This window comes from Dietzia sp. JS16-p6b, from assembly GCF_003052165.1.
Classification (GTDB): Bacteria; Actinomycetota; Actinomycetes; order Mycobacteriales; family Mycobacteriaceae; genus Dietzia.
This window is the reverse complement of the sequence record NZ_CP024869.1, coordinates 2,335,062-2,794,751: the sequence shown is the minus strand read 5'-3', so window position 1 is coordinate 2,794,751 and position 459,690 is coordinate 2,335,062. Positions and strand designations below refer to the sequence as shown.

At 70.3% G+C, this 459,690-nt stretch carries 428 protein-coding genes, 7 tRNA genes and 8 pseudogenes (2 of these 443 running past the window's edge); 302 read left to right on the top strand and 141 right to left on the bottom strand.

From position 1 onward, the window contains the following. The 3 genes from allB to CT688_RS12815 all read left to right on the top strand — a co-directional run. Positions 1–241 carry the 3' portion of an allantoinase AllB gene (gene allB, locus CT688_RS12825; RefSeq protein WP_107757205.1) on the top strand. The gene continues 1,166 nt to the left of window position 1, outside the view, so the window shows 241 of its 1,407 coding nt (coding positions 1,167–1,407); its start codon lies beyond the left edge, outside the window; its stop codon occupies positions 239–241. A gap of 8 nt (positions 242–249) precedes the next feature. Further along, a complete protein-coding gene (alc, locus tag CT688_RS12820) occupies positions 250–1,296 on the top strand; it encodes an allantoicase (protein WP_107757204.1) in 1,047 nt (348 codons plus the stop codon). Between the two features lie 198 nt (positions 1,297–1,494). Continuing rightward, entirely contained in the window at positions 1,495–3,063 is a 1,569-nt protein-coding gene (locus CT688_RS12815) for an NAD(P)-binding domain-containing protein (protein WP_107757203.1), read from the top strand. Between the two features lie 23 nt (positions 3,064–3,086). Here the strand turns inward: CT688_RS12815 and CT688_RS12810 are convergent, their stop codons facing one another. Beyond that, entirely contained in the window at positions 3,087–4,715 is a 1,629-nt protein-coding gene (locus tag CT688_RS12810; RefSeq protein WP_231750332.1) for an HNH endonuclease signature motif containing protein, read from the bottom strand. A gap of 124 nt (positions 4,716–4,839) precedes the next feature. Next, positions 4,840–5,529, bottom strand: coding sequence for a helix-turn-helix domain-containing protein (locus CT688_RS17365; RefSeq protein WP_197431420.1), 690 nt, complete (start codon positions 5,527–5,529; stop codon positions 4,840–4,842). A 193-nt stretch (positions 5,530–5,722) separates the two neighbouring features. Between CT688_RS17365 and CT688_RS12790 the strand changes: the two genes are divergently transcribed. From CT688_RS12790 to CT688_RS12735, 12 genes and pseudogenes are all read left to right on the top strand, one after another. Then, a complete protein-coding gene (locus CT688_RS12790) occupies positions 5,723–7,096 on the top strand; it encodes a cytosine deaminase (RefSeq protein WP_107757201.1) in 1,374 nt (457 codons plus the stop codon). Then, the gene (locus CT688_RS12785) at positions 7,093–7,857 is read left to right on the top strand and encodes an ABC transporter ATP-binding protein (RefSeq protein WP_107757200.1); all 765 of its coding nucleotides are present in this window, start codon (positions 7,093–7,095) and stop codon (positions 7,855–7,857) included. Before CT688_RS12790 ends, CT688_RS12785 begins: the two co-directional genes overlap by 4 nt. Further along, positions 7,857–8,837: an ABC transporter permease gene (locus CT688_RS12780; RefSeq protein WP_231750331.1), complete on the top strand. Its 981-nt coding sequence runs from the start codon at positions 7,857–7,859 to the stop codon at positions 8,835–8,837. The genes CT688_RS12785 and CT688_RS12780 overlap by 1 nt, the downstream gene beginning before the upstream one ends. Positions 8,838–8,998: 161 nt before the next feature. Then, positions 8,999–10,177, top strand: a complete 1,179-nt coding sequence (locus tag CT688_RS12775; protein WP_107757199.1) for a nitrate ABC transporter substrate-binding protein — start codon at positions 8,999–9,001, stop codon at positions 10,175–10,177. Between the two features lie 40 nt (positions 10,178–10,217). Beyond that, positions 10,218–11,545: pseudogene (locus tag CT688_RS12770) on the top strand (FAD-binding oxidoreductase). Then, positions 11,533–12,357: a creatininase family protein gene (locus CT688_RS12765; protein WP_107757198.1), complete on the top strand. Its 825-nt coding sequence runs from the start codon at positions 11,533–11,535 to the stop codon at positions 12,355–12,357. Before CT688_RS12770 ends, CT688_RS12765 begins: the two are co-directional and overlap by 13 nt. Further along, on the top strand, positions 12,354–12,971 hold the full coding sequence (locus CT688_RS12760) for a pyridoxamine 5'-phosphate oxidase family protein (RefSeq protein WP_107757197.1): 618 nt from the start codon (positions 12,354–12,356) through the stop codon (positions 12,969–12,971). Before CT688_RS12765 ends, CT688_RS12760 begins: the two co-directional genes overlap by 4 nt. Before the next feature lie 51 nt (positions 12,972–13,022). Then, positions 13,023–14,423: an amidohydrolase family protein gene (locus tag CT688_RS12755; RefSeq protein ID WP_107757196.1), complete on the top strand. Its 1,401-nt coding sequence runs from the start codon at positions 13,023–13,025 to the stop codon at positions 14,421–14,423. Further along, entirely contained in the window at positions 14,420–15,799 is a 1,380-nt protein-coding gene (locus CT688_RS12750) for an 8-oxoguanine deaminase (protein WP_107757195.1), read from the top strand. The genes CT688_RS12755 and CT688_RS12750 overlap by 4 nt, the downstream gene beginning before the upstream one ends. A gap of 6 nt (positions 15,800–15,805) precedes the next feature. Next, entirely contained in the window at positions 15,806–16,690 is an 885-nt protein-coding gene (locus tag CT688_RS12745) for an FAD binding domain-containing protein (protein WP_107757194.1), read from the top strand. Between the two features lie 2 nt (positions 16,691–16,692). Beyond that, a pseudogene (locus CT688_RS12740) lies at positions 16,693–19,316 on the top strand (molybdopterin-dependent oxidoreductase). Further along, complete coding sequence (locus tag CT688_RS12735) at positions 19,313–20,659, top strand: amidohydrolase family protein (protein WP_231750330.1); 1,347 nt, start codon at positions 19,313–19,315, stop codon at positions 20,657–20,659. The pseudogene CT688_RS12740 and the gene CT688_RS12735 overlap by 4 nt, the downstream one beginning before the upstream one ends. 64 nt (positions 20,660–20,723) lie before the next feature. On the opposite strand, the gene uraH is transcribed toward CT688_RS12735, so the two are convergent. Next, positions 20,724–21,047 (bottom strand): hydroxyisourate hydrolase, encoded by a 324-nt coding sequence (gene uraH / locus CT688_RS12730; protein WP_107757192.1) that lies wholly within the window; start codon positions 21,045–21,047, stop codon positions 20,724–20,726. Positions 21,048–21,057: 10 nt separating this feature from the next. Further along, positions 21,058–21,606 (bottom strand): 2-oxo-4-hydroxy-4-carboxy-5-ureidoimidazoline decarboxylase, encoded by a 549-nt coding sequence (locus tag CT688_RS12725; RefSeq protein ID WP_107757191.1) that lies wholly within the window; start codon positions 21,604–21,606, stop codon positions 21,058–21,060. Between the two features lie 330 nt (positions 21,607–21,936). On the opposite strand from CT688_RS12725, the gene CT688_RS12720 reads away from it, so the two are divergent. The 11 genes from CT688_RS12720 (at position 21,937) to urtE (ending at position 32,781) form a co-directional block, all read left to right on the top strand. Beyond that, on the top strand, positions 21,937–22,257 hold the full coding sequence (locus CT688_RS12720) for an urease subunit gamma (protein WP_107757190.1): 321 nt from the start codon (positions 21,937–21,939) through the stop codon (positions 22,255–22,257). After that, the gene (locus tag CT688_RS12715; protein ID WP_107757189.1) at positions 22,254–23,111 is read left to right on the top strand and encodes a sirohydrochlorin chelatase; all 858 of its coding nucleotides are present in this window, start codon (positions 22,254–22,256) and stop codon (positions 23,109–23,111) included. The genes CT688_RS12720 and CT688_RS12715 overlap by 4 nt, the downstream gene beginning before the upstream one ends. 39 nt (positions 23,112–23,150) lie before the next feature. Next, positions 23,151–25,337 (top strand): urease subunit alpha, encoded by a 2,187-nt coding sequence (gene ureC / locus CT688_RS12710; protein WP_107757188.1) that lies wholly within the window; start codon positions 23,151–23,153, stop codon positions 25,335–25,337. Next, positions 25,334–26,050, top strand: a complete 717-nt coding sequence (locus tag CT688_RS12705; RefSeq protein WP_107757187.1) for an urease accessory protein UreF — start codon at positions 25,334–25,336, stop codon at positions 26,048–26,050. The genes ureC and CT688_RS12705 overlap by 4 nt, the downstream gene beginning before the upstream one ends. A gap of 24 nt (positions 26,051–26,074) precedes the next feature. Next, positions 26,075–26,710, top strand: coding sequence for an urease accessory protein UreG (gene ureG, locus CT688_RS12700; protein ID WP_017837970.1), 636 nt, complete (start codon positions 26,075–26,077; stop codon positions 26,708–26,710). Next, on the top strand, positions 26,707–27,684 hold the full coding sequence (locus CT688_RS12695) for an urease accessory protein UreD (protein ID WP_107757186.1): 978 nt from the start codon (positions 26,707–26,709) through the stop codon (positions 27,682–27,684). Before ureG ends, CT688_RS12695 begins: the two co-directional genes overlap by 4 nt. Before the next feature lie 157 nt (positions 27,685–27,841). Next, a complete protein-coding gene (gene urtA, locus CT688_RS12690; RefSeq protein WP_107757185.1) occupies positions 27,842–29,095 on the top strand; it encodes an urea ABC transporter substrate-binding protein in 1,254 nt (417 codons plus the stop codon). Positions 29,096–29,178: 83 nt separating this feature from the next. Continuing rightward, a complete protein-coding gene (urtB, locus tag CT688_RS12685) occupies positions 29,179–30,063 on the top strand; it encodes an urea ABC transporter permease subunit UrtB (RefSeq protein WP_107757184.1) in 885 nt (294 codons plus the stop codon). Between the two features lie 74 nt (positions 30,064–30,137). Beyond that, complete coding sequence (urtC, locus tag CT688_RS12680) at positions 30,138–31,265, top strand: urea ABC transporter permease subunit UrtC (RefSeq protein ID WP_370446361.1); 1,128 nt, start codon at positions 30,138–30,140, stop codon at positions 31,263–31,265. Beyond that, positions 31,262–32,083, top strand: a complete 822-nt coding sequence (gene urtD, locus CT688_RS12675; RefSeq protein WP_107757183.1) for an urea ABC transporter ATP-binding protein UrtD — start codon at positions 31,262–31,264, stop codon at positions 32,081–32,083. The genes urtC and urtD overlap by 4 nt, the downstream gene beginning before the upstream one ends. Further along, entirely contained in the window at positions 32,080–32,781 is a 702-nt protein-coding gene (gene urtE, locus CT688_RS12670) for an urea ABC transporter ATP-binding subunit UrtE (protein WP_107757182.1), read from the top strand. Before urtD ends, urtE begins: the two co-directional genes overlap by 4 nt. Before the next feature lie 16 nt (positions 32,782–32,797). Here urtE and CT688_RS12665 read toward each other — a convergent pair whose 3' ends face one another. Continuing rightward, a complete protein-coding gene (locus tag CT688_RS12665) occupies positions 32,798–33,451 on the bottom strand; it encodes a TetR/AcrR family transcriptional regulator (RefSeq protein WP_107757181.1) in 654 nt (217 codons plus the stop codon). Positions 33,452–33,508: 57 nt separating this feature from the next. Between CT688_RS12665 and CT688_RS12660 the strand changes: the two genes are divergently transcribed. Further along, complete coding sequence (locus CT688_RS12660) at positions 33,509–34,795, top strand: cytochrome P450 (protein ID WP_197431419.1); 1,287 nt, start codon at positions 33,509–33,511, stop codon at positions 34,793–34,795. Positions 34,796–34,997: 202 nt separating this feature from the next. Continuing rightward, positions 34,998–36,575, top strand: coding sequence for a DUF4389 domain-containing protein (locus CT688_RS12655; protein ID WP_231750328.1), 1,578 nt, complete (start codon positions 34,998–35,000; stop codon positions 36,573–36,575). Between the two features lie 36 nt (positions 36,576–36,611). Here the strand turns inward: CT688_RS12655 and CT688_RS12650 are convergent, their stop codons facing one another. Beyond that, a complete protein-coding gene (locus CT688_RS12650; protein ID WP_107757179.1) occupies positions 36,612–37,271 on the bottom strand; it encodes a TetR/AcrR family transcriptional regulator in 660 nt (219 codons plus the stop codon). Positions 37,272–37,349: 78 nt separating this feature from the next. On the opposite strand from CT688_RS12650, the gene CT688_RS12645 reads away from it, so the two are divergent. The 3 genes from CT688_RS12645 (at position 37,350) to CT688_RS12635 (ending at position 39,651) form a co-directional block, all read left to right on the top strand. After that, positions 37,350–37,844 (top strand): nuclear transport factor 2 family protein, encoded by a 495-nt coding sequence (locus CT688_RS12645; protein WP_107757178.1) that lies wholly within the window; start codon positions 37,350–37,352, stop codon positions 37,842–37,844. A gap of 65 nt (positions 37,845–37,909) precedes the next feature. Continuing rightward, positions 37,910–38,755 (top strand): SDR family NAD(P)-dependent oxidoreductase, encoded by an 846-nt coding sequence (locus CT688_RS12640; protein ID WP_194305667.1) that lies wholly within the window; start codon positions 37,910–37,912, stop codon positions 38,753–38,755. A gap of 179 nt (positions 38,756–38,934) precedes the next feature. Beyond that, positions 38,935–39,651 carry a TetR/AcrR family transcriptional regulator gene (locus tag CT688_RS12635; protein ID WP_107757177.1) on the top strand — a complete coding sequence of 239 codons (717 nt, stop codon included), beginning with the start codon at positions 38,935–38,937 and terminating at the stop codon, positions 39,649–39,651. A gap of 42 nt (positions 39,652–39,693) precedes the next feature. Here CT688_RS12635 and CT688_RS12630 read toward each other — a convergent pair whose 3' ends face one another. Genes CT688_RS12630 through CT688_RS17955 form a run of 3 tightly spaced genes read right to left on the bottom strand, consistent with a single transcriptional unit; the run spans position 39,694 to position 41,318 of the window. Further along, complete coding sequence (locus tag CT688_RS12630; RefSeq protein WP_107757176.1) at positions 39,694–40,887, bottom strand: FAD-dependent oxidoreductase; 1,194 nt, start codon at positions 40,885–40,887, stop codon at positions 39,694–39,696. A 3-nt stretch (positions 40,888–40,890) separates the two neighbouring features. After that, positions 40,891–41,154, bottom strand: coding sequence for a hypothetical protein (locus CT688_RS12625; protein WP_107757175.1), 264 nt, complete (start codon positions 41,152–41,154; stop codon positions 40,891–40,893). A 32-nt stretch (positions 41,155–41,186) separates the two neighbouring features. Further along, a complete protein-coding gene (locus CT688_RS17955) occupies positions 41,187–41,318 on the bottom strand; it encodes a hypothetical protein (protein ID WP_255412655.1) in 132 nt (43 codons plus the stop codon). A 103-nt stretch (positions 41,319–41,421) separates the two neighbouring features. On the opposite strand from CT688_RS17955, the gene CT688_RS12620 reads away from it, so the two are divergent. The 6 genes from CT688_RS12620 to CT688_RS12595 all read left to right on the top strand — a co-directional run bounded on the left by CT688_RS12620 (position 41,422) and on the right by CT688_RS12595 (position 46,574). After that, positions 41,422–41,898: an SRPBCC family protein gene (locus CT688_RS12620; protein WP_107757174.1), complete on the top strand. Its 477-nt coding sequence runs from the start codon at positions 41,422–41,424 to the stop codon at positions 41,896–41,898. Positions 41,899–41,985: 87 nt separating this feature from the next. Then, on the top strand, positions 41,986–43,074 hold the full coding sequence (locus CT688_RS12615; RefSeq protein WP_107757173.1) for an alpha/beta hydrolase: 1,089 nt from the start codon (positions 41,986–41,988) through the stop codon (positions 43,072–43,074). After that, positions 43,071–44,465, top strand: coding sequence for an FAD-dependent oxidoreductase (locus CT688_RS12610; protein ID WP_107757172.1), 1,395 nt, complete (start codon positions 43,071–43,073; stop codon positions 44,463–44,465). Before CT688_RS12615 ends, CT688_RS12610 begins: the two co-directional genes overlap by 4 nt. After that, entirely contained in the window at positions 44,462–44,941 is a 480-nt protein-coding gene (locus CT688_RS12605) for an SRPBCC family protein (protein WP_107757171.1), read from the top strand. The genes CT688_RS12610 and CT688_RS12605 overlap by 4 nt, the downstream gene beginning before the upstream one ends. After that, positions 44,941–45,633 carry a class II aldolase/adducin family protein gene (locus CT688_RS12600; RefSeq protein ID WP_107757170.1) on the top strand — a complete coding sequence of 231 codons (693 nt, stop codon included), beginning with the start codon at positions 44,941–44,943 and terminating at the stop codon, positions 45,631–45,633. The genes CT688_RS12605 and CT688_RS12600 overlap by 1 nt, the downstream gene beginning before the upstream one ends. Next, entirely contained in the window at positions 45,630–46,574 is a 945-nt protein-coding gene (locus CT688_RS12595) for a carbohydrate kinase family protein (RefSeq protein WP_107757169.1), read from the top strand. Before CT688_RS12600 ends, CT688_RS12595 begins: the two co-directional genes overlap by 4 nt. 133 nt (positions 46,575–46,707) lie before the next feature. Here the strand turns inward: CT688_RS12595 and CT688_RS12590 are convergent, their stop codons facing one another. Further along, a complete protein-coding gene (locus CT688_RS12590) occupies positions 46,708–46,932 on the bottom strand; it encodes a hypothetical protein (protein ID WP_107757168.1) in 225 nt (74 codons plus the stop codon). A 119-nt stretch (positions 46,933–47,051) separates the two neighbouring features. Between CT688_RS12590 and CT688_RS12585 the strand changes: the two genes are divergently transcribed. Continuing rightward, the gene (locus CT688_RS12585) at positions 47,052–47,975 is read left to right on the top strand and encodes an SDR family oxidoreductase (protein WP_107757167.1); all 924 of its coding nucleotides are present in this window, start codon (positions 47,052–47,054) and stop codon (positions 47,973–47,975) included. A gap of 308 nt (positions 47,976–48,283) precedes the next feature. On the opposite strand, the gene CT688_RS12580 is transcribed toward CT688_RS12585, so the two are convergent. The 5 genes from CT688_RS12580 to CT688_RS12560 form a co-directional block, all read right to left on the bottom strand. Beyond that, complete coding sequence (locus CT688_RS12580; protein WP_107757166.1) at positions 48,284–49,222, bottom strand: type IV toxin-antitoxin system AbiEi family antitoxin domain-containing protein; 939 nt, start codon at positions 49,220–49,222, stop codon at positions 48,284–48,286. Positions 49,223–49,427: 205 nt separating this feature from the next. After that, positions 49,428–50,540, bottom strand: coding sequence for an NDMA-dependent alcohol dehydrogenase (locus tag CT688_RS12575; RefSeq protein ID WP_107757165.1), 1,113 nt, complete (start codon positions 50,538–50,540; stop codon positions 49,428–49,430). Positions 50,541–50,629: 89 nt separating this feature from the next. Continuing rightward, complete coding sequence (locus CT688_RS12570) at positions 50,630–52,159, bottom strand: aldehyde dehydrogenase family protein (protein WP_231750327.1); 1,530 nt, start codon at positions 52,157–52,159, stop codon at positions 50,630–50,632. Between the two features lie 101 nt (positions 52,160–52,260). Further along, positions 52,261–54,030 (bottom strand): helix-turn-helix domain-containing protein, encoded by a 1,770-nt coding sequence (locus tag CT688_RS12565; protein WP_107757164.1) that lies wholly within the window; start codon positions 54,028–54,030, stop codon positions 52,261–52,263. A gap of 133 nt (positions 54,031–54,163) precedes the next feature. After that, positions 54,164–55,102: a helix-turn-helix domain-containing protein gene (locus CT688_RS12560; protein ID WP_107757163.1), complete on the bottom strand. Its 939-nt coding sequence runs from the start codon at positions 55,100–55,102 to the stop codon at positions 54,164–54,166. Positions 55,103–55,270: 168 nt separating this feature from the next. Between CT688_RS12560 and cysD the strand changes: the two genes are divergently transcribed. The 3 genes from cysD (at position 55,271) to CT688_RS12545 (ending at position 59,038) form a co-directional block, all read left to right on the top strand. Next, positions 55,271–56,188 carry a sulfate adenylyltransferase subunit CysD gene (gene cysD / locus CT688_RS12555; RefSeq protein WP_107757162.1) on the top strand — a complete coding sequence of 306 codons (918 nt, stop codon included), beginning with the start codon at positions 55,271–55,273 and terminating at the stop codon, positions 56,186–56,188. 83 nt (positions 56,189–56,271) lie between these two features. Further along, positions 56,272–58,116 (top strand): adenylyl-sulfate kinase, encoded by a 1,845-nt coding sequence (gene cysC, locus CT688_RS12550; protein WP_370446360.1) that lies wholly within the window; start codon positions 56,272–56,274, stop codon positions 58,114–58,116. A 4-nt stretch (positions 58,117–58,120) separates the two neighbouring features. Then, on the top strand, positions 58,121–59,038 hold the full coding sequence (locus tag CT688_RS12545; RefSeq protein ID WP_107757160.1) for a sulfite exporter TauE/SafE family protein: 918 nt from the start codon (positions 58,121–58,123) through the stop codon (positions 59,036–59,038). 157 nt (positions 59,039–59,195) lie between these two features. On the opposite strand, the gene CT688_RS12540 is transcribed toward CT688_RS12545, so the two are convergent. Together CT688_RS12540 and CT688_RS12535 are read right to left on the bottom strand one after the other, a co-directional pair. Further along, complete coding sequence (locus CT688_RS12540; RefSeq protein WP_107757159.1) at positions 59,196–60,086, bottom strand: sulfite exporter TauE/SafE family protein; 891 nt, start codon at positions 60,084–60,086, stop codon at positions 59,196–59,198. A 179-nt stretch (positions 60,087–60,265) separates the two neighbouring features. After that, positions 60,266–60,748: an Rrf2 family transcriptional regulator gene (locus CT688_RS12535; RefSeq protein WP_107757158.1), complete on the bottom strand. Its 483-nt coding sequence runs from the start codon at positions 60,746–60,748 to the stop codon at positions 60,266–60,268. A gap of 157 nt (positions 60,749–60,905) precedes the next feature. On the opposite strand from CT688_RS12535, the gene CT688_RS17360 reads away from it, so the two are divergent. Continuing rightward, positions 60,906–61,121: a hypothetical protein gene (locus tag CT688_RS17360; protein WP_152428035.1), complete on the top strand. Its 216-nt coding sequence runs from the start codon at positions 60,906–60,908 to the stop codon at positions 61,119–61,121. Between the two features lie 45 nt (positions 61,122–61,166). Continuing rightward, the gene (locus CT688_RS12530; RefSeq protein ID WP_107757157.1) at positions 61,167–61,979 is read left to right on the top strand and encodes a 3'(2'),5'-bisphosphate nucleotidase CysQ; all 813 of its coding nucleotides are present in this window, start codon (positions 61,167–61,169) and stop codon (positions 61,977–61,979) included. A gap of 4 nt (positions 61,980–61,983) precedes the next feature. Here the strand turns inward: CT688_RS12530 and CT688_RS12525 are convergent, their stop codons facing one another. Then, positions 61,984–62,379, bottom strand: a complete 396-nt coding sequence (locus tag CT688_RS12525; RefSeq protein ID WP_107757156.1) for a hypothetical protein — start codon at positions 62,377–62,379, stop codon at positions 61,984–61,986. Positions 62,380–62,543: 164 nt separating this feature from the next. Between CT688_RS12525 and CT688_RS12520 the strand changes: the two genes are divergently transcribed. The 6 genes from CT688_RS12520 to CT688_RS12495 all read left to right on the top strand — a co-directional run bounded on the left by CT688_RS12520 (position 62,544) and on the right by CT688_RS12495 (position 68,276). Next, a complete protein-coding gene (locus CT688_RS12520) occupies positions 62,544–63,620 on the top strand; it encodes a YihY/virulence factor BrkB family protein (RefSeq protein WP_107757155.1) in 1,077 nt (358 codons plus the stop codon). A gap of 57 nt (positions 63,621–63,677) precedes the next feature. Then, positions 63,678–64,709 carry a YihY/virulence factor BrkB family protein gene (locus CT688_RS12515; RefSeq protein ID WP_228549097.1) on the top strand — a complete coding sequence of 344 codons (1,032 nt, stop codon included), beginning with the start codon at positions 63,678–63,680 and terminating at the stop codon, positions 64,707–64,709. Between the two features lie 10 nt (positions 64,710–64,719). Beyond that, positions 64,720–65,748 carry a dTDP-glucose 4,6-dehydratase gene (gene rfbB, locus CT688_RS12510; RefSeq protein WP_107757154.1) on the top strand — a complete coding sequence of 343 codons (1,029 nt, stop codon included), beginning with the start codon at positions 64,720–64,722 and terminating at the stop codon, positions 65,746–65,748. Further along, positions 65,745–66,626: a glucose-1-phosphate thymidylyltransferase RfbA gene (gene rfbA, locus CT688_RS12505; protein WP_107757153.1), complete on the top strand. Its 882-nt coding sequence runs from the start codon at positions 65,745–65,747 to the stop codon at positions 66,624–66,626. The genes rfbB and rfbA overlap by 4 nt, the downstream gene beginning before the upstream one ends. Before the next feature lie 134 nt (positions 66,627–66,760). Next, positions 66,761–67,684 carry a dTDP-4-dehydrorhamnose reductase gene (rfbD, locus tag CT688_RS12500; RefSeq protein ID WP_370446359.1) on the top strand — a complete coding sequence of 308 codons (924 nt, stop codon included), beginning with the start codon at positions 66,761–66,763 and terminating at the stop codon, positions 67,682–67,684. Then, positions 67,674–68,276, top strand: coding sequence for a YdcF family protein (locus CT688_RS12495; RefSeq protein WP_231750326.1), 603 nt, complete (start codon positions 67,674–67,676; stop codon positions 68,274–68,276). Before rfbD ends, CT688_RS12495 begins: the two co-directional genes overlap by 11 nt. A gap of 46 nt (positions 68,277–68,322) precedes the next feature. Here the strand turns inward: CT688_RS12495 and CT688_RS12490 are convergent, their stop codons facing one another. Continuing rightward, the gene (locus CT688_RS12490; RefSeq protein ID WP_231750325.1) at positions 68,323–69,186 is read right to left on the bottom strand and encodes an oxygenase MpaB family protein; all 864 of its coding nucleotides are present in this window, start codon (positions 69,184–69,186) and stop codon (positions 68,323–68,325) included. A 194-nt stretch (positions 69,187–69,380) separates the two neighbouring features. Here CT688_RS12490 and CT688_RS12485 point away from each other — a divergent pair, with 194 nt between their 5' ends. The 6 genes from CT688_RS12485 (at position 69,381) to CT688_RS12465 (ending at position 73,228) form a co-directional block, all read left to right on the top strand. Further along, on the top strand, positions 69,381–70,187 hold the full coding sequence (locus tag CT688_RS12485; RefSeq protein WP_197431418.1) for an SDR family oxidoreductase: 807 nt from the start codon (positions 69,381–69,383) through the stop codon (positions 70,185–70,187). A gap of 1 nt (position 70,188) precedes the next feature. Continuing rightward, a complete protein-coding gene (locus CT688_RS12480; protein WP_107757150.1) occupies positions 70,189–70,740 on the top strand; it encodes an LpqN/LpqT family lipoprotein in 552 nt (183 codons plus the stop codon). A gap of 77 nt (positions 70,741–70,817) precedes the next feature. Then, entirely contained in the window at positions 70,818–71,477 is a 660-nt protein-coding gene (gene rfbC, locus CT688_RS12475) for a dTDP-4-dehydrorhamnose 3,5-epimerase (protein WP_107758190.1), read from the top strand. A gap of 63 nt (positions 71,478–71,540) precedes the next feature. Continuing rightward, a complete protein-coding gene (locus CT688_RS17950; RefSeq protein ID WP_255412654.1) occupies positions 71,541–71,675 on the top strand; it encodes a hypothetical protein in 135 nt (44 codons plus the stop codon). A 134-nt stretch (positions 71,676–71,809) separates the two neighbouring features. Next, a complete protein-coding gene (locus CT688_RS12470; RefSeq protein ID WP_107757149.1) occupies positions 71,810–72,586 on the top strand; it encodes an enoyl-CoA hydratase in 777 nt (258 codons plus the stop codon). Positions 72,587–72,700: 114 nt separating this feature from the next. Then, entirely contained in the window at positions 72,701–73,228 is a 528-nt protein-coding gene (locus tag CT688_RS12465; protein WP_107757148.1) for a protein-tyrosine-phosphatase, read from the top strand. Positions 73,229–73,235: 7 nt separating this feature from the next. Here the strand turns inward: CT688_RS12465 and CT688_RS17495 are convergent, their stop codons facing one another. Next, positions 73,236–73,397: a hypothetical protein gene (locus tag CT688_RS17495; protein ID WP_167457827.1), complete on the bottom strand. Its 162-nt coding sequence runs from the start codon at positions 73,395–73,397 to the stop codon at positions 73,236–73,238. Positions 73,398–73,436: 39 nt separating this feature from the next. On the opposite strand from CT688_RS17495, the gene CT688_RS12460 reads away from it, so the two are divergent. After that, positions 73,437–73,766: a DUF4229 domain-containing protein gene (locus CT688_RS12460; protein ID WP_107757147.1), complete on the top strand. Its 330-nt coding sequence runs from the start codon at positions 73,437–73,439 to the stop codon at positions 73,764–73,766. Between the two features lie 62 nt (positions 73,767–73,828). On the opposite strand, the gene CT688_RS12455 is transcribed toward CT688_RS12460, so the two are convergent. The 3 genes from CT688_RS12455 to CT688_RS12445 all read right to left on the bottom strand — a co-directional run bounded on the left by CT688_RS12455 (position 73,829) and on the right by CT688_RS12445 (position 78,028). After that, positions 73,829–74,644 (bottom strand): hypothetical protein, encoded by an 816-nt coding sequence (locus tag CT688_RS12455; RefSeq protein ID WP_156607231.1) that lies wholly within the window; start codon positions 74,642–74,644, stop codon positions 73,829–73,831. A gap of 67 nt (positions 74,645–74,711) precedes the next feature. Further along, complete coding sequence (locus tag CT688_RS12450) at positions 74,712–77,276, bottom strand: ABC transporter permease (RefSeq protein WP_107757145.1); 2,565 nt, start codon at positions 77,274–77,276, stop codon at positions 74,712–74,714. Continuing rightward, the gene (locus tag CT688_RS12445) at positions 77,273–78,028 is read right to left on the bottom strand and encodes an ABC transporter ATP-binding protein (RefSeq protein WP_107757144.1); all 756 of its coding nucleotides are present in this window, start codon (positions 78,026–78,028) and stop codon (positions 77,273–77,275) included. Before CT688_RS12445 ends, CT688_RS12450 begins: the two co-directional genes overlap by 4 nt. Positions 78,029–78,242: 214 nt before the next feature. Between CT688_RS12445 and CT688_RS12440 the strand changes: the two genes are divergently transcribed. The 4 genes from CT688_RS12440 to CT688_RS17490 all read left to right on the top strand — a co-directional run bounded on the left by CT688_RS12440 (position 78,243) and on the right by CT688_RS17490 (position 82,545). Continuing rightward, positions 78,243–79,340: a hypothetical protein gene (locus CT688_RS12440; RefSeq protein WP_107757143.1), complete on the top strand. Its 1,098-nt coding sequence runs from the start codon at positions 78,243–78,245 to the stop codon at positions 79,338–79,340. A gap of 145 nt (positions 79,341–79,485) precedes the next feature. Continuing rightward, the gene (locus tag CT688_RS12435) at positions 79,486–80,259 is read left to right on the top strand and encodes a hypothetical protein (protein ID WP_107757142.1); all 774 of its coding nucleotides are present in this window, start codon (positions 79,486–79,488) and stop codon (positions 80,257–80,259) included. A 318-nt stretch (positions 80,260–80,577) separates the two neighbouring features. After that, positions 80,578–81,783 (top strand): hypothetical protein, encoded by a 1,206-nt coding sequence (locus CT688_RS12430; RefSeq protein ID WP_107757141.1) that lies wholly within the window; start codon positions 80,578–80,580, stop codon positions 81,781–81,783. Positions 81,784–81,939: 156 nt separating this feature from the next. Then, positions 81,940–82,545: a hypothetical protein gene (locus CT688_RS17490; protein ID WP_197431417.1), complete on the top strand. Its 606-nt coding sequence runs from the start codon at positions 81,940–81,942 to the stop codon at positions 82,543–82,545. A 2-nt stretch (positions 82,546–82,547) separates the two neighbouring features. Here the strand turns inward: CT688_RS17490 and CT688_RS12420 are convergent, their stop codons facing one another. The 3 genes from CT688_RS12420 to CT688_RS12410 are packed head-to-tail and all read right to left on the bottom strand — an operon-like array spanning position 82,548 to position 85,719. Next, on the bottom strand, positions 82,548–83,507 hold the full coding sequence (locus CT688_RS12420) for a 1,4-dihydroxy-2-naphthoate polyprenyltransferase (RefSeq protein WP_231750324.1): 960 nt from the start codon (positions 83,505–83,507) through the stop codon (positions 82,548–82,550). Beyond that, positions 83,504–84,718 (bottom strand): o-succinylbenzoate--CoA ligase, encoded by a 1,215-nt coding sequence (gene menE, locus CT688_RS12415; RefSeq protein WP_107757140.1) that lies wholly within the window; start codon positions 84,716–84,718, stop codon positions 83,504–83,506. Before menE ends, CT688_RS12420 begins: the two co-directional genes overlap by 4 nt. Positions 84,719–84,735: 17 nt before the next feature. Next, entirely contained in the window at positions 84,736–85,719 is a 984-nt protein-coding gene (locus CT688_RS12410) for a 1,4-dihydroxy-2-naphthoyl-CoA synthase (protein WP_107757139.1), read from the bottom strand. 23 nt (positions 85,720–85,742) lie between these two features. On the opposite strand from CT688_RS12410, the gene CT688_RS12405 reads away from it, so the two are divergent. Beyond that, complete coding sequence (locus tag CT688_RS12405) at positions 85,743–86,885, top strand: o-succinylbenzoate synthase (protein WP_107757138.1); 1,143 nt, start codon at positions 85,743–85,745, stop codon at positions 86,883–86,885. A 310-nt stretch (positions 86,886–87,195) separates the two neighbouring features. Here the strand turns inward: CT688_RS12405 and CT688_RS12400 are convergent, their stop codons facing one another. Further along, a complete protein-coding gene (locus tag CT688_RS12400; protein WP_231750323.1) occupies positions 87,196–88,152 on the bottom strand; it encodes a hypothetical protein in 957 nt (318 codons plus the stop codon). A gap of 408 nt (positions 88,153–88,560) precedes the next feature. Between CT688_RS12400 and CT688_RS17355 the strand changes: the two genes are divergently transcribed. The 3 genes from CT688_RS17355 to CT688_RS12390 all read left to right on the top strand — a co-directional run bounded on the left by CT688_RS17355 (position 88,561) and on the right by CT688_RS12390 (position 92,178). Beyond that, on the top strand, positions 88,561–88,878 hold the full coding sequence (locus CT688_RS17355; RefSeq protein WP_156607229.1) for a hypothetical protein: 318 nt from the start codon (positions 88,561–88,563) through the stop codon (positions 88,876–88,878). A 141-nt stretch (positions 88,879–89,019) separates the two neighbouring features. Next, positions 89,020–90,507 (top strand): WS/DGAT domain-containing protein, encoded by a 1,488-nt coding sequence (locus CT688_RS12395; RefSeq protein WP_231750322.1) that lies wholly within the window; start codon positions 89,020–89,022, stop codon positions 90,505–90,507. 171 nt (positions 90,508–90,678) lie between these two features. Continuing rightward, positions 90,679–92,178: a WS/DGAT domain-containing protein gene (locus tag CT688_RS12390; RefSeq protein WP_107757137.1), complete on the top strand. Its 1,500-nt coding sequence runs from the start codon at positions 90,679–90,681 to the stop codon at positions 92,176–92,178. Positions 92,179–92,215: 37 nt separating this feature from the next. On the opposite strand, the gene CT688_RS12385 is transcribed toward CT688_RS12390, so the two are convergent. After that, on the bottom strand, positions 92,216–92,833 hold the full coding sequence (locus CT688_RS12385; RefSeq protein ID WP_107758186.1) for a DUF664 domain-containing protein: 618 nt from the start codon (positions 92,831–92,833) through the stop codon (positions 92,216–92,218). Positions 92,834–92,977: 144 nt separating this feature from the next. Between CT688_RS12385 and CT688_RS12380 the strand changes: the two genes are divergently transcribed. Genes CT688_RS12380 through CT688_RS12360 form a run of 5 tightly spaced genes read left to right on the top strand, consistent with a single transcriptional unit; the run spans position 92,978 to position 98,275 of the window. Continuing rightward, positions 92,978–94,000 (top strand): YafY family protein, encoded by a 1,023-nt coding sequence (locus CT688_RS12380; protein WP_107757136.1) that lies wholly within the window; start codon positions 92,978–92,980, stop codon positions 93,998–94,000. A 10-nt stretch (positions 94,001–94,010) separates the two neighbouring features. Beyond that, on the top strand, positions 94,011–95,783 hold the full coding sequence (gene menD / locus CT688_RS12375; protein WP_107757135.1) for a 2-succinyl-5-enolpyruvyl-6-hydroxy-3-cyclohexene-1-carboxylic-acid synthase: 1,773 nt from the start codon (positions 94,011–94,013) through the stop codon (positions 95,781–95,783). Next, on the top strand, positions 95,780–96,259 hold the full coding sequence (locus tag CT688_RS12370; RefSeq protein WP_107757134.1) for a DUF3592 domain-containing protein: 480 nt from the start codon (positions 95,780–95,782) through the stop codon (positions 96,257–96,259). The genes menD and CT688_RS12370 overlap by 4 nt, the downstream gene beginning before the upstream one ends. 37 nt (positions 96,260–96,296) lie before the next feature. Further along, positions 96,297–97,547: a glycosyltransferase family 1 protein gene (locus tag CT688_RS12365; protein ID WP_107758185.1), complete on the top strand. Its 1,251-nt coding sequence runs from the start codon at positions 96,297–96,299 to the stop codon at positions 97,545–97,547. Positions 97,548–97,585: 38 nt separating this feature from the next. After that, the gene (locus CT688_RS12360; RefSeq protein WP_107757133.1) at positions 97,586–98,275 is read left to right on the top strand and encodes a demethylmenaquinone methyltransferase; all 690 of its coding nucleotides are present in this window, start codon (positions 97,586–97,588) and stop codon (positions 98,273–98,275) included. Positions 98,276–98,294: 19 nt separating this feature from the next. Here the strand turns inward: CT688_RS12360 and CT688_RS12355 are convergent, their stop codons facing one another. Further along, on the bottom strand, positions 98,295–99,554 hold the full coding sequence (locus CT688_RS12355) for a geranylgeranyl reductase family protein (RefSeq protein ID WP_107757132.1): 1,260 nt from the start codon (positions 99,552–99,554) through the stop codon (positions 98,295–98,297). Between the two features lie 129 nt (positions 99,555–99,683). Between CT688_RS12355 and CT688_RS12350 the strand changes: the two genes are divergently transcribed. After that, positions 99,684–100,736: a polyprenyl synthetase family protein gene (locus CT688_RS12350; RefSeq protein ID WP_370446309.1), complete on the top strand. Its 1,053-nt coding sequence runs from the start codon at positions 99,684–99,686 to the stop codon at positions 100,734–100,736. Between the two features lie 268 nt (positions 100,737–101,004). Here CT688_RS12350 and CT688_RS12340 read toward each other — a convergent pair whose 3' ends face one another. The 4 genes from CT688_RS12340 to CT688_RS12325 all read right to left on the bottom strand — a co-directional run bounded on the left by CT688_RS12340 (position 101,005) and on the right by CT688_RS12325 (position 104,344). Continuing rightward, complete coding sequence (locus tag CT688_RS12340) at positions 101,005–102,249, bottom strand: ABC transporter ATP-binding protein (protein ID WP_107757130.1); 1,245 nt, start codon at positions 102,247–102,249, stop codon at positions 101,005–101,007. Next, positions 102,242–103,036, bottom strand: coding sequence for an ABC transporter permease (locus tag CT688_RS12335; protein WP_107757129.1), 795 nt, complete (start codon positions 103,034–103,036; stop codon positions 102,242–102,244). The genes CT688_RS12340 and CT688_RS12335 overlap by 8 nt, the downstream gene beginning before the upstream one ends. Next, a complete protein-coding gene (gene modA, locus CT688_RS12330) occupies positions 103,033–103,779 on the bottom strand; it encodes a molybdate ABC transporter substrate-binding protein (RefSeq protein WP_107758183.1) in 747 nt (248 codons plus the stop codon). Before modA ends, CT688_RS12335 begins: the two co-directional genes overlap by 4 nt. Before the next feature lie 70 nt (positions 103,780–103,849). Then, positions 103,850–104,344, bottom strand: coding sequence for a YajQ family cyclic di-GMP-binding protein (locus tag CT688_RS12325; protein ID WP_107757128.1), 495 nt, complete (start codon positions 104,342–104,344; stop codon positions 103,850–103,852). Between the two features lie 143 nt (positions 104,345–104,487). On the opposite strand from CT688_RS12325, the gene CT688_RS12320 reads away from it, so the two are divergent. From CT688_RS12320 to CT688_RS12295, 6 genes are all read left to right on the top strand, one after another. Continuing rightward, positions 104,488–104,570, top strand: a tRNA-Tyr gene (locus CT688_RS12320). Between the two features lie 176 nt (positions 104,571–104,746). Continuing rightward, the gene (locus CT688_RS17945) at positions 104,747–105,766 is read left to right on the top strand and encodes a polyprenyl synthetase family protein (protein ID WP_107757127.1); all 1,020 of its coding nucleotides are present in this window, start codon (positions 104,747–104,749) and stop codon (positions 105,764–105,766) included. Next, positions 105,763–106,644 carry a phytoene/squalene synthase family protein gene (locus CT688_RS12310; RefSeq protein ID WP_107757126.1) on the top strand — a complete coding sequence of 294 codons (882 nt, stop codon included), beginning with the start codon at positions 105,763–105,765 and terminating at the stop codon, positions 106,642–106,644. Before CT688_RS17945 ends, CT688_RS12310 begins: the two co-directional genes overlap by 4 nt. After that, positions 106,641–108,362, top strand: a complete 1,722-nt coding sequence (crtI, locus tag CT688_RS12305) for a phytoene desaturase family protein (protein WP_107757125.1) — start codon at positions 106,641–106,643, stop codon at positions 108,360–108,362. Before CT688_RS12310 ends, crtI begins: the two co-directional genes overlap by 4 nt. Then, a complete protein-coding gene (locus tag CT688_RS12300) occupies positions 108,359–108,742 on the top strand; it encodes a lycopene cyclase domain-containing protein (protein WP_107757124.1) in 384 nt (127 codons plus the stop codon). The genes crtI and CT688_RS12300 overlap by 4 nt, the downstream gene beginning before the upstream one ends. After that, positions 108,739–110,034, top strand: a complete 1,296-nt coding sequence (locus tag CT688_RS12295) for a prenyltransferase (RefSeq protein WP_107757123.1) — start codon at positions 108,739–108,741, stop codon at positions 110,032–110,034. Before CT688_RS12300 ends, CT688_RS12295 begins: the two co-directional genes overlap by 4 nt. A 69-nt stretch (positions 110,035–110,103) precedes the next feature. On the opposite strand, the gene CT688_RS12290 is transcribed toward CT688_RS12295, so the two are convergent. Further along, entirely contained in the window at positions 110,104–110,826 is a 723-nt protein-coding gene (locus tag CT688_RS12290; protein WP_107757122.1) for a glycosyltransferase family 2 protein, read from the bottom strand. 129 nt (positions 110,827–110,955) lie between these two features. Here CT688_RS12290 and CT688_RS12285 point away from each other — a divergent pair. Beyond that, positions 110,956–111,028, top strand: a tRNA-Thr gene (locus tag CT688_RS12285). 42 nt (positions 111,029–111,070) lie between these two features. Next, positions 111,071–111,144 (top strand) — tRNA-Met (locus tag CT688_RS12280). A 61-nt stretch (positions 111,145–111,205) separates the two neighbouring features. Here the strand turns inward: CT688_RS12280 and CT688_RS12275 are convergent. The 3 genes from CT688_RS12275 to CT688_RS12265 are packed head-to-tail and all read right to left on the bottom strand — an operon-like array spanning position 111,206 to position 114,383. Continuing rightward, the gene (locus CT688_RS12275; RefSeq protein ID WP_107757121.1) at positions 111,206–112,750 is read right to left on the bottom strand and encodes a tripartite tricarboxylate transporter permease; all 1,545 of its coding nucleotides are present in this window, start codon (positions 112,748–112,750) and stop codon (positions 111,206–111,208) included. Then, on the bottom strand, positions 112,738–113,409 hold the full coding sequence (locus CT688_RS12270; RefSeq protein ID WP_107757120.1) for a tripartite tricarboxylate transporter TctB family protein: 672 nt from the start codon (positions 113,407–113,409) through the stop codon (positions 112,738–112,740). Before CT688_RS12270 ends, CT688_RS12275 begins: the two co-directional genes overlap by 13 nt. Then, positions 113,406–114,383 carry a tripartite tricarboxylate transporter substrate binding protein gene (locus CT688_RS12265; RefSeq protein WP_107757119.1) on the bottom strand — a complete coding sequence of 326 codons (978 nt, stop codon included), beginning with the start codon at positions 114,381–114,383 and terminating at the stop codon, positions 113,406–113,408. Before CT688_RS12265 ends, CT688_RS12270 begins: the two co-directional genes overlap by 4 nt. A 105-nt stretch (positions 114,384–114,488) precedes the next feature. Between CT688_RS12265 and CT688_RS12260 the strand changes: the two genes are divergently transcribed. Together CT688_RS12260 and CT688_RS12255 are read left to right on the top strand one after the other, a co-directional pair. Further along, positions 114,489–115,763 carry an ATP-binding protein gene (locus CT688_RS12260; protein WP_107757118.1) on the top strand — a complete coding sequence of 425 codons (1,275 nt, stop codon included), beginning with the start codon at positions 114,489–114,491 and terminating at the stop codon, positions 115,761–115,763. Then, the gene (locus CT688_RS12255; RefSeq protein ID WP_107757117.1) at positions 115,760–116,533 is read left to right on the top strand and encodes a response regulator; all 774 of its coding nucleotides are present in this window, start codon (positions 115,760–115,762) and stop codon (positions 116,531–116,533) included. Before CT688_RS12260 ends, CT688_RS12255 begins: the two co-directional genes overlap by 4 nt. Positions 116,534–116,540: 7 nt before the next feature. Here CT688_RS12255 and CT688_RS12250 read toward each other — a convergent pair whose 3' ends face one another. Next, entirely contained in the window at positions 116,541–118,268 is a 1,728-nt protein-coding gene (locus tag CT688_RS12250) for an acetolactate synthase (RefSeq protein WP_231750318.1), read from the bottom strand. Between the two features lie 95 nt (positions 118,269–118,363). Between CT688_RS12250 and hadA the strand changes: the two genes are divergently transcribed. From hadA to CT688_RS12210, 8 genes are all read left to right on the top strand, one after another. Then, entirely contained in the window at positions 118,364–118,765 is a 402-nt protein-coding gene (gene hadA, locus CT688_RS12245) for a (3R)-hydroxyacyl-ACP dehydratase subunit HadA (RefSeq protein WP_107757116.1), read from the top strand. Continuing rightward, positions 118,762–119,193, top strand: coding sequence for a MaoC/PaaZ C-terminal domain-containing protein (locus tag CT688_RS12240; protein WP_107757115.1), 432 nt, complete (start codon positions 118,762–118,764; stop codon positions 119,191–119,193). The genes hadA and CT688_RS12240 overlap by 4 nt, the downstream gene beginning before the upstream one ends. 151 nt (positions 119,194–119,344) lie before the next feature. Then, a tRNA-Trp gene (locus CT688_RS12235) sits at positions 119,345–119,417 on the top strand. Between the two features lie 37 nt (positions 119,418–119,454). Next, on the top strand, positions 119,455–119,805 hold the full coding sequence (gene secE, locus CT688_RS12230) for a preprotein translocase subunit SecE (RefSeq protein WP_107757114.1): 351 nt from the start codon (positions 119,455–119,457) through the stop codon (positions 119,803–119,805). A 64-nt stretch (positions 119,806–119,869) separates the two neighbouring features. Beyond that, the gene (gene nusG, locus CT688_RS12225) at positions 119,870–120,754 is read left to right on the top strand and encodes a transcription termination/antitermination protein NusG (protein WP_107757113.1); all 885 of its coding nucleotides are present in this window, start codon (positions 119,870–119,872) and stop codon (positions 120,752–120,754) included. Positions 120,755–120,954: 200 nt separating this feature from the next. Beyond that, the gene (rplK, locus tag CT688_RS12220) at positions 120,955–121,389 is read left to right on the top strand and encodes a 50S ribosomal protein L11 (protein WP_017838122.1); all 435 of its coding nucleotides are present in this window, start codon (positions 120,955–120,957) and stop codon (positions 121,387–121,389) included. Positions 121,390–121,478: 89 nt separating this feature from the next. Next, positions 121,479–122,201, top strand: coding sequence for a 50S ribosomal protein L1 (gene rplA, locus CT688_RS12215; protein WP_107757112.1), 723 nt, complete (start codon positions 121,479–121,481; stop codon positions 122,199–122,201). Positions 122,202–122,357: 156 nt separating this feature from the next. Further along, positions 122,358–123,293: a hydroxymethylglutaryl-CoA lyase gene (locus CT688_RS12210; RefSeq protein ID WP_107757111.1), complete on the top strand. Its 936-nt coding sequence runs from the start codon at positions 122,358–122,360 to the stop codon at positions 123,291–123,293. 66 nt (positions 123,294–123,359) lie between these two features. Here CT688_RS12210 and CT688_RS12205 read toward each other — a convergent pair whose 3' ends face one another. Further along, positions 123,360–124,538 carry a CaiB/BaiF CoA-transferase family protein gene (locus CT688_RS12205; RefSeq protein WP_107758181.1) on the bottom strand — a complete coding sequence of 393 codons (1,179 nt, stop codon included), beginning with the start codon at positions 124,536–124,538 and terminating at the stop codon, positions 123,360–123,362. Positions 124,539–124,676: 138 nt separating this feature from the next. After that, positions 124,677–125,681, bottom strand: coding sequence for a diacylglycerol kinase family protein (locus CT688_RS12200; RefSeq protein ID WP_107757110.1), 1,005 nt, complete (start codon positions 125,679–125,681; stop codon positions 124,677–124,679). 336 nt (positions 125,682–126,017) lie between these two features. Between CT688_RS12200 and rplJ the strand changes: the two genes are divergently transcribed. The 24 genes from rplJ (at position 126,018) to CT688_RS12080 (ending at position 157,257) form a co-directional block, all read left to right on the top strand. Then, the gene (rplJ, locus tag CT688_RS12195) at positions 126,018–126,530 is read left to right on the top strand and encodes a 50S ribosomal protein L10 (RefSeq protein ID WP_107757109.1); all 513 of its coding nucleotides are present in this window, start codon (positions 126,018–126,020) and stop codon (positions 126,528–126,530) included. A 60-nt stretch (positions 126,531–126,590) separates the two neighbouring features. Beyond that, positions 126,591–126,977 (top strand): 50S ribosomal protein L7/L12, encoded by a 387-nt coding sequence (gene rplL, locus CT688_RS12190; RefSeq protein WP_017838129.1) that lies wholly within the window; start codon positions 126,591–126,593, stop codon positions 126,975–126,977. Positions 126,978–127,168: 191 nt separating this feature from the next. After that, entirely contained in the window at positions 127,169–128,284 is a 1,116-nt protein-coding gene (locus tag CT688_RS12185; RefSeq protein ID WP_107757108.1) for an ABC transporter ATP-binding protein, read from the top strand. Positions 128,285–128,311: 27 nt separating this feature from the next. After that, entirely contained in the window at positions 128,312–129,142 is an 831-nt protein-coding gene (locus CT688_RS12180; protein ID WP_107757107.1) for an ABC transporter permease, read from the top strand. A gap of 47 nt (positions 129,143–129,189) precedes the next feature. Then, positions 129,190–129,999 (top strand): MlaE family ABC transporter permease, encoded by an 810-nt coding sequence (locus CT688_RS12175; protein ID WP_370446358.1) that lies wholly within the window; start codon positions 129,190–129,192, stop codon positions 129,997–129,999. Further along, positions 129,996–131,432: an MCE family protein gene (locus CT688_RS12170; protein WP_107757106.1), complete on the top strand. Its 1,437-nt coding sequence runs from the start codon at positions 129,996–129,998 to the stop codon at positions 131,430–131,432. The genes CT688_RS12175 and CT688_RS12170 overlap by 4 nt, the downstream gene beginning before the upstream one ends. After that, positions 131,429–132,520: an MCE family protein gene (locus CT688_RS12165; RefSeq protein WP_107757105.1), complete on the top strand. Its 1,092-nt coding sequence runs from the start codon at positions 131,429–131,431 to the stop codon at positions 132,518–132,520. Before CT688_RS12170 ends, CT688_RS12165 begins: the two co-directional genes overlap by 4 nt. Further along, a complete protein-coding gene (locus tag CT688_RS12160; RefSeq protein WP_107757104.1) occupies positions 132,517–133,539 on the top strand; it encodes an MCE family protein in 1,023 nt (340 codons plus the stop codon). Before CT688_RS12165 ends, CT688_RS12160 begins: the two co-directional genes overlap by 4 nt. Next, entirely contained in the window at positions 133,539–134,765 is a 1,227-nt protein-coding gene (locus tag CT688_RS12155; protein ID WP_107757103.1) for an MCE family protein, read from the top strand. Before CT688_RS12160 ends, CT688_RS12155 begins: the two co-directional genes overlap by 1 nt. Further along, complete coding sequence (locus CT688_RS12150; RefSeq protein ID WP_107757102.1) at positions 134,765–136,021, top strand: MCE family protein; 1,257 nt, start codon at positions 134,765–134,767, stop codon at positions 136,019–136,021. Before CT688_RS12155 ends, CT688_RS12150 begins: the two co-directional genes overlap by 1 nt. Next, positions 136,018–137,262: an MCE family protein gene (locus CT688_RS12145; RefSeq protein WP_107757101.1), complete on the top strand. Its 1,245-nt coding sequence runs from the start codon at positions 136,018–136,020 to the stop codon at positions 137,260–137,262. The genes CT688_RS12150 and CT688_RS12145 overlap by 4 nt, the downstream gene beginning before the upstream one ends. Before the next feature lie 53 nt (positions 137,263–137,315). Then, a complete protein-coding gene (locus CT688_RS12140; protein WP_231750317.1) occupies positions 137,316–138,032 on the top strand; it encodes a hypothetical protein in 717 nt (238 codons plus the stop codon). A 19-nt stretch (positions 138,033–138,051) separates the two neighbouring features. Continuing rightward, positions 138,052–138,837 carry a hypothetical protein gene (locus tag CT688_RS17785; RefSeq protein ID WP_231750316.1) on the top strand — a complete coding sequence of 262 codons (786 nt, stop codon included), beginning with the start codon at positions 138,052–138,054 and terminating at the stop codon, positions 138,835–138,837. A 426-nt stretch (positions 138,838–139,263) separates the two neighbouring features. Beyond that, on the top strand, positions 139,264–142,773 hold the full coding sequence (locus tag CT688_RS12130) for a DNA-directed RNA polymerase subunit beta (RefSeq protein WP_107757099.1): 3,510 nt from the start codon (positions 139,264–139,266) through the stop codon (positions 142,771–142,773). Between the two features lie 121 nt (positions 142,774–142,894). After that, on the top strand, positions 142,895–146,854 hold the full coding sequence (locus CT688_RS12125) for a DNA-directed RNA polymerase subunit beta' (protein WP_107757098.1): 3,960 nt from the start codon (positions 142,895–142,897) through the stop codon (positions 146,852–146,854). A gap of 201 nt (positions 146,855–147,055) precedes the next feature. Beyond that, positions 147,056–148,429 carry a glycosyltransferase family 4 protein gene (locus tag CT688_RS12120; RefSeq protein ID WP_107757097.1) on the top strand — a complete coding sequence of 458 codons (1,374 nt, stop codon included), beginning with the start codon at positions 147,056–147,058 and terminating at the stop codon, positions 148,427–148,429. Next, on the top strand, positions 148,423–149,142 hold the full coding sequence (locus tag CT688_RS12115) for a class I SAM-dependent methyltransferase (protein ID WP_107757096.1): 720 nt from the start codon (positions 148,423–148,425) through the stop codon (positions 149,140–149,142). The genes CT688_RS12120 and CT688_RS12115 overlap by 7 nt, the downstream gene beginning before the upstream one ends. A 6-nt stretch (positions 149,143–149,148) precedes the next feature. Next, complete coding sequence (locus tag CT688_RS12110; protein WP_107757095.1) at positions 149,149–150,282, top strand: prenyltransferase; 1,134 nt, start codon at positions 149,149–149,151, stop codon at positions 150,280–150,282. 74 nt (positions 150,283–150,356) lie between these two features. Further along, a complete protein-coding gene (locus CT688_RS12105; protein WP_107757094.1) occupies positions 150,357–151,214 on the top strand; it encodes an LLM class F420-dependent oxidoreductase in 858 nt (285 codons plus the stop codon). Between the two features lie 85 nt (positions 151,215–151,299). Then, the gene (locus CT688_RS12100; protein WP_107757093.1) at positions 151,300–152,199 is read left to right on the top strand and encodes an SDR family NAD(P)-dependent oxidoreductase; all 900 of its coding nucleotides are present in this window, start codon (positions 151,300–151,302) and stop codon (positions 152,197–152,199) included. After that, the gene (locus CT688_RS12095; RefSeq protein WP_107757092.1) at positions 152,196–153,230 is read left to right on the top strand and encodes a pirin family protein; all 1,035 of its coding nucleotides are present in this window, start codon (positions 152,196–152,198) and stop codon (positions 153,228–153,230) included. Before CT688_RS12100 ends, CT688_RS12095 begins: the two co-directional genes overlap by 4 nt. 2 nt (positions 153,231–153,232) lie before the next feature. Then, on the top strand, positions 153,233–153,688 hold the full coding sequence (locus tag CT688_RS12090) for a carboxymuconolactone decarboxylase family protein (RefSeq protein ID WP_017838150.1): 456 nt from the start codon (positions 153,233–153,235) through the stop codon (positions 153,686–153,688). Positions 153,689–153,775: 87 nt separating this feature from the next. After that, on the top strand, positions 153,776–155,182 hold the full coding sequence (locus CT688_RS12085) for a sigma 54-interacting transcriptional regulator (RefSeq protein WP_197431416.1): 1,407 nt from the start codon (positions 153,776–153,778) through the stop codon (positions 155,180–155,182). A gap of 53 nt (positions 155,183–155,235) precedes the next feature. Beyond that, positions 155,236–157,257, top strand: coding sequence for a VWA domain-containing protein (locus CT688_RS12080; RefSeq protein ID WP_107757091.1), 2,022 nt, complete (start codon positions 155,236–155,238; stop codon positions 157,255–157,257). Positions 157,258–157,285: 28 nt separating this feature from the next. Here CT688_RS12080 and CT688_RS12075 read toward each other — a convergent pair whose 3' ends face one another. From CT688_RS12075 to CT688_RS12055, 5 genes are read right to left on the bottom strand one after another with little or no spacing between them, the layout of a single operon-like run. After that, the gene (locus CT688_RS12075) at positions 157,286–157,945 is read right to left on the bottom strand and encodes a class I SAM-dependent methyltransferase (protein WP_107757090.1); all 660 of its coding nucleotides are present in this window, start codon (positions 157,943–157,945) and stop codon (positions 157,286–157,288) included. Positions 157,946–158,000: 55 nt separating this feature from the next. Beyond that, entirely contained in the window at positions 158,001–158,417 is a 417-nt protein-coding gene (locus CT688_RS12070; protein ID WP_228549129.1) for a carboxymuconolactone decarboxylase family protein, read from the bottom strand. Beyond that, a complete protein-coding gene (locus tag CT688_RS12065; RefSeq protein WP_107757089.1) occupies positions 158,414–159,412 on the bottom strand; it encodes an NAD(P)-dependent oxidoreductase in 999 nt (332 codons plus the stop codon). Before CT688_RS12065 ends, CT688_RS12070 begins: the two co-directional genes overlap by 4 nt. Beyond that, complete coding sequence (locus tag CT688_RS12060) at positions 159,409–160,161, bottom strand: SDR family oxidoreductase (protein WP_107757088.1); 753 nt, start codon at positions 160,159–160,161, stop codon at positions 159,409–159,411. Before CT688_RS12060 ends, CT688_RS12065 begins: the two co-directional genes overlap by 4 nt. Positions 160,162–160,215: 54 nt before the next feature. Continuing rightward, on the bottom strand, positions 160,216–161,721 hold the full coding sequence (locus CT688_RS12055) for an aldehyde dehydrogenase (RefSeq protein ID WP_107757087.1): 1,506 nt from the start codon (positions 161,719–161,721) through the stop codon (positions 160,216–160,218). Between the two features lie 58 nt (positions 161,722–161,779). Between CT688_RS12055 and CT688_RS12050 the strand changes: the two genes are divergently transcribed. From CT688_RS12050 to CT688_RS12010, 9 genes are all read left to right on the top strand, one after another. Beyond that, the gene (locus CT688_RS12050; RefSeq protein WP_107757086.1) at positions 161,780–162,352 is read left to right on the top strand and encodes a TetR/AcrR family transcriptional regulator; all 573 of its coding nucleotides are present in this window, start codon (positions 161,780–161,782) and stop codon (positions 162,350–162,352) included. 9 nt (positions 162,353–162,361) lie between these two features. Beyond that, complete coding sequence (locus CT688_RS12045; RefSeq protein WP_107757085.1) at positions 162,362–163,576, top strand: cytochrome P450; 1,215 nt, start codon at positions 162,362–162,364, stop codon at positions 163,574–163,576. Continuing rightward, positions 163,576–164,370: an SDR family oxidoreductase gene (locus CT688_RS12040; RefSeq protein WP_107757084.1), complete on the top strand. Its 795-nt coding sequence runs from the start codon at positions 163,576–163,578 to the stop codon at positions 164,368–164,370. Before CT688_RS12045 ends, CT688_RS12040 begins: the two co-directional genes overlap by 1 nt. A 92-nt stretch (positions 164,371–164,462) precedes the next feature. Continuing rightward, entirely contained in the window at positions 164,463–165,764 is a 1,302-nt protein-coding gene (locus CT688_RS12035) for a cytochrome P450 (RefSeq protein WP_107758179.1), read from the top strand. Positions 165,765–165,778: 14 nt separating this feature from the next. After that, positions 165,779–165,997, top strand: coding sequence for a ferredoxin (locus tag CT688_RS12030; protein WP_107758178.1), 219 nt, complete (start codon positions 165,779–165,781; stop codon positions 165,995–165,997). A 1-nt stretch (position 165,998) separates the two neighbouring features. Next, positions 165,999–166,574, top strand: a complete 576-nt coding sequence (locus tag CT688_RS12025; protein WP_107757083.1) for a hypothetical protein — start codon at positions 165,999–166,001, stop codon at positions 166,572–166,574. A 5-nt stretch (positions 166,575–166,579) separates the two neighbouring features. Then, positions 166,580–167,875: a hypothetical protein gene (locus CT688_RS12020; RefSeq protein ID WP_107758177.1), complete on the top strand. Its 1,296-nt coding sequence runs from the start codon at positions 166,580–166,582 to the stop codon at positions 167,873–167,875. A gap of 60 nt (positions 167,876–167,935) precedes the next feature. Beyond that, positions 167,936–169,597, top strand: a complete 1,662-nt coding sequence (locus CT688_RS12015) for an AMP-binding protein (protein ID WP_107757082.1) — start codon at positions 167,936–167,938, stop codon at positions 169,595–169,597. Continuing rightward, positions 169,594–170,469, top strand: coding sequence for an SDR family NAD(P)-dependent oxidoreductase (locus tag CT688_RS12010; protein ID WP_107757081.1), 876 nt, complete (start codon positions 169,594–169,596; stop codon positions 170,467–170,469). The genes CT688_RS12015 and CT688_RS12010 overlap by 4 nt, the downstream gene beginning before the upstream one ends. A 257-nt stretch (positions 170,470–170,726) precedes the next feature. On the opposite strand, the gene CT688_RS12005 is transcribed toward CT688_RS12010, so the two are convergent. Then, a complete protein-coding gene (locus CT688_RS12005) occupies positions 170,727–172,448 on the bottom strand; it encodes an AMP-binding protein (protein ID WP_107757080.1) in 1,722 nt (573 codons plus the stop codon). 270 nt (positions 172,449–172,718) lie between these two features. On the opposite strand from CT688_RS12005, the gene CT688_RS12000 reads away from it, so the two are divergent. The 4 genes from CT688_RS12000 (at position 172,719) to CT688_RS11985 (ending at position 177,272) form a co-directional block, all read left to right on the top strand. Further along, positions 172,719–174,245 (top strand): CoA-acylating methylmalonate-semialdehyde dehydrogenase, encoded by a 1,527-nt coding sequence (locus tag CT688_RS12000; RefSeq protein WP_107758176.1) that lies wholly within the window; start codon positions 172,719–172,721, stop codon positions 174,243–174,245. Positions 174,246–174,307: 62 nt separating this feature from the next. Next, the gene (locus tag CT688_RS11995; RefSeq protein WP_107757079.1) at positions 174,308–175,483 is read left to right on the top strand and encodes an acyl-CoA dehydrogenase family protein; all 1,176 of its coding nucleotides are present in this window, start codon (positions 174,308–174,310) and stop codon (positions 175,481–175,483) included. A gap of 3 nt (positions 175,484–175,486) precedes the next feature. After that, positions 175,487–176,383 carry a 3-hydroxyisobutyrate dehydrogenase gene (gene mmsB / locus CT688_RS11990; protein ID WP_107757078.1) on the top strand — a complete coding sequence of 299 codons (897 nt, stop codon included), beginning with the start codon at positions 175,487–175,489 and terminating at the stop codon, positions 176,381–176,383. Positions 176,384–176,408: 25 nt separating this feature from the next. Continuing rightward, positions 176,409–177,272, top strand: a complete 864-nt coding sequence (locus CT688_RS11985; protein WP_107757077.1) for a LuxR C-terminal-related transcriptional regulator — start codon at positions 176,409–176,411, stop codon at positions 177,270–177,272. A gap of 19 nt (positions 177,273–177,291) precedes the next feature. Here CT688_RS11985 and CT688_RS11980 read toward each other — a convergent pair whose 3' ends face one another. Continuing rightward, positions 177,292–178,590 carry a cytochrome P450 gene (locus CT688_RS11980; protein ID WP_107757076.1) on the bottom strand — a complete coding sequence of 433 codons (1,299 nt, stop codon included), beginning with the start codon at positions 178,588–178,590 and terminating at the stop codon, positions 177,292–177,294. A 261-nt stretch (positions 178,591–178,851) separates the two neighbouring features. On the opposite strand from CT688_RS11980, the gene CT688_RS11975 reads away from it, so the two are divergent. Beyond that, entirely contained in the window at positions 178,852–180,330 is a 1,479-nt protein-coding gene (locus CT688_RS11975; RefSeq protein WP_107757075.1) for an MFS transporter, read from the top strand. 116 nt (positions 180,331–180,446) lie between these two features. On the opposite strand, the gene CT688_RS11970 is transcribed toward CT688_RS11975, so the two are convergent. Beyond that, the gene (locus tag CT688_RS11970) at positions 180,447–180,953 is read right to left on the bottom strand and encodes a MarR family winged helix-turn-helix transcriptional regulator (RefSeq protein ID WP_107757074.1); all 507 of its coding nucleotides are present in this window, start codon (positions 180,951–180,953) and stop codon (positions 180,447–180,449) included. Between the two features lie 220 nt (positions 180,954–181,173). On the opposite strand from CT688_RS11970, the pseudogene CT688_RS17780 reads away from it, so the two are divergent. Beyond that, positions 181,174–182,013 (top strand): annotated as a pseudogene (locus tag CT688_RS17780) (acyclic terpene utilization AtuA family protein); the annotation flags it as partial. A gap of 140 nt (positions 182,014–182,153) precedes the next feature. Then, the gene (locus CT688_RS17775; protein ID WP_234414857.1) at positions 182,154–182,582 is read left to right on the top strand and encodes a hypothetical protein; all 429 of its coding nucleotides are present in this window, start codon (positions 182,154–182,156) and stop codon (positions 182,580–182,582) included. A gap of 26 nt (positions 182,583–182,608) precedes the next feature. Here CT688_RS17775 and CT688_RS11960 read toward each other — a convergent pair whose 3' ends face one another. Continuing rightward, positions 182,609–184,204 carry a class I adenylate-forming enzyme family protein gene (locus CT688_RS11960; protein WP_231750315.1) on the bottom strand — a complete coding sequence of 532 codons (1,596 nt, stop codon included), beginning with the start codon at positions 184,202–184,204 and terminating at the stop codon, positions 182,609–182,611. Between the two features lie 159 nt (positions 184,205–184,363). Here CT688_RS11960 and CT688_RS11955 point away from each other — a divergent pair, with 159 nt between their 5' ends. The 13 genes from CT688_RS11955 (at position 184,364) to tuf (ending at position 200,489) form a co-directional block, all read left to right on the top strand. After that, positions 184,364–185,182, top strand: a complete 819-nt coding sequence (locus tag CT688_RS11955) for a TIGR03084 family metal-binding protein (RefSeq protein ID WP_107757072.1) — start codon at positions 184,364–184,366, stop codon at positions 185,180–185,182. Between the two features lie 131 nt (positions 185,183–185,313). Beyond that, positions 185,314–187,065 (top strand): acyclic terpene utilization AtuA family protein, encoded by a 1,752-nt coding sequence (locus CT688_RS11950; protein WP_107758175.1) that lies wholly within the window; start codon positions 185,314–185,316, stop codon positions 187,063–187,065. Further along, complete coding sequence (locus CT688_RS11945) at positions 187,062–188,240, top strand: acyl-CoA dehydrogenase family protein (RefSeq protein WP_107757071.1); 1,179 nt, start codon at positions 187,062–187,064, stop codon at positions 188,238–188,240. Before CT688_RS11950 ends, CT688_RS11945 begins: the two co-directional genes overlap by 4 nt. Continuing rightward, positions 188,237–189,835 (top strand): acyl-CoA carboxylase subunit beta, encoded by a 1,599-nt coding sequence (locus CT688_RS11940; protein ID WP_107757070.1) that lies wholly within the window; start codon positions 188,237–188,239, stop codon positions 189,833–189,835. The genes CT688_RS11945 and CT688_RS11940 overlap by 4 nt, the downstream gene beginning before the upstream one ends. An 11-nt stretch (positions 189,836–189,846) precedes the next feature. Next, positions 189,847–191,919: a biotin carboxylase N-terminal domain-containing protein gene (locus CT688_RS11935; RefSeq protein ID WP_107757069.1), complete on the top strand. Its 2,073-nt coding sequence runs from the start codon at positions 189,847–189,849 to the stop codon at positions 191,917–191,919. Positions 191,920–191,924: 5 nt separating this feature from the next. Further along, positions 191,925–193,106, top strand: coding sequence for an acyl-CoA dehydrogenase family protein (locus tag CT688_RS11930; protein ID WP_107757068.1), 1,182 nt, complete (start codon positions 191,925–191,927; stop codon positions 193,104–193,106). Between the two features lies 1 nt (position 193,107). After that, positions 193,108–193,905, top strand: coding sequence for an enoyl-CoA hydratase family protein (locus CT688_RS11925; RefSeq protein WP_107757067.1), 798 nt, complete (start codon positions 193,108–193,110; stop codon positions 193,903–193,905). Positions 193,906–193,971: 66 nt separating this feature from the next. After that, complete coding sequence (locus tag CT688_RS11920; RefSeq protein WP_107757066.1) at positions 193,972–195,105, top strand: NDMA-dependent alcohol dehydrogenase; 1,134 nt, start codon at positions 193,972–193,974, stop codon at positions 195,103–195,105. Positions 195,106–195,116: 11 nt separating this feature from the next. Next, complete coding sequence (locus CT688_RS11915) at positions 195,117–195,791, top strand: TetR/AcrR family transcriptional regulator (protein WP_107757065.1); 675 nt, start codon at positions 195,117–195,119, stop codon at positions 195,789–195,791. Between the two features lie 176 nt (positions 195,792–195,967). Then, on the top strand, positions 195,968–196,339 hold the full coding sequence (gene rpsL, locus CT688_RS11910; RefSeq protein ID WP_017838186.1) for a 30S ribosomal protein S12: 372 nt from the start codon (positions 195,968–195,970) through the stop codon (positions 196,337–196,339). Then, positions 196,339–196,809, top strand: coding sequence for a 30S ribosomal protein S7 (gene rpsG / locus CT688_RS11905; protein WP_017838187.1), 471 nt, complete (start codon positions 196,339–196,341; stop codon positions 196,807–196,809). Before rpsL ends, rpsG begins: the two co-directional genes overlap by 1 nt. 201 nt (positions 196,810–197,010) lie before the next feature. Beyond that, positions 197,011–199,122, top strand: a complete 2,112-nt coding sequence (fusA, locus tag CT688_RS11900) for an elongation factor G (protein ID WP_107757064.1) — start codon at positions 197,011–197,013, stop codon at positions 199,120–199,122. Between the two features lie 176 nt (positions 199,123–199,298). Next, a complete protein-coding gene (gene tuf, locus CT688_RS11895; protein WP_107757063.1) occupies positions 199,299–200,489 on the top strand; it encodes an elongation factor Tu in 1,191 nt (396 codons plus the stop codon). Between the two features lie 139 nt (positions 200,490–200,628). On the opposite strand, the gene CT688_RS11890 is transcribed toward tuf, so the two are convergent. After that, positions 200,629–200,901: a hypothetical protein gene (locus CT688_RS11890; RefSeq protein WP_107757062.1), complete on the bottom strand. Its 273-nt coding sequence runs from the start codon at positions 200,899–200,901 to the stop codon at positions 200,629–200,631. A 550-nt stretch (positions 200,902–201,451) separates the two neighbouring features. Between CT688_RS11890 and rpsJ the strand changes: the two genes are divergently transcribed. From rpsJ to rplQ, 31 genes are all read left to right on the top strand, one after another. Then, positions 201,452–201,757, top strand: a complete 306-nt coding sequence (gene rpsJ / locus CT688_RS11885) for a 30S ribosomal protein S10 (RefSeq protein ID WP_003938093.1) — start codon at positions 201,452–201,454, stop codon at positions 201,755–201,757. Positions 201,758–201,809: 52 nt separating this feature from the next. Then, positions 201,810–202,475, top strand: coding sequence for a 50S ribosomal protein L3 (rplC, locus tag CT688_RS11880; RefSeq protein WP_107757061.1), 666 nt, complete (start codon positions 201,810–201,812; stop codon positions 202,473–202,475). Then, positions 202,472–203,170: a 50S ribosomal protein L4 gene (rplD, locus tag CT688_RS11875; RefSeq protein ID WP_107757060.1), complete on the top strand. Its 699-nt coding sequence runs from the start codon at positions 202,472–202,474 to the stop codon at positions 203,168–203,170. Before rplC ends, rplD begins: the two co-directional genes overlap by 4 nt. Then, complete coding sequence (gene rplW, locus CT688_RS11870) at positions 203,167–203,469, top strand: 50S ribosomal protein L23 (protein ID WP_095717595.1); 303 nt, start codon at positions 203,167–203,169, stop codon at positions 203,467–203,469. Before rplD ends, rplW begins: the two co-directional genes overlap by 4 nt. 31 nt (positions 203,470–203,500) lie before the next feature. Beyond that, on the top strand, positions 203,501–204,337 hold the full coding sequence (gene rplB / locus CT688_RS11865; protein ID WP_107757059.1) for a 50S ribosomal protein L2: 837 nt from the start codon (positions 203,501–203,503) through the stop codon (positions 204,335–204,337). A gap of 14 nt (positions 204,338–204,351) precedes the next feature. Next, a complete protein-coding gene (gene rpsS, locus CT688_RS11860) occupies positions 204,352–204,633 on the top strand; it encodes a 30S ribosomal protein S19 (RefSeq protein ID WP_017838195.1) in 282 nt (93 codons plus the stop codon). Then, the gene (gene rplV / locus CT688_RS11855; RefSeq protein ID WP_107757058.1) at positions 204,630–205,070 is read left to right on the top strand and encodes a 50S ribosomal protein L22; all 441 of its coding nucleotides are present in this window, start codon (positions 204,630–204,632) and stop codon (positions 205,068–205,070) included. Before rpsS ends, rplV begins: the two co-directional genes overlap by 4 nt. Continuing rightward, positions 205,071–205,904 (top strand): 30S ribosomal protein S3, encoded by an 834-nt coding sequence (gene rpsC / locus CT688_RS11850; protein ID WP_017838197.1) that lies wholly within the window; start codon positions 205,071–205,073, stop codon positions 205,902–205,904. Between the two features lie 3 nt (positions 205,905–205,907). Next, complete coding sequence (gene rplP, locus CT688_RS11845; protein ID WP_017838198.1) at positions 205,908–206,324, top strand: 50S ribosomal protein L16; 417 nt, start codon at positions 205,908–205,910, stop codon at positions 206,322–206,324. Beyond that, positions 206,324–206,554 (top strand): 50S ribosomal protein L29, encoded by a 231-nt coding sequence (gene rpmC / locus CT688_RS11840; protein ID WP_017838199.1) that lies wholly within the window; start codon positions 206,324–206,326, stop codon positions 206,552–206,554. Before rplP ends, rpmC begins: the two co-directional genes overlap by 1 nt. Positions 206,555–206,571: 17 nt before the next feature. Then, positions 206,572–206,847, top strand: a complete 276-nt coding sequence (rpsQ, locus tag CT688_RS11835; RefSeq protein ID WP_095717594.1) for a 30S ribosomal protein S17 — start codon at positions 206,572–206,574, stop codon at positions 206,845–206,847. A gap of 196 nt (positions 206,848–207,043) precedes the next feature. Continuing rightward, positions 207,044–208,444 carry an alpha/beta hydrolase family protein gene (locus CT688_RS11830; RefSeq protein ID WP_107757057.1) on the top strand — a complete coding sequence of 467 codons (1,401 nt, stop codon included), beginning with the start codon at positions 207,044–207,046 and terminating at the stop codon, positions 208,442–208,444. A 146-nt stretch (positions 208,445–208,590) separates the two neighbouring features. After that, positions 208,591–208,959 (top strand): 50S ribosomal protein L14, encoded by a 369-nt coding sequence (gene rplN / locus CT688_RS11825; protein ID WP_095717592.1) that lies wholly within the window; start codon positions 208,591–208,593, stop codon positions 208,957–208,959. A gap of 1 nt (position 208,960) precedes the next feature. Further along, on the top strand, positions 208,961–209,275 hold the full coding sequence (rplX, locus tag CT688_RS11820) for a 50S ribosomal protein L24 (RefSeq protein ID WP_017838203.1): 315 nt from the start codon (positions 208,961–208,963) through the stop codon (positions 209,273–209,275). A gap of 2 nt (positions 209,276–209,277) precedes the next feature. After that, the gene (gene rplE / locus CT688_RS11815) at positions 209,278–209,850 is read left to right on the top strand and encodes a 50S ribosomal protein L5 (RefSeq protein WP_107757056.1); all 573 of its coding nucleotides are present in this window, start codon (positions 209,278–209,280) and stop codon (positions 209,848–209,850) included. A gap of 272 nt (positions 209,851–210,122) precedes the next feature. After that, positions 210,123–210,521, top strand: coding sequence for a 30S ribosomal protein S8 (gene rpsH / locus CT688_RS11810; RefSeq protein ID WP_107757055.1), 399 nt, complete (start codon positions 210,123–210,125; stop codon positions 210,519–210,521). A 10-nt stretch (positions 210,522–210,531) separates the two neighbouring features. Next, positions 210,532–211,068 carry a 50S ribosomal protein L6 gene (gene rplF / locus CT688_RS11805; protein WP_107757054.1) on the top strand — a complete coding sequence of 179 codons (537 nt, stop codon included), beginning with the start codon at positions 210,532–210,534 and terminating at the stop codon, positions 211,066–211,068. A 2-nt stretch (positions 211,069–211,070) separates the two neighbouring features. After that, the gene (gene rplR / locus CT688_RS11800) at positions 211,071–211,466 is read left to right on the top strand and encodes a 50S ribosomal protein L18 (protein ID WP_107757053.1); all 396 of its coding nucleotides are present in this window, start codon (positions 211,071–211,073) and stop codon (positions 211,464–211,466) included. A gap of 43 nt (positions 211,467–211,509) precedes the next feature. Then, a complete protein-coding gene (gene rpsE, locus CT688_RS11795; protein WP_107757052.1) occupies positions 211,510–212,175 on the top strand; it encodes a 30S ribosomal protein S5 in 666 nt (221 codons plus the stop codon). Between the two features lie 3 nt (positions 212,176–212,178). Continuing rightward, entirely contained in the window at positions 212,179–212,361 is a 183-nt protein-coding gene (gene rpmD, locus CT688_RS11790) for a 50S ribosomal protein L30 (RefSeq protein ID WP_017838209.1), read from the top strand. A 2-nt stretch (positions 212,362–212,363) separates the two neighbouring features. Beyond that, positions 212,364–212,813 (top strand): 50S ribosomal protein L15, encoded by a 450-nt coding sequence (rplO, locus tag CT688_RS11785; protein ID WP_017838210.1) that lies wholly within the window; start codon positions 212,364–212,366, stop codon positions 212,811–212,813. A gap of 205 nt (positions 212,814–213,018) precedes the next feature. Next, positions 213,019–214,341, top strand: coding sequence for a preprotein translocase subunit SecY (gene secY / locus CT688_RS11780; protein ID WP_107757051.1), 1,323 nt, complete (start codon positions 213,019–213,021; stop codon positions 214,339–214,341). Positions 214,342–214,390: 49 nt separating this feature from the next. Further along, positions 214,391–214,936: an adenylate kinase gene (locus tag CT688_RS11775; protein WP_107757050.1), complete on the top strand. Its 546-nt coding sequence runs from the start codon at positions 214,391–214,393 to the stop codon at positions 214,934–214,936. Positions 214,937–214,942: 6 nt separating this feature from the next. Continuing rightward, on the top strand, positions 214,943–215,746 hold the full coding sequence (gene map, locus CT688_RS11770; RefSeq protein WP_107757049.1) for a type I methionyl aminopeptidase: 804 nt from the start codon (positions 214,943–214,945) through the stop codon (positions 215,744–215,746). A gap of 102 nt (positions 215,747–215,848) precedes the next feature. Further along, a complete protein-coding gene (locus tag CT688_RS11765; RefSeq protein ID WP_194305419.1) occupies positions 215,849–217,126 on the top strand; it encodes a lipase family protein in 1,278 nt (425 codons plus the stop codon). Between the two features lie 113 nt (positions 217,127–217,239). Then, positions 217,240–217,461 (top strand): translation initiation factor IF-1, encoded by a 222-nt coding sequence (gene infA, locus CT688_RS11760; RefSeq protein ID WP_010541191.1) that lies wholly within the window; start codon positions 217,240–217,242, stop codon positions 217,459–217,461. 168 nt (positions 217,462–217,629) lie between these two features. After that, positions 217,630–217,998 carry a 30S ribosomal protein S13 gene (gene rpsM, locus CT688_RS11755; RefSeq protein ID WP_017838215.1) on the top strand — a complete coding sequence of 123 codons (369 nt, stop codon included), beginning with the start codon at positions 217,630–217,632 and terminating at the stop codon, positions 217,996–217,998. After that, positions 217,998–218,405, top strand: coding sequence for a 30S ribosomal protein S11 (rpsK, locus tag CT688_RS11750; protein ID WP_017838216.1), 408 nt, complete (start codon positions 217,998–218,000; stop codon positions 218,403–218,405). The genes rpsM and rpsK overlap by 1 nt, the downstream gene beginning before the upstream one ends. Before the next feature lie 22 nt (positions 218,406–218,427). After that, complete coding sequence (gene rpsD / locus CT688_RS11745) at positions 218,428–219,033, top strand: 30S ribosomal protein S4 (protein ID WP_107757048.1); 606 nt, start codon at positions 218,428–218,430, stop codon at positions 219,031–219,033. A 106-nt stretch (positions 219,034–219,139) separates the two neighbouring features. Then, positions 219,140–220,174: a DNA-directed RNA polymerase subunit alpha gene (locus CT688_RS11740; protein WP_017838218.1), complete on the top strand. Its 1,035-nt coding sequence runs from the start codon at positions 219,140–219,142 to the stop codon at positions 220,172–220,174. Positions 220,175–220,208: 34 nt separating this feature from the next. Beyond that, complete coding sequence (gene rplQ / locus CT688_RS11735) at positions 220,209–220,805, top strand: 50S ribosomal protein L17 (protein WP_107757047.1); 597 nt, start codon at positions 220,209–220,211, stop codon at positions 220,803–220,805. Positions 220,806–220,932: 127 nt separating this feature from the next. On the opposite strand, the gene CT688_RS11730 is transcribed toward rplQ, so the two are convergent. From CT688_RS11730 to CT688_RS11720, 3 genes are read right to left on the bottom strand one after another with little or no spacing between them, the layout of a single operon-like run. Beyond that, entirely contained in the window at positions 220,933–221,832 is a 900-nt protein-coding gene (locus CT688_RS11730; protein ID WP_107757046.1) for an SGNH/GDSL hydrolase family protein, read from the bottom strand. 35 nt (positions 221,833–221,867) lie between these two features. After that, on the bottom strand, positions 221,868–222,797 hold the full coding sequence (locus tag CT688_RS11725) for a hypothetical protein (RefSeq protein ID WP_107757045.1): 930 nt from the start codon (positions 222,795–222,797) through the stop codon (positions 221,868–221,870). After that, positions 222,794–223,330 carry a ClbS/DfsB family four-helix bundle protein gene (locus CT688_RS11720; protein WP_107757044.1) on the bottom strand — a complete coding sequence of 179 codons (537 nt, stop codon included), beginning with the start codon at positions 223,328–223,330 and terminating at the stop codon, positions 222,794–222,796. The genes CT688_RS11725 and CT688_RS11720 overlap by 4 nt, the downstream gene beginning before the upstream one ends. Positions 223,331–223,377: 47 nt before the next feature. Between CT688_RS11720 and truA the strand changes: the two genes are divergently transcribed. Next, a complete protein-coding gene (gene truA / locus CT688_RS11715; protein ID WP_107757043.1) occupies positions 223,378–224,304 on the top strand; it encodes a tRNA pseudouridine(38-40) synthase TruA in 927 nt (308 codons plus the stop codon). Positions 224,305–224,308: 4 nt separating this feature from the next. On the opposite strand, the gene CT688_RS11710 is transcribed toward truA, so the two are convergent. Continuing rightward, positions 224,309–225,022: a CPBP family intramembrane glutamic endopeptidase gene (locus tag CT688_RS11710; protein WP_228549257.1), complete on the bottom strand. Its 714-nt coding sequence runs from the start codon at positions 225,020–225,022 to the stop codon at positions 224,309–224,311. 67 nt (positions 225,023–225,089) lie between these two features. Next, a complete protein-coding gene (locus CT688_RS11705) occupies positions 225,090–226,178 on the bottom strand; it encodes an NAD(P)H-binding protein (RefSeq protein ID WP_107757041.1) in 1,089 nt (362 codons plus the stop codon). 177 nt (positions 226,179–226,355) lie between these two features. Here CT688_RS11705 and CT688_RS11700 point away from each other — a divergent pair, with 177 nt between their 5' ends. Next, positions 226,356–227,441 carry a DUF695 domain-containing protein gene (locus tag CT688_RS11700; protein ID WP_107757040.1) on the top strand — a complete coding sequence of 362 codons (1,086 nt, stop codon included), beginning with the start codon at positions 226,356–226,358 and terminating at the stop codon, positions 227,439–227,441. Here the strand turns inward: CT688_RS11700 and CT688_RS11695 are convergent. Beyond that, the gene (locus CT688_RS11695) at positions 227,395–229,032 is read right to left on the bottom strand and encodes a type VII secretion protein EccE (protein WP_107757039.1); all 1,638 of its coding nucleotides are present in this window, start codon (positions 229,030–229,032) and stop codon (positions 227,395–227,397) included. The two genes, CT688_RS11700 and CT688_RS11695, sit on opposite strands and share 47 nt — an antisense overlap. 133 nt (positions 229,033–229,165) lie before the next feature. On the opposite strand from CT688_RS11695, the gene eccB reads away from it, so the two are divergent. Continuing rightward, positions 229,166–230,617, top strand: a complete 1,452-nt coding sequence (gene eccB / locus CT688_RS11690; RefSeq protein ID WP_107757038.1) for a type VII secretion protein EccB — start codon at positions 229,166–229,168, stop codon at positions 230,615–230,617. 59 nt (positions 230,618–230,676) lie between these two features. On the opposite strand, the gene mycP is transcribed toward eccB, so the two are convergent. Next, entirely contained in the window at positions 230,677–232,065 is a 1,389-nt protein-coding gene (mycP, locus tag CT688_RS11685; protein ID WP_107757037.1) for a type VII secretion-associated serine protease mycosin, read from the bottom strand. After that, complete coding sequence (gene eccD / locus CT688_RS11680; RefSeq protein ID WP_107757036.1) at positions 232,062–233,600, bottom strand: type VII secretion integral membrane protein EccD; 1,539 nt, start codon at positions 233,598–233,600, stop codon at positions 232,062–232,064. Before eccD ends, mycP begins: the two co-directional genes overlap by 4 nt. Positions 233,601–233,847: 247 nt before the next feature. Here eccD and eccCa point away from each other — a divergent pair, with 247 nt between their 5' ends. From eccCa to CT688_RS11660, 4 genes are all read left to right on the top strand, one after another. Then, positions 233,848–237,867 carry a type VII secretion protein EccCa gene (gene eccCa / locus CT688_RS11675; protein ID WP_107757035.1) on the top strand — a complete coding sequence of 1,340 codons (4,020 nt, stop codon included), beginning with the start codon at positions 233,848–233,850 and terminating at the stop codon, positions 237,865–237,867. Then, positions 237,864–238,682 (top strand): hypothetical protein, encoded by an 819-nt coding sequence (locus tag CT688_RS17485; protein WP_182613015.1) that lies wholly within the window; start codon positions 237,864–237,866, stop codon positions 238,680–238,682. Before eccCa ends, CT688_RS17485 begins: the two co-directional genes overlap by 4 nt. A gap of 105 nt (positions 238,683–238,787) precedes the next feature. After that, positions 238,788–239,108 (top strand): WXG100 family type VII secretion target, encoded by a 321-nt coding sequence (locus CT688_RS11665; protein WP_107757033.1) that lies wholly within the window; start codon positions 238,788–238,790, stop codon positions 239,106–239,108. 29 nt (positions 239,109–239,137) lie between these two features. Next, entirely contained in the window at positions 239,138–239,431 is a 294-nt protein-coding gene (locus CT688_RS11660; protein WP_107757032.1) for a WXG100 family type VII secretion target, read from the top strand. 207 nt (positions 239,432–239,638) lie between these two features. On the opposite strand, the gene CT688_RS11655 is transcribed toward CT688_RS11660, so the two are convergent. Further along, positions 239,639–240,556 (bottom strand): hypothetical protein, encoded by a 918-nt coding sequence (locus CT688_RS11655; RefSeq protein WP_156607223.1) that lies wholly within the window; start codon positions 240,554–240,556, stop codon positions 239,639–239,641. Positions 240,557–240,767: 211 nt separating this feature from the next. Here CT688_RS11655 and CT688_RS11650 point away from each other — a divergent pair, with 211 nt between their 5' ends. After that, positions 240,768–242,126 (top strand): NAD-dependent succinate-semialdehyde dehydrogenase, encoded by a 1,359-nt coding sequence (locus CT688_RS11650; protein WP_107757030.1) that lies wholly within the window; start codon positions 240,768–240,770, stop codon positions 242,124–242,126. A 115-nt stretch (positions 242,127–242,241) separates the two neighbouring features. Beyond that, positions 242,242–243,129, top strand: a complete 888-nt coding sequence (locus tag CT688_RS11645) for a sulfurtransferase (protein ID WP_107757029.1) — start codon at positions 242,242–242,244, stop codon at positions 243,127–243,129. A 55-nt stretch (positions 243,130–243,184) separates the two neighbouring features. Here the strand turns inward: CT688_RS11645 and CT688_RS11640 are convergent, their stop codons facing one another. Continuing rightward, positions 243,185–244,006: a CoA ester lyase gene (locus tag CT688_RS11640; protein WP_017838239.1), complete on the bottom strand. Its 822-nt coding sequence runs from the start codon at positions 244,004–244,006 to the stop codon at positions 243,185–243,187. A gap of 352 nt (positions 244,007–244,358) precedes the next feature. On the opposite strand from CT688_RS11640, the gene CT688_RS11635 reads away from it, so the two are divergent. The 8 genes from CT688_RS11635 (at position 244,359) to CT688_RS11600 (ending at position 251,078) form a co-directional block, all read left to right on the top strand. After that, a complete protein-coding gene (locus CT688_RS11635) occupies positions 244,359–245,135 on the top strand; it encodes a siderophore-interacting protein (RefSeq protein WP_159078007.1) in 777 nt (258 codons plus the stop codon). A 1-nt stretch (position 245,136) separates the two neighbouring features. Further along, complete coding sequence (locus tag CT688_RS11630) at positions 245,137–246,210, top strand: iron ABC transporter permease (RefSeq protein WP_107757027.1); 1,074 nt, start codon at positions 245,137–245,139, stop codon at positions 246,208–246,210. Next, positions 246,207–247,277: an iron chelate uptake ABC transporter family permease subunit gene (locus CT688_RS11625; RefSeq protein ID WP_107757026.1), complete on the top strand. Its 1,071-nt coding sequence runs from the start codon at positions 246,207–246,209 to the stop codon at positions 247,275–247,277. The genes CT688_RS11630 and CT688_RS11625 overlap by 4 nt, the downstream gene beginning before the upstream one ends. After that, on the top strand, positions 247,274–248,104 hold the full coding sequence (locus CT688_RS11620) for an ABC transporter ATP-binding protein (RefSeq protein WP_107757025.1): 831 nt from the start codon (positions 247,274–247,276) through the stop codon (positions 248,102–248,104). Before CT688_RS11625 ends, CT688_RS11620 begins: the two co-directional genes overlap by 4 nt. Next, positions 248,101–248,688, top strand: a complete 588-nt coding sequence (locus CT688_RS11615; protein WP_107757024.1) for an ABC transporter substrate-binding protein — start codon at positions 248,101–248,103, stop codon at positions 248,686–248,688. Before CT688_RS11620 ends, CT688_RS11615 begins: the two co-directional genes overlap by 4 nt. Positions 248,689–248,733: 45 nt before the next feature. Then, on the top strand, positions 248,734–249,096 hold the full coding sequence (locus CT688_RS11610; protein ID WP_107757023.1) for a hypothetical protein: 363 nt from the start codon (positions 248,734–248,736) through the stop codon (positions 249,094–249,096). 102 nt (positions 249,097–249,198) lie between these two features. Further along, positions 249,199–250,215: an ATP-binding cassette domain-containing protein gene (locus tag CT688_RS11605; RefSeq protein WP_107757022.1), complete on the top strand. Its 1,017-nt coding sequence runs from the start codon at positions 249,199–249,201 to the stop codon at positions 250,213–250,215. Beyond that, positions 250,212–251,078, top strand: a complete 867-nt coding sequence (locus tag CT688_RS11600; RefSeq protein WP_107757021.1) for an ABC transporter permease — start codon at positions 250,212–250,214, stop codon at positions 251,076–251,078. Before CT688_RS11605 ends, CT688_RS11600 begins: the two co-directional genes overlap by 4 nt. 34 nt (positions 251,079–251,112) lie before the next feature. Here CT688_RS11600 and CT688_RS11595 read toward each other — a convergent pair whose 3' ends face one another. Both CT688_RS11595 and mftR read right to left on the bottom strand, forming a co-directional pair. Continuing rightward, a complete protein-coding gene (locus tag CT688_RS11595; RefSeq protein ID WP_107757020.1) occupies positions 251,113–251,619 on the bottom strand; it encodes a hotdog fold domain-containing protein in 507 nt (168 codons plus the stop codon). Positions 251,620–251,690: 71 nt separating this feature from the next. Next, positions 251,691–252,281, bottom strand: coding sequence for a mycofactocin system transcriptional regulator (gene mftR, locus CT688_RS11590; protein WP_107757019.1), 591 nt, complete (start codon positions 252,279–252,281; stop codon positions 251,691–251,693). A 170-nt stretch (positions 252,282–252,451) separates the two neighbouring features. On the opposite strand from mftR, the gene mftA reads away from it, so the two are divergent. The 14 genes from mftA to CT688_RS11520 all read left to right on the top strand — a co-directional run bounded on the left by mftA (position 252,452) and on the right by CT688_RS11520 (position 264,022). Beyond that, entirely contained in the window at positions 252,452–252,538 is an 87-nt protein-coding gene (gene mftA / locus CT688_RS17770) for a mycofactocin precursor MftA (RefSeq protein ID WP_063971908.1), read from the top strand. 1 nt (position 252,539) lies between these two features. Beyond that, positions 252,540–252,866 (top strand): mycofactocin biosynthesis chaperone MftB, encoded by a 327-nt coding sequence (gene mftB, locus CT688_RS11580; protein ID WP_107757017.1) that lies wholly within the window; start codon positions 252,540–252,542, stop codon positions 252,864–252,866. Beyond that, positions 252,863–254,113: a mycofactocin radical SAM maturase gene (gene mftC / locus CT688_RS11575; protein ID WP_107757016.1), complete on the top strand. Its 1,251-nt coding sequence runs from the start codon at positions 252,863–252,865 to the stop codon at positions 254,111–254,113. The genes mftB and mftC overlap by 4 nt, the downstream gene beginning before the upstream one ends. A gap of 51 nt (positions 254,114–254,164) precedes the next feature. Next, entirely contained in the window at positions 254,165–255,388 is a 1,224-nt protein-coding gene (gene mftD / locus CT688_RS11570) for a pre-mycofactocin synthase MftD (RefSeq protein ID WP_107757015.1), read from the top strand. A gap of 61 nt (positions 255,389–255,449) precedes the next feature. Further along, positions 255,450–256,265: a mycofactocin-coupled SDR family oxidoreductase gene (locus CT688_RS11565; RefSeq protein ID WP_107757014.1), complete on the top strand. Its 816-nt coding sequence runs from the start codon at positions 255,450–255,452 to the stop codon at positions 256,263–256,265. Beyond that, a complete protein-coding gene (mftE, locus tag CT688_RS11560) occupies positions 256,262–256,945 on the top strand; it encodes a mycofactocin biosynthesis peptidyl-dipeptidase MftE (protein ID WP_370446357.1) in 684 nt (227 codons plus the stop codon). The genes CT688_RS11565 and mftE overlap by 4 nt, the downstream gene beginning before the upstream one ends. Continuing rightward, positions 256,942–258,417: a mycofactocin biosynthesis glycosyltransferase MftF gene (mftF, locus tag CT688_RS11555; RefSeq protein WP_107757012.1), complete on the top strand. Its 1,476-nt coding sequence runs from the start codon at positions 256,942–256,944 to the stop codon at positions 258,415–258,417. The genes mftE and mftF overlap by 4 nt, the downstream gene beginning before the upstream one ends. Beyond that, complete coding sequence (mftG, locus tag CT688_RS11550) at positions 258,414–259,754, top strand: mycofactocin system GMC family oxidoreductase MftG (RefSeq protein ID WP_231750314.1); 1,341 nt, start codon at positions 258,414–258,416, stop codon at positions 259,752–259,754. Before mftF ends, mftG begins: the two co-directional genes overlap by 4 nt. A gap of 57 nt (positions 259,755–259,811) precedes the next feature. Further along, positions 259,812–260,732 carry an alpha/beta fold hydrolase gene (locus tag CT688_RS11545; protein ID WP_107757011.1) on the top strand — a complete coding sequence of 307 codons (921 nt, stop codon included), beginning with the start codon at positions 259,812–259,814 and terminating at the stop codon, positions 260,730–260,732. A gap of 156 nt (positions 260,733–260,888) precedes the next feature. Further along, positions 260,889–261,272, top strand: coding sequence for a thioredoxin (gene trxA / locus CT688_RS11540; protein WP_107757010.1), 384 nt, complete (start codon positions 260,889–260,891; stop codon positions 261,270–261,272). A gap of 134 nt (positions 261,273–261,406) precedes the next feature. Continuing rightward, positions 261,407–262,528 (top strand): NDMA-dependent alcohol dehydrogenase, encoded by a 1,122-nt coding sequence (locus CT688_RS11535; protein WP_107757009.1) that lies wholly within the window; start codon positions 261,407–261,409, stop codon positions 262,526–262,528. Between the two features lie 140 nt (positions 262,529–262,668). Next, a complete protein-coding gene (locus CT688_RS11530) occupies positions 262,669–262,935 on the top strand; it encodes a metal-sensitive transcriptional regulator (protein ID WP_017836249.1) in 267 nt (88 codons plus the stop codon). Between the two features lie 72 nt (positions 262,936–263,007). Continuing rightward, positions 263,008–263,394 (top strand): DUF302 domain-containing protein, encoded by a 387-nt coding sequence (locus CT688_RS11525; RefSeq protein WP_107757007.1) that lies wholly within the window; start codon positions 263,008–263,010, stop codon positions 263,392–263,394. Positions 263,395–263,407: 13 nt separating this feature from the next. Beyond that, positions 263,408–264,022: a DUF1707 domain-containing protein gene (locus CT688_RS11520; protein ID WP_107757006.1), complete on the top strand. Its 615-nt coding sequence runs from the start codon at positions 263,408–263,410 to the stop codon at positions 264,020–264,022. A gap of 15 nt (positions 264,023–264,037) precedes the next feature. Here CT688_RS11520 and CT688_RS11515 read toward each other — a convergent pair whose 3' ends face one another. From CT688_RS11515 to CT688_RS11505, 3 genes and pseudogenes are all read right to left on the bottom strand, one after another. Further along, a complete protein-coding gene (locus CT688_RS11515) occupies positions 264,038–264,550 on the bottom strand; it encodes a dihydrofolate reductase (protein WP_107757005.1) in 513 nt (170 codons plus the stop codon). Between the two features lie 17 nt (positions 264,551–264,567). Further along, positions 264,568–265,368, bottom strand: coding sequence for a thymidylate synthase (locus CT688_RS11510; protein ID WP_107757004.1), 801 nt, complete (start codon positions 265,366–265,368; stop codon positions 264,568–264,570). A 10-nt stretch (positions 265,369–265,378) separates the two neighbouring features. Continuing rightward, positions 265,379–266,139, bottom strand: a pseudogene (locus tag CT688_RS11505) (inositol monophosphatase family protein). 67 nt (positions 266,140–266,206) lie between these two features. Between CT688_RS11505 and CT688_RS11500 the strand changes: the two are divergent. The 4 genes from CT688_RS11500 (at position 266,207) to CT688_RS11485 (ending at position 273,692) form a co-directional block, all read left to right on the top strand. Then, complete coding sequence (locus CT688_RS11500; protein ID WP_107758172.1) at positions 266,207–270,895, top strand: ATP-dependent helicase; 4,689 nt, start codon at positions 266,207–266,209, stop codon at positions 270,893–270,895. A 184-nt stretch (positions 270,896–271,079) separates the two neighbouring features. After that, on the top strand, positions 271,080–271,976 hold the full coding sequence (locus CT688_RS11495) for a cation diffusion facilitator family transporter (RefSeq protein ID WP_107758171.1): 897 nt from the start codon (positions 271,080–271,082) through the stop codon (positions 271,974–271,976). A gap of 88 nt (positions 271,977–272,064) precedes the next feature. Beyond that, positions 272,065–272,940, top strand: coding sequence for a DNA-formamidopyrimidine glycosylase family protein (locus CT688_RS11490; RefSeq protein WP_107757003.1), 876 nt, complete (start codon positions 272,065–272,067; stop codon positions 272,938–272,940). Then, positions 272,937–273,692 (top strand): SDR family oxidoreductase, encoded by a 756-nt coding sequence (locus tag CT688_RS11485; protein ID WP_107757002.1) that lies wholly within the window; start codon positions 272,937–272,939, stop codon positions 273,690–273,692. Before CT688_RS11490 ends, CT688_RS11485 begins: the two co-directional genes overlap by 4 nt. Positions 273,693–273,696: 4 nt before the next feature. On the opposite strand, the gene CT688_RS11480 is transcribed toward CT688_RS11485, so the two are convergent. The 3 genes from CT688_RS11480 to pgi all read right to left on the bottom strand — a co-directional run bounded on the left by CT688_RS11480 (position 273,697) and on the right by pgi (position 277,810). Beyond that, entirely contained in the window at positions 273,697–275,334 is a 1,638-nt protein-coding gene (locus CT688_RS11480) for an HNH endonuclease signature motif containing protein (protein ID WP_107757001.1), read from the bottom strand. A gap of 170 nt (positions 275,335–275,504) precedes the next feature. Then, entirely contained in the window at positions 275,505–276,098 is a 594-nt protein-coding gene (locus CT688_RS11475) for a dihydrofolate reductase family protein (RefSeq protein WP_107757000.1), read from the bottom strand. A gap of 65 nt (positions 276,099–276,163) precedes the next feature. Then, entirely contained in the window at positions 276,164–277,810 is a 1,647-nt protein-coding gene (pgi, locus tag CT688_RS11470; protein WP_107756999.1) for a glucose-6-phosphate isomerase, read from the bottom strand. A 105-nt stretch (positions 277,811–277,915) separates the two neighbouring features. Here pgi and CT688_RS11465 point away from each other — a divergent pair, with 105 nt between their 5' ends. Beyond that, on the top strand, positions 277,916–278,656 hold the full coding sequence (locus CT688_RS11465) for a DUF5701 family protein (RefSeq protein ID WP_231750313.1): 741 nt from the start codon (positions 277,916–277,918) through the stop codon (positions 278,654–278,656). Here the strand turns inward: CT688_RS11465 and CT688_RS11460 are convergent. Beyond that, positions 278,565–278,843: a chorismate mutase gene (locus CT688_RS11460; RefSeq protein ID WP_107756998.1), complete on the bottom strand. Its 279-nt coding sequence runs from the start codon at positions 278,841–278,843 to the stop codon at positions 278,565–278,567. The two genes, CT688_RS11465 and CT688_RS11460, sit on opposite strands and share 92 nt — an antisense overlap. 46 nt (positions 278,844–278,889) lie before the next feature. Between CT688_RS11460 and CT688_RS11455 the strand changes: the two genes are divergently transcribed. Together CT688_RS11455 and CT688_RS11450 are read left to right on the top strand one after the other, a co-directional pair. After that, a complete protein-coding gene (locus CT688_RS11455; protein ID WP_107756997.1) occupies positions 278,890–280,326 on the top strand; it encodes a sodium:alanine symporter family protein in 1,437 nt (478 codons plus the stop codon). 40 nt (positions 280,327–280,366) lie between these two features. Further along, a complete protein-coding gene (locus CT688_RS11450; RefSeq protein ID WP_107756996.1) occupies positions 280,367–282,841 on the top strand; it encodes a UvrD-helicase domain-containing protein in 2,475 nt (824 codons plus the stop codon). Between the two features lie 48 nt (positions 282,842–282,889). Here the strand turns inward: CT688_RS11450 and CT688_RS11445 are convergent, their stop codons facing one another. Further along, positions 282,890–283,600, bottom strand: coding sequence for a M23 family metallopeptidase (locus CT688_RS11445; RefSeq protein WP_231750312.1), 711 nt, complete (start codon positions 283,598–283,600; stop codon positions 282,890–282,892). Positions 283,601–284,083: 483 nt separating this feature from the next. On the opposite strand from CT688_RS11445, the gene sucC reads away from it, so the two are divergent. From sucC to CT688_RS11415, 6 genes are all read left to right on the top strand, one after another. After that, entirely contained in the window at positions 284,084–285,250 is a 1,167-nt protein-coding gene (sucC, locus tag CT688_RS11440) for an ADP-forming succinate--CoA ligase subunit beta (RefSeq protein WP_107756994.1), read from the top strand. A 21-nt stretch (positions 285,251–285,271) separates the two neighbouring features. Next, the gene (gene sucD / locus CT688_RS11435; protein WP_107756993.1) at positions 285,272–286,174 is read left to right on the top strand and encodes a succinate--CoA ligase subunit alpha; all 903 of its coding nucleotides are present in this window, start codon (positions 285,272–285,274) and stop codon (positions 286,172–286,174) included. A gap of 124 nt (positions 286,175–286,298) precedes the next feature. Then, positions 286,299–287,882: a DUF6350 family protein gene (locus CT688_RS11430; RefSeq protein WP_231750311.1), complete on the top strand. Its 1,584-nt coding sequence runs from the start codon at positions 286,299–286,301 to the stop codon at positions 287,880–287,882. Between the two features lie 60 nt (positions 287,883–287,942). After that, a complete protein-coding gene (purN, locus tag CT688_RS11425; protein WP_107756991.1) occupies positions 287,943–288,566 on the top strand; it encodes a phosphoribosylglycinamide formyltransferase in 624 nt (207 codons plus the stop codon). Continuing rightward, complete coding sequence (purH, locus tag CT688_RS11420) at positions 288,563–290,131, top strand: bifunctional phosphoribosylaminoimidazolecarboxamide formyltransferase/IMP cyclohydrolase (protein ID WP_107756990.1); 1,569 nt, start codon at positions 288,563–288,565, stop codon at positions 290,129–290,131. Before purN ends, purH begins: the two co-directional genes overlap by 4 nt. A gap of 38 nt (positions 290,132–290,169) precedes the next feature. Continuing rightward, positions 290,170–290,763, top strand: coding sequence for a TetR/AcrR family transcriptional regulator (locus CT688_RS11415; RefSeq protein ID WP_107756989.1), 594 nt, complete (start codon positions 290,170–290,172; stop codon positions 290,761–290,763). Here the strand turns inward: CT688_RS11415 and CT688_RS11410 are convergent. Next, positions 290,729–294,355: an indolepyruvate ferredoxin oxidoreductase family protein gene (locus tag CT688_RS11410; RefSeq protein WP_107756988.1), complete on the bottom strand. Its 3,627-nt coding sequence runs from the start codon at positions 294,353–294,355 to the stop codon at positions 290,729–290,731. The two genes, CT688_RS11415 and CT688_RS11410, sit on opposite strands and share 35 nt — an antisense overlap. A 167-nt stretch (positions 294,356–294,522) precedes the next feature. Here CT688_RS11410 and CT688_RS11405 point away from each other — a divergent pair, with 167 nt between their 5' ends. Further along, positions 294,523–295,002 carry an Lrp/AsnC family transcriptional regulator gene (locus CT688_RS11405; protein ID WP_107756987.1) on the top strand — a complete coding sequence of 160 codons (480 nt, stop codon included), beginning with the start codon at positions 294,523–294,525 and terminating at the stop codon, positions 295,000–295,002. A gap of 3 nt (positions 295,003–295,005) precedes the next feature. On the opposite strand, the gene CT688_RS11400 is transcribed toward CT688_RS11405, so the two are convergent. Next, positions 295,006–296,484 (bottom strand): amidase, encoded by a 1,479-nt coding sequence (locus CT688_RS11400; RefSeq protein ID WP_107756986.1) that lies wholly within the window; start codon positions 296,482–296,484, stop codon positions 295,006–295,008. A 136-nt stretch (positions 296,485–296,620) separates the two neighbouring features. Between CT688_RS11400 and CT688_RS11395 the strand changes: the two genes are divergently transcribed. After that, positions 296,621–297,334 carry a hypothetical protein gene (locus CT688_RS11395; RefSeq protein WP_107756985.1) on the top strand — a complete coding sequence of 238 codons (714 nt, stop codon included), beginning with the start codon at positions 296,621–296,623 and terminating at the stop codon, positions 297,332–297,334. Positions 297,335–297,370: 36 nt separating this feature from the next. On the opposite strand, the gene CT688_RS11390 is transcribed toward CT688_RS11395, so the two are convergent. Further along, entirely contained in the window at positions 297,371–297,661 is a 291-nt protein-coding gene (locus CT688_RS11390; RefSeq protein ID WP_107756984.1) for a DUF1540 domain-containing protein, read from the bottom strand. Positions 297,662–297,956: 295 nt separating this feature from the next. Here CT688_RS11390 and CT688_RS11385 point away from each other — a divergent pair, with 295 nt between their 5' ends. From CT688_RS11385 to CT688_RS11345, 9 genes are all read left to right on the top strand, one after another. Next, positions 297,957–299,561, top strand: coding sequence for a carboxyl transferase domain-containing protein (locus tag CT688_RS11385; RefSeq protein ID WP_107756983.1), 1,605 nt, complete (start codon positions 297,957–297,959; stop codon positions 299,559–299,561). Positions 299,562–299,569: 8 nt separating this feature from the next. Beyond that, the gene (locus CT688_RS11380) at positions 299,570–301,672 is read left to right on the top strand and encodes an acetyl/propionyl/methylcrotonyl-CoA carboxylase subunit alpha (protein ID WP_107756982.1); all 2,103 of its coding nucleotides are present in this window, start codon (positions 299,570–299,572) and stop codon (positions 301,670–301,672) included. Continuing rightward, positions 301,665–302,810, top strand: coding sequence for an acyl-CoA dehydrogenase family protein (locus tag CT688_RS11375; protein WP_107756981.1), 1,146 nt, complete (start codon positions 301,665–301,667; stop codon positions 302,808–302,810). Before CT688_RS11380 ends, CT688_RS11375 begins: the two co-directional genes overlap by 8 nt. 3 nt (positions 302,811–302,813) lie before the next feature. Then, complete coding sequence (locus CT688_RS11370) at positions 302,814–303,323, top strand: MaoC family dehydratase (protein ID WP_107756980.1); 510 nt, start codon at positions 302,814–302,816, stop codon at positions 303,321–303,323. Continuing rightward, a complete protein-coding gene (locus tag CT688_RS11365; RefSeq protein ID WP_107756979.1) occupies positions 303,320–304,180 on the top strand; it encodes a CoA ester lyase in 861 nt (286 codons plus the stop codon). The genes CT688_RS11370 and CT688_RS11365 overlap by 4 nt, the downstream gene beginning before the upstream one ends. Before the next feature lie 36 nt (positions 304,181–304,216). After that, a complete protein-coding gene (locus tag CT688_RS11360; RefSeq protein ID WP_107756978.1) occupies positions 304,217–305,866 on the top strand; it encodes an AMP-binding protein in 1,650 nt (549 codons plus the stop codon). Positions 305,867–305,891: 25 nt separating this feature from the next. Then, positions 305,892–306,668: a CoA transferase subunit A gene (locus CT688_RS11355; RefSeq protein WP_017836284.1), complete on the top strand. Its 777-nt coding sequence runs from the start codon at positions 305,892–305,894 to the stop codon at positions 306,666–306,668. Beyond that, complete coding sequence (locus CT688_RS11350; RefSeq protein WP_107756977.1) at positions 306,668–307,339, top strand: 3-oxoacid CoA-transferase subunit B; 672 nt, start codon at positions 306,668–306,670, stop codon at positions 307,337–307,339. Before CT688_RS11355 ends, CT688_RS11350 begins: the two co-directional genes overlap by 1 nt. Positions 307,340–307,448: 109 nt before the next feature. Then, on the top strand, positions 307,449–308,090 hold the full coding sequence (locus CT688_RS11345) for a CPBP family intramembrane glutamic endopeptidase (RefSeq protein WP_231750310.1): 642 nt from the start codon (positions 307,449–307,451) through the stop codon (positions 308,088–308,090). A gap of 9 nt (positions 308,091–308,099) precedes the next feature. Here the strand turns inward: CT688_RS11345 and CT688_RS11340 are convergent, their stop codons facing one another. The 5 genes from CT688_RS11340 to rpmB form a co-directional block, all read right to left on the bottom strand. Continuing rightward, the gene (locus CT688_RS11340; RefSeq protein ID WP_107756975.1) at positions 308,100–309,041 is read right to left on the bottom strand and encodes an AEC family transporter; all 942 of its coding nucleotides are present in this window, start codon (positions 309,039–309,041) and stop codon (positions 308,100–308,102) included. 163 nt (positions 309,042–309,204) lie between these two features. After that, a complete protein-coding gene (rpsR, locus tag CT688_RS11335; RefSeq protein ID WP_017836288.1) occupies positions 309,205–309,462 on the bottom strand; it encodes a 30S ribosomal protein S18 in 258 nt (85 codons plus the stop codon). Between the two features lie 10 nt (positions 309,463–309,472). After that, a complete protein-coding gene (gene rpsN, locus CT688_RS11330; RefSeq protein WP_017836289.1) occupies positions 309,473–309,778 on the bottom strand; it encodes a 30S ribosomal protein S14 in 306 nt (101 codons plus the stop codon). A 3-nt stretch (positions 309,779–309,781) separates the two neighbouring features. Further along, positions 309,782–309,946, bottom strand: coding sequence for a 50S ribosomal protein L33 (gene rpmG / locus CT688_RS11325; RefSeq protein ID WP_017836290.1), 165 nt, complete (start codon positions 309,944–309,946; stop codon positions 309,782–309,784). Position 309,947: 1 nt separating this feature from the next. Then, complete coding sequence (gene rpmB, locus CT688_RS11320; RefSeq protein WP_007632788.1) at positions 309,948–310,184, bottom strand: 50S ribosomal protein L28; 237 nt, start codon at positions 310,182–310,184, stop codon at positions 309,948–309,950. A 358-nt stretch (positions 310,185–310,542) separates the two neighbouring features. Here rpmB and CT688_RS11315 point away from each other — a divergent pair, with 358 nt between their 5' ends. From CT688_RS11315 to CT688_RS11285, 7 genes are all read left to right on the top strand, one after another. After that, on the top strand, positions 310,543–310,803 hold the full coding sequence (locus CT688_RS11315; protein ID WP_107756974.1) for a type B 50S ribosomal protein L31: 261 nt from the start codon (positions 310,543–310,545) through the stop codon (positions 310,801–310,803). Positions 310,804–310,868: 65 nt separating this feature from the next. Next, on the top strand, positions 310,869–311,039 hold the full coding sequence (rpmF, locus tag CT688_RS11310; RefSeq protein ID WP_107756973.1) for a 50S ribosomal protein L32: 171 nt from the start codon (positions 310,869–310,871) through the stop codon (positions 311,037–311,039). Between the two features lie 177 nt (positions 311,040–311,216). Further along, complete coding sequence (locus CT688_RS11305) at positions 311,217–311,900, top strand: response regulator transcription factor (RefSeq protein ID WP_107756972.1); 684 nt, start codon at positions 311,217–311,219, stop codon at positions 311,898–311,900. Further along, the gene (locus CT688_RS11300; protein WP_107756971.1) at positions 311,900–313,291 is read left to right on the top strand and encodes a HAMP domain-containing sensor histidine kinase; all 1,392 of its coding nucleotides are present in this window, start codon (positions 311,900–311,902) and stop codon (positions 313,289–313,291) included. The genes CT688_RS11305 and CT688_RS11300 overlap by 1 nt, the downstream gene beginning before the upstream one ends. 75 nt (positions 313,292–313,366) lie before the next feature. Next, positions 313,367–314,665, top strand: coding sequence for a S1C family serine protease (locus CT688_RS11295; protein ID WP_107758170.1), 1,299 nt, complete (start codon positions 313,367–313,369; stop codon positions 314,663–314,665). Then, the gene (locus CT688_RS11290) at positions 314,662–315,237 is read left to right on the top strand and encodes a molybdenum cofactor biosynthesis protein B (RefSeq protein ID WP_107756970.1); all 576 of its coding nucleotides are present in this window, start codon (positions 314,662–314,664) and stop codon (positions 315,235–315,237) included. The genes CT688_RS11295 and CT688_RS11290 overlap by 4 nt, the downstream gene beginning before the upstream one ends. After that, the gene (locus tag CT688_RS11285) at positions 315,234–315,413 is read left to right on the top strand and encodes a hypothetical protein (RefSeq protein WP_107756969.1); all 180 of its coding nucleotides are present in this window, start codon (positions 315,234–315,236) and stop codon (positions 315,411–315,413) included. Before CT688_RS11290 ends, CT688_RS11285 begins: the two co-directional genes overlap by 4 nt. Positions 315,414–315,430: 17 nt before the next feature. Here CT688_RS11285 and mscL read toward each other — a convergent pair whose 3' ends face one another. The 4 genes from mscL to CT688_RS11265 all read right to left on the bottom strand — a co-directional run bounded on the left by mscL (position 315,431) and on the right by CT688_RS11265 (position 317,548). Then, positions 315,431–315,859 (bottom strand): large conductance mechanosensitive channel protein MscL, encoded by a 429-nt coding sequence (mscL, locus tag CT688_RS11280; RefSeq protein WP_107756968.1) that lies wholly within the window; start codon positions 315,857–315,859, stop codon positions 315,431–315,433. A gap of 100 nt (positions 315,860–315,959) precedes the next feature. Then, complete coding sequence (locus CT688_RS11275; RefSeq protein WP_107756967.1) at positions 315,960–316,397, bottom strand: hypothetical protein; 438 nt, start codon at positions 316,395–316,397, stop codon at positions 315,960–315,962. 153 nt (positions 316,398–316,550) lie between these two features. Then, positions 316,551–316,925, bottom strand: a complete 375-nt coding sequence (locus tag CT688_RS11270) for an FmdB family zinc ribbon protein (protein WP_107756966.1) — start codon at positions 316,923–316,925, stop codon at positions 316,551–316,553. Positions 316,926–316,984: 59 nt separating this feature from the next. After that, entirely contained in the window at positions 316,985–317,548 is a 564-nt protein-coding gene (locus CT688_RS11265; RefSeq protein WP_107756965.1) for a 5-formyltetrahydrofolate cyclo-ligase, read from the bottom strand. Positions 317,549–317,633: 85 nt separating this feature from the next. Between CT688_RS11265 and CT688_RS11260 the strand changes: the two genes are divergently transcribed. The 4 genes from CT688_RS11260 to glpR all read left to right on the top strand — a co-directional run bounded on the left by CT688_RS11260 (position 317,634) and on the right by glpR (position 321,874). Then, a complete protein-coding gene (locus CT688_RS11260; protein ID WP_107758169.1) occupies positions 317,634–318,533 on the top strand; it encodes a UTP--glucose-1-phosphate uridylyltransferase in 900 nt (299 codons plus the stop codon). A gap of 144 nt (positions 318,534–318,677) precedes the next feature. After that, positions 318,678–319,937: a gephyrin-like molybdotransferase Glp gene (gene glp, locus CT688_RS11255; protein WP_107756964.1), complete on the top strand. Its 1,260-nt coding sequence runs from the start codon at positions 318,678–318,680 to the stop codon at positions 319,935–319,937. Positions 319,938–319,957: 20 nt separating this feature from the next. Then, positions 319,958–320,617: a GNAT family N-acetyltransferase gene (locus tag CT688_RS11250; protein WP_107756963.1), complete on the top strand. Its 660-nt coding sequence runs from the start codon at positions 319,958–319,960 to the stop codon at positions 320,615–320,617. 120 nt (positions 320,618–320,737) lie between these two features. Beyond that, the gene (glpR, locus tag CT688_RS11245) at positions 320,738–321,874 is read left to right on the top strand and encodes a gephyrin-like molybdotransferase receptor GlpR (RefSeq protein WP_107756962.1); all 1,137 of its coding nucleotides are present in this window, start codon (positions 320,738–320,740) and stop codon (positions 321,872–321,874) included. 13 nt (positions 321,875–321,887) lie between these two features. On the opposite strand, the gene CT688_RS11240 is transcribed toward glpR, so the two are convergent. Beyond that, positions 321,888–323,585 (bottom strand): bifunctional NAD(P)/FAD-dependent oxidoreductase/class I SAM-dependent methyltransferase, encoded by a 1,698-nt coding sequence (locus tag CT688_RS11240; protein WP_107756961.1) that lies wholly within the window; start codon positions 323,583–323,585, stop codon positions 321,888–321,890. A gap of 84 nt (positions 323,586–323,669) precedes the next feature. Between CT688_RS11240 and CT688_RS11235 the strand changes: the two genes are divergently transcribed. The 8 genes from CT688_RS11235 to CT688_RS11200 all read left to right on the top strand — a co-directional run bounded on the left by CT688_RS11235 (position 323,670) and on the right by CT688_RS11200 (position 329,688). Then, a complete protein-coding gene (locus CT688_RS11235) occupies positions 323,670–324,227 on the top strand; it encodes a helix-turn-helix domain-containing protein (RefSeq protein WP_017836307.1) in 558 nt (185 codons plus the stop codon). A gap of 119 nt (positions 324,228–324,346) precedes the next feature. Next, positions 324,347–324,419: transfer RNA gene (locus CT688_RS11230), tRNA-Ala, on the top strand. 169 nt (positions 324,420–324,588) lie between these two features. Beyond that, the gene (locus CT688_RS11225) at positions 324,589–326,112 is read left to right on the top strand and encodes an MFS transporter (RefSeq protein ID WP_107756960.1); all 1,524 of its coding nucleotides are present in this window, start codon (positions 324,589–324,591) and stop codon (positions 326,110–326,112) included. A 34-nt stretch (positions 326,113–326,146) separates the two neighbouring features. Further along, positions 326,147–326,437, top strand: a complete 291-nt coding sequence (locus CT688_RS11220) for a SelT/SelW/SelH family protein (RefSeq protein ID WP_107758168.1) — start codon at positions 326,147–326,149, stop codon at positions 326,435–326,437. Between the two features lie 182 nt (positions 326,438–326,619). Beyond that, positions 326,620–326,994, top strand: coding sequence for a hypothetical protein (locus tag CT688_RS11215; protein ID WP_231750309.1), 375 nt, complete (start codon positions 326,620–326,622; stop codon positions 326,992–326,994). Between the two features lie 135 nt (positions 326,995–327,129). Continuing rightward, positions 327,130–328,341, top strand: coding sequence for an NADH:flavin oxidoreductase (locus tag CT688_RS11210; RefSeq protein WP_107756959.1), 1,212 nt, complete (start codon positions 327,130–327,132; stop codon positions 328,339–328,341). A gap of 79 nt (positions 328,342–328,420) precedes the next feature. After that, positions 328,421–329,284 carry an SDR family oxidoreductase gene (locus CT688_RS11205; RefSeq protein WP_107756958.1) on the top strand — a complete coding sequence of 288 codons (864 nt, stop codon included), beginning with the start codon at positions 328,421–328,423 and terminating at the stop codon, positions 329,282–329,284. A gap of 5 nt (positions 329,285–329,289) precedes the next feature. Further along, complete coding sequence (locus CT688_RS11200) at positions 329,290–329,688, top strand: DoxX family protein (protein WP_107756957.1); 399 nt, start codon at positions 329,290–329,292, stop codon at positions 329,686–329,688. 64 nt (positions 329,689–329,752) lie between these two features. Here CT688_RS11200 and CT688_RS11195 read toward each other — a convergent pair whose 3' ends face one another. Beyond that, positions 329,753–331,264 carry a dolichyl-phosphate-mannose--protein mannosyltransferase gene (locus tag CT688_RS11195; RefSeq protein ID WP_107756956.1) on the bottom strand — a complete coding sequence of 504 codons (1,512 nt, stop codon included), beginning with the start codon at positions 331,262–331,264 and terminating at the stop codon, positions 329,753–329,755. Between the two features lie 86 nt (positions 331,265–331,350). On the opposite strand from CT688_RS11195, the gene rsmI reads away from it, so the two are divergent. Next, positions 331,351–332,190 (top strand): 16S rRNA (cytidine(1402)-2'-O)-methyltransferase, encoded by an 840-nt coding sequence (gene rsmI, locus CT688_RS11190; protein ID WP_107756955.1) that lies wholly within the window; start codon positions 331,351–331,353, stop codon positions 332,188–332,190. Between the two features lie 31 nt (positions 332,191–332,221). Here the strand turns inward: rsmI and CT688_RS11185 are convergent, their stop codons facing one another. Continuing rightward, positions 332,222–333,403, bottom strand: a complete 1,182-nt coding sequence (locus tag CT688_RS11185) for an aminodeoxychorismate synthase component I (RefSeq protein ID WP_107756954.1) — start codon at positions 333,401–333,403, stop codon at positions 332,222–332,224. 81 nt (positions 333,404–333,484) lie between these two features. On the opposite strand from CT688_RS11185, the gene CT688_RS11180 reads away from it, so the two are divergent. The 8 genes from CT688_RS11180 to CT688_RS11145 all read left to right on the top strand — a co-directional run bounded on the left by CT688_RS11180 (position 333,485) and on the right by CT688_RS11145 (position 344,206). Beyond that, positions 333,485–335,041 carry a BCCT family transporter gene (locus CT688_RS11180; protein WP_107756953.1) on the top strand — a complete coding sequence of 519 codons (1,557 nt, stop codon included), beginning with the start codon at positions 333,485–333,487 and terminating at the stop codon, positions 335,039–335,041. A 59-nt stretch (positions 335,042–335,100) separates the two neighbouring features. Next, a complete protein-coding gene (gene metG / locus CT688_RS11175; protein WP_107756952.1) occupies positions 335,101–336,939 on the top strand; it encodes a methionine--tRNA ligase in 1,839 nt (612 codons plus the stop codon). Positions 336,940–336,948: 9 nt separating this feature from the next. Further along, complete coding sequence (locus tag CT688_RS11170; protein ID WP_107756951.1) at positions 336,949–337,815, top strand: TatD family hydrolase; 867 nt, start codon at positions 336,949–336,951, stop codon at positions 337,813–337,815. Between the two features lie 206 nt (positions 337,816–338,021). Continuing rightward, positions 338,022–339,197 (top strand): resuscitation-promoting factor, encoded by a 1,176-nt coding sequence (locus CT688_RS11165; protein WP_107756950.1) that lies wholly within the window; start codon positions 338,022–338,024, stop codon positions 339,195–339,197. Then, positions 339,194–340,114 (top strand): 16S rRNA (adenine(1518)-N(6)/adenine(1519)-N(6))-dimethyltransferase RsmA, encoded by a 921-nt coding sequence (gene rsmA / locus CT688_RS11160; RefSeq protein ID WP_107758166.1) that lies wholly within the window; start codon positions 339,194–339,196, stop codon positions 340,112–340,114. Before CT688_RS11165 ends, rsmA begins: the two co-directional genes overlap by 4 nt. 10 nt (positions 340,115–340,124) lie before the next feature. After that, positions 340,125–341,108: a 4-(cytidine 5'-diphospho)-2-C-methyl-D-erythritol kinase gene (locus tag CT688_RS11155; protein ID WP_107756949.1), complete on the top strand. Its 984-nt coding sequence runs from the start codon at positions 340,125–340,127 to the stop codon at positions 341,106–341,108. Further along, on the top strand, positions 341,108–343,024 hold the full coding sequence (locus tag CT688_RS11150) for an ABC-F family ATP-binding cassette domain-containing protein (protein WP_107756948.1): 1,917 nt from the start codon (positions 341,108–341,110) through the stop codon (positions 343,022–343,024). Before CT688_RS11155 ends, CT688_RS11150 begins: the two co-directional genes overlap by 1 nt. Before the next feature lie 252 nt (positions 343,025–343,276). Further along, positions 343,277–344,206 (top strand): endonuclease domain-containing protein, encoded by a 930-nt coding sequence (locus CT688_RS11145; RefSeq protein ID WP_156607219.1) that lies wholly within the window; start codon positions 343,277–343,279, stop codon positions 344,204–344,206. Here the strand turns inward: CT688_RS11145 and CT688_RS11140 are convergent, their stop codons facing one another. From CT688_RS11140 to CT688_RS11130, 3 genes are all read right to left on the bottom strand, one after another. Then, the gene (locus CT688_RS11140; RefSeq protein WP_231750308.1) at positions 344,207–345,079 is read right to left on the bottom strand and encodes an HAD family hydrolase; all 873 of its coding nucleotides are present in this window, start codon (positions 345,077–345,079) and stop codon (positions 344,207–344,209) included. It abuts the gene before it with no gap. Then, complete coding sequence (locus CT688_RS11135) at positions 345,076–345,627, bottom strand: TetR/AcrR family transcriptional regulator (protein ID WP_159078006.1); 552 nt, start codon at positions 345,625–345,627, stop codon at positions 345,076–345,078. The genes CT688_RS11140 and CT688_RS11135 overlap by 4 nt, the downstream gene beginning before the upstream one ends. Positions 345,628–345,746: 119 nt before the next feature. After that, positions 345,747–347,360 carry a GMC oxidoreductase gene (locus CT688_RS11130; RefSeq protein WP_107756945.1) on the bottom strand — a complete coding sequence of 538 codons (1,614 nt, stop codon included), beginning with the start codon at positions 347,358–347,360 and terminating at the stop codon, positions 345,747–345,749. A gap of 133 nt (positions 347,361–347,493) precedes the next feature. Here CT688_RS11130 and ppk2 point away from each other — a divergent pair, with 133 nt between their 5' ends. The 3 genes from ppk2 (at position 347,494) to CT688_RS11115 (ending at position 350,744) form a co-directional block, all read left to right on the top strand. Further along, the gene (gene ppk2 / locus CT688_RS11125; protein WP_228549382.1) at positions 347,494–348,393 is read left to right on the top strand and encodes a polyphosphate kinase 2; all 900 of its coding nucleotides are present in this window, start codon (positions 347,494–347,496) and stop codon (positions 348,391–348,393) included. A gap of 77 nt (positions 348,394–348,470) precedes the next feature. After that, positions 348,471–349,514, top strand: a complete 1,044-nt coding sequence (locus tag CT688_RS11120) for an enoyl-CoA hydratase/isomerase family protein (RefSeq protein ID WP_107756944.1) — start codon at positions 348,471–348,473, stop codon at positions 349,512–349,514. A 54-nt stretch (positions 349,515–349,568) separates the two neighbouring features. Then, positions 349,569–350,744: an AI-2E family transporter gene (locus CT688_RS11115; protein WP_107756943.1), complete on the top strand. Its 1,176-nt coding sequence runs from the start codon at positions 349,569–349,571 to the stop codon at positions 350,742–350,744. Here CT688_RS11115 and CT688_RS11110 read toward each other — a convergent pair. From CT688_RS11110 to CT688_RS11075, 8 genes are all read right to left on the bottom strand, one after another. Then, positions 350,692–352,338, bottom strand: coding sequence for a serine hydrolase (locus CT688_RS11110; protein WP_107756942.1), 1,647 nt, complete (start codon positions 352,336–352,338; stop codon positions 350,692–350,694). The genes CT688_RS11115 and CT688_RS11110 overlap by 53 nt on opposite strands. A 9-nt stretch (positions 352,339–352,347) precedes the next feature. Next, complete coding sequence (locus tag CT688_RS11105) at positions 352,348–353,793, bottom strand: GH1 family beta-glucosidase (protein WP_107756941.1); 1,446 nt, start codon at positions 353,791–353,793, stop codon at positions 352,348–352,350. Positions 353,794–353,816: 23 nt separating this feature from the next. Then, positions 353,817–355,037, bottom strand: coding sequence for an MFS transporter (locus tag CT688_RS11100; RefSeq protein WP_231750307.1), 1,221 nt, complete (start codon positions 355,035–355,037; stop codon positions 353,817–353,819). Continuing rightward, positions 355,034–356,659, bottom strand: a complete 1,626-nt coding sequence (locus CT688_RS11095; RefSeq protein ID WP_231750306.1) for a hypothetical protein — start codon at positions 356,657–356,659, stop codon at positions 355,034–355,036. Before CT688_RS11095 ends, CT688_RS11100 begins: the two co-directional genes overlap by 4 nt. A 161-nt stretch (positions 356,660–356,820) precedes the next feature. Then, positions 356,821–358,494: a peptide chain release factor 3 gene (locus CT688_RS11090; protein ID WP_107756939.1), complete on the bottom strand. Its 1,674-nt coding sequence runs from the start codon at positions 358,492–358,494 to the stop codon at positions 356,821–356,823. A 121-nt stretch (positions 358,495–358,615) separates the two neighbouring features. Next, a complete protein-coding gene (locus tag CT688_RS17765; protein WP_231750597.1) occupies positions 358,616–358,810 on the bottom strand; it encodes a DUF1990 family protein in 195 nt (64 codons plus the stop codon). A 171-nt stretch (positions 358,811–358,981) separates the two neighbouring features. Then, the gene (gene pth / locus CT688_RS11080) at positions 358,982–359,581 is read right to left on the bottom strand and encodes an aminoacyl-tRNA hydrolase (RefSeq protein WP_107756938.1); all 600 of its coding nucleotides are present in this window, start codon (positions 359,579–359,581) and stop codon (positions 358,982–358,984) included. An 84-nt stretch (positions 359,582–359,665) separates the two neighbouring features. Then, on the bottom strand, positions 359,666–360,562 hold the full coding sequence (locus CT688_RS11075; RefSeq protein WP_107756937.1) for a LysR family transcriptional regulator ArgP: 897 nt from the start codon (positions 360,560–360,562) through the stop codon (positions 359,666–359,668). Positions 360,563–360,629: 67 nt separating this feature from the next. Between CT688_RS11075 and CT688_RS11070 the strand changes: the two genes are divergently transcribed. Beyond that, positions 360,630–361,247, top strand: a complete 618-nt coding sequence (locus CT688_RS11070; RefSeq protein WP_107756936.1) for a LysE/ArgO family amino acid transporter — start codon at positions 360,630–360,632, stop codon at positions 361,245–361,247. Positions 361,248–361,389: 142 nt separating this feature from the next. On the opposite strand, the gene CT688_RS11065 is transcribed toward CT688_RS11070, so the two are convergent. The 5 genes from CT688_RS11065 to CT688_RS11045 form a co-directional block, all read right to left on the bottom strand. Further along, positions 361,390–362,034, bottom strand: a complete 645-nt coding sequence (locus CT688_RS11065; RefSeq protein WP_107758163.1) for a 50S ribosomal protein L25/general stress protein Ctc — start codon at positions 362,032–362,034, stop codon at positions 361,390–361,392. 219 nt (positions 362,035–362,253) lie between these two features. After that, positions 362,254–362,613 (bottom strand): arsenate reductase (glutaredoxin), encoded by a 360-nt coding sequence (gene arsC / locus CT688_RS11060; protein WP_107756935.1) that lies wholly within the window; start codon positions 362,611–362,613, stop codon positions 362,254–362,256. Position 362,614: 1 nt separating this feature from the next. Beyond that, the gene (locus CT688_RS11055) at positions 362,615–363,592 is read right to left on the bottom strand and encodes a ribose-phosphate diphosphokinase (RefSeq protein ID WP_107756934.1); all 978 of its coding nucleotides are present in this window, start codon (positions 363,590–363,592) and stop codon (positions 362,615–362,617) included. A 17-nt stretch (positions 363,593–363,609) separates the two neighbouring features. Next, positions 363,610–365,070 carry a bifunctional UDP-N-acetylglucosamine diphosphorylase/glucosamine-1-phosphate N-acetyltransferase GlmU gene (gene glmU / locus CT688_RS11050; RefSeq protein WP_107756933.1) on the bottom strand — a complete coding sequence of 487 codons (1,461 nt, stop codon included), beginning with the start codon at positions 365,068–365,070 and terminating at the stop codon, positions 363,610–363,612. Between the two features lie 124 nt (positions 365,071–365,194). Next, the gene (locus CT688_RS11045) at positions 365,195–365,806 is read right to left on the bottom strand and encodes a flavodoxin family protein (RefSeq protein WP_107756932.1); all 612 of its coding nucleotides are present in this window, start codon (positions 365,804–365,806) and stop codon (positions 365,195–365,197) included. A 110-nt stretch (positions 365,807–365,916) separates the two neighbouring features. Here CT688_RS11045 and CT688_RS11040 point away from each other — a divergent pair, with 110 nt between their 5' ends. Both CT688_RS11040 and CT688_RS17345 read left to right on the top strand, forming a co-directional pair. After that, positions 365,917–367,737 carry a thiamine pyrophosphate-requiring protein gene (locus CT688_RS11040; protein WP_107756931.1) on the top strand — a complete coding sequence of 607 codons (1,821 nt, stop codon included), beginning with the start codon at positions 365,917–365,919 and terminating at the stop codon, positions 367,735–367,737. Continuing rightward, the gene (locus CT688_RS17345) at positions 367,734–367,892 is read left to right on the top strand and encodes a hypothetical protein (protein WP_156607217.1); all 159 of its coding nucleotides are present in this window, start codon (positions 367,734–367,736) and stop codon (positions 367,890–367,892) included. Before CT688_RS11040 ends, CT688_RS17345 begins: the two co-directional genes overlap by 4 nt. On the opposite strand, the gene CT688_RS11035 is transcribed toward CT688_RS17345, so the two are convergent. Then, entirely contained in the window at positions 367,889–369,169 is a 1,281-nt protein-coding gene (locus tag CT688_RS11035; RefSeq protein ID WP_107756930.1) for an oxygenase MpaB family protein, read from the bottom strand. The genes CT688_RS17345 and CT688_RS11035 overlap by 4 nt on opposite strands. 108 nt (positions 369,170–369,277) lie before the next feature. Between CT688_RS11035 and CT688_RS11030 the strand changes: the two genes are divergently transcribed. The 4 genes from CT688_RS11030 (at position 369,278) to CT688_RS11020 (ending at position 372,397) form a co-directional block, all read left to right on the top strand. Then, positions 369,278–369,922, top strand: a complete 645-nt coding sequence (locus tag CT688_RS11030) for a TetR/AcrR family transcriptional regulator (RefSeq protein WP_107756929.1) — start codon at positions 369,278–369,280, stop codon at positions 369,920–369,922. Between the two features lie 404 nt (positions 369,923–370,326). After that, complete coding sequence (locus tag CT688_RS17340) at positions 370,327–370,746, top strand: hypothetical protein (protein WP_156607215.1); 420 nt, start codon at positions 370,327–370,329, stop codon at positions 370,744–370,746. Positions 370,747–370,894: 148 nt separating this feature from the next. Further along, positions 370,895–371,293, top strand: coding sequence for a hypothetical protein (locus tag CT688_RS11025; protein WP_156607214.1), 399 nt, complete (start codon positions 370,895–370,897; stop codon positions 371,291–371,293). A 429-nt stretch (positions 371,294–371,722) separates the two neighbouring features. After that, positions 371,723–372,397 (top strand): hypothetical protein, encoded by a 675-nt coding sequence (locus tag CT688_RS11020; protein WP_156607212.1) that lies wholly within the window; start codon positions 371,723–371,725, stop codon positions 372,395–372,397. Between the two features lie 264 nt (positions 372,398–372,661). Here CT688_RS11020 and CT688_RS11015 read toward each other — a convergent pair. Then, positions 372,662–372,733, bottom strand: a tRNA-Gln gene (locus CT688_RS11015). 203 nt (positions 372,734–372,936) lie between these two features. On the opposite strand from CT688_RS11015, the gene CT688_RS11010 reads away from it, so the two are divergent. Beyond that, complete coding sequence (locus CT688_RS11010) at positions 372,937–373,608, top strand: TetR/AcrR family transcriptional regulator (RefSeq protein WP_107756926.1); 672 nt, start codon at positions 372,937–372,939, stop codon at positions 373,606–373,608. Between the two features lie 29 nt (positions 373,609–373,637). Here CT688_RS11010 and CT688_RS11005 read toward each other — a convergent pair whose 3' ends face one another. Continuing rightward, on the bottom strand, positions 373,638–374,210 hold the full coding sequence (locus CT688_RS11005; RefSeq protein ID WP_107756925.1) for an HdeD family acid-resistance protein: 573 nt from the start codon (positions 374,208–374,210) through the stop codon (positions 373,638–373,640). Between the two features lie 115 nt (positions 374,211–374,325). Here CT688_RS11005 and CT688_RS11000 point away from each other — a divergent pair, with 115 nt between their 5' ends. Next, positions 374,326–374,979, top strand: a complete 654-nt coding sequence (locus CT688_RS11000) for a TetR/AcrR family transcriptional regulator (protein WP_107756924.1) — start codon at positions 374,326–374,328, stop codon at positions 374,977–374,979. Here CT688_RS11000 and CT688_RS10995 read toward each other — a convergent pair whose 3' ends face one another. From CT688_RS10995 to CT688_RS10955, 9 genes are read right to left on the bottom strand one after another with little or no spacing between them, the layout of a single operon-like run. Next, a complete protein-coding gene (locus CT688_RS10995) occupies positions 374,980–375,678 on the bottom strand; it encodes a vitamin K epoxide reductase family protein (protein WP_107756923.1) in 699 nt (232 codons plus the stop codon). A 23-nt stretch (positions 375,679–375,701) separates the two neighbouring features. Continuing rightward, positions 375,702–376,835, bottom strand: coding sequence for an MSMEG_0565 family glycosyltransferase (locus tag CT688_RS10990; RefSeq protein WP_107756922.1), 1,134 nt, complete (start codon positions 376,833–376,835; stop codon positions 375,702–375,704). Further along, the gene (locus tag CT688_RS10985; protein WP_107756921.1) at positions 376,826–377,707 is read right to left on the bottom strand and encodes a carbon-nitrogen hydrolase family protein; all 882 of its coding nucleotides are present in this window, start codon (positions 377,705–377,707) and stop codon (positions 376,826–376,828) included. Before CT688_RS10985 ends, CT688_RS10990 begins: the two co-directional genes overlap by 10 nt. Next, positions 377,707–379,185, bottom strand: coding sequence for an MSMEG_0567/sll0787 family protein (locus CT688_RS10980; protein WP_107756920.1), 1,479 nt, complete (start codon positions 379,183–379,185; stop codon positions 377,707–377,709). The genes CT688_RS10985 and CT688_RS10980 overlap by 1 nt, the downstream gene beginning before the upstream one ends. Before the next feature lie 4 nt (positions 379,186–379,189). Then, positions 379,190–380,284: an MSMEG_0568 family radical SAM protein gene (locus CT688_RS10975; RefSeq protein WP_107756919.1), complete on the bottom strand. Its 1,095-nt coding sequence runs from the start codon at positions 380,282–380,284 to the stop codon at positions 379,190–379,192. After that, a complete protein-coding gene (locus CT688_RS10970; protein ID WP_107756918.1) occupies positions 380,281–381,564 on the bottom strand; it encodes an MSMEG_0569 family flavin-dependent oxidoreductase in 1,284 nt (427 codons plus the stop codon). Before CT688_RS10970 ends, CT688_RS10975 begins: the two co-directional genes overlap by 4 nt. Then, positions 381,561–381,857: an MSMEG_0570 family nitrogen starvation response protein gene (locus CT688_RS10965; RefSeq protein WP_107756917.1), complete on the bottom strand. Its 297-nt coding sequence runs from the start codon at positions 381,855–381,857 to the stop codon at positions 381,561–381,563. Before CT688_RS10965 ends, CT688_RS10970 begins: the two co-directional genes overlap by 4 nt. Continuing rightward, positions 381,850–382,740 (bottom strand): carbon-nitrogen hydrolase family protein, encoded by an 891-nt coding sequence (locus CT688_RS10960; RefSeq protein WP_107756916.1) that lies wholly within the window; start codon positions 382,738–382,740, stop codon positions 381,850–381,852. Before CT688_RS10960 ends, CT688_RS10965 begins: the two co-directional genes overlap by 8 nt. 4 nt (positions 382,741–382,744) lie before the next feature. Then, a complete protein-coding gene (locus CT688_RS10955) occupies positions 382,745–383,269 on the bottom strand; it encodes an MSMEG_0572/Sll0783 family nitrogen starvation response protein (protein ID WP_107756915.1) in 525 nt (174 codons plus the stop codon). A gap of 279 nt (positions 383,270–383,548) precedes the next feature. Here CT688_RS10955 and mfd point away from each other — a divergent pair, with 279 nt between their 5' ends. Further along, positions 383,549–387,229 (top strand): transcription-repair coupling factor, encoded by a 3,681-nt coding sequence (mfd, locus tag CT688_RS10950; RefSeq protein ID WP_107756914.1) that lies wholly within the window; start codon positions 383,549–383,551, stop codon positions 387,227–387,229. A 56-nt stretch (positions 387,230–387,285) separates the two neighbouring features. Continuing rightward, positions 387,286–388,092: a MazG nucleotide pyrophosphohydrolase domain-containing protein gene (locus tag CT688_RS10945; RefSeq protein ID WP_231750305.1), complete on the top strand. Its 807-nt coding sequence runs from the start codon at positions 387,286–387,288 to the stop codon at positions 388,090–388,092. A gap of 20 nt (positions 388,093–388,112) precedes the next feature. Here the strand turns inward: CT688_RS10945 and CT688_RS10940 are convergent, their stop codons facing one another. From CT688_RS10940 to CT688_RS10920, 5 genes are all read right to left on the bottom strand, one after another. Next, positions 388,113–388,919, bottom strand: a complete 807-nt coding sequence (locus tag CT688_RS10940; RefSeq protein WP_107756913.1) for a glycosyltransferase — start codon at positions 388,917–388,919, stop codon at positions 388,113–388,115. 40 nt (positions 388,920–388,959) lie between these two features. Continuing rightward, positions 388,960–390,285, bottom strand: coding sequence for an alpha-hydroxy-acid oxidizing protein (locus CT688_RS10935; RefSeq protein ID WP_107756912.1), 1,326 nt, complete (start codon positions 390,283–390,285; stop codon positions 388,960–388,962). Between the two features lie 49 nt (positions 390,286–390,334). Further along, complete coding sequence (locus CT688_RS10930; protein ID WP_107756911.1) at positions 390,335–390,775, bottom strand: hypothetical protein; 441 nt, start codon at positions 390,773–390,775, stop codon at positions 390,335–390,337. After that, positions 390,772–391,413, bottom strand: coding sequence for a hypothetical protein (locus tag CT688_RS10925; RefSeq protein WP_231750304.1), 642 nt, complete (start codon positions 391,411–391,413; stop codon positions 390,772–390,774). The genes CT688_RS10930 and CT688_RS10925 overlap by 4 nt, the downstream gene beginning before the upstream one ends. Positions 391,414–391,512: 99 nt before the next feature. Further along, positions 391,513–392,742: an oxygenase MpaB family protein gene (locus CT688_RS10920; protein ID WP_107756909.1), complete on the bottom strand. Its 1,230-nt coding sequence runs from the start codon at positions 392,740–392,742 to the stop codon at positions 391,513–391,515. A 45-nt stretch (positions 392,743–392,787) separates the two neighbouring features. Here CT688_RS10920 and CT688_RS10915 point away from each other — a divergent pair, with 45 nt between their 5' ends. The 4 genes from CT688_RS10915 (at position 392,788) to CT688_RS10900 (ending at position 398,248) form a co-directional block, all read left to right on the top strand. Beyond that, the gene (locus CT688_RS10915; RefSeq protein WP_228549493.1) at positions 392,788–393,381 is read left to right on the top strand and encodes a TetR/AcrR family transcriptional regulator; all 594 of its coding nucleotides are present in this window, start codon (positions 392,788–392,790) and stop codon (positions 393,379–393,381) included. A 95-nt stretch (positions 393,382–393,476) separates the two neighbouring features. Then, positions 393,477–394,223, top strand: a complete 747-nt coding sequence (locus CT688_RS10910) for a lytic transglycosylase domain-containing protein (protein ID WP_107756907.1) — start codon at positions 393,477–393,479, stop codon at positions 394,221–394,223. Between the two features lie 456 nt (positions 394,224–394,679). Next, positions 394,680–396,425: an ABC transporter ATP-binding protein gene (locus tag CT688_RS10905; protein WP_231750303.1), complete on the top strand. Its 1,746-nt coding sequence runs from the start codon at positions 394,680–394,682 to the stop codon at positions 396,423–396,425. Next, positions 396,422–398,248 (top strand): ABC transporter ATP-binding protein, encoded by a 1,827-nt coding sequence (locus tag CT688_RS10900; RefSeq protein ID WP_107756906.1) that lies wholly within the window; start codon positions 396,422–396,424, stop codon positions 398,246–398,248. Before CT688_RS10905 ends, CT688_RS10900 begins: the two co-directional genes overlap by 4 nt. A 191-nt stretch (positions 398,249–398,439) precedes the next feature. Here CT688_RS10900 and CT688_RS10895 read toward each other — a convergent pair whose 3' ends face one another. The 3 genes from CT688_RS10895 to CT688_RS10885 form a co-directional block, all read right to left on the bottom strand. Then, complete coding sequence (locus tag CT688_RS10895) at positions 398,440–398,922, bottom strand: hypothetical protein (RefSeq protein ID WP_107756905.1); 483 nt, start codon at positions 398,920–398,922, stop codon at positions 398,440–398,442. 94 nt (positions 398,923–399,016) lie between these two features. Then, positions 399,017–399,538, bottom strand: a complete 522-nt coding sequence (locus CT688_RS10890; protein WP_107756904.1) for a flavodoxin domain-containing protein — start codon at positions 399,536–399,538, stop codon at positions 399,017–399,019. Between the two features lie 183 nt (positions 399,539–399,721). Continuing rightward, the gene (locus tag CT688_RS10885; protein ID WP_107756903.1) at positions 399,722–401,377 is read right to left on the bottom strand and encodes a GAF domain-containing sensor histidine kinase; all 1,656 of its coding nucleotides are present in this window, start codon (positions 401,375–401,377) and stop codon (positions 399,722–399,724) included. A 158-nt stretch (positions 401,378–401,535) separates the two neighbouring features. Between CT688_RS10885 and CT688_RS10880 the strand changes: the two genes are divergently transcribed. Both CT688_RS10880 and CT688_RS10875 read left to right on the top strand, forming a co-directional pair. Then, complete coding sequence (locus CT688_RS10880) at positions 401,536–402,183, top strand: response regulator transcription factor (protein ID WP_107756902.1); 648 nt, start codon at positions 401,536–401,538, stop codon at positions 402,181–402,183. Positions 402,184–402,244: 61 nt separating this feature from the next. Then, positions 402,245–403,330: a nitroreductase family protein gene (locus CT688_RS10875; RefSeq protein WP_107756901.1), complete on the top strand. Its 1,086-nt coding sequence runs from the start codon at positions 402,245–402,247 to the stop codon at positions 403,328–403,330. Positions 403,331–403,348: 18 nt separating this feature from the next. Here the strand turns inward: CT688_RS10875 and CT688_RS10870 are convergent, their stop codons facing one another. Next, positions 403,349–403,780, bottom strand: coding sequence for a universal stress protein (locus CT688_RS10870; RefSeq protein ID WP_107756900.1), 432 nt, complete (start codon positions 403,778–403,780; stop codon positions 403,349–403,351). Between the two features lie 243 nt (positions 403,781–404,023). On the opposite strand from CT688_RS10870, the gene CT688_RS10865 reads away from it, so the two are divergent. Together CT688_RS10865 and CT688_RS10860 are read left to right on the top strand one after the other, a co-directional pair. Further along, complete coding sequence (locus tag CT688_RS10865; RefSeq protein ID WP_107756899.1) at positions 404,024–404,458, top strand: Hsp20/alpha crystallin family protein; 435 nt, start codon at positions 404,024–404,026, stop codon at positions 404,456–404,458. A gap of 70 nt (positions 404,459–404,528) precedes the next feature. Then, positions 404,529–405,695 (top strand): alpha/beta fold hydrolase, encoded by a 1,167-nt coding sequence (locus tag CT688_RS10860; RefSeq protein ID WP_197431413.1) that lies wholly within the window; start codon positions 404,529–404,531, stop codon positions 405,693–405,695. Positions 405,696–405,783: 88 nt separating this feature from the next. Here CT688_RS10860 and CT688_RS10855 read toward each other — a convergent pair whose 3' ends face one another. Continuing rightward, positions 405,784–406,761, bottom strand: a complete 978-nt coding sequence (locus tag CT688_RS10855) for a magnesium transporter (RefSeq protein WP_107756897.1) — start codon at positions 406,759–406,761, stop codon at positions 405,784–405,786. Between the two features lie 196 nt (positions 406,762–406,957). Between CT688_RS10855 and CT688_RS10850 the strand changes: the two genes are divergently transcribed. Continuing rightward, positions 406,958–408,418, top strand: a complete 1,461-nt coding sequence (locus CT688_RS10850) for an APC family permease (RefSeq protein WP_197431412.1) — start codon at positions 406,958–406,960, stop codon at positions 408,416–408,418. A 197-nt stretch (positions 408,419–408,615) separates the two neighbouring features. Then, positions 408,616–409,107 (top strand): hypothetical protein, encoded by a 492-nt coding sequence (locus tag CT688_RS10845; RefSeq protein ID WP_107756896.1) that lies wholly within the window; start codon positions 408,616–408,618, stop codon positions 409,105–409,107. Positions 409,108–409,271: 164 nt separating this feature from the next. Here the strand turns inward: CT688_RS10845 and CT688_RS10840 are convergent, their stop codons facing one another. Next, a complete protein-coding gene (locus CT688_RS10840; protein WP_107756895.1) occupies positions 409,272–411,041 on the bottom strand; it encodes a DEAD/DEAH box helicase family protein in 1,770 nt (589 codons plus the stop codon). A 245-nt stretch (positions 411,042–411,286) separates the two neighbouring features. Further along, entirely contained in the window at positions 411,287–412,288 is a 1,002-nt protein-coding gene (locus CT688_RS10835) for a nuclease-related domain-containing protein (RefSeq protein WP_156607210.1), read from the bottom strand. Between the two features lie 238 nt (positions 412,289–412,526). Here CT688_RS10835 and eno point away from each other — a divergent pair, with 238 nt between their 5' ends. The 13 genes and pseudogenes from eno (at position 412,527) to CT688_RS10770 (ending at position 425,500) form a co-directional block, all read left to right on the top strand. Continuing rightward, positions 412,527–413,804 carry a phosphopyruvate hydratase gene (eno, locus tag CT688_RS10830; RefSeq protein WP_107756893.1) on the top strand — a complete coding sequence of 426 codons (1,278 nt, stop codon included), beginning with the start codon at positions 412,527–412,529 and terminating at the stop codon, positions 413,802–413,804. Between the two features lie 296 nt (positions 413,805–414,100). After that, positions 414,101–414,763: a septum formation initiator family protein gene (locus CT688_RS10825; RefSeq protein ID WP_231750302.1), complete on the top strand. Its 663-nt coding sequence runs from the start codon at positions 414,101–414,103 to the stop codon at positions 414,761–414,763. Then, the gene (locus CT688_RS10820; protein WP_107756891.1) at positions 414,760–415,311 is read left to right on the top strand and encodes a DUF501 domain-containing protein; all 552 of its coding nucleotides are present in this window, start codon (positions 414,760–414,762) and stop codon (positions 415,309–415,311) included. The genes CT688_RS10825 and CT688_RS10820 overlap by 4 nt, the downstream gene beginning before the upstream one ends. Beyond that, entirely contained in the window at positions 415,308–416,312 is a 1,005-nt protein-coding gene (locus CT688_RS10815; RefSeq protein WP_107756890.1) for a Ppx/GppA phosphatase family protein, read from the top strand. The genes CT688_RS10820 and CT688_RS10815 overlap by 4 nt, the downstream gene beginning before the upstream one ends. A 53-nt stretch (positions 416,313–416,365) precedes the next feature. After that, positions 416,366–416,439: transfer RNA gene (locus tag CT688_RS10810), tRNA-Leu, on the top strand. Between the two features lie 140 nt (positions 416,440–416,579). Next, positions 416,580–417,239 carry a type III restriction endonuclease subunit M gene (locus CT688_RS10805; RefSeq protein ID WP_107756889.1) on the top strand — a complete coding sequence of 220 codons (660 nt, stop codon included), beginning with the start codon at positions 416,580–416,582 and terminating at the stop codon, positions 417,237–417,239. Between the two features lie 28 nt (positions 417,240–417,267). Beyond that, the gene (locus tag CT688_RS10800; RefSeq protein ID WP_231750301.1) at positions 417,268–418,773 is read left to right on the top strand and encodes an Eco57I restriction-modification methylase domain-containing protein; all 1,506 of its coding nucleotides are present in this window, start codon (positions 417,268–417,270) and stop codon (positions 418,771–418,773) included. Next, a complete protein-coding gene (locus CT688_RS10795; RefSeq protein WP_107756887.1) occupies positions 418,766–421,258 on the top strand; it encodes a DEAD/DEAH box helicase in 2,493 nt (830 codons plus the stop codon). Before CT688_RS10800 ends, CT688_RS10795 begins: the two co-directional genes overlap by 8 nt. Positions 421,259–421,582: 324 nt before the next feature. After that, a pseudogene (locus tag CT688_RS10790) lies at positions 421,583–421,840 on the top strand (IS21 family transposase); the annotation flags it as partial. Positions 421,841–421,917: 77 nt separating this feature from the next. Next, positions 421,918–422,373: a transposase gene (locus CT688_RS10785; RefSeq protein WP_095719468.1), complete on the top strand. Its 456-nt coding sequence runs from the start codon at positions 421,918–421,920 to the stop codon at positions 422,371–422,373. Further along, positions 422,370–423,425, top strand: coding sequence for an IS3 family transposase (locus CT688_RS10780; RefSeq protein WP_083249486.1), 1,056 nt, complete (start codon positions 422,370–422,372; stop codon positions 423,423–423,425). Before CT688_RS10785 ends, CT688_RS10780 begins: the two co-directional genes overlap by 4 nt. Positions 423,426–423,440: 15 nt before the next feature. After that, positions 423,441–424,703 (top strand): annotated as a pseudogene (gene istA / locus CT688_RS10775) (IS21 family transposase); the annotation flags it as partial. 53 nt (positions 424,704–424,756) lie between these two features. Next, positions 424,757–425,500 carry an ATP-binding protein gene (locus CT688_RS10770; RefSeq protein WP_107756886.1) on the top strand — a complete coding sequence of 248 codons (744 nt, stop codon included), beginning with the start codon at positions 424,757–424,759 and terminating at the stop codon, positions 425,498–425,500. 324 nt (positions 425,501–425,824) lie between these two features. Here the strand turns inward: CT688_RS10770 and CT688_RS10765 are convergent, their stop codons facing one another. Further along, positions 425,825–427,543, bottom strand: coding sequence for an AIPR family protein (locus CT688_RS10765; protein WP_107756885.1), 1,719 nt, complete (start codon positions 427,541–427,543; stop codon positions 425,825–425,827). 290 nt (positions 427,544–427,833) lie between these two features. Continuing rightward, positions 427,834–428,832, bottom strand: a pseudogene (locus tag CT688_RS10760) (transposase). Positions 428,833–429,722: 890 nt separating this feature from the next. Between CT688_RS10760 and CT688_RS18075 the strand changes: the two are divergent. Both CT688_RS18075 and CT688_RS17755 read left to right on the top strand, forming a co-directional pair. After that, positions 429,723–430,370: pseudogene (locus CT688_RS18075) on the top strand (DUF3375 family protein); the annotation flags it as partial. A 76-nt stretch (positions 430,371–430,446) separates the two neighbouring features. Next, entirely contained in the window at positions 430,447–430,995 is a 549-nt protein-coding gene (locus tag CT688_RS17755) for a DUF3375 family protein (protein ID WP_231750300.1), read from the top strand. Here the strand turns inward: CT688_RS17755 and CT688_RS10750 are convergent. The 5 genes from CT688_RS10750 to CT688_RS10730 all read right to left on the bottom strand — a co-directional run bounded on the left by CT688_RS10750 (position 430,947) and on the right by CT688_RS10730 (position 435,621). After that, positions 430,947–431,666: a DUF1998 domain-containing protein gene (locus tag CT688_RS10750; RefSeq protein WP_107756884.1), complete on the bottom strand. Its 720-nt coding sequence runs from the start codon at positions 431,664–431,666 to the stop codon at positions 430,947–430,949. The genes CT688_RS17755 and CT688_RS10750 overlap by 49 nt on opposite strands. Before the next feature lie 230 nt (positions 431,667–431,896). Further along, positions 431,897–432,655 (bottom strand): ATP-binding protein, encoded by a 759-nt coding sequence (locus CT688_RS10745; protein WP_095719429.1) that lies wholly within the window; start codon positions 432,653–432,655, stop codon positions 431,897–431,899. Further along, positions 432,652–434,310, bottom strand: coding sequence for an IS21 family transposase (gene istA, locus CT688_RS10740; protein ID WP_231750299.1), 1,659 nt, complete (start codon positions 434,308–434,310; stop codon positions 432,652–432,654). The genes CT688_RS10745 and istA (CT688_RS10740) overlap by 4 nt, the downstream gene beginning before the upstream one ends. A gap of 88 nt (positions 434,311–434,398) precedes the next feature. Then, positions 434,399–434,893: a hypothetical protein gene (locus tag CT688_RS10735; RefSeq protein ID WP_156607208.1), complete on the bottom strand. Its 495-nt coding sequence runs from the start codon at positions 434,891–434,893 to the stop codon at positions 434,399–434,401. A 68-nt stretch (positions 434,894–434,961) separates the two neighbouring features. After that, positions 434,962–435,621, bottom strand: a complete 660-nt coding sequence (locus CT688_RS10730; RefSeq protein ID WP_197431411.1) for an IS5 family transposase — start codon at positions 435,619–435,621, stop codon at positions 434,962–434,964. 168 nt (positions 435,622–435,789) lie between these two features. On the opposite strand from CT688_RS10730, the gene istA (CT688_RS10725) reads away from it, so the two are divergent. Then, entirely contained in the window at positions 435,790–437,358 is a 1,569-nt protein-coding gene (istA, locus tag CT688_RS10725; RefSeq protein ID WP_231750298.1) for an IS21 family transposase, read from the top strand. Next, positions 437,355–438,125 (top strand): ATP-binding protein, encoded by a 771-nt coding sequence (locus tag CT688_RS10720; RefSeq protein ID WP_107755567.1) that lies wholly within the window; start codon positions 437,355–437,357, stop codon positions 438,123–438,125. The genes istA (CT688_RS10725) and CT688_RS10720 overlap by 4 nt, the downstream gene beginning before the upstream one ends. A gap of 95 nt (positions 438,126–438,220) precedes the next feature. Here the strand turns inward: CT688_RS10720 and CT688_RS10715 are convergent, their stop codons facing one another. From CT688_RS10715 to CT688_RS10695, 6 genes are all read right to left on the bottom strand, one after another. Next, positions 438,221–438,502: a transposase gene (locus CT688_RS10715; RefSeq protein ID WP_197431410.1), complete on the bottom strand. Its 282-nt coding sequence runs from the start codon at positions 438,500–438,502 to the stop codon at positions 438,221–438,223. A gap of 26 nt (positions 438,503–438,528) precedes the next feature. Beyond that, positions 438,529–442,461 (bottom strand): DEAD/DEAH box helicase, encoded by a 3,933-nt coding sequence (locus CT688_RS10710; RefSeq protein WP_107756882.1) that lies wholly within the window; start codon positions 442,459–442,461, stop codon positions 438,529–438,531. 18 nt (positions 442,462–442,479) lie between these two features. After that, on the bottom strand, positions 442,480–444,669 hold the full coding sequence (locus CT688_RS17335) for a hypothetical protein (protein ID WP_156607206.1): 2,190 nt from the start codon (positions 444,667–444,669) through the stop codon (positions 442,480–442,482). Between the two features lie 279 nt (positions 444,670–444,948). Continuing rightward, positions 444,949–446,004, bottom strand: a complete 1,056-nt coding sequence (locus tag CT688_RS10705; protein WP_083249486.1) for an IS3 family transposase — start codon at positions 446,002–446,004, stop codon at positions 444,949–444,951. Further along, on the bottom strand, positions 446,001–446,456 hold the full coding sequence (locus CT688_RS10700) for a transposase (protein WP_095719468.1): 456 nt from the start codon (positions 446,454–446,456) through the stop codon (positions 446,001–446,003). Before CT688_RS10700 ends, CT688_RS10705 begins: the two co-directional genes overlap by 4 nt. Further along, a complete protein-coding gene (locus tag CT688_RS10695) occupies positions 446,453–447,010 on the bottom strand; it encodes a hypothetical protein (protein ID WP_156607204.1) in 558 nt (185 codons plus the stop codon). Before CT688_RS10695 ends, CT688_RS10700 begins: the two co-directional genes overlap by 4 nt. A 369-nt stretch (positions 447,011–447,379) precedes the next feature. On the opposite strand from CT688_RS10695, the gene CT688_RS10690 reads away from it, so the two are divergent. Continuing rightward, positions 447,380–448,647, top strand: a protein-coding gene (locus CT688_RS10690) for an IS3 family transposase (protein ID WP_107756880.1) whose coding sequence is annotated in 2 segments (ribosomal slippage) — positions 447,380–447,692 and positions 447,692–448,647 — 1,269 coding nt in all. Because the reading frame shifts where the segments join, the coding sequence is not laid out codon by codon here. Between the two features lie 338 nt (positions 448,648–448,985). Here the strand turns inward: CT688_RS10690 and CT688_RS10685 are convergent. Both CT688_RS10685 and CT688_RS10680 read right to left on the bottom strand, forming a co-directional pair. Continuing rightward, positions 448,986–451,979, bottom strand: a complete 2,994-nt coding sequence (locus CT688_RS10685; protein WP_107756879.1) for an AMP-binding protein — start codon at positions 451,977–451,979, stop codon at positions 448,986–448,988. Positions 451,980–452,081: 102 nt separating this feature from the next. Further along, a complete protein-coding gene (locus tag CT688_RS10680) occupies positions 452,082–452,723 on the bottom strand; it encodes a TetR/AcrR family transcriptional regulator (protein ID WP_107756878.1) in 642 nt (213 codons plus the stop codon). Positions 452,724–452,813: 90 nt separating this feature from the next. Here CT688_RS10680 and CT688_RS10675 point away from each other — a divergent pair, with 90 nt between their 5' ends. The 3 genes from CT688_RS10675 to CT688_RS10665 all read left to right on the top strand — a co-directional run bounded on the left by CT688_RS10675 (position 452,814) and on the right by CT688_RS10665 (position 457,092). Next, a complete protein-coding gene (locus CT688_RS10675) occupies positions 452,814–454,115 on the top strand; it encodes a glycosyltransferase (RefSeq protein ID WP_107756877.1) in 1,302 nt (433 codons plus the stop codon). 112 nt (positions 454,116–454,227) lie between these two features. Next, positions 454,228–455,688 (top strand): FAD-binding oxidoreductase, encoded by a 1,461-nt coding sequence (locus CT688_RS10670; RefSeq protein ID WP_107756876.1) that lies wholly within the window; start codon positions 454,228–454,230, stop codon positions 455,686–455,688. Between the two features lie 174 nt (positions 455,689–455,862). Further along, complete coding sequence (locus tag CT688_RS10665; protein ID WP_231750297.1) at positions 455,863–457,092, top strand: methyltransferase; 1,230 nt, start codon at positions 455,863–455,865, stop codon at positions 457,090–457,092. Between the two features lie 22 nt (positions 457,093–457,114). On the opposite strand, the gene CT688_RS10660 is transcribed toward CT688_RS10665, so the two are convergent. Further along, a complete protein-coding gene (locus CT688_RS10660) occupies positions 457,115–457,411 on the bottom strand; it encodes a hypothetical protein (protein WP_107756874.1) in 297 nt (98 codons plus the stop codon). 156 nt (positions 457,412–457,567) lie between these two features. Here CT688_RS10660 and CT688_RS10655 point away from each other — a divergent pair, with 156 nt between their 5' ends. Beyond that, a complete protein-coding gene (locus CT688_RS10655) occupies positions 457,568–458,935 on the top strand; it encodes a cytochrome P450 (protein WP_231750296.1) in 1,368 nt (455 codons plus the stop codon). Between the two features lie 112 nt (positions 458,936–459,047). Next, a protein-coding gene (locus CT688_RS10650; RefSeq protein WP_159078005.1) for a S9 family peptidase crosses the window boundary here: on the top strand, positions 459,048–459,690 show its 5' portion. It continues 626 nt past the right edge of the window; 643 of the gene's 1,269 nt are visible here — the first part of the coding sequence; its start codon is at positions 459,048–459,050; its stop codon lies beyond the right edge, outside the window.

Here is a 459,690-nt window from a genome sequence, read left to right as displayed (position 1 = left end):
CGCCCGCGCCGACCTGGTGGTCCTGGCCCCCGACGAGGCATTCGTGGTCCTCCCCGAGCGGTTACAGCACAAGAACCCCGTCACCGCGTATGCCCAGCGGGCACTCGGCGGAGTCGTGCGCGAGGTCTACCTCGCCGGCCGCCGCGTGGACCTCGACGGCCCCGCCTCCGGTACCGCGGTCTTCCGCCCGAGACCACCCGAGCCAGCTGCGCCACCCTCACGAACGGAACTGACCGGATGACACCACCGATGCCTGAGCCCGACTACCTCGCCCTGCCCGACCTCGCCTCCCGCGAGCTGGCCGGCAGTGTCGTCCACGCCGACGATGAGTTCTTCGCCGAGAAGGAGAACCTGATCCTCGCCTCCGAGCCGGTGTTCGATCCGGCCCTGTTCGGACACAAGGGCAAGGTCTACGACGGCTGGGAGACCCGCCGGCGGCGCTCGCCCGGGCAGGACGCGGCGATAGTCCGCCTCGGGGTGCCGGGCGTGGTGCGCGGGGTCGTGGTGGACACCGCCTTCTTCTGCGGCAACTACCCCCCGCAGGTCGCCGTGGACGGCGCGTGGATCGACGGTTACCCGGGGGTCGACGACCTCGCGGGTGCCCGATGGCGGCCGCTGGTACCCGAGGCGGAAGCGGCGGGGGACACGCGCAATCACTTCGCGGTGCCCGACGCCGCGCCGGTGACCCATGTGCGGCTGCGGATGATCCCCGACGGGGGTGTCGCGAGACTGCGGGTCCACGGCGACCCCACCCCTGACCCCACGTTCCTGCGGGGAACCGTCGACCTCGCGGCCGCCGAGAACGGCGGCCGGGTGGTCGACTGCTCGGACCTGTTCTACTCGTCGCCGGCCAACATCATCGCCCCCGGGCGTTCCCGCGTCATGGGCGAGGGCTGGGAGAACTCCCGGCGACGAGGGGGAGGAAACGACCACGTGACGGTGGCGCTCGCGGGCGAGGGATCGGTCGACCACGTGGAGATCGACACCTCCTACTACATCGGTAACGCGCCGGCGTCGGCGTCGCTTCGTGGAATCGCCAGCGCAGAGGACCTGGACCACCCCGACCGGTGGGTGGACCTCGTTCCCCGTACGCCTCTGCAACCCGACTGCCGGCACCGCTTTCTGGTGGGCCGGCCGGGCCATCCGGTGGGTCCGGTGCACTTCGTCCGGCTCGACGTGTTCCCCGACGGCGGTATCGCCCGACTGCGCGTCCACGGCACGTTGAGCCCCGAGGCCCTCGACCAGCTGGCCGAGCGGGTCGCCCTGGCACGGCACACCGGGCTCACGCGCCCGTAACACACCCGAAAAACCGCGCTGCCAGACTCGGGTCCGACACCACGATGGTGCGGTCGGCCCCGCCGATCCGACCGCCGCGTCCCACGGCGCGGCGGTCGAGTCATCAGTCAGGCATCGCCGTGGTGTCCGCCCGGGCGCAGGACCCGGGTGGGCCCGCGGCATCGACCCGGGCCCGCTGAACCCAGGAGCTCCTCCGCCATGACCGCCGTGACCTCCGACGCCGCAGCATCCGATACCGTCACCGCCGGCCCGGACACCAGCCCCGACACTGTGACCGCGGCACCGGACTCCCGGCGCCTTCCCGACGCAGAGGAGCGCCTCGCGGCCCTCCGGGCCCGCGTGCACGAGGACATCGCCACCACCAGCCACTCCCGCGACTGGATCCCCCGGGATCCGGGGTCGAGCGAACTCGACGTCCTGGTGATCGGCGGGGGGCAGGCCGGACTGGGCACCGCGTTCGCGCTGCAACGCCAACGGATCGACCGCGTCCTGGTGGTGGACGACGGTCCGGAGCAGCAGGTGGGGTGCTGGGACCGCTATGCCCGTATGCACACCCTGCGCAGCCCCAAACACATGAGGGGTATCGAGTTCGACGTCCCCTCCCTGCACGTCCGGCGTTGGTTCGAGGCCGTGTACGGCGAGGCCGCGTGGGCGGCCGTCGAGCTTGTTCCCCGGCTCGACTGGAACGACTACCTGCGGTGGTACCGGGAGGTCACCGGCGTCCGGGTGCGGCACCAGACCCGCGTCACGGCGATCCACCGGCCCGCCACCCCGGACGGGTCCTTCTCCGTGGAACTGAGTGGCCCGGCGGGGAACGAGACCACGGTGACCGCCAGGCGCATCGTCTGCGCACTCGGACTCGCGGGCGGAGGCGGGCCGCGCGTGCCGGACCTCATCTCGTCCTCGCTGCCCCGCGAGCGCTGGTTCCACACGGAGGACCCGATCGACTTCGCCGCGCTGCGGGGTCAGCGGGTGGCGGTACTGGGCGGTGGCGCATCCGGGTTCGACAACGCGGCCACCGCCCTCGACCACGGCGCCGTCCGGGCGCACGTGTTCGTGCGCCGGGAGACCCTCCCGGCGTCCAACCCGCTGCGGTGGATGGAATTCCCGGGCATGCAGGAATGCTTCTACGACCTCGACGACGAGGCCAAGTGGGAGTTCGGCGTGATGTCCGGTGGCCTCCCGCAGCCGCCCACCCAGCATTCGGTGTGGCGGTGCTTCGCGCACTCCGGCTTCGCACTGCACACCGGCTGTGGGTGGAAGGCCGTGTCGATGGTCTCCACCGACGCCGGTGAGCAGGAGATCGCGATCGACACCGACAGGGGGCGGTTCCACGCCGATGTGGTGCTGGCCGCGACCGGATACACGGTGGACCTGCGGTTGCGGCCGGAGCTCGCCGAGTTCGTCGACGACATAGCGCTGTGGTCCGACCGTCACCCGCCCGCAATGGGACACCCGGCCGGATCGAGTCCCTATCTGGGTCCCGGGTTCGAGTTCACCGAGCGAGATCCGGGCACAGCTCCGTGGCTCTCCCGGCTGCACCATTTCTCGACCGGCGCCCGCGCGTCCATGGGCGTGACCGGGAACCAGCTCTCCGGCATCTACGGCGGTATCGGGCGGATCGCCTCGACGATCACCACCGCGATCACCCGGGAGAACTGGGGCAGGCTCGCCGAAGACTTCGCATCCTTCGAGCACGTCGAGGTCCGCTCCGTCGGACCCCACGACGCGTCCGACGGGTGGTATCCGACGAGCTCGCGGTTCTGACCGCGCGAGTGTCACTCCGCTCATCAGAACGGGGGCTCGTCCTCAGGCCCCGTGGTCGAGGGCTCCGAGGGGGCCACCGGACCGGACGGTGGGGCGTGTCGCCGGAGTCGCGCCTGCGCGCGGAGACCGCGTCGTTCGGCGTCACGCCGGTGCCGCACGTGTGGACGTCTCCGGGACTCCGCACATCCGCTGCCGGTCGCGCCCGCCTCGGCGGCCTCCCGCTGACGCCGGCTCGCCTCGGGTCGTCGGGGAGCGGCGTGGTCCGAGAGTGGGCCCGTGGGATACGTCGTGACACGGGTTCCGGGGTCTCGATCCGGATGGTGGGGACCGTGGATCCACACATAGGAACCGTCGGTGTCCCGGTAGTAGGCCCACACTCCGTCGGTCTTGAGCCTGTGGTGGAAACGGCAGAGGCTCCCGAGGTCGTCACAGGTCGTGTGCCCGCCGCGTTCGGGACGGTCGTGGTCGAAGGGGATGATGTGGTCGAGGTCGGACTTCTCGGCCGGTGTCTGGCAACCGGGGAACACACAGGTGCCGTCGCGTCCACGGCAGAAATGGGCCAGGGCCTCGGACGGGGCGTGGCGTCGGGCGGCGGCGGAATCGGGGTCCGCGAGTTCGGAGAGTTCGGTGACGCGGTGCCTGACGTCGCGCTGCAGTTCGTCCGCGGTGTGCCCGGTGACCGGTCCGTATCCGGCGAGGGAGATCCCGCGGTTGCCCGGGCTGCCGTCGTCGTAGGCGTGGAGGACCACCCGACGCGCCGCGGACCGGGCCTCCGGGTCGCCGGGGTGTTCCCCTCGTGGGTCGGGCAGGCAACTCCACCCACGGCTGAGCGCGAGCAGTCCGGCCGCGCGAAGTTGGCCGAGCGTTCGCGGATCGCCCGCCGGTGCGGTGCGGGCGAGCGCCTCGACACGGTCCGCGATCTCCAGTGCGTCCTCGGCGGTGAGCGTGGCCGTGATGATCGCCCGGTCGTCGCGGAGGGGCACCAGCTCCACGTCCTGACCGCGTCGTGACTGTTCGGCGCGGGCGTCAGCACCCAGCGGATCGCAGGCGGAGACTGTCCTGAGGAGCATCTTGCGCAGCGGCCCCAGCCGCGGCGGGTGTGTCCGGCGCCTGGTGGGAGCAAGCCCCTCGCTGATCCGGCGGTCAACGTCGGGCATGAGGTGATCGGCCACCAGGGCCGTCTCCTCGGCGATGGTGTGGGCGGCGAGGATCCCTATCCATCCCGTCGCCAGAAGCGCCGCGGTGCGGGGAAGCCGCTCGGTCAGCTCGACCGCGGTGGTCACCAGGCGTGATGCCCCGTGACGGGAGAGAGCCATAGAGGCGCCGATCATCGTGGCAGCCGCCTCCCACGGGTCGCGGTGTGGGTCGCCCTCGGTGGCGAAGCCGTCGGCGGCCGAACGGACACAGTCGTAGGCGTAGGCGAGGGTCCGCCCTTCGGCCGCGTAGATCGTTCGTTGGGTGAGGTAGCCACGCTGCTGGCCGGGATCCCACCGGGCGAACGCCTCGGGCACCAGGACGGGCGATGCCGGCCCTGTCGCAGTGGTGAATCCAGGAGGTGGCACCAGCGTGTCAGGAGGGTCGGCGTCGTCATGTGGCGTGGGGCGGTCACATGGCGCGGTGCCGTCGGACAGGCGAGGTGTGGGTGAGGTCATGATTCGATCGTATGTTCGAGGTACGACATGCTGTCCGGGGGCGGCGACCGGCGCGTGTGACCTGCGGTGCCCTGCAAGGCCCCTGCAGGGCACCGCAGGTCAGAAGGGTGCCGGGTCCGACACCTCAGCCTGGCCGCACCACGATCAGGCACGCCGTGCCGCCCTCGGGTACGTACCAGCGGTGGGGGAGTGTCCCGTCATACCGCGCCACGTCACCCGGCTCCAATCTGCTCAGCGACCCGCCCACCTCGAGCAGGACGGTGCCACGGGTGACGTAGATCCACTCGCGGCCGGGGTGCTCGAAGAACCGACCCGGGACGTGATTGGTCTCCACGAACTCGAGGAACTGCGTGTCGTTCGGCCCGCCCGGCAGCAGTCGGGTGTGGCCCCCTACCGTGCCCTCCGCGCGGGTGAGAATGGCGCCCTCCGACGCGCGGCGAATGTCGACCTGGGCGGCCGACGCGGCCGTCGCGCCGTCGGGACTCGTCGCGCCGTCGGGACTCGTCGCGCCGTCGGGGGTCGTCGGGGCGCCGCCGCCGGACGCTGCCCGGTCGGTCGTCGTCGGGCGGCCTGCCGCCTGGTCGCCGGAGTCGACCGCTTCCAGCAGGTGCGCCTGGGTGGTGCCCAGGGCGTGCGCGAGGCCCTCGAGGGTCGACATGCTCGGGGCGGCCTTGCCTCGCTCGATCTGGCTGAGGAAGGGTTGGGAGATGCCGGCGTGGCCCGCCACCTCCACGAGGGTCAGGCCGAGCTGCTGACGGTGATGCCGGATGCGGGAACCCAGGCGCGTCAGACCGTCTTCCCGAAGTCCCGACACCGGTGCCTCCCGTTCTCCGCGAGCGCTCTGTGAGCGGTTACAGGCCAGATCCGGCGGGGTAATCCGGTCGAAACACCCGCCCGTGACACTGATCTGTATTGACGAGGTCAATATCCCGCGTCCTGAGCGAAAGCGCAAGGACACCATACCGACCCGGTCGGGGACGGTCCGGCAGAGCAGGAGAACCCAGTCAGTGGACACACTCACACGCCAGCGTGGTGACGTAGCAGCGGGCCGCGACGCCTCCCCGGCGAGGCCGCACGACGGGAGGGCTCGCACCGCAGGCCCGAGGCGGGTTGACCGCATCACCGGGGTCGGATTGCCCGACGGCCGGGTCGTCGATCTGGACATCGAGGGTGGTGTGGTCGTCGCCGTCACGGAGGTGGACGGGGCCGACGATGACGAGGGGGCGGGCGGGGCCGGCCCCGAGGCTCACCGCCCGGCAGTGATCGACGGTCATGGTTACCTCGCCCTGACGGCGCCGGCGGAACCCCACGCGCACCTGGACAAGGCCCTGAGCTGGGGTGCGACCAGGCCGCCGGGGTGCGACCTCGGCGCGGCGATCGACGCGTGGAGGGCCTTCTCCGCCACGGTCGACGAGGACGAGATCCATGATCGGGCGCTGGAGGCGGCCCGTCGCCTGGTCGCCAGCGGCACCACGGCGGTACGCACCCACGTCGACCTCCACGACGACGGTGATCCCCTTCGCGGGATCCGGGCCCTGGTCCGGGTGCGTGACGAACTCGCGGACGAGTTGGACCTGCAGATCGTCGCGATGGCGGGCGACGACGATCCCGCCGACTGCGTCCGCGCGGCCATGGAGGCCGGGGCCGACCTCATCGGCGGCGCCCCCCACATCGCCCCGGACAGTGTCGCCGAGACGCACAGACTGATCGATCTGGCCGAGAAGCTGGGGGTCGGCGTGGACCTGCACGTCGACGAGTTCCTCGACGGCGACCACGCGATGCTCACCCCCTTCACCGACCGGGTGGCCTCGTGGGAACCGGGGCGCATCCGGACGGCCGGCCACTGCTGCCGGATCGGCGCGATGGACGCCTCCGGCCAGGCCTCGGCCGCCGCGGCGCTCCGCGGGGCGGGGGTGGGGGTGGTGACCCTGCCCATCACGAACCTCTACCTGCAGGGGCGGGCGGAGTGCACGTCCACGCCCCGCGGGCTACCTCCGGTGCGGGGGCTGCTGGACGGCGGCGTCACCGTGGGTGCGGGCGCGGACAACGTGCGCGACCCGTTCAACCCGGTCGGTCGGTCCGACGCGGTGGAGACCGCGATGCTGCTCGTCGTCGCCGCCCATCTGGACATGGACACCGCATGGCACCTGGTCACCGACGGCGCGCGCGACGTCATGGGCCTGCCGCCCGCCGGCCCCGTTCCCGGCCGTCGCGCGGACCTGCTGCTCGTGCGCGCGAGCGGGCTCGACGACGTGATCGCCGACGCCCCCGTGGACCGGATCGTGCTGCGCGCGGGCCGCGTCGTGTCCGCGAGGGCGTCCGTCGTCGTCGACCCCTTCCACCCCCCGAACCACTCTCCCGACCTCCAGGAGCTGCCATGACGACCCCAGCCCGCCCCGCCCTGCGACCGGGTGCCGAGATCCTCGGCTTCTCCGACGTCGGCGTCACCTACCCCAACGGCACGCGCGCGCTCGAGGGCGTGGATCTGCGCGTGGGGGCGGGCGAGTTCGTCAGCGTGGTGGGGCCCTCGGGCTGCGGCAAATCCACGCTCCTCGGCCTGGCCTCGGGGCTCGCGGAACACACCGACGGCTACATGCAGACCGGCACCGACCGGGTGGGGTACGTCTTCCAGGACGCCACGCTGTTGCCGTGGCGCACCGTCGCGCAGAACGTCGAGATGCTGGCCGAGCTCGACGGGATCGGCAAGACCGAGCGGCGTCGGCGGGCGCAGGAGGCGATCGACCTCGTGGGGCTGTCCGGTTTCGAGCGGTCCCTGCCGCGCGAGCTGTCCGGCGGCATGAAGATGCGGGTGTCGCTGGCGCGGTCGCTCACGCTCGAGCCGGAACTGTTCCTGTTCGACGAGCCGTTCGGCGCGCTCGACGAGATCACGCGGCAACGACTCGGCGACGAACTCCTGGGGTTGTTCGCCGCCAAGCGCTTCGCGGGCCTCTTCATCACCCACTCGGTGTCGGAGGCGGTGTACCTGTCCACCCGCGTCGTGGTGATGTCCGGCCGACCCGGTCGCATCATCCACTCCGTCGAGGTTCCCTTCGACGTCCCCCGCGACCCCGAGGTCCGCTACTCGGCTGACTACATCAACCTCGTCGGCGAGGTTTCCCAGGCACTCGAGGAGGCACACTGATGGACAACACGACCACTGCCACGCAGGCTCTCCGGGCGGGTCGCGCCACGCCCGGGTCGATCGCACCAGGCGAGGAGCCGGGTCCCCACGACGGCTCCGGGTCCGGGGGTCCGGGGTCGCAGTCGGCGACGACATCGGCGACGGCGGCGGCGACGACCACGACGACGGCGAGGCGCTCGCGCCCGCGACTGTCCGCGGACGGCCCGCTGGTGAGCATCGGCGGTCCGCTCGTCGTGCTGGCCATGGTCCTGGGGGTCTGGTACTTCATCAGCTACGTGGTGCTCGAACCCTCGCGGCGTTTCCTGATGCCCGCTCCGCACGTCGTCATCACCGAGGGGTTCATGGGCGACAACCTCCCGGCGATGCTCGACGCGCTCGAACGGACCACGGTGGTGGCGTTGACCGGCCTGGCGATCGCGTTCGTGATCGGCGTGGTGTGGGCCATCCTGATGAGCCAGGAGACGTGGGCGGAGCGCTCCCTGTTCCCCTACGCGGTGGTGCTGCAGTGCATCCCGATCCTCGCGTTGGTGCCGCTCATCGGTTTCTGGTTCGGCTTCGGCTTCACCGCGCGGGTGTTCGTCTGCGTGCTCATCGCCCTGTTCCCGATCGTCTCCAACACGTTGTTCGGACTCAAGTCCGTCGACCCGGGGCTGCGGCGCCTCTTCCGCCTCCACCACGCCGGCCGGTTGACCGTGCTGCGCAAACTCGAGGCGCCGGCCGCGCTGCCCGCCCTGTTCGAGGGACTGCGGGTGGCCGCCGGGCTCTCCGTGGTGGGCGCGATCGTCGGGGACTTCTTCTTCAAGCAGGGCGACCCCGGTATCGGCATCCTCATCGACACCTACCGGGCCCGGTTGCAGTCCCCGGAGCTGTTCGCCTCCATCCTGCTGGCGTCTCTGCTCGGTGTGGCCGTGTTCCTGGCCTTCGGGCTGCTCTCCCGCAAGGTGGTGGGCCGGTGGTACAACGCCGAGGACCAGCGGTGACGGTCGCCGTGCGTCCCCCCACGTCTGTGCATCAACCCACGTCTGCGCATTAACCCACATCTGCCCGACCGGCAACACAACCGAAACGAAGCGCCGTTTCACTATAGATATTGATCACGTCAATACGGGAGGCCGGATCCGGTCCCCGGGAGGAGACCCCCATGCGCCGCACCCACACCACCAGGACCGTGCTCTCCGTCGCCGCCGTGTGCACCCTCGGAGCCGCCACACTCACCGCCTGCGGTGGTGGCGACACCGAGACCGAGGCCGCGTCCGGCTACACCGGCGAGATCGGGGCGGTGGACCTCAGCGCGAGCTGCCCCGCCACCGTGGTGGTCCAGACGGACTGGAACCCGGAGGCCGAACACGGTCACCTCTACGAACTCCTGGGACCGGATCCCACGATCGACGCCGCGGCCAAGGCGGTCTCGGGTCCGCTGTTCGCCTCCGGGGAGTACACCGGTGTGGACGTGGAGATCCGCACCGGCGGTCCGGCGATCGGGTTCCAACAGGTGACCGCGCAGATGTACCAGGACCCCGACATCATGCTCGGGTACGTGGACTCGGACCAGGCCGTGCAGAACTCCCTCAACAACCCGACCGTCGGGGTGTTCGCCCCGCTCGACATCAACCCGCAGATGATCATGTGGGACCCGGAGACCTACCCGGACGTGGCGCGGATCGCCGACCTCAAGGACGAGGGCACCCGGGTCCTGTACTTCGAGGGCAACGCGTACATGGACTACCTCACCGGAGAGGGGATCCTGGATCCCGCGCAGGTCGACGGCAGCTACGACGGCTCGCCGTCCAACTTCGTGGCGGCGGGCGGGACGGTCGCGCAGCAGGGCTACGCCAGCGCCGAGCCGTTCATCTACGAGAACGAGGTCCCCGAGTGGGGTAAGCCCGTGGCCTACGAGCTGCTCCACGACACCGGATACCCGATCTACAAGTCCATGATGGCGGTGCGCTCGGCCGAGCTCGAGGACAACGCCGCCTGCCTGGAGATGCTGGTGCCGGTCCTGCAGCAGGCCGAGGTCGAGTACTTCGCCGACCCCAGCCGCACCAACGAGGTGATCGTCGACGCCGTCGAGCAGTTCAACACCGGGTGGGTCTACAGCGACGAACTGGCCGACTTCGCCGTCGAGGCCATGCTCGAGCGCGAGATCGTCGGCAACGGTCCCGACTCGACGATCGGCAACTTCGACGAGGACCGACTGGCCGACATCGTCGAGCTCGTCTCGGGCATCTACGAGGCCGCCGACGTCTCGATCGCCGAGGACGTCACCCCGGAGACCATCGCGACCAACCGGTTCATCGACCCGACCATCGGGATGAACTGACCCCCACCCGAGTGACCACCCGACACAGGAAGGCACCCCAGTGAGCGAGACCCAGACGGTGACGCCCCCGGTCGCCACGGCCCCGGACGTGGGCGGACTCGTGGAGGACCTGACCGCGCTGCTCGGCCCGGACCTCGTCCTCACCGACGACCGCAGCCTCGACAAGGCCTCGCAGGACGGTTCGTACCTGAGCCCCATCCTGCGTGCGCAGTGGCCCATCGGACGGCCCGAGGTGGTCGTGCGGCCCACGAGCGTCGATCAGGTCCCCGCCGTCGTCCGGGCCGCCGTCCGGCGCGGCGTCCCCATCACCTCACGTGGCAAGGGCACCGGCAACTACGGTCAGGTGGTCCCGCTGCACGGGGGCTCGTGCTGGACCTGACCGCGCTGCGGGGCATCGACCACGTGGACCCGGAGGCCGGGACGGTCACCGCGGAGGCCGGCGTGCGCATGATGAGCCTGGAGAAACGCCTCGCGCGGGACGGCTCGCAGCTGTGGATGTATCCCTCGACCGTGCAGTCCACCCTGGGGGGATTCCTCGCCGGGGGGTCCGCCGGAACCGGCACGATCGTCCACGGCCGCAACCACGAGGGGTTCGTCGAGGCGCTCGACGTGGTCTACGCCCACCCGGACGCCGAGATCGTGCACCTGGAGGGCGACGACGCCCAGCCGTTCGTGCACACCTACGGGGTCGCGGGGATCATCGTGCGCGCCACCGTGCGGATCGAACCCCTGCAGGACTGGCGGTGCGTCTACGCCAGCTTCGACGATCACCACGACGCCTTCTCCGTGGTCCCGCGGATCCACCGACTCGACCCCGCCCCACGGCTGTGCTCGGCGGACGGCGCCCACGTCGCCGGGTGTCTGCCGCCCGACGAGGCCATCCCCCCCGGCCGGGCCAGCCTGCGGGCGATCGTCGACGCCTCGGTCGTCGACCGGGTGAGCGCGCTGGTCACCGAGGCGGGGGGAGTGGTGGAGGCGGTCCGCTCAGGAGTCAACGAGAGCATCAAGGTCTCGACCCTGTCCTACAACCACCCCACCCACTGGCTGCAGAAGGCGGAGCCGGACACGTGGTTCCACATGGAATGCCAGGGCGACGCCCTGGTGGAGCGGCTGGACGAGGTCGAGGCCGTCTACCCGGGCGGGACCCTGCACCTCGAGGCCGGCCACGGCCGGATGTTCGGCATGCTCAACGGGCACTACACCGACCCGGACGCCGCCTACGCGGGCGTGCCCGTCCTGGAGGAACTGGGCGTGACGGTGCACTCCCCGCACCAGTACCGCGTGGATCACGGCACCGAACAGGTGCGGGCACTCGCGGCGCGCACGGACCCCTACGGCCTGCTCAATCCCGGGCGGTGGGGGGCGTGATCGGGCCCGCGCGGCGCTACGCGGACCTCAGCACGGTCGAGGCCGCGGACGTGGGCCGGGGCGATCCCGTGGCGGTCATCCCCGCCGGCGCGATCGAACCCCACGGCCCCCACCTCCCCCTGGCCACCGACCTCATCGTGGCCGAGGCGGTGGCCTCCCGGGCGGTGGAGGAGGCATCCGGGGTCGACGCCTGGCTCATGCCCGCGCTGGGATACACCAAGAGCGATGAGCACTCCTCGTTCCCCGGGGCGATGTGGATCACCGCCGACACCCTGTTGTCCCAGGTGCGTGAACTCGGTTCGGCGTTGGCCGCCAGCGGATTCCGCCGCGTGCTCTTCGTCAACTGCCACGGGGGCAACTCCGCGCTGCTGGAGGTGGCGCTGCGGGAACTGCGCCGGCGCAGCGGCCTCCGGACGTTCCTCTACGCCGGTAGGGCCGTGCCGGGGCCCGGTGAGCTCGGGATGGGGATCCACGCCGGGTGGGCCGAGACGTCGATGATGCTCCACCTGCGTCCGGACCTCGTCGACATGTCCGTCGCCGAGGCCCGGGTCCCGACCGCGGTGGCCGGATGCCGGCACATCGGCTTCACCGGCCCCGTGAAGTTCGGCTGGCTGGCCGACGACCTGTCCGACACCGGGGTGATCGGCGACCCCACCGACGCCGACCCCGACACCGGTGCCCGACTGGTGGCCGATCACGTGGCCACCGTCGTCGGTGCGCTCGGGGAGATCGCGGACTTCGACCCGGCGCGCGGGCTCCCGGACGCCGGGCTCCCGGACGCTGTCCCCGCCGCAGCGGGGGCCCCGCGATGACCGCCGCCGAGCTGCCCGACACCCGGGCGGGTGACGACGTGCCGGAACCGGGCGAGGACCCTCTGGCCGCGATGGTGGCCTGGCTCGCCGTCGACCCCCTCGATCCTCCCCTGGGCGTGCTGGCCACCGTCGATCCGGAGGGGACGCCGCGGTGTCGGCACCTCCTGATCTCCGGGGTGAGCCCCGACGGACCGACCTTCCACACGGACTCGCGGTCCCAGAAGGTGGAGGACCTCGCCGCCAATCCCCGCGCGACGCTCGTCGTCGTCAGCGCGGACCGGACCCGCCAGCTCACGATGACCGGCCCGGCGACGCCCACCGACCCCGACGAGCAGCTGCGCACCTATCGCGACCGGACGCCCTACCTCAAGCTCCTGGCCTGGACCAACAGCCCCGCCACGGCCGCACTGCCCCCGGCCGGGCGCCGCCGGGTGTGGGCCGAGACCGTCTCGCGGCTCGGACCCACCCCGCAGGACCCGCCCGACACCTGGACCGGGTACCGCCTGCGGCCCGACGTGGTGACCTTCTGGCGGGGCGAGGCCGACGCGCCCTCGCACCGGAGACGGTTCCACCTGCGTGACGGTGGGTGGCTGGCCGAGGACCTCCCGGGCTGAGGACGTCGCCCCGATCCCCAGCACCCCGCCGCCCCCGACGAGAGAAACCCCATGATCACCTTCACCGATGCGCTCGTCATCCCCGTGACGGCCGACGACCCCCGGTGGTTCCACGGCTGGGTCCACGTCGACGAGGGCGGGCTGATCGCCGGACTGGGCCCCGGCGACCCGCCGCCGGGCCTGCCCGGGACCGTCCACGACCTGGGCGGGTCGATCCTGGCGCCGGGGTTCGTCTCCGCGCACAGTCACCTGTTCACCGCCGGCATGCGCGGCATCGCCCCCGATGACACGCTCTACGGCTGGGTCTCGCGGATGGGCGAGATGATGGTCGGGGCGGAGTCGGAGGACCTGTACTGGTTCACCCTCGCCGGCTGTCTGGACTTCCTGCGCAACGGCGTGACCAGCGCCTACAACTTCACCCAGAGTCGGGTGGTGGCGGTGTTCGACCACGCCACCTCGACCCTGGTGGCCGAGCGGGTCCACGACGTCGACTTCCTCACGCGACAGATCGACGCGCAGGCCGACTCCGGGCTCCGGTGCGTCACCTCGACCCGGTTGGACGACGAGCAACTGCCCGAAGCGGAGTGCTTCGAGGCGTTCGCCCACGTCACCGACCACCGCCTGCGCACGGTCCCCCGGGACCTGGACCTCGGCGGCTCGGTGTTCGGGTCGGTGCAGTGGTCGTCGTCGCCGGTCACCGCCGACCGTGAGCGCGAGGCCATGGCCCGCCACGGGGTGGGCAACCAGGCCCACTTCGTGGAGACCGCCGAACACCTCGAGGTGCAGCGGGCCAAGTTCGCCTGGTACGACCGCGCCGGGGTGCTGGGACCCGATTTCGCCTTCGGACACTTCGTCCACCCCACCGAGCAGATGGTGCGCCGCGTGGCGGAGACGGACTCGGCCGTGATCTGGCAGGCCACCTCCAACGGACGGCTGGGTTCGGGCATCGCCGACGTCACGGGGTACCGGGAGGCGGGCATCCGTGTGGGGATGGGACTCGACGACCAGTCCTGCACCGATGTCTCCGATCCCTTCCAGAACATGCGCATCGGCCTGTACACGCAGCGGGCCGTGCACTCCGACGCCTCGATCCTGGCCGCCCACGAGGTGCTGCGGATGCACACCCTGGGGGGCGCCGAGGCGCTGGGCCTGTCCGGTCGGATCGGCAGCATCGAGGTGGGCAAACACGCCGACCTCCTCGTCGTGGACCCGACCTCCCCGGCCACGGGTCCGATCTGGGACCCGGTGGCGACGTACGTGTTGGCCTGCTCCCTCCGGAACCTCACGCACGTGTACGTGGGCGGGCGGCTGGTCGCCGAAGGGGCGCGGAGCCTGCACCCGCTCGCGGACGAGGCGGACGCCCAGCTCACCGACCGTATGGTCCGCTCGGCGCGGGCGCGCGGGTTCACCCCGGCGTTCACACGCCCGGCTCCTGTGGGGACGCGCCCGTGACGGCGCAGGGCGGCGGGGCCGTCCTCATCGAGAACTGCGCGATCGCGACCGTGGACGACCATGCCGCCGAGTACGCCGGCGGCCACCTTCTGCTCATCGGGGGCCGCATCACCGCGGTGGGGGCGGGGCCGTGCGATCCCGCACTGGTTCCCGACGGCGTGGACCGGATCGACGGGACCGGCTGCCTGGCCACTCCCGGGCTGGTCAACACCCATCACCACCTGTACCAGTGGCTCACCCGCGGACTCGCGGCCGACGCCACGCTCTTCGAGTGGCTCACCGCCTCCTATCCGGTGTGGGCCGGCATCGACGCCGACGACGTCCGCACCGCCGCACTCGGGGGCCTGGCGCACCTCGCGCTGGGCGGCTGCACCACCACCACCGACCACCACTACGTGGTGCCCGCCGACGCCGGCGACGTGTTCGCCGCCGAGATCTCCGCCGCCGCCACGGTGGGGCTTCGCTTCCACCCGTGCCGCGGTTCCATGGACCTGGGCCGCAGCTCCGGTGGGCTGCCGCCGGACTCGGTGGTGGAGGGCATCGACGCGATCCTGGCCGGCACGGCCGAGGTGATCGACCGGCACCACGATCCCGCACCGGACTCGATGTGCCGTATCGCCGTGGCGCCCTGCTCGCCGTTCTCGGTGACCGGCGACCTGCTGCGCGCCAGCGCGGACCTGGCCCGCGAGCGGGGCGTGCGACTGCACACCCACCTGGCCGAGACCGACGACGAGGAGGCGTTCTGCCGCGAACGGTTCGGCCGCACCCCCATGCAGTACATGGAATCCGTCGGCTGGACCGGCCCCGACGTGTGGTTCGCCCATACCGTGCACCTGGACGATCCTGCGATCGCCGCGATGGCCTCCGGCGGCATGGCGGCCGCGCACTGCCCGGTGTCCAACGGCCGGCTCGGCGCCGGCATCGCCCGCGTACCCGACATGCTCGCCGCGGGCGTGACCGTGGGGTTGGGGGTCGACGGCGCCGCGAGCAACGAGTCCGGCGTGCTGTGGGAGGAGATGCACCAGGCGCTGCTGGTGGCCCGGGCCACCCGTGGCCCCCGCGCCATGGACGTGCGCACCGCACTGCGGATGGCCACCGTGGAGGGGGCGCGGACGCTGGGCCGGCAGGACGAGATCGGCCGGCTCGCACCGGGCTACCTGGCCGACGTCGCCCTGTGGCGCCTGGACACCCCCGCCCACGCCGGCATCGACGACCCGGTGGCCGCCCTGGTCCTGGGGTCCCGGCCTCCGATGGCCGGGGTGTGGGTGCACGGCAGGCGCGTCGTGGCGGACGGCCGGGTCCTCACCGTGGACACCGGGGCCGTGGCCCGCGACGTCGTGGCCGCCCGTCGCCGACTGCTGGCCAAGGCCGGGTGAGACCCGATGGACCTGGTCACCGTCACCGCACTGCACCGGCCGCGCACCCGCGACGAGGCGCATCAGGCACTGTTGGCCGGCGCGGCGCCCCTGGCCGGAGGGACCGCGCTGCACGGCGAGGCGCATCTCCATCCCGCCGGCGCGGCGGCGCCACCGGGGGAGGACACGCCGGCGCTCATCGGGCTGGTGGACCTGCTCGACCTCGGCTGGCCCGACGTCGAGGAGCTCCCGGACGGCGGCCTGCGGGTGGCGGCGACCGCCTCGCTGCGGACCGTGCTCGACCACCCGCTCACCGCGGATCTGCGGCCCTTCCTGCACGACGCCTTCTCGTGCCTGCTCGCGTCGTGGAAGATCTGGGCCCGTGCGACCTGGGGAGGCAACCTCTGCGCCGCCCTGCCCGCCGGCGCCGGCACCGCCGCGGCCTGCACCCTCGGGGCCACCGCGGAGATCTGGACCCCCGGCGGCGGCACCCGGTCGATCCCCGCCTCGGACGTGGTGACCGGCCCGGGGCACACGTCCCTGTCCCCGGGGGAGATCCTGCGGGCCCTGCGCATCCCCGCGGGGGCGGGCCGCGCGCGATACGCCGTCCGCCGGCACTCGCTGGTACCCAGCGGTCGCTCGGGGTCACTGGTGACCGGCCGCCTGGACCCCGACGGCAGGTGCACGCTCGTCGTCACCGCCGCGGTCCCGGCCCCGCACGTCCTGGAGTGGGACACCCCGCCCCCGCCCGAGGTCGCCGCGGCCGCGGTGCGCGACCTGCCCCACTGGCACGACGACCCCCAGGGGCACCCGAGCTGGCGCCGCCACGTCGCGGGGATCGCGGCCGCCGCCGTCGTCGTCGACCTGTGCGGCGACCCCGGCACCCACCCCGGCCAGGAGGAGGAGACATGAAGATCTCGATCGACGGGAGCGACTACGCGCCCAGCCCGCGGCCCGGCCAGTGCCTGCGGACGCTGCTGCGCGAACTCGGCCAGGTCGCGGTCAAGAAGGGCTGCGACACCGGAGACTGCGGCGCCTGCACCGTGCTGGTCGACGGCGTGCCCACGCACTCCTGCGTCCTGCCCGCCCACCGGGCCGAGGGCGCCGACGTGTGCACCGCCGCCGGGGTGCCCGACGAGGTCCCGGCGGCGTTCGCCCGGGCCGCGGGGTTCCAGTGCGGGTACTGCACGGCGGGGATGGTCACCACCGTCACCGGGCTGGAGCACGCCCCGTGCGCCCGCGACGGGGGCCCGGCCGCCCGGACCGCGGCCATGAAGGGCAACCTGTGCCGCTGCACCGGCTACCGCGCGATCGAGGACGCCCTCGACGGCGCCGCGAACGCCTGCTCGGCCGGGGGGATCGGTCGACCCGTCGCGGCCCCCGCCACCGACCGCGTCGTCCGCGGGGCCGAGCCGTTCACCCTGGACACAGCGCTGACCGGCTGCGCTCACCTCGCGGTGCTGCGGTCCCCGCACGCGCACGCCCGGATCGTGGAGATCGACGCCAGCCGCGCCCTGGCCATGCCCGGTGTGGTGGCCGTCCTGACCCACCACGACGACCCCGACGTCCTGTTCTCCACCGCCCGCCACCAGCGTCGCACCGACGACCCGGACGACACCCGGGTGCTGGACCCGGTGGTGCGCTACCACGGACAGCGGGTGGCCGCGGTGGTGGCCGAGACCGCCCAACTGGCCCGCCTGGCGTGCGGGGAGATCGACGTGCGGTACGAGGTCCTGCCCTCGGTACTGGACCCCGAGGCGGCCCGGCGACCCGGGACCCCGGCGATCCACGGGGACAAGAGCTCCGGGGCCCACCGGATCGCCGACCCCGCACGCAACGTCGTGGCGAGCTGGCGTGGCGCGGTGGGGGACGTCGACGCCGGGGTCGCCCGCGCCGCGCACGTCGTCACGGGCACCTGGAGCACCTCGCGGGTGCAGCACACGCACCTGGAGACACACGCGGTGATCGTCCGCCACATCGACGGCGGACCCCGGTGCGGCGGCGCCCTCGACATCCGCTCGTCCACGCAGGTGCCGTTCCTCGTCCGGGACGAGCTGGCGTGGATCTTCGGCCTGGAACGGGACGACCTGCGCGTCCACGCCGCCCGGGTGGGCGGGGGATTCGGCGCCAAGCAGGAGATGATCGTCGAGGACCTGGCCGTGCTGGCCGCCCTGCGGACCGGCCGCGACGTGGTGTGGGAGTACACCCGCGCCGAGCAGTTCACCTCCGCCACCGTGCGACACCCCTACCGGGTGACGGCGACGGTCGCGTGCGATGCCCGTGGCCGGCTCACCGCGCTCGACCTGGACGTGCTGTCCGACGCGGGCGCGTACGGCGGGCACTCGGCGGGCGTGATGTTCCACTCGATCACCGAGTCGGTGGAGCTGTACCGCTGCCCCGCCAAACGGGTGGCGGCGGAGGCCGTCTACACGACCACCGTCCCCTCCGGCGCCTTCCGCGGGTACGGGCTGGGGGAGGTGGGGTTCGCGCTCGAGAGCGCACTCGACGAGCTCGCCGAGGTCGCCGGGATCGATCCCGTCGAACTGCGGCGGCGCAACGTGGTACGCCCGGGTGACCGGTTGGTGAGCTCGGCGGGCGACGACGACGAGCTGGCCCTGTCCTCCTACGGGCTCGACCACTGCCTGGACCTCGTCGCCGGAGCCCTGGAGTCGGGACGGGGGAGTCGGCCCCTCCCGGGTGGTCCGAGGGGAGCGGGGTCGCGGTGTGCATGATCGCCACCAACCCGCCGGGGGGCCACCACGGCTCCGCCCGCGTGGAGATCGACGCCGACGGCACCGTGCACGCCTACGTGGGCACCGCCGAGTTCGGCAACGGCACCGCCACCGTGCACACGCAGATCGTGGCCGAGGTGCTGGCGGTGCCCTCCGACTCGGTGGTGCTGCACGCCTCGGACACCGCGCAGCTCACCCACGACACCGGGGCGTTCGGGTCGGCCGGGACCGTGGTGGGCGGGCGCGCGCTGCACCGGGCCGCCACCCGGGTGGCCGACCTCCTGCGGGCCGGCGCCCACCTGCCCGTGTCCGCCGAGGGTTCCGCGGACGGGCTCGGGCGACAGGCGGCCTTCACCGTCCAGGGGGTGCGCGTGGCCGTGTGCCCCGACACGGGCACGGTCCGGGTGCTGCAGAGCGTCCACGCCGTCGACGCCGGGCGGGTCCTCAACCCGCAGCAGTTGCGGGGCCAGGTGGAGGGCGGCGTCGCCCAGGCGTTGGGGGCGGCGCTGTACGAGCAGGTGATGCTCGACGACACCGGCGCGGTGGCCAACGCGACCCTGCGTCACTACCACCCGCCGCGGATGGGGGACGTGCCCCGCACCGAGGTGTTCTTCGCCGACACCGTCGAACCCCAGGGCGTGCTGGGCGCGAAGTCCATGTCCGAGGCGCCCTACTGCCCGGTCGCGGCGGCCGTCGGTATCGCGGTCCGGCGGGCCACGGGGGTCCGACAGGACTCGATCCCACTGACGCCGGACCGGGTGTGGATGCGGTCGTTCGCGCGGACGCCGATCGGGGCCGACGCGTGAGCGCGCGGGTCCTGCGGGTCACGGGTGCCTCGGCGGTGTGGTCGCCGGGGCGCGAGTCGACCGAGCCAACGACGCTCGAGTGCGCGGACGGGCGGATCGCCGGAGGTGCTGATCCTGCCGGCGCTGATTCTGCTGGCGCTGATCCTGCCGAGATCCTCGACGCCGACGGCGGGGTGGTCACCCCGGGCCTGGTCAACGCGCACCATCATCTGCTGCAGAGCGCGTTCCGGACGCTGCCCGGTACGCGGGGGGTGGAGATGTCGGTCTGGCTCGCCCGGATGCGGCAGGCCTACGTCGACGCCCGCGTGGACCCGGACCTGGTGGGGGTCGCCGCCCGGGTGGCGCTGGCGGAGTCGCTGCTGTGCGGGGTGACGACCGTCGCCGACCACCACCTGACCTGGCCGCCCGGCGTGGACCCGGTGGAGATCGCGGGCGCCGCCTTCGACGCGGCCCGCGATGTCGGTGCTCGCCTGGCGTTCGTCCGCGGCACCGCGGGCTGCGACCCGGACGCGGCCGCGGCGTCGGTCGCGCAGATCCACGCCGCGCACCTACCCGGAGCGCGGGGCGGGGTCACCGAGGACGGCATGCGTCAGCTGTCCGTCGGCCCGTCGGGGATCCACGCCGACGGTCCCGCCACCTTCGGCGCCCTCGGCGAGGTGGCGCGGACGCTTGGCCTACGCCGTCGCACGCAGGCCAACGAGCAGGTGGACGTCGCCCGCGCCGCCGAGCTGTACGGGAGGCGCCCCCTGGACCTGTTGGACGAGTGGGGCTGGCTCGCCCCCGACGTCACCCTGGCCCACCTGTGCGACATCACCGATTCCGAGGTGGCGTCGGTCACGGCGAGCGGGGCCACCGTCACCCACGCCCCGGCCTGCGATCTGCCCATGGGGTGGGGCGTGGCCCCCGTCGCGCGGCTACTCGACGGTGGGGTGCGCGTCGGATTGGGTACCTCGGGCGGCGGGAGCAACGACGCCGGCCACCTGCTCGCCGACGCCCGGCTGGCCATGCAGGTCGCACCTCTGGCGGGGCGGCCGATGGACGCGCTCGAGGTGCTGACCATGGCCACCGCCGGCGGATCGGACGGACTGGGACGCACCGAGCTGGGCCGGCTGACCCCGGGATCGGCCGCCGACCTGGTGGTGTGGGACGTCTCGGGCGTGGCGGACGCCGGTGTGGCCGACCCGGTCCGAGGGCTGCTGTGGGCCGCGCCCGGGCGCCGGCCCCGTCACGTGGTGGTGGGTGGGGTCGTGGTGGTGCGGGACTTCCGGCCGGTCGGGTTCGACGAACGTGCCGTGGCCTCCGAGCTGCGCCGGGAGTGCGCGCGGAGGGGGATCGGGCGGTGACGTGGGGTGCCCTGCGACCCCTGTGCAGGGCGCCGCAGGTCAGAGCGTTGGCGAGGCCCGCGGCTCAGGACCCACGGTAGGTGCTGTAGCCGAAGGGCGACAGGATCAACGGCACGTGATGGTGGGCGGCCGGGTCGGTGACCTCGAAGCACACGACCGCCTCGGGGTAGAAACCCCGGACACCCTTCGAGCGCTGGTAGGCGCCTGTATCGAAGTGCAGGCGGTACACCCCGGTGCCGATCCGGACCCCACCCAGCTCGGGGGCCCGCCCGTCGCCGTCGGTGGTGCCGGCGGCCAGTTCCGCGCCGGCGGCGTCGGTGAGCAGGTACGCCAGTCCGGCCGCGGGGGTCCCGGTGGACGTGTCCAGCGCGTGGGTGCTCAGGGACATCAGGTGCTCCTCACAGTGCGCCGGTGTCGAGCAGCCGGTCCAGCCGCAGTGCGTTGATCCTCGCGAGGTGGTCGCGGGTGCACGCGAGCTCCTCAGCCGGGTCGAGCGAGATCCTCCGGTCGAGTTCATCCACGATCTCGCGCGCCGACAGTCCGGTGGCGCAGACGAGGAATGAGTGCCCGAAGTGCTCGGCATGGCGTCGCTGCCCCTCGGCCAGGCGCCGGGCCAGCTCGGCGTCAGCGGTCGCCGCGGCGCTCTGCTCGCGGGCCGAGGCGCCCCTGACCGGTTCGGTGCCCGCGCCCGCTCTCGGCCCGATCGGCGGGTGCGCATCGACCGCGGACAGCACCTCGGAGTCGCTCTGCCCGGCGAGCACCCGTCGGGCCGCGGAGTGCAGGGCCGCGCGCGAGCGGTATGGCCGACCGTCCAGTACCGCCCGTGCCCATTCGGCAGATCCCGACAGCTCCGTGAGCACGGGCAGCAGGTTGTCCGCGGGGGCGGTGTCGAAGTCACCCACGGCGGGGTCGTCGGTCGCGGTCGTCCCGGCGATGTTCTGGGGCATCGATTCATGATGGCAGTGGGCGGGACGCGGAGCGATGGCGACGCGGGAGTCGTAACGTGCCGTAACAATCGGCCGCTTAACCAGTGGTCGGGCGCGGCCGGTGCTGCCCCGGGCCGTCGCCGAATGCGGTCCGTCTGAACAGCGGTGCCCCCTGACCTGCGGTGCCCTGCTCGCCCTCCGCAGGGCACCGCAGGTCAGGGGCGTTCAGGCGCTCGGAGACAGGGGTGGGAGCGACCCTCGGCAGCGGTGTTACACGGCCGACACACGGTGGTATTAGCGTGATCGACACGCCCCGGCGCGCCGACGCTCCGAGCACGAGAGGACCCGCCGATGAAGCTCACCCCCCGCGAACTGGACAAACTCACCCTGTTCACCGCGGCGGAGGTGGCCCGCCGGAGGCTCGACCGCGGCGTGCTGCTCAATGTCCCGGAGGCCACCGCGCTCATCTCGTGGGAGATCGTCGAGCATGCCCGCGACGGTCGCACCGTCGCCGAGTGCATGGACCTGGGGCGTCGGGTCCTGGACGCCGGGCAGGTCATGGCCGGGGTGGTGGAGCGGCTGCCGATGATCCAGGTCGAGGCCACGTTCCCCGACGGGTCCAAACTGGTGACCGTGCACGATCCCGTCTGCCCGGTGGAGCAGCAGGCATGACCGCCCGCGCCACGGTGTACGACCATGGAGCTGTGCACGACCATGGACCTGTGCACGACCATGCGCACCCACACACCGACCCGGCCACCGCCCGGGTCGTCGTGGCGCGGGGTCCGGAGTCCGAGAAGATGCCCGATCTCGGGATCCCGTCCGCCGCCCCAGGGCGTGAACTGCACGACCTGGTGACGGCGGAGGTGGAGTCGGGCGCGCTCGTCGTCGTCGTCCCCATGACGTTCGGCCGCGCACCGGCGATGATCGCCGACTGCTCCCGCACCCTCCGTGACGTCCGCGGCCGCACGGGCGCCGCGCGACTCGCGCTGGCCGAGCCGCTCGGCGACGCCACCATGCTGGTCACCCGCCTGCGGGCCGCGATCCGACGCCACGATCTCAGCGACGCCGCTGCCGATTCCGTGCTGGTCGTGAGCCCGGCCATCGACCCGTTCGCCGACGCCGAGCTCTTCCGACTGGCGCGCCTCGCCCGGCAGTACGGCCGGCCCGGGCTGGTCGAGGTCGCGTTCCACGGTGGCAGCGAGCCGGACCCCGACCTGGCCGGTGGCCTCGCGCGACTCGACGCCCTCGGCGCCCGGCGTCCGGTGGTCGTGAGCGCCACGCTGGCCCCCGCGCCGGCGACCGGTCGGGAGCTCCCCGGCGAGGGCGAGCACCTTTTGGGCCCGGCGGTGTTGCGCAGCGTGATCGACACCCGCGTGCGCGAGGCGGTTCACCGCCTCGACCACGGCGTCGGCGGCCCGGACGCGGCGGATGGTATCGACGCGGCGCTCGACGCCGAGGACGGGCACGGCTACGCCCACTCCCACGTGGCGGCCGACGGCAGCGTCTACACCCACTCGCACTAGACCCACCCCACAGACCCACCCATCACCCCGAGGAGCGCGATGTCCGGATCCGGGAAGTACCAGTACGGCGACGGCGACATCACGCTGGGCGCCGGTCGCGCGACCATCGAGCTCGAGGTCGCCAACACCGGCGACCGCGCGGTCCAGGTGGGTTCGCACTACCACTTCTTCGAGGCCAACCGGGAGCTGCGGTTCGACCGCCCCGCCGCCTACGGGCGCCACCTGGCGATCGGCGCGGGGCTGGCGGTGCGGTTCGAACCCGGTCAGACCCGCACCGTGCGGCTGGTGGACTACGCCGGCGAGCGCGTCTGCCACGGCTTCTCCGGATTGGTCGACGGTCGCCTCGACGATCCGGCCGTGCGGGAGCGGGCGCTGGCGCGGATGCACGATGGCGGGTTCCTGTCTGTCAGCGCGGACGTGGCCGATGACGACGACAACGAGGCCCGGCCGACCGCGGGCGGGGTACGCGTCGCCGAGGGCCCGCCGACCGTGCTCCCTCGCGCGACCTACACCGACATCTACGGACCCACGGTCGGGGACCGGCTGACGTTGGCGGACACGGTGTTGACCGTCGAGGTCGAGAGCGATCACAACGCCGTCACCACCGACGGCTCCAGCGGCTACGGCGAGGAGGCCGTCTACGGCGGTGGCAAGGCGATCCGGGACGGGATGGCGCAGGACCCCGCGGGAACGCGGGCCTCGGGCGCCCTGGACCTGGTGATCACCGGGGCCACGATCCTCGACGCGGTGATCGGGGTGGTCAAGGGCGACATCGGGGTGCGCGACGGCCGGATCGTGGCGGTGGGCAAGGCCGGGAACCCGCACCTGCAGGACGGCGTGCACCCGGACCTGGTGATCGGACCCGGCACGGAGGTGGTGGCGGGAGAGCACAAGATCGTCACCGCCGGGGGAGTGGACACCCACATCCACTTCATCGCCCCGCAGCAGGTCGACGAGGCCTTGTCCAATGGGGTGACCACCCTGTTCGGCGGCGGGACCGGACCGTCCGAGGGCACCAAGGGGACCACCTGCACGCCGGGCGCCTGGAACATCGGCCGGATGCTGCAGGCCGCCGACGGGCTGCCGGTGAACATCGGGATCCTGGGCAAGGGCAACACCTCGCAGGCCGAGTCGGCGGTCGAGCAGATCGTCGCCGGCGCGGCGGGTCTGAAAATCCACGAGGACTGGGGCACCACGCCGGCGGCCATCCGCTGCGTGCAGGAGGTCGCGGACGCCTACGACGTCCAGGTGGCGATCCACACCGACACCCTCAACGAGTCCGGCTTCTACGAGGACACCCGCGCCGCACTCGGCGACTCGACGATCCACACGTTCCACTCCGAGGGCGCCGGTGGCGGCCACGCCCCCGACATCCTGCGGGTGTGCGGTGAGCCCAACGTGCTCCCGGCCTCCACCAACCCGACGCTGCCCTACACGGTGAACTCGGTGGACGAGCTGCTCGACATGGTGATGGTGTGCCACCACCTGTCGCACGACATCCCCGAGGACGTGAGTTTCGCCGACTCCCGGGTGCGGGCCGAGACCATCGCCGCGGAGACCGTGCTGCACGACGAGGGCATCATTTCGATCTTCTCGTCCGACTCCCAGGCCATGGGACGGATCGGCGAGTCGTGGCAGCGGGCGTTCCAGACCGCCCACCACTGCCGGGTCGAGCGCGGGCCGCTGCCCGAGGACGGTGATCGCAACGACAACGAGCGGGTCCTGCGGTACGTCGCCAAGATGACCATCAACCCCGCCATCGCCGCCGGGATCTCCGACCACCTGGGCTCGATCGAGCCCGGCAAGCTCGCGGACCTGGTGGTGTGGCCGGTCGAGTCGTTCGCCGCCAAGCCCTCGCTGGTGATCAAGGGCGGGATGATCGTGTGGGCACCGATGGGTGACCCCAACGCCTCGCTGCCCACCCCGCAGCCCGTGATCTACCGGCCCATGTTCGGCGCGTACGGCGGGGCCATGCAGTCCACCCGGGTGACGTTCCTGTCCGCGGCGGCGATCGAGGCGGGCGTGCCCGATCAGCTGGGCCTGACCTCACCGTGCCTGCCAGTGCGCCGGTGCCGGGGCATCGGGAAGAAGGACATGGTGCGCAACGACCGCTGCCCGCGGATCGAGGTGGACCCCGACACCTACGTGGTGACCGTCGACGGCGAGCCCGCCACCATCGCACCCGCGACCACCCTGCCACTGGCGCAGCTGCACTACCTCGCATGAGCGGTTCCGACCTGTCGCGGCTGCTGCTCGCGCTGCAGTTCACGGACTCGTCGTTCCCCTCGGGGATGTACACGCTGTCCCACGGGCTCGAGGGGCTGGCACAGCGAGGTCAGGTCGACGGCCGGCGCCTGCCGCAGGTGCTGCACTCGATGCTGCGCCACGCCATCGGCCCCGCGGACTCGGTCGCGCTCGCCCTGGCGTGGGCGGCGACCCGTGAGCACGGGGGCCGTGACGCGGCGGCGCTGACGGACGCGCTGAGCCGCATCGACCGCCGTCTGCACGCCACCCGGCTGACGCGGGAGCTGCGCGACGGCGCCACCCGGACGGGAAAGCAGGTCCTGGACCTGGCGGCCGAGTTGCTCGATGACCCGGTGGTCAGCGCCTGGCACGCCCACGTGCGAGCCCGCCGGTCGCCCGGCTCGCAGTCCGTGGTGATGGGCCTGGTCTACGCCCGCGGGGGGCTGGACCAGCGCGACGCGGTGGCGGCGGACCTGACCGCCGTGGTGATCAGCCTGGCCGGCGCCGCACTGCGACTGCGGCTGGCCGACCACCGCAGTGCCCAGGCGCTGGTCCGCGGGGCGGCACCCGTGATCGAGGAGGTCGCCGACGCCGCCGTCGGCACCGTGCTGGAGGATCTGGGCGGGTTCGCGCCGATACTGGACCTGGCCAGCTGTCACCACGAGAACTCCGATGCCAGGCTCTTCGCCAGCTGAGGACACGATGGAAGGGGAACGCACATGACCGAGGGACGAGGCGTGCTGCGCATCGGGATCGGCGGGCCCGTGGGCTCGGGCAAGACCGCGCTGATCGAGGCTCTGGTTCCGCTGCTCATCGAGCGCGGTCGGGCGCCCGCGGTGATCACCAACGACATCTACACCCAGGAGGACGCGGAGCACGTCCGCCGCACGTTGGCCGGCGTCCTCGACCCCGCCAAGGTCGTGGGCGTGGAGACCGGGTCGTGCCCCCACACCGCGGTCCGCGACGACCCCACCATGAATCTGGCGGTGGGCGCCGAGATGCTCGAGGAGCACCCGGACGTCGACACCCTGATCTTCGAATCCGGCGGGGACAACCTCACCCTGACGTTCTCGCCCGCGCTGGTGGACCTGTTCGTCTTCGTCCTGGACACCGCCGAGGGCGAGAAGATGCCGCGGAAGCGCGGACCCGGCATCACCGAGTGCGACCTGCTGGTGATCAACAAGATCGACATCGCCCAGTACGTGCGGTGCGACCTGGGGGTGATGAGCTCCGACGCCGACCGCGTGCGCTCCGGCAAGCCCGTCGTGCTGACCGACTGCCTCAGCGGCACCGGGGTCGACGAGGTGCTGGACTACTTCGAGTCGCGTCGCGCGGACCTGCTGCCGAGCGCGTGACCGGACCGGTGTCCCGGGCCGACCGGCTGGCGCGCGCGGCCGACCCCGGTCACGTCTGGCCGGCCGTGGCGTCCGGCCCGGCGTCCGCCGCGGGGTCGCTCCCGGTGGGATCGCCGGGAAAGGTCGGCGTCCTGGACCTGCACTTCCGGTTCGGCCCCGACGGGCGGACGGTCCTGGCCGATCGCTACCAGAAGTCTCCTCTACAAGTGATGCGTCCGCTGTACGTCGACCCGGGACTGCCGCACGTGCCGGTCACGTATCTCATGTCCACCGGCGGGGGAGTGGTCGGCGGCGACAGGCTGGACATCGACGTCGAACTGGCCGACCGGTCCCATGCGCTGATCACCACCCAGGCCGCCACAAGGATCCACCGCATGGACGCGGGGTACGCGACCCAGGACGTCACGCTGACGCTGGGCGCCGGGGCGGTGTGCGAGTGGGTTCCCGATCCCCTGATCCCGTACGGCGGGAGCAGGTTCCAGCAGACCCTGCGGGCGACGGTCCCCGAGGACGCGGTGCTGGTGGTCTCCGACGTCCTCACCGCAGGCCGGGTGGCCCGTGGCGAGCGGTGGGCGGTGGACGCGCTGGTCTCGCGGGTCGAGATCGCCCGTCCCGACGGCACCCCGGTGGTGGTGGACGCCACCCGGATGGTCGGGGGTGGCGGTGGCGGGCACCCTGAGCCCGACGTCGACCTGGTCACCGGCGGATCCGATGCCATCGGGACCCTGTTCGTCCTGGCGCCGGGGCCGGCGACGGACCTGGCGGACCCGATGCGGGCGGCTGTCGACTCCTCGGCCGCCGTGCGCCGAGGTGAGGTCCGCGGTGGTGTGAGCACCCTGCCCGAGGGGTGCGGGGCGTGGCTCCGGGCTGTCGGCGACACCCCGGAGGCGGTCGAGGACGTGATGCGCGCGGCGTGGTCCGCCGCGCGTCGGCACGTCCTGGGGGCGTCGGCGCCCGATCTACGCAAGGGTTGAGAAACGCAGGGTTCACTGAAGGTGGACTTGGGCAACACGTACGAAACACAGGGGAACCGTGCGGCTCACATGGAACTCATAACTTTGGTTTCACCGAGCGTCGATCCCCGAGAAGCGGGGGCCATCGACCGCCCGCCCACGGCAAGGAAAAACCCGCGTGAATCCCATCTCCAGACGCACCGTCGCCGCCGCCGCACTGGTGGTCCTCGGGGCCGGCGCTCTCACCGCTTGTGGTAACCGGACCTCGGACACCGCCGCAGCCTCCGCAGAATCGTGTGTGGACACCTCCGGTGACACCATCAAGATCGGGTCGCTGCACTCGCTCTCGGGCACCATGGCGATCTCCGAGAGGACGGTACGCGACTCGGTCGAGCTCGCCGTGGAGCAGATCAACGCCGACGGCGGCGTGATGGGCAAGCAGATCGAGACGGTGGTCGAGGACGGGGCATCCGACCCGGCCGTCTTCGCCGAGAAGGCGCAGAAGCTCATCACCAGCGACTGCGTGGCCGCGATCTTCGGCGGCTGGACGTCGTCCTCCCGCAAGGCCATGCTCCCGGTCGTCGAGGACGCCAACGCGCTGCTGTACTACCCCGTCCAGTACGAGGGCCTGGAGGCGTCTCCGAACATCTTCTACACCGGCGCCACGACCAACCAGCAGATCGTCCCCGGCCTCGAGTACCTCAAGGAGCAGGGCGTGGAGTCGATGTACCTGGTCGGCTCGGACTACGTGTTCCCCCAGACGGCCAACCGGGTCATCAAGGCGTGGGCGGAGGCGAACGACGTCGAGATCGTCGGCGAGGACTACACGCCGCTCGGCTCCACCGACTTCTCCACGATCGTCAACAAGGTGCGCACCGCCGATCCGGACGCGGTCTTCAACACCCTCAACGGCGACTCCAACGTCGCGTTCTTCCGCGAGTACACCAACGCTGGCCTCACCGCCGAGAACACCCCGGTGATCAGCGTGTCGATCGCGGAGGAAGAGGTACAGGGCATCGGCGCGGCCAATATCGAGGGCCAGCTCACGTCGTGGAACTACTACCAGACCATCGACAGCCCGGAGAACACCTCGTTCGTCGAGGCGTTCAAGGCCAAGTACGGCGAGGACAGGGTCACCTCCGACCCGATGGAGGCGGCGTACACCTCGCTGTTCCTGTGGAAGAACACCGTCGAGAAGGCGGGCAGCTTCGACGTCGCCGAGATCCAGGAGAACGCCGGCGGGGTGAGCTTCGACGCCCCGGAGGGCACCGTGACGATCAACGGGGACAACAACCACATCTCCAAGACGGCGCTCGTCGGGGAAATCCGCCCCGACGGCTTGATCTACGAGGTGTGGAGTTCGGGCGAGCCCATCGAACCGGACCCCTTCCTCGAGGGCTACGACTGGGCCGGAGACCTGTCCGGTAACTGACCTGGTCACTAGTCCACCACCCCCGCGGCGGCCCCGGCGACCGGGGCCGCCGCGGGGGGTGAATGCAGGAGAAAGGAGCCGGTGTGGACGTCATCATCGGTCAACTCGCGACAGGATTGAGCAGCGGTTCTATCCTTCTGCTCGCCGCGCTCGGACTGTCCCTGACCTTCGGGCAGATGGGCGTCATCAACATGGCGCACGGCGAGTTCATCATGGCCGGGTGCTACACGGCCTACGTCATCCAGCAGTTCGTCGCCGCCTCCGGGGCGGGTCTGGCGATCTCCCTGGTGGCAGGCTTCGTGGTGGGCGGGATCCTCGGGGTGATCCTCGAGGTGCTGCTCATCAGACGGTTGTACGCCCGACCGCTCGACACGCTGCTCGTGACCTTCGGCGTCGGGCTGATCCTCCAGCAGGTCGCGCGCGACATCTGGGGCGCGCCCGCCGTCAACGTCGAGGTGCCCGAGTTCCTGCGCGGAAACATGGTCCTGCTCGGGGCGTCCGTCCCGTACACCCGCGTCTTCATCTTCCTCCTGGCCGTCGCGTGTGTCGCCGCACTGATGGCCGCGATGCGGTTCACCCCGATGGGGCGTCGCATCCGGGCGGTCACACTCAACCGTGATCTCGCCGAGAGTTCCGGGATCAACTCCCGCCGCAGCGACCTGACCACGTTCTTCATCGGGTCCGGACTGGCCGGCGTGGCGGGCGTGGCGTTGACCCTGATCGGGTCGACGAGCCCCACCATCGGGCAGTCGTACCTCATCGACGCCTTCCTCGTGGTGGTCGTCGGGGGCCTCGGTCAGCTGCGGGGCGCGGTCATCGCCGCCTTCGCCCTGGGGATCCTCAACTCGTTCTTCGAATACTCCACGACCGCGTCCGTGGCGAAGGTGCTCGTCTTCGTGACGATCATCGTCTTCCTCCAGATCCGCCCGCAGGGGCTGTTCGCCGTCAAGACCAGGAGCCTGGCATGACCGACACCGCCACCATCGGCACCACCGCCGGGGACCCGGCCGATCCCGCGGCGGGTCGTCGGATCCGTCCGCGACTGCCGCTGCCCGGTGCACTGACCGCCGAGGGAGAACGTCCCCGTTGGGTGTTCTGGGTGGCGCTCGCCGTCGCCGCGGTACTCATCTTCGGCGTCGCACCCCTGCTGCTCAGCGAGTTCCGGCTCAACCTGTTGGCCAAGTTCTTCTGCTTCGGCATCGTCGCCAGCGGTATCGGGCTGGCGTGGGGGCGGGGCGGGATGCTCACCCTGGGCCAGGGCGTCTACTTCGGCGTCGGCGCGTACGCCATGGCGATGTACCTCAAGCTCGCCGACGCCCGCGATCGCGGCGGTCCCGACGCCCTGCCGGACTTCATGCAGATCGCCGGCATGCGGTCGCTCCCCGGGTACTGGGAGCCGTTCGCCTCGCCTGTGTTCACCCTCGCGGTGATCCTGCTCCTGCCGCCCCTGCTGGCCTTCGGATTCGGGTACCTGGTGTTCAACCGCAAGGTCAAGGGCGCCTACTTCGCGATCCTGTCCCAGGCCCTCGCGGCAGCCGCCGCGATCTTCCTGGTCAGCCGCCCCGAGCTGGGCGGGTCCAACGGCCTCAACCGGTTCACCGGGTTCTTCGGCTTCGCCCTGTCGGACCCGGCCAACCGTCAGATGCTGTACTTCATCACCGGTGGCGCGCTCATCGGGGTTGTCCTGCTGGTCCGCCAGTTCATGCAGTCCCGCTTCGGTGAGCTGCTCGTCGCCGTCCGTGACCAGGAGGAGCGGGTCCGCTTCCTGGGGTACGACCCCGCCCTGGTCAAGTCCCTGGCCTACGCGGTCGCCGCCTTCGCGGCCGGGATCGCCGGCGCGCTGTTCGTCCCGATCGTCGGGATCATCTCGCCCTCGGCGATCGGTATCGCCCCGTCGATCGCGTTCCTCATCGGTGTCGCGATCGGCGGCCGGGCCACCCTGCTCGGCCCGGTTCTCGGGGCGATCGGTGTGGCCTGGGCGCAGACGACCTTCTCCGAGGCCTACCCGTCGCAGTGGACCTACCTGCAGGGGGTGCTCTTCATCGTCGTCGTGGGCTTCCTGCCCGGAGGCCTGGCCAGCCTGTTCGTCATCCGCCGGCGTCGCGCGTCCACCGGGTCCGGCCCCGCGACCCCCGCCACCACCGGATCCACCACGGAGGAGACCCCATGACCCCCACCGCTGTGGCCACCGGCGCCTCGACCGGACGGACCTACCTGGAGGTCCGCGGTCTCACCGTGACGTTCGACGGCTTCCGTGCCGTCGACGGCGTGGACCTGACGCTGATCCAGGGTGATCTCAAGTTCCTCATCGGGCCCAACGGCGCGGGAAAGACCACCGTCGTCGACGCGATCACGGGACTGGTCCCCGCGACGGGGACGGTCGACAAGACCGGGCAACCGGTGCTGGGGATGAAGACGCACAGGATCGCCCGCATGGGGATCGGCCGGACCTTCCAGACGGCCAGCATCTTCGAGGACCTCACCGTGGAACAGAACCTGGACATCGCGGCCGGCTCCGGTCGGGGATGGCTGACCCTGCTCCGCCGTCGCCGGGAACGCGCGACGGTGGTCGCCGAGGCCCTGGACACCATCGGCCTCGAGCACCTGGCCGGCACCAAGGCCGGGGTGTTGGCCCACGGGCAGAAGCAGTGGCTGGAGATCGGCATGCTTCTCGTCCAGGATTCCGATGTGATGCTCCTCGACGAGCCCGTCGCAGGCATGGGGGCGGAGGAGCGCAAGGCCACCGGCGAACTGCTGAGGCGCATCGCCGCCGAACGCACGGTGGTGGTGGTGGAGCACGACATGGACTTCATGCGCGACTTCGCCACCTCGGTCACCGTCCTGGCGGCCGGGAAGGTCCTCGCCGAGGGCACGGTGGCCGAGATCCAGGCCGACCCCAATGTCCAGCAGGTGTACCTGGGCACCGCGGCCGCCACCGGCACCGAACTGGAAACCGGCACCGAACCCGAGAGGGAGTCAGACCGATGAGCGCACTACTGCAGATGTCGGGCGTCCGCGCCGGGTACGGCGGGTCCGAGGTGCTCCACGGGGTGGACCTGGAGGTCCCCGCCGGGGGCGTTGCCGCGGTGCTCGGGCACAACGGCGCGGGCAAGACGACCCTGCTGCGGGCGGCCGTCGGCCTGCTGCCGTGCAAGGCCGGTCGGATCACCTTCGACGGCCGGGACATCACCGGACTCAAGCCCCACGCCCGCGTGGCGATGGGCATCGGGTACGTACCCCAGGGCCAGCAGTCGTTCACGCAGCTCACGACCGCCGAGAACCTGAGGGTCGTGGCTGACGGCCGCAAGCGGGGCAAGGCGCTCATCGACGAGTCCCTGGACCTGTTCCCCGCGTTGAAGGACCTGCTGGACCGGAAGGCCGGGCTGCTCTCGGGCGGGCAGCGCCAGCAGTTGGCCATCGCGCGGGCGCTCATCACCGAACCGCGACTGCTGGTGCTGGACGAGCCGACCGAGGGCATCCAGCCCAATGTCGTTGCCGAGATCGAGCGGATCATCGTGGACCTGGCGTCCCGTGGTGATCTGTCGGTGCTGTTGGTCGAGCAGCACGTCGGGTTCTCGCTGCGGGCCTCGGACGTCTTCTACGTGGTGGAGTCGGGGCGGGTGACCCACTCGGGCGCCTCCGACGACACCGCCGCCCACGAGGTCACCGAGGCGCTGGCGATCTGATCCGGGCGGTCCCGTCTCACGCGGGCGCGGGCCGGGCCAGGCCCCCCGCGAGCCAGTCCACGAGGTCGGCCACGTACTCCCGGTGGGGTGGGGCGGCGTCCGGGGGATCGCAGGCCCGCACCGCGAGTTCGGCGGTGAGCATCACGATGAGCTGCCGGACCCGGTGGCCGGCGAGGTCCCGTCCGCAGCGGGCGGTGGCGGCGGACACGAGCATCTCGAGCTGGTCATGCAGTGCGGTGCCGGTGACCGGTCGGTCGGTCAGGGTGCGGTCGACCTCGGCGAGCGCCCCGACCTGGGCGATCACCCGGAGGGTGCACCGGCCCTCGTCGTCGTCCAACAGGTCCGCCAGCGGCGACACCACCGCCCGGACGATCTCCGCCAGGTCGAGGGCCGATGACGGGGCCGACGACGCCCACCTCTGCAGATCGGCCCGACGTTCGTCCTCCATACGCAGGACCCCGCGGAGCAGCACGTCCTCCAGCAGGCCCATGCGGCCCCCGAAGTGGTAGTTGATCGCCGAGTCGTTGCCCTGGCCGGCGTCGCCGACGATGTCGCGGATCCGTGCCGTCCTCCACCCGTCGGAGGCGAAGCGCCGCAGTCCGGCCTGGTACAGGGCCTCCCGGGTGGCGGACGAGCGGGGCCGGGGTGACAGGGCGGTGGAGCGGGGCACCCGCCCGAGTCTAGATCCCCTCTTCCGAGTCTTTAACAGGTCGTGTTAACTGGGGCCATGACCCGTACAGTGCAGTCCGGTCGCGACTCGGCACCGCCCGCGCCCACACCGCCCGAACCCGGCTTCGATCCGTTCGACCGCGCCCACCTGGCCGACCCCTATCCCGCCTACCGGTGGCTGCGCGAGACCGACCCGGTCCACCACCACCGCGGGGACGGCACCGCGGCGCACCCGGACTTCTGGGCGCTGTCGCGTTATGCCGACGTGGACGCCGCCGTCTGTGACCCGGCGACGTTCTCCTCGGCCAGCGGTCTGACCTTCTACCGGGACGAGATCGAGACGCTGGGGCTGGCCCCGACCATCGTCATGATGGATCCCCCCGAGCACTCCGCGAAGCGGCGACTGCTGGCCACGGCGTTCTCTCCCAGGCGCGTCGCCGAGGCCGAGCCGCTCATCCGCGACTTCGCCCGCGGGAGACTGGCGGAGATGGCCGCGAGGGACGACGGCGACGAGGTGGTCGACCTGCACCGGGACTTCAGTTCGCAGATCCCCACGCATCTGCTGGCCCACCTGTTCGACCTGCCGGAAGCGGACAAGCCGAGCTTCGGCCCGTGGGTCAGCGCGCTGACGACCCTGCAGGAGGAGGGGTTCCGCCCGGCGGGGCTGGAGGACGGGGCGGTCTCGGCGGTGGCGGAGATGTTCGGATACTTCGGTGAGCTCATCACCGACCGGCGCGCGTCCCCGGGCGGGGACCTCATCTCGGCGCTGACGCAGGCCGAGATCGACGGCGAGCGGCTGGACGACTGGGACATCCTCGGGTTCTGCTTCGTGATCGTGGCCGGCGGCAACGACACCACCGGCAACCTCATCTCGCACACCGTCTCGCTCCTGGACGCACATCCGCAGCAGAGGGACCTGGTCGTGGCGGACCCGGGACTGATCCCCGGCGCGCTGACCGAATGCTTGCGCTTCGAGTCCAGCGTGCAGGCGCTCGCGCGGACGACCACGCGCGAGGTGACCGTGGGCGGGGTGACGATCCCCGCGGGGGAGAAGGTGATGATGCTCTACGGTTCGGCCAACCGCGACGAGCGTGAGTTCGGACCCACCGCCGAGGAGCTCGACATCCGCCGTGAGACCACCGGGCACCTGGGGTTCGCCCGCGGCCCTCACTTCTGCATCGGCTCGCACTTCGCGCGGCTCCAGGCGCGGATCGCCGTCGAGGAGCTCTACGCGGCCCACCCGTCCGTCACGGTGGACCGGGGCGGGGCCGTGAGGGCGCTCTCTCCGTTCACCAGAGGGTTCCATTCGCTGCCCGCGACGGGGTTCGCCGTTGCGCCGAGCTGACCCGCTCGCCGCGATCATGTCCGCGAGCGCGTCTCGCGACGGGGTTCCGGACAGGGTGTCACGGGTGGGAGGCGGGGTGGGATCCGGGGTTGATCGGCGGTGAGAACCCGCCGCCACAGTGCTCACATAAGAGTAAGGTCACCACCTATAGGCGGATGCGCCGTCCCGGGTGGGTCCGCACACTGCTGCACGAGGACTCATCATGGGAACTTCACACGCCACCCCGTCCGGTCCCTCCTCGACCCCCGTCCACGGCCCTCCGCGGACCCGCCCCCTGAACTGGGTCCTGCTCGTCGCCGGGGTCCTGCTGGCCGTGTTCGGCCTCGGCATGACAGCGGCCGGGGCGGCGATCCTGGTAGCCGACGCCTCCCAGCGGGACGGGCAGTACGCGTTCACCGACACCGACCGCCTCCAGACCGTGGGCCACGCCATCACGACCGCGCCCCTGACGATCCATGTCGACGAGGGAGCCACCGTCGGGCCCTACGGTCTCGACGACCTGATCAGCCTCCGACTCCGCGCGACCCCGGTGGTCCCCGGCCAGGACGTGTTCCTCGGTATCGCGGACGCATCCGACGTCTCTGCCTATCTCCGCGATGTCCCCCACGCGGTGATCGGTGACCAGCCGTGGGATCCCGGATACTCCGCGGGCCCCACATATGACTGGGGATCGGGGATGTGGGGATCGGGGAACGACGCCGAGACGGCCCTCGACGAGGTGCCGGGCACCCGTGCCCCCGAACCTCCTGCCGACCAGGACTTCTGGGCCCAGTCCACGACGGGTGCAGAGCAGCAGACCCTCACCGTCGACCTGCGGTCCGGCGACTGGGTGGTCGTGGTGATGAACGCCGACGGCTCCCGCCCCGTGTGGGTCGACGTCCAGGTGGGCGCACACACCGAGGTGTTCGGACTCGCCGGGCCCGGTGTTCTCATCGCCGGACTCGTGGCGTTGGCGGTGGGGCTGCCGCTGATCCTCGTGGCGACCGCGGGGCTGGGCCGGGACATCGACCGGCACGCCGACCCCGACGCCCTTCCCGGGGCCGGTGCGGGCGCCCTTCCCGCCGGCGTGGGTCCCGATCCGCTGCGTCTGACCGGGCACCTGGACCCGCAGGTGTCCCGCGGTCTGTGGTTGATCAAGTGGCTGCTGGCGATCCCGCACTACATCGTGCTGGCCCTGCTGTGGTTCGCGCTGGTCGTCACCACGGTCGCCGCGGGACTGGTGGTGCTGTTCACCGGCCGCTACCCGCGGGCGTGGTTCGCCTACAGCGTCGGAGTGCTGCGGTGGAACTGGCGCGTCGGGTTCTACGCCTACTCCGTGCTCGGGACGGACCGGTACCCGCCCTTCTCGCTGGCGCCGACCGACTATCCGGCCGGATTGGACGTGGCCTATCCCGAGCGGCTCTCGCGCGGCCTGGTGCTGGTCAAGTGGTGGTTGCTGGTGATCCCGCACCTGTTGATCGTGGGCATCCTCACCGGCGGCGGGGCGGCCCTGACCAGAGCCTCGGAGTACGGGGGCGCCGAGTGGAACATCTCGCTGGTCGGCCTGCTCGTGCTGATCGCCGCGATCGGGTTGCTGTTCACCGGCCGCTACCTGCCCCGGCTCTTCGACCTCATCGTGGGCCTGAACCGCTGGGTGTACCGGGTCGGCTCGTACGTGTTGCTCCTACGCGACGAGTACCCGCCGTTCCGCCTGGATCAGGGGCCGGAGGAGCCGGACCGGGACCCGGGGGAGGCGACCGGTCTCGTGTCGTCGGAGGACGCGGGCGAGCCCGTCAGCTAGCGCCGGCGAGCCCGTCAGCTAGCGCCGGCGGGCCCGTCAGCTGGCGCCACCGCGGTGGCCCGTCACCATGCGGGCGAGGAGATCGGCGAGTCGGTCGTCGATCTCCTCGCGCTGGTCGGCGGGGATGTCGAGAGCGTCCAGCAGGGTGCCCCGCAACACCGGCCAGGCGTAGACGGCGGTGAAGACGAGGAGCAGTTCGACGTCCCCGGCCGGTGGGGGCGAGGTCATGCGGCGCAGCGCCGCGGCCGGGCGTTCGGCCGGGTCGATCATCGGGGGGAACGCGGCCTCGCGGTCCAGGGCCAGCCAGGCCAGGAGTCGGCTGATCTCCGGGTGAGCGGTGGCGGCGAGCAGCATCCCGCGCACGGCCTCGCCCGCGTCGTCCAGGTGCTCGAGCCGGGCGGCGCCGAGCCGTACCGCCTCCTGCATGACGGTGGTCAGCAGGGCGTCCTTCCGGCCGACGTGCCGGTGGATCAGGCCGAGGTTGACGTCCGCGGCGTCGGCGATATCGCGCAGCGGGACATGGGGCCCACGCTCGGACAGCAACCTGCGGGCCTCGCGGAGGACGGCGGAGCGGACCTCGTCACGACCGGTCGGGCGGGATCGCGGGGCGCCGTGCCCGCGGGCGGTCGCGGGGTCGGGTGGGAGCGGGCCGGGGTGGCCGTCCTCGTCGTCGTCGGACCGGTTCTCGCTTTCCATCCCCGAACTGTACACAACTGACTACAGTCGGCTTGACGGGTGTGGACTGACGCGCCCCCCTCGCGAGAAAGGCCCACGATGACCACCACCGACCGCCGCGACGACATCGACGCGATCAAGGCCCTGAAATACCGCTACCTGCGCTGTGTGGACCTGCGGCTGTGGGACGAGCTCGCGGAGACGCTCGCGCCCGAGGTCTCGGCGTCCTACGGCAGGCGCCTGTCCTACACCGGCCGCGACGAGGTGGTGGCCGGGCTGCGGGAGCAGATGACCGACGACGTGATCACCGAGCACCAGGCCCACCACCCGGAGATCGAGGTGGACGGCGACACCGCCACCGCTCGCTGGTACCTGCAGGACCGGGTGATCGTCCCCGCCTTCGACACGATGATCATCGGGGGCGCCTTCTACTCCGACACCTACGCACGCCACGACGGTCGGTGGGTCATCGCCAGCACCGGTTACTCGCGTACGTACGAGGCGATGATCGACCTCAAGGACATCCCGAGCTTCACGCTCACCGACAACCACCTCGCTCCCGCCGACGGCGGTGAGGGCGCCGGGCGAGGGTGATCTCCCTCGTTGCCGAACGCCGGCCCGACTCGCACGCACCCCCGCACCGACCCCCGGAGGACCCCATGACCGACACCACAGCGCAGCCCGACACGACAACGCAGCACGACACCACAGCGCAGCCCGCCGGGAACCCCGGCACCACACGCGAGGACCGACTTGCCGGAAAGGTCGCCATCGTCACCGGCGGCGGGCAGGGGGTCGGGGAGGGCATCGCACTCGGTCTCGCCGAATCCGGCGCCGCGCTCCTGCTGGTCGGGCGCCGGATGCGCAAGCTCGAGCGGGTCGCCGAGATCATCCGCTCGAACGGGGGCACCGCCGAGTGCCTGGCCGTCGACATCATCACCGACGGAGCCCCCGAGGCGATCATCGCGACCGCGGTGGAGAAGCTCGGCGGGGTCGACATACTGGTCAACAACGCCAACATGGCCATGCCGCTGCCGCTGTCGGACTACCCGGACGACGAGTTCCGCAAGGCCTTCGAGGGCGGGCCCCGCGTGACGTTCAGCCTGATGAAGCTGGCCCGGCCCGAGATGGCCAAGCGCGGAGGCGGCACGATCATCAACCTCGTGACCGCCGCCGCCGTCCGGTGGGACGCCGCGAACTACGGCATCTACTCCGCGGTCAAGGAGGCCATCCGCGCACTGACCCGCGCGGCCGCCTACGAGTGGGCCTCCGAGGGCACCCGCGCTCTCAACATCGCCCCGCATGCGCACAGTCCCGGGTTGGACTGGTGGATGGAGAACAACCCCGAGGAGGCCCGGGAGTTCGTCTCGAGCATCCCCGCCGGCCGCGTCGGCGATCCGCTGAGTGACATCGGTCGCCCCGTGGCCTGGCTGTGCTCGGCCGAGGCCTCGTACCTCAGTGGAGCGACCATCCCCCTGGACGGAGGGCAGTCCCGCTGGGGCTGACCTCGCACACCCACCCGGGACGAGCGATCCCCGACCGCAGTCGACATGGGGCACCATGAGCAGCGCCGGTCCCCCGAGTCCAGTGGCACCCCACTGTCGTCGGAATCCCGCCGGCCGTACCAGTCCTGACGGTGCTCAGCCCCGAGTAGCTGAGGCTGCAGGTCGGAAGTGGAGTCCCGGTGCAGCACGGATCCGATGATCGCACTGCCGAACCGAGCGCAGCCGACGCGGTGACACCCTCCGGGCGGGCCGATCGCACCGTGGAGGCCGGGAAGGCCAGGGGCGCCAAGACGGTGATGATCGAGATCGCCGAGAAGATGATCAGCGAGCGAGGCCTGGACGACGTCTCGATGCGCGACGTCGCGACGGCGGCGGGCCAACGCAACAATTCGGCGGTCCAGTATCACTTCGGTAGCCGCGACGGCTTGATCCTGCAGGTGCTGCGGCGGCGCATCGTCGCCCTCGACGCCGACCGCAGGCGGCGCCTGGCCGCGGCCGACGAACAGGGCCTGGGTGAGGACCTGCACACCCTCGTCGGGGTTCTCTTCGGCCCCATCGTCGACCTCCTGCGTTCCCACCCCGAGGCCACGCACTACGCGCGGTTCCTGCAGAGGGTCGGCCCGGTCATGGCTCCCGGTATCCCGGAGGCGGATCTGCGGACGGCGGCCGACGACGTGGTGGTGCGGCTCATCGACGTGCTGTCCCACCTGCCGCGGCGGGTGGCGTTCGAACGCATCGACCTGGCCACCCAGATGTTCACCGGCGCGTTGGCGGTCTTCGAGGACCGCCGAGATGCCCGCAACACCGTGGTCAACGACCGGTTCGAGGTGGTGGTGGCGCACCTGTACGACATGATCGAGGCCGCCCTGCGCGCCGGTGTCGGGTCGCGCGATTGAGCGGTCCGCGGACCGTCCCCGATCCGTCGTCGGACCCCGTTCTCAGACCCGTCCGCGCAGCAGCTTCCGGAAGTAGAGGACCGGCTGGAGATAGCGGTCGAACGCGTACGTCGAGCGCCTGGGGACCGTCAGGTCGATCCCGGGGATCTCGGGCGCCGGCCGTCCGTCCCGGTCGTGCTCGGCCAGCATCAGGCGGTCCCGGCCCACGGCGATGGGGATGATCGTGTAGCCGTCGTACCGCGACCCCGGGCCACCGTCCCGGGCCGCGCGGAGGTTGTCGGCGACCACCGCCACCTGGGGACGTAAGGCCCCGCCGGACGGGCGGGTGCCGGCGGCGGCGGCGTCGCCCAGGCCCCAGACCGAGTCGGCGCGGGCGTGGCTCAAGCGCTGTGGATCCACCTCGACGAGCCCGGCCTCGCCCCCGTCGGACAACCCGGCCCGGGTGATGAACTCCGGTGCCCGGCTCAGCGGCGTGACATAGGCGAGGTCGACGTGCTCGATCGTCGTGGACACGGCACCGGTCAGGGTGACGGTGCGCGCGTGGTGGTCGACGGCGGCGACGTCGGAGCGCTCGTGGACGGTGATGCCGTACTCCCGGATCAGTGGGAGCAGGTGTGAGTCGCACGGTTCGAGTCCGAGCAGACCTCCGAACGGGGTGACCAGGTGCACCTCGATCCGGTCGAGCACCTTCTCGCGTCGCCACCGGTCGCACGCGAGGAACATGGCCTTGAGCACGGTGCCCCCGCAGGAGGCGGGCTCCGGCGGTACCGAGAACACCACGGACCCCTCGCGGAGGCGGACCAGCGCCGCACACGCGCGACCGGCGTACTCGGGCACGTGGGCGGACGCCGCCCACCCGGCGACGTACGCCTTGTCCAGTCCGGGGATCGCGTCCCATCGGGGGGTCAGGCCGGGGCAGACGACCAGGTTCTCGTAGTTCACCGTGGGGCCCTGCTCGCGCGGACCGAGGGTCACGGTCCGGGCATCGATGTCCACCCGCCCGGCGGGGTGGGGCAGGAGCTGCACGCCGGAGGGGACGACGCTCGTCATCGCCCGTTCGTACCGCCTCATCTGGGCCAGGCCGGCGGCGGCGTAGTTGAGCATCGGCCTGTACCGGTGGACGGGGGCCGGGTCGACGATCGCGATGTCCTCCCGGCCGTCCCGGCGCAGTCGCGCGGCCAGGGAGATCCCGGCGTTGCCCGCTCCGATGATCACGGTGTCGAACGCGGCGGACACGGGTCAGACCGTCACTGCGTAACCCACGAGCCCGACCACCAGAAGGAGGACGATGGCGACGATGACGATGATCGGGATGTACGCCCCCTTCTTGGACGGGGACGGGGTGGGGCTCTGCTGCTCCATCGGCCCCTGCTTCTCGGTCGCGCTGTCGGACTGCATCGACGTCGAATCGGAGTCCGGGGTCTGCGGGCCGTCGGGCGAGCCGCCGCTGTCGAGATCGGGGGTCTGGCCGGGGTCGGGGTCGGAGGGCCGTGCGTGGGTCATGAGGCGCCTTTCGTAGCGGTGGGTCCACCACGCTATGGCGTCACCCGGACACCCTCCACCGGTCGGGCCGCGCCCACGCCGACGCGGGCGCCACCGGGGAGAGGGACGTGTGTCCCGAAGTAGTGCCCGGCACGGGAGACGATGCCGTGCTGGGCCGGGTTCATGGCGGGACCCGAGCGTACGGTGGTCGGCAGACGGGCCCGCCGACCCGAGTCGTGTCGTGGTCCGACTCGTCATCGACGTCTCCCCGAGAGGACCGGCCCACCCATGACCTCCATCACCACCGTCGACCGCGGCCCCCGCGTCGTCGCCCGGCGCGTCATCGTCAACGCCCCCGCCGATGAGCTGTTCGGCCTGGTCAACGATCCCGCGAAGCACGGGCTCGTCGACGGGTCTGGGACCGTCCGCGACAACGTCACGGGCCCGGCCGCCCTGTCCGAGGGCGCGACGTTCACCACGAAGATGCGGATGTACGGGGTCCCGTACCGCATCACCTCCACCGTCACCGAACACATCGACACCCCGGAGCTCAAGGTCGTCGAGTGGGCGCATCCCGCCGGACACCGCTGGAGGTGGGAGTTCACCCCGACCGCGGACGGGCGGACCGAGGTCACCGAGAGCTTCGACAACCGTCCGTCGAAGATCGGCAGGATCATGGAGCGCGTCGGGATGGCGCATAAGAACGCCGAGGGGATCACCCGGACGCTCTCGGGACTGGCGGCGAAATACGATTCGGCCGGCTGACGATCCACGGGAAGTATTGGACGTGCGTCCAAGTTGGGTTTACGCTGGTCGCACCCCACGTTCGATCCCGCAGAATCGAGTGCCTCCATGACCACTGCACACAGGCCCCTCGCGGAACGCGTTCTGCGCCGCGTCATCCGGGCCATCGGAGCGGCGCCCGCCCCGGTCCAGCGACTGATCGCCGGACCTCCCATCCGGGTCGACGGGCAGGAACTCGGGCTCGAAGCCCAGGTGGGCACGCGGCTGTTGAACCTCGGTGTGTCGGAGACGTTCGACCAGCTCCCGCTGGAACAGGGGAGGCAGCAGATCGCGGGAGAAGCCTTCGTCTTCGGTCACCAGACCCCCGTCGAGACCGTCCGTTCGCTCACTATCCCCGGTCCCCACGGCCCGATCCCCGCCCGCCTGTACCGGCCCGCGGGGATCGAGGGGCCGAGCGCCGCCCTGGTCTATCTCCACGGAGGCGGGTGGGTCCTGGGCGACCTCGACTCGGGCGACTCGGTGGCCCGATTCCTCGCCGCCCACACGCCGCTGACCGTCATCTCGATCGACTACCGGCTCGCACCCGAGCATCCGTTCCCCGGAGGCCTGGAGGACGTCCTCGCGGCGTTCGGGCACATCGTCGCTCATGCCGAGGAGTACGACCTCGACCCGCGGGCCATCGCGATCGGCGGCGAGAGCGCCGGCGGGAACCTCGCCGCGGTGGTCTCGCTGCACCGGGCTCCCGGGTGGACCCCGCCGGCGATGCAGGTGCTGTTCAACCCGGTGACGGACCTGTCCACCAAGCACCGGTCCTACGAGCTGTTCGGTCGCGGGTTCTTCCTCACCGAGGCCCAGATGGACTGGTACAAGTCGCACTACCTCACCGAGCCCGAGCAGGCCCTGGACCCCCGCGTCTCGCCCCTGCTCGCCGACGAGCTCGGCCACGCGCCGCCGGCCTATGTCGTGGTGGCCGGATTCGACGTGCTCCGCGACGAGGGCGAACGCTATGCGGCCGCCCTGTCCGAGGCGGGCGTCGACGTGACCCTCCGTCGTCACAGCGGCCACGTGCACGGCCTGATCAACGCCACGGGTGTGGGCCACGCCGCCCGGGACGCGCTGCTCGAAGCGGTGGGCGTCCTCCACACCCGACTGGTCGCGCCAGCCGCCGCCGACCGGTCCTCCGGGGGCGAGGGGTGAGCGCCGGCGTCGACGTCATCGTGGTCGGCGCGGGCCTGGCGGGGCTCACCGCCGCGCGGCGGCTCGTCGAGGCGGGACGTACGGTCCGTGTGCTCGAGGCGCGGGACCGTGTCGGCGGACGCACGCTCAACCACGTCCTCGACGACGGGCAGGTGGTCGAGGCGGGGGGTCAGTTCGTCGGGCCCACCCAGGACCATGTGCTGGGGCTCGCCGAGGAACTCGGGGTGACGACGTTTCCCGCCAACACCCTCGGCGACACGGTCTACGTCCACGGTTCGCGCAGTCGACGGTTCCGCGGCGACATCCCGCCGGACCGCCTCGCGCTTCCCGACATCGCCCTGGCGACCTCCCGACTGGGCCGCACGAGTGGCGAGATCGACGTGACCGCGCCGTGGGAGCACCCCGACGCGCACCGGCTGGACGAGCAGAGCCTGGCCACCTGGCTGCGCCGCGGCGCGATCGGTTCCGGCGGCGTCGAGCTGGTCGAGGTCCTCCTCGGGTCGGCGTTCGGGGCGGCGGCGTCCGAGACCTCCGCGCTGTCCGCCCTGGCGTACATCGCGGGTGCGGGTGACGAGATCCACCGGGGCACGCTGGACCGGATGATCAGCGTGGCCGGCGGTGCCCAGGAATCCCGGTTCGTCGGCGGATCGCAGCTGATCTCGCAGCGCATGGCCGAGGGGTTGGGCGACGACGTCACCCTCGGCGCCCCGGTCCGGCGGATCGAGCACCACGCCACCGGGGTGACCGTCACCACCGACGCCGGGGCCTTCCACGGTGACCAGGTGATCGTCTCCGTCCCGCCCCACCTCGCAGCCGAGATCGAGTGGAGCCCCACGTTGCCCGCCCACCAGGACGCGCTGTTCCGCAGGATGACGTTCGGCACGCTCATGAAATGCGAGGCCGTCTACGAGCGCCCGTTCTGGCGGGAGGACGGGCTCTCGGGGCAGGGCGTCTTCCGTGGGGACGGTCACCCGGTGTGCTCGATGTTCGACAACACCCCGCCGAGCGGATCGCCCGGGATCCTCATGGGATTCGTGGGGGGCGCGGGGTGGCGGAGGTGGGCTCCGCGGTCCGCGAGGCAGCGGGGCGGAGCGGTGCTCCAGAGTTTCGCCCGGGTGGTCGGCCCCGCCGCACTGGCGCCCGTGGGGTACTTCGAGAAGGACTGGACCGCGGAGCGCTGGACCCGGGGTGGCCCGACCGCGGTCCTGGCTCCCGGCGTCCTCACCACGCTCGGGCGCTGGCGCGACCGGCCGCTCGGCGGCCCGCACAGCCGCGTGCACTGGGCCGGCGCCGAACACTCCGACTACTGGAACGGCTACATGGACGGCGCCGTCCGTTCCGGGCAGATGGCCGCCAGCGCCGCGATCGCACACTCAGGAGGACCATCGTGACCCGTCTGACCGTCTCCGTACAGCGGCGACTGGCCGCCCCGGTCGAGGACATCTGGGCCGTCATCGACGACACCGCCCGGTACGCCGAGTGGGTCGACGGTGTCCTGGAGGTCACCGCCCACCACGGGACGGCGACCGTCGGCGAGACCTACTCCGAGCACAACCGGACGCTCGGGCCGCTCACGACGCGGTCCGTGTGGACGGTCGGAACGATCGAACCGCACTCGCTCAGGGTGGACTCCGGGACCGGTTTCGCACCGCTGCACGACATGGTCAACACCTTCCGCTTCGAACCGATCGGCACGGCGGCCACCCTGATGACCTACAGGGTCGACTGCCGGGTCGGGCTCGGCCCCCTCGGTCATCTCCTCGCCCCCGTCCTCAGGTCGTCGCTCAGCGGCCAGTTCCGCCGGTCCATGGCCAGGCTCGAGGACGTGGTGCTCGCCGAACGCGGTATCGACCAGGCCGGTGGGTGATGACGACGACGGGGTCGCCCCGAGTGGGTGAGCAGGCGTTTCGGGGTCGCGAGGACGTCGCCGCGACCGCCCGGCGGCTGGCCGCCGAGGGCGTGCTCATCGGCACCGCCGGCAACGTCTCGGCCCGGGTCGGCGACGGACTGGTCGCCGTGACGGGCACCGGGGTGGTGCTGGCCGACTGCCGCGCCGACGACGTCACCGTGGTGGACGCGACCGGGGAGCATGTCGACGGCCGACTCGCGCCGACGTCCGAGCTCGGCCTCCACCTGGGCATCTACGCCCGATCGCAGGCAGCGGCGGTCGTCCACACGCACGCCCCCTTCTCGACGGCCGTCGCCTGCGTGGCCGGGATGGACGCGCTGCCCGTGCTCCACTACCAGCAGCTGCTGCTGGGCGGGGAGATCCGGGTGGCTCCCTACGCCACGTTCGGCACCCCTGAGCTCGCCGACCTCGTCGTGGACGGCTTGCAGGACCGGCAGGCGGTCCTCATGGCCAACCACGGTTCGGTGGCGGTGGGATCCTCCCTCGACAAGGCCCTCGACAACGCGCTGCTGCTCGAGTGGCTGGCGGCCCTGCACGTGCGCGCGAGTGGGATGGGCACGCCGCGGCCCCTCACCGAGGCGCAGCAACACGACGCGGTCGTCCAGGCGATCACCCTCGAGTACGGAACCACCAAGGAGCTCCCGCAATGACCGATATCTCCTCCATGACCATCGCGACGGTCGGGGTGCACGTCCTCGACGTCCACGCGATCGGGATCGACTCCATCCCGGAGGGCTCCTCAGGCGCCCTGGTGGACACCATCGCCTTCTCCCCGGCCGGAACCGCCGGGGGCACGGCAGTGGTGCTCAGCCGCCTGGGGGCCGGGGTCCGCAGCATCGGCGCGGTCGGTGCCGACGCCATCGGACGCACCCTGACGGCCCTGCTGAGCGACGAGGGCGTGGACACCGGTGGCCTCGTGACCAAGGCGGATGCGCAGACGTCGGCGTCGGTGATCCCCGTGCGGCCCAACGGGGACCGACCCGCGTGGCACTGCATCGGTGCGAACGGCGTGTTCACCCTCGACGACATCGACGACGCCGCGATCGAGGGACTGACGCATCTACATCTGGGCGGGCCAGAGTTCCTGGGCGGCCCGGCGGCGGGCGAGCTGCTCTCCCGTGCCCGCGGGAAGGGGATCACCACGTCGGTCGACGTGCTCGCCGACGGCGACCCGGGCATGCTCGAGTGGATCGCCGACGCCCTGCCGCACGTGGACTACCTGTTGCCCAACGATGACCAGGTTCGCGGCTTCACCGGCGCCGAGTCGCTGGCGGAGGGGGCGCGCATGCTGATCGAGCGAGGGGTGGCGTGCGTGGCCCTCACGGCGGGCGCCGACGGCGCACTCGTCGTCACGCCGGACGAGACCGTCGCGGTCCCCGCCTTCCCGATCGACGTCGTCGACACCACCGGCTGCGGGGACTCGTTCTCGGCCGGCTTCCTGGTGGGCCGCCACCTGGGACGCGATCTGCGGGAATCCGCGGAGCTCGGCTGCGCGGTCGCGGCTCAGGTGGCCCAGGGCCTCGGCACCACGGCGGGCAGCTATGACCTCGCGTCCGTGGTGGAGTTCGCCCGATCGGCATCGGCGGGCTGAGCCGGTCAGGTCCGGGCGGGGCGGGGGCCGGCCGGTCGCGACGCAAACGGGCCGACCCCCCGGGTGGCGAGGTGGGGGAGTCGGCCCGTCGGGCTCGGCCGAGTGGCCGGAAGTCTTCTGCCGGTGTGGCAGATCAGGCCACGCCGGTGCCCTCGTCGGCGGCCGGCGAGGTGTTGGTGCCGCCGTCGTTGATCTCGAAGCGTGTCCACTCACCGTTCATGTCGACCTCCATGGCGTACCCGAGAGCATCGTCGGGCACCTCCACGGTCTTGAACCAGTCGTAGGCCTTGGTGTCGTCGGCGAACTCCTTCTCATCGATGACGTTCTGCTCGGGATCGATCACGCGGTAACGGGGCATGCCCACTCCTTCGGTTCGGTTGACGGCTGTCGTGCCCGCATTGTGGGGGATCCCGGGCCCGCTCGCATCCGGTCGCCGGAGGCGTACGGTCGGGAGTCCAGACGACCAGGGAGGCGTACGTGACCACCGATCCGACAGTTCAACCCTCTGACCAGTCCGGGGATCCCGTGCTCGTCGACCCGACGGCGAAGTACCAGATCGAGGTGCCCGTCCAGCAGCAGCCGGTTCCGGGGTTGGCCTCCCGGTTGGACCCGCCCGCCGACCACGGCGAGGACTCGTACGTGGGCCACGGTCGGCTCACCGGGCGGCGGGCGCTGATCACCGGCGGTGACTCCGGGATCGGCCGCGCCGTGGCCATCGCCTACGCGCGGGAGGGCGCGGACGTGGCGATCGGCTACCTGCCCGCGGAGCAGTCCGACGCCGACGAGGTGGCCGAGCTCGTGCGTGCGGCCGGCCGGACCTGCGTCCTGCTCCCCGGCGACGTCGGGGACGAGGCGGTCGCGCGCGGGATCGTCCGCGACGCCGTCACCGGACTCGGCGGGCTGGACGTCCTCGTGCTCAACGCCGCACGGCAGACCTTCGTCGAGCACCTCGAGGACCTGACCTCCGAGCAGTGGGCTGAGACGATGAACGTCAACATCTCGGCACCGTTCTGGATGATGCAGGAGGCGCTCGGGCATCTGCAGCCTGGGTCGAGCGTGATCTTCACGTCCTCGGTGCAGGCGTACACCCCGTCGCCGGGGCTCGTGGACTACGCCACCTCGCGCGCCGCCGTCAACACGATGTCCAAGTCTCTCGCGCAGCAGCTCGCGCCGCGCGGTATCCGCGTCAACGCCGTCGCGCCCGGGCCGTTCTGGACGGCGCTGCAGGTGAGCGGCGGGCAGAAGCCCGAGAAGCTGCCGACGTTCGGTCACAAGAATCCGCTGGGCCGTCCCGGGCAGCCGGTCGAGATGGCGGGCGCGTACGTCTACCTGGCCTCCGAGGAGTCCTCGTACACCACTGGGAACACGCTCTCGGTCACCGGCGGCGCCCCCACGCCATAGTGCTCACACCCCGCGCGCTCGCCCCACGCCACGCGTGAGCTCGCCCCACGCCACACGCGCGCTCGCCCCACGCCACGCGTGAGCTCGCCCGACGCCCCACGCGCGCTCGCCCCACGCCACACGCGCGCGATCACTGCAGCCACACAGGAAATTTCGTGCGCGTGTGCAGTGATAGCGCGCGTGTGTGGGCCGGGCGAGCAGGCCGCACCCGGCCGCACCCGGCCTGCGAGCAGGCCGCACCGGCAGCATCGGGCCGGGCGAGCAGGCCGCACCCGGCCGCACCGGGCCGGGCGCGTGGCCGAGGCGAGTCAGCGGACTCCGGACCGACGGAGCCCGTCGAGCAGCAGGCGTTCGAACCGGTTCGGCGCGTAGAGGTCGTCCCAGACCCAGCGGACCACTACCACCCCGAGCGCTCTGAGTCGGTCTTCCCGTTGCTTCTCCCGCCACACCACCTCGCCCGGATCCTCTCCACCGGCTGCGCAGCGTGAGTACTTGGTCCTGCCGTCGAACTCGCCCGCCAGCGCACCGTCGCCCCATGAGAAGTCAGTGCGCGCGACCGGCCTGCCCCCGCTCGAGAAGTACCGGTGTTGTAGTCGGGGTGCGGGGACGTCTCGACACCTCCGCATGACACATCGGGACAGTGACTCTCCGGGGCTTTCTGCCCGGGGGTCCGCGAAATCCACGACGTCCCGGGCGATCGCCACGCCGGTCCGGCCGCGATGGCGATCGACTTCGCTCGCGAGCCCGTCCGCGGTCACCATCCGGAGGCGCAGCGCGTGGTCCGCCGCGCATACTCCTGCGTCGAATCCCGCAGAGCGGGCGAGATCGACGACCGTTCGGGCGACGCAGGTGACGGGGATGCCGTCCACCTGGGTCGTGTCCAGGGAATCGCGCGGCGAGGAATAAACCTGGATGTGCGGGGTCCTGCGTCCGCCGGTGGGTCGGTCGACCGTGAGATGAACGCGGTCAGTCCGGGCTCTGATGAGAGGCAGGCCGTGGAGCGCTGCCGCCGTGTGGTGGCTGATCACGGCGCCGAGGGGGCCCTCGTAAAGCGCGATCCGCGACGACCGGGCGAGGGCATCCCGAGTGCTCTCGCCCGACTGCGGCGCGTGAAACCACCCGTGTCTGATCTTGATCAGTCGGCCCTGCGCGACAGCCGCGGTCAGTGCGCGATGCGACAGGCCCGCCCGGGTTGCTTCTGCTGTGGTGAACGGCCAGCCGGTAGGGAAGGGGATCACGGGAGTCATGGCGGCAACGGTGTCAGGGCCGTCGAGTGGGCGGAGAGCGTGACAGGGGCTGGCGGGGGCTTTCAGTGGAGAGAGGGACCCTGTGAAATTCGGTCACTCGCCACGATGAGTGTCCCCACGACGGACGCGCGCAACCACTGCAGACTCACACGACATTTCGTCCGCGTGTGCAGTGGTTGCGCGCGTATGCGAACCGGGGGCCGGATCAGGAGTCGTGGATGATCACGCCTCGCATGATCTTCCCGTCCTGCAGGTCCTGGTAGCCCTCGTTGACCTGGTCGAGCGAGTAGGTCGTGGTGATGAGCTCGTCCAGCTTGAGCTTGCCCTCGTCGTACAGGCGCAGCAGCTTGACGATGTCGTACTGCGGGTTGGCCGAGCCGAAGAGGGTGCCCGTGATGGTCTTTCCGAACAGGGCCATCATCGTGCCGTTGACCTGCACGGTGTTCTCCGTCATGTTGCCCAGGCCGGTGATCACCACCCTGCCCCCCTTGCCGATCACGTCGAAAGCGCTCGAGACGACCTTCTCGTCGACAGTGCCCACCAGGATGAGCGCCTGGTCCGCCATCTGGCCCCAGGTGAGCTTCTCGACCTCCGCGTGGGCCTCGGCGGCGTCGGCGAACGCATGGGTGGCGCCGAACTTCAGGGCCTCGTCGCGCTTGAACTGGACGGGGTCCACCACCACCACGTGACGGGCCCCCGAGTGGACGGCGCCCTGGACGGCGTTGATGCCGAGCCCGCCGATCCCGTAGATCACCACGGTGTCACCCTGTCGCACGTTGCCGGCGTAGGTGGCGGTGCCCCATCCGGAGGGCACACCGCAGCCCACCAGGACGGCCTTGTCGAGCGGTAGCCAGTCGTCGACCTTGACCACCGAGTGTTGTGAGATCACCGAGCGCTCGGAGAACGTCCCGAGCATGCACATGGCGCCGAACTCCTTGCCGTCCGCCCGGAACCGGAAGGTGCCGTCGGGCATGTGGCCGTCGAGGATCGTGGCGCCCATGTCGCAGAGGTTCTGGCGACCGGTCGAGCAGTATCGGCAGGTGCCGCAGTTCGGGATGAAGGAGCACACCACGTGGTCGCCGGGCTTGACCTTCGTCACCCCCACGCCCACGGCCTCGATGACGCCTGCTCCCTCGTGCCCTCCGACGATGGGGAAGCGCGGCGGGAGGGAGCCGTCGGACAGGTGGAGGTCGGAGTGACACAGGCCCGCGGCCGTGTACTTGATCAGGACCTCGCCGGGGCCGGGGTCGTCGAGGTCGAGCTCGATGATCTCGAACGGCTTGTGGACATCGAACAGTACTGCTGCCTTGGTCTTCACGGCGGTGTTCCTTTCGGGGAGCGGGGAGCGGGGAGCGGGTTCTGGGAGAGGTGACGGGGGAGGGTGTGCCGGGACGGCACGCCGGTGGGTCAGAGCTGGATGTTGACCGACCTGGTCTGCGTGTAGAGGTCGAGAGCGCCCTGGCCCAGTTCGCGGCCCCAGCCGGACTGCTTGAAGCCGCCGAACGGCATGGCGGTGTCGAAGCCGTTGTACTGGTTGACCCACACCGAGCCGGCGTGGAGGCGGCTGGCGACCTGGTGGGCCTTGGAGATGTCCTTCGTCCACACTCCGGCGGCCAGCCCGTAGATCGAGTCGTTGGCCTGGCGGACCGCGTCGTCGACGTCGGTGAACCGCAGGGCCGACACGACGGGGCCGAAGATCTCGTCCGTCACCACCCGGTGGTCGGGCTCGACGTCCACGAACACGGTGGGTTGGACGAAGTAGCCGGTGTCACCGTGTCGGCCGCCGCCGGTGAGGGCCCGCCCGCCGTCCTCGATGCCGGCGCGCAGGTAGTAGGAGACCTTGTCGAACTGGTCCTGGTCGACCAGCGGGCCGAGCTCGGTGGCGGGGTCCAGACCGTGCCCGATGGTGGCCTGGGCGGCGGCGTCGGCGACGGCCTGCGTGAACCTCTCGTAGATGGAGTCCTCGACATACAGGCGGGTGCCGGCGGTGCAGGCCTGGCCGTGGTTGAACATCCACGCGGCCACGGAGCCTGCGACGGCGGCGTCGAAGTCGCAGTCGGCGAAGACGATGTTGGCGCTCTTGCCGCCCAGTTCGAGGGAGACCTTCTTGAGGTTGCCCTTGGCGGCGTCGACGATGAGCTTGCCCACCTCGGTGGAGCCGGTGAAGGCCACCTTGTCCACGTCATCGTGGGCGGAAATCGCGGCGCCGGCGTCGCCGAAGCCGGTGACGATGTTGACCACGCCGGCGGGCACGCCGGCCTCGGCGATGACCTCGCCCAGCAGCAGCGCGGTCAGCGGAGTCTGCTCGGCCGGCTTGAGGACCAGGGTGTTGCCGGTGGCCAGGGCGGGGGCGAGCTTCCACGCCGCCATGAGCAGGGGGAAGTTCCAGGGGATGATCTGCCCGCACACGCCCACGGGCACGCGCTGGGTGTAGGCGTGGAACTGCTTGTCGCCGGCGAACGGCATCGACACGTTGACCGTGGAGCCCTCGATCTTGGTGGACCAGCCGGCGTAGTAGCGGAACACGTCGGCCGCCCAGGCCACGTCCACGGCGGTGGCGATCGCGACGGACTTGCCGTTGTCCAGGGCTTCGATCTGCCCGAACAGCTCGGCCCTGGCGTCCAGCAGGTCGCCGATGCGCCACAGGATCTGCTCGCGCTGGTTGGGCTTCATGGTCGCCCACGCGCCGTCGTCGAACGCGCGGCGAGCGGCGGCGACGGCCCGGTCGACGTCCTCGGGTCCGCCGTGCGCGACCTGGGTGATCTCGGCCCCGGTGGCGGGGTCGTAGGTGCCGAAGGTGCGGCCGTCCGCGGCGTCGACCCACTGCCCGTCGATCAGGAGCCGGTGCGGGCGGTCGAGGAAGCCGCGCGCCTCCGCACCGAGTCGCTCGTCGATCTGGGTGCTGGCGCGGTTCTCCCGGGAGAGTGTGCCGGTCATGTGTGTCCTCCAAAGATCCCGACCGGCTCGGTTGTGAGTCCGGTCACAACCCATCCTGGGGTCGTGGGCCGGGCCCGGAGTGTTCAGTTTCTGGACACCTTCTAGGACAGTCCGAACTCCCGCATGCGGGCGTAGAGGGTGGTCCGGCTGATGCCCAGGCGCTTGGCCGCGCGGGCGCGGACACCGTCGCAGTCCGCCAACGCGGCCACGATCGCGTCGTACTCGCCCCGGGCGAGTTCGCCGGCCCGCGGCGGCCGTGTGGAGCGGGCGTGGGAGGGCAGGGAGTCCACGTCGAGGGTGGTCAGCCCCCTGCTCGCGGTCCGGGTGAGGCAGTCCGCCAGAACCGATCTCAGCGACACCAGGCCGTTGGGCAGGTCCAGCGCACAGACGGCGTCCGCGAAGCGGACGGTGACGACCGGGGTCCCGAGTCCGCGTGCGGCGGCCAGGTCCGCGATCATCCGGCGGACGATCGCGCCGCCCTCCTCGCCGCGCTCGTGCAACGGCCGCAGTACCGTCCGCGCCCCGCACACGTCCACCACCTCCGTCACCGCCGGGCGGGGGTCCTGGCGGCTGGTGACGACGACGAGGGCGTCCTCCGCGGATCCCAGGCGCGCTGCCAGGCGGCGCAGATCGGCGTCCTCCAGGAGGTCGATGTCGTCCAGGACCAGTGGTCGGCCCCGGGTGCCGAGCTCGCGTAGGGCGGGGACCGCCAGCTCGCGCCACGCCGCGTCCGCGCTGTCCGCGTGGGCGAGTCGGACGTGCACGGCGTCGGGGCCGGCGATCGTCGTCGCGGTCGTCGTCCTGCCCGACCCGGACGGACCCACCACGGCGTGGGCCCGGGTCGTGGCGCCGACACCGGCGCCCGGACCGGCGCCGTCCTCGCCACCGGCGTCGTTCCCGGCGCCGACACGGGGCTCCGGCCCCGGCGGGCTCGCAGCCGCCCGGCCGGAGGTGCGGCCCCGGGTCGAGGCGACGGCCCGCGTGGAGGTGTGACCGGGCGGTGACGACGTGCCCGGGGTGGGCGTGGGGTGCTGGTCGGGGAACGTCAGGTCGAGCAGGTGGCCGCGTCGGCCGACCCGGCTGGACAGCACCCGCACCGTCCCCACTGAGAGTTCCACGGCGTCTGCTATCTCGTCCTGCTCCGCCAGCCGCCGGAGCCGGGCGAGGTCCCGGGAGTCCAGTCTCTCCAGGCTCGAGTGTGAGGCCAGCACCACCTCGTCGCCGAACGCACAGGTGGCCGTGTCGGAGGAGCGGGTGCGCTCGACGAAGCGGCGCCAGAGTTCCCGATCGTCCGCGCGGGCGGTGTCGACGTAGCGGGCCTCGATGTCCGCGACGATCTTCCGGACGAACGGGGCGAACATGCGGGAGGCGTCGGCACTCATCCCCGTCAGGTCCACCGCCCCGACCAGTCGACGGGTGAGCGGGTCGATGATCGGGTGTCCGTAGCAGGCGAAGTCCCGCAGGACCTCGGCGAAGTGCTGCTCGCCGTGGATGAACACCCCGGCCCGGGTCTCGAGCGCCGTGCCGATGCCGTTGTTGCCCACCGCGTCCTCGGTCAGGGTGGCGCCGTCGTCCACCCCTCGTTTGAGCAGCATGCGCGCGATGCGCGTGCTGTCGCGCACCGAGCGGATGACCCGACCCTCGCGGTCGGCGAGCAGCAGCATCGCCCCGGTGTCCTTGAGGACGTCGTCGAGGTCGTCCATCACCGGGCGCGCGGCCTCCGCGAGTCGGTGGGACCGCGACGCGAGCGGGTCGGGGGCGCCGGGGCGTGCGCTCTTCGGGGTCAGGCCGCACGAGGCGGAGCGCCGCCAGGACAGGTCCACAGGGTCCTCGTCGGGCGCGACGGAGGGGGAGTGGACGGTCTGGGTCACGGGGCACCTCCGGACGGACGAGGGGTGTGACCCACACCATACGCTCGCGGTGCGTGGAGCAGATCCGGGGCTCAGGGCGGATCAGCGGCGCGGGGCACTGGCGCGGGGCGGCGGCGCGGGGCGGTGGCTCGGTTCAGTGGCTCCGGGCGGCGTGAGCCGGGTGCACCAGATGAGAGGGGAGCGCGGGCGCCCGGGCGGGGCGCGGATGGGCGGCGAGGCGGGAGGAGACCTCGTCCGCGCACCGTGTCACCGCCTCGACCGCCCGCCCCACGGCCCGCCCGGTCATGCGGCGCCCGGGGGTCACCGCCACCGATCCGATCACCCGGCCGTCGGCCCGCAGCACGGGGGCGGACACCGAGGCCACGGCGAGGTCGGCGGCGGCGGAGAGCTCGGCGTCGGTCACGTCGATCTCGGACAGTTCCACGAACAGTTCGGAGACGCGGTCGCGCACGAGGGCTCCCACGCCCGAGGACTCCAGGGAGTCGGCCATCCTCAGCAGCTCGCGGCGCGCCGGCGTGAGGCGCTCGATGGACCAGCCCCGCCGGGCGATCTGAGGCATCACCACTTCCAGTCGCTCCCGGGCCGCCTCGGTGAGACCGCCGGAATCCGAGAGCCACCGCCGCTGGTCGACCACCGGTAACCGGGCGACGAGCTCACGGGCGAAGGGTGCCCGCACCGGGACGACGTGGCCCACCGCGATGTCCGGCCGGGAGGCCGTGCGCATGCCCGCCCCCACCACGTCCACGACCTCGCTCATGCCGTCGCGGGTCTCGAACACCACGGCGGCGATCCCCGTGTCGTCGACGAGGCGTTCCAGGGGCTGACGGGCGGCTCGGGCCAGGTCGACCTCGGCGGACAGGGATGCGGCGATCGTGCGCATCGTGGGCCCGGCGCGCCACCCGCCCTCCCACTTCTCGGCCCACCGTGCGTCCTGCATCTCCGCCAGCACGGCGTGGAGGGTGGAGCGGCTGGCCCCGGTGATCCGGGCGATCTCCGCGAGGGGCAGCGGCGGGCCCTCGCGTGACAGTGCCTCGATCACGGCGAGGACGCGATGCGTGGGCTCATGGCGCATAGCCGACATCGTATGTCGGCATGTCGACGATGTGCGCACTGTTTCGCTCGCCGAGATGAAAATCGCGGCCTTCGGGGCGCACGATGGACCCGGAACCAGACCGCAGACAGACCTGTCTGCGGTCTGTCGTCCGGTCGGACCGGGCCAGCCCACGACATTGGAGGTCGCATGACAGCGAGGACGGCGGTGACGCTCTCGCACCTCGACGCACTCGAGGCCGAGTCCGTCCACATCTTCCGCGAGGTAGCCGCGCAGTTCGAACGCCCGGGGATGCTGTTCTCGGGTGGCAAGGACTCCGTGGTGATGTTCCACCTCGCGCGCAAGGCCTTCTGGCCCGCGCCCATGCCGTTCCCGCTCATGCACGTCGACACCGGGCACAACTTCGACGAGGTCATCGAGTACCGCGACAGGGTGGTCGACCAGACCGGCGTCCAACTGCTCGTGTCCTACGTCCAGGACGACATCGACGCCGGCCGCGTGGTCGAGGAGACCGGCGTCGGCACCAGCCGTAACCGCCTCCAGACCGCCGCGCTGTTGCGCGGCATCCAGGAGAACCGCTTCGACGCGGTCTTCGGGGGCGCCCGTCGCGACGAGGAGAAGGCCCGGGCCAAGGAGCGCGTCTTCTCCTTCCGCGACGCGTTCGGAGCCTGGGACCCGCGCGCGCAGCGCCCCGAGCTGTGGAAGCTCTACAACGGTAATCACCGCAAGGGCGAGCACATCCGGGTGTTCCCGCTGTCCAACTGGACCGAGCTGGACATCTGGCAGTACATCGAGCGCGAGGACATCGCTCTGCCGCCCATCTATTACGCGCACCAGCGCGAGGTGATCGAGCGCGACGGCATGCTGCTGGCCAAGACCCGCTTCCTCGAGACCCTCCCGGGCGAGGAGGCGCGCACCGAGCTGGTCCGTTTCCGCACCGTCGGGGACGCCACCTGCACCGGCTGCGTGGAGTCCGACGCCGCCGACAACGCCGCCGTCGTGGCCGAGGTCGCGGGCACCCGCGTCACCGAGCGCGGCGCCACCCGTGCCGACGACCGGATCTCCGAGGCCGGCATGGAAGACCGCAAGAAGGAAGGCTACTTCTGATGAGTTCCGCCACCACCGCGTCCTCCGCCGGCGCCCCGTCCCTCAGCACCGCGTCGACCCTCACCGCGGAGCAGTTGAGCACTATGTCCGAGCACGCCCAGCTGCTGCGCATCGCCACCGCGGGGTCGGTCGACGACGGTAAGTCGACCCTCATCGGGCGCCTGCTCTTCGACTCCAAGGGCATCTTCGAGGACCAGCTGGCCTCGATCGAGGCCACCTCCGCCAAGCGCGGCGACGAGTACACCGACCTCGCGCTGCTCACCGACGGGCTGCGGTCCGAGCGCGAGCAGGGCATCACCATCGACGTGGCCTATCGCTACTTCTCGAGCCCGCGTCGCAAGTTCATCATCGCCGACACCCCGGGCCACGTGCAGTACACGCGCAACATGGTCACCGGTGCCTCGACGGCCGACGTGGCGATCATCCTCGTCGACGCCCGCAAGGGGGTGCTCGAGCAGACCCGCCGGCACGCGTTCCTGTCCGCGCTCCTGGGCATCCCGCGCCTGGTCGTGGCCGTCAACAAGATGGATCTGGTCGACTACGACGAGGCCACGTTCGAGGCCATCCGCACCGAGTTCACCGACTTCGCGGCCAAGCTCGAGGTCCACGACGTGACGTTCGTCCCGCTGTCCGCCCTCAAGGGTGACAACGTGGTCGACAGGTCCGAGGCCATGCCCTGGTACACGGGCCCGGCACTGCTCGACCACCTGGAGAACGTGCACATCGCGTCGGACCGCAACCTCACCGACGTCCGGTTCCCCGTGCAGTACGTGATCCGCCCCCAGCGCGCCGACGGACTGGACCACCGGTCCTTCGCCGGCACCGTCGCCGGGGGGATCATGAAGGTCGACGACGAGGTGGTGGTCATGCCGTCCGGTCGGCAGTCGACCATCAAGGCCATCTGGGGCCCGGGCGGAGCCGAGCTCGACGAGGCGGCGGCGCCGGCCGCGGTGACCATCGCGCTCAACGACGAGATCGACATCGTCCGCGGTGAGATGATCGCCCGGCCCGGCAACCGGCCGCACCAGGGCACCGAGCTCGAGGCGATGGTCTGCTGGTTCGCCGACGACTCGACCCTCACGCCCAACAAGCGGTACGTCGTCAAGCACACCACCCGCGACACCAAGGCGATCGTCACGGGCCTGGAGTACCGGCTCGACGTCAACACCCTGCACCGCGACCCCGACTCCACCGAGCTGGGGCTCAACGAGATCGGTCGCATAGGCCTGCGCACGCAGACGCCGTTGATGTACGACCCCTACCGCCGCAACCGGGACACCGGGGCGTTCATCCTCGTGGACGAGCTCTCCGGCAACACCGTGGGCGCGGGCATGATCATCGGGCCCGCCACCACCGGGTCCAACGTGGTCTGGCACGCCGGTGCCGTCCAGCGCGGCGACCGCGGGCAGGGCCGCACCCTGTGGCTCACCGGCCTGTCGGGTTCGGGCAAGTCCACGATCGCCTCCGAGGTGGAGCGGTTACTCATCGAGTCCGGCCACCCCGCCTACATCCTCGACGGGGACAACCTGAGGCACGGCCTCAACGCCGACCTCGGGTTCTCGGCCGAGGACCGGGCGGAGAACATCCGTCGCACCGCGGAGGTGGCGGCACTGTTCGCCGATGCCGGCGTCGTCGTCATCTGTTCCCTCATCTCCCCGATGCGCGCCGACCGCGACAAAGCGCGCGGCGTCCACTCCGCGGCCGACCTGCCCTTCACCGAGGTGTTCGTGGACACGCCGTTGGCCGAGTGCGAGGCGCGCGACCCCAAGGGGCTGTACGCCAAGGCGCGGGCCGGCGAGATCCCGGAGTTCACCGGCGTCTCCGCGCCGTACGAGCCGCCGCTGACCCCCGACCTACACATCCGTCCGGAGGACGGCACCGCGGAAGAGGTGGCGCAGCGGATCGTCAGCTCGATCCTGGGCGTCTGAGCGGGTGCCCGAGGCGCTCTGGTCCTACGACTCACTGGGGCTGCTGGTCGTCAGCGCGGTGATCGGCGTGGTCATAGGTCTGACGGGGATGGGCGGCGGGGCGTTGATGACGCCCGCGCTCATCCTCGTGGGGATCCCGCCCACCGCCGCCGTGGCCAACGATCTGGTGGTCAACGCGGTGAACAAGGTGGTCGGGGCCGGAGTGCACTGGAAGCACGGCAAACCCAACCTGAAGATCGCGTTCTGGCTGATCCTGGGCTCGGTTCCGACCGCGTACCTGGGGGCCTGGCTGGTGCACGCGGTGGGAGCCGACGACGTCCAGGGGCTGCTGAAGAAGGCCATCGGCGGGACGCTCATCGTGGCCTCCTCGGCTTACTTCCTGCGGGCGTTCTTCGAGATGGCCGGCAAGATCCGTACGGGCAGCGACCCGAACCCACCGGTCAGACCGCTCGTCACCCTGCTGGTCGGAGTGGTCGGCGGACTGATGGTGGGCATCACCTCGGTGGGCTCCGGCACGGTCATCATGATGTGCATCATGCTGCTGTACCCGACCCTGGCCGCGCTGCGGCTGGTGGGCACCGACCTCGTGCAGGCGGTCCCGCTGGTGATCGCGGCGGCCACCGGGCACGTGATGGTGACCGGCGTCGACTGGACCCTGCTGGTGCCGCTGCTGATCGGCGGGGCGATCGGGACGTTCTTCGGCTCCCGGGTCGCCGGCCGGGTGCCGCAGGGTCTGATCCGGCGGGGCATCACCATCGTGTTGGCGGTCACCGCCTCGGCGATGCTCGGGGCGTCGCCGCCACTGATCGGTGTGATCGCCCTGGTGCTGGTGACGGGCGGGCCACTCGTGTGGCGGGCGCTGGTGCGCAGATACTCGGTGCATCTCGGCGAGCGGGCGGCGCAGGACCGCGTGCGCGCCTGACCCTCGCCTGACTCACGCGCACGGCGCGCCGGGCCCACCCGCGTGCCGATCCCGTCGCATCCGCGCGTGAGTACTGCATCCGCTCACGATATTCCGCGTGCGAATGCAGTGATGGCGCGCGGATGGGGGTTGGCGCGCGGATGGGGCGGAGGGGCGGTCAGGAGGTGGTGACGAGCTCCGGATCGGGAGTCCGCTCACGGCGGACGGCACGCACCGCGTGGACCACGAGCGCGATCCACACCAGGACCAGCGTCCCGAGCACGGGCCCGATCACGATCGCCGGGGCGTCGGCAGCGCTCAGCAGGGTGAAGGTGTTGGTGATGATGATGAGACCGCCCGCGGCCGTGCCCAGGACGCGTGCGGACATGTGCCGGACCATCCAGGCCGCGAACGGAGCGGCGATCACGCCACCGACGAGCAGCGCGACGGCGAACGCCCAGTTGATGCCCGCGGCGCCGAGACCGAAGAGGAAGCCGATGGACGCGCTCACCGCCACCACGAACTCGGAGGCGCTGATCGAGCCGACCACCTTGCGCGGTTCCACCCGGCCCGAGGAGAGCAGAGTGGTGGTCCCCACCGGGCCCCACCCGCCGCCTCCGAACGCGTCGAGTGTTCCGCCGACGAAGCCCAGTGGCACCAGGAAGCGCGCCGAGATCTGGCCGGAGAACTGGGGCCGCCTGCCTCCCAGTCGCAGGAAGCGGTAGAGGACGTAGAAACCCAGCGCGAGCAGGAGCGTGGCGACGATGGGCTTGGCGGTCGCGCTGGACAACGACGCCAGGGCCGTCGCGCCGATGAAGGCGCCCACCGCGCCCGGGCCCGCGAGGATCGCGACGATGCGCCAGTCCACGTTCCCGAACTTGTGGTGGGAGACGCCGGACGCGAGGGTGGTGCCGATCTGGGCGAAGTGCACGGCTGCCGACGCGGCCGCGGGCGCGATCCCGGCGGCCACGAGGATGGTCGTCGAGGTGACGCCGTATCCCATGCCGAGCGAGCCGTCGACCAGCTGGGCGAGCAGTCCGGCGAAGCCGAGGATGATCAGGGTGGGCACGAGGGGGATCCTCCGGCGTCGGTCGAGTGGGGGGCTCTCGGAACCACGTAGCGGGCGAGGCCTCGTCCGGCCGCAGCCCACTAGGGCATTAAACAGAGTAGTTCAGTAGACTTTAGCATCAGGGCCTGGGGTTGGCCACCACGGCGGGTCGGCGGGTCAGTGGCGGCGGGGTCCGCCGCTCACCGGGGCTCCCAGGCGTCCTCGTCCAGGGTGAGGGCGTGGACGTCGCCCGGTAGCCGGCCCTCGGCGAGGTCGGACAGTGTCACTGCGTCCATGACCCGCCGCAGGGACGCCCTCGACGCGATCCACACGTGCTGGAGGACCGCGGCCCGCTCGTTGTAATCGACCGCCTCGGGCCGCACGTCATACACGCTGACGAGCGGGCCGTCGACCGCGCGGAGGACATCGGCGACAGTGACGGAGCCCGCGTCCTGAGCGAGTGTCCAGCCACCGGTCTTACCCCGTCGGCTGGCCACGATGCCGGCCCGGCGCAGGTCCGACAGGATCGACTGCAGGAAGCCGTGCGGGATGTCCTGGAGCCGGCCCAGTTCCTCGGCGCTGATCGGGTTCTCGCGGGGACCGTCGCCACTGTGGGCGCGTTGGGCGTTCGCGAGCTCGACGAGCGCACGCAGCGCGTAGTCCGACTTCGCGGTGACCCTCATGGGAACAGTCTCCCATGGGGGCGGATCTCCTGAGTGGCCGCGGACCGGGGTGGGGGAGCGGCGCCGGACAACCTGGCAGGCGTCAACATGAAAGTTTTGTGACATAATGGCCGAATTCGCGCCGGCTCGGGGTCGGCGCCCTGCTCCGAGGAGCGACATGAACGAGGCGGATGAGCGGACCTGCTACGTCCACGAGACCTCCGACGGCGCGGTCTGGGGCTGCCGTCGTTGTGGCGCGACCAGCGGCACGCTGCCCTCGCGAGGCGCGGCGCGGGTCGCCGCCGACGCCCACCGTTGCCCGGATGAGCCGGCCCGCGTGGTCCGGGAGTACGGCAGCAGTCGACGCCGCGGCCTGCGTCTGCGTCGGCGATAGCCGTCCCGCATCCGCTGCCGCATCGGGCCTTCTACTGTGGAGGTCATGACAGCACCCATGCGTTCCTCCGATCAGCAGCTCGCCGTCGACCTCGCCGCGGATGCCGGTCGCCTGTTGGTGGAGCTCCGGTCGTCGGGACCCACCAAGCGTGAACTGGGTGACCTCGGGGACCGCCGCGCCAACGCCCTGCTCCTCGAGCGTCTGGCCGCCGAACGCCCCGGAGACTCGGTGTTGTCGGAGGAGTCGAGCGACGACCTCGCCCGCGTCGACGCCGACCGTGTGTGGATCATCGATCCCGTCGACGGCACGCGCGAGTACGGGCTCGGCGACCGTCCGGACTGGGCGGTCCACGTGGCGCTGTGGGAGCGGTCCGGGGACCCCGCACGAGCGCGGCTGGCCGCCGCCGCGGTCGCGCTCCCGGCGCTCGGTGTGGTCATGGGGGTCGACGACGACGAGGTCTACGCCCCCCCTGTGGGCAACGGCGGGGTGGACGGGGGTGGCCTCCTCCCGCCACGCTCGGGCTCGCGGCCGAGAATCGTGCTCTCGGCCTCCCGTCCGCCGGCGTTCGCGGAGGCGGTCGCCGAGTCCGTGGGCGGGGATCTGGTGCCCCTCGGTTCGGCCGGCGCCAAGGCGGCGGCCGTGGTGCGCGGGGAGGCCGACGCCTACATCCACGCGGGCGGCCAGTACCAGTGGGACTCGGCCGCGCCGGCGGGCGTGGCCCTGGCCAGGGGGTTCGTCGCCGTGCGGGTGGACGGCTCCCCGCTGGAGTACAACGTCGCCGAGACCTATCTGCCGGACCTGGTGGTGTGTCGCCCGGACCTGGCCGAGGCGATCCTGGAGGCCATCGCGTCGGCGTGAGGGGTCACCTGCTGGTGATCAGGGCCCCCGCGATGGCCGCCATGAACGCGTCCTTGGCCAGGCTCATGCCCTCTTGGGACGGGCGGATGCCGTCGGACTCGGTCATCGAGGGGTTGCGGAAGTACATCGACAGCAGGCCCGCGGAGAAGGTGCCGAGCGCGGCGCCCGCGAGGCGCGGTGATACGACGGGCGTCAACAGGGCCGCGCCGATGCCGATCTCGGAGTAGGCGACGAACTTCCCGAACGTGTCCGGTTCCATCTTGGTCACCTGGGGCACGCCGGTGGCGGCGAAGCCCTGGAGGCCCTCGGCGGACTCGGTGGGCAGGTTCCGCTTGGACAGTCCCGAGTTGAGGACGAAGGCGCCGGTGACTCCGCGGAGGATGGCGTTGGACAGGCTCATGAGTGCTCCTGGAGGGTCGGGGTCGCGAGTGCTGCGACACAGGTGATGTCACGCTTTGGTGATGTGGCACCGACGAGGGTAACGCACGGGACCGGCACGTCACCCCCGCAGGAGATCGACCCCAGAGGATGCGCGTGGGGGTCGCCGGTGGAACAGTCACCTGCATGAGCGCGAACAGCACCCGAGACATCACCGACAAGCCCGACCCGGAGGCCGACCCCGACGCCGGCAAGCCCGAGTCGCCCACCTCGCTCAAGGCGGGGACCTGGAAGATCGGCCTCACGCGCGCCGCCGCGGAGTTCTCCAAGGACAAGTGCACGGACCTGGCCGCCGCGCTGACCTACTTCGCGGTGCTCTCGATCTTTCCCGCCCTGTTGGCGGTGGTGTCGCTGCTCGGGGTGTTCGGGCAGGGGCAGGAGACCGTCAACGCCGTGATGGAATTGTTCGAGGGCGCCGCGCCGGAGGAGACGCTCGCTGCGCTCCGCGGGCCGATCGAGTCCCTGGTCAACACCCCCGCCGCCGGCGTCGCCCTGGTCACCGGTCTGCTGGGTGCACTGTGGACGGCGTCCGGGTACGTGGGGGCCTTCGGGCGGGCGATGAACCGCATCTACGAGGTCGAGGAGGGGCGTCCCTTCTGGAAGCTCAAGCCCGCCATGGTGCTCCTCACCGCCGTGCTGCTCCTCCTCGTGTGCCTGGCCGGGCTCATGCTCGTCGTCAGCGGCCCCATCGCGGAATGGGTGGGTGACCTGGTGGGTCTCGGTGAGACCGCGGTGACCGTGTGGGGCATCGCCAAGTGGCCGGCGCTGGTCCTCGTCGTCGTCGTGATCCTGGCCGCGCTCTACGGGTTCTCGCCCAACGTCAAGCAGCCGAAGTTCCGATGGGTCTCCCTCGGCGCGGTCGTGGCGCTGCTGGTCTGGGCCGTCGCCACCGCGGGGTTCGTGTTCTACGTGTCCAACTTCTCCAGCTACAACGCCACCTACGGCTCGCTGGCCGGCGTCATCATCTTCCTGCTCTGGCTCTGGATCACCAACAACGCGCTGCTCTTCGGGGCCGAGGTGGACGCCGAGGTGGAGCGGGCCCGCGAGCTGCAGGCCGGACTGCACGCCGAGGAGACCATCCAACTCCCGCCGCGGGACACCACCGCCAGCGACAAGGCCGAGGAGAAGCGACAGAAGACCATCGACGACTCCGCCGACATCCGCCGCGAGGCCCAGGCGGAACAGGCGCGCGACTCCCACTGACGTCGCGCGCCGCGCGGCGGGAGGCGCGAGGCGCTGTCGAGCAGCCACAATCGGGGTATGAACTCCTCCGGCGGGACCGCGTCGACCGCCCGACGCCGACTCCGCACCGTCCGCCTGGTCCTCGAACGCTCGGTGGGTGAGTTCTTCCGCGACCGTGGGCCCGATCAGGCGGGGGCGCTCACCTTCTACGGTGTGCTCTCGCTCTTCCCCGCACTCCTCGTCGTGGTCTCACTGCTCGGGGTGCTCGGTCAGGGCGCCAGGACGGTCGATGCCCTCATGGGCATGCTGTCCGACGTCGCCCCGGAGGAGATCCTGGATCCGATCCGGGACCCGGTCGAGGCGGTCGTCACGACGCAGGCCGCCGGCACGGCGCTCGTGGTCGGTGTGGTGATCGCGCTGTGGACCGCATCCCGCTACGTGCGCGCGCTGGGCCGGGCGATGAACCTGGTGTTCGGGGTCGAGGAGGGGCGCCCGCCCTGGCGGCTGGTGCCCGTCGGTCTGCTGCTCACGGCGTTGCTCGTCGTCCTCGTGGCAGTGGGCGGACTGGCGCTGGTGTTCACCGGACCGATCGCCGAGACCGTGGGCGGGTGGATCGGTCTGGGAGAGACGGCACTGGCCGTGTGGGGCCTGGCCAAGTGGCCCGCGGCCCTCGTCTCCGCGGTTCTCGCGCTGGCGATCCTCTACCGATTCGCGCCCAACGTCGCCGGACGGAAGTTCCACTGGGTGTCGCTCGGGGCGGCCGCGGCGCTGCTCATCATGGGAGTCGCCACCGCCGGGTTCGGCTTCTTCGTCTCCCATTTCGGCAACTTCAACCGCTCCTACGGTTCGCTCGCCGGGATCATCGTGTTCCTGGTGTGGCTGTGGCTGGTCAACATGGCGGTGCTCTACGGCGCGCGTCTGGACACCGAGGTGTTGCGCATCCGCCAGCTCCGGTCCGGCATCCCGGCAGAGGAGAACGTGCAGGTTACCCCGAGGGACACCACCGCGAGCGATTTCTTCGCACGCAGGCGGGCCAGGATGCTCGAGGAGTACCGCGGGCTCCGACGCGAGCCGGAGGAGCCCACGGAGGCGGGGCGTGCACGACGGTAGGGTTGCCCGTATGCGCCTCGTCGTCACCGGGGGAGCCGGGTTCATCGGCGCCAACTTCGTCCACACGGTCATCCGCGAGCACCCGGGTGCCCACGTCACGGTGCTGGACGCGATGACCTATGCCGCCAATCGCGCGAGTCTGGCCGGACTCCCGTCGGATCGGGTCGAGCTGGTGGAGGCCGACTGCGCGGACCCCGCCGTCACCGACCGGCTCGTCGCGCAGCTCACGGGGCCTGACGACGCGGTGGTGCATTTCGCCGCCGAGAGCCACAACGACAACTCGCTCGCCACCCCGTGGCCGTTCGTGCACTCCAACATCGTGGGCACCTACGCCGTGCTCGAGGCCTGCCGCGGCCACGACGTGCGCCTGCACCACGTGTCGACCGACGAGGTCTACGGCGACCTGCAGCTGGACGATCCGGACAGGTTCACCCCGGCCACCGCCTACAACCCGTCGAGCCCGTACTCGGCCACCAAGGCCGGCGCGGACATGCTGGTCCGCGCGTGGGTCCGGAGTTTCGGTGTGCGCGCCACGATCAGCAACTGCTCCAACAACTACGGCCCGTACCAGCACGTCGAGAAGTTCATCCCGCGGCAGATCACCAACCTGCTGACCGGGCAGCGGCCCCGCCTCTACGGCAGTGGAGCCAACGTCCGGGACTGGATCCACGTGGACGACCACAACTCGGCCGTCCTGCGGATCCTGGCCGGTGGCGAGCCGGGCCGTACCTACCTCGTCGGCGCCGACGGCGAGCACTCCAACCTGCAGGTCATGCAGATGATCTGCGAGCTCATGGGTGCCGCCGGTACGGACGGCGATCCCGGTTTCGACCACGTCACCGATCGTCCCGGCCACGATCTGCGGTACGCGATCGACGCCACCGCCACCCGCGAGGAGCTCGGGTGGGAGCCGCAGCACACGAACCTGCGGGACGGGCTGGCCCACACCATCGAGTGGTACCGCGAGAACCGGGACTGGTGGGAGCCGGTCAAACAGAGCGTCGAGGCGAAGTACGCCCGGACGGAGAGGGTGCTGTGAAAGGCATCGTCCTGGCTGGCGGCAGCGGCACCCGGTTGCGCCCGCTCACGTTGGCGACGAGCAAGCAGCTCATGCCGGTCTACGACAAGCCGATGATCTACTACCCGCTGTCCACCCTCATGCTGGCGGGAATCCAGGACATCCTTCTCATCACCACGCCCGAGGACGCGCCGCAGTTCCGGCGGCTGCTGGGCGACGGCAGTCAGTTCGGCATCACCCTGAGCTACGTGGAGCAGGCCGCCCCCGAGGGGCTGGCGCAGGCGTTCGTGCTGGGAGCGGAGCACATCGGCGACGATGCGGTGGCGCTGATCCTGGGCGACAACATCTTCTACGGCCCTGGGATGGGGACGCAGCTGCGCAGGTTCGCCCACCTCGACGGCGGCGCCGTGTTCGCCTACCGCGTCTCCAACCCGGGCGACTACGGGGTGATCGACTTCGACCCGGACGGTCGCGCGATCAGCCTCGAGGAGAAGCCTCAGAACCCGTCCTCCGACTTCGCCGTACCGGGCCTCTACTTCTACAGCGCCGATGTGGTGGAGGTGGCGCGGAACCTCGAGAAGTCGCCGCGCGGGGAGTACGAGATCACGGATGTCAACCGCCACTACCTCGAGGCGGGCCGACTCCGGGTCGAGGTCCTCCCGCGCGGCACGGCGTGGTTGGACACCGGCACCCACGACTCTCTGCTCGACGCGGGCAACTACGTGCGGACCATCGAGGACCGGCAGGGCCTGAAGATCGGCTGCCCGGAGGAGGTGGCGTGGCGGATGGGGTATCTCGGCGACGACGAGCTCACCTCCCGCGCCCACGACCTCGAGAAGTCCGGGTACGGGGCCTACCTGCTCGACGTGCTCCGCCGCGAGAAGGGTCGGCACCTATGAACGGCGGCCATCCGGACGATCAGCATGCACAGCCGCTCCCCCCGATGCACGCCCGCCTGAGCAGCGGTGCACGCCGGAGTGCATCGGGAGGAGCGGATGCGGAGGGGGCGGGCGAACCCGTCCGCCCCGCCGGGCTGCCGAGAATCCTCGTCACCGGCGGTCGCGGGCAGCTCGGTCACGCGCTCTCCGGGGTGGCACACGCCCCGGGCCGTGACGAACTGGACATCACCGATCCCGCGTCGATCGCCGCGGCCCTCGATCGCCATGACCCGGAGGTCGTCGTCAACGCGGCGGCGTACACGAACGTCGACGAGGCCGAGACCGACGAGGCGGGCGCCCGGGCGATCAACACCGACGGCGCGGAGTCGCTCGCCGCGGCCTGCCGCGATCGCGGGATCCGGATGGTTCATATCAGCACCGACTACGTCTTCTCCGGTGAGATCCCCGGAGGAGGCGACCCGGCCACCGCTCCTGCGCTCGAACCCACGGACCCGACCGCCCCCTCCACCGCGTACGGTCGCACCAAGGTGGCGGGGGAGCGGGGTGTGCTGGGGGCTCATCCCGAGGCGACGATAGTCCGCACCGCGTGGCTCTACACCGGCCCGGATCGGGTGAGGGCGGGCCTGTCCGGAAGCGACTTCGTCGCCACCATGGTCCGACTGGAAGGCGAGCGAGACGAGCTCACCGTGGTCGACGACCAGTGGGGCTCGCCCACGTCCACGCAGGCGCTCGCCGGCGCTCTTCTGCAGATGCTGGCCGCCGAGAAGGCCGGCCGGGTCGACACCCGCGGGCTCACCCTGCACGCTGCCGGGGGCGGACGCGCGACGTGGTGCGAGCTCGCCCGCGCGGTGTTCAGCCGGTACGGGGCCGACCCGGACCGGATCCGCCCCTGCAGCTCCTCGGAGTTCCCCCGGCCAGCACCGAGGCCGGCCTTCTCCGTGCTGTCCGACGCCTCGTGGCGGGCGGCGGGACTATCGCCACTACCGGACTGGCGGGCCGACCTCACCGCCGCGATGGCCGAGCACGCACACCTCGCGCGCGGTGGTCGTGACCGGTGAGCCCGCCGGCGTCCCCGGCGCCGTGACCCGCCCCCGCCTCGGTCCACGACTGCGCCGCGCGGCCCTCGCGGCAGGTGCGATCGGCATCACCACCGCCCTCGTACTGACCGCCTGGGGGGTGTTCCTGCTCCAGCCGCGCGCGGACGAGCCGGTGCCCGCCGACGCGGTGGTCATGCTCGCCGGCGCTGACGACGGCCGGCACGCCCACGCCCGCGAGCTGGTGGAGGCCGGGTTCGCCGACACGCTGCTGGTGTCCAACCCGGGAGGCAATTCGGAGCGCATCGCCCGACGGCTGTGTACGGGCGCGGGCCGCCCGGCCGGTGCGGAGGTGGTCTGTGTTGCTCCCGAACCGCGGACCACGTGGGGTGAGGCGCAGGCGGTCGCCGCGATCGCCCGAGCCCGGGGGTGGGAGCGGATCCTCGTCGTCACCAATCGTCCCCACACCCTGCGGGCCGGTCAGTGGATGCGCGCGGCGACCGGGGTCGATGTGCGGATGACGCCGATCGAGCGCATCGACTGGCCGATGCTCCCGGTGCACCTGGTCTGGGAGATCGCGGGGTTCGCCAAGGGCCGGATCAACGGCCACTGGTAGCGGCCCGAGGTGACGGCCACGGGTCGTGGTCCCCGGGAGCGCCAGCTCAGGCCGGTCGCGCCCTCATGGCCGACGGCGCGGCGATGGGCGCGCGGGTGGTGAGCATCGGCGCCCCCAGGCCCTCGTGCGCCCGGGTGATGCGGCCGAAGACGGCGGCGCGGTCCATGGGGCGGTGGGGGAGGTCGAGGGCCCGACGGACGTCGGACGGCACGAGGCTCGTGGCGGCGTGGACCACCGTGACACACGACCGGTGGGCGGTCACGGACGTCCTCTCCAGGCCCCTGCACTCGCGCGCCGTCTCGCGCAGCCGTGTCGCGACGCTCCGGCCGGCGGAGGTCGCACGGGCGCGATCCCGGGAGGAACGGAGCAGCTGCTCGAGTTCGCGGACCGTGGTGGGCGAGACCCGGCAGCCGAGCAGGTGCGCGACGCCGGCCGTCTGGCAGACGTACCGGTCGGACTCGGCCGGGGTGAGCGGCCGCGCGGCGAAGCGTTGGTAGGCCGCGAGAAGGGCCCATGTGGTGGCGGCGTGCGCCCACTCCACGAGCTCGGGGTCCGAACCGTAGTAGTACTGACCGTGCTCGGTGGTCCCCGAGAACGCGCGGTCGCGGTGGGAGTTCTCGATCGTCACCATCGCGTCGTCGACCGTGCCGAACGTGGTGATCTCGATGAGGTCGTGCAGGTAGGCGTCCACGGACCAGGGGTCGTCGACCGCGTCCGCGGCGGCGAACGTGGAGGCGTAGGCCGGGTTGGCCGCCAGCATGAGCAGGCCGGTGGTCACCCCGATCGGGGTCGCCGCGTCGCCGTGGACACGCCAGATGGGATCGCCCTCGCCGAACCACCGGGGCCCCGGGATGTCCAGGATCGAGCACACAGGGGTATCCGCCGCACCGCGTGGGGCAAGTGGTGACATGGGCACGCCCTGGGGTAGTTGCGCCGTGTGTGACGGCCGGTTGAGTCCTGACGAAGACTGTAACTCCCGTCCCGCCTGTCGGCCGGTATTCCCTGGGGGCGGGCTGAGAAAATCCCGTGATCGTAGGGCGGGGACACGGCCTCTAGGCTGGCAGTGCACGCCCGAGAGCCCCGAACCGCACCAGGAGACGACACGTGAGCCCTTCCCCCCTTCCCGCCCCCCGTACCGGCCCCGTCGTGCCCGACCGCTTCGCCGGGAGGACGGCCCTCGTCACCGGCGCCAGCCGGGGGATCGGCCTGGGGATCGCGCGGCGCCTGCTGTCCGAGGGGGCGTCCGTGGTGATCACCGCCCGCGGGCAGGAGGGGCTCGACGAGGCGGTCGCCGAGTTGGGTGCCCCGGAACGGGTGCTCGCGGTCGCGGGCAAGTCCGACGACGAGGACCACCAGCGCGAGGTGGTGGCCCGGGCCGAGCAGACCTTCGGGCCCGTGGACCTGCTGGTCAACAACACCGGCATCAACCCGGTGTTCGGTCGGACAATCGACGTGGACCTGGCGGCCGCTCGCAAGATCACCGAAGTCAATGCGCTGGGCACGTTGGCGTGGACGCAGAAGGTCTATCACTCGGGGCTCGAGGAGCGGGGCGGGGCGGTGGTCAACGTGGCCTCGATCGCGGGCCTGGCGCCCTCGCCGGGGATCGGGTGGTACGGCGCCACCAAGGCGCTGGTGATGCGACTGACGCAGGAACTGGCGGTGGAGGTCGGCCCGGCGGTCCGCGTCAACGCCGTCGCGCCGGGCGTGGTCAAGACCCGCTTCGCCGAGGCGCTCTACTCCGGCCGCGAGGAGCAGATGTCCGCCGCGTTGCCCGCGGGCCGGCTGGGGGTCCCCGACGACATCGCCGGCCCCGTGTCGTTCCTGCTCTCCGACGACGCCCACTGGATCACCGGGCAGACGATCGTCGTGGACGGCGGGGCGCACATCGTCGGCGCGGGATTGCAGGGCTGACATGGCCTCGATACAGGAGTTCTGTGCCTCGACGGGCCGCTCGCTCGAGGCGAGCCCCCCGATGGCGGTCGCGGCGCAACCGTTGACCTGGGTGGACAACGCGCCGTGGCAGCGGATCGAGTCGCCGGAGCCGTCGGCCGTGATCTACGTCGATCCGGGAGCGCACCGCGACGGGTTCTCGCCCAACGCCGTGGCCACCTGTGCCCGCGTCGCGCCCGCCATGTCCACCGACGACGCGGTGACGATGATCGTGGCCACCGCGGAGGTGCTCGCCGACTGGACACTGCTGGAGGAGGTCGCGGGAGAGGGCGACGAGGACGCCGGCGCGGTGCGCAGCGTCTACCGCTTCGTCCGCGGGACCTACACCGCCGAGCCCGGCGAGATGGCCACCTCGAGCCTGATCGTGGGATGGAGCGACGACGAGGCGACCTACGTCTTCCAGTTCGTCGTGACCGGGTGGCGCGAGGACGCGGGTCTGCACGACTCGGCGATGGACTGCCTGATGATCGGCGAGTGGACGGCCGGACAGATCGTCGGCGCCATGCGGGGTTGACGGCCTCCGGCGGACGCGGCGGGCCCCGCTAGGGTGGGCAGGTCAGGAGTCGGGTGGACAGGAAGGCGGGACCGCCGGTGCAGCTTCGCGAGTTGAGCGTGACGGGGGCGTGGGAGATCACCCCCCGCCGGATCTCCGATGACCGCGGGGTCTTCCACGAGGCGTTCACCGACGCGGCCTTCCGCCGCCTGACAGGGCACCGCTTCGACCTCGCGCAGGTCAACGTGTCGGTCTCGGGCGAGGGGGTCCTGCGCGGCCTGCACTACGCCGAGGTGCCGCCCGGCCAGGCGAAGTACGTGATGTGCCCGTCCGGCACGGTGTTCGACGTGGTGGTGGACGTGCGGGTGGGTTCGCCGACCTTCGGGGAGTGGTCCGGGGTCATCCTCGACTCGGAGGACCAGCGTGCGGTGTACGTCCCCGAGGGCGTGGCGCACGGATTCCTCTCCCTCGAGCCGCAGTCCACGGTGATGTACCTGTGCTCGGAGGGCTGGCGACCGGGCGCCGAGCACGGGGTGGACGCCTTCGATCCCCACCTCGCCGTCGACTGGCCCTCCGTGGCGCTCGACGGCACCCCGATCACGCACGTGATGAGCGGAAAGGACCGAGACGCGCCGAGTCTGCTCGACGCCGCGGCCGCCGGGCGCCTGCCGCGGTGGGAGGACTGTGAGGCGCACGTGGAACGCCTGCGGGAGGCCACCGCGCGGGTGGACGAGGAGTGGCGCCCGAACGCGGATTGACATACCCTAGGGGGTATCGAACGACGCCCTGTCGGGTCGAGAATCCCCGTGAAGGAGGACGCCATGTGTTATCCGGTCACCTGTTCCATCTGCGGCAAGACCACCTGGGACGGCTGCGGTCAGCACGTCGACCAGGTCAAGGCGGCCGTGCCCGTCGAGAAGTGGTGCGACGGGGAGCACCCGGCCGCGGCCCGGTAGTCCCGGCGAGGCGGCCCAGGGGTGCCGCGGTCCCGACCTCCATCGGGGGCGTCGGTCCCCACTCCCGCGCCACGGACCCGTCCGGCGGGGTAGAACCGGGTGACACGCACTCGTCGTCCCTCCCGGAGGCCCCAGTGAGCACCCCGTACGTCCTCGTCGAGCGCAGCGGCCCGATCGCGCGCGTGACCCTCGACCGGCCCGATCGCCGCAACCCCCTGTCGTTGCGGATGATGCGCGAGGCCACTGCCGCCATCCGCGACCTCGGTGACGACCCGTCGTGCGGCGTGGTGGTGGTGACGGGGTCGGGCCCGGCGCTGTCCGCCGGGCACGAGATCGGCGAGATGATCAACCGCACCCTGGACGAGGAGCGCGAGGTCTTCGACACCTGCGTCGAGCTCATGGAGTCGATCCAGGCCATCCGCCAGCCCGTGATCGCGGAGGTGCAGGGCCACGCCATCGCCGCCGGGTGTCAGCTCGTGGCGACCTGCGACCTCGCCGTGGCCGTCGACACCGCGAGGTTCGGCACCCCGGGCGTGAGGATCGGCCTGTTCTGCTCGACCCCCATGGTGGCGGTCTCGCGGAACATCGGCCGCAAACGCGCGCTCCAGATGCTCCTGACCGGCGAGACGATCGACGCCGCCACCGCGGTCGAGTGGGGCCTGGTCAACGCCGCGGTACCCGCAGACCGGCTCCGGGCCCGTGTGGACGAGCTCGCCACCCGGATCGCCGTCGCCAGCCCGCTCACGCTGGAGATCGGGAAGCAGGCCTTCTACCGCCAGATCGATCTACCCCAGGACGAGGCGTACCGCGAGATGGCCGAGACGATGGCCACCAACGCGATGACATGCGACGCCCAGGAGGGCATGTCCGCGTTCCTGGACAAGCGCACCCCGCAGTGGCGTGGGGAGTGAGGCGGAGGGGTGAGCAGACGCCGGGCAGGCGCGTCCGGCGGCTCGCGGTCGCCGGGATCGGTGCGATGACCTCGTGGATCGTGGGTGTGACGGCGCCCTACTAGGATCTGCGGCATGGCGATCCGGGTGATGACGGTCTGTACCGGCAACATGTGTCGGTCACCGCTGGCCGAGCGCCTGCTCGCCGCGCGCGCCGCCCGAGCGGGTCTCGACGTGGTGGTGGAGTCCGCCGGGACGAGGGCGGTCAACGGCGTGGAGATCCACCCCGAGACCCGCCGGGTGCTCGAGGCGTATGGCGGGAGCGCGGAGGGTTTCGGCGCCCGGCTCCTGTCGCCACGAGTGCTCGGGGGTCACGATCTGGTCCTCACCGCCACGCGCGCCCACCGCGACGCCGTCCAGGAGATGGCGCCGCTGCTGTGGAAGAGGACCTACACGTTGCTGGAGGCGGCCCATCTGGCCGACACGGACCGGGCTCTGACGCTCCGGGGCCTGTCGCGGGCCCGCCTCGGCGTGGACACCGACGATCCGGCGTGGGACATCGAGGACCCGATCGGCCGCCAGCCGGAGGTCTTCGACCGGACGGGGACGCAGATCAGCCACGCGGTCGACTCGATCGTCGATCTCCTGGGCCGCCGGGGGTGATGCCCGGTCAGGGGTCCAGGGGTTTACGCCTGTCCAGATCCCGAAGGAAATCAGGGTCGTCGTCCGGGGCGATCACGCGGGGCGGGGCCGGCCGTGAACCGGGCCCGAAGGCCCGCCACAGCAGAATCGCCACGGTCACCACTCCGATGAGTGCGAACAGCCAGATCACTCGAACCTCCTTTCCACCACGATACGTATCCTGGGGGTCATGAGCGAGCGAGACGAGTCAGCAATCCCGGCACAGGCGCCCGCCGGAACCAGTCCCGGCGCCCGCCTGGCCCGCAACATGATGTTCTACACGGTGTTGAGGCTGCTGATGGTCGTCGCACTGACCCTGATCGTCATCGGTATCGGCCGTCTCGCGGGCGTCGACGTGCCGGTCCTCGTCGCGGCGATCATCTCGGTGGTCATCGCGCTCCCGCTGTCGATGGTCCTGTTCACGCGCCTGCGCGCGGAGATCAACTCCGACATCTCGGCTGTGGACGCCAACCGTCGCGTCAAGCGGGACGACCTGCGACGTCGGATGGACGAGGCCTGAGCCCTACCGGGCCGACCCGAGTCGATGGACCGGCAGCCGTTCAGATCCGGACCGGCAGCCGTTCAGCTGACCGGAGCGGGCAGAGAGGGGAGCCACTCCGAGCCGAATGACCCGTTCGGGTCATGTGACCCCATCCATCCGAACGGCGGCCACCCGGAAGCCTGAGGCGGCGGGGGAGCGGCCGCGTCGGTTTCGGTCTCGGTCGGCACCGCGGTCGGCGCCGGCTCGTCGGATCCGGTGGTGGGTTGGCCGACCTGGTTCGCGGCCGTCGTCTCACCGGCGCCCGGGGTCGTGGTCTCGGTTTCCCCGGGTCCGGTGGGCGGGCTGGTGGGCGGGGTGGTCGGCGGCGTCGTCCCCTCGGGCGGGGTCGTCGGCCCATCCGGTGTGGTCTCCTCGGTGGGCTCGCCCGGACCGCTCTCGGTCGGCTCGGCCGGTTCCGTGGTGGGGTCGTCGTCGTCGAACCACGGATCCTGCCCACCGGCGTCCGTCCGCGGCTGGGCGGGAGTCCACTGGGTGGCCGTGGTGCCCGTCTCGGGCTGGCGGGGCGGTGCGTGGGTGCCCGTCTCGTCGTCGGCGACGTACAGCGCCCCCGGTGCGGGTTGCACACCGATGTAGTACCGGCTCAGGCAGTGGTCGGTGACACTCTGCGTGCCGTCGGTGAACACCGTCATTCCCGGTGTGCCGCCGTCGGCCTCGGTGGCGCACCGGGCGATGAAGCGGCCGGGCGGGGTGTCACGCTCGCTCGATTCGGCCGCGGAGGTGAGGTCGGTCGCAGAGGCGGATCGCGGGGCTTCGGAGAGAACCTGCGGTTCCGGCTGTGCGCACGACGCGGCTACCAGCGCGATCGCGCCGGCGGTCAGGAGCACCCGAGTTCGCATAACGATAGTGTCTCAGTTCTGTCAAAGGATGGCTACCGGTCGGGGCTGTGCGTCACGTCATCATCGGTCAGATCTCGGCCACCTGTCTCCGTACCGCCCCGATCGAGGCCAGGCAGGCGGCGAGAACCGCGGCCGCGACCCCGCCGACCCCCACGGTGATCAGATCGCTCACCGGCGGTGCGATGTTACCGGTGTTCTCGGGTCCCACCATCGCGACCGCGCCGAGTCGGCCGAACGCCGTGCCGATGAGCACTCCGAGAGTCGAGGCGCTCGCCGCCACCAGTGCCGTCTCCAGGACGAGCATCCGCCAGACGCCGGCCCGGGTGACGCCCACGCCGCGGAGGAGGCCGACCTCGCGCGTCCGTTCCCGGATCGACAGCGTGAGCGTGTTGACCACCCCCACCAGGGCCAGCACCACCGCCACCGCGAGCAGCAGGGCACTGGACGTCAGGACGGTCCGGACGGATCCCGCGACCTGGTCCCGCGAGGCGAAGGTCTCGGTGACCGCCAGCGAGGGGCCGGCCTCCACGACCGCCGACCGCACCCGGTCGAGCGCCGTCTCGAGTCGCTCGCCTTCCAACCCGTCCTCCATCCGGAGCCACTGCTCGGTGCGGGGCACGAACTCCCGGGGTACCTCCAGGTCCTCCGGCCAGGGCGCTCCGTCCGGCGACCGCGGCAGGGGCCAGTCGGGCACACTGCCCGGGGCGGCGAGGGCCCACTGGTCGCTGGTGCGACGGACCACCAGGTCCCGCGTGTCGTCGTCGGTGAAGAACCGGAACCGGACGGTGTCCCCGTCACCTGCGCCCGCGGCCACGGGAGAGGACTCGGGCAGGACGATCTCGCCAGGGCCGGGAAGTGTGATCTCCCGGCGCATCACCTGCGCGACCCCGGCCGGGTCGGCCACGCGCAGGACCGTCCTTCTGCCCTCGTCGTCGCGGGCGTACATGTCGACGACGACGAGGGACTCCGCGACCCCGTCCATGCCCGCGAGTCGCTCGGGCAGCGCGCCGGGCAGGATCCCGTCGGGTGAGGTGACGGCGACGTCCAACGGGACGCGGTCGACCAGCCGCGACTCGATGGCGGGCCCCAGCAGGGCGATCCCGGTGACCATGGTCGAGGTGAGCGTCACCCCGACCAGTACGGCGGCCGAGGTGGCGGCCGTGCGGCGTGGGCTGCGCGCGGTGTTGCGGGCAGCGAGGAGGCCGACGGGGCCGAGGGCCGGCCCGACGACCGTGCCGACGACCCCGAGCAGGGTGGGCAGGGCCCCGGTCGTGACCGCCAGTGCCCCGAGGAACGTGAGCACGCCCCACGCCCCGGCCTCGACCACCGACCGCGAGTCCACCGCGGATCCCATCGCCGTCCAGCCCGCGGCCGCGACGGCGGACCCCGCCAGGACCATCGCGAGGCGACGCCACCACGGGTCGGGGCGGACGTCGGCCGGTCGGAGGGCCTCGAGCGGACTCCCCGCGGTGGCCCGCCACAACGCCGGCAGGGCGGCGATCAGGGTGACCCCGAGCCCGACCGCGGCGGCGAGGGCGTACGCGCCGGGCGGCACGGTGACCTCCTGGAGCGGGATCGTCACCCCGAGCCTCGGAGCCAGCCCCGTGGCCGCCGAGACCCCCGTCCGGCCCAGGGCCAGTCCGAGACCGGTGGCGAGGGCGGCCACCACCAGTGCCTCGGCAGCCCCGGACAGGCGCAGCTGCAGCCGCGAGGCGCCCAGGCAGCGCAGCAGCGCGCTCTCGCGGACGCGGGCGGCGAACACCACGGCGAAGGTCGTCGCGATCACCAGTGAGGCCACCGCCACGGCCAGGACGGTGAAGGCGAGCAGGGCCCGGGTATAGACGTCGCGGCCCCCCACGAACGACTCGGCGAGCGCCTCGGCCTCCGCGGCGCCGGTGGAGACCTCCACGGCCGAGGTCCCCGGGAGGGCGGAGAGGCGTTCGGCTATCCGTTCCGCGAGAACGGGGTCGGGCACCGAGCCGTCCCCGGCCACGCGAACGTCTCCGCCGGCGCCCCAGGCGGACCACTGCTGGATCTGTTCGTCGACGGTGTACAGCGGGAACGCGGCCTCGAGATCAGGCTGGCCCGACAGGTCGAACAGGCCCACCACCGTGACGGGGGAGGGATCGGAGCCGCCGGGCGGCCGGACCTCGAATGACGCGCCCAGGGGGATATCAGAGTCCGCGCGCACGGCCACCTCACCGGGCCCGTCGGGCAGTCTGCCGGAGGCCAGCCTCTGCCATCGCAGGTCGTCGTCGGGGGCCAGCGCCGTCGCCGTCGTCATCTGTTGGGCCCGTCCCTCCACACGGACCCGGACGTACGATCGCGTGTCGACCGTGGCCGCCCGGACCCCGGGAGTGGAGGCGATGGCCTCCAGGCCGAGCCGTTGCGCCTCCGCGGCCTCGGCGCGCCCCGCGTCGGAACCGGCGGAGGTGCGGTCGCCGAGGTTCTGCACGAGAACCGAGGTGCCCGCGTAGCGCAGGCCGAAGGTGGCGTCCGCGCTGGCCGAGATCGTGCGCAGGACACCCACCGAGGCCAGGACGAAGCCCACCGCGACGGCGATGGCCAGGACCGTGCCCAGGTAGCGGACCGCGTTCGCGCGGAGCTGGCCCAGGATCAGTCGGGGGTTCACGCGGTGGCCGCGCGCCGGCCGGCGAGCGTGCGCATGGCGGCGTCGACGGTGTCCTGGGTGGGGGAGCCGACCTCGTCGGCGATCCGCCCGTCGGCCAGGATCAACGCCGTGTCCGTGTGGGCGGCGGCGTGGGTGTCGTGGGTGACCATGACCACGGTCTGGCCGCTCTCCCGAGCGCACGCACCGAGCAGGCCGAGCACCGCCTCCCCGGATTCGGAGTCGAGGTTGCCGGTGGGTTCGTCGGCGAAGACCACGTCGGGCCGGGGGAGCAGTGCGCGGGCGATCGCCACCCGCTGCTGCTGGCCGCCCGAGAGTTCGTGCGGGCGACGACGCAGCAGGTCGCCGATACCGAGCTCGCCCGCCAGGGAGTCGAGCCGGTCGCGGTCCGGGCGGCGCAGCGTCATCCGGACGGGCAGGACGATGTTCTCGCGCACCGAGAGGGAGGGGACGAGGTTGAAGGACTGGAACACGAACCCGACCCTGGCCCGTCGCAGGCGCGTCCGACCGGCGTCGCCGAGGCGGGTGATGTCGGTCGACCCGATCGACACCGTGCCCTGATCAGGGGAGTCGAGTCCGGCCAGGCAGTGCATGAGCGTGGACTTGCCGCTGCCGGAGGGGCCCATGATCGCGGTCCACCGCCCCTTTTCCACCGTCACGTCCACGCCGTCGAGGGCCCTGACCTGCACCCGGCCGCGGGTGTAGGTCTTGCGCAGGCCGCGCGCCCGGATCGCGATCTCGGGGGGTGGGGTCACGAGGGTCCTTCCGTCGGGCACCGCGTCCGCACGTTCGGGCGTGGTGTCAGCCAGTTCGGGCGTGGCGTTCGCCGACGAGTGTATTGACCGGGCGACGCGCCGACTCGTGACACGCAACGCGGTAGGTGTGGCTCGTGTGACTAATGTGACGTATGGTGCACAGGTGACTGGGCTGTCCCGGTCGTGCCCCGCCCCCGGACGACAAGGTGAATCCATGTTCCAGCGCCGCCCCCACAGCCCCGCCCCCCGCACCCGTTCCCTCGCTCTCGGAGGCGCGCTGGCCGCGCTCGCCGTAGTCGGGGGCGGGACCGTCGTCGCCGTGTCCGCGCCGACCGATATCGCCACGGGCGACATCCTGCTGGCGCAGAACGCGGCCGGCCAGGAGGCGGGGGTCCAGGATCCCGCGACCGAGGACTCGACGGCGCAGGAGATGGAGCTGGGGGTCCCGGTCAACCTCGACCTCGAACCCGTGGTGGCCCGTGCCGCCGGGGGTGCGATCCCGGCCGGCACCTCCATCCAGGTCACCGGGTTGCCGGACGGCCTGACCCAGGACGGCTGGGTGATCTCCGGAACGCCCACCCGGGCGGGTGACTACGAGGTGCTGGTCACGGTCTCCAACGGGCCGGTGTCCGAGTCCGAGAAGCTCACGGTCACCGTGGTCGACCCGTCGACCGACCCCGTCGGTGACGGGGAGACCACGACCTCGCCCGCCACGACCTCGCCCGCCACGACCTCGCCCGCCACGACCTCGCCCGCCACGACCACCGGGCCCGCCGCGACCGGCGACTCCACACCCTCCACCGACCCCGGCGCGACCGGCGACTCCTCACCGTCCACCGACCCCGGCGCCACGACCACACCCGCACAGCCGGCCCCGACCCTCTCCGCCGTGCCCGGCGTCCCGGCGGCCGATCCCGTGGAGGCCGACGGTTCCGGACCCGACACCACCGACGACGAGACGGGCACCACGCCCGACCTGTGCGCCGCCCTCGGTGACGGGGAGGTGGACGGTGCCTCGGTGGGTGCGCTCCTGCCCGCCCTCACCGGAGGCGGGGACGCCGAGACCTCCGGGTTGCTGCTGGTCCTGGTGAACGCGGTGGTGACCATGCTCCCGTCGCTGCTCGGCCAGAGCGGTTCGACCCAGGACCTGGGATCGGCCGGGCAGATCCTGTGCACCCTCTCGCCGGGGCTGCTGGGCGGCGAGTCCTCGGGCGGGACCGACGCGGAGGCCGCCGGAGGGGCGGCTGTGGGCAGTGCCCCGGCCGCGTTGCTCGGGATGGTCACGACCGGCGCGGGGAGCCTCGGAGACTGACCGCTGACGCTTCGCCGAAGCTCTACCGGACCCCGGCCGATCGGGATACAGTCCTCCTGTCGAGAACAGGCGCCACTCACCCGTGATGGCGCGTGACCGCGTTAGTCGCATCCTGGTCCGTCTCCAGCTAAGGGGTCTCATCGCCATGTCCGCCCGCAGGGTCGTCACCGCCTCCGCCGCCGCCCTGATGGCGGTCGCACTCTCCGTCCCGATCGTCAGCGCCCAGACGGGGGGTGACGGCCCGGACGGCTCGGCGACGGGCAGCCTGGACCTCGGCAGCCTCGTCGGGGGCGGCGGTGAATCCGGAAGCCTCCCGGGCGGGAGCGGCGAGGGCTCCGGAAGCGGCGGTGTCGACGACGGCGATGCCGGCCAGGGGGGCAGCCTCGACACCGCCAGTGCGGAGGACTCCAGCGTGGGTGACCTCGCGCCGGAGTCCGAGGCGACGTGTGAGTTGCCCGATCTCGGCGGCTCGGTCGCCAAGTTCTATCCGCTGTTCGGCATCTCGGGGGTCCCGACGGCGGTCCTCGACTTCGTCACCTCCGCCCTGGGAACCTTCCCCAACCTGCTCGATGTGCTCGCCGGACCCGGTGGCGGCGCGAACCTCGTGGGACAGACCGGGTCGTTGACCGAGCCGCTGTGCACGGCCGTCTTCGGCGGCGAGATGGTTCAGCCGCCCGTGACCGTGATCGTCGACGGGGACGGCAATCCGGTCACCACGGTCACCGGGACCGTCGCGCCCGGCGGCACCGGAAGCGCTGGAGCGGGCAGCCTCGGCGGTGGGTCGGGCGCACCGACCTCGACCTCCTCCTCGAGCTCCACCCTGACCTCCGGCCCGGTCGGTCAGAGTGCGGGCGACGTCTCGGCGTCCCGGACCGGAGCGGTCGCCCTGCCGACCAGCGTCCCGACCCCCGGAGCCTGAGCGGCGACTCTCTTCCAGTGCAGAACCCCGAGCCTGCGGCCCGGTCCCCTTCAGGGGGCCGGGCCGCGGTCATGTCGTGGGCTGAGCGGGGAGTCGATGGCGGCGCGGTAGTCGGGTGTGGGCGCGGCGATAAGTGCGGACCCATATAGGTAGGCATACCCCACAGGGTGTGTGACTACTGTGACTCAAGATAATTCTGTGACTATTGAGACAGAAGTAGACAGTTGATGTGTGTGGGGTTAGAGTGACTCTTGTAATGGTCTGCGCTCCCGTATCCGGGGAGTGAGCGATCCGAACCCCTCCGGAAGGAACCAGCCGATGCGTGCTCGCCTCGCCCGCCCCCGTCGTATCGTCCGGGGTCGCCTCGTCGCCCCCGTCGCAGCCGCGGCCGCGGTCGCCCTCGTGGGCGGCGTCGTCGTCGCCACCCCCGACGCCCCGACCGTCCGCGGTGACGTCCAGACCGTGGCGGTCACCGCCCCGGCGTTCAACGCCGGCGCCTCGTACTCGTTCGATCTCCAGGGCCTCGTCGGGGCCGGGGAGTGGAGCGGCATCGTCATCACCGAGGTCAACGGTCTGCCCGAGGGGCTGACCTACGCGGATGGCGTCATCTCCGGAACCACCGCGGCCGCGGGCGTCTACACCGTGACGGTCGTCGGCACCCTCGGCGGCCAGGCCGTCACCATCCCCGTGACCCTCACCGTCAACAACCCCGACGGCACCGCCCCGGTCGGTGCCGAGGCCGGGTCCGCCGCCGCCGTCGAGGGCAGCCTCGGCGGCGAGGCCCAGGCCGGTGGGCAGATCACCACGGGTTCCGCAGGCACGGACGCCATCCTCGGCGCCGTCGTGAGCATCGTGACCTCGCTCGGTGGGGACTCGGCCGGCGAGATGGTCACCGGATCGCTCGGCACCGGCGGGGCGACCCCCGACGCTCCGGGGCAGACCCCTTCCGCGCCGCTCGGCAGCGACGCCAACGCGCAGCTCGGCCTGGGGAGCCTGGCCGGTGGCTCCCCGGGTGACGACACCACCCCCGACACCGGATCGCCGCTCGGGTCGGCGGGCAACGCGGGTGGGGAGGCCACCGGCGAGGTGACCGGCGGAATCGACACCCAGAGCCTGGGGCCGCTCGGCTCACTGCTCGACACCGGCGGCCAGACCGGGTCGACGACCGAAGGCGAGACCACCACCGGAGGCGACCTCACCGCGGGCGGCGGGTTGAACACCGTCGGGCAGGTCGAGGTGCCGGGCTCCTCCTCGCCCCTCGACACCGGATCCCTCGGGGCGCTGGCGCCCGGCCTCGCCTTCACGGGGATCGCCCTGCTGGGCCTCGCCGGACTCGGCCTGGCACTGGGCGGCGGGTCCTCGGCCCCGGGGACCTCCTCGCTGCTCCCGGCGCTTCCGGGCACGTCAACCGAGGGCTCGAACAACGGTGGCGGCTCGGCCGGATCGACCGCCCCCACCGTCGCGGCCGGTGCACCCAGCACCGTCCAGGCCCCGGGTCCGACGGTCGCGAACGGCCGCGGCTGAGACCCACGAACTCCCGGCGGCCGCGCAGGTCGCCGGTGACCACGTCCACCCCGAGTCCCTCTCACATGATGAGAAGGCCTCGGGGTGACGTGCATTCGTGGGTTACGGTGGCCTGGTTCGCACCCGGATCTCGCCGATGACCCCCGAAAGGCACGCATGCACCTCTCCCGTCCCGTCATCGCCTCCACCGCCGCCCTGGCCGCCATGGCGGCGATCGGGGTGGCGTCGGGGCAGGTGGAGTCCCCTGACGCCGCACCCCTCGTGATCGAGGCCACGGAGGTGGCGCCGGCCGCGTTGCCGTCGCTGAGCTTCCCGGTGGGCGTCTACATGGAGAACCGCGTCAGCGATCAGGTGACTCTCCCGCCCGGCGCGACACTGCAGTTCCAGGGTCTGCCGCCAGGGCTGACCTACAACCCGCGGACCACCGCCATCCAGGGCGTGCCGACCACCCCGGGTGTGTACCGGCCCGTGGCGACCGCCTACATCGGCGGCATCCCCGTGCGGACCGAGACGACCACCGTGACCATCACCGGACGTGCCGGCGGGGGAGCGCCGGCTCCGGCGCCCGCCCCCGCGGCGCCGCCCGCCCCTGCCCCGGCCCCCGCGGCACCGCCTGCGCCCGGCACCATCGCCATCGCCGATATCGACGCGCTCCCGCTGCCGATCGAGGTCAGGGACGCCCTCCGAGGAGCCGCGCTGGCGATCAACGACGGTATCCAGGCGGCCTGGGACGCCGTGCCCGAGGGGTCGCTCGGCAAGTAGTGCTATAGGGAGGCGATCAGCATCCCGGCGCTGACCAGGACGCTCCAGGCGAGCATGGCCATCCCGGCCACCGTGAGCGCGGGGATGAGCCCGGCGCCCGTGGCGCGCGCCCGGACCGGCGCGTTGGCCCTCCACGCGACCGGCATCGCCAACAGACCCAGCAGCGCCCACGGCGTCGCCGGGATCAGCGCCAGCGTGGCCAGGAGCGGCACCAGCAACTCCAGGACGGCGTGCAGGCCCCGGGTCCGTGAGTCGCCCAGCCGGACGGCCAGCGTGATCTTGCCCGCCTCGGTGTCGGACGGGATGTCCCGCAGATTGTTGGTGAGGTTGACCGCGCAGGAGAAGCTGCCCACGGCCACCGCCGCGACGAGCGCGTACCAGGTGACGGACCCGAGCTGGGTGAACTGGGTGCCGGTCACGGCCACCAGACCGAAGAACACGAACACCGCCACCTCGCCGAGGCCGCGGTACCCGTAGGGGCTCCTGCCGCCGGTGTAGAACCAGGCAGCGAGGATGCACACCAGCCCCACGGCGATCAGCCACGGCGCCGAGGTGACGCTGAGCACCACCCCGGCCAGGCCGCCCAGACCGAGGAACGCGAACGCCGCCCACTTCACCGCCTGGGGGCGGGCGAGTCCCGACCCCACGAGTCGCAGCGGGCCCACGCGGTCGTCGTCCGTTCCGCGGATGCCGTCGGAGTAGTCGTTGGCGTAGTTGACGCCCACGATGAACGACCACGCCACCACCAGTGCGAGCAGCGCCTTCCACCAGACGAAGCCACCGGCCAGCGCCGCGGCCGCCGAACCCACCAGCACCGGCGCGAACGCGTTGGGCCACGTCCGTGGTCGGGCCCCCTGGAGCCAGTCGGACAAGGAGGCGCCGGCGGGCCGGGCGGGGTGCTCGGGGTCTTCGGGGTGCTCGGGGTGCTCGGCGGCATCGGAGAAGTCGGTCTCGCGGGTCATCCTCCGATTGTCCCATCGACGAACCGTGCCGCGACGGTCCGCCGGTCGATCTTGCCGCCCGGCAACAGCGGAAGTGCGTCCACGACGGCCACCGCGGCGGGCGCCGAGTGGGCCCCGAGCATCGCGGTGACGTGGGAGCGGAGCTCGTCCGGGGTGGCCGCGGTCCGCAGGGTGACCGCCGCGACGGGCCGGGTGCCGAGGCGGGCATCCGGGATCCCGACGACGACGACGTCGACCACCGCGGCGTGCTGACGGAGCGAGTCCTCGACCGCCTGCGGCAGGAGCGTGAGCCCGCCGACGCTCAGCGCCTCGTCGAGTCTGCCCAGGATCCGGAGCCTGCCGTCCTCACCGACCCGTCCGGCGTCGTCGGTCCGGAACCATCCCGCGCGGGCGAACGCCGGGTGAGCGGGCGCGTTGCGGTACCCCAGGGCGAGCTGCGGGCCGGATAGCCAGACGCGGCCGGAGTCGTCGTCGATCTCCATCTCCACTCCGTCGAGCGGCAGACCGTCGTAGACGCACCCGCCGGCGGTCTCACTCATGCCGTAGGTACGCACCACCCTGATCCCGGCCCCGGCGGCCCGGGCGAGCAGGTCCGGGGCGGCCGATGCTCCACCCAGCAACACGGCGTCGAGTGAGGCCAGGGCGGCGACGGCCTCGGGCGGGCCGTCGTCGAGGACCTTGGCCAGCTGGCCGGGGACCAGGGAGGTGTAGGCGCGCGGGGGTGCACCGCGGCCGGGCGCCCCGGTGTTCACACCCACCCGGCAGGCGGCCACCGCGTCCGGGAGGGACGCCGGATCGAATCCCTCGGTCACGTCCACCACGACCGGCTCCATGCCTGCTCGGAGGCTGCGCAGGATCACCTGCAGGCCGGCGATGTGGTGTCCGGGAAGTGCCAGCAGCCAGCGGCCCGGCCCGCCGAGGAACGCATCCGTGGCGGACGCTGACGCGGCCAACGCCGCAGCCGAGAGCATCGCCCCCTTGGGAGTGCCCGTCGAGCCGGAGGTGCTCACCACCAGCGCCGTGCGGTCGTCGACGGGGTCACCGGGCCGCATGGCGTCCGAGAGCAGGCGCGTACGCACCGGATCGTCGGCCGGGACGGGCAGCAGGGCCGGGCCGCGGTCGTCGAGTAGCTGCTCGAACTCGGGGTACAGCTCGGCCACCGCCGTGCCGCCGGGCACGGGCAGCACGCGCAGTTCGCGGGTGGCGGGCATGGACCGGTCCGGCGTCGTCAGTAGTAGTAGGGGAAGTCGTCCCAGTCCGGGGCCCGCTTCTCCAGGAACGCGTCCCGGCCCTCCACGGCCTCGTCGGTCATGTACGCCAGTCGGGTGGCCTCGCCGGCGAACACCTGCTGGCCCATCAGTCCGTCGTCGGTGAGGTTGAACGCGAACTTGAGCATCCGCTGCGCGGTGGGCGACTTGCCGTTGATCAGCCGCGCCCACTCGATCGCGGTGCTCTCCAGCTCGGCGTGGTCCACGACCCGGTTCACGGCGCCCATCTGGAACATCTCCTCGGCCGTGTACGCCTGACCGAGGAAGAAGATCTCGCGCGCGAACTTCTGGCCCACCTGCTTGGCCAGGTAGGCGCTGCCGTATCCGGCGTCGAAGGACCCCACGTCGGCGTCGGTCTGCTTGAACCGGGCGTGCTCGCGGCTGGCCAGGGTCAGGTCGCTCACCACGTGCAGCGAGTGACCCCCGCCCGCCGCCCACCCGCTCACCAGGCAGATCACCACCTTGGGCATGGTGCGGATGAGTCGCTGCACCTCCAGGATGTGCAGACGTCCGCCCTCGGCCTTCACCCGCGCCTGGTCGACCTTGTCCGCCGTCGCGCCGGCCACGTCCGAGTCGTGCTCGGTGGAGTACTGGTACCCGGACCGCCCACGGATGCGCTGGTCCCCGCCCGAGCAGAACGCCCAGCCGCCGTCCTTGGCGCTCGGCCCGTTGCCGGTGAACAGCACGGTCCCCACGTCGGGGGAGCGGCGCGCGTGGTCGAAGACCCGGTACAGCTCGTCCACGGTGTGCGGGCGGAAGGCGTTGCGCACCTCGGGGCGGTCGAAGGCGATCCGCACGATTCCGTCGGCCCGGCTCTCGCCCACGTGACGATGGTAGGTCAGGTCCGTGAGGTCCTCGCCGCTGCGAAAGCCCTCGACCTCCCGCCACTGCGACGGATCGAACGGGTTCGCGGTCTCGCCCTGCGCTGCGCTGCTCTCGGTCATGGGGTCGACGTTAGCGTGGAGGCATGACATCCGTACCGGGCCCCGAGTCGATCGACGATCTGCTCGCCCGCGTCCACGTGGTGGCCCTGCCGATGCGGGTCCGGTTCCGTGGCGTCACCGAGCGGGAGGTGGCGCTGGTCGAGGGGCCGGCCGGGTGGGGCGAGTTCGGTCCCTTCCCGGAATACGACGACCCCGAGGCCGCCCACTGGCTGCGCTCCGCGCTCGAGATGGCGTGGCAGGGCCCGCCGACGCCGCTGCGCTCGCGGGTCGCCGTCAACGCGACGGTCCCGGCGATCTCGGCGGGCGAGGTGGCGGGCATCCTCGACCGGTTCCCCGGATGCTCCACGGTGAAGATCAAGGTGGCCGAGAGGGGGCAGCAACTCGTCGACGACGTCGCGCGGGTCGCCGCGGTCCTGCAGGCCCGCCCCGACGCCCGCGTCCGGGTGGATGCCAACGGGGCCTGGACGGTCGCCGAGGCCGCACACGCGGTCCGCGTCCTGGATCAGGCGGTCCGCGCGGTCGACTCCCGCCGGGCGCCGGGCACGGGGCCGGTCGCCCTCGACGGACGCGGCCTGGAGTACGTCGAGCAGCCGTGCGCCACCGTCGATGAGTTGGTGCAGCTGCGCGCGCGCCTGGCCGCCGACGGGGTGCATGTGGACGTGGCAGCCGACGAGTCCATCCGCCGCGCCGAGGACCCGCTTCGCGTGGTGCGGGCGGGCGGCGCGGACCGTGCGGTGGTCAAGGTCGCCCCCCTGGGCGGGCCCCGCAGACTCCTCGCCGTGGCCGCGGAACTGGGTGTGCCGGTCACCGTCTCGAGCGCCCTGGACTCGGCCGTGGGGGTCGCGGCCGGGGTCGCTGCGGCCGCGGCGCTCCCGGGCGTCCGCTCCGGGCCTGACCGGGCGGGAGGCGACGGAGCGGGAGGCGACGGAGACGTCGTCGAGGGAACCGGAGGCGACGACATCCCCGCCGCAGGACTGGGCACCGGCGGGTTCTTCGTGGAGGACGTGGTGGAACCCGGCGTGTTCTCACTGGTCGAGGGCTGTCTACCGGTGGCGGCGGTGTCCCCGGACCCGGCGAGGCTGGAGGGCCTGCGAGCGAGCGCCGACCGCCGGGACTGGTGGATGGATCGCATCCGCCGCTGCCACGAGCGGCTCCAGCCCCGGTGACGAGCCGGTACCTCTCCGCGCGTGTGCCGGCCCCCAGCCGCCCGGCGCCCGCCCTCAGCCGCCCGGCGCCCGCCCTCAGCCGCCCCCCGCGGTGGCGTCTGGCGTGCACAGATGCGCAGGCGGGACGCCCTCGCGGCGGGCGGCTGCGGTGAAGGTGGGCATGCGCGCGAGCGAGACGCCACACGCGTGCGCGAGACGCCAGGCGCAGCAGCGGCTGCTCGGACTGCCGAGGGCCGTTGCCGGGCGGATTGTCGCCGAGCGGAATGGTCACCGAGTGGAGTGGTTGACATTTCGCACACCGCAACCGCCCTCATGCCGCGCGGTGCGGCCCCCGGCCGAGTGATTCCTGAAGTCTCAGCGCCTCGCGGATGAGGGGCACGATCCGGCCACTCCGATAGTCCTCCCATTGCCATCTCCTGAAGATGTTGCCCAGCGATTCGATCTCGTTCTGGCGATTCTTCTCGTTGCGGAGCTTCCGGCGGACGCCCGCCTCGCCGTCGTCGATCCCGTACTTCCCCGAGCCGTCCGCCTCCCCGACGAGTCCCCATTCCTTCCAGTACATGTCGACGAAAGTGCGTGACCCGTCCGAGAGGATGAACTCGTGCTGGAGCTGGGGCATGGGGAGGCCGGCGCGGGTGATGGCGACCCGGCTGAGGGACTCGAGCACCGAGTGGGCACCCGGGTTCGCGAACGCCACCACTGCGCGGGCCCGCGCGATGCCGACCCGCCCGGCGGCGGCGTCGAGTTCGGTCGCCAGTTCGGCCCGGGTGCACAGAGAGCGGCGCAGGGCCTCGTCGGCAGCGCAGACGGCGCCTGCGAACGGGCTCGTCCGCGCCACGTCGACGATCGTCCGCGCCGGAGTCGTGACCGGGATGCCCTCCAGTTCCGTCACGGAGTCACCGAGGTCCAGGCTGTGGCAGATCGCGCTCTCACCCCGCCTGCTCCCGCTGCCCGGCCGATGCCTGGTCGTGGTGACCCGCCGGGTGTCCAGATCCTGAGCGGGCAGACCGTGAAGCACGAGAGCGGAAGTATGCGACATCGCCGTGCCGGGGCTGATGAACCTCGCCGAGGCCCGCGACCGCATCTCGAGCATGGCCTCGGCCTCGTCGGGACCGGTGGGCAGGTCGGCGGCGGGCACGTAGACGCCGTGACGGACACGGTAGAGCTGTCCGGTGCGCTCTGCGTGCTCCCTCGCTCGGCGGCTGTAACCCCGCGCGAGTAGTTCGGACGAGGTGATGACGGGTGGGCGAATTCTGTCGGTGCTCATGGCCACGCAGTATCGCCCCCGCCGGCCCGGTTTCTGCAGCGTCGGACTGCGTGGTCCGTTCAGGCTGTGGAGGGTGCGCGGGGTGTGGAGGGCCCGCCGTGACAGTACAGCCGGACTGCGCGACTGACCGGCTGGTCTGCGCGCTGCACGGCGGGTCAATCTGCGCGACTGACCGGCTGGTCTGCGCGCTGCACGGCGGGGCTATCGGTATGGGACCGCAGTCCGCCCCGCTCGCAGACAGTGCAGGCGCCCGCCGGAAAGGCGTCTGGCGCGCACCGAAGCGCACGCGAGACGCCATAGCGGTGGGCGGTTGCCGAGGAGTCGTACAGGCGCGCGAGCGACACGTCGGGCGCTGGAGCGCCTGCACGTTGCGGCGGACGCGGACCGGGGGACAGGGGCGGGGGCCGGGTGACGAGCCGCTACCTCCCGGGCCGTGGCAACTCCTTCGTGCCGCGGGGCCGGGCCCCGGTGGTGGCGACCCACTCGCGACGGCGGCAGGAGCGGGTCGAAGACAGGCACAGACCGTCGACGGCCAGCACGTCCTCGGAGATCGCCGCACCGATGCTCATCACGAACGCACCGATGCGCATCAAGAACGCGCCGATGCTCATCACGAACGCACTGATGCGCATCAAGAACGCGCCGGTCTCGCCGACGTTGCCGACGGTGTCCTTCCGGCCGATCGAGGTGACCGACGGGATCGCGGGTCACAGCAGTAGACGGTGAAGAACGAGCACGGAGCGAGATCCCCCGAGGAAGGGCCGTGACACGGGTCACAACTGCTCTAGCCTGGGGCGGCGGCCACATCACGTGGACGGTGGTCGGCGTCCGCATGACGTGGACGGTGGGTGAGAGGGGTCGGGCAGGATGGCGGAGACGAGGGTTCGGATCCCACTGCGGGATCAGCTGTGGCTGATGATGGACCGACCGGACAATCTCATGTACATCAACTCGATCATGTGGTTCGCCGAGGTCCCCGACTGGGAGGCGGTCACCGAGGCGATCGCCACCCGGATGGTGGAGCCCCACCCGGTGTTCCGCCGGGTCCCGGTGCGGCGGGGCCGACGCTGGTACTGGCAGGACGATCCGGACTTCGACCTCTCCCGCCACCTGGTCCGCAGTCGCCTCCCCGAACCGGGCGGACGCGCCGAGGCCGAGGCGTACGTCGCCGCGCAGATGAGCAGGCCGCTCCCCGACGACCGCCCCATCTGGCGCACCGAGTTCATCGAGGGATATCACGGCCACGGGGGAGAGCAGGAGGGGGCGCTCATCCTGTTCCGGGTCCAGCACGGGATGGTCGACGGAATCCGGTTGTCCCAGCTGGTCCTGGGATTGTGTGACCACGAGGACGACGACCCCCTGCCCCGGGTGGGACGGGAACTGACCTCGGGTGGGGGCGGGATCGTGGGGGCGGTCGGCCAGGTCGGGGCAGGACTGGCCAAGGACTCGATCGGCATCGCCCGCGGTGTCGCGGGTGCCACGATCAGGTTCCCGGTGACGCTCGCGCGACTGGCCAGGGACGTGGCGGCCCCCGGCGGGGAACTGACCCGGGTGCCCACTCGTGTCGTGGAATCCCTGGCCGACACCATCGACTCCACCAACACGACGACCAACACCTATCGCTCCATCTTCCGACTGCTGTTCGAGCCCCGGACCCCCGACCTGTCGTGGAGTGGACGGACGCACGCGGAGAAGAAGGTCTCCTGGGTCTCGGGACTGGAGCTCGCGGCCGTCAAGAGGGTGGCGTCACTGCACGACACCACCGTCACCTCGGTGATGATCGCCGCGGTGTCCAAAGCCCTCACCCGCTACCTCGACGCGCACGGTGACCGCCCGGTCGCCGACATCAACCTCATGGTGCCCATGTCGGTGACGCCGAACAGCGACGACCTCCCGGAGGAACTGGGCAACCACATCACCCTCATCCTCATGCGTCTGCCACTGGGCATCGACGACGCCGACGAGCTCATCGACGCCATCACCACGTCCATGACCCGGGTGCGCTATTCGTTCGAGCCACACATCACCTTCGCCTCGATGCTCACCGTGGCGGTCACCCCGACTGCGGTGCAGCACGCCGTGATCGACCTGTTCGCCAACAAGACCGTCGGTCAGCTCACCTCGGTGCCCGGACCCGTCTCCACGGTGAGCCTCGCCGGGACCGTGGTCGAGGGGATGCTGGGCTGGGTCCCGATGAGCGGCGACCAGGCGCTCGGGATCTGCGTCTTCAGCTACGACGGGAAGGTCTCCGTGGGGATCGCCACCGACGCCGGACTCGTGCCGGACCCGGGCCGGGTCGCCGAGCTGATCAAGGACCAGTTCGCGACGTTCGACGGCTGGGAGGCCCAGGTCTGAGGACCGTCGTCACGCCTCTCCTTCACGGTGTACTTCACCACACCGGCGCGTCGACCCCGGTAGGCGTGGGGAACAAGGAAAACACTCGTGATCTCTGTCACGCCTGTTCTAGCCTGTACTCGTGCGCATGACCCGGTGCGCGAGCGTGGCCACGGGAGAGGCGTCGGGACGATGGGGGAGACGGCGAGAGTCAGAATCCCGCTGCGGGATCAGTTGTGGTTGCACATGGACCGCGCCGACAACCTCATGTACATCACCTCGTTGGTGTGGTTCTCGGAGATCCCCGACTGGGACGCGGTCACAGAGGCAGTCGCCACACGGATGGTTGACCCCCACCCGGTGTTCCGGCGGGTCCCGGTACGCGAGGGCAGACGGTGGTACTGGGAGGATGATCCCGATTTCGACCTCTCCCACCATCTGATCCGCGGGCGGCTCCCCGCGCCGGGCGGACGGGCCGAGGCCGAGGCGTACGTCTCCGAGCAGATGAGCGTCCAGCTCCCCGACGACCGCCCCCTGTGGCGCGCCGAGTTCCTCGAGGGCTACCACGGCCACGGTCACGAGGCCGAGCGGGAGGGCGCGCTGGTGCTGTTCCGGGTCCAGCACGGGATGGTCGACGGTATGCGGTTGACCCAGTTGGTCCTCGGTCTGTGCGACAGCGATGACGACGACGCCCAGCTGCCGCGGGTGGGCCGACCCCTCTCCGCTGGTGGAGGCGGGATCCTCCGGACGGTCGGCCGCGCCGGGGTGGGGATGGCCAGGGACTCGGTCGGTATCGCCCGCGGTCTCGCCGGCGCCACGGTCACGTTCCCGTGGACTCTCACGCGGCTGGTCAGGGCAGTGGTGGCCCCGGGCCGTGGGGTCACCCGGGTGCCCACGCGCGTCGTGGAATCCCTGGCCGACAGCATCGATCTGACCAATAGGACGACCAACACCTATCGTTCGACCTTCCGGTTGCTGTTCGAACCCAGATCGCCCGAGCTGTCCTGGAGCGGTCACGCCCATGTTGAGAAAAGGGTCTCCTGGATCTCCGGGCTGGACCTCGCGGCGATCAAGAGGGTGGCGAAGGTGCACGGCACCACGGTCACCACCGTGATGCTCGCGGCGGTGTCCAGGGCGCTCACCGAGTACCTCGACGCCCACGGCGATCGTCGGGTCTCGGACATCAACCTCATGGTGCCGATGTCCATCGAGCCTGTGGCCGACGAACTGCCGGAGGAACTGGGCAACCACCTCACGATCATCCTCATGCGCCTACCGCTGGGGATCGACGACGCCGACGAGCTCATCGACGCGATCGCCACGTCCATGTCCCGGGTGCGCTACTCGTTCGAACCACACGTCAACTTCGCCACCATGCTCGGCGTAGCGATCACTCCCGGCCCGGTGGCGCACGCGGTGGTCGACCTGCTCGCCAACAAGACCGTCGGCCAGCTCACGTCGGTCCCCGGGCCGGTCTCCACGGTGCGGATCGCCGGCACCCCCGTCGAGGGGATGCTCGGCTGGGTTCCGATGAGCGGCGACCAGGCCTTCGGGATCTGCATCTTCAGCTACAACGGCACGGTCTCGGTAGGCATCGCCACGGACGCGGGACTCGTGCCCGACCCGGGCGAAGTGGCCGGGATGATCGAGGACAAGTTCGCGACGTTCGCCGGCTGGCACGAAGGCGACTGACCATCCGGCGCGCCCCTCCGCGCGGAATGAGCCCGACTCACCACGCGGGCGCCGGGACCTCCGGGTGCGCGGCGAACCAGGCACCGATGTAGGACATGTCGATGCCCTGGTCCTCGGCGATCAGGTCGTACATCGTGCGCCCGTCGAGTGCCTCACGCAGGAGGTCCGCGTGCCCGCTGTGCCGGTTGATCTCGGTGAGGACGTGATGCGCGCACCAGCGGCCGTCGAACGGCGCCAGGCCCGGCGGGAACCACGGCATCTCCGCGGGGACCGGGACCGGGGCTCCCAGATCGGCGGCGCGGAGATGGGCGAGGCCCGCGGCGCACCGGCGGTCGTACTCGGCGAGGATCTCCTCGGCGGTCGCGTCGGGGTCGACACGGTTGACCGTCTCGGCCCACTCGAAGGCCTCGGGCAGCGAGCGTCCCGTCTCGAGGGGGTCCGGCGCGGCGGCCGCCCGGCCCAGCCAGTCCTCGGCCACCTGGCCGATGTGCAGGATCAGCCAACCGAGCGTCAGCTCACTCGAGGGCACCGGACGCGCCCGTAGTTGGTCGGCGGTGAGGCCGTGGACGATCGAGCGGGCGTTGACGAGCGCGTGGTCGGTCCATTCGAGTAGGGTCTCGCGTTCGGTGGTGTGGGTGGCGGCGAACAGTGGCATGACGATCTCCTGGGTGTGTCTCGTGAACGGGATGGTGTCGGCGGACGGGCAACGGATCAGTTGCTGATCCGCACCGTGGTCCGACAACAGACTCTCAGTCGATCAGGACAGATCCGGTCCGCTGACGGTGCGACACTGGGTGACGTGACCGCCGACAGAACGCCCACGACCCAGCGCGTACTGGGTTTGCTCGACCTGCTCCAGCGGCGCGCGGTGTGGACCGGGCCGGAGCTGGCGGCCGAACTCGGTGTGACCACCAGGTCGGTGCGGCGGGACGTGGACCGGCTGCGTGACCTGGGGTATCCGGTCGAATCCGAACGCGGCGCGGGCGGCGGTTACCGGCTGGGGTCGGGCCGCCGGCTTCCGCCCCTGCTGCTGGACGACCGCGAGGCGGTCGCGGTGGCGATCGCCCTGAGGCTCGCCGCCGGCGGGGCGGTGGCCGGCGTCGGCGAGCACGCTCTGGGCGCGCTGACCAAGCTCGACCAGGTCATGCCCGGCCGGTTGCGGGAGAGGGTCGCCGACGTGAGCGAGTCGATGGTGGCCGTCCCCGGTACCGACACCCCGGTGGAGCCGGCACTGCTCATGGAGCTCGGTCACGCGGTGCGGGGCAGCGAGCAGGTGCGGTTGGACTACCGCGATCGCGCCGGCCGCGATACCGAACGCCGCGTCGAGCCCTACCGGATCGTCGTGCTGGGCCGACGCTGGTACCTGCTGTCCTACGACCTCGAGCGTGCGGACTGGCGGACCTTCCGGCTGGACCGCATCCGCGCGGTGCACCGCAGTCGCTGGCGGTTCACCCCTCGCCCGGACGTGCCGGACCCGGCCACCCACGTCCAGCACTCGGTGACGACCGCTCCGTACGAGCACCGCGCCAGTGTCGTGGTCCAGGCCACCGCCCGGGACGTGCGCGAGTGCTTCCCACCCACCTTCGGCACCGTCACGGAGCTCCGGCCCGTCGACCACCCCGACGGCCCGGCCTGTCGTCTGGAGACCGGCGCCGCCGCCCTCGACGAGTTGGCCTGGTACCTGGGTCGGCTGCCCGCGCCGTTCGTCGTGGAGTCGCCCGACGGGTTGCGCGGGCATCTCGCGGCACTCGCCGACCGGCTCGCCGCCGCGGCCGCCGGACCCCACGACGACGACCCGGCGGTCACCGGTGGTGACAACTAGGCTGGGGGGGATGAACCCCAGCCGGTCCGCCCCGAACACGCCCCGCGCGAGCAACCCGAGCACCGCCCAGGCCCGCGTCGTCGTCGACGAGTTGATCCGTCACGGGATCACCGACGCGGTGCTGTGCCCGGGTTCGCGCAGCGCACCACTGGCGCTCGCGCTCGCGGCCGCCGAGCGGACCGGCCACCTGCGGTTGCACGTGCGGATCGACGAGCGTGCGGCGGCGTTCACGGCACTGGGGTTGGCCGCGGCGGCCAGGCGCCCGGTCCCCGTCGTCGTCACCTCCGGAACCGCGGTGGCCAATCTCCATCCGGCGATGGTCGAGGCCGCGCACTCGGGCGTGCCGATCCTCGCGCTGACCGCCAACCGTCCTCCCGAACTGCGGGGGACCGGCGCCAACCAGACCATCGACCAGGTGGGGTTGTTCGGTCCGCACGCTCGCGCCGTCATCGAACTCGGCGCGGCCGGCGACCCCGACACCGAACACCGTCACTGGCGCAGCGCGATCGGCCGCGCGATCCTCACCGCGACCGCCCCGGGCCACCCCGGACCGGTTCAGGTGGACATCTCGTTTCGCGAACCGCTGGTCCCGGCCGAGGGGGACGAGGACCACGTGGTCGGGGAGGCTGCCGGGGCCGGCCGGGGCGACGACGACGGGCCGGACCAGCACTCGAGGCCGGGCGGACTCCCGGCCGGCCGGCCCGACGGCCGCCCCTGGGTCCAGCGGGCGGGCGCGGGGGTCGATTCCGCACCCGCCGACTCGGCCGTGGTCGTGGACCTGACCCGCCCCACGCTGGTGGTCGCCGGTGCCGGCGCCGGGCCGGTGGCCGGACTCGTGGGGGTGCCGACCGTGGCGGAGCCGGGCGCCCCGGTTCCGCTGCACCCGGTGCATCCCCTCGCGGTTCCCGCCGTGCGGCCCGAGCAGGTGGTGGTGACCGGGCGGCCGACCCTGCACCGTTCGGTCACCAGGTTGCTCGCCGACCCGGACGTCGACCTCGTGATCCTCGACGCGGGCCCGCACGCCCCGAACCCGACCGGCAGCGCGGCCGAGTTCGCCGATTCCGTCCTCACCGGGTGGGGCGTCGATCCCGAGTGGACCGACGTCACCGGTCGCGCCGACGCCCGCGCCCGGGCCGCCGTCGACCGGGTCCTGGACGCCCACCTCGGGAGCGCGGCTCCCACGGGGGTGCACGTGGCCCGGGCGGTGGCCCGTGGCATCCGGGGTGGCGACCATCTCGTCGTGGGTGCCTCCAATGCGATCCGCGACCTGTCCCTGGTGGGTCCGCTCGACCCGGATGTCGCCGTCTACGCCAACCGGGGTGCGTCCGGGATCGACGGCACCGTGTCCACCGCGATCGGGGTCGCGCTGGCGGCACCGGGCCGGACCATCGCCCTGCTCGGCGACCTGACCTTCCTCCACGACGTGTCGGGGCTGCTGCTGGGGCCGGCGGAGGAGCAGCCCGACGATCTGACCATCGTGGTGGCCGACGACGACGGGGGCGGGATCTTCGCCCTCCTCGAACAGGGCGACCCCCGGTTGGCGACCGACTTCGAGCGCGTGTTCGGCACCCCGCACGGGGCGGATCTCGCCGCCCTGTGCGCGGGGTTCGGCATCCCCTTCGTCGACACGGACCCGGACGGGCTCGAGCAGCTGCTCTCCGAGGCGGCCGTCGCGCACCGCGACATCGTGCCCGCCGGAACGAGGGTGGTGCGGGTGGCCACCGACCGCTCCGGGCTACGCGACCTCCACGCCGCCATGCGGTCCGAGGCGGCCGGGGGGTGAGCAGGACGCTCGAGGCGAGGCGGGCCCGCCGGGCGGTCCGGACCCGGTCAATCGTCCGGGTCACCTCGGTCGTCGTCGCCGCGTTCTCGCTCCTGACGGCCGCGCTCATCCTGGTGGCGTGCTTCGTCAACGACCAGCGCATCGACCGCGACATGGGGAGTACGACCGCCACCGTCACCGAGGTCACCGATCGTCGTGCCGCGGTGGAGTTCGACGCCGGCGGCGGCCGCCACGTCCGCCCGGTGACCGGCGTCTTCTACCCGATCGGGCTGGTCGAGGGTCAGCGGGTGCAGGTCGAGTTCCGCCGCGCCAACCCCGACCTCGTGCGCGTCTCGGGCCGGAGCTGGACGGTCGCCGTGGTCCCCGCCCTGTCCGTCCCCGCGGTGACGGTCCCGCTCGCGGCGCTCGCGTACGCCGCGGCGTCACCGGGGGTTCACAGACCGTCACCACGAGTTCCCCGCACCGTCCCGCGCTGATCACCGTCCGGTGGCCCGGGTGGGAGACAGTGACGGTGTGCGCGTAGCCATCGTCACCGAATCGTTCCTGCCCAGCGTCAACGGCGTGACCAACTCCGTCCTGAGGGTCCTCGAGTACGCACGTCGGCACGGCCACGACTGTCTGGTGGTCGCGCCGTCCGGCAACGTCGGTCTGCGACGGGGTGCCACCGATGCGGTCCGGTCCCACCCCCTGGTCAGCGCCGTGGCACCCCTGTTCGGGACCCCCGGGGCGCCCGACCCCGGACCAGAGCACCACCTGGGTTATCCGGTCCACCGGGTCACCGCCGTCCGCGTTCCGGTGGTGTCCTCTCTGCCCGTGGGCGCGCCCAGCCCGAGCGTCTACAACGCGCTGCGGCACTTCTCTCCCGACGTGGTCCATCTGGCCTCCCCCTTCGTCCTCGGCGCGGCCGGCGCCGCTGCGGCGCGCGCGCTGGACGTGCCGTCGGTGGCGATCTACCAGACGGACGTCGCGGGGTTCTCCACCTCATACGGGATCGGTGCGATGGCGGAGGCGGCCTGGGCGTGGACCCGTGCCATCCACTCGACCTGCGACCGCACCCTGGCTCCGTCCACCGCCGCGATGGAGGACCTGGCGGCGCACGGCATCCCGCGCCTGTACCGGTGGGGGCGGGGGGTCGACTCAGAGAGGTTCGCCCCGTCCCGGCGCAGCCAGGCCCTCCACGATCTGTGGTCCCCGGACGGCCGGCCCGTCGTGGGGTTCGTCGGTCGACTGGCTCCGGAGAAGCACGTCGAGCGGCTCCGGGCACTCGCCGACCGCTCGGGTCCCGACGGGGACCTGCGCCTCGTCATCGTCGGCGACGGGCCGGACCGCCCCGCCCTCCGCGCCGCCATGCCACACGCCATCTTCACCGGCGAACTCCACGGTGACCAGCTCGATCAGGCCTACGCCACCCTCGACGTGTTCTGCCACGCCGGCGAGTTCGAGACGTTCTGCCAGTCCATCCAGGAGGCCCAGTCCTCCGGGGTGCCGGTCGTGGGCCCCGACCAGGGCGGCCCCCGTGACCTGGTCCGAGCGGGCGTCAACGGCTATCTCCTCGATCCCCGCCGATACGCCGAGGAGGTCTCCCGGACGGTGGACCGGGTCCTGGCCGACCACGCCCGGCTGGCCGCGGGCGCGCGAGCGACCGTCGCCGGGCGCACCTGGGACGCCGTCTGCGGCCAGCTGTTCGACCACTACCGCGCCGCCGGCGCCCGGTCGATCCCCGGCCGGGTCGGCCCCGGACGCGCCACGCGGGCGGTGGCCTGACCCTGTCCGCCGCCGCGCCGCGGGGTAGCGTCGACAGCGTGTCCCGCGCCGATCTCGACAAACAGCCCCGCGACGTCGCGTCGATGTTCGACGGCGTGGCCAAGCGCTATGACCTGACCAACACCATCCTGTCCGGGGGAATGGACCACGTGTGGCGCCGCCGGGCACGGTCGCTGCTCGCACCCCGACCCGGGGAGCGCATCCTGGACCTGGCCGCCGGGACCGCGGTCTCCACGGTCGAATTGGCCAAGTCCGGCGCGTGGTGCGTGGCCGCCGACTTCTCGCTGGGAATGCTCCGTGCCGGCGCCGGGCGTGACGTGCCCAAGGTCGCCGGCGACGCGATGAGGCTGCCGTTCGCCGACGAGTCCTTCGATGCCGCCACCATCAGCTTCGGGCTGCGCAACGTGCAGGACACTGCAGCGGGGCTGCGCGAGATGGCGCGGGTCGTCCGGCCGGGGGGCAGACTGGCCGTGGTGGAGTTCTCCACGCCCGTCTTCCCGCCTTTCCGTGCGGTCTACATGAACTACCTCATGCGGGCGCTGCCCAGGATCGCCACCAGCGTGTCCTCGAACCCCGACGCGTACGTGTACCTGGCCGAGTCGATCCGCGACTGGCCGGACCAGAGGGCGCTGCGCGCCCTGGTGGAGTCCAGCGGGTGGGAGCGCTGCAGCGTCACCAACCTCACCGGTGGGATCGCGGCGATCCACCTGGCCCGGCGCCCGGCCTGACCCGACCCGGCGGGCCCGGTCAGTCGGCGAAGAGCGGGCGTCGGTCGAGACGGCGGGCCACCGACCCCGCGGCCCGCCACGCGCGGGCGACGAGATCGCGGTCCGACTCCGCCACCGTGTTGGACATGCACCGTACCGCCGCCGACATGAGAGTCTGCGACCGCATCCCCACCGGCCCTGCCAGCGGAAGGAACCGCGGGTAGGTGAGCAGCCTGGCGGCGTCCCGGGCGATGGCGAACGCCTCGCCGTAGTTCCGGCGCAGCACCTCCGGCCACGCCCGGGTCAGATCGCCGCCCGCGCCGCCGGCGGTGACGAGGTCCGCGAGGAGCCGCCCGCCCTCGAGCGCGTAATCGATGCCCTCGCCGTTGAGCGGGTTGACGCAGGCGGCGGCGTCGCCCACCGCCGCCCAGTTAGGGCCGGCCAGCCCCGAGACCGCCCCGCCCATCGGGAGCAGTGCCGACGTCACCGCGTGCGGGTCACCCTCCAACGCCCAGCTCCGGCGGACGCTACGGGCGTAGTGGAGCAGGAGGTCTCTGACCGCGACGTTCGCCGGCCGGGTCGCCGTGGCCAGGGCGCCCACCCCGAGGTTGACCTCCCCGTCGCCCAGCGGGAACACCCAGCCGTAGCCGGGCTGGATCGTGCCGGCCTCGTCGCGGAGTTCCAGGTCCGAACCGATCCACGGATGATCGTGCCTGGCCGACCGCACGTACGACCGTGCCGCCACCGCGTACACCGTGTCCCGGTGCCAGGTCCGACCCAGCATCCGGCCCACCGGCGAGCGCACGCCGTCCGCGAGGACGAGGGTCCGGCACGCGATGCGGTCGGCCCCGGCCCGGACAGCGACGACCTCGCCGTCGTCACCCTTCTCCACGCCGGTCACCCGAACACCGTCGAGCACCGTCGACCCGGCCTCGACGGCCACCGCACGCAGCCGGTCGTCGAACACCGTGCGACGCACCGCCGAGGCGACCCCGCCGTGATCCCCGTCCGGCCACGGCACGCGTCGCTCGTGACCGAAGCCCCGCAACTCGAGTCCCCGGATGGTGATCCGGTCACGCGCCCACCCGCCCAGTCCCAACCGGTCGACCTCGCCCATCGCCCGTGGGGTCAGGCCGTCGCCGCAGGTCTTGTCCCGGGGGAACGCCGCGGCGTCCAGCACCGTGACCTCGCGCCCGGCCCGCGCCAACCAGGTGGCGGTGGCCGAACCGGCGGGGCCGCACCCCACCACGAGGACATCGGTCGAAGCGGGAGGGCGCGGCCGTGGATCCATGCGCTCCATGGTGGCAGGTCGCCGCCGGAGCGGTCGGCGCCGACCTCGGCCGGGGTGGGGTGCCGCAGCCCACGGGCGGGGACCGTAGTCTGTCGTCAGGATCGGTCGCCGCCGGTCCACACCAGGCGACGAGGACGAATGAGGATGTCGAGCGATTCTGTGACGACCGGCACCGCTGAGACGCCGCCCGACCACATGGTGGCGGGCGTGGACGTCGGCGACGCGGATCTCGCAGCTCTGCTGAGGGCTCGGCTCGTGGAGGTCGAGCAGCTTCTCGTGAGCCGCCTCGAGTCCGGGGAGGACTTCCTCACCGAGGTCGCCCTGCACCTGGTCACCGCGGGCGGCAAGCGCTTCCGGCCCGTCGTGACCCTGCTCACCGGAGAGCTCGGCCCGGAACCGGACCGCGAGCGCCTGGTCAAAGCGGCCGTGGTGTGCGAGATGATCCACCTGGCCACGCTCTACCACGACGACGTGATGGACGAGGCCTCGGTGCGCCGCGGCGTCGAGTCCGCCAACAGTCGCTGGGACAACTCCACCGCGATCCTCGCCGGTGACTTCCTCTTCGCCCACTCCTCCATGCTCCTGGCGGACCTCGGCCCGGCCGCGGTCCAACTCATCGCCCAGACGTTCGCGGAGTTGGTCACCGGTCAGATGCGGGAGACGGTCGGGCCGGGCGGCGGTGAGACGGCGGACGCCGCCGAGCACTACCTCCGGGTGATCTGGGAGAAGACCGGATCGCTGATCGCGGCCGCCGCGCAGTTCGGCGGCGAGTACTCCGGTGCGTCCGACGAGCAGATCCAGAGCCTGCGGCGGTTGGGAGACGCGGTGGGGATCGCGTTCCAGATCGCCGACGACATCATCGACATCGCCTCGCCGTCGTCCGACTCAGGCAAGACCCCCGGCACCGATCTGCGCGAGGGCGTGCACACGCTGCCGATGATCTATGCGCTCGAGCCCGGCTCCACAGACGGTGACCGCCTGCGCGAACTGCTGGCGCAGCCCCTGACCGACGACTCGGAGGTCCACGAGGCCCTGGACCTGCTCCGGGCCTCGGAGGGGATGCGTCGCGCGCGGGCCACGCTCGAGAGGTACGTGGCCGACGCCATGTCCGAGCTGGACGCCCTGCCCGCCGGACCCGCGAACGAGGCGTTGCGGCGGCTGGTCCGGTTCACGGTCGACCGCGTGAGCTGACCTGCTCAGCTGCGGGCCTCCGCCTCCAGTCGACCTCCAGCATCCGCTCGCGCGCATGGCCTCTCGCGCGCAGGACCTCCGGCATCCGCTCGCGCGCATGACCGCTCGCATGCATGACCTCCGGCATCCGCTCGCGCGCAGGGCCGCTCGCATGCATGACCTCCGGCATCCGCTCGCGCGCGCGTCGCTCCAGCGAACTCGGTCGTGGCTGCTGCGGCGGATTGAGCGAAATGCCGCAGTGGGGACGACCAAGTCGGGGGAGGGGGCCTCAGCTGCGAGGGTAGAGAGCCACCTGCGCCGCTTTGACCACGAGCGTCACGTCCACACCCGGTGCGAGTGCGAGCTCGGCGGCCGAGCGGCTGGTCACCTCGGCGTCGACCCGCTGGCCGTCGCGCAGCTCCGCCGTCACCCGCGTGAGCGCTCCCGCCGGGGCCAGTTCGACCACGCGCGCCGGCCACGCGTTGCGGGGGCTCGACAGGCTCCGGGGGACGAATCCGTCCGCGGCGAACCCGGCGTCCGCGGAGAACCCGGCGTCCGCGGCGGATCCGGCGTCCGCGGCGCACCCGGCGGTGACGGTGGCGGTGCCCGCGGGAGAGTCCACCGCGTGGAGGGCCACGGCGCGCGGATCGATGGTCGCGATCGCGCGCACGCCCGGCGCCCACCCCGGTGCTCCGTCCGGGCGGTGGCCGGTGACGGTGTCGCCGCCCGGGGTGTGCACGCTGTCGTCGTCGACGACCGTGCCCTCCAGCAGGGACACCCCGGCCAGGCGTGCCGCGAAGTCGGACCCCGGCCGGGTCAAGACGCCCTCGACCGTTCCGGACTGGACGGCGCGGCCCTCCGAGACGACGACGACGTCGTCCGCCAGCGCCCACAGGTCCAGCGGATCGTGGGTCACCATGACGACCGTGCGTCCGGTGAGCCGGTCTGCGAGGAGCCGGCGGATCCCGGGCGCGACCTCCACGTCCAGGGCGGCGAGCGGCTCGTCCAGCAGGACCACCTCGGGATCCACGGCCAGTGCCCGGGCGAGCGCCACCCGCTGTGCCTGGCCGCCGGACAACTCGTGTGGCCTGCGGTCGGCGAGATCGGCGCAGCCCACCGACTCGAGTTCCGTGCGGGCGCGGTCGAGGGCGGGCCGCCTGCGCACGCCCCGTGACCGCGGCCCGTAGGCGACGTTGTGCAGCGCGGTGAGGTGGGGCAGGAGCGCGGGGCGCTGCTCGAGTGAGACCACCCGGCGGTGGTGGGCGGGGACGTGGAGACCCGGTGAACTGACCACCCGCCCGTGCAGATGGACCGTCCCGGCGTCGGGGCGAAGGTGCCCGGCCAGCAGATCCACCGCGGTGGTCTTGCCCGCCCCGTTGGGGCCGACGATCGCCAACCGCCGGCCGACGGACACGGCGAGCCGGAGGTCGACGTCGCGGCCGGAGACCCGGCAGTCGAGGGCGGCAGCGGCGGCGCCTGCCCGGGGCGCAGCGGCGGCGCCTGCCCGGGGCTCGGCGAGTGGTCGCTCAGCCACGGTGCACGCTCACGCGTCGCGCGACGAACGCCGAGGCGGCCATGAGCAGCGCGGCCACCACGATCAGCAGCAGGGCCAGGGCCAGCGCGGCGTCGGCGTCGGATTCGCGGCTCAGGTAGATCTCCAGCGGCAGGGTGCGCGTGGTCCCCTGCAGGGACCCGGCGAAGGTCAGGGTGGCTCCGAACTCGCCCAGTGCGCGCGCGAAGGACATCGACGCCCCGGCGAGCAGTGCGGGCAGGACCAGCGGCAGTGTCACCGTGGCGAGCACCCGGGTGGGGCCGGCTCCCAGGGAGGCCGCGGTGCGTTCGAGTCGGGCGTCCACGGATCGCAGCGCCCCCTCGAGGGAGATCACGAGGAACGGCATGGCGACGAAGGTCTGGGCGATCACCACGGCCGCGGTGGTGAAGCCGATCTCGATGCCCAGGACGGACAGGTGCCGGCCCACCACTCCGGTGCGTCCGAGGGTGGTGAGCAGGGCCAGCCCCGCGACCACCGGCGGGAGCACCATCGGAAGCGCCGTCACCGTGCGGGCCACACCGGCCAGGGGCCCGTGGCTCCGGGACAGCACGACGGCGAGGGGTGTGCCCAGCAGGACGCAGAGCAGGGTGGACACCGCGCACGTGCGCAGGCTGAGCAGCGTGGCATGGCGGGCGGCCTCGGAGGTGAGCAGCTCGGGGACCGCCGCCCACGGGATGCGCACGGCCATGCCCAGCAGCGGCACGGAGGTCAGGGCCAGCGCCGAGAGCGCGGCGACGAGCAGCCAGCGGGGGAGCGGGGGTCGGGTCACGGGAGGCCGAACCCGTGGTCGGCCAGCACGGTGCGCCCCACCGGGCCGGTGACGGCGTCGACGAACCGCCGGGCCGCATCCGCCCGGTCCGTCTCACCCCGGTGGGTCACCGCGATCTGATACCGGGTGGGTGCGGACGCCGCGGTGGGGATCGCGATCTGCTCGACCCGGTCACCGGCGGAGCGGGCGTCGGTGAGGTAGACGATCCCCGCGTCGGCCTCCCCGGAGGTCACCTTGCCCAGCACGTCCGTGACCTTGGATTCCTCGCTCACCGGTCGCAGCTGCACCCCGGCCGCCCCGGCCAGCGCTCGTGCGGCGTCGCCGCAGGGGACCCCCTCCGCGCACACGACGAGTCGGGCGTCGGCGAGTGAGCGGTCGAGTCCGGTGATGCCGGCGGGATTCCCGGGCGGGGTGACCAGCGTGAGGACGTTGATCGCGAACTCCACCGGCGCTCCCGAGATCAGCCCCTCGGCCACCGCCCGGTCCATGCTCAGAGAATCCGCCGAGGCGTACACGTCCGCGGGAGCGCCTCCGGCGATCTGGTCGACCAGCCCGGGGGACCCGTCGAACGACAGTCGGATCTCCACGCGGGGGTCGTCCCGCTCGACCTCCTCGGCGATCCGCGTGAACGCGCTGGTGAGGGAGGACGCGGCGAAGACGGTGAGCCGAGGGGAACCCTCGTCGTCTTCGCCCCCGACAGCACATCCGGCCAGCAGGGACACGCCCACGGCCGCTGCCACCACCCGCACCCCCGATCCCACGGCGGTGCGCCGCCGCCTCGGGCGTCCCCCTGGGTAGGGCACTGTCGACGGCCTACCGGTAGTTGGTGAACTGCAGCGCGACCTCGAGGTCGGCCTTCCTCAGCAACGCCATGCACTCCTGCAGGTCGTCGCGCTTCTTGGACGACACCCGGATCTCCTCGCCCTGGATCTGCGCCTTGACGCCCTTGGGCCCCTCGTCGCGCAGGAGCTTGGTGATCTTCTTGGCGTTCTCCTTGTCGATGCCCTGCTTGAGCGAACCGACCAGGCGGAATCCCTTACCGGACGGCATCGGATCGCCCACCTCGAGTGCCTTCATGCTCAGGCCCCGGCGTACCAGCTTCTCGATGAACACGTCCTTGGCGGCCAGAACCCGGTCCTCGGACGCCGCGACGATCTCCACGGCGTCGTCGCCCTTCCATTCGATCCCGGCGTCGGTCCCGCGGAAGTCGTACCGTGTCCCCAGCTCCTTCGCGGCCTGGTTCAGGGCGTTGTCCACCTCCTGGCGGTCGAACTCCGAGACGATGTCGAACGAGGACTCCGAGGCCATGGGCGCGCTCCTTCTCTCACGGTGGGGACGATCCCGGCCAGGCTACCCGGCGCGGACTCAGGCCCGGGTCATCCCGTCGGCCCCCGATTTGGCACCGGGGGTCACACGCGTTGTATCGTGTCCTAGCGCCTCAACGGGTGCACGCCAGATTGCCCGAGCGGCCAAAGGGAGCGGATTGTAAATCCGTCGGCTTATGCCTACGTTGGTTCGAATCCATCATCTGGCACTCGGAGACCCCTGCCACAAGCGGGGGTCTTCGTGCATTTCGGGGCCGCGATAGTGTGACCGTGTGACACCGTGGACTTTCGCGGCTCCGGCCGAGGGACGCCGGTGCGCCGCATCTCGTCGAGAAGATTCGGGGTGAGGGGTATCCAGGACAGGGTCGGCTCCGAACAACAGGACATGACACTGGATTCGGTATCCGCCGCCCAGCGGATGACTGCTCGTGCCCTGCCCGAGGGTCTGGGGCCTGCCGTCGACGACTGGACGGCCGACCTCGATGCCACGACCCGATCCGGCAAAGGAATGCGCTCGGCGTTGTTCGATGCCGTCTTCACGCACTCGGGCGGGCGCGACGAGGCGGTCCGCACCGCTGCCGGTCAGGCCCTGGAACTTCTTCACGAGGCCTTCCTCGTCCACGACGACGTGGCCGACGGCGACGACCACCGCCGTGGCCGGCCCAATCTGCAGGGTCTCACCACGACCCGGGGCGTCGAACAGGGTCTGCCGCGGGAGACCGCCGCCCACGTCGGCATGGTGGGGGGCCTTCTCGGCGGGGACCTCCTGTTGGTGGCCGCGATGGGTCAGTTCGCCCGGCTACCCGTGCCGGGGCCGGTGCTGCACCGCGCCATGGTGGAGGTCGAGAGCGCGGTGGTGGCCTCCGTCGCGGGAGAGTACGCCGATGTGCAGGGCGCCGCTCGTGGGGAGCCCATCACACAGGAGCACGCGCTGGCGATCGGCGCCGCCAAGACCGCCGCGTACTCCGTGACGCTGCCGATGGTCCTGGGCGTGGTCCTGGCCGGAGGGCCGGAGGAGATGATCCCCCCGCTCCGGGAGGCCGGTCGCCATCTGGGGACGGCGTACCAGGTGGTCGACGACGTGCTGGGGGTGTTCGGCGACCCGGCGGTGACGGGAAAGTCCAACGAGGGCGACCTGGTGCGCCGGGCCCCCACCGTGTTGCTCGCCCACGCCGCCACCACCGACCTGTGGCCGAGCATCGACGCCGCGCTCGGTGAGGCCGACCCCGACCCCTCCGCCGCCCGGTCCCTGCTGGCCGAGTGCGGTGCCCGCGACCACGCGCTGGGGATCGCCGAGGACCTGGTGACCGCCTCCCGTGCCGCTCTGGACTCCCCGGCCGTCCCGCACGAGCTGCGCTCCGCGCTCGACCACCACCTGGCCACCGCCCTCGAGAGGACCCGATGACCCCGCAGAGCCCGCACGCCGAGTTCACGGAGGCCGCCCGCGCGTGCAGCGACGTGATCCTGCGCCGCTACTCCACCTCGTTCGCCCTGGCCTGCCGGCTGTTGGCGCCGGCGACCCGTCCGCACGTCGCGGCGATCTACGCCTGGGCCCGCGTCGGGGACGAGGTGGTCGACGGGGCGATGGACGACCCCGTCGCGGCCCGTGACCTCATCGCCGAGACCCGCCGACGCACCCACCGCGCGGTCGAGCGGGGTCTCGATCCCGATCCGGTCACCCACGCCTTCGCGGATACCGCCCGCCGGTTCGGGATCGGTGCGAGGTTGATCGACCCGTTCTACGACTCGATGGAGGCCGATCTGGAGGTCACCGAGCACACCGAGGAGTCGCTGCGCCGGTACATCCACGGCTCCGCCGAGGTGATCGGGGAGATGTGCCTGCGGACGTTCGCCGGCGGGGGACTGGGCGACGACGACGAGCTGGCCGCCGGCGCGCGCGCCCTCGGATCGGCGTTCCAGAAGGTCAACTTCCTCCGGGACATCCGGGAGGACTCGCTCGAGCTCGGCCGCAACTATCTTCCGGGCCGTGACCCGCGCGCACTGACCGAGCGGGACGTCGCCGAGCTCGCCGACGACGTGGATGCGGATCTGCGCGTCGCCCGGGTCTCGATCGATCGGATCCCCGGGCGCGACCGGGTGGCCGTGCTGGCCGCGCACGACCTGTTCGCCGAGCTCAACGACCGCCTGCGGGTGGCCGGCGCGGCCGGGGTGAGTGCCGGTCGTGTCCGGGTCCCGGGCCCCGTCAAGCTCGCCGTGCTCGGGCGGGCCGCCTCGGGGCGGGGACGGACCACCGCCGCCCGCGGACGGGCGGGCGTGCGATGAGCGCCCGGAGCCTGCTCGGGTCAGGTGCCCGTGTCCTGACCGATCGACTGCCCGGCGCCCATGCCCGCCGACCCGCACCGGACGGCCCCGTCGTGGTGGTGGGCGGCGGGATCGCCGGCCTGGCCACCGCCGCCCTGCTGGCCCGGGAGGGTCGCGACGTCACCGTGGTCGAGGCGACGGACCAGGTGGGCGGCCGCGCGGGGAGTTGGTCCGCCGAGGGCTTCCGCTTCGACACCGGGCCGTCCTGGTACCTGATGCCCGAGGTGTTCGACCACTTCTTCCGTCTCTGCGGCTCCTCCGCCGCCGAGCAGCTCGACCTGGTCCGGCTGGACCCCGGGTACCGCGTCTACTTCGAGGGACGGGCAGAGCCGGTCGACGTCCGCTCCGACCGTCAGGCGTCACTGGAGTTGTTCGAGTCACTCGAGCCTGGTGCGGGTGCCGCCCTGGGGAGGTACCTCGATTCCGCCCGGGCGACCTATGAGCTGGCGCTGCGACGGTTCCTCTACACCAACTTCACCTCGTATCCGGCGCTGGTGCGGCCGGACGTGCTGGCCCGCGCCGGGGCGTTGGTGGCGCGGCTCGTGCAGCCGCTGCAGTCGTTCGTCTCCCGCCGCTTCACCGACCGCCGGATCCAGCAGATCCTGGGCTACCCGGCGGTCTTCCTGGGATCCTCGCCGTACCTGGCCCCGTCGATCTATCACCTGATGAGCCACCTCGACCTCACCGACGGCGTGCTGTACCCCCGCGGTGGGTTCACCGAGGTGATCGCCGCCGTCCGGCGGGTTGCCGAGGCGCAGGGGGTGCGCATCCACACCGGCACCCGGGCCGTCGAACTGACCACCTCCGTCGACGGCGGGGCTCACGGCGGCACCACCCGCGCACGGGTGACCGGTGTCCGGGTGCGCGACCGCGCCGGTGACGAGCGGACCCTGCCCGCCGGGCTCGTGGTGGGCGCCGCCGACCTGCACCACCTCGAGACACGGTGGCTCCCGGAGGAGCTTCGCACCTACCCGCAGTCCTACTGGGACTCCAAGACGCCGGGGCCCGGCGCGCTGCTCATGCTGCTGGGCGTGAAGGGTGAGCTGCCGCAGCTGTCGCACCACACCCTGCTGTTCACCGACCGCTGGGAGGAGGGCTTCGACGCGATCTTCGGCGCCTCCACCCACATCCCCGACCCGGCTTCGCTCTACGTCTGCCGCCCCAGCGCGACCGACGACCCCGACGCCGGCATCGCGCCCGCAGGGCACGAGAACCTCTTCGTCCTGGTCCCCATCCCCGCCGACCCCGGTCTCGGGCACGGGGGCGTCGACGGCGCCGGTGACGCGACCATCGAGGCGGCCGCCGACCGGGCTATCGCCCAGATCGCCGACTGGACCGGGATCCCCGACCTGGCGGAGCGCGTGGTGGTCCGTCGCACCATCGCGCCGGCCGATCTGGAACAGGATCTGGGGGCGTGGCGCGGCACCGCCCTCGGGCCCGCCCATACGCTGGCCCAGAGCGCGTTCTTCCGGACCCGCAACGTCTCCCGGCACGTCGACGGTCTCTACTACGCGGGGGCGTCCACCATTCCCGGGATCGGGTTGCCCATGTGCCTGATCAGCGCCGAGCTTGTGCTCAAACACGTCCGGGGCGACACGGGTACGGCGCCGGTGGCCGAGCCCGGCGGGGGCACGGTGTTCGACAGGGCGGTAGGAGACAGGGTGGTGTTCGACAGGTGATCGGGCTGGCCTATCTCCTGGTTCAGGTGGTCTCGTTCACCGGAATCCTGGTGATCGACCACCGCTGGAAGCTGGCGGCGTTCCGTGCGCCCGCCGCCGCGGCGCTCGCCGTCACCGCCTCCGTGGCGCTGCTGCTCACGTGGGACGTCCTCGGGGTGCGCAGCGGGGTGTTCTTCCGCGGCCAGACCGACTTCATGACCGGTCTGCTGGTGGCCCCCGAGATCCCGGTCGAGGAGGTCGTGTTCCTGGCGTTCCTGTCCCACCTCGCGTTGGTGTCCGCGACGGGGGTCTCCCGTGCCGTCGAGCACGCGGCCGCGTCCCGGGCGTCCCGGACGGCCCGGTCCTCCCAGACGGCCCGGGCGACAGGGGAACGCCCGTGACCAGCCTCTACACGACCCTCAACCTCACCATGTCCATCCCCGTGGTGGCCGTGGCCCTCCTCGCGGCCTGGCGCCTGCGTGGGCAGGCCCGACGCCGGTGGCTGATCGGGGTCGCCGGCGCGTTCGTCATTCTCATGATCCTCACCGCGGTGTTCGACAACATCATGATCTCGGCCGGGCTCGTGGCGTACGACGACGAGCTCACCAGCGGCATCCGGCTGGGCGTGGCGCCCATCGAGGACTTCGCCTACGCCGTGGCCGCGGCGGTGTTCGTGCCGTCGGTGTGGGCGCTGCTCACCGAGTCGCCGCGCGTCGGGGCCGGGGTCGGGAACCCGACGGTGTCGGGCAGGGGTGACGCGCTGCTGGCACGCGGTCCGGGGCACGACGACGACGAGGTCCGCACCCCCGAGCGGTCCCCGTCACCCGGACTGCTCTCCACGCTGTTCTGGTCGTCCCGGCCGGTGTCGTGGATCAACACCGCCGCGCCGTTCGCCCTGGCGTACTTCCTGGCCACAGGGGGGTTCGACCTCGTCGGCGTCATCGGCACGGTCTTCTTCCTGGTGCCCTACAACCTGGCGATGTACGGGATCAACGACGTGTTCGACTACGAGTCGGACCTGCGCAACCCGCGCAAGGGCGGCGTCGAGGGATCGGTGCTGGAACGCTCCCGTCACACCGCCACCCTCGTGGCCTCCGCGGTGACCACGGTGCCGTTCCTTCTCTACCTCGTGCTGGTGGGATCGCTGGAGTCGTCCCTGTGGCTCGCCGCGAGCGCCTTCGCCGTGATCGCCTACAGCGCCAGGGGACTGCGGTTCAAGGAGATCCCGTTCCTCGACTCGGTGACCTCCGCCTTCCACTTCGTCTCCCCGGCGATCGTCGGCTGGACCATCGCGGGTGCCGAGCTGACCGGGGGAGTGTGGGCCTGCCTTGTGGCCTTCATGTTGTGGGGCGCCGCCTCGCAGGCCTTCGGCGCCGTCCAGGACGTCCGCTTCGACCGCGAGGCGGACCTGAAGTCCGTCGCCACCGTGCTCGGGGCCCGTGCCGCGGTGTGGTTCGCGCTGGCCTGCTACGCCGCCGCGGTGATCGTCCTGCTGGTGGCGGCGCCGTGGCCCGCGTCCGGGGCCGCCTTCGCGATCCTGCCGTACCTGGCCACCGTCGCGGCCTATGTCGGAGTGACCGACGCCGACGCCGAGCGCACCAACGAGGGCTGGAAGCGCTTCCTGGTGCTCAACATGCTCGCGGGATTCTGCGTCACGCAGATCATCCTGTGGTCGGTGCTCGTCTGGTCCTGACGCGCCTTCCGGCCGACTCAGCGCCGCACGCGCTCCGGCCGACTCAGCGCCGCACGCGCTCCGGCCGACTCAGCGCCGCAGGCGCTCCATCCAGCGCTGAGAGGGCGGCGAGGTGCGCCAGTTGCGCGCGATCGTCCGGAACGCACGGGAGAAGCGTCGGCGCATCGCGGCCGGATCGTCGAACGGACGCGCGGAGATGCCCACGGTCAGCGACCTGTCCACCCGCAGCCGGTCGTCGGCGCCGAACTGGAACGACAGGTCGATGTCGTCGTGCAGTTCCGGGTCCGACCGGTCGACTCCCTCGCGGACGCGCTCCCAGGCCGTGCGACGCATCGCCAGATTGGACCCGAACAGCACAGGATGGGCCACCGCGGCGCCGACGGAGAAGAAGTAGGCGTCCATGTAGAGCAGCTGCGCGGCGCGGGCCCGCCACCCGCTCAGTCCGATGAACTCGCCGGGGCCCGAGAGCGCCACGAGACCCGGGTCCTCGGCGAACGCGCTCTCGATCCGCTGCATCCAGTCCGGGCCCGGGCGGGAGTCCGCGTCCAGGCGGGCGATCACGTCGCCCGAGGCCCGGTCGTAGCCGGCGGCGGCGGCCGAGGGGATGCCCCGGACCGGCTCGGTCACCACTCGCGCGCCGGCCTCGCGGGCGACGTCCGCACTCGTGTCGGAGCATCCGTTGTCCACCACGACGATCTCGTCCGGCGGCCTCGTCTGGCCGTGCAGGGCCGCGAGGCACCCGGCGAGCTCGTGGGCGTCGTCGAGGACGGGGACGACCACGGAGATGCGCATGCCCCACATCCTGCCAGCGGGGCCTCGACCCCGCTCCACCGGGCGATTTGTGCCCCGTTCGAGCCTGTGTGTAATCTGCTAGAGGCTTTCACCCCGAGCCGCGGAGCGCTTCGCGACCCAGGGTGGCCGGCCCCCTTAGCTCAGTCGGCAGAGCGTTTCCATGGTAAGGAAAAGGTCGACGGTTCGATTCCGTCAGGGGGCTCGCACTGTGCGGGGCGGCCCGATCGCCCGACTGGCAGCGCATGCCGGTGTAGCTCAGCTGGTTAGAGCGCACGACTCATAATCGTGAGGTCGGGGGATCGAGTCCCCCCACCGGTACCGATCAGGATCACGAAGGCCGCCCACGCGTCGTGGGCGGCCTTCGTCGTGTCCACGATCCCTACCGTGCGGCGGCCTCCAACTCCGCCGCGGCCTCCCGGCGGCGACGACGACGGTACCGGGTGTGCTGGATGATGCTCGCCGCCACGGCCACGGCCAGCAGGCCGTAGAGCGCGAGGGTGATGTTCGACGAGACCAGGATCGACACGTCGCCCTCGGACTGTGCCAGCGACCGACGCAGCTCGAGCTCGGCCAGCGGGCCGAGGATCGCGGCGATCAGGACCGGGGCCAGCGGGATCGAGAACCGGCGCATGACGAATCCCAGGATGCCGATCGCGATCACCATCCACAGGTCCAGTGTAGAGGAGGAGATCGCGTAGGTGCCGAGCATCGCGATCACCGTCACGCCGGCGTACAGGTAGTGGCGGGGGATCAGCAGCAGCTTCGCCCAGACGGCCGCGAACGGCAGGTTGATGACCAGCAGGATGATCAGGCCGACGAACAGGCTGGCGAGCAGCGGCCAGACCAGCGCGGCACTCGTCTCGAAGAGCATGGGGCCGGGCTGCATCCCGTACTGCTGGAACGCGGCCAGCATCATGGCGGCCGTCGCCGAGGTCGGCAGGCCCAGGACGAGCAGCGCGCCCATCGCGCTGCCGGCGGTGGCGTTGCCCGCGGCCTCGGGAGCGGCGACGCCCTGGAGCGCGCCGCGGGTGCCGAAGTCGGGGTCGTGCCGCCGCGCGGCCAGGGCCTTCTCGGTGCCGTAGGCGAGGAACGTCGGGACCTCGGACCCGCCGACCGGGATCGTGCCGAAGGGCAGGCCGAACGCGGTGCCCCGGAGGAACGCCGGCCAGATTCTGCGCATCTCCTTGCGGGTCGGGAACGGGGAGCCCTCGGTGGCCACCGGACCGCCGACGGTCGCCTCACGGCGGATCCGCGACGCCTGGTGCAGGACTTCGCCGAGGGCCAGCAGTCCCACGGTGATCACGATGATCGAGATGCCCTCGAACAGTGACGGGGTGTCCAGGGTGAAGCGCTGGGTGCCGGTCATCGAGTCGGTGCCGACCAGGGCGAGCGCGAGCCCCAGGCCGAGCGCGGCCAGTCCCCTCACGACGGACTCGGCGACGACGGCCGAGATGGCGACGAAGGCGAACACCGCGAGGGCGAAGTACTCGGGTGACGAGAACGCCCGGGCGAGGACGATCAGGTAGGGGGAGAACATCACGACGCACGCGCACGCGATCATGCCGCCGGTGAAGGCGCCGATCGCCGAGATCCCCAGGGCCTTGGCCGCCCGGCCGCTCATGGCCATCCGGTGCCCTTCGAACGTCGTGGCTATGGCCGACGAGTTGCCGGGTGTGTTGAGCAGGATCCCGGAGGTCGAGTCACCGAACAGTCCGCCGAAGTAGATGCTGGCGAACATGATGAAGGCGCCGGTCGGGTCGAGCGTGAAGGTGACCGGCAGGAGCAGGGCGACCGCCATCGCGGAGCCGAGTCCCGGAAGGACGCCGACCGCGGTGCCGAGGAGGGCACCGATCAGCAGGAGGGTGAGGTTCATCGGGGTGAGCACCCCGGCCATGCCGTCACCCAGCAGGCTCAGTTGCTCCACGGCACGACTCCTTCCAGGATTCCGGCGGGCAGCCCCAGGCCGAGCCCGGCCGAGAAGGCGATCTGGATGACGGAGGCGAAGATCACCGAGACCGCGATGTCGAAGACCGGTCGCCTGCTCCCCAGTGCGCGGCTGACGATCCAGAACAGCGCGCTGGCGGTGATCAACCAGCCGACGGGCTGGAGGAGGATCGCGAACCCGACGAGGCCGGCGATCACGATCCCGGTGGTGCGGTAGTCGACGGGCACGTAGTCCGAGCCGCCGGCAGCCGCGGGCGCGGTGGTGGTGGTGGGGGAGTCGACGGGATCGTCGATCGAGGCCAGGTCCTCGAGCATGTCGGTGGACAGCTGGCCCATGGTCGAGGTGGCCGCGGTGTGCCGGGGGGTGCGGATGACGTTGATCGCCAGCAGTCCGCCGGTCAGGATCAGGAAGCCGGCCACCAGGCCGGGGAAGAACCGCGGCCCGGGTGCTCCCACTCCCTCGGGGACGTCCATGGTGATGGTCTGCACGATCATGAACGCGGCGATCGCGAGGACGCCCGCGGCGAACCCGAGCTCGGTCCGCTGACGCCACCAGCGGCGACGGTCGGTGGGCGGGGCGGCCGGGGCCGACGGGGCCGTCGTGCCCCCCGCGCTCGCCTGGTCGGTTACGAGTGTCATTGTCCCAACTCCCTGATGATGTCTTCGGTCGTGGCGATCTCCGCGTCGAGGAACCGGGCGAACTCGTCACCTGCCATGAACTCGTCGGTCCAGTTGTTGCGCTCGAGGGTGTCGCGCCATTCCCCGGTCTCGCGCATCTCCGCGATGATCGCGATGAGCTCGTCCCTGACCTCGTCAGAGATGCCGGGTGGGGCGACCAGCCCGCGCCAGTTCGACATGGACACGTCCACGCCCTGCTCGATGAAGGTCGGGGTGGACAGCTCCGCGACCGGGGTCGCCGACGAGACCCCGAGCGCGCGGAGCTCGCCCGCCTCGATCTGGGCGTCGAAGTCGTTGGCTCCGGAGATCGCGCCGACCGCGGACCCGCTGATCATCGACCTCACGACCTCGCCGCCCCCGGAGTAGGCGATGTAGTTGATATGGGCCGGGTCGATCCCGGCGGCCTCGGCGAGCATGCCCGTGAGCAGATGGTCGATGCTCCCGAGCGATCCGCCCGCGATCGCCATCCCCGGATGCTCCCGCCACGCCGCCAGGAACTCCTCGAGCGTCTGATACGGGGAGTCCGCGGGGACCACCAGCACGTTGTAGTCGTCGGCCAGACGGGCGATCGGCGTCGTGTCCTCGAGCGTGGCGTCGGAATCCTGCAGGATCACCCCACCCACCATCACGCCGCCGGTGACCAGCAGGGAATCGGTACGCCCGGCGAGCTGGACGAACTGGGTCAGCCCGATGGTGCCGGCCGCGCCCGGGACGTTGCGGACCCGCACGGCGTTGACGATCCCGTTGGTCATGAGGGCCTGCTGGGCTTCTCTGCCGAACGTGTCCCATCCGCCGCCGGGGGCGGCCGGTGCGATGATGGCCAGTTGGGTCCGGGGGTTGTCACCGCCTCCGGAGCGGCTGGCGTCGGTCGCCGCGGCCGTGGTGAGCCCGACAGCGAGTACTGCGGTCAGGATGCGGGCAAGGGGGTGTCGCATCAACGGTCCTTCCAGATGTCCGGTGGCGTGAGTGCCACCGGGGTATGGGCTGAGCATGGATCGGCGACGTGTGATGTGGGGCACAACTAGTCTTTGTGCTCATTGATGCTCACGAACGAGGAGAGGAGCGGGGTGGCGCGGTACTCGGAGTGGCTGCTCGAGCGGCGGTTCCGCCTCGTCGTGGTGGTGATCCAGTTCGCGGTGGTGGTGACCTGCGTGGGACTGACGGCCTATGCCGCCGCCCGGGTCCAGGAGCGGCAGGTTCGCGAGGCCACGACCGAGCGGGTCCTCGCGGTCGCGCGCAGCCTCGCGGAGCTCGACCAGGTGCGGGACGCCATCGGGAGCGAGGACGCGGAGCAGGAGCTGCAACCGCTGACCGAGCTGATCCAGCAGGCGTCCGGGGTCGACTACGTGGTGATCAGCGACGCGCGAGGGATCCGGATCACCCACCCTGTGCCCGCGGAACGCGGCCGGCCGGTCTCGACCGACCCGTCGGACGTGCTGGCGGGGGCCACCTTCGTCGGCACCGAGGAGGGGACCCTCGGTCCGACACTGCGCGCCAAGGTCCCGGTGTACCGCGGCGGGCTCGTCGTGGGTGCGGCCTCGGTGGGGGTCCTGGAATCGGAGATCGCCGCCGACCTGCGGTCCAGTCTCACGGCCATGGCGCCGTGGGTGCTGCTGGCGGTGCTGGTCGGGCTGACCGGGGCCGCCGGTGTCTCCGCGGCGATCGGCGGCCGGGTCCGCAGGCTGGAGGCGGAGAACGCCGAACTGGGAGAGCAGCGACGATTGTCCAGGGCGCTCCGCGAACAGACACACGAGTTCCGGACCCGGATCCACGCGGTGTACGGGCTCGTCGAGAGCGGCGAGTCCGACGCGGCGCTCGACTATCTGGCGGAGCTCGCCCCGGTCACCGGCGCGGGTACCCGCGACGGGGGTGTCGAGGACCCGCGCCTGCGCGCGGTGTTGGGTGAGATGGCCGCGGAGTACCGGTCGCGGGGAGGTCGGCTGGAGATCGACCCCCTGACCTCGACGAGTGCGGGTGAGCTCGGGGCGGACGACGTCTCGCTGATCGCGAATCTGGTGATCAACGCAATCGAGGCCGCGGGTCCCGGGGGCCACGTCCACGTTCTGGTGCTGGCGGACGAGTTCGGCACCGAGGTCGCCGTGGGTGATGACGGGCCGGGGTTGGACCCCGAGGCGCTGCCGATGATGATGGAGCACGGGTACTCCACCAAGGCCCCGGGTGCCGGGCACGCGACCCGCGGCGTCGGCCTGGCGGTGGTCTGGCAGATCGTGCGGGATCGTGACGGGGAGATCGAAGTGGGCAGATCCCCGGCCGGCGGGGCGCTGGTCACCGCGCGGTTGCGGAGGAGACGATGACGGGCGAGGGACAGGGCGGCCGCGCCATCCGGACCCTGATCGTCGATGACGACCCCGTGGCGCGGCGCCTGCACAGTCGCCACGTGGAGGGGGTCGCGGGCTTCACCGTGGTCGCCGCGGTGGGCGACGGGCAGGCGGCGGTGGGGTGGGTGGCCGGTGGCGGGATCGACCTGGTGCTGCTCGACATCGGGTTGCCGGGGTTCAGCGGTATCGAGGTGTTGCACCGGATCAGGACGATCTCCCGCCGCCGGATCAGTGTGATCGTGGTGAGTTCTCTCCGGGACCGCGTCACCGTCCGGCAGGCGCTGTCCGGGCAGGTCGCCGGATACCTGGTCAAGCCGTTCACGAGGGCGGCGATGGTGGACCGACTGGAGCGGTTCCGCTCCGAATTCGGCGCCGGGCCACCCGCTGAGCTCGACTCGTTCGGCCAGGGGGAGATCGATGCCTTGCTTAGGAGGGGGACGGCCGGTGGGCCCACGGCGCCCCCCGGTTCGGCCACGGCGCCCGTCGGCCCGGTCCCCGCTCCGGGCAACCGTGCCCCGGAGCGGCTACCCAAGGGCCTGTCCGAGCCGACGCTGAACGCGGTCCTGGCCGCACTGGACGACGGCGCCGGGCACTCGGCCGCCGAGGTCGCGCGCGCGAGCGGCGCCTCCCGCGCGACCGTGCGCCGCTATCTCGATCACCTGCACCGCAACGGCGCCGTCGACGTCTCGCACCGGTACGGGGGCCGCGGCCGGCCGGAGCTGCTCTACCGGATCGTCGTGTCCTGACCGGCGCTCACACCCCGAACGTGGACCTGGGATACCCGGCCTCCACGTCCGTCACGACGTTGACCAGGTACGGCACCCCGCTGGCGAACGCGCGGTCCAGCGCCGGACCGATCCGGGTCGGATCGGTGACCATCTCTCCCGCACCACCGAGTGCTCTGACCACCTCGTCGTACCGGGTGCGGGGCGCGAGGTCGGCGATCACGTCGTAGCCGTACAGCATCTGCATCGGCCCCTTCTCCAGTCCCCACGCGCCGTTGTTGCCCATGACCATCACCACGGGCAGGTTGTGACGGACGAGGGTGTCCACGTCGATCAGCGAGAATCCGGCGGCACCGTCGCCGAGCAGGAGCACCACCTGGCTCGACGGCCGGGCGATCCGGGCGGCGATCGCGGCGCCCAGGCCCGCGCCGAGGCAGCCGAACGGCCCCGGGTCCAGCCAGTTCCCGGGTCGGGCGGGCTCGATGAACTTGCCGGCGAAGGAGACGAAGTCGCCGCCGTCGCCGATCACGACGGCGTCCTCGGCCAACCGCGGCAGCAGCTCTCCATAGATCCGGGCGGGGTGGACGGGATCGGCGGTCGCTCCGAACAGCTCCAGGTCGGCGGCGTGGGTGGCGTCCGCCTTCTCCCGCAGCGACCGGGTCCACGCGCTCCAGTCCGGCCTCCCCGGTCGACGGTGGACCGCCTCGGTCAGTGCGTCCATCACCAGGCCCAGGTCGCCGGCCGTGGCGACGGCGGGGTCCGCGTGTCTACTGAGCTGGCCCTGGGAATCGGCGATGTGCACGACCGTCGCGGGCTCGGCCCCGTCCTTCCCTCCGAACACGCCATAGCCCAGGCGGAAGTCCAGTGGGGTCCCCACCACCACGACGAGGTCGGCGTTCCCGAAGGCCAGTCCGCGCGCCTTGGACACCAGGAGGGGGTGCCCCGCGGGGAGGATCCCCCGGCCCATGCCGTTGGGGATCGCGGGCAGTCCGAGAGTGTCCACGCAGCGCAGCGCCGCGAGCTCGGCGCCGTCCGCCCAGACGTCGGAGCCCACCACGAGGACGGGCCGCCGCGCGCCCACCACCAGGTCGGCGATCCGGTCGACCGCGTCGGTGTCGGGGGAGCGGTCCGGGGTGGGCCCGGAACCCGGTCCCGGTCGAACGGACTCGCACTGGTCGAAGAAGTGGTCCATGTGGACGTCCAGGAACGCCGGCCCACGATGGGCGGAGCGTGCGGCCGTGAAGGCGCGGTGGGTGGCGCCCGCGATGTCGGTGGTGTCGCGGGCCGTCTCGGCGGACACCGTCACCGACCGCACCAGTGGGACGTGGTCGAACTCCTGGAGGCTGCCGGTGCCCCAGCGGCCCGCGGGGGCGCGACCGCCCAGCACGACCATCGGGGCGCCGGAGAACGACGCCTGGGAGATCGCGCTGATCCCGTTGGTCACGCCCGGGCCGGCGGTGAGCACCGCCAGGCCGGGGGAGCGTGTGAGTTTGCCGGTGGCCTCGGCGGCGAACGCGGCGGTCTGCTCGTGCCGGACGTCGAGCAGGGAGATCCCGTGGTCCTCCTTCTCCGCCGCGTCGTACATGGGGAAGACGTGCGCTCCGGAGAGGGTGAACATCGTCCGCACGCCGTGGGCGGCGGCGACGGCGGTGGCGTGGGAGCCGCCGTGGCCCGCCACCGGGGCGGACCCCTCGGGGCCGCCGCCCGCGACCCCGTGTTCGTCTCGATCGTGTGCTGCCTGGTCGTTCTGGCTCACGGGCGCTCTCCCTGGTCGACTGTCCCCACCGTAGGAGCCGTACCCCTGTCGCATCGGCGGTTTGGTGCGGACGGGCTGGGGTAGCGTCGGCCGGTGTGAGCACAGACAACGCAGACGACCACGTCCTCGTCGTCACCGGCGACCCCGTCACCGTCACCGCGGAGGTGGTGACGCGGTTCGCCGAGGCCGTCGGCGCGCCCCCCGGTCAGGCCCCTGCCACCCTGGCCGCCGCCCTCACGGCGCCGGTCCAGCGCGCGGTGATGGGACACCCGGACCTGCGGATCGACCTGTCGCGCACCCTGCACACCGCCCAGTCGTCCGTGCACCACCGGCCCATCGTGGTCGGTGACGTCCTCACCGCCACCGCGACGGTCACCGGCGTCCGGTCCGCGCGCGGCGGGCGCATGATCGGGTTCGACACGGTGCTGCGCGACCCGTCCGGCACCGCCGTCCAGACCCTGTCCAGTGCGCTGCTCACCGCGGAGGTCGAGGGATGACGACAGGCGATCCGACGACGACGAGGCGACCGGAACCGGGCGAGCCGATCGGTGCCCGCAGCCTCGAGATCTCGCGCGAGGATCTCCGCCGGTACGCGGACGCCTCGGGCGACCACAACCCCATCCACCTGGACGACGACGCCGCCCGCGAGCTCGGTCTGCCCGGCGTGATCGCGCACGGGATGCTCACCTCGGCCCTGGCGATCGGGGTCGTGGCCGACTGGGCCGGGGGTGCGGACCGGGTCGTGGGAACCTCGATCCGGTTCGCCGGACCGGTGGTGGTGCCCGCCGACGCCCCGGCCGTGCTCGAGGTGGGCGGTGCGGTGAAGAAGGTCTCCGACGACGGCTCCACGGCGGATGTCGGACTCGTCGTGACCTGCGGCGGGGCCAAGGTGTTCGGCAAGGCGATCGTCACCGTCGCGATTTAGGGCCACTGCCGGGCCTGTCGTACACTTGCCACGCCCGACCGCCCGCGGTCGCGGCCCACGCTGCCTCAGGCAGCCGCCGACACTGTAGAGTCGAGGCGTTCGTGCGGTCCGCGATTCGCGAGACGGCACGGGTGGCCGGGCGACCGGCCGAAGGGGCGTAGCTCAATTGGCAGAGCAGCGGTCTCCAAAACCGCAGGTTGCAGGTTCAAGTCCTGTCGCCCCTGCCCTTCCCGCCAGCCACAGTCGACCCGGAGGTACCGCGTGAGTCAGGATCGCGACGACGACACCAGCGGCGCGCGCGGTTCCGACGGCGCGGCCGGCCCCACCGGTGCCCCTGTCCCGACCGGCAAGGCCGGCCGGGGTGACACCACCGTCGCCAGTCGGGTCCGCACCGATGCGGACACCGCCGAGGACACGCGGAACAACCGCGCCAACCCGTTCCAGTACATCGGGCAGGTCGTCGAGGAACTGCGTAAGGTCATCTGGCCCACGCGCAACCAGATGGTCACCTACACCATCGTGGTGTTCCTGTTCCTGATCTTCATGACCGCGCTGGTCTCCGGCGTCGACTTCGGCGCGGGCAAGCTCGTCGAGCTCGTCTTCGACCGCTGACACCCGCCGCTGGAGGTCCGGGGCGAGAACCGGACCGCCGAACTTCGAGAGGACCGCATTTTCCGTGAGCGACATCGAGCAGAGCCCCGAGTCCGAGGACGTCGAGCAGAGCCCGGCCGCCGCCGAGCAGGCCGAGACCGAGGCGGACGCGGTGCTCGGCGACACGTCGGCGGACCCCTCCGACGCGGCGGTCCCGCCGACCGCGGACGCCGTCGCCGACGCCATCGACGCCGTCGCGGCCACCGACGAGACCGACGACGCCACCGAGTCCGAGGACGCCGCCGGGTCCGACGAGGCCGATGCCCCCACCGAGGCGGCGGCGCCCGCGATCGACCCCGTCATCGCCTTCAAACGTCAGCTCCGCAAGCTCCCCGGCGACTGGTTCGTCATCCACTCGTACGCGGGCTACGAGAACAAGGTCAAGGCCAACCTCGAGACGCGTGCGGTCACCCTCGGGGCCGAGGACAAGATCTACCAGGTCGAGGTCCCGATCGAGGAGTACACCGAGGTCAAGAACGGCCAGAAGAAGGTCGCCAACCGTAAGGTCCTGCCCGGGTACGTGCTGGTCCGCATGGACCTGGACGACGAGTCGTGGGGCGTCGTCCGCAACACCCCCGGGGTCACCGGATTCGTCAGTGCGACCGGGGGTGCGGCCGGAGCGCCCACCCCGCTCTCCCTGAGCGACGTGGCCAAGTTCCTGGCCCCCAAGCCGGAGAAGAAGGCCGCCGCCCCCGGCGGCGAGGCCGAGGGTGGCCTGGTCCCGCAGGCCGTCGAGGTGGAGTTCACGGTCGGCGAATCGGTCACCGTCATGGACGGCCCGTTCGCCACCCTTCCCGCCAGCATCTCGGAGGTCGATCCGACCTCGCAGAAGCTCAAGGTGCTCGTCTCCATCTTCGGTCGCGAGACCCCGGTGGAGCTGGGATTCTCCCAGGTCGAGAAGATCGACTGACGCTCCCGGTCACCCGGACGCCCCCGCCTCGTGCACACCGCGCGTGGCGGGTCGCGTCGTTACGGCCGCGATTAGGGATCAACCCGATCCCGCGCGTAGAATCGCCAAGGTTGCGCGTGCGCGCACACGACAGTCGGCCTCCCACGTGTACAGCGTGGAGCCGAGATCCAGTCGAAGAATCAGGAAGACTGAGGAAGACGATGCCTCCCAAGAAGAAGAAGGTCTCAGGGCTGATCAAGCTCCAGATCAACGCCGGCGCAGCCAACCCGGCACCGCCCGTCGGCCCCGCTCTGGGTGCCCATGGTGTGAACATCATGGAGTTCTGCAAGGCCTACAACGCCGCCACCGAGAACCAGCGCGGAAACGTCGTGCCGGTCGAGATCACGGTCTACGAAGACCGTTCGTTCGACTTCAAGCTCAAGACGCCGCCGGCCGCCAAGCTCCTGCTCAAGGCCGCGGGCCTGCAGAAGGGGTCGGGCACGCCGCACTCCGCGAAGGTCGGCAAGGTCTCCATGGACCAGATCCGCGAGATCGCCCAGACCAAGATGGAAGACCTCAACGCCAACGACGTCGACCAGGCCGCGAAGATCATCGCCGGAACCGCCCGCTCCATGGGCATCACGGTCGAGGCCTGACCTACCACCACACATCACCGTGGGAGGGCAGCTCAGGCCCGCACCACACCCGACCGTCGCGGTAACCATGCGACAGGAATGGAAATCTCATGAGCAAGAACAGCAAGGCCTACAAGGCCGCAGCTGAGAAGGTCGACCGCACCAAGCTGTACTCGCCTCTGGATGCCCTGGCCCTGGCCAAGGACACCTCCTCGACGAAGATGGACGCCACCGTCGAGGTCGCCATGCGACTTGGCGTCGACTCCCGCAAGGCGGACCAGATGGTCCGTGGCACCGTCAATCTTCCGAACGGCACCGGTAAGACCGCCCGCGTCATCGTCTTCGCCGCGGGTGAGAAGGCCACCGAGGCCGAGGCCGCCGGTGCTGACGTCGTGGGCTCCGACGACCTCATCGAGCGGATCCAGGGCGGCTGGCTGGACTTCGACGCGGCGATCGCCACCCCGGACCAGATGGCCAAGGTCGGCCGTGTGGCCCGCGTGCTGGGCCCGCGTGGCCTCATGCCCAACCCCAAGACGGGCACGGTCACCATGGACGTGACCAAGGCCGTCAGCGACATCAAGGGCGGCAAGGTCACCTTCCGCACCGACAAGGCCAACAACCTGCACTTCATCGTGGGTAAGGCATCGTTCTCCACCGAGCAGCTCACGGAGAACTACCAGGCCGCGATCGACGAGGTCCTGCGCCTCAAGCCGTCCTCGTCCAAGGGCCGCTACCTGCAGAAGATCACCGTCTCCACCACGACCGGTCCCGGTATCCCGGTCGATCCCTCGGCGATCTCCAAGCTCCTCGAGGCGGGCGCCGACTCCCAGTGAGTTGATCTCGCGCCCGCAGGGCCCCGTGACCGGATTCCGGCGCGGGGCCCGCGGCATTTCGAGGCGGCGGCCGCCGCCTCGAAATGCCGCGGGCCCCGCGCGCTCGCAGCCCCGCTCACCACCACCCATCGTGCCCGGATAGGAGAGGATGTCCTCATGGACAGCTACCCGACGAGGACGGTCGCCGTCCGCGACGTGGCCCTGCGCGACGGACTGCAGCTCACCGACGGTCGGCTGTCCACCGCGTCCAAGGTGACGCTCGTGCGGACGCTGCTCGGGCTCGGTGTGCCGGATCTCGAGGTGGGGTCCATGGCCCGGCCGGATCTCGTCCCGGCGCTCGCGGACACGCTCGACGTCGTCGCGGCCCTGGACGAGGACGAGCGGGACCGCTGCTGGGTGTGGGTGGCCACGCCGGGGCACGTCCGCCGCGCGGCAGACGCGGGTGTCCGCCGCTTCCAGTACTGCCTGTCGGTCACCGACGAGCACAACACCGCCAACATCGGTCGCGACACCGAGACGAGTGTGGCGGCGCTGCCCGATGCGGTGCAGGCCGCCGCCTCGGTCGGCGGGACGGTCCAGCTCTGCCTGGCGACCGCGTTCACCTGCCCCTTCACGGGCCCAGTCGATCCGGAGCGGGTGCTGCGGCTGGTCGCCGACCCGCGCGGGGAGGGAACGGTCGATGTCGTCCTGGCCGACACGCTCGGTCACGCCCACCCGCGTCAGGTACGGGACCTCGTCGCCGCCGTCGTCGAACCGGCGGGCGACCGGCGGATCGTCTTCCACGGTCATGACACGTGGGGGATGGGCGTGGCCAACACGCTGGCCGCGGTCGACGCGGGCGCGCGGATGGTGGACGCGGCGCTCGGCGGTCTCGGCGGCTGCCCGTTCGCCCCCGGTGCCTCTGGCAACACGGCCACCGAGGACGTCCTGTTCGCGCTCCGCCCCGACTGGCTCGACCCCGGATGCTTCCACGCGCTCGTCGGGGCGTCCGACCGGATGCTCGCCGAATTGGGGGAGGACTCGCGCTCGCGTACCGCCGCGGGAGCGCACGGCAACGGCCACCGGTTCGACTGGACCCTGCCCGTTGGCTGACCCTGCCCGCCGGCTGACCCCGTCCGCTGGCTGACCCTGCCCGCCGCGCTGGTCCGTGCGGTCGGATCAGATGACGCCGCGGTCGGCCAGATCGGCCAGGCGCGCGTCGTCCAGGCCGAGCAGGTCGCGGTAGATCGCGTCGTTGTCGAACCCCGGCTCGGGCGTCCCACCGCGCCGCACCGACCCGGGGGTGGCGTCCAGCACGGGGACGACGCCGGGGCCGAGGACCGTGTCGTCGACCCCGGGCACGGTGTGGGGAACGAGCATGTCGCGTGCGAGGAACTGCTCGTCCCGGACCACGTCCGCGACGGTGTTGACCGGCCCCACCACGACGCCGGCCGCCTCCAGGACGGTGGCGATCTCCTCGGCCGTGCGCTCCGCGGCCCAGTCGGCGATGATCTCGTCGATCTGGTCCTGGTGCACCCCGCGCGCGGAGTGGTCGACGAAGCGCGGGTCCTGCGCGAGCCCGGGTCGCCCCATCGCGTCGCACAACCGCCGAAATACGGTGTCCTGGTTGGCGGCGATGATGACCCACACCCCGTCCGCGGCGCGGTAGAGGTTCGACGGGGCGATCCCCTCCAACCGGGTGCCGGACGGGCCGCGCACCACGCCCGCCGCGTCGAAGTCGGGGATCACCGATTCCTGCACCGCTAGGCACGACTCGGTGAGCGCGACGTCCACGACCTGGCCGCGGCCGGTGGTGGCGCGTGCCAGCAGCGCGGCGAGGACGCCCTGGACGGCGAACATGCCGCCCAGGGTGTCGCCGAGGGACAGGGCCATGCGCGGCGGGGGCATGTCGGGGAAGCCGTTGAGGTGACGTAGACCCGAGACCCCCTCGGCGACGGAGGCGTACCCCGCGCGGGCGGCGTGGGGGCCGCTCTGGCCGTAACCGGAGACCCGGCCGATCACGAGTCCGGGGTTGACCTCGTGGAGCCTGTCCGGCCCCAGGCCCCATCTCTCCAGGGTGCCCGGGCGGAAGTTCTCCACCACGACGTCGGCGCGGGCGACGAGATCGAGGAAGATCGCCGCGCCGTCTCCGCAGCGCAGGTCGAGGGTGATCGACTCCTTGTTGCGTGCGTGGACGGTCCAGAAGTGGCGGCGACCGTCGCGCTCGCCCTGGCCCCACGTGCGCAGCGGGTCCGGCCGGCCCGGATCCTCGATCTTGACGACCCGCGCGCCCATGTCGCCCAGGAGGCGGCCGGCGAAGGGCCCCGCGATGAGGGTCCCCAGTTCCAGCACCAGCATCCCGGCCAGCGCGCCGACCCGGTGCCGGCCCTCCGTCGTGGACTCCAACGCTTGTCTCCCTTCCTGGTGCGCGCTCCGTCGCGCTCCGTCGCGCTCCGTCGCCTTCTCACGGCCGCCGCGGCGTGATGCCGGGGGAGTTCAGTGCGCGACCCGCACGGTCAGACCGCGACGCTTGATCCACGCCGAGAATTCGGTGACGGTTCCGCACTCCTCGCCGTCGATCTGGAACGACGCGGGCTTCTCCAGTATCCGGGCCGACACCGCCTCCCCCTGCCGGAAGTCCAGTGGCCGGGTCTCGTGGCGTTCCTTGCCCTCCCCGCGGGAGGATCCCCTCCGAAGGACGGGGGCGAGTTGATGCCGGAACGTGTGGTGGACCAGTACCGCGCCGGCCTGCGCCCATCCGAGGGCGCCCTTGGCCCGTATGGCCAACACGTCGAGCAGGCCGTCGTCGATCACGGCGTCGGGCAGCAGGATCATCCCCGCCTGGAGCATCCCGCAGTTGGCCACGAGCAGGGTCCGGGCACGGGTGTGGATCTCCGGCCCGTCGTCGAGCGAGTACTCCACCTTGATTCTGTGCCCCCGGAGCAGGGTGTTGGCGAAGGCGCCGACGTAGGCGAGCCACCCGACCCGGGCCTTGAGGCCGTCATGGGTGCCGGCGATCATGTCCGCGTCCATCCCGGCGCCGAGCATGACGAGGAAGACATCATCGTGTGCGTGCCCCTCGCCGTCGGTGTACCGGACCATGCCGAGATCGATTCCCCGGCTCCGACCGCTCATCGCCACGCGCAGTGCACGGTCCACGTCGTCCAACGGGATGTCCAGGTTCCGGGCGAGCAGGTTGCCCGTCCCGAGGGGGACCACACCCATGGGGATCCCGGTCCCGACCAGTCCCTGGGCGACCGACCGCACGGTGCCGTCCCCTCCGCAGGCGATCACCAGGCCGACCCCACCGGCACCATCCGCTCCGCCGGCGGCGGCCTCCGCGGCCTGACCGACCCCCGGATCGGCCTCGGTGGTCTCGTAGAAGACCGGGTCGGTCCACCCGTGCAGGGCCGCCCTCTCCACGGTGCGGCGACGGACCTCGTCGACCCCCGTCTTGATGGGGTTGTAGACGACGGCGACGCGGGAGGAGGCGGGAGGCACGGGACCACAGTGTCAGAAACGCGCCCGACCCGCCATTCCCCGGTCGGCCGTCGATTTGGCGGGGGCGGCCCGTCGCCTATACCCTGATGGGGAAGTTTGAACGCCTGCCGGATCCGTCCGTCGGGCACCTGATCAAGTTTCACCGAAGACCGCAGGTCACCGTCCCCGCCGGGGGCGGTCGAAGGGTCCGGGAGCGCCCGGACGGCCCGCGCAGGAGAACACCGGTCAGCGTAGGACACCGCGAGCCACCGAGCCCGCCTCCTCCACGCCCCGTGCCACCTGCGCCCGGGGCGTTCGCGCATTTCTCGGCAGTGAGAAGCAGAGAGGAGGCGAAACATGGCAAAGCCCGCAAAGGTCCAGGCCGTCGAGGAGATCAAGGAGCATTTCCAGAACTCCACCACGGCCGTGGTCACCGAGTACCGCGGACTCTCCGTTCCGCAGGTCACCGCACTGCGCAAGGCGCTGGGTGACTCCGCCACGTACACCGTGGCCAAGAACACCCTGGTCAAGCGTGCGGCGAAGGAAGCCGGTGTCGAGGGTCTCGACGACCTCCTGACCGGCCCCACCGCCATCGCGTTCGTCACCGGTGAGGTCGTGGACGCCGCCAAGGCGCTCAAGACCTTCACCAAGGACAACAAGGCGCTCATCGTCAAGGGCGGAGTGATGGACGGCGCAACGCTGTCCGCCGCCGAACTCGACAAGATCGCCGAGCTCGAGTCCCGCGAGGTCCTCCTCGCGAAGATGGCCGGTGCCCTCAAGGGCAACCAGGCCAAGGCCGCCGGCCTGTTCAACGCGCCCGCCTCGCAGCTGGCACGTCTGTTCGCGGCGCTGCAGGACGAGAAGAACTGACACACCCCACACGTTTCCGGGCCGCGTGACGGTTCCGGGACCAACAGAAAGGACGCCACCATGGCGAAGCTCAGCAACGACGAGCTGCTCGAGGCCTTCAAGGAGATGACTCTTCTCGAGCTCTCCGAGTTCGTGAAGCTGTTCGAGGACACCTTCGAGGTCACCGCGGCCGCTCCGGTCGCCGTCGCGGCCGCCGGCGCCCCGGCTGCCGGTGCCGAGGCCGCCGCCGAGCAGGACGAGTTCGACGTCGTCCTCGAGTCGGCCGGCGAGAAGAAGATCGGCGTGATCAAGGTCGTCCGCGAGATCGTCTCGGGCCTGGGCCTCAAGGAGGCCAAGGACCTCGTCGAGTCCGCCCCCAAGGCGATCATCGAGAAGGCCGACAAGGAGGCCGCCGAGGCCGCCAAGGCCAAGCTCGAGGAGGCCGGTGCCAAGGTCTCGCTCAAGTGAGCTGACGCACCACGCGCCCGTGAGGGGCGGTCCGGCGACATCGCCGGGCCGCCCCTCCGGCATTTCTGCAGGTCGGTCGGGCGAGGTTCGTTGCGATACATTACTTATCGGTATGTAACGAAGCACGCCCTCGGAGCGGTAGTTTACAGTGACCGTGGCCACAGATGATGGCTGCAGTGAGGAGTGGTGTCGTGGGTATCGAGATATCTGTCGAGGGGCTGACCAAGTCCTTCGGATCGCAGAAGATCTGGGAGGACGTCTCGTTCACCCTTCCCGAGGGGGAGGTGAGCGCGCTCCTGGGTCCGTCGGGCACCGGCAAGTCGGTGTTCCTCAAGTCGCTGATCGGTCTCCTGCGCCCCGAACGCGGCCAGATCATCATCGACGGCACCGACATCCTCCAGTGCACCGCCAAGGAGCTCTACGAGATCCGCAAGCTGTTCGGCGTCCTGTTCCAGGACGGCGCGCTCTTCGGGTCGATGGACCTCTACGACAACGTGGCGTTCCCGCTGCGGGAGCACACACGCAAGTCGGAGAGCGAGATCCGCGACGTCGTCATGGAGAAGCTCGAGCTCACCGGTCTCACCGGCGCCGAGGGCAAACTGCCCGGGGAGATCTCCGGCGGCATGCGCAAGCGCGCCGGCCTCGCCCGCGCCCTCGTGCTGGATCCCGAGATCATCCTGGTCGACGAGCCCGACTCGGGTCTGGACCCGGTCCGCACCACCTACCTCGCACAGCTGTTGATCGACATCAACGCGCAGATCGACGCCACCATCCTCATCGTGACGCACAACATCAACCTGGCCCGGACCGTCCCGGACAACCTGGGGATGCTCTACCGCAAGAAGCTCGTCATGTTCGGGCCGCGCGAGGTCCTGCTCACCAGCGAGGAACCCTCGGTCCGTCAGTTCCTCCGGGGGTCCAAGCTGGGCCCGATCGGCATGTCCGAGGAGAAGGACGACGCACAGATGCGGGAGGAGCAGGCGCACGCCGATGCCGGGCACAACGACGGCTCCCCGGGCGAGGACGAGGTGACGGGGGTCCCGCCCCAGATGCAGCCGACTCCCGGTGGCCCGGAGCGCAAGGGTGAGATCCGTCGCGAGAAGCGGGTGGCCGAGATGCTGGACACCCTCCCCCCGGGCGCGCAGGAGGCCATCCGGGCCGAGTGGGCGGCCCGCGGGCACGGCGGCAACGGCAAGCACGCCGCGACCGCGCCGGCGGGGGTCGCTACGGCGGGGGCCACCCCGGTGGGCGCCGCGGACAGCACGATCACGGGAATCGACGACCACTACGGGTCCGACGAGAACTGAGGACACCGGAGAGGTCGGGGGAAGTAGATGGCGGAGGGTGCTGGTCAGCAACCCGAGGTGAGGTCCGGTGTGTCTCCGGCGGACGTGGGAGGCGGCGTCCGGAACGCGGTCGGCGAGGCGGGAAAGGTCTTCCGTCTCTTCCTCGAGGTGATTCGTGGAATTTTCAGGAGGCCGTTCCAGTTCCGCGAGTTCATCGAGCAATCGTGGTTCATCGCGTCGGTGACGATCCTGCCGTCGGCGCTGGTCGCGATCCCGTTCGGGGCGGTCGTGGCCATGCAGACGGGATCGCTCGTCCAGCAGCTCGGGGCCGAGGCGTACACCGGCGCGACGGGCGTTCTCGCCGTGGTCCAGCAGGGGGCGCCCCTGGTGACCTCGCTGCTCATCGCGGGAGCCGCCGGCTCCGCGGTGGCCGCCGACCTGGGCGCGCGGACGATCCGTGAGGAACTCGACGCCATGCGGGTACTCGGCATCGATCCCGTCCAGCGGCTCGTCGTGCCCCGCGTCCTGGGGATGATGCTCATCGCGGTACTGCTCAACGGTCTCGTCTCCATCGTCGGCATCGCCGGCGGATACGTCTTCAACATCCTGCTGCAGGGGGGCACCCCGGGTGCGTACCTCATGTCCTTCGGCGCCCTCGCCCAGTTGCCGGACTTCATCATGTCCTCCGTCAAGGCATTGATCTTCGGGCTCATCGCCGGGGTGGTGTCCTCGTACTGCGGTATGAACCCCAAGGGTGGCCCGAAGGGCGTCGGCGACGCCGTCAACCTCGGAGTGGTCCTGACATTCCTCCTGCTGTTCTTCGCCAATCTCATCCTCACGGCGATGTACCTGCAGATCGTTCCGCCGAAGGGGTCGTGATGGCGATATTCACCGATGTCGGGCCCACCAGGGCCCGGCTCCGGGCGATGGTGCGCGGGCCGATCAGCTCGTTCGACAGCCTCGGGGACCAGCTCGCGTTCCATCTCCGGGCGATCCGCTGGATCCCGCAGACACTCGTGCACTACCGGAAAGAGGTCCTCCGCCTCATCGCCGAGGTGACCTTCGGCGTCGGCGTGCTCGCTGTCCTCGGTGGAACCATCGGCGTGATCGTCATGATGAGCGGGTTCACGGGCGTCGTCGTGGGACTGCAGGGGTACGCCGCGCTGGACCAGATCGGGAGCTCGGTGCTCACCGGCTTCCTGTCCGCCTACGTCAACACCCGCGAGGTGGCCCCGCTGGTCGCCGCGCTCGCGTTGTCGGCCACCGTCGGGTGCGGCTTCACGGCCCAACTCGGCGCGATGCGCATCTCGGAGGAGATCGACGCGCTCGAGGTCATGGCGATCCCCAGCGTGCCGTACCTCGTCACCACCCGGATCATCGCCGGATTCATCGCCGTCATCCCGTTGTACGTGGTGGGGCTGCTCTCCTCCTATATGGCCACACGCGCCGTCAACACCATGGTGCAGGGGCAGTCGACGGGCTCGTTCGACCACTACTTCCATCTCTTCCTGCCGCCGGAAGACGTGATCTACTCATTCATCAAGGTGATCATCTTCGCGTTCGTCCTGGTGATGATCCATTGCTTCTACGGCTTCACCGCGTCGGGCGGCCCCGCCGGTGTCGGCGTGGCCGTGGGCCGCGCGGTGCGGACCACGATCGTCGTGGTGGCCATCCTGAACTTCTTCGTCGGACTCGCCCTCTGGGGCACCACCACGACTGTGAGGGTGGCGGGATGAACGAATTGTCAGCCGTGTCCAAGCGACTGCTCGCGGCGCTGTTCATCGTGATCGTGCTGGTCTTCGTGGGGACCACCATCGCGATCTACAACCGAGCCTTCACCGCCTCGGACAGCGTCACCATGTACACCGACGACATGGCGTTCGCGTTGCCCAACGACGCCGACGTCAAGGCACGGGGGGTCCTGGTCGGGCGGGTGTCCGGCGTCGAGCCCGAGGGTCAGCGCGTCCGCGTGAACATGGAGTTCGACCCCGCGTTCGTCGACCAGCTCCCGGCCAACATCAGTGGTCGTCTGCTGCCCAAGACGCTCTTCGGCGAGAGGTACGTCGCCCTCGGATTCCCCGAGCAGCCCGTCGGGACGATCGAACCGGGTGCCACCATCGAGCAGGACACCCGCGGGAACGCGATCGAGCTCGGCCGCGTCCTCGACGGATTGCTTCCGGTGCTGGAGGCGGTCCCCCCGGAGAAGCTGGCCGGAACGCTCGGCGCGATCAACCAGGCGCTCGCGGGCCGTGGCGACGAGATCGGCGCCGGATTCGTGGAGATCGGGCGGGTCTTCGACGGCATCTCCGAGGAGATGCCCGCGTTGGAGTCCGGTCTCGAGGATCTCGCGACCTTCTCCCAGACCTATTCCGAGGCGCTGCCCGACCTCATCCACGCTCTCGACGCGCTGCGCACCACCGGGGACACGGTGATCCAGCGCCGCACCGACATCGCGGACGGCCTGCAGCGGATCAGTTCCTCGGCCGACGTCCTCACCGGATTCCTCGCCGACAACCGCTCCGATCTCATCGCCCTCGCGATCGACTCACGGACGTCCCTGGAGTACCTGGCCGAGTACTCACCGGCTCTGCCGTGCACCGTGGACAACTTCATGACCGCGCTCGACCGCTCCGACGCGATCCTCGGGGTGGGAACCCCGAACCCGGGTATCCGGGTGACGATCGAGGTCGTCAACCCCAAGGGACGCTACGTGCCCAATCAGGACGAACCCCGGTTCTTCGACACACGGGGCCCGAGGTGTTACGACCCGGCCGTGGAGCCGCAGATCTTCGGCGGAGCACCCGGTGGCGCCATCGCCGACGGGTCCTATCAGACGCCCACCAGGAACCCCGGGCCGGAATTCATCCCGACGCTGCCCAACCCGCTCGACCAGGACGGCCCGGTGCCCGCCCTGCGGACCCGCGGATCCGTGCCGGCGGCACCGGGACGCGCAGTCCCCGAGCAGCCCAACCTCCCGTTCCCCTCGACCGTCACCGCCGGTCGGGACCGTGACGTCATGGCGATGGCCTATGCGGGCTCCCCGCTGGAGACCGACACCGTGCGCACCGTGTACGGCGTCGCCACCGATCGCGACGCGGCGGACATCCCCGCGTGGATCGGCGGGATCGGGGCGCCGGCTCTCCGTGGGACGGAGGTGAGCTTCCGATGAACGCCAAAGTCAAAGCCCTGTTCCGCGGTGGGCTCCTCGGCTCGTTCATCAAGCTCGCGGTGTTCATCGTCGTCACCGTCATGCTCAGCACGGTGCTGGCCACGACCATCCGCGGCGGCACGCGGGAGGACGGGACCCAGTACTCGGCCGTCTTCTCCGACGTGACCATGCTGGAGAAGGGCGACGACGTCCGGATCGCCGGGGTCGTGGTGGGCCACGTGAACGACTTCGAGGTCCACGACCGCGACCAGGCCCTGGTGCACTTCACCCTGTCCGGTGACCGCACCCTCCCTGCGGACGCGCACCTCACGCTCCGCTTCCGGAACATGATCGGCCAGCGGTACATGAACATCTCCCGGGAACCCGGGCCGGCTCAGCCGGAGCTACCCGAGGGCACCGTGATCGGCATCGAGAACACCTCGCCCGCGGTCGACCTCACGGCGCTGTTCAACGGCTTCCGCCCCCTGTTCACGACCCTGCAGCCCGAGGACGTCAACGCGCTGGCGGACTCCCTGATCCGGGTCCTCCAGGGCGAAGGCGGGACGGTGACCAGTCTGGTCCGTCAGACCGGCGAACTGACCAACCACCTGGCCGATCGCGACCAGGTGATCGGGGAGGTCATCGACAACCTCACCCGGGTCCTGCAGACCATCAACGAACGCGACGTGCAGTTCCAGCAGCTCGTGGTGACCACGAGGCAACTGGTCGAGGGACTCGCGCAGGAACGCGATGCGATCGGCAGCTCACTGGACTCGATCGCCGACCTCACGTCCTCGGCCGAGAACGTGGTCACCGCGACCCGGCCGGCCGTCGACGAATCGCTCGACCACCTGAAGCTGATCAGCGACAACATCAACGCCAACCAGGGGACGCTGAGCGAGGTCCTGGAGAACCTGCCGGTCAATACCGACAACCTCATCCGGATGGGGTCGTTCGGGTCCTGGTTCCAGTTCTATCTGTGCGGACTCGACGTGGTCAGCGGACCGGGCAACAACGTGCCCAACCTGCTGCCCAGCGGCGGACCCGTCGTCAACCACACGGTGTACACGAACGTCGCGCCACGGTGCCACGAGGGGGGGATCCCATGAGCAAGCGGACGCCGGGTCAACCCCGGGTCGGGAACGCGACCATCGGAGTGATCGGGGTCGTGGTGATCCTGGTGCTCACGGCCGGGTCGTTCATGCTCGACTCCCTGCCGATCGTCGGGGCGGGACCGAAGTACGAGGCGTACTTCTCGGAGGCGGCTGGTCTCACGGACGGCAACGAGGTCCGCGTAGCCGGTGTCAAGGTGGGCGTGGTGACCGACGTCGAGCTCGACGGGGACAAGGTCGTCGTGGGATTCCGGGCCAAGGACGCCTGGCTCGGGGACGACACCCGCGCCAGCATCCAGATCAAGACGGTGCTCGGCCAGAAGTACCTGGCGCTGGTCCCCGCGGGCACCGGTGAGCTGGACCGCTCGAAGCCGATCCCCCTGGAGCGCACCACCGCCCCCTACGACGTGGTGACGGCCTTCTCCTCCGCTGCCGAGACGTTGGAGCAGATCGACGACGCCGCGCTCGCCGAGAGTCTGGATACACTCACCGACGCCATGCAGGCCTCGCCCGAGGAGTTCCGCGGCGCGGTCGACGGCGTGGCGCGACTGTCCCAGACCATCTCGACCCGCGACGCGGAGCTGCGTCAACTGCTCGAGGCCACCAGGACGAGCTCGGAGATCCTGGCCGAGCGCAACGACGACTTCCGCCGACTGATCATCGGCACCGGGCAGTTGCTGGGCGAGCTCAACGAGCGTGCCGAGACCCTCAAGCTCGTCCTCGCCTCCACCCGGGGATTGTCGGCGGAGCTCCGTCTCCTCGTCGCGGACACCGAGGCGGAGTTCGGCCCGACCCTGGACAGCCTGGATTCCGCGTTGTCGGTCCTCACCGACCACGAGGAGGACCTCAAGAAGTCCATCCACAACCTCGCGCCGTTCTATCGCCTCTACGCCAACATGCTGGGCACCGGCAGGTGGTTCGACTCGGTGGTCACCAATCTCATCCCGCCGGGCATCCCCGAGCCGCCCTTCTATCCCGGTGCCCGTGCGCCGGCCCGACAGAGTGGGATCAACTGATGCACAAGAAGCTGCCGTACTGGTTGGTCGCGCTGCTCCTCGTCGTCGTCGTGGCGATCGTCACCGTGACCTACCTGACCGTCACCCGGATGGGCCGGACCGTCATCACCGCGACGTTCCCGTCGGCGGTGGGCATCTCCCAGGGCACCGACGTCCGGATCCTCGGGGTGACGGTCGGTTCGGTCGAAGAGGTCGTCCCGATGGGTGACACGGTGGAGGTCACGCTCTACGTCCGTCGCGGAATCGACGTCCCCGTCGACGCCAAGGCGGTGCAGGTGACCCCGTCGGTCATCCCGGACCGCACCATCCAGCTCATGCCCGCCTACTCCGGTGGGCCCACGATGGAGTCCGGGGCACACATCCCGTTGGAACGGACCGCGACCCCCGTCGAGGTGGACAAGCTCTACGCCTCGGTCCAGGACCTCACGGAGGCGCTGGGGCCGGACGGCGCGAACAGGGACGGCGCCGTCGACAGATTCGTCACCCGGTCCGCCGAGACCCTCGGCGGCAACGGCGCCGCCCTGGGGCGGTCGATCGACGAGCTGTCCCGTGCGGCCACGACCCTGGCCGACTCCAGTCAGGACATCAGCGAGACCGTGGTCAACCTCCAGTCCTTCGTCACGATGCTCGCGCAGAACGACGCGCAGGTCAGGCAGTTCAACACCCAGATGGCATCGTTCAACCAGACGGTGGCGGGCCAACGGGAGGACCTCCAGGGTGCGCTGGCCGAGCTCAGCTTTGCGCTCGCCGACGTGGCGCGGCTGGTGCGGGACAACCAGGACTCCATCCGCTCCAACGCGGACCGACTGGCCACGCTGAGCCAGATCACCGCCGACCAGCGCGGCGACATCGAGGAGATCCTCAAGACGGCCCCGCTGGCCCTGGCCAACCTCATCGGTGCCTACGACTCGGAGTCGGGGACCCTCTCGATGCGGCCGAACATCCCGGAGAAGCAGAACCCGGCCGGGGTGCTGTGCCAGATCATGACGCTGGGCCGCCTCAACCCCGGGGACGAGATGCTCCGCGAACTCGACAACCTCCGCCGCGCGGACATCCAGGCCTGCGAGGCGCTGGCACCCGAGCGGAACCGCGAGCTCAGGGCCTCCAACCCCGATCTCCCCCTCGGGATCCTCGCGGGTGAGATGAAGCAGTCCATCCCGGTGCCCGGGACCGTCGAGGGCAACCGCGGATGGCCCATGACCCCCGCTTCCGAAGGAGGACGGTGATGAGTCGACACCGGTTCGGAATCGGTGGCACCGCGGTCCGTGCCGTGGGCGCGTCCGCCGTCGTGGCGGCCCTCGCGGCCGGGTGCTCGACCGACCTCCAGGACTACACGCTCCCGGGCGGCGCCGACGTCGGTGACGACCCGATGACCGTCTCCATCCAGTTCGACGACGTACTGGACCTGGTCCTGCAGTCCTCGGTCAAGGTCAACGGCCTGGACGCCGGTCGTGTCTCGGGTGTCTCGTTGGCCGAGGACGGGTGGACGGCGCAGGTGGACGTGGTCCTCCGGGACGATCTCGGACTGCCCGCCAACGTCGAGGCCTCGATCCAGCAGACCAACCTGCTGGGGGAGAAGTTCGTCCAACTCACCCCTCCCGAGGACGAGGAACCGTCCGGGCAACTGACCGACGGCGCGGTGATCCGGACCTCCGACACGCGGACCGCCACCGACATCGAGCAGGTGCTCGGCGCGCTCTCACTGTTGCTCAACGGCGGGGGAGTGGACCAGATCCAGCCCATCGTGGCCGAGCTGCGCTCACTGACCGACGGTCGCGAGGAGGGGCTCACCCAGACGCTGCGCTCCGCGGACGAGCTCATCGCCGGGCTCAACCGGCAGCGCGACAGCATCACCGCCGCACTCGAGGGCGTCAACCTCATGACGGCACGGGCGAACGACCAGCGGCAGCAGATCCAGGCGGCCCTCGACGAGCTGCCGGCCGGCGTCGCGGTGCTCGAGGAGCAGCGTCCCCAGTTCGTGGAGATGCTGCGCCGCGTCGATGCGCTGGGCGAGGTGGGATCGGACATCCTGCTGACCAGCAGGGAGGACCTCATCGCCGACCTGAGGGCGTTGAGGCCGGTACTCCAGTATCTGGGGGAGTCCACGCCCGAGCTCATCGACCTGACCGGCTTCGTCCCCACCTTCCCGTTCCCGGACGCCTCCATCACGTCGACCGTCGGCGGGTCGGCCAACGTCTTCCTCTCGGTCGACGCCACGATCTCCGAGACGTTGCGCAACCTCGGTGCCAACCAGGGCGACCCCGTTCCCGTCCGGCCCACCACGACCAGGGGGCCGTACAACGTGGACCCGGGTAACCCCTGGGTCGGCGGTAACGGTCCTGATCGCCGCACCACCATCGTCCTGCCACTGCTACCGGTCCCGCCGATCATGGACCGGGCGGTCGTGCCCAGGCCCGCACCGGGTACCTCGGAGTTCTCCGAGACGTACCTTCCAGAACCAGGGGAGCCCGGATACCAATGAGCAGAACGCTGAGAACCCAGCTCATCGTCTTCGGCCTCATCGCCGCCCTGGGCATCAGTTACGTGGGCGCCAACTATGTCCGTCTGCCCTCGCTGTTCGGCATCGGCCAGTACAAGGTGTACCTGGACCTGCCCGACACCGGCGGGGTCTTCACCAACGCCGCCGTCAACTACCGGGGTACCCCGGTCGGACGGGTCGGCGAGCTCACGCTGACGGACGACGGGGTGCGGGTCGAGCTGGACATGGACTCCAGCGCCCCCGAGGTCCCCGCGGACACCGTGGCCGTGGTGGCAAACCGTTCGGCGATCGGCGAGCAGTACGTCGACCTGCGGCCCAACACGTTCTCGGAGCCCTACCTCGAGGACGGGGACGTGATCTCCGCCGGTACCGAGGCGCTGCCGGTCCGCGTGGAGGACCTGCTGGCGTCGGTCGACGAGCTGTCACGGTCGGTCCCGCTCGACGACCTCGAGGTGACCGTCGACGAACTCGGCAGGGCGTTCCAGGGCCGGGGGCCGCAGCTGCAGCGCCTCTCGGATTCACTGATCCGCATCGCGGATTCCGGTATCCGCACGATGCCCCAGCTCCAGACCCTCATCCGGGACGGCGCCACGGTGCTCGACACGCAGGCCGACCAGTCCACGGAGATCGTCAGCTTCTCCCGCGACCTGCGGACCGTCACCGAGGCGCTGCGTGACTCCGACTCGGATCTCGAGAGGCTCATCGACACCGGGCCGGAGTTCGCGGACGAGATGCGGTTCCTCGTGGAGAACTCGGGTGAGCCGCTCACGCGGACCTTCGGCAACCTGTCGACCACCATGAAGACGGTCGACCCGCTCGCCCCGTCCTTCGTCGTGTTGCTCCAGCTGCTGCCCGCCCTGAGCGCCGGAGGCCTGTCGGTGGCCCCGGGAGACGGCACCATCCACTTCGGTCTGGTCCTGGAGATGGACAACCCCACCCCGTGCACCCAGGGTTACGAGGGCACGTGGGACATCATCAACGAGATCAAGGCGCAGGACCCGTCGTTCGACCCCCAGGAACAGAACTTCCCGCCCAACTACGAGGCGCGCTGCACCGTGCCCTTCGGCAGCCCCACCGCGGTCCGCGGTGCGGATCGCGTCGAGTACGCGAGCCCGGAGGTGCCCCAGCCCTGGGACACCAAGCCCAAGGTCGACCCCGACCGGCTCAACCTGTCCGTGGCCGCCGAGCAGCTCGCGGTGCTCCAGGGACTGATCCCCCGGTGACCGCGGGACCGGGCGGCGGCCCGGTGCCCGGGGGTTCCGGTAGCGTCACGCCCATGAGTGCGCAGAACACCGATGGTCGCGAGGACGGCCGCACCGACGGCGTCGGGGAGGTGCGGAGCGTCCCGACGTGGCTGGTGGTCGTCTCGGTGCTCGTCCTCGTCGCGGGCCTGGCGACCCTGGCCGTGTCCGGGGTCCGCTACGCCGAGGCCCGGTCCGCGCAGAACGTCGCGACCGAGCGGGACGCCGTCTCCGAGGTGGCCTCGCAGGTGATCATCAACGCGTTCAGCTTCGATCACCGGAACGTCGACGACTCGCTCCGGATGCTCGCGGAGGCCTCGACGGGGGACTTCCTCGTGGAGCAGGAGCAGTGGTCGGAGGATGTGCGTACCCGGGTGATCGAACAGAAGGCGGTCACCACGGCAACCGTCTCGCACACCGCGGTGGAGGAACTGGACCTGGACGAGGGGACCGCCGCCGTCCTGGTGGTCTTCACCGCCCATTCGGAGCGTGAGGGCCAGGAGGACATCACCGGTCGTCAGGCGATGCGGGTGGACCTGACCCGGGTCGACGACGAGTGGAAGGCCAATGCGGTCAACCAGGTGGGTGTGACGGTGCCGGTCGGGTCGTCCAGCCAGTCGGTGCAGGGACTCGAGGTGCCCGACGCCGGTGACGAGGACGCCACCGGAGACGACTCCGCCGAGGAGGACTCGGCCGACTCCGGGGCGCAGGAGGGGACGACCACCGCGCCGACCACCTCCGCCGGCCGATGAGAAAGGACGGGAACGGCTGATGCCACCCATCAAGAGGACCCCGAAGCCCGGGGGCCAACCGGCACGTCGTCGCCTGGCCGGCCACACCGGGCCGACCCGCGCCGGGGTCGGCTCCGGCGCCGAGCAGGACCACCACGGGGACGTGTCGCCCGACCAGAGGCCCGACGCGGGTGCCTCCACCGCCTCGGGGTCCGATCCCGACACCGCTACCGCCACCGGGTCCGCCACCGGCACCGACACCGCTACCGCCCCCGACACCGCCACCGACACCGACACCGCCACCGGGTCCGCCCGGCCGGCCCGCCGGGTGTTCTCGGGGAGGACCCTCGCGTACGCGGCGCTGGCGGTGGGCCTGGTGGCGGGGGCGACCGGGGCGTTCCTGGCCACGGAGCCCGGGATCGACGTGGACAACCAGGCGTTCGTCGACCCGGCCGTCACCGACGAGGTCCTCACCGCGGCGAGCACGAACGTCCAACGACTGGTCGCGATCGACCACGAGGCGCTGGACGAGTACCACGACTCACTCGGAGAGTTCCTCACCCCGGAGCTCGTGTCCGAGTTGGACCAGAACTGGCCCGCTCTGCGCGACAGCTACGAGCAGTCGGCCACCGCCGTCGAGGCACAGGTCCGTGAGGCGGGGCTGTCCTACCTCGACGGGGACAAGGCCGAGGTGCTCCTGGTGCAGGACGTCTCGATGACCCGCGACGGCATCGCGGCAGGCAGCACCAGCGGTACGTACCTGGTCGGTCTCGACCGGATCGACGGGGTGTGGAAGCTGTCACGGATCCCCGACCTCCCCTCCTGACGGGCGGTCGGGCGGGTCCGGTCGCGGGGCATCTCCGGGCCGGACCGGACGAGATCCTTGACGAACGGCCGTCGACCCGTCACCCTTTAGGGGCGTCGGGCGATCAGATCGCCCGCAGGTGCGACGTCCCGACCGGGGGCCGATGAGGCGAGAGCCACGAGGGCAACCAGCGCAGGGACGGACGGCGTACCCGCCAGCACACAGCCTCCGGGGGCACCCCCGTCGACGGCTGGACTTCCGCGCCGCCATCCGCTAGATTAGGTCGTTGCGCTGGCTGCTATTTGCACTCTCGTCCGTCCGTGACGGCTCGTCCCCGGTCCCACCGGGTGATCTTCGAGTCCTCGACCGGGTCGGATTCGGGTGGATACCCGTCGGCGGACCGCTCGCAGATACATCTGTGGTCACCGCCCGTGGTGATCACGTGAGGTGCTGGAAGGACCCATCTTGGCAGTCTCCCGCCAGACCAAGTCAGTTTCCACCGTTCCCGGTGCGCCCCGGAGGGTCTCGTTCGCGAAACTCTCCGAGCCGTTGCCGGTCCCGGGACTGCTCGACCTCCAGACGGAGTCGTTCGAGTGGTTCATCGGGTCGGAGGAGTGGCAGCAGAGGGCCGCGTCCCGCGGCGTCACGAACCTCGAGGGAGGCCTGGAGTCGATCCTCAGGGAGATCTCCCCGATCGAGGACTTCTCCGGATCCATGTCGCTCTCGTTCTCCGATTCGTACTTCGAAGAGGTCAAGGCCTCGATGGAGGACTGCCGCGAGAAGGATCGTACGTACGAGGCGCCCCTGTTCGTCACGGCCGAGTTCGAGAACACCGAGACGGGCGAGATCAAGTCGCAGACCGTCTTCATGGGTGACTTCCCGATGATGACGGACAAGGGCACGTTCATCATCAACGGCACCGAGCGCGTCGTCGTCTCGCAGCTCGTCCGCTCGCCCGGCGTCTACTTCGACCGGAGCCGCGACAAGTCGACGGAGCGGGACGTCCACTCCGTGAAGGTCATCCCGTCGCGCGGTGCGTGGCTGGAGTTCGACGTGGACAAGCGCGACACGGTCGGCGTGCGTATCGACCGCAAGCGCCGTCAGTCCGTGACCGTGCTGCTCAAGGCCCTCGGCTGGACCACCACCGAGATCAAGGAGCGCTACGGCTTCTCCGAGATCATGATGTCCACCCTCGAGAAGGACACGGTCGAGGACACGGACCAGGCCCTGCTCGAGATCTACCGCAAGCTGCGTCCGGGTGAGCCGCCGACCCGCGAGTCCGCGGAGGCGCTCCTGGAGAACCTGTTCTTCAAGGAGAAGCGCTACGACCTGGCCCGCGTCGGCCGCTACAAGGTCAACCGCAAGCTCGGTCTGCCGGATCCCGAGGGCGACGACACCACCACGCTCACGCGTGAGGACATCGCCGCCACCATCGAGTACCTCGTGCGCCTCCACGCGGGCGAGACGTCGATGCAGGTCCCGGGGGGCCGCGAGGTCCCGGTCGACGTCGACGACATCGACCACTTCGGAAACCGTCGTCTGCGCACCGTCGGCGAGCTCATCCAGAACCAGGTCCGCGTGGGCCTGTCCCGGATGGAGCGCGTGGTCCGTGAGCGGATGACCACGCAGGACTCCGAGGCGATCACCCCGCAGTCGCTGATCAACATCCGGCCCATCACCGCCGCGCTCAAGGAGTTCTTCGGAACCTCCCAGATGTCGCAGTTCATGGACCAGAACAACCCGCTGTCGGGCCTGACCCACAAGCGGCGCCTGTCCGCCCTGGGCCCCGGTGGTCTGTCGCGTGAGCGCGCCGGCCTCGAGGTGCGCGACGTGCACGCCTCGCACTACGGCCGCATGTGCCCGATCGAGACCCCCGAGGGTCCGAACATCGGTCTGATCGGGTCGCTCTCGGTCTACGCCCGGGTCAACCCGTTCGGCTTCATCGAGACCCCGTACCGCCGGGTCGTCGACGGCGCGGTCACCGACCAGGTCGACTACCTCACCGCCGACGAGGAGGACCGCCACGTCGTGGCGCAGGCCAACTCGGAGATCGACGAGAACGGCAGGTTCGTCGAGGACCGCGTCCTCGTGCGCAAGAAGCACGGTGACGTCGAGGTCGTCGCGGGCACGGATGTCGACTACATGGACGTCTCGCCGCGGCAGATGGTCTCCGTGGCCACCGCCATGATCCCGTTCCTCGAGCACGACGACGCCAACCGTGCCCTCATGGGCGCGAACATGCAGCGTCAGTCGGTCCCGCTCGTGCGGTCCGAGTCGCCGCTCGTCGGCACCGGCATGGAGCTGCGCGCGGCCGTGGACGCCGGCGACGTCGTCGTCAACACCCGTGCGGGCGTGGTGGAGGAGGTCTCGGCCGACTTCATCACCGTCATGGACGACGACGGGGGACGTCAGACCTACCGCCTGGCCAAGTTCGCGCGGTCCAACCAGGGCACGTGCTCCAACCAGAAGCCGATCGTGGACGAGGGGATGCGCGTCGAGGCCGGTCAGGTCCTCGCGGACGGACCCTGCACCGAGAACGGCGAGATGGCGCTCGGCAAGAACCTGCTCGTGGCGATCATGCCGTGGGAGGGTCACAACTACGAGGACGCGATCATCCTCTCGCAGCGACTCGTGGAGGAGGACGTGCTCACGTCCATCCACATCGAGGAGCACGAGATCGACGCCCGCGACACCAAGCTGGGCGCCGAGGAGATCACCCGCGACATCCCCAACGTCTCCGACGAGGTCCTGGCGGACCTGGACGACCGCGGCATCGTGCGCATCGGCGCCGAGGTCCGTGACGGCGACGTGCTGGTCGGCAAGGTCACGCCCAAGGGCGAGACCGAGCTCACCCCCGAGGAGCGCCTGCTGCGCGCGATCTTCGGTGAGAAGGCGCGCGAGGTGCGCGACACCTCGCTCAAGGTGCCTCACGGCGAGTCCGGGAAGGTGATCGGCGTCCGCGTGTTCTCGCGCGACGACGACGACGACCTGCCCCCCGGCGTGAACGAGTTGGTCCGGGTCTACGTGGCGCAGAAGCGCAAGATCCAGGACGGCGACAAGCTCGCCGGCCGCCACGGCAACAAGGGCGTCATCGGCAAGATCCTCCCCGCCGAGGACATGCCGTTCATGCCCGACGGCACACCCGTGGACATCATCCTCAACACGCACGGCGTCCCGCGTCGTATGAACATCGGTCAGATCATGGAGACCCACCTCGGCTGGTTGGCCAAGGCGGGCTGGGAGGTGCCCCGCGAGGCGGACGGTTCCCTCCCCGAGTGGGCGTCCAAGCTGCCGGAGGAGATCCACAGCGTCGAGGCCGGCACCAACACGGCCACGCCCGTCTTCGACGGCGCGGCGGACACGGAGATCACCGGCCTGCTCGGCTGCACCCTCCCGAACCGCGACGGGGAGCGGATGGTGGAGGCCGACGGCAAGGCGACCCTGATCGACGGTCGGTCGGGTGAGCCCTTCCCGTACCCGGTGTCCGTGGGGTACATGTACATCCTCAAGCTGCACCACCTGGTGGACGACAAGATCCACGCCCGCTCCACGGGTCCGTACTCGATGATCACCCAGCAGCCGCTCGGCGGTAAGGCCCAGTTCGGTGGCCAGCGCTTCGGTGAGATGGAGTGCTGGGCGATGCAGGCCTACGGTGCCGCGTACACCCTCCAGGAGCTGCTCACGATCAAGTCCGACGACGTCGTGGGCCGAGTGAAGGTGTACGAGGCGATCGTCAAGGGGGAGAACATCCCCGAGCCCGGGATCCCGGAGTCGTTCAAGGTCCTGCTCAAGGAGCTGCAGTCGCTGTGCCTCAACGTCGAGGTGCTCTCCAGCGACGGTCAGGCGGTCTCGTTGGGTGAGGGCGCCGAGGACGACGACCTCGACCGCACCGCCGCGAACCTGGGGATCAACCTCTCCCGGGACGAGTCCTCGGCCGCGGACGAGCTGGCGCAGTAGGCGCGTGGGGCGCGCAACCGGCGCCCCGCATCCGACAGAGTCAGTATCACCACGGCGGGCCCCGTACCGGCCCCACCCCGCGAGGGGCCCGCCACCATCCCATACGGGAAAGGACGCCTACGTGCAGGACGTCAACTACTTCGACGAGCTGGTCATCAGCCTGGCGACGGCGGAGAACATCCGCAACTGGTCCTACGGCGAGGTCAAGAAGCCGGAGACCATCAACTACCGCACCCTCAAGCCGGAGAAGGAGGGCCTGTTCTGCGAGAAGATCTTCGGCCCCACCCGGGACTGGGAGTGCTACTGCGGCAAGTACAAGCGCGTGCGCTTCAAGGGCATCATCTGTGAGCGCTGTGGCGTCGAGGTCACCCGCGCCAAGGTGCGTCGTGAGCGGATGGGCCACATCGAGCTGGCCGCGCCCGTCACCCACATCTGGTACTTCAAGGGCGTCCCGTCGCGGCTGGGCTACCTCCTGGACCTCGCGCCCAAGGACCTCGACAAGATCATCTACTTCGCGGCCTACGTCATCACCGGCGTGGACTCCGACCTGCGCCACAACGAGCTCAGCACCCTCGAGGCGCAGATCCTCGAAGAGCGCAAGATCATCGAGGACGAGCGGGACTCCGACATCGAGGCACGCGCCAAGAAGCTCGAGGCCGACCTGGCCGAACTGGAGGCCGAGGGTGCCAAGGCCGACCAGCGCCGCAAGGTCAAGGACGGCGGCGAGAAGGAGATGAAGAAGATCCGCGAGTCGGCCCAGCGTGAGCTGGACCGTCTCGAGGAGATCTGGACCACCTTCACCAAGCTGGAGGTCAACCAGATCATCGTGGACGAGAGCATCTACCGCGAGCTCGAGGACCGCTTCGGCGAGTACTTCGAGGGCGGGATGGGTGCCGAGGCTATCCAGTCGCTGCTGGAGAACTTCGACCTCGAGAGCGAGGCCGAGAGCCTGCGCGACATCATCCGCAACGGCAAGGGCCAGAAGAAGATCCGCGCCCTCAAGCGTCTCAAGGTCGTCTCCGCGTTCCTGCGCTCGGGCAACAACCCGGCCGCGATGGTGCTCGGGGCCGTCCCGGTGATCCCGCCGGAGCTGCGTCCGATGGTCCAGCTCGACGGCGGCCGGTTCGCCACCTCGGACCTCAACGACCTCTACCGCCGCGTGATCAACCGCAACAACCGTCTCAAGCGGCTGATGGATCTCGGTGCCCCCGAGATCATCGTCAACAACGAGAAGCGGATGCTGCAGGAGTCCGTGGACGCGCTGTTCGACAACGGTCGTCGTGGGCGGCCCGTCACGGGGCCGGGCAACCGACCGCTCAAGTCGCTCTCGGACCTCCTCAAGGGCAAGCAGGGCCGGTTCCGCCAGAACCTGCTCGGCAAGCGCGTCGACTACTCGGGTCGTTCCGTCATCGTCGTGGGTCCGCAGCTCCAGTTGCACCAGTGCGGTCTGCCCAAGCTCATGGCTCTCGAGCTGTTCAAGCCGTTCGTCATGAAGCGGCTGGTGGACCTCAACCACGCCCAGAACATCAAGTCCGCCAAGCGGATGGTCGAGCGTCAGCGCGACCAGGTGTGGGATGTGCTCGAAGAGGTCATCGCCGAGCACCCGGTGATGCTCAACCGCGCGCCCACGCTGCACCGCCTCGGCATCCAGGCGTTCGAGCCGCAGCTCGTCGAGGGCAAGGCCATCCAGCTCCACCCGCTCGTGTGTGAGGCGTTCAACGCCGACTTCGACGGTGACCAGATGGCCGTGCACCTGCCGCTGTCGGCGGAGGCGCAGGCCGAGGCCCGCATCCTCATGCTCGCCTCGAACAACATCCTGTCGCCGGCGTCGGGCCGACCGCTCGCCATGCCGCGTCTGGACATGGTGACGGGTCTGTACTACCTGACCCGGCTCGACGAGGGAGCCACGGGCGCCTATGTCCCGGCCACGCAGGACGCCCCGGCGACCGGCGTGTACTCGACCCCGGCGGAGGCCATCATGGCCGTCGACCTGGGGGTGCTGGACATCCACGCGCCGATCCGGGTGCGGATGACGCACCAGCGGCCCCCCGCCGAGATCGAGGCCGAGCTGTTCCCCGAGGGGTGGAGCCAGGGCCAGGAGTGGATGGCCGAGACCACGCTGGGTCGCGTGATGTTCAACGAGCTGCTCCCGGCGGACTACCCGTTCGTCAACGAGCAGATGCCGAAGAAGCGACAGGCCGTGATCATCAACGACCTCGCCGAGCGGTACCCGATGATCGTCGTCGCGCAGACGGTGGACAAGCTCAAGGACACCGGTTTCTACTGGGCCACCCGCTCGGGCGTCACCATCGCGATGTCCGACGTCCTGGTCCCGCCGGCCAAGAAGGAGATCCTCGCCTCGTACGACGCCAAGGCGGCCCGCCTCGAGTCGCAGTTCGGCCTGGGCAAGATCACCGACGAGGAGCGCAAGAGCGACCTGGTCAAGCTCTGGCAGGAGGCCACCGACGAGATCGGTCAGGCCATGGAGGCCAACTACCCGGACTCCAACCCCATCCCGACGATCGTCAAGTCGGGCGCGGCGGGCAACATGACCCAGATCCGCTCGCTCGCGGGCATGAAGGGCCTGGTGACGCGTCCGAACGGCGAGTTCATCCCGCAGCCCATCAAGTCCTCGTTCCGCGAGGGTCTGACCGTGCTCGAGTACTTCATGAACACGCACGGTGCGCGCAAGGGTCTGGCCGACACGGCGCTCCGTACGGCCGACTCGGGCTACCTCACGCGGCGTCTCGTCGATGTCTCCCAGGACGTCATCGTCCGCGAGACGGACTGTGGGACGAGCAAGGGCATCGAGACCGTCATCGCCCGACGTGAGGTGGACGCGCACGGGGTCGAGACCGGTGCTCTCTCGCGGGACGAGCACGTCGAGACCTCGACGTTCGCCCGCACCCTCGCGGAGGACGCGGTCGACGCCTCCGGGACGGTCATCGTGGCCGCCGGCACCGACCTCGGCGACCCGACCATCGAGGCGCTCATCGCCGCCGGAGTGGAGAAGGTCAAGGTCCGCTCGGTCCTCACCTGCACCACGGGTACGGGAGTCTGCGCCACCTGCTACGGCCGGTCCATGGCGACCGGTCTGCTGGTCGACATCGGCGAGGCCGTCGGCATCGTCGCCGCCCAGTCCATCGGTGAGCCGGGCACCCAGCTGACCATGCGCACGTTCCACCAGGGTGGCGTCGGTGACGACATCACCGGCGGTCTGCCGCGTGTGCAGGAGCTCTTCGAGGCCCGGGTACCCAAGGGCAAGGCCCCGATCGCCGAGGAGGCGGGCCGCATCCGCCTCGAGGAGGAGGAGCGCTTCTACACCATCACGATCGTGCCGGACAACGGCGCGGACGAGATCGTGTACGAGAAGCTGTCCAAGCGTCAGGGACTCGCGCACATCACCCTCGATGACGGGTCCTCCCGCCCGATCGTCGACGGCGACCACCTCGACCGCGGGCAGCCGCTGCTCGAGGGGCCGGCCGACCCGCACGAGGTTCTGGCCATCCTGGGCCCGAACGGTGTCCAGAAGTTCCTCGTCGACGAGGTGCAGAAGGTCTACCGCGCGCAGGGCGTGTCGATCCACGACAAGCACCTCGAGGTGATCGTCCGCCAGATGATGCGTCGCGTCGCCATCAACGAGTCCAACAGCACCGAGTTCCTGCCCGGTGCCCTGGTCGAGCGCGCCGAGCTCACCGCGGAGAACCGTCGCGTCCTCACCGAGGGCGGCTCGCCGGCCTCGGCGCGACCGGTCCTCATGGGTATCACCAAGGCCTCGCTCGCCACGGACTCGTGGTTGTCGGCGGCCTCCTTCCAGGAGACCACCCGCGTGCTCACGGACGCCGCCATCAACCGGCGTTCGGACAGGCTCGTGGGCCTCAAGGAGAACGTCATCATCGGTAAGCTCATCCCGGCGGGTACCGGCATCAACCGGTACCGGAACTCGACGGTCGAGCCCACCGAGGAGGCCCGCGCGGCGGCCTACTCCATCCCGGATTACGGGGATGGGTTCTACGGTCCCGAGGACGGATTCGGCGACGCCACCGGCGCGTCGGTCCGCCTGGACGACCTGGGGTACTGAGCCGACCCCACCGGCGGCCATTCGCCGGCACGCACCACCACCGGACCCCCGGACGCCCCGAGCGCCCGGGGGTCCGGTGCGTCGGCCCCGGCCGTGTCGTCGCTGGCCGCGAACGTGTTCTAGACTTGCTCGATGTGCCCTGAGCCGCCGCGGTCCTCGCGGCGGACCGGGGCCGGATGACCGGAAGGGGAGCGATAGACCGTGCGCATCGCACTGCTCTCGTACAGGAGCAAGCCACACGGCGGCGGGCAGGGCGTCTACGTCCGGCACCTCAGCCGCGAGTTGGCCGCATTGGGTCACACCGTCGAGGTGTTCTCCGGACAGCCGTACCCCGAGCTCGACCCGGGGCCGACGCTCACCAGGGTGCCGAGCCTGGACCTGTACAACGACGCCGATCCGTTCCGCACGCCGCACCCCCGGGAGATCCGCGACCTGATCGACCTCCTCGAGGTGGTGACGATGTGGACCGCCGGGTTCCCGGAGCCGCGCACGTTCAGTCTCCGTGCGGCCCGTGCCCTCACACCGCGGCTCGCCGACTTCGACGTGGTGCACGACAACCAGTGCCTGGGAAGTGGACTGTTGGCGCTCGAGGAGGCCGGGTTCCCGGTCGTCGCCACGGTGCACCACCCCATCACCCGGGATCGCGACCTCGCCATGAAGGAGGCTCCCTGGCGCAAGAAGATCACCACCTGGCGCTGGTTCGGCTTCCTCGGCATGCAGATCCGCGTGTCCCGGAAGCTCGAGGAGATCATCACCGTCTCCAGCAACTCCGCCGAGGACATCGCGTCCGACTTCGGTGTGGACCCCGACCGGATCGTGACCATCCCACTTGGGGTCGACACCGACCGTTTCCACGATCGACGAGACCGCGAGCCCGGCCGGCTGGTGTGCGTGGCCAGCGCCGATCAGCCGCTCAAGGGTGTGCCGATCCTGCTGCGCGCGCTCGCGAAGGTCCGGCGGGACCATCCGGGGGTGAGGCTGACACTCGTCTCCAAGCTCAAGCGCAAGGGGGAGGCCGCCAGGCTGCTGGACTCGCTGGGGCTCCGCGACGCGGTCGACCTGGTGTCGGGGGTCGACGACGACGAGCTGGCCGAGCTCGTGGGCACGGCGGAGATCTCGGTCGTTCCGAGCATGTACGAGGGCTTCTCGCTGCCCGCGGTCGAGGCCATGTCGAGCGGCTGTGCGTTGATCGCCAGCCGCGCGGGCGCTCTCCCGGAGGTCGTCGGCACCGACGACATCGCCGCCCGGCTCGTCGAGCCCGGCGACGTCGACGGGCTCGCCCGCGAGATCAGCGCGCTGTTGTCCGATCCGATCGAGCGACGACGCCTGTCGCGCGGCGGGCGGCAGCGGGTGATGGAGCGGTACAGCTGGGCCGCCGTGGCACGGCGGACCGTCGAGGTCTACGAGACGGCGATCGCCAGGGTCCGGGGCGAGACGCTCCCGGACCTCACCGCCGGACCGGTCATCGGGCCGGACCAGGCAGAGCTAGACGAGCACGTCACCGACGACGTGTCCGAGGTGCTCCCGGATCCCGGGGAGTACGACATCCGTGAGCAGGAGGACGCCGCATGTTGACCGCAGACTTCGACCGTCTGGGGGTCACCCCCGGCATGCGAGCCATCGACGTGGGGGCCGGCCTCGGACGGCACACCTTCGAGCTGTACCGCCGCGGAGCCGACGTCACGGCCTTCGACCAGAACGCCGACGAGATGCGTCAGGTGACCGAGATGCTCGCCGCGATGGAGGCCGAGGGAGAGGGGCTGCCCACCTCCAAGGGGGAGGCCGTCACCGGTGACGCGCTGGACATGCCCTACGAGGACGGCACCTTCGACCTGGTGCTCATCTCCGAGGTTCTCGAGCACGTCCCGGAGGACACCCGGGCGATCGCCGAGTTGGTGCGGATCCTCAAGCCGGGTGGGGTCGCCGCGGTGACCGTGCCGCGCGAGTGGCCGGAGAAGCTCTGCTGGAAGCTCTCGGACGCCTACCACTCGAACCCGGGCGGACACTGCCGCATCTACACCGCCGAGGAGTTGGGCTACAAGCTGCGCGCCGCGGGCCTGGAGGTCACCGGCACCGGCTTCGCGCACGCGCTGCACGCCCCCTACTGGTGGCTCAAGTGCGCGGTGGGCACGGAGAACGACGACCACCCGCTGCCCAAGGCCTACCACAAGCTCCTGGTGTGGGACCTGATGAAGGGGCCCTGGCTCACCCGGACCGCCGAGAAGGTCCTGAACCCGGTGATGGGCAAATCCATCGTGTTCTACCTCCGCAAGCCCGCGGAGGCCTGATCGTCAGTGCTCACCTCCGACACCGCAGTAGACCGGTCCCGTCCCGTCCCCAGCGTCCCGGGGGTGCTCGACGCCGACGCGGCGCGGGCCACCGGCGAGTGGATCGCCTCCGTGCAGCGTCCGAACGGGGAGATCCCGTGGTTCACCGGCGGGCACACCGACCCGTGGGACCACGTGGAGTCCGCCATGGGGCTGTCCGTGGCCGGGCAGTGGGAGGCCGCCGAGAGGGCCTACGGCTTCCTCCGGGACACCCAGCGCGGCGACGGCTCGTGGCCGGTGCGGTGGCAGGACGGGGTCGTCGTCGACGCGGACACGGACTCCAACTTCTGCGCCTACGTCGCTGTCGGTGTATGGCACCACCACCTGGTCACGGCCCGGCAGGGATTCCTGGAGTCGATGTGGCCGACGGTGCGCAGGGCGCTGGACCTGGTGCTGACCTTCCAGGGCCCGGAGGGGCAGATGTGGTGGGGCGCCGGGGACGAGGGCTTCTGCGAGGAGGCCCTCATCACGGGGTCCTCGAGTGTCCACCACGCCCTGCGGTGTGGCGTCGCGATCGCCGAGGAACTCGGTGAGACGGCCCCGGACTGGGACGCCGCCGCCGACTCCCTCGGGCACGCCCTGCGGGCGCACCCCGAACTGTTCACCCCCAAGGCCGAGTTCTCCATGGACTGGTACTACCCGGTGCTCGGCGGGGTGATGGTGGGTGAGCAGGCGCAGCAGCGGTTGGATGCCCACTGGGACCGGTTCGTCGTCGACGGGCTGGGCATCCGGTGCGTGGACCACCGTCCGTGGGTCACCGGCGCCGAGACGTGCGAACTCGTGCTCGCCCTCGAGGCGGCGGGCCGGCACGACCAGGCCCTCGAGCAGTTCACCAACATGCAGCACCTGCGGGACTCAGACGGCTCCTACTGGACCGGGCTGGTGTTCGCGGACGGCAAGCGCTGGCCCGTGGAGCTGAGCACGTGGACGGGGGCGGTGGTGCTGCTCGCGGCGGACGCGCTGTCGCGCACCACGCCGGGCAATGAGATCTTCCGCTACGTCTCCGACCACACCATGCAGCGGTTGCAGAGCGCCCCGGGCGATCCGGCCGACTGCGCCCCGGGCGAGGAGTGCCCGCCGATCCCGGCCGCGGTGCGCTAGTCTGACGGAAACCGCCGCTGGACACCTGTCTGGTCAGGTGTCGGTCGGCGATCCCGACGGCACGAGGAGCGCCCATGCAATTCGGACTCACCCTGTTCACGAGTGATCGGGGGATCCGGCCGACGGTGGCCGCGGTGGCCGCGGAGAAGGCGGGGTTCTCGGCGTTCTACGTCCCCGAGCACACCCACATCCCGATCCGGCGCGAGGCAGCGCACCCGGGAACCGGCGGGGCCGAGCTGCCCGACGAGCGCTACAGCCGCACACTGGATCCGTGGGTCACGCTCGCCGCGGTGTCCTCGGTCACCTCGACGATCCGCCTCGGCACCGCCGTCGCGATCCCGGTCGAGAGCGACCCCATCACCCTGGCCAAGACCATCGCCTCGGTCGACCACCTCTCGGGCGGGCGCACGGTGCTCGGGGTGGGGTACGGCTGGAACCTCGACGAAATGGCGGATCACAACGTCCCACCCGCGTTGCGGCGCACCATGCTGCGCGAGTACCTCGAGGCGATGCGCGAGTTGTGGACCCGGGAGGAGGCCGAGTACCACGGCCGGTTCGTGGACTTCGGCCTCAGCTGGGCCTGGCCCAAGACCGTCCAGGAGGGCGGCCCCCGGACGCTCGTCGGTGCGGCGGGAAACGAGAAGAACTTCAAGTGGATCTGCCGCAGTGCCGACGGGTGGATGACCACCCCGATCTCCCAGGACATCGCGGGGAGCGTCCGGCAGCTGCGGGAGCTGTGGGCGCAGGCCGGCCGGGACGGGGAGCCGTACATCGTGGTACTCGACGGCAAGCCGGTCCCCGAGAAGATCGAGATGTACCGCGAGTTGGGCGTGCACGAGCTCGTCTACGGGACCCCGGACAAGTCCGAGGAGGAGGTGCTGGCCTACATCGATCGTCTGGCCGGCAAACTCGGACTCGTCGTCGGCGCCTGACCGACCGGGGCCCGATTCACCGATTCACCGGGTCCCGCGCCCGGGTCCCTCACGGCGGACCCGCCGCGCCGGTACCGTCGGCGGTATGACCTCCGCCTCGGCCTCCGACACCCCCGTCGTCGTCATCACCGGAGCCGGGGGTGGTCTCGGTGCCGCCACGGCCGCGCTCTACGCCGCCCGCGGGTGGCACGTGGTCGCGGCTGATCTCACCCCGCCGGCCGGGGGCGAGGGGCTCACCCCCGTGGCGGTCGACGTCACCGATCCCGTGTCCCTGCGGGCGCTCGCGGACCGCGTCCGCGCCGACCACGGCCGGCTGGACGCGCTGATCACCTTCGCCGGGGTTCTGGGCATCGGACCGCTCGCCGAGACGGACCCCGACAGGGTGCAGCAGGTGCTCGACGTCAACGTGATGGGGACCGTCCGGACGGTGCACGCGATGTTCGACCTGCTCCGCGTCACCGGCGGCCGGGTGGTCCTCATCAGTTCGGAGACCGGGCCGCAACACGGGATGCCGATGAACGGCGCCTACGCCATGAGCAAGCACGCGATCGAGGCCTACGGGGACTCCCTCCGGCGCGAGCTCATGTTCCTCGGCCTCGACGTGGTGCTCGTGCAACCGGGCCCGTTCCGCACGGGCATGACCGCCTCCATCCGGCGCCGCTTCCAGGAGTCGACGCTCCCGGGTTCGCCCTTCGCCGCCATGGCCGCCGTGATAGGGGAGATGGCGGCCGGCGAGGACGACAAGGCCGCCGATCCCCGGCTCCTGGCGGAAGCGGTGTGGACCGCGGGCACGACCGCCCGGCCCCGCCACCGGTACGCCGTGCGATGGGATCTCGGCCGCAGGCTCCTCGACCTCCTCCCCGTCCCGGTCGTGGACAGGGCACTCAGAGCGGCGCTGAGGGGCAGGATCGACGCCGCCAGGCTCGAGATGGGGCGAGAGGCATCCGACGGCCCCAGCGTGGCCGACGCGGAGGTGCGGTCGTGAGCAACCTCGACGCCCGTCCGGAGGAGATCGACTGCGAGGCGGGGGGAGCACCCGGCGGACCCGAACCGGGCGGTGCCGCGGTGGAGATCATCACCTCCCGTGACGTGCCCCTCGGCGGACCGCGCGCGATGACGGTCAGGCGGACCCTGCCGCAACGTCAGCGCTCTCTGATCGGAGCCTGGTGCTTCGTCGACCACTACGGTCCGGACGACGTGTCGGCCACCGGCGGTATGGACGTGCCCTCCCACCCACACACCGGACTCCAGACCGTCAGCTGGCTGTTCGAGGGCAATGTGACCCACCACGACTCCGGTGACAACCACGCGGTGGTCCGGCCCGGCGAGGTCAACCTCATGACCTCCGGAGCGGGGATCTGCCACACCGAGGTCTCGACCCAGGACACGGGCGTTCTGCACGGCGTGCAGCTGTGGACGGTGCTGCCCGAGAGGGACCGCGAGACCAGCGGCCGGGCGTTCGAGCACCACGTTCCCGAAAGGGTGGAGTACGAGGGCGGATCGGCGTTGGTCTTCATCGGGTCGTTGCTGGGCTCGTCGTCGCCCGTCGCGACCTTCACCCCGCTCCTGGGCGCGGAGCTCCGACTGGACCCCGGAGCCCGGCTCACCCTCGATGTCGACCCGGAGTTCGAACACGGGCTCCTGGTGGACACCGGCGACATCACGCTCGAGGGTGTGACAGTCCACCCCGCGCAACTGGGTTACACGGGGGTCGGCGAGGCCACCCTGACGATCGACAACACCGGATCCACCCCGGCGCGCATGATCCTCATCGGTGGCACCCCGTTCGGCGAGGAGATCGTCATGTGGTGGAACTTCATCGGCCGCAGCCACGACGAGATCGTGCGCTACCGGCAGGAGTGGGAGGACGGGTCGGATCGCTTCGGGCGGGTCGACGGGTATATCGGGCGCAACCCCGACGGGCTCACCCGCCTCCCCGCGCCCACGCTGCCCGGCAGCGTGCTCGCGCCGAGGGCGAACCCGGCGGCGCGGGCACGGACCGGGAAGGACGCCTGATCATGGGTGTCCCGCAGCTGGACCGCGCCCAGCGTGAGGTCTACAAGCAGCTCGTCCGCACCGCGGTCGCCTCCCGGGAGGCGTCGACCGGGGCGGGCCTGGAGGAGGCGCTGATCGAGTTGGTCAACGTCAGGGTCTCCCAGCTCAACGGGTGCGCTGCCTGTCTGGCCACGCACGTCCCGGCCGCGCGGAAGGCGGGGGTGTCGCAGGATCGCCTCGACCTGTTGCCGGCCTGGCGGGACATCGACGATTTCGGTGCCCCCGAACGCGCCGCGCTCCGCCTGGCCGAGACCCTCACGCGGTTGGACGGGGTGACCGAGCGCGAGGAGGCCACGGCCGCCGCCGCCGAGCACTTCGACGACGACCAGCTCTCGGCGCTGGAGTGGTCGATCGTCCTGATCAACGCGTTCAACAGGGTGTCGATCGCGAGCGACCACCGGGTGCCGATCGAGGACTGAATCCCGACCTCGACACCCTGTCGCACCCCATCCCCGCCGACCCAGGCCCGGCTCGGGTCGGGGCACGGGGCCGCGAGGAGGACTACCGTGGGCCCCGTGAGCGACAAGCCGGACGTCCAGACCCTCGGCGACCTGCGCGCCGCGGGGTACACCAGCCGCAGCCTGCGCGAGGAGATGCGCGAGAACCTCCTCGCCGGACTGGCCGCGGGCCGCGATCCCTGGCCGGGGATGCACGGTTTCGACACGACGGTCATCCCGCAACTCGAGAGGGCGGTCATCGCCGGTCACGACATCGTCCTGCTGGGCGAGCGCGGGCAGGGCAAGACACGCCTGCTGCGCACCCTGGTGGGCCTGCTCGACGAGTGGTCGCCCGTCGTCGCGGGATCCGAGCTGGGGGAGGACCCACTCGCTCCGATCACCTCGGCGACGCGGGAGCGGATCGCCCGCGAGGGGGACTCACTGGCGATCGACTGGCGGCACCGGACCGAGCGCTACGTCGAGAAGCTCTCGACCCCGGACACCTCCGTGGCGGACATGATCGGCGACGTCGACCCGATGCGGGTGGCGGAGGGACGGCGCCTCGGCGACCCGGAGACGATCCACTACGGTCTGGTACCCCGCGCGAACCGCGGGATCGTGGCGCTCAACGAACTCCCCGACCTGGCCGAGCGCATCCAGGTGGCGCTGCTCAACGTCATGGAGGAGCGGGACGTCCAGATCCGCGGGTACGTCCTGCGTCTTCCCCTCGACGTCCTGGTGGTGGCCTCGGCGAACCCGGAGGACTACACCAACCGCGGACGCATCATCACCCCGCTCAAGGATCGGTTCGGCGCCGAGATCCGCACGCACTACCCGCTGGACCTGTCCGACGAGATCGAGGTCGTGCGCCAGGAGGCGGAGCTCACCGCGGAGGTTCCGGACGCCGTGATGGAACTGCTCGCCCGGTTCACGCGCGAACTGCGGACCTCGGAGTCGGTCAACCAGTCCTCCGGCGTGTCCGCGCGCTTCGCGATCGCCGGCGCCGAGACCGTCGCGGCCGCGGCCAGGCGGCGCGCCGCCGTCCGGGGGACCGACGACCCGGGCGAGGCGGTCGCGCGGCTGGTCGACGTCGACGCCGCCGTGGAGGTGCTGCGCGGGAAGATCGAGTTCGAGCCGGGTGAGGAGGGCCGCGAGACGGAGATCCTCCGCTATCTCCTGCGCAGCGCCACGGTCGACGTGGTGCGCGAGATGTTCCGCGGTCTCGACCTGGCCCCCCTCGTCGAGGCGTTCGACGGGTCGGTGACCCTGACCACCGGCGCCAGTGTCACCGCGGCGGAGTTCCTCGACGACCTGCCCGAGCTCTCCGATCCGGACCTCTACGACCGGATCGCCGAGCGCGCGGGCGCCCAGACCGTGGGGCAGAGGGCGGGGGCGATCGAGTTCGCGCTGGAGGGGCTCTACCTCTCGCGGCGCCTGTCCAAGGAGACCGGGGACGGCGCCGCCGTCTACGGTTGACCCCCCGGGGTCGACGATGGTGGCCGAGGAGCCGCCGGAGCAGGAGGGACGCGATGTCGCGAGACGAGCCCCGCGCGCGGTACGGACGATACGTCGGAGGCCCCGACCCTCTCGCGCCCCCGCTCGACCTGTCCGAGGCGCTCGAGGCGGTGTCCGAGGGGGTGATGTCCGGGTACTCGCCCGAGCAGTCGATGCGCGAGTTCCTCCGCCGGGGCGGTCGGGGCCAGGCCGGTCTCGACGACCTCGCGGGCAGGGTGCAGCGTCGGCGCCGTGAACTGCTCGAGCGCGGCCACCTGGGCGGGACCCTGGAGGAGGTGTCCGAGCTGTTGGACAAGGCGCTGTTGGCCGAACGCGGGCAGCTCGCCCGGGACACGCAGATGGACCCGATGGATCGCACCCTGCGAGAGATGACCATCGAGAACCTCCCGGATTCCCCGGCCGCGGCGGTCGGCGAGCTCGCCGAGTACGACTGGGCCTCCTCCGATGCGTGGGAGGCCTACAGGAGGATCCAGGATCTCCTCGGAGCGGAGGCGCTCGAGTCGCGCTTCGCGGGGATGAAACAGGCCCTGGAGAACGCGACCGACGCCGATCGTGCGGCGGTGTCGGAGATGCTCGCCGACCTCACCGAGTTGCTCGAGAAGCACGCTCGTGGGCAGGACACCCCCGAGGACTTCGAGCGGTTCATGGACAAGCACTCGGACTCCTTCCCGGAGCAGCCGGCCGACATCGACGAGCTCATCGACGTGCTGGCCCGGCGCGCGGCGGCCGCGCAGCGGATGATGCGGTCGATGACGCCGGAGCAGCGGGAGGAGTTGATGGCGCTCTCGCAGCAGGCGTTCGGCTCACCGGAACTCATGGAGCAGCTGGGTCGGCTCGACGGGCTACTGCAGTCGCTCAGACCCGGCGAGGACTGGGACGGCTCCGCGGACTTCGACGGCGAGGAGGGACTCGGTTTCTCCGAGGGTGCCGCGGCGATGGCGGAGCTCGGTGACCTGGACCGTCTCGCCGAGCAGCTGGCGCGGGGCAGCGAGGGTTCGCCCCTGTCCGAGCTGGACCTCGAGGCCGTGGCCCGCCACCTCGGGGGAGAGGCCGCGGTCTCCCTGCGCACGCTGGCGCGGCTCGAGCAGTCGATGCGCGACTCGGGTTACCTGAGCAGGCGCCCCGACGGCGACCTGAGGTTGTCCCCGGCCGCACTGCGCAAGCTCGGCGGTTCCCTGCTGCGTGACGCCGCCCGTCGGCTCTCGGGTCGCACCGGCGCCCGCGAGACGCGGATGTCCGGGGCGGCGGGGGACCAGACGGGAGCGAGCCGCGCCTGGCGGTTCGGTGACGTGGAGTCGTGGGACGTGCCGCGGACCGTCACCAACGCCCTGTCCCGGGTCGTGGCCGAGGGTGGGGACCCGGGACAGGGAATCCGGCTGCTGCCGGACGACATCGAGGTCAGGGAGACGGAGTCGCGGACCCAGGCCGCCGTCGCGCTGCTGGTCGACACGTCGTTCTCGATGGCCATGGAGGGCCGATGGGTCCCGATGAAGCGCACCGCGCTGGCCCTGCACCACCTCGTGAGTACGCGGTTCCGGCAGGACACGCTCCAACTCATCTCGTTCGGCCGCTTCGCCCGGACCCGGACGGTGGAGGACCTGCTCTCCCTCGACGCGGAGTACGAGATGGGCACCAACCTCCACCACGCCCTACTCCTGGCCGGCCGGTTCTTCCGGAGACACCCGTCGATGCAGCCGGTCCTGCTCATCGTCACCGACGGCGAGCCCACAGCTCATCTCCTGGGCAGCGGGGAGCCGTGGTTCGGCTACCCACCCGCACCGGAGACCATCCGCACGACCGTCGACGAGTTGGACCGCGTGGCGCGGTTCGGTGCGCAGACCACGTTCTTCCGGCTCGGCGACGACCCCGGGCTCGGTCGCTTTCTCGACGCGCTGGCCCGCCGGGTCGGCGGCACCGTGGTGGCCCCGGACGTCGACGACCTCGGGGCCGCCGTGGTCGGCAGGTTCCTCCACACACGGCGCGGCCGCCCGGGCTCGGGTGACGCCTGGAGCGCGGGCGGCCGGTGGGCGGTGTGAGCCGCCGTGCGGGCCGGTGGTGCGGGCCCTACGGCATGGGCGAGCCGACCTCGCCCGAGTCGCGCCGCAGGACGCGCAGCGAGTCCACCGCGCGGACCTCGGTGAACTGCCCGGACTCCAGGGCGCGGCAGTAGATCTCGTAGGGCGGGCGTCCGCCGTCCTCGGGGTTCGGGAAGACGTCGTGGATCAACAGGGCCCCGCCCACCGCGACCCACGGGGCCCAGCCCTCGTAGTCGGCCTGCGCGGCCTCGGAGGAGTGACCCCCGTCGATGAACACGAACGAGGCCGGCGTGCCCCAGATCCGCGCGACCTGGCGCGACGTGCCCACCGCGGCGGTCACCACATCGTCCAGTCCCGCGTCCCAGATCGTGTGCCGGAACGCCACGAGGGTCTCCAGGCGGCCGGTGTGGGGGTCGACGAGCGCGGTGTCGTGGTACTCCCACCCGGGCTGGTGTTCCTCGGACCCTCGGTGGTGGTCGACGGTGACGATGCTGCCGCCGGTCACCCGTGCGGCCGCGCCGAGGAACACGGTGGACCGGCCGCAGTAGGTGCCGATCTCGACGCCCACGCCGTCGCCCAGGTACTCGCAGGCGATCTCGTAGAGGGTGCGGCCCTCGTCCAGCGGCATGAAGCCGGGGGCGGCGAGCGCCACGTCGAGCAGCGCCTGGTCGATCTCGGGAGCGGTCATGGCACAAACCTATCGCTCATGACTCCGCCCGCGATCCCCGCCCTCGGCCGGGCGCTCAGTCGCGGCCATCGTTCCCCGCCTCGGCCCGCCGGGCGGCCTTCCGGGCGCGCGCGACGTGCGGGCCCACCACGTTGCCCAGCTTGGTGCCGTTCGGCCAGCCCGCGTAGTAGCAGAGGAACAGCACGATCTCCTCCAGTTCCTCGGGTGTCAGCTCGCCGTTGCCCAGCGCGGCGCCCACCTGGATGTCGGCGATGTCCGTGTTCCCCTGAGCGGTGAGCGCGCCCAGCAGGAGCAGGCGGCGGTCGCGGTGGCTCAGACCGGGTCGGGACCACACGCGCCCGAACAGGTGGTCCGCGGTCTCGGCGAAGTAGTCACCCGGCCCGTCGGTCATCTCGAAGCCGTAGACCTCGGTCATCATGGCCAGCCCGCGCTCGCGCTCCGGGGACATCCCGGATTCTGCCGTGTCGCTCATCGTGCTCCCTCGTCGTCGTCGGTGATACCGCCGTCATCCCCGGGCGCGCCCGCGGCGCGGCGGGCGATCTCTCCCGGCCCCACGCCGAAACCGGAGCCCAGGTCGCGCAACGCGATGGTCCCGAGCGGCAGGTCCACCTCCAGCCGCTGCCCGAGATCCAGGGCCAGTGAGAGGTCCTTCTCGCCGAGGCCCCGGACGTGGGTGAAGACACCGTGCCAGAAGTCGTCGGGGGCGATCGGCGCGGTGGTGTCCCGCAACATCACCGCGCCGGCGCCACCGGTGATGGCGTCGGTGTGCCGCACCACGCGGCCCAGCTTGGCGATGTCGAGTCCCGCGGCCTCCGCCAATCGGGAAGCCTCGGCGGCGGCGGTGAACGAGATGAAGTGCAGCAGGTTGCGGGCCAGCTTCATCCGCGTACCCGCCCCCACCTCGCCGGCGTGGACCGGCAGCGCGGCCCACAGCGCGAAGACGGGCTTGCAGGCCTCGTAGACCTCGCGCGTCCCGCCCACCATCACCGCGAGCTCCCCCTTTTCCGCGCCTGGTGCCCCGCCCGAGACCGGGGCGTCCACCAGGTGTACGCCGTGCGTTCCGCACGCCCTGGCGAGCTCTACGGCCGTGGAGTCGGAGATGGTGGAATGGACCGCCACCACCGTTCCCGGACCGGCCGTGCGCAGGATCCCGTCGGGGCCGTCGACGACGTCACGGACCTGCGCGTCGTCGAGAACCGTCACCGAGACGAGTCTGGCCGTCCGGGCCACCTCGGCCGGTGTCGCGCCGGAGGTGGCCCCCTCCGCGGTGAACGGTTCGGTCGCCTCGGGGCGGACGTCGCAGACGACCAGGCCGCCGGGCCACGACAGCAACCGACGGGCGATGGGCGCGCCCATGTTGCCCAGCCCGATGAACCCGACGGGCGCGGGGGAGTCCTCCGGGGAGCCCGGACCCACGGGTGCGGCTCCGGCGCCCTGCCCGGAGATGTCGGCCGGGTTCACGCTCACGACCTGATGACCTGTCCGCCGTCGACGTTGAAGATCTGACCGGTGATCCACGACGCCTCGTCCGAGAGCAGGAAGAGCAGCATCCCGACCAGGTCCTCCGGCTGTCCCATCCTCTTGAGCGGGAGCTTGTCCACCATGTCCTTGACGATGGACTGGGGGGTGGTCGAGCGGTTGGCCTCGGTGTCGATCGGGCCGGGCGCGATCGCGTTGATGCGGATGTTGGACCCGCCCAGTTCGGTGGCCAACTGCTGGGTGAGGCCGTTGACACCCACCTTGGCCAGGCCGTAGAAGCCCGAGTAGAGCCACGCGGCGGTGGAGGACTGGTTGACGATGGCGCCACCGCCGGCGGCCGCCATCTTCTCCCAGCAGGCGCGGACCATGATCAGCTGACCGTTCAGGTTCACCGACATGAACTTCTCGTAGTAGTCCCACGGCACGGTGATGAGGAAGTCGAGTTTCATCCCGCCGAAGATCGCGGCGTTGTTGACCAGCATGTCCAGCCGGCCGAACCTGTCCACGGCGGACTCGGCGCAGGCCCCGGCCGAGTCCGGGTCGGAGACGTCGGTGTGTTGGAAGAACGCCTCCCCACCGGCCGCGGTGATCTCCTGCGCCACGCGCTGTCCCTCGGTGTCCGAGACGTCGGCCACCACGACCTTCGCGCCCTCCGCGGCGAGGGCCTTGGCGTACTCCTCGCCGATCCCGCCGGCCGCGCCGGTCACGATCACGGACTTACCGTCAAAACGTCCCATATCTGTGGTCTCTTCCTTCTCGTCAGGGGTGGTGGTTCGGGTGGGGGTGGAATGTCAGGCCGGAGACGCCACGGACTTGGTCTCGAGGTACTCCTCGAAGCCCTGCCGGCCCATCTCGCGGCCGATGCCCGACTGCTTGTAGCCGCCGAACGGGACGTCGGCGCCGTACCAGACGCCGCCGTTCACCCCCAGGGTCCCGGTGCGGATCCCCGCGACGACCTTCTCGATCCGCCGGGGGTCGGTGCCCCACACGGCGCCGGAGAGTCCGTAGGGGGAGTCGTTGGCGATCCGGATCGCGTCCTCGTCGCCGTCGTGGGGGATGACCACGAGCACGGGTCCGAAGATCTCCTCCCGGGCCACCCGCGCGGTGTTGTCGAGTCCGGAGATCAGCGTGGGCTCCACCCAGAAGCCCCTCGACTTCTCCTCGCCGGAGGGGCGACCGCCGCCGATCTCGATGGTGCCGCCCTCCTCCACGGCCAGGGCGATGTACCCCTCGACCCGCTCGCGCTGGACCGCGGAGATCACCGGCCCGCACAGGGTGCCGGGGTCGGTGGGGTCGCCCGGCGCGAAGGCGGCCATCGCGCCCTTGGCGGCGTCGACGGCCTCGTCGTACTTCTCGCGCGGCACCAGCAGGCGCGTGGTGAGGGCGCAGCCCTGACCGGCGTGGGTGCAGGCGTTGAGGGCCGTCATGAAGCACGCGGCGTTCAGGTCCGCATCGTCCAGGACCACGGCGGCGGACTTGCCACCCAGCTCGAGGAAGACCTTCTTGAGGGTCTCCGACGCGGCCATCATGATCTTCTTGCCGGTGGCGGTGGATCCGGTGAACGAGACCAGATCGACGCGGGGGTCGGTGCTCAGCTGGGCACCCACCCCGTGGTCCGAGGACGAGACCAAGTTGAGCACGCCCGCGGGGATGTCGGTCTCCTCGGCGGCGATGCGGGCCACCGCGGCGGCGATGAGCGGGGTGTCCGGGGCGGGCTTGAGCACCACGGTGCATCCCGCGGCCAACGCGGGCCCGATCTTGGCCAGGTTGATCTGGTTGGGGAAGTTCCACGGGGTGATGGCACCGACCACGCCGATCGCCTCCCGGTGCGTCGTCCGGCGGGAACGCACCCCCATCACCTCGGACTCGCCGAGGTCCTCGACCCAGTCGTAGGCCTCGACCAGGTCGGCGAGCCAGCCCAGGTCGGCGACGGGCCCCTCCAGCTGGGGACCGGTGGTGAACATGTGCGGTGCGCCCACCTCGGCGATGGTCAGCGCGCGCAGCTCCTCGGTGTGGGCCTGCAGGGCGTCCCGAAGCTGCCGCAGGCACGAGGCGCGGAAGGCATGATCGGTGGACCACGTGGTGGTGTCGAACGCGGTGCGGGCGGCCTCGATCGCGGCGGCCATGTCCTCCGGGCCGGCGTCGGCGGCGCGGCCGATCACCTCCTCCGTGGCGGGGTTGAGGACGTCGAACGTGCCGCCCCCGGAGGCCGGGCGCAGCTCGCCGCCGATGAGGAGCGGGGCGTCGTAGGTGGTGCTCGTCGTCACGGGGGGCCTTCCGTCAGGGTTGATGGACATTCAGTGGGTAGACAACTGTCTAGACGATAGTCCGGCCAGTGGTGTACTGTCCAGACACATGTCCAGTGACGTGCGTTTCGAATCCACGCGAAGGCGTCTCAACGGCCAGCAGGCCGAGACCGTCGACCGCCTCACCAGCGCGGCCGTCGAGGTCTTGCGCGAGAAGGGGCCGGGCGGCCTCGCGGTCCGGGCGGTGGCGGCCAAGGCCGGCGTCGCCCCGGCCACCGCGTACACCTACTTCTCCTCCAAGGGCCACCTCATCGCGGAGGTGTTCTGGCGACGCCTCCGCGACCACGTCACCGAGGGCGCCTCGGCCGGCACCACGGTGGACAGGGTGGTGGCGGTCCTGCGCGATGTCGCGCTGCTGGTGGCGGACGAGCCCGAGCTCTCCTCGGCGGTCACCGCGGCCCTCCTGGGCGACGATCCGGAGGTGTCCCACCTGAGGATCCGGATCGGTGCCGACATCCGTCGGCGTCTGACGGCCGCGCTGGGTGATGAGGCCGACGACGAGGTGATCGACGCCCTGGAGATGGTCTACGCCGGCGCGCTCGTCCGCGCAGGCATGGGCTACGGCTCCTACTCCGACATGGCGGACGCCATCGAGTCCGCCGCCCGACTCATCCTGAGGTGACCCCGAGACATGACCACCGCGACACCCGCCCCGCTCGTGTTCAGCCCGTACGACTACGCGGTCCACGAGGACCCGTACCCGTTCTACGCCCGGTTGCGCGCCGAGGCCCCCGTGTACCACAACCCGGACCTCGATTTCTGGGCGCTGAGCAAGCATGCCGACGTCCGTGAGGCGTTCCGCGCACCCGACGTGTTCTCCAACTCCCTGGGGGTCTCCCTCGACCCCGCGGCGTACGGTCGGCACGCCTACAAGACCATGTCCTTCCTGGCGATGGACGACCCCAGGCACGCGCGACTGCGCAAACTCGTGAGCAAGGGCTTCACCTCCCGGAGGGTCGACGCGCTCTCGGAGGGAATCGCGCGGATCTCCCGTCGGTACTGGGACGAATGCCTGGCCAAGTCCCGCGACGGCGGCGAGTTCGACTTCGTCCAGGACTACGCGGGCAAGCTGCCGATGGACGTCATCTCGGACCTGATGGGAGTGCCCGAGTCGGACCGCGACGAGCTCCGCCGGCTCGCAGACCTGGTCATGCACCGCGAGGAGGGCGGTCAGGACGTGCCCGAGGACTCGATGGTCGCGGCCCTCGACCTCATCACCTACTACCAGGGCATGGTCGCCGAGCGGCGTGAGGAGCGGACCGAGGACCTGACCTCGGCGCTGATCGACGCCGAGATCGACGGGGAGAAGCTCGACGAGGACGAGATCCTGTCCTTCCTCTTCCTCATGGTGGTGGCGGGCAACGAGACCACCACCAAGCTGCTCGCCAACGCGATGTTCTGGGGGCACCGGAACCCGGACCAGGCGCAGCTGGTGATCGACGCCCCGGAGCGGGTGAGCGACTGGGTCGAGGAGACGCTGCGCTACGACACGTCGAGCCAGTTGGTCCTGCGCACGACGATGCAGGACGTCACGGTCCGCGGCGTCACCATCCCCGCAGACCAGAAGGTGCTCCTGCTCATCGGCGCGGCCAACCGCGACGAGGAGGTCTTCGACGACGCCGACACCTTCCGTCTCGGTCGCGACACCTCCGCCAGTCTGAGCTTCGGGCAGGGGCCACACTTCTGCCTGGGAGCGCACCTCGCGAGGCTCGAGGGGCGGATCGCGCTCGACCAGATCTCACGGTCGATCACGGGGTACGAGATCCTCCCCGGCGCCGAGCGCGTGCACTCGTCCAACGTGCGCGGCTTCGCGCACCTGCCCATGCGTGTCGAGGTCAGGCGCTGATGAGTCTGAAGTTCCCCCCGCAGCCGGACGCGTCCGAGCGCCCCGCGCTCGTCACTGGCGCCTCCTCGGGGATCGGTCGCGCCTCCGCGGAGGCGCTGGCGGCGCTCGGGCACCCCGTGGTCGTGGGGGCCCGCCGTGCCGACCGCCTCGACGACCTCGTGGGCCGGATCCGGGACGCCGGGGGACGGGCCACCGCCCGACCGGTCGACGTGACCAACGCCGACTCGGTCGCCGGGTTCGTGGCCGCCGCCGGCGAGGCGTACGGCCCACCCGAGGTCCTCGTCTCCAGTGCCGGCAGCCTGAAGATGGCCCGCGTGTGGGAGATGGACCCCGAGGACTTCGCCGCCCAGATCGACATCCACCTACTCGCCGTGCAGCGACTCCTCCACGCCGTGGTCCCCGGGATGGTCGACCGCCGTCGGGGAGACGTGGTCCTCATCGGATCCGATGTGGCCTACACCGCCCGGCCCCGCTCCGGCGCGTACGTCGCGGCCAAAGCCGGCCTGGAGACGATGGCCCACCAGGCCCGCAAGGAACTCGAGGGTACGGGGATCCGCCTCGGGGTGGTCCGCCCCGGGCCGGTGATGACCGAGATGGGCACCGAGTTCGATGCGGAGACCGCGGAGTCGGTCATCAACGACTGGGTCAAGCACGGCTTCGGTCGTCACCCGCGCATGTGCAAACCGGCCGACCTCGCCCGGGGGGTCGCCGCCATGGTGGCGATGCCCCGCGGCGCCCAGATCACCGAGCTGGAGATCCAGCCGGAGGCCCCAATCGAGGAGGATTACTCGTGACCAGTACCGACGGCTCCACCGACACGCCCACCGACACCTCCACCCTCACCGAACCGCGGCGGGTCTCCGGCGGCGGGGGCGAGCTGGGGCACATGGACGAACTCCGTACCGACCCGATCGGCCTGTTCTGGCGGGTGCGCGAGGAGTGCGGCGACCTCGGCGTGTTCAAGATCGTCGACCGCGACATCTGCCTGGCCTCCGGGGCGGCCGCCAACGAGGCCTTCTTCCGCGCCCCGGACGAGTCCCTCGACCAGGCCGCCGCCTACCCGTTCATGACGCCGGTGTTCGGGGAGGGCGTCGTGTTCGACGCCAGTCCCGAGCGTCGCTCGGAGATGCTGCACAACACGGCGCTGCGCGGCGAGCACATGCGCCAGCACGCCGTCACCATCCCCCACGAGGTGCAGCGGATGGTGGGCGAGTGGGGCGACGAGGGCGAGATCGACCTGCTCGAGTGGTTCTCCGAACTCACCATCTACACCTCCTCGGCGTGCCTGATCGGTCCGAAGTTCCGGGAGCAGCTCGACGCGCGGTTCGCGCACCTGTATCACGACCTCGAGCAGGGCACCGACCCCCACGCGTACATCGACGCCTACGCCGACATCCCCGCGTTCCGCAAGCGGGACGCGGCCCGGGCCGGACTGGTGGAGCTCGTGTCCGCGATCATGGAGGAGCGGGTCGCCAACCCTCCGGCGGACAAGGAGGACCGGGACCTGCTCGACGTCCTGGTGTCCGTCAAGAACGACGACGGCACGTACCGCTTCACCCCGGACGAGGTCACCGGCATCTTCATCTCCATGATGTTCGCCGGGCATCACACCACCTCCGGCACCAGTGCGTGGATGCTCATCGAGCTGCTCAGGCACCCGGACTACCTCGCGGAGGTGGTCGCCGAACTCGACGAGGTCTACTCGGACGGCGCCGAGTACAGCTTCGGGGCGCTACGTCAGATGCCCAAGGTCGAGAACGCCCTCAAAGAGACGCTGCGTCTTCACCCGCCCCTCATCATCCTCATGCGGGTGGCGCAGGAGGACGTCCGGATCGGCGACCACGTCGTCCGTGCCGGGCAGACCGTCGCGGCCTCCCCGGCGGTCTCCAACCGGCTCCCCGAGGATTTCCCGGACCCCGACACGTTCGACCCGGAGCGCTACTCCGAGCCGCGACAGGAGGACATCGTCAACCGGTGGACCTGGATCCCCTTCGGCGCCGGACGACACCGCTGCGTGGGGGCGGCGTTCGCCCAGCTCCAGATCAAGGCCATCTTCTCGATCCTGCTGCGGGAGTTCGAGTTCGAGCTCGCGCAACCGCCGGAGAGCTACCACAACGACCACTCCAAGATGGTCGTCCAGCTGGCCCAGCCGTGCACCGTCCGCTACCGGAGGAGGCAGCGCCGGTGACCGCACAGCAGCCGATGCGTGTGGAAGTGGACTTCGACCTGTGCCAGGGGCACGCGGAGTGCCAGGCCGAGGCCCCCGACTGGTTCACGGTGGGCAAGGGCGCGGAGGCCAAGGTGCGCGCCAAGCGGGGCGATATCCCCGACGACCAGCTGGCGGGAGTCAAGGCCGCCGTCAAGTACTGCCCGACTCAGGCACTCCGCCTCGTCGGGACCCGGACCCCCAGGAGTGAGTGACGTGACCCGATACGACCGCGCCGAGATCGCCGAGTTCGTGGAGCGATGGATCGAGGCCAACGCCGAGTGCGAGCGCAACAAGGACTGGACCCCGCTCGCCGAGTTCTACGCCGAGGACGCCACCTACGGCTGGAACTACGGCACGAAGGACGACTTCATGGCCGTCGGCCGGGACGAGATCCGTGACGTCGCGCTGGGTCAGGAGATGGCCGGGCTCGACGGCTGGGAGTACCCCTACATCCGCACCATCATCGATCCCGAGACCGGTGACGTGCTGTGCCTGTGGAAGCAGATCGCCCGCGACACCGTCGACCCCAGGACGGGCGCGCCCTACGAGGTCCACGGTCTCGGCGGGTCGTGGTTCCTCTACAACGGCGAGCAGCAGTGGAAGTGGCAGCGGGACTTCTTCGACTTCGGCAACGTGGTGGACCTGTTCATGCGGATGTACGAGGCCGACGCGCTCACCGATTCGATGAAGGCCCGGTTCGAGGCGGGCGGCGACAAGCCTGCCGGGTGGTACCGCATCGAGGACAGCCCGGCCCCGTTGTGGCCGGTGTCCACGCCGGACGAGGTCTGAGTCCGATGACCACGCGCGACCCGGTCGTCAGACGCGACCCCCTGGAATCGCTCGATCACGCGACCCTCGCACGGCTACTCCCCGATCTGCTGCTGATCGGCCAGCTCATCGACCGGGCGGGGATGCCGGCCCTCCTGGGTGAGTTCGGCGTGGACGGGATGCGGGACGTCGCGATCGAGGAGTGGCAGGCCGCGAGCCCGCACTACACCCGACGGATGAAGGAGGCGTTGTCCATCACGGGCGACGGCGTCGCGGAGATCTTCAAGGGTTTCCAGCTGGACGTGGGGGCGCCGCCGGAGTTCATGGACTTCCGCTACGGGATCACCGACCACGATCACGGGGAATTCTGGCTCGACCACTGTGGCGCACTGATGGATGTCGAACCGATGGGGGACCGGCTCGTCACCACGATGTGTCACGACATCGAGGACCCCACCTTCCCGGCCACCGCGCTCGCCACCAACCCGCGGGCCGTCGTGGAACCGGTCCACCGGCCACCACGCAGCCCGGAGGGCCGGACGCCGCACTGCCACTGGATCGTTCGGATCGACCCGGACGCGGAGCCGGCGGCGTGGCCCGAGCCGGCGGTCGAGTCCGCGAGCAGCCGGGTGGTCGACTTCTCGTTCGAGCCGCCGGCACCGGAGGACACGACCGGTCAGGGCCCCCGCGACGACTACGCCGGCCCGCTGTTGACGGATCTGAGCTTCCCCGAGTTCACCTCGGCCGCACTCGTCCGCATGACGCGCGAGGTGTACCTGCAGATGCACCTGCTGGCGGTGGGCTTTCACCAGTCGGTCCGCCGTCGGTCGGACGCCGAGACCGCGGACCGGTTGCTGGCCTATCAGGCGACCGGCATCGCGGGGGTCGCCGCGGGCCGGATCCGCGACGTGCTCGGCGGTGGTCTCGGCGCCGACGGGGACGCGCACGGGTTGGCGGCGGTGCTCGACCTCCACCCCCTGGCCGGCCCGACCGCGTACACGGGGTACTCGTCGTCGGTCTCCGGGGACGGGCGGAGTGTCACGGTCTCCTGGGACACCGCGGCGGACGCGTTCGCCGACGACACCTGGATGCCCCTGCTGGCCCGGGAGGGGCTGCGGCCCCTCGCCGCGGCGGCCCAGGCGGTCGACCCGCACTGGACGGTCGAGCGCGTGCCCTCGGACGGCTCTCGTGTCGCGGCGGTCCTCCGGTTCGGCGACGAACCCGCAACGGAGCCGGAGGAGGTCGCGGTCACGCGCATCAGTACCGGTGCCGCGTTCGACTTCGGACCCACCCGCACGCCGCTGCCCATCACCCCGGTCTGACACAGGCCACTCGCTACCCACCCACCCGACACCCGTCACCCCAGTCACGGAGGACACCACATGGCACACAACCTGGCCGACCTCTTCGAGCACGCCGTGGACGCCTATGGCGCGGACCGCCTGGCGGTGGTGGAGGACGAACGTCGGCTCACCTACGCGGACCTGGAGGCCGAGGCCAACCGGTGGGCCTCGGCACTGTCCTCCCTGGGTGTCGGTGCCGGCGACCACGTCGGTGTGCATCTGCGCAACGGGGTGGACTGCCTGGCCCTGATCATCGGGGTGCTCAAGTTGCGGGCGGTGACCATCAGCATCAACTACCGCTACTCGGGAGCGGAACTGCGCTACCTCTACGACTACTCGGACACCAGCGTGTTGGTCTTCCACCGTGAATTCGGTGGTGCGGTGACCGAGGCCGTCAGCGGTCTCGACTCCGTCCGGCACACGATCGTGGTGGAGGACGGATCGACCGTCGACACGCTCCCGGACGGCGCCCTGGACGCGCGGGAGATCCTGGACGCGGCGTCGACGGAGCGCACGCGGCTCGAGCGCAGCGGCGACGACCTCTACCTGGTGTTCACCGGCGGAACCACCGGAAAGCCCAAGGGCGTGATGTGGCGTCAGGAGGACCTCTGGCGCAGCCTCGGCGGCGGTGCGGACTACCACACGGGTGAGCCGGTGCCCGACGAGTACCACCAGTCCCGGTCCGGCCTCGGCGGCGATCCCCTGCGCTACCTGATCCTGCTCCCGCTCATCCACACCTCGGGCATCATGCCCAGCTTCACCGGACTGTTCGCCGGCGGCACCATGCACTATCTCCCGCACTTCCGGGTGGCGGACGCCCTGGAGGAGATCGAGAGCGAGAAGATCCAGGTCGCCGTGGTGGCGGGGGACGCGATGGTCCGGCCGATCGTGGACCAGATGCGTCGGACCGACCCCGACACCTCGAGCATGTTCATGGTCTCCTCGGGCGCCGCCCTGTTCTCCCCGTCGGTCAAGGCGGACCTGCTCGAGCTCCGCCCCGATCTGATGATCATGGACGCGTTCGGGTCGTCCGAAGGCGGTTTCGGCGGTCTGGGCGTGGTCACCAAGGCGAACCTCGACGACGGATCGCTGTTCGCCGATCACGGTCCGCGGATCCCCAGGGGGACCACCCTGCAGCTCGTCGACGATTTCGACGAGCCGCTCGCGGACGACTCGACGGAGATCGGCTGGATCGTCAAGAGCGGCTACCAGCCCGCCGGGTACTACAAGGACGAGGCCAAGACCGCCGAGACCTTCCGGGAGATCGCGGGCACCCGTCGGGTGTTCACCGGCGACCGCGGACGCTATGACGGCCCGGAGACGATCATCATGCTCGGTCGGGCGAGTCAGGTGATCAACTCGGGCGGCGAGAAGATCTTCGCCGAGGAGGTCGAGGCCGCGCTCAAGGCGGTGGACGGGATCGAGGACGCGGTGGCGTTCGGCATCCCGGACGAGCGGTTCGGACACCGCGTGGGCGCGGTGATCCAGTGGTCGGACACCGCTGATGCCGGAGATCTCGAGTCCGTCGGGCAGGCGCTGCGCGAGCACCTCGCCGGCTTCAAGATCCCCGCGGCGTACTGGGTGGTCGACCGCGTCGAGCGCCACCCCAGCAGCAAGACCGACTACGGATGGGCGCGGCGACTGGTGGCCGAGCGCGCCCCCGACCACGACCGGCGTACGGACGCCGTCGGCTCGGCGTGACCGGGCTGCGGCTGGACGGCCGGTCCTTCGCGGTCACCGGGTCCTCCCGCGGGATCGGTGCGGCGGTCGCGGACGACCTGGCCGGCCGCGGCGCGGACGTGGTGCTCAACGGGCGCGACGAGGCGGCGCTGCGCGATCGGGTCGCCGAACTCTCCGCGCGGTCCGACGGCCGCATCACCGGGGTCCCCGGGTCGGCGCACGAGCCCGCGGTGGCGCAGTCGCTGCTCGCCGAAGCGGCCCGCGACGGGTCGGTGGTGTCCGGTCTGATCACCTGCGCGGGCGTGGCCGAACCCGCGGGGTCCTCGATCCTCACCGTGAGTCACGCCGACTTCGAGGCACTCATGGACGCGCACCTCGGGTCTGTCTTCGCGCCGTGCCGCGTGTTCGCACCGCATTTCGTCGCCGCCGGGGCGGGCGCCATCGTCACCACGTCCTCGTTCGCCTGGAAGGGCGACTACGGGGGAACGGGCTACCCGGCGGGCAAGGGCGCGGTCACCTCGTTGACCATGGCGATCGCGGCCGAGCTCGCCGAGCACGGCGTGCGGGCGAACGTCGTGTGCCCGGGCGCCCGGACCCGGTTGTCGAGCGGGCAGGGGTACGAGAACCAGATCCGGGAGCTGGGCCGCCGGGGGATGCTCGACGAGCTCAGCGTGGCCGGTGCCCTCGATCCGGCCGGCCCTGAGTACGTGGCGCCGCTCTACACCTATCTCGTCTCCGAGTTGGCCCAGGGTGTCACCGGCGGGGTCTTCGCCGGATCGGGTGGCTTCATCGGGCGATTCCCGGCCCCGGAGGCGCAGATCCTGGCGTTCCGCGACTTCCACGACAGTCCGCCGTGGACCCCCGAGGAGATCGACGGCATCGTCAGGTCCTGATCGGGGCCGGGGCCGGGGCCGGGGCCGGGACCGGGGCCGCCCGAGACGCGCCGGGGTCGTCCCGCCGCGTCGAGTGGTCAGACCCGCTCACGTTTTCCCAGCTCAGGTCGCGGGTTTCTCCGCATTTGTGACCACTCGTCGAGGCGCCCGCACGGGCCACGGCCGGGCCCCGCCGACCCGGCCGGCACGGACCGCAGCCGCGCCGACCCGGCTGGCACGGACCGCGCCCGCGCCCCCCACAGACCGCGGGCCGGCCGTCAGCGCAGCGATTCCTCGCGGAACTCGCCGGGGAAGTCCACCGACGGACCGTTCTCGCTCTCGCCCCTGCGCAGCTCGACGCGGCGGATCTTGCCCGAGATGGTCTTGGGCAGGTCGGTGAACTGCAACCGCCGGACCCTCTTGTAGCCGGCCAGGTGGGTGCGGGAGTAGTCGAAGATCTGGCGGGCGGTGTCTTCGGTCGGCTCCCAGCCGCCGGCCAGGACGACGAACGCCTTCGGCACGCTGAGCCGAACGGGGTCGGGGGAGGGGACGACCGCGGCCTCGGCCACCGCCGGGTGTTCCAACAGGACGGACTCCAGCTCGAACGGCGAGATCCGGTAGTCGGAGGACTTGAACACGTCATCGGTCCGGCCCACGTAGGTGATGTAGCCCTCGGAGTCGCGCGACCCCACGTCGCCGGTGTGATAGAAGCCGTCCGCGTAGGCGGCATCGGTTCGTTCGGCGTCGCCGTGGTAGCCGACCATCAGGCCGAGCGGGCGGGGGTCCAGACGCAGGCAGATCTCGCCCTCGGCGCCCTCGCCGGCGACCTCCTGCCCGGTGGCCGGATCGACCAGCACCACGTCGAAGCCGGGGCAGGGCCGGCCCATGGACCCGTCCTTGATGGGTTGCCCCGGCGTGTTGGCGATCTGCACGGTGGTCTCGGTCTGGCCGAAGCCGTCGCGGATGGTCACGCCCCACGCGTCGCGGACCCGGCCGATCACCTCGGGGTTGAGCGGCTCACCGGCGCCCACGGCCAGCCGCGGTGGGACCATCAACTGGGTGAGGTCGGCCTGGATGAGCATGCGCCACACGGTGGGCGGGCAGCACAGGCTCGTCACGCCGCAGCGGTCCATCTCCCGCATCATCGCCGTGGCGTCGAAGCGGGAGTAGTTGTAGATGAACACGCATGATCCGGCGATCCACGGGGTGAAGACGTTGGACCAGGCGTGCTTGGCCCACCCGGGGGAGGACACGTTGAGGTGGACGTCGCCGGGCTGCAGGCCGATCCAGTACATGGTCGACAGGTGCCCGGCGGGGTAGGAGGCGTGCGTGTGCTCGACGAGCTTGGGCTTGCTGGTGGTCCCGGAGGTGAAGTACAGCAGCAGGGTGTCGTCGGCACGGGTGGTGTGGCTGGGCTCGAAATCGGGGGACGCGTCCATCGCGGCGGCGAGGTCGGTCCAGCCCTCGGGGGCGCCGCCCACCGAGATGCGCTGGTAGTCGCCGGCGATGGTGGTGAACCGGTCGGCGAGCTCGTCGCGGGCGATCACGTGCTTGATCCCACCGCGGGCGATGCGGTCGCGGAGGTCGGCCTCCGCCAACAGGGTGGTGGCGGGGATGACGACGGCGCCGAGTTTGATCACGGCGAGCATGACGTCCCACAGTTCCACCTGGTTGGCGAGCATGAGCAGGACCCGGTCCCCGGGCTCGACACCGCGCTCGCGCAGCCAGTTGGCGGTGCGGTCCGAGCGGACGCGCATCTCGTCGAAGGAGTACTTGGCCTCGGTGGGGGCGCCGCCGCCGTCGTGCTCCTCGACGATCCACAGTGCGGGGTCGCTGTTCCCCTCGGCCTCGACGTCGAACCAGTTCAGGGCCCAGTTCCACTCGTCGAGTTCGGGCCAGGCGAAGCCCGCCCGGGCGGCGTCGTAGTCCTCCGCGGTGGCCTGCAGGAAGTCGCGTGCGGCGCGGAAGCGGGTGGTGGCGTCGGTGTCGAGCGGGGCCATTGAGTCTCCTGACGGGCGGGCACGGGTGGGACGGCGCGGAGGGAACCGGGCACGGGCGACCGTGGGCACGGGTGAAGGCGCACACGGCACGTGAGTCAGCTCACAGTATGGGCACGCGCCAGGGTCGCGGTACACCCGAAAGGGGAGGGTCGGGGGTGGCCGGACGCCCGCCCCTGGATTACTAGGAGATGCAAGTATAGGGTGATGGCCATCACGGGAGAAGAGCCGCGCGGACACCACGGACCGCGGCCTCACGACGAAGGGATGTCCATGTCTGATCTCAGGCAGATCGACCACTACATCAACGGCGCGAGGGTCGCCGGGACGGGTGGCCGCACCCACGAGGTGCTCAACCCCAGCACGGGTATGGCGCAGGCCGTGGTGCCGTTGGCGTCGACGGCCGAGGTCGACGACGTGATCGCCAAGGCCGCCGAGGCCCAGAAGTCGTGGGCGGCGCAGAACCCCCAGAAGCGCGCCCGCGTGCTGATGCGCGTCGTCGACCTGATCAACCAGAACATGGACGAGCTCGCCGAGTTGCTGGCGATCGAGCACGGCAAGACCACCCCGGACGCGCGTGGAGACATCCAGCGTGGCCTCGAGGTGCTCGAGTTCGCGATCGGGATCCCGCACCTGCTCAAGGGTGAGTACACCGAGAACGCCGGGGGCGGCGTGGACGTCTACTCCATGCGTCAGCCGCTCGGTGTCGTGGCCGGGATCACCCCGTTCAACTTCCCCGCCATGATCCCGCTGTGGAAGGCGGGCCCGGCCATCGCGTGCGGCAACGCCTTCGTGCTCAAGCCCTCCGAGCGCGATCCCTCGGTCCCGGTGCGCCTGGCCGAGTTGTTCACCGAGGCGGGCCTGCCCGACGGCATCTTCCAGGTCGTCCACGGCGACAAGGAGGCCGTCGACGCGATCCTCAACAACGACACGATCCAGGCGGTCGGGTTCGTCGGGTCGACCCCGATCGCGCAGTACATCTACGAGAACGCGGCCCGCACCGGCAAGCGCGCGCAGTGCTTCGGTGGCGCCAAGAACCACATGATCATCATGCCCGACGCGGACCTCGAGCAGGCCGCGGACGCCCTGGTCGGGGCCGGTTTCGGCTCCGCTGGTGAGCGGTGCATGGCGATCTCCGTCGCCGTTCCCGTGGGCGAGGGCACCGCCGAGGCGCTGCTGGAGAAGCTGGTGCCCAAGGTCAAGGAGCTGAGGGTGGGCCACAGCCACGACCCGAACGCCGACTACGGCCCGCTGGTCACGCCCGAGTCCAAGGCCCGTGTGCTGGACTACATCGACCAGGGCGAGAAGGCCGGCGCGGAGATCCTCATCGACGGCCGCGGTGTGGGTGCCTACACGGACGAGTTCAACGGCGAGGACATCTCCGGGGGCTACTACGTCGGCCCCACGCTCATGGACAAGGTCACCCCCGACATGAGCGTCTACACGGACGAGATCTTCGGCCCCGTCCTCGTCGTGGTCCACGCCAAGGACTACGACGAGGCCCTTCGCCTGCCCAACGAGCACGAGTACGGCAACGGCGTGGCCATCTTCACCCGCGACGGCGACGCCGCCCGCGAGTTCGTGTCCAACGTCCAGGTGGGCATGGTCGGCGTCAACGTGCCGATCCCCGTGCCGATCGCGTACCACACCTTCGGCGGCTGGAAGAAGTCCGGATTCGGCGACCTCAACCAGCACGGCCCCGAGTCGATCAAGTTCTACTCCAAGGTCAAGACGGTCACCCAGCGCTGGCCGTCGGGCATCAAGGACGGGGCCGAGTTCGTCATCCCCACGATGGACTGACCGGTCCCGCAGCGCGATAGCCGGGCACCGCGACAACCGGGCACCGTATGAGAGGAACACCCATGTTCACCCTGGATGACGACGACAAGGTCATCGTCGACACCGCCCGCGACTTCGCGGCCAAGCGGATCGCGCCCATGGCGCAGGAGTGGGACGCGAGCCATCATTTCCCGAAAGACGTCCTCCGCGAGGCGGCCGAGATGGGGATGGGCGCCATCTACGTCTCCGAGGACGTCGGGGGCAGCGGGATGCGTCGCCTCGACGGTGTCCGGATCTTCGAGCAGCTCGCCCGGGGATGCCCGTCGGTGGCCGCGTACCTGTCCATCCACAACATGTGCGTGTGGATGGTCGACGAGTTCGGCACCGAGGAGCAGCGTCGCGAGTGGATCCCGAGGATGGCGTCGCTGGAGCTGTTCGCCAGCTACTGCCTCACCGAGCCCGGTGCCGGTTCGGACGCGGCGGCCCTGCGGACCAAGGCGGTCAAGGAGGGCGAGGGCGAGTCCGCGGAGTACGTCCTCACCGGCACCAAGCAGTTCATCTCCGGTGGGGGTCAGTCGGACGTCTACGTGGTGATGGCCCGCACCGGTGAGGCCGGCCCCAAAGGGATCTCGGCTTTTCTCGTCCCCGCGGACTCCGAGGGACTGAGCTTCGGCCCGGACGAGCAGAAGATGGGGTGGAACGCCCAGCCGACCGCGCAGGTGATCATGGAGGGTGTCCGGGTCCCGGCCGCGAACCTCATCGGTGGCGCCGAAACGGGGGGAGAGGGCCTCGGGTTCACCATCGCCATGAAGGGCCTCAACGGCGGGCGCATCAACATCGCCGCCTGCTCCCTGGGTGGGGCCCAGGACGCGTACTCGCGGGCCGTCGCCCACGTGCGGGACCGGGAGGCCTTCGGCGGTGCGCTCATCGACGAGCCGACGATCCGCTTCACCCTCGCCGAGATGGCGACGGAGTTGGAGGCCAGCCGGCTCATGCTGTGGCGGGCCGCCGCGGCCCTGGACGCCAAGGAGCCGGACCATGTCGAGAAGTGCGCGATGGCGAAGCTGTTCGTCACCGACCACTGCTTCGACATCGCGGACCGGGCACTGCAACTCTTCGGCGGGTACGGATACCTCGCCGAGTACGGAATAGAGAAGATCGTGCGAGATCTCCGGGTGCACCGCATCCTGGAGGGGACGAACGAAATCATGCGTGTCGTCGTCGGCCGGGCCGTCGCCGCGCGCGGACTGGGAGCGTAGGACATGGACAACCGATCGCAGACCGTGGCGTTTCTCGGGCTGGGCAACATGGGTGGACCCATGGCCGCCAATCTGGTGGGCGCCGGATTCGTCGTCAGGGGGTTCGACCCGGTGGAAGCGGCGCAGGAGGCGGCCCGCACCGCCGGGGTCACCGTGTGTGACTCGCCCGCCGAGGCGGTCAGGGGAGCAGGTGTGGTGATCACGATGCTGCCCAACGGTGCGCTGGTGACCTCGACCTATGACGAAGTGCTGGGCGAGGCGGGGGAGGGGACCCTGTTCATCGACTCCTCCACGATCTCGGTCGACGACGCCCGTGCGGTCCATGCCAAGGCGGTGGACGCCGGGATGCTCCAGGTCGACGCGCCCGTCTCCGGTGGCGTCAAGGGTGCGACCGCCGGCACGCTGGCGTTCATGGTCGGCGGGGAGGACGAGGCGTTCGCGGCCGCGCAGCCCGTCCTGGAGCCCATGGCGGGCAAGGTCATCCACTGCGGAGGGGCGGGGGCCGGGCAGGCCGCCAAGGTCTGCAACAACATGGTGCTGGCCGTGCACCAGATCGCGATCGCCGAGGCGTTCGTGCTCGCGGAGGGACTGGGCCTCGATCACCAGGCCCTCTTCGACGTGGTCACCGGCGCGACCGGCAACAGCTGGGCGCTGCACACCAACTGCCCCGTCCCCGGCCCCGTCCCCACCTCGCCCGCCAACAACGACTTCACGCCCGGCTTCGCCACGGCTCTCATGAACAAGGATCTCGGGCTGGCGCTCGCGGCCCTGGAGAGCACTGGTACGGTCGCTCCGCTGGGAGCAGCAGCGGCGGCCCTGTACGACGAGTTCGCGCAGGACAACGGTGGCAAGGACTTCAGCGCCATCATCACCAGCATCCGCGAGTCCTCGCGGAGCTGAACACCTCCACTCTCGGGAGAACATCATGTCCACCCTCCGCCCCAAGGATTCAGACGCTGTACTGGGGGCCCTGCGCAGGGCCCGTCGCACCACCGGTGTGCCGGTCGTCTTCGCCGGCGAGGTCACCGGTGAGACCGCCAGGCTGAACCGCTTCATCGGGGTCCGCACCGACTCCATGCAGGGGTTGGCCGTGGCCAGGGGGCGTGGCCTCGGTGGTCATGTGCTGGCCTCGGGTCGACCGGCGACGGTCCGTGACTACGAGGAGTGCTCGAGGATCACCCGGGACTACGCCGACGCGGTGGACCGCGAGGGCTTGCGGGCGATCATCTCCGTCCCCGTGATGGTCTCGGGGGTGGCGCGGACCATCCTCTACGGATCGGCCCGGGTCGCGACCCAGTTCGGCGACCAGGTCACCCGGACGTTCACCTCCGTCGCCGCGGACCTGGCCTCGGAGTTCAGGATCCACGACGAGGTCGACAGACGACTGCGTATGGCCGATCACGCCGTCGCGGAGCAGAACTTCGGACTGGAGTCCGCGGACCGGGAACGTCTGCGTGTCCTGCACGGCGAGTTGCGTGCGATCGCCGCCGAGCTGGGCGACCCCGGCCTCCGGGAGAGGCTGCTGGCCGCGGGGTCCGCCCTGGCGGGGGTCGGCAGGGCGCCCGAGGAGGGCCGGGACGTCCCCCAGGCGCCGACGGTCCTGTCCCCGCGGGAGATCGACGTCCTCGCGCAGGTGGCGCTCGGATGTTCCAATGCCGAGGTCGGCGCCCGGCTGTCCCTGTCGCCGGAGACGATCAAGGCCTACCTGCGCAACATCGGGACGAAGCTGGGCACACGGTCACGGATGGAGTCCGTGGCCCGGGCCCGGCTCCTCGGCGTCCTGCCCTGATCCGACCAGCCGCCCCTCGTCACGCGGGGGTGGGGTCCACCCCGACCCTGACCCCGGTCGCCGGCCGGGTGAGCATCGTGGTCCACGGGAACGTCAGATCGTCGGGGTCGTCGCTGATCCGCACCCCCGGCCTGCACAGCGCCGCGACGGTCGCGGACAGGGCGGTCACCGCGATCTTCTCGCCGGGACACCGGTGGCCGGTGCGCACCCCGGCGCCGCCGTGGGGGATGAACGCCTCCAGCTGCTCGGCGTCGTCGACGCCGAGGAACCGTTCCGGGTCGAAGGTCCCCGCGTCGCGCCAGTGGTTCGGATCCGTATCCGTTCCCTGGAGGTCGAGAAGGACGCGGTGACCCTTGTGTACCGGGCACCCGCGGACCTCGAAGTCCGTCGTCGCGAGCGCCGGCAGCATCGGGACGAACGGGTAGACCCGCCTCACCTCCTGGGCGAACGCGACCGCCTCGGGGACCTCGGTGAGACGGCCGGCGTCCGCCGACGCCTCGCGGATGCGGTCCCGCCACCCCGGGTTCTCGGCCAGGGCGACGGCCGCGAACGCCGCGAAGCGGGCGACCGCCACGGTGGGGCGGGTGAGGTTCTGCAGTTCCACCGCCGCGGTGCGGTCGTCGACCAACCGGCCGTCCTCGTCCCGGAGGTCGGCCATCGCCGCGACGACCGAATCGGGGTCGGGCTGTAGCGCACCCGACCGGACCTTGCGCACCAGGGACGTGGCCCAGCGGTCGAGACGGAGGCGTTCCACCTGCGCCACGGGGTTCCCCGAGACCCGACCGAAGGTGTCGAGGAGTCTGCTCATCTGCCGCGCACGCCTGTCCGACTCCTCGGGGCGCAGCGGCAGCCCGGCCCAGCGGAAGGCCGCGCGGCCGTAGGCGGTGGTGGTGTCGTGGTAGACGGTGCCCGATCCGTGGCGCGTCCACTGGCCGAGCATGTGCTCGAGTTCCTCCGCCACGAGGGAGGCGAACCGCGCCACCCGGTCGTCGTCGTAGGCCAGGTCTGCGAGCGCGTTCTTCCGGACGGTGTGGGCGTGGCCGTCCAGGCCGTGGACAGCGCCGGGTCCGAAGAGCGGGAGCCGGACGAACGCGGGCATCGCCCCCTCGCGCTTGACCTTGTCGGAGTCGTAGAAGTGGCGGACACCCTCCACTCCGCGCAGCAGCACGGCCTTGCGACCCATGAGGCGCAGTCGCACCGGCGTCTGCGAGTCGGCGGGCAGTCCCGCGCGTTGCCGCACGCGGGAGGTGAAGAGGTATCCGGAACGGAGGAAGTCGAGGGACTGTTCGCGGAGCCGTCGGTGATCGTTGGGCGACATCGGTGTCTCCAGTCAGTCGGGGGCACGGTACGCCGCACACCCTAGGGCCGACTGGAGGTCGGGGCATCCGGTCCCGCCCCCTCTCCGATCGGTCCGCACGGTCAGCGCCGGTGTGGGACGGATCACGCCCCACATACTTTCGGGTGTATCGGGTTGGTGGTCATCACATACCGTTCGCCTCAATCGACGCCAGAGCGTCGGCGATCACCCCCTCTCGCCGGAGGTCCGATACCCGGCGAGCCAGACACGACTGGAGTTGTCTTGACGCAGTCCCGAACCACCCCGCCGGGGGACGCGGCACCGCAGTCCCCCACCCTTCCGCCGGTCGAGCAGAAGACCTCGCTGAAGAAGGTCGCCGCGGCCTCCTCGATCGGTACCACCATCGAGTGGTACGACTTCTTCATCTACGGCACCGCCGCCGCGCTCGTCTTCCCGGCGCTGTTCTTCCCCGATCAGAACCCCGCGACGGCGACGCTGTCCTCGTTCGCGACGTTCGCCGTGGCGTTCTTCGCCCGGCCCGTCGGTGCGGCGATCTTCGGCCACTTCGGTGACCGGATCGGCCGCAAGAACACCCTCGTGTGGACGCTCATCATCATGGGCGTGGCGACCGTGTTCATCGGTCTGCTGCCCGGGTACAACACCGGGGCCTTCGGCGTCTTCTCGGGCGGCATCGGGATCTGGGCACCGACACTCCTCGTGGTGTGCAGGTTCTTCCAGGGCTTCGCGGTCGGCGGCGAATGGGCCGGAGCCACCCTGCTCACGGCCGAATACGCACCCGAGGGTAAGCGCGGCATGATGGCCATGTGGCCGCAGCTGGGCGTGGCCTTCGCCTTCTTCCTCTCCTCGGGCACGTTCCTCGTGTTCTCCCTCGTCGCCGGTGGCGGCGCGGACCTCGACAGCCCGTTCATGCAGTACGGCTGGCGTATCCCGTTCCTGCTCTCCGCCGTCCTGGTCCTGGTGGGCCTGTGGATCCGTCTGACCGTCGAGGAGACCCCCGTCTTCCGCCAGACCCAGGCCCGCGAGGCCAAGGAGGCCGCCGCGACCGCGGCGGCGGACCGGGCCGCGAACAGGGCCACCGCTCCCAAGACGCTGCCCTTCGCCGATGCCCTGCGCTTCCAGTGGAAGGAGATCATCATCGCGGGTGGCGCGCTCACCTCGCTGTTCTCCCTCTTCTACATGGGCACCTCGTTCCTCACCAACTACGCGACCGCCACCCTGGGGCACTCGCGGCCGTTCGTCCTGGCCATGGGCATGATCGCCGCACTGATCTTCGGCGCCGCCATCGCGTTGTCGGCGATGTACTCCGACAAGATCGGCCGGAGGAAGGTCATCGGCACCTCGGTCGGGCTCGCCATCCCGTGGACACTGGTCGTCTTCCCGATCCTCGACACCGGGTCGACCGTCGCCTTCGGTCTGGTCCTGTTCGTCACGCTGGTCATCTTCGGCATCGCCTACGGCCCGGCCGGCGCGCTGCTCCCGGAGCTGTTCCAGGCCCGCTACCGCTACACCGGTGCCGGCCTGGGCTACAACCTCGCCGGCATCCTCGGTGGCGCGTTGCCGCCGCTGGCCGCGGCCGCGATGATCGGCGCCGGCAACACCCTGGGTGTCGGCCTGATGCTCTCCGCCCTGTCGATCATGTCCATGATCTGCATCTTCCTCATGACGGAGTCGAGCAAGAACGTTATCCACGCCGACGCCGAGCCGGACGACTCGCGGCTCGTCGCCACCGAGATGCCGTGACCGAGGTCTGACGAGCTCGGTCCAGGATCCGCACGACGGATCCTCCCCGGACAGCCGCGCCCGGCCCCACCCGAGAGGGGGCCGGGCGCGGTGTTGTTACTCCGGGGCCCCGCTGGTCAGAAGTCGCCGGCGGTCCGCCGGAGCGACGAGATGGCCTCGATCAGCGCCGACTGTTCCGACCGGTCCATCCCGGGATCGGAGAAGACCCCGGCGTTGAGCGCTGCTGTGGCCTCGGAGACCACACGCCGACCCTCGGCGGTGATCTCCACCAGGGTCGTCCGTCCGTCGGTCGGATGTGGTCGGCGTTCGACCAGCCCGGCGTCCAGGAGACGCTTCATGGCGCTGGTGACGCTGGTGACGTGTACCTGCAGTCGCTCGGAGGCCTTGGTGATGGGCAGTGAGCCTGACCTCGAGAAGGCCAGCAGTCGGAGGAGTTCATAGCGGGGGAACGAGAGGTTCCACGGGCGTAGTGTCTCCTCCACCCTCGCCAGGAGGATCTGGTGCGCGCGCATGATCGACGTCACCACGGTCATCCCCTGGGCCGCGTCGGTCCATCCCTCGCGTTCCCAGTTGGCGCGGGCCTGGTCGATGCGGTCGGGGATCGGGGCGGTCCTGGGGGGCACGGCTCACTCCTGGAGGACACGGCGGGCGTCTGATCAGGCGAGTCTATCCGCCCGGTCCCCGTGCGACCGGCAGACGTGCGGGACGGGACGCCCGGCGGGCCTTCGGGACGGCGACCCCGCATATCCTCGTGGGCGCCTGTCGTTCCACGCTCGCCTCGCCGGGACCGGGGGCATGCTGGGATAGGCGTACGCCGTCCACCGACAAGGAGTCCGAGGATCGATGACGACCACCCAGAGCCCCCTCCGCATCGGAAACGTCTCGGCCTCACGTGGTGACCGCGCCACCGCGACGGCCGAGTTCCTCGACGCCGCCACGCTCGACGTCCTCGCCCTGGACATGCTCTCCGACGAAGCGGTGCTCGAGCTCGCCGGGCAACGGGTGGCGGGCGGGCCGGGTTACGAGCGGGCCGCGGTGGTCCAGATCGGCGAGTGCCTCGACCGCCTCGGCGCCGGGGGGGTCCGGATCGTCACCAACGCCGGCGCCCTCGACCCCGAGGGGCTCGCCGTCGAGCTGCGCGACCTCGCCCGCTCGCGCGGACTGGACCTCGCCGTGGCCTGGCTCGACGCCGGTGACGTGACGGGCCGGGCCACCGCACTGGGTCTCGGGGAGGTCGATGTCGCGACGGTGCGCCACGGGGCGTTCGGCATCGCGAGGGCACTGGCGGCCGGGGCCGTCGTCGTCGTCACCGGTCGCGTCAGCCGCGAGGCCCTCGTCACCGGCGCCGCCGCGGCGCACCACGGGTGGACACCGTCCGCACTCGACGCGCTGGCCGGATCGGTCGCGGTGGGGCATGTGCTCTCCGGCGGGCCCGGCGCGACGGGGGTCGTGGATTCGTCGACCGATGTCACCCGCACCACCGACCCCGTGACCGGCGGATACCCCATCGCGGAGATCGCCGACGACGGGTGCGCGGTCGTCACGCGCCATCCCTCCGCCTTCGGCTCGGTCACCGTCGGGACCGTCACCGACCAGCTCCTCGACGGCGTCGCGGGAGCCCGCTACGCCGCGCCGGACGTGGTACTGCGCCTCGATTCGCTCCGGCTGGCCCAGGAGGGCGCCGACCGGGTCCGGATCAGCGGGGCGCGTGGCGAACCGGCCCCCCCGGTCGTGGCGGTGGTGGGCATGAGCCGGGGGACGGGGAGGGTGCGCGTCCCTCCCGTGTCGCCCGTCCGGTCGCGCAGGAGGACGCCGGGCACTCGGTGGTTCTGCCCGACGGGTCGCGCGTCGCGGTCCCGGTCCCGCGGGAGACCGCGGACATCGGGCCCGGTGACCTGCCGTCCCCGTGGACCCCGGGCACGATCCCGGGCGGACGACCGGTCGCCGCCGCGCTGGGATCGGTGGCGAGCGTCCGCCGGGGAGTCGTGGGGCGCGGCGTCAACATCGCGGTGTGGACCTGGGACGACGCCGCGTTCGCGTGGCTCGCCGGCGAACTCACCGATGAGCGGTTCCGTGAACTCGTCCCGGGGCTGGAGGGCATGGACCTCCACCGCTACCTGCTGCCCAACCTCCGGGCGGTCAACGTCGTCGCGCGGCCCCCGCGGGGCGAGGTGTTGCGACCCGGCCTCGGGTCCGACCTCGCCGCCGCGAGCCTGGAGATCCCGGGTGAGCTCCTCGAGGTCGGCCCCTGACCGGGACCGCGGCTGACCGGGACCGGTCAGGTCGCCGCGCGGAGCTCGACCTTCCGGATCTTGCCGGTCGCCGTGCGCGGGATGGTGTCGACCACCACCACGTCTCGCGGCCGGTGTGAGGAGGACAGACGCTCGGCCCCGAACTCCATGACCGAGGCCTTGAGCTCGTCCCCGTCCGGCGCACCCTCGGCGGGGACCACCACGACCACCACGAGCTCGCCCCACCTGGGGTCGGGGCGGCCGACGCACGCGACCTCGGCGATGTGCGGGTGGTCCATGAGGACACGCTCGACGTGCAGTGACGAGACGTTCTCGCCGCCGGATTTGACGATGTCCTTGACGCGGTCGGCGAACCACACCACCCCCTCGGTGTCGATGCGCCCCAGGTCCCCCGAGTGCAGGCGGCCGCCCACGAACGCCTCGGAGTTGGCCTCGGGGTTGTTCCAGTAGCCCTCCATCACCGTGGGGCCGCGGTAGACGATCTCACCGTCCTCCCCGGTGGGCACGAGTGCGGAACCGCCCGGTTCACTGATCCTGTTCTCCGCGATCGGGGTGGGGTACCCCCAGGAGTCGGATTTGTCCGGGTTGAGCTCCGGCCACTGCATGACGGTGGCCGGAGTGCACTCGCTCATCCCCGAGGCCAGGACTATCCGGGCATCCGGGAGTGCGGCGTCGAGGCGCCGGCGCATCTCCTCGGACATCGGGGCCATGGCGTAGAGCAGGAACCGGAGCGAGGACAGGTCGAGGCCGCGGTCGGTCGCGTCCGCCAGGGCCTCCAGCATGAGGGGCAGGCCCACCAGGTGGGTGGCCCGGACGCGGGCGACGGTCTCGGCGTATCCGACCGGGTCGAAACCCGGCAGGAGGTGGACGGTCGCCCCCATGGTGACCGCCGACAGCAGGACCCCGTTGAGACCGGCGGTGTGGAAGAGGGGGAGCGGGCACACGGTCACCGAGGCCTCGGCGCCCCAGTTCAGGCCGAAGACGGCCCCGTTGCCCAGGGCGGCCATGGACACGGCGAGGTGCGAGGTGAGGACGCCCTTGGGGCGTGAGGTGGTGCCCGAGGAGTAGAGGCACTGCACGACCTGGCGGTCACCGATCACCGTGTCGGGGCTGGAGTCGTCGCCGGACAGCAGGTCGTCCCACCCGATCAGGTCGGGACCGTCGGCGGAGGCCGTCAGTCCGTCGGGGACGCCTCCGATGACGACGACGGTCCGGATCCCGGGCATGGCGGCGACCGCTCCCATCACCAGTTCCGCGAGTGAACCGTGAACGACGAGGATGCGGGTCCCCGAGTCGGTCAGGGCGTGCGCGATGTTGTCCAGCCCGGACAGCAGGTTGATGGGCAGCGAGACCATCCCGGCCTTGGCCGTGCCGAAGTAGGTGGCCACGAACTCGCGGCAGTTCGTCGACAGGATCGCGACCGGCTCCTCCGCCTCGATTCCGTGCGCCACCAGACCGTGGGCGAACCGGTTGGAGACGGACTCGAGTTCGAGGAAGGACCACGACCCGGCATCGTCCGTGAGGGCGGTCCGGTTCGAGAAGGTGGCCGCCGCCCGGGTGGGGATGTCGCCCACCGAGCACCGGCGGGCCAGGGCGTGGTCCACGGGGTCGATTCCGGTCATGTCCAGTCGCATGGTGCCTCCGTAAGGGGTCGGGGAGAGGGGTCGGGCGTCCCGCGTCGGGAGTGATGTGGGTCACCGTGGGCCACCCTCCCAGTCGTCGCGGAGAAAAGCAAGCAAGCATGCTTGCTTTATTTGGGCGGAGGTGGAATCGTTCCCGCCATGACCAACCCCCCGCCCTCCGAGACGGAGGACCCGCACGCCGCCCTCGCCGCCCTCAGCGCCCGGGTGGACGAGCTCGTCGAGGTCGCCGGGTCCGATCGCTGGCACACCGCCACCCCGGCCGCGGGCTGGGACGTCGCCATGCAGATCGCCCACCTGGCCTGGACCGACGAGGTCTCCGTGACCGCCATCCGCGACGCGGACGCCTTCCAGGCCGTGGTGGACACGGCGATGGCCGACCCCGCCGGTTTCGTGGACGCCGGCGCCACGGAGGTCGCGGCCGCCGGCCGCGACGAGGTCCTGGCACGATGGCGCCTCGCCCGTGGGGAACTCGCCGACGCCCTCAAGGCCGCCGACCCGGGGGAGCAGATCCCGTGGTTCGGCCCGCCGATGCGGCCCAAGTCCATGACCACCGCCCGGATCATGGAGACCTGGGCCCACGGGGTGGACGTCGCGGACGGGCTCGGCGTGGCCGTCGATGCCGACCCGGCCTTCCGCGCCGCCCTCCCGCACGTCGCCCGGCTGGGCTGGAAGACCAGAGGCTTCTCCTACCTGATGAACGGGCTCGAGGTCCCCGCCTCCGAGGTGCATCTCGCGCTCAGCCGGGCCGACGGCACCGTCCTCGAGTTCGGCCCGGACGACGCCCGGCAGCGCGTCACCGGACCGATCCTCGACTTCTGCCTGCTGGTGACGCAGCGGGTGCACCTCGACGACACGGCTCTCGAGGCCGTCGGCGAGGACGCGCGGGGCTGGCTGCGCATCGCCCAGGCGTTCGCCGGCCTCCCCGGCGGCGGCCGCGAGAAGGGAGCCCGGGCATGACCGCGAACACCGCCCCGCTCCGCGTCGGCCCTGAGTCGGCCGTGCCTCCGCTCCGCGTCGGCCCTGAGTCGACGGTGCCTCCGCTCCGCGTCGGCCCTGAGTCGACGGTGCCTCCGCTCCGCGTCGGCAACATGTCCGGGTTCTACGGCGACCGGTTCTCCGCCATGCGCGAGATGCTCGACGGCGGCGAGCTCGACGTCCTCACCGGTGACTACCTGGCCGAACTCACCATGCTCATCCTCGGCCGCGACCGGATGAAGAACGCCGAGCTGGGATACGCCAAAACGTTCCTGCGCCAACTCGAGGACTGCCTCGCACTGGCACTGGAGAAGAACGTCACCATCGTCGCCAACGCGGGCGGGGTCAATCCGGCGGGTCTCGCCGACGCCGTCCGCGAACTGGCGGGCCGCCTCGGACTGTCCCCCGAGGTCGCCCACGTCGAGGGTGACGACCTCATCGCCCGGGTCGGCGAGCTCGACATCCCCGCCGACGCAGGGTTCCCCGTCACGGCCAACGCCTACCTCGGTGCCTTCGGCATCGCCCGGTGCCTGGACGCCGGCGCCGACATCGTCGTCACCGGTCGCGTCACCGACGCGTCGGTGATCGTGGGGCCGGCCATCAGCCACTTCGGTTGGGGCCGACACGACCTCGACGCGCTCGCCGGCGCCACCGCCGCGGGTCACGTCATCGAGTGCGGGACCCAGGCCACGGGCGGCAACTACGCCTTCTTCAACCGGGGTGAGATCGCCGACCCCGTCGCCCCCGGCTTCCCGATCGCCGAGATCTCGTCCGACGGCACCTCCGTCATCACCAAGCACCCCGGAACGGGAGGTGCGGTCACCGTCGGCACCGTCACCTCGCAGTTGCTGTACGAGGTCACCGGGGCCCGGTACGGCGGCCCCGACGTCGTCACCCGACTCGACACCGCCACTCTCACGCAGGAGGGGCCCGACCGGGTGAGGATCTCCGGCGTGGTGGGAGAGGCGGCCCCGCCCACCACCAAGGTCTCCGTGACGTGCCTCGGCGGCTTCCGCAACGAGCTCACCTTCCTGCTCACCGGGCTGGACATCGAGGACAAGGCGGCGCTCGTGGAGCGCCAGTTCCTCGCCGGGCTGGCCACGCGACCCGCGGAGATCGACTTCCGTCTGCAGCGCACCGACCACCCCGACGCCGACACCCAGGCCGCCGCGACCGCGCTGCTCACCATCGTCGCGTGGGATCCGGACCCCGACGTCGTGGGCCGCGCCTTCTCGGACGCCGCCGTCGCGATGACGCTGGCCAGCTACCCGGGTGCCACCCCCAGCGCGCCGCCCGGACGCGGGGGCCCGTACGGCGTGTACGTCCCCGCCTACCTCCCGCAGGACGCGATCCCTCATGTCGCGGTGCTGCCCGACGGCACGAGGGTCGACATAGCGCCTCCGGAGGACACCCGTGAGATGGGCGACGGCCACGCGTCCGACGGACTCGACGCCGAGGGAGCTCCGCTGCCGGAGTGGTCGTCCTCGGAGTCCACCACCCGGAGGCCGCTGGGGGACGTGCTCGGCGCCCGCTCGGGCGACAAGGGCGGCACCGCCAACATCGGACTGTGGGCCGGTGATCAGAAGGCCTACCGCTGGATGCGCGACACCCTCACCGTCGAAGAGATCCGCCGACTTCTCCCCGAGACCGCCGACCTGGCGATCGAGCGGTACGAGCTGCCGCGCATCAACGCCCTGAACTTCGTCGTCGACGGCCTGCTCGGCAAGGGAGTCGCCCACGGCTACCGCTGGGATCCGCAGGCCAAGGGTCTCGCCGAGTGGCTGCGCTCCCGCGTCGTCGACGTCCCCCACGACATCACCGCCCCCGTCCTCGCCGTTCCGGCACCCGCGAAGGAGAACTCGTGACCATCCCGCCCCACGTACCGGGCGACCCCTGGTACTCCGACGAGAGTCTCGCCCTGCGCGAGACCACGACCCGCTTCGCCCAGCGCGAGATCCTGCCCCACCAGGACGAGTGGGAGGCCGCGGGCGTGCTCCCTCGTGAGCTCCACGCCAAGGCCGGTCAGCTGGGCCTGCTCGGCGTCTCGTTCCCGGAGGAGGCCGGCGGCGGGGGCGGCGGCATGCGGGACTCGCTGATCGTGTGCGAGGCCCTCCACGAGGCCGGGGTCTCCGGCGGTGTGTTCGCCTCACTGTTCACCTGCGGTATCGCCACGCCACACCTGGCCCAGTCCGGCAGGCCCGACCAGATCGAGCGCTGGGTCGCCCCCACTCTCGCCGGCGAGATGATCGGCTCCCTGGCGATCACCGAACCCGGTGGGGGCTCCGACGTCGGGCGTCTCACCACCACCGCCCGCCGGGACGGGGACCACTACGTCGTCAACGGCGCCAAGACCTACATCACCTCCGGCACCCGCGCCGACTTCGTGGTGACCGCCGTGCGCACCGGTGGCGACGAGCTCAGGGGAGCGGCAGGCGTGAGTCTGCTGGTGATCCCCACCGACACCCCCGGTTTCCACCGTTCGGCTCCGCTGGACAAGCTGGGCTGGCGCGCCTCGGACACCGCCGAGCTGACGTTCACCGACTGCCGGGTTCCCGTGGAGAACCTCGTCGGCGCCGAGAACGACGGGTTCGCCCAGATCGCGATCGGCTTCGTGGGAGAGCGCGCGGCGCTGGCCGCGCAGGGGTACTCCCACGCCCAGCGCTGCCTGGACCTGACCCTGGACTGGGTCCGCGAACGCGAGACCTTCGGCCGACCCCTGCTCTCCCGGCAGGCCGTGCAGAACACCGTCACCGAGATGGCCCGCCGCATCGACGTCGCCCGCACCTACACCCACCGCTGCGTGGACCTGGCCGAGGCGGGGCACGATGCGATCGCCGAGGTCTGCTTTGCCAAGAACACCGCTGTCGAGTGCGCGGAGTGGGTCGCGACGCAGGCACTCCAGCTCTTCGGGGGACTCGGATACATGGCCGAGTCCGAGGTGAGCCGACAGTTCCGCGATGTCCGCCTGTTGGGCATCGGCGGAGGCACCACCGAGATCCTCACCACCCTCGCCGGACGTCGTCTGGGGTACACCGCATGAGCCTCCTACGATCCACGCTCGACACCACCGGCGCGGAGTTCGGTGCCGCCAGAGCCGCGATGGAGGACAAGCTCGCCCGGCTCGCGGCCGATCTCGACCCCGCTCTCGCCGGAGGCGGCGAGCGCAAGGTCGCCCGCCACCGCGAGCGGGGCAAGTTCACCGCCCGGGAGCGGATCGACATGGTCCTCGACCGCGAATCCCCGTTTCTGGAGCTGTGTGCGCTCGCCGCGTGGGGATCCGATTTCCAGACCGGCGCCTCCGTGGTCGCCGGCATCGGCGTCGTCGAGGGCGTGGAGTGCCTCGTGATCGCCAACGACCCCACGGTCAAGGGGGGCACGTCCAACCCGTGGACCCTGCGCAAGATCCTCCGACTCAACGACGTGGCCATGAAGAACCGGCTCCCGGTGATCAGCCTCGTCGAGTCCGGGGGCGCCGACCTGCCCACCCAGAAGGAGGTGTTCATCCCGGGAGGGGCGCTCTTCCGCGACCTCACCCGGTTGTCGAAGGCGGGCATCCCCACCATCGCGGTGGTCTACGGGAACTCCACCGCGGGCGGAGCGTACGTCCCGGGGATGAGCGACCACGTGGTCATGATCGAGGAGCGCTCGAAGGTGTTCCTCGCGGGGCCGCCCCTCGTCAAGGCCGCCACCGGCGAGATCGCCGACGAGGAGACCCTCGGCGGCGCCGACATGCACGCCCGCGTCTCCGGTCTGGCCGACCACCTGGCCACCGACGAGGCCGACGCCGCGCGTATCACGCGCGGCATCGTGCGCCGGCTCAACTGGACCAAGGCCGGGCGCGCCCCGCGCGCCGAGGTCGCCCCGCCGCTGTACGACGCCGAGGACCTCCTGGGCATCGTCCCCGACGACCTCAAGATCCCGTTCGATCCGCGGGAGATCATCGCGCGCGTCGTGGACGGGTCCGACTTCGACGAGTTCAAGCCGCTCTACGGGGCGAGCCTGGTGACCGGGTGGGCCGAGATCCACGGGTACCCGGTCGGCATCATCGCCAACGCCCGCGGTGTGCTGTTCAGCGCGGAGGCGCAGAAGGCCACGCAGTTCATCGAGTTGGCCAACCGGTACGACACCCCGCTGCTCTTCATGCACAACACCACCGGCTACATGGTGGGCTCGGAGTACGAGCGCGGCGGCATCATCAAGCACGGTTCGATGATGATCAACGCGGTCTCCAACTCCGAGGTCCCGCACCTGTCGCTCATCACCGCGGCCTCCTACGGCGCGGGCCACTACGGCATGTGCGGCCGCGCGTTCGACCCCCGGTTCCTCTACACGTGGCCGAGCGCCAAGTCCGCGGTCATGGGGGGTCAGCAGCTCGCCGACGTGGTGACCTCCGTGGCCGCCGCGGCCTCGGCCGCGCGGGGTGAGGAGATGAGCCAGGAGACGATCGACGGTCTCAAGACCATGATCGCCGACCAGATCGAGAAGGAATCGCTGCCGGCCTTCCTGTCCGGGATGCTCTACGACGACGGCATCATCGACCCCCGCGACACCCGGACCGTCCTGGGTCTGAGCCTGTCCGCGATCCACTCCGGAGACGTCGCCGGAACCGACCGCTTCGGCGTCTTCCGGATGTGAGGAACTCCATCATGCAGAACGCACCCACCCCTGCGCCGACGACTCCGGCCCAGACCACCGTCGCCCCGATCACCTCGGTTCTCGTCGCCAACCGCGGTGAGATCGCCCGCCGCGTCCACCACACCGCCCGTGGCCTGGGCATGACCACGGTCGCCGTCTACTCCGATGCCGACGCGGACGCCCCGCACGCCCGTGAGGCGGACGCGGCGGTCCGGTTGCCCGGCAGTACCCCCACGGAGACCTACCTGCGTGGTGACCTTCTCATCGCCGCGGCGAGGGCTGCCGGCGCCGACGCGATCCACCCGGGTTACGGGTTCCTGTCCGAGAACGCCGGGTTCGCCCGCGACGTGATCGACGCGGGGCTCACCTGGGTCGGCCCGCCGGTGCCCGCCATCGAGGCGATGGGCTCGAAGATCGAGGCCAAGAAGATGATGGGCGAGGCGGGCGTGCCCATGCTCACCGATCTCGAGCCGGCCGACGTGACCGAGGACATGCTTCCGGTACTCGTCAAGGCGTCCGCGGGCGGCGGCGGTCGGGGCATGCGGATCGTCCGCACCCTCGACGCGCTCCACGACGAGATCGCCGCCGCGCGACGCGAGGCCAGGTCGGCCTTCGGTGACGACGCGGTGTTCTGCGAGCGGTTCCTCGAACGGGGCCGCCACATCGAGGTCCAGGTCATGGCCGACTCCCACGGGACCGTCTGGGCGGTGGGGGAGCGCGAGTGCTCCATCCAACGGCGACACCAGAAGGTCATCGAGGAGGCGCCGAGCCCGCTGGTTGAGCGGACCCCGGGCATGCGGGAGAAACTGTATTCGGCCGCCCGCGACGCCGCGTCCGCGATCGGGTACACCGGGGCCGGCACGGTCGAGTTCCTCGCCACCGACGACGGCGAGTTCTACTTCCTCGAGATGAACACCCGTCTCCAGGTGGAGCACCCCGTCACGGAGGCCACGACCGGCCTGGACCTGGTGGCGCTCCAGCTGGACGTGGCCGCGGGTCTGCCGCTGCCGTCCGGCGAACCCCCGGCCGCACACGGCTGGTCCGTCGAGGCGCGTCTCTACGCCGAGGACCCGGCCCACGACTACGCCCCGGGCTCGGGGACGCTCTGGGCGCTCGACGTCCCCGGGGTCTCCACCCGGTTCGAGGGCCCCCATCGACCCGGCATCCGGCTGGACAGCGGAGTCGAGCCGGGGCCGGACGGGGCGCTCGTCGGGGTGCACTACGACCCCATGCTCGCCAAGGTCATCTCCTACGGACGTACGCGTTCCGAGGCCTGCGCCGCGCTCGCCGGCGCGCTGACACGGGCGAAGATCCACGGTCTGACCACCAACCGGGCCCAGCTCGTCCGGGTCCTGCGCCATCCCGAGTTCATTGCCGGCAACCTGTCCACCGCGTTCCTCGACGACCACGGGTCCGCCGCGCTCGCCGCCCCGCTCGCCGACGACGAGGCCGTGCGGATCTCGGCCCTCGCCGCCGCGCTGGTGTCCGGGACCGCCGACCACGCCGCCGGCCCCGTGCCCCTGGCCCGGGCCGGATTCCGCAACGTCGGCCGCACCCTGCAGAAGCGGACGCTGCGCCACGGCGAGAAGGACCTCGAGGTGGCCTATCTCCGCGACCGTTCCGGCGCCCACCCGGATGGCGATCTCGCGGAGATCGTCGACGTCGGCCGGGTCCGTCCCGACGCGGTGGACCTCGAGATCAGGGGGGTGCGCCACACCTTCTGCGTACACCGGTACGAGGTGGCCGGCTCGGACACCGTCGTGGAGGTGGACTCGCCCCTCGGGCCGGTCTCACTCGTCGAACCGCCCCGCTACACCGATCCCGGCGCGGAGGTCGCCGCCGGGTCGTTGCTCGCCCCCATGCCGGGCGCGGTCATCCGGGTCGCCGTCTCCGTGGGCGACACCGTCACCGCCGGCCAACCGCTGTTGTGGATGGAGGCCATGAAGATGGAACACACCATCTCCGCGGCGGTGGACGGCGTCGTCAGCGAGCTCCCCGTCGAGGTGGGCACGCAGGTCGAGACCGGCACCACCCTCGCCGTCGTCACCGAGTCCGGCAGCACCGACCCCACCACCCAGGAGTGACCACGATGACCGACATCTCACAGATCCCCAACCCCGTCGTCGACACCGAGGAGCAGACGCAGCTCCGCAAGGTGGCCTTTGACCTGGGATCGCGATACGGCATGGAGTACATGCGCGAGAAGTCCGACGCCGGTGAGACCACCGACGAGCTGTGGACCGAGGCGGGCAAGCTCGGGCTGCTGGGGGTGAACCTGCCCGAGGAGTACGGCGGGGGTGGGGCCGGCATGACCGAGCTCGCGATGGTCGAGGAGGAACTCTCCGCCGCGGGCGCCGGGCTGCTCATGATGGTGGTCTCGCCCGCCATCAACGGCACGATCATCTCGCGCTTCGGTACCGAGGAGCAGAAGAAGCGCTGGCTCCCGGGCCTGGCCTCGGGCGAGATCATCACCTCGTTCGCCATCACCGAGCCGGACGCCGGGTCCAACTCCCACGCCATCACCACCACGGCCCGCCGGGACGGCGCGGACTTCCTGCTCAGCGGGCAGAAGACCTACATCTCGGGGGTCGACCAGGCCGACGCGATCCTCGTGGTGGCCCGTCTCGAGGGCGCGACCAGCGGCAAGCTCCAGCCGGCGCTGTTCATGGTGCCCACCGACGCACCGGGCCTCGAGCGCACCCACATCCCCACCGAGGTGCGCACGCCCGAGCGGCAGTTCCAGCTGTACTTCGACGACGTCCGGTTGCCCGCCGACGCGCTCATCGGCGACGGCGACACGGCGCTGCTCATGCTCTTCGCGGGCCTCAACCCCGAGCGCATCATGGCGTCCGGCATGGCGATCGGGTCCGCGCGCTACGCGATGGACAAGGCCACGACGTACGCGAACGAGCGCTCCGTGTGGAAGACCCCGATCGGCGCTCATCAGGGGATCGCGCACCCACTCGCGCAGTGCAAGATCGAGCTGGAGCTGGCGCGTCTCATGATGCGCAAGGCCGCCGCGCTCGTGGACGCCGGCCTGGACGACCTCGCGGGCGAGGCCGCCAACATGGCCAAGTACGCCTCCGGCGAGGTCTCCGCCCGGACCGTCGACCAGGCCATCCAGACCCTCGGCGGCAACGGCCTGTCGGTGGAGTACGGCCTCGCCGGGATGCTCGCCGCGTCACGCCTGCCGCGCATCGCGCCGGTGAGTCGGGAGATGATCCTCAACTACGTTGCCCAGCACTCGCTCGGGCTGCCGAGGAGCTACTGACATGACCGCGCAGGGTGAGCAGGTGCTGGTGCGGTACGAGGTCTCGGGCGGTGCGGCCCGTGTGACCCTGGACTCGCAGCACAACCGCAACGCCATCTCCACCGCGCTGGTCGGGCAGCTGCACGCCGCGCTGGACCGGGCGGCCACCGACCACGACGCCCGCGTGGTGGTCCTCGGTCACGCCGGCGGCACCTTCTGCGCCGGCGCCGACCTCTCCGAGGCCTCCGCGAGCCAGGGGAGTCCCGAGGATCAGGCCGCCGAGCGGACCCGGGTCTTCCTCGGGTTGCTGCGCGCGATCCTCTCGCACCCCAAGCCGGTGATCGCCGCCGTGGACGGCCACGTCCGAGCCGGGGGGATGGGGCTGGTGGCCGCCTGCGATCTCGCGCTGGCGGGGCCGGCCTCGACGTTCGCGCTCACCGAGGTCCGCCTCGGTCTGGCGGCGGCCATGATCTCGGTGCCGCTCGCCGCGCGGATCACCTCGCGGGACCTCTCCCGCGCCCTGCTGACCGGAGAGAGGTTCGACGCCGAGCACGCCCGGCGGATCGGCCTGCTCACGGAGGCGGTCGAGGATCTCGAGGCCGCTGTCGGTGACCTCGTCGACGCGTTCCGGCCCTGCTCGCCGCAGGGACTCGCGGAGAACAAGGCACTGCTCGCCGCACCGATCCTGGCCGATCTCGACGCCCGGGGTGAGGAACTGGCCGGGGTGACCGCACGCCTGTTCACCACCGCCGAGGTGGCCGAGGGGATGACGGCCTTCCTTGAACGCCGTCCGCCCTCCTGGGCGACGCCGGACGCGTAGCGTATGCGATGTCGTTGATGTGTGACCTCCCCCACATCGCCCGAGTTCGAACCGAGAGGTAATGCCATGCGCACCAGAGCAGCCATCATCCGTGAGCCCAAGCAGGACGCCTGGGAGATCGTCGACGTCGACATCGACGATCCCAAGGCCGGGGAGGTGCAGGTCAAACTGGCCGCCTCGGGCCTCTGCCACTCGGACGAGCACCTGCTCACCGGCGACCTCCAGTTCGAGACCTACCCGATCATGGGTGGCCACGAGGGTGCCGGTGTGGTGACGAAGGTGGGAGAGGGCGTCACCGGGCTGGAGGAAGGGGACCACGTCGTCCTCGCGTTCATCCCCGCCTGCGGCGTCTGTCCGCCCTGTTCGGAGGGCCTCCAGAATCTCTGCGACAACGGCGCCGGGTTGCTCAGCGGCCGGGCGATCAGCGACGACGGCTACCGTGTGCACACCGCCGACGGTCAACCCGTCGCCACCATGTGCGTCCTCGGCACGTTCGCGCCGCACGTCACCGTCCATCAGTCCTCGGTGGTCAAGATCGAGAAGGACATCCCGCTGGACAAGGCCGCCCTGCTCGGGTGCGGCGTCTGCACGGGCTGGGGCTCGGCCACGGAGATCGGTCAGGCCAAGGAGGGCGACGTCGTGGTCGTCGTCGGGGTGGGCGGAATCGGGATCAACTCGGTGCAGGGCGCGGCCGCCGCGGGCGCGCGTGTCATCGTGGCCGTGGACCCCGTGGAGTTCAAGAGGGAGAAGGCCATGGAGTTCGGGGCCACCCACACGTGTGCCTCGATGGACGAGGCCATGGCGCTGGTGGGGGAGCTGAGCTGGGGACGGATGGCGGACCTGGTCCTGCTCACGATGGGGATCGTGGAGGGCAAGGACCTGCTGCCCGGGTTGATGCTCACCGGCAAGGGGCGTCGCTGTGTGGTGGTGGGTCTGGGGGACATGATGGCGGTCGACGCGCAGATCTCCATCCTCGACCTGGCCATGCAGCAGAAGACCCTGCAGGGCGCGATCTTCGGTGGCACCGGACCCCGCAAGCAGATCCCGCACCTGCTCCACCAGTACCGCGCCGGCAACCTCAAGCTCGACGAGTTGGTCACCAGGACGTACCGGCTGGACGAGATCAACCAGGGGTACCAGGACATGCGTGACGGCAAGAACATCCGCGGTGTGATCATCTACGACGAGCAGGACTGGTAACAGGAGGACAGATGACGGCACCCGAGAAGCGGGCCCCCAAGCAGGACCGTAGCCGCCTGACGCGGGAACGACTCCTCGGTGCGTCGATCGACCTCCTCGCCACCCAGGGCTGGGCGGCGACCACCGTGGGGGCGGTGGCCGCCGCCGCCGGCGTCTCACGGGGTGCCGCCCAGCACCACTTCCCGACCCGGGAGGACCTCATCACCGCCGCCCTCGGGCACATGATCGAGCAGCGGCTCGAGGACGTGCGGAGGGTCGGCCTGGATCTGCCGGAGCCGGGTCCCGAACGCACGGTCGCCGTGGTCCGGCTGATCGTCCAGCACTACACCTCGGATCTCTTCAAGGCCGCGCTCCACGTGTGGACCGCCGCGGCCAGCGACCCGGCGCTGCGCGACCGGGTGCTCCCGTTCGAGACCCACATGTCCCGCGAGGTGCTGGTGATCGCGGCCGAGGCCCTCGGGTACGACCCCGCCGACCTCCGGGTGCGTCGGCCCCTGCAGGCGACCCTCGACCTGGCGCGCGGGCTCGGCCTCGCGGACGTGCTCTCCGATGACTCGGCCCGTCGCGAGAAGGTCATCCGGTACTGGGCCGAGACGCTGGACCTGATGCTCGCGCAGGTCCCGGCGGCGTCGGACCGGGGCCTGCACCCCGGCCGCGTTTTGACCGATCCTCACGGGGGCGGTTAGGCTTGACCATCGTGCTCGCAGTACGCGAGCTGGAGGATCGTGCCCAGTAGGCCAGCGAGAGCGGCTGACGTGGTCGCCCGTGCGCCCGTCGGGGAGCGCGAGAGTCCGGATACGAGCAACGTCCCAGTGACCGGTGGTCGCCCCCGAGGAGGCCGCCAGCTAGAGAAAGTCGGTTCATGCCAACCATCAACCAGCTGGTCCGCAAGGGCCGCCAGGACAAGAAGTCCTCGACAGCGACGGCGGCGCTCAAGGGCTCGCCCCAGCGTCGTGGCGTGTGCACCCGTGTGTACACCACCACCCCCAAGAAGCCGAACTCCGCGCTGCGCAAGGTCGCCCGTGTGCGCCTGACCAGTGGCATCGAGGTCTCCGCCTACATCCCCGGTGAGGGCCACAACCTCCAGGAGCACTCGATGGTGCTCGTTCGCGGTGGTCGTGTGAAGGACCTCCCGGGTGTCCGTTACAAGATCATCCGCGGCTCCCTCGACACGCAGGGCGTGAAGGACCGCAAGCAGGCCCGCTCCCGCTACGGCGCCAAGAAGGAGAAGTAATGCCTCGTAAGGGTCCCGCCCCGAAGCGCCAGCTGATCAACGATCCGGTCTACGGTTCGCCGCTGGTCACGCAGCTCGTCAACAAGATCCTCCTCGACGGCAAGAAGACGACCGCCGAGCGCATCGTCTACTCCGCGCTGGAGATCTGCCGTGAGAAGACCGGGACCGATCCGGTCCTCACCCTCAAGAAGGCGCTCGACAACGTCAAGCCCGCCCTCGAGGTCCGCTCCCGCCGCGTCGGCGGTGCCACCTACCAGGTGCCCGTCGAGGTCCGCCCCGGGCGTTCCACGACCCTCGCCATGCGCTGGCTGGTGAACTTCTCCCGGCAGCGTCGCGAGAACAGCATGGTCGAGCGGCTCGCCAACGAGATCCTCGACGCCTCCAACGGCCTGGGTGCCGCGGTCAAGCGCCGCGAGGACACCCACAAGATGGCCGAGGCCAACCGGGCGTTCGCACACTACCGCTGGTGATCCAGCCGGGCCCCGGAGCGGGGGGGACGCCCACGGGGCGTCACCGCTCCGGGGCCCCCCGGCCGCCCCGAGGGTGGCATCATTGAACGAGGGTCGCCTCTCGCGTGAGCGAGTCACGGCACGGCCCAGGACAACAGACCCGGTCCGGACGGTCCACCATGACCGCCCGGCCCACCTAAGACTCATGATCGGGGATCATCCGTGGCACAGGACGTGCTGACCGACCTCAACAAGGTCCGCAACATCGGCATCATGGCGCACATCGACGCCGGTAAGACGACCGTCACCGAGCGCATCCTGTTCTACACGGGTGTCAACCGGAAGATCGGCGAGACGCACGACGGCGCCTCGACCACCGACTGGATGGAGCAGGAGAAGGAGCGCGGCATCACCATCACGTCGGCCGCCGTCACCTGCTTCTGGGACAACAACCAGATCAACATCATCGACACCCCGGGCCACGTCGACTTCACGGTCGAGGTCGAGCGGTCGCTCCGTGTGCTCGACGGCGCGGTCGCGGTCTTCGACGGCAAGGAGGGCGTCGAGCCCCAGTCGGAGCAGGTCTGGCGCCAGGCGGAGAAGTACGACGTCCCGCGCATCTGTTTCGTCAACAAGATGGACAAGATGGGCGCGGACTTCTACTACACCGTGCAGACCATCATCGACCGGCTCGGTGCCAAGCCGCTCGTCCTGCAGCTGCCCATCGGTGCGGAGGACGAGTTCGACGGGGTCATCGACCTCGTGGACATGAAGGCCCTCGTGTGGCCCGGCGTCACGCCGATCGGCACCGAGGCCACGGTCCAGGAGATCCCCGCGGAGCTCAAGGACAAGGCGGACGAGTACCGCGAGAAGCTCCTCGAGGCCGTCGCCGAGAGCGACGAGGCCCTCATGGAGAAGTACTTCGGCGGCGAGGAGCTGACGAAGGACGAGATCCAGGCCGCGATCCGCAAGATGACGGTGAACGCCGAGATCTACCCGGTGCTGTGTGGCTCGGCGTACAAGAACAAGGGCGTCCAGCCCCTGCTCGACGCGGTCATCTCCTACCTGCCCACCCCGTTGGACGTCGGCTCGATCCACGGTCACGCCGTCGGGGACGAGGAGACGGAGATCCGTCGTCAGCCGTCGAAGGACGAGCCGTTCGCGGCGCTGGCGTTCAAGATCGCCGTGCACCCGTTCTTCGGTGAGCTCACCTTCGTCCGCGTGTACTCGGGCCGGATCGACCCGAGCACCCAGGTCATGAACGCGACCAAGGGCAAGAAGGAGCGCGTCGGCAAGCTCTTCCAGATGCACGCCAACAAGGAGATGCCCGTCGAGGAGGCCGTGGCCGGCCACATCTACGCGTTCATCGGGCTCAAGGACACGACCACGGGTGACACCCTGTGCGACCTGAACAACCAGGTCATCCTCGAGTCGATGACGTTCCCGGCGCCGGTGATCGACGTGTCGATCGAGCCCAAGACCAAGGCGGACCAGGAGAAGCTCGGCACCGCGATCCAGAAGCTGGCCCGCGAGGACCCGACGTTCTCCGTCCGCCTGGACGACGAGACCGGTCAGACCGTCATCGGCGGCATGGGCGAGCTCCACCTGGACGTCCTCGTCGACCGGATGAAGCGTGAGTTCAAGGTCGAGGCCAACGTCGGCAAGCCGCAGGTCGCGTACCGCGAGACCATCAAGGGCACGGTCGAGAAGTACGACTACACCCACAAGAAGCAGACCGGTGGTTCGGGTCAGTTCGCCAAGGTCCAGATCCGTCTCGAGCCGCTCCCCCAGGAGCAGGTCGAGGAGGGCGAGACCTACGAGTTCGACGACAAGGTCACCGGTGGTCGCGTCCCCAAGGAGTACATCCCCTCCGTGGACGCCGGCATCAAGGACGCCATGCAGTACGGCGTCCTGGCCGGGTACCCGATGGTCAACGTCAAGGCGACCCTGGTCGACGGCGCGTACCACGAGGTCGACTCCTCGGAGATGGCGTTCAAGGTCGCGGGCTCGATGGCCTTCAAGGAGGCCGCACGCAAGTGTCAGCCGGTGATCCTGGAGCCGCTCATGGCGGTCGAGGTCATCACCCCCGAGGACTACATGGGCGACGTCATCGGCGACATCAACTCCCGACGCGGCCAGATCCAGGCGATGGAGGAGCGCTCCGGCGCCCGCGTCGTCAAGGCCAACGTGCCGCTGTCGGAGATGTTCGGCTACGTCGGCGACCTCCGGTCGCGGACGCAGGGCCGGGCCAACTACTCGATGGTCTTCTCCCACTACGCCGAGGTTCCGGCGAGTGTGTCCAAGGAGATCATCGCCAAGGCGACCGGCGAGTAACCGGTACTGGTCCCGCCCGGCCGAGAGGCAGGGGCGGGGCCGATGCCGGCGGCGCACGGTCGAACCTCCGGGTGGCCGCCGGTTCGTGCCCTCGACGGCACGATGAGTAAGATCAGATCCCACACAATGCAGTGCCCACCTCGAGGTGGGGACAGACCAGTCCAGGAGGACACACAGTGGCGAAGGCGAAGTTCGAGCGGACCAAACCGCACGTTAACATCGGCACCATCGGTCACGTCGACCATGGCAAGACCACCACCACCGCGGCCATCACCAAGGTCCTGGCGGACACCTACCCGGATCTCAACGACGCGTTCGCGTTCGACGAGATCGACAAGGCGCCGGAGGAGAAGGCTCGTGGTATCACGATCAACATCTCCCACGTCGAGTACCAGACCGAGAAGCGCCACTACGCGCACGTCGACGCCCCGGGCCACGCGGACTACATCAAGAACATGATCACGGGTGCCGCCCAGATGGACGGCGCGATCCTGGTCGTGGCGGCCACCGACGGCCCGATGCCGCAGACCCGTGAGCACGTGCTGCTCGCCCGCCAGGTCGGCGTCCCCTACATCCTCGTCGCCCTCAACAAGTGCGACATGGTCGACGACGAGGAGATCCTCGAGCTCGTCGAGATGGAGGTGCGTGAGCTCCTCGGCTCGCAGGAGTTCGACGAGGACGCCCCCGTCGTGCACATCTCGGCGCTCAAGGCGCTCGAGGGTGACGAGAAGTGGGTCCAGGCGATCCGCGACCTCATGCAGGCCTGTGACGACTCCATCCCGGACCCCGAGCGTGAGACGGACAAGCCGTTCCTCATGCCCGTCGAGGACGTCTTCACGATCACCGGTCGTGGCACCGTCGTCACCGGTCGTATCGAGCGTGGCCAGATCAACGTCAACGAGGATGTCGAGCTCATCGGCATCAAGGACAAGGCCACCAAGACCACCATCACGGGCATCGAGATGTTCCGTAAGCTCCTCGACTACGGCGAGGCCGGCGACAACGTCGGTCTGCTCGTCCGTGGCCTCAAGCGCGAGGAGGTCGAGCGCGGCCAGGTCGTCATCAAGCCGGGCGCGTACACCCCGCACACGAACTTCGAGGGCCAGGCGTACATCCTGTCCAAGGACGAGGGCGGCCGCCACACGCCGTTCTTCAACAACTACCGTCCGCAGTTCTACTTCCGCACCACGGACGTGACCGGCGTCGTGACCCTCCCCGAGGGCACCGAGATGGTCATGCCGGGCGACAACACCGAGATGAGCGTCGAGCTCATCCAGCCGGTCGCCATGGACGAGGGACTGCGCTTCGCGATCCGTGAGGGTGGCCGCACCGTCGGCGCCGGTCAGGTCACCAAGATCATCAAGTGATCGACTGACCCGTCGGGTCGGACGCGACGTCCGGACCGTATGACGAAGGGGCGCCCCACCGCGAGGTGGGGCGCCCCTTCGTCGTCGTCCCGAGGCTCGTGCCGTGGGGGCCGGAACGGGTGCCCGTCGCCGGAACGGGCTACCGGCGGCGACCGATGACGCTCATGGCCACCGAGAGTCCCACCGCGGCCACCCCGGCCAGAGCGGTCACCGCCACGGCGGCGACCTGCTCGGCGGTCGCGGCGTGATCCGGACGGCGGGGACCGCCGACGCCGTGCCGGCGGTCGACCTCCTCGAGGGCGCGGAGCATCGCGTCGGGGTCGCCGCCCTTGTCGGGGTGATGCCGCAGGACGGCTTGACGCCGGTCCCGCTTGTAGGCGGCGGGGTCGCGTGGTTCGCGTCGGCTGTTCACGTTCTGCACTCCTGGGGGACGAGGCGCCGAGAGGCTCTGATGGTTCGACGGTACCGAAGCCGAGGCGAGCCGCGCACGCCGTCCGCGACCGGTCGTCCGCGGCGATTTTGATCCCGTGGGGTCAGTGCGGCATACTGGTCGAGTTGCCCGGACAAGGCGGCGAACTCGTGTGGCCCTCGGGCCGCGGGCGAACCGGGTTGGTCGGGCGAGCACGACAGGGGCGGGTGAGCGATCACCCGCCGGAAAAGTGGGAGGGCGACACGCCCGACCGCGTGGACGCGTCGTGACACGTCAACAGCGGCAGCGGATCGGTTCCGCCGTCACCCTCGCCTCGCGGGAGTGCGGCTCTCCGTCCTCTGGAGGGCTCATCGTCGTGTCACGTTCGTGAGCGCACGACGGCGGCCCTCCACGACGGAGCACCGATGCACGAGACCGGGCGGTAGACGGTCTGACGGTGTCATGTACGACAAGCGAACACACCAGGTGTCCCCCGCGCAGCGAGGGCGCTCACGACAGCCGCCTTCACGGGCGGAGGGAGAAAGAGGACGAAGTGGCGGGACAAAAGATCCGCATCCGGCTCAAGGCCTACGACCACGAGGCCATCGACGCCTCGGCGCGCAAGATCGTCGAGACGGTCACCCGCACGGGAGCTCGTGTCGTCGGCCCGGTGCCGTTGCCGACCGAGAAGAACGTGTACTGCGTCATCCGCTCGCCGCACAAGTACAAGGATTCGCGCGAGCACTTCGAGATGCGCACCCACAAGCGGTTGATCGACATCCTCGACCCCACGCCCAAGACCGTGGACGCGCTCATGCGCATCGACCTGCCTGCCAGCGTCGACGTCAACATCCAGTGACCTCCGACCGAGCAGCGGTCAGCAAGCAACGTGCAGCGGAGACAGTGAACAGATGAGTACAACCGAGATCAAGGGAATCCTGGGCGCGAAGCTCGGCATGACCCAGGTCTTCGACGAGAACAACCGGGTCGTCCCGGTTACCGTCATCAAGGCCGGGCCGTGTGTCGTCACCGGGATCCGTACAGAGCAGACCGACGGCTACAACGCCGTCCAGATCGCCTTCGGCGCGATCGACCCCCGCAAGGTCACCAAGCCCGTGTCGGGTCAGTTCGCCAAGGCGGGTGTGACCCCGCGTCGCCACGTCGCGGAGATCCGACTCGACAACGCCGAGCAGGCGGCCGGCTACGAGCTGGGCCAGGAGCTCGGCGCGGACGTGTTCTCCGACGGCGCCTTCGTCGACGTCACCGGCACCTCCAAGGGCAAGGGATTCGCCGGCACGATGAAGCGTCACGGCTTCGCGGGCCAGGGTGCCTCGCACGGTACCCAGGCCGTGCACCGTCGGCCCGGTTCCATCGGCGGCGCATCGACCCCGGGCCGGGTGTTCCGGGGCAAGAAGATGGCCGGACGCATGGGCAACGAGCGCGTGACCACGATGAACCTCAAGGTCCACAAGGTCGACGCCGAGGCCGGCGTCCTCCTGATCAAGGGAGCCATCCCGGGTCGCAACGGCGGCCTCGTGATGGTCCGTTCCGCAGTGAAGGGCGGTGCGCGCGCATGACCACGACGGAGAACCCCGTGAATCTCAAGCTGGACGTCCGTACCCCGGCCGGTTCGGCCGACGGGTCGGTCGAGCTCCCCGCCGCGATCTTCGGCGTCGAGCCCAACCTGTCCCTGATGCACCAGGTCGTCGTGGCGCAGCTCGCCGCGGCGCGGCAGGGCACCCACTCGACCAAGACCCGCGGCGAGGTCCGTGGCGGTGGCCGCAAGCCGTTCCGCCAGAAGGGCACCGGCCGTGCGCGCCAGGGCTCGACCCGCGCCCCGGCCTACACCGGCGGTGGCACGGTCCACGGCCCCAAGCCGCGTGACTACTCGCAGCGCACGCCCAAGAAGATGAAGGCCGCCGCCCTCCGCGGGGCCCTGTCCGACCGGGCCGCGAACGATCGCATCCACGTGGTCACCGAGGTCGTCGAGGGCCAGACCCCGTCGACGGCGGGCGTGCGGGACTTCCTCGCGAGCCTGTCGGACCGCAAGAAGTTCCTGCTCGTGGTGGGCCGCGAGGACATCGCGGCGTGGCGTTCGGTGGGCAACCTGGACAACGTCCATCCCATCGCCCCGGATCAGCTGAACACCTACGACGTGCTGAACGCAGACGACGTCGTGTTCACGGTCGAGGCTCTGGACGCGTTCGTCTCGCAGGCCAGCAAGCGTGCCGCAGGCACGGAGAACACCGCCGCGAAGGAGGCCGACAAGTGAGCACCGTCGCAGATCCCCGGGACGTGATCATCGCCCCGGTCGTCTCCGAGAAGGCCTACGGCCTGCTCGAGCAGGGCGTGTACACGTTCCTGGTCGCCCCGGACGCCAACAAGACGCAGATCAAGATCGCCCTCCAGGAGATCTTCGGCGTCACCGTTGAGTCCGTCAACACCGCCAACCGTCAGGGCAAGCGCAAGCGCACCCGCACCGGGTTCGGACAGCGCAAGAGCACCAAGCGCGCCATCGTGACCCTCGCGGCCGACAGCAAGCCCATCGAGATCCCGGGTCTGACCGCCTGACGGCGGGACGAGTTAAGGACGAGAGAACCTCATGGCTATCCGCAAGTACAAGCCCACGACGCCCGGCCGTCGCGGCTCGAGCGTCTCGGACTTCGCCGAGATCACGCGCTCGACGCCCGAGAAGTCGCTGCTTCGCCCACTACACAAGACCGGTGGCCGTAACGGCCACGGTCGCATCACCACCCGCCACAAGGGCGGTGGACACAAGCGCCAGTACCGCGTCATCGACTTCCGTCGCAACGACAAGGACGGCGTCGACGCCACCGTCGCGCACATCGAGTACGACCCCAACCGCACCGCCAACATCGCCCTCCTGCACTACGCGGACGGCGAGAAGCGGTACATCCTCGCCCCGCGCAACCTCAAGCAGGGCATGAAGGTCGAGTCGGGTGTCGGTTCCGACATCAAGGTCGGCAACAACCTGCCGCTGCGCAACATCCCCGCCGGTACCGTCGTGCACGCCGTGGAGCTCCGCCCCGGCGGCGGCGCCAAGATGGCCCGCGCCGCGGGTGCCGGGATCCAGCTGCTCGGCAAGGAGGGCGCGTACGCCTCCCTCCGGATGCCGTCCGGTGAGATCCGCCGGGTCGACGTCCGCTGCCGCGCGACGATCGGCGAGGTGGGCAACGCCGAGCAGGGGAACATCAACTGGGGCAAGGCCGGCCGCATGCGGTGGAAGGGCGTCCGCCCGACCGTCCGCGGCGTCGTGATGAACCCCGTCGACCACCCGCACGGTGGTGGCGAGGGCAAGACGTCCGGTGGACGTCACCCCGTCAGCCCGTGGGGCCAGCCCGAGGGCCGGACCCGCAAGCCCAACAAGGCGAGCGACAAGATGATTGTCCGCCGCCGTCGCACCGGTAAGAAGCGCTAAGGAGGGAAACTAGGATGCCTCGTAGTCTCAAGAAGGGTCCGTTCGTCGACGAACACCTCCTCGCGAAGGTGGACGCGCAGAACGACAAGGGTACCCATCAGGTCATCAAGACCTGGTCGCGTCGCTCGACGATCCTGCCCGATTTCATCGGCCACACGTTCGCCGTCCACGACGGCCGCAAGCATGTGCCCGTGTTCGTGTCCGATTCCATGGTGGGTCACAAGCTCGGCGAGTTCGCGCCGACGCGCACGTTCAAGGGGCACATCAAGGACGATCGGAAGAGTAAGCGTCGATGAGCACTGATACCAGCAAGACCGCCGAAGGCACGGCGCAGGAGGAGCAGAAGCTCACCGCCCGGGCCACCGCCAAGTTCGTCCGCGTCACGCCCATGAAGGCGCGTCGCGTGATCGACCTGATCCGGGGCAAGGACGCCTCCGACGCGCTGGACATCCTGCGGTTCGCCCCGCAGTCCGCCAGCGAGCCGGTCGGCAAGGTCCTCGCGTCCGCCATGGCGAACGCCGAGAACAACCTCGACCTGGATCCCCGGACCCTCGTCGTGTCGGCCGCGTTCGCCGACGAGGGCCCGACCCTGAAGCGGTTCCGTCCGCGTGCCCAGGGTCGTGCGTTCCGCGTGCGTAAGCGCACGAGCCACATCACCGTCGAGGTGACCAGCGTGCCCGAGAAGGCCGGTTCCGCCGGCCGGGGTCGTCGTAACCAGGGAGGTGCCCGCTAAATGGGACAGAAGATCCAGCCGCACGGCTTCCGTCTCGGCATCACCTCGGACTGGACGTCCAAGTGGTACGCCGACAAGCAGTACGCGGACTACGTCGCCGAGGACATCAAGATCCGTCAGCTCCTGTCCAAGGGCATGGAGCGGGCCGGCATCTCGGGCGTGGACATCTCCCGCACCCGTGACCGGGTCAACGTGGACATCCACACCGCCCGCCCGGGCATCGTGATCGGTCGCCGGGGTGCCGAGGCCGACCGTCTCCGTGGCGAGCTCGAGAAGCTCACCGCGAAGCAGGTCCACCTCAACATCCTCGAGATCAAGAACACCGAGGCCGACGCCCAGCTCGTGGCGCAGGGGATCGCGGAGCAGCTGTCCAACCGCGTGGCGTTCCGTCGCGCGATGCGCAAGGGCATCCAGTCCGCGATGCGTCAGCCCCAGGTCAAGGGCATCAAGGTGGTCTGTTCGGGCCGTCTCGGCGGTGCCGAGATGTCGCGTTCGGAGCGCTACCACGAGGGTCGCGTCCCGCTCCACACCCTGCGTGCCGAGATCGACTACGGCACCTACGAGGCCAAGACCACCTTCGGTCGTATCGGCGTCAAGGTGTGGATCTACAAGGGTGACGTCGTCGGCGGGCGTCGCGAGTCCGACCAGTACGCCCAGTCCAGCAACCGCGGCGGAGCCGACCGGGGACCCCGCCGTGAGCGTGGCGCGGGCCGGCCGCGTCGTTCCGGCGCCCAGGGGACCACCGCCACCAGCACCGAGACCGGCCGCGCCGGTTCCGGTTCGGCTGCCGAGGCACCCGCCCAGGCTCCGCAGAATCAGACCAGGGAGGCGTGAGAAGTGCTCATCCCCAAGCGCGTCAAGCACCGCAAGCAGCACCACCCCGGCCGCAGTGGCGGGGCCAAGGGCGGCACCAAGGTGACGTTCGGTGAGTACGGCATCCAGGCCCTCGAGCCCGCGTACGTCACCAACCGTCAGATCGAGTCCGCTCGTATCGCGATCAACCGCCACATCAAGCGTGGCGGCAAGGTGTGGATCAACATCTACCCCGATCGTCCGCTGACCAAGAAGCCCGCCGAGGTCCGCATGGGTTCCGGTAAGGGATCCGTCGAGTGGTGGGTGGCCAACGTCAAGCCGGGACGCATCCTGTTCGAGATGTCGTACCCCAACGAGGAGACCGCACGCGAGGCACTGCGCCGCGCGCAGCACAAGCTCCCGTGCAAGACCCGTATCGTGACCCGGGAGGAGCAGTTCTGATGGCTAGTGGAACCACCGCCCCCGAGTTGCGCGAACTCGACGCCGATGCGCTCACCGCGCGTCTCCGTGAGGCCAAGGAGGAGCTGTTCAACCTGCGCTTCCAGATGGCCACGGGTCAGCTGACCAACAACCGTCGCCTGCGGGTCGTCCGTCACGACATCGCACGCATCTACACCGTCATCCGCGAGCGCGAGCTCGGGCTGTCGGCGGCGCCGGGTGATGCCAAGTGAGTGACAAGGAAGCAGCCGTGACTGAGGCCAGCGAGAACATCGAGCGCAACAGCCGCAAGGTGCGCATCGGGTACGTCGTGTCCGACAAGATGGACAAGACCATCGTCGTCGAGCTCGAGGACCGCGTGAAGCATGCGCTCTACGGCAAGATCATGCGCCGTACCGAGCGGGTGAAGGCTCACGACGAGACCAACGACGCCGGAGTCGGCGACCGCGTGCGGATCATGGAGACCCGCCCGCTGTCCGCCACCAAGCGGTACCGCCTCGTCGAGGTCCTGGAGCGCGCGAAGTAAGACCCGCTCCTGTGACATCCGCCGGCCCGGCCCCGAGACCTCGGGGCCGGGCCGGCGGCGTACGGGGATGTAACAAAATCCTAGTCTTGATACGACAAGTCAGTATTGTGTCATCGGCTACCGAGCCGGAGTTCACCCTGCGGCCCGGGGCGTCAGTTCCCGTGGGCCGCGTCGCGCACGAGGACGGGATCGGGAAATGACGAGAAGGCCGGATATCCATCGGGACGGACGCCGCACAGCGGGACGCGGGGGAGCGCGCCGACGCACCCCCGGCGCACTCCGGGCGACGACCGTGGCCGTGTCGGCACTGCTGATCGGGGCCGGCGCGGGTGCGGGGACGGCGGGGGCGCAGAGCCTCGATCCCGGATCCCTGGTGCCGAGCGTCGCACCAGGCAGCCTGCTCGGGGTCCCGTCACTGAGCGTCGCCGCCCTCACGCAGTTGGGCGCCCCCATCCCGCTGACGTCCGTGCTCGGTTCGGTCGCCGCGGCCGGGTCCGGTGACTTCCCCCGCCCGGGCAGCTCCCAATCGCCCTCGGGGCCCGTCTCCACGCGCGACGGTTCGATCACGCAGACGACGGTGCGCGACATCGCCCCGCTGTTCCCGGGGTCGCTGAACCCCGTCGACCGCCGGGCGGAGGTCTGGACCGTCACATCGGCATCGATGCAGCGGACCGTCCGGGTCGAGGTGTACCGGGCGCCGGACGGCGTGGACGCGCCGAACGTGTATTTCCTCGACGGCGTGGGAAGCGAATCCCCGTCGGGGTGGAGCACCGGCATGGGCTGGGGCGACCCGGCCCTGCGCGACCGCGCGGTCAACGTGATCGCGCCGACGGGCGCTCCGGCCTCCATGTGGTCGGACTGGCAGTCCGACGACCCGGTCCTGGGGCCGAACATGTGGGAGACCTTCCTGATCGACGAGTTGCCCCCGTTGCTGGAGGCCGGTCTGCCCGGCGCGGCCGCGCCTCTCGCGCACAACGGCAGCTGGGGCGTGATGGGGTTGTCGATGGGCGCGTCCGCCGCCGTCCATCTGGCCAACACGAACCCCGGCATGTTCGACGCCGTCGCCGGGGTCAGCGGGGCCTATTCCACGACCGACGAACTCGGGTACCAGTACGCACGGTTGACCGTGGCCGCGCGGAACGGCGACGTCACCAACATGTGGGGCCCGCGGGGCTCCCAGGCGTGGCGGGACCACGACACGGTGTCCGACCCGTCCGGCCTCGCCGGCAAGACCGTGTACCTCAGTGCCGCCACGGGTCGGGTGGGCTCGGCCGAGCTGGGTCATTTCGGCAGCAACGAGATGATCCTGGTGGACGGGCACATCCTGGAGAAGGGCTCCTACGAGAGCACCAGGCGGCTCGAGTCCGAACTCGCGGGGGTCCCGGGGGTCGATCTGCGGATGAACTACATGCCGACCGGCATCCACAACTGGCCCGTCTTCGTGACCCAGATGCTGCCGGGGATGGATCACATCCTGTCGGGTCTGGCGCCGGCGGTCCCGAGCGCCCGGCCGGCGTCCGGGGGAGTGGATCCCGGTTCCGCCGGCTCGGCGGGGTCGCTGGGGTCGACCGGATCGGCCGGCTCCCTCGGCGGCTGACGCCGATTTGGGGCCCGGCCACCGGGAGCCCTACACTGGAACAGTTGCCCGTGGTGGCCGAGTCGAGAGATCCGGCCGGGGCGACATGACCGCGTGTGTCGGGTCGGAATCCGGCACACATCTGAACAAGCCTGGTCAGGAGAACCATGATCCAGCAGGAGTCGCGACTCAAGATCGCCGACAACACGGGTGCCAAGGAGATTCTCTGCATCCGCGTTCTCGGTGGATCCAAGCGTCGCTATGCCGGCGTGGGCGACATCATCGTCGCCACCGTCAAGGACGCCATCCCCGGTGGCAACGTCAAGAAGGGTGAGGTCGTCAAGGCCGTCATCGTGCGCACCGCCAAGGAGCGCCGTCGCCCGGACGGGTCGTACATCAAGTTCGACGAGAACGCCGCCGTCATCATCAAGAACGACAACGACCCGCGCGGGACCCGCATCTTCGGGCCCGTCGGTCGTGAACTGCGCGACAAGAAGTTCATGCGCATCGTCTCGCTGGCTCCGGAGGTGCTCTGACATGAAGGTCCACAAGGGCGACACGGTGCTCGTCATCGCCGGCAAGGACAAGGGCGCCAAGGGCAAGGTCATCCAGGCCTACCCGGCGCAGGAGAAGGTCCTCGTCGAGGGCGTGAACCGCATCAAGAAGCACACCGCCAACTCGGCTGCCGAGCGTGGTGCCTCCTCCGGTGGCATCGTCACGCAGGAGGCCCCGATCCACGTGTCCAACGTGATGGTCGTGGACGCCGACGGCACCCCGTCGCGCGTCGGAATCCGCACCGACGAGAACGGTAAGCGCGTCCGGGTCTCGCGCAAGACCGGGAAGGACCTGTGACCATGACCGACACCGCACTTCCCACCGCGTACACCCCGCGCCTCAAGGCCCGGTACAGCTCCGAGATCAGGCCGGCGCTGAACGAGACGTTCGAGTACGCGAACGTCATGCAGATCCCCGGCGTCGTCAAGGTCGTCGTCAACATGGGCGTCGGCGACGCCGCCCGTGACGCCAAGCTGATCAACGGCGCCATCAACGACCTCACGCTCATCACCGGCCAGAAGCCGCAGGTCCGTCGGGCCCGCAAGTCCATCGCGCAGTTCAAGCTCCGCGAGGGCATGCCCATCGGCGCCCGTGTGACGCTCCGCGGTGACCGCATGTGGGAGTTCCTCGATCGCCTGACGACGATCGCCCTCCCGCGTATCCGCGACTTCCGCGGCCTGTCGGGCAAGCAGTTCGACGGTCACGGGAACTACACCTTCGGCCTCAACGAGCAGACCATGTTCTACGAGATCGACGTGGACAAGGTCGACCGCCCCCGGGGCATGGACATCACGGTGGTCACCACCGCGACGAACGACGAAGAAGGTCGGGCGCTGCTCAAGCACCTCGGCTTCCCCTTCAAGGAGGACTGACCCCCTCCTCGGGCCGGACCGGCCGTCCGCGTCGGGGCACCGCATCCAGCGGGTCCCCGGCGGCGGGCAGACGGCCCAGCCGTCGGGTCGTGAATGACGAGAAGAGCGTCACGCACGGCGGGTTCCGCTTTAGATCGGCGACGATCGGCGGCACCCACACAACCGAACATTCGAACTCTTCGTGATAGGCCCACGACGGACGGGGCCGGCCCACAGGTCGGCGCGGACCGTGCTGCATGGGAACCGTGACGAGAAAGGAACATGGTAACTCCATGTCGATGACCGACCCCATCGCGGACATGCTGACGCGTGTGCGTAACGCCAACTCGGCGTTCCACGACACCGTCTCCATGCCGCATTCCAAGCTCAAGGGCAACATCGCGGCGATCCTCAAGCAAGAGGGTTACATCAGCGACTACACCGTCGAGGACGCCGAGGTGGGCAAGAAGCTCACCATCGACCTCAAGTACGGCCCGTCGCGCCAGCGCAGCCTCCAGGGCATCAAGCGAGTCTCCAAGCCGGGTCTCCGCGTGTACGCCAAGTCCACCGGCCTGCCCAAGGTCCTCGGCGGCCTCGGTATCGCGATCATCTCGACCTCCCAGGGTCTGCTCACGGACCGTCAGGCGAACAACAAGAAGGTGGGCGGGGAAGTCCTCGCCTACGTCTGGTAAGGGGCGAGATATGTCACGTATCGGCAAGGCTCCGATCACCGTTCCGTCCGGAGTCGACATCAAGGTCGACGGCCAGACGATCACCGTCAAGGGTCCCAAGGGTGAGCTCACCCAGGACCTGCCCGCACCGATCACGGTGACGGTCGAGGAGGGCACCCTCACGGTGAACCGTCCCGACGACCACCGCGACAACCGCTCCCTGCACGGTCTCTCCCGTTCCCTGGTCAACAACATGGTCGTGGGAGTCACCGAGGGGTACGTGCAGAAGATGGAGATCTTCGGCGTGGGCTACCGCGTCGTGGCCAAGGGCCAGGACCTCGAGTTCGCCCTCGGCTACTCGCACCCCGTGCCGATCGCGGCACCCGACGGCATCACCTTCGCCGTCGAGGGGGCCACGAAGTTCTCGATCTCCGGGATCGACAAGCAGCAGGTGGGCCAGATCGCCGCCAACATCAAGCGTCTGCGGAAGCACGACCCGTACAAGGGCAAGGGCATCCGTTACGAGGGCGAGCAGGTCCGTCGCAAGGTCGGAAAGACGGGTAAGTGACCATGAGCAGCACACAGAAGCGTTCCCCGCTGGGTACCGATGTCTCGACGGCGCGTCGAGTCAGCCGCGCCCGGCGCCACTACCGCCTCCGCAAGAAGGTCGCCGGCACCCCCCAGCGTCCGCGGCTGGTCGTCAACCGGTCCTCGCGTCACATCCACGCCCAGATCATCGACGACCAGGCCGGCCACACGCTGGCCGCGGCGTCGACGATCGAGGCCGAGGTGCGCACTCTCGAGGGCGACAAGAAGGACCGCAGCGCCAAGGTCGGCCAGCTCCTGGCCGAGCGCGCCAAGGCAGCCGGCATCGACGCCGTCGTGTTCGACCGTGGTGGCAACAAGTACCACGGCCGGATCGCGTCGTTGGCCGACGCCGCCCGCGAGGGTGGGCTGGAGTTCTGATGACCAACACCACTGCACTGACCTTTAACGGAAGGACCGTCTGATGCCGGGACGTCAGCGTCGTGACGGCGGCACCGGGCCCGCCGCGGACAACAAGACCACCACCACCAACGACAACGCCCAGGCCGGCCGCAGCGGCGGCGGGGGCCGCGGCCGTGGCGGAAACGATCGTCGCGGGGGCCGCGACGACGAGAAGTCACAGTTCATCGAGCGCGTCGTGACCATCAACCGCGTGTCCAAGGTCGTCAAGGGCGGTCGGCGGTTCAGCTTCACCGCCCTCGTGATCCTGGGCGACGGCAACGGCATGGTCGGCGTCGGGTACGGCAAGGCCAAGGAGGTGCCGGCGGCGATCCAGAAGGGGTCGGAGGAGGCACGGAAGAACTTCTTCCGCGTCCCGCTCATCGGCTCCACCATCCCGCACCCGATCCAGGGTGAGGCCGCTGCGGGCGTCGTCATGCTCCGCCCGGCCTCTCCGGGTACCGGTGTGATCGCCGGCGGCGCCGCGCGCGCCGTCCTCGAGTGCGCCGGCGTGCACGACATCCTGTGCAAGTCGCTGGGGTCGGACAACGCCATCAACGTCGTTCACGCGACGGTGGCAGCGCTCAAGGGTCTGCATCGTCCCGAGGAGGTCGCGGCCCGCCGCGGCCTGCCCATCGAGGACGTCGCTCCCGCGGGCATGCTCCGCGCACGTGCCGGACAGGGGGCGTAGATCATGGCCAACCTCAAGATCACCCAGGTCCGCGGCACGGTCGGGACCAAGCAGAACCAGAAGGACTCCCTGCGGACGTTGGGACTCAAGGGCATCCGGAAGACGGTCGTCCGTGAGGACAACGCCCAGACACGGGGTCTCATCAACGTCGTGAACCACCTCGTCGTGGTCGAAGAGACGGAGTGAGCATGACCATCAAGTTGCACCACCTGCGCCCGGCACCCGGCGCCCACACCGACAAGACCCGCGTGGGTCGTGGTGAGGGCGGTAAGGGCGGCAAGACCGCCGGTCGCGGTACCAAGGGCACCAAGGCACGCAAGAACGTCCCCGCGGCGTTCGAGGGTGGCCAGATGCCGATCCACATGCGGCTCCCGAAGCTCAAGGGCTTCAAGAACCGCAACAAGGTCGTCTTCCAGGTCGTCAACGTGTCCGACATCCAGCGGTTGTTCCCCTCCGGTGGGCAGGTCGGCGTGGCCGAGCTCGTCGCCGCAGGCGCCGTCCGCAAGAACCAGCCGGTCAAGGTCCTGGGCGACGGGGACATCTCCGTGGCCGTGACCGTGGCCGCCGACAAGGTCTCCGCGTCGGCGAAGTCCAAGATCGAGGCCGCCGGCGGAAGCGTGTCGGAGGCCGGGGCCTGAGTCCCCGACGGTCCCCGTGAGGGGACCGGCTGACGGGTGCAGGGGTCGGGTCCGAGAGTCTCGGATCCGGCCCCTGCACTCATCTTGATACAGTTTTTCTTGTTGTGCGTTCGGGGCCCGGCTCACTGCCGCCGGTCTGACCTCCCCGACGCATCGGCATTCGACGAAGGTGGCGGCCACGGGCCGTCCATGACCAGGAGGACATGTGCTCTCCGCACTCGCGTCCGCGATCAAGGACCGGGACCTGAGGAAGAAGATCCTCTTCACCCTCGGGATCATCATCCTCTACCGCATCGGCGCGCAGATCCCGTCGCCCGGTGTCGACTACCCCAAGCTCCGGGGCCTGCTCGACACCGCCCTGACCGGAGACAACGCGCAGTTGTACTCCCTGGTCAACCTGTTCTCCGGCGGGGCGCTCCTGCAGCTGTCCGTGTTCGCGATCGGCATCATGCCGTACATCACGGCGAGCATCATCGTGCAGCTGCTCACCGTGGTGATCCCCTACTTCGAGCAGCTCAAGAAGGAGGGGCAGTCCGGTCAGGCCAAGATGACGCAGTACACGCGGTATCTCACCATCGCGCTCGCCCTTCTGCAGTCCGCGGGCATCGTGGCCCTGGCCGACCGGGGGCAGCTGCTGGGCAACGGGGAGTCGGTCCTCATGGACAACGACATCCTGACGCTCGTCACCATCGTCATCGTGATGACAGCCGGCGCCGCTCTCGTCATGTGGTTCGGTGAGCTCATCACCGACCGCGGGGTCGGCAACGGCATGTCGCTCCTGATCTTCGCCGGCATCGCCTCGAGGATCCCCGCCGAGGGCGTCAACATCTACCAGAACTCCTCGACGCTCAAGTTCACGGCGGTCATGTTCGCGGTGGTCCTGATCGTGGTCGCGGTCGTCTTCGTCGAACAGGGCCAGCGTCGAATCCCGGTCCAGTACGCCAAGCGCATGGTCGGCCGGCGTCAGTACGGGGGCACCTCCACCTACCTGCCGCTCAAGGTCAACCAGGCCGGCGTCATCCCGGTGATCTTCGCGTCCTCGATGATGTACGTGCCGATCCTCATCACCCAGTTGATCCAGGGTCCCGAGCCGGCGGCGGACGGCTTCTGGCAGCGCTACGTCATGCAGTACCTGCAGAACCCGTCCAGCTGGGGCTATATCCTGCTGTACTTCGCGTTGATCATCTTCTTCGCGTACTTCTACGTGGCCATCCAGTTCGACCCGATGGAGCAGGCCGAGAACATGAAGAAGTACGGCGGGTTCATCCCGGGCATCCGCCCGGGGCGCCCGACGGCCGAGTACCTCGGCTACGTGCTCAACCGGATCCTGCTGTTCGGATCGCTGTATCTCGGGTTGATCGCCGTGCTGCCCAACATCTTCCTCGACATGGGCAGTGGGGGTGGTGACATGCAGAACATGCCGTTCGGTGGCACCGCTGTGCTCATCATGGTGTCCGTGGGTCTCGACACCGTGAAGCAGATCGAGGCGCAGCTCATGCAGCGCAACTACGAGGGCTTCCTCAAGTAGGCGTTCGCGACCCCGAGCACATCACACTGTAGAAAGGCTGGTCCTCACCATGCGTCTCGTCCTCCTCGGCCCTCCCGGTGCCGGCAAGGGAACCCAGGCGGCCCTGCTCTCCGAGAAGCTCGGCGTGCCGCACATCTCCACGGGTGATCTCTTCCGCGCCAACATCTCGCAGGGGACGGACCTCGGCATGGAGGCCAAGTCCTACATCGACGCCGGGAACCTCGTTCCCGCGGACGTCACCAACCGGATGGTCGAGGCCCGTATCGCCGAGCCCGACGCCACGGAGGGCTTCCTGCTCGACGGGTACCCCCGCAGCGTGGAGCAGGCGGACGCGCTCAAGGAGATGCTCGCCGCGGCGGGTCAGGAGCTCGACGCCGTGATCGAGTTCAAGGTCGACGAGGACACCGTGGTCGCGCGGATGCTGGCCCGTGGCCGCGAGGACGACACCGAGGACGTGATCCGCAACCGCATGGCGGTGTACCGCTCCGAGACCGCACCCCTTCTCGAGTACTACGGCGCGGACGTCACCACCGTCGACGCGGTGGGCGAGGTGGACGAGATCAACGCGCGCGCCCTGGCCGCGCTGGATCGCTGATCCGACGTGTTCGGCCGGTCGCGCACCAGCGTCGTCACCGCGCGTACCCCCGGTGAGCTGGACGCGATGGAGGCGGCCGGCCGGATCGTCGGTCGCGCGCTCGTGGCCGCCCGCGACGCCGCGGTGCCCGGCGCGACCACAGCGGATCTCGACGAGCTCGTCGACCAACTGATCCGGGACGCCGGCGCGGTGCCCTCGTTCAAGGGGTACGAGGGCTTCCCCGGCTCGATCTGTTCCTCGGTCAACGAGGTGGTCGTGCACGGTATCCCGGGATCGGCCACCGTGCTCCGCGAGGGTGACCTGGTCTCGGTCGACTGCGGCGCCATCCTCGACGGGTGGCACGGGGACTCCGCCTGGACCTTCGGCGTCGGCGAGCTGGACCCCGATGTCGCCCTCCTCAACCAGGCGACCCGCGAGGTCCTCGAGGAGGGCATCCTGGCGATGTCGCCGGGAAACCGGCTGACCGACGTCTCCCATGCCCTCGAGCTCGCCACCCGCCGCGCGGAACAGCGCCACGGCGTCGCCCTCGGCATCGTCGACGGGTTCGGTGGGCACGGGATCGGGCGTGAGATGCACGAGTGGCCTTTCCTCGCCAACGAGGGCAAGCCGGGCAAGGGGCCGAGGCTCCAGGAGGGGTCGGTCCTGGCCGTCGAGCCGATGTTGGTTCTCGGTGGGGAAACCGACACCCGGACCCTGGCGGACGACTGGACCGTCGTCACGGTCGACGGCTCGCCGTCGTCGCACTGGGAGCACACGGTCGCCGTCACCGCCCACGGCCCACGGGTGCTCACCCCCCGCCCCCGAGACTGAGTCCCGTACGGACCGGGCGGCGCCCGGGGGAGCCGTGCCGGTGGCAGACGGGTCCGGGTTAGGGTGTTCCCACTGTCGACCACCGGCCCGAAAGGTCAGGGCATGCCCGTTCACCCACACGTGCGCCGAACCACCACCTCGACGCGCGCGGCGATCGCGGCCGCCCTCGCGGTGCTCGTGATCCTGGCCCAGCTCACGGGACCAGCCCCCTCGGCGGGGGCCCAGTCGGTCATGGAGGGCGGAACGGGATCCCTCATGGAGGACCCGCAGCCGGCGCCGTTCTATCACGCCGACCCCGCGGTGCTCGCGGGAGCGGCACTCGGTGAGGTGATCAACACCCGCGTCGTGACCATGCCGGCGTTCGCCGGGTACGAGGTGACGGAGATCGCGTACCGGTCGACCGACACCCGGGATCGTCCGATCCTCGCGACGGCGACGGTGGTCCGGCCGCCCCACGCCCGACCCAACGGGCCGGTCCTGAGCTACCAGCACTACCTGAACGCCCTCGGCCAGCGGTGCGCCCCCACGGAGACCCTGGTCAACCCGACCCTGGAGACCGCGCAGGACAACGCGATGGCGTTCCTCCGCGTCCGGTTGGACCAGGGGTGGACGGTGATCATTCCCGACCATCTCGGGCCCAAGGTGGCCTACCCCGGTGGTCAACTGTCCGCGCGGATCGTGCTGGACGGGATGCGGGCGGTGCGCGACGACCCCCGCTTCGACGCCCGGGACAGCCGCTTCGGCGCGCTGGGGTATTCCGGCGGAGGCATCGCCAGTGCCTGGGTCTCGGTCATGCACCACGACTACGCGCCGGACGTCAACCTCGTGGGCGTCGCGCAGGGCGGTATCCCGACGGACATGACGACGATGGCCCGGATGATCGGCAACGGGCCGCACCCGGCGTTCGGGTTGGCCTTCGCCGCCGCCGTGGGGATGGCCCGGGAATACCCGGAGGACATCCGACTGGAGGACAGACTCACCCCCGAGGGATGGGCGCTGTTCGAGCAGATGAAGGGGCGGTGCACGGCCTCCCTGCTGTTCTTCGGCGCGTTCCGCTCCGTGCCGCTGGTCCTGCAGGGGGGAGACCTGGTCGCCGAGGAGGGTCTGATGCGCGCGTTCGCCGAGAACAGCGTGCGACTGTCGCCGGTCGCCCCCCGCGTGCCGGTGTTCATGTGGCATTCCCGGACCGACCCGCTGGTGCCCTTCTGGGACGCGGAGGAGACCGCTGCGCGCTACTGCCGCGAGGGGACCCCGCTGACCTGGGAGCCGGGCCTGGCGCCCGAGCATCTCCTCGGCGCGGTGGAGAAGCTGCCGGCGGCGATGAACTGGCTGCAGGAACGGTTCGACGGGGTCCCGGCGGGACGCGCCTGCTACGGATGACCGCCGATTGGCACTGCACCGCGCACTGACGTAGGCTTATACGTCGGTGTGCCCACCAGTGCACCAGAATCCGGTAGATGACATCCGGGGAATCGTGGAGGACCGTTACCAGCATGGCAAAGAAAGACGGAGCCATCGAGGTCGAGGGCCGGGTTGTCGAGCCGTTGCCGAACGCAATGTTCCGCGTCGAGCTCGAGAACGGACACAAGGTCCTGGCGCACATCAGTGGGAAGATGCGGCAGCACTACATCCGCATCCTTCCCGAGGACCGCGTGGTCGTCGAGCTGTCGCCGTACGACCTCACCCGCGGTCGGATCGTCTACCGCTACAAGTAAATCGCTCAACTCCCCGTACCAGCCGCTTCCCGCATCGTCGGCGAGGCGGGTACCACACCCCTGGATGCGGAGGCCAGGGCCCCGGACGGATGCTCATCGTGAGATGACCATGCGCCAGCGGGGACGGTCGGGGAGCAGACCTACCGCACGACGAAAGAGAAACGCCACATGGCACGTCTTGCCGGCGTCGATCTCCCACGCGACAAGCGTATGGAGATCGCGCTCACCTACATTTTCGGCATCGGTCGCACGCGGGCCGTCGAGATCCTCGAGCGGACCGGGATCAGCCCGGACCTGCGCACCAAGGATCTCACCGACGAGCAGCTGACCGTCCTTCGTGACGACATCGAAGGCAACTACAAGGTCGAGGGTGACCTCCGCCGTGAGATCCAGGGCGATATCCGCCGGAAGATCGAGATCGGCAGCTACCAGGGCATCCGCCACCGCCGGGGTCTGCCCGTCCGCGGACAGCGCACCAAGACCAACGCCCGGTCCCGTAAGGGCCCGAAGAAGACCGTCGCCGGAAAGAAGAAGTAATGCCCCCCAAGTCACGCGCTGCGGGCCCCAAGAAGACGGGCCGTCGCAGGGAGAAGAAGAACGTCGCTCACGGCCAGGCCCACATCAAGAGCACGTTCAACAACACGATCGTCTCGATCACCGATCCGTCCGGTGCCGTTCTGGCCTGGGCGTCCTCGGGCCACGTCGGGTTCAAGGGCTCGCGCAAGTCGACGCCCTTCGCCGCTCAGCTCGCCGCCGAGAACGCGGCCCGCAAGGCGCAGGAGCACGGCATGAAGAAGGTCGACGTCTTTGTCAAGGGCCCGGGTTCGGGTCGTGAGACCGCGATCCGTTCACTCCAGGCCGCAGGCCTCGAGGTGGGCACGATCTCCGATGTCACCCCCCAGCCCCACAACGGCTGTCGTCCGCCCAAGCGGCGTCGAGTCTGAGCCGGAAGGAACGTAGAGAACCATGGCACGTTACACCGGCCCCGTCACCCGCAAGTCCCGCCGTCTGGGCGTGGACCTCGTCGGTGGGGACACCGCATTCGAACGTCGGCCCTTCCCGCCCGGCCACCACGGCCGCGCGCGGATCAAGGAGTCCGAGTACCGCACGCAGCTGCAGGAGAAGCAGAAGGCCCGCTTCACCTACGGCGTGATGGAGAAGCAGTTCCGTCGCTACTACGAGGAGGCCAACCGCCGCGGCGGTAAGACCGGTGAGAACCTCCTCCAGATCCTCGAGTCGCGTCTGGACAACGTCGTGTACCGCGCGGGTCTCGCGCAGACGCGTCGCCAGGCACGCCAGCTCGTGAACCACGGCCACTTCCGGGTCAACGACCAGAAGGTGACCATCCCGAGCTACCGGGTCTCGCAGTACGACATCATCGACGTCCGTCCCAAGTCCACCAAGATGGACTGGTTCGAGATCGCCCAGGAGAGCCTCGGCGAGCGTCCCGTCCCGGCGTGGCTGCAGGTCGTCCCCACGACGCTCCGCATCCTCGTCCACCAGCTCCCCGAGCGCGCGCAGATCGACGTGCCGCTGCAGGAGCAGTTGATCGTCGAGCTCTACTCGAAGTGATCCGTCCTCCCTCGTCGCCGGGAGGGCCGCACATCGCGGCCCTCCCGGCGACGGTGGGTTACTACGGCGTCAAATAGCGGACGCCGAGAATCGAAAGAGGTAGCACATGCTCATCTCCCAGCGGCCCACACTCACCGAGGAGGTCGTCTCCGAGAACCGTTCGCGGTTCGTGCTCGAGCCCCTCGAGCCCGGTTTCGGCTACACCATCGGGAACTCGCTGCGTCGCACGCTGCTGTCGTCCATCCCGGGCGCGGCCGTGACCAGCATCCGTATCGAGGGTGTCCTGCACGAGTTCACCACCGTGCCGGGCGTCAAGGAGGATGTCACCGACATCATCCTGAACCTCAAGGGCCTCGTCGTCTCGTCCGTCGAGGACGAGCCGGTCACCATGTACCTCAAGAAGCAGGGTCCGGGCGCCGTCACCGCCGGCGACATCGTCCCGCCCGCGGGCGTCGAGGTGCACAACCCGGACCTGCACATCGCCACCCTCAACGAGAAGGGGCGCCTGGAGATCGAGCTGGTCGTCGAGCGCGGTCGCGGGTACGTCCCCGCCGGGCTCAACAAGGACGCGGGACACGAGATCGGCCGCATCCCGGTCGACTCGATCTACTCGCCCGTGCTCAAGGTGACCTACAAGGTCGAGGCCACCCGTGTGCACCAGCGCACGGACTTCGACCGCCTGGTCCTCGACGTCGAGACCAAGAACTCGATCACCGCGCGTGACGCCCTGGCGTCCGCCGGCAAGACCCTGGTCGAGCTCTTCGGCCTGGCGCGGGAGCTCAACGACGAGGCCGAGGGCATCGAGATCGGGCCCAGCCCGGCCGAGGCCGATCACATCGCCGCCTACGGCATGCCGATCGACGACCTGGACCTGTCCGTCCGGTCCTACAACTGCCTCAAGCGAGAGGGAGTCCACACCGTGGGCGAGCTCGTGGCGCGCAGTGAGTCCGACCTGCTCGACATCCGCAACTTCGGTCAGAAGTCGATCGACGAGGTCAAGGTCAAGCTCGTGGAGCTCGGCCTGTCGCTCAAGGATGCGCCCCCCGGGTTCGATCCCGCCTCGGTCGCCGGTTACGACGCCGAGACCGGCACGTGGACCGACGAGGGTGGCGAGGATTACGCCGAGACCGAGCAGCTCTGACGAGCTCTCAGCACACCATTCCTAGGAGAATCTGATGCCCAAGCCCAAGAAGGGCGCCCGCCTCGGCGGATCCGCTTCCCACCAGCGGCTCATCCTCTCGAACCTGGCCACCCAGCTGTTCGAGCACGATGCGATCCGCACCACGGAGACCAAGGCGAAGCTGCTTCGTCCGTACGCGGAGAAGCTCATCACCAAGGCCCGTCGTGGCACGCTGGCCGACCGTCGTGAGGCCGCCAAGGTCATCCGCGACAAGGACGTCCTGCACAAGCTGTTCGCCGAGATCGGCCCCCGGGTCGCGAACCGCGACGGCGGCTACACCCGGATCGTCAAGCTCGAGAACCGCAAGGGCGACAACGCGCCCATGGCGATGATCGCGCTCGTCACCGAGGAGCTCGCCTCCGCCGAGGCCTCCCGTGCCACCCGTGCCGCCGCCTCCAAGAAGGCCGCGGGCCCGGCGGAGCCCGCCGAGGAGACCACGGACGAGGTGACCGCCGAGGCCGAGGCCAACAGCCCGATCGCCGATCAGGTTGAGGCCGCGGACGACGCCGACGTGGACACCGCCGAGGAGACCGCCGACGCCGTGTCCGAGGACACGACCCACGCCACCAGCGAGGACACCGACAAGGCCTGAGTCATCGAGGGCCGATCCGTCCCGGATCCGGTGTGAGGGGCCCCGCCCGCCGCGTCATGCGGAGGGCGGGGCCCCTTGTCGTCCAGAGCCCCGCCGTCCAGAGCCCCGTCGTTCAGAGCCCCGTCGCTCACAGCACCGCGCCGACGGCCTCCGCCATCGCCACGTGCCCCGCCTGCGTCGGGTGCATGGGATGCGACCGGGTCTCCTGCCCGGTGAAGTCGGTGTACCGCTCCGCGGCGGGCGCGCACGCGCTCCGTTCGGCGGCGTCCTCGGGCAGCACCACGTCCGCGCCCGCCCGATCGGCGGCGTCCGCCACGATCATGTTGATCCGCTCGGTCACGTGGCGTGTCCACGTGACGTCCCCGGGGCTCATCCCGGAGACGAACTCGCACCCGCCGTCGTCGGGGACCAGCGGCAGGTAGGCGGTGGTGACGACCCGCGCGTCGGGGGAGCGGTCGCGGATCCCTTCGTACACCCGGTCCAGCCGGTCGCCGAGCGCGTCGAGTTGATCGGTCACCGCGTCCTCGAGCCGGTCGCGGCACGGCGCCCCGGTCTCCGCCCGTGGGGTCTGGACGATGCAGCCCACCATCGCGCCGAATCCGATGTCGTTCCCGCCGATCGACAGCGTGACCAGGTCCGTGTCGGGGGTCAGTGCGTCGAACTGGGGCGGCGTCTCAGGGATCTGGGGTTCGGTCATGTCGGTCGTCTCCGCGCCACCACACGTCACGTCGACGAGTTCTCCCACGTCCCGGCGCTCGGCGAGGAGAGACGCGTAGTTCGCGGTGGACCGCAGGCACCGGTCGGGCCCGCTGGTGGGGGTGTCCGTGGCGCCGAGGGCGGCGAACGAGTCGCCCAGGGCCACGTAGCGGGCGTAGGTCGGGCCGGCGTCGGGGTCGAGTTCGGTGACGGCCGTTGGTGGACCGTCCGCGGCCCCCTCGTCGTCGGCGGCGCAGGCCCCCAGGGCGGAGGCGGCGGCGAGGGCGGTGGCGAGGACGGCGACGGGGGCCGCGAGGCGGGGAGACTGCATACCACCATCCTGGACGAGTTCCGCTCTCCGCGTTCTCAGTCCACCCCGACCCTCCGCAGGATCCGCAGCGCGATGACCGTGATCCACGGGTTCGGCTCGCGGGATGCCGGGTACTCCACGTGGGTGGCGCCGGGATACCCGCGGGCGCCGGCCCACCGTCCGTCGGCGCGACGCCGCCGGCGGAGCACGTCGAGACCGTCGGAGAGCCGCTCGTCGGCGACGACACCGGCCGCGGTGACGGCGTCGAGGCCCCGCAGGACGTCGAATCGCCACCGCGCGGGATGGTGGAGCCGGGTGAACTCCGGGCGGATCACCTGGCCGGTCCGGTGGCTGCGGAACAGCCTGTGGACCAGCAGGAACTCGATGGCCTCCGCGCGGGCCCCGGCGACCTCGTCGGCGCGGTACGCGTGCCCGGCCGAGAGATAGGCGGTGAACCCCTCAATCACGCTCGTGGTGCTGTGCACGGAGGAATGCGTGGCCCCCGACCGCGTGCTCCGGCAGTTGAACCCGCCGTCGGCCATGCGCTCGGCGAGGATCGCGTCGATCAGCCCGGCCAACAGAGGCGTCTGCGCGCCGAATCGGCTGCAGTAGGTCAGCGCCATACCGTTGATGCACACGTCGCTGCGGTGGGCGGTCGGGCTCACGCGGAGGCCGCCGTCGGCGCACCGTGGCGCCTCCAGGACCATCCGCACGGACGAGGTCGCGCGGGGGTCGCCGGGGTCCAGCCCCAGCCCGGCGAGTTCGAGCACCGTGTCGTGCGTGCTGGTCCACTGGGGCAGGGCGAAGCCGGATCCCCAGTGCCCGTCCGAACGCCGGTACCCGAGCAGCGCCGCGCCCACCCCGGAGTCCGCGATAGCGGACCGCAGCACCGGGTCGTCACGGTCCTCCAGGTCGCGGGCGGCGAGGTACGCGGACGACGGGTCGGCCGCCCGCAGCCACGGCAGCACGTCGGGGTGGCCGCTCATGTCCCCGAGATCACGCGCGCCGGCAGCGCGCGCCGGATCCGACGGAGGGTCTTGCACCCCCACACGTAGTGGCTCGAGGTGGCGGAGACGAGGTAGGCACCGAGCGTGGTGCTCCCGGTCCAGGCGTGGCGGCCCCGGGTGAAGAGGTCCTCGTCGGAGTGCGAGGAGATCACGGCGAGGCACCGGGCGTGGCTGCCGGCGAGCAGGTCGACGGCGTCGGCGTACGAGGTGCCCAGGTAGCGCTCGCGGATCTCGGCGTTGATCGCCGGGGTCTCGCGCCAGGTGCGCCCCTCACCGGGGATCGCGGGCGTACCGCCGGCGTCCCCCGTCTCCGCCCAGCCCAGGGCCATGAGCTGCCAGGCGTGGATGTGGGTGAGCACGTCCCGCGGGTGCCGGGAGGTGTCCTCGATCTCCGCCTCCCAGGTGACGTCGGCCAGTACCACGGGGTCGAACCGGTCGAGGGCGAGGTGCAGCCGCTCGTACTCCCCGGCGGCCGCCTCGAGCAGTGCGGTCTTGGTGGTCGGGCGCGGCATGACCCGAGCCTGCCACGGCCGGGGCCGGTGGACTAGCGTCGACGGTCATGATCACCCCGTCGGAGTTCGCGGCCGACACATCCACCCGCCGGATCCGCCTGGACGTGGCCTACGACGGCACCGACTTCTCCGGGTGGGCCCGGCAGCCCGGCCTGCGCACGGTGTGCGGGGTCCTGGAGGAGCAGCTCGGGACCGTGTTGCGCCACCCGGTGACCCTGACGGTCGCCGGCCGCACCGACGCCGGGGTCCACGCCCGGGCCCAGGTGTGCCACCTCGACGTGGACCCGGCGTGGCTGGATCAGCGGTCGTTCGACGGGCGCCCCGAGGCTCTGGTGCGCAGACTCGCCAGGCTCCTGCCCCCCGACATCGCGGTGATGCACGCCCGGTGGGCGCCCGCGGACTTCGACGCCCGCTTCTCGGCGCTGCGCCGCCACTACGAGTACCGGCTCACCACCGCGCCGTGGGGGCCCGAGCCGACCCGCGCCCGCGACACCGCGGCCTGGACACGGACGGCGGACCTGGACGCGGTGCGTGAGGCCTCCTCGCGACTGCTGGGCCTGCACGACTTCGCGGCGTTCTGTCGTCGCCGGGAGGGCGCCACGACGATCCGGGAGTTGCAGCGCTTCGACTGGCGCGCCGAGCCGGATCCGCGCGGGCCTGACGCGCCCGGGGCGGCCGAGGTGTGGACCGCGTCGGTGAGCGCCGACGCGTTCTGCTGGTCCATGGTGCGCAGCCTGGTGGGCGCGGTGATGGCCGTGGGGGAGGGCCGGCGCGGCCAGGAGTGGATCACCGGGCTGCTGGACGAGAGGCAGCGGTCGTCGGCGGTGCCCGTGGCGCCCGCGTGCGGCCTGTCGCTGGTGGGGGTGGACTACCCGGCGGATGTCGACCTCGCGGCCAGGAACCTCACCACCCGTGAGGTGCGCCCCGGCCCGGATCGCGGCCCGGGGGCCGGGGCGGAGTGCTGCGGGGGGTAGTCGGCTACCCGCTCGCGGCGTCGAAGATCGGCGAGAGTGCGAACAGCATGACCATCGACCAGACCACGTGGGTGACGATGGGCCCCAGCACCCCGCCGGTGCACCGCCGCTGCACCGCGGTGACCAGACCCAGCACGAGCGCGGCGACCACGAGCAGCGGGATGCCCGCGGCGGCCGTGACGGCGCCGTAGATCAGCGTGGTCACCAGGATCGGGTGGATGCGCGAGGTGGCCGAGTACACCGCGCCGCGGTGGAAACACTCCTCGGCGGCGCCGTTGACGGCCGTGAGCAGGGCCACCAACGCCAGGTTGCCCACGGTGGCGTGGGCGAGCAGCGCCTCGACGGGCTCGCGGAGCGGTTCGATCTGCGCCACCACCACCGCCCCCACACAGAACACGAGGGCCAGGGCCGTGGCGGCGAGGACCGAGGACAGGATCGGTCGGCCCGGGCGGTAGGGCTCGCATCCCACCCGGATCGGGCCGGAGGCGAAGGCCCCCACCAGCCACACCGCCGCGAGCAGGGCGGTGGCCGGATAGAACATGGTGTCGCCGGGTGGGATCCGCAGCGCCCAGGCGCTGACGGCCGTGCCCACGACCAGGGTGATGACGACGACGACGAGGCGCCGGCGCGTGGGCGGCACCGGCGCGGTCTCCATCTCGCCGGTGCGGAAGGCGTGCCGGTAGCGGCCGAGCAGGGTGGTGGGCGCGGGCTCAGGCATGGGGTCGATTCTGCCCTCGGTCATGCTCGCCCGTGTCCCTCGCCCGCGGTGCCCATGGCGCCGGTCTCTACTTCCCCGTGCGGGCGTGCCACACGGCGGGCGGGCGCACCCCCGCCCAGTCGGCGTCGCTGGGCAGCAGCCGGGCCGGGTCGCCGAGTGGGTCGGCCGCGGGCCACAGCGCGGGCCGGGCGGGGCCGTGGGGCACGCGCAGGGCCTCGCGCAGGGCCTGCCGATAGCTCGTGCGGCCGCCGGGCGGGGCGCCGAGCACCTCGTCGGCGTCGTCGTTGAGGACGATCGCCTCGCAGCGCAGCGATTCCACCAGCGGCCGGGCCAGGCCGGTCTCGAGCGGGGTGACCAGACCCATCCACAGCGAGGACAGCTTGGGGGTCAGTACGGGGACGGGGACCATGAGCCGGCGGTGCAGCCCGGCCTCCTCGGCGTAGATCTGCATCATCTGCCCGTAGGTCAGCACGTCGGGGGAGCCCACGTCGATCACGCGGCCGTCGGCGAGCTCGCCCTCGAGGGGAACCGTGGTGGCGGCGGCGAGGTAGTGGACCACGTCCCGGACGGCGATCGGCTGGATCCGGTTGCTCACCCACTTCGGGGTGACCATGCCGGGGAGCCGGGTGGTCAGATGCCGGATCATCTCGAAGGACGCGGACCCCGAGCCGATCACGACCCCGGCCTGGATCACCAGCGCCGGCACGGACGAGGCCAGCATGATCCGCCCCACCTCGACGCGCGAGCGCAGGTGCGTCGACAGGTCCGTCTCGCCCTCCGGGTGCAGCCCGGACAGGTGCACGATGCGCCCCACCCCGGCGGCCTCGACGGCCCGGACGAAGATCTCGGTGGTCTCGCGTTCCTCCTTCTCGAAGTCCGCGGTGTGGCCCATCGAGTGGACGAGGTGGCAGGCCACATCGACGCCGGCGAGCGCCTCGGTCAACGCGACCTCGTCCGCCAGCCCGCCCTCGTGGATGGCCACCTGGTCCCGCCACGGCACGTCGTCGAGCCGGGAGGGGGTGCGCGCCAGGACAGAGACGCGGGCACCGTCGGCGAGCAGTCGGGGGACGAGCCGGGAGCCGATGTAGCCGGTCGCACCGATGACGAGGACGCGCGGGCCGGCGGGGGCGTCGGGGGATCCGTGGGGCGTGGACATACCCGAGACTCTTCCAGTGTGGGCGCGCTCGCGCACCCGTTGTGCGGTCGGCCAGCCGACCCGCACGCTCGGCCCGAATCCGGTCCCGGGTGTGCCGCTTCCGGGCACGAGAGGCGCGATATCCGGATACTGGATTCAGACGAGGCGGACGGACCGTGACGGACGGAGGGAGAACGGATGGCGATCGGCGCGGCACGACCCCGACAACTCTCCAGGTCGATGGACCTGTCCGGCGTCCGCATCGAGACCGCCAGGCTGCGTTCGGAGCGGGCCGTGGCCACCTTCTGGCGGTGGTGGTCCGAGGGCGGGTGTCGTCGTACGACCGCCGCGATCGAGTCGGGGAACGCCCGCCGGGTGGTCCCGGAGATCACCTCGCTCATCGAGGCCATCGATCCCGGTCTCTCGTGGGAGTTCGTCCCCGCATCCGAGGGTGATCCGCACCGGCTGACCGTCACCGCGGCCGGGGTGCCGGAACTGCGCGGGGTGGCGCGCCGCTGGCTCGCCCAGGCCCCGCCCGACGATTCCGAGTGGACATTCGCCGACCTGCGTGACCCGGTCCCCGGGCGCGCCATGCACTTCCGCGACCGGCGGCTGGGGTTCGACGAGGCGGAGGTGGTGGTGGACGTGGGGCTCTCCCGGGCCGACGTGACCGTCCACCATCCCGGGTTCGCCGGACTGGTGGGATCCGATCCCTCGATCGCCGCCTACCTGTTGCTCGACGCGATGTGCGGCGAGGCCGCGGTGGAGACGTGGGTGGGCACGATCCGCTCCAACGCCACGGCCCCGGGGGACGATGCGGTGTCGCTGTACGCGCTGCCCGGCATCTTGCGGGAGATCGAGCAGGAGAACACCGACGAGGCGGGGGAGCCGGCCTGGCAGATCCTGCACGGCGACACCTCGCAGGGTCCGATGGTCGCCGTGGTGCGCGTGCCCCTGGTGGCGCTCTCGGCACCGGAGTTCGACCGGCACGTCGCCGTCCACGTGCCCTATACGGATGTCGAGGACTGCGGGCTGCCGGGGTCGGGCTCACTGCCCGGGCTGCGGGACCTCGAGGACCACCTGGTCGACCGTCTGGAGGGCACAGGCGAGTGCGTGGGCGCCGAGAGCTGCAACGGCCGCCGGCTCCTGCACTTCTACGTGGACTCCACCACCCCCGCGCACGAGCAGCTGCGCGTGGCCTGCTCCGGCTGGGACCAGGGCGAGGTGACCCTGACGGTCACCGACGATCCGGGCTGGCGGAAGGTTCAGCACCTGAGGGTGTGAGATCGCCCGGGGCCTGACTCTGGCCCGGCCCCGGTACGGTGCCGACGAAGGCGTCTTCGCCCGGGCCGGTCACCACGGACACCCGCCGGGTGGGCCCGGAACGGGGTTCCACGGAGATCCATCCCGGTATCCGGCCGTCGAGCACCAGGTCGGGCGGGTTCGACGTCGTCGCCCCGCCGGTCGAGGACAGGTCCCAGTCGGCGTCGACCCGGATCACGGTCGGTGGCGTCACGTCAGGACCACCGGGTCCGGCTAGTGCGTCGATCCGACCCTCACTGAGGGCACCGTCGACGTCCCAGAACACCGCGTCCACCGGTGTGCCCACATCAGAGGCGTCAGCGGCAACGATCCGGTACCTGGTCTCGTCGGCGATCGCCGACAGTGATCGCCAGCGGTCCGGGACGTCTGTGACCACTGCGACCCGGTATCCCGCCGCCACCGCGCGGAAGGCCACCTGGCGGCACACGGCGGAGCCGGCCGCGAGGAGCACCGAGCGCAGGTGGGGCCCGGCCAGCTGGACGGCGGCCGCGTCGCCCGCCCGTGTCGCGCCGAGGATCTGACCGCACCCGTGGGCGGGTGGAGCGAGCTCGTCGAGGTGGTCGAGACGCCGTCGGACGAGAGATCCGGCGACCGCATCGGGGAGTTCTTCACCCGGGATGGGAAGCACGCGCGGAGTCGGCAGGGGATGGCATGAGTCCGCACACGGGGGCAGCGCGCCCGGGGTGAGTCCCGCGAGCCACACGCTCGATACCGTGTCGACCACGTCGTGGCGTCCCGGCACGCGTCGGAGTCGGAGCACCTCGGTGATCGCCGACGCTCGCACCGAGGTGAGGGCGTCCACGACTTCACGCGGGCCGGCACCGGGGCGGACCACGAATGCCGTTCCTTCCGTGGGCTCGACCTCTGCCTCGAGGAACCGTTCGGCGAGCTCGGTGGCGTCGAACACCCGGCACGGGACGCCGTGGTGGACCAGTGATCGGCGCAGGCGCTCGGTGGCCCCCGTGATGAGACTCGCGAGGGAGCCCCGCCCCGCGCCGTCCTGGCAGGCCAACGCCAACTCGGAGACGTCGAACCTGAGGAGGAGGTGGACGCGCCGGTGTGAGATCAGCGGCAGCGGACCGACGAGCGAGCCATACACGTCGCCGTCGGGACCCGATGCGGCTCGCCGTCCGTGGACCACGACGTCGATCCCCTCGAGCGACACCCCGCCCTGATCCAGCTGGCGTGCGACAGCGCTCAGCGGGAGCCGTACTCCCCGGAAGTCGGCCGGGTCATCGCGGCCGACCTCTGTGGTCAGGAGGGCACCGGCGGAGATCTCGACTCCTGTCGTCACCACCCGGTGACCCTCGACGCAGCCGACCAGTGAGAAGTCGGGGGAGACGAGGTCCACGACGTCCACGGGGAGACGGCGCGAGCGAGGGCCGCGGACCGAGAGCGGTCGTCCTCGACGACGGACCGTGACCGTACCGGCGACCAGAGTGGCGACGCCGAACTGTATCCAGGGTTGCCACTGCGGAGGGCAGATCACCGCGAGCGCGGCCGAGGAGACGAGGACGACCACGACCGCGGCAAATGCGCGAAGGGTGATCATCGGTCCTCCTCCAGGCCTGGTCGAGGGCGTGGAAGGCCGCCCGGGAAGCCCGGCCACCGGGCCGGGACCGTGGCGTACCCTACCCCCGGAACCCGCCGCCGCGGGGCGTCACAATCGTGGAAGGGACCGGTCCGTGCCGCTGAAGCCGACCACCAGGGCCCAGGTGGATGGACACCGATTCCTGTCTCGCCGGGCCCGTCTCGCGGTGGTCGTCCGGGACGTCCGGATGCTTCATGACCCACTGCGTCGCCAGTCGACAGGGTTCGCGGTCGGTGTGGCCGCCGCCGTTCTCGGCTGCGTCGGTGCCGCGGTCCTGGCTCTGCTCGATCCGATGCCCGACGTGGAACGCGCGGTGATCATGGTGGGCCGGGAGTCCGGCCAGATGTATGTCCGCGCCGGCGACACGGTCCACCCGGTGTTCAATCTCGCCTCGGCCCGTCTGGTGACCGGCCAGCCCGCGGAACCGACAACGGTGCGGGACTCGGATATCGCAGGGACCCGGCGGGGTGGCCTGGTGGGCATCCCGGGAGCACCGTCCGCGTTGCCGGCGCCCCGCGATGCGGGCGGGGTGGCGGCCGTCTCGTGGACGGTGTGCGACGAGGTCGCCGACGCCGACCGAGGTCTCCCCCGGATCGTCTCGACCAGCGTGGTGGCCCGTGACGGAGCGGTGGGGCCCGGTCGCGAGACCTCGCGCGACGAGATCGTCCTGGCGGACCAGGACGGCAGGGGGTGGTTACTGAGGAACGGCACCCGGTCGAGGATCGACCTGGCGGACGGTGACCTCCTGTCGATCCTCGGACTGGACGGCATCGCACCGCGACCGGTCACCGCCGCGTTGATCGACCCGCTGCCGGAGGTCGACCCGGTGGTGCGACCGCAGATCGAGATGGCTGGCAGACCCGTGGACTACGGTTTGGACTCCCTGCGGATCGGGCAGGTGTTCACCGTGGACACGGCCTCGGGTAGGGCGACTTATGTGGCGTTGGCGGATGGTGTCCAGGAGGTCGGTCCGGTGGTGGCCGATGTCATCCGTTCCACCTCGACCGTGGGGCCGGTCGAGGCTGTCGAGCCCGACCGGATGGGCGTTCCGCGATCGGTCGCGTTGGACGTCGACGCCTTTCCCGCGGATCGTCCGACGGTGCTCGCGACCAGCGATTCCCCGGTGTTGTGCGTCCGGGACTCCGGCAGGGAGGGGACCGCGGCCCGTCGGATGACCGTTGTCGCCGGCGCCCCGGCCCCCTCGGAGTCCGAGGCCCGGACGATGGCCGGCGCGGACGGTGGTGGGCCGGCTGTCGACGTCGTCGGGATCCCGGGCGGAGGGATGCTCGTGACGGCGATCGGGCGTGGCACGTCCACTCGTGGCGCGGTCACGACGATCGTCACCGACGCGGGGGTACGGTTCGACGTCCCGGATCAGGAAACCGCTGCAGTGCTCGGGGTGGGTGGCGCCCCGGTTCCGGTGGACGGGGCGATCATCGACAGACTCCCCGCCGGCCCGAGGTTGGATCGCCGTTCCGCTCTGGTCAGCCGGGATGGTCACGACCTCCACTCCGTCGTGGACGAGGCCTCGGGCCCGGTGGGGTGATCGCTAACGCGGTACGACGGCGCGCGGATCCGGTGAGGGTGTCCGCTCGGGCGTGACTCTCAGCACCCGGGCCGGTGGTCGTGGTGGCGGAGGCTTCGGGTTCGGGTCAGAGCGACCACGACCAGGATGGCACCCCCGACGGTGAGTGACCCGGCCGCGACGATCGCACCCGCGCCCGCGCCGGTGTGCCGCGGGTCCGGGGGTGGTGCGGCGATGGTCGTCGACGCGGGCACCGGACGACCGGACCGACGGACCCCGGTGACCGCCGCCACCGGGTCTACCACCCCGTGGCCCACCGCGAAATCGCGGCCGCCGGCGGCGGGGATCGCGGTGCTCTTGATCCGCGCGATCACCTGTCGGGCGGTGAGACCCGGATATGCCTGCCGGACGAGGGCGGCGGTGCCGGCCACGAACGGAGCGGCGAAGCTCGTCCCACTGATGGAGGAACGGGTTCCGTCCCCGTCCACGACGAGGTCCGACACCCCCGCGCCGTCCGCACCGACCGAGCGTAGGTCCACCGCAGGGGCCGCGACATCGACCCACGGGCCCCGGAGTGAGAAGTCCGCGGCGGCCCCGTCCGGTCCCACGCCGCCCACGGCCAGCACGTGATCGTCGTACCAGGCGGGTACCGCCACCGTGAGCGCGTCGTCCCAGCCGTCATCACCGGCTCGTGTGGGGTCGGGGGAATCGGGGTTCTGGTCTCCGCAGGTCTGGCCGACGTTTCCCGCAGCCGCCACCAGGACGACGTCGTGATCGACGGCGGCGTAGCGAATCGCCCCGCCGAGCGTCTCGTCGGCCAGCGGGGTGCCGGCGGGAACGCAGGCGACCTCAGAGATGTTGATCACGCCCGCGCCCGCGTCGACAGCCGCGCGGATCGCCCTGGCGAGGGACGTCAGCGTGCCGACACCTGATCCGACCACGGAGTCGTCGGATGAACGTTCAGTGGTTCTCAGGACACTGCTCGACTGCCGGATGGAGACGATCTCGACGCCCGGGGCGACGCCGGAGTGTCCCGAGTCGTCCTCGATCGCGGCCAGCACCCCGGCGACGAGTGTGCCGTGCGCATCGCAGTCCTCGGTGCCGTCCCGGCCGGGCGCGAGGTCACCCGCACCACGGACGCGTGGTAGCCGGGGGCCCGGGTTGACACCGGTATCGATGACGGCGACCACCTGCCCTTCGCCCCTTCCGTGAATCCAGGCCGCGCTGAGGTCGGCGGATGTCGCGGAGGGGGGAGGGGCGGACGGATCGAGGACCGCGGCGGTCGTGCGGCAGGGACCGCCGAACCGCAACGAACCGGGCTCCGCGGCGACGGGATCGATAGGGCCGACCTCCGGCAGGGGGCCGTCGATGGAGGGGCGTTCGAGAGCGACCGCTGACGGACCGCCCGCGCCGAGGGCGGTCAGCATCGCCACGGTGGTGGCGAGGGAGAGCGCGACGACCGGTCTCATCGCTGACGGACGGTCGAATAGACGTCCATGGCCCCGACCGCGAGCGGAACCATCATGCAGATCACCAGCACCTCGATCGTCCCGACCGCACGCAGCACGGCGGGGGAGAGCTCCACCTGCGGGAGCGCCGTCACCGCGATGGCGACAGCAGCGGCGAACGCGGCAGCGGCGGGGACGACGACTCCGATCGGCGAGGTATGCGTGAACGCCGCCCCGATCAGTACACCGGCCGCCAGGGCCAGAGCCGACCCCAGAAGCACAGTGGTATGGACCCGATCGGAGTAACCCAGCCCGCGAAGCACCAACATCACGATCACCGCCAGTGCCAGAGGAGCGGACCATCCGGGGGATCCACCGGTGCCGCTCAACGCGATCAGCGCGCCGGCCGTGCATGCGGCGCCCCCAGCGGACAGCAGGCCGGTGAGCCACGAGCGACAGGTGAGGAAGCGATGCCTGAGCGCTGCCGGTGTGGGGAGGGGTGCGTGTCTCCGCAGATCGTCGGGATGCCCCGTGTTCACGTCGCGACCGACGTGGCCGAGTTCGCCGACATCGATGTCCTCCCCGGGAGCCGGGACCGCTGGGATCGGGATGCGGGCCGCCGAGACCGAAACGCCGGGTGCGGCAGTGAGGATGAGCAGGCCCAGGAGAACCACACCGGCCCCGATGGCGTGCACCGGCACGGTGGTGTACGCGGCGACCGTCGCGGAGATCGCCCCCACGGCCGTCACCAGCGTCAGGGCCAGGTATCCCGCCGCGAGACCGTATGACCGACCGGGAGCCGGGCGGAAGACGGTGCACCGCAACAGACCCGCGACCACGGATCCCGCGGTCAGGCCACCCACCACACTCCCCGCTCCGACCGGGGCCGCACCGATGGTGCCTGCCGCGATCACCGTGAACCCGATCGTGGCGGCCGCTGCCACGGCGTGAGTCGACCCGGGGGCATCGAACCGCCGCAGGGTGAGGACCGTCGCGAGTCCGACCGCGGCGAACAGCGCCGCGACCAGAGGGGTCAGGATCCCGTCGGTGTGCCGCCACTGCGTGACGAGCGCGGTGGCAGCGGCCGCCGCGGCCACGGCGATCGCCGCGGTGGCTGTTGCGACGGCGTCGCGGCGTCCCCAGATTCGGGAGCGTGCGACGTCGGGATCGGTCAGCCCCTGGAGAACGTCGTCGAACAGCGGTGCCGGTGTGGGCACGGGCCGGTGGTCAAGCACGAGGATCTCGCCGTCGTGCACGCGCTGTTGGGCGAGTGTCTCGGAGATGGCCAGCGGCCCGCCCGCCAGCCTGGAGAGCTGCCATGACCCGTTCGCGCTGCCGCCCATCTCGGAGTCCACGTCCACGTGCGAGGCGGGTCCCGCGGCCGCCCTTATCCGATCCCGGACCAGGTCGACGACCTCTGGGATCACGGCGACGAGTTCCAGGTGGGCCGGCAAACTCAGGTCGACACGGGTGGTGCGGCACACGATCGACACCCGACGTTGGTCCAGCGGTTCGACGCCGGACGCCACCGCCCGGAGCTCGTTCTGTCCCGTCACCCCAGAATCCTCCACTCGTCCGACTCACCGACACTGTCCTCCCGGTGGGTTGAGGTCCCCGTCGCGACGTGAACTGCCCTAACATCGCGCTTCGACACGGCGACCATTGTCGAATGCGGGGCGTACTCGTGGGGGGCCCTCCTCCGGGACCGGGTGGGGGCCGGCCGGTCTGGAACCGGCCGGAGGACACGACGGCGGGCATCAGGCGGGGCACCAAGCGGGGCATCAGCACGGGAGGAGGGCGCGGATGGGCGACGTGGTCTTCACCCGTGGCGAGCGAGTCGAGCCCCCGGTGGTGCCGACCGGCGAGCTCGAGTTGCAGGCCCCGCCAGGATTGCCCCGGCCCACTCCCCGGCCCCTCGTCCAGATCGTGCTCCCGATCATCCTGGTCGTCGCCGTGGCCGGCATGGTGGTCGTGATGCTGCGGACAGGGATGATGCGCAACCCGATGTTCATTCTCTTCCCGGTCATGATGGCCGTGTCCGCCGTCGGCATGCTCGCCGGAACCCTGTCCGGCGGCAACAAGACCGGCGAGACTGACGAACTGCGCAAGGACTACCTGCGGTACCTGGGGCAGACCCGGGAAGAAGTCCGCGAGATCGCGGCCGCGCAACGGCGGGCCGCGTTGTGGAGGCACCCGGACCCGGCAGGACTGCCCGCGCTGGTGGGGACCCCACGGATGTGGGAGCGGGAGGAGGGCGATGCCGACTACCTCACTGCACGTCTGGGTCCCGGACGACAGTCGCTGGCGACGAGACTGTCCGCGCCCGACACCGGTCCGGTGGACGACCTCGAACCGGTCTCGGTGGTGGCTATGAGGCGTTTCGCCAGAGTCCACTCGGTGGTGGACGGCTTGCCGGTCGCAGTGGAGCTGCGGGCCTTCGCCGTCGTCTCCCTGGACGGCGATGTCGACGTGGTGCGCGCCGCTGCCCGGGCCGCGCTGGCGGGCCTCGCCGTGACCCACGGGCCCGACCGGGTCCGCATCGCGGTAGCCGCGAGCGAGGGGCAGGCACGTCGAGCCTGGGAGTGGCTCAAGTGGCTACCGCACCACGCACATCCGACGTACACGGACGGCGGCGGACGGGTACGACTGACCGAGTTCTCCCTCGCCGGTGTCGAGGCGATGCTGGCCGAGGAGATCGCGGCCCGACCGTCCTTCGGGGCGGGCGCGACGCCTCGGCCGGGGGAGCCTCATCTCGTGGTCGTGGTGGACGGTGTGGGTGTCAACGGCGCGGAGCGTCTGGTCGCGGAGGACGGGTTGGACGGCGTGACCGTCCTGGAGGTCTCCGGGAGTCGCGCCGGTCAGTTACGCGACCTCGCGACGAGGCTCGGGCTGTGTGTCCGGGTCCACGATGACGGCGGCGCCTCGGTGCGGACCGAGTCCGGGCAGGAGTTGGTCGCGCGCGCGGACGCCATGAGCCTTCCGGAAGCGGAGCGACTCGCCATGGCACTCGCTCGATACCGGCCCGCGGATACCGTGACCAACGCGGACGGCTCCACGTCGATGAGGCGCGTCCCGGGCCTACCGGACCTGTTGGGGATCGGGTCGGCGGCCAGGGTCGATCCGGCGGTGGCATGGCGTCGACGAGGTGGACGTGATCGATTGCGCGTCCCGGTGGGTGTGAGCCCGGATGGTGCGCCGGTGGAGTTGGACCTCAAAGAGGCCGCGCATGGCGGGATGGGACCGCACGGACTGTGTATAGGCGCGACGGGCTCCGGCAAGTCCGAGTTCCTCCGCACTCTCGTCCTGGGTCTCGTCGCCACCCACGACCCGGACGCGCTCAACCTGGTCCTGGTGGACTTCAAGGGCGGGGCCACGTTCCTGGGACTCGAGTCGTTGTCTCATGTGGCTGCCGTGATCACCAATCTTCAGGCCGAGATCACCATGGTCGACCGGATGCGGGACGCGCTCGAGGGGGAACTCAACAGGCGCCAGGAGGTGCTCCGCGCGGCCGGCAACTACGCGGGGGTCGGGGACTACGAGGCGGCGCGGGCGAGGGGTGCCCAGCTGGACCCGTTGCCCGCGTTGGTGATCGTCGTCGACGAGTTCTCCGAACTCTTGTCCTCCAAGCCGGAGTTCGCGGAGTTGTTCCTCACCATCGGAAGGCTCGGTCGCAGTCTGCACATCCACCTCCTGTTGGCGTCGCAACGGCTCGAAGAGGGGCGGCTGCGGGGTCTCGACAGTCACTTGTCCTACCGGATCGCACTCAAGACGTTCTCCGCGACGGAGTCCCGCACGGTTCTCGGCGTGACCGATGCGTATCACCTGCCCGCCACGCCGGGCGCTGGCTTCCTCAAGGTCGATTCCGGTGATCCGGTGCGCTTCGACGCCGCCTATGTCTCGGGCCCTTACCAGGAGGATCGTCGGCGGGAGGGGGCGTCCGTCGCGGCACCGGTCGCCCGTGCCACGGTGCGACAATTCACGTCCTGGTTCATGCCGGTGGCCGCTCCCGTCCCTCCGGCCAGCGACTCCGTCTCCGATCGAGGGGGCCCGGCCGATCACGCCGGTCGGGACGATCAGGAGGAGGGCTCGAGTCTGCTCGACGTTCTCGTCGGTCGGCTGTCCGGCCACGGGCGACCCGCGCACGAGGTCTGGCTCGCGCCACTGGGTGCCGGAGCCGCCCTCGACTCGGCGGTCGGCAGAGAACCGATGGTCCCGGATGACGCCGACCCGCCGAGTTGGAGCTTTCCTCTCGCGGAGGTCGACCTGCCCTTCGAGCAGCGCCGAGCCATCTGGTCCGTGGATCTCTCCGGGGCGGACGGCAACGTGGCGGTGGTGGGCGGGACGAGGTCGGGCAAGTCGACCGCCTTGTGCACCCTGGTCCTGGCCGCCGCGGCGACGACCGGGCCCGACAGGCTCTCGGTCTACGTCGTGGACCTCGGTGGCGGGGCCCTCCAGTCGATCTCCCCGCTCCCTCACGTCGGAGGAGTCGCCCGGCGCGGCGAGGACGAGAAGGTTCGCCGTACGGTCGCGGAGGTCGACGCCGAACTCAAGCGGCGGGAAGCGGTCTTCCGTGACCAGGGCCTGACCTCGATCGACCAGGCCCGCCGCAGACTCGTCCAGCGTGATGGCCGATCAGTCGCCGAGTACCCCGACATCATGTTGGTGATCGACGGTTGGCAGGCGTTCAGGACGGAGGTCGAGGATCTCGAGCAGGTCGTGCTGGGGCTCGCGGCGGACGGTCTTGCATACGGTGTCCATGTGGTCCTGTCGGCAGCCCGGTGGGCCGACCTCCGGCCGGCGCTGCGGGACGCGCTCGGCACGCGTGTCGAACTCCGGTTGGGCGATCCCACGGATTCGATGATCGACCGCCGCGCGGCGGTGACCGTTCCCGCCTCCCCCGGACGGGGTCTGACCCGGGACCGACACCACATGCTCATCTTCCAACCCAGACTCGACGGGCTCGTCGACCCGGGGGGCATCGCCGACGCCACCGCCTCGGCCTCCCGGCATCTGGCGCAGCGGTGGCGCGAACTCGCGGGTCCGGTCACCGCGGCGCCGGTCAGGATGCTCCCGGAAACCCTGCCGTACGGCCAGCTCGCGAGCCTGGCACGACCGGGACCGGACGGTACCCGTTCACGCGTGCCACTCGGGGTGGACGAATCCGACCTGAAGGTCGTCTACGCCGATCTGGACGCCGATCCGCTGATGTTGGTGCTGGGTGATTCGGAGTGTGGCAAGACCTCCGTGCTACGAGCCCTCACCCGGGGACTGATCTCCGGCAACACCGCGCAGTCGGCGAAGATCATCGTGGTCGACTATCGGCGCACCATGCTCGGCGAGGTCGAGGGCGACCACCTCGCCGGGTACGCCGCCACCGAGACCGCGCTGGCGCCTATGGTCGAGCACCTCGTGGAGATCCTCGAGCAGCGGATGCCCGGGGCGGAGGTCACTCCAGAGGAACTCCGTTCGCGGTCGTGGTGGGACGGTCCTCGAATCCACCTCGTCGTCGACGACCTCGATCTCGTCGTCACGGGTGCGGGAAACCCGCTGACCCCACTGGCCCGCTTTCTCCCGCACGCCCGCGACATCGGGTTCTGCGTCGTACTCGCGCGGCGGTGTGCTGGTTCGTCTCGGGCCCTGTACGACCCCTTCGTCGGGAGGATCCGGGATCTAGGCGGCGGCGGCATCATCATGTCCGGGAGCAGGGAGGAGGGGCCGCTTCTCGGTGGGGTTCGTCCCACGCCCATGCCGGCGGGTCGGGGCAGGTTCGTCACCCGGAGCGGCGGTGTCCATCTGGTGCAGACCGCACTGGCGTTGCCATGACCCGGGTAGCAGTGAGCCTCGCGGTCGACCTCTCGTGCTCCGGACTCGCGGTGGCGTCGGCGTCGGCGTCGACCGTCCTCTCCCCGTCGGTCACGCCGACCTCGGTACTCGCCGGTGTCTACGGGACAGCGTTGCCCCCGGGGGGCGATCGGATCGAGTGTTCCGATCGTGTCGACTCCCTCGCTCTTAGCCACCCGGACCGGTGTCTGCTCGATCCGGTGGCGAGCACCCACCGCGATCGCACCGAGGTGGCGGGCCTCTCCGTTCCCGTGGACGAACTCCTGGCGGCGCCCGTCTCCAGGGCACTCCGGTGGGGCGGGGCGGGGGAGGGCGACGGGGTGGTGCTCCTCGTTCCCAGTGAGTGGGGCAACACCCGATCCGCTCGGCTGGCCGCCGCGGCGGAGGGGCTGGGGGTGGCTCCGCGGATCGTCCGCTCCGCACTGGTGACCGCCGACGCTCTGCCCTCCTCGTCAGCCCGCTGGGCCGTGTGCGTGGAGGCATCCGAGGCCCGGACCATGGTGAGTCTCGTGGAACGCACACGCGGGGAACTGACCCTGATCGACCGGGCCCTCGTCCACCGCTGGGACCCGCGCCGGGATTCGATGCGCGACGACGAGGTCTCCCGTGTGATCGATGCGGTGACCGCCCTCCGACGGGCGAGGCGTGAGGCGGGCACCGGTTCGACTGAGGTTCTGGCTCGTGGACGCAACTGCGAGCGAGTGGTGGACGCCTGCGATCAGGCCCGATTGCTGTCCTTCGTCGTGCCGGAGACCGCTCCGGTCGAGGCGGCACTGCGACTGCACGAGGATGTCTGAGGCTGCTCGGGCCGGCGATGAGGAGGGAACCGAACGCGGTCGCAGCGGCGTCGAACACTGTGACGGACCCACGAGGGGGCCGCAGGACGACAAGGGGAGGACGAGATGGCCGGTTTCAACACCCACATCGGGACCATGGACACCGCGGCCAGGCGGGTCGACGAGGTCAACATGGAGATCGATCGACTACTCGGGAACGTCCGGGACTCGGTGTCGCAGCTCGGGGGATCTGTGTGGCGGGGTGCGGCGCAGGCGCGGTTCGCCACCATCATGACGGAGTGGCAGCAGCAGAGCGCCAAGCTCAACTCCGCCCTGGCGGGCATCTCGGAGACTATGCGGGTCAACAGCACCTCGTTCGACGCCGCTGATCAGGACTCCGCGCAGGCCATCAGCAGAATCGGCGCCTCCGGGCCTCTGAACATCTGACCACCCATCCTCGAATCGGGAGAATACTCATGACCTCAGGACAGATCACCTACAACCACGGCCCGATCGAGGCGTTGGTCGGCCAGGTCGGCTCGGCCTCCACCGCGTTGCGGACCACCCTCGATGACCTCAAGACATACCTCGCGCCGCTCGTCGCCGAATGGGAGGGCGACGCCGCCGTCGCCTACCACGCCCACCAGAACGACTGGGACCAGGCGGCGGCAGCTCTTCAGGCGATGCTCGCGGAGATCTCGCGGGCAGCGAGTCAGGGCAACCAGGGAATGGCCGATGCCGACCGCCGCGCCGCCCAGGGGTGGGGTTGACCCGCGCGGCGGGTATGACGATCGCGGTCTGAATGATCGAGTCCTGGCGGGCCGCCGCCCTGCGGTTCGTGGGCCCCGGTAGCCGAGTGTCCGGTGACCGGGGTCGGCGGCCTTTTCCGGGCGGTGATCGGGAGATCAGGCGGGGATCATCGACGCCCCACGTGCAGCACACCGTTCTTGCGCCTGTAACAGCATGAGGGGGTCGTGTCATCGCGCCCCCGCGAAAGTGGATGGGCCCGCTCGGCCTGGCACTTCGGAAGTGTTCTTGAGGTAGACGGCGAGCATCGAATCCCACTCGTCCTTCGACATTGCGAGGTAGGCCGCTCCACAGGCCAGCTGCACGCCTTCCAGCGCGTTGTGGGACTTCTGTTGTAGGGCGAGGCCTTCGGCCATCCAGCCAAGGCGGTCGAACCCGGGCCGCCATCGTGGCGTTCGACCCCGCTGTTCGGGGAGGCCGAGGAAGCTGTCCTCATATCGGGCCTGCCAGGCGTCCAATTCGGCCCAGAGGTCTCCGCCCGGGTCCACAACTCGGCCACCGTAACGATCGACGTTCGCCATGATCGCGGCCGACATCGTGGACAGCTCGGGCGGCATCTGGCTGCTACCGAACGGCTGGAACGGCATGGCCTGCCGATCGAACACGTCCCTCTTGCCGTCGATCTTTCGATATCCCCTCCAGTCAGGGACGCGATCTTCGACCTGCTCTCTCACAGGCTCAGGGAGCGCGTCGAAGAACGTGGAACCCACATAATAATAAGGGATCTCATTCCTGATAAACCCACAGAGCGTGAGCCCCTCAAGCGCCACCTCCACCATTTCCGAGTCGTCAGGTCCGGGCATTCCGCTAAACCGCGCTTCCTGGCATCTGTGTAACTCATCTGACCAGGTCCGGATTCTCTCGCCGAGATCGTCGGTGAGGAAGAGCGACTCCGGCGTAGGGAATAGCTCCCACTCCCGCAGTTCGTTTCCCACCCAGTTGGCAAACGGGCTGTTTCCCCCGAACAAGGCGTATTCCAGAGTGGTTTCGGACGAGAGCGAAAGCCATGGTGCAGCGCCCGAGAGAATGGATCCGACGATGAAGTCCCCGTCGGCGGTGTGAACGGCGCTGCCGTAGCTCATGGACATACCCCACGCACTAGAGGAGCCGACGAGCGAAGCCGTCGGGCGCGGGGCCACCTTGCCCGGGACCATACTCGCGTCCATCGCCGAATCGCTACCCGGGTGGCACAGCCCTGGACGGGGTTCCCGACCGGATGCAGGCGAGGCAAGGCTGGCCTACCGTCGCGAGCAGAGCCGGGTCGATCACCCGGCGGACGCGAACCACGGGAGGACCCATATGTACGTCACCCACGATCCGTCGACCGGGACGACCGACAGCGAGTACGACCAGACCGACGACGTCGACGGGATCCTGTCCACCGTCACCACTGGCTTCGACTCCTGGCGCGCCACCGACGTCGCGGAGCGGGCGAGGATCCTCCTGGCCATCGCGGACGCGTTCGAGGAGCACACCGAGGAGTTGGCCAAGGCCATCACGACCGAGATGGGCAAGCTCCCCGACCAGGCGCAGGGAGAGGTCCAGCTCGCCGCCTCGATCTACCGCTGGTACGGCGAGCACGGCCCCGAGCTGCTGGAGCCCGAGACGTTGGACGTGCCCGGGGCTCGCCTCAACCGCGTGACCCACGAGCCGGTCGGGCCCCTGGTCGGCGTGATGCCGTGGAACTACCCCTACTACCAGGTGGCCCGGTTCGCGGCCCCCAACCTGCTGCTGGGCAACACCATCGTGCTCAAGCACGCCAGCATCTGCGCGCGCTCGTCCGCGGCCATCGAGAAGGTGCAGCGCGCGGCCGGGCTTCCGGAGGACGCGTACGTCAACGTCTACGCCTCCAGCGACACGGTCGCCGAGATGATCGCCGACCCCAGGATCAAGGGCGTCTCGCTCACCGGCAGCGAGGGCGCCGGCGCCGCCGTGGCCAAGGTGGCGGGGGAGAACCTCACCACCAGCGTGCTGGAACTGGGTGGCTCGGACCCGCTCATCGTCCTGGACACCGACGACCTCGACGAGCTGGTCGAGACCGTCGGCAAGGCCCGCCTGTCGAACTGCGGGCAGGCCTGCAACTCACCCAAGCGGATGTTCGTGCCCGAAGACATGAAGGACGAGTTCGTGGGCAAGCTCCGCGACCTGTACGAGGGGACGAAGGTCGGCCCCGCGGCCGACGAGGGGACCGCGCTCGGGCCCCTGTCCTCGGAGGACGCCCGCGACGGGGTGGTCGAACAGGTCGAGCGCGCCGTCGAACAGGGTGCGACCCTCGTGACCGGGGGCCGCGCGATCGACCGCCCGGGCGCGTTCATGGAGCCCACCGTCCTCACCGGCATCACCCCGGAGATGGACGCCTACACCGAGGAGATCTTCGGCCCCGTGGCCATGGTCTACGGCTACGACTCCCTCGACGAAGCCGTCCGGATCGCCAACGACACCCCCTTCGGACTGTCCGGCTCGGTCTGGGGGACCGACACCGACAAGGCCTCCGAGGTGGCCGAGCGGCTCGAGGTGGGTATGGCCTACGTCAACGAGCACGGCACCACCATGGCCGGCCTGCCTTTCGGCGGCGTCAAGCGCTCGGGCTACGGCCGGGAGCTCGGACGCTGGGGCCTCGGCGAGTTCGTCAACGTCCGCCTCCAGCGGGTCCACTGACACCGACGCAGTAATCCGGCGACGCATCGCACTTACTCCGGCCGGGGGCACTCACCGCCCCGGCCGGAGTGCGTCCGCCTACCCTCGGCGGTCGACCCCTCACCAAAGGAGCGCCATGACCGCCACGACACCGCACCCGACCCTCACCGTCAGCCCCGAATGGCTGCACCAGCACCTCGACGACGCCGACCTCGTCGTCGTCGACGCCACCGCCCACCTCCGCGTGCCCACCGACGGCCCTGCCGTTCTGACGTCCGGGGCCGAGACCTACCGCCTCGAGCACATCCCGGGCGCCGTGTTCGCCGACCTGATGGTGGACTTCGCCGACCCGGACGCCCCCCAGCCCTTCACCGCGCCGGACCACGAGCGGTTCGCCGCGGCCGCCGGCGCCCTCGGCATCGGCGACGGCGCGACCGTGGTCGTCTACGACCAGCACGACGGCTTCTGGGCCACCCGCTTCTGGTGGAACCTGCGCTACGAGGGCTTCGAGAACGTCACGGTGCTCGACGGCGGGCTGCCCGCCTGGAAGGCCGCCGGCTACGAGGTGACCGACGTGTTCCCCGACCTCACCCCGCGCACCTTCACCGGCACGCGCCGCCCCGAGCTGTTCCGCTCCACCCGGGAGGTCGCCGACGCGCTCGACGACGGGCGGACAGTCCTTGTCAACGTCCTGGACGAGGCCACCTACCGCGGCGAGGTGGACACCTACGCCCGCCGCGGCCACATCCCCGGCAGCATCAACCTGCCGGTCTTTACGCTCCGCGACCCCGAGACCGGCACTCTCCGCCCGACCGAGGAGCTGCGCCGCGAGTTCGAGGCCGCGGGCCTGCTCGACGACGACCGGACCGTCGTGACCTACTGCGGCGGCGGCATCGCGGCGACCGGGGTCGCGCACGCCCTGGCACTCGTCGGCCGCGACGACGTCGCGGTGTACGACGGCTCCATGAACGCGTGGGCCGGCGATCCGGACCTGCCGCTGGTCACCGGCGACTCGCCCCGCTGAGTCGAGTCACCCCTGAACTGATCTACCCCTGAGCTGATCTACCCCCTGAGGCGGGTCAGCGCACGACGGCGTACGCCTGCGCGAGGTGCGCGATCTTCTGCGCGCGGGCCAGCCGCGGCAGGTCCGCGCCGTCGCGGCACCGCTCGCCCCCGGGGCCCAGCTCGTCGATCACGGACCCGGCCCAGGAGACGTCGGCGGCCGAGGGGGACAGCACCTCGTTGATGTACGGGGCCTGGTCCACCCGCAGGCACAGCTTGCCGGTCATGCCCATCTCGACCGCGTGCTCGGCGGCGTCCATGAGGACCTGGGTGTCATTGGAGATGGTGGGACCGTCGATCGGCGGGGCCACCCGGGCGACCCTGCTGGACACGACGAACTGCGACCGGGTGTAGGCCAGGGCGATCTGCGAGGAGCCGATGCCGGTGTCGCGGCGGTAGTCGCCGATGCCGAAGGCCAGGCGCACCACCTGGTCGGTCTTGGCGATCTCCGTGGCGGCGGCCAGACCGTCGGCGGACTCGACCAGCGCGACGATCGGGGTGTCGGGGGCCAGCCGGGCGGCGGTGAGCGAGACGTGCTCCGGGTTCTCCGTCTTGGCCAACATCACCCCGTCCAGACCGGGGCAGTGGCCCAGCGCCATGAGGTCCTTCTCCCACTCGGGGGAGCGGACGTCGTTGATCCGGACCCACGCGTGATTGCCGGCCTCGAGCCACTGGCGGACCTCGCGACGGGCACGCTCCTTCTCCGACTGGCGGCACCCGTCCTCGACGTCCAGGACCACGACGTCCATCTCGGAGTCCGCGGCCGCGTCGAAGCGCTCGGACTTGTCTGCCGGCAGGAGCAACCACGAACGGGCGATCGTGGGCGGGATGGTCGACATGGGGCTCATCGGTACCGGTCATCCTTTGCTCGGGGGAACGGATCAACGCGGGACGGGCGGGTCTCGCGGCAACCTCCCCACGATACGCCGGGGTCGATGCGAGATACCACGCGGGAAGCGGTGCCAGGGGGCGTGACCCCGGGCCCGCTGGGTAAGGATAGGCTGACCTATATTCAGCCGGATGAGGACGGAGGCGCACGATGATCACCCATGCTCGGCCCCACGCCGCCGTGAGCGCAGCGTTCGACGAGAGGCCGGCCGAGTGATGGGAGCGGTCTCACCACCGAGCCGCGCACCTCGCCCCGAGCCGCGCGGCAGCTATCGGGCTTTCACCGTCACGGTCACGGCGGCGGTGTCGCTGACCCCGCGGATGCGCCGGATCACCCTCCACGCGCCTCAGCTCACCGACTATGAGCTCCTGCGCCCGGATGACTTCTTCGCACTGCTGATCCCCGGCCCGGCAGGGCTCGACCTTCCCGCTGACGGCCTGGTCGGATCGTCACCTCGAGGAGTGGCGGACCTGATCGGTGACCGATGCCGGCCCGAGCTGCGGTGGTACACCGTCCGCGCCCACCGTCCGGACGACGGTGAGGTCGATGTCGACATCGTGCTCCACGGCGACTACAGCGACCACAGCGACCACGACCACGCGGCGAGCGGCCCGGGCGGCCGCTGGGCCGCCACCGTCACTCCCGGGGACGTCGCCGGTTTCGTCGAGGGCAACGGCCTGTACAGCCCCACTGACCCGTCAGGGCGCCAGGTGTTCTTCGCCGATGTGACCGCCCTTCCCGCGCTGTCGTCGATACTCACCTCCCCGGAGCCGGCCCCCGGCGTCGCGGCTCTCGGGAGCCAGGCCACGGCACACATCGAGGTGGACCACGACTCCGACATCCACCCGATCGCCACAGGAGCCACCGTGCACTGGCACGTGAGAGACGGGGGCCCACCTGGGCTGTCGATCCCCCGTGTCCTCGACGGTGTCGCGCCGGGAGAGATCAGCTACGCGTGGATCTGCGCGGAGGCCTCGCTCGTGCAGGAGGCGCGCCGCTTCCTCATCGCGCAGGGCGGGGTGGCGAAGGAACTGATCACGTTCAGCGGCTACTGGCGTCAGGGCGAGGCACGCACCTGACATGACGACCACCGATTCGCGGGGCACCGGCGTGCCCACCCGCTCCCGGACCGTCCCCCCTCGGGCAGTGGCGGGCACCACCACCCGACGCTCGGCCGGACTCATCGTCCTCCTGGCGGTGCTGGCGGTCGCCGTACTGGTCAGCGTGGCGGTCGGGTCCAAGGACATCCCGCTGTCCACGGTGCTGGAGGCGTTCCGGTACCACGATCTCGCGATCGACGAGCACTTCATCGTGTGGGAGATGCGGCTGCCGCGGACGCTGACCGGCCTCGCGGTCGGTGCCGGGCTCGCGGTGTCGGGTGCGCTCATCCAGGCGTTGACGCGTAATCCGCTCGCCGACCCGGGAATTCTGGGGGTGAACGCCGGGGCGGCGTTCTTCGTCGCACTGGGCGTCGCGGTCTTCGGGGTGTCCTCGATCACCGGGTATGTGTGGTTCGCGTTCCTCGGGGCCCTGGTGGTCACGGTGGGGGTGTACCTGGTCGGATCGGCCGGCCGGGGCCCGGCGGACCCGGTGCGGTTGACGCTCGCGGGCGTGGCTCTCGGCGCGGTGCTCTCCGGAATCACCCTGGGCATGACTCTGGTGGACCCGGGGGCGTTCGACCAGATGCGGCACTGGAACGCCGGGTCGATCGCCGGCCGCGGCTATGACGTGCTGCTTCCGGTGCTGCCGTTCCTGATCCTCGGAGTGCTGCTGGCCGTGGGCGCGGCGACAGCGCTCAACGCGATCGCCCTCGGCGACGATCTCGCGACATCCCTGGGGACCCGGGTCGCGCTCACCCGGACCATGGTGGTCGTCGCGGTGACGCTGCTCGCCGGAGGAGCGACGGCGATCGCCGGCCCCCTTCTGTTCGTGGGGTTGATGGTTCCGCACATCGCCCGGTGGATCACCGGGCCGGAGCAGCGCTGGATCATCGCCTACTCGGTGGTGATGGGGCCGATCCTCGTGATCGTCTCGGACGTCCTCGGTCGCCTGGTGATCCGTCCCGGTGAAATGCCCGTCGGGATCGTCACCGCATTCGTCGGCGCGCCTGTCCTGATCGCCCTGATCCGACGCAAGAAGGCGAGCGGGCTATGAGCAGCGACATCGCCAGCGGAGCCTCGCGGGTGGACTTCGGGGCACGGCAGGTGCAGTGGCGGCGTCACGGTGTCTCCGTCCGGTTCCCCCTCCGGGCCCTCCTCGTCTGCGCCGCCCTCGCGGTCCTGCTGGGCGTCGGTGCGGTGGTCGGCCTGACGGTCGGTAGCTACGCCGTCGACCTCGGCCGACTGGTCGACGTGCTGACCGGTACTGACGGGACCTTCGCCCGGACCGTGGTGCTGGAGTGGCGGGCCCCACGCGTGCTGGCCGCCGTCGTGTTCGGCGCGGCCCTCGGCGCCTCCGGCGCGGTGTTCCAGTCCGTGACCCGCAACCCGTTGGCGAGTCCTGACGTCATCGGGTTCGCCACGGGCTCGTACACCGGGGCGATCGTCGTGCTCATCGTCCTCGGGGGTGGCTACACCCAGGTGGCCTCAGGGGCGCTGGTGGGTGGCGTGGCCACCGCCGCGGTGGTCTACTTGCTGGCGTACCGGGGCGGGATCACCGGATTTCGGTTCATCATCGTCGGCATCGGGGTCTCGGCCATGCTCACGGCATTCAACAGCTGGCTGCTGTTGCGTGCCCAACTCGAGGTCGCGATGAGCGCCGCGGTGTGGGGTGCCGGGTCGCTGAACGGGATCACCTGGGAACAGACGGGTGTGGCCACCGCGGTCGTGATGGTGCTCATACTGGCCCTCGGACTGCTGGCTCGGCCGATGCAGCAGATGCAGCTCGGCGACGACGCGGCGAGAGCCATCGGCATCCGGGTCGAACCCTCGCGACTGGGTCTCATCATCGTGGGCGTCGCGCTGACGGCCGCCGTCACCGCCGCCGCCGGACCCATCTCGTTCATCGCCCTGGCCGCGCCGCAGGTCGCCCGCCGTCTCGCCCGCACGCCCGGGATCACCCTCTGGCCGTCCGCGGTCGTCGGGGCCGTCCTGCTGCTGGCCTCTGACCTGGTCGCCCAGCACGCGCTACCTCAGACGCTGCCGGTGGGGGTGGTGACCTTCGTCATCGGCGGAACGTATCTGACCTGGCTACTGATTCACGAGATAAGGAAGCTCCCATGAGCCTGCCTCCGTTGCGCGCCGAGGACATCACGGTCGGATACGACACACGGGTCATCTCCGAGGGGTTGTCGGTCTCCGTCCCCGAGGACTCGTTCACGGTCATCATCGGCCCGAACGCCTGCGGCAAGTCCACTCTGCTCCGCGCCCTGTCACGGCTGCTCGCGCCCGCCAGGGGTCAGGTGATCCTGGACGGACGCGACATCAGCTCCTACAAGGCCAAGGAGGTCGGGCGGCGCCTGGGGCTGCTGCCACAGAGTTCGCTCGCGCCCGACGGGATCACCGTCGCCGAGCTGGTGGCCCGCGGTCGCAACCCCTATCAGGGGTTCCTGCGCCAGTGGTCGACCGCGGACGAGGAGGCCGTCGCGGCCGCACTGGCCGCAACGGAGACCACCGAGCTGTCCGCGCGCCTGGTGGACGAGCTCTCCGGCGGACAGCGTCAACGCGTCTGGGTCGCCCTGGTGCTCGCGCAGCAGACCCCGCTGCTGTTGCTGGACGAGCCCACCACGTTCCTGGACATCGCCCACCAGATCGAGCTCATGGAGATGTTCACCGACCTGCACCACCAGGGCAGAACCCTGGTCGCGGTGCTCCACGACCTCAACCAGGCGGCCCGCTACGCCACCCACCTGATCGCGATGCGAGAGGGGAGGGTGATGGCCACCGGTGCCCCCGAGGAGATCCTCACGGAGGAGCTCGTCCACGAGGTCTTCGGGCTGCGGTGCCGCGTGGTCCCCGACCCCGTCGCGGGAACACCCCAGGTCATCCCACTCGGACGTGACCGACGACAGAGAACGATCCACACGCAGAAGGAGACCCGCACACTATGAGAACGACACTGCGCCGCACCGTCGGTGCCCTGCTCGCCACCACCCTCGCCGTCGGACTGTCCGCCTGTAGTCCGGGCGACGCGCCCACCGCCGGCGGTGGGAACCCCGGTTCCGACGGCGACGGGTCTGCGTTCCCGGTGACGGTCGAGCACGAGTTCGGGGAGACCACGATCGAGTCCGAGCCCCAGCGGGTGGTGACCCTCGGATGGGGCGATGTCGACAACGCGATCGCCCTCGGCGTCAACCCGGTCGGCTACGCGCGTAGCGCGGATTATCCGGGACTGCAGCCCTGGGCCCGGGACGCGGCCGGTGAGATCGACGCGGTGGACCTCGGTAGCGCCAGCGAACCGGACTACGAGAGGATCGCGTCGCTGGAACCGGATCTGATCATCGATGTGCAGGGCGGTACGGACGACGAGCAGTACTCGAGGCTGTCCTCGATCGCGCCCACGGTCGCCCGACCGGCGGGGACGAACGTGTGGCAGGTGAATCGTGCGCCCGCGACCCGGCAGATCGCCCGGGCTCTGGGCCGGGTCGAGGAGGGGGAGCAGCTGCTCACCGAGCTGGAGGAGCACATCGCTTAGACCACGGCCCGGTACCCGCAGCTGGAGGGCAAGACCGGGACCGCGGTGCTCGTCTCCGACCCGGGCACGTACTACGGGTTCCAGAACAGGGACGGGCGCGGGGAGTTCATCGAGACCATCGGGATGCGGCTACCCGAGTCGATCGCAGCCCGGGACGACGGGTCCAGTTTCAGCGTGCAGGTGGCGTCCGAAGAGGTGGCGATGCTCGACGGCGACGTGGTCCTGTTCCTCACCGACGACCAGAACTTCGTCCCGACCGAGTACAACCAGTTGTTCGGTCGATTCTCCGCAGAGCTCCTGACCCTGACCTCGACAGAACGCCAGGCCATCTCCGTCAACACCCCACTGTCGATCTCGTACGCTCTCGACACCCTGGTGCCCCGCATCGCCGACGCGGTCCGGGACTGAACGCCGCGGCGACGGCGGCCGGCGGGCACTCAGGACGCTTCCTGTCCGCATTAATGGACGCGTGTCTTGACTACCCCCTGTGAGCGCGGCACGCTGTGGCGGGTGAGTACCCCACCACCGTCCGACGCCCCCGCGATCGAGGCGGAACACCTCGTCAAGAAGTTCGGCGACTTCACCGCCGTCGATGACATCTCCTTTACCGTGCCCCCCGGAACGGTCCTGGGACTGCTGGGTCCCAACGGATCCGGTAAGACCACCACCATCCGCATGATGACCACGCTGAGCCCGCCCACCTCGGGCACCGCGCGGGTCGCCGGCCACGACGTGACGACCGCGCCCGCCGATGTGCGCAAGGCCATGGGGTTGACCGCACAGGCGGCCACCGTCGACGAGTTGCTCACCGGGCGCGAGAACCTCCGTCTGATCGGGGACCTGTACGGGCTGCCCAAGAAGAGGGTGAAGTCGCGCGCCGACGAGTTGCTGGAGAAGTTCTCACTGAGCGACGCCGCGACCAGGGTGGCCAAGAGCTACTCGGGGGGCATGCGGCGCCGGCTCGACCTGGCCGCCAGCCTCGTCGCGGCCCCGCCCGTGCTGTTCCTCGACGAGCCCACCACCGGGCTCGACCCCCGGTCGCGCAACGAACTCTGGGACGTGCTGCGTGACCTGGTCCGGGACGGCACGACGCTGCTGCTCACCACCCAGTACCTCGACGAGGCCGATCAACTGGCCGATCGGGTGATCGTGATCGACCACGGCAGGGTGATCGCCGAGGGCACACCGTTGCAGCTCAAGGACCGGTCCGGTGCCGCCAGCCTGGTCATCACCGTCTCGCGACCAGATGACGTGGACGAGGCCGTGCGGGTCCTCGACGGAAGGATCGGGGAACTGCACGTCGACCGCGACGCACGCCGGCTCACCGCGCCGTCGGAGGGCGTCTCGGCGCTGGCGGGGATCGCCGCCGCCTTCACCGAGGCCGGGATCGAGCTCGACGACATCGGCCTCCAGCGCCCCAGTCTGGACGACGTCTTCCTGTCCCTCACCGGCCGGAGGGCCGAGGACCCGGAGAGCTCGCCTGACACCGCGGACGCCGACACCATCGAACAGGAGAACCGGGTATGAGCACCGTCGCCGACCCCGCCCACACCTCGGCCACCCATGAGCGGTTCGCGATGCCGGACCGCCCCGACGGGCCGCCGCTGAGCCGCCAGATCTCCGCGCTGGTGCGCCGCAACCTCTTCCACATCCGCCGCCAGCCCGAGAACCTGGCGGATGTCACCATCCAGCCGGTGATGTTCGTGCTGCTGTTCGCCTACGTCTTCGGCGGGGCGATCGCCGTGGCCGGCGGTGTGAACTACCGCGAGTGGCTGCTCCCGGGGATCATGGCGCAGACCATGGCGTTCTCCTCGTTCGTCGTGGCCTCCGGCCTGTGCAACGACCTCAACAAGGGGATCATCGACCGCTTCCGGTCGCTGCCCATCCAGCGGGCGTCGATCCTCATCGCGCGCAGCGCCTCGAGTCTCATCCACTCCTCAATCGGCGTGGTGGTGATGTCGCTGACGGGTCTCATCGTGGGCTGGCGGATCCGGAGCGGGCTCGTCGACGCGGTGCTGGGTTACCTCATCCTGCTGGGCTTCGGCTTCGTCATGATCTGGATCGGCATCGTCGTGGGTTCCCGCCTCAAGACCATCGAGTCGGTCAACGGCGTCATGTTCACGACGATCTTCCCCATCACGTTCCTCGCCAACACCTTCGCGCCGCCGGAGTCGATGCCGGTGTGGCTGCGTCCGGTCGCCGAGTGGAACCCGCTGGCCTCGGTCGTCCAGGCGATGCGTGAGCTCTGGGGCAACGCACCGGCCGTGGGGCCGGACGCCGCGCTGCCGTTGCAGCACCCGGTGCTGGCCTCGCTGCTGTGGATCGTCGGTCTGACGGTGATCATCGCGCCGATCGCCGTCAAGGCCTTCGACGCCCGCACGCGGGACTGACCCGCGGACCGGCCCGCCTCGTGGCAGGTCGTCGTCAGGACTTCTTCTTGGGGGAGACCCGGATGGTGATGGTCCCGACCACGGGCTCCACGCCGGCGTCGTCGACGAAGCGCAGGGGGACCTCGACGTCCCGGCCGCTGGTGAAAGCCGCGAAATCGGGGATGTCGGTCCATTCGGCCGTGACCGTCATGCCGCCGGTCGACTTGGCCGGGTAGCGCACGTTCATCCCCACGGGGATCCAGCGGTGGGTGGCCGGCACGGTGGCCTCGGCGAGCATGCCCATCGCCATCTCGGCCAGGTTGCACGCCGCGATCACGTGGAAGGTGCCGATGTGGTTGCGGTTGCCCCACCAGCCGGGGCCGCGGACGACGCACCGGCCGGGGCGCAGCTCCACCACGTGCGGCAGGACGGTCCGGAAGTAGGGCGCCTTGAGGCTCACGGCCGCGCTGAACAGGCGCGAGCCCAGCGGGAGGCGGGTCGCCTTCTGCCACAGGCGGAACGTCGGGGTGGGTGCGGAGGCGGAGGGCGCGGTGTCGGTCACCGCCCCGATGTTACTCCCCGGTAGGTTCGCGGTGGTGCGGGCCGCCGGATCAGCCGCCGGATCATTCCGGTTCAGGCCAGGATGCGCGTGCCCTGGCGGAGCAGCTCGTGCAACCGCGCCTGATCCGCCTCGGGTTCGTCGACCCAGCGGCGGTAGGCCGAGAGGGCGATCCCCAGGGCGGCGTGGGCGGTGGCGGCGGGGATGAGGTCGTGCACCGACTCCCCGCGGCGCGCGGCGACGAACTCGGCCACGGCGCTACGCCAGTCCGCGTACATGAGCGTCGAGTGGGCCTGGAGTTCGTCGACCCCGAGCAGTAGTCCCATCCGCAGGCGGTGCACCTGCGTCTCGGAGTCCGGGAAGGTGTTGAAGGTGACCAGGGCGTCCGCGAGCGCGTCCCTCAGCGGGGTGGCGGCCGGGATCCGGGCGAGCTGGCGACGCATCCCGTCCATCTGGATGTCGAACTCGCCCCACGCGATCGCGGCCTTGCCGGGGAAGTAGCGAAACAGCGTCCGCCGGGAGATGTGGGCGGCCTCGGCGATCTCGTCGACACTGGTCGCCTCGTATCCCTGGCGGTCGAAGAGCCTGAGCGCCACGGTCACGATCGAGGCTCGCGTCGTGGACGGTCGCCGTCCGGGCGCGCGACTGTCGTTCGGCTCCGTCATCCCCGTGGCTCCGTCATCCCCGTGGCTCAGTCATTCCCATGATCGCCAAGCCTAGAGGCATCCCGGGGACGGGTTGTGCGCAGACCATTGCATTTGGCACTAGGTGTCAATATGATGCAGGTCTCACCGTGTGCGGTGAGTCACCCAACCCGCTGACGAGAGGAATCGCCGTGGACAACGCCCAGAACACCGAGGTAGTGCTGGAGGAGGCCCTCATCGAGGAGGTCTCGATCGACGGCATGTGCGGGGTCTACTGAGATGACCTCGGCAGCAGCGCCGGCCGGCGCCGGACAGGACGCCGCGCCCGCGGCCTTCGACCTCGACGCCGGCTGGCGCCTGCACCCCGGAGTGGCCCTTCGTCCCGAGCCGTTCGGGGCTCTGCTCTACCACTTCCACACCCGCAAGCTCAGCTTTCTCAAGTCGCCGACCATCGTCGAGGTGGTCCGCGCCCTCGCCGATCACCCCACCGCCCGCGAGGCGTGTGCTGCCGTCGGGGTGTCGATCGACGACCCCGCGACCGCCCGCCTGTACCTGCACGCGCTCGGCCAGCTCGCCGCCTCGCGCATGATCGAGGAGACCCCATGACCAGCACCCTCAGCCGCCCGGACGCCCCCTCGACGAGCACGGCCCCCGCTCCCGTCGGCCGCCTGGTGGACCAGTTCGAGCGTGGCCTCGACGCCCCCATCTGCCTGACCTGGGAGCTCACCTACGCCTGCAACCTGGCGTGCGTGCACTGCCTGAGCTCGTCGGGCAAGCGCGACCCCCGGGAACTGAGTACCGAGCAGTGCAAATCGATCATCGACGAGCTGCAGCGGATGCAGGTCTTCTACGTCAACATCGGCGGTGGCGAGCCCACCGTCCGCCCCGACTTCTGGGAACTCGTCGACTACGCCACCAGCCACCAGGTGGGCGTGAAGTTCTCGACCAACGGCGTGCGCATCGACGAGGCCGTGGCGCAGCGCCTGGCCGCGAGCGACTACGTCGACGTGCAGATCTCCCTGGACGGCGCCACGGCCGAGGTCAACGACGCGGTCCGCGGCCCGGGCTCGTTCGACATGGCCGTCCGGGCCCTGGAGAACCTCAAGAACGCCGGGTTCACCGACGCCAAGATCTCCGTGGTGGTCACCCGCGAGAACGTCACCCAGCTGGACGAGTTCAAGGCGCTGGCGGACCGCTACGACGCGACCCTGCGCATCACCCGCCTGCGTCCCTCCGGCCGCGGAGCCGACGTCTGGGACGACCTCCACCCGCTGCCCGAGCAGCAGAAGGACCTCTACGACTGGCTGGTCGAGCACGGCTCCAACGTCCTGACCGGTGACAGCTTCTTCCACCTGTCGGCCTTCGGCGACGGACAGGGCTCGCTGCCCGGGCTGAACCTCTGCGGCGCGGGCCGCGTGGTGTGCCTCATCGACCCTATCGGGGACGTCTACGCCTGCCCGTTCGCGATCCACGAGGAGTTCCTCGCCGGCAACATCGTCTCCGACGGCGGCTTCGAGAGCGTCTGGCAGACCTCGGAACTCTTCCGCGAGCTGCGCGAGCCCCAGTCCGCCGGCGCGTGTGCGTCCTGCAACTTCTACGACAGCTGCCGCGGTGGGTGCATGGCGGCCAAGTTCTTCACCGGCCTGCCCATGGACGGGCCGGACCCGGAGTGCGTCCAGGGGTACGGCGAGGGGCTGCTCGCGGCCGAGCGCTCCATCCCCTCCCCGTCACAGGACCACTCCCGGGTCAAGGGCCTGGCAGCGCGCAAGCAGCCCACCGGCCCGGTCCCACTGACCCTCATCACCACCCCTCCGCGCAGGCCCACCAGCCTGTGCGACGAGTCCCCGGTCTGACCGGACCGGCCGACCCGCCCCCACCGACCGCCTCCCTAAGGAGCCCTTCCCGTGTCACGCCTGTCCAAGATCGCCGAGGCCAACCCCTGGCGCACCAACCCCTGGTTCGAATCGGTCGCCGAGGCCCAGCGCCGCGCCAAGAAGAAGCTGCCCCGGAGCGTCTACATGGCGCTGGTGGCCGGCAGCGAGCAGGGCGTGACGATCGACGACAACACGGCCGCCTTCGCCGAACTGGGTCCCAAGCCGCACGTGATCGGAGCCAAGGCCGAGCGGGACATGGCCACCACGGTCATGGGCCAACCGATCAGCCTCCCGGTGATGATCTCGCCCACCGGCGTCCAGGCCGTGACCCCGGACGGTGAGGTCGACGTGGCCCGCGCGGCTGCCGCCCGCGGCACCGCGATGGGACTGAGTTCCTTCGCCTCCAAGCCGATCGAGGAGGTCATCGCCGCGAATCCGCAGACGTTCTTCCAGGTGTACTGGCTCGGCGGCAAGGAGAAGGTTCTCGAGCGACTGGAGCGGGCCAAGGCCGCGGGCGCGGCGGGCGTCATCCTCACCACCGACTGGTCGTTCTCCATGGGGCGCGACTGGGGTAGCCCGACCATCCCGGAGAAGCTCGACGCCAGGGCGATGCTCACCCTGGCCCCGGAGATCGCGGTGCGTCCGCGCTGGGCCGCCGAGTGGGCGCGCGACGTGGTGACCAACAAGCGTTTCCCCGACCTCACCACGCCGAATCTCGTGCACCAGGGGGAGATGGGTCCGACATTCTTCGGGGCCTACGGCGAGTGGATGGGCACTCCTCCCGCGACGTGGGACGACATCGCGTGGGTGGTGGACAACTACGACGGGCCGGTCATGCTCAAGGGCATCACCCGCATCGACGACGCCCGGCGCGCGGTCGACGCTGGCGTCAGCGCCATCTCGGTCTCCAACCACGGCGGCAACAACCTCGACGGCACCCCGGCCTCGATCCGCTGCCTCGCGCCGATCGTCGACGCCGTCGACGGCCGGGTCGAGGTACTGATGGACGGTGGGATCCGACGCGGTTCCGACGTGGCCAAGGCGCTCGCCCTGGGCGCCCGCGCCGTGATGATCGGCCGCGCCTACCTGTGGGGCCTCGGCGCCAACGGGCAGGCCGGCGTCGAGAACGTCCTGGACATCCTGCGCTCGGGCCTGGACTCCAGCCTCATCGGTCTGAGCAAGTCCTCGATCTCCGAGCTGAGCAGGGACGACTACGTGATCCCCGATGGGTTCATGCGTCGCCTGGGAGAGTGACCAGGGGGCGGCCCGTCCGGACCACCCCGTTACGTCTGTAGAGAAGAAGGAATCGCAGTCCATGGGAGAGTTCGACGGCAAGGTCGTCTACATCACCGGCATCGCGCGCGGCCAGGGCCGCAAGCACGCCATCCGCTTCGCCCGGGAGGGGGCGAACATCATCGGGCTGGACCTGTGCGCATCCCCGTCCGAGTACGTCGGGTACAAGGCGGCCACCGAGGAGGACCTCGCGCAGACGGTCGAGAAGGTCCGTGCCGAGGGCGGGGAGATCCTCGCCGAGGTCGGCGACGTCCGCGATCTGGCGTTTCAGCAGGACCTGGTCGCCCGCGGGGTCGATCATTTCGGCGGCCGCCTGGACGTGGTGATCGCCAACGCGGGAATCTGCAACTGGGGCAAGGTCTGGGAGATCGACGAGCAGCAGTGGCAGGACACGATCGACGTCAACCTCACGGGGTACTGGAAGACCCTCAAGGCCACCATCCCGCACATGCTCGCCGCGGACAACGGCGGGTCGATCGTCCTGGTGAGTTCCGTTGCGGGACTCAAGGCCATGCCGGTCCAGTCGCCGTACTCGGCGTCCAAGTACGGGGTGGTGGGTCTCGCGCAGACCGCGGCCAAGGAACTCGGCGAGCACCGGATCCGGGTCAACACGATCCACCCCTACGGTGTGCTGACCCCCATGGGTGCCGACGACCCCGCGGCCCACGACGTGTTCACCAACATGCCCCAGTTCCTCCCGCACTTCACGCCGATCCTGGGGATGGGGATGGCCACCACGGACGACATCTCCGACTCGGTGTTGTTCCTCGCCTCGGACGCCTCCCGCACCATCACCGCGTCGACCTTCACCGTCGACATGGGCGCGATCAAGGTCTGACCATCGATCCCGGCCTGACCATCGAGCCCGGTCTGGCTGTGCTGCCGCTCGGTGCCACCGAGCAGCACGGCGCGCACCTGCCCACCCAGACGGACACGCTGCTGGCCACCTCGGCCGCGCAGGCCCTCGCGGGCGACGGCGTCCACGTGCTCCCCGCCCTCGCGTTCGGCGCGAGCGGGGAGCACCAGTCGTTCCCCGGCACGGTGTCCATGGGCACGGAGGTCCTGGCGCAGGCGCTGGTCGAGATCGGGAGGTCGGCGTCCGTCCACACGCCCGGGTTCCTCGTGGTCAACGGCCACGGTGGCAACGTCGACGCGCTGCGACGGGCGATCCCGCTGCTGCGCGGTGAGGGCCGCGACGCCGCGTGGCTGCCGTGCCGGACGTCCGTGGACCCCTCCGACACCCATGCGGGACACGCCGAGACCTCGCTCATGCTGCACCTTCACCCCGAGCTGGTCCGCATGGACCGCGCGGCCCCCGGATGCACCCGGCCCCTGCCGGAGATCCTGCCCACGTTGCGCGATGGGGGGGTGGGCGCGGTGAGCCCGTCCGGGGTGCTCGGCGACCCCACCACGGCCACCGCCTCCGAGGGACGCCGACTGTGGGACGAGCTGGTCGCCGACGCCCGGGGGCGCATCGCACGCTGGGCGCCCGGCGACGCCGACGGGATGCTGCGGTGACCGCCCCGGACGACGCCCGGCGTGTCGTCCTGGACCGGCGCACCCGGGTCCTTCACCGCGGGGGCACGACGCGGATCCTCGGCGGCGATCCGGTCACCCTGGTCACCCCGGCGCCACGGGTGGCGGTTCTGCTCGACGGCGACGCGGTGCCCACCGGGACCGCCGCCGGTGCCGCGTTGGCGCGTGCCCTCACCGACCGCGGTATGGCCCACCCCGACGTCGGCGGGCCCGACACACGGGAGCTCTCGACCATCGCCGTGGTGATCCCCGTCCACGACGACGCGGCCGGAGTCGCCGCGGTTCTGGACTCCCTGGCATCCGAACTCGCGAGAGGCATGCGGGTCGTCGTCGTCGACGATGGTTCGACGGTTGCCCAGGCCACTACCCAGGCCACCACCCAGGCCACACCCTCCGCCGCGGTCCGCGTGGTGCGCCACGAGCACGCGCGCGGCCCGGCGGCGGCGCGCAACACAGGCACCGCCGTGGCGGTGTCGCAGGGCGCCGAGGTGGTGGTCTACCTGGACGCCGACGTGCTCCCGCAGCCGGGGTGGCTCGGGCCCCTGCTGCGACACCTCGACGATCCGCGCGTGGCGGCCGTCGCCCCACGGATCGTGGCGGCCGTCCCGGGGAGGTTCTGGGTCCGTGGTTACGAGACCGCCCGCTCCGCGCTGGACATGGGGCACGAACCGGCCCGCGTCAGACCGCGCACCCGCGTGGCCTACGTGCCCAGCGCGGCTCTGGCCGTGCGTCCCGACCGGCTGCCCCCGGTGCCGGGCGGCGCGGGGCCCGGCCCGTTCGACGAGCGGCTCCGCGTGGCCGAGGACGTGGACCTGTGCTGGCGTACCGACCGGGCGGGTGGACTGATCCGCTACGAACCGGCCTCGCGGGTCGCCCACCGGCACCGCACCGCACTGGCCCCGTTGCTGCAGCGGCGCGCGTTCTACGGCACCGGAGCGGCCCCGCTCGCGGACCGGCACGGGGCGGCCGTCGCCCCCGCCGTGGCGGCACCCTGGTCGCTCGCGGTGGCCCTGGGATTCTGGAGCGGGACCCCCGCCGGACTCCTCGTGGCGGCCGGCGCGTGGATCCGGGCGTGGGGCCGGACCCGGGCGTTGACCGGCGACGGCAGGGCCGCCGCCGAGGTGGTGTCGCGCGGATCGGTCGCGTCGATCCGGCAGCTCCCCGAGGCACTGCTGCGTCCCTACTGGCCGCTGGCCGCCCTCGCCCTGGTCGCGACGGCCCGCTCGCGCTCGCCCGTGGCTCGGGGCCTGCGTCGGCGGGTCGCGTTGGCGGCGGTGTCCGAGGGGCTGTGGCACTGGTGGGCCGCCCGCGAGCCGGGCCGGATGCCGGTGGACGAACCGCTCGGACACGTGATCCTGCACCGGCTCGACGACCTGGCCTACGGCGTCGGGGTGTGGCGTTCGGCGTGGGCGGTCCGATCGCTCGCCGCCCTGCGGCCGGAGCTGAAGCGATGAGGCCCTCCGGCGGGCACGCCGCGGACGTGGTGGTGGTGGGTTCGGGGCCGGCCGGGTGCGTGATGGCCCGTCGCCTGGCGGAGGCGGGCAGGGACGTGGTCCTTCTCGAGGCGGGAGCGGAGCGCGCGACCACTCGCGCGGGGGTGCTCGACATCGGTCCCGGGTCGCGGGTGGTCACGCGGTACCGCGCAGAACCGGGGAACGCCGTGCGCGGGGACGGCCGGCCCGGGCGCGCCGACCTGGAACTGCCCCGGGGGCGGACCCTCGGGGGGTCGGGCGCGGTCAACGGCGGGTACTGCACCCCGGCGCGCCCCTCCGACCTCGCCCGGTGGGGTGCGGACTGGCCCCGCCGGTACGCGGTGGGGTTGGCGCGGGCGACCGAACGTCTGCGCCCGCGGCTCGCCCCTGCCGGACCTGTCGCCGCGCGGGTGGCCGCGGCGTTCCCCGGCAGGATGTCCGCCATCGCCCAGGCGCGGCGGGACGGGCGGCGGGTCACCGCGTTCGACGCCTGGGATCCCGCCGGCGCGGGGGTGCGGGTGGTGACGGGCTCGGCGGTCCGGGAACTCGTGTGGGCCGGTGGTCGCCCCGGGGGTCGGTGCGCCGGAGTGGTGCTCGACGACGACGACGAGATCGCCGCCCGGGAGGTGATCCTGTGCGCGGGGACGATCGGGACGGCCCTCCTCCTGCTGGCCTCGGGGATCGGGCCGGAGACCGGCCACCCGGTCGGGCAGAGCACGCAGGAGCACCCGGAGGTCCTACTGGACCTGCCGACCGACCGGGTTCGCGGAGAGGCGGGTGCGGGGAGGGGAGACCCGCTCGTCCCGCCGCCGCTGCTCACCCACGTGGCGCGGTTGACTCTGCCCGGGCCGAAGGGCCCCGTGGAGATCGAGGTGCGGCCCTACTCGGTTCCGATGCACCGGGTGATCCCGGGACTGGAATCCCAGCCGCACCGGATCGGGGTGGCGCTGATGAACCCCGTGGGTCGGGGCCGGATCCGAGGTGGGAGCACCGCGGACAGCGGTCCTCACGTGGTGCTGGCCGACGACCCCCTCGACGCCGCCGCTCTGGAGCACGCCGCCGGGGCGGTCGCGGACGGACTGGGGATCCCGGATGGCGCGCCGCGGCCGGATCCGATCCGGTCCACCTCCCAGCACCTCGCGGGGTCGGCGCGGATCGGCGAGGTCGTGGACGACTCCGGCCGGGTCCTGGGGTGCGAGGGGCTGCGGGTGGCCGACGCCTCGGTGTTCCCGACACTGCCGCGGTGCGGCCCCTACCTGTCGGTTCTCGCGGTGGCCGAGGACCTCGCCGCGCGAGTGGTCCACCGGGACTCGTGGTAGAACCGATACGAGAACACGTTCCACCGCAGCGGTGGGGGTGCGGGCGGAAGGGTCAACATGACGAGTAGCGAGTTGGAGATCGAGACCGTCGAGCCCCGGTCGTTCACGGTCGCCGGAGCGGCCGGGATGCTCGTCGGCGACGTGTGGGAGCCGTCCGGTGGAGCCGATCCGGTCGACGAGATCCTCATGCTGCACGGCGGAGCGCAGACCCGGAACTCGTGGAACCGCGCCGCCCGGCGTCTGGCGACCGAGGGGTACCGGGTGACGACGATGGACGCGCGCGGTCACGGGGACAGCGACTGGGCGGACGACGGGGACTACGACATCCACCGCATGGTCGACGACCTGGAACTGATCGTGGCCGCACGCTTCACCGACCGGCTGCCGGTGCTCGTCGGGGCCTCGCTGGGCGGGTTGACCGGGCTGTTGGCGCTGGGGACGGGCAAGCCCGTCGCCCGGGCGCTGGTGCTGGTGGACGTCACCCCGAGGATCGAGGCGGAGGGTGTGGAGCGGATCGGGGAGTTCATGCGTTCCGGTCTCGACGGGTTCGCGGACCTCGAGGAGGCCGCGGACGCGATCGCCTCCTATCAACCGAATCGTCGTCGTCCATCGAACCTCGACGGCCTGCGCAAGAACCTCCGACAGAAGGACGACGGCCGCTGGTACTGGCACTGGGACCCACGTTTCGTCGCGGGCGCCACCGGTGACAACGCCGAGATCGGAAACGACTACTTCGAGGGGATCGTGCCCCACGTGTCCGAACCGACCATGCTCATCCGGGGGTCGCGTTCCGACATCGTCAGTGACGAGTCGGTGGCCCACCTGCTGCGACATCTCCCGCACGCCTACACGCACGAGGTCGCGGACGCGGGCCACATGGTGGCCGGTGACGACAACGCCGTGTTCCTCGACCAACTCGAGTGGTTCCTCGCGGAGATCCTCGGCTCCCCGCCCCGGCAGGGGGCGTCCGGGGAATAACCCCGATCGGGCGGCGTTGTTCCACACTGCACGGCCGTGAATACCCGCATGGGTATGGTTCGTGCGAGAAGGTCGTCGTCGGCGCGGGCTGTCCGTAGGCTGGCGACGAGAGACGACGGGACGAGAGTCGCCCCGTCCCGCTAGGAGGGCAATCGTATGACCACCGTCGACATCACGACCGCCGACTTCGAGAAGACCGTCACCGACAACGACATCGTCCTGGTGGACTTCTGGGCCGAGTGGTGCGGCCCGTGCAAGGCTTTCGGGCCGGTGTTCGAGAAGGTCTCCGGCAAGAACCCCGAGCTCGTCTTCGCGAAGGTCGACACCGACGCGGAGCAGCAGCTTGGCGCCATGCTCCAGATCCAGTCGATCCCCACCCTCATGGCGTTCCGTGAGGGCATCGCCGTGTTCCGTCATTCCGGCGCGATCCCTGAGCAGGCGCTCGACGACCTGGTCGAGCAGATCAAGGGTCTCGACATGGACGAGGTCCGCAAGGCCGTCGAAGAGGCGCAGGCACAGCAGGGCGACGCCCGGGCCTGAGTCCGGCCACGTCCGTCCGGGCGCAAAGCAAGAACACGTTCTCGAATCAGCGAGCTCCGCGCCAGTAATGCGGATATCGTGATGAGAACACGTTCCAGTGGCGGGATCCCCCCGTCGCGCCCGGAGGGAGTCGAATGAAGACCAAGGCCGCCATCGCCCGCGAGCTGGGCAAGCCGTTCGAGATCGTCGAGGCCGAGCTCGACGGTCCCAATTTCGGCGAGGTGCTCGTCAAGTGGAAGGTCGCCGGCCTGTGCCATTCCGACCTCCACATCACCAGTGGTGACCTGCCCGGGCGTCTTCCGATCGTCGGCGGGCACGAGGGTGCGGGCGTCGTCGAGGCGGTCGGGGAGGGCGTGACCCACGTCCAGCCCGGCGACCACGTGGTGGGTTCGTTCATCCCGGCCTGCGGCAAGTGCTCGGCCTGCGCCCGCGGCATGACCAACCTGTGCGACGGCGGACTCAACGGCACCATCGGCGAGATGGCCGACGGCCGCTACCCGTTCGCCCTCGCCAACGGTGAGACCGCGGGTGCGATGTGCACCCTCGGCACGTTCTCGCAGTACACCGTCGCCAACATGAACTCGGTGGTCAAGGTCCAGGACTGGATCCCCTTCGAGGTCGCGGCGCTCGTGGGCTGCGGCGTCACCACCGGCTGGGGATCCGCCGTCTACTCGGCCGATGTCCGGGCCGGGGACACCGTGGTGGTCTTCGGCATCGGTGGCATCGGCATCAACGCGATCCAGGGCGCGAAGCACGCCGGGGCGCGATTCATCCTCGCCATCGACACCGACGAGTCGAAGCTGGCCAAGGCCCAGGAGTTCGGTGCGACCCACGTCTACACAGACGTGGAGCAGGCCAAGGCCGAGTTGCCGGGCCTGACCTGGGGCGCCATGGCGGAGAAGGCCATCATCACGATCGGTGTGGCCGATGCGAAGGTGACCGCCGACGCCACCGACATGGTGGGCAAGCGTGGGGTCGTGGTCCTGACCTCGATGGGCGGACTCGACAACCAGTCCATCAACCTCACGGGGTTGTTCGTCTCGCAGTACGAGAAGGTCATCAAGGGATCGTTGTTCGGCTCGGCCAACGCCTTCCACGACATCCCCAACATTCTGCGGCTGTGGGACGAGAAGCAACTGAAGCTCGACGAGCTGATCACCCACCGCTTCACGCTCGACCAGGTCAACGAGGGGTACGAGATCATGGAGTCGGGTGGACAGGGCATGGTCCGCGGGATCATCGTCCACGACGACTGATCGCCTCGGCCCGGGCCCCGGTTCCCCTCGGCAGAGGTGGGCCGGGGCCCTCGCCGTATCCCGGACTGGACAGAAATACCCCCATGGGTACAATGGGCCGTGGATCGACACGCATCCGCGAGAGAGCAGGAGGGCCTGGTATGGCTGACGACGAGGCGAGGACCCAGGTGCTCAACCGCCTGCGCCGGGCGCGGGGGCAACTGAACGCGGTGATCGACATGGTCGAGCAGGAGCGTCCCTGCAAGGATGTCGTCACGCAGTTGGCCGCGGTCTCCAAGGCGCTGGACCGTGCCGGATTCAAGATCATCAGCACCAACATCCAGGAGTGCCTGGCCGCCGACGGCGAGTCCGGTGAGGACGGCATCACGGTCGCCGAATTGGAGAAACTCTTCCTCTCGCTCGCCTGACCGCGGCCAGAGACCGTGGGATGCTGGCCCCGGCACCCGCAGACACCCGACCACAGACGTGAGGACTACGACATGGACGTCGGAATCGGTACGTACACGGCGATGGGGTTCGACGAGGCGGTGGAGGCCACCCGCGAGGCGCTCGCCGACCGCGGCTTCGGGATCCTCCACGAGATCGACCTCACCGCGACCCTCAAGAAGAAGATCGACAAGGACATCGAGCGCGTCCTGATCCTCGGCGCCTGCAATCCCGGGTTCGCGGGCGAGGCGTTCGACGTGAGCAAGGAGGTCGCGCTGATGCTGCCCTGCAACGTCGTGGTCCGTGAGTCATCCGGGGGCTGCGTCATCGAGGCGCAGAACCCGGCGCTGCTGGCGCAGGTCATCTCTGGTGGCCTTCAGGACATGGCGGACGAGTTGTCCGCGCAGATGCGGTCGATGATGAAGGACCTGACCCGCTGAGTAGCCTTGGGGCATGACCCAGGAGCCGCACACCGATCCCCGGGCCCTCGCCCAGCAGAGACTGGAGGCGATGGTGGGCCGGGGGGAGTTGTCCCTCGCCGAGTTCTCGGACCGGGCCGCCCGCATCTGGTCCGCCACCTGCCCCTCCGAGTTGGAGGCGGCCCTGAGCGGGCTGCCGATGCACAGCGCCGCCGGGCCGCCCCCGACCTCGGCGCAGCCGCCGGCCACCCGGCCGACAGGGGCGATCACCGTGGACGAGAGTCAGAAGAGGACCTCGGTCTTCGACACGCTCAAGCGGGAGGGCCGGTGGTCCCTCCCGGATGACTACCGGCTGACGTCCTGGATGGGTGAGATCTTCCTCGACGCCCGTGAGGCGGTGGTCGACCGCCCACGCACGCACATCAAGCTCGATCTGTGGGCTGCCAACGCCAAGATCCTGCTCCCCCCGGGTGTCTCGGTCGCGGTGACCGGCAACCGGACGTGGTCCGAGCTCAAGATCGACGAGGGCCGCTACGACGTCCGTGGGGGCCCCCACCTGGACTTCGAGATCAACGGCTTCATGGCCGGCGTGAAGATCAAGATCCTCGCCGCGGGGGAGCGGATCCCCAAGACCTGGAAGTGGTTCTAGCGTCGCGCCGAGGGCTCACCCCTGCCGACGGCGCCACACCGTGTGACGGTGCCGGACCTCGTCGTCGTAGCCCTCGACGCGACTACGCGGGTCGGTGATCCAGTCGCCCACCTCGACCCGCTCCCAGGTCCCGTCCAGCTCCGGGGCGAGGACGGTCCCCGGGGCGTCCGCGTCGATCTCGGTGACCAGGCACTCGTCCGCCGCGACGAGCGCCGCGGCGTAGATCTGTCCGCCGCCCATGACGACGGCGTCGGGTCCGGCCGACGCCAGCGCCTCGGCCACCGACAATGCGCGCTCGGCCCCGCTGGCCGCCCACTCGGCGTCCCGGGTGCAGACGATGTTGCGCCGGCCGGGCAGGGGCCGGAACCGCTCCGGCAACGACTCCCAGGTGGCCCGACCCATCACCACCGGCAGGCCCGCGGTGGTCTGCTTGAAGAACGCGAGATCCTCCGGGACGTACCAGGGCATGTCCCGGCCGTCGCCGATCACCCCGCCGCGGGCCTGCGCCCACACCATCCGCACCGGCACGGTCGCCTCCGCCGCGCTCAGACCGCGACCGGGGCCTTGATGCCCGGGTGGTGCTCGTACCCGACCACGTCGAAGTCCTCGAAGCGATAGTCGAAGATCGAGTCGGCCCGCCGCAGGCGAAGCTCCGGGTAGGGGAAGGCCTCGCGGGCCAGCTGGGTCCGCACCTGCTCGACGTGGTTGTCGTAGATGTGGCAGTCGCCACCGGTCCAGATGAACTCGCCCACCTCCAGTCCGACCTGCTGGGCCACCATGTGGGTGAGCAGCGAGTAGGAGGCGATGTTGAACGGGACGCCCAGGAAGAGATCGGCGCTGCGCTGGTAGAGCTGGCAGCTCAGCCTGCCGTCGGCCACGTAGAACTGGAACAGCAGGTGGCACGGCGGTAGCGCCATGTCCGACAGCTCGCCCACGTTCCACGCGGAGACGATGTTCCGACGGGAATCCGGGTCGGAGCGCAGGAGGTCCACCGACGCCGCGATCTGGTCGACGTGCCGCCCGTCGGGGGTGGGCCAGGACCGCCACTGAACGCCGTAGACGGGTCCGAGCTCGCCGCGCTCGTCGGCCCACTCGTCCCAGATGCTCACGCCGTTCTCGCGCAACCAGCCGACGTTGGAGTCCCCGCGCAGGAACCACAGCAGTTCGTAGGCCACCGACTTGAAGTGGACGCGCTTGGTGGTGATCAGAGGGAACCCCGCCGCCAGGTCATAGCGCAGTTGGTGGCCGAACAGGCTGCGGGTGCCGGTCCCCGTGCGGTCGGACTTGGGGCTGCCGTGCTCCAGGACGAGTCGGAGAAGGTCCTCGTACGGGGTGGGGACGGTCATGACCGGCAGTCTACGTTCGAGTCGCTTGCGCGGCCTGGGCGGCCAGGATCTTCTCGGTGAGCTCGGGGCGGCAGATCAGCACGTCCGGGGAGTGCGTGTCGGGCTTGTTGAACCGGATGGGCGTCCCGTCGAGGCGCGAGGCGTGCAGCCCCGCGGCCAGGGCGACGCCCACCGGCGCGGCCTGGTCCCACTCGTCCTGACCGCCGGCGTGAAGATAGGCGTCCGCGTCGCCCAGCAGAACCGAGAGCATCTTGGCCCCGGCGGAACCCATGGGACGCACCTGCAGACCGACCGCGTCAGCGACCTGGAGCGCCCCGGGCGGGGGGTTGTTGCGGCTGATGACCATGGTCCCCGAGGGGGGCCGTCCACGTAGTCGACCTGGTCCGAACGGAACACTCGGCCCGAGTCGGGCAGTCCCACCGAGGCGACGGTGGGGTACCCGTCGACGACGAGCGCGACGTGGACCGACCAGTCGGATCGGCCGGTGGAGAACTCCTTGGTGCCGTCGATCACGTCGATGATCCAGACCCGGGACTTGTCCAACCTGCTCAGGTCGTCGGACACCCCTTCGGAGAGGGTGCCGTCGTCCGGACGGTGCACGGCCAGCACCTCGTCGGTCCAGTTCTGCGCGACCTCGTTGGCGACACGGGCCAGCGATCGTCCGCGGAGCAGCCCTCCGGCGCGCGTGCCCCGGACGATGTCCCCTATCCCCGTGGCGAGGAAGCAGGCGAGGTCATCGTCGTCGAGATCACGCGTGCTGTCGCTGTGCATGGCAGACACTCTACGGAGGAGGGGCGGTGATCGGGACGGTGTCGTAGTCGTGGGACATCATGAGTTCATGTCCGACGCACTGGAGCGGTTCCACCCGGCCACGGCCTCGTGGTTCCGTGGGGCGTTCGACCGGCCCACCCCGGCGCAGGAGGGGGCGTGGGATTCCCTCGCGAGCGGCGCCCACACGCTCGTCGTGGCCCCGACGGGGTCGGGCAAGACGCTGTCGGCGTTCCTCGACTCGCTCGACCGGCTGATGTTGGGGGGCGGGGGTGATGCCGACGGCTCGGCTGAGCGCCCGCCCGGCACGCGCGTCCTCTACATCTCCCCGCTCAAGGCGCTGGCCGTGGACGTCGAGCGCAACCTCCGGGCGCCGCTGGCCGGTATCGCCCGTCAGGCCGCGTCCCTGGGGGTGCGGACGGCGGAGGTGACGGTGGGGATCCGCACCGGCGACACCCCTCCGGAGGAGCGCCGCCGGCAACGCTCCCGGCCACCGCACGTGCTGGTCACCACGCCCGAGTCGCTGTTCCTCCTGCTCACCTCGGCGGCACGGGAGACACTTGCCACGGTCGACACGGTGATCATCGACGAGATCCACGCGGTGGCCGCCAGCAAGCGCGGCGCCCACCTCGCCCTGAGCCTCGAGCGACTGGACCAGCTGCTGGACACCCCGGCCCGGAGGGTGGGCCTGTCCGCCACCGTCCGCCCCCACTCCGAGGTGGCCCGCTTCCTCGCGGGCGAGAGGCCGGTCACCGTCGTCGCGCCCGGGTCGGACAAGCGCTTCGAGCTCACGGTCCGGGTGCCCGTGGAGGACATGACGGACCTGTCCTCGGCGAGCACGGACGTCACGGCACCGCCCGGGACCCCGGGCGAGGGGTCGATCTGGCCGCACGTCGAGCGGCAGGTGGTCGACCTGATCGCCGCCCACCGCTCGACGATCGTGTTCGTCAACTCCCGGCGGCTGGCCGAGCGGTTGACCGCGCGGCTCAACGAGATCCACGCCGAGGACACCGAGCCGGGGTCGCTGCCCCCCGCACCCGCCCGCCCGCCCGCGCAGATCATGGTGCCGTCCGAGGTCTCGCGCGGGGCGCCGGCGGAGTTGGCCATGGCCCACCACGGGTCGGTCTCCAAGGAACGCCGGGCGCTCATCGAGGACGCCCTCAAGTCGGGACGGTTGCGCGCGGTGGTGGCGACGTCGTCCCTCGAGCTCGGGATCGACATGGGCGCGGTGGACCTGGTCGTGCAGGTCGAGTCGCCCCCCTCCGTTGCCTCGGGACTCCAGCGGGTGGGCCGCGCCGGACACCAGGTCGGTGAGGTCTCCCGTGCGGCGGTCTTTCCCAAGCACCGCGCCGATCTCCTCCACAGCGCGGTGACCGTGGAGAGGATGGTCGCCGGTCAGATCGAGGCCATGTCGGTCATCACCAATCCGTTGGACGTCCTCGCGCAACAGACGGTGGCCGCGTGCGCACTCGAGTCGATCGATGTGGAGGACTGGTTCGCCGCCGTCCGGCGGACCGCCCCGTTCGCCGGACTGCCCCGGTCGGCCTTCGACGCGACGCTGGACATGCTGGCGGGAAAGTACCCGTCGGCGGACTTCGCAGAACTCCGGCCGCGCCTCGTGTGGGATCGCGACGCCGGGACGCTGACCGGCCGACCGGGTGCGCAACGCCTCGCCGTCACCTCGGGAGGCACCATTCCCGACCGTGGACTGTTCGGCGTGTTCATGGTGGGGGAGAAGGCGACGCGGGTCGGGGAGCTCGACGAGGAGATGGTCTACGAGTCGAGGGTCGGCGACGTGTTCGCCCTCGGGGCCTCGAGCTGGCGGGTCGAGGAGATCACGCACGACAGGGTGCTGGTCACGCCCGCGCCCGGCGGGACGGGAAGGCTGCCGTTCTGGCTCGGGGACGACCAGGGAAGGCCTGCGGAGCTGGGCCGCGCCCTGGGCGGGTTCCTGCGCGAGGTGGGGCACGGGTCCGACGACGAGGTGGTCCCCCGCCTCGCCGCCGCCGGCCTCGACGTCAACGCGGTGGCCAATCTCCGGCGGTACCTCGTCGAGCAGAGGGAGGCCACGGGGCACCTCCCCAGCGACACGACCCTCGTGGTGGAGCGGTTCCGGGACGAGGTGGGCGACTGGCGCGTCGTTCTGCACTCTCCGTTCGGCGCCCGCGTGCACTGGCCGTGGGCGGAGGCGGTGCGTGCGCGGCTCGCCGCCGCGCACGGGTTCGACGCCGTCCCGGTGGTGTCCGACGACGGCATCATCCTGCGGGTCCCGGACACCGTCGACGACGGCGAGGTGGGCGCCCGCCCGGGAGCCGAGACGTTCGCCCTCAGTCCCGAGGAGGCCGTGGACCTGGTCACCACCCACGTGGGTGGGTCCGCGCTCTTCGCGTCCAGGTTCCGCGAGTGTTCGGCGCGGGCGCTGCTCTTCCCCCGGTTGGACCCGGGGCGGCGGGCCCCGCTGTGGCAGCAGCGGCAGAAGTCGGCTCAGCTGCTCGACGTGGCACGCCGCTACCCGGACTTCCCGATGATCCTCGAGGCGGTCCGTGAGTGTCTGCAGGACGTGTACGACGTCCCCGCGCTGGAACGTCTGCTGCGCGAGATCGACTCGCGGACGGTCCGGATCGTGGAGATCGACACCCCGACGGCGTCGCCGTTCGCGCAGTCGTTGCTCTTCGACTACGTCGGTGCGTTCCTCTACGAGGGGGACTCGCCGCTCGCCGAGAAGCGGGCGGCGGCGTTGGCGATCGACCCCTCACTCCTCGGCCAGCTCCTGGGACGCGTGGAACTCCGCGAGCTGCTCGACGTGGAGGTGCTGGACTCGATCGAACGGCGGCTACAGCACCTCGAGCCCGAGCGCGCGGCCCGTGACGCCGAGGCCGTGGCCGACCTGCTGCGCCTGCTCGGGCCACTGACCGTCGAGGAGATCGCCGAGCGGTCCACGGAGCCGGAGGCCGTCCCGGGGTGGCTGGCGACGCTCGCCACGTCGTCCCGGATCGTCACGGTGGAGCACGCCGGCCGCACCTGGTGGGCCGGTGTCGAGGATGTGCCCAGGCTCCGCGACGGGCTCGGCGTGCCTCCGCCGCGCGGGGTCTCCTCGGCTTTCCTCGGCGACGCCGACGATCCCCTCGGCGAACTGGTCCGCCGCTATGCGCGAACCCACGGCCCGTTCACGGTGGATGCCCTGGCGGCGCGCTTCGGCCTGGGTGTGGCCGTGGCGCGCGGCGTGCTCGAGCGGTTGACCTCGGCCGGGACTCTGCTGGCCGGTGAGTTCCGCCCGGGGGCCGCGGGACCGGAGTGGTGTGACGCCGAGGTGTTGCGCCACATCCGCCGGCGCTCGCTCGCCGCGTTGCGCAGCCAGATCGAACCGGTGTCGCACACCGCGCTGGCCCGCTTCCTGCCCGGCTGGCAGAGCCTGGGCTCCGGCTCCGGTTCCGGTTCCGAGTCCGGTGTGGACGGCGTCCTCGCGGTGGTCGAGCAGCTCGACGGGCTGGCGGTGCCCGCCTCCGCGCTCGAGCCTCTCGTCCTCGCGCCCAGAGTCCGCGACTACTCCCCGGCGATGCTGGACGAGCTGCTCGCCGGGGGAGAGGTGCTCTGGAGCGGGCGGGGCCGAGCGGGGGCCCGAGACGGCTGGGTCTCCCTGCACCCGGCGGACTCCGCAGGAGCAACCCTCCCACTCGACCGGCCGCAACCGGAGGGCGTGGTTCACATCGCGGTGGTCGAGTCACTGCGCGGCGGGGCCCTGTTCTTCCGGGACATCGTGACCACGGTGAAAGAGGCGGCTGCACAAGAGTCGACCGGTGATGCCCCGGAGGTTGCCGGACCAGCCGCCACCGTACCGGCCGTCACCGAGGCCGTCGTCCGCGACGCCCTCTGGGACCTGGTGTGGGACGGCGTGGTCACGAACGACACCCTCTCGCCGTTGCGGGCGGTCCTGTCCGGTGGCGGCTCGTCGGGGTCGGGCACCGCCCACCGCTCACCGCGGTCCTCGGCCAGGCCACGTCGGGCCCGCCTGGGCCGGACCTCCATGGCGCAGTTGAACGGCGCGATGGCCGCCGGCACGCGGACGCCTCCCGTGGTGGCCGGTCGCTGGTCGCTGGTGCCGGAGCCGGTCACCGACGCGACTGTGCGCGCCCACGCATGGGCCGAGACGCTCCTGCTGCGCCACGGCGTGGTGACACGGGGTGCGGTCGAGGCGGAGGAGATCCCGGGCGGGTTCGCCGCCGTCTACAAGGTGCTGGCGCAGATGGAGGACTCGGGTCGCTGTCGCCGTGGCTACTTCGTCGAGGGTCTGGGTGCCGCCCAGTTCGCCGCCGGCAACACCATCGACCGCCTGCGTTCCTACGACGACACGGCCGACGACGCCCACTGGCCCTCCGGCACCGACGAGCCGGCAGTGCGAGTCCTCGCCGCCACCGACCCGGCCAATCCGTATGGCGCCGCCCTGCCCTGGCCGCAGGCCCCGGAGGGTGGATCGGGTCACCGTCCGGGCCGGAAGACAGGCGCTCTCGTGGTGCTGGTCGACGGACTGTGTGTCCTGTTCGTCGAGCGCGGTGGCCGAACCGTCCTGATTCTCGAGGACCGCGCGGGCGCGGTGGCCCTCGCCGCGTCCGCGCTGGCCGCAGCGGTGAAGTCGGGGGCCGTGGGACCACTCACCGTCACCACCATCGCCGGCGAGCCCGTCCACACCTCGCCCGTCGCGGCCGCCTTCGAGAACGCCGGTTTCGGGGCGACGCCGAAGGGGTTGCGCATCCGGCGGTGAGGCACTCCGCCCCCCGGCGGTGATGCCCCACGCCTCGGCCATTGAGTCACCCACGCCAACGAGTTAAGATATGCGCATCAATGCATATATAGAGAGGGGCGTTGGAATGGGGATAGGGCACTCACACGGAAGCCACACCCGCGGCCCCGCCCACGCGCACGGCCCCGCCCACACGCACGGCTCGGTGAGCACGCAACCGTCCGGCCACGCCGGGGCTCGCTACCGGGTGAGGCTGGCGTGCGCCTTTGCTCTGACCTCGGTGTTCTTCGTCGTCGAGCTGATCGCCGGCGTCATCTCCGGCTCCCTGGCGCTACTCTCCGATGCCGGCCACATGGGGGCGGACGTGGTGGCGCTGGGCGCAGTGCTCGCGGCCACGGTGATCGCTTCGCGTCCGGACCGCTCCGGCCGACGGACGTTCGGCCACTATCGGGTGGAGATCTTCGCCTCCGCGCTCGCGGTCCTCATCATGGGCGGAATGGGCGTGTACGTCCTGGTCGAGGCGTTCAGCCGGTTGGGTTCGGACGCGCACGTCGCCACCGGGACCATGCTGATCGTGGGTGCGATGGGACTGGTCGTCAACGTCGTCTCGCTACTCCTGCTGCGCAGCGGTTCATCGGAGAGCCTCGCGGTCCGCGGCGCGTATCTCGAGGTCCTGGCCGACGCGGCCGGATCGGTGGGGGTGATCGCGGCCGCGCTGCTCATCCGGGCCACCGGATCGACCGTGTGGGATCTCGTGGTGGCCGTGGCGATCGCCGCGTTCATCGTCATCCGAGCGGTGATCCTCGGTCGACAGGTCGTCGCGGTGCTGGCCCAGCACGCGCCCGCCGGGGTCGACCCCGCTGCGGTGGAGTCCGAACTCGCGTCGGTGCCCGGCGTGGAGGGGGTGCACGACCTGCATCTGTGGACCCTGACCTCCGGAATGGATGTCGGGACGGTCCACCTGGTGATCGCCCCCGGGGCGCAGCACGCCGGAATCCTTGAGGAGGCGCGGCGCGTCCTGCGGGAAGCCCACGGAATCGAGCACGCGACAGTCCAGATCGAGACCGCCGGCGTCGTGGAGTGCCGCGCTCTGGGATGGTGAACTCGGCGATTCGGAGAGCGGCCAGGGCGGGCACAGCGGCCAGGGCAGACACGGTGGACAGAGTAGACAGTGGACAGAGGGGTCGACGGTGCCAGAGGGTGATTCCGTTTACAGGGCGGCCAGGCGGGTCGACCGGGCGTTGGCCGGACGGACCCTCGACAAGTCCGAGCTGCGAGTTCCCCGATTCGCAGCGGTGGACCTGCGGGGCAGGGCCGTGGTCACCGCCCGGTCCCGCGGCAAGCACCTCTTCGTCGTCGTCGGCCCCGACGCGCAGGGTCGGGACCCGGTCACCCTGCACATCCACCTGAAGATGGAGGGCCGCATCCACATCCATCGTGCGGGAGAGCGGTGGCGGTTCCCCGCGCACACCGTCCGGCTGCTTCTGCGTGCGGGTGACGTCGAGGTGGTGGGTACCGAACTCGGAGTGCTGCGCGCACTGGACCCGTCCGAGGCCGATCGGGCGGTCGACCACCTCGGCCCCGATCTCCTGGGGCGGGACTGGGACCCGGACGCCAGCGTCGCGGAGGTGATCAGGCGAATCGGTGAGCGGCCCACCCGGACGATCGGGGAGGCACTGTTGGACCAGAGGAATCTCGCCGGGATCGGCACCGTCTACCGCGCCGAGCTCTGCTTTCTGCGAGGCCTCGACCCGAGAGAGCCCGTCGAGGCGGTGCCGGATCTGCGCGCGGTGGTGGTCCTCGCCCGGCGGATGCTCCTCGCCAATGCCGACCGCTCCGTCCGGGTCACGACCGGCGACACGCGCCGCGGGAGGGAGCTGTGGGTGTACGGGCGGGACGGCAAACCCTGCCGCAGGTGTGGGACCCAGGTGGAGACGTTCCGACTGGGTGGTCTCGCCGACCCCGATGAACCGAGCGATTCGCTCGATCGCATCGCCTACCGCTGCCCGTCGTGCCAACCGGGGCGTGCCACACTGGGGCCATCGCCAACGGAGGAGAACCTGTGACCGACCGCAACACGATTCTGATCACCGGAGCCAGCGCGGGTCTCGGCGAGGGTATGGCCCGTCGCTGGGCCGCGCAGGGCAAGAGCCTGGCGCTGTGCGCCCGCCGCCTCGACCGCCTCGAGGAGCTCCGCGCCGAGCTCGTGGCCGCCAACCCCTCGATCACGGTGGCGGTCCGCGAACTCGACGTGGCTGATGGCGACGCGGTGGAGCGGGTGTTCGGTGAGCTCGACGCGGAGCTCGGAGGCATCGACCGCTTTGTCCTCAACGCCGGACTCGGGAAGGGGGCGTCCATCGGCACCGGCAAGGCGCACGCCAATCGCGAGACCGCGATGGTCAACGTGATCGGCACCCTCAACCAGGCCGAGGCCGCGATGGAGCTCATGAACAAGAGGGGTGAGGGGCACCTGGTGTTCATCTCGTCCGTGAGCTCCCTGCGCGGTATGCCCAAGGCCCAGAACACCTACGGCGCCACCAAGGCGTTCGTGTCCTCGCTGGCGCAGGGCCTGCACGCCGAACTCGACAGCGCGGGCAGCCGCATCAAGGTCACCGACATCCTCCCCGGGTACATCCGCACCGACATCAACCGCTCGGTCAAGACCTCACTGATGACCGAATTCGACGAGGGCGTCGACGCGCTGGTCAGGACGATCGACGCCGAGCCCACTCGGGCACTCGTCCCCGCCAAGCCCTGGAAGGCGATCGGTCCCCTGTTGACACTCCTGCCGGAGAAGGTCAGCCGCAGGTTCGTCTGACCTGCTAGAAGGGCGGCGGGCTGAGGAGGTCGTCGAGTAGGGCCCGGACCTCGTGCTCGACCGTGCTGACCACGGGCGCGTTCCGCCGCCACCAGCGACCGTGGTCGCCAGAGCGGGTGTCCGCCGATCCATGTGCGCGGGCGCGCTCGGCGTTCAGGCGGAGCGCTCGGCGAGACCAATAAGTGGGCTCCGGCCGCGCTTCACCGCCTGTGGTGGTCGGGTCCGGGTTTCGCTGCTGTTGCCTATTCCAGGCCTGGGACTCCGCGCGGGCCTGCTCGCGGCGGTAGGCCCCGAGCGGCCCGGAGGGTCGGGTCGTCATGGTCGCCCCATCGGGGGTGACGACGGTGAGACCTCCCTCGGGCTCCAGGTTGTAGATCCAGTCGGAGAAGGTCTTGAACCGGTGGTGACGCCGACACAGACACATGAGGTTGTGCTCTTCGGTCGGCCCGCCCCGGGCGGGGTCGGCGTGGTCGAACGGTCGGACATGATCGATGTCACAATCATCGGCTGGAACCGCACACCCGGGGTGGCGGCAGGTTCCGTCGCGCAGCCTGATGCGGCGTGCCAACTCGGCTCCGGGCCGGTACTTGAGGCCGCGGCCGGCGTCGTCGGCGGCACCGATGCGGGGGTCGACCTTCTCGACGCTGGCACCGTCGCTGATGTTCAGCATGTCCAGCAGAGCCTGAAGCGCGGCCTCGCCCGTCCGGGTGAACTCCACCCGCACCCCGTCGCCGTCGGCACCGGGGTTGTCCGCGCCGGTGTTGCCGGGAGCGATCACGGTGACCTTGGGTCGCAGCGGCGACACGGGATGGTCCGAACTGCCGGGCTGCGGGCTGTCGCCACACACGAGTGACAGCAGCGCGTCCGCGCGGCGTTCGGCCTTGGAGTAGTAGTAGTCCGGGTCCGGCTGGCCGGTCCCCTCGGTGGCGGCTGCGGCGGCTTCGGCGGCGGCGTGTTCGGCAGCGCGCTGGTCGATCGCCTCGGCGAGGACCGCCGCCTCTTCGGTGGCAAGGATGGCCGACACGGTGGACATGCCGTCGGCGCCCTTGTTGATGCGCACTCCGCGGGCACGGCTGGCGTCCTCCTTGCGCCTGCGGATGCCGTCGGCGTCGTGTCGGGCGATGATCGCGTCCACCGCATCGCGAATCGCTCGCGCCCCGCGGCGTTCGCCGGCCTCGATCGCGGCCAGGTAGTCGTCGACGACGTCCTGTTGAACCTGCGGGAGGACCGAGGGATCGACGGTGGCCATCTGGCGGGCCAGCAGTTCGGCGGCGCGCTGGTCCAGGCGCCCTGAGGCCAGGGCTGCGAGGACGGCGGGGTAGCGCTGGTGCAGGTCCGCGGCGAAGGAGACCATCGATTCGGCCCGCAGGGTGGAGACGGCCATCGCTGCCACCACGTACCCGGTGGCCACATCGAACGGGTCGACCACCGCGTGGCCGGGCGGGGACTCCGGGCCGGCGCCCGAGTGGTCGCGGCGCAGGCACTCGAGCAGCAGGTCGTAGCAGGCCGACAATCGCCGGGCAGCGGCCCGGTTCTCCGCCTCCCAGCCGGCACGAACCGAGGTGGTCAACCTGGTCAGCGGATCGACTCCGGAGGAGCCGAGGGAAGCGCTGCCCGTGAACGGGTTCTCGTCGCCGTCCATACCGCACCCCCCGTCACCATCGAGTGTCCGACGCCTGTCGAATGTATGTTCGATACTACACACACAGGTTCGAATGTTCAAGGGGTGTGGACTGGTCATCGCCGAGACTCGGGCAGGCGAGAGCGCAGGCGTGCACGCAGGTCAGCGGTACGGCCCGGTAGGCGGCCCGGTCAGCGGGTGGGGAGCGCCTCGGGGCCCACCACGTCGAACAGCATCGCTGTGAACTGGCCCTGCGCCTCGAGCTGCCGGCGGCGAAGACGGAGCCGGCGGGGCAGCAGGGGACGCCCGGAACCGAGGACGACCGGACACTGGTGGATCCAGACCCGGTCGAGCAACCCCCGGTCGGCGAACTGGCCCGCGAGGTCGCCACCACCGACCACCCAGACATCCCCGCCGCCGGCGGCATCGACCAGGAGGGGGTGCAGATCGCCGACGTCACCGGCGACGAACTCGACTCCGTCGACGGGATCGAGATCGCGGTGGGTGACGACCCAGCTCGGCACGGAGTAGGGCCAGACGAACGGTCGGCCGTCCTTCGTGAGGTCGCGGCGCACCCACTCGAACGTGTTGACCCCGCAGACGAGTGAACCGACGCCGGAATAGAAGCGGTCGAAGTGGAGGGCGGGGAGCGCGGGGTCGGGCTCGGTCGGTGTGCCACCTGTGGGATCTGCCCCGCCGGAGGTCGCGAACAGCCAGGAGAGGCTCTCCTCGTCGTCGGCGATGTACCCGTCGAGGCTGGTGGCGGTGCAGTAGACGGTGCTCATGCGGGAATGATCGCACCGGGGTACGACACCCGGCTACGAGCCCTTCGTAGGCGAGGAGGGCCGACTCAGCGGCGACCGCGGGCCTCGCGGTAGATCTCCACGAGAGAATCCGTCGAGGAATCGAAACCGTCTCCCGGGTGCCTCTCGGCGGTCAGAGCCCGCAGGAGCTCGCCGGCCTGCGCCTTACCCAGCTCGACCCCCCACTGGTCGAAGGCGTTGATGCCCAGCACGGCGGCCTGGGTGAACACCACGTGTTCGTACAGCGCGATGAGCTGGCCGAGGACCCCGGGTGAGAGCGACGGGGCGAGGATCGTGGTGGACGGCCGGTTGCCGGGCATGACCTTGTGGGGCGCGAGCTCGGGGTCGACCCCCTCCGCGAGCACCTCCTCCTCGGTCTTGCCGAACGCCAGCACGCGGGACTGGGCGAAGAGGTTGGCCACGAGCATGTCGTGCATCGAGCCGGCGCCGTCCGCGGCGGGCAGGTCCGTCACCGGGCGGGCGATACCGATGAAGTCCACCGGGACGAGCTGGGTGCCCTGATGCAGGAGCTGGAAGAAGGCGTGCTGGCCGTTGGTGCCGGGCTCGCCCCAGTAGACCTCACCGGTGGGGTAGGAGACGTCGGAGCCGTCGAGCCGGACCGACTTGCCGAGGGACTCCATGGTGAGCTGCTGCAGGTAGGCGGGGAAGCGGAGAAGCCCTTGGGCGTAGGGAATCACGGCCTTGGACTGGGCTCCGAGGAAGCAGGTGTACCAGATGCCGAGCAGGGCCATGAGGACCGGCGCGTTGTGCTCGGGTGCCTCGGTCGCGAAGTGCAGGTCCATGGTGTGGAAGCCCTCGAGCAGCTCCACGAATGCCGCCGGTCCCACCGTGATCATCACCGACAGGCCGATCGCCGACGACACCGAGTACCGGCCCCCGACCCAGTCCCAGAACTCGAACATGTTCTCCGCCGCGATCCCGAAGTCGGCCACCTTCTCGGTGGCGGTAGACACCGCCACGAAGTGGGACGCGATCGCGTCCTGTGACCCGAGCGCCTCGACGAAGTGCCGGCGCGCGGCATGGGCGTTGGCCATGGTCTCCTGCGTGGTGAAGGTCTTGGAGGCCACAACCACGAGAGTGGTGGCGGGGTCGACCTCGGAGAGCACGTCCGAGAGGTCCGCAGGGTCCACGTTGGAGACATAGCGTGCGCGGACGCCCGCGGTCTGCAGGTGGCGCAGGGCCCTGTCGACCATCACGGGACCGAGGTCCGAGCCCCCGATGCCGATGTTGACCACGGTGTCGATCCGCGCCCCCGTGTGCCCCGTCCATTCGCCGGAGCGGACCCGCTCGGCGAAATCGGCCATCCGGGTGAGGACCCCGTGGACGTCGGCCACCACGTCCCGTCCGTCGACGACGAGCTCGGCGTCGGCGGGGAGACGGAGCGCGGTGTGGAGGACGGATCGGTCCTCGGTCGTGTTGATCCGGTCACCCCGGAACATCGCGGCCCGCTGCGCCGGCAGACGGGCGGCGTGGGCCAGCTCGGTCAGCGCGCTCATGACCTCGTCGGTGACCAGGTGCTTGGACAGATCGATGTGTAGGTCGCCCGCGGTGACCGTCATGCGGCGACCCCGCTCCGGGTCGGCGGCGAACAACTCGCGGAGGGTCACGCCACCGATCATCGGAACGAGGCCCTCGATGTCCGACCACTGCGGGGTCGTGCTGATGTCCGTCATAACCGCTCCTGCCCAGTCTCGCCGCCCGGGGGTCGCCCGCCGTCCGTATGCGAGGCTAGTCGGGAATACGGGGGCCGCGTTGTCCGTTCCACACACGTGACCCCCATGACTCCTCCGTCCGACTCCTCCGTCTCGGCCCAGGTGGAACGACTGGTCGAGCTGGGCGTGCCCGGGCTCGCCGGGATCACTGCCGGGCGGCTGCGGGAGCACGCCGCGTCACTCCCCGCCGACGTGGCCGTGGGAAGGCCGGTGCTGGCGGTCCACCCCTCGTTCGTTCCCACCGCTCAACTCGTGAGCCTGCTGCGACGTGAGGGCAGGGCCGGTTTCGTCGTGGTCGACATGTCCGACCTGGCCGAGTTCACACCGACCGACGACGTCCGGGTGCCGGACGCCCCGCTCTACCTGGTCGATGACGTGACACGTGACGACGACATGCTGGGCTGGACCCCGACCGACGCGCACGCCGAGTTCGCCCGGCGGGGGCGCACTCCGCTGACCATCTCCGAGGGGGTGAGCTGGCTGCTCCAACAGCCGGAGATGCTCGAACCCGGCAGGTGCTTCATGTGCATCGGGTCGCGCAGGCGCAAGGCCGACGGAGCGCTGGACGCCCGGACCCCGGCACTGTGGATCAGCGGGGGGACGGGCCGCGACGGTCGGGAGAGCAAGGGGGCCCCGAAGGTGGGCTGGTGCTGGGCGAACAACCACCACACGTGGTTGGGGTTCGCCTCCACCGCCGGACGCGTCGGTCCGGGTCTCAGCCCAGTCGCCCGCGACCCAGGCGCAGGAGCATCCCCGCGAGGGTCTGCCCCTCCTGGCCGAGGGAAGAGAAGCGCTCGTAGACCTTGAGTTCGCGGGTGTGGACCAGCTTGGTGCCGCCGGACTTCATCCGCGTGCGGCCGATGCGCTTGGATATCTCGCTGCGGCGGACTATCGCGTCCAGGATCTCTGCGTCCAACCGGTCGATCTCCAGACGGAGCTCCTGGATCTGGGCCTCGGACAACGGATCGTCCGTGCCGGCGGGGTCAGGGTTCATGTCGTAATCATCCCACTCTCTTCCGCTGGACCCTCAGGACAGTCTAATGTTGCCGCCCGTGGACAACTTGAACACGCTTCTCGCGGACATCGGATCCGTGATCTGGGGACCATTCGTCCTCATCCCGCTGCTGCTCGGCACCGGCCTGTTCCTCACGATCAGGCTGCGCGCGATCCAGTTCCGCAAACTGGGCCCCGCGCTCAACCTGGGGCTGCTCCGGCGCCGGGACGACGGCGGCGCGGGTGACATCAGCCAGTACCAGGCGTTGACCACCGCGCTCGCCGCGACGGTCGGCGTGGGCAACATCGTCGGTGTCGCGACGGCGATCTCCCTGGGCGGGCCCGGCGCGCTCTTCTGGATGTGGGTCACCGCCCTCGTGGGAATGGCCTCCAAGTATTCGGAGGCCTTCCTGGGGGTGCGGTACCGCGTGACCGACGCCCGTGGCGAGCAGTCCGGTGGTCCGCAGTACTACCTCCACCGGGGATTCGCCGATCTGTTCGGCCGGACCGGCGCCCGGGTGGGACTCGTCCTGTCTCTCGTCTTCGCGGTGTTCGCGGTCCTGGCGAGCTTCGGCATCGGAAACATGACGCAGGGCAACGCGGTGGCGGCCCAGCTCGACAACTCCTTCGGCATCCCCGTCGTGGCCTCCGGCGTGATCCTGTTCGTCCTCACCGGTGCGGTCCTTCTCGGCGGCATCAAGTCCATCGGCCGGGTCACGGCAGGGTTCGTCCCCCTGATGATCGTGCTGTACCTGCTCGGCGGGATGGTCGTCCTTGTGCTCAACGCCGACGCGATCCCCGGGGCGTTCGGGCAGATCTTCACCGAGGCCTTCACCGGCACGTCCGCGGTGGGTGGCTTCGCCGGTGCCGCGATCATGTACGCCATCCAGATGGGCGTGGCGCGGGGCATCTTCTCCAACGAGTCCGGTATGGGCTCCGCGGCCATCGCGGCCGCCGCGGCCAAGACCACCCACCCGACCCGTCAGGGCCTGGTGTCCATGACCCAGACCTTCATCGACACCATCATCGTCGTCACCTTCACCGGCCTGGTGATCGTCACCTCCGGGGTGTGGGAGCGGGGGAGTGACACGGCCGGCACCATGACCGCCGACGCGTTCGCCGAGGCGATGCCGTACGGCGACAAGCTCGTGGCGGTGGCGATCGCGTTCTTCGCCTTCTCGACGATCCTCGGCTGGTCGTACTACGGCGAGCGGTGTGTCGAGCGACTCGTGGGCGCCGGGGGGGTCATTCCCTACCGGATGGTCTTCACGTGCGTGGTGTTCGTGGGTGCGGTCGTCGAGCTCGAGGTTGTGTGGAACTTCGCCGACGTGATGAACGGCCTGATGGCCATCCCGAACCTCATCGGACTCCTGGTCCTCTCCGGTCTCATCGTCCGCGAGACGAAGCACTACCTGGACAACGATCCGACTCTGACGGCGACGGCAGCGCAGGTCGAGGAGTTCATGGGGGACCGCCCGCGCTGAGATCGGGCTGTCGGAGCGGGTGGGTAGATTGGACACCACGATGACCCACTCCGCCTCCGCTCCAGCCAGCGTTTCAGCTCCAGCCAGCCGCACCTCTGTCGATTCGCCCCTCCTCGACGGGCTCAACCCACAGCAGGTCGCCGCGGTCACGCACCGCGGCGGCCCGTTGTTGATCGTGGCCGGCGCGGGCTCGGGTAAGACCAGCGTGCTGACCAGGCGGATCGCCTACCTGCTGGCCGAGGGGGGCGCGCACCCGGGGCAGATCCTCGCCATCACGTTCACCAACAAGGCCGCCGCGGAGATGCGGGAGCGGGTCTCCGGCCTGGTGGGTTCCCACGCCGAGCGGATGTGGGTGGCCACGTTCCACTCGATCTGCGTGCGGATCCTGCGCGCCCAGTCCGCGCTCCTGGGTACCCGCAATTCCAACTTCACGATCTACGATTCGGACGATTCCCGTCGCCTGCTCGGCATGATCGCCAAGGAGCAGAACCTCGATATCAAGAAGTTCACGCCGCGGATGCTCGCCGCGGCCATCTCGAACCACAAGAACGAACTCCGTGAGCCGTCGGAGGCCATGGATCGTGCGATGGAGGACTCGGACCGGACCGGGCAGACGGTCGCGGCGGTGTTCACCGAGTACCAGGCGCGGCTACAGGCGGCCAACGCCTTCGACTTCGACGACCTGATCGGGGAGACCGTGGCACTGCTTCGGTCGCACCCGGAGGTGGCGGCCTACTACCGGCGCCGGTTCCGCCACGTCATGGTGGACGAGTACCAGGACACCAATCACGCCCAGTACATCCTCGTCCGCACTCTGGTCGGCGGGGCGGCGGGGACCGGTGACGACGCCGCGGCCGGGGTCGCACCGGCCGAACTCTGCGTGGTGGGAGACGCCGACCAGTCCATCTACGCCTTCCGCGGGGCCACCATCCGCAACATCGAGGACTTCGAGCACGACTACCCGGACGCCCGATCAATCCTGCTGGAACAGAACTACCGCTCGACCCAGACGATTCTCTCCGCCGCCAACGCCGTGATCTCCCGCAACCCGGGCCGGAGGGAGAAGAACCTCTGGACCGACGAGGGAACCGGCGAGTTGCTCGTGGGATACGTGGCGGACAATGAACACGACGAGGCGCGGTTCATCGCCGGGGAGATCGACCGGCTCGTGGACTCCGGGGTGGCCGGGTATTCCGACGTGGCGGTGTTCTACCGGACGAACAACTCCTCCCGTGTGATCGAGGACGTGTTCGTCCGCCTGGGACTGCCCTACAGGGTCGTCGGGGGCACCCGGTTCTACGAGCGCAAGGAGGTGCGCGACGTGGTCGCCTACCTCAAGGTGCTCGCCAACCCGGACGACACGGTGGCTCTGCGCCGCATCCTCAACACGCCGCGGCGGGGGATCGGCGACCGCGCGGAGGCCTGTGTGGTGGTCCACGCCGAACAGCGGGCCATCGGCTTCGGAGAAGCCCTGCGGGACGCCGCCGAGGGCAGGGTGGCGCTGCTGCCGACGCGATCGGCCAAGGCGATCGCGGGGTTCGTCTCGCTGCTCGATGAGCTGCGTGGGGGCATGGCCGGCTCAGACCACCCCGGAGGCGAGGATTCGGCCCCCGACGTCGGCGCCCTGGTCGAAGCCGTACTGGAGCGCACCGGGTACCGCGCCGAGTTGGAGGCCTCCAACGACCCGCAGGACGCGGCGCGGTTGGACAACCTCAACGAGCTGGTGGGTGTGGGCCGGGAGTTCTCCTCCGAGGCCGCGCTCCAGCGGTCTGCGCGGGAGCAGGGTTTCGGCGACCGCGAGGCCGATCTGGACGAGGGCCTCGCCGAGCCGGGTTCGCTGGCGGCCTTCCTCGAGCGGGTCTCGCTGGTGGCGGACGCCGACCAGATCCCCGATCAGGACCAGGGGCAGGTCACCCTCATGACCCTCCACACCGCCAAGGGCCTCGAGTTCCCGGTGGTGTTCCTCGTCGGGATGGAGGACGGCCTGTTCCCGCACATGCGTGCTCTCGGGGATCCGGCGGAGCTGTCCGAGGAGCGGCGGTTGGCATACGTGGGCATCACCCGCGCCCGCACGCGTCTCTACCTGACCCGCGCGATGATGCGTTCGTCGTGGGGCCAGCCCATGACCAATCCCGGGTCTCGCTTCCTCGAGGAGATCCCCTCCGAGGCGATCGAGTGGCAACGCGAGGAACCGGTCGGCGGTGGAGGGTTCGGCGATTCCGACTCGTACGCGCCGCGACGCCGATTCGGTGGTGGCGGTGCAGGGGGTGGCTACGGTTCCGGTGGCGGGTTCGGCTCCGGTGGCGGACGCTCGTCCGGGATCCCCAGGGCGAAGTCCTCCGCGCCCACCCTGGAATTGGCGCCGGGGGATCGGGTGACGCACGACAAGTACGGGCTCGGCAAGGTGCTCACGTGCGATGGGAGCGGTCCGCGTGCGACGGCGACGATCGACTTCGGCGCGTCGGGGACGGTGCGACTGATGCTGATCGGGGGAGTCCCGATGCAGAAGCTCTAGTGGGGGACCTGCCGGGGGCCGGCTGCCCCGAGGTCAACTGCCCCGGGGTCAGCTGCCGAAGGGGATGGAGCTCGAACCCTCCACGCTTCCTGCGCCCGCGAGGTAGATGCCGTGCTGGGCCAACCAGATGACGGGGTCGACGTGCTGGGACCCGTTGTTGAGCAGCACCTCGAAATGCAGGTGGGAGCCCGTCGAGAAGCCCATGTTGCCCATGCCGGCGATCCGCTGACCGGCGTAGACGCGCTCCCCCTCACGGACGTCGAGTGACTCCATGTGTCCGTAGACGGTCATCGTGCCGTCGTCGGACATGATCCGGATCCAGTTCCCGAACCCTTGAGCGGGGCCGGAATCGATCACCACGCCGTCGGTGGCCGCGAGGATCGGCGTGCCGTTGGAGTTGGCGATGTCGATCCCCGCGTGCATCGCGCCCCACCGCATGCCGAAACCCGAGGTGAAGGTTCCCTCGGCGGGAAGAGCCACCTTCGGACGCCGGGCCTGCTCTTCGGCGATCTCACGCTGGGTGTTGATCTCCGTGCCGGCGTAGAGCATGGCCGACTGCGCGTTCTCGGCTGCCGAGTCGAGGGCCGAGACGACCACGGGCTCGGGGAGGGAGGGTGTCGCGGGAGTGGAGGATGACGGAGCGTCGGGCGCGCCGGTCGCCGGGGCAGCCTCGCCGTTGGCGAGGAGGGCGATGTCGCCCGCCTCGGCAGAGTGGGTGCCCACGACGTCCATGACCGAGCCCGCAGAGGCTGCCGACACGGCGGCACCGGCGGCGACGGCCAGAACGGCGGCGCGACCACGCAGTGCGTGGGGGGGCGAGGGGAGGCGGTGACGTCCTCCCGCGTGTGCACCGGATGCGGGTACGACGACAGGAGTCGCGGGTGGTACGTGCTGCGACTCGTTCTTCACCGGTGGCGTTTCCCCTCTGAGGTCGTGCTGTGATCTTTCCGTGATCAAGACGCCCCCCAAGGTAACGGACCGGCAACGGCGCCGCAAGGTCACGCCCGGCTGGCGAGGGAGGGGTGGATCACACCGGTGTGACTCCAGTGGTCAAGGGGTTTGGAGTTAATGCTCGGGTCTCGAGTGGTGGTCACGGTGCCTCCGTGGCCGCGCGCTCGTGTGACCGGGCACACACGGTCACCCCCAGGGTGCGACGGGCGACACACCCCGCGCCTAGGATGAGGAAGGACTCGGCTTTACAACAGGGCCGGGCGAATCTACCCACGTCAAGATGGTGAGCTGATGGATCTCTTTGAATACCAGGCAAAGGCTCTTTTCGCGAAGCATGACGTGCCCACCACCCCGGGGCGCGTTGCGGACACCGCGGAGGAGGCCGAGAAGGTCGCGGCCGAGATCGGCAAGCCTGTCGTCGTCAAGGCACAGGTGAAGGTCGGAGGCCGTGGCAAGGCCGGCGGCGTCAAGCTGGCGGAGGACGCCAAGGAGGCCCGCGCCCGGGCCGAGGACATCCTGGGCCTGGACATCAAGGGCCACATCGTCAAGAAGCTGCTCGTCGCCGAGGCCAGCGACATCGCCGAGGAGTACTACATCTCCTTCCTCCTCGATCGCGCGAACCGCAACTACCTGGCCATGTGTTCGGTCGAGGGTGGCGTCGAGATCGAGCAGGTCGCCGAGGAGTCCCCGGACCGCCTCGCCCGGATCAACATCGATCCCACGGTCGGCGTCGACGAGGCCAAGGCCCGCGAGATCGCGAAGGCCGGCCACCTCCCGGAGGAGGTGCTCGACGCCGCTGCGGTGACGATCGCCAAGCTCTACGAGGTGTTCGTCAAGGAGGACGCCACGCTGGTCGAGGTGAACCCGCTCGTCCGCACCCCGAACGACGAGATCCTGGCGCTCGACGGCAAGGTCACCCTCGACGAGAACGCGGAGTTCCGCCACAAGGAGTCCTTCGAGGACTTCTCCGACGCGGGCACCACGGATCCGCTCGAGCAGAAGGCCGCGGAGAACGACCTCAACTACGTCAAGCTCGACGGGCAGGTCGGCATCATCGGTAACGGTGCCGGTCTGGTCATGTCGACCCTCGACGTCGTCGCGTACGCGGGCGAGAGCCACGGTGGCGTCAAGCCCGCCAACTTCCTCGACATCGGCGGCGGTGCCTCGGCCGAGGTCATGGCCAACGGTCTCGACGTCATCCTCGGCGACGAACAGGTCAAGAGCGTGTTCGTCAACGTCTTCGGCGGCATCACCGCCTGCGACGCCGTCGCGAACGGCATCGTCAAGGCTCTGGAGATCCTCGGCGACGAGGCCAACAAGCCGCTCGTCGTCCGTCTAGACGGCAACAACGTCGAGGAGGGTCGCAAGATCCTCGCCGACGCGAACCACCCGCTCGTCACCCTGGCCGACAACATGGACTCCGGCGCCGACAAGGCCGCCGAGCTGGCCGCCAAGTAAGAAGCAGAGGACCTCACACACATGTCGATCTTCCTCAACAAGGACAGCAAGGTCATCGTCCAGGGCATCACCGGTGGCGAGGGCAGCAAGCACACCGCCCGCATGCTCGCGGCCGGCACCCAGATCGTCGGCGGCGTCAACGCCCGCAAGGCCGGCACCACCGTGTCCCACAAGGACGCGAACGGCAACGACGTGGAACTGCCGGTTTTCGGCGGCGTCGCCGAGGCCATGGAGGCCACCGGTGCGGACGTGACGATCCTGTTCGTCCCGCCGCCCTTCACCAAGGACGCCATCATCGAGGCCGTGGACGCGGAGATCCCGCTCGCCGTGGTCATCACCGAGGGCGCCCCCGTGCTGGACACCGCCACCGCGTGGAACTACAACCTCGCCAAGGGTGGCAAGACCCGGATCATCGGGCCCAACTGCCCGGGCATCATCACACCGGGCGAGTCGCTGGTCGGCATCACCCCGGCCAACATCGCGGGCAAGGGCCCGGTCGGGCTCGTGTCCAAGTCGGGCACCCTGACCTACCAGATGATGTACGAGCTCGCCGACTACGGCTTCTCGACCGCCATCGGCATCGGTGGAGACCCGATCATCGGCACGACCCACATCGACTGCATCGAGGCCTTCGAGAACGACCCGGAGACCAAGGTCATCGTGATGATCGGCGAGATCGGCGGCGACGCCGAGGAGCGGGCTGCCGACTACATCAAGGCCAACGTCACCAAGCCGGTCGTCGGCTACGTGGCGGGCTTCACCGCCCCCGAGGGCAAGACGATGGGCCACGCCGGCGCCATCGTCTCCGGCTCCGCGGGCACCGCTCAGGCCAAGAAGGAGGCCCTGGAGGCCGCAGGAGTCAAGGTCGGCAAGACGCCGTCCGAGACCGCGCAGCTCGCCAAGGAGCTCCTCGACGCCATGTGATCCGTTCGTGGTGGTCCGCAGGGACCGCCGCGAGCATGCGCCACCCGACCCCCGCCATCCCCGGATGCCGGGGGTCGCGGCGTGCCGGGGGTACCGCGGGTGGACGGTTCTCTACGGTGGCAGCGTGAGCCCTCCACGTGTCATCCGGCCCGCCGCGAGACGGACCCCGGCGGGTGCCCGATCGTTGTTGTGGACGGCGGCCGCCGCCGCGCTGCCCGTCATCGTCTCCGTGCTGGTGCTGACGGCGCTCACCCTGGCCGTGCTTGTGTTCAGCGCCCGGGGGTTCGACTCACTGTTCGCCGTGGTGGCCGTGGAGTGGTTGGTGGTCAACAGGGTGCCCCTCACCGTGGACGAGGTGTCCCTGGGCTTTCTGCCCCTGTTGCCGCCATTGATCTACGTGGCGGTGTTGGCCCGGCAGACCCGCGCCGTCCTGGGCGACGTCGAGGAGCCGGGGGCGCGCGAGGCCGGCGCGGCCGTGGCGGGGGTGACACTGGCGGGGTTGCTGATGACGGGGTTGGCGACCCTGTTGGTCGGCTCCGCCGGCTCGGACTTCGCCGTGAGGGAGTCCTCCCCGACGGCGGCGCTGCTGTGGACGGCGGCGGTGGCGCTGTTCGGATCGGGGCTGGGCGTCTGGCTCTACTTCCGGCGGGACCTGCGGGAAGTCCTGCCGGTGTGGGTGCGCGGCGGGATCCATCTCGGCGCGGCGTTCGTGGCGGCCGTCTGGGCGATCGCCGCGATCCTCCTGCTGGTCGGACTCCTGGCGGCGTGGGGGCCGGTGGGTTCGGTCCTCGAGATCGGAAAGGATGTCACGGGGACCGCCGCGCTCGCGGCGATCTCCATCTCATACCTGCCCAATGTCGTCATGGCCGCGGCCACCCTCGCGGTCGGCGGGGAGGCCCACCTCGGTGAGGCCTCGTACAGCCTGTTCGCCGTGTCTCGCGGACCGATGCCCGAGGTTCCGCTCGCGGCGGCGTTGCCCACGACGGACCCGCACTGGGTGGTGCAGGGGCTCCTGCTGGTGACGGTGCTCGTGGCGGCGGGGCTCGCGCGCGCGGTCGCGCACTGGTTCCGCACCACCGCCGACGCGGTCAAGGCCACGTGGCTGGCCGCCGCGATAGTCGCACTGGTGATGGTGGTCAGCCCGGTTGTGGCCGGCGGCGAACTCGGGGTGCTCGGGACGGTGGGCACCGGCTCGTTGATCGCCGCGGGGACCGCGCTCGCGCTCTTCGGCGTGATCGGGTCCGCGACGATCGCGCTGTCCCTCGCGGGCCTGACGCGACGCCGCGAGCGCGCCGAGACCGAACTCGAGCGTCGCCGCCGCCGCGCCGGAGTGGAGGATCCCGCCGTGGCCGTGGCCGAGGCGGATAGCGTGGCCGAGGCCGACACCGTCGTCGAAACGGGAGCGGACGACCCGGCCGAGCCCGAGGGTGTGGCCGACGCGGAGGATGCCGCCGGGAGTGACGGCGATGTCGCGGCTCAGGTCGACGGGGCGTCGCCCGGGGAGGAGGACGGAACGGGCCTCGCTACTGACGACGCATTCGCCGACCCCGCCGCCGACCCCGCCGCCGACCCCGCCGACGACCCCGCCGACGCGGCTGAGGGCGCCGCCGACCCGGGCGATTCCGGGACGGCCGAGGAGAGCCCCGAGGAGAGCCCCGAGGAGAGCCCTGAGGAGAGCCCTGACGAGGGGCCGAGAGCCGCCGACTAGACTGCCATCCGGGCCCGGGAACGCGGCGGGCAGGCGGATCGACGGGCAGGAGCGTGGGACGTGGTCAGTGCCGAGTCCGGAGCCCCGAGCCGGGTCGTGCTCCTGGCCTCCGGTGCCGGGACGCTCGCGCAGAGTGTGCTGGACTCCGCCGCTGGGTCCGGCTGCCCGTACCGCGTCGTCGGCCTCGTCTCCGATCGCCCCTGCGAGGCCGTGTGGCGCGCCGAGGACGCCGGCCTGCCCGCCCTCGTCATCCGTCCCGCTGACCATCCCGACCGTTCCGCCTGGGACAGCGCGCTGACCGAGGCCGTGTGCGGGTTGCGTCCGGACTGGATCGTCTCGGCGGGCTTCATGCGCATCCTCGGAGAGGCGTTCCTCGGGGAGTTCACCGGCCGCGTGCTCAACTCCCACCCCGCCCTGTTGCCCTCCTTTCCCGGTGCCCACGCGGTACGGGACGCGCTCGCCTACGGAGTGGCGGTCACGGGATGTACCGTCCACCTGGTCGACGCGGGGGTGGACACGGGCCCGGTGATCGCCCAGCGCGCTGTCGACGTGTTCTCCGAGGACACCGAGTCCTCCCTCCACGAACGAATCAAGATCGTCGAGCGCGAGCTGCTCGTCGACGTCCTCGAGTCCGCCGCCCGTGGCCGACTCCACATCGAAGGTCGAAAGGTGCACCTATCGTGACCGACTCCCGCAGGCCCGTCCGCCGTGCGCTCATCAGCGTCTACGACAAGACCGGACTCGAGGACCTCGCCCGGGGTCTGGCGGCTGCCGGGGTCGAGATCGTCTCGACCGGCTCCACCGCGCAACGGATCGCCGACGCCGGGGTGTCGGTGACGCCGGTCGACTCGCTGACGGGGTTCCCGGAATGCCTGGAGGGGCGCGTCAAGACGCTGCACCCACGGGTCCACGCCGGCATCCTGGCCGACACGCGCAAGCCCGAGCACCTCGAGCAGATCGCGGACCTCGGTGTGCAGCCGTTCGAGCTCGTCGTCGTCAACCTCTATCCCTTCACCGACACCGTCGCCTCCGGCGCGGACTACGACGCGTGCGTGGAGCAGATCGACATCGGTGGTCCGTCCATGGTCCGCGCGGCCGCCAAGAACCACCCGTCCGTCGCGGTGCTCGTCGACCCGGCCGGCTACGGCGAGGCTCTGGAGGCGGTGGCCGCGGGTGGGTTCCCGCTGGATCAGCGTCGTCGGCTCGCCGCCGCCGCCTTCCGCCACACCGCCGCCTACGACGTCGCGGTGGCCACCTGGATGACGGAGCAGACCGCATCACCGTCGCAGGACTCGGGCGAGGACTTCCCGGTGTGGCAGGGGCAGAGCCTCGACCTGGCCGCCACCCTGCGCTACGGGGAGAACCCGCACCAGCGCGCGGCCCTGTACACCGACTCCGCCGCCGCCCCCGGCCTCGCCCAGGCCGAGCAGCTGCACGGCAAGGAGATGAGCTACAACAACTACGTCGACGGTGACGCCGCCTGGCGCTCCGCCTTCGACCACGCCGAGCCGTGCGTGGCGATCATCAAGCACGCGAACCCGTGCGGCATCGCGATCGACGCCGACATCGCCGCAGCCCACCGCGCCGCCCACGACTGTGACCCCGTCAGCGCGTTCGGCGGGGTGATCGCCGCCAACCGTCAGGTCAGTCTGGAGATGGCCGAGCAGGTCGCCGAGATCTTCACCGAGGTGATCATCGCGCCCTCCTACGCCGACGGTGCCGTGGAGATCCTGCAGCGGAAGAAGAACATCCGGATCCTCGAGGCCGACCCGCCGGCGCAGGCGGAGCTCGAGCGCAAGCAGATCTCCGGCGGCGTGCTGGTGCAGCAGCGCGATTCGCTGGACGCCGACGGCGACGTGACCGCGGGGTGGACCAAGGCCTGCGGGGACGACGCCGACGAGCAGACCCTGCGCGACCTGCTGTTCGCGTGGCGGGCCTGCCGCGCGGTCAAGTCCAATGCCATCCTGCTGGTGCAGGCCGGTGCGACCGTCGGCGTGGGCATGGGCCAGGTCAACCGCGTCGACTCCGCCCGGCTCGCGGTGCAGCGCGCGGGGGAGCGGGTGGTCGGGGCCGTGGCGGCGTCGGACGCGTTCTTCCCGTTCGCCGACGGGCTCGAGGTGCTCGCCGAGGCGGGCGTGCGCGCGGTGGTGCAGCCGGGCGGGTCCGTGCGGGACGCCGAGGTGATCGAGGCCGCCGAGAAGGCCGGGATGACGATGTACTTCACCGGCGCCCGGCACTTCTTCCACTGAGCCCGCCGGAACCCATGTCAGAGATGGCGAGGTCGCAGATGGGCCAACAGGACGCCGTGCCTCTGACCCCGCGCGCACAGGCCAAGGCTCGCCGCCGCGATGAGATCCTCGTCGCGGCGGCCCGGCTCATGGCGCGGCGGGGCTTCCACGCGGTGCGCCTGGACGATATCGGTGCCGAGGTGGGCATCTCGGGGCCGGGCATGTACCGGTACTTCTCCTCCAAGGAGGACGTGCTCGCCGAGATGCTCCTCGACATCTCGCGCCGCCTGCGTGACGGTGGGCGCGCCGCCGTGGAGCAGGGCGGGGACCCGGCCGAGGTCGTCGACGCGCTCCTGGGGGTCCACGTGGACTTCGTCGCGACCGAACCGGATCTCATCAGCGTGCAGTTCCGCGATCTCGGCGCACTGCCCGCCGGGCCGCGGCACGAGGTGCGTAGCCTGCAGCGCGAGTACGCCGAGATGTGGGTCGACGCTCTCATGAGGCTGCGCCCGGAGCTGCCCGCCGTGGACGCGCGGGCTCACGTGCACGCCGTGTTCGGACTGCTCAACTCCAGTCCGCGGCTGCCGTCCATGGCCGAGGCCGAACTCCGGCGCGTCCTCACCGCGATGGCGTCGGCGGCTCTGCGGTCCTGAGCGAGCCGAGCAGTCGCGTGAGCTCCTCACGGTAGCGCTCCACGTTGTCCAGCTTGACGTGTTCGTATCCGCGCACCATGTCGGGCAGGCCCGCCAGCTCGACGGCGGTGTCGTACCAGGTGGCCTCCCGGCCGCCGGGGCCCGTGCGCTGCAGGTCGGTGGTCAGTCGCCTGACCACGTCGCGGTACTCGGCCAGGAGCGCGCGCTCCACCCTGCGGACGTGGGCGTAGCCGAACACGTCGAGCGGGGTGCCGCGCAGGCGCTTCATCCGAGCCAGTGCCCTCATGGCGGGCATGGCCTTCGGGCCGATCGCGATCTTCCGCTTCATCCCCATCGCGCGGAGCGCCGGCGGGTGCAGCTTGAGCCTGGGCGCGGCCCCCTCGCCCCACTCCTCGGTGAGACGGGCCGCGAACTCCGGGTCGACGGCCAGCCGGGCCACCTCGTACTCGTCCTTGTACGCCATGAGCTTGTACAGGTTCCTGGCCACCGTGAGGGTGAGCCGCTCGCGACCGGTCCCGGATAGCGCCTCGGCCGCACGCAGGTCCTCGACCCTGCGCACGTAGTCGGCAGCGTAGGCCTCGCTCTGGAAGCCGATCAGTTCGTCGACGCGCAGGGCCACGACGGCCCGGAGCTCGTCGGAGGCCTCCGGGCCCAGGCCGGTGAGCAGGCGGCGCGCGGTGGGGGAGGGCTCGTGCAGGTCCGGCGTCGCCGTGGTCGCCGGGCGGTGCAGATCGGCGACCAGCGCGCCGAGGGCTCCCGGATCCGCGACGGCCTGTCGGCCACGCCGGAACGCCTGCAGGTTCGCCGACACCGCGACCCCGTTGAGCTCGATGGCCTGCTCGATGGCCCGGGCGGAGATCGGCAGGGCCCCGCTCTGGTAGGCCGCCCCCACCATGAGCATGTTGGAGGCCTGGGTGGAGCCGAAGAGGTTCTCCGTGATCTCTCCCGGGTTCAGGTAGACGCCTCTTCTCGAGGCCCGGTCGATGGAGGTCTGGATGTCGGTGCCGGACGGGTAGTGCACGGCGGTGTCGATCACCATGGAGCCCGTGGGGATCCGGGTGGTGGAGACGACCGCGGTGGTGCGGTCGGGGTGCGCGACCTTGAGGTTGGCGTCGTCCGCGCCCACCAGGCCGTCACAGCACAGGTAGAGGTCGCAGTCACCGGCGCCGATCTTCGGGGGTTGCTCGATCGGGGTCCGGGCCACCCGGACGTCGGAGACCACCGCGCCGCCCTTCTGCGCCAGTCCGGTCATGTCGAGGGTGCGGGCGGCGTTGCCGTCGAGGACGGCGGCGGTCGCCAGGACAGCGGACACGGTGACGATGCCGGTCCCGCCGATACCGGTCAGGCGCAATGAGAAACCCCGGTCGGCGTCGACCTCGGCCCTCATCGGCTCCGGGAGGGCCGACGCGTCGAGCTCGGGCGCCGTCGCCACACGCTCGCTCCGCGTCCCCGGCACCACGGTGACGAAGGCGGGGCAGTCGCCTTCCAGGCACGAGAAGTCGAAGTTGCAGGTGGATTGGTCGATCCGGGTCTTTCGGCCGAACTCGGTCTCCACCGGATGGACCGACAGGCAGTTGGACTTCCTGCCGCAGTCGCCGCAGCCCTCGCAGATGCGTTCGTTGATCACCACCCGCTCGGCCGGGGTGGGGTAGGTGCCGCGCTTGCGGTGGCGGCGCTTCTCGGCCGCGCAGAACTGGTCGTGGACCAACACGGTCACACCGGGGACCGCAGCGAGCTCCTTCTGGACCTCGAGCGTGTCGCGACGATCGCGGACCTCGATGCCGCGGGGCAGCCCCTGGGATCTCGTGGCCCTGACGTCATCGGTGGTGACGACGATCTTGGCGACCCGCTCCGCCTGCAGGAGTCGCAGGATCTCCGGCAGGGTCATCTGGCCGACCGGGTCCTGGCCACCCGTCATCGCGACCGTGCCGTTGTGGAGCAGCTTGTAGGTGATGTTGTCGCCTGAGGCGACAGCCGCGCGGAGCGCGAGCGAACCGGAGTGCATGAACGTGCCGTCGCCGATGTTCTGCACCAGGTGGTTCTCGGTCAGGAACGGGGCCATACCGGTCCACTGGAGCCCCTCGCCGCCCATCTGGGTGACCCCGGTGACCGTGCCGACCTGCTCTTCGTCCATCAGCAGCACCATGGCGTGGCAGCCGATGCCGCCGCCCACGAGCGTCCCGTCCGCCACCTTGGTGGAACTGTTGTGCGGGCAACCCGAGCAGAAGTAGGGGGTCCGGGTGGTGGCCAGGGGCAGGGCGATGCGCGAGCGACCCCGGCCGGGGCCGTCGAGCCAGGCGAGCGCCGACTCGATCCCGTGGACGCGCCCGAGCCGCTGTGCCAGACCGCGGGTCACGGCGTCGACGTCGAGTTCGCCGAACCGGCTGAACAATGTGGAGCCGTCCTCGTGGGTCTTGCCCACGACATTCGCGACGCCCGCGCGGCGGAAGTGGATCTCGCGGATCATGGTCTCGATGAAGTCGCGCTTCTCCTCCACCACGATCACCTCGTCGAGGCCGGACATGAACTCGTCGAGGACCGTGCGCTCCATGGGGTAGACCATGCCGAGCTTGAGGATCCGGATGCCGCGCCGGGCGAGTTCGGCGTCGTCCAGGCCCAGCCTGCGCAACGATTCGCGGACGTCCAGGTAGCTCTTGCCGGCGGCCACGATGCCGATCCTGTCGTCGGCGGTCGACTGGACTATCCGGTTGAGTCCGTTGAGCCGCGCGTACTCCAGCGCCCGGGGGATGCGGGTGGTGAGCTGGTTCTGCTCCAACTCCATCAGACTGGACCCGAGCAACTGGCCCGAGGGCACGTGGGGGCTGGTCCCCAGGTCTCCGTAGTCGGGCAGGATCCGGTCCGGGTCCACCAGCGCGGTGGACGACGCGTCCGCCACGTGCGACGAGATCTTCACGGCCGACCACAGGCCCGAGACGCGGGAGAGGATCGCCGCGTGGACGCCGAAGTCCAGCACGTCCTGGGAGTCCGCGGGATAGAGCGTGGGGAGGTAGAGGTCCGCGAGCGCGAGCTCCGACGAGCAGGGCACCGTCGAGGACTTGGCCCCGGGGTCATCGCCGACGAAGGCGACCGCACCTCCGTGAGGGTCGGTACCGATGAGGTTGGCGTGTCGGATCGCGTCCGTGGCGCGGTCCAGGCCGGGGGCCTTGCCGTACCAGTACCCGACGACGCCCTGCAGGGGCGCGCCGCCGGTGTTGGCGGTCGCGCGCAGGGTGCCCGTGCGTCGCGCGAGTTGCGACCCCATGACGGCCGTCGCGGCGGCCTCCTCGTTGAGGGCGGGACGATGGACCACGTCGAACGGGTCCAGGAACGTCCCGCGCCGGGCCAGCTCGAGGTCGTAGCCGGCCAGTGGGGAGCCCTCGTACCCGCTGACGAGGCTGGCGGTGAGTAGGTGCTGTCGGCGGTCCAACCGCGCGCGGTCGCGGACCGTGCGGACCAGTGCCTGGATACCGGTGAGGAACACCGTGCCGCTCTCCCGCGTGTAGCGGTCGGAGAGAGAGAACGAGGTGGCGTCCGCCCGCGGGTCACGCGGATCGTCCTGGGTACCGCTCGTGGGTCCGAGAAGAGAGGTCATCGGTCACACCTGGCCTTCGAGAGAATCGAGATACGACTCCAGGCTAGGCGCGTACGTGATGCACGTCACGTGGTCAGCATTGTGGCGAGCACGGTGTGCACTCCGGTGCCTGGTACCGCGCGACTGTTGAGCACTTTGTCCAACGACGCGCGCCTTATGATGTACATATGGAATCGGCTCCCCGCGAAGCTTCGGCTCTGGACCACACGGATCGACGACTCCTGAGAGTCGTCCTGGCGGACCCCAGGGTCGGGGTGCGCGAGTTCTCCCGCCGCCTCGGGGTGGCGCGCGGGACCGCCCAGGCCAGGTTGGACAAGCTCGAGGCCCGGGGCGTGATCGCGTCGTGGGCGCCGACCCTCGATCCGGCGGCGCTCGGGTTCCCGCTCTCGGCGTTGGTCCACATCCAGATGGCGCAGGCCGAGCTGGAGGCGACCTGTTCCGGGCTCGCCGAGGTGCGCGAGGTGCTCGAGGTGATGAGTGTGGCGGGGGAGTTCGACGTGGTCTGCCGGGTGGTGGCCCGCGATCACGCGCACCTCGAAGAGGTGTTCAGCGCCATCATCTCCACGCCGGGCGTCCTGCGGACCCGCACGGAGGTGGTGCTGCGGCGCCGGGTCGGCCCGCGCGTCGCCCAGCTCGTGGACGAGTGAGCCTCACTCCCAGATGCGGTCGAACGGGTAGGCCTCCTCGTACTCCGAGGCGAGTTCGAGCACCAGGCGGTCATGGCCGATCCTCGACGACAGGTGCACCCCGATGGGCAGGCCGTCCGGAGCCCGACCGGCCGGGAGGGAGACTGCGGGCGACCCCGCGATGTTCTGGAGGGGGGTGAAGGTGACCCAGTCGGAGACCCTCTCGAGGTGGGACTCATACGGCAGGTCCGCGTCCAGATAACCGACCTCCGGGGTCTCGTGGTTGACCACGGGGTTGAGGTACACATCGAGGTCGCCGAACGCCGAGTCGAACCGTCGCCTGGCCCGATAGAGGCGATACAGGTGCAGGGGAAGCGAGGGCAGGGAACTCTTGGCCATCCCGGCGAGGCCGATCGTGAACGGGTCCAGTCGATCCGCTGCGAACTCAGGGCCGAACATGCCCCGCCCACCGGAGGACGTGGCCAGCGCGAGCAGGCCCCAATAGGCGATGAAGTCCTCGCGGAACGAGGACGGGACCGGCGCGGGCGTCGGCACGATCTCGTGGCCCAGCGCCTCCAGCCGGTCGGCGGCTTTTCGCAGCACCGCCAGTGTGGCGGCATCGGTGGGATCGCCCGCGGGACTGTGTTCGACCAGACCGATGCGCAACCGCCGGGTGGGGGCCGGCGAGACCGCGCCCAACGGCGGGACCCCGACCGGACGGTGCCCGGCCTCGAAGGCGGTCAGGAAGGTCACCGTGTCGCGCACGGACCGGGAGACCACGGACTGGGAGATGATCGGAATCGGCATGGTCGCCGAGAACTCCTCGTCCGGGTGCCTGCCGCGACTGGGTTTGAACCCGACGAGCCCGGTCACCGCCGCGGGGATCCGGATAGAGCCTCCACCGTCGTTGGCGTGGGCGATCGGCAGCGCGCCGGCGGCCACGAGTGCGGCGGATCCTCCCGAGGACCCCCCGCTGGTGCGGGCGGTGTCCCACGGATTGCGGGTGACGAGACCCCCCTGCCGTTCGGTGGCGGCGGTCCAGCCGAAGGGTGGCATCGCGGTCGTTCCCAGCGGGATGAGCCCGGTCGCGCGGAACAGGGGTGCGTAGGGGCCGTCGTGGAGGGCCGGACGGGTGGGCACCGCCGAGGACCCGAGCGTCATGGGCAGGCCCTCCACCCGGACCGCGTCCTTGAACGCGGACGGAACGCCGGCGAGGGGGGCCGAGAGATGAGACTCCCGGACCCACGATGCCCGGTGACGAGCGCGGTCGTAGTCGGTGTGCACCAGGGCCCCCAGTACGGGGTCCACGGCTGTGCACCGATCGATGGCGGCCTCGACCAGCTCCGTGGGCGAGACCTCCCGCCTGCGGACACGGTCCGCGAGGGCCGAGGCGTCGTCGTACCCGAGCGCGTCGTCCCGGAAGGCGTGCACGCGCCGCGGCATCTCGGCGGGGGCGAGGGCGGGGCTCTCGCCGGTGGTGGCGTCGGTTGTGGTGTCGGTCACGCCACCAGTCTAGGGCGTCCACTTGACAGCGCCCGGTCCGCTCAGGCACTTTAGGGATACCTAACTTAGGCGAGGGTCACCTAAACCTCGCCGTCGAGACCTCGCCCCTCAGCAGGCGACCCGTGGAGGGTGAACGATGGCACCGAATCCCGCCGAGAACGAGATCGAGCCCCCGATCGCCCAGCCGCCCGCGCCGGATCCGGTCGCGCACGGCGCCCGACGTCTGCTGGACGGGTCAGGTGTCGCCACGGTCGCCGTCCGGGGGACCCGGAACCGCTCGGATGTCATGGTCTCCGCGCAGCACCGCTGGGTCGGTGGCGGGTCCATCGTGGTCACCGGGGCTCCCGCGCCGTGGTCCGGCCTGATCGTGGAGCCGGGGGCGTCGGTCGAGGTGGTCGTGATGATCGACGAGTTCGCCCCCATCGTGGAGGCGAAGGTGCACGTGGCCAGCCTGTACGGGTTCGGCATCGCGCGGTCCGCACGACAGGGTGAGGGGTGGGTCGTCGAGATCGAGATCGACCTCGACGAACTTCAGGTGCGTCGGCTCGGGCACCAGGGGACGGTCCACGCGCGCGACCTGGATTCGGTTCCCTCGGACCCGTTGGCCGCCGAGGCGCCCGGTCTCGCAGACGAGATCCGGGCGCGCTTCGGGGAACACCTGGCGATCCTGGCCGGGTCGGGCGACCCGGCTCATCCGCCGTTCGTCCTGGGCGTCGACCCGGACGGCCTCCACCTGCTCACCGCACTCGGGCGCGACGCCGACGTGGTGCACCTGCCGTTCATGACCCGTGCGCAGAGCCTCGGGGACGTGGTCCGGGAGATGGGTCAGTACGTGGCCCGGGCGAGCTGACCGTCCACGCCGCTGACCGTCTACGTCCGTGGGCCCCTAGGCCGGGGAGTAGGTCAGGCAGTCGGCGGTGTCGGCGCCGGAGCCGATCGTCACCGATTCCGCGGAACAGAGCAGATCCTTGTTGTGCGCGCACTCGACGCGCTGGCAGGCGCCGACGTGCGCGGTCGCCGTGGGCAGTCCGCCCCGCACGTCGAGCGAGATGAACGTCCCGCACTCGGCATGGTCGGGTGATCCTGCAACGGTGATCGCCGGGGCCGTGCAGTCGGCGTCGGCGTTGAACGAGCACGTGGTGACCGTGCAGTTGCTGATTCCGGTGAGAGTGGCCATGTCGGTTGCTCCTCGCGTCGGTGTGGCGATCCGGCCGGTGAGTCGATCCGGTCGGGTGTCACCGAGTCAACCCCCGATCAGGCCGACTTGCAAGCAAGGAGAGCCTGTGCTAGCCCAGGTTAGCCTAAGCACCTGACCTGCTCTTCGCTCCGCTTCCGATCCTGCTTTCACGGCGATCGGCGTGGCCCTGCCGTGCCGCGCCGCGCGGGTCGCGGCACCCCTTCTGGACATCTGTGAGCCATGGCACTATGGTCGAACTCAGTTAATCCGACTTAACTGAAAGGGAGCGGCTCTGATGTCTTCCGCGACCACCGATCGCCCGTCCACCGACAGCCCGACCACCAACCGCCAGGCGCACGAGGAACTGCTCGCCGACCTCCGCGACCGCCTCGATCGGGCCTCGATGGGCGGCGGTGAGAAGGCCCGGGCCCGTCACCTCGAGCGCGGGAAGCTCCTCGCCCGCCAGCGGGTCGACGTCCTCCTGGACCCGGGTAGCCCGTTCCTCGAGTTGTCCCCGCTGGCGGCGGAGGAGATGTACGGGGGCAAGGCGCCCGGCGCCGGGGTCGTCGCCGGGATCGGCCGCGTGTCCGGACGCGAGTGCCTGGTGATCGCCAACGACGCGACCGTCTCCGGCGGCACCTACTACCCGATGACCGTCAAGAAGCACCTGCGCGGCCAAGAGGTGGCGTTGGCCAACAACCTGCCGTGCATCTACCTGGTGGACTCGGGCGGGGCGATGCTGCTCCAGCAGGACGACGTGTTCCCCGATCGGGACCACTTCGGCCGCATCTTCTACAACCAGGCCACCATGTCGGCCCGGGGCATCCCGCAGATCGCCGCGGTGATGGGCTCGTGCACCGCCGGCGGCGCCTACGTCCCGGCGATGAGTGACGAGGCCGTGATCGTGCGCAACCAGGGCACGATCTTCCTCGCCGGTCCGCCGCTGGTGAAGGCCGCCACCGGGGAGGAGGTCACCGCCGAGGAGCTCGGAGGCGGCGACCTGCACGCCAAGACCTCGGGTGTGGTGGACCATCTCGCCGACGACGACTACGACGCGCTCATGAAGGTCCGCGAGATCATCGCGACCTGCCCGCCGGCCCCCGAGCCGGACTGGGAGGTCCTCGAGCCCCGCGAGCCGGTTCGTCCACAGACGGATCTCTACGACCTCGTCCCGGTCGACTCCCGGCAGCCCTACGACGTGCGCGACATCATCGGCACGGTCGTCGACGGTGGTGAGTTCACGGAGTTCAAGAAGGACTACGGCACGTCGATGGTCACCGCGTTCGCGCGGATCCACGGTCATCCGGTGGGGATCATCGGCAACAACGGCGTCATCTTCTCCGAATCCGCCCTCAAGGGCGCGCACTTCATCGAACTGTGCGACCGCCGCAAGATCCCGCTGGTCTTCCTCCAGAACATCACCGGGTTCATGGTCGGACGCCAGTACGAGGCGGGCGGCATCGCCAAGAACGGCGCCAAGATGGTCGCCGCGGTGGCGTGCGCACGCGTGCCCAAGTTCACGATCGTGGTGGGCGGGTCCTTCGGTGCCGGCAACTACTCCATGTGTGGCCGCGCCTATTCACCGCGATTCCTGTGGATGTGGCCCAACGCCCGGATCGCCGTGATGGGCGGGCCCCAGGCTGCGGACACCCTCGCGTCGGTGCGCGCCGCGCAGGTGACCAAGGCGGGCGGGGAGTGGACCGACGAGCAGCAGGCGGAGTTCACCGCACCCATCCGCGAGCAGTTCGAGGAGCAGTCCACCGCCTACTACTCCACGGCCCGCCTCTGGGACGACGGGATCATCGACCCCGCCGACACCCGCACCGTCCTCGGCCTGGCCCTCGCGGCCGCCGCCAACGCCCCCCTCCAGCCGGTCAACAACGGCGTCTTCAGGATGTGAGAAGCCCCATGTCAGAGGAACTGTCCCAGAAACTCCACACCGTTCTGGTGGCCAATCGCGGGGAGATCGCCTGCCGCGTGATCCGCTCCCTGCGGGCAGCGGGGATCCGCTCGGTCGCCGTCTACTCCGACGCGGACGCCGATGCGCTGCACGTGCGCATGGCCGACGCGGCGGTCCGCCTGGGCCCGGCCCAGGCCTCACAGTCCTATCTCGACATCGACAAGGTGATCGACGCCTGCCGCCGGACCGGCGCCCAGGCGGTCCACCCGGGCTACGGGTTCCTGTCGGAGAACTCCCGGTTCGCGCGGGCGCTGGAGGAGGCGGGCCTGATCTTCGTGGGGCCACCGGCCACCGCGATCGAGACGATGGGCGACAAGATCACCGCCAAGGCGGCGGTGTCCGCCCGGGACGTACCGACCGTGCCCGGGATCTCGCGTCCGGGACTGACCGACGACGAGCTGGTGGCCGGCGCCGACGAGGTCGGATACCCGGTCCTCGTCAAGCCGTCCGCGGGCGGCGGCGGCAAGGGCATGCGACGCGTCGAGCGACCCGAGGACCTTCGCGCCGCGCTCGACTCCTCCCGCCGCGAGTCCGCGGGTGCGTTCGGCGACGACACCCTGTTCCTCGAGCGGTTCGTCGACACCCCGCGACACATCGAGGTCCAGGTCCTCGCCGACACCCACGGCAACGTCATCCACCTGGGTGAGCGTGAGTGCTCGCTGCAGCGCCGCCACCAGAAGGTCATCGAGGAGGCGCCCAGCGCGCTGCTCGACGAGGTCACCCGCCAGCGGATCGGTGCCGCCGCGTGCGACGCCGCCCGCTCGGTCGGTTACGTGGGTGCGGGCACGGTCGAGTTCATCGTCTCCGCCCACGCCCCGGACGAGTTCTTCTTCATGGAGATGAACACCCGGCTCCAGGTCGAGCACCCGGTCACCGAGATGGTCACCGGCGTGGACCTGGTCGACTGGCAGGTCCGCATCGCCGCGGGCGAGGAGCTGACCCTGCGCCAGGAGGACATCACCCTCACCGGCCACGCGATCGAGGCCCGCGTCTACGCCGAGGACCCGGCCAAGGGCTTCCTCCCGACCGGCGGAACCGTGCTCGGGCTGGAGGAACCCTCGGGCGACGGCATCCGGGTGGACTCCGGCCTGCGCGTCGGCACGGTCGTCGGAAGCGACTACGACCCGATGCTCGGTAAGGTCATCGCCCACGGCACCGACCGGGCCGAGGCGCTGGCCCGACTCGACGCCGCGCTCGCCGACACCCATGTCCTCGGACTGAGAACCAACATCGACTTCTGCCGGTTCCTGCTCTCCCAGCCGGAGGTCGTCGCCGGCGACCTCGACACGGGTCTGCTCGATCGGACCCTCGACGACTACACCGCGACCCCGGCGCCCGAGGGTGCACTCGTCGCCGTGGCCATGCACCGCACCGAGGAGCGCTGGGCCCGCGTGCCGGCCGCCCGGCGCGGACCGTGGGACGTGCCCAACGGCTGGCGGGTCGGCGGGCGCGCCGAGGTGTGGACCCGGCTGGACTCCGGCCCGGGTTCGGACGCCGTCACCGTCGGCCTCAGGGGAACTCCCGACGACGCCGAGGTGACCATCACCGATGCCACGATCGGCTCGACGGCCGAGCCCGAGGTCTCCTCGCGGCACCGGGCCAGGGTCGCCCGGGACGGCGGGTCGCTGCGACTGACCGTCGACGACACCCAGCAGCGCTGGACCGTCGTCCGCTCCGCTGACCCCAAGGCGGCGGACACCTTCTGGGTGGCCGGCGACGGTGGCACCTGGGACCTGCGGCTGCTCCCGTTGATCGACTCCCGGATCCACGACGCCGGATTGTCGGACGGTCAGATCCTCAGCCCCATGCCCGGATCGGTCATCGCGTGTTTCGTCGCCGACGGCGACGAGGTGACCGCGGGCCAGAACGTCCTGGCCGTCGAGGCCATGAAGATGGAACACGCGCTGTCGGCGCCGATCGACGGAGTGGTCCGGCTGAACGTCACCACCGGCGAGCAGGTGCCCGCCGACCACCTGCTCGCCACCGTCGAGCCCCACCCCTCCACCCCCGACCCCTCCACCGAGGAATCCGAAGGAGAAGGCAATGCCTGAGTTGGAAGAGCACTACGCCGACCTGAAGTCGACGGTCGCCGAGTTCGCCGACAAGGTGGTCGCCCCCGCCTCGGCCGAACACGACCGCAACCACACGTTCCCCTACGAGATCGTGGCCGGGATGGGCGAGATGGGCCTGTTCGGGCTGCCCTTCCCGGAGGAGTTCGGCGGCATGGGCGGCGATTACTTCGCCCTGTCCCTGGCACTCGAGGAACTGGGCCGGGTCGACCAATCCACCGCCATGACGCTCGAGGCCGGCGTGGGCCTCGGTGCGATGCCGATCTATCACTTCGGTACCGAGGAGCAGAAGAACACCTGGCTCCCCGATCTCGCGGCCGGGAAGGCGCTCGCGGGCTTCGGACTCACCGAGCCCGGGGCGGGGTCGGACGCCGGAGCCACCAGGACGACCGCCAAGCGCGACGGCGACGAGTGGGTGGTCAACGGCAACAAGCAGTTCATCACGAACTCGGGGACCGACATCACCTCGCTCGTCAACGTCACCGCCGTGACCGGCGTCCGCGACAACGGCAAGAAGGCCATCTCGACCATCATCGTCCCGTCCGGCACGCCCGGTTTCACCGTCGAACCGGCCTACGACAAGGTCGGGTGGAACTCCTCCGACACCCACCCGCTGACCTTCTCCGACGTGCGGGTCCCGGCGGAGAACCTGCTCGGGGAGGAGGGACGCGGTTACGCGAACTTCCTGTCGATCCTCGACGAGGGCCGCATCGCGATCGCGGCGGTGGCCACCGGCGCGGCGCAGGGGTGTGTGGACGAGTCGGTCAAGTACGCGCGTGAACGCGAGTCCATGGGCCAGAAGATCGGGTCGTTCCAGGCGATCTCCTTCAAGATCGCCCGCATGGAGGCCCGCGCCCACACCGCGCGCTGCGCCTACTACGAGGCCGCCCGCCTCATGCTGGCCGGCAAGCCGTTCAAGAAGGAGGCCGCCATCGCCAAGATGGTCTCCTCCGAGGCGGCCATGGACAACGCCCGGGACGCCACCCAGATCCACGGCGGCTACGGGTTCATGAACGAGTACCCGGTGGCCCGGCACTACCGGGACTCCAAGATCCTCGAGATCGGCGAGGGCACCACCGAGGTGCAGCTCATGCTGATCGCGCGGGGACTGGGGCTGTAGGCGATGACGGACCAGCGCAAAGAGGTCGTCCAACGCGGACTGTGGTTCGAGGAGTACGAGGTGGGCACCGCCTACCTCCACCGCCCCGGGCGCACGATGACCGAGACGGACAACGTCCTGTTCACCACGCTGACGATGAACACGCAGGCCCTGCACCTGGACGCGGCGTGGTCGGCCGAGCAGCCGGGCTTCGGCGGCGAGCGGCTCATGAACTCCATGCACACGCTGTCGACGCTGGTCGGGCTGTCGGTCGCGCAGCTCACCCAGGGCACGATCGTGGCCAACCTCGGATTCTCCGAGGTCACCTTCCCCAAGCCCGTGTTGCACGGCGACACCCTCTACGCCGAGACGGTGTGCACGGACAAGCGGGAGTCGAAGTCGCGCCCGGGCGAGGGCATCGTGACCCTCGAGCACATCGGTCGCAACCAGCACGGTGACGTGGTGGCGAGGGCTGTCCGTAAGACGCTGGTCCGTAAGCGTCCGGCCGACCAGGCGGGGGAGGGGCCGGCATGACCCCGGCGTGGATCCCGCCCGGCCCGGCACTGCTGTTCTGCCCGGCCGACCGCCCCGAGCGGTACGGCAAGGCGGCCGAGCGAGCGGACGTGGTGATCGTCGACCTGGAGGATGCGGTCGCACCGGACGCCAGACCGGCCGCCCGGGAGGCGCTCGTGGCCTCCGACCTGGATCCGGAGCGCACGATCGTCCGTGTCAACCCGAGCGACTCCGATGACCACGCCGCGGACCTCGAGGCCCTCACCGGGACGGGCTACCGTTGCGTCATGCTCGCCAAGACCGAGTCGGCCGCGCAGGTCGCCGACGTCCACGCTGCCACCGGCGCGGCGGTGTTGGCGCTGGTGGAGACGCCTCTGGGCGTGATCCGCGCCGCGGAGATCGCCGCCGCACCCGGATGCGCCGGGATGATGTGGGGCGCCGAGGACCTCCTGGCCGCCATGGGTGGCTCGACCAGCCGTTTCTCGGGAATCGAGGCCGGTGGCCCCCGGGTCGCGGGGGAGTACCGCGACGTCCCGAGGCACGCGCGTGCGCAGGTCGCGCTCGCGGCGGCCGCGTTCGGTCGGTGGGCGGTGGACTCGGTCCACCTCGACATCGCCGACGAGGCCGGTCAGCGCGCCGAGGCGCTCGACGCCGTCGCCCTGGGGTTCGTGGCCACGGCCTGCATCCACCCGTCCCAGGTGGCGGTGGTCCGACAGGCCTACGCGCCCGACGACGACGAGGTGGCCTGGGCCCGGAAGGTCCTCGACGCCGCCCGGAGCAACCAGGGCGTCTTCCGGCTGGACGGCCGCATGGTCGACGGCCCCGTCTTCCGACAGGCCGAAGCCACGATGCGTCGCGCCGCGGCCTCCGCCACCTGAGACCCTCCACCCGACAGACCGCCAAGGAGTACCGAGATGACCACCACCGATCTCGATTCCACCCCACTGGACCCCGCACTCTCCCACACCCGTGGGGACACCGACGTCCCGCTGCTCACGCAGACGATCGCCGACAACCTGGCCGCCACGGTCGAGCGCTTCGGCGACCGCGACGCCCTCGTCGACGTGCAGGCCGGACTCCGGTGGACCTACACGGAGTTCCACGCCGACGTCCGTCGCCTTGCCTCGGGCCTGCTCCGGCTCGGGATCCGGACCGGCGACCGTGTGGGGATCTGGTCCCCCAACCGCTGGGAGTGGGTGATGATCCAGTACGCCACCGCCGAGATCGGGGCGGTGCTGGTCAACATCAACCCCTCCTACCGCGTCCACGAGCTGGAGTACGTGCTCAAGCAGGCCGGGATCAAGGCCGTGGTCGCGGCGCCCCAGTTCAAGGACTCGGACTACACCGGCATGCTCTCGCAGGTCCAGCCGAGCTGCCCGGACCTGGAGGTGGTGGTGCTGTTCGGCGACGAGGAGTGGGAGTCCATGATGTCGGGGCCCACCGACGCCGACGAGCTGGCCGGGATCCGCGCCGGTCTCGGCGCCGGCGACCCCATCAACATCCAGTACACCTCGGGCACGACCGGTTTCCCCAAGGGCGCCACGCTCTCCCACACCAACATCCTCAACAACGGGTTCTTCGTGGGTGAGACCATCAACTACTCCGAGGTGGACCGGGTATGCATCCCGGTGCCCTTCTACCACTGCTTCGGCATGGTGATGGGCAACCTCGCGTGCACCACCCACGGGTCGTGCATGGTGATCCCCGCGCCGGCGTTCGACCCCGCGGCCTCGTTGCGGGCGGTGGCGCAGGAGAAGTGCACGAGCCTGTACGGCGTGCCGACGATGTTCATCGCCGAGCTCGCGCTCGAGGACTTCGACTCCTACGACCTGTCCTCCCTGCGGACCGGCATCATGGCGGGCTCACCCTGTCCGGAGGCGACCATGCGTCAGGTGATCGACCGGATGAACATGGAGGAGGTCTCGATCTGCTACGGCATGACCGAGACCTCCCCGGTGTCCACACAGACCCGGGCCGACGACTCGCTGGATCGCCGCGTCACCACCGTGGGGCGGGTCGGTCAGCACCTCGAGATCAAGATCATCGACCCGGAGACGGGTGAGACCCTGCCGCGCGGCGAGGCGGGGGAGTTCTGCACCAAGGGCTACAGCGTGATGATCGGGTACTGGAACGAGCCGGAGAAGACAGCAGAGGCGCTCGACGCCGACGGGTGGATGCACACCGGGGACATCGGGGAGATGGACGCCGACGGCTACGTGCGGATCACCGGCCGTATCAAGGACATGGTGATCCGCGGGGGCGAGAACATCTACCCGCGTGAGGTCGAGGAGTTCCTCTACACCCATCCCGACATCCTCGACGCCCAGGTGATCGGGGTCCCGGATCCGAAGTACGGTGAGGAACTGATGGCGTGGATCCGGCTGAAGCCCGGACGCGACGACCTGACCGCCGAGGAGGTCCGGGACTTCGCGACCGGCAAGCTGGCCCGTCACAAGATCCCCAGGTACGTCCACGTGGTGGACGAGTTCCCCATGACCGTCACCGGGAAGGTCCGCAAGGTCGACATGCGCAAGACGGCGATCGAGATCCTCGGCATCGCCTGACCGCCCACATTCAAGGAGGACGAGTATGTCCAGCAAGATCATGACCGCGGAGCAGGCCGTCGCGGACATCCCGGACGGGGCGTCGATCGCCGCCGGCGGTTTCGGCCTCTGCGGGATCCCGCAGGTCGTCATCGAGGCACTCGCGGCCCGCGACGTCGGGGACTTCGAGGTCTTCTCCAACAACGCCGGGGTCGACGGCAAGGGCCTCGGCATGCTCCTGGAGACCGGCAAACTGCGACGCATCGTCTCGTCGTACGTCGGCGAGAACAAGGAGTTCGCGCGGCAGTACCTGTCTGGTGAGCTCGAGGTCGAGCTGACGCCGCAGGGCACCCTCGCCGAGCGGATGCGTGCCGGCGGCTCCGGGATCGGGGCGTTCTACACGCGCACCGGCGTGGGGACCTACGTGGCCGATGGCGGGATGCCGTGGAAGTACGACTCCGAGGGCGGGGTCGCGCTGGCCTCCCCGCCCAAGGAGACCCGGGAGATCCGGGGCGAGACCTACGTGCTCGAGCAGGCCATCGAGGCCGACTTCTCGCTCGTGCGGGCCGCGGTCGCGGACCGCAGCGGCAACCTGAGGTTCAACCTCACCGCCCGCAATTTCTCGCCGCTGGCCGCCATGGCCGGTCGGGTGTGCATCGTCGAGGCCGAGGAGATCGTCGAGGTCGGAGAACTGGCCCCGGACGACATCCACCTGCCCGGCATCTTCGTGCACCGCCTGGTCGAACTCACCCCGCAGCAGGTGGAGCAGACCAAGTGGATCGAGAAGACCACCACCAACCCGCCTTCGGAAGGACAGCGCTGATGAGCACCTCCAGCACGCCCGCCCGGCTCGGTCGCGACCGCAAGGCCATGGCCGCCCGCGCGGCCCTCGAGCTCTCGGACGGCCAGTACGTCAACCTGGGGATCGGTCTGCCGACGCTGGTACCCAACTACGTCCCTGAGGACGTCAACGTCACCCTGCAGTCGGAGAACGGCCTGCTGGGGATCGGGCCGTACCCGCATCCGGACGATGTCGATCCGGACCTGATCAACGCCGGCAAGGAGACCGTCACCACGCTGCCCGGCTCGTCGATCTTCGACTCGGCCATGAGCTTCGGCATGATCCGCTCGGGGAAGATCGACGTGGCGATACTCGGCGCCATGGAGGTCAACCCGGCCGGCGACATCGCCAACTGGATGGTGCCCGGGGCCATGGTCAAGGGCATGGGCGGCGCGATGGACCTCGTGGTGGGCGCCCGCCGCATCGTCGTGGTGATGGACCAGCTGGCCAAGAACGGCTCGTCGAAGATCGTCCCGGAGATCTCCCTCCCACTCACCGGTCTGGGGTGCGTGGACCGGATCATCACCGAACTGGGGGTCTTCGACCGCGACTCCGACGGGCTCACCCTGATCGAGCTGGTCGACGGGGTGACCCTCGATCAGGTCGCCGCCGCCACGGCAGCCCCGTACCGGGTGGCCGAGGCCCTGTCGTGATCGAGGAGCTGCGGTAATCACCCCACCGCCCGCACGCGCCGCCGGACTCTGGACCACACCGGTCCGTGGTCGGGCGGCGCTCTCGGCGTTGGCCTGGGTTGTGGGGTATGTGGTCGGACTCGTCGTCGTCGTCCTCCTCGGACTCCTCGTCGCGAGCACCGTCGGTAGCCCGCCGCCCGACACCGCCCTGCTCGCTCTCGTGGTGCTCGGCGGCACGGCGGTGGCGGCGCTGGTCGCGGTGTGGGTGCACCTGCTCCGCCGACGCGGGTTGCGCTGGGCCGATGTGGGGCTCCGCGCACCCGAGCGGTCACCGGTACACCTGCTGTGGCAGATCCCGGCCGTGATGGTCGCCGGGGTCGTCGCATCCATGATCGTGCTGCTCCCGCTGGGGGCCGGGCAGGAGGGGTCCGAGGCAGGGCTCGAGGACCTCGCCACGGGTGGGCCCGTGTTCGTGGTGCTGGGGGTGCTCGCCGTGGCGGTGCTCGTCCCCGTGGCCGAGGAGGTGGTGTTCCGGGGGATCGTCCTGCCCGCACTGCGCGCGAGGTTCCGGGCCGTCCCGGGGATCGCGCTCGCGGGGACGATTTTCGCCGCCGTGCACCTGATCCCGCCCGCCCTGCCGTATCTGCTGGTCGTGGGGATCTCCCTGTGCGTGATGGCGCAGTGGTACCGGTCGATCGTCCCGGGGATCGTGCTCCATGGGGTCAACAACGCGGTCGTGTTCGCCGGCATCGTGGCGGCGGGCGCCACCTGAGTGGCGCGCTCAGGCCAGCAGCGCGGACACCAGCAGCAGTACGGGGAGCGACCCGAGGGTGGTGAGGACCGCCGAGTCGCGGGCGAGCAGTGTCCCGTGGCCGTACCGGGTGGCCACCACGAGGACGTTCTGCGCGGTGGGCAGGGCCGCCGCGACGACGACGGTGAGCAACTCGTGACCCCGCATCCCCATGAGACCGCTGCCGACGGCATACGCCAGGAGTGGGTGGGCCACCAGTTTCAGTCCGCTCGCCAGCGCGATCTCCCGTCGGGGTGAGGCCCCGGCCTCGAGCACCTTCACGCCGTAGAGGGACATTCCGAAGACGAGGAGAGCGCCGGGGACCGAGATCTGGCCGACCAGGTGGACGGGTTCGAGGAGGCGTTCGGGCGGTGACCACGGGAGGGCGGCCACCACCACCCCGGCGAGCGCGGCCAGGACCAGGGGGGTCCGGGCCGCCTGGAGCGCGGAGGCGAACGCACCCCCACCCCCGTCGGTCGTGCCCTCCGCGCGGGCGGCACGCTCGAGCACGGCGATCGCGATCGGCTGCAGTACCGCCACCTGGAACAGCAGGAGCGGCATGACGAACCCGAAGTCCCCCAGGACGTAGACGGCGATGGGGATGCCGAGGTTGGCGGAGTTGACGTAGCTCGCGGACAGGGCCCCGACCGCGAGGTCGGCGGTCGGGCGCCGCAGCCACACCTTCGCGACGAGCACGTACGCGACCGCCATCACGATCGCCGTACCGGCGGACACCACGAAGACTCCCGTGAAGACCTGGTCGAGCGTGGTCCGTGCGAGCGCGTCGAACAGCAGGGCCGGGGTGGCGACGAAGAACACGAGTCGGTTGAGCACCAACCGCGCGTCGCTGCCGAGGACCCGTGAACGGGCGAGGAGCCACCCGAGCGCGACGAGCGCGACGATCACGGCGAAGCCGTTGAGGACGCCGGCCACTGCGGACTCCTGAGGGTCGGGGAGGGGGAGCGATAACGCCGATCGGGGCCGTGCACTCCTGAAACCAGGAGGCGCGACCCCGATCGGGTTGCTGTTGTCCGAGTCGGCGGCTAGCTGCCGCGGGCGGGACGTGCGGTGCGGTTCGACCGCGCCGAGCGGTGGCTCAGCGGCTGGTGAACGGGAGCAGAGCCATCTCGCGGGCGTTCTTGACCGCGACGGCGACCTGCCGCTGCTGCTGCGGCGTGAGGCCGGTGACGCGGCGCGAACGGATCTTGCCGCGGTCGGAGATGAACGTGCGGAGGGTGTTGACGTCCTTGTAGTCGACCGTCTCGATACCCGCGACCTTCAACGGGTTCTTCTTGGGGCGACGACCCTCCTGGGCACGGACCTTCTTGGACGGGGTGCTACGCGCTTTTGCCATGATTACCTACTCACCAACTCGACTTCGTGACACCGGGCAGCTCGCCACGGTGGGCCATCTCGCGCATCCGGACGCGGGAGAGACCGAACTTGCGGAGGTAGCCGCGCGGGCGGCCGTCGGCGACGTCGCGGTTACGCACCCGCACGGGCGAGGCGTCACGCGGCATCTTGTTGAGCGCGGTCTGGGCGTCCATGCGCGCCTCGTCCGTGCTCTCGGGGTTCTTGATGATCGCCTTGAGCTCGGCGCGCCGCTCGGCGAACCGGGCCACCTTGGCCTTGCGCTGCTCGTTACGCGCGATCTTTGACTTCTTGGCCACGGGTCAGCGCTCCTCTCGGAATTCGACGTGCTTGCGGACGACCGGGTCGAACTTCTTGAGGACGATGCGGTCCGGGTTGTTGCGGCGGTTCTTACGGGTCACGTAGGTGAACCCGGTACCGGCCGTGGACTTGAGCTTGATGATGGGTCGAACGTCGTTACGGGCCATCTCAGATCTTCTCCCCACGGGCGCGGATTCGGGCCACGACGGCCTCGATGCCATCGCGGTCGATGGTCTTGATGCCCTTGGTGGAGACGGTCAACGTGACGCGACGTCCCTCGGAGGGCAGGAAGTAGCTACGACGCTGGATGTTCGGGTTCCAGCGACGGTTGGTCCTGCGGTGTGAGTGCGAGACGGACTTGCCGAAACCCGGCTTCCGTCCCGTTACCTGGCAATGCGCCGACATGGCGTGGTTCTCCTTCCGCCTCCTCGTACGGTGGCGCGTGAGGGTCGCAACTGGGAGCCGGCCTGCGCCGAGCAGCAGTGGACCGTCACGTCGCGGGCACCGGGAGAGGCGATAGCAAACGTGCAGACAACAGCGATGGTCTAGTTTACGGCCCGACCGCGCGAAACGGTAATCAGCACGTCAGCGCCGGTGGAGCGGGCGGGCGAGGCGCGCGAATTGGGTACCCGGTCATCGTACGGGTACGATCTACCGATGCGTGTGCTGATACCGGGATCCCCGGTTCGGCCACTGGCACTCGCGCGTCCCTGACGGGGCGGGCGCCAGACCCAAGACTTCTACCGAGCTAGAGGGATCCAGTATGAAGAACGACATCCACCCCGACTACCACCCGGTGGTCTTCCAGGACTCGGGCACGGGCACCAAGTTCCTCACCCGCTCCACCGCCAAGAGCGAGCGGACCGTCGAGTGGGAGGACGGCAACTCCTACCCGCTCATCGTGGTCGACGTGACCAGTGAGTCGCACCCGTTCTGGACCGGCGCGCAGCGCGTCATGGACACGGCCGGCCGTGTCGAGAAGTTCCAGCGCCGTTACGGCAACCGCGCCCGTCGCACCAAGTGAGCCGTGGGCCGGCGGTGTGCCGCCGGCCCTCTCACACACCCGAGACCCAAGAGGACGTAACAGTCATGGCAGTTCCGAAGCGTCGCCTCTCGCGCGCCAACACCCATTCCCGCCGCTCGCAGTGGAAGGCCGAGAACCCGGCCCTCCAGGAGACCAAGGTCGACGGCCGCCCCGTGGTGCTGCCGCGCCGCCTGGTCAAGGCCGCCAAGCTCGGCCTGATCGACCTCGACCGCTGACCCCGGTCGACTGAGCCCGGCGGCGCCCGCGCGCCGCTCGCACACGCCCGGTCTCGAGCCCGGCGGGTCCCTCCCGGACCCGCCGGGCTCGTCGGCGTCCGCGGATGTTCAGCGCGATGCGCGTCGGTCGCGGTGTTCCTCAGCCGTGGTTCAGGGATGTGGGAGAGACTTCCCCGTATGAAGATCCTCGTTGTGGACGACGACCAGGCCGTGCGTGAGTCCCTGCGCCGCTCCCTCACGTTCAACGGTTACGCGGTGGAGCTCGCGGGGGACGGTGTCGAGGCGGTCGAGCGACTCGACACGAACCGTCCGGACGCGGTGATCCTCGACGTCATGATGCCCCGGCGGGACGGTCTCGAGGTCTGCCGGATACTCCGGAGCCGCGGGGACGATCTCCCGGTGCTGATGTTGACCGCGCGCGACGCGGTGTCCGAGCGGGTGGCGGGGCTGGACGCGGGCGCCGACGACTACCTGCCCAAGCCCTTCGCCCTGGAAGAACTCCTGGCCCGGCTCCGGGCGCTGCTCCGCCGTCGGGGCCCCGAGGCCGAGGACGTCGACGAGGTGCTGGAGTTCGAGGACCTGCGGATGGACCTGGCGACGCGTGAGGTCAGCCGGGGCGACCGCCGGATCCAGTTGACGCGCACCGAGTTCTCGCTGCTCGAACTGCTCCTGCACCATCCCCGCCGGGTCCTCACCCGGAGTCACATCCTCGAGGAGGTGTGGGGTTATGACTTCCCCACCTCGGGGAACGCGCTCGAGGTCTACATCGGATACCTGCGCCGCAAGACCGAGGGCGAGGGGGAGAGCCGGCTGATCCACACCGTGCGGGGCGTGGGGTACGTGTTGCGCGAGACGCCGTAGTGCCAGCCCGCACGGTGGGGTGGTCCTCCACGCCGATCTCCCTGCACCAGCGGGTCACCCTGTTGGCGGCGAGTTCGGTGGGCGTCGCGGTGGCGTTGATGGCCGTCGCGGCGTACTTCGTCGTGTCCGGGTCCATGTACAGCGAGGTCAACAACCGGCTCCAGCAACAGGCGGATCAGCTCGTCAACAGTCAGCTTGCCTCGGAGTTCGCACTGCAGTCACGCAGCACCCTCATCGCGCTGAGGGCCTTCAACCCCAACCTGGACGCTCAGATCGTCGCCCCCTCCGGTGTGCGGACAGCCGCCGGCGAACCGTTCCAGATCGGTGGCCCGGAGATCGCGGTGGTGCGGGGCGAGACCGACTCGAGCCTGCGGACGGCCGGGGGAAAGCAGATCTATGCCGTGGGGGTCCGGGACGGCTCGACCCTCATCCTCGCGCAGGATCTGAGCCCCACCAGGGCGGCGCTGAACCGCCTTGCGATAGTCCTGACCCTGGTGGGCGCGGCCGGCATCGCGCTGGCGGCGGTGGCCGGGACGGCGGTCGGGCGCACGGGTCTGGCCCCGGTCGCCCGGTTGACCCGGGCGGTGGAGAGGATCGCACGGACCGATGACCTGCGGCCCATCCCGGTCGCGGGGGATGACGAGATCGCTCGACTCACCGCGAGTTTCAACCAGATGCTCGTCGCGCTGGGGGAGAGCAGGGAGCGACAATCGAGGCTCGTGGCCGACGCCGGTCACGAGCTCAAGACGCCCCTGACCAGCCTGCGCACGAACGTGGAACTGTTGATCGCCGCGAGCAGGCCGGGGGCGCCGACCATCCCGGACGCCGACAGGGGGGCGCTCGAGGTCGACGTGGTCGGTCAGATCTCTGAACTCACCCAGCTCGTCGGGGACCTGGTCGAACTCGCCCGCGAGGATTCCGGGGACGTCGAACTGGAACCGGTCGCGGTGTCGGAGGCGGTGGAGCGGGCCCTCGAGCGGGTCCGACGGCGACGTCACGACGTGCACTTCGACGTGGAGCTGGCGCCCTGGTACTCGTTCGGTGACAGTGCGGGGATCGAGCGTGCGGTCCTGAACATCTGCGACAACGCGGCCAAGTGGAGCCCCACCGGGGGAACGGTGACGGTTCGGATGAACCCGGTGTCGGAGTCGGTGGTGGAGTTGACCGTCGCCGACCAGGGGCCTGGGATCCCCGAAGCGGACAAGGAGCTGGTCTTCGAGCGGTTCCACCGTTCGCGGGAGGCGCGCGCGATGCCGGGTTCCGGGCTCGGGCTGGCGATCGTCCGTCAGGTGGTCACCAGGCACGGGGGGACCGTCGAGATCCACGACGCGGACGGCGGGGGCACCGAGGTGCGCATGACCATCCCCGGAAGCGACCGTCCCCCGAGCTGAACCGTCCCTGAACCATCCGGAGGCGGCACCGGTGGTCTCAGCGGGCACACAGCGCGGTGAGGAACCATGATCCCCATGGAGAACGAGAACGATCGGGGAACCGGTGATCCCCGGCCCGGCGACGAGTGGGCCTCGGGTCCGGGCGCGGGCGGGCACGGACACCATCAGTACGGGCAGGGCCAGTACGGACAGGGCCAGTACGGGCACGTCCAACCCGAGCAGGGATGGGGTGGCCCGGGGGCTCCCGCCGCGGCGCCGCCCCCGCACCCCCCGCACGTCGGCGCGGACACCGGGACGGCTGCGACCGCCAGGTCGGGGCGGGGCCTGCTGGTCGCCGGCCTGGTGGCGGCGATGCTGGTCTCGGGTGGCCTGGGCGGGTGGATAGGCGCGACGGCGGCCGGCGGGGGCGACGGCGCGAGGCTCGCCTCCCCGATCTCCGCCACGCAGCCCGAGGGACAGGCCCCGGACGGCACCGTCGAGTCCGTTGCCGACACGGTGCTGCCGAGCGTGGTCTCGATCGATGTCCGCGGACAGGCCGGGCGGGGTGAGGGATCCGGCGTGATCCTCACCCCGGACGGTCTGATCATCACCAACAACCACGTCATCGCGTTGGGTGCCGCCGGCGGCCAGATCGAGGTGCGCTTCCACGACGGGTCGAGGGCCCCGGCGACGATCGTCGGTACCGATCCGGCGACGGACATCGCCGTGATCAGGGCGGAGACCGACCGGTCGCTCACCCCGATCGCACTCGGGTCCTCCGCGACCCTCGACGAGGGCCAGGCCGTCGCCGCGGTGGGCTCTCCGCTCGGTCTGTCCGGCACCGTGACCACCGGCATCGTCTCCGCGCTCGACAGGCCGGTGCGCGCCGGCGGTGCGCAGTCCGACCAGAGCACGGTGATCGACGCCATCCAGACCGACGCCGCGGTCAACCCCGGCAACTCCGGTGGCGCGCTGGTCAACATGAACGGCGAACTGGTGGGCATCAACTCGGCCATCGCATCGCTGGGATCCGGGAACGCGGGATCCATCGGCCTGGGCTTCGCCATCCCGGTCGACCAGGCCCGGCGGATCGCGGATCAGCTGATCAAGCAGGGTTTCGCCACCCGTGCGGTTCTCGGGGTCACGGTGAGCGACCAGCGGGACATCAGCGGCGCGCTGGTGCGCACCACCGAGGCGGGGGGCCCCGCCGAGCAGGCGGGCATCGAGGAGGGGGCGGTGATCACCGGGGTCGGAGACCGGGTGATCGAGAGCGGCGACGCGTTGGTCGCCGCCATCCGCTCGAGGGCCCCCGGGGAGACGATCTCCGTCACCTATGCTTCTCGTGTGGGCGATCAGCCGAGGACTGTCGACGTGGTACTGGGAGAGGCGAGATGAGCACGAGATTCGACCCGAGGTCTCTGCCCGGTGGGCGCAGGCTCCAGACTGACGTGGACTTCGACCCCACGGCCACCGAGCCGGCGGACACCCCTATCGCCGGTCGCGCGATGGTCGTGGTGGTCACCGACCGGTTGGACGGCCGGGAGGACACGATCGGCCCGCTGGTCACCGAGTTGCTCGAGGAGGAGGGGTTCCTGGTGGGCGGCGTCGTGGGAGTGGCCGCCGACGAGGCCGAGGTCCGCAAGGCACTCGAGACCGCTGTGGTGGGCGGCTTCGACTTCGTGGTGACCGTCGGCGGCACCGGAGTCGGACCGCGGGACATCACCCCCGAGGTGACGGAGGAGATCCTCGACCAGCGACTGCCCGGCATCGCCGAGGCCGTCCGGTCGTCAGGCCTCACGGCCGGGGCCGTCGACTCGATCGTCTCCCGCGGTCTGGTCGGGGTGTCCGGGAGCACGGTGGTCGCCAACCTCGCGCCGAGCCGCGCCGCGATCCGTGACGGGATGGCGACGCTGTGCCCGCTGGTCTCGTACGTGGTGGCTCAGCTGTCCGCGATCGACGAGTGGTGACCGACCGGCGGGTCGAGGACGGCGGGCCGCAGGACGGCGCCGGGACAGACAGCGCCCGGATCGACGAGGTGTTCGGCGAGGTCCTGCCTCGGACCACATCCGACGAGGTCCGCGACGAGGACGGCCGGCTCGGCGACGACTGGTGGAGGGAGCAACGCCCTCCCCACCACGGGTGAGTCGCCCGGGTGCGGGGTCAGGACTCGCCGGACGGGTTCCGCGGGTCCGACGGATGGCTGAGCGGACGCCCTGCGAGCAGGTCGCGGATCTCCACCAGGAGGTCGTTGTCCGAGGCGGGGGCATCCACACCCTTGCGCTTGGCGGCGGCCTCCTTCAGCTTGTTCATCGGCCCCACCAGGACGAAGTAGATGACCGCGGCGATCAGCAGGAAGTTGATGATCGCGGTGAGCAGCAACCCGAAGTCCATCCGCGTCTCGGGGTTGTTGTCCAGTAGTTGGACGGCGAACCCGATCTCGCTGTTGCCACCCAACAGTGCGATCAGCGGGTTGATGATCGCGCTGGTGAAGGCGTCGACGATCGACGCGAACGCCGTGCCGATGACCACGGCGACCGCCAGGTCGATCACGTTGCCCTGCATGATGAAGTCTTTGAAGCCCTTGAGCATCCTGCACCCCTCCCTGGAGACGCGGCGTGGTCCACCACGTGTGCGTACGTTCGCGCCGATCTGAACCGCAGGGACGTTACCAGCACGATCCCTGCCGCGGTCACCCGTGCACCAGGATCGCCAGCGGTGTCCCGGCGGCGTGCGAGGCCACCCGGGCGGCGTCGGATTCCGGTACCTCGACGAGGATCGACCGGCTCCCGCCCCGGCCGGCCGGGGTGTCGGCGACGCGGGCGGCGCGCGCGATCACGAGGGGCCCGCCGGGCGAGTCCGGGTCGACCGTGCCGATCAGATCCACGAGGTCACCGGCGCTCAGGAGGTCGGCGACGGTCGGGTCCGCCAGGGGGATCGGGACCACCCGCACGTCCCGGTTGTCGGCGTGATGACGGGCGTCCGTCGTGGGCGGGGCCGGCACCTCCGCCGGGGACTGACGTGCGACGACGGGCGCGGCGATCACCAGTGCGGCGGCCACGGCGATCCGTGCGGCCCGTCGACGCCGCCACCGCCGCGGGGCGGGTGGCGACGTGAGGATTCGGCGCATCTGGGTCCCCCGTCGGTCGGCTCGCCGTCGGTGAGCGGCGCGGTGTCGAGGAGACCGTATCGGGGCGAGGGGAGAAGCAGGGCCGCGTGAGGGGGCCGGGAGGGGCGCCTGTGGACCGGGGGCGCCCTGTGGAGGAGAGGTGTCGGGTGCCCGTTACGACGACGAGGACGCGCTCGAGGAGGCGGGCGAGCCCGACGAGCTCGAGCCGGATGTCGACCCCGCCGACGAGCCCGAACTCGACGAGCCCGACGAGCCGGAGCCCGAACCCGACGAAGCCGAGTCGGATTTCCCTGAACCCGAGTCGGTCTTACCGGGTCCCGAGCCGCTCCCGGCGCCCGAACCCGCCCCGGCGGCGCGGCTGTCCGTGCGGTAGAAGCCCGAGCCCTTGAAGACCACGCCGACGGTGTTGAAGAGCTTGCGCAGGCCGCCCTCGCACTGCGGGCAGACAGTGAGCGAGTCCTCCGTGAAGGACTGCTGGATGTCGAAGGCGACATCGCAGTCGCGGCACCGGTACGAATAGGTGGGCATCTGGCCTCCGGGGCAGAGTCGGCTAACGACTGGCACTCTACCCTCCCGAGTGCCAGTCGTTAAAAGTCGAGGACTCCGTGTGGGGTGACCACGCCGGTCACGGGCCGGTCGTGGGGCTCGACGGGGAGGCGTTCGAGCACGTCCTCCGGGTCCAGGACCGCCAGCAACCTGGTGTGCGGACGGGCCAGCGCGAGCGTCCGGTCGTAGTACCCGCCGCCGCGGCCGAGTCGGGCGCCGGCGCGGTCGACGGCCACAGCGGGCACCAGGACGAGATCGGCGTCGGCGATCCGCTCCGGGGGCGACGGCGGCGCGGACGGGACCGGGATGCCGAACCGTCCCGGGCGCAGATCCGCCGACCCGGCGTACGCCGCCCACCCCAGCGGGCCGGCCGCGGGGGAGACCGGCAGGAGTACCTGCGCCCCCGCCAGGGCGAGCGCCTCGGGTAGGCCCGCTCCGCCGGCCTCGTCGTCGTCGGGAACGAACGCGCAGACCACCATCCCCTCCGTCACCAGGGAGGCAAGATGGTCGCGGATCGCCCGGTCCCGGTCCGTCCGCACCGATGTGGGCACCGCGGCGCGTCTCGCGCGCACCGCGCGACGTACCGCGGACTTGTCCGGTGTCATCACCCCAGTGTGCCGTCACCGTGCGGCCTCCATGCCGCCGGTGGTCCGGAGGTCGGGGCGGGGTGCTCCGTCTATGGTGTACGGCATGACGTCCACCACCTCGCCCGACTCGCAGTTCCGCACCGCGGTCGTCCCGGCCGCCGGCCTCGGGACCCGGTTCCTGCCCGCCACCAAGACCGTTCCCAAGGAGCTGCTGCCCGTGGTGGACACCCCGGGGATCGAGCTCATCGCGGAGGAGGCGACCGAGGCGGGGGCGGGCCGGCTCGCGATAGTGACCTCCGAGCGCAAGGTCGGGGTGATGGCGCACTTCTCCGAGGACCAGGTTCTCGAGGACACGCTGTCGGACCGGGGCAAGGACGTCCTGCTGCACAAGGTCCAGCGGGCCCCCGGGCTCATCGAGGTGGTGGACGTCCGCCAGGACGAGCCGCTGGGCCTGGGGCACGCGGTCGCTCAGGTGGAATCGGTGCTCGGGGACGAGGAGCAGGCCGTCGCCGTGCTCCTGCCGGACGACCTGGTGCTGCCGTTCGGGATCCTGGGCCGGATGTCGCAGGTCCGCGCGGAGCGGGGCGGCAGCGTCCTCTGCGCGTTCGAGGTGAGCCCGGAGGAGGTCTCTTCGTACGGGGTGTTCGAGGTGTCCGACACGGATGACCCGGCGGTCAAGCAGGTCCGCGGCATGGTCGAGAAGCCGGCCGTCGAGGACGCGCCGTCCAACCTCGCGGCGGCCGGGCGGTACGTGCTCGACCGCGCGATCTTCGACGCGCTCCGGCGCATCGAGCCGGGCGCCGGCGGGGAACTGCAGCTCACCGACGCGATCGACCTGTTGATCAACGAGGGCCACCCGGTCCACGTGGTGGTCCACGACGGCACCAGGCACGACCTCGGCAATCCCGGCGGGTACATCAAGGCCTGCGTGGACTTCGCCCTGGACAACCCGGCCTACGCCGACGAGCTCCGCGAGTGGCTCGCCGGGCGGCTCGACCACTGAGGCCGGGCGCCGTCACGGAATGGCGTCACGGGATGGCGCCATGCGGGCGCTACCCTCTCCCACAAGGACCCGGCGGTCGGTCCGCCACGCCTGGCGTGACACCGCCGCACGGTCAGCGACTTTCGTACGGGAAGGGGACACCTGGTGCGCTCCGTCGAGGAACAGCTCGCACTGGTGACGGCGGCCGCGGTCGCCCCGAGACCGGTGCGCGTGTCGATCTCGGAGGCGCAGGGTCTGTTGTGTGCCGAAGAGGTCGTGGCCGAGCGCCCGCTGCCCTCCTTCGACCAGTCCGCGATCGACGGGTACGCGGTCCGCAGTGTCGACATCCGGGTAGGTGGCCCGACCGACGACCCGGGTGAGAAGTCCGCCGGGCCGTCCGGTCTGCCCGTCGTCGGGAGGATCACCGCGGGATCCCGGCAGCCGACCCGGCTCCAACCCGGCCAGGTCGTCCGCGTGGACACCGGCGCGCCCCTGCCGACCCTGGCTGACGCGGTCCTCCCGGTCGGCTGGGCCGTCGCCGAGGGCCAGCGCATCAGCCCCACCCGCACCGTCGCCAGCGGCGAGTACGTCCGTCGCGTGGGCGACGACGTCCAACCGGGCGATGTCGCGGTGCGCGCGGGGGCCATCATCGGGCCGGCCCAGGTCGGCCTGCTCGCGTCCGTGGGGCGGTCCAAGGTGCTCGTGCACCCCAAGCCCCGCATGTCCGTGATCTCGGTCGGCGACGAACTGCTCGACGTCGACGCCAGCCCCGGCACCGGCCAGGTCTACGACGTCAACTCCTACGCCCTGACCGCGGCGGGCCGTGACGCCGGGGCCGACGTGCACCGGGTGGGTATCGCCAGTACCGAACCCTCGAGGCTGCGCGAGGTCCTGGAGGGGCAGCTTGTGCGCAGTGAACTCGTGGTGGTCTCCGGCGCGGCCGGCGGTGAGGCCACCACGAGGATCCGGCAGGTCATGGAGGAGCTCGGGCAGATCGAGGTCAACCGCGTGGCCATGCATCCCGGATCGGTCCAGGGGTTCGGGCGACTGGGTCGTGACGAGGTCCCCACATTCCTCCTGCCGTCGAACCCGGTGAGCGCCCTCGTCGTCTTCGAGATCATGGTCCGGCCACTGATCCGCATCGCGTTGGGCAAGCGGCAGCCCATGCGCCGGACGGTCCGCGCCCGCACCGTCGCCCCCATCTCCTCGGTGGAGGGCAGGCGCGGTTACCTGCGCGGACAGCTCATGCGAGACACCGACACCGGTGAGTACCTGGTGCGGGCGCTCGGCGGCGCGCAGGGATCCTCCACCCACCTGCTCGCCTCGCTCGCGGAGGCGAACTGCCTCGTGGTGATCGACCCCGACGTCTCCGCCGTCCGGACCGGTGACGAGGTGGACGTGATGTTCCTCGCCCAACGCGGCTGAGCCGATCCGGGTCCGAGACCATGTGGAACGTCGTCGCGACCGATGCGACCGCCCACCCCGGGTGGCCGCTCGAGGCCGGACCCCTCCGGGTCCGCGCCGGCGTGGTCACGCTCCGACCGGTGCGGCGTCGCGACGCGCGCGACTGGTCCGCGTTGAGGCTGGACGAGCGGGACCACCTCGAACCGTGGGAGCCGACCGTCGAGGGCGAGTGGCGGGAGAACAACACCGCCCGCGCGTGGCCGGGAATCCACTCCCAGCTCAGACGCCACGCCCGTGCCGGTGTGTCGTTGCCGGCCGCCATCGAGTTGGACGGCCGCTTCTGCGGACAGCTGACCGTCGGCGGGATCGTGCGGGGCGCGCTGCACTCGGGCTGGATCGGGTACTGGGTTGGTCGACGGTTCGGCGGTGGCGGGGTGGCCACCGCGGCCCTCGCCCTGGGGCTGGACCACGCGCTGGGGCCGGGCGCCCTGCACCGGGTCGACGCCACCGTCCGCCCGGAGAACACGGCCAGCCGGGTGGTGCTCGAACGGTGTGGATTCCGCGAGGAGGGCCTGCTGAAGCGCTACCTCCACGTGGACGGCGAGTGGCGTGATCACCTGCTGGTCGCACGGACCCGTGAGGAGCACGGCCGGGGCGCCGTGGCGTCCCTGGTGGCCTCGGGCTTCGCGCGTCGCGTCTGAGGATGTCCTGAGCATCGTGACCTGCGGCGCGCCGCCACGGGGCGGGGCCCGGGCGCCGTTACGGTTTAGGCCACACCACGACGTCCCGTGTCGGGGTGGACGCTCGAGGAGGCCTGATCGATGTCGAGCTCACTGCTGATCATCCTGCTGGTGGTGGTCTGGCTGTTCGTCCTCGCGCCGATGCTCATCCGCTCGCGCAACCCCATCCGCCGCACCGGCGACGCGCTGGCGCAGACCCGCACCCTGTACTCGGGCGGCTCGGGTCGCCTCGTGCCCAGCCGGGGGCGCGCGTCCGGTGACCCGGTCCGGGCCGAGACCGAGGAGACGCTCTTCGGACTGCCCTCCGGTGCGGGCGCCACCGACGCCGAGCTCCTGGACACCGACACGTGGGGGCATCTGCTGGAGCAGACCCTGCGACGCGAGGCCGCCGGCAGGCGCGGGGAGGCCGTGCGACGGGTCATGGAGGAGCGTCGGTACCAGGGGACCGGTCGAGCCGTCCCCGGAGACGACACCGCCGCCGAGGAGGTCACCACCGAGATCCCCGCGGTCGTCGTGGACGATCTGCCCGACACCGCGACGGGACGATCCGGCGAGTCGACCGTCGTCGACGGTGAGCTGGTCGAGACCCCCGCGGGGGGCGGGACCTCCTCGCGCGCCGATCACGACGAGGACGCGGCCGGAATCGATGCCGAAGCCGTGCTGGTCCACCGCGGACGGCGGCGCCCCGTCGAGCCCGAGGTGGAGCTCACCGATGCGGACCTCGACTTCGCCGAGCGCAGGCGGGGCCGGGGGGCGTACGACCCCATGGCCGATCGTCAGGCCGCCGAGCAGCGCGCCCACGCGCGTCAGCGGACGGCGCTGATCCTGGTGGCGCTGGCGGCGGTAGCTGTGGTCGCCGCGCTGGTGACCGTCCCCGCCGTCTGGTGGTTCGCCGGGGGTTCGGTGCTCCTGCTCGCTGCCTACCTCACCTACCTCCGCCGCCAGGTCCGCCTGGAGGAGAGCCTGCGCCGCCGCCGGGTCGAGCGCATGCGCCGCGCGAGGCTGGGCGTGGAGTCCCGGGAGGACGACGAGCTCTCCATCGTGCCGCCCCGGTTGCGTCGGCCCGGCGCGGTGGTGTTGGAGGTCGACGACGAGGACCCGGCCTTCGACATGCTCGACACCTTTGACCGGGAGCAGGAGACCGACCCCCGCCGCCGGCCGCACGGCCCGGATCACCGGACCGCGCACCGCGAACCGCTGCGGCGCGCGGTCGGCTGACGCGGACAGTCGCTCAGGGCCGCTTCCGGTACATCACGACCCCGTCCTTGACGGTCGCGGTCTGGATCCCGTCCGGTCCGACCGCCTCGCGCGGGCGGATCTCCTCCAGGACGACCTCCCACACCGCCGGGTCCAGTGCCAGCTCGGCCACCTCCTCGGACGGGGTGGGCAGGACGGGGTGCGCGGCCCCGTGAGCAGACGTCTCGCCCGCCTTCTCGTGATCCCCGGCGCCGTGACGGTTCGCCCACGGCGGGATGTCCGCCTCCGACTCGAACACGTGCGAGACCAGTAGCAGGTGACCGCCCGGGCGTACCCGCTCGGCGGCACGCTGGAGTATCTGCGTGCGGGGCAGGTCGACGGGGGAGTGGAAGAAGCTGGCCGTGACGAGGTCGAACCGCTCGTCGGTGGTCCAGGTGGACAGGTCGTGCGACACCCAGTCGATACGGTCGGCCAGTCCGCGGGTCGCCGCTGCCTCGGCTCCGCGGGAGACCGCCGTGGGCGACAGGTCCACCGCGGTGACCCGCCACCCCTGCTCGGCCAGCCAGACCGCGTCTCCGCCCTCACCGCAGCCCAGCTCGAGGGCCGAGCCGGCCGGGAGAGGGCCGACCACCGCTGCGGTCGTGGCGTTCGCGGCCCCCGACCAGCGGGGCCCGTGCCCGGCGTACTCGCCCTCCCAGAACTCGGCCGGGCCTCCGGAGGCGTTGTGGGCGAAGGTCGCGGCGTCGAAGTCCTCGAGTGCGGCGTCGAAGTCCTCGTGGACCAGCATCATGTTGACCATCCCGCCCGCCATCGACCCCGCGGCCATGGAGACGGGCACGGTGGCCCCCGGGTTGGCGACGTTGCCCGCCGCCCAGATGCGGGGATGACTGGTCGCACCGAACTGGTCCACCGCGAGAACCGTGCCCAGCGGGGAGGTGGTCCGCTCCAGGTCGAGCCCGTCGAGGAACCGGTCGTGGGGCCGAGCGGTGGGCGCGGCGAAGATCGCGTCGAGTGCGATCTGTCGTCCGTCGGCCAGGCGGACGCCGGTCAGTCGTCCGTCCTCGGACAGGACGCTGGTGACGGGCGATTCCTCGAGCCGGACGCCGCGGGCCCGGAGCCGGGCTGCCACCTCGGCATCGGGGGCGCCACTCCCGGCGGTGAGGAACACCAGGTCCTCGGTCCACTGCCGGACGAGCTGGGCCTGGTGCGCCGACATGGCGGACGTGCCCAGCACCGCGATCCTGCTGCCGCGCACCTCCCAACCGTGGCAGTACGGGCAGTGGAGCACGCTCGAGCCCCAGAGTTCCTGCAGGCCGGGGATGTCCGGGAGTTCGTCGGTCTGTCCGGTCGCCACGACGAGAGCACGGGCTGTCACGGGTGCCGCATCGGCGAATTCGACGGTCAGGGCGGCGTTCCCCCCGTTCGCTCCGTCACCGCTCCCCGCGTCGTCGACCCCGCTGTCCCGGACCACGGTCACGAACCCGGAGCGCACCGTCACGTCGTACTGCCGCAGTTCCTCGCGGCCCCGGCGGAGCAGCTCGAGCGGGTCCATCCCCTCATGGCCGAGGACTCCGTGCATGTGCGCGGCGAAGCGGTTGCGCGGTTCGCCGGCGTCGACGACGAGCACGCGGCGGCGGGCCCGGCCGAGCATGAGCGCCGCCGACAGGCCCGCGGCCCCACCGCCGACCACGATCGTGTCCCAGTGTTCTGGTGTCTCCTCAGTGATGTCCATGGGGACAGTTGACGCCTGGTGTGCAAAAACTGCAAGAATGTTTGCACTATTGGCAAGGAGTCGGGCGACGGCGGGAGAGGACCGATGGGCGGAGAACTCAAGCAGGTGGGCGTGCGGCTGCGCGCGTACCGACACAGCCGCGGGTTGACGCTGGACGAGTTGGCGGAGCGGGCCGGGATGTCGGCCAGCACGCTGTCGCGTCTCGAGTCAGGCAAGCGGCAGGCCAGTCTCGAGCTGCTGCTGCCGCTCACGCGCCAACTGGGGATCGGCCTGGACGACCTGGTGGCCCCGACCACGGTCGACCCCCGGGTGCGGCGGCCCGTCGTCCACCGGGACGGCATGGTCATCGCGCCCCTGGCCCCCGAGGGGTCATCGGTGGGGACCTACAAGATCACCTACCCGCCGGCAAAGGTGGCGCCCGAACCCCGGGTCCACGACGGGTACGAGTGGTTCTACGTCCTGTCCGGGAAATTGCGCCTGGTCCTCGGCGACCAGGAGCTGATCCTCACCCGCGGGGAGGCGGCCGAGTTCGACACCAGGGTCCCGCACAGCCTGTCCGCGGCCGGGGGACGCCCGGCGCAGGTGATCAGCATCTTCAACGACGACGGCGTGCGGATGCACACGCACACCGCGGGCTCGTGACGTCTCCAGGGCTCCCGGTTTGGTCGGTCGCCCGGCCGTGCTGGTAGGGTATCCCTCGCTGCTCGAGAGGGCGGCACTGCTTCCCGAAAGGGCGGCGACACGGCCCGCGAGGGCCGTGAGGGGCTATAGCGCAGTTGGTAGCGCGTCTCGTTCGCATCGAGAAGGTCAGGGGTTCGATTCCCCTTAGCTCCACCCAAGGACTTCGAGTTCAGAGGCCGTTTCCGCTCAGGCGGGGACGGCCTTTCCGCTTGTCAGGTCTGTGCGGCCCCGGCCCGGCCCGGCCAGGTGGCCGCGTGATCGTTCACGCGGGGTTTACCGCGACACCGGTGCACCCGGAGGTACCTGAGTAGTCTTCTGCGTCATGGCGACACCCGCGCCCGAGGGCGACGACGACCCCGGGGCCCCCTCCACGGTTCAGCGCTACATCGACGAGACCCCCCGGTGGCGGGACGGCACCCCGGCGGTCGCGGGCGGCATGACGAGTATGCAGGGCAGGATCTTCTGGCTCGCCTCGGCAGGCAAGTTCTTCGAGGGCCTGATCGTGTTCCTCATCGGGGTGGCCCTGCCGCTCATCACCGCCTACTGGTCACTCTCGGCGGTGGAGACGGGGCTGCTCACGGCCGCGACCCTCGCAGGCATCATGGTCGGGGCCACGGCCCTCGGTGGACTGTCGGACCGCTTCGGCCGCAAGCAGATGTTCCTCATCGAGATGGTCCTGTTCACCGTCTTCCTGCTCGGTGCCACCGTGGCACCCGGGTTCGCCGTCTTCCTCGTGTGCCTGTTCGGGATGGGTGTCGCGCTGGGGTGCGACTACCCGACCGCGCACGCGATCCTCTCCGAGACGCAGTCGACCGCCGGCCGCGGCCGTAAGGTGCTGTCGGCATTTGCGTTCCAGGCGGTCGGCGCCGTGGCGGGGACCCTGGTGGGCGTCGCCATCCTCAGCACCACAAGCTCACTCGACTCCTGGCGACTCATGTTCGGTGTCGTCGTGGTACCGGCGGCACTGGTCGCCGTCGGCCGGGTGTTCGTCGTACAGAGCCCACACTGGCTGGCGAACGTCGGCCGCCGCGCGGAGGCCGAGGCCGAACTCACGAAGCTCCTCGCCCGCACGCCGCGGTACCCCTCGGTCGTGACGATCTCGGACGGGCGGGACGGTGGGACCGAGGCCGCGACGACCGACGTCCGAGCGCTGTTCAGGACGCCGTGGCGGCGATCGACCATCCTGGCGTCGGTCCCGTGGTTCCTCCAGGACCTCAGCACCTACGGGATCGGCATCTTCACGCCGACGATCATCGCCACCACGCTCGGGAACGTCGCCAGCAGTGGGTCGTCGTCGTCGGCGATCATCCACAAGGACCTGTTCGGCGCCAAGGGTGCCGCCCTCATTGACGTCTTCCTCCTGGTGGGCATCCTGGTCGCCATCGTGTTGATCAACAGGTGGGGCCGCATGCGGCTGCAGATCCTGGGCTTCCTCGGCTGCGCGACCGGACTCGCCATCGCCGCCTCCTCGACCCTGGCCCACGGGTCGGTGCAGATGGTGCTCGTCTTCACCGGCTTCATCCTGTTCCAGTTCATGACCAACCTCGGTCCCAACTCCATGACCTACGTCGTGGCGGGGGAGGTGTTCCCGACGGCCCTGCGCGGGACGGGAGCGGGCATGGCGGCGTCCATCGCCAAGTCGGGCGCCGTGCTCACCTCGTTCCTCTTCCCGATACTGCTGGTCGCCTGGGGCACGGGTGTCGTCCTGGCGATCCTGGTGGGGACCTCACTGCTCGGGGCGGTCATCACGTGGCTGTTCCGCATCGAGACCACCGGCAAGAGCGTCGAGGAGATCGATTCGATGTACGAGCTGCATCCGACGACGACGGAGCCCGCCGAGCAGTGAGACCGGATGGTCCGCCTGTGGCACTGTGGGCGACATGCCGTCTCCCCGGATCGCCATCACCTTCTGTACGCAGTGCCGGTGGACGCTTCGCGCCCAGTGGTACGCGGGCGAGCTGCTGCAGACCTTCGAGGGCGAGATCGGTGAGGTCGCGCTCGTGCCAGCGACCGGCGGCACCTTCCGGATCGACGTCGGCGACGAGCAGGTCTGGAACCGCAAGAGGGATGGTGGATTCCCCGAGATCACCGAACTGAAGCGGGCTGTCCGGGATCTCGTCGCCCCGGGAAAGTCGCTCGGTCACGCCGACCGGGTCGGGCCCACCGAGTAGCCGCGGAGCTCGGTCCCGGAGGATCCCGACGGCGCCCGTTCGCCGTGACCGCACCCGGAATCCGCCCGAAATTCGCCTCCGGGTAAGGGAACTCTGATGTGCTGGAGTTCAGGCGGCGGCTGCCGCCGGTCGACGACACCAGGGAGAACGACATGTCCGTAAGGCTTCTCACCGTGTGCGGCGTGGCCGCAGTGACCCTCTTCGCGGGCGCCGGGACGGCGTCCGCTCAACTCGGCTCCGTCACGGGCTCGCTGCCGGGATCCGCCAGCGGGCCGGTCGGTTCCGTGGCGACCGCGGCGTGCAACGCCGGAAGCGTCGCGAACCTCGCCGGCGCGGGGCTTCCGACGAGCGCGGTGTGTGTGATCGCGCCGGCGCTGGGCGCGTCGATCGACCACCTGCTCGCCGGGGACACCAACGGGTCCGTCGCCGCGCTCGTCGGCGGCGTGCCGGGGGTGGGGAGCGCGTTGGAGAGGGTGGTGCCGACCGATTCCGCGGCCGACCTGGTGGACCAGGCACTGGCGGGCATCGACTCCACCTCGCTCAACCCCCAGGGCTGAGCGCGCCGGTAGGGCCCCGGCGGGGCGCCCCGGGCCGTAGGTGGCCGGCCCGGACGCGGAACCTGCTTTGCACTCAGTGCAAAACTGCTGGCCAAAGCGCATGAACGGCGGATTGAAACGCGTTATAGTCCGTCCATGCCCCTCTCACCCGGTACCCCAGCCCCCGATGTCTTCAGCCCGGCCAAGATCGGAAACGTGACGCTGCGCAACCGCATCGTCAAGGCCGCGACCTTCGAGGGCCGCTGCCCCGAGGGTCGGGTCACCGACGAACTCATCGAGTTCCACGCCGAGTACGCCCGCGGCGGCGTGGGCATGACGACAGTCGCCTACCTGGCCACCTCGCCCGAGGGTCGGACCGACCGGCACCAGTACCACTGGGGAATGAGTGACGGCGGCATGCTCCGCAAGCTCACCGACGCCGTGCACGCCGAAGGTGCGGCCGTGTCCGCGCAGGTCGGCCACGCGGGGGCGGTGGCCAACTCCGCCTCCACCCGGATGCCGGCGATGGGACCGTCCCGGATCCCGGCCCCCACGGGCATGTCGCTCACCAGGGCCTGCACCGAAGCGGACATCGACCGGATCGTCGAGGACCATGTCCGCGCGGCCCGCGGCGCGGCCGAGGCCGGGTTCGACGCGATCGAGGTGCACTTCGGGCACAACTATCTGGTCAGCGAGTTCCTCAGCCCTCGGCTCAACAAGCGTAAGGACTCCTACGGCGGGTCGCTGGAGAACCGTGCCCGGTTCGCCCGCCGCATCGGCCGCGCCATCCGCGACGCCATGGGTGACCGGATCGCGGTGACCATGAAGCTCAACATGGACGACGGCGTGCCCGGCGGCTTCTGGATCGACGAGGCGGTCCAGGTCGCCCGGTGGATCGAGGCGGACGGCTCGGCGGACGCTCTGGTGATGACCGTGGGCAGCTCGCTGCTCAACCCCATCTACCTCTTCAAGGGTGACGCCCCCCTGCACGAGTTCGCGGCCACCCAGCCGCCGGTCATCAAGATGGGGATGAAACTCGTCGGCCCCCGGATGTTCAAGGAGTACCCCTACACCGACGCCTACATGCTCGACGACGCCCGCCAGATCCGCGAGGCCGTCAGTCTGCCGATGATGCTGCTCGGGGGGATCGTCGACCGGCCGTCGATCGACAAGGCGATGACCGCGGGCTTCGAGTTCGTGGCGATGGGGCGCGCTCTGCTGCGCGAGCCCGACCTGCCCCTCACGCTGCAGGCCGACGACCGTCGGCGCTCCCTGTGCGTCCACTGCAACAGATGCATGGCCACGATCTACAGCGGGAGTCGCTGCGTGCTGCGCGAGCACGTGCCGCCCATCCCCGCGCGCAGGTGACCCCTGCATGAGACCGGCGTGACGCTACGGTGGAACCCGAGGAGGCCCGCTCGAGTGGTTCGGGCCGGAAGGGAACCACATGTCGAGGCGACGGATCACCGACTACCGCGGCACGACCTGCGTGGTCACCGGCGCGGCCAGCGGGATCGGCCGCGCCGTGGCGATCCGGTTGGCGGGCGAGGGCGCCTCGCTGGTGCTGACGGACCGTGACGCAGCAGGCCTGGACTCGGCGGCGGGTGCCTGCCGGGACGCCGGTGGCACGCTGCTCGCCTCGGAGGCACTGGACATCACCGACCACGAGGCGGTGATGCGGTTCGGCGAGGGCGTCGTCGCCGCCCACGGCGCCCCGCACGCGGTCTTCCACGTCGCGGGTAACTCGGCCTGGGGACGGCCTGACCTCCTCGAGCACCGCGTGTGGCGGTCGATGGTCGAGGTCAACCTCATGGGCACCATCCACGTGGTCGAGGCGTTCGTCCCGGCGATGATGGCCGCTCGGCGACCCGCTGCCCTGGTCATGGTCTCGTCGGCCGCGGGCCTGCTCGGCCTGCCCTGGCACGCCGCCTACAGCGCGGCCAAGTTCGGCATCCGCGGCATCGCCGAGGTGCTGCGGTTCGATCTGGCGCCCTACCAGATCGGCGTGCACCTGGTGTGCCCCGGCGGCGTGGACACCCCGCTGGTGGAGACCGTGGAGATCGCGGGCGTGGACCGCTCGGATCCGAAGGTCGCCAAGACCGTGGACCAGTTCCGTCGCCATGCCGTCACCCCGGAGGTGGCGGCCTCCAAGACGATCGAGGGTGTGCGCAAGGGGCGCTACATCGTCTACACCTCGCCGGACATCAGGCTGGCGTTCGCCGCCCAGAAGTTCGCGCCACCTCTCTATATCCTCGCGATGAAGCTACTGAGCCGTCGTATCACCAAGGCCGGCGAGGGAATCCTCCCGTGAGGGGGATGGAGACCCTCAACGACGCCGCGATATTGCTGGCCCGGATCGGGCTCGGGGCGGTGTTCGTGGCCCACGGGTGGCAGAAGTTCTTCACCCTGGGACTGGGCCGCGTGGGCGAGCAGTTCGCCGGGTACGGGATCCCGCAACCGGAGGTCACCGCGGCGGTCGTCGCCGGGGTCGAGCTGATCGCCGGGATCGCGCTCATCGCGGGCATCCTCACCCCACTGGCCGGGATCCTGCTGGCGGTGGACATGGCGGGGGCCCTGTACTTCGTCCACGCCACCAACGGTCCCTTCGTGACCCAGAACGGGTGGGAGCTCGTGGTGGCGCTGGGGGTGGGGGTGCTGCTCATCGCCGCGGTCGGCGCGGGCAGGTTCAGCATCGACAGGGTGCTGGGCGGGTGAGCCGACGGCGTCCTGCCGGATGCGCGTCCGGCGTCGGCGGGGACCGGCATGGGTGGAGATCGGCTCAGCGCCAGGACGGCAACCAGAGCTGTTGGCTCCATTCCGTGGGGGTGATGGGCATCCCGGACAGGATGGGCAGCATGTAGATGAAGTTGGCCACCACCAGCGCGAGGTAGAGGCACACGATCGCCAGGCCGATGGTCCGCCGACGGGGGGAGTCATCGGATCTACCGGCGATCTCGCCCAGCACCAGCGCCACCATCATGACGAAGAACGGCACCATCACCGCGGCGTAGAAGAAGTACATCTGGCGGTCGATCTGGAGGAACCACGGCAGGTAGCCGGCCATGTAGCCGACGAGCGGGAACGCATACCGGCCGTCGCGGCAGATCACCGCCCGCCAGAACGCCCACCCGAGGACGGGGATCGCGAGCCACCAGATCGCGGGCGTGCCCAGGAGCATGATCGCGCGGACGCAGGAATCCTGGCCGCAGCCGGTGACGTCCTCGCCCTGCTCCACGTAGTAGAGCATCGGCCGCAGGCTCATCGGCCAGGTCCACGGCTTGGACTCCCACGGGTGCCGATTGCCCGCCGAGGTGGTGAGCGAGGAGTGGAAGTTCAGCACGGAGGACTGGTAATAGAGCCACGACTGCGGGGAGTCGGGCAGCCAGTTGTCCTCCACCTTGGTGCCCACGACGTGCCGGTAGACGGAGTTCTCACTCGCGAACCACGGAAGCCAGGTGAACATCTGGATCAGGACGGGCCAGATGACGAGCGAGAAAAAGGCGGGCACGGAGTCCCGCAGGAGGGCGCCCGCCAGTGGCCGCCGGACACCGTAGCGGCTGCGCAGGGCCCAGTCCCACGCCACGGTCATGAGTCCGAAGAACGCGATGAAGTACAGACCGGACCACTTGACCCCCAGGGCCAACCCCAGCATGACGCCGGCGGTGAACCGCCACCAGCGGAAGCCCAGGCGCGGTCCGAAGTCCGACAGGTGGAGCCGGCCGGCGAGAGCGGCCCGGTGCATGCGGCCGCGCATCTGGTCGCGGTCCACCAGCAAGGCGCCGGCGGCGGCGGTGACGAACAGGACCTGGTAGATGTCCAGCATGCCGATGCGCGAGGTCACGAAGGTGACCCCGTCGAGACACAGCAACAGGCCCGCGATCAGGCCCAGCTGAGTGGAACGGGTCAGCCGCCTGGTGATCCGCATGACCATCAGCACCACCAGCACGCCGCAGATCGCGGCGGTGAACCGCCAGCCCAGGGGCGTGTAGCCGAAGAGCAGACCACCGAGCGACTCGATCTGCTTGGCGACGGGCGGGTGGACCACCAGGCCGTAAGCGGGGTTCTCCTCGATCCCCAACTGCGCGATGCTGAACGACTGTGGCGCGTAGTGCTTCTCGTCGAAGACCGGGGTGCCCTCGTCCGTGGCGGAGGTGAGACCCCAGAAGCGGGAGAGGAAGGCCAGGACCAGGATGAGGCCGGTGGCCATCCAGTCGCGGGGGGTGTCGACCGGGCCGGTGTCCGGAACCGGGAGCGGGCGGCCCGGGGATCGCACGCCTGGGGTCGGGGTCACACGGCGAGCATAATGGGGGCCTTTCGGATGTCGGGGAGACGGGCAGGGCGAGTGGGTCGGCGCGGACCGGGGATAGTCTGGAGCGCATGACGTCCGGACGTGTCGTGTTGGCCGCCACCCCTATCGGGAACCCGGGCGACGCCTCGGCGCGACTGCGGGACCTGCTCGCCTCCGCGGACGTGGTGGCGGCCGAGGACACCCGGCGCCTGCGGGGGCTCGCCACCGCGCTCGGTGTGACCATCCGGGGGCGGGTCATGAGCTTCTACGAGCACAATGAGGCGGGTCGCGTCCCCCAGTTGATCGACCGCGTCCGGGCGGGAGACGTGGTGGCCGTGGTCACCGATGCGGGGATGCCCGCGGTATCCGACCCGGGTTATTCGCTGGTCACCGCGTGTATCGACGCGGACCTCCCCGTGACCTGTCTGCCCGGCCCGTCGGCCGTGACGACCGCGCTGGTCCTCAGCGGTCTGCCCGTGGACAGATTCTGCTTCGACGGCTTCCCCCCGCGTCGGGCGGGTCGCCGGCGGACCTGGTTGGCCCGCCTGGCCGCCGAGGAGCGCACGTGCGTGTTCTTCGAGTCACCGCACCGGCTCGCCGAGACGCTCGCCGAGGCCGCGGAGGCACTGGGTCCGGGTCGGCGGGCCGCGGTGTGTCGCGAGCTCACCAAGACCTACGAGGAGGTCCTGCGGGGCACGCTCGGCGACCTGGCCGACCGGACCGCTGACGGGGTGCGCGGGGAGATCGTGGTGGTGATCGAGGGGGCGGACGCGCCCGGTTCCGCCGCCACGACCGAGGACCTGGTGGAGATCGTCGAAGAGCGGGTCGAGGCGGGTGAACGGCTCAAGGACGCGTGCGCGACGGTCGCGGAGGGGTCGTCGCTGACCAGACGTGAGCTCTACCAGGCGGTCGTCGACGCGCGGGGTTGACGACCCCGCGACGCCTCGCGGCCCACGCCGGTCACCAGGGCGGCGGACCGCCGCCCCAGGTGAACGCGGCCTTGTGCACGCATTCCTCCCATTCGGCGTCGGGGTCGGAATCGATGGTGATGCCCCCGCCCACGCCCAGCTCCACGCGCCCGTCGGGGGAGACCTCGAGGGTCCGGATGGCCACCGCGAGCTCGAGGTCCGGGCCCAGGGCGAAGCCGTACGCCCCGCAGTGCAGGCCCCTGGACCGCGGCTCCCACCCGGCGATCAGTTCCCGAGCCCGCGCCTTGGGGGTCCCGGTGACCGATGCGGGAGGGAACGTGGCCTCCACCAGTGCCGGGTGGTCCGCGGTCGTGTGGGCGGTGACGGTGGAGACCAGGTGGTGCACCCCGGGTGCCGGCCGTACGGCGAGCAGGTCGGTCACGGTCACCGACCCGACGTCGGCCACGCGCCCGAGGTCGTTGCGGACCAGGTCGACGATCATGATGTTCTCGGCGACGTCTTTCGCCGACCCCAGCAACAACTCCGGGTCGAGGTCGGCCGCCAGCGTGCCCTTGATGGGGCTGGAGTGCACCTGGTCACCACGGCGAACCAGGTACACCTCGGGCGAGAACCCCAGGACGGCGCCCCAGGGGCCCTCGAGATACGCCGATCGTGAGGCGGGCGAGTGGCCGGAGATCTCGAGGAAGGTCTCGAGCGGGTCCGCGCGGAGATGCCCGTCCAGTCGGGTGCTCAGGCAGGCCTGGTAGACCTCGCCCGCCCGGATCGCCTCGAGGCACTCGACCACAGCAGAGCGGTGAGCCGCGCGGTCCGGGGCGGACCAGCGGGGGAGGCGGTCGGTCCGGGCGTCGTCGCGTCGGTCGGCGCCGTGGTCGCGCACCACGTGAACGGGGTCGGGGGCGTCGCCGTGACTCGACCACCGGCCGTCGCCGTCGAGACAGAGCCATCCGGAGGCCTCGCCGCGCACCGCGGCCGGGAGCGGCGGGGCGGCGCCCGGCACGGCGTCGGGGAAGGAGCGGTAGACGACGACGAGCTGGTCGCTCTCCTCGAAGGCGGCGGGGTGCGCGACGGGCTCGAGGTGCACCGACGGCACCACCACGGCACGGTGGTCGTGCCAGTCGCCGAGGAAGGCGGCGGGGGGCGCCAGACCCAGTGACCGCGACCGCCCGTGCAGCGCGCGGAGCAGGTCCGGGACGGTTATCAGACGGTCGGGCACCCGTTCATGCTTACACGCGACTGTGCAGGTGAAGAAGTCATTACCTTGCACTATGCGGAAGTTGTTGACAAGGTTTCATGAATGTCCAGTTCCAGCCAACAGAAGAGTGACCCCGCCTCGACTCCGGTCGGTAAGCCCCGAGCCGACCTCGCCGTGATCATCCCGACCACCGTGATCGCCCTCATCGTGGTGGTCTGGGGTGCGTTCTACACGGCGTCGTTCGAGAACGCCGCGGGTAATGCGTTCTCGCTGGTGGTCGAGACCGTGGGCTGGTTGTTCATCCTCGTCTCCACCACCGTCGTGGCCTACACGATCTACCTCGCGTTCTCCCGCTTCGGCGGGATCCGTCTGGGTGGCGACAACGAGAAGCCGGAGTTCTCCACCAAGTCCTGGATCGCGATGATGTTCGCCGCCGGTATGGGCATCGGCCTGATGTTCTACGGCGTCTCCGAGCCGCTCACGCACTACCAGACCCCGCCCCCCGGGCAGGAGCAGCAGTACGACGTGGCCATGGCCACCACGGCCTTCCACTGGACCCTGCACCCGTGGGCGATGTACGCCGTCGTCGGCCTCGCGCTCGGCCTGGCCGCGTACCGCTTCAAGCGCGGGCATCTGGTCTCCCAGGCGTTCGTCCCGCTCATCGGTCAGAAGCGGGCCAGCGGGTGGATCGGCAAGGTGCTCGACGTGGCGACCGTCGTGGCCACCATCTTCGGCACCGCGGCCTCGCTGGGGCTGGGCGCGCTGCAGATCCGGGCCGGGCTCAACGAGACCGGCGCGGTCGACGGCGGCGGGATCGCCCTCGTGGTGGGTGTCATCGTAGTGCTGGGACTGGTGTTCCTCGCCTCGGCCGCCTCCGGGATCGGCAACGGCATCCGGATCCTGTCCAACATCAACCTGGTGCTGGCCGTCTCGCTCGCCCTGTTCGTGGCCATCTTCTCGGGGGCCCTGTTCTTCATGCTCGACCTCATCCCCACCACGATCGGCACCTACTTCTCCGACTTCTTCGAGATGGCCTCCCGCACCGCGGTGAGTGAGAACGGTGAAGCCGCCGGGTGGCTGTCCTCGTGGACCGTCTTCTACTGGGCGTGGTGGATCTCCTGGTCGCCCTTCGTCGGCATGTTCCTCGCCCGGATCAGCCGCGGCCGCACGGTCCGCGAGTTCATCATCGGCGTGGTCCTGGTCCCCAGCACCCTGTCGGTGATCTGGTTCTCCATCTTCGGTGGCTTCGCCCTCTACCTCGAAGAGGCCGGACGAAGCGTCTTCGGGGACGGTTCTCTCGAACCGCAGCTGTTCAACCTGCTCCGCGAGCTCCCCCTCGCGCCGGTGCTGATGGTGGTGGCGATGGCGCTCATCGCCGTCTTCTTCATCACCTCGGCCGACTCGGCGTCGATCGTCATGGGCGGGATGGCCCAGTACGGGATCGAGGAGCCCTCGCGGTGGATCGTCATGCTCATGGGCTCGTTCACGGCCGCGGTCGCGATCATCATGCTGGTGGCCGGTGACGGAGGCGGGAACGCGCTGTCGAGTCTGCAGAACATGACCATCATCGCGGCGTCGCCGTTCGTGCTGGTGCTGATCGCCCTGTGCGTGTCGATCCACAAGTCGCTCTCGAGCGATCCGGCGGCCGAGAACGCATGAGGCGGGCCGGGTGTACGCCCGGCACGGACCCCGCGGACGCGACCACTAGTCTGGGACCCATGGCGAAGACAGTCCTGACCGCGGTCGCATGGCCGTACGCGAACGGCCCCCGGCACATCGGTCACGTCTCGGGTTTCGGGGTGCCGTCGGACGTCTTCTCCAGGTACCAGCGGATGGCGGGCAACGACGTCCTGATGGTCTCGGGCACCGACGAGCACGGCACCCCGCTTCTGGTGCAGGCCGAGAAGGAGGGCGTGTCGGTCCAGTCACTCGCCGACCGGTACAACCGGGTCATCGTCGACGACCTGGCGGGCCTGGGGCTGAGCTACGACCTGTTCACCCGGACCACCACCCGGAACCACTACGCGGTGGTCCAGGAACTCTTCCGCGGTCTGCACAGCAACGGGTACATGGTGGCCAAGACCACCACCGGGGCCGTGAGCCCGTCCACGGGCCGCACGCTGCCGGACCGGTACATCGAGGGCACCTGCCCGATCTGCGGCTACGACGGTGCCCGCGGTGACCAGTGCGACAACTGCGGCAACCAGCTCGACCCGGCGGACCTGACGAACCCGGTCTCCAAGATCAACGGGGAGACCCCGACGTTCATCGAGACCGAGCACTGGTTTCTCGACCTGCCCGCGCTCGCGGACTCGCTGGGGGACTGGCTCTCCGGGCGGAAGGACTGGCGACCCAACGTCCTGAAGTTCTCGCTCAACCTCCTCGAGGACCTTCGTCCGCGGGCGATGAGCCGCGACATCGACTGGGGTATCCCGATCCCGGTCGAGGGGTGGCAGGACCGCGGCGACAAGAAGCTCTACGTGTGGTTCGACGCCGTCGTGGGGTACCTCTCCGCCTCCATCGAGTGGGCCTGGCGCTCCGGCGAGCCCGAGGCGTGGCGGCGGTGGTGGACCGACCCCGAGGCCGTGTCCCACTATTTCATGGGCAAGGACAACATCACCTTCCACTCGCAGATCTGGCCGGCCGAGCTCATCGGCTACGACGGCCGGGGCGCGCACGGCGGACGGCCGGGGGCGCTCGGCGCGCTGAATCTGCCCACCGAGGTGGTCTCGTCCGAGTTCCTCACCATGTCCGGGTCCAAGTTCTCCTCCTCGCGCGGGGTGGTGATCTACGTCCGCGACTTCCTGGCGGAGTTCGGCCCCGATTCGCTGAGGTACTTCATCTCGGTGGCCGGCCCGGAGAACCAGGACACCGACTTCACGTGGGACGAGTTCGTCCGACGTACCAACGCCGAGCTGGTGGGCGGCTGGGGCAACCTGGTCAACCGCACGGTGTCGATGGCGCACAAGAACTTCGGCGAGATCCCCCGGCCCGCGACCCTGACCGATCTGGACGCCGAACTGCTGCGCGACGCGGAGGCCGCCTTCGCCACGGTCGGCGGCCATCTCGAGCGTTCCCGCTTCAAGGCCGGTGCCACCGAGGCCATGCGGATCGTCGGCGCCGCCAACCGGTACATCGCCGCCACCGAACCGTGGAAGCTCGCCAAGGACCCCGACCAGCGCGAGCGCCTGGGCACCGTCCTGCACACCGCCCTGCAGGTGGTCTCCGACGCCAACACCCTGCTCACCCCCTATCTGCCGTCCGCCGCGCAGCAGATCCACGGCGCGATCGGCGGGCAGGGGGTGTGGGCCGCGGCGCCGCAGGTCCACGAGGTGACCGACGACATGCCGGTGGACCTGGTCGGTGCGGGGCTGCCCGAGGCCGGTCGCAGCTATCCCGTCATCATGGGTGACTACGCCTCCGAGCAGGCCCGGTGGGCGCGTACCGAGCTGACCCCCGGGACCCCGCTGGCCAAGCCCAGCCCCCTGTTCGCCAAGGTCGACCCGGATCTCGCCGAGACCGGGCCCGACTGGGCGCCGATCCAGCAGGCGGAGTGACCGGGACCCATGGGTAAGCGCAAGCCCCGTCCGACGCCCGCCCTCCCCGAGCCGCTGCCGGGACTGGTCGACGCCCACACGCACCTGTACTCCTGCGGTCATCGCACGGCGGACGAGGTGCGTGGCGCGGCGGATCGGGCGGCCCTGGCGGGGGTGGCGGCGATGGTGACCGTGGGCGACGACCTGGCGGAGTCCGAGGCCGTGGTGGCCGCCGCCGAGGCCGACGAGCGGGTCTACGCCGCCGTCGCGGTGCACCCGACGCGCGCGCGGGAACTCACCGACCCGGACCGCGGCCCCGCAGTGCGCGCGCGGCTGCGCGAGCTGGCGTCACATCCGCGGGTGGTGGCCGTGGGGGAGAGCGGCCTGGACCACTACTGGGTGGGCACGATGGAGGGCTGCGCGGACCCGGCGGAGCAGGAGGAGTCACTGCGCTGGCACGCGGGTCTCGCCGCGGAGGTGGGCAAGTGTCTGATGATCCACAACCGCGAGGCCGACGACGACCTGATGCGCGTCCTGGGCGAGGTCGCCGGGCCCGGATCAGGTATCCCGCACGTCATGCTGCACTGCTTCTCCTCGCCGATCGAGGTGGCCCGGGAGGCGCTGGACCGCGGCTACGTGCTGTCGTTCACCGGCAACGTGACCTTCAAGGCCAACGAGCACCTGCGGGAGGCGGCCCGACTGGCACCCGCGGGTCAGCTGCTCGTGGAGACCGACGCCCCCTACATGGCGCCGGAGCCGTTCCGGGGGGCCCGCAACGAACCCGGGCTGGTCGGGTACACCGCGCGGGTGGTGGCGGAGGTGCGTGGTCAGACTCCGGAGGAGTTCGTCGCCGAGGTCGCCGACACCGCGCGCGAGGTCTTCGGGCTGACCGTGTGATCCCCCGCCCGCTCCTCCGGCGCTGTGGCCCGTGTGGTTCAAGTGTGTCGAGGGGCGAATGTAACGAAACGTGATCTGCCCACCTCGTCGTCGTCGCATGTCAGGCGCATCACGTTGCCCCTGCGGCCCCGACTCGTTACGCTACCGTGATGAAACGTGGGCGTCCGTTCGGGCGCCCACGGGCTATGCGAGGAGAGATCTGACCAGTGGTTGACGATTCACGGACCGAGACCCCCACGGGCGCGAAGGGCGTCCTGGCCCCGATCCACCGGATCCACAGGTCGCGCTCCACCATGCTGCGGCTGTCGGTGGCCGGCATGCTCACCACGCTCGTCGTCGGCGGCGTCGCGGCGTTGGACCAGCGCACCGCTTTCACGCTCGAGGTGGACGGAGCACCGGTCGAACTGGTCACCTTCAAGTCCGACGTGCGCGCGGCGATCGAGGGCGCCGGGTACAGCGTCGACGAGCGCGACGTGGTGGTGGCTCCCGGTGATCGCATCGACGACGGCGACACCGTGACCCTGCTCCGTGCCCGACCCGTGACCGTGGAGGTGGACGGGAGCAGCGAACAGGTGTGGACCACCGCCACCACGGTCGCCGAGTTGATCGCCGAACGGGACGACGTCCCGCCCCGCAGCTACGTCAGCCCCCGCATCGACGCCGAGGTGCCTCTCGACGGCGCGGAGGTCTCCGTGGTGACCCCCCGAGAACTGCTGCTCTCGGACAACGGCGCCCCGGCCGCCCCGCTCTCCTCGCCCGGCGACACCGTCGGCGAGTACCTCGAGCGGGCCGGCATCACCCTCGGACCGCTCGACACGGTCGAGCCCCCCGCCGACGCGCCCGCCACCCCCGGCACCGAGGTCATCGTCACCCGCGTGACCACCGCCGAGGAGACCGTGGTCGAGCCGTTCGAGGTCCCCGAGCAGGCCACAGACGATCCCGAGGCGACCGAGGGCGAGCGGACGGTCGTCGAACCCGGAGCCCCCGGTGAGCGGGAGGTCCGGTACACCGTGACCCGGGTCAACGGAGTGGAGACCGAGCGCGCCCGCGGCGCGGAGACGGTCCTCACCGAGCCCCGCGCCGCGGTCGTCCGGGTGGGCACCAAGCCCCGCCCCTCGGCTCCCGCGGTCTCGAACGGCGGGGTGTGGGACGCGATCGCCCAGTGTGAGTCGAACGGCAACTGGAGCATCAACACCGGCAACGGCTACTCCGGAGGCCTGCAGTTCGCCCCCAGCACGTGGACCGGCCACGGTGGCGGCCAGTACGCCCCCAGCGCGCACCTGGCCACCCGGGAGCAGCAGATCGCGATCGCCGAGAAGGTCCGGGCGTCGCAGGGTTGGGGCGCCTGGCCCGCCTGCACCTCGAAGCTGGGCCTGCGCTGACCGGTCCGGACGCGACCTTCCGGGGACAGGCCGATCTCCTCGGCCCCCACGAGGTGCGCGCGCTCGCCGAGGAGTTGGACCTCAAGCCCACCAAGTCCAAGGGGCAGAACTTCGTCCACGACGCCAACACGGTCCGCAGGATCGTCACGGTCTCCGGGGTGGGTCGCGACGACACCGTCGTCGAGGTGGGCCCCGGGCTCGGTTCGCTGACGCTCCCGCTGCTCGACGCCGCGGGCCGCGTGGTGGCGATCGAGATCGACCCCCTCCTGGCCGGGCGGCTGCCCACCACCGTCGCCGAGCGCGCCCCGGAACTCGCGGGGAACCTCACCGTCGTGACGGCCGACGCGCTCGCCGTGCGCGGCACCGATCTCGGTGAACCCGGGCCGACCGCCCTCGTGGCCAACCTGCCCTACAACGTGTCCGTCCCCGTGCTGCTGCACCTGCTGGCCGAGGTGCCGACGCTGCGCACCGCACTGGTGATGGTGCAGCTCGAGGTGGCCGACCGGCTGGCCGCCGCCCCCGGGTCCCGCGTCTACGGCGTCCCGAGCGTCAAGTCCGGGTTCTTCGGCACCGTCAGGCGCGTCGGGACCGTCGGACGCAACGTGTTCTGGCCCGTGCCCAACGTCGAGTCGGGGCTGGTGCGGATCGACGCGTACGAGAACCCGCCGTGGGACCTGGGCGAGGCGCACCGCACGCGGGTGTTCGCGGTGGCCGACGCCGCCTTCGCGCAACGGCGCAAGACCCTGCGCGCGGCGCTGGCCGGATGGGCCGGGTCCGCCGGGCAGGCCGAACTCGCGCTCGTCGAGGCGGGCGTGGACCCCAGGACGCGTGGGGAGCAGCTCACCACCGCGGACTACGTGCGCATCGCGGAGGCGGCCGGACGGCTCGGGATAGGGCCGGCCCACCGCGAGCCGTAGGCTGGTCGGCGTGCCTCGTGACGTCTCCACCTCCGCCGGCGCGCGCGCCGTGACGGCCGTCGCCCCCGCCAAGATCAACCTCCACCTGGGGGTCGGTGACCTGCGAGCGGACGGATTCCACGACCTGCTCACCGTGTACCGTGCCGTGGACCTGTGGGAACGGGTGACGGTCGCTCGGGTCGACGGTGATGACGCCGGCGACGGCGAGGTGGTCGTCTCCGGGCCCGGTGCGGACCAGGTGCCCACGGACCGGAGCAACCTCGCCGCCCGGGCGGTCGACCTCCTCCGGAGCGAGGCCGGTACGGACGCGCGGCTGTCGATCCGGATCGTCAAGGGCGTTCCGGTGGCCGGCGGTATGGCCGGCGGGAGCGCGGACGCCGCGGCAGCCCTGGTGGCGACCGACCGACTGCTGGGACTGGGACTGGGGCGGGCGGCCCTCGAGGCGCTGGCCGCTCGCCTGGGCAGCGACGTCCCGTTCTGCCTCCGCGGCGGCACGGCGCTGGGCACCGGCCGGGGTGAGAAACTCGCGCCGCTGCTGCACGCGCGAGCCGAACAGCACGTGGTCGTGGCCCTCGCCGACGGCGGCCTGTCGACCCCGGTGGTCTTCGCCGAACTCGACCGGCTGCGCGCTGACGGGGGAATCGGCCGTGAGCTGCCCCGGGCAGGGGGCGTCGACGCACTGGTCGAGGCGCTCGCGGGCGACGACCCCGCGCGGGTGGCCGGGGTGCTCGCCAACGATCTCGAGCCCGCCGCGCTCTCGCTGATGCCGGCGCTGCGCAGGACCCTGCGGGCCGGAGCCGAGGCGGGAGCGTTGCACGGCATGGTCTCCGGCTCCGGCCCCACCTGCCTGTTCTTCTGCGCCGACCGCGACCAGGCGATCGCGGTGGCCACCGAGGTGAGCGAGACCGGTGTCGCGCGCGAGGTCCGACTCACCCGCGGCCCCGTCGCCGGGGCCCACGTCATAGACAACCCGCAACAGACACCGGAGCAGTAATGGCCCCCACCAACCTCATCAACCTCGAGCAGGGGTCGGTGTCCTTCGGGATCCGACAGGTACTCGACGACGTCTCCCTGGGCGTCAACGCCGGCGACCGCATCGGCGTGGTCGGTCTCAACGGCGGCGGCAAGACCACGCTCCTCGAGATCCTCACCGGCGTGGCCGAGCCGGACACCGGGCGGGTCTCGCGCGTGAGCGGCCTGCGACTGGCCGTGGTGACCCAGCGGACCGAGCTGGCCGCCGACACCGTGGGCGAGGCCGTGCTCGGCGGCCTGGGCGTGGCCACACACGAGTGGGCGGGCGATCCGCGGATCCGCGCCGTGCTCGACGGGATCGGCATCCACGACCTGGGCCTGGACACGGCGGTGGGTGACCTGTCCGGCGGCGAGCGGCGGCGGGTCTCCCTCGCCGCCGCGCTGGTCCAGGACCTTGACCTGCTGGTGCTGGACGAGCCGACCAACCACCTCGACGTCGAAGGGGTGCAGTGGCTCGCCGATCACCTCCGATCGCGGTCCTCGGCCCTCGTCGTCGTCACCCACGACCGGTGGTTCCTCGACACCGTCGCCACCCACACCTGGGAGGTGGTCGACGGCCGGGTCGAGCAGTTCGAGGGCGGGTACAACGACTGGGTCTTCGCCCGCGCCGAGCGGGACCGCCAGGCCGCCGCCTCCGAGTCGCGCAGGCAGAACCTCATGCGCAAGGAGCTCGCCTGGCTGCGTCGAGGCGCACCGGCGCGGACCTCCAAGCCGCGGTACCGCATCGAGGCGGCCGAGGCGCTGATCAAGGACGTGCCGCCGCCCCGGGATTCCCTACGCCTGTCGAGCTTCGCGGCCCGGCGGCTCGGGAAGGTGGTCATCGAGCTCGAGGACGCCCGTCTCGACGCCCCCGACGGCCGCACCCTCGTCGAGGACCTGACCTGGCGTCTGGCTCCCGGCGAGCGGCTCGGCCTGGTGGGTGTCAACGGTTCGGGCAAGACGACCCTGTTGCGCGCGCTCGCCGGGGAGGCCCCGCTCGCCGCCGGCCGCCGCAAGGAGGGCAAGACCGTCCGCATCGGGTGGCTCAAGCAGGAGCTCGACGATCTGCCGCTGGACCAGCGGGTGCTCGAGGCGATCGAGGACGTGGCCGCACGGGTCGCGTTCGGCGACATCGAACTCAGCGCCTCCCAGCTGGCCGAGCGTCTCGGCTTCACCCCGGCACGCCAGCGCACGCCGGTCGGGGACCTCTCCGGCGGCGAGCGCCGGCGCCTACAGCTCACACGGGTGCTCATGGACGAGCCGAACGTGCTGCTGCTCGACGAGCCCACCAACGACCTCGACATCGACACGCTCCGCCAGCTCGAGGACCTGCTCGACGGCTGGCCCGGCACGATGGTCGTGATCTCCCACGACCGCTACCTCGTCGAGCGCATCTGCGACTCGGTGTGGGCCCTGTTCGGCGACGGCGGGCTCACCAACCTCCCGCGAGGGATCGACGAGTACCTCGAGCGCCGCGCCCGCGCCGGGGCCGCGGGCGACTCGGGCAAAGTTCTGCGTCAGCCGGCCTCCGGGTCCGGTGCGGGCGCCGGCTCAGGTGCGGGCTCGGGTGCGGGCTCGGATGCGGGCTCGGGTGCGGGCTCGAGTGCGGGGCCTGGCTCGGATGCGGGACCTGGCTCGGCGTCCGCTGCGCCCGCCGGGGCCGGTCTCAGCTCGGGCGAAGAGCGGGCGCTGCGCAAGGAGATGTCCAGGATCGAGCGGCAGATGCTCAAGCTCGACACGCGTCAGGCCGCTCTTCACGAGGCGCTTACCGCCGCCGCGGGAGAGGCGCTCGACACGGAGAAGCTCGCCTCGCTCGACCGCGACCTCAAGCAGGTGACAGCGGAGAAGGAGGAGCTCGAGGAACGCTGGATGGAGATCGGCGAGCAGATAGAGGGCTGACCGCAGGCCGACGACCAGAGGGCTGACCGCAGGCCGGCGCGCCAGGGGGACGACGCACTCAGGCGTCCATCGGTCTTGGTCGTCTCTGCTGCGGTGAATCGCGCGTCTCGCCGCGCTGGGCACGACCAGAACGCGGGAGGACCACCTGCGACTGTCACCGGCGTGCGCGGGTGGTTGTGGATGGTCGTTCTGCTCCTCCACAGGCGACGCTCCCGGCGGGTGTGATCGGACGCGGCGCGTGATGATGCTGTGGTGCCTCTAGCCGATCCTGCTGAGCCGTTCGTCGGAAGTGCCGCGGTGCAGGCCGGCCGCCTGACCGGCCATCAGCTGAGGTCAGGACATCGCCGGTTGTTCCCCGACGTGTACCTGGCCGCCGGGGAGCCCGTCACCCCTGATCGCCTGGTTCGCGGCGCGGCATTGTGGGCGCCCGCCGGAGCTGTGATCGGCGGTCTCGCGGCGGGACTGTTCCACCGTGAGCGCTGGTACGCGCCGGCGGCGGTCGGGAGAGGCGTCGACGTCTACGCGGTCGGTACGGCGCCCGCTCCGCGCGGAGTGCGGTTGCGCCGACTCCGGCGTGCCCTGCCTGCCGGGCACGTGGTGACGATCGGTGGTCTCCGGGTGACCTCCGCGGCGCGGACGGCGGTCGACGTCGCGAGGTGGGAGTTCGACGACGACGCCGCCATCGCGAAGATCGATGCCGTGTGCAATCGGTCCCGCATTTCGGTCAGCGAGGTCAGTGCACTCGCGGAGAGCGTGCGAGGACTGCATGGTCTGCGCAGGGTGCGCGGCCTGCTGCACTGGTGCGACCCGCGGGCGGACTCGCCACCGGAGACCAGACTTCGGCTACTCCTCGTCCGGTCGGACCTCCCTGACCCGACTCCACAGGTCGCGATCCGCAACGAGTACGGAGCGAGAATCGCTACCGCGGATCTCGCGTACGAGGCCGAGATGGTCGCGGTCTTCTATGACGGCGAGGTCCATCGAGGGAAGGACCAGTGGGAGTACGACGCCCGGGTCAACGCCGAACTCGCCGAACTCGGCTGGCAGGTGGTCCGCGTCACCGGGTCGATGCTCAGGAATCCTCGGGCGGTGCTCCGCCAGGCCCGCGCGGCCCTCGAGCGCGGCCGCCACCACATCGCCTCACAGGTTGGTCGTGCCCACTGTGACGGAGGCGCCATCTGATCACAACGGACACGACCATTCACCGGGTGCTGCGGGGTCCCGGGGTGCTGCGGGGTCCCGGGGTGCTGCGGGACCCGAGGTGCTGCGGGGGCCCGAGGTGCTGCGGGGCCCGAGCGGCTGTGACGGCCGAACCGCGGTGGAGGTCTCAGGCGCGGTGGGGCAGGGGACCGCCGAGGGCGTCAGGGCGGAGATCGCCTCGAGTAGGGACTCCACGTCGGTGAGGTCGGGCAGGACGGCGTGGGCTCCGGCCGCGCGCAACTCGTCAGCGCTGACCCGGCCGGTGGCTACCGCGACGCAGTGTGCCCCCGCATCGAGTGCCCCGCGCACGTCGTGCACGTGGTCCCCGATGACCACGGTGGTACCGGCGGAGACGTCGAGCCCGAGGGTGCGGGCCGTGGCGATCGCCCCGCGCACGAGGTCGGCGCGGTCGGCGTGGTGATCACCGAACGCGCCCAGCCGAGGATCCGGCAGGCCGTCGAAACCGCACAACCGGAGCTTGAGCAGCGCCGTCCGCCGCATGTTGCCGGTGACGATCCCCTGGTGCACCCCGGCCACGGAGGCGAGGGCGCCCACCGCCTCGTGCGCGCCCGGCAGAGGCCCGCCGCCGGAGTCGAGCAGATCATGACCGTGGGTCTCGCACCTCTCGGCGACCGCGCGGAGGAGGCGGGTGACGTGTCCTTCGCGCGGCTCGATCCCGTTTCTCGCGAGCAGGTCGGTACAGATCGCGCGGTCCGTCCGCCCGGCGAAGGAGGTGTCCATGATCGGTTCCCCGCCCACCATCTCTGCGAGAGCGGGCCCGATCATCCGGGAACCGAACCCGGCGGGGTCGAGCAACGTGAGGTCGAGATCCCACAGGACCAGCCGGGTGCTCACGACGCCGATGTGAACAGCGGCGCCAGCCAGGCGGTGAGGAAGGACCGCAGTTCGGCGTCGGAGCGGGAGTCGGGGGGGTCGAGCACGATCACCGACCAGCCGATGTGGACTCCGACGTCGGCGAGGAAGTCGATGCGGTCGGCGTACTCGGGGAAGCGCTCGACCGCCGGTCTCAACAGTTGAGCGGTGTAGCCGAGGGATCTGTCGATGGCTCCGGGATGGTGGATCGGATTGCCCTCGCCGGAGAGCGTCAGCGCGCGGAGGAGGGGGTCGCCGAGGATCCTCTGCCGGGACACGACCACCATCTCCACCAGGAGTTCGAGCAGCGAGTCCGCCGAGTCGATGAGCGACTCGTAGGTACCGAGGAGTGCGCTGAGTTGATGGGTTATCGCCTCGCTGACGAGTTCCTCACGGGTACCGAAGATCGAGTACACGGTCTGTCGACTCACCCCGGCTCGCTTGGCCACCACCGCGATGTTGACGCCCTCGAAGCCCACCTCGCCGATGACGCGGCGGGTGGCGTCGAGGATGTTCTCGCGAGACCTCACACCGCCCATTATCCCGGTCGCCGCCACCGGTCCCGGGCATTCGACGCTGATGACGGTGTGCACATCCGTCCGGACGGCCTCGCCCGCTCCCGGCTCGGACGGCTTCGCCCGCTCCCGCCTCAGATGATCGCGCCCACATCGTGGCGGACGATCCGGTCGAGGGCTCGCTCGGCGATCGCCGCGATGGTCAGTGACGGGTTGCAGGCGGCGGTGGTGCCCGGGATGAGGGCCCCGTCGACGACGTACAGGCCCCGCTGGCCCAGGACCCGCCCGTCGAGGTCGCAGACCTGCTCCATGGCCGCGCCGCCGAGCGGGTGCCAGGTGGAGTTGACGATGTCGTTGGTGTCGGTGAGGTGGCCGGTCGGGCCGACGATGGCGCGCGCGGTGGGTTCGATGTGACCGCGCAGGATCCCCGCGTCACCGGCGGCGGGCCATCGGATGACGCCGCGGTCCTGCGCTGCGTCGTAGACGATCCGGCCACGGTCGGCGCTCACGCCGTACCCGACCATCATCGTGGTGTGCAGATCCGCACCGAATGCGGGGATCGACGCCTGGATGAGGGTGTGGGCGGTGGTGGGGTCCGACCAGTTGAGGCTCCCGTAGACCACAGGCCCGCCCTGGACGGCGCCGAATCCTGCGGTGGGGTCGGTCCAGGTGTAGATCCGGTCGGCGTTGGTGCCCCAGCCGCTGCCGACGGCGTCGGGGAGGTCCGTGATGGTGCCGGTGGCGGAGGCTCGGGTGAGCAGCGTGGAGGTGCCCACCGATCCGGCACCCAACATGACCGCGGGTGCGCGCATGGCCAGCGTCTTGAGGAGGCGTCCGGCGGTGTTGAGGACCTCGACGTCGAGCTCCCAGCGTCCGTCGGGCAGCCGCCGCATGGCACGGACGTCGTGGAGCGGTCGGACCTCGACGAGTCCCGTGGCCTCGGCGTCGGCGAGGTAGGTCACGTCGACGGTGTGTTTGCCGCCGTTGTTGACGCCGAGCGCGCCCGAGCTGTCGGTGTAGGAGGGCCGCATCTCGCCGCGCAGCTCGGCCAGTGCGTAGTCCCAGTCGATGGGCATGGGGATCTTGCGCAGTGGCAGACCGGCGGCCCGCACCCTCTGGGCGAAAACGCGGGGGGCCGTGTACTGGGCGGAGTTGACGAGTTCGTCCGGGGCCTCGGCCAGGCGGAGCATCCGGGAGACGCGGGGAAAGTACTCCTGCTCCATCTCGCGCCAGTCGATCGCGCCCGGGAACCAGGTCTGGAACAACTCCTCGCTGGGCTGGAGTGACATGCCCTGGTAGATGAGGGACCCGCCTCCGACGCCGGTGGCGCACACGGAGGTCATGTTCTCGCCCACGGAGGCGTCGAGCAGCCCGGTGTAGCGCGGCAGGTCCACGGGTCGGCCGAAGACCTCGGGTGCGGAGCGGAACCACAGGATGCGCTCGTCGGGTGCGCTGACGCTGGGGTAGGTGGTCGAGTTGGGGCCGGTGGGCCAGCGGCGTCCTCGTTCCATGACGACGACGGGGACGCCCGCCTGGGCGAGCCGGAGCGCCGCGACGCCGCCGCCGAACCCGCTGCCCACCACGAGGACCCGGTGGTCCTGCACCTCGTGGGGGATTCGTCCGGGGCCTGCGGGTGCGGGGCTCGCGGGGTCGGTCCCCTGGCCGGCGGCGAGGGGGTCGGACGCGAGTGCCGCGACCCCGGCGGCGGCGAGTGAGCCGAGGAACCCCCGGCGGGTGAGAGTCGTCATGTCGCCTAACCGTCAGGATCGTGTCGGTGCGGTGACGAGCGTCACCCTCGCCCGAAGCTAGACAGTCGTCTGGACTACTGTCAAGACGTTCCTCCGGGCCCGGAGCCGCCTGCGCGGCCGTAGTATCGGTGGGATGAGTGGCGACAAGCAGGGCAAGAAGGGCGCCAAGAAGGCGCGCCCCAAGGCCTCCTCGGACGCGGCGGGCACGAAGGCGGGCACGAAGGACCTGCTGCCCAGCGGGCTCGAGAAGCTGCCCAAGAAGGCCTACGAGGCCGAACTGGAGCGGTTGCAGGCCGAGCTCGTGGAGATGCAGGCCTGGCTCAAGGAGACGGGGAACCGGCTCGTGGTGGTGTTCGAGGGTCGCGACGCCGCAGGAAAGGGGTCGGCGATCAAGCGGATCACCCAGTACCTCAACCCCCGGTACGCCCGCGTGGTCGCACTGCCCGCGCCGACCGAGGTGCACAAGACGCAGTGGTACTTCCAGCGCTACGTCGAGCATCTGCCGGCAGCCGGTGAGATCGTGATCTTCGACCGCTCCTGGTACAACCGGGCCGGCGTGGAGCGCGTGATGGGGTTCTGTACGACCGACGAGTACCGCCGCTTCCTGCACCAGGCGCCGATCTTCGAGCGCCTGCTCGTGGAGGACGGGATCATGCTGCGCAAGTACTGGTTCTCCGTGTCCGACGAGGAGCAGGAGCGCCGGTTCCGCTCCCGGCACGACGATCCCATGCGCCGGTGGAAGCTCTCGCCGATGGACCTGGAGTCGATCAACCGGTGGGAGGCCTACAGCCGCGCCAAGGATGAGATGTTCATCCACACCGACATCCCGGAGGCGCCCTGGTACACGGTGGAGTCCGAGGACAAGAAGAGGTCGCGGATCAACGTGATCTCCCACCTGCTCTCCACCGTCCCGTGGGAGAAGCTGGAGCCGCCGACCTTCGAGATCCCGGAGCGACCCGAGGGGGCCAACTACGAGCGGCCGCCACGCGAGGAGTTCAAGTACGTCCCGGATGTCGCGTCGGAATTGCTCTGAGGTGAGGCGGGGGCGATCTAGGTAGGAATTCCTAGTATCTCGGCGACGGCGGGTGACCGGCCTGACACACTGGGGGCATGAGCGAATTCGTCACCACCCGGCGAGAAGGCCGGATGCAGCACATCGTCCTGGACCGCCCCAAGGCCCTGAACTCCCTCGACCTACCCATGTGCCGGGCCCTGCACTCCGCACTGGACGCCGCCTCGCAGGACTCGGGCGTGGAGGCCGTCGTCACCACGAGTACCTCGGAGAAGGCGTTCTGCGCGGGCGGCGACATCCGCGCCCTGCGCGACGCCGCGGCCGCCGGGGAGCACCAGACCAACCGGGAGTTCTTCTCCGAGGAGTACGCGATGGACCTCGCGTACCACACCCACCGGGTGCCCACGGTCGCGGTGATCCACGGCGTCGCGATGGGCGGCGGCCTCGGGATCTCCATCAACGGTTCGCACCGGGTGGTCACCACCACGGTCATGATGGCGATGCCCGAGACGGCGATCGGGTTCATCCCCGACGTCGGCGCCAGCCACTTCCTGCCCCGACTGTGCGGCGGCGGGACCCGCGGCCTGGCGGTGGGGATCTACCTCGGCACCACCGGGGTCCGGATGAACTCCGCGGACGCCCTCTACACGGGTCTGGCCACCCATCTGATCGACGACGCCGACCGGGACACCTTCGTCACCGCCATCGGATCCGACGGCCTCGACGCCGCCCTCGAGCGACACGGCCTCGAGCGCGCGGCGGCGGGGGAGTCCGCGGTCGAGCAGCACATCGACCGGATCGAGGACGTCTTCGGCCGCGGCACCGCGCAGGAGATGGTCGACGCCCTGGAGTCCGGCCCCCAGGACGAGTGGGCCACCGCGACCCTCGGGATGCTGCGGTCCCACTGCCCGACCTCCGTCATCGCCACCATCGAGCTGCTCCGCGCCGGGGCCGCCGCGGGCGATCTCCGCGAATGCCTCGACAACGAGCTGGCGCTGGGCGGATGGATCACCGCCCGTCCGGACTTCGTCGAGGGAGTGCGGGCCGTGGTGATCGACAAGGACCGCGATCCCACGTGGGATCCGGCCGACCTCGACGACGTCGACGTCCACGCCATCCGTTCGGCGCTGAACGGGGGCTGACAGGGGCTACTCTGATCCGCGTCCTGCGCGCTGGGCGCGGGTCGAGGAGGGGCCATGACGACCACCGGCGATGGCGTTCGCGAACCCGGCGTGCGCGAAACCGAGGTGCCCGCCCCGCACGAGGAGCCCAGGGGGTGGGGAATCGCCGGCGTCACGGTGGTGTCGCTGGCCGCGGCGTTCGCGGTGGTCTGGGGGATCTCCCAGCACGCGGCCATGGTCATGCCGGCCTTCCTCGCCCTCAACCTGGTGATCGCCGCCCAGCCGCTGCAGCGGCGCCTGGAGCGGGCCGGCCTGCCGCGGTGGGGTGGGATGATCATCGTCCTGCTCGTGCTCTACCTGCTGCTGGCCGCGCTGGTGGGGATGCTCGTGTGGGCGCTGTGGATCGCCGCCGAGGAGATCCCGCAGTATCAGGACAGGTTCGTCGAGCTCTACGGTCAGACCATCGAGTTCCTCGGCCGGTTCGGGGTCAGCCAGGATCAGGTCTCGTCGAGCCTGGCGGGCGTGGACCCCGGCACGATCATCGGGACGGTCCAGAACGTGGCGGGGCAGGTGTCCTCGGCGGGGGGCCAGCTCACCGTCCTGGTGATCGCGCTGACCTTCCTGGTGTTCGACGTCCCGGGCGTCACCCGCCGTCGAGCCGTGATCGTCCGTCAGCGGCCCCGGCTGGCCGACGCGCTCAGCTCCTTCACCGACGGCGTGAAGTCGTACTGGATCGTCTCGACGATCTTCGGTCTCCTCGTCGCGATCATCGACACGGTGGCTCTGATGATCATCGGCGTGCCGCTCGCGGTGGTGTGGGGCGTGCTGGCCTTCGTCACCAACTACATCCCCAACATCGGCTTCGTGCTGGGCCTCGTGCCGCCCGCGCTGTTCGCACTGCTGACCGGGGGACCGGTCGACGCCATCTGGGTGGTGGTGATCTACTGCGTGGTCAACCTGGTGATCCAGAGCTTCATCCAGCCCAAGTTCACCGGCGACGCCGTGGGACTCACCCCCACCGTGACGTTTCTCTCGCTGGTGTTCTGGACCTCGGTGGCCGGCGCGTTGGGCGCGATCCTGGCGGTGCCGTTGACGCTCGTGGTCAAGGCCTTCCTGGTGGACGCCGATCCGCGGATGAGGTGGCTCTCGACGTTCCTGACCACCCCCGACGCCGACGCCAGACGCGACAGACGGCGCGTCAGTCGCCGGGATCGCCCTCGGCGGGGTCCTCTCCGGCAGGAGCTCGGGTGAAGGTCCCGAGTCTGTTGCCGTCCAGGAGCTCGACCGTGACCTCGTCGTCGTCGAACGTCACCGAGCCCCGCGACCCCGGCGGCCAGTTCTCGCTCCGTGGTTCGACGGCGAACGTCTCGCCGTCCCAGGGCTCGAGCGGCCACGCGACGGCCACCCGGCCCACGATCATCTCCAGCCCGTCCTCCGATTCGCGGACCTCCAGAGTCCCGAAGTAGTCGTTGTCGTAAGTGCCGACGAGCTCGGCCGGGTCCGGTGCCGGCGCCGGGGCGGCGGGTCGCCGCGCGTCCACCAGGTCTCCCACGGGATCGAGCACTGGGGCGAACGCCTGTCCGAACAGTTCGCGCCAGTCCAGCGTGGGGTCGCCGTACTGGGCGTAGTCGGCAAACCGGGCGTTGATCGTCTCCGCCACCCCGGTGGGCGAGGCGTTGGTCACGGTGATGATCCCGAGGTCCAGCGAGGGCAGCATGAGCATCGCGGTGCCCGCGCCGAGCGCGAAGGCCCCGGAATGGCTCCACTGGACCCGCCCTGACGAGCTGGTGCCGATGTTGAAGCCGTACCCGTAGGAGCCGGGGCGGTCGGCTGCGGCCTGTGGGGGCGCGGACACGATCTGTGGGGTGAGGGCCTCGCGCAGCGCCTCGGCGGGGACCACCTGGGTGCCGTCGGGTCCTTTGCCGTCGTGCAGCACCATGGCCATCCACGCGGCCATGTCGGTCACCGACGAACTCAGTCCCCCCGCCGGGGCCTGCGCGTCGGGATCGCGTTGGGGATCGGCGGGCACCCAGTCGCCGGTACCCGCGCCCGTGTCGTTCCTGACGTGGCCGACGGCCCGGTTGTCCCGCTCGAGCAGCTCGACGTGCGAGTAGGAGGTCTCGCTCATCCCGAGGGGCTCGAAGATTCGCTCGCGGCTCAACTCGTCCCAGGGCGTCCCCGCGGCGACCGCCACGGCTTCCGCACCGGCCGTCAGCCCGAAGTTCGTGTACGCGTACGAGGCCCGGAACGGCGTGAGCGGAAGGTGCCGCAGACCGTGCAGGACCGCGGGCCGGTCATACCCCAGGTCCTCGAGATCGTCCCCCGCGTGCTCGGGCAGGCCCGAGCGGTGCGCGAAGACGTCGCCCACGGTGACGAGCGGGGACAGCTGGGCATCGGAGAGTTCGAACCACGGTAGGTACTCGCTCACCGGGGTGGACCAGTCGACCTCGCCGTTCCCGCTCTCCGCGGCCACCACTGTCGCGCTGACCGACTTGGAGATCGAGGCCAGTGGGAAGACTGTCCCCGCGTCCACCTCGGCGCCGGTGCTGGTGTCACGGACGCCGAAGCCCTCCGCGAGGACCACCTCGCCGCCGTGCACCACCGCGACGGCCGCGCCCGGGATCCCTGAGGCCTCCAGTTCCTCCTCGACGATGTCGGTGACCTTGCCGACCGCGTAGTCGATCCGGTCCTCGCCGACCTCGAGCGCCGAGTACGCGGCCGGACTCGCGTCCGGATCGGGTGTCGCCAACGGCGTCCCACACGCCGACCCGAGCAGCGCGAGGGCCGTGCCCACGCCGATCAGGCCCAGGGAACGACGGCGACCGGCGGTCGAGACTGTGGTCATCCGCCCAGCCTAGACCGCCGGATCCTCTCCCGAGGGTCGTGTCGGACCACCACCCGCTACTCGGTCCCGCTGCGCGGCGATCAGGTCGCGGTACCAGTACCAGGAGTCCTTGCGGGTCCGCGTGAGGGTGCCGTGGTCCACGTGGACCAGGCCGAAGCGCTCGGCGTAGCCGGCGGCCCACTCGAAGTTGTCCATCGCCGACCACACGTAGTACCCGTCCACGTTCACGCCCGCCTCGACGGCGTCCGCCACGGCCGCGAGGTGTGCGCGGAGATACTCGATCCGCCGGTCGTCGTGGACCGCTCCGTCCGCTCCGGGGCCCTCGTGGAACGAGGCCCCGTTCTCGGTCACCGTCACCGGCGGCAGCCCCGGGTAGCGCTCGTGGAGCGCCACGAGGATGTCCGTGAGGCCCGACGGCACGACGGGCCAGTCGAAATCGGTCCGCTCGACGCCCTCGATACGTACCGGGCGGAACGGCATGTCCTGCGGGAAGTCCACCTCGAGCACCCTGGAGTAGTCGGTGTCGGGGCGCGGGGCCTCGATCAACGTGGGTTCGTAGTAGTTGACCCCGTAGTGGTCGAGGGGGCCGGCGATGACGACGAGGTCCTGCTCGAGCTGGTCGGGGGTCAGTCCCGCGGAGCTCATGACGAGCTCGGCCACCCAGTCCTGCGGGTACTCACCGCGCAGGACGGGATCGGAGAACAGCCAGTTGGTGAGGATGCGGAACATCTCGGCGGCCTCGAGGTCCTCGGCGGAGTCGGTCGCGGCGAGGACCGGGAAGTGCTGTTGGACCACCCCCACCTCGTGCCGGGTCCCGGAGGCCCGGATGGCCTCGACCGCCAGGCCGTGGGCGCGGAGCAGATTGTGCGCCACGGGCAGGCAGTCCAGCCCCATTCCGAGGGCCGGCGCGTGATCGGTGAGCCCGTGACCGTACAGGGTGTGGACGTTCATCTCGTTGAGCGTGTGCCAGCGGGTGACGCGGTCGCCGAGGGCGTCGACCACCACCGCGGCGTAGTCGGCCAGTTCCCGGGAGGTGTCCCGGCGCAACCACCCGCCCTCGTCCTGCAGGGTCTGCGGCAGGTCCCAGTGGTAGAGGGTGGGCACGGGGCGGATGCCGGCCGCCAGGAGATCGTCGACGAGCCGCGAGTAGAAGTCCAGGCCGGGTCCGTTGACCCGCCCGCGTCCGGTGGGCAGGACCCGGGACCAGGAGATCGAGAACCGGTAGTCGTCGACCCCGAGGTCGGCCAGGTCGCGGACGTCCTCGGCGTGGCGGTGGTAGTGGTCGCACGCCACGGCCGGGGTGTCGCCGCCGCGGATGCGGCCGGGTTCGGCGGCGAAGGTGTCCCAGATGCTCGGGCCACGCCCGTCGGCGTCGGCCCCGCCCTCGATCTGGGCGGCCGCGGTGGCGGTGCCCAGGCGGAAACCGGGGGGCAGGATCGGGTCTCGGGTCGGCAAGGAAGGTGTCCTTTCTCGTGGGTCTATCGGACGCCGCGGAGTCGCAGGGTGCACAGGGCGGCGGCGACGGCGATGCCCGCGCCGGCCCCGTAGAGGGCGGGGTACCCGGCGGCGGAGGTCACGAGGGGTACCGCGATCGCGGGTGCGACCACCTGCGGCAGTGAGGTCGCGATGTTGGCCATGCCCAGGAGGGTGCCCGCGGTGCCGGAGGTGGCCAGCGACCCGGTGATGATCGCCATGTCGACCGCGATGAACAACCCCCAGCCCACGCCGAGCATGCCCGCGGCGGCCAGCACGGCGGGCATGGTGGTGGACGCCGCGAGGCCGGTCAACCCGCCGGCGGTGATCAGTGCCCCGGCGGCGGCGAACTCGCGGCGGCGGCGGAGCCGGTCGGAGAACGTCCCCGCCGCCGCCGCGCACACCGCGGAGAGGACGAGGGTGACGACGGTGATCATGAGGACCGCGTTCCCGGGGTCGGCCACCCCGACCACGGTGTCGAGGAAGAAGAACAGGTAGATCAGCAGTATCGCGTTGGTGAGGTTCATGAGGAACCGGAGCGCCCACGCCCAGCAGTACTGCCGGGTCGGACGGAAGTCGGCGAGCGCGATCCGGGGTCGCGGGTCGATGTCCGCTCCCGCGGAACGGGGTGAGACGACCGGTGCCGCGCGCCCCGCCAGCACGATCGCCGAGAGCAGCGCGGGCGTGAGCACCGCGAGCACCAGGTACCCGGCCGGGCCACCGCCGACGGACTCCGCCACCGCCACGCCGCTGATCACCCCGACGATCTGCCCGACTCCGAACAACGACCCCACCACGCCCCGCTGTTGCTCGGGGACGCGATCGGCCATCAGGGCGGCCAGCACCGCGAACGGTCCGTTGAATCCCAGCTGCACCAGCACCCAGCCCGCGACCGTGGCCGGCCCGGAATCGGAGGTCAGGAGCAGCAGTTGGCCCGCCACCCCGATCGCCGTGCCCGCGTACACCACCGGCATCCGGGTGCCGAGCCGCGCGCGGCACCGGTCGGAGACCAGGCCCCACAGCGGGTTGGCCACCAGGGCGACGGCGGCCCCCGTGCCCACCACCAGCCCGAGCAGCGCCTCGCGGCCGTCCGGGCCACCGATCCTGTCGGTCTGCACGGGCAGGAGGATCTGGAGCGGGCCGAACCACGAGGCGAAGACCGCCACGACGCCGAGGGTGAGCGCCAGGATCCACAGGGGACCGACGCGGTCGGCCGGTCGGGTCACCGCACGCGTTCCCAGTTGGCCGTCCACGCCTCGGCGCCGCCCATGAGCTGACGCTCCAGTTCGGGCCGGTCGGGCCCGGCCCGGTGCAGCAGGTCGGCCGCCCAGTCCGCGTAGAGCCCGTACTGGGCCACACCGTCGACGTTGAGGTCGTAGACACGGTCACCGAACCGCCACCGGTCCATCACCTCGCCGCTGAGCGCGGTGAACGGGTAGACCAGGGGATCGGTGGCCGCGCTGGGGCGCGCGTCCGCGAGGTGCGCCAGGCCGTTGACGTCCGAGCCGTAGCCATACCCGGCCCAGGGGCGGGTCGTGCCGGCGGTGTTGGCGCGCCAGGCCTCGAGGAAGCCGGTGTCGAAGGTCTCGGTCGCATCGGCGGGCCATGCGAACGCGGCCACGAACCCGCCTTGTTCGTGCATGCGGCGCGTGATGCCCTGCGTGGCCCAGGTGTGGTCGGAGATGAGCCCCGTGTACCCCGACTCCGCGGCGATGTCGAGCGTCCGCGTGGCCGTCTTGACGCTCATGTGGTCGATGTTGATCACCATGCCGCGCGCCATCATCCCCCGCACGGCGTGCTCGCCGAGCGGGGTCAGTCCGCGGACGTTGCACAGTGGCGTCTCGGGATACACGGGCAATGCCGCTCCCGCGGGGGCGCCCCCGGTCACCGCCGCCAGCCCGTCAGCGACCGGGGTGCTCGCGATCGGCTGGTCGTGGTCCGCGTCGGGGCCGGTGCACGGCTCGGTCTCCCAGAACCGCTGGGTACCGATCTTGTTGCCCACGTTCACCGCCAGGCCCGCCAGGTCCTCGTCCATGCGGGCGCCGCCGAGGGCGTTGTCGAACTTGTGGACCGGGAACACGGTGGACACGCCCCACGAGGCGAATTCGTCGAGGCCGCGGTCGATGTCCTCGGCCGAACACAGCGGCACGTCGTCGACCATCCGGCAGCCGAACGGCTCGGACGCCTCGACGCCCACCGTCACCGCGAGCTTGCCCTGCGCGGCGATCGACCGGACCTCCTCGGGAGACCGTGCGATCCGGAACCAGCCCCGGCCGGGGCCGCCGTGCTCGGCGTCGATGTGGGCCTCCATCCGGTTCATGTAGTCGACCTGACGACGCAGCTGATCCATCTCGTCACACGAGTACGGCGAACCGATGAGCATCTCGCACAGCACCCGGTTGGCGACCAGGTAGTTGTTGAGCACCCGGAGGCCGCCCCGCCACGCGCGCTCGATACCGGTGTAATAGGCCTGCTCGTGCAACTGCGAGTTGGAGGCCGGCCACTGCGCGAACGTGGGGTAGCCCTGGGTGCCGCCCGGAACCGCGGTGCCGCCGAGGACCGACTCGAGCAGCGAGAAGTGTCCGAAGTCCGAGTGCGTGGGGCAGTCGGCCAGGGCCTGCGCCATCCCGCCGGGGGCGAAAGGCTCACCGCACCGTAGGGCGCCGCCGAACGCCTGGGAGGCGGCGATGTGCGCGTGGGCGTCCACCATGCCCCGGATCGGCGTGGCGGACGCCGCGGGCGCGGCCGTCAGCGGGACGGTCACCGCGACAGCCGAGAGCAGAGCCAGCGCCGAGCGCGCCCATCTGCCGGTGGTCGTGGACCTCGTGGTCGAACTGCCGTTTCCCATGGACGTGCCCCTCTCAGACGGCGCCCGCCGTGGGTCGGCGGGGGCGTCGGTGTGAAAGGGAGATTAACCAAGGTTCGGCCGTGGCACGGCCCGTTCCCGGAGATTTCTGGACAGCTGTTCAGAGTTGGGTTCGCACCGCTGGGGCGTGTGTGGCGGGAGCGTCAGTTGGTGTCCGCGACCAGCGGTTCTATGGTGAGGTGCTCCATCTCCTTGCTGATGTACTGCAGGCGCCACTTGTCGCCGAACAGAGCCAGGAGTTCACCGTCGGTGCGCTGGAACACCTCCACCCCGCGCTGCCGGCCGAGTTCGTCGGCGGAGGCGGAGTCGGTGCGGCGGGCGATGGAGTACGGCAGGCGGTCGACGACCACCTCGACGTTGAACTCGGCCTTCATGCGGGCGGTGACGACCTCGAACTGCATCGGCCCGACCGCCGCCATGACGGGGTTGGCATCCCCACGCGTGTCGTTGCGCAGGATCTGCACCACGCCCTCGGCGGCCAGCTGGTCGATGGCCTTACGGAACTGCTTGTACTTGCCCAGCGACTGCGCGCGCACCACGGCGAAGTGCTCGGGTGCGAACTGGGGAATCGGCGGGAACTGCACCTTCTTACCGGTGTAGAGGGTGTCGCCGGGTGCGAGGGCGGTGGCGTTGACAAGGCCCACGACGTCGCCCGGGTAGGCGGTCTCGACGGTCGTGCGGTCGCGGCCGAACACGGTCAGGGCGTACTTGGTGGTGAACGGTTTGGAGGACTGGGCGTGGGTGACCACCATCCCGCGCTCGAACTCCCCGGAGACCACGCGCATGAACGCGAGCCGGTCGCGGTGCGCGGCGTCCATGCCGGCCTGAACCTTGAACACGACCGCGGAGAACGGATCCGAGGTCTCCCGGGGTGCTCCCGTCACGGTCTCCCACGCGTGCGGCGGTGGGGCCAGTTCGACCAGCGCGTCCAGGATCTGGTGTACACCGAAGTTGAGCATCGCGGAGGCGAAGATCACCGGGCTCGTCTCGCCGGCCAGGTAGAGCTCCTGGTCGTGGTCCTGCCCCATGGCGGAGAGCAGTTCGGACTCCTCGACGGCCGTCTCCCACACCTCGCCCTCCCGCTGGGCGGCGGTGTCCGGGTCGTAGTGCTCCTCCGGGGCGATGGTCGATCCACCGGCGGTGCGGGTGAAGTGGATGTACTCCTCGGGCGCACCGTCGGGGCCGCGGCGGAGCAACCCCCGGTAGTCGCCGGCGATGCCGACCGGCATGAACAGCGGGGTCGGCACCAGGCCGATCTGCTCGGTGATCTCGTCCAGCAGCTCCAGTGGCGCCTGCCCCGGACGGTCCCACTTGTTGATCACCGTGATGATGGGCAGGCCGTTGTGCTTGCACACGCGGAACAGTTTGAGCGTCTGTGGCTCGAGGCCCTTGGCGGCGTCGATGAGCATCACCGCCGCGTCGACGGCGGTGAGCACCCGGTAGGTGTCCTCGGAGAAGTCGGCGTGGCCGGGGGTGTCGACGAGGTTGATGACGTAGGGCTCGTCGTCCTCGGCAGACCCGGAGGGCTTGTAGGTGAACTGCAGCGCGGTGGAGCTGACGGAGATGCCGCGGGCCTTCTCCATCTCCATCCAGTCCGACACGGTGGCTCGACGGCCGGATTTGCCGTGGACGGCACCGGCCTCGGTGATGACGCGCGCGTGCAGCGCCAGCGCCTCGGTGAGGGTGGACTTGCCGGCGTCCGGGTGGGCGATCACCGCGAAGGTCCGGCGGCGGGCGACCTCCGACGCGACGTGGCCGGACGCATCCGGACCGGCCGACCGTCCGGTGGTCCCGGTGTGCTCGGCGGTCTCGGTCACGCGTCCTCCTCGGTGCTCCGGCGGCCCTCGCCGTCGTCATCCCAGGGTACGTCCGTGCGCGGTCGAGCACCCAATCCGCGGGTGCGCCGCCGGGGTCGGCGGGCGCGCGCGAAAACAGTGGTCACGCGGGTCGGTGATCGCTCCCGGGGCTCGGTGCGCCGGGGTGCTCCACGAGCGCGGCGAGGTAGCGGCGGGTGAGCCGGTTCTGCTCGTAGCGGGCGACCGGCGCGACCCACTTCGCGAGCAGGGTGGCGTGGGCGGATTCGGCCTCGATCCGCAGGCGTACGACGTCGGTGGACGGGTCGCGCTCGACCAGGAACGACTCCCGGCCTGTCTCGGGGTGGCCGGGAAGCGCGAGGGACCGTCGGAGACGACGACGAGGCCGGCGCGGCGATGCATGTCCCAGGTGAACAGTGCGCGGCTCGCGCGGTCGAAGAGTCGGCCCCGGAGCCCAGAACGGCGTCGCGTCGGAACCGCCGGGGGCGGCTCACGCGGAGTGGACCTGGTTCTGGGCGGTCTCCAGTCCGTGGGTGAGCAGGAGCTCGACCGCGTCGGCGGCGTCCTGTACCAGGAACGGCACGTCGGGCTGCTCGAGCTTGGAGAAGCGCTTGAGCACGTAGTCCGCCACGGCCATTCGCCCCGGTGGCCGGCCGACCCCCGCGCGGACCCTGATGTAGTCCCTGGTGCCCAGGGCCGCGGTGACCGAGCGGAGCCCGTTGTGCCCGCCCTCGCCCCCGCCGCGCTTGAGACGGACCTGTCCGAAGTCGATGTCGATCTCGTCGTGCACCACGATCACGTCGGTGGGCGCGACGGAGAAGTACTTGGCCACCGCGGCGACGGGCCCCCCGGACAGGTTCATGTAGCTGCGCGGCCGGGCCAGGATCACGGCCTGGTCGGCGACCCGCGTCTGGGCCACCTCGCAGTTGGTCCGCTTGTGTGTGGAGAAACTCGCCGGCATGGGCAGGGCGCGGGAGGCCAGCTCGAGCAGCACGTCCCAGCCGATGTTGTGGCGGGTCCCCTCGTAGTCGGGACCGGGGTTGGCCAGGCCCACCACGAGTCGGGGCCCGGGGGTGTCAGCGGTACTCACGGTCTCATGGTCCCAGACCGGGTCGGTCGGCGGCCCACCCCGGCCCTCCCACCCCGGCCCTCCCGCCCCGGCCCGCTCACCTCGTCAGGGTCGCAACTCTGCCCTGGCCATCTCGAGCACCGCGGCGGTCAGGGCGTCGAGGCCGGGCGACTGGAGTCTCCAGTGTTGCCAGAACAGCGGGACGTCGAGGGGGCGGTCGGGAGAGACCTCGGTGAGCTCACCGGAGACCAGCCACGGGGTGGCCAACTGTTCGGGGACCAGGCCCCAGCCCAAGCCGGCGGCGATGGCACGGACGTGGTCGTGCGAGCTGGGGACGAAGTGGCGGGGGCCGGTCGGTTCGCGTCGCGCGAGCCGACGGTAGTGGAGTTCCTGGTGGGCGTCGCTGCGATCGAAGTCGACGATGGGGGCCCGGCCCAGCGCGGTCGTGGGCGAACCGTCGCGCAGGTGCCGGGCCACGAATCCGGGACTGGCGCACGCGAGGTATCGCATCGACCCCAGGGGGAGTGACCGACATCCCTGGACGGCCCGGGACTCGCTGGTCACCGCCGCCATCACTTCGCCGCGACGGAGGAGCTGGGAGGACAATGACTCGTCCTCGCGGCGGAGGTCGAAGACCACCTGGCCCGAGCCGTGGACCTCGGTCATGGCGTCGAGGAACCAGGTGGCGAGCGAGTCGGAATTACACGCCACCGCCAGGACCACGTGCTCCGACGGGGTCTCCGCTCCGTCGAACTCGCGGGACAGGGACTCCTCCAGGTGGAGCATCTGACGTGCGGTCCTGAGCACCGTCTCGCCGGCATCGGTCGCCGTGACGGGACGGTCCCTGCGGACCAGGATGCGGCCGGCGGAGTCCTCCAGCGACCGGATGCGCTGAGACACCGCCGACTGGGTGACGTGGAGATGGGCGGCGGCCGCGTCGAAGGAGCCGAGGTCGACGACGGCCACGAGGGTACGCAGGTGATCCAGATGCAGTGCGTGCATAAGTCTGGCTAATGCTAGCTGAAGAACTGTAGTAGCACTGCAGACCGCGCGGATCTAGCGTGAGTGCGTGACCACCACCTCCACCCTCCTGATGGGCGCCGGTATGGGCCTCGGGCTCATCGCCGCCGTCGGCGCCCAGAACGCCTACGTTCTCCAACGCTCGATTCGCGGAGACGTGGCGATGGTCCCGATCGTCCTGTTCTGCGTCGTGTCCGAGGCCGCCCTGCTCCTGCTCGGTGTGGCGGGGGTCGGGGCGCTGGTCGAGTCCGCGCCCGCCGCCCTCACCGTGATGACGTGGTTCGGGGTCGTCTTCCTGCTGGCCTACGGCGCCGTTGCCGCGTCCCGGGCCCTCCGGCCCGGCAGCGGGCTGCAGGTGGACGGGGACTCGCGCGTCCCCTCGACCCTGGGCGCGGTCGCGGCGTGTGCGGCGTTCACCTGGCTCAACCCTCACGCCTACCTCGACAGCGTGGTCTTCCTGGGGACCCTGGCCAATCAACAGGCCGGGGACCTTCGCTGGGTGTTCGCGGCCGGCGCGTTCCTCGCGGGCACGGTGTGGTTCGTGGTGATCGGCTTCGGTGGCAGGGCCCTACGGGGGGTCTTCGCGAACCCCGGTGCGTGGCGGGTGCTGGACGCCGGGATCGCCGTGATGATGGTCGCGCTGGCCGTCGGCCTGATCCGCGGGTAGCGACCGGGGCCGGGGAGTACAGCCGGGCGCGGAGCTCCGTGGGGAGCGGGAGCCCGGGCGAATGACCTCGGGCCCGGTCCGACGCGGTGGTCGAACCGGGCCCGGTGCCGGGTCGCGGGAGGTCAGGCCTCGCCGCGGGAGGTCAGGACTCCGCGCCCGCCTGCTCGGCCTCCTGGGCGGCGTCCTCGGCGGCCTCACCCTCGGGCGCCTCTTCCTCCTCGGCCTCGAGATCGGACTCGGAGGGCGCCTCGATGATGTTGACGATCAGCAGCTCGGGGTCGGAGACGAGGGTGGCTCCGGAGGGCAGAGTGATCTCCGAGGCGGTGATCTGGGTCCCGGCCTCGGCGTCCTCGACCGAGATCTCGAAGCCCTCGGGGATCTCGGTGGCGTCGACCTCCACCTCGATGACGTCGGCGTCCTGCGTGACGAGGGTGCCGGGCGCCGCGTCTCCCGTGAGGGCGACGGGGATCTCGACGGTCACCTTCTCGCCCTTGCGCACGACGAGGAGGTCGGTGTGCTCGATGATGCGGGTCAGCGGGTGCACGTCGATCTGCTTGGGCAGCGCGAGCTGCTCCTCGCCCTCGATGTCGAGGGTGAGCAGAGAGTTGGTGCCGTGGGCACGGAGGACCGCGGCGAACTCGAGCGTGTCGAGGAGAAGGTGACGCGGCTCGGTGTGGTGACCGTAGAGCACCGCGGGGACCTGGCCCGCGCGGCGGGCGCGGCGGGCCGAACCCTTGCCGAACTCGGTGCGGATGGAGGTCTTGAGGTTGTTGATTTCCTTGGCCATGGTGAACCTTCTGTCGGTGGGGAGCGCGCGTGCGCTCTGCGGGCGGGAGACCTCCCCGGCGACCGAGACGATCGCGCTGGGCGGCCCACCGGGGACCACACCGACAATGATCGCGTCGATAACGGAGTGGCCCGTCTCAGGGCCCTCCCTCGCCGAGATGACCCGATCAGCCTAGCGGCGCCGGGCCCGGCCCCCAAATCACACCGGGCCCCGCCGCCGTCAGAGGATCTCCTCGACCGCGGAGGTGGGCCGCGCCAGGCGCGTGCCCCTGCCGGTGACGACGAAGGGCCGCTCGATGAGCCGGGGGTGCGCCACCATCGCCTCGAGCAGCGCCTCGTCCGAGGCCTCGAGCAGGCCGAGCTCGGTGAACTCGGCCTCCTTGACCCGCACGGCCTGCCGCACCGTCAGCCCGGCGTCGGAGATGAGGGTCCGGAGCTCGTCGACCGTGGGTGGGGTGTCGAGGTACCTGATCACGGTCGGCTCGACGCCCCGCTCGCGGAGCAACTCCAGCGCCTGCCGGGACTTGGAACAGCGAGGGTTGTGGTAGATCGTGGCGCTGCCCGCGGCGTCCGCGGACACGTCAGGCGTTCCCGTTGAACAGGCTGGTCACCGAGCCGTTCTCGAAGACCTCGTGGATGGTGCGGGCGAGCAGCGGGGCGATGGAGAGCACAGTGAGGTTGTCGAACCGCTTCTCCGGCGGGATCGGCAGGGTGTCGGTGGTGATGACCTCCTTGGCCCCGCACGAGGCCAGCCGCTCGGCGGCCGGGTCCGAGAAGACACCGTGCGTGCAGGCGATGATGACGTCGCCGGCGCCGGCGTCCTTGAGCACCTTGACCGCGCCGGCGATGGTGCCGCCGGTGTCGATCATGTCGTCCATCAACACACAGGTGCGCCCCTCGACGTCGCCGACGACGCGGTTGGACTTGACCTGGTTGGGAACGTTGGGGTCGCGGGTCTTGTGCACGAAGGCCAGGGGAGCGCCGTCGAGAGCGTCGGCCCACTTCTCGCCCACCTTGACGCGGCCGGCGTCGGGGGAGACCACGCAGATGTTGTCCGTGCCGTAGTGCTCACGCACGTAGTCCGACAGCTGGCCCTGGGCGTGCATGTGGTCGACGGGGCCGTCGAAGAAGCCCTGGGTCTGGTCGGTGTGCAGGTCGACCGTGATGATCCGGTCCGCACCGGCCGTCTTGAGCAGGTCGGCCACGAGGCGGGCCGAGATGGGCTCACGCCCGCGGTGCTTCTTGTCCTGCCGCGCGTACGGATAGAACGGCAAGATGGCCGTGATCCGCTTGGCGCTACCCCGCTTGAGGGCGTCGATCATGATGAGCTGCTCCATGATCCACTTGTTCAGCGGCGCCGGGCAGCTCTGCAGCACGAACGCGTCGCAGCCGCGCACGGACTGCTCGAAGCGGACGAAGATCTCCCCGTTGGCGAAGTCGCGGGCGGTCTGAGGGGTGACCTCGACCCCCAGTTCGGCGGCGACCTGATCCGAGAGTTCGGGGTGCGCGCGCCCCGCGAAAAACATCAGGTTCTTCTGGTTGTCGATCCACTCGCTCACTCGGTGAGTCCGTCCTTCTAGGAGTCGTTCCGGGTACGTAGGGCGGCCTCGGCCGAACCGGAATCCGGTCGGTTCTGGATCACCCAGTCGTCGATATTCCGCTGTCGTCCGCCGGACACCGCCAGGGCCCCGGGCGGGACGTCGTTCTTGATCACGGTACCCGCGCCCGAATAGGCCCCGTCCCCGACGGTCACCGGCGCGATGAACATGGTGTCCGAACCGGTGCGGCAGTGATCGCCGATCACTGTACGGTTCTTGTTCACCCCGTCGTAATTGACGAAGACGCTCGATGCCCCGATATTGGTGTGCTCGCCGATCTGCGCGTCGCCCACATAGGTCAGGTGCGGGACCTTGGTGTGCGCCCCGATCGAGGACTTCTTGACCTCCACGAAGGTGCCGATCTTGCTGCGCTCTCCCAGCTCCGCCTCCGGACGCAGGTACGCGAACGGCCCGACCTCGGCTCCGGCCCCGACGCTCGCGCTGACGGCATGGGTCCGCACCACGGTCGCGCCCTCGCCGACCGTGGTGTCCTGCAGGGTGGTGTCCGGGCCGATGGTCGCGCCGTCGCCGATGTCCGTGGACCCGGTGAGGTGGGTGCCCGGCAGGATGGTCACGTCCCGGCCGATGCGCACCCCCACGTCCACCCAGGTGCTGCTCGGATCGACGATCGTCGCCCCGGCCCGCATGGCCTCCTCGCACAGGCGGCGGTTCATCTCGGCCGAGAGAGCGGCCAGCTGCACGCGATCGTTGACCCCGGCCACCAGGTCGGCGTCCTCGATACGGTGACCGCGGATGAGCCCGTTGGACTGACGGGCAAGCTGGATTACGTCGGTGAGATACAACTCGCCCTGCGAATTGTCCGTGCTCAGTTCGCCCAGTTTCTCCCGCAGCACGCGGGCGTCGAAGGCGTAGATGCCGGAGTTGACCTCATCGATCGCCCGCTCCCCGTCCGAGGCGTCCTTGTGCTCGACGATCCGCAGTACCTCGCCGTCGTCGTTCCGGACGATCCGTCCGTACCCCGTGGGGTCCGGTGCCGTGGAGGTCAGGACGGTCACCGCCGCCCGCGGACGCAGGTCGTGTCGCGTCACCACCTCGCGCAGGGTGTCGGCGTCCAACAGCGGGATGTCCGAGGTGGTGACCAGCACTGTCCCCGAGAAGTCCGCGGGCAACGCCGCCATGCCGGCGGCCACCGCGTCACCCGTCCCGTTCTGCTGTTCCTGCACCGCGGTCGCCACCGGCACCCCCAGGTCGACGGCGAGGTCGTCCACCGCGGCCCCGACCTGCTCACGCTGGTGCCCCACCACCACGATGATCTGCTCCGGCCGGATCCCGGCGGCGGCGTGCAGCGCGTGGCCGAGCATGGTCCGGCCGCACACCCGGTGCAGCATCTTGGGGGTCGAGCTCTTCATCCGGGTGCCGGAGCCGGCGGCCAGGACGATGACTGCGGCCTGCGAGCGGTCGGTGTCGGGTGTGGTCATCAAGTCTCCTCGGGCGGCGTGAGTTCCGCGCTGGCGGGCGTGGCGGTTCGTCCCGGCAAGGATAAAGGGTGTCCCCGGACGGGAGGACCGGGTCTGCCCTAGCCGCACCGGCCAGGGGACCTGCTCAGACCGGCGGGTACTGCTCCGCGCGCAGGAGCCGCGCCAGATGCGCGGCGTTGGCGGACAACGTGGCGATGGTCGAGGACACCGCGGACGGGGTCTCGTCGAGATCTGCGTAGTCCTTGGGGTTCATGGCCTCGTGGTTCCAGTACGTGCACCCCTGCGCCGGGATCGTGAACCCGATGTCGTTGAGACCCTGGAACGTGTCGGCCACGATCTTGTGCGCGCCGTCCTCGTTACCGACCACGGCCGTCACGGCGACCTTGCCGAACATCGCGGGCCGTCCCTGCTCGTCGGTCTCCGACAACTGGGCGTTCAGGCGCTCCAGCACCCGCTGGGCGATGCTCGACATGTGCCCCACCCAGGTCGGGGTCGCGAGCACCAGCACGTCGGCGGCCTTGATCCTGTCCAGGATCCGCGGCCACTGGTCGCCGTCCCCCATGTCGTCCTCCACCCCGGGACGCACGTCGAAGTCGGCCACCCGCACGGTGTCGCCGTCGATCCCGTGGGACGCCAACTCGTCGAGTACCTGACGGGCGATGAGGTCGCTGCTCGACTCGGCGGGTGAGGCCTTGAGCGAGCACACCAGGGCGATTGCGTTCAGTGAGGTCTCCATGGCGGGGACGGTAGGAGCCGGGCCTTGAGAGGACAACCGGTGGAGGCCGGTCGGTGCGGCCCCTACGGTGGGCCCCACCGACCTGGCCGTCCAGCGGAGAGGGGACAGTTATGACCCACGACAAGACGGTGGCCGACCTCGTCGTCGAACGGTTGGTCGCCTGGGATGTGGAACGGATCTACGGGTACGCCGGTGACGGCAACAACCCGCTGCTCGGCGCGCTGCAACGGTCTGACGTGGCACCGAGGTTCATGCGGGCGCGGCACGAGGAGTCGGCGGCGTTCATGGCGGTGGCCGAGGGGAAATACTCGGGCGGGGTGGGGGTGGTCACCTCCACCCAGGGCCCGGGCGCCGCACACCTGATCAACGGCCTGTACGACGCCAAGCTCGACAGCGTCCCGGTGGTGGCGTTGGTGGCGCAACAGCACACGAGCGCGCTCGGCTCGGACTACCAGCAGGAGATCGACCTGAGCAGTGTGTTCGCCGACGTCGCCGGCCCCTTCATGCAGACCGTCGTGTCGGCCGAGCAACTGCCCATGGTGATCGACCGCGCGTTCCGCTCCGCTCTGACGCACCGGACCCCGGTCGTCGTCGTCATCCCCCACGACGTGCAGACCGCGCCGGCGCCGCAGCTGGCCGGCGAGCAGGGTCAGGAGGAAGGGGTCCAAGAACACGGCGTGGTGGTGACCGCGCCCGAGTGGACGCACGGGGTGGTCTGCCCGCGTGAGGACGACCTCGCGCGCGCGGTCGAGGTGCTGGACGCGGGGGAGCGCGTGGCGATCCTGGCCGGGCGCGGCATGGCCGGGGCGCAGCAGGAGCTCATGGCCCTGGCCGAACGCCTGGACGCCGGCGTGACGATGAGCCTGCTGGGCAAGCCGTACGTCGACGAGTCACACCCGCTGGTGGGTGGGACGATGGGCCACCTGGGGACCACGGCGAGCGCCCGCATCCTGCAGAACTGCGACACCCTCCTGATCGTCGGATCGAACGACCCCTGGACCGAGTTCTACCCGCGGCCCGGGCAGGCGCGGGCCGTGCAGATCGATCTCGACCCCTCGCACCTGGCCAACCGCTACCCGGTCGAGGTGGGGCTGGTCGGGGACTCGGCGGTGGCGCTACGCGCCCTGACCGAGCGCGTGGGCGAGCGAGATCGGTCGACGTGGCGCGGAGAGGTGGAGACGTGGGTCGGGCAGTGGCGGGAGATCTCACGCGAGCGCGCGGAGGTCCCGGCCCGGGGACTCAACCCCGAGCTGGTGGCCCGTCGGCTGTGCCGTCACATGCCGCACGATTCCCGGCTCGCCGTGGACGTGGGCAGTTCGGTGTACCACTACGTCCGGCAGATGGACCTGCCCACGTCGGTACCGGCCCACCTGTCGTCCACGCTGGCGTCGATGGGGTGCGGCATCCCGTACGCGATCGCGGCCAAGGCCACGGCCCCGGCCCGTCCGGTCGTGGTGCTGGCGGGTGACGGAGCCGTGCAGATGCTCGGGATCAACGAGTTGATCACCGTCTCCGAGGCGTGGCCCGGATGGGCCGACCCCACGATGGTCGTGGTGGTGCTGTGCAACGGCGACCTGGCCGAGGTGAGCTGGGAGCAGCGGGAGACCGAGTCGGCCCCGCGGTTCGCGCCGTCACAGGACGTCCCGGCGTTCGACATGGCCGGCTACGCCAGGCTCCTGGGCCTGCGGGGCGTCCGCGTCGAGGACGGCCGGCAACTCGACGCGGCGCTCGAGGAGGCCTTCACCGCGGACCGGCCCACGGTGATCGAGGCGGTCACCGATCCGGATGTCCCGCTGCTGCCCCCCTTCCCCCACGGCCGGGAGATGCTGGGTTCGATGCGCGAGGGACTCCGGGCAGAGGGGGACGAAGGACACCACGGGTTGGTACTGCTGGAGGAGTACGCCCGAATCGAAGAGGAGAGGTTCACATGACCGGGATCAACGAGCCCGACCCGCAGTCCGTCACCCGTCAGGGCGAGGAGGAGGTCCGCACCCCCCGCAACCGCCGTCAGCCCCTGCTCGCCGTCCTGGCGATCGCGGCGATCCTGGTGCTCGTCCTGGCGCTCGTGATGTCCGGCGGAGGCTAGGCCGGTGCGGGCGACGGGGTGCGGTCGTGACGGCGCGCCTCGACACGGCGCTTGACGTCCTCGATCGCGCGCACGCGTCGCCGATGGCCGTGCCGAGCGGCTCGCACGGGTCCACCGGGCAGGGCCACCTGTGCCCGATCGGCGACAAGGTTGCGGGCGGCGATGAGCGGCAGGAGAGCGACCGCAGGGCTCAGGCGAGGGATGCCGACCGCGTCGGCGTACTCCGATCCCAGTGACAGGCGCGCCAGGTCGGAGTGGACCCGATAGAGCAGCCCGTCCAGGCCGGGAATGCGTGAGTCCCGGACCCGGCGACCGTAGAGCAGGGGAGCGGCCGCGAGGGTCGACTCGGTGAGCGACGTGGACGATTCGTCCGGATCGACCTCCGCCCAGGCCGCCAACCACGTCAGGCGCAGGAGATCGTCGATGGACGTCACCTGCAGTTCGGGAACCACGCCCATCGAGTACGAGATGTAGCGGTACAGATGGATGATCGCGTCACGTTCGCGTCGGGAGTACCAGTGCCCGGCGGCCATCGCCCCCAGCGCCACACCGATGATCGGAACCATTGTCACGCAGTAGTGCAGTTGGTTGACCGGCTTACCGTGGGTGTCGGGGTTCCAGTCCCCGCCGTGCTCGATACCGGCGCGGATGTAGGCATGGACCAGGCGGACCCGGGCGGTGTTCTTGGTCCCCTCGCCGAACCGCTCCATCCCTCCCGGCGCGGCGCAGTCGATCGACCACGAGACGGTTTCGGTGATCCGTGCCGCGGTCCGGTCGGCCAGTTCCCCTCCGCGCAGCAGCACGTCGTTCACGCGGGGTGAGACGTAGCTGGCGGGGAACGCGATCCCGGCGGTGAGCGCGGTCAGCGTGTGGGTCGGCGTGCGCGCGATCGCCCGTGCCGCCAGGTCCAGCTTGTCGTAGTCCACCCAGTAGGGCACGTCGTCGATGCTCGCGATGAACGCCGCGACCGCCGGGTGCGGATCCGCCACCGTCTCGATGCCCTCCTCGAGGGCCTGTTCGACCTGGCCTCGCAGTGTCGCGCCACCCCCGCCGTGGATGGCGGCAACCAGCTCGTCGGCCACGGGGTCGCAGGTGTGCATGAGCTTGGTGAACGCCTGCACCTGGGCCTCGGTCGGCCGGACCGAGTCCCCGGCCATCAACGACATGATCCCGCGGAGGACACCCCGCTGGAGGATCGAGGGTGTCTCGACCCGAGCGTCCCTGTCGTGGAGACGAGGCGTCGGAATCGTTCGTGGTGTCGACGGGGCGTGCGTCATCGATCTCCTCCTGGGTGTGGTCGGACCACCATGGCACAACCACCCCCAATTGGTAAACACCTGATTCCGGAAATGGTCGATTCCCCGGCCCTGTGCCATCCTTGACCCGTGTCACCACGTGAGGGCTCGCGCACGTACGCGGGTATGGAACCCGAGGAGCGCCGGGTGCAGCGGCGCCGGCGGTTCGAGGAGGCGATCGTCGAGGTGATTGCCACCGAGGGGCCCTCTGCCGCGACGGTCCGCCGAATCTCGGCGACGGCCGGAGTGGGACCTCGCTTCTTCTACGACCACTTCCGCGATACCGACGACCTGATCATCTCCGTCTACGACACCATCGCGGCCGACCTCGTGACGCGGGCGACGGTGGCGCTCGTGTCAGCCCCGCACGACGTCTACGCTCGCGCGCATGCCGCCGTGGGGGCCATCGTCGAGTCGATCGCGAACGATGTCCGTCGGGGGCGGTTTCTCCTGTCCGACACGCCTGCTGTGGTCGAGTCCCGTCGGCGATTCGTCCATCGGGCGGCGGACGCGCTGGTCGAGCAGTCCACCGAGCTCGGCGAGCCGCTCGACAAGGCGTCGGCTGACGTCATCGCGGTCGTGGTGATGGCGGGGGCGTCCGAACTGGTCCGTGGATGGTTCGACGGCGCGCTGGAGGTGGGCCCGCAGGAGATCACCGGTCTCCTGGCCACGACGCTGACGAGCCTGGTCGACCAGAGGACGTCGGATACTTCACCTGAGGCTCCGGCGGGGTAGGACTCCACGCCTAGGACTCCGCCCCGCGCCACCCCACACGGCGCCACTCCACGCTGCGCCGCGGCGCAGGCCGGGCCGTTCACTCGGCTCCCCCGCCAGGATTCGAACCTGGAGTGTCTGAACCAAAATCAGTCGGAGAACTGGGTGGGTAGCGATCCTTGCATCGCCGTTGGCAGCAGCGCTTTCCATCTGCTCAATGCACGCTGAACTTGAAGGGAGGTGGGAGTTGTTGCGGGACCGAAAGAGCTGTCGGACATCGTGACTACCATCTGCCCATGCGCTACATGAGGACTCTCCGGCCTGGCCCGTTTCGGCACGTTGCTAGAGGCGTTCAGCGCTCAGTCGGGGCGAGTTCCTTTTCGTACTTGACTCGCAGCATCAAAGACCGAAAAGGGAGAAGTTGATTGTCCAGTCAAACTTGGTTCGTCGCTATCTTTACCGCGATCCCGATACTGATGGTTGCCGGCGCGCTGGAGCGGCGAACGCTTCTCTCCGCGTCCAGACACCAGAAAACTGCGAGGCTGCATAAGTGGCTGCTTCGCGCAGGAATGGCCGGCATTCTTGCGGCGCTGGCTGGGATCTCGCTGACTGAGCAGGCAAGTGGAGAAGGGGCGCCTAGATTCGCGATCTATTTGACCAGCGCAATCTCGATCGCAGGCATGGCGGCGATGTTGGGGTTGGTGTGGCACTCTGCCTGGCTGGTCCTTGAGGGTGAGCCACATTCGGATCGACTGAGGTTTGAGCTTCGCGAGCTCAGACTGCGTGAAGCCGAACTTGTCCGCCGTCTCGGCAATTCGGAGGAGAGAGACGATTTCGACGATTGACGTATCGGCACGGGCCGTCGGGGCTACCTGGCGACCCGGGCACGCATGTGGATTCAGCTTCGCCAACGACGGGATGGCTAGAAGCGTCTCCTCCCGCTGAGGATTCTCCTACCCTTCAGATACGACACACCGAGCAGGGAGAAGACTAATGGAAATGGATGGTTTTCCGCTGTCGGCTGACCTCGAAGCAGTGATTGTTGTCCCCAATCCCCAACTTGTGCTCAGCAAGTCGAGATTGTTCGTCACCGTCGTCGAGCTGTGGAACGGATGGGTCGTTCTGCGCGTCGCTGCAGCGCTCGTCCCCACAGGCGCGATGCGACCGTTCATCTTCCACGCCGTCGATGAGCGTGGCGTCGCCTACGAGGCGCGCGGTGGCATGGCGACTGCCGGCGGATTCGACGGTCCGCAGTTCTCCGATGAGATGCTATTTCGTCCCGACAGCGTCCGACCGCGGCGACTCGACATCGGTCTCCGCGCTGAACTCACGAACGGGGTGTTCACGCCCATTCTTACTGTTGAGATCCCCGAGGTCCGCAATGAGAAGTAGCCGGCCGTCCGCTTCGGACATGCGGCGAAGAAATGGGGTCCCAGATTCGGGGTGGCGGATCACGCTGAACCGGTCGCCGGTATAGGCGTGAGAACCTTCGCGTCGTCCGCACTGGGTCTTCTTTTGATGCCTCGGCGGAACGCTCCCGCTCTTAACGATCGAGTTCGGCCGGCGGAACTCGTCCCTTGCGAACCGACCCGCAGAGCACACAGGCCGCAAGGCCCGATTTCGCGCTAGCACCTCAGCGGTCGAAAGACCACCAGTCGGAGACTTGGTCCGAGTGGAAGAGCCTAGCGGTAGTGGAGGTGGCTCGATCCGATATGGGGGCTCGGGTAACCTCTGGTTCTGGCATGAATGCTCCTGCGAGTTGTGTCACGCCCGCCCCAACCGGGCCTCGCATCGGGCAATTCGTTGGTGAGGAGGGACGCAGTGGCGAACCCGGCGGAACTGCTGCACGACCAATTCGTGGTCTGGCATGAGGAAGCGGAGAATGTTCCGGCTGCACGTGCCCGCGGTGGGTGGGGAGCCGACACGATTGAAGCGCACCTTCAAGCGGCAAGACACCTCGACGCGATCGACGATCTGCTTCGACAGATGGAAGCTGCTGGGCGACGCGTGATTACCTACCGCAAGTACTTCCCCACCTGGACCAAGATTGTTTTCGGATATCCGAATGGTTGGAAAGGCCAGGGAAGCGCCAGGATCGACTCTGTCGCTACCGAGCACCTCGGCAACCTGGGTGACGCGCTCTCCGTCATCGTGCCCACCTTGCACGCCGATGGCGCTGAAGTAATCTACGACTTCACAACTAGAGTCGCCGATCTCCTCGAGCAGGACCCGGACATTCCGGACACCCTTAAGGCACATATCCGAGACGTGATCAAGCACGTCCACTGGTGTTTGAACCACTACGAGACTGTCGGTGACTTCGATCTCTCTGCCGCGGTGGAGAGACTGGCGGCTTCGGTGATTCGAGCCGCCGCGGCGTCCAAGAACAAGGCCCGCTGGGGCTCCGTATTCAACAATTTCGCCTGGCCATTCGGGGTCAACCTTGCCTCGGCAGTTCCAGCCCAGGCCCTCGTGCAACTGGCTCTCGGCGGCTAGAGGCCCCATTCGAGGGTTTCCTTAGCAAACAGACGCAGGAGTCTGTCGATCTTCCAGCATGCGCAGACAAGCGCGAGCGAGTTCTCCTCATCGAGCGCTGGCCGGCCGAGTCGACACTCCCAGAGGCGCCGCTGGCAGTTCACGTCAGACACCTTTGGGTCGCCGTTCGCCGTGGCCCGCGGGCGTGATGCGGGACCAGCGCGGGACCTGCGATGAGGGGGTGGGGAGAGCCAGTGGCTTTGACGAAGGTCAAAAGACTTAAGGCTCCCCCGCCAGGACTCGAACCTGGAATGTCTGAACCAAAATCAGAAGTGTTGCCGATTACACCACGGGGGAACGACCCTGTCCGGGTCGGTAACAGTCTGGCACATCTCACGAGGCCCGCTGGCGCAGACCTGGTCGCACCGGTGTGCTCCCGTCCGGTCCCGCCGGGCCGGGGGCGGCTGCGGGGGAGGGATCGTTCGGCCGACTAGTCTTGGGGGACTGTCGCGAAGGGGTTGATGATGACGGGCGAGGGCATTCCGGCGCCGAGGACCAGGATGACGGCCGCCAAACGACGGCAGCAGTTGGTCGACGTGGGTCGCCGGATCTTCGCCGAGTACGGCTACGATTCCGCCACCGTCGAGGAGATCGCGGCCGTGGCGGGGGTGTCCAAGCCGGTGGTCTACGAGCACTTCGGCGGCAAAGAGGGGCTCTACGCCGTGGTCTGCGATCGCGAGCTGGCGTACCTGGGTGCGGAGATCACCGAGTCCCTTCAGGGCGAGGGGTCGCGGAGGCGCATCGAGCGCGCCGCCATGGCGCTGTTGCGGTATGTCGAGGAACGCACCGACGGCTTCCGCATCCTGGTCCGCGAGTCGTCGATCGCCCCCGGTGGATCGTATTCGACCCTGCTCAACGACGCGACGGCGAGCGTGACGTACATCCTCGAGGAGGAGTTCGTGAACCGCGGCTTCGACCCCGTCACCGCGAGCGTGTACGCGCAGGCGCTCGTGGGCATGGTCTCCGGCACCGCGCAGTGGTGGCTGGACGTGCGTACCCCGCCCAAGGAGGAGGTGGCCGCGCACATCGTCAACCTGTGCTTCAACGGGCTGTCCCACCTCGACCCGCGGCCGAGCCTCGAGGCCGAGGTGCGAGACAAGTACGCCGGCCCGAGCAGTCCGGAGGGCACCCTGGCGGGCCGTGACCTACGCCCGGGCCCGGGCCGCCCGTAGCGATCCCCGTCCCGGGCCGGTCGTCGACCTCAGGCCGCGGCGGGTGAGGGCAGCCGTTCGAGGTCGGCCCGCAGACGGAACGCGACGGCCACCATCACGGCGCCCGCAGCCAGTCCGAACCAGCCGGCGAAGGTGACGAACGCGCCGGTCGCCGAGGGGCCGAAGGCGCCGATGCCGACGCCGAGTGCGATGAGCGCCACTCCCAGCGTCCCCATGACCCACGAGTCCGGGATCTGACGACGCAGGGTCCGCGCGCCGTGGGCCACGAGTGCCCCCGAGGCCACGAGCCAGGCGGCGAACAGCACGGTGAGTGCGGTCGCGGACAGCCCGGGCCAGAACAGGACGACCATCCCGAGAACGATCTCGCCGGCGCCGGTCGCGAGCAGAGCGCGCCGGCCCCGGTGGTCGGCCGGCGATGCCAACGCTGTGGTGACGGTCATCGCGCCGTCGCCGATCGCGAACGCGGCCACCAGGAACACCGCGAGCATCATGCCTGCACCGGAGCCGGCACCAGGGGCCGAGAGGGCGGTGGCGCCCAGCGTGAGGGCCAGGCCCCCGCGGATCAGCTGAATCCACCAATTGCGGGTGAGTGCATCGATCATTTCTTCACCTTTCGGGCGGCGGCCTGTCGCCACCGCGGTACTGTAGTGATCACTACAGTAAGTCCCGGGTGGTGCCCGGGCAATGAGGCGCTGGACACAGGACCGGGGAGGTCGGATGGCAGAACGCGGGTCGCAGGGCGGCGAGGCGCCGGGCGGGACCAGGCGCACGCGCGCGAGGGGCCGCGAATCCCGGCGGAGGATCCTCGAGGCCGCCGCGGCGGTCGCGGGGGAGCGCGGCTACGAGGGGACGAGCATCGCGCGGGTGAGCGAGGTCAGCGGGCTGCCCGCGAGCTCGATCTACTGGCATTTCGCGGACAAGGACGCGCTCCTGGCCGCGGTGGTGGAGGAGAGCATCGAACTGTGGCTGGGTCAGGTGACCAGAGGGGAGGGGCAGTCGCTCGCCGAACGGGTGACCGAACTGTGCCTGGGTGTGGCCCGGACGTTCACCGAGTCACAGGATTTCCTCCGGCTGGTGCTGATGCTCGCGGTGGAACGGCGTCCCGTGGAGCCGGTGGCCAGGGAGATATACCTGCGGCTGCGGGGGGAGGCGATCGAGCGGATCGCGGCTGAGCTGCAGCAGGTGCGGCCCGCGTTGTCGCCGACGGAGGCGATGCTGGTGGCCACCTACGCTCTGGCCGGCGGGGACGGGATCTTCCTCGCGTCGTTGACCGGGGACGCCGACGTGGCCGCGCTGTTCAGGCTCCACGCGAGCGCGATCGTGCACCTGGTCGAGCAGGCCGCGGGCGGGGTGGCCACGACCACGGGGTGATCAGAGGTTGGCGAAGAAGTCCGCCCAGTAGAAGTCCCAGAACGCCCAGAGGATGACCGCGGCCAGGGCCAGGAACCACACGACCACCGGGACCAGGTGCCACCGCTGCAGCGCGCGGACCCAGCCGGCGCCGGTGAGCTTGGCCAGCACGTGGAGCAGGGTGTACCAGAACATCGGGATGGTCATGGCCCACACGACCATGCACCAGGGGCACAGCACCTGGATGGAGAAGATGGACTGGTACGCCAGCCAGTGCACCATCCCGGCGGCGAAGGTCAGCCCGAGGAGCGCACCCACCCAGTACCAGCGCGGGAAGCGCACCCCTGACGCGGCGGCGACGCCGATCGCGATGAGCAGCGCGTACCCCACCAGTCCGATGAAGGGGTTGGGGAATCCGAAGACCGCCCCCTGCTCGGAGTTGATGACGCTCTTGCAGCTCATCAGGATGGAGAAGTTGCAGGCCGGAACGAAGTCCGGGTTCTCCAGGAGTCGGATCTTGTCCAGGCTGAGCTGGAACGACGCCACCAGGGCGACGATCGACCCGACGGTCAGCAACACGCCCATCCACCGATCGGTGAACACGCGCGAGACGGGGCCGGGCTGGACGTCGGCGTCGGTGGTCGTCGAGGGGGCGATCGTCACCGGCTCGGCGGGGGCGCCCGCGGGGTCGTCGTGCGGGGCGTCTGGGGTCTCGCGCATGCGGCTAGCGTACCGATGGCCGATCAGTCGGCGTTCATCTGCGCCGGTGGTGGCTGCCCGAGGTGGCCGCCGGAGTGGTCGACATAGAACCGCAGGTGCGCCGCGGCCGCCGCGTCCCAGGTGAGCGAGGCCGCCAGGGCACGGCCCTCCCCGGCCCGCGCCGGATCGGCAGACAGTGCTGACTCCAACAGGTGTGCGAGTTCCGGGACCGATCCGGCGTAGTCGACGCAGGGCCCGAAGACCTCCCGGAGGATCGGCAGGTCGCGGGCGACGACCGGACGACCCGCGGCGAGCGCCTCCATCGCCGCCAGCCCGAAGCCCTCTTTAGTGGAGGGGAAGGCGAAGGCGTCGCAGGCCGCGACGAGGCCCGGCAGATCGCCCTCCGGCACCATGCCCAGGACCACGGGGTGTAACCCCAGCTCGTCGCACCGCCGGTCGAAGTGGGCGCGGTAGTCGCGGTAGTCGAACAGGGTCTCCCCGCCCGCGAAGACGAGCGAGAGATCCGGACGCCTCCGTCGTAGCAGCGCGAACGCTTCCAGGAGGTCGATGCTGCCCTTGCGCGGCTCGATGCCCCCCACCGCCAGCACGTACGGGCCGAGCGTGCGGCGCCACCGGACGCGGGCGGCGACGGCGGCCGCGCCCGGGCCGGCGGCCTCGGCGAAGCGGGCGTGGTCGACACCGTTGGGGATCACCGTGGGGGCCAGACCCCATCCCTGGCGGACCTCGGCGGCGACGGCCTCGGACACGCACACGTGGGCGTAGGGGGTGGTGAGGGCCTTCTCGTGGCAGTCCACCAGAACGGGGGTGGTGAAGTCGTCGAGGTGATGCACGGTGCGGATGCACCGCCCGACCGCGTTGGCGCTGATGCAGTCCTGGGCGTGGACGATGTCGAACCCGTCCGGGTCGACGAACTCGCGCAGGGTGGCGATCGAGCGCACGATCCGGTCGGTGACGGACTCGCCGGGACGGTCCGGGAACGGCGCGAGGCGGACGGTGACCGCGGGATCGACCTCGCGGAAGAAGCCCGCGTCGGCGCCGCGCGCCAGGGAGTACACCGTCACTCGGTGTCCGGCCCGGGCCAGCGCCTCGGCCAGGTGGAGGGTGTGGACGACGCCCCCGCGGGGGCGGGTCGAATAGGTGAGCAGGGCTATCCGCACGTCGTGTCGCCTCCCGGTCGCGCAGGCGAGGGCGCCCGGCGTGGTTCCGTCGCGTAGGTCTCCGGTCGCCGCTCCGCCAGGTGGTCGAGGACCCGACGCGAGCGTGCGAGCTCGGTGTGGACATCGACCTCGATCCGGGCGAGCCCGCCCTTGGACCGTGTCGCGGCCAGGATCTCGCCCCCGGGACCCACGACCTTGGCCTGGCCGAGGAAGCGGAGGGACCCCATGACCCCGGTCTGGTTGGAGGCCACCACGAACACCTGGTTCTCGGCGGCCCGGGCGCAGTCGTAGAGGTCGAACAGTCGGGACTGTCGGTCCGCGGGCAGCCGGGCGGCGCGGTCGGTCACGCTGGCGGGCCAGGCCGACAGGGTGGCCACCACCTGCGCGCCGTCGAGGGCGAGCGACCGCGCGGACTCGGGGAAGGTCTTGTCGTAGTCGATGAGCATCCCCAGGCGCCCGATCGGGGTGTCGAAGGCGCGGAACGCGTCCCCTGCGCCGTAGCGGGTGCCCTCGTCGACGGGTTGATGCACCTTGCGGTGGACGCCGAGGACACCGTCGCCGGTGAGGCAGACGGCGGTGTTGTAGCGCGTGCCGTCCCCGGCCTCGGTGTAGCCGATGCACACGGTCATGTCTCCCGCGGCGGCGGCGATGGCGGCCAGTTCCGGGCCGTCGGGGTCGAGGGCCGGGGGGAGGGTCGCGGGGGAGGGGTGGCGCAGATCGCCGAGGTAGCCGCCGAGGGTCGCGTGCGGGAAGACGAGCAGGTCGACGCCGTCGCGGGCCGCGGCATCGATGATGCCGACGGCCTTGGCCACGCAGCGCGTGAGGTCCCGGCCGAAGTTCCCCGCCAACGCCCCCAGGGTCACCGCGCGCATCAGGCGGGACCGAGTCCCGTCACGGTGCCGACGACGGCGACGGTGACCTCTCCGTCGGGCCAGCGCAGTCGCACCCCGGGCTCGTCGGTGAGGTGTCCACAGGCCGCGGTGACCGCCGGGCCCGCGGGGGCGGGGGCCGGGTCCCGGTCGGCGGTGAGCATGGCATAACCGGGGAAGCACGTGAGCCAGGCGCCCGCGCTCGCGCCCGGAGGGCGGGGGATCGCCGCGACGTCGAACTCGGCGCCCGTCCCGGAGGCCTCCGCGAGCATCCCCGCCGTGCCGACGATCCCCGCCATGCTCACGTCCTTGGCGGCGGCGGGGGCGATCCGCGCGACGTGCCCGGCGAGCAGGCGCAGTTCCTCGGAGGTCCGGCTGCTCGAGGAGTCCCACTGCCGCTCGTGGTATCCCGGCCGCCAGGAGCCACCGAGGTCCGCGGTGAGGGACAGGATGTGGCCCGCGCGGCCCCCGCCGGCCGGCACCGGCCGGGAGGTGCGCCCCAGCGCGGTCACCGACAGCGCCGACGGGACACCGACCTGCGTGTGGCCACCGAGCACGGGGACACGCCAGGCGGCCGCGGCGGCGGCCACGCCCCTGACGATCCGCTCGAGATGGGAGGTGGTCGGGGCGGCGACGGCGTCGAGCAGTCCCACGGGGTCGGCGCCCATGGCCGAGAGGTCACCGAGGTTGACCAACACCGAGCACCAGCCGGCCCACTCCGGGTCGCGCTCGACCATCGAGGGCAGGATCGCGTCGCACGCCGCCACGAGATCGGTGCCCGGCACCGGCGCCCCGTCGTCGCCGCGGAAGCCGGCGCCGCCGAGTCCGCCGGGCTGGTCGGCCAACGGGGCCAGCAGCCCGGACAGCAGGGACTTGGTGGTGTCGGCCAGACGCTGGACCCGGTCGACCGGCCACCGCATCCGGCGGTGGGCGCGACCGGAGAGGACCGGTCCCTCCCCGGTGTCGACCCACCCGAGGGAGGTGAACAGCGGGCAGTAGCGGTCCTGGACGTCCGCGTCGAAGCGCAGCACCCCGCGGGCCTCCACGTGCGCGCAGGCGGAGCGGATCAACGCGGGGCCGATGCCGCCGGAGTGGGCCGTACCGGCCACCACCAGCCGGCTCCCGGACCACCATCCGATGTCCGGCCGGGCGCAGGGCGCGATCCGGACCCCTCCGAGGACGGTGCCGTCCGGCGCGACCGAGACGAGCACCACGGTGCGGGGATCGTCGTCGACGTCGTCGAGGTCGGTGCGGGGGAACAGTCCCTGGCGGAGAACGAACTCCTCGTGGCGGAGCCGGCGGTAGGCGGCCAGCACTCCGGGGTCGTCCGCGATCCGAACCACCGGGCCCGGCTCTGCGCGGCGTCCCCCGGCGAGGATCGTCGCGGCGGCCGAGCCCGGGACGGGGTGCACCGTGCGGGCCCGGCCGGTGAGCGCGGGGCCGGTGGGCGAGTGCCCGGTGAGGTCTCGGATGTCGAGCATCGACTCACCCGCCGACCGACTGCAGGACGCTGCACGCCCCGCACGCCGCGCAACCCGCGCGCTGGTCCGACCCGGCCATCCCCAGGCGCTGCAGGTGTGCACCCACCTCGCGGCTGATGTACTCCACCCGCCTGTGGTCTGGTGCGGGAGCCCCGTCGACGTCGACGGCGAGCGTCCCCGCCTGGGGGCGGTACGGGACGATGAACGGGTAGACCCCCGAGTCGGCGAGCTCCCGCGCGCCGGCGATCATCTCGTCGGGGTCCTCGCCGAGCCCGACGAGGAGGTAGGTCGAGACCTGGTTGCGTCCGAACACCCGGACCGCCTCGTCCCAGGCGGCCCGGTACTCGGTCAGGGGGACCGTCGATTTGCCGGGCATCCACCGCCGGCGGGCGTCGTCGTCGAGCGACTCGACGTGGATGCCTATCGCGTCCGCACCGGCCTCGCGGAGGTCGGTCAGCACCGCCAGGTCGGCGGGCGGTTCGCACTGGACCTGGATCGGCAGGTCCGGGACCGCGGCCCGGACGGCCCGGACGCAGCGCGCCAGGTGTGCCGCCCCGCGGTCGCGGCCGGCCGAGGTCCCCGTGGTCATGACCATCTGCCGGACCCCGTCGAGGTCCACGGCGGCGCGCGCGACCTCGGCGAGCTGCTCGGGCTGTTTGACCGGCACGGTGGTGCCGGAGCGCAACGACTCCTCGATCGAGCAGAACCGGCAGCGCTCGTCGCGGCGGTAGCGGATGCAGGTCTGCACCACCGTCGTGGCCAGGACGTCCCGGCCGTGGAGCCGCGCGATCTTCTCGTACGGCACCCCGTCCGCGGTGCGGCGGTCGTAGAAGCGGGGGCGGCCGATCGCGGAGATCTCGAGCCCGGTGTCCACCCCGTCGCGCAGGACCCGGTCGCCGTCGAAGACGAAGGGGCTGTCGGGGTTGCGGGGCAGCGCGGCGTCGCGCCCGGAGACCACGAGATGCCCGTCGTCGCTCGGCCCCGCGCCCCCGCTGCGGTGCAGGGGCGGGGTGCCCCGGATGCCGAGCAGCGCCAGGTCGACCCGTGTCGAGGTGGCCCCTGCGGTGGTGGCGGCCGCTGTGGTGGTGGAGGTGGTCATGATGCGCGTTCCTCTCGGTTGGCGTGACGCCGGGCGATGATGCCGTCGGCGAGGTACTTCGCATCGCGGTCGATCCCGAGGAACCGGCCGGAACCCCACGTGTGCATCCAGGGCAGGCCCACGAACGACAGGCCGGGCACCTCCGTCACACCGCGGGTCTGCATGGGGTGGCCCGCGCCGTCGAAGGCGCTGGCCTCGATCCAGCGGTAGTCGGGCCGGTAGCCGATGGCCCAGATGATGGTGGTGATCCCCTCGGCCGCCAGGTCGAGTGAGGTCGGGTCGGCCTCGGGCGCCCACACCGGGGAGTACCGCGACGGCGGCGGGGCGTCGATCCCGTGGGCGTCGATGTGCCGGTCGATGTCGGCGCAGATGGAGTTGTACACCCGGTCCGCCGAGTCCAGGGCGTCGGTCAGCGTCGGGGCGAAGCGCAGCTCGGAGTCCCGTCCGGAGGTGAGCGTGCCGTAGAGGCGCATCCCCTCGGCGGCGAAGCGCCGCAGGTCCACGTCCCGTCCACCGTCGCGGCCGGTGACGTAGTGGTTGGTCTTCTCCTGCGCGGCCTTGCCCCCCGGGTACTGCTGGGCGGGGGTGTCGTACAGCCCCATGTCCGCGAGCCAGGTCATGCAGTCCCGGCCCCGGTAGAACCGGGCGACGCGCGGGGCGTTGCCGACCGCCAGGTGGACACGGCGGCCCGCGAGGTGCAGGTCCTCGGCGATCTGCGCACCGGACTGGCCCGACCCCACCACCAGGACCGCGCCCTCGGCCAGCTGGTCGGGATTGCGGTACTGCTCGGAGTGCAGCTGCACCACGGCGGGATCGAGGAAGGAGGCGTAGGGCGGGATCACGGGGATCGGGTAGCCGCCGGTGGCCACCACCACCTCGTCCGCGGTGACCGTCCGCTCGCCGACCGGGCCGGCGAGGGTCACCTCGAAGCCGGTCCCGGTCCGGCGGAGCCGCGTGGCGGCCGTGTGCTCGGCCAACGGCGGCTCGAAGGTCTCCAGCCACCCGTGCAGCCACTCCACCACCTGGTCGCGGGTCATGAACCCGTCGGGGTCGGGCCCCTCGTAGTGGTAGCCCGGCAGTCGGCAGTGCCAGTTCGGGGTGACGAGCGTGAAGGAGTCCCAGCGCGTGTCGGCCCAGGCGTGCACGGCGGTCTGCTTCTCCACCACCAGATGTTCGACGCCCGCGGCGCCGAGGTGGTGGCTCACCGAGAGACCGGCCTGGCCGCCGCCGATGACGAGCACCGGGATGTGGGTGCCGGGGGAAACCTGTGTGGGGCTCATGGGTGCTCCTCGAGAGGATCCATGGCGACCACCTCGACGAGGGCGTCCCCGGGGTGGGCCAGGCTCGCCGAGGTCACCTGCGCGGCGGTCTCGGCGGCGGAGGTGCACAGGAACCCGTAGCGGGCGCGGACCCGCTCGCCCGCCTCGGTGAGGGCGTGGGTGGCCCGGGCGCGGAACTCGGCGACGCTGAGTCGCTCGCCGACCGTGAGGTGGTCGTGGATCACCAGACTGGGGGAGTAGTAGTCCCGGACCGTGCCGTCGGGCCACCGGACGGCGAAGTTCATCTCAGGCACTGGCGAGCCTCCTCTCCTCGACCGGGTCGTTCAGCTCGACCAGCGGCCCGTAGACGTCGGGACGCCGATCGCGCAGGTGGAACATCCCGGCGCGCATAGCGGAGAAGGTGCCCGCGATGTCGACCTCGGCGACCGCCAGGCCCTCGTCGAGAGTGGTGGTGGCCAGGACGTTCCCGCCGGGATCGACGATCTTGGCGTTGCCCACGTACCGGAGCGACCCGAAGGTCCCCGCCTGGTTGGAGGCCACCCAGAACACCTGATTGTCCAGGGCCCGGGCGGAGTCGAAGAGGTTGAACCGGTAGGTCCAGCGGTCCTCCTGCAGGTTGGCGGCGGTCGCCGTGCGCGCCGCCGGCCACGCCGACAGGGAGGCGATGATCTCCGCGCCCTGCAGGGCCATGACGCGAGCGGCCTCGGGGAACGCCTTGTCGTAGCAGATCTGCAGGCCCACCCGCCCGACCGGGGTGTCGAAGACCTGGTAGTCGCCGCCGGAGGCGTAGGACATGTTCTCCCCGAGAGGCTGGTGCACCTTGCGGTAGGTCCCGTAGACGCAGGTTCCGTCGAGGACGGCGGCGGCGTTGTAGCGGCTCACGCCGTCGGCGCCCAGCTCGCAGAAACCGATGGCCACCACCAGGTCTCCGACGATCTCCCGGACGCGGGCGATCTCGGGGCCGTCGAGACGGATCGCCGGCGGCAGCGACCGGGCGGTACGCGTGGTGTCGCCGTGGTTGCCGAGGCTGGAGAGATAGCCCCCGATGGCGGCCTCGGGGAAGACCAGGAAGTCGACCCCGCGCTCACGGGCGAGCTCCGCGTAGTGGGCGATGGTCCGGTAGTTCTGTTCGAGGTCGCGGGTGAAGTTGGCCGCGACCGAGCCGATGGTGGTCATGACGTCAGACCATGTAGGTGGAGTTGATGATGGCGCCCTTGCGGGCGTAGTGGATCAGGGCGTCCTGAACGTCGAGCGGGTGCGCGGGGATCACGCCCTCGATCAGGTCCTCCTCGCGGCCGCCGTGGAGGCCGAGCCCGAAGCGGCAGCAGAACACTGTCCCGCCCTCGGAGATGAACGCCTCGAGGGACTCGTTGATGTTCTGCTCGCCGGGGAAGCCGGAGTCCCCGGTGGTGGGGAATCCGCGGGTGGCGAGGCAGTTGATGGCGCCGGGGCCGTAGAAGTAGATGGCCGACTCGAACCCCTTGCGCAGGGCGCGGGTGGCCTGGAGCACGGCGACGAAGGAGACGGACGACTCGTGGGCGATGCCGTGCACGAGGGTGAAGTACGACTCGCCCTCCTCGGCCTTGTAGTCGGGGAAGATCTTGGTGCCGCCGTAGATGCTCGTGCCCTTGGGCAGCGACGGGTGCGGGATCTCCTTGAGGGAGGCGGCGATGTTCTCGGTGATGGCGGCGTCGAACTCGGGCACTGTGGGCTCCTCGGGGACGGGGTCACCGGAGGGGTTCCGGTGACATGGCAGCGAGTACACGCCCGCGGCGTTACCGCTGAGTGTCGGTCCGTTACCGGGTGGTTGCGATTGGAACAACCCGTCCGGCGTCCACGTAACACACGGGTGGGGCCGCGGCCCGCGACGATGGGGTCCGGTGAGCGGGGTCACGCCCGCGCTCGGTGCTGTCGAGGCTGACTACACTGGTGCTCTCCGTGCGGCCCCGTCCGCCGCGCCCACCCACCCGGAGGACTCACACGCGTGACCACCACTGTCAGCAGCCCCACCACGACCGCAGCTCTGTCCGGCCTGGCCGGGGCGGTCGCCGCGAACCCGGCGCTGGCCGATCTGCGGGCGGGCCTGGACCGGGACGCCGCGGTGGTCCGGGCCGCGGAGGCCCTGCGGCCGTTCCTGGTGGCGACCCTGGCCGAGCGCGCGCCGTTGTTGGTGGTGACGGCCACCGAGCGCGAGTGCGAGGAACTGGCCGACGAGCTGGCGGGGCTCGTCGACGACCCAAGCCAGTCACATGCGGCTGTGGCGCAGTTCCCCAGCTGGGAGACGCTTCCGCACGAGCGCCTGTCGCCCGCCTCCGACACGATCGGTCGCCGGCTGCAGGTCCTGAACTCGGTGATGGCCGGGCGGGCCCCCAGGATCGTCGTGGCGGCGGCGCGGTCCGTGGTGCAGCCCATCTCGCCGGGGGCGGCCCGCCGCGAGCCGATCCGGCTGGCCCGCGGCGCCGAGCTCGACCCCGCGCAGTTCCTGGCGACCCTGACCGAGTTCGCCTACAGCCGCGAGGACATGGTGGCCCGCCGCGGTGACGTCGCGGTGCGCGGCGGGATCGTGGACGTGTTCCCCACCACCGCCGACCACCCGCTCCGCGTGGAGTTCGACGGGGACACGATCGCCGAGATCCGCGAGTTCTCCGTGGCCGACCAGCGGTCCCTGCCCGAGGGAGAGGTCGACTCGGCCGTGTTGTTCCCCTGCCGGGAGCTGCTCCTCGACGAGGACGTCCGCGAGCGCGCACGGCGGTTGGCCGAGGCGCACCGCGAGAACCCGACCCTGGCGGAGCTGCTGGACTCGCTGGCCGAGGGGATCCCCCGGGACGGCATGGAGGCACTGACCTCGGTGCTCGTGCCGGAGGAGATGGCCACGCTGCCGATGCTCATGCCGCCGGGCACCCGCGTCGTGGTGTGCGACCCGGACAAGGTCCGTCGCCGCGCCGCCGACCTGGCCTCCGCGGGCCGGGAGTTCCTCGAGGCCTCGTGGTCCGCCGCGACCATGGGCGGCGACGCCCCTGTGGACAGCGAGACCCTGGACCTGTCGGGCTCGGGGTACCGGACCTTCTCGGCCGTCCGCTCCGAGGCCTCCGCCGCCGGCGTGCCCTGGTGGCAGCTGGTCCCCCCGGGCTTCCTCACCGACCCCGAGGACGGCCAGGTGGTCGACGCGCCCGCCGGCGATCCGCCCGCGCCGCGCGGCAAGGACTCGGAGATGCAGGCCATGTTCGTCCGACTCCGGGCGCTCATGGCCTCCGGGGGCCGGGCGGCCGTGGTGGTCCCGGGCCACGGCACCGTCGATCGCGTCCTGGAGCGACTGTCCGAGGCCGAGGTCCCGGCCACCGCCGCCCCGGCGGGATCCGAGCCCGCCCCCGGCGTGGTGTCGGTGTACGAGGCGATCCTGCACGGAGGGTTCGCGCTGGCGACCGACTCCGGGGAGCAGGGGGACCAGCTCGTCGTCGTCTCCGAGACGGATCTCACCGGCAACCGACTCGGCGCCACCGCGCGCCCCAAGGCGCGCCACGCCAAGCGCCGCAACCAGGTGGACCCCCTGGCCCTCAAGGCCGGCGACTGGGTGGTGCACGACCAGCACGGCATCGGCCGGTTCGTGGAGATGGTCGAGCGGCAGGTGCGCGGCGGGGACGGCTCGAGCCGGCGCGAATACGTGGTGATCGAGTACGCGCCCGGCAAGCGCGGCGGCGCCGGAGACCGCCTGTTCGTGCCCATGGAATCCCTCGGCCAGCTGAGCCGCTACGTGGGCGGGGAGGCCCCGACGCTGAGCAAGATGGGCGGCGCCGACTGGCAGAACACCAAGCGCAAGGCCCGCAAGGCCGTACGCGAGATCGCCACCGAGCTGGTGCAGCTCTACGCCAAGCGGCAGTCCGCACCCGGCCGCGCCTTCGGCCCCGACACCCCGTGGCAGCGGGAGATGGAGGACGCGTTCCCGTTCACCGAGACCGTCGACCAGCTCACGGCGATCGAGGAGGTCAAGGGGGACATGGAGAAGACCGCCCCCATGGACCGCGTGGTGGTGGGTGACGTGGGCTACGGCAAGACCGAGGTGGCGGTGCGGGCGGCGTTCAAGGCCGTGCAGGACGGCACCCAGGTGGCCGTGCTCGTGCCCACCACGCTGCTGGCCCAGCAGCACCAGGCGACCTTCGTCGAGCGCATGACCGGGTTCCCCGTGACCGTCAAGGGCCTGAGCCGGTTCACCTCCGACGCGGAGGCCAAGGAGATCCTCGCGGGCCTGGCCGACGGCACGGTGGACGTGGTGATCGGCACCCATCGCCTGCTCGCGACGGGTGTCCGGTGGAAGAACCTCGGCCTGGTGGTGGTGGACGAGGAGCAGCGCTTCGGCGTGGAGCACAAGGAACACATCACCTCGCTGCGCACCCACGTGGACGTGCTGACCATGTCCGCCACGCCCATCCCGCGGACGCTGGAGATGTCGCTGGCCGGGATCCGGGAGATGAGCCAGATCCTCACCCCGCCCGAGGAGCGCTTGCCCGTGCTCACGTACGTGGGGGCGCACTCGGACAAGCACGTCGCCGCCGCGATCCGCCGCGAACTGCTGCGTGAGGGGCAGGTGTTCTACGTGCACAACCGGGTGCGGACCATCGACGCCACCGCGGCCAAGATCCGCGACCTGGTGCCCGAGGCGCGGGTGGTGGTGGCCCACGGGCAGATGGGGGAGGAGCAGCTCGAGCAGACCGTCGGCGGGTTCTGGAACCGCGAATACGACGTGCTGGTGTGCACGACCATCGTCGAGACCGGCCTGGACATCTCCAACGCCAACACCCTGATCGTCGACCGCTCCGACCAGCTGGGCCTGTCGCAGATGCACCAGCTGCGCGGGCGCGTGGGACGGTCGCGTGAGCGTGGGTACGCCTACTTCCTCTACGACCCCGAGAAGCCGCTCACCGAGACCGCCTACGACCGGTTGGCGACCATCGCGCAGAACAACGACCTGGGTGCCGGCATGGCCGTGGCGATGAAGGACCTCGAGCTGCGCGGGGCCGGCAACGTGCTGGGCGCCGAACAATCCGGGCACATCGCCGGCGTCGGCTTTGACCTCTACATCCGTCTGGTCGGCGAGGCGGTGGAGGCGTACCGCGCCATCGCCGACGGCGAGTCCGTGGAGGTCGAGGAGGAGGTGGGCGAGATCCGCATCGAGCTCCCCGTCGACGCCTACATCCCGGTCGAATACGTCGACGGCGACAGGCTGCGACTCGAGGCGTACCGCAAGCTGTCCCAGGCACGGGCTCCCGAGGACATCGACGCGGTGGTCGAGGAACTGGTGGACCGCTACGGTCCCATGCCCGCCGAGGCCCGGCGCGTGGTGTCGGTGTCGCGGCTGCGGCTCGTGTGCCAGAAGTACAAGGTGCGGGAGATCGTGCTGGCCGGCTCCCGCCTGCGCGTGGGCCCGCTCGACCTGCTCGACTCGCAGCAGATCCGCCTCAAGCGCATGTACCCGGCCGCCCAGTACCGGGCCACGCAGAAGACCGTGCTGCTCCCGCTGCCCAAGGCCGCCGGAGCGCGTGCCGGGGCGGGCGCGGAGAAGGCGCGCGACGACGAGATGCTGCAGTACGCCGCCGACTTCCTCACCGCCATGGCCGGGGACCCGGAGGGCTCGAACCCGGTGATCCAGGCGGAGCCGGTGTCGGTGTGAGTCCCGAGCCCGGTCGCGAGCCCAGCCCCGGCGATGGGCCGGGCGCTGGATCGGGCGTGGGCGATCGGCTCGCCGAGGCGGTCGAGGTGATGGGCCGGATCCGCCGCGACGGCGAGTGGGAGGCCGCCCAGACCCATGCCTCGCTGCTGCCGTACCTGCTAGAGGAGTCCTGGGAGCTGGTCGACGCCGTGGCCGACGGCGACCGCGACGAGATGGTCTCCGAGTTGGGCGACCTGCTCCTGCAGGTGCTGTTCCACGCCGCGATCGGTGAGGGGCGGGCCGAGGGGTCGTTCGACATCGACGACGTCGCCGGCGCCCTGCTGGACAAGCTGCGCCGGCGCGCGCCCTACTGGTTCACCGCTGAGGGCGCGGCCGGCCTCGACGCCACCGAACAGGACCGCCTGTGGCAGGAGGCCAAGGCCGCCGAACGCGCCGACCGCCCGCCGCGGGGAGTCGTCGACGGGATCCCCTGGGACATGCCGGCCCTCGCCCTGGGGCAGAAGGTGCTGGCCCGTGCCCGCGCGGCGGGGGTGCCCGGCGACCTGGTGCCCTCGCGGATGAGAGTGGTGCAGGTGGACGCGGCCGGCCTGTTCCACGAGCACACCGCAGGCGAGCACACCGCCGGCGAGCACGACGACGGTCCGGACGCGCGGGCCGTATCCGGTTCAGAGCCCGGGTCCGGCTCCGCTGTCGGTTCCGAGTCCGGCTCCGACCCCGGCTTCGGCTCCGCCGAGGTCGCCTACCGTCAGGTGGTCAGGAGCTTCGCGCGCGACCTCCGCGAGGCCGAAGCGCGGCTCGACGTCCCGGTCGCGGACGCCGCCGCAGAAGACTGGCGCGCCGCCTGGCCAGCCCGGCCCGCCTGAACCAGCCCGCAGCGCGCGGCTCAGCGGTGGAAGAGTCGCCGGTAGGCCGCGTTCATGGCGGGAGCGGGCAACCGTCGGTAGGCGTTGCGCGCGAGGTAGTTGGCCACGGCGCGGGGGCGGGAGATCATGCCCGCGTCGAGGAGGGTGCGCTGGATGATCCGCTCGGACGCGGTGAGCGCGCGGCTCTTGCGACGGCTGAACTGGGCGGGCGTGACCCGGAACCGCACGAGCGGTTCGGGCAGGTTGTGGAGGCGGTACCCGGCGCCGATCAGCCGGATCATCAGGTCGTAATCCTCCTGGTACGGGACCGTGCGGTACCCCCCGACGGCACGGATGGCCTCGGTTCGCGCGAGCAGGGACGGGTTGTTGACCGGGTTGTTGATGCGCGCGTAGCGGGCGATGTCCTCGTGCTCGGTCGGCAGGGCACGCAGGGCCGTGGGACGCTCCGGATCGGCGTCGAACTCGAGCATCGCCGACCCCAGGACATCCGCCCCGAGCGCGCGGGCGGCGTCGAGTTGACGCTCGAACCGCTCGGGCAGGGAGATGTCGTCGGCGTCCTGGCGGGCGACCCAGCTGGTGCGGACCTCGTCGAGCCCGCGTTGTGACGCCGCCGCGGCGCCCGAGTTCTCGGGGAGGGCGAACCTGCGCAGTCTGGGGGTGGAGTCGAGCACCTCCATCAGCGCTGGCGACAGGGGGCCGTCCTCCACCACGACCACTTCGGCCGGCTGGACGGTCTGAGCGTGCACGCTGGCCAGGGCGTCGCGCAGCTGTGAGGGCTCGATCGCGTGGTAGACGGTGAGCAGGACGGTCAGTTCGGGGTCCCGCATGGGCTCCTCCCTCTCGATCCGACGAGCCGACGCGACCCTCTCAGGCCAGCAACGAGCCGTCCACGTCGTCCCACGAACTCGCGCCGCACAGCGACAGCGTGAGGTCGATCTCGGCGAGCAGGTTGTCGAGCACCTCGCCGACCCCCTTCTGCCCGGCGATGGCCAACCCGTAGATGTGGGGCCGCCCGATGGTCACGGCGTCCGCGCCGCACGCCATGGCCTTGACCACGTCGGTGCCGTTGCGGATGCCGGAGTCCAGCAGCAGGGTCGGCTCGGGACCGACGGCCTCGCGGATGCGCACGAGGGCGTCCAGGGTGCCGATGGACCCGTCCACCTGCCGGCCTCCGTGGTTGGAGACCATGACCGCGTCTACGCCCATGTCCAGGGCCCGCCGGGCGTCGTCCGGGTGCAGGACGCCCTTGAGCACGACCGGCAGGCGGGTCCGGTCCCGCAGGGTGGCGATGTGGTCCCAGTTCAGCGCCGGATTCGAGAACGTGTCGAGGAAGGTCTGGACGGCGGCGCGGGTCTCCGGCGCGCTGAGATTCCTGCGGAACCCACCCGGGTGGTTCCGGGCCATCTCGAGCAGCGTCACGACGGCCCTGGGGGTGACCTTGACCGCCTCCGGCTCCGGGCCGGAACCCGGATCGGCCTCCTGCGCGACCCGCTCGGCCACCATCTCGACGAACCGTGGATCCGAGGTGTACTGCGCGATCCCGACCCCGCGCGTGAACGGCAATGAGCCCAGGTCCAGATCCCAGGGGCGCCAGCCCAGCGTCGTGGTGTCGAGGGTGACGACCAGCGCGCCGGCGCCCGCGGCCTCCGCCCGGGAGATGAAGCTGTCCACGAGCTGCTCATCCCTGCTCCAGTACAGCTGGAACCAGCGCGGCGCGTCCTTCATGGCCGCGGCCGTGGCCTCCATCGGGGACGACCCCTGCGAGGACAGGATGTACGGCAACCGGCGCTCGGCCGCGGCGCGGCCGATGTGCACGTCGGCGTCGCGGCGCACCAGTCCCGCCGCGCCGATGGGGGCGACGAGGACGGGCGCGGGGAGCGACTGCCCGAGCACCTCCGTCGACAGATCGCGCTGCTCGGTGCTGCGCAGGACGCGCGGGACCAACCGGCGCCGGTCCAGGGCCTCGCGGTTGGCGCTCATCGTCTCCCCGGAGCCCGCGCCGCCGTAGACGTAGGCCCAGGCTCTCCGGCCGCCGGGCCGACGCAGGAGGGCGCGCCGTGCGGCGGCCTCGAGCGTGTCCGCGCTGGTGGGCACCGAGGGGGTGATGCCCGAGACGCCCGCTCGGTAGATGGTGTTCTGGCGAGCGCGGCCGGGGGCGATGTTCTCGGGCTCGGTCAGGGAGTCAGAGGTCATGCGGTCGAGCCTACTGAGGGGTCGATCCGGCCGCGGGTGGCGGACGAGGTCAGCCCACGAGGCCCAGCACCGCGAGCCCGGTGGCCCCGCACGCGGCGGCCACGAGCAGGGAGGCGAGGGTGCCGATGATGAACCGCTCGCTCACGGCCGGGTTCTCGCGGATCTCCGGGTAGCGGCCCAACGCCTTGATGGCCACCACCACGGCCGCCAGCTCGAACCGACCGGCCAGGATCGCCGCCGTGAGCCCCACCCGTTCGAGGATCCCGATCCACATCCCGCCCCGCAGCACCTCCCGGACCTGTGGTTCTGAGGTCTCGCGCCGCTCCACCACCGGGCTGCGGGAGTCTCCGCTGAGCTCGACCGTCGGCGGGTCGGGCACGTGGGCGGAGCGCAGGACCAGCGAGGCGATCGGTGATCCGAGCCCGGCCGAGGCGAGCAGACTGATGACGACGACGATGAGCGTGGGGATCCACTCGGGCCAGGTGCTCATCGCGCGGCCCCCGTGGCCGCGTCGTGCGCGCCGGACAGGAGCCGGTCGAGCGCGGGGTACGCCGCCCGCTCCTCGCGGATGCGGGAGAGCCGAAGCGCGCCGGTGACCGAGGCCGGGGTGATGTCCAGCGCGTGAGCGGCCGCCGCCTGGGTGGGGGAGCGGTCGACGGCGTCCACGACCCGCCACTGCGCCTCGGTGCGGTCGAGCACGAGGGGAGCGGTGAGTCCCCACACGGCCTCGCAGTCGGCGGCCCAGGCGACCGCCTCGGACGTCGCTTCTACCGGGACGCGCACCGCGACCGAGCTGCTCAGTCCTTTGGCCGCCTCGACCGCGTCGCGCGCTGCCAGGTACGCCGGACCCCGGCCGGCCCTCGTGCCGGAGGCGTAGGAGTCGTCGTCGACTTCTCCGGCTCCCACGCCGCAGTGCCACTGGCCCCCGCGCAGCGCGACGAGTACGGCGCGGCGCACCGCGGCGGGGTCCGTGAGCAGGCCCTGGACCTCGTCGCCGGCGGTGCGCTCGAAGACGGCCGCGCAGGGGATGCCCTCCAGTGCCTCGAGCAGTCCCGGCACGAGATCGTCGGCGTCGCGGCTGCCGCGCTGGTCGATCGTCACCACGTACATGAGGCGATCCTGCCACATTCGGCTGACATGAGGCGAAAATGCCTAATTGTGAGTAATTAGCCGGAAGGACCTAATTCTTCGGGATAAGGAGAGCAGGCCTCATGAGGCGAGGATCCCTCATGACGACAGCGGGCGACCGATGTCGGCGGCGGCGTCCCCGAAGGTCTGCTTGCGTTCGCGGTCCCGGACCTTCTCGCCCCACGAGTCGAGCCGGGCGCGGCCCCACGGGGTGCGGTACCGCAGCCCGTTCAGCGCCACCAGGTAGGCGTGCGCCCACGGCGGGCGGACCGGCAGCCCGAACTCGCGCATGGAATCGCGGCCGAGCAGCACCGTGAGCATGCTCAGGAGTCGCTCGTGCGCCACCCACGCCTGCACGCCGGGCAACGGCCCGCTGCGGGAGCGCTCGCGCTGGGCCGCGACCAGGGCCTGGGTCAGCTGCGGGCCGGCCTCGCTCAGTCCGGCCTGCGCCAGCAGGATGTGGTAATTGATCCGGTGCCGGTCGCGTTCGTGGTCGACCAGGAAGTCGTCGTCGACCCCCAACAGCCATCCCACGTAGCGCCACACGTGCATCACGGCGTCGGAGTCCTCGCGGGAGATCGGCACGCCCAGGGTGCGTACGCCCAACAGGACCACGGCGTCGAAGAGGCCCAGGGTGGCGGCCAGGTCGCTCTGGCTGATGGGCAGGCCCCAGCGTCCGGTGTCCCAGCGCGGTTCCATGGCCTCGTTGACCACCGCGTGCATGGCCCGCACGTGCCCGGTCAGGCGCCACGACTCGCCGCCCGGCCGCAACCCGTCGGGGATCGACAGCGACATGGTCCAGTGGCTGGTCTCGGCCAGGCGCCGCAGCGTGGTGCTGCCGGTCAGTCCGCCGGTGGCCACGAGGAGGTCGGTGGGGCCGCCGAAGCGGTAACCCCCGATGAGGGAGAGCTGGAGCAGGATGTCCGCGGCGTTCTGGCCCAGGCGCAGGTACACCCGCTGTCCGCGGGAGATCTGATCCCAGTCCACCCAGTCCGGGGTGTCCTCGAGCAGGGCGAGGTAGTCGCGTAGTGCCTCGGGGGCGTCGTCCGGCAGGCCCGCGGTCCCGCTCGTCAGGGCCTGGTCGAGTTGTCGCCGGGTCACGGCCCCGGGCTCGCCGGACCGCAGCCGCATGGCGCGGGCCAGCCGGGCGCCGGGTTCGTCCTTCTCCAGGTATCCGCGGCCCAGTCGGTCCATGAGGTGCTCGTCGACCCGGTCCACGCGGGCGATGTGCTTCAGGGCGCGGCCGATGCGGCGGGAGCGGTCCTCGGCCTCGCGGTGTCGGGTCGGATACGGGGTGGTGACGGCGTCACGCTCAGGCGCTGTGGTCATGGGGCAACTATGACGCGAGTTTTTACTCGCATACAATTCGCGTTCATGCGAAAGGTCCCCCAGCAGGCACGGTCCCGGGCCATGGTCGAGCGGATCGTGGACGCCGCTCGCATCGTGCTCGTGCGTGACGGCTACGAGTCGTTCACCACCAACCGCGTGGCCGACCAGGCTCACGTCAGCCCGGGCTCGCTGTACCAGTACTTCCCGGACAAGTCGGCCCTGGTCACCGAGGTCATGAACCGGTGGTCGGCCGAGATCTCCGATCGGGTGGCCGCCTCTCTCGCCGGCGCCGGCCCCGTCGACGTCCGCGACCCAGGCTCGGTGCGCTCGATCGCCGACGCCCTGCTGACCGCCCTGGAGGCGGACGCCGGGCTGCTGCGGATCGTGTGGGAGGAGCTGCCCGCCGTGCGTCACCGGGCCGCGCAGCACGCGCTCGAGCTCCGGGTGCGCGAACTGCTCTCCGTCTACCTCTCCGCGGCGGGGGTTCCGGTCGGCGATCCCGCCGTGCGCGCGTGGGTGATCGTGATGGCGGTGGAGAACGTGGCCGTGCGCTGGGTGTTGGATCGGCCGCGGATCAGCCGAGAGGCGCTCCTCGACGAGTTCACCGCTCTGGCCGGGGGATACGCGCAACGCGGCTGAGATCGGGGCAGCGCTGCCGACATCAGCTCAGCGCGGCTGAGATCAGGGGATACCCGGAGGCGGGGGGTCGCCGGGTTTCGGCAGAATGGGACACGATGACTATTCGCCCCCTCCGCGGCTGCGCTGTGGCCCTGTCCCTCGTCGCGGCCGTGGTGGCATCCGGGTGTGCCTACGGACCGACCCGCGAGGCGCCGCCCCCGATCCCGCCCGGCATCCCGCCCGCCGCCGGCGCTCCCGTCCCCGAGGTGGACATCAACGCCCCCGGGCGGACCTCCGATCAGCTGCGGCCGTGGGCTCAGGGGATCAACGAGCAGATGAACATCCCCGCCGCCGCCCTGGCCGCCTACGGCAACGCCGCCGAGACCATGCGGCAGACGCGGCCCGAGTGCAACCTCGCGTGGACCACCCTGGCCGGGATCGGCCACGTGGAGACCCGCCACGGCCGGTACCGGGGTTCCACCCTGAACGACGACGGCTACGCGCTGCCCCCGATCATCGGCATCCAGCTCGACGGCTCGCCCGGCTTCGCCCGCATCCCGGACACCGACGGCGGTGAGCTGGACGGGGACCCCGAGTTCGACCGGGCGGTCGGACCCATGCAGTTCATCCCGGAGTCGTGGCGCAGGTACGGCGTCGACGCCAACGGTGACGGACGGGCCGACCCCAATCAGATCGACGACGCCGCCGTGTCCGCCGCCCGGCTGCTGTGCGAGAACGGCGGCGACCTCTCGGTGGCGGAGAACTGGCAGCGGGCCGTGCTGGCCTACAACGCCTCGCGGGAGTACCTCATGGACGTCCGCGACGCGGCGGCCGCGTACTCGGTGGGGACCACCGCGCCATAGGGGCCGCGGAGCCCGGCCCCGGCGCCCCGGCGCCGCAGCCGCGCGCCCCGGGGCCCCGTCCCCACTTCGCAGCCGCGCGCCCGGGGCCCCGTCCCCACCTCGCAGCCGCGCGGCCCTCCGCCCCCGCAGGCGCGCGCGATCCGTGTATCTGCACAAGAAATTACCTAAGCGGATGCAGTGGTTGCGCGCGGATGCCGAGGTGAGGCGGCCGCGCCGTGGCGGCTGCGGAGTGGCGGCTGCAGAGTGGCCCTCCGCGTTCCCACCCTGGCTTGCGCGCGCGGATTGGTCCGGACACGCCGCACAAGCCGCGGTGGCCCGGGCAAAGAGGACGCGCAAGCCGTAGAGGACGCGCAAGCCGGAGGGGACGTGTGAACCGCCGCGTCCCCGGGTGGAACTAGTGTCATGGGTCGCGAGACCGACTCACAGCCCATCACCACCGGCGGGAGCCCCACACGCATGTCAGCACCAGCAGCGACGCACCGGCGGGCCACCGGCGTCCCGTCGACCGCGAACGGGCTCCTGCTCCGGGCGATCGGACGCCGCAAGCGCCTGGTCGTTCCCGGTCTGGTGCTCATGACGATGTGGCAGGTGTGTGAGGCGTTGGTCCCCATCGCGATCGGCGTGATCGTCGACCGGGCGATCATCCCGCTGGACCGCTGGGCGATGGTGTGGTCGGTCCTCGGGCTGGTCGCACTGTTCACCGTGCTCAGCCTGAGCTACCGCTTCGGCGCACGGATGGCCAACCGGGCCGTGCAGGAGGAGGCCCACGACCTGCGGGTGGAGGCCACGCGGGTCCCGCTCACCCGGCGCCGCGCCATGGACGACGCGAGCTCGGGCGACGTGCTCTCGGTGTGTTCGGCCGATGCCGACGTGGCGGCCCAGATCTTCCGGCAGATCGCCCTGGGCGGCTCCGCGTTCATCGGCATCGCGGGGATCTCGGTCTACCTGCTGTGGACCGACCTGTTGGTGGGGCTGATCGTCCTGATCGGCGTCCCGCTGAGCCTGGTGCTGGTGGCGTTGCCCAGCCGGGTGATCTCCCGGCACAGCACCGCGCAGCAGACGGCCATCGGTATGGCGAGCAACCGCGCGACCGACATCATGGCCGGACTGCGCGTGCTCAAGGCGGGCGGCGGTGAGCGCTGGGCGGCCGAGCAGTACCGCGACGCCTCGCGCGCCGCCGCCGACGCCGGGATCGTCACCGCAGAGCGCACCGGCCGGGTCCAGGGCATCGGCTCGCTCGGCATGGCCGTGGTCCTGGCGCTGGTCCTGCTGGCCTCCGGGTACCGCGTGCTGTCGGGGGAGATGGCGATCGGCACGCTGGTCTCGGTGGTCGGTGTGGCCGTGTTCTTCGAGGAACCGGTCCGGCTCATCACCGCCATGGTGGGCATCTACGCCCGGTCCCACGGTGCCGCGCAGCGCCTGGTCGACCTGCAGGCCTCGGCACCGGTGGACGAGTCCGGAGCGGAGATCCCCGCCGGGTCGCACCTGCAGGTCACCGGGCTGGAGTTGCCCGACGGCCGGGAGCTGGACCTCGAGGTGAGGGCAGGGGAGCTGGTCGCGCTGGTGGCCGAGCAGCCAGCCGCCGCCGAGGCGGTGACGGCCGCGATCGCCGGCCACAGCGACGGGGCCGACGCCGTGGCGGTGGGCGGGCATCGACGCAGCCGCCTGGCCCCGGCGATCGCCGACCACGTCGTCGTCGCCCCCCACCGGGTCGACCTGTTCGTCGGCACCATCCGATCCAACATCGCGATGCGCCACGACGCCCCGGGTGAGAAGACCCTGGACGACGACGACACCCCGATTTCCGATGAGGTCCTCGCCGCCTCGGCCGTCGCGGAGATCGTCGAGCACCTCCCTGACGGGCTGGACCACGTGGTCCAGGAGGGGGGACGCAACCTCTCCGGCGGGCAGCGTCAGCGGATCGCGCTGGCCCGCGCCCTGCACGCCGACCCGGACGTGCTGGTGCTACACGACCCGACCAGCGCCGTGGACGCGGTGACCGAGTGGGAGATCGCGCAGGCCGTGCGCCAGCTGCGCTCGAGCCGGCCGGGGCAGGCGACGCTGATCGTCACCTCCTCGCCGCCGTTTCTCGCGACCGCCGACCGGGTGGTCCACCTCCCGCGGAGCGGCGAGGCGAGCTCGGGCACCCATCTCGAGCTGCGCGAGACCTCCGCGTCCTACCGGGCGGCGGTCGACCGATGAGCGGCACCGATACCGGCACGCACGCCGACACCACCACCCCGGACAGCACCGGGGCCCTGGTCACCATCGGGACCCTTCCGCTGGCCAGCGGCCGCGAGTCCCTGGCCGCGCTGTGGCCGCTTCTGAAGGAACGCCGCCTCTACCTGATCCTGGTGTGCCTGACCGGCCTGGTCGCGTCCGTCGCAGGATTGGTGGCGCCGTGGGTGATCGGCTGGCTGGTCGACGTCCTGCCCGGGAGCGAGGACTACACCGCGGTGTGGGTGGGCGCGGGGGCGATCGCTGCCGCCGGCATCGTGGGCGCCGGCTGCGCCTGGGCCGGGCAGGCGTGGCTCGCCCGGTTGACCGAGCCCACGGTGGCTCGGCTGCGCGAGATGGTGATGGACCGCTCCCTGCAGCTGGGCGCCGCGCAGATGGAGACCACCGAGACCGGTGACCTGGTCTCCCGCGTGGCCGAGGACGCCCGTGAGATCAGCCAGGCCGCCACCGCCGTGGTCCCGCTGGTCGTGCAGTCGCTGTTCACGGTGATCGTCTCGGGGATCGGCCTGGCCGCCGTCGACTGGCGGCTCGGGCTGGTGGGCCTGGTCGCGCTGCCCATGTACTGGACCACGCTGCGCTGGTACCTGCCCCGGTCCGGTCCCATCTACGCGGCGGAGCGGGCAGCGTTCGGCACCCGCGCGAGCCGGCTCCTCGGCGGCATCACCGGGTCCCGGACCCTGCACGCCTACGATGCCCAGGACTCCGAGCTCGACCGGATCACCGCGGCCTCGGCCCGAGCGCGCGACCTGTCCATCCGGGTGTTCTCCTTTGTCACCCGCGCCTTCAGTCGCAACAACCGCGCCGAGGTCACGGTCCTCGGGCTGCTGCTGGTCGTGGGGTTCGTCCTGGTGGACTCCGGCACCCTCACCGCCGGCGCCGTGACCACCGCCGCGCTGCTGTTCCACCGGTTGTTCAACCCGATCGGCGCGTTGGTGGGGATGGTCGACCAGGTCCAGTCCGCCGGCGCCTCGCTGGTCCGGATGGTCGGGGTGATCACCATGCCCGTGCCCGACCGCACGGCCACGCTCGGGCCCGTCACCGACCAACCCGGCGACCGGCCCGGCGTCCTCGAGTTGGCCGGCGTCGGGCACTCGTACGGCGAGGGGGCACCGGCCCTGGTCGACGTCGATCTGACCGTCGCGCCGGGTGAGGTGGTTGCCGTGGTCGGCTCGACCGGCGCGGGCAAGAGCACCCTGGCCTTGGTGGCCGCCGGGTCCGTGGTCCCCACCCGCGGGACCGCGCGGATGGGCGGGGTGTCGCTGGCCGAGGTCGACCCGCTCGCCCTGCGTCAGCACATCACCATGGTCTCCCAGGAGGTGCACTCCTTCGCGACGTCGGTCGTCGAGAACGTCCGGGCGCCCCGCCCCGAGGCCGGCCTGGCCGAGGTGCGCGCGGCCCTGCAGACCGTGGGGGCCGACTGGGTGGACGACCTGCCCGACGGCATCGGCACCGTGATCGGTGAGGGTGGGCACCCGCTCGACCCGATGCAGGCCCAGATGATCGCCCTGGCGCGCGTGGAGCTGGCCGACCCGGACGTGGTGATCCTCGACGAGGCCACCGCCGAGGCCGGCTCCGCCGGGGCTCGTCGCCTCGACTCCGCGGCCGCCGCAGTGCTGCGGGGCCGGGCGGGACTGGTGGTGGCGCACCGGCTGAGCCAGGCCGCGGCCGCGGACCGGATCCTGGTGATGGAGCACGGCCGGATCGTGGAATCCGGGACTCATGACGAGCTGCTGCACTCGGACGGCAGGTACGCCGAGCTCAGTCGGGCGTGGTTCGGGGGAGAGTGAGGGGAGGGGGTGATCGCCGGTTCCCATGGGGGAGCCTCTTCCGGCCCGTGATCCAGGCGGGACGGCGGGTAGTCGTCGCGCACCAGCAGCATGTCGGGGCCGCCCGGTTGACCTCATCAGGACGGCGTCGACCGTGAAGCTTTCCGCATCGCCGATGATGCCGTGCGCGTGCAGCGCTGATACAGGGCGGTCTAGAGGTAGCTCATCGCGGTGTCCGAAATGTGGATGGACGCGAAAAGAGCTGCCGGGACGAGCGAGGGATAGTTCTGCAGGTACAACCCCACGCAGAGGAAGTAGACCGAGGGCAGAATCGCCATCATCACCAGAATGGTCGGCGTGATCGGCGTGAGAAAGTACAACACCCACAACACCAGGTAACCGAGCAGGGCCAGAGCACCGATGAGGCCGACGACCGCGGTGCCCGGTGTGGATCGTCGTCGCGTGTTGATGACCAGTATGAGCAGGGCGATCATCACCGACTGGCAGACGAGCCCGATCACATGGACCCACGGCGGAAAGGGCGTGTCCGCCGTCAGCGGGGAGAAGACCGGGGGGAGGAGCACCCAGAGAACGTTGGGGATCATCGGCAGCAGAACGGCGACACACCCCAGAGGCGAGAAGCCGAGCCTGAACGCCTGTGCAGGGGTGATCACCCTGTCTCGGTTGCTCTGCATCCACCGAGTCTGCCAATAACGTCAACCCCCGGTCTCCACACGATGCGAGCAGTGCCGGGGTGTGCTCCTCCGACGCCGCCGGCGAAGCGCTGGGTCACTGGAGCCGCGCGGCCACCCTCTGCCCCCACTGCTCTGCGCGGGCGTCTTCGCCCTGGATCAGCTCGGTCTCGGACGTGACCAGGAAGCTCTCGGGCTCGGCGACGAGGCTGAACCCCAGGCTCGCCAGCTTCTTCGAGATCCCCTTGGATGCCCGCCCGGTGAGGATCGCGGGCTTGTCGACGCGGGTGTCGAACGCCGCCGCGGAGCCCTCGCTCCGGGGAAGTCCCCCGAGCCAGTCCCGGATCCCCGGGCCGGCCGCGTCGGGCTCGACCGTCAGCGTGCTGTCCGGTCGGTCGGCGGCCTCGACCGCGCCCTGCCGGGTCGACTCGCGGCTCATCCCGTGGACGTGGGTGGGGCCGCCCACGATCACCAGGTCGTAGGCCGAGGTGTCCTCGTCACCGGCGTGCGAGACGGGGACAGTCGTCACGTCACCCACCTGTCCGACTCCGCGTGCGATCGCATCGGCGATGTCGTGGGTGCAGCCGTACATCGATTCAAAGACGATCAGTGTGCGCATGGTCGTGTGCCTCCCTGCTCGAGCATCGGCGAGCGCTCGTCGCTTCTGACGTGCCCCACCTGGACTTATCACTCGATCCTCATCATCCGCCTCGTGTGGGACTAGCACAATGGAATGCGGGTCGGGGGTGGTCTCGAGATGGCCCGGGAGGGACAGGCCCGGTGGGTGACGACGACGAGGTCGTCACCGACGTGGCACCGACCATCGGATCACCGTTCCCCCGGCGTGCGTCGACGTGGCGAACGTGCCACCGAGGTCGTCGGCGCGTCGCCTGAGGTTGGCCAGTCCGCTCCGGTCGGTCGACTCCTCCAGACCGACCCCGTCGTCGGCCACCTCCACCACGATGTCGTCCCCGATCCCCACGGTGACCGTCATGGACTCGGCCCGTGCGTGGCGGACGACGTTGGTCACCGACTCACGTAGCACCGCGACGACGTGTTCGGCGGTGCGCGGGCCCACCACGGACAGGGGACCGGAGATGCGGACGCGTGTGCACAGGGAGGAGTCCCCGAGTTGTTGGTCGATCACCTCGTGGATGCGCTGCCTCAGGCGGGTCGTCTGCGTGTCCTCGGTGTGGAGGTCGAAGATCGTCGTGCGGATCTCCTGCACGATGTCCTGGAGGGTGTCGATGGTTCTCGTCAGCCGTTCACGGACATCGGGGGACCGGGTGCGCTGGAGCGTCCCCTGCAAGCTCAGGCCCGCGGCGAAAATGTGCTGGATCACGTGATCGTGCAGGTCCCGCGCGATGCGCTCCCGTTCGGCGAGGACCTCCATCTGCCGGGCGCGGGTGGCGGAGGCCTCCAGGTGGAGGGCGAGCGCAGCCTGGTCCGCGAAGTGGGCGGTCATCTCGACGTCGTCCCGGGTGAAGGCGGGCCGTCCGTCCGCGCGCACTGCCACGAGAACGCCGGTGGTGGCGTCGAACGCGCGCATCGGCGCCGCCAGTACCGGGCCGAACCCGTCGCGAACGGTAGGCGTGACCGCGCGGTCGAGCCAGTGACCACGCGAGGGTTGCCGTGCCACGAACGCCGCCCCGGTCGTCGACCCCGCCACGGGAAGCGACACCCCCTCGAATCGGTCCGCCCCGGTCCCGGACGCGACCGAGACGACGAGATGCTCCACCATGTGCGGGGGGCGTTCGGGATCGTCCGGACGCGCGACAAAGACGAGGTCGGCGTTCGCGAGACCCAGCACCCTCCTGGTGATCAGAGCCAGCACCTCGCGGTCGCCGACACCGGCGAGGAGTTCGGTGCGGACATCACGGGCGGCCTCGATCCACCTGAGGCGCGTCTGGGCGTTCTCGTGGTTGCGAGCGTTGTCGATCGCGATTCCCGCCGCCGCCGCGAGCGAGCGGATGACCGTCTCGTCGTCCTCGGTGAAGTGCTCGCCCCGGTTCTTCCCGGCGAGGTAGAGATTCCCGTAGAGCGAGCCCCGCACCCGGATCGGCGCGCCGAGGAACGTGGTCATCGTCGGATGGTGGGAGGGGAAGCCGACCGCGGCGGGATGCCGGCGGAGGTCACGCAGTCGGACCACCTCCGGCTGGGCGATCAGCAGTCCCAACACTCCGTCACCGTTCGGACGTCGGCCGATCCTCTGCCTCGTCTCCTCGTCGATCCCCTCGAAGAGGAAGTCGGACAGGGTCTGGTCTTCGCCGAGCACCCCCAGCGCGCCGTAGCGCGCGTCGAGGAGATCCATCGCGGATCGCACGATGGAACGGAGGGTCGTCTCGAGCCCGAGGTCCGAGGTGATCGCGAGCATCGCGTCGACGAGCGCGTCCCTGCTGTCCCGTGGTGCCCCGGCGACCGGTGGGCGATCGTTCGCGCTCCCCGACTCGGCGGTCATTCCCGAATACTAGGACGCAGAGCGCTCGACGTACGTACCTTTTCGACCCGGGGGACGGCCCTCGCACGACGGGCTTCGTTCCCCTCATGCCGGCTCTTCGGTCTCCGGGCGCTCGTACACTGGCCCCACACCATCACCCGCCTCTGGAGGCGCCCGCGATGACCACGGTTTTCCTCGTCGACGACCATGAGATCGTCCGCCGCGGTCTCATCGAGCTCCTGGACGCCGACCCTGCGCTGTCCGTCATCGGAGAGGCGGGCACATGTGCGCAGGCACTGGCCCGGATACCCGCCCTGCGGCCGGATGTCGCCGTGCTCGACATCCAGCTGCCCGACGGGGACGGCATCGAGCTGTGTCGTGACCTCCTGGCACAGGTGGAGGGGCTGCGCTGCCTGATCCTGACCTCGTACACCCATGACCAGTTGATGCTGGACGCGATCATGGCCGGGGCGAGCGGGTACGTGGTCAAGGACATCACCGGTATGGAACTGGCCAAGGCCGTCGCCGACGTGGGGCGGGGCGCATCGACGTTGGACAACCGGGCGGCCGGCGTGCTCATGGATCGCCTGCGTCGGCGTCGGGAGGACGATGCGGGACCCCTCGCGAATCTCACCACGCAGGAACAGAGATTGCTGACCCACTTGGGTGAAGGGCTGACCAACAAGCAGATCGCGGCGCGGATGTGTCTCGCCGAGAAGACGGTGAAGAACTACGTCTCCAGGCTTCTGGCCAAGCTCGGGATGGAGCGTCGCACCCAGGCCGCTGTCTTCGCGGCCCGGATCATCGACGGGCGCGGCGGGTCGTAGGTCATCCGGGTCGTGCCGTTGGTCCCTGGTCGCGGCCACTCATCCGGTGGACAGTGAGGTGATGACCGGTTCGCCTCGCTCGTCGGCCACCACGGCCCCTGCACCCTCGTCGATCCTCCGTGCCGCCGGACTCGCCTCCCGCGCCCCGTCGCTGCACAACTCGCAGCCCTGGCTGTGGAGCCTGGACGGCCCGCTGCTCCATCTACGTGCCGACCGACGCCGCCATCTGCCCAGCTCGGACCCCGACCGGCGCGGGATCTACCTGAGCTGCGGCATGATGTTGCACCACATGCGGGTCGCGCTGGCGGCCGTCGGGTGGGCCACGACCGTGGAGCGCTTCCCCGACGACGGGGATGCGGACCTCCTGGCGGTTCTGCGCATGACACCGACCCCGCCGACGATCGAGAACCGGCACCTGGCCGCGTCGATGCTGCAGCGCCGCTCGGATCGCCGGCGGTTCAGTTCCTACCCCGTGCCCGAGCACGTCTTCGCCCCGTTGACAGTGCGGGCCGCGCGGGAGGGGGTCGTGCTCGAGCGACTCGAGGTGTCGTCGGCGCTGGCCGGCGCCGTCCACGCCGCGGCGCGGATCCACGCGGGCGATGACGCCTACCGATCGGAGATCGAGGGGTGGAGTGGGTCGTTCCGTGAGGTCGACGGTGTGCCCGCCAGGAACGTACCGCGGTCCTCCGCCTCCGACGGGGCGATCGCCTCGCGGCGATTCGCGGCGGCCTCGCTGGCCGACACCGCGGCCGGGGGCCACGAGGGCGACCCGGGGCGCCACGCCGGCGACCCCGGAAGCCGTGCCGGCGACGCCGAGGACGCGGGCGCGTTCCTCGTCATGGCGACGCCCGGTGACGACCACTTCAGCCATCTCCGTGCTGGTGAGGCGAGCAGCGCGGTGCTCCTGGAGGCCACGTCCTTCGGCTTGTCGACCTGCCCGATCAGCGAGGCGCTGGAGGTGCCGGCGACCCGGCGGGTGTTGCAGCAGTCCGCCATGTCGAGCGGATGCTTCCCCCAGCTCATCATCCGGATGGGGTGGGCGCGGCCGGGCGCGAAGGCCCTACCGCTGACGCCGCGACGGCCGGTGGCGGACATCCTGACGACGATGTCCTCCGGGGTGGCGGCGGCAGCCAGGGCCACGGCCTGATTCAGCCCCGGATCCCGGTCAGTCCTCGTGCATGATGAGGACGGGGCAGTGCGCGTGGGCGGCACAGGCGGAACTCACCGATCCCACCAGCAGCCCGACGAAACCGCCGTGCCCGCGGCTGCCGAGCACGAGCATGTACGCGCCCCTGCTGTGCTCGATCAGCAGGCGCGCCGCGGGCCCCTGCAGGACCGTCTGGCGGAGCCCTTCGGGGGGTGATCCGTCGAACGCGTCGTCGACCGCGGTGGCGAGCAGCTTTGCGGCGTCCTCGTCGAGCGTCCAGTCCGCCGTGTAGTAGGCGTCGATCATCGGCGGGTAGTCCCAGGTGGTGATCGCCTCCACCGTCAGGTCCAGGGCGGCGGCGATCTGCGCGCCTCGTCGTAGTGCGGAGAGTGACGGACGGGACCCGTCGACTCCGACGACGATGCGGTCCGGGCTCAGTGCTTCGGTCATGCCGTCATCGTCGTACCGGTACCGGAACCGCCGATAGGGCCGAAAGTCCCGCGGTGAGAGGTCCCCGGGTCGATCGACCCGTCCGACCGTGCGTGTGCCCGTCGGTGGTCGGGCATGCCGGTCGAGTGGACCGTCGAGGTCGGGCCCAATGGCCCTACTCCGCCCCGATCGGCGGGACGACGATGGGTCGTGACCACCCGTCACGATGTTGCGTGATGTCGTCCGAGCAGAAGGAGCACGATCATGGCGGACAACCTGGCACGATTCGATCCGTTCGCGGGGCTCGACGCCCTGCGGAGGGAGTTCCTGGACAGCGGTCTGTTGGGCACCCTCCGCGGCAGGGCCCCGACCACCGACGTGTACACCGAGGGGGACACGGGGTTGGTGGTGGAGGTCCATCTCCCGAACTTCGAGGAGAAGGACATCTCCGTCGCCGTCGACAAGGGGACGCTGTCCATCCAGGCCGAGCGGCACGAGCGCGACGAGGACAAGTCGCGCAAGTACGTCGTCCGCGAGAGCAGCAGCAGCTTCTTCCGCAGCATCGCGTTGCCCGATCACGCCGATGTCCAGAAGATCACGGCCGACTACGACGACGGTGTCCTCAAGGTCACCGTCCCCCTGGCGGAGATCTCCGCGCCGACGAAGATCCAGATCGGGTCCGGTGGCAGCGCGCCGTAAGTCGCCTGGTCGGGCGCACGGGTGGGTTACCGCGGCGGCCGTTGTCGCGGTCGTCCTCCTGCTCCTTCCCGTGCTCCTGTTGCCCCTCACCACGTCGGTCCCACTATGGGCGTGGCTACCCCTTCTCGTGCTGGGCCTGGGCGGTCTGGTCTGGCTCGTCGCCGCGCGTCGCCGGCGGTGGGTGCGGCCGGCCGCGGTGGGCGTGGTGGCGATCGCGGCGATCGGGTCGGTGCTCGCCTCGCAGACCCTCGCCGTGACGCCGCCGATCACCGGACCGGACGGCGAGCCGGTGCCCGGCAGCATTGCGTCGATGGAGGCGGTGGAGCTGAACGGCAGCGAGCAGTGGATCACCCTGCGCGGCCACGACACGTCAAACCCGGTCCTGCTCAACCTCGGGATGGGCGGCCCGGGCGGCGGCGGGTTCTTCAACTCGCGCGAGTTCCGGCCGCTGGAGGAACAGTTCACGGTGGTGAACTGGGACGAGCCGGGGACGGGCAGGTCGTACGGCGCCGTGCCGTTCGACGAGCTCGACCGGCAGCGGTTCGTCGACGACGCGGCCGCGCTCGCCCGGTATCTGATCGAGCGATTCGGGCAGGAGAGGATCGTGGTCTACGGGGTGTCGTGGTCGAGCATCCTCGGCATCTGGCTGGTGCAGGAGCACCCCGAGCTCTTCCACGCCTTCGTCAGCAGCGGGCAGATGGTCAACACAGGCGAGAACGACCGGATGGGCTACGAGCTGGCGCTGGCGCACCTCGAGGAGCAGGGCGAGACCCGGCGTGCGGACAGGCTCCGCGAGAACGGACCGCCGCCGTACCACGGCGAGAACGTGGTGCGGCCCTACGTGGACTTCCTCGACGTGCTCAACGAGATCATGGGCACGCCCCGCTACACGCTGGTGGTGCCGCTCCTCGGGTTCTTCGTGCCCGAGTACGGCTACCTCGACACGATCAACCACACCCGCGGGCTGATCGACTCGTTCAACGCCGTGTACCCGCAGCTCGAGGACCTGGATTTCGTGGAGCAGGCCCCCGTGTTGGAGGTGCCGGTGTTCTTCTTCGTGGGACGCCACGACGTCAACGCGATGCCGAGCCTGGTGCAGGAGTACTACGACGTACTCGACGCCCCGACCAAGGAGCTGATCTGGCTCGAGGGCGGACACGGTCTGGGCAGCGCGGAGAACACCGACGTGTTCGTCGACGTGATGCTCGAGCAGGTCCGGCCGCTGGCGGTGGCGTGACCCGCCCGTCACCCACCCGGCCCGTCACCCACCCGGCCCGTGACCCACGGGGCCCGTGACCCACGGGGCCCGTGACCCACGGGGCGTGTCACACCACGAGGACGGACGCCACCGCGAGGTAGATCGTGACCGTGATGATGTCCTGCAGCACCGTGGCGAGGGGGCCCGAGCCGAAGGCGGGGTCTTTGCCGACCCTGTCGATGAGCCACGGCAGCACCAGCGCGATGACCGTGGCCAGTGAGGCGGCGGCGAGCAGCGCGAGGGCGACCGCCAGCGCCACCGACCAGTCCTGCCAGATCACACCCACCAGGACCAGGGACACTACGCCGAGGACGAGCCCCAGGAGGATCCCGGTGAGGATCTCGCGCCCTGCCACCTGACGTATCCCGACCCCCAGCGAGAGTCCGCGGATGACGAGCGCCTCGGTCTGGGTCCCGATCGCGTCGGCGAGGTAGACCACGCCGGGGACGAAGAACGCGATGAGGACGTGCTCGGCGAGCACGGCCTCGAAGCCGCCCACCACTCCCGCGGCGAGCAGGGCCCCGACCAACCCGACCACCAGCCACGGAAGCCGGTGCCACAGGCGCTGCAGCACCGGCTCGACCGTGGTGGTCTGGGCGGGGGAGGCGGACTTGAGGAACCCGCCCAGGCGGACGAGGTCCTCATCGTGTTCCGCGAGCAGGACCCCGAGCAGCGCGGTCGCGGGCACGAGACCGACGAACCGGCCGTCGTCGACGACCGCCAGGGTCGGTTCGCCGTGTTGGACGGCGCGCCACGCCGCCTGCTCCTGCACGGCGGTCGGGGCCACCACCGGGGGAGCGGTGTCCATGATCGCGCCCGCCCGCGTGTCGTCCGGGGAGCGGAGGAGCCGCTCGATCGTCACCAGTCCGAGCAGCCGCTCGCCCTCGAGGATCGCGACCACCGCGGCGCTGTCGACGTCCCCGCCGCGAAGCCCCTCCAGCACGTGGCCCACGGTGTCGTCCGGGCCCGCGGTGGGGACGCGGCGCGAGGCATACCGGCCCGCCGTCCCGAGCGGATGGGTGTCGGCGGGAACCGAGGTCGTCATGGCGGGTCCTGTCCGTGGTGGGGGTTGCTCGTGAGCCAACCTGTGTGGACGACGGCGGTCAAGGGCCGGCTCGGGTCGGCGATCGGAGAACGGCTGGTGGGCGGGCCGTTGCCGTGCCATTCTTGCGAGACCTGCCGGCCCCGACCCGGGCGCAGCCGCGGCGGGGTCGGCTCGGAGCGCGGACAGAGGGACGCGGATGGAACGCACGGGGGCGGGAGGCCAGCCGGCGCTGCGCCGCGTGATGGGACCCGGCCTGCTTCTGGTGTTCATAGTGGGCGACATCCTGGGCACCGGGGTCTACGCGCTCACCGGCAAGGTCGCGGCGCAGGTCGGCGGGGTGGCGTGGTTGACCTTCCTCCTGGCCTTCGGCGTGGCGGTCCTCACCGCCGCGAGCTACCTCGAGCTGGTCACCAAGTACCCCACTGCCGGCGGGGCGGCGGCCTACGCGCACCGCGCGTTCCGGGTGCAGGCGCTCACGTACCTCGTGACCTTCGCCGTGATGGCCTCGGGCCTCACGTCCGCCGCCTCGGCCGCGCTCGCGTTCGCCGGGAATCTCACCCAGGTCATCCCCGCGGACGGGCTCCCCGACCACGTCCGCGTGGCCGAGCAGGCCCACGGCGTCGGAGGGGGCCAGCTCTCCTGGCTGGACTCGGTGACCGGGAACGGGCTGCTGGTGGGGATCGCGCTGGCGTTCATCCTCGCGGTGGCAGCGATCAACCTGCGCGGGATCTCGGAATCGGTCCGGCTCAACGTCGTGCTCACCGCGATCGAGGTCTCAGGGTTGCTGCTGGTGATCGGGATCGGGGTCTGGGCGCTCTCGCACGGCCACGGCGATCTGTCGCGGCTCACCCAGGTGGAGACCTCGCCGGGGGAGAGCCCGGTGCGCTCGATCACCGCCGCCACCGCCCTGGCCTTCTTCGCCTTCGTCGGATTCGAGGACTCGGTGAACATGGCGGAGGAGACCCGGGATCCCGCGCGCGTCTTCCCCCGGATCATGTTCGCCGGGTTGGCGATCACCGGGGTGATCTACCTGCTGGTGGTGGCGGTGTCGGTGTCCGTGGTGCCGCCGGAGGTCCTGGGTTCGGGCGAGACACCGCTGCTCACGGTGGTGGCGGTGGGGGCGCCGGCGTTCCCCCTGTGGATCTTCGCGCTCATCACCATGGCCGCCGTGGCCAACTCGGCCCTGATCAACATGCTCATGGCCTCTCGGTTGCTCTACGGCATGGCGGGGGAGAAGGTCTTGCCCTCCCTGCTCGGCAGGGTGCTGCCCGGCCGTCGCACTCCCTGGGTGGCGATCTGCGTGACCACGCTGCTCGCCGTGCTCCTCATCGCGGGGGTCGACCTGGCCTCGCTCGGTGGCACCACCTCCCTGCTGCTCCTGGCGGTGTTCGCGGTGACCAACTGCGCCGTCCTCGTGCTGCGCCGCAGTCCCGTGGAGCATCGGCATTTCCGGGCGCCGACGGTGATCCCCGTAGCGGGCCTGCTCAGCTGCGTGTTCCTGGCATCGCCGTGGTCGGGTCGGCCGGCGGAGGACTACCGGGTCGCGGCGCTGCTCCTACTCGCCGGGGTCGGGCTGTGGTTGCTCCGGGTGGTCATGTCGTCACGCTCCCGGCGGCGGCGCGACGAGCACGCCAGGCGCCCCACGCCGGACGGATGACGTGTTGTCCGCAGGGCCCCGGTCTCGACACGTTCCCGTCGACACACATTTCGTCGACCAGGCCGGCGGCGTGGAGCACAATGAACCCAGCGGGATGCTCCCCGTGACCGCGGGGGGCCGAGGCGCGGGAATCGGGACCGGGAACTCGAGCGGAGGTCGACGGGCACCGCGCGCCACCTCGGGAAAGGAGCACCGTGATGAAGGTCGGACGCCCATGGGCCGCGTACTCGCTGACCGCCGGGATCGCGATCTGGACGCTGTCGGCACTCGGGGGCGGGCCCGGGCTGTTCCTCGCGCCGGACGGGTCGGGCCTCGGATTCGATCCGGCGATCCTGCGGAACACGCCGTTCGCCGACTTCCTCCTGCCGGGAATCATCCTCGCACTCCTCGGCGTCGCCGGGGCGGCGGTCACGGCGCTGCTGGTCCGCGGGGTGCGCGCACGCGGTCGCCGCGAGTCCCCCTCTCCGTGGCAGTGGTACTTCGCGCTGATCGTGACGCTGGGCCACCTCGTCTGGATGGCGGGGGAGATCGCGTTCCTGTGGACTCCCGTCGCGGGACTCCCCGGCGACCAGCGGGCGATGTTCTACGGGTTCTGGTGGGGGTTCGGGCTCCTGAGTGTGGCGAACCTGCTCCTGGTGTTCGCGCCGTCGACCCGGCGCATCCTGGGAGGCCCGACACGGCAGCGGTGAGGGCTCCGGCTCGGATCGCGGGACCTGCGAGGGGAGGGGTCTGCCCCCTCGGCCCGCGCCGGCACCAGTGCGGCCACGTTCACCACGCGAACCGTGTGCGACGTGCCCGAGCGAATGCGGCCCCGGGTGGTCCCCGGTCTCGAGGCGGTGGGCGCCGGTCTCAGTCAGCCGAGTTCGTCCGCCAGCCGGACGGCGGGGATCCAGTCGATCCCGAACACCCGGGCCACCTCGGAGAAGGTGGAGGCGTCCGCGTCGGTGCTGGTCGCCGAGGCGATGAGCCGGGACAGCATCACCGTCCCCGCTCGCTCCTCGATCGTGCCGGCCGCCGCCAGGAGCGACCAGGCGCACACCTGATGATTCCGGTGCGCGCGGCCCATCGTCTGTTCGGCCAGGAGCCCCGAGTAGCGGGCCTGGTGGAAGAAGCCTCTCCGCGGGGTGTCGGTCGCGAACGTGCCGTCGGCGAACTGCTCGCGCGCCTGCAGGTTGATCGCGGTGGGCGTGTTGAACACCACCACCGGCGCCTCGCCTCGCTGGAACCGCATCCGCTCGGACTCGGCCTGCGGGTTCGAGCCGTAGATCCGTGCGACCGGGATCCCGTCGGCCTCGAGCAGTTCGGCCACCGGGTGCGCGGCCGTGGACACCATCTCGGTGGCGACCAACACCTGGTAGCCGCGCGAGAGTTCGGCCTTGGCCGCCGCCACGGTGTGCTCGACCCGGATCATCGACGCCTTCTGGCGCAGCCGCACCAGCGCAGCCAGCCCGCGAGCGACGTTGTTGCCCGTCCTGGCGAGCTGCATCTCCCGCTGGAAGTCGCCCCACTCCAGCTCGTAGGCCCGCCACTGGTCCGGGGTCAGCTCCACCAGGTCCACGTCGAACGGTGGAGGCCCCCACGGCGCCGACCGGGTGAGCATCAGCGGCGGATCGTGCTTCAGCAGCATGTCGCGTGCGTCGCCAATCGCGGCCTGCTGCAGGGGTAACGACTCCTTGGCCTCGGCGTCCCACGTCCACTTGCCGTACGAGGTCTCCAGGGGCATACCCCGCTCGGCCAAGGCCCGGCCGAAGTCCGACCACGCGGCCGGGGGATCGCCGTGGACCTGCGCGAACAGCGACGACAGGTAACCCCATTCGCCCGGGTGATGGCCAGGGGTGGCGGTGATCGTCAGCACGAACGGGGCCTTCTCGTGAGGGCCGTCCATTCGGGTCAGTCGCCGCATGTAGCTGGTGCGCTTGCTGGCGTGCCGGAACTGGTGGGCCTCGTCGATCACCGCGACGTCGACCTTGAGGCGAGGGCGCCCGTTCCGGGCCATGAGTTTGCCCAGGCTGTCGGAGGACATGATGATCCAGCGCAGGTCGTCGTCGCCCCGGTCGTCTTGTGTGAGCGCGGCGATGGTGCGCCGCCACGACGGGATGGTGATGCGCGCCGGCCGGTCCACCGTCACCAGGATGGTGCGCCCGCCGCGCAGCTTCGCGATGGCCTTCGCCGCCGCCACCGCCACCAGGGTCTTGCCGGTGCCCACATCATTGGCCAGGTGGACCTGCCAAAACCCGCGCTCGGCGGCCGCGACGATCGCGTCCACGTCCGCGCGTTGCTCCGGGCGCAGCGTCATGGGTGCGGCGGTCGCGCCCGGGCCCTCGCTGCCGTTGAGCTCGTCCTCCAGCCACCGCAGGTAGGAGTAGGGCTTGCTGGCGTAGGGCTCCAGTGGGCTCGGCAGGGCGGTACCGACGTAGGCGTGGGCGGTGAGCGACTTGTAGTAGGTCACCCCGGCTGGTGTCCCGCCGCCCAGCCCTCCCCAGGGGAGCTCAAGCAGCCATACCCGCTGGCCGGGAGGGATGGTGGGGACGGCCGTCGCTGCGCTGGGCTTCTTGGCGGACTTAGTCCGCTTGGCGCTGGGCTTGCGCTTCTTGGTCGTTGAGCGCGAGGACCGGGTCGCCATCAGAGTGCTGCCCGGTCTCGGGCGGTGACGAGGGCGAGCGAGTCCACAGCGTTCTCCTGGATCGTCCTGGCGGGGTCGGGCTCACTGTAGGGGGCGGGTACGTCACCACCGGCGTCGGCTGGTGCTCACCCCGCCGGGCCGCCGGGGTGCACGTCGGGGCCGGCGTGAGGCCGCGGGTTGGGGACAAAAAAGGTCCGATGACGACGACACGGGCCCGCCGCGGTCGGAATCCTGGTTGCGGGGTGCTAGGTGGATCTCGGCGATTCGGACTTCGACATGGCCATCGTCGAGATCGGCGCCCGAGCGTGACGACCGACGCTCGATGAATCCATTGCCGTGCTGCCGGACACATTCACCGAGTGCGCGTCGAGAATGCTTGTCCATTTCTGACTATAGATTCCCGTGCCGGTTGTATCGGTGCTCAACGGTGCCAGTGCTCCAACGATCGCGTCGACATCCACGCGGGCAGTCTCCGCGGTCTGCGTGGACATAATCATGCGGCCCAGGGCCGGGTAGGAGCTGACGATGGCCGTTCGGTTGTTGAAATCGGCGTGGTGCACCTTGCTCTCGGGGTGGCAGTAGTACACGCAGGTGTTGATCCAGGGCGGCGTGCCCCCTCGCATCGTGAGAAAAGAACTGAGGCGGTGCGCCTGAAGACGCACTTGACCCGCCGGGCTCGAGGTTCTGAGCTTTACTCGGTCATCCTCGCGGTAGAGATGCACCGCGTGCTGTCGGGGCAGGTCTTCGACGAGGTCGCCGAACAGTATGCGCAGCGAATCAGAGTGCGCGCGGATATCGACCCCATCGAAAACGGCGTACTTCCAGTACTTGCTCTCTACGATCAGCAGGCTTCGTTCGGTCACCACGAGATGGTCGATCTGAGCGTGGAATACCTTGCCATCGTCAGCCTCAGGTGGCCTGAACAACACGTTGGACATGACTACCGCGTTGATTCGGGCTTCACGGCACGCCGACAAGATGTGCGCGCGAGACGTGCTCTCCCCGGTTGAGAGCTGAAGACGTGCACGAATCTGGCGGTAATAGTCGTGCTCGTGCGCAATAGCACGACTATGGGCTGCCCGCGCCTCAGAGAGCGTGGTCGAAAGCCGCTGTTCTGCTTGGCTCATCTCCGCGGACATAGCCGCCAGACGCTTCTGCCATCTCGCCTTGGAATTCGAGTGCCAAACCCCGCCAACAGCGACGACACCCAACAGCACTGCTGTGAGAAGCGGGAGAATTTCTGCCACCAGATGGTCCTCTCATCGAGTCGTTGCACGGAACCTAATGCACGCGCGCGGTGCCCAGCGGCGATTAGGCAACTTCGGACACCGGCTTGTGGATGTTCTCGTTGGGCCCGCGCCACCCGCCCCCGGCGCAGCCTCGACCCACCCTGCCGGGCGACGTGGAACAATGGCCCCCGGTACTGCAGCCACCCATCGCGGTGCCGACCCAGAGACGAACCACGAACTTCCCCAAGGAGCACAGATGGCGCTTATCGAGCAGGTCGGAGCCCGGGAGATCCTCGATTCGCGAGGCAACCCCACCGTCGAGGTGGAGGTGCTTCTGGACGACGGCTCGTTCGCACGGGCGGCCGTTCCCTCGGGTGCCTCGACCGGCGCCCACGAGGCAGTGGAGCTGCGCGACTCCGACGAGCGCTACATGGGCAAGGGCGTGACCAAGGCCGTCGACGCCGTCCTGGACGTGCTGGCCCCCGCCGTGATCGGCATCCCCGCCGAGGAGCAGCGTCAGGTCGACGAGGCCCTCCTCGACGCCGACGGCACCCCCAACAAGTCCACGGTCGGCGCCAACGCCATCCTCGGCGTCTCGCTCGCCGTGGCCCGCGCCGCGGCCGATTCGGCGAACCTCGAGCTGTACCGCTTCGTCGGCGGCGCCAACGCCCACGTCCTGCCGGTGCCCATGATGAACATCCTCAACGGCGGCGCCCACGCCGACTCGGGCGTCGACGTCCAGGAGTTCATGATCGCGCCGATCGGTGCGCCCACCTTCCGCGAGGCCCTGCGCATGGGCGCCGAGGTGTACCACAACCTCAAGTCCGTGCTCAAGGACAAGGGCCTGTCGACGGGCCTGGGCGACGAGGGCGGTTTCGCCCCGTCGGTCGACTCCACCAAGGCGGCCCTCGACCTCATCGTCGAGGCCATCGAGAAGGCCGGGTACACCCTGGGCACCGACGTCGCGCTCGCACTCGATGTGGCCGCGACCGAGTTCTTCAAGGACGGCAAGTACCACTTCGAGGGCAAGCAGCTCTCCGCCGCCGAGATGGCCGACGTCTACGCCGACCTGGTGGCCAACTACTCCCTGGTCTCCATCGAGGACCCGCTCGACGAGGACGACTGGGAGGGCTGGAAGACCCTCACCGAGATGATCGGCAACAAGGTCCAGATCGTCGGCGACGATCTGTTCGTCACCAACCCCGAGCGCCTGCGCGACGGCATCGAGCGGGGCGCGGCCAACGCGCTGCTGGTCAAGGTCAACCAGATCGGCACGCTCACCGAGACGCTGGATGCCGTGGAGCTGGCGCACCGCAACCGCTACGCCACGATGATGTCGCACCGCTCGGGCGAGACCGAGGACACGACCATCGCCGACCTCGCGGTGGCCTGCAACTGCGGCCAGATCAAGACCGGCGCCCCGGCCCGCTCGGAGCGCGTGGCCAAGTACAACCAGCTCCTGCGCATCGAGGAGATGCTCGGGGACGCCGCTCGGTACGCCGGCGCCGGCGCCTTCCCGCGCTTCTCCGCCTGATCCAGGCAGCGACGCCACTCGGGCACAGCACGCACAGTCCCACGAGGCCAATCCGGTCAGCTAGGTAGTCGAGAGGAGGGCTCATGGCTCGCCCACCACGCCCTTCTGATCGACGGGGCTCGCCGGATCGCCGGGGCGACGGTCGCGATCGCGCGTCGTCCCGGCGGCCGGGGGAGGCGTCGGGGCCCATCCGCCGGGCACCGCAGCGGGGTCGCACGCGCGGCGAGTCCACCGCCGACCCCGCCCGCCGGCAGACTCCCCAGCGGCGCACGCCGAGCCGGGAGCGGGACCGGCCGGTGCCCGCCTCGGCCCGTTCGAAGCGGGTCGGCTCGACCGCGCATCCGGAGGCCCACCGGCTCAAAACGCGGACCGATCTCTCGGACACGGTGCTGGGCCCGCGGAACTACACGCCTCGGCGGATCGGTCTCCTCGCCGTCGTCGCCATCATCCTGCTGGTGACGGTGTCGTTTCCCCTGCGCAATCACTATCAGTTCCTCTCGGACGAGAAGGCGGTGGCGCAGGAGCGGGCGGCGCTGGAGGCCACGATCGCCGAGCTCGAGGCCGAGGAGCAGCTGCTCGCCGATCCGGCGTACATCGAGCAGCAGGCCCGCATCCGCTTCGGCGCCGTCAAGCCGGGGGAGACCCCGTACCGGGTGAGCCCGGTGGATCCGGTGGAGCAGGCGGCGGCCGAGCAGCGGGCGGCCGAGTTGGCGGCGCTGCCGTGGCAGACGCGGGTGTGGGACTCCATCTCCGTGCCCGCCGATCCCGTCTACCCGGAGAACTCGAGCCTGCCGGGGGGAACGTCGGTCCTCGAGGGCACCAGCATCCCCGGCGGCCCCGACACCCCGGCCGTTCCGGTCGATCCCCGGCGCGGGCATCTCGGCGTCGACTCCCCGGGCGGCGAGGCACCCGATGGCGCCGATGCGCCCCAGCAACCACAGGAGGACCCCCCAGCGTGAGCGCCGAACACAGCGTGTCCAGTGACGATCTCGACGCGATCGAGGCCCAGCTGGGCCGGCGGCCGCGCGGGGTGCTGGAGGTGTCCTACCGCAGCCCAGACGGCAGGCCCGGGGTGGTCAAGACCGCGCCGCGGTTGGAGGACGGCACCCCGTTCCCGACGCTGTACTACCTCACCGATCCGCGGCTCACCGCCGAGGCGAGTCGGCAGGAGTCCGCGGGGATCATGAGGGGGATGACGACGAGGCTGACCTCCGACCCCGAGATGGCGCTGAACTACACCCAGGCGCACGAGCGGTATCTCGAGCAGCGCAATGAGATCGAGGACCTCGGGACGGACTTCTCCGGTGGCGGGATGCCCGAGCGGGTCAAGTGCCTGCACGTGCTGATGGCCTACGCGTTGGCCGAGGGGCCCGGCGTGGTGTGGTTGGGCGACGAGTCCGTGGCGCTGGCCTGCGAGGCCGGACTGCGCGGTACCGCGCTGCCCGAGGACTGGCCCACGCCCGAGGAGCTGGGCGTGCCGGACTACTACGCGCAGGAGCAGGAGTGACCGCGGTTGCTGGCTCTGCTGGTTCTGGCGCGGTGCGAGTCGGAGCCGTGGACTGCGGCACCAACTCCATCCGACTGCTCGTCGCCGAGGGCGTGCGCGGTCAGCCCGGGCTCGCCGACGTCCACCGCGAGATGCGCATCATTCGGCTAGGGGAGGGCGTCGACGCCACCGGCAGGCTCTCGACCGAAGCGATCTCCAGGTGTCGCACCGCGCTCACCGACTACGCGGCCACGATGGCCGAACTCGGCGTGCAGTCCGTGCGGATGGTCGCGACCTCCGCCACTCGGGATGCCAGCAACAAAGACGAGTTCTTCGACATGACCGCCGAGGTGCTCGGTAAGCACTTCCCGGGCGCGGTGGCCGAGGTGATCAGTGGGCAGACCGAGGCTGAGCTGACCTTCGCTGGCGGGGTGATCGACCTCGACCCGTCCGACGGACCGTTCGTGGTGACCGACCTCGGCGGTGGGTCCACGGAGATCGTGGTTGGCGAGATCGTGCGTGGTCAGGTACAGATCCTGGGTGCCCGCAGCCTCGACGTGGGCTGCGTTCGCCTCACCGAGCGGGTGCTGCACTCTGATCCGCCCACCGCCGCCGAGATCGCCGAGGCCTGGTTCGTCATCGCCGACGCACTGGCGGAGGCCGGCGACGTGCCGGTGGGCCTCGCTACTCGATGGGTGGGTGTGGCGGGGACTTTCACCACGTTGAGTGCGCTGGCGCAGGGGCTGGGGGAGTACGATCCCGAGCGGATCCACGGCAGCGTCATCCCGCTGGACCGGATTCGCGAGGTGTGCGACCGCCTGGTGGCGTCCTCAGTGACCGAACGCCGCAGCCTGGGCCCGATGCACCCGGGCCGCGCGGATGTGATCGGCGGGGGCTCCATCGTGGTCCAGGCGCTGTGTGATGTGATGGCAGAGCGTGCCGGGTTGTCCGAGCTCACGGTGAGTGAGAAAGACATCCTGGACGGCATCGCGATGTCGGTGCTGACCCGCTTGGCCGGTTGATTCGGCCCCGGCGCCCTGCGCGCCACCCGGCCCCGCTCCGGCGAGGCCGGCAAGCCCCCATAGCCCAATTGGCAGAGGCAGACGGCTTAAAACCGTTTCAGTGTCGGTTCGAGTCCGACTGGGGGCACAGTGCGACCGAGGGACTCTAGCTTCTACATGTCACTGGTAAGTCAACGTGGCTTGGAGACAACGATCGTCGCCATGACTGGTCATGGCGAAAGTGGATGCCACAATTGCTGTCAGGTCAGTAGTGAGTCGAGGTGAAGGATGCAAATCAAGACGCGGCAGCGGGTGCGCGACCTCGCGGAGGTCTACACGCACACACGAGAAGTGACCGCCATGCTCGACCTGGTCACGGATATGTTCCCTTCCGCCGACGATCCAACCAATACGGATCGGAAGTTCTTCGAGCCCTCCGCCGGATCCGGTAACTTCCTCGAGGAGATCCTGATCCGCAAGCTGGCCTTCGTCACCTCGGAGAGATACAGGTCAACTCTCCAATATGAACACCGGCTCCTCCGCGCCCTGGCCTCGATCTACGCCATTGACATCGACCCGGAGAACGTCGCCGAATCCAAGGACCGGCTGCGCCACGTCCTTCAATCCCACCTGGACAACGACCTCAACACCAAGGAGCCTTCGCAGGGTCTGGCCGGAGCTGTCGAGGTGATCCTTGAGACCAACATCGTGCTGGCCGACACCCTCGCTGACCTCGACTCGACCGAATGGGTCGACTACCGCGCTGGCCGAAACGGCACCTTCATCCGCGAATGGTCCACTGTTGCCGAGGACGACGCCCAGGTCGACCTCTTCTACGTCCCGAAGATGGATGCCGTCCCCGTCCACTACGCAGATTTGGTGAACCACCCCGGGCCGGTTGTCGCCGGAAAAATCAGGGAGGTCGGGTATGAACCAGCCCCGATTTAGTCAGCATGTCCCTGACATTCTCGACTGTTTGGCTCAGCTGTCCACCGATGAGGTCCCCACGCCCCCTGATCTCGCAAGAGCAATGCTGGAGCTGCTACCCGAGGAGGTTTGGACCCGGCCGGACTACGTCTGGCTGGATCCGTTCAGCAAGTCCGGGGTGTTCCTGCGAGAAGTGGCGACACGTCTGCTCGACGGCTTGGCCGAGTGGGAGCCCGACTTCGTCGTGCGCCGGGACCACATATTCCGCAACATGCTGTTCGGGGCCGCCATCACCGAGATGACCGGCATCATCTCTCGGCGCAGCGTGTACTGCTCGGCGGACGCCTCCGGCCACCACAGCCTCGTCCAATTCGACGACCCGCAAGGAAATCTGCTCTACGTGCCGTCCGAGCACCATTTCGGCTCCGATGACCGGTGCACCCTCTGCAACGTCCCGAAGGATCTCGAACGAGGCCGTTCCCGTGAGAACTACGCCTATTCGTTCATCCACGGCACGTACCCCACCAAGGAGATGGCCGACATGAAGTTCGACGTGATCGTCGGGAACCCGCCGTATCAGCTCAAGGACGGCGGCCACAACGCCAGTGCGGTCCCCATTTACCAACTTTTTGTGCAGAAGGCCCTGGCCCTTAACCCCCGGTACGTTGTGATGATCACCCAGTCACGCTGGTTTGCTGGCGGGCGTGGACTCGATAGCTTCCGTAACCAGATGCTCACAGACGGACGTATCAGGAAGCTCGTGGACTATCCCAAGCTGTACGATGCTTTTCCCGGCGTGAAGGTCAGGGGCGGGGTCTCATATTTCTTGTGGGATCGGGACAACCCCGGTCTGTGTGAGGTCCAGACAATGTGGGACGGTGTGCCCGTAGGTCCCCCTATGGAACGCTCGCTTTGCGCGTACGACGTGCTCGTACGCCGTAATGAGGCCGTGGCGATCCTTGAGAAGGTGAGGGCGTACAGAGTTGCCGGCAAGCCTGAACCGGTCCTTAAGGTCCGCGTTTCCGGTGGTAAGCCGTTCGGGTTCCGGACTTACTTCCATGGGGTCGCGTCGCCGGATCGTCTCAAGAATCCAGTCAAGTTTTACGGCTCGCAGAAGATAAGTTGGATCGAACGTGCCGATGTTCGCACGAATTCCGAGTGGGTCGATGACTGGAAGGTCCTTATGACCGCCGTACAGGGGACAAGCGCTGCGGTGGAGACAAAATTTCTCAGCGATCCGATCGTCGCTGGTCCGGGTACAGCCTGTTCCGAGACCTACCTCGTTGCCGGACGCTTCGAGAGCGAGTCAGAGGCTCAGTGGTACGCGAGCTATCTGAGGACCCGCTTCGTACGGTTCCTGGTCTCGCTGCGCAAGGCGACCCAACACGCCACCCGCGATGTGTATGCGTTCGTGCCTGATGTCCCCTTGAGCCAGACGTGGACCGATGAGCTGCTGTTTGCGCGATACGGAATTACTGGGGAAGAGGCCGCCTTCATCGCGTCACAGGTCAAGGAGATGCCGGCACCCAGCTCAGGAGACACCATCGATGCCTAATCGCGTCTACGCCTACACGGTCGTCGGTAAGGACGACGACCTCTGGCAGCGCACCCACGGGCAGACACGGATCTCGGGCCGTGGGCTAGTCAAGGTCGGTCAGACCACCAAAGCGACGGCACGCGCTCGTATCAAGCAGCAATTGAACACTGCCTACCCCGGTCTCAAGGGCGTTTCGATCCTCCTTGATGAGCCCGCGGTGCGTGCGGACGGTTTTGAGTTTTCGGACCGCGACGTGCACTCGGCTCTAGTTGCCGCAGGCATAAACCGCACGGCGGGCGAATGGTTTGAGGCGACGATCGACGAGGTCAAGGCGGCGATCGCTACGGTCGTTTCCGGCGTCGCCTACGAACCCAGGCGGTCTCATACCTTCGGTATGCGCCCTGAGCAACAGGCGGCCGTCGACAGGGCCGCGGAGTATTTCCGCACCCACGCCGGCACCACACCGAAGTTCCTCTGGAACGCCAAGATGCGCTTCGGGAAGACGTTCGCCACGTACCAGCTCGCCAAGACGATGGTCTGGAAGCGGGTGCTGGTCCTGACGTTCAAACCGGCAGTGGCGACCGCCTGGCATGACGACCTCGTCTCTCACGTCGACTTCCACGGCTGGCGCTACATCGACAGGAATGCCAGCGACGACGACCGTTACGCTGCTGCCGACTTCGACGGGCCGGTCGTCTGGTTCGCTTCGCTCCAGGACCTCGGTGGTCGGGACGCGGACGGAAACATCAAGTCTCGCAACGAGGTCATCCACCTCATCGAGTGGGACGCAATCGTTCTGGACGAGTACCACTTCGGCTCTTGGCGCGATTCTGCCCGTACTCTCTACGACCCGACTGATGCGAAGACAGCCGAGATCGAGGAGCCCGATGAGCAGGTCACCGTGGAAGATCTGTCGGAAGACCTGGCGGTCAGGGCCGACAAGTACCTGTACCTGTCGGGCACCCCGTTCCGGGCGATCACTGACGGAGAGTTCACCGAAGACGCAGTCTTCAACTGGACCTATGTCGACGAACAGCGCGAGAAGGAGCGGTGGAGCGAGACCGACGGCCCGAACCCGTACCTCACGCTGCCCCGGATGGAGATGTACTCCTACGACCTGGGCAAGAACGCCTCCCAATACACGGCCGACGGCGAGTTCGACGGGTTCAGCCTTAACGAATTCTTCAGCGCGCAGAAGGAATCCAGCGGCAAGCCCGTCTTCGAGCATAACGACGAGGTTAACGAGTTCCTTGAGATGCTCCGTGGCAAGCTCACCGAGCAGATGAAGCTGCAGGTGCAGTCGCAGGACAAGCCGCCGTTCCCGTTCGAGGCCGTTCGCTTCAGGTCCGCGGTCAGGCACTCCGTCTGGTACTTGCCCAACGTCGCAGCCTGCGTGGCCATGGCCGACACGCTGAGCAGGCACCCGTACTTCTCCGAGTTCGAGATCGTCGTTGCTGCGGGAAACAAGGCTGGCCAGGGCGTGGAGGCCCTACCGCCGGTGGAACGCGCGATCGAGGACGCCAAGGCCAAGAATGGCCCCGGGTCCATTACGCTGTCCTGCGGCAAGCTAATGACGGGTGTCACCGTGCCGGAGTGGGGAGCAATCCTCATGCTCCGATCTCTCAAGAGTCCGGAAAGTTACTTCCAGGCGGCATTCCGCGTCCAGTCACCGTGGTCGTACCGCGACGCGGAAGGAAATCTCGAGCTGCTTAAGGAGACGTGCTACGTCTTTGAGTTCGACCCTAATCGGGCACTTTCGCTGGTCGCCGAGTATGGCACCAAGCTGGCCACCGCCGGGGACGCCACTCCGTCGCAGGCGATATCCGAGCTCATTAACTACCTACCGATCTTTGGATTCACGGGAGGTGCGATGACCGCCCTCGACGCGAACGCCGTCCTCGACTGGGCCACGGTGGGCGTGGGCGCCGCGGCGCTGGCACGCCGTTGGAATTCACCGCTGCTAGTCAACGTCAACGAGCACACCCTTTCCGGTATCCTCACCCGCTCGGATCTAATGGAGACGCTCGAGAACGTCGAGGACTTCCGCGCGCTGGTGAACAACGCCAGCAAGGTCGTCACGAACACCGAGGACCTCAAGAAGGCCAAGCGCAAGCAGGACGGCAAGCTCACGAAGGATCAGAAGAAGGAACAGTTCGAGACGGCCAAGCTTCGCAAAGAGATCCGCGAGAAGCTGCAGAAGTTCCTGGCCAAGATCCCGATCTTTATGTACGTCACTGACTACCGGGAAGAGACTCTCACGCACGTCATCGAGTCCCTCGACTCCGCTCTTTTCGAGCGCGTCACAGGCATCACCGTCGAGGACTTCACCACTCTTAACGACCTTGGGCTATTCAATGCTCAACACCTGAACCACGCAATCTACCAGTTTAAACGCTTTGAATCCGCCAGCCTCGACTATGCACTAACACCCCAGGAGCAGGAGCACCGCCACAGTCATGAACAGATCGGCCTCTGGGACAAGCTCACCACCGAGCTAGACTGATCTGCCGCAGCTTACGGGCGCTCGAATACAGGCAGGACGAATGGGCAACGGTGCCTCGGCGGTTGTTAATGCGACCCGGTCGTTCAGAGGACAACGGCGCAGCCACGTCCTCGTAGACACGCCCTGCAGGCTAAGGGCAAGAAGATCACCCACCAGCCCGAGTGAGTATTCGCTCTTCTGAGGGCCAGTCGTATTGGGTCTGGGAGCCGGTAGCTGCTTGACGGTTTGGACGTCGTCGGAGCCACCGTTATTCGCGTTCAGAGCCACCTTCTTAGGCTCCTCCCGCTGGGTGTAACGGGCACCTGGCGGAAGGAGCAGTTCCCAATGGTAAGGAAGATCAAGGCGAAACTCGTCTTGCAGTTGCGGGCCGAGGGCCTGTCGGGGCGGGCGATCGCGGCCTCGCAGCAGATCTCACGCAACAGCGTCGCTGCGGTGCTGGAGGCCGCCGATGCCGCCAAGCTCGGCTGGGACGATGTCGCAGATCTACCGGACGGCGAGGTGTACTCGCTGTTGTTCCCGGGCCGGGGTGAGCACGAGAGCGTGTTCGCCGAGCCCGACTGGGCCGAGGTGCATCGGGAGATCCCTATCCGCCAGACTGAGGTGAGACACCCGGGCTGGCTGGTTGAGAGGCTGGGGCGTGAGGAGAAGGAGAACCCAGCATGACTATCACTGCAACTACTGACGCGGCCCTGGAGGCCTCGCAGCCGACGCCGACGACCTCGACGCAGGAGACGGTTCAGGCCCCGCGGACCGGGCGGCCGGCCCGGCGGACGTTCACGGCCGAGTACAAGCGGCGCATCGTCGCCGAGTACGAGCAGGCCCCGTCCGGGCAGAAGGGCCGCGTGCTGCGCCGAGAGGGCCTCTACGATTCCAGCGTCAAGCAGTGGCGGGCCCAGATCGAAGCGGGAACACTGGGCACCGTGTCCAAGAGAAGGCCCCGGGCTGGCCAGTCGCCGGAGCAGGCGCGCATCGCTGAGCTGGAAAAGCAGATCAGCAAACTCGAGTCAGACGCCGCCCGGAAGGACAAGGTCATCGCCGATCGTGACGCCGCGTTGGAGGTCATGGGAAAAGGTGTCGCGTTCTTGGAAGCGCTCTCCAAGAAAAACAAGGGGTGACCAGGGCCGCCTGGCGCACCTGGCAGGCCGAAACCGCGCAGCTGCTGACCGCGCTGCTGGGTGTGGTGCGGTCCTGCGCCCTGGTCGGTAGGTCGCGGGCGACCCATCATCGCCAGGCCAATCCGAAACCGCGCCAGTATGGGCCGCACCCCAAGGCCCGCCATCCTGCCGAGCTCACCGCCGCCGAGCGCACCGCGATACTGGAAGTGCTCACCAGCGAGGCCTACGCCGATCTGTCCGTGGCCCAGGTGTGGGCCCGCGAACTCGACGCCGGCCGGTATCACTGCTCGCAGCGCACGATGCACCGGATCCTGGCGGCCGAGGCGATGAACGGCGAGCGTCGTCGGCAGGCAACCCATCCACCACGGGCGATTCCCGAACTGGTCGCAACCTCAGCAAATGATGTGTGGTCGTGGGACATCACGAAAATGCGGGGCCCGGCCAAGGGCATCTGGTACCACGCCTACGTCGTCATCGACATCTACTCCCGCTACGTCGTGGGCTGGCGCATCGAGACCGTCGAAGACGGCGAACTGGCCGCCGACCTGGTCGCCGCCGCCATCGCCGAGCAAGGCCAGGCACCGGGGTATCTCCACGCCGACGGGGGCGCGGCGATGACCTCGAAGCCGTTGGCCTCACTCCTGTGCGATCTGGATGTAACCCGGTCGCACAATCGGCCGCGGACCAGCAACGACAACCCGTACAGCGAGTCGCAGTTCAAGACCATGAAGTACACGCCGAACTACCCCGAGCGGTTCGCCAGCATCGGTGCCGCCCGGGCATGGATGAACCGATTCATCCACTGGTACAACCACCAGCACCGGCACAGCGGGATCGGACTGCACACCCCGGCCAGCGTCCACGACGGCACCGCCGAGACCATCCGCGACAGGCGCCAGCTCGTGCTCGACGCCGCCTACGCCAAACACCCCGAACGGTTCACCCGACGACCGCGCCCACCCCGACTGCCGGAAAAGGCGACCATCAACGACCCCGACGCCCGATCACCCGAAACTAGCCAAGCCCAACCGAGCACCTCACGTCTCATTTGATTTGACACGCTCCGGATGGCCCGGGTCGGGGTGACGATGAAGCTCTTGCACGGCGAGTACATCGACCGGTGCGCGGGCTCGGGGTCCCCTGCAATGGGGTACGACCGGTTCTGTAAGCAGTACCAACAGCATGTACTGGTCGCCGGGCTGGCCTCCCGCGTCGGGCACAAGGCCGGGCAGACCGTCGAGGTGGACTGGTCTGGCCCAACGATGCAGCTGACCGACCCCGTCACTGGCGAGTCGAGGCGGGTGTATCTGTTCGTGGCGTGCCTGCCGTTCTCCCGGTACGCCTTCGTCGAACCCGCCCTGGACATGAAGCAGGACACCTGGCTACGGGCCCACGCGGCGATGTTCGAGTTCTTCGGCGGATCAGTGCCACGCATCGCGTGCGACAACCTCAAGACCGGCGTGATCACACATCCCCGCGAGGGCGAGATCGTCCTCAATGACGCCTACCGGGAGATGGCTGCCCACTATTCGGCCGTGGTCCTTCCCGGCCGGGTGCGCAAGCCCAAGGACAAGGCGAGCGTGGAGAACACCGTGGCGCACGTGGCCACCTGGATCATCGCCGCCCTCCGTGCGCGGCAGTTCGCTACGCTCGCCGAGCTCAAGTCCGCGATCGCCGACCAACTCGCCGCCTACAACGCCGAGCCGTTCCAGAAACGGGCAGGCTCACGGGTCAGCGTGTTCACCTCCGAGGAGAAGGAGCTGCTGCGGCCGCTGCCGGCCGCCGGGTACGAGATCAGCCGCTGGGTCTACGGCCGGAGGGTCGGGCGCAACGGGCACGTGTCCTTCGCCCGCAACTACTACTCCGTGCCGTACCCGCACGTGGGCGCCAAGGTCGACCTGAGGATCACCGAGTCGCTGCTCGAGGTGCACCGCGGCCACCAACGGCTATCGAGCCACGTGCTGTGGCCCGAGACCGTGGTCAACGCCTACCGCACGAACGATGCTGATCTGCCGGCCGGGCGGAAGTACCGGCAGTGGGATCAGCCGCGGGTCAGGGAATGGGCCGAGCGGGTGGGCCCCTCGGCGCTGGTCGTGACCGATCGGATCTTCGAGTCGGTGACCGTCAGCGAGCAGGGCATCAATCCGGCGCTGGCGGTGCTGCGGTTGACCCGCCGCTACTCAGCCGAGCGGGTCGAGGCCGCGTGCCGGATCGCGTTGGCCGGGCCGATCCGCTCTCCGCGGTACGCCCACCTGCGGCCGATTCTGGAAACAGGTCAGGACAAACCCGCACAGCCGACCGGCAGGGCCAGCCAGGACCGGCCCGCCTAGGACGCCGGCGGATATGTGCGTGGGGCCGACTACTACGCCGCAGGAGGTGCCCGATGACCCGGCTCGATCCCGAGTCCCGTCGCAAGCTGCGGGAGATGGGCGCCACCGCTTTGCTGGAGGCGTTCGAGGCCCGCGATGAGACCCTCATGCTGGGCATGGGGTTCGAGGACCAGGTCAAGATCGTCGTGGACGAGGCCCACTCCACGTTCACCCACGCTAAAGTCGAGGGACTGATCCGGCGAGCCGGCCTGCGCTACCCGAACGCCGATCTGCGGCGGCTGGACATGCTCCACGAGCGGGGACTGGACCAGGGCGTGATCGCCCAGCTCGGCTCCTGCTTGTTCATCGACCGGCACCAGAACGTCGTCTTCCAGGGCTTCACCGGCTCCGGCAAGTCCTACCTCGGGTGCGCTCTGGCCAAGCAGGCCTGCACCCACCGGATCCGGGCGCACTACATCCGGATGCCGGATCTGGCCGAGGCGTGGGCATCGGCGCAAGACAAGCCGAACGGCAAGACGACGTTCTTGAAGAAGTACGCCGCCTTCACGCTGCTCGTGCTCGACGAATGGCTCCTCGACCCGCCCGACGAGGGCATGCGCAGCATGCTGCTCGAACTACTCGAGCGCCGGTACGGACACGCCTCGACGGTGTTCTGCACTCAATACGCCCAGAAAGACTGGCACCAGCGCCTCGGCTCCGCCGTACACGCCGACGCCATCATGGACCGCATCGTCCACAACACCCTCTGGATCGAGACCGGCACCTTCAACATGCGCGAACACACCGCCGTGAATTAGCCCCACGGGACCGCGCACGGGAGCCGGTGGCTCCGACCCCATCGGCCACCGGCTCTCAAAGCCAATAACGGTGGCTCCCAACCTCAATACCCGGTGGCTCCCAAACCTTCAAATACTCACGAGCCTAGAACCCGTCTCGAGGCGGCTGTCCGTCGCCGTGCCCGCGTGGGTGCATGCGCAGGTCATGCCGTGAAGGGTTTTCACTTTTCGGCCAGCGATACGTGACAATTCGAGAACCGCTCTCGCGAGACGCTGCCAGTCAGCAACCCCCGATGGTGGGGGCTCCGCGAGATGGGAGCCGAGTCCCGGCAAGTTCACATCGGCTCACTTAGTAACCCTACTGATCACGTGGCCCCTTAGATCGGCCGTGAAAGCCAGGCGCTTCAGCCGATCACTCGTAGGAACGGTACCGTGCGTGAAGTCGAGTATCACGTCGGCTGCGTCCTTGAGCTTCATAACATAGTTTGAACCACTCAACGATTCAATGATCTGCTGACTCTGGTTTATTACTCGCCTGTCGTTCAACTGAAGTGAATCTGATTGCAGCGTCAGATATTTGTGCGCCATGAGTATGTGGTATCGCAGTGGCTTAAGCCTAGGATCGAGGGTTGTTCGGAACGCAGACTCCAGCCGGTAGTCGGCGTACGCGGCGGCCACGTAGGGATCGTATAGGTGCTGCGACGCGAAGATCTCTCTTCCGATCGTTTCGTAAAGATCTTTCGGATATCTGGTAGCAAGGTGTGGCAAATTTAGAAATGTGCCCGCTAACGCACGCACTTGGTCTCTGATGGTCACCACCCTCGTTTGAGGGACCGAACTGTTCGCAAACTGACCACTTCGGCGTTCGTATGAAAGGCCGACGTCGAGGGTGTCCAGCTTGTAGAACTCTTCAAGGTTTTTCTGGAACGAGGTGAGTGCTACAAGATCGCTATCATTGACCGCCGTCTGCGAATTGGTGGCGCGAATGATTTCCGTTGCAACCTCAGCTACATCGGTGACTATCACACGGATAGGGAGCTGGATCGCTTTCGGGTCCTCCAATTCGTCCGCGGCAATGTGGACACAATGACTCGTCTGGCAACCGTTCACAATCTGATAGCCGCTTAGGCGCACCTCGTCGCCCGGGCGAGGTGCGTATTGTGACGCCACTACAGTGACGCCATTGTTTAGAACAGGAAGTAGTCGACTGTTTGACGACCTAAGTGTTTCCTGGATGCGCCCATTCACGGGGTTATCGGCTCCCTGGAATCCGCGAACATTATCGTAGAATACGCGCTCGTTCAGTGAGGCATCATCGTTGCGAATCAACAGAAGCAACTGGTCAAGGCTAATCAGACCGAGAATCGCTTGCTCGATACCGGGCATGCTCGGGAGGTTCAAACTCTTCTCGAGCACAATATCTACTTCGTTCGCCGCCGTCTTCTTGCGTGATGCTTCTACGAGCTGACCGGCCCCTTCCACTTTAACGGTGACCTCCCCCAGGAAGGATAGGTCTGATAGTTGCATCTGGACACTCTTCCGCCGCTCTTGCACAAGTGCATCCTCAACCGCCGTTGCGTTCGCGGCGGTCACGAAGTGGAGGTGCGCGGACGGCCGTGGGTTCTGCATTTTTGTTGCATGCTCAGCGAACATGTATTTCAGGGCATCAGAGATCCCTTTAAGCTTTGGGTAGCCGCGAGGGGCGGAGCCTTCGAGGGAGTTCTTGACAACCTCGCCCATATTTAGAATTTCATTCGACGGCACCTTCTCCGTGTTCTTGGCCTGCACGAAATGTAGGGCGACAATAAGTGTTCCAGTACCGCTTGAAAGCTCCTCTGCATCAGAGTCGTCCCAAACTAGCTCGCCGTTAACTTCTAGGATAGCTACATCTACACCGGGCGTACTGGGGTCAAGAAGTAATTCCGATAGCGCCGTCCGTTCCGTTAGGTCATCCTTGAGAACTAGCTTGGCTGCGAACATCTCGAATGCATCGCTGTCGGATAATTTCTCCAGTTCGTTATTTTCAGTAAACTTCTTGAATAGCCCATTTAGCAGTGGGTCCATCGTTAGTGCTCCTTCGTAATTGGCTGGATTCTGAGTCATCATGCCATGGCCCACCGACAGGCGCGGACTTAAGTGGTTCGACGGTCCTTCTGGACTCGGAGTCTGCAGTGCGACCACGGTGAGGGAGCGGGTCGGGGAGGTTGTCGCTAGCCCCGCAAATTCACGGGGAGTAGGCGCCGCTGTTGCTGTGTGACGGCGGGCGCGATTTCGGGTGAGGGCGTGCGAAGTTGCCGGCTTGCGCTTCCGGTGGGCGGGTCTCCTGTGGTGATGTCGTGGGTGGGCAGGTGAGGTTAGGCAGGTTTGGGGATGGCGGCGATTGTGTTGAAGACGGCAACGATGACGGTGGCCCAGGGCCACGTCTCGGGGGTTTTCACGCGCCGCCTCCGGCCACTGCGGACCAGGCGGGCTCCCACGTGAAGGACGCGGTAGCGCAGTGCTTTGGGTTCGCATGACGCCAAGACCGCGGCGTCATCGATGCAGGCGAGCCTCCGTGTCCAGGACACGAGGTCAGCGCGGAGCATCACTGCCACCAGCCAGGCCTGGTTGAAAGCGAAGTCCCGTGACGGCAGACGGCCCAGGCCGGTGTCTCTGGCGTGGCGGATGCGGTCCTCGACCCGGGCGTGGGCCCAATGCAGTGCTTCGAGGAATTGGAGCTGGCCGGGGGCGGTGTTGGTGACGAACGCCTGGTAGCGCCACCCGTCGATCTCCTCGAACATCGATGGCTGGGCGCCCGGGTGGGGCCGTTCGCGGCGGACGATGACCCGCATCCCGTCCGGCCACTTTCTCAGCAGTCCGGGGGCGAGGAACCCGGTCAGCTCCGCACCTCGGCCCCATCGCGGATATAGCCGGACGGGTTCAACGCCGGTCCCCCACGCGGCCTCCGGGGCGGTCGCGATAGCTCGACGCAACGGGCCGGTGACCTGGAAGCCGACCGAGTACCCCACTCGTCGACCGCGGATGCGGTTCTGCTCGGTGATTCAGTCCAGCAGGGCGTGGAAGGCGCCAGCGCCTTCGGAGCGGATCAGCAGATCACGCCGATGAGCAGCGGGGATCTGCGCGATCGCCTGGGCCAGGACGTCGATGTGGTCGGCTGCGGTGTTGGACCCGGCGTTGCCCGGGTGCAGGCTCGCGGCGAGGAACTCTTCTGTGTTGTCGCACCACAAGCCGATCGGGTGGTAGCCGAACGTGTGCTTGTACGTCGGCGCGGCGTTCTCCTTTCGCTGTGGGTGACCACGATCGTGGCGTCCACATCGAGCACGATCGTCGGTGCCAAGTCCCGACCCGCACATGCCGCCGCTGGTACCCCGCCGGGCGGCTGGGACCACACGTGCCGCCGGGTACGGGCACGTGCCACCTGAATCTTGCGCTTGCCAGCGGTGACCTCATCGAGCGTGCGCCACACCGTTGGCGCAGAGGCCACCGGGCCCGAGGCCTCCGTCTGGCGGCGAAGGACGCCGATATCGGAAATGGACTCGCCACCGTCAGCGGGCATCACCGCAACGTCGATGAGCACCCTGCCGCGTTCATGGACCGGGATGAACCGGCGGCGAGCCATGGCTTCGGACAGCTCGGCGGTGAGCCCGACACGATCAGCAGAAGGCGAGGCGCGATGGCCCCGGCGTGAGAAATCACCCCGACACCATCAGCGGAGAAGGATAGACCGGACGACCACGAAGTACGCTTCACCTACCGAGTGCTTTCTGCATGAGAACATGGAACCTTAGACAAGTCCCAGTTTTCCCTGTTCAGGAATCACTTCGGTCTACTTTTTCCCAGCGGTCAGACCCCGTGAATCACCGGGACTAGAAGTGCATGGCCGCGCCCAGCCCTGCCTAGAGTGGGGCGGAGCGTTACTCCCCGAAACTGAAGCATCGGCGCTTCATAAGCGTGGCAGTTGCGCATGACCGCACCCTCCCGTATTGGCTACAAGCCAACGGCACCGTGACCTCGCGGCCGCGGAACCAGGCCACCGCGCGTTCGATCCCCCGGTGGCCATGGCGGCTCTCTCGTTGGAGCAAGATGAATGCCCGTATCAACGAATTCATCGACGCTCGCCGTGGGGGACTACCAAAGTGTTTGCAAAAACTGCGGCGGTCGGACTACTTCTATCAGCATTCAGCAGGTTCCGCACTTGGACGAAAGCCACAGTCCGCGCGACTAACCCGCTGCTCGGTACGGGATGGTGGTGGGCCGGCAGCTGCAGACTGTCTCCGTATCCAAGTCGCTGTGCCTGTGGGCGTCGGCGGGGTCGCCAGTGCCGCCGAGCTGCTCGGGCCGTGCCGATCGACCGAGCTGGTTCGCCCCCCGCCATTGCCCCGCCGCCGGCCCCTCGACCCCCGCTCCTAGACTGTCCCCTCGGCGCACGACCCGCCGCGACCGACAGTCCGCCCACCCCGAGGAGCCCCACGTGGAGTTCGCGCAGATCGAGGCGCTGCGCGAGCGGCATCCCGCCTGGCGGATGCTGCGCGCCACGCACGCGCCGCTGCTGCTCACGGTCCTGGGCCGGTTCTTCGTGGAGGAGGGCCGGGGCGCCAGCTCCGAGGGCGAGCTGGTGGCGGCGCTGGACGACCAGCTCTACGCCCCCAACGCCCAGGATCCGGAGAACCCGCGGTTCCTGCGCACGGCCGCCGAGTACCTGGCGGACTGGGCCGGCCCGGAGGCGGGCTTCCTGCGCCGCTTCTACCCGCTGGGCGCCGACGAGATCCACTACGACGCCACCCCGGCCCTGGAGAAGGCCTACGCCTGGGTGCAGGGGCTGTCCGAGACCTCCTTCGCGGGCACCGAGTCGCGTCTGCAGACCGCGGTGGACCTGCTGCGCCAGATCGCCCAGGGCACCGAGTCCGACCCCGCCAAGCGCCTGGACCAGCTCGAACGCCGCAAGCAGGCTGGTCCACGGCCGCAGCATGATCGACTCCTCCGACCAGGGGCGCAGCTTCCAGGCGTTCTACGATCCGCTGTTGTCCACCTCGGGCCAGGAGGAGCTGTCCATGCTGCTCGAGCGCCTCACCGGCATCGACGAGCTCGGCGCGGACCGGCGCCTGCGCACCGTGCACCACGGCTGGGCGGAGGCCGCGGAGCGCACGCAGCAGACGGTCCGCAACATCTCCGAGCAGCTGCGCCGCTTCACCGACGACCAGGTATGGCTGGAGAACCGCCGGGTGCTGGACCTGGTGCGCCAGATCGAGACCTCGGCGCTGCAGGTCCGCGAGGGCGAGCTGCCGGACCTCGGGCTGGAGCTGGAGGAGACCAGCATCGACGTGGCGCTGCCCACGGATCGTCCGCTGTTCGAGGAAAACTACGAGCTGCGCGCGGGAGTCAGGGAGTGCAAGAGCCGAGGGCTGGTATCTCCTCGGGTGGACGGCGCCGGCCCTCATCGACGCCGCCCAGCAGGAGTCAGTGGTGTCTACTGGTCAGCCAGCACTCGCCCGAGAGCGTCAGCAGAGATCAGCTGACTGATGGTGCCGAACGGTCGTTGCAGTGCCTCGCGAACGTCCGAGAATTCGGCATGGCTGCGCGGGTACATTCGCATTGCTGCATAGTAGGCCTCCTTCTGCAGAGGGTTCCATCCGTCGGAATCGCGTCGCCACAAGGGATGTCCGAGGATGGAGATCCTGCCCTCGAACCCATTGTGGAGTGCTTTCAACCCTGCCAGGTCGACGACTTCATAGGCTCCTTGCCCGGCAGTCGCAATGTTCGCGGCAGCTGAGGCGCTGTGCGCTAGCCACCGCTGAAGATCGAGGTCTCTCCCAACAGCAAGATCGAACATGTCCAGCGCGAGCCGCCAGTCCAGGCTGCCGTGCAGCAACCGGTTGTTATAAGAGCGTAGGCAGTCAGGGCATGAACTGTCGCAGTCAGAATGAGCCGCGGAAGTCCAGGCGTCCTCGAGGTCATTCCGAGCAGTGTGGAGGAGGTTACTCAGGCGCTGAGGCTGGGCGATCTCTGTGGCGTATCCGGCGCCGTTCTCAAGACGGTCCGCGAGGAAGATCCTAAAGGAGGGGGTCCCGTTGATTGTGGCCGGCTGCAGACCGGCAATGATCTCATCGGGATCGATATCCAGCTCGATATGGCAGGCCCGCCGAATTGCTTCACCAAAGGACAAGAAGGCCGACTGCGCCGACGGCATCCGTCGGCCATCAGCCGGGAGCTGACGCCCGACGGTCTTTGGCGTGGTGAATGAGATCGTGACGATGTCCGTAGTTCTGATGGCACCGATCGCAGCATGAGCGATGCGTTCGCCGATGAGGTTCGACTCGTCGACGTCGTTGTTTGGGACGCCTTTCGGAAAGCGCGGTTCTGATGATCGGGTAGCGGTCGGACGGGCATCGGATAGCGGCCCGTCCGACCGCCGGACCGTTACGGCGTTGCTGCGGCGAGGTGTCGTCGCATGTTGGGTCCGTCGAGGGCGATGATCTCGGCGCCGGCGACGATCCGGTTAAGGATCGACTCGGCGATGACCGCGTCTTGGAGCGACTTGTACCAATCGGGCGGGTCGAACTGGGAGGTCACCAGAGTCGACCCGCGGCCTTCGCGGGCGGCCAGGATGTTAAGCAGCTCCGCCGCGGTGTGCGGCGCCACCGGGGTGGTCAGGAAGTCGTCCAGCACGAGCAGGTCGCAGTTGTGCAGGTCGGTTAGGAAGTCCAGCCGGCGCTGCGAGGTCGGCTCCAGTACGGCGAGCCGGTTGGCCAGGTCGTCGAGCCGGAAGAACCTCGCGGTGTAGTACTTTCGGCACGCCGCGTTGAGCAACGCCTGGGCGAGGTAGGTCTTGCCCACGCTGGACTGGCCGAGCACGACGAGATTACGAGTGGCGTCGATCCATTGACAGCTGGAAAGACGTGCGATTAGCTCGCGGTTGACGTTGCGGTCAGGCAGGTAGCGGATCTCTTCTACGCAGGCGTCAGGGTTTGGCGATCTGGAGGCCTTGAGTAGTTTCTGGGTCCGGCGTTCCTGCCTGGCCGTGATCTCTTTGTCCAGGGCGTGGAAGATCTTCTCGGAGAAGGTCCACTCGTCGCAGGCGGGATCGTTGGCCAGATCGATGACGGTCTGTCCGAACGCGGTCATCCGCAGCTGCGTGAACAACGGCATGTCGGCGTCGGTGAGATGGCGATCAGTCACTGGGACTCCTCCTGCCCCGAGGTTCCGATGCTCGTGCTCGGGCGTCCTGTGAGGGCGGTGAGGCTGAACTGTTCGGGTCCGGCCAGATGCGCCCCGGTGGTATCTCGCTGACCTGGCGGCGGTGCCAACCGGGTCGTCGTGGCCGGCGGTGCCGCGGTCGTGGTGGGTCGGGCTGCGGCCTGGGCCCTCAGGGCTGCCAGCTGCTGCTTGACGGCGGTGTAGCTGATCGCCCGGCGGGCAGTCTCGGAGACGAGTTGGCCGCAGGCACGCTCGAGCAGCATCTTGTTGTCGCCGCGGGCCAGGGCGAGGATGTTCTGGCACGAGCGGTAGCCCTGCGCCTCGATCCGCTGGCGATCCAGGACCTCACTGATCGCGGCGACGGTGTTCGGTCCGATCTTGTGGGCCTGGCGCACGAAGTACGCCCTCGACCACAGGTCCGAGGACTGCAGATGCTGGGCGGGCACGTGGTCAGGGTCGGTGACGAACGAGTGGCGCTTACCGGAGACCGCGTGGGAGGCGATGACCTCCCCGCCCGCCATGACCGTCAACCTCTGCCCGGTGATCTTCACATCGACGTGCTGGCCGGCGAAGGGGTAGGGCACCGAGTACTTCACCGTGGCGATCTCCACGTGGTAATCCCGATTGACCTTGGATTTCTTCCAGATGACCGGCTGCCACCGCGCCTCGGGCAAAGCGATCAGCTCCGACTTCTCGTGCTCGGTGAACAGCTCCCGGCGGCTGGTCTTCTGGCCGCGAAACGGGGTCCGGTCGTTGATCGACTCGACCTCGGCGGCGATCGCCTCGTTCAGGTCGTCCAGGCTGGCGAAGCGCCGATCGGCAAGCCGGCCGATCACCCAGTTCGTCGCCACCTTCACTCCGGCTTCGACGTTGCCCTTGTCGCGGGGTGCCGCCGATCTCGTCGGCACCGCGGCGGTGTGGTGGTACTCGAGAAAGTCCCGATACTCGCGGTTGACCTCCCGGGCCCGATCGCCACGAGTGATCTGATTCGACGCCGTTGACGCGTTGTCCGGGACGATCACCTGCGCCGCGCCGCCGAAGTACTCGAACGCCTGCAAATGCGCGTCGAGCCAATTCGGCATCTTCTCGTCCAGGCAGCCGCAGGCGAAGACCATCCCCGAGTACGGCAGCGAGGCCACGAACACCGACACCGTGGTCCTGGTGCCGGTGACGGGGTCGAAGATCGCCATCTTCGTGCCCGCCCAGTCGACCTGCATCGTGTGCCCGGGAACGTGGGTGATCCGCATCGTCAGCTCGTTGACCTCGACGTATTCGCCGACGATCTGGCAGAACCGCTGATAACTGTAGTGCCGTTGCCCCGGCGATCCGTCGGTGTCGAGGTAGTTGGCCCACAGCACCCGCAGCGGCAGCTTGTTCTTGCCCGTGCGCTTCTTCACGGTCGCGGCCACGTCGAAGGCGACGAACTCTTCCGACGGTGTCTTGCGCCCGTCGGTGAACAAGGCGTCGATCTCCTCGCTGCTGAGCGCCTCGACTTGGCCGGCGGCGGTCAACCCGTGGTCGCGGCAGACCTTCTTCGCCTTGGCGATCGTGCGGTGCGAGCAGCCCGCGATCGCCTCGATGTCCCGGTAGGACCTGTTCTGCAGCAGTAGCGACATCACCAATCGGTAGTCAGTCACCGTGCCTCCTGTTCGGAATCACGCGCAGCCTGGTTGCCACGCGTCGAACCGACACGAGCACACGACGCCTCCCACCGCTACCTGATGCTCATCCTCGCGCTACCCGATCGTCAGAACCCTGCTTTCCGAAAGGCGTCCCTAACACGTCGTCGTACAGATCTGTATTCGCGACCACGACGGACTTGTCCATGCGACGACGCAGGTCGAACAGTCGGCCCGAGTTGTCATTGAGGGTCACCAGCTTGGCCTGGGAGTAGGCGTCCACGCCAACGGCTCCGGATGAGAAGGAGACAGTTGGGTTCTCGGCCACACCGACGGCGGGAGGGGCTACCGACTCTGAGATGTCGAAGTCATCATCGAAATCCGTGGCGGAGGCGTAGTCCGTCCGCCATCCCAAAGGCTCATACATGGTGACGGTTGTCGTGGCCTCACCGCAGATCGCGCAACTGGCAAGCTCCTCATCGAGATTGGTGGCACCGCACTCTTCGCAGCGGGTTACGAGCCGTGGCCGCCCGAGTGGGTCGGCCGGCGCCACTTTTCCTGATGCCATGCTGTAGGCGGCAAATCCGATGACGGTCCTCACCTCGCCGTCCCGCACTATCTTGGAGCCAGGAGTGAAAGCGCTGATCGCCATATCGAGAGGGCGATCAACTAGGGCGTGTCTCCCAATCGGCGTAGCCAGGTGAGAATTGCACAGAGGGTGACGGCGGCGCGGTAGGTGATCGCGAGTTTGTCGTAGCGGGTGGCCAGCGCTCGCCATTGCTTGGCCAGAGCGAAGGAACGTTCAACGACGTTTCGGTCTTTGTAGAGGCCAGTGTCGAGTTTCGGGGGTCGGCCACCGCGGCTGCCGCGGCGTTCGCGAGCGGCGATGGTGTCGCTTTTCTCCGGGATGACAGCGGCGATACCGCGACTGCGGAGCTGGCGGCGGATCGTGCCGGACGAGTAGGCCTTGTCTGCGATCACCGCGTCGGGGCGGGTGCGGGGTCGGCCCTTGCCGTGGCGTGGGACGTGGATGTCGGCCAGGACTTCGGCCAGCATCGCGCCGTCGTTTCGTTGCCCACCGGTGATCACGTTCGCCAGCGGTCGGCCGCGGCCATCGACAGCACTGTGAATCTTGGTGGTCAGCCCTCCTCGCGAGCGACCGATGCCGTGACCTGCTGGTTCACAGTCCCGGAAGGGCCGGTTCTTGTGATTCGACCCTGCCCCCTGTGTCCTGCTCAGGGCGCGTTGTATTTGTGCCGTGCTGATGAGCGCGGCAGATGGTGGCGTCGACCGAGACGTTCCAGTCGATCTTTCCGGCCGCGTCGGCATCGGCTGGCGCGTAGGGCCTGATGGTTGCGCAGATCCATCGACCCGGTAGCAAGATTCTGGATACCCGGTAGCGGCGGGTTGGTGTGTGCTCGGCTGAGGGCGACGGCACAAGGGGTGTCGTCGTTCGTGGCATGAGAGGCGGGATCCGTGGCGGATTACCGAAGGATTATGGCGCTGTTGCTCCAGGGCCGCAGCTACCGGGAGGTCGTGGAGACGGCGGGCTGCTCGCACCGTGACGTCGCGCGGGCCAAGCAGGTGATCGGAATGAACGGCATCACCTCAGTGGAGGGCGTCTCGGATGCGGAGGTCGCCGGATGGTTCCCCGACGGGCGACGGCGGGTCTCGGATGAGTACGAGCGGCCGGAATTCGAATCTGTACTCCAAGCGCTCAAGCACCGTCGCCACTTCACCTTGCTGCAAGGGTGGCGTCGGTACGCCGATGCCGCCGGCACGGGGAAGAAAAAGTACGGATACGCGCAGTACTGCGCCCTGTTCTCCGAGTGGGCGCGAACGAATGACCTGGTCGCGGTCCTGCGCCACGAGCCGGGCCGGGCGATGCACGTGGACTGGGCCGGGGACACCCTCGACGTGGTGGACCGGGCCGACGGCGTAGTGGTCAAGGCCTACTTGTTCGTGGCGGTCCTGCCGTACTCGGGCGCGGTGTTCTGCCGGGCGTATCCGGACATGAAGTCCGAGGCCTGGCTGGACGCCCACGTCCAAGCATTCGCCTTCTTCGGGGGCGTGCCCCAGCTGGTGGTTCCCGACAATCCGACCACCTCGACGCACCAACGACACAAGGGCGATGCAGAGCGGGTCGTCAACGCCCGCTACCAGCAGCTGGCCGACCATTACCAGTGCGCCATCGTCCCAGCTAGAGCCAAGAAACCAAGGGATAAGGCTGCCGCAGAGTCCGCGGTGAACGTGGTGAACCTACGCGTCATCGGCTATCTCGAGGGCGAGACGTGGTTCTCGGTGTCCGAGCTCAACGAGGCGATCGACGAGCGGGTGCGCGAGGTCAACCGCGACCTGAGGCGAGCCGACGATTCCACCCGGTGGGAGCGCTTCGAAACCGAGGAGCAGCACCTGCTCACAGCCCTGCCGGATGCCCGGTTCGAGGAGGTGGCCTGGAAGCAGCTCAAGGCCGCCCGCAACTACCACATCACCGCCGACTACCAGCATTACTCAGTGCCGTACTCGCTGGCCGGGCAGCTGCTGCGGGTTCGGCTGACCTCGAGCCGAGTCACGGTGTTCAACGGCAACGAAGTCGTCTGCGAGCACCCGCGGCTGAGCGGCCGCAAGGGCCAGTACTCCACGCTCGCCGAGCACGTGCCAGACAAGCACCGCGACATCGACGGCCTATGGTCCAGGACCTGGTTCAGCGATCGCGCCCGCAGCTTCGGTCCGGCCACCCAGGAGGTGATCGAGCAGATCCTGGACCGCCACCAGATCGAGGCCCAGGGGTATCTGGACTGCCAGAACATCCTGGGCGGACTCGGCAAGAAGAACCGACAGCGCCTCGAGGCCGCCTGCGGAGAACTCCTGGCCCGCGGCGGCTATCCCACCTACACCACCCTCAAGCGACTGATGGCCGCGATCGACTCCGATGCCAAGGCGCCCAGGACCATCAGGCCCGCAGCCTCAACCCGCAAACACACCGAGACCCGAGAACCCGGACCCGAGGTCTACGTCCGCGACGCCTCCCACTACGAAATCGGCAGTCAGGGGGCAGGGCAGTGACGTTCACCGACATCGACTACGACAAGTTCCGCGCCCTGCGCGTGACCAGGGTCGCCGCCCGGCTGGAGCAGCTCATCGGCGACGAAGCCAACGACGAGCTGACCCCCGAGCAACTGTTCCTCACCGCCGTGGATGATGCCCTCGAAGATCGCCGGGCACACAAGGTCGACAAACTCATCCGGGCCGCCGGGTTGCCGATCCCGGAGGCGAATGTCGCCGAGCTCGACTACCGGGAGGGCCGAGGGATCAACCCGGTGCGGATGAAACGCTACGCCGCCCACGACTGGGCCGCCGACCCCACGAACCTGCTGGTCATCTCCCCAACCGGAGGAGGAAAAACGTACCTGGCCTGCGCCATCGGCATCGCCGCCTGCCACAACGGCCACGCCGTCACCTACGCCAGAATGGACTCGCTCGCACGGCAATTGGTCATCACCCGCGCCGACGGGATCGCACACCAGAAGCTGCTCAACGATCTGTCGAACACCGATCTGCTGATCATCGACGACTTTCTCACCGTCGGCATCGACAGCGACGCCGCCTCCGACCTGTTCGCCATTCTGGCCAACCGAGAACACCGCCTGCCGACGATGATCGCCTCGCAGACAGGACCGGCCCACTGGGTCGCAGAACTACCCGACCGGGTCGCCGCTGACTCCATCGTCAACCGTCTGGCCAACAACGCGCGGACGATCAACCTCGGCCAGATCGATATGCGCCGACAGCGCCAAGACCAGGCTCGCACCACCGACGGCTACTGGGAGTAAACGCCAGCGGCTGCGGCCCCGCCCAGAAGCAGGGGCCGCAACCGACCCCCCAGAACAGCGCTACCAACTCCGTGGACTCGCGCAACCGAGTAGCCCTACGCGCCATCGGCCAGGATCACGTGCAGGATGCGATCCCAGGTCCCGTCCCGGGCGTAGCGGGCGTGACGCTTCCACACGGTCTGCCACGCCCCGAACTCCTCGCGGGGCAGGTCCCGCCAGGGAATACCGGCGCGGTAGCGGTAGATGATCCCCTCGACGACTTTGCGATTGTCGCGAAACGGATGCCCCTGCCGCCCTTCATTGGAGGGCAGCAGGGGCTCTATCCGCTCCCACTGCTCGTCGGTGAACTGGCGAAATCGTGACTTCGTCTGTCCCATACGGCCACGGTCTCGCGGGTCACCGCTCAGCTATGGGAGACACGCCCTAGGACGGCGTCCTGGAGTTCTGTCAACTTCCGAACGGACCTTCGATACACCGGACGTACCCGGGTGGGGAATCCAAACATGGGAAGCACCCCAACGCTGGCGAGTTCCTTACTCAACTCAGTCTGGGGGTCTGAGACGTCGGCAACCACCGCCGCGACCTCCTCGGCGAGTTCGTGACGGACCCACTGCTCCATGCTGCTGCGATCTTGCGCAGTGATTCCGGTGTGGGAGGTGAGCCTCTCGATCACGGCGTCGACAGAGGGCGACTTCCCCAGCCATTTGCGGATACGCGGCAGGTTGTCCGCGAGCTGCTCGACAGTGCCGAAAGTGCCATGCAGGCTCTCCGTGGTCCACTTCGGAGGGTTGGGAAGAGACCTGAAGGCTAATCGGAGGACTTCTGATGCGACAACGCGCCTCGAGATCCGATCCCGGTTGGTATCCAGGAACGGTTGAGGAGGTACGTCGCCTGTGATGCGTTCCGGGTGATTGAAATAGTAATCGTCATGACTGCGTCCTCTACAGACAGTCAGGGCGTACGAGAATGGTTGGCCAGCGCGACCGGCGCGACCCACGCGCTGCTGGTAGTTGAACCGTTGAGGGGGCATGTTGGCCATCAGCGTCGACTTCAGCGAGCCGATATCAACGCCGACCTCCATGGTGGTGGTGGCGACCAGGACATCAAGCTCGTGGGTGATCGGGGACTCCCGTGGACTTGGCAGAAGGACACCCTTGAAATGCCGCTGGCGACGACGCTGCTCCTCCAACGGGCGGGTCTGGCCGGTCAATTCGGCAACGGCGAGGCGGCGCGGTGGAAGCGTCGCCAGCCATGCGTAGTAATCGATGTCGGAAGCGGATAGAGCCGACTCGATGAGTTCTGGCGAATTGCATCGCCGGTTCGCACATATTCCTGCCGACGGGTGCAGGTGTTGGAAGCCGCACCGAGCACACGTCCATTTGCGCTGGTCCTGGGGGACGAATTCAAACGGGGGTTCTGGAAGACTGACGGCCAGAAGCCACCCCGGAGCGAAACCTGCCTCGGCTTCGGCGGTGAGCCACTGGAGGAGGTCCTCAGGGTCGATCGAATGGCGGTGGGCAACCTGTTTGACGTAACCGTTCACGACTTGAGGAACACCCTGCTGAGGCTCGCGGCTGCTGAAGGGGATGCGCTTGGCGCCGCCCAGAATCCTGACCACCGAGCGAAGTACCTCGCGCGAGGTGTCGGGGGAGAGGGGCGAGGACGACAGTCGGCTACCGCTGACCTCGACGAACCCGATCCCCGATGCTTCGATATCGCGGCCGGTGCGGTCGAAAACCGCAGCAGCCATCTGCTTGCCGAGCTCCTGGCTGAATCGTTGAACTGCAGTAGCCTGCAGCGTCGGTTCCAGTGGCTCCCACGCTCCGCTGATCGGTGGCTCGAACGCTTGGAACCACAGAGCTCCGTTCACGGTTTTCGCCATAGAGGGGCCCGTGCCTCCGGGTGGGACACCCATGTCCACCAGCCGCCGCATGACGAGCTCCCGAAGGCGCGCCCAGGTAGTTTCAGTGCGTTCATCGCTGCCGAACGCAGCCAGCTTTTCCACGTCATCGTCCGTCAGGGCGGTAAACCGTTGCTTCTGGACCAGGTTCCAGATCTCGGGTTGCGCCGCAGACACTGCCCGGAAGGCGATTGCTTCCTCGGCGGAAAGAGAGCTCATGTCATCGGCACCCCGCTTGAGGATGTCCAATTGGTCAGGTTCACCCTCATCGAGCACCTGTGCGATGACCTGCCGGACGGTGTCTCGGTAGTGGTTGCGGCTGACTCCTGCTGCGGTCCGTGCGGCATCGTCACGGCTGTCGGTGAAGACGATCGACCGCGATTCGTTGGACGAATCGCCCATCTCACGGACGAGTTGCGAAAGGTACACCTGGGTCGATCGCGAGTTGCCGGTGGAGTGATTGCGGATCGGCGATCGAACAGCGCCAGCCCAGAATCTTTCGGCAGACCTGTTGTGGCCCTTCTGGCCGCAATGCGGGCACATCTCCGGGAGGGCTGGGTGTACCGCTTTGTTGCCGGAATCGTATGCGAAGGTCCAGCCGGTAGCAGCCTCCACCGCTGGCCCCATCAAACCGACGGAGGGTTGTAGCTCCACAGGAATGAAGTGGAACTTTGATCCCCCTGCCAATCCCTTGGGGCCTTTCCTATCCCATGACATGGAAACAGGTTTAGCGCCCGGCCAGTACCAACGATACGTATCGGACGTGCGATGGGATACGCGGGTCGACTCTTCGAAAGGGTAGTGGGGCGGTGACGCCCCGAGCATCACCGAACCTTCGATGTGGCTTGCGACCCATCCGCCGAGGCTCACATCTCCGCACTCCCAGCAATAAAGAAGTTCCATAACCCGGGATCCGCAGTCCGGGCAACTGGTAGCGGGAACATCGAGGAGACGTCCGATTCGACGGTCGCTCTCAAACTCAGCCACACCCGAACACTCGGGATTTACGCACGCCCACAAGCCCTTGGAGAGCCGAGCGAACATGTGGATTCGTAGTGGAATCGTCGTCGGATTCGAGCTGGATGCGATCGTCTGAAGTAATAGGTTGAGTTCAGGGTCACCACCGAGCCGCTGCGCTATTCGTGACCTTGAGGTGGCTCTGACGCGTCCGCCCTCGTCGACGCACGCGTTTGCGATTCTCGTGGCAGGGTCAGTGGAGTCCACTTCGAGTTCGGTCGGTCGCCCGGCAGTTACGTGGAACGAGTCACCTGCAACGCCGAAGAATCGCTCGAGATAGGTCTTGCCACCGTCACCGGCGTCGAGTGACGCGGATGTGCCGATACAGCGGAGTTGCGGACTATCCGGCGCCAACCCCAGTCGATTCAGGAAGTTTCGAAGAATCATCGCGACTTCGCTTCCTTGCGTGCCGCGATACAGGTGAAGCTCATCTACGACGAGCGTGAAGACTCGGGTCGGATCGCTTTCCAGCCACTGCCGCGTCTGCTCGAAGATTGGCTGTTCGAACTCGCGCATCAGCATCACGTTGAGCATCGAATAGTTGGTGACCATGATGTCCGGCGGGGACGCGATCATGTCCCAGCGGGTCATCATCTCGTTCTGTCGGGGGTCAGCGAACTGCTCAAGATCGGCAGCAGGGAGGCCCGCGTTGATCAGATCATCCATCTCAGATGCTGCGGTTCGGGTAGAAGCCGCGACCTCACGGAGTAATCGAGGATTCTTGTCGGGCATTCTGGTCCCGCCGGGCGTGACTCCTGTGTATCTCCCAAACCAGATTGGAGCACCGGGAAAAGACGCGGCGAGAGCTCTGGTGGAGCGCCTCAGACGCACTACTTGGTCTTCGACCAGGGCATTTGTCGGATACAGCACGATGGAGCGCATTGCTGCAGGACGAGTCTCTCTCGCCCTGAGAGGCAACCAACTGCTGCCCGATCGTTGTGCCCACCAAGGATTCGCGGGCGGCTGGGACGGCCACCGATTAGCTTCTGTGGCGATGCGTAGCAGCAGAGGAAGCAAGAAGCTCTCAGTCTTTCCGGAGCCTGTCCCCGAGGTGACGATGACATTGCGTCCCGGCTCAATGCCCGGTCGGAAGGAATGGCGGATTGCCTCTGCCTGGTGGGCGCGAAGCGTGATGGGGGAGTCAGGGCCGACAAGGCCGCCGAAAAGCGCTCGTCCGACGGCGTCGGCAACGCGGTCTTCGATGCCGACACTCTGCGCAATCTCAAGCAGTTCGTCGGTAGACGGATAGGGAAGAACCGGTTCGATGAGCGGTTCGGTGAACAGCTTGCCGGGCCGCTCGAGGAGTGCGCGACGTTCTTTCCTCAAGTCCGGCTCCCGGAGCCAGTAGGTGGTCTCATAATACCGCAGGTACGCGTCTTTGAGACCGTCATAAGTGTCCAAGGGGTCTTTTGCGTGCATCGCAGATCGTCCTTCTACCTAGGTGGAGAGACGGTGGCTGAGCACACCGGCAACCGTCGCGGGAACATCGCAATATGAGAGCAAAGACCGAGCGGTTTGTGCTTCGGGGAGCGAACCCGAACAGAGTACGGCTGCACGGCCGAACAGACCCGGGAGATCGCAACCGAGTGGGACGCTCACCGTCGAGGTGGCGCGGTCGTAGCTGAGGAGCGGACGACCACCCGCTTGAGCAGCCAGGTGTTTGTTTAATTGGACAGATCCGCGGGCGGCAGTTCGGTCATCGATGTCAGTCTCGGTTCTGAATACATCGATCGTGGTGAAGCGCGACAACAATCGGTAGGCCCCGGGCGTTTCCGCGTTCTTTGCCGATTGCCACCGAGAGCGCTCGATGTCGAACCATTTGACGCTCTTGGTTTCGGGCAGAGGAATCCGTGGTAATGCCGCCTCTACATCGGAGAGACTGGGCAAGAGCTTAGCCATGGATAGCGCAGCGTCCTGCGCCAGAAAGACCTCACCACAGGCTACGTCCGGAATCTCGTCGAGATCATGACCGGATAGCCCGGAGACGATCCGTGTTGTCAGGCCATTTCTAGTTTCCGTAGAGAGTGTGCCGCCAGCAGCGTTCACTGCTGCCTCCAGAGCATGTAGCTCCACAGAGTTCCAGCCTCCGCACACGAGGTACCTTCCGTCGGGAAGCTCCGCCAAAGTCTTTAGCCCGACCTCCCACCTCGCAACTTCGAACCGATCGTCTCGCTCGACTTCAATGTGTGCCAGCGCCTCGAGTCCACGCGTGAAGTTGTCCACGAAGAGAGCGGTTCCTTCCACCTGGGAGGCCATGGATCGGAGGGCAGTCACTGATCCGCCGCCGGCATGGACTAGTCCGTCGAGGGCGACATCCCAAGAGATGTCGGGGAGCGAGACTGCCGTTGCGATGGGCAGCGCGGCCCTCTCGACACGGTGAACGCCTGAGTCCGGGAACAGAGATTCCCTCCTTTGAAGAGGGAAGCCGGGGTAGCGGCGGATGAGCCCACAACCCTCACACCGCCCGATGACGAACTGGCTTCTCAACTCCCGTTTCGTCTGCTGGCGAGCCGGGGTTGGTGGCATGACAAATCGATGTCGCCCGGTGAAGACACAGGACCTGTCGTCCAGCGGTGGAATCACGAGCTTCATGCCGGACTCCTTGTCCGACCGCACCTTCGACCACCAGGGGGTACTGGCGATGGAGACAGCTTCAGCTTCGTTGCTGATCGGAGTAGCCCACGCACCGTCAACTGCCCAGTCGACTTCAGCCTCGGAGTGGTCCCTAGCGGTCAGTGCGTCGATCGGTTGGGCCAGGTCGTGGGAGAGACGGGGAGCACGCTGCCATGCGGCATTGTCCGGGGTCGCACCAGAGCGGAGACGAAGGTGCATGCTTTGTATCTCGGTGCCTCCGCTCTTGAGCAGAACCTCGTAGTCGCCTTCGGCGAGTCTGAGGGCGTTCAGATCTACGAGAAGCACTCCGGTGTCCGATACCCACGCAACTTCGACGGCCTTGTCGTCGAGCGTCCACTTGGAAGTCAGAGCGACTGAGAAGTGTTCAATGTCGGCAAGCGCTCGGATCTCCGGCGGGACCGCAGTTGACCAGCGGGTGACGCGGCCCGGGAAGCGGAAACCGCCGTCGATGGTGAGCTTTGTGCGGATGAGCGGGACCAGCGGAGTCAGGTCCGAGTGGCCTGGCGTGGCCGGGGCCGACAACAGCTGCACGTTTCGGTACAGGAGCCAACCATCCGGGACCCCTCGTAGCTTGTGATCGATGGCTTTCCAGCCCGGGCGCGCATGGTTCTCGAGTAGGGCGGACACCTTTTCTGGCAGCGAGCGGTCGTTTCGCACGAGGAGCAGGTAGTCCTCACCCAGTGACACCTGGTCGCTTTCCACGAAATATCCGAGGAGCTGGTCCCGTCTCAAGGTGACAATCCGCCTAGGCAGGCGAATACTCGGACCCTCCGCTTCTGGGATACGAAGCGTCATGAGACCGACGAGCAACGAACTCAGGTCTACAGGGACCGGTTGCCGCGGGCGGATGCGATTGCCCATGAGCTGTATGGCTTCCATCTCCACTGAGCCCTTGGTGCCCTCGATAAGGATTGTGTCCGCGCTCTCCACGCCGGGGAAAGTCGCGAGGACGGTGGATTCCAGTCTTGGGGACGGGAAGGAATTGACGTTCACACATAGCGATGTTCGCCCCACCGACGCTCCGCCGACGGCGTTGCTGGCTCCCGAGCCGTCCCATTGCGAGAGTTCTGTAGCCACGACGTCCGCGAGGCGCGAGTGGCTGCTTTTGTTGGCCCACATCGACCGGAGTCGACTGGTCGCAGACGAATGTGGATGGTCTACCCATGTCTGCAGTAGAGGTCTGAGGTCACCTGCAGGGAGGTCGGTTCCGGGGGGAAGGCCGAATTCGTTGAAGAACGACCGAAGAGCGCTCCTGTCCCGGAGCGTGTCAAATCAAATGAGACGTGAGGTGCTCGGTTGGGCTTGGCTAGTTTCGGGTGATCGGGCGTCGGGGTCGTTGATGGTCGCCTTTTCCGGCAGTCGGGGTGGGCGCGGTCGTCGGGTGAACCGTTCGGGGTGTTTGGCGTAGGCGGCGTCGAGCACGAGCTGGCGCCTGTCGCGGATGGTCTCGGCGGTGCCGTCGTGGACGCTGGCCGGGGTGTGCAGTCCGATCCCGCTGTGCCGGTGCTGGTGGTTGTACCAGTGGATGAATCGGTTCATCCATGCCCGGGCGGCACCGATGCTGGCGAACCGCTCGGGGTAGTTCGGCGTGTACTTCATGGTCTTGAACTGCGACTCGCTGTACGGGTTGTCGTTGCTGGTCCGCGGCCGATTGTGCGACCGGGTTACATCCAGATCGCACAGGAGTGAGGCCAACGGCTTCGAGGTCATCGCCGCGCCCCCGTCGGCGTGGAGATACCCCGGTGCCTGGCCTTGCTCGGCGATGGCGGCGGCGACCAGGTCGGCGGCCAGTTCGCCGTCTTCGACGGTCTCGATGCGCCAGCCCACGACGTAGCGGGAGTAGATGTCGATGACGACGTAGGCGTGGTACCAGATGCCCTTGGCCGGGCCCCGCATTTTCGTGATGTCCCACGACCACACATCATTTGCTGAGGTTGCGACCAGTTCGGGAATCGCCCGTGGTGGATGGGTTGCCTGCCGACGACGCTCGCCGTTCATCGCCTCGGCCGCCAGGATCCGGTGCATCGTGCGCTGCGAGCAGTGATACCGGCCGGCGTCGAGTTCGCGGGCCCACACCTGGGCCACGGACAGATCGGCGTAGGCCTCGCTGGTGAGCACTTCCAGTATCGCGGTGCGCTCGGCGGCGGTGAGCTCGGCAGGATGGCGGGCCTTGGGGTGCGGCCCATACTGGCGCGGTTTCGGATTGGCCTGGCGATGATGGGTCGCCCGCGACCTACCGACCAGGGCGCAGGACCGCACCACACCCAGCAGCGCGGTCAGCAGCTGCGCGGTTTCGGCCTGCCAGGTGCGCCAGGCGGCCCTGGTCACCCCTTGTTTTTCTTGGAGAGCGCTTCCAAGAACGCGACACCTTTTCCCATGACCTCCAACGCGGCGTCACGATCGGCGATGACCTTGTCCTTCCGGGCGGCGTCTGACTCGAGTTTGCTGATCTGCTTTTCCAGCTCAGCGATGCGCGCCTGCTCCGGCGACTGGCCAGCCCGGGGCCTTCTCTTGGACACGGTGCCCAGTGTTCCCGCTTCGATCTGGGCCCGCCACTGCTTGACGCTGGAATCGTAGAGGCCCTCTCGGCGCAGCACGCGGCCCTTCTGCCCGGACGGGGCCTGCTCGTACTCGGCGACGATGCGCCGCTTGTACTCGGCCGTGAACGTCCGCCGGGCCGGCCGCCCGGTCCGCGGGGCCTGAACCGTCTCCTGCGTCGAGGTCGTCGGCGTCGGCTGCGAGGCCTCCAGGGCCGCGTCAGTAGTTGCAGTGATAGTCATGCTGGGTTCTCCTTCTCCTCACGCCCCAGCCTCTCAACCAGCCAGCCCGGGTGTCTCACCTCAGTCTGGCGGATAGGGTCCGCTTCTCGAATAATGGCCTGCGAGATGGGGAGACCCACGAAGCGGTACCCCAGTGCGTAGGCGGTGGGGAGACCGATAGCCCCGTCATAGGAGTTGAGCCAGCCGTTGAGCGCTGTCCAGATTTCCTCCGAGTGGGCCATGAACGACTTCTGGAGCCTGTCTTTGTCTGCTCGCTTCTCCGCGCCCAGGAGCGTAAACAGGTGTGGGTAGTAGGCATTGGCCGCAATAGTCTTGTCGCCTCCCATGCGCTCGGCCGCCGCACTGAACAGCGTGAGTAGAGCGATGAATGGAGGAGGAGTCGGGGTATCAGCGGCGGTCTTACGGCGTCTCGCACGCCACCACTGCTCGGTCAGTTTGGCGTGCTCGCGGAGGGGATCGGGCTCGACCAGACGCAGCGTGGCGCGGACGGCGCCGGCGAGCTCCGAGACAGGGTCAGCGGTGTTGATGCCCAGCTTCCTGGCGACAAGTGCCATACGCGTGTCATCCGGGTAAACGTAGACCGGTGAGCCAGCGAACTGATCGTTGAAGTACTCGTGGGTCAGCGCTTCGTTCCATGCGCGGTACGAGTCCCAATTGGTTAAACGTGGGAGCACGCGGATCCTTGTTTGATGTCGTAGTTGTTGCACGTAATAACATCACGAGGATCTGACACCAATTGGTTTGTCCGTCAAATCCGCTGTGCGGATTCCTAGTTCAGCGTAGGGAATGCTCTTGATCGCCAGGGGGCGGGGCGGTTAGCTGCACTCGAGCAGATTCGGACTATCGCTGCTCAGTCGCGGCCGACCACCTGAATCGCACTGGGTTGGGTGGAGTCTCCATCGTTTGGAAACGAGGATGGACTCATGCCGAAGGACACCAGTCAGGGGAAGCCGACCACGCGTCGCTACAGCCCTGAAGAGAAGGCCGCTGCGGTGCGGATGGTCAGGACCCTGCGAGCTGAGCTGGGCACTGATCACGGCACGGTGAAGCGAGTGGCAGCCCAGCTTGGTTACGGTGCTGAGTCCGTGCGGTCGTGGGTGCGTCAGGCTGACGTAGATGAGGGCCACGTGGCGGGGGTCAGCACGAGCGAGCCGGCGAGGATGAAGGCCCTCGAGCAGGAAGTCCGCGAGCTCAAGCGAGCCAACGAGATTCTCAAGAGGGCAGCGAGTTTCTTTGGGGCGGAGCTCGACCGCCAGCACAAGAAGTAGCCGCGTTCATCGACGCCAACCGCGACGATGTCGTCGCGGGTCGGCTTCTGGGGGTCGAGCGCATCTGCGCAGTTCTGCAGGTGGCCCCGAGTAGCTATTACGAGTTCAAGAAGCGGAAACCGTCCACGCGGTCGAAGCGTGATGAGGTCATGGGTCCAGTCGTGCGGCAGCTGTGGGAGGACAACTTCCGCGTCTACGGGGCACGAAAGATCTGGAAGGCGGCCCGGCGTGCTGGTCACGACATCGGCCGGGACCAGGTCGCCCGGCTGATGCGGGCCGGCGGGATCGAGGGCGTCCGGCGCAGCAAGCGGGTGCGCACCACAAGACCCGACCCGCGGGTGCCGCGCCATCCCGACTTGGTGCGTCGCGACTTCACCGCCACCGCGCCGAACCAGTTGTGGGTCACCGACCTGACATTCGTCCCGACCTGGGCCGGCGTCGCCTATGTCTGCTTCATTATCGATGCCTACTCGCGCACGATCGTGGGGTGGCGGGTTGCCTCACACATGCGCACCAGCATGGTCTTGGACGCGATCGAAGTGGCCCGCTGGTCACGCGGCACTCAGCTGGAGGGGTTGCGGTGTCATAGCGACGCTGGCAGTCAATTCACGTCGATCCGCTATGGCGAGCGCCTGGCCGAGATTGGCGCGGTGCCCTCGATCGGAACCGTCGGCGATTCCTATGACAACGCGCTGGCCGAGACCGTCAACGGCTATTACAAAGCCGAACTCATCCGCGGTCCTGCACGCGAGGGACGGCCCTGGAAGAGCGTCGAGGACGTCGAACTCGCCACCCTCGACTGGGTCTACTGGCACAACCACGACCGCCTGCACGGATACCTGCGCGACGTCCCACCAGCGGAATTCGAGGAAGCGTTCTACGCTACGAAACGGACTGACCAGACCCTGGTCGGAATCCAATAACCCGAGCCTCCATCAGACCCAGTGCGATTCAACCTCGTCGACGTCTCCCGTCCCGTTTACCCACCGCCCACCGGCACCGTGACCGAAACCAGTCCCCGGCACCCGTCTTCCCAGACGTATTCTCATCCCGCTGAAGAACCTCAGCTTCTTCCCTCGCCTCATGGACAATGAAAATGCCCGAGGACGGCGTGATCGAGTGGCGAGGATCGAGGACTACGTCGCCCCGCGCGCCCGGGGAACGGGCCTGATCATCGCGGGCGACGTGCCTGGTGTTCGGGTTGCCGGTTGCGCTGGAGGGTGTGGCGCTTGTGCCCCTGAACGATAGAACGACAGAAGTACTAGCTCGAGGGGGAAAGCCCATCGCGCACAGCCTTGGTCAACCGCACGTACTGACCAGAGTCGGCATCGAGAACCCAGGTCCGCGGGCCGGCCTTCGGTAGGCCCCGGTCAGCGAGCCCGGTGGAGTCGGGCCGGTACCAGTTGGTCACCGGGATGTCCTTGACCACGTGGACGATGTCCGGCCGTGCGGCGGGCGGGACCGAGGCCAGTGCGCCACCGACGTCGGCTGCGGTGATCGCCTCGGAGCCCCATGTGTTCACCGCGGCGACGGCGACCGGGCCGCTGGCGCCGGGCACCTCGTACAGCACGGCCAGATCCACCTGGGGCAGGTCGCCGAGGGCGTCGGCCACCTGGACCGGATACACCGGCCCGTGCGCGGTGTGCACCACGGCGCTCGCCGCCCCGAGAATCCAGAAGTCACCGTCCCGGTCGCGTTCGAAGTAGTCGCTGGTCGACACCCAGGTGTCGCCCGGACGGAACACCCCACGGAGCTGGCGCACGGAGGCGTCGACCCCGAGGCGGGGCCGGGTGAGGAGCATCCCGGGCGCGTCGACCTCGCTGGGTATGGCGAATCCGTCCGGTCCCACGGCGATCGCGCCGGAGTCGGGATCCACGTCGACGAGCCGCACCTCGGACGTGCCGGGCAGCGGACGACCGCGCGCGCCCGGCTTGGATGTGGAGAGGTTGGCCAGGACCACGTCGGCTTCGGTCCCGGCGTAGAACTCCAGGACCCGCGTCCCCGGGTAGCGGTCCAGGACCCGCCGCCACAACCCGCGGGGCATCCCCGATCCCATGAACAGGGTGATCGTCGAATGCGCCTGGCGCGGAGGCGCCGGCCGGCGGACCAACCCACGCATCATCGCCCACGTGTAGGTCACCACCGTCACCCCGTAGCGGCGGACCTCCTCGTCGAAGGTCGCCGGGTCGAATCCCTGTGACAGCGCGATCCTGGACCCGCCGGCCACGGCGCCCCCCACGGCGGTGAGCAGACCCGACGGGTGGTGGAGAGGGCTGAGGCAGTACACGGTGGACTCGCCGCTGAGGCGCGCGGCGCTGGCGGTGCCGAACGCGGAGAGCGCCCACCGGTGGTTCGTCACGAGCTTGGTCTGCCAGACGCCCGTGGAGCGGGAGAAGAAGACAAAGGCGAGGTCGCCCGCCCGCCCGGGGTCCGGTCGGTACCACCGCGGCAGCTCGACCGTCTCGGGGTCGATCTGCTCGAGGTCCACGACGCCCGCGTCCAGGTCGGCCGGGAGATCGCGCTCGGAGCCACCGCCGAGCACGAGCGCCCGCGCCCCGGCACCGGAGACCTTCGACGCGTGCTCGGGGTCGGTGACCACGTCGGTCACCGAACTGAGCCTGAGCAGTTCGGGGAGGGACTGGGACGGGGGGAGCAGCACGGCCACGGCGCCGAGGCGCGACAGCGCGGCCATCGCGACCAGCGCCGAGGGCCGCGTCTCCATGAGGACGCCGATGTGGTCGCCCTGGCGGACCCCGACGGCGATGAGTCCCTTGACCACGTTGGTGATCCGGGTGTCGACGGCGGAGAACGTGTGGACGCGATCGGAGAACAGGAAGCACGCGTCGTCCGGCTGGTTGCGGGCGCGCTCGGTCATGATCCTGGCAAAGGAGATGCGGGTCCTCGGCTGGATCTGTCCCAGCCGGATGAGGCGCGGCGCCGCGTGCAGCGCCTGGTATCCGACGGCCCGGGTCGCCTTGAGGGTGCCGACGGCGAGGTGGCCGACCCCGCGCACGGCGCCGATCCCGAGGCCGGCGACCTGGAACGCCCCATCTGCCGCGAGCATGATCGCCGTGGTGGGGGAGGAGTCGACCACGGCGCCGGGTTCGACCTCGGCGATACCGTCTGGTCGCTGCCCGGTGCCTTCCCGCCACCCCATCCACGCGGCGACGGTGGGCCACGTCTGCGAGGCGGCGGTCGAGCCGACCACGAGCCCGAAGTGCCCGGCGCGGACGGAGAACTCGTACACCTCGGCCCCCGGGGCGACGGAGGCGATCTTGCGGACGCCGGCCGGGACGCCGATCTCGTCGACCTCACCGAACACGGCGAGGACGGGGCAGGTGATGTCGGCGAGCGAGACGACGTGTTCGCCGACGACGAAGCCGCCCACCATCATCCGGTTCTGGATGATCACCTGCCGCATCATGTCGACGATCGCGGGGCCGGACCAGGCGACGAATCCCTCGCCGCCGATGAAGCGGCGCTGTCGTTCGTGTCCGAGGAGCGCGTCGCGGTCGTGGAGCTGGCGCAGGAAATCGACCTGCGAACGGGCGGTCTTGATGGGATCGAGCAGTCGGAACGCCGTCGAGGCCAACCACCCGGGCAGCGGGCGGTCGGCAAAAACGTAGTCGGCGACGAACCGCGCGATGGTGACGACCACCTCCTCGGGTATGCCGAGCGGGGCATGGCCGCGCCAGTCGACGGGGGAGCCGAACGTCACGACGCTGGCGAGGTCGCGGGAGCGTCGGTAGGCCGCGGCCTGATAGCAGAACATGCCCCCCTGGCTGTATCCACCGAGATGCACCGACCGGCCCGTCGCGGTCGTGACGAGGTCGACGGCGTCGCTCACGGCTATCACGTGGTCGGTGAGAGTGCGTTCGAGGCCGCCGGCCTCGATGTCCGGGGCCCCGAAGTCGATCACCCACGGGTCCATTCCCGCCTCGTGCAGTGCGGCGACCGCGCTGGTGGAGGGGGACACGTCCCAGACGTCAGCGGAGATCATCATCGGCGGCACCAGCAGGATCGGCGGGCGCGGCGGGGCGTCCTCGCCGTCTCCCGCACCCCCGTGCTCGGCGTTCGCCGCCGGCGGCGGGTAGTAGCGACGCAGCCGGAACATCGGGCGTCGCGCGACGATCTCGAACGGCGAGGGCTCTTCGTCCGTCTGCAGGCCGCCGAAACGCAGGACCTCGACCGCGTTGAGAACGTACGACGTCGCGGTCTTCAGCGCGGCCGAGACGATGTCAGGGGTGGGAGGCATGGTGGGTAAGAGAGTAGAGGGTGCCTCACGGGCCCGGGCCGCTCCGGCGGATCCTCCCCGCCTGATCGTCTCCCGCCGGCGCGGCTCACATGGAGAGGCGACTCACATGGAGAACTGTCGACGGGCCGCGTCGATCAGCCACGTCTCGTAGCGCTGGTGGGTCCACCCGCTCTGCAGGACGAGCTGCTGATGACTCTCCGGGGACCAGAGGAACGACAGGATCGCCGCCGCCCCGTCCACGTCGTCCACCCGGCTGGTCATCCCGCGGGCGACGAACTGCTCGATGGTGCGGCGGAAGTCGAGATGACGGCGCTGCAGGAGGGCGGTCAACGCCTCGTCGATGGTGGGGTCGGCGTTCGCGGCGGCGAGATACTCGCCCCAGAGCACGCTCGTGCGCGCGTTCGCGGCGGCGATGAACCCGGCCAGCGCGGAGAGGAAGCCGTCGTTGTCGCCGATCCCGACCAGGTCCCGGCCGGTATCGGACTCGGTCAGGAGCTCGTCCCCCTCATCGCCGGCGAAGGCCTGATCGAACGCGCTGAGCAGGAGCGCGCGTTTCGGTCCGTTCGCCTTGACGGTCTCGGTGGACACCCCGGCGCGTTCGGCGATCTCGCCGAGCGAGGTCCCCGCGTAACCGCGGTCGGCAAAGCAGGTGGCGGCGGCGGCCACGACCCGCGAGCGGGTGTTCGCGGCCTGCTCGGCGCGCAACGTCGAACGATAGGTCCGGGTGGACGCGGCCTCAGGCATTCCAGAATCCTTATTGACTAACCCAGTGGGGTGGTGAATACTTTGACGGGCAGGCAAATCCTAGCCTGCCAGCTCTCCCGAGGACCACTCATGGCTTCCATCCTTCTCGCGTCCACCCCGGTACGCGGCCACGTCACCCCGCTCCTGTCCATCGCCCAGTCCCTCGTCGCCGCCGGTGATCGCGTGCGGTTCCTCACCGGCGCGCGGTACCGGGACGACGTCCGCGAGACCGGAGCGGACTTCCTCCCGCTCCCACCCGACGCCGACTACGACGACCGCGACATCGACGCCGCATTCCCCGGCAGGCGCGGCCTCCGCGGGCCCGCCGGAGTGCGCTTCGACATGATCGAGATCTTCCTGCAGCCGGTCCCGGCTCAGCTCGCCGCCGTCCGCGCCGCGCTCGCCGCCGAACCGACCGACGCCATCCTGGCCGAGTCCATGTTCTCGGCGGGCGCCATGCTGACCGGGATCCCGCGCGCCGAGCGACCGCTCCTGGTCAACCTGGGCATCGTTCCGCTGGCCGCCAAGCACCCTGACGTCGCTCCCTTCGGGCTGGGGATCCCGCCCCGGCCCGGCCCGCTCGGCCGGATCCGCAACCGCGTCCTCACCGTGGGCGCCGAGAGAGGAGTATTCGGACCCGTGCAGCGACGGGCGAACGAGATCGCCCGCGCCGAGATCGGGCGCGAACTGCCGCGGTTCTTCCTCGACTGGCCGATCGGCGCCGACCTGCTCGTGCAGTTCACCGTGCCGGGGTTCGAGTACCCGCGACCGGGGCTCGCCGACACCGTCCACTTCGTGGGTCCCGTCGCCCGCTCCCGCCCGTCCTCCACACCGGTGCCGGAATGGTGGGACGAACTCAGCGGTGACCGACCCGTGGTGCACGTGACCCAGGGGACCGTCGCGAACTCCGATTGGCCGCTCATCGAACCGACCGTCCGCGCGTTGGCCGACGACGACGTGACGGTCGTGGTGAGCACCGGCGGTCGTCCGCTCGAGACCCTGCCCGCGGACCTGCCCGCGAACGTCCGCGCGGCGTCGTTCCTCCCGTACGACCGACTGCTCCCGCTGACCGACCTGTTCGTCACCAACGGCGGCTACGGCGGGGTGCACTACGCCCTCGAACACGGCGTTCCGGTGCTCGTGGCCGGCCGCACCGAGGACAAGGCCGAAGTAAGCGCCCGCGTCGGCTGGACCGGCGTCGGGATCGACCTCCGCACCTCCACCCCGAGCCCGGCCCGGATCGCGACGGCTGCCCGGACGATCCTCGCCGACGATCGATACCGCCGGAAGGCCGCCGCCATCGGTGAGGAGATCCGGCGATCGCCCGGGCCCGACGCCGTCCACGACCTGGTCACCGACGCGCTGGGCGCCACCGCCCGCGACTGCGCCTGACCTGCCTGTTCCAGACCCTTTCTCACGCCCGGGCCGCCGTCACGCCCGAGCCGCCGTCATACCCGAGCCGCCGTCATACCCGAGCGGCACACCACCACAGGAGACCCCCGTCATGACCATCCCGTCTGCGCCGACCGGCGCGCCACAGCAGACCACGTCGTCGTCCCCGTCGGCCCCGTACTCCCCGTCAACCACGGACGATCTCTCCCACGTCCGCGATCTCGGCGACCTGGCCCCGCTCCTCGCCGGCAAGCTCGCGCGGCCCGGCGACCCCCACTGGGACGACGCCCGCCGCGCCTGGCAACTGCTCGTCGACCAACAGCCCGCCGCGGTCGTCACCGCCGCCGACGACCGCGACGTCGTGCTCACCCTCCGCGTGGCGGCCGCGCTCGGGCTGCGGGTGGCGGCACAGAACACCGGGCACAACGCGTCCCCGCTCGGGGATCTGTCCCGCACGATCCTCGTGCGCACCGGCGCGCTCACCCGCGTCGACATCGACCCTGACAACCGGGTGGCCCGCGTGGGCGCCGGCGCACGGTGGGGCGACCTCCAGGCGGCCGCCTCGGCCCACGGCCTGCTCGGTGTCGGGGGGTTCTCCTACGACGTCGGCGTGATCGGCCTGGTCCTGGGAGGAGGCCTCGGCTGGCTGGCCCGATCCCATGGACTGGCCGCGTCATGGGTCGTGGGGTGCGACGTGGTGACGAGTGACGGGGTGAGACGACATGTCGACGACGACCACGAGCCCGACCTGTTCCGGGCGGTGCTCCGCGGGGCCGATCTCGCGGTGATCCTCTCGCTCGACATCCGCCTCCACCCCACTCCCGAGCTGACAGCGGGCGCACTGTTCTGGCCCGCCGAGTCCGCACGCGAGATCTTCCGCCTGTGGGCCCACTGGACAGAGCACCTCCCCGAGGAGGTGACCTCCGTGGTGCGGCTGCTGCGCATCCCCGACGCCCCCGGCGTGCCGCCGTTCCTCGCCGGCCGGGACTTCACGGTGGTCGAACTCGTCGCCCAGCTGCCCGGGCCCGAGGTCGACGCCCTGGTCGCCCCGCTACGCGAGGCGTCGCCCGAGATCGACACGATCAGCGCGGCGTCCCCGGACACGCTCGGCGGCCTCCACATGGACCCGCCGGAACCAATGCCGGCCGTCAGCGCGAGCGCCCTGATGCACTCGCTGACCCCGGAGAGCCTCGACGATCTCACGGGCACCCTCGGCTCGGACCTCGCGCGCGGGCTGACCTCCGTCGAACTGCGCGACCTCCGCGGGGCACTCGGCCGTGGGGAGGAGACGGCGGTGTCCCGGGCGCGGGCGCTCATGGTCGCGGTGGCGGTCGCACCGCCGCCCGGCGCCGGTGGCGGGGCGGACCCGCTCGAGGCCGGACGGGCAGGACTCGACGCGGTGGTGCACGCGCTGGAGCCCGTGACCGTCCCGTCGGAGTTGAGGTCGATGGCCGAGACCCGCGTCGATCCCCGACGCCTGTGGGGAGAGGGCCTCACCGAACTGCGTGAGCTGAAGCACCGGTGGGACCCGTCGGACCGCATCCACGCGAACCATTCCGTCCTCGACGGGTAGCGCCGGCCGTCGGATCCGAGCAGGGGAGGCGTCGCGAGGCGGACGATGGCTCCGCGCGGGCGCGTGGCACTGGGATACTGGGTGGGCCCCGGCTCCACCGGCCCGGGGCACCGCACTCCGCGCAGCCTCCCGTCCCTCTTCGCGACGGGTGAGCCGCCCGTCCTAAGGACTCCGTTGCTCCCACAGCCCACGCCCGACGCCACCACGACGACGGTCACGTGGAACGAGGACGGCACGCACCGGACCGCGTTCTGGCGCTCCGAGAACGGTGCACCGCCGCCGACCGGGATCGTCGTGATCACCGACGACATCGCCGCCGACAAGGCGCTCCGAATCGCCCGGAGAGGCTCCAGCCTGCTGTGGCGGGGAGACTTCCAGAACGCGCGGCAGCTCATGCGCGCACTCGATCGGCGGCTGACCAAGCGGGCGTCCCGCTCACCGCAGTCCACCGACGCGGGAGAGGTCTTCCTCGCCAACCGGAACGCCCGTGCCCAGCGCGCGGCGGTCCTCGGCAGGATCCTCATCCCTCTGGAAGCCGACTACGCGATCCGGCTACGCCGAGCGCCCGACGCGCGCGAGGCCTGTGCGCACGCCTACGGGCGGCCGGCCGCCCAGACCACCGACGAGTCGACCGATCTCATCGGGGAGACGCTCGTGTCGCTGCCCGAGCTCCTCGGCGTGATCAGCGCCTACGAATGGCACCGCACCGGCATCGAGGTCGCCGCGCTGGGCGCGCGGATCCATCCCGCCCACGGCGTCTTCGCCCCCACCCGCGACGAGTACCTCGACCTGGTCGCCGACACCCCCTGGCCGCAGGGCATCGACCACCCCGTCGTGTGGGACATCGGCACCGGGACCGGGGTGCTCGCCGCGGTGCTGGCCCGGCGCGGCGCGCGGGAAGTGGTCGCGACCGACATCAACCCGCGGGCCGTGCAGTGCGCCCGGGACAACGTGGATCGGCTGGGGTTGGCGGGCCGGGTCACCGTGGTGCAGGCCGACCTGTGGCCCTATGTCTACGACGAGGCGGACGACGGCGAGGCGGGCGATACTCCGCGGGCCGACGTGGTGGTGTGCAATCCGCCGTGGATCCCCGGTCGCCCGACCTCGGCCCTGGAGCAGGGGATCTACGACCCTGACTCGGACGTGCTGCACCGCTTCCTCAGCGGGCTCGCCGATAATCTTTCGCCGCGGGGCGAGGGATGGCTGATCCTGTCCGACCTCGCCGACCACCTGGGCCTGCGCACCCGCGATGACCTGCTCAACCGCATCGATGCGGCCGGGCTGACCGTGGTCGGGACGAGTGAAACGACACCTCGGCATCCACGCGCCGCCGACAGTGCCGATCCGCTGCACTCGGCCCGGTCGAAGGAGCGCACCATCCTGTGGCGGCTGGGGCGAGGCTGAGCAGCTCGACGGGTCGGCGCACCTAGCGGGGCCGGCGCCCGCCGAATGCCCAGACCAGGGCATGCGCCGCGAGCAACGGGATGATGAGCACCACCGCGCCCCAGCCCGTGGTGGCGACGGGCATCCAGTCGTCCCACGATGCGCGCATGGCACCGAGAAAGTCCCCGCGCTCGGAATCGGACTGGTCGGACTCCGCCGGCGCTGGCGAACCGTGCCCGGCGTCGATGCCCCAGGGATCGGCGAAGAGCCCTGCCACGTCCGTGCCGTCCGCCGCGACGTGGAAGTCGGTGGGGCGCGGGGACTGCGACGCGGAGTGCATATCCGGGATTCGATGCCGGGGTCGCGGCGGATTGGGGGCGGTGTCGATCGGTTGGGGGAGGTCCTCGTCGTCGTACCAACTGCGGCCACCACCGCATTTCCGGCACGTAGGCTGAACGGCGCCCCGCACGCCACCCGAGGCCGAGGATGCGACGCCATGGACAGCACGACGGACAGGTCGGTTCCCGCCGCGTCCGCAACACGCCTGACCGCCGACGACCGCGCACCCCTGCTCCCGCCCGGGCCCTCGCTGCCCAGGTCGGTCCAGGGCGTGGGCTTCGGCCTCGCCCGGCGCAGAGTGCTCCAGCGGCTTCAGGCGAGATACGGCGACGCCGTCACCGTGCACCTGCCGATCTACGGGCGTTCGGTGGTGATCTCGGACCCCGCGCTGGCCAAGGCGCTGTTCACCGCCCCCCAGGAGTCGCTGACCAACATCGACCCCAATCTGGGACGGGTGCTGGGGGAGCAGTCGATGTTCGCGATCGAGGGCACCGACCACCGTCGGCACCGCAAGCTGCTCACACCGCCCCTGCACGGCAGGCGCATCACGGGCTACGAGGCGGTCGTCGAGGAGGAGACCCGGCGCGAACTCGGCTCGTGGGTGGTCGACCGGCCGTTCGCCTCCCTGCCGTCGATGACCCGCATCACGCTGGACATCATCATCCGGACGGTGTTCGGCGCGCGGGACGACGAGCTCGTCACGCTGCGCCGCGTCATCCCGCCCATGGTGGAGGCCGGTTCGGCGGTGGTCATCACCCCGGAACTGCCGGTGCGCGTGGGCGCTGTGGCGGTGGGGTCGGTGGGCCCGCGCGCTCGGTTCGCCCGCTACAAGAAGGTCTACGACGACGCGATCACCGCCCTCATCGCCCGGGGCCGCCGAGACGACCGACTCGACGAGCGCGACGACATCCTGGCGATGATGCTGCAGAGCACCTACGACGACGGCTCGTCCATGACGGACGAGGAGATCCGCGACGAGCTCACCGCACTGCTCGTGGCGGGACACGAGACCACCGCGACGACGCTCGCCTGGGCGCTGGAGCGGCTCAGCCGCAACCCCGCGGTGCTGGATGAGCTGGTCGCCGAGGTCGACGACGGGGGAGCCGGCTACCGGCACGCGACGATCCTGGAGGTGCAGCGCAGCCGGCCGGTCATCGATCTCGCCGGGCGCCACGTGCAGGCGCCGCACCTCGACCTGGGCCCGTGGCGCATCCCGCGCGGGTACAACGTGTTGGTCGCGATCTCGCTGCTGCACGACGACAGCGCGCACTTCGCCCAGCCCGAACGTTTCGACCCGACCCGCTTCCTCGACACCACGCCGCCGCCGGCCTGGCTGCCGTTCGGCGGCGGGACCAGGCGGTGCATCGGAGCGGCGTTCGCGACCATGGAGATGGACGTCGTGCTCCGCACCCTGCTGAGCATGTACGAGATCGTCCCGACCACCGATCGCGACGAGAAGTGGCACTCCCGCGGCGTCGCGTTCGCTCCGCACCGAGGAGGGCGGATCACCGTCCGGCGTCGGTGAACCGGCGGCCACAGCATCACGAATGATTCGCGCCCGGGACAGAGGTGGGGTGAGCGATGATGGTGGCGGGGATGAGACCAGGGGTGACCAGCGGGAATGGCGAGGTGCGGACATGGCCAGTATCACTCCATCGGATGCGGCGACCCCTGCCGTGGATGGCGATGGACGCCCCGACGCACCCACCCTCACCGGACTGGCCTTCTCGGACAGTGGATTCGACGGCCAGTTCCTCCGCGTGCTCGACACCATCCCGTCGGGCGGAGCCGACGTCGGCGAGGCGTTCATCACCGCCCGAAGGATCCCAGAAGGGGACAGGGAAGCCTGGAACGCCGAGTGGAACGCGCTCGGCGAACGGATCCTCGCGGATGCGGAGGCGAGCCTGGCCGCCGGCCACCGGGTGAGCGCGCGTGAGGGATTCCTCCGAGCGGCGACGTACTTCCGTATCTCCGGGGTCTTCATGTACGCGCCCCCGATGGATCCCCGGTTCGTCACGGCGAACGCGCGCCAACGGGACGCCTTCCGCCGAGCGGCCGAGTTGATGGACCATCCCTTCCAGCAGATCGCGGTCCCGTACGAGGGAACCGAACTCGACGGCTACTTCGCGACCCCGCCCGGCCCGGGACCGTTCCCCACGGTGATCCTGGTCGGCGGATACGACGGCACGATGGAGGAGACGTACGTCGCCGGCGGCGTCGCGGCACTGCGGCGCGGTTACGCCGTCCTCATGATGGACGGCCCCGGTCAGGGCGCGGCAC

Coding starts and splice junctions, on each gene's coding strand:
- alc (WP_107757204.1), top strand. CDS start 250: ATGCCTGAGCCCGACTACCTCGCCCTGCCCGACCTCGCCTCCCGCGAG.
- CT688_RS12815 (WP_107757203.1), top strand. CDS start 1,495: ATGACCGCCGTGACCTCCGACGCCGCAGCATCCGATACCGTCACCGCC.
- CT688_RS12810 (WP_231750332.1), bottom strand. CDS start 4,715: ATGACCTCACCCACACCTCGCCTGTCCGACGGCACCGCGCCATGTGAC.
- CT688_RS12785 (WP_107757200.1), top strand. CDS start 7,093: ATGACGACCCCAGCCCGCCCCGCCCTGCGACCGGGTGCCGAGATCCTC.
- CT688_RS12780 (WP_231750331.1), top strand. CDS start 7,857: ATGGACAACACGACCACTGCCACGCAGGCTCTCCGGGCGGGTCGCGCC.
- CT688_RS12775 (WP_107757199.1), top strand. CDS start 8,999: ATGCGCCGCACCCACACCACCAGGACCGTGCTCTCCGTCGCCGCCGTG.
- CT688_RS12760 (WP_107757197.1), top strand. CDS start 12,354: ATGACCGCCGCCGAGCTGCCCGACACCCGGGCGGGTGACGACGTGCCG.
- CT688_RS12755 (WP_107757196.1), top strand. CDS start 13,023: ATGATCACCTTCACCGATGCGCTCGTCATCCCCGTGACGGCCGACGAC.
- CT688_RS12745 (WP_107757194.1), top strand. CDS start 15,806: ATGGACCTGGTCACCGTCACCGCACTGCACCGGCCGCGCACCCGCGAC.
- uraH (WP_107757192.1), bottom strand. CDS start 21,047: ATGTCCCTGAGCACCCACGCGCTGGACACGTCCACCGGGACCCCCGCG.
- CT688_RS12725 (WP_107757191.1), bottom strand. CDS start 21,606: ATGCCCCAGAACATCGCCGGGACGACCGCGACCGACGACCCCGCCGTG.
- CT688_RS12720 (WP_107757190.1), top strand. CDS start 21,937: ATGAAGCTCACCCCCCGCGAACTGGACAAACTCACCCTGTTCACCGCG.
- CT688_RS12715 (WP_107757189.1), top strand. CDS start 22,254: ATGACCGCCCGCGCCACGGTGTACGACCATGGAGCTGTGCACGACCAT.
- ureC (WP_107757188.1), top strand. CDS start 23,151: ATGTCCGGATCCGGGAAGTACCAGTACGGCGACGGCGACATCACGCTG.
- CT688_RS12705 (WP_107757187.1), top strand. CDS start 25,334: ATGAGCGGTTCCGACCTGTCGCGGCTGCTGCTCGCGCTGCAGTTCACG.
- ureG (WP_017837970.1), top strand. CDS start 26,075: ATGACCGAGGGACGAGGCGTGCTGCGCATCGGGATCGGCGGGCCCGTG.
- urtD (WP_107757183.1), top strand. CDS start 31,262: ATGACCCCCACCGCTGTGGCCACCGGCGCCTCGACCGGACGGACCTAC.
- urtE (WP_107757182.1), top strand. CDS start 32,080: ATGAGCGCACTACTGCAGATGTCGGGCGTCCGCGCCGGGTACGGCGGG.
- CT688_RS12660 (WP_197431419.1), top strand. CDS start 33,509: ATGACCCGTACAGTGCAGTCCGGTCGCGACTCGGCACCGCCCGCGCCC.
- CT688_RS12655 (WP_231750328.1), top strand. CDS start 34,998: ATGGGAACTTCACACGCCACCCCGTCCGGTCCCTCCTCGACCCCCGTC.
- CT688_RS12650 (WP_107757179.1), bottom strand. CDS start 37,271: ATGGAAAGCGAGAACCGGTCCGACGACGACGAGGACGGCCACCCCGGC.
- CT688_RS12645 (WP_107757178.1), top strand. CDS start 37,350: ATGACCACCACCGACCGCCGCGACGACATCGACGCGATCAAGGCCCTG.
- CT688_RS12640 (WP_194305667.1), top strand. CDS start 37,910: ATGACCGACACCACAGCGCAGCCCGACACGACAACGCAGCACGACACC.
- CT688_RS12625 (WP_107757175.1), bottom strand. CDS start 41,154: ATGACCCACGCACGGCCCTCCGACCCCGACCCCGGCCAGACCCCCGAT.
- CT688_RS17955 (WP_255412655.1), bottom strand. CDS start 41,318: ATGAACCCGGCCCAGCACGGCATCGTCTCCCGTGCCGGGCACTACTTC.
- CT688_RS12620 (WP_107757174.1), top strand. CDS start 41,422: ATGACCTCCATCACCACCGTCGACCGCGGCCCCCGCGTCGTCGCCCGG.
- CT688_RS12615 (WP_107757173.1), top strand. CDS start 41,986: ATGACCACTGCACACAGGCCCCTCGCGGAACGCGTTCTGCGCCGCGTC.
- CT688_RS12600 (WP_107757170.1), top strand. CDS start 44,941: ATGACGACGACGGGGTCGCCCCGAGTGGGTGAGCAGGCGTTTCGGGGT.
- CT688_RS12595 (WP_107757169.1), top strand. CDS start 45,630: ATGACCGATATCTCCTCCATGACCATCGCGACGGTCGGGGTGCACGTC.
- CT688_RS12590 (WP_107757168.1), bottom strand. CDS start 46,932: ATGCCCCGTTACCGCGTGATCGATCCCGAGCAGAACGTCATCGATGAG.
- CT688_RS12580 (WP_107757166.1), bottom strand. CDS start 49,222: ATGACTCCCGTGATCCCCTTCCCTACCGGCTGGCCGTTCACCACAGCA.
- CT688_RS12570 (WP_231750327.1), bottom strand. CDS start 52,159: ATGACCGGCACACTCTCCCGGGAGAACCGCGCCAGCACCCAGATCGAC.
- CT688_RS12560 (WP_107757163.1), bottom strand. CDS start 55,102: ATGCGCCATGAGCCCACGCATCGCGTCCTCGCCGTGATCGAGGCACTG.
- cysD (WP_107757162.1), top strand. CDS start 55,271: ATGACAGCGAGGACGGCGGTGACGCTCTCGCACCTCGACGCACTCGAG.
- cysC (WP_370446360.1), top strand. CDS start 56,272: ATGTCCGAGCACGCCCAGCTGCTGCGCATCGCCACCGCGGGGTCGGTC.
- CT688_RS12535 (WP_107757158.1), bottom strand. CDS start 60,748: ATGAGGGTCACCGCGAAGTCGGACTACGCGCTGCGTGCGCTCGTCGAG.
- CT688_RS17360 (WP_152428035.1), top strand. CDS start 60,906: ATGAACGAGGCGGATGAGCGGACCTGCTACGTCCACGAGACCTCCGAC.
- CT688_RS12530 (WP_107757157.1), top strand. CDS start 61,167: ATGACAGCACCCATGCGTTCCTCCGATCAGCAGCTCGCCGTCGACCTC.
- CT688_RS12525 (WP_107757156.1), bottom strand. CDS start 62,379: ATGAGCCTGTCCAACGCCATCCTCCGCGGAGTCACCGGCGCCTTCGTC.
- CT688_RS12520 (WP_107757155.1), top strand. CDS start 62,544: ATGAGCGCGAACAGCACCCGAGACATCACCGACAAGCCCGACCCGGAG.
- CT688_RS12515 (WP_228549097.1), top strand. CDS start 63,678: ATGAACTCCTCCGGCGGGACCGCGTCGACCGCCCGACGCCGACTCCGC.
- rfbB (WP_107757154.1), top strand. CDS start 64,720: ATGCGCCTCGTCGTCACCGGGGGAGCCGGGTTCATCGGCGCCAACTTC.
- CT688_RS12490 (WP_231750325.1), bottom strand. CDS start 69,186: ATGTCACCACTTGCCCCACGCGGTGCGGCGGATACCCCTGTGTGCTCG.
- CT688_RS12480 (WP_107757150.1), top strand. CDS start 70,189: ATGGCCTCGATACAGGAGTTCTGTGCCTCGACGGGCCGCTCGCTCGAG.
- CT688_RS17950 (WP_255412654.1), top strand. CDS start 71,541: ATGTGTTATCCGGTCACCTGTTCCATCTGCGGCAAGACCACCTGGGAC.
- CT688_RS12465 (WP_107757148.1), top strand. CDS start 72,701: ATGGCGATCCGGGTGATGACGGTCTGTACCGGCAACATGTGTCGGTCA.
- CT688_RS12460 (WP_107757147.1), top strand. CDS start 73,437: ATGAGCGAGCGAGACGAGTCAGCAATCCCGGCACAGGCGCCCGCCGGA.
- CT688_RS12455 (WP_156607231.1), bottom strand. CDS start 74,644: ATGCGAACTCGGGTGCTCCTGACCGCCGGCGCGATCGCGCTGGTAGCC.
- CT688_RS12440 (WP_107757143.1), top strand. CDS start 78,243: ATGTTCCAGCGCCGCCCCCACAGCCCCGCCCCCCGCACCCGTTCCCTC.
- CT688_RS12435 (WP_107757142.1), top strand. CDS start 79,486: ATGTCCGCCCGCAGGGTCGTCACCGCCTCCGCCGCCGCCCTGATGGCG.
- CT688_RS12430 (WP_107757141.1), top strand. CDS start 80,578: ATGCGTGCTCGCCTCGCCCGCCCCCGTCGTATCGTCCGGGGTCGCCTC.
- CT688_RS17490 (WP_197431417.1), top strand. CDS start 81,940: ATGCACCTCTCCCGTCCCGTCATCGCCTCCACCGCCGCCCTGGCCGCC.
- CT688_RS12420 (WP_231750324.1), bottom strand. CDS start 83,507: ATGACCCGCGAGACCGACTTCTCCGATGCCGCCGAGCACCCCGAGCAC.
- menE (WP_107757140.1), bottom strand. CDS start 84,718: ATGCCCGCCACCCGCGAACTGCGCGTGCTGCCCGTGCCCGGCGGCACG.
- CT688_RS12410 (WP_107757139.1), bottom strand. CDS start 85,719: ATGACCGAGAGCAGCGCAGCGCAGGGCGAGACCGCGAACCCGTTCGAT.
- CT688_RS12405 (WP_107757138.1), top strand. CDS start 85,743: ATGACATCCGTACCGGGCCCCGAGTCGATCGACGATCTGCTCGCCCGC.
- CT688_RS12400 (WP_231750323.1), bottom strand. CDS start 88,152: ATGAGCACCGACAGAATTCGCCCACCCGTCATCACCTCGTCCGAACTA.
- CT688_RS12395 (WP_231750322.1), top strand. CDS start 89,020: ATGGCGGAGACGAGGGTTCGGATCCCACTGCGGGATCAGCTGTGGCTG.
- CT688_RS12390 (WP_107757137.1), top strand. CDS start 90,679: ATGGGGGAGACGGCGAGAGTCAGAATCCCGCTGCGGGATCAGTTGTGG.
- CT688_RS12385 (WP_107758186.1), bottom strand. CDS start 92,833: ATGCCACTGTTCGCCGCCACCCACACCACCGAACGCGAGACCCTACTC.
- menD (WP_107757135.1), top strand. CDS start 94,011: ATGAACCCCAGCCGGTCCGCCCCGAACACGCCCCGCGCGAGCAACCCG.
- CT688_RS12355 (WP_107757132.1), bottom strand. CDS start 99,554: ATGGAGCGCATGGATCCACGGCCGCGCCCTCCCGCTTCGACCGATGTC.
- CT688_RS12350 (WP_370446309.1), top strand. CDS start 99,684: ATGAGGATGTCGAGCGATTCTGTGACGACCGGCACCGCTGAGACGCCG.
- CT688_RS12325 (WP_107757128.1), bottom strand. CDS start 104,344: ATGGCCTCGGAGTCCTCGTTCGACATCGTCTCGGAGTTCGACCGCCAG.
- CT688_RS17945 (WP_107757127.1), top strand. CDS start 104,747: ATGACACTGGATTCGGTATCCGCCGCCCAGCGGATGACTGCTCGTGCC.
- CT688_RS12310 (WP_107757126.1), top strand. CDS start 105,763: ATGACCCCGCAGAGCCCGCACGCCGAGTTCACGGAGGCCGCCCGCGCG.
- crtI (WP_107757125.1), top strand. CDS start 106,641: ATGAGCGCCCGGAGCCTGCTCGGGTCAGGTGCCCGTGTCCTGACCGAT.
- CT688_RS12290 (WP_107757122.1), bottom strand. CDS start 110,826: ATGCGCATCTCCGTGGTCGTCCCCGTCCTCGACGACGCCCACGAGCTC.
- CT688_RS12270 (WP_107757120.1), bottom strand. CDS start 113,409: ATGACACTCGTAACCGACCAGGCGAGCGCGGGGGGCACGACGGCCCCG.
- CT688_RS12265 (WP_107757119.1), bottom strand. CDS start 114,383: ATGCGACACCCCCTTGCCCGCATCCTGACCGCAGTACTCGCTGTCGGG.
- CT688_RS12260 (WP_107757118.1), top strand. CDS start 114,489: ATGCTCACGAACGAGGAGAGGAGCGGGGTGGCGCGGTACTCGGAGTGG.
- CT688_RS12255 (WP_107757117.1), top strand. CDS start 115,760: ATGACGGGCGAGGGACAGGGCGGCCGCGCCATCCGGACCCTGATCGTC.
- CT688_RS12240 (WP_107757115.1), top strand. CDS start 118,762: ATGACGACAGGCGATCCGACGACGACGAGGCGACCGGAACCGGGCGAG.
- rplK (WP_017838122.1), top strand. CDS start 120,955: ATGCCTCCCAAGAAGAAGAAGGTCTCAGGGCTGATCAAGCTCCAGATC.
- rplA (WP_107757112.1), top strand. CDS start 121,479: ATGAGCAAGAACAGCAAGGCCTACAAGGCCGCAGCTGAGAAGGTCGAC.
- CT688_RS12210 (WP_107757111.1), top strand. CDS start 122,358: ATGGACAGCTACCCGACGAGGACGGTCGCCGTCCGCGACGTGGCCCTG.
- CT688_RS12205 (WP_107758181.1), bottom strand. CDS start 124,538: ATGCTGGTGCTGGAACTGGGGACCCTCATCGCGGGGCCCTTCGCCGGC.
- rplJ (WP_107757109.1), top strand. CDS start 126,018: ATGGCAAAGCCCGCAAAGGTCCAGGCCGTCGAGGAGATCAAGGAGCAT.
- rplL (WP_017838129.1), top strand. CDS start 126,591: ATGGCGAAGCTCAGCAACGACGAGCTGCTCGAGGCCTTCAAGGAGATG.
- CT688_RS12180 (WP_107757107.1), top strand. CDS start 128,312: ATGGCGGAGGGTGCTGGTCAGCAACCCGAGGTGAGGTCCGGTGTGTCT.
- CT688_RS12175 (WP_370446358.1), top strand. CDS start 129,190: ATGGTGCGCGGGCCGATCAGCTCGTTCGACAGCCTCGGGGACCAGCTC.
- CT688_RS12170 (WP_107757106.1), top strand. CDS start 129,996: ATGAACGAATTGTCAGCCGTGTCCAAGCGACTGCTCGCGGCGCTGTTC.
- CT688_RS12165 (WP_107757105.1), top strand. CDS start 131,429: ATGAACGCCAAAGTCAAAGCCCTGTTCCGCGGTGGGCTCCTCGGCTCG.
- CT688_RS12160 (WP_107757104.1), top strand. CDS start 132,517: ATGAGCAAGCGGACGCCGGGTCAACCCCGGGTCGGGAACGCGACCATC.
- CT688_RS12155 (WP_107757103.1), top strand. CDS start 133,539: ATGCACAAGAAGCTGCCGTACTGGTTGGTCGCGCTGCTCCTCGTCGTC.
- CT688_RS12150 (WP_107757102.1), top strand. CDS start 134,765: ATGAGTCGACACCGGTTCGGAATCGGTGGCACCGCGGTCCGTGCCGTG.
- CT688_RS12145 (WP_107757101.1), top strand. CDS start 136,018: ATGAGCAGAACGCTGAGAACCCAGCTCATCGTCTTCGGCCTCATCGCC.
- CT688_RS12140 (WP_231750317.1), top strand. CDS start 137,316: ATGAGTGCGCAGAACACCGATGGTCGCGAGGACGGCCGCACCGACGGC.
- CT688_RS17785 (WP_231750316.1), top strand. CDS start 138,052: ATGCCACCCATCAAGAGGACCCCGAAGCCCGGGGGCCAACCGGCACGT.
- CT688_RS12115 (WP_107757096.1), top strand. CDS start 148,423: ATGTTGACCGCAGACTTCGACCGTCTGGGGGTCACCCCCGGCATGCGA.
- CT688_RS12105 (WP_107757094.1), top strand. CDS start 150,357: ATGCAATTCGGACTCACCCTGTTCACGAGTGATCGGGGGATCCGGCCG.
- CT688_RS12100 (WP_107757093.1), top strand. CDS start 151,300: ATGACCTCCGCCTCGGCCTCCGACACCCCCGTCGTCGTCATCACCGGA.
- CT688_RS12090 (WP_017838150.1), top strand. CDS start 153,233: ATGGGTGTCCCGCAGCTGGACCGCGCCCAGCGTGAGGTCTACAAGCAG.
- CT688_RS12080 (WP_107757091.1), top strand. CDS start 155,236: ATGTCGCGAGACGAGCCCCGCGCGCGGTACGGACGATACGTCGGAGGC.
- CT688_RS12075 (WP_107757090.1), bottom strand. CDS start 157,945: ATGACCGCTCCCGAGATCGACCAGGCGCTGCTCGACGTGGCGCTCGCC.
- CT688_RS12070 (WP_228549129.1), bottom strand. CDS start 158,417: ATGAGCGACACGGCAGAATCCGGGATGTCCCCGGAGCGCGAGCGCGGG.
- CT688_RS12060 (WP_107757088.1), bottom strand. CDS start 160,161: ATGGGACGTTTTGACGGTAAGTCCGTGATCGTGACCGGCGCGGCCGGC.
- CT688_RS12055 (WP_107757087.1), bottom strand. CDS start 161,721: ATGTCCATCAACCCTGACGGAAGGCCCCCCGTGACGACGAGCACCACC.
- CT688_RS12050 (WP_107757086.1), top strand. CDS start 161,780: ATGTCCAGTGACGTGCGTTTCGAATCCACGCGAAGGCGTCTCAACGGC.
- CT688_RS12045 (WP_107757085.1), top strand. CDS start 162,362: ATGACCACCGCGACACCCGCCCCGCTCGTGTTCAGCCCGTACGACTAC.
- CT688_RS12040 (WP_107757084.1), top strand. CDS start 163,576: ATGAGTCTGAAGTTCCCCCCGCAGCCGGACGCGTCCGAGCGCCCCGCG.
- CT688_RS12035 (WP_107758179.1), top strand. CDS start 164,463: ATGGACGAACTCCGTACCGACCCGATCGGCCTGTTCTGGCGGGTGCGC.
- CT688_RS12030 (WP_107758178.1), top strand. CDS start 165,779: ATGCGTGTGGAAGTGGACTTCGACCTGTGCCAGGGGCACGCGGAGTGC.
- CT688_RS12020 (WP_107758177.1), top strand. CDS start 166,580: ATGACCACGCGCGACCCGGTCGTCAGACGCGACCCCCTGGAATCGCTC.
- CT688_RS12015 (WP_107757082.1), top strand. CDS start 167,936: ATGGCACACAACCTGGCCGACCTCTTCGAGCACGCCGTGGACGCCTAT.
- CT688_RS12005 (WP_107757080.1), bottom strand. CDS start 172,448: ATGGCCCCGCTCGACACCGACGCCACCACCCGCTTCCGCGCCGCACGC.
- CT688_RS12000 (WP_107758176.1), top strand. CDS start 172,719: ATGTCTGATCTCAGGCAGATCGACCACTACATCAACGGCGCGAGGGTC.
- CT688_RS11995 (WP_107757079.1), top strand. CDS start 174,308: ATGTTCACCCTGGATGACGACGACAAGGTCATCGTCGACACCGCCCGC.
- mmsB (WP_107757078.1), top strand. CDS start 175,487: ATGGACAACCGATCGCAGACCGTGGCGTTTCTCGGGCTGGGCAACATG.
- CT688_RS11985 (WP_107757077.1), top strand. CDS start 176,409: ATGTCCACCCTCCGCCCCAAGGATTCAGACGCTGTACTGGGGGCCCTG.
- CT688_RS11980 (WP_107757076.1), bottom strand. CDS start 178,590: ATGTCGCCCAACGATCACCGACGGCTCCGCGAACAGTCCCTCGACTTC.
- CT688_RS11960 (WP_231750315.1), bottom strand. CDS start 184,204: ATGACCGGAATCGACCCCGTGGACCACGCCCTGGCCCGCCGGTGCTCG.
- CT688_RS11955 (WP_107757072.1), top strand. CDS start 184,364: ATGACCAACCCCCCGCCCTCCGAGACGGAGGACCCGCACGCCGCCCTC.
- CT688_RS11950 (WP_107758175.1), top strand. CDS start 185,314: ATGTCCGGGTTCTACGGCGACCGGTTCTCCGCCATGCGCGAGATGCTC.
- CT688_RS11940 (WP_107757070.1), top strand. CDS start 188,237: ATGAGCCTCCTACGATCCACGCTCGACACCACCGGCGCGGAGTTCGGT.
- CT688_RS11935 (WP_107757069.1), top strand. CDS start 189,847: ATGCAGAACGCACCCACCCCTGCGCCGACGACTCCGGCCCAGACCACC.
- CT688_RS11930 (WP_107757068.1), top strand. CDS start 191,925: ATGACCGACATCTCACAGATCCCCAACCCCGTCGTCGACACCGAGGAG.
- CT688_RS11925 (WP_107757067.1), top strand. CDS start 193,108: ATGACCGCGCAGGGTGAGCAGGTGCTGGTGCGGTACGAGGTCTCGGGC.
- CT688_RS11920 (WP_107757066.1), top strand. CDS start 193,972: ATGCGCACCAGAGCAGCCATCATCCGTGAGCCCAAGCAGGACGCCTGG.
- CT688_RS11915 (WP_107757065.1), top strand. CDS start 195,117: ATGACGGCACCCGAGAAGCGGGCCCCCAAGCAGGACCGTAGCCGCCTG.
- rpsL (WP_017838186.1), top strand. CDS start 195,968: ATGCCAACCATCAACCAGCTGGTCCGCAAGGGCCGCCAGGACAAGAAG.
- rpsG (WP_017838187.1), top strand. CDS start 196,339: ATGCCTCGTAAGGGTCCCGCCCCGAAGCGCCAGCTGATCAACGATCCG.
- rplC (WP_107757061.1), top strand. CDS start 201,810: ATGAGTACAACCGAGATCAAGGGAATCCTGGGCGCGAAGCTCGGCATG.
- rplD (WP_107757060.1), top strand. CDS start 202,472: ATGACCACGACGGAGAACCCCGTGAATCTCAAGCTGGACGTCCGTACC.
- rplB (WP_107757059.1), top strand. CDS start 203,501: ATGGCTATCCGCAAGTACAAGCCCACGACGCCCGGCCGTCGCGGCTCG.
- rpsS (WP_017838195.1), top strand. CDS start 204,352: ATGCCTCGTAGTCTCAAGAAGGGTCCGTTCGTCGACGAACACCTCCTC.
- rplV (WP_107757058.1), top strand. CDS start 204,630: ATGAGCACTGATACCAGCAAGACCGCCGAAGGCACGGCGCAGGAGGAG.
- rpsC (WP_017838197.1), top strand. CDS start 205,071: ATGGGACAGAAGATCCAGCCGCACGGCTTCCGTCTCGGCATCACCTCG.
- rpmC (WP_017838199.1), top strand. CDS start 206,324: ATGGCTAGTGGAACCACCGCCCCCGAGTTGCGCGAACTCGACGCCGAT.
- CT688_RS11830 (WP_107757057.1), top strand. CDS start 207,044: ATGACGAGAAGGCCGGATATCCATCGGGACGGACGCCGCACAGCGGGA.
- rplN (WP_095717592.1), top strand. CDS start 208,591: ATGATCCAGCAGGAGTCGCGACTCAAGATCGCCGACAACACGGGTGCC.
- rplX (WP_017838203.1), top strand. CDS start 208,961: ATGAAGGTCCACAAGGGCGACACGGTGCTCGTCATCGCCGGCAAGGAC.
- rplE (WP_107757056.1), top strand. CDS start 209,278: ATGACCGACACCGCACTTCCCACCGCGTACACCCCGCGCCTCAAGGCC.
- rpsH (WP_107757055.1), top strand. CDS start 210,123: ATGTCGATGACCGACCCCATCGCGGACATGCTGACGCGTGTGCGTAAC.
- rplF (WP_107757054.1), top strand. CDS start 210,532: ATGTCACGTATCGGCAAGGCTCCGATCACCGTTCCGTCCGGAGTCGAC.
- rplR (WP_107757053.1), top strand. CDS start 211,071: ATGAGCAGCACACAGAAGCGTTCCCCGCTGGGTACCGATGTCTCGACG.
- rpsE (WP_107757052.1), top strand. CDS start 211,510: ATGCCGGGACGTCAGCGTCGTGACGGCGGCACCGGGCCCGCCGCGGAC.
- rpmD (WP_017838209.1), top strand. CDS start 212,179: ATGGCCAACCTCAAGATCACCCAGGTCCGCGGCACGGTCGGGACCAAG.
- rplO (WP_017838210.1), top strand. CDS start 212,364: ATGACCATCAAGTTGCACCACCTGCGCCCGGCACCCGGCGCCCACACC.
- CT688_RS11775 (WP_107757050.1), top strand. CDS start 214,391: ATGCGTCTCGTCCTCCTCGGCCCTCCCGGTGCCGGCAAGGGAACCCAG.
- CT688_RS11765 (WP_194305419.1), top strand. CDS start 215,849: ATGCCCGTTCACCCACACGTGCGCCGAACCACCACCTCGACGCGCGCG.
- infA (WP_010541191.1), top strand. CDS start 217,240: ATGGCAAAGAAAGACGGAGCCATCGAGGTCGAGGGCCGGGTTGTCGAG.
- rpsM (WP_017838215.1), top strand. CDS start 217,630: ATGGCACGTCTTGCCGGCGTCGATCTCCCACGCGACAAGCGTATGGAG.
- rpsK (WP_017838216.1), top strand. CDS start 217,998: ATGCCCCCCAAGTCACGCGCTGCGGGCCCCAAGAAGACGGGCCGTCGC.
- rpsD (WP_107757048.1), top strand. CDS start 218,428: ATGGCACGTTACACCGGCCCCGTCACCCGCAAGTCCCGCCGTCTGGGC.
- CT688_RS11740 (WP_017838218.1), top strand. CDS start 219,140: ATGCTCATCTCCCAGCGGCCCACACTCACCGAGGAGGTCGTCTCCGAG.
- rplQ (WP_107757047.1), top strand. CDS start 220,209: ATGCCCAAGCCCAAGAAGGGCGCCCGCCTCGGCGGATCCGCTTCCCAC.
- CT688_RS11730 (WP_107757046.1), bottom strand. CDS start 221,832: ATGCAGTCTCCCCGCCTCGCGGCCCCCGTCGCCGTCCTCGCCACCGCC.
- CT688_RS11725 (WP_107757045.1), bottom strand. CDS start 222,797: ATGAGCGGCCACCCCGACGTGCTGCCGTGGCTGCGGGCGGCCGACCCG.
- CT688_RS11720 (WP_107757044.1), bottom strand. CDS start 223,330: ATGCCGCGCCCGACCACCAAGACCGCACTGCTCGAGGCGGCCGCCGGG.
- truA (WP_107757043.1), top strand. CDS start 223,378: ATGATCACCCCGTCGGAGTTCGCGGCCGACACATCCACCCGCCGGATC.
- CT688_RS11710 (WP_228549257.1), bottom strand. CDS start 225,022: ATGCCTGAGCCCGCGCCCACCACCCTGCTCGGCCGCTACCGGCACGCC.
- CT688_RS11705 (WP_107757041.1), bottom strand. CDS start 226,178: ATGTCCACGCCCCACGGATCCCCCGACGCCCCCGCCGGCCCGCGCGTC.
- CT688_RS11700 (WP_107757040.1), top strand. CDS start 226,356: ATGGCGATCGGCGCGGCACGACCCCGACAACTCTCCAGGTCGATGGAC.
- CT688_RS11695 (WP_107757039.1), bottom strand. CDS start 229,032: ATGATCACCCTTCGCGCATTTGCCGCGGTCGTGGTCGTCCTCGTCTCC.
- mycP (WP_107757037.1), bottom strand. CDS start 232,065: ATGAGACCGGTCGTCGCGCTCTCCCTCGCCACCACCGTGGCGATGCTG.
- eccCa (WP_107757035.1), top strand. CDS start 233,848: ATGGGCGACGTGGTCTTCACCCGTGGCGAGCGAGTCGAGCCCCCGGTG.
- CT688_RS17485 (WP_182613015.1), top strand. CDS start 237,864: ATGACCCGGGTAGCAGTGAGCCTCGCGGTCGACCTCTCGTGCTCCGGA.
- CT688_RS11665 (WP_107757033.1), top strand. CDS start 238,788: ATGGCCGGTTTCAACACCCACATCGGGACCATGGACACCGCGGCCAGG.
- CT688_RS11660 (WP_107757032.1), top strand. CDS start 239,138: ATGACCTCAGGACAGATCACCTACAACCACGGCCCGATCGAGGCGTTG.
- CT688_RS11655 (WP_156607223.1), bottom strand. CDS start 240,556: ATGTCCATGAGCTACGGCAGCGCCGTTCACACCGCCGACGGGGACTTC.
- CT688_RS11650 (WP_107757030.1), top strand. CDS start 240,768: ATGTACGTCACCCACGATCCGTCGACCGGGACGACCGACAGCGAGTAC.
- CT688_RS11645 (WP_107757029.1), top strand. CDS start 242,242: ATGACCGCCACGACACCGCACCCGACCCTCACCGTCAGCCCCGAATGG.
- CT688_RS11640 (WP_017838239.1), bottom strand. CDS start 244,006: ATGTCGACCATCCCGCCCACGATCGCCCGTTCGTGGTTGCTCCTGCCG.
- CT688_RS11630 (WP_107757027.1), top strand. CDS start 245,137: ATGACGACCACCGATTCGCGGGGCACCGGCGTGCCCACCCGCTCCCGG.
- CT688_RS11625 (WP_107757026.1), top strand. CDS start 246,207: ATGAGCAGCGACATCGCCAGCGGAGCCTCGCGGGTGGACTTCGGGGCA.
- CT688_RS11620 (WP_107757025.1), top strand. CDS start 247,274: ATGAGCCTGCCTCCGTTGCGCGCCGAGGACATCACGGTCGGATACGAC.
- CT688_RS11615 (WP_107757024.1), top strand. CDS start 248,101: ATGAGAACGACACTGCGCCGCACCGTCGGTGCCCTGCTCGCCACCACC.
- CT688_RS11600 (WP_107757021.1), top strand. CDS start 250,212: ATGAGCACCGTCGCCGACCCCGCCCACACCTCGGCCACCCATGAGCGG.
- mftR (WP_107757019.1), bottom strand. CDS start 252,281: ATGACGGAGCCGAACGACAGTCGCGCGCCCGGACGGCGACCGTCCACG.
- mftB (WP_107757017.1), top strand. CDS start 252,540: ATGACCTCGGCAGCAGCGCCGGCCGGCGCCGGACAGGACGCCGCGCCC.
- mftC (WP_107757016.1), top strand. CDS start 252,863: ATGACCAGCACCCTCAGCCGCCCGGACGCCCCCTCGACGAGCACGGCC.
- CT688_RS11565 (WP_107757014.1), top strand. CDS start 255,450: ATGGGAGAGTTCGACGGCAAGGTCGTCTACATCACCGGCATCGCGCGC.
- mftG (WP_231750314.1), top strand. CDS start 258,414: ATGAGGCCCTCCGGCGGGCACGCCGCGGACGTGGTGGTGGTGGGTTCG.
- CT688_RS11545 (WP_107757011.1), top strand. CDS start 259,812: ATGACGAGTAGCGAGTTGGAGATCGAGACCGTCGAGCCCCGGTCGTTC.
- trxA (WP_107757010.1), top strand. CDS start 260,889: ATGACCACCGTCGACATCACGACCGCCGACTTCGAGAAGACCGTCACC.
- CT688_RS11535 (WP_107757009.1), top strand. CDS start 261,407: ATGAAGACCAAGGCCGCCATCGCCCGCGAGCTGGGCAAGCCGTTCGAG.
- CT688_RS11530 (WP_017836249.1), top strand. CDS start 262,669: ATGGCTGACGACGAGGCGAGGACCCAGGTGCTCAACCGCCTGCGCCGG.
- CT688_RS11525 (WP_107757007.1), top strand. CDS start 263,008: ATGGACGTCGGAATCGGTACGTACACGGCGATGGGGTTCGACGAGGCG.
- CT688_RS11520 (WP_107757006.1), top strand. CDS start 263,408: ATGACCCAGGAGCCGCACACCGATCCCCGGGCCCTCGCCCAGCAGAGA.
- CT688_RS11510 (WP_107757004.1), bottom strand. CDS start 265,368: ATGACCGTCCCCACCCCGTACGAGGACCTTCTCCGACTCGTCCTGGAG.
- CT688_RS11500 (WP_107758172.1), top strand. CDS start 266,207: ATGTCCGACGCACTGGAGCGGTTCCACCCGGCCACGGCCTCGTGGTTC.
- CT688_RS11480 (WP_107757001.1), bottom strand. CDS start 275,334: ATGGACGGCGACGAGAACCCGTTCACGGGCAGCGCTTCCCTCGGCTCC.
- CT688_RS11475 (WP_107757000.1), bottom strand. CDS start 276,098: ATGAGCACCGTCTACTGCACCGCCACCAGCCTCGACGGGTACATCGCC.
- pgi (WP_107756999.1), bottom strand. CDS start 277,810: ATGACGGACATCAGCACGACCCCGCAGTGGTCGGACATCGAGGGCCTC.
- CT688_RS11465 (WP_231750313.1), top strand. CDS start 277,916: ATGACTCCTCCGTCCGACTCCTCCGTCTCGGCCCAGGTGGAACGACTG.
- CT688_RS11460 (WP_107756998.1), bottom strand. CDS start 278,843: ATGAACCCTGACCCCGCCGGCACGGACGATCCGTTGTCCGAGGCCCAG.
- CT688_RS11455 (WP_107756997.1), top strand. CDS start 278,890: ATGTTGCCGCCCGTGGACAACTTGAACACGCTTCTCGCGGACATCGGA.
- CT688_RS11450 (WP_107756996.1), top strand. CDS start 280,367: ATGACCCACTCCGCCTCCGCTCCAGCCAGCGTTTCAGCTCCAGCCAGC.
- sucC (WP_107756994.1), top strand. CDS start 284,084: ATGGATCTCTTTGAATACCAGGCAAAGGCTCTTTTCGCGAAGCATGAC.
- sucD (WP_107756993.1), top strand. CDS start 285,272: ATGTCGATCTTCCTCAACAAGGACAGCAAGGTCATCGTCCAGGGCATC.
- CT688_RS11415 (WP_107756989.1), top strand. CDS start 290,170: ATGGGCCAACAGGACGCCGTGCCTCTGACCCCGCGCGCACAGGCCAAG.
- CT688_RS11410 (WP_107756988.1), bottom strand. CDS start 294,355: ATGACCTCTCTTCTCGGACCCACGAGCGGTACCCAGGACGATCCGCGT.
- CT688_RS11405 (WP_107756987.1), top strand. CDS start 294,523: ATGGAATCGGCTCCCCGCGAAGCTTCGGCTCTGGACCACACGGATCGA.
- CT688_RS11395 (WP_107756985.1), top strand. CDS start 296,621: ATGGCACCGAATCCCGCCGAGAACGAGATCGAGCCCCCGATCGCCCAG.
- CT688_RS11390 (WP_107756984.1), bottom strand. CDS start 297,661: ATGGCCACTCTCACCGGAATCAGCAACTGCACGGTCACCACGTGCTCG.
- CT688_RS11385 (WP_107756983.1), top strand. CDS start 297,957: ATGTCTTCCGCGACCACCGATCGCCCGTCCACCGACAGCCCGACCACC.
- CT688_RS11380 (WP_107756982.1), top strand. CDS start 299,570: ATGTCAGAGGAACTGTCCCAGAAACTCCACACCGTTCTGGTGGCCAAT.
- CT688_RS11375 (WP_107756981.1), top strand. CDS start 301,665: ATGCCTGAGTTGGAAGAGCACTACGCCGACCTGAAGTCGACGGTCGCC.
- CT688_RS11370 (WP_107756980.1), top strand. CDS start 302,814: ATGACGGACCAGCGCAAAGAGGTCGTCCAACGCGGACTGTGGTTCGAG.
- CT688_RS11365 (WP_107756979.1), top strand. CDS start 303,320: ATGACCCCGGCGTGGATCCCGCCCGGCCCGGCACTGCTGTTCTGCCCG.
- CT688_RS11360 (WP_107756978.1), top strand. CDS start 304,217: ATGACCACCACCGATCTCGATTCCACCCCACTGGACCCCGCACTCTCC.
- CT688_RS11355 (WP_017836284.1), top strand. CDS start 305,892: ATGTCCAGCAAGATCATGACCGCGGAGCAGGCCGTCGCGGACATCCCG.
- CT688_RS11350 (WP_107756977.1), top strand. CDS start 306,668: ATGAGCACCTCCAGCACGCCCGCCCGGCTCGGTCGCGACCGCAAGGCC.
- rpsR (WP_017836288.1), bottom strand. CDS start 309,462: ATGGCAAAAGCGCGTAGCACCCCGTCCAAGAAGGTCCGTGCCCAGGAG.
- rpmG (WP_017836290.1), bottom strand. CDS start 309,946: ATGGCCCGTAACGACGTTCGACCCATCATCAAGCTCAAGTCCACGGCC.
- rpmB (WP_007632788.1), bottom strand. CDS start 310,184: ATGTCGGCGCATTGCCAGGTAACGGGACGGAAGCCGGGTTTCGGCAAG.
- CT688_RS11315 (WP_107756974.1), top strand. CDS start 310,543: ATGAAGAACGACATCCACCCCGACTACCACCCGGTGGTCTTCCAGGAC.
- rpmF (WP_107756973.1), top strand. CDS start 310,869: ATGGCAGTTCCGAAGCGTCGCCTCTCGCGCGCCAACACCCATTCCCGC.
- CT688_RS11305 (WP_107756972.1), top strand. CDS start 311,217: ATGAAGATCCTCGTTGTGGACGACGACCAGGCCGTGCGTGAGTCCCTG.
- CT688_RS11295 (WP_107758170.1), top strand. CDS start 313,367: ATGGAGAACGAGAACGATCGGGGAACCGGTGATCCCCGGCCCGGCGAC.
- CT688_RS11290 (WP_107756970.1), top strand. CDS start 314,662: ATGAGCACGAGATTCGACCCGAGGTCTCTGCCCGGTGGGCGCAGGCTC.
- mscL (WP_107756968.1), bottom strand. CDS start 315,859: ATGCTCAAGGGCTTCAAAGACTTCATCATGCAGGGCAACGTGATCGAC.
- CT688_RS11275 (WP_107756967.1), bottom strand. CDS start 316,397: ATGCGCCGAATCCTCACGTCGCCACCCGCCCCGCGGCGGTGGCGGCGT.
- CT688_RS11270 (WP_107756966.1), bottom strand. CDS start 316,925: ATGCCCACCTATTCGTACCGGTGCCGCGACTGCGATGTCGCCTTCGAC.
- CT688_RS11265 (WP_107756965.1), bottom strand. CDS start 317,548: ATGACACCGGACAAGTCCGCGGTACGTCGCGCGGTGCGCGCGAGACGC.
- CT688_RS11260 (WP_107758169.1), top strand. CDS start 317,634: ATGACGTCCACCACCTCGCCCGACTCGCAGTTCCGCACCGCGGTCGTC.
- CT688_RS11250 (WP_107756963.1), top strand. CDS start 319,958: ATGTGGAACGTCGTCGCGACCGATGCGACCGCCCACCCCGGGTGGCCG.
- glpR (WP_107756962.1), top strand. CDS start 320,738: ATGTCGAGCTCACTGCTGATCATCCTGCTGGTGGTGGTCTGGCTGTTC.
- CT688_RS11240 (WP_107756961.1), bottom strand. CDS start 323,585: ATGGACATCACTGAGGAGACACCAGAACACTGGGACACGATCGTGGTC.
- CT688_RS11235 (WP_017836307.1), top strand. CDS start 323,670: ATGGGCGGAGAACTCAAGCAGGTGGGCGTGCGGCTGCGCGCGTACCGA.
- CT688_RS11225 (WP_107756960.1), top strand. CDS start 324,589: ATGGCGACACCCGCGCCCGAGGGCGACGACGACCCCGGGGCCCCCTCC.
- CT688_RS11220 (WP_107758168.1), top strand. CDS start 326,147: ATGCCGTCTCCCCGGATCGCCATCACCTTCTGTACGCAGTGCCGGTGG.
- CT688_RS11210 (WP_107756959.1), top strand. CDS start 327,130: ATGCCCCTCTCACCCGGTACCCCAGCCCCCGATGTCTTCAGCCCGGCC.
- CT688_RS11205 (WP_107756958.1), top strand. CDS start 328,421: ATGTCGAGGCGACGGATCACCGACTACCGCGGCACGACCTGCGTGGTC.
- CT688_RS11200 (WP_107756957.1), top strand. CDS start 329,290: ATGGAGACCCTCAACGACGCCGCGATATTGCTGGCCCGGATCGGGCTC.
- rsmI (WP_107756955.1), top strand. CDS start 331,351: ATGACGTCCGGACGTGTCGTGTTGGCCGCCACCCCTATCGGGAACCCG.
- CT688_RS11180 (WP_107756953.1), top strand. CDS start 333,485: ATGTCCAGTTCCAGCCAACAGAAGAGTGACCCCGCCTCGACTCCGGTC.
- metG (WP_107756952.1), top strand. CDS start 335,101: ATGGCGAAGACAGTCCTGACCGCGGTCGCATGGCCGTACGCGAACGGC.
- CT688_RS11170 (WP_107756951.1), top strand. CDS start 336,949: ATGGGTAAGCGCAAGCCCCGTCCGACGCCCGCCCTCCCCGAGCCGCTG.
- CT688_RS11150 (WP_107756948.1), top strand. CDS start 341,108: ATGGCCCCCACCAACCTCATCAACCTCGAGCAGGGGTCGGTGTCCTTC.
- CT688_RS11130 (WP_107756945.1), bottom strand. CDS start 347,360: ATGACGACTCTCACCCGCCGGGGGTTCCTCGGCTCACTCGCCGCCGCC.
- ppk2 (WP_228549382.1), top strand. CDS start 347,494: ATGAGTGGCGACAAGCAGGGCAAGAAGGGCGCCAAGAAGGCGCGCCCC.
- CT688_RS11120 (WP_107756944.1), top strand. CDS start 348,471: ATGAGCGAATTCGTCACCACCCGGCGAGAAGGCCGGATGCAGCACATC.
- CT688_RS11115 (WP_107756943.1), top strand. CDS start 349,569: ATGACGACCACCGGCGATGGCGTTCGCGAACCCGGCGTGCGCGAAACC.
- CT688_RS11110 (WP_107756942.1), bottom strand. CDS start 352,338: ATGACCACAGTCTCGACCGCCGGTCGCCGTCGTTCCCTGGGCCTGATC.
- CT688_RS11095 (WP_231750306.1), bottom strand. CDS start 356,659: ATGGGAAACGGCAGTTCGACCACGAGGTCCACGACCACCGGCAGATGG.
- CT688_RS11075 (WP_107756937.1), bottom strand. CDS start 360,562: ATGCACGCACTGCATCTGGATCACCTGCGTACCCTCGTGGCCGTCGTC.
- CT688_RS11065 (WP_107758163.1), bottom strand. CDS start 362,034: ATGGCCAAGGAAATCAACAACCTCAAGACCTCCATCCGCACCGAGTTC.
- glmU (WP_107756933.1), bottom strand. CDS start 365,070: ATGACCACACCCGACACCGACCGCTCGCAGGCCGCAGTCATCGTCCTG.
- CT688_RS11045 (WP_107756932.1), bottom strand. CDS start 365,806: ATGGAGACCTCACTGAACGCAATCGCCCTGGTGTGCTCGCTCAAGGCC.
- CT688_RS11040 (WP_107756931.1), top strand. CDS start 365,917: ATGACCCACGACAAGACGGTGGCCGACCTCGTCGTCGAACGGTTGGTC.
- CT688_RS17345 (WP_156607217.1), top strand. CDS start 367,734: ATGACCGGGATCAACGAGCCCGACCCGCAGTCCGTCACCCGTCAGGGC.
- CT688_RS11035 (WP_107756930.1), bottom strand. CDS start 369,169: ATGACGCACGCCCCGTCGACACCACGAACGATTCCGACGCCTCGTCTC.
- CT688_RS11025 (WP_156607214.1), top strand. CDS start 370,895: ATGGAAATGGATGGTTTTCCGCTGTCGGCTGACCTCGAAGCAGTGATT.
- CT688_RS11010 (WP_107756926.1), top strand. CDS start 372,937: ATGACGGCCGCCAAACGACGGCAGCAGTTGGTCGACGTGGGTCGCCGG.
- CT688_RS11005 (WP_107756925.1), bottom strand. CDS start 374,210: ATGATCGATGCACTCACCCGCAATTGGTGGATTCAGCTGATCCGCGGG.
- CT688_RS11000 (WP_107756924.1), top strand. CDS start 374,326: ATGGCAGAACGCGGGTCGCAGGGCGGCGAGGCGCCGGGCGGGACCAGG.
- CT688_RS10995 (WP_107756923.1), bottom strand. CDS start 375,678: ATGCGCGAGACCCCAGACGCCCCGCACGACGACCCCGCGGGCGCCCCC.
- CT688_RS10985 (WP_107756921.1), bottom strand. CDS start 377,707: ATGCGCGCGGTGACCCTGGGGGCGTTGGCGGGGAACTTCGGCCGGGAC.
- CT688_RS10980 (WP_107756920.1), bottom strand. CDS start 379,185: ATGCTCGACATCCGAGACCTCACCGGGCACTCGCCCACCGGCCCCGCG.
- CT688_RS10975 (WP_107756919.1), bottom strand. CDS start 380,284: ATGACCACCTCCACCACCACAGCGGCCGCCACCACCGCAGGGGCCACC.
- CT688_RS10970 (WP_107756918.1), bottom strand. CDS start 381,564: ATGAGCCCCACACAGGTTTCCCCCGGCACCCACATCCCGGTGCTCGTC.
- CT688_RS10960 (WP_107756916.1), bottom strand. CDS start 382,740: ATGACCACCATCGGCTCGGTCGCGGCCAACTTCACCCGCGACCTCGAA.
- CT688_RS10940 (WP_107756913.1), bottom strand. CDS start 388,919: ATGCGGGACCCCGAACTGACCGTCCTGCTCACCGTCTACCACGCGATC.
- CT688_RS10935 (WP_107756912.1), bottom strand. CDS start 390,285: ATGACCTCTGACTCCCTGACCGAGCCCGAGAACATCGCCCCCGGCCGC.
- CT688_RS10930 (WP_107756911.1), bottom strand. CDS start 390,775: ATGAGCACCTGGCCCGAGTGGATCCCCACGCTCATCGTCGTCGTCATC.
- CT688_RS10925 (WP_231750304.1), bottom strand. CDS start 391,413: ATGTGGCAGGATCGCCTCATGTACGTGGTGACGATCGACCAGCGCGGC.
- CT688_RS10920 (WP_107756909.1), bottom strand. CDS start 392,742: ATGACCACAGCGCCTGAGCGTGACGCCGTCACCACCCCGTATCCGACC.
- CT688_RS10915 (WP_228549493.1), top strand. CDS start 392,788: ATGCGAAAGGTCCCCCAGCAGGCACGGTCCCGGGCCATGGTCGAGCGG.
- CT688_RS10910 (WP_107756907.1), top strand. CDS start 393,477: ATGACTATTCGCCCCCTCCGCGGCTGCGCTGTGGCCCTGTCCCTCGTC.
- CT688_RS10905 (WP_231750303.1), top strand. CDS start 394,680: ATGTCAGCACCAGCAGCGACGCACCGGCGGGCCACCGGCGTCCCGTCG.
- CT688_RS10900 (WP_107756906.1), top strand. CDS start 396,422: ATGAGCGGCACCGATACCGGCACGCACGCCGACACCACCACCCCGGAC.
- CT688_RS10895 (WP_107756905.1), bottom strand. CDS start 398,922: ATGCAGAGCAACCGAGACAGGGTGATCACCCCTGCACAGGCGTTCAGG.
- CT688_RS10890 (WP_107756904.1), bottom strand. CDS start 399,538: ATGCGCACACTGATCGTCTTTGAATCGATGTACGGCTGCACCCACGAC.
- CT688_RS10885 (WP_107756903.1), bottom strand. CDS start 401,377: ATGACCGCCGAGTCGGGGAGCGCGAACGATCGCCCACCGGTCGCCGGG.
- CT688_RS10880 (WP_107756902.1), top strand. CDS start 401,536: ATGACCACGGTTTTCCTCGTCGACGACCATGAGATCGTCCGCCGCGGT.
- CT688_RS10875 (WP_107756901.1), top strand. CDS start 402,245: ATGACCGGTTCGCCTCGCTCGTCGGCCACCACGGCCCCTGCACCCTCG.
- CT688_RS10870 (WP_107756900.1), bottom strand. CDS start 403,780: ATGACCGAAGCACTGAGCCCGGACCGCATCGTCGTCGGAGTCGACGGG.
- CT688_RS10865 (WP_107756899.1), top strand. CDS start 404,024: ATGGCGGACAACCTGGCACGATTCGATCCGTTCGCGGGGCTCGACGCC.
- CT688_RS10855 (WP_107756897.1), bottom strand. CDS start 406,761: ATGACGACCTCGGTTCCCGCCGACACCCATCCGCTCGGGACGGCGGGC.
- CT688_RS10850 (WP_197431412.1), top strand. CDS start 406,958: ATGGAACGCACGGGGGCGGGAGGCCAGCCGGCGCTGCGCCGCGTGATG.
- CT688_RS10845 (WP_107756896.1), top strand. CDS start 408,616: ATGAAGGTCGGACGCCCATGGGCCGCGTACTCGCTGACCGCCGGGATC.
- CT688_RS10840 (WP_107756895.1), bottom strand. CDS start 411,041: ATGGCGACCCGGTCCTCGCGCTCAACGACCAAGAAGCGCAAGCCCAGC.
- eno (WP_107756893.1), top strand. CDS start 412,527: ATGGCGCTTATCGAGCAGGTCGGAGCCCGGGAGATCCTCGATTCGCGA.
- CT688_RS10805 (WP_107756889.1), top strand. CDS start 416,580: ATGCAAATCAAGACGCGGCAGCGGGTGCGCGACCTCGCGGAGGTCTAC.
- CT688_RS10795 (WP_107756887.1), top strand. CDS start 418,766: ATGCCTAATCGCGTCTACGCCTACACGGTCGTCGGTAAGGACGACGAC.
- CT688_RS10785 (WP_095719468.1), top strand. CDS start 421,918: ATGACTATCACTGCAACTACTGACGCGGCCCTGGAGGCCTCGCAGCCG.
- CT688_RS10770 (WP_107756886.1), top strand. CDS start 424,757: ATGACCCGGCTCGATCCCGAGTCCCGTCGCAAGCTGCGGGAGATGGGC.
- CT688_RS10765 (WP_107756885.1), bottom strand. CDS start 427,543: ATGGACCCACTGCTAAATGGGCTATTCAAGAAGTTTACTGAAAATAAC.
- CT688_RS17755 (WP_231750300.1), top strand. CDS start 430,447: ATGATCGACTCCTCCGACCAGGGGCGCAGCTTCCAGGCGTTCTACGAT.
- CT688_RS10750 (WP_107756884.1), bottom strand. CDS start 431,666: ATGCCGTCGGCGCAGTCGGCCTTCTTGTCCTTTGGTGAAGCAATTCGG.
- CT688_RS10730 (WP_197431411.1), bottom strand. CDS start 435,621: ATGCCGACGCGGCCGGAAAGATCGACTGGAACGTCTCGGTCGACGCCA.
- istA (WP_231750298.1), top strand. CDS start 435,790: ATGGCGCTGTTGCTCCAGGGCCGCAGCTACCGGGAGGTCGTGGAGACG.
- CT688_RS10715 (WP_197431410.1), bottom strand. CDS start 438,502: ATGGGACAGACGAAGTCACGATTTCGCCAGTTCACCGACGAGCAGTGG.
- CT688_RS10710 (WP_107756882.1), bottom strand. CDS start 442,461: ATGCACGCAAAAGACCCCTTGGACACTTATGACGGTCTCAAAGACGCG.
- CT688_RS10700 (WP_095719468.1), bottom strand. CDS start 446,456: ATGACTATCACTGCAACTACTGACGCGGCCCTGGAGGCCTCGCAGCCG.
- CT688_RS10695 (WP_156607204.1), bottom strand. CDS start 447,010: ATGGCACTTGTCGCCAGGAAGCTGGGCATCAACACCGCTGACCCTGTC.
- CT688_RS10685 (WP_107756879.1), bottom strand. CDS start 451,979: ATGCCTCCCACCCCTGACATCGTCTCGGCCGCGCTGAAGACCGCGACG.
- CT688_RS10680 (WP_107756878.1), bottom strand. CDS start 452,723: ATGCCTGAGGCCGCGTCCACCCGGACCTATCGTTCGACGTTGCGCGCC.
- CT688_RS10675 (WP_107756877.1), top strand. CDS start 452,814: ATGGCTTCCATCCTTCTCGCGTCCACCCCGGTACGCGGCCACGTCACC.
- CT688_RS10670 (WP_107756876.1), top strand. CDS start 454,228: ATGACCATCCCGTCTGCGCCGACCGGCGCGCCACAGCAGACCACGTCG.
- CT688_RS10660 (WP_107756874.1), bottom strand. CDS start 457,411: ATGCACTCCGCGTCGCAGTCCCCGCGCCCCACCGACTTCCACGTCGCG.
- CT688_RS10655 (WP_231750296.1), top strand. CDS start 457,568: ATGGACAGCACGACGGACAGGTCGGTTCCCGCCGCGTCCGCAACACGC.